417 protein-coding genes, 1 tRNA gene and 2 pseudogenes (2 of these 420 running past the window's edge) are annotated in these 461,373 nt (G+C 62.6%); 287 read left to right on the forward strand and 133 right to left on the reverse strand.

Features of this window, described 5'->3' with window-relative positions; translation table 11 throughout:
* The 28 genes from ACWHYV_RS03760 to ACWHYV_RS03895 form a co-directional block, all read left to right on the forward strand.
* Positions 1–73, forward strand: partial view of a glycosyltransferase gene (locus ACWHYV_RS03760; protein ID WP_447979318.1) — the 3' portion only. Its footprint begins 1,283 nt before the window's first position; only the last 73 of its 1,356 coding nucleotides appear in the window; the start codon falls outside the window, past its left edge; its stop codon occupies positions 71–73.
* 30 nt (positions 74–103) lie between these two features.
* Positions 104–1,429 (forward strand): phenylacetate--CoA ligase family protein, encoded by a 1,326-nt coding sequence (locus ACWHYV_RS03765; RefSeq protein WP_447979319.1) that lies wholly within the window; start codon positions 104–106, stop codon positions 1,427–1,429.
* A 47-nt stretch (positions 1,430–1,476) separates the two neighbouring features.
* Complete coding sequence (locus ACWHYV_RS03770; RefSeq protein WP_447979320.1) at positions 1,477–2,685, forward strand: CapA family protein; 1,209 nt, start codon at positions 1,477–1,479, stop codon at positions 2,683–2,685.
* A gap of 128 nt (positions 2,686–2,813) precedes the next feature.
* Positions 2,814–4,082 (forward strand): O-antigen ligase family protein, encoded by a 1,269-nt coding sequence (locus ACWHYV_RS03775; protein WP_447979321.1) that lies wholly within the window; start codon positions 2,814–2,816, stop codon positions 4,080–4,082.
* Between the two features lie 205 nt (positions 4,083–4,287).
* Positions 4,288–5,031 carry a TylF/MycF/NovP-related O-methyltransferase gene (locus ACWHYV_RS03780; protein WP_447980685.1) on the forward strand — a complete coding sequence of 248 codons (744 nt, stop codon included), beginning with the start codon at positions 4,288–4,290 and terminating at the stop codon, positions 5,029–5,031.
* 78 nt (positions 5,032–5,109) lie between these two features.
* A complete protein-coding gene (locus ACWHYV_RS03785; protein WP_447979322.1) occupies positions 5,110–6,366 on the forward strand; it encodes a glycosyltransferase family 4 protein in 1,257 nt (418 codons plus the stop codon).
* Positions 6,359–7,840: a DUF7033 domain-containing protein gene (locus ACWHYV_RS03790; RefSeq protein WP_447979323.1), complete on the forward strand. Its 1,482-nt coding sequence runs from the start codon at positions 6,359–6,361 to the stop codon at positions 7,838–7,840. The genes ACWHYV_RS03785 and ACWHYV_RS03790 overlap by 8 nt, the downstream gene beginning before the upstream one ends.
* Positions 7,841–7,927: 87 nt before the next feature.
* Positions 7,928–9,049 (forward strand): carboxylate--amine ligase, encoded by a 1,122-nt coding sequence (locus ACWHYV_RS03795; protein ID WP_447979324.1) that lies wholly within the window; start codon positions 7,928–7,930, stop codon positions 9,047–9,049.
* Entirely contained in the window at positions 9,046–9,726 is a 681-nt protein-coding gene (locus ACWHYV_RS03800) for a PHP domain-containing protein (RefSeq protein ID WP_447979325.1), read from the forward strand. The genes ACWHYV_RS03795 and ACWHYV_RS03800 overlap by 4 nt, the downstream gene beginning before the upstream one ends.
* Before the next feature lie 50 nt (positions 9,727–9,776).
* The gene (locus ACWHYV_RS03805; protein WP_447979326.1) at positions 9,777–10,673 is read left to right on the forward strand and encodes a carbohydrate deacetylase; all 897 of its coding nucleotides are present in this window, start codon (positions 9,777–9,779) and stop codon (positions 10,671–10,673) included.
* An 86-nt stretch (positions 10,674–10,759) separates the two neighbouring features.
* Positions 10,760–12,181, forward strand: a complete 1,422-nt coding sequence (locus ACWHYV_RS03810; RefSeq protein ID WP_447979327.1) for a phenylacetate--CoA ligase family protein — start codon at positions 10,760–10,762, stop codon at positions 12,179–12,181.
* A 19-nt stretch (positions 12,182–12,200) separates the two neighbouring features.
* Entirely contained in the window at positions 12,201–13,373 is a 1,173-nt protein-coding gene (locus ACWHYV_RS03815) for a glycosyltransferase (RefSeq protein WP_447979328.1), read from the forward strand.
* On the forward strand, positions 13,361–14,242 hold the full coding sequence (locus ACWHYV_RS03820) for a carbohydrate deacetylase (RefSeq protein WP_447979329.1): 882 nt from the start codon (positions 13,361–13,363) through the stop codon (positions 14,240–14,242). Before ACWHYV_RS03815 ends, ACWHYV_RS03820 begins: the two co-directional genes overlap by 13 nt.
* Before the next feature lie 263 nt (positions 14,243–14,505).
* Entirely contained in the window at positions 14,506–15,942 is a 1,437-nt protein-coding gene (locus ACWHYV_RS03825) for a hypothetical protein (protein WP_447979330.1), read from the forward strand.
* A 116-nt stretch (positions 15,943–16,058) separates the two neighbouring features.
* Positions 16,059–18,227, forward strand: a complete 2,169-nt coding sequence (locus ACWHYV_RS03830; RefSeq protein WP_447979331.1) for an LEPR-XLL domain-containing protein — start codon at positions 16,059–16,061, stop codon at positions 18,225–18,227.
* A gap of 210 nt (positions 18,228–18,437) precedes the next feature.
* Complete coding sequence (locus tag ACWHYV_RS03835; RefSeq protein WP_447979332.1) at positions 18,438–19,517, forward strand: glycosyltransferase family 2 protein; 1,080 nt, start codon at positions 18,438–18,440, stop codon at positions 19,515–19,517.
* A gap of 8 nt (positions 19,518–19,525) precedes the next feature.
* Positions 19,526–20,692, forward strand: coding sequence for a DegT/DnrJ/EryC1/StrS family aminotransferase (locus ACWHYV_RS03840; RefSeq protein WP_447979333.1), 1,167 nt, complete (start codon positions 19,526–19,528; stop codon positions 20,690–20,692).
* 126 nt (positions 20,693–20,818) lie between these two features.
* Positions 20,819–22,441, forward strand: a complete 1,623-nt coding sequence (locus ACWHYV_RS03845) for a Gfo/Idh/MocA family oxidoreductase (protein WP_447979334.1) — start codon at positions 20,819–20,821, stop codon at positions 22,439–22,441.
* A gap of 15 nt (positions 22,442–22,456) precedes the next feature.
* Positions 22,457–23,599, forward strand: a complete 1,143-nt coding sequence (locus ACWHYV_RS03850) for a DegT/DnrJ/EryC1/StrS family aminotransferase (RefSeq protein ID WP_447979335.1) — start codon at positions 22,457–22,459, stop codon at positions 23,597–23,599.
* Between the two features lie 47 nt (positions 23,600–23,646).
* The gene (locus ACWHYV_RS03855) at positions 23,647–24,597 is read left to right on the forward strand and encodes a hypothetical protein (RefSeq protein ID WP_447979336.1); all 951 of its coding nucleotides are present in this window, start codon (positions 23,647–23,649) and stop codon (positions 24,595–24,597) included.
* Between the two features lie 45 nt (positions 24,598–24,642).
* Entirely contained in the window at positions 24,643–25,665 is a 1,023-nt protein-coding gene (locus tag ACWHYV_RS03860; RefSeq protein ID WP_447979337.1) for a GNAT family N-acetyltransferase, read from the forward strand.
* Positions 25,666–25,888: 223 nt separating this feature from the next.
* Entirely contained in the window at positions 25,889–26,470 is a 582-nt protein-coding gene (locus ACWHYV_RS03865) for a hypothetical protein (RefSeq protein WP_447979338.1), read from the forward strand.
* Positions 26,471–26,606: 136 nt separating this feature from the next.
* Positions 26,607–26,987 (forward strand): hypothetical protein, encoded by a 381-nt coding sequence (locus ACWHYV_RS03870; protein WP_447979339.1) that lies wholly within the window; start codon positions 26,607–26,609, stop codon positions 26,985–26,987.
* A gap of 420 nt (positions 26,988–27,407) precedes the next feature.
* Positions 27,408–28,415 (forward strand): exosortase A, encoded by a 1,008-nt coding sequence (gene xrtA, locus ACWHYV_RS03875; RefSeq protein ID WP_447979340.1) that lies wholly within the window; start codon positions 27,408–27,410, stop codon positions 28,413–28,415.
* A 104-nt stretch (positions 28,416–28,519) separates the two neighbouring features.
* On the forward strand, positions 28,520–28,678 hold the full coding sequence (locus tag ACWHYV_RS03880) for a hypothetical protein (protein ID WP_447979341.1): 159 nt from the start codon (positions 28,520–28,522) through the stop codon (positions 28,676–28,678).
* 135 nt (positions 28,679–28,813) lie between these two features.
* A complete protein-coding gene (locus ACWHYV_RS03885; RefSeq protein ID WP_447979342.1) occupies positions 28,814–29,971 on the forward strand; it encodes a DegT/DnrJ/EryC1/StrS family aminotransferase in 1,158 nt (385 codons plus the stop codon).
* Positions 29,968–32,538, forward strand: a complete 2,571-nt coding sequence (locus ACWHYV_RS03890; RefSeq protein WP_447979343.1) for a polysaccharide biosynthesis protein — start codon at positions 29,968–29,970, stop codon at positions 32,536–32,538. Before ACWHYV_RS03885 ends, ACWHYV_RS03890 begins: the two co-directional genes overlap by 4 nt.
* Before the next feature lie 83 nt (positions 32,539–32,621).
* Positions 32,622–34,904: a GumC family protein gene (locus tag ACWHYV_RS03895; RefSeq protein ID WP_447979344.1), complete on the forward strand. Its 2,283-nt coding sequence runs from the start codon at positions 32,622–32,624 to the stop codon at positions 34,902–34,904.
* Positions 34,905–34,998: 94 nt separating this feature from the next.
* On the opposite strand, the gene ACWHYV_RS03900 is transcribed toward ACWHYV_RS03895, so the two are convergent.
* Complete coding sequence (locus ACWHYV_RS03900) at positions 34,999–36,168, reverse strand: BACON domain-containing protein (protein ID WP_447979345.1); 1,170 nt, start codon at positions 36,166–36,168, stop codon at positions 34,999–35,001.
* A 373-nt stretch (positions 36,169–36,541) separates the two neighbouring features.
* Between ACWHYV_RS03900 and ACWHYV_RS03905 the strand changes: the two genes are divergently transcribed.
* The 5 genes from ACWHYV_RS03905 to ACWHYV_RS03925 all read left to right on the forward strand — a co-directional run bounded on the left by ACWHYV_RS03905 (position 36,542) and on the right by ACWHYV_RS03925 (position 41,561).
* Positions 36,542–37,861: a nucleotide sugar dehydrogenase gene (locus ACWHYV_RS03905; protein ID WP_447979346.1), complete on the forward strand. Its 1,320-nt coding sequence runs from the start codon at positions 36,542–36,544 to the stop codon at positions 37,859–37,861.
* A 90-nt stretch (positions 37,862–37,951) separates the two neighbouring features.
* A complete protein-coding gene (gene glmS / locus ACWHYV_RS03910) occupies positions 37,952–39,775 on the forward strand; it encodes a glutamine--fructose-6-phosphate transaminase (isomerizing) (protein ID WP_447979347.1) in 1,824 nt (607 codons plus the stop codon).
* A gap of 125 nt (positions 39,776–39,900) precedes the next feature.
* Entirely contained in the window at positions 39,901–40,056 is a 156-nt protein-coding gene (locus ACWHYV_RS03915) for a hypothetical protein (protein ID WP_447979348.1), read from the forward strand.
* 328 nt (positions 40,057–40,384) lie between these two features.
* Positions 40,385–40,822 (forward strand): response regulator, encoded by a 438-nt coding sequence (locus ACWHYV_RS03920; protein WP_447979349.1) that lies wholly within the window; start codon positions 40,385–40,387, stop codon positions 40,820–40,822.
* A 265-nt stretch (positions 40,823–41,087) separates the two neighbouring features.
* Positions 41,088–41,561 carry a DUF4282 domain-containing protein gene (locus ACWHYV_RS03925; protein ID WP_447979350.1) on the forward strand — a complete coding sequence of 158 codons (474 nt, stop codon included), beginning with the start codon at positions 41,088–41,090 and terminating at the stop codon, positions 41,559–41,561.
* A 71-nt stretch (positions 41,562–41,632) separates the two neighbouring features.
* Here ACWHYV_RS03925 and ACWHYV_RS03930 read toward each other — a convergent pair whose 3' ends face one another.
* The 3 genes from ACWHYV_RS03930 to ACWHYV_RS03940 all read right to left on the reverse strand — a co-directional run bounded on the left by ACWHYV_RS03930 (position 41,633) and on the right by ACWHYV_RS03940 (position 44,119).
* On the reverse strand, positions 41,633–42,295 hold the full coding sequence (locus tag ACWHYV_RS03930) for a PRC-barrel domain-containing protein (RefSeq protein WP_447979351.1): 663 nt from the start codon (positions 42,293–42,295) through the stop codon (positions 41,633–41,635).
* Between the two features lie 60 nt (positions 42,296–42,355).
* Entirely contained in the window at positions 42,356–43,342 is a 987-nt protein-coding gene (locus ACWHYV_RS03935; protein ID WP_447979352.1) for a hypothetical protein, read from the reverse strand.
* A 468-nt stretch (positions 43,343–43,810) separates the two neighbouring features.
* A complete protein-coding gene (locus ACWHYV_RS03940; RefSeq protein WP_447979353.1) occupies positions 43,811–44,119 on the reverse strand; it encodes a hypothetical protein in 309 nt (102 codons plus the stop codon).
* A gap of 219 nt (positions 44,120–44,338) precedes the next feature.
* On the opposite strand from ACWHYV_RS03940, the gene ACWHYV_RS03945 reads away from it, so the two are divergent.
* Positions 44,339–44,998: a hypothetical protein gene (locus ACWHYV_RS03945; protein WP_447979354.1), complete on the forward strand. Its 660-nt coding sequence runs from the start codon at positions 44,339–44,341 to the stop codon at positions 44,996–44,998.
* A 150-nt stretch (positions 44,999–45,148) separates the two neighbouring features.
* Here ACWHYV_RS03945 and ACWHYV_RS03950 read toward each other — a convergent pair whose 3' ends face one another.
* Positions 45,149–45,313 carry a hypothetical protein gene (locus ACWHYV_RS03950; RefSeq protein WP_447979355.1) on the reverse strand — a complete coding sequence of 55 codons (165 nt, stop codon included), beginning with the start codon at positions 45,311–45,313 and terminating at the stop codon, positions 45,149–45,151.
* Positions 45,314–45,909: 596 nt separating this feature from the next.
* Between ACWHYV_RS03950 and ACWHYV_RS03955 the strand changes: the two genes are divergently transcribed.
* The 3 genes from ACWHYV_RS03955 (at position 45,910) to ACWHYV_RS03965 (ending at position 47,615) form a co-directional block, all read left to right on the forward strand.
* Complete coding sequence (locus tag ACWHYV_RS03955; RefSeq protein WP_447979356.1) at positions 45,910–46,149, forward strand: CsbD family protein; 240 nt, start codon at positions 45,910–45,912, stop codon at positions 46,147–46,149.
* Between the two features lie 152 nt (positions 46,150–46,301).
* Positions 46,302–46,706, forward strand: a complete 405-nt coding sequence (locus ACWHYV_RS03960) for a hypothetical protein (RefSeq protein WP_447979357.1) — start codon at positions 46,302–46,304, stop codon at positions 46,704–46,706.
* A gap of 387 nt (positions 46,707–47,093) precedes the next feature.
* The gene (locus ACWHYV_RS03965; protein WP_447979358.1) at positions 47,094–47,615 is read left to right on the forward strand and encodes a hypothetical protein; all 522 of its coding nucleotides are present in this window, start codon (positions 47,094–47,096) and stop codon (positions 47,613–47,615) included.
* Positions 47,616–47,629: 14 nt separating this feature from the next.
* Here the strand turns inward: ACWHYV_RS03965 and ACWHYV_RS03970 are convergent, their stop codons facing one another.
* Positions 47,630–48,898 carry an MFS transporter gene (locus tag ACWHYV_RS03970; protein WP_447979359.1) on the reverse strand — a complete coding sequence of 423 codons (1,269 nt, stop codon included), beginning with the start codon at positions 48,896–48,898 and terminating at the stop codon, positions 47,630–47,632.
* 201 nt (positions 48,899–49,099) lie between these two features.
* Here ACWHYV_RS03970 and ACWHYV_RS03975 point away from each other — a divergent pair, with 201 nt between their 5' ends.
* The gene (locus tag ACWHYV_RS03975) at positions 49,100–50,446 is read left to right on the forward strand and encodes an MFS transporter (protein ID WP_447979360.1); all 1,347 of its coding nucleotides are present in this window, start codon (positions 49,100–49,102) and stop codon (positions 50,444–50,446) included.
* A 9-nt stretch (positions 50,447–50,455) separates the two neighbouring features.
* Here ACWHYV_RS03975 and ACWHYV_RS03980 read toward each other — a convergent pair whose 3' ends face one another.
* Complete coding sequence (locus ACWHYV_RS03980; protein ID WP_447979361.1) at positions 50,456–50,962, reverse strand: hypothetical protein; 507 nt, start codon at positions 50,960–50,962, stop codon at positions 50,456–50,458.
* A 308-nt stretch (positions 50,963–51,270) separates the two neighbouring features.
* Between ACWHYV_RS03980 and ACWHYV_RS03985 the strand changes: the two genes are divergently transcribed.
* Positions 51,271–52,383: a DEAD/DEAH box helicase gene (locus tag ACWHYV_RS03985; RefSeq protein ID WP_447979362.1), complete on the forward strand. Its 1,113-nt coding sequence runs from the start codon at positions 51,271–51,273 to the stop codon at positions 52,381–52,383.
* A gap of 42 nt (positions 52,384–52,425) precedes the next feature.
* Here ACWHYV_RS03985 and ACWHYV_RS03990 read toward each other — a convergent pair whose 3' ends face one another.
* From ACWHYV_RS03990 to ACWHYV_RS04010, 5 genes are all read right to left on the reverse strand, one after another.
* On the reverse strand, positions 52,426–53,991 hold the full coding sequence (locus ACWHYV_RS03990; protein WP_447979363.1) for a DEAD/DEAH box helicase: 1,566 nt from the start codon (positions 53,989–53,991) through the stop codon (positions 52,426–52,428).
* A 99-nt stretch (positions 53,992–54,090) separates the two neighbouring features.
* Positions 54,091–54,645, reverse strand: a complete 555-nt coding sequence (locus ACWHYV_RS03995) for a DUF4142 domain-containing protein (protein WP_447979364.1) — start codon at positions 54,643–54,645, stop codon at positions 54,091–54,093.
* A gap of 101 nt (positions 54,646–54,746) precedes the next feature.
* Positions 54,747–56,180: an OmpP1/FadL family transporter gene (locus ACWHYV_RS04000; protein ID WP_447979365.1), complete on the reverse strand. Its 1,434-nt coding sequence runs from the start codon at positions 56,178–56,180 to the stop codon at positions 54,747–54,749.
* Positions 56,177–58,345 carry an ATP-binding protein gene (locus ACWHYV_RS04005; RefSeq protein ID WP_447979366.1) on the reverse strand — a complete coding sequence of 723 codons (2,169 nt, stop codon included), beginning with the start codon at positions 58,343–58,345 and terminating at the stop codon, positions 56,177–56,179. Before ACWHYV_RS04005 ends, ACWHYV_RS04000 begins: the two co-directional genes overlap by 4 nt.
* Complete coding sequence (locus ACWHYV_RS04010; protein ID WP_447979367.1) at positions 58,338–60,050, reverse strand: PilZ domain-containing protein; 1,713 nt, start codon at positions 60,048–60,050, stop codon at positions 58,338–58,340. Before ACWHYV_RS04010 ends, ACWHYV_RS04005 begins: the two co-directional genes overlap by 8 nt.
* Positions 60,051–60,297: 247 nt before the next feature.
* On the opposite strand from ACWHYV_RS04010, the gene ACWHYV_RS04015 reads away from it, so the two are divergent.
* Positions 60,298–61,281: an aldo/keto reductase gene (locus ACWHYV_RS04015; protein WP_447979368.1), complete on the forward strand. Its 984-nt coding sequence runs from the start codon at positions 60,298–60,300 to the stop codon at positions 61,279–61,281.
* A 99-nt stretch (positions 61,282–61,380) separates the two neighbouring features.
* On the opposite strand, the gene ACWHYV_RS04020 is transcribed toward ACWHYV_RS04015, so the two are convergent.
* Positions 61,381–61,737 carry a hypothetical protein gene (locus tag ACWHYV_RS04020; RefSeq protein ID WP_447979369.1) on the reverse strand — a complete coding sequence of 119 codons (357 nt, stop codon included), beginning with the start codon at positions 61,735–61,737 and terminating at the stop codon, positions 61,381–61,383.
* Positions 61,738–62,128: 391 nt separating this feature from the next.
* Between ACWHYV_RS04020 and ACWHYV_RS04025 the strand changes: the two genes are divergently transcribed.
* From ACWHYV_RS04025 to ACWHYV_RS04035, 3 genes are all read left to right on the forward strand, one after another.
* Positions 62,129–62,713, forward strand: coding sequence for an FKBP-type peptidyl-prolyl cis-trans isomerase (locus ACWHYV_RS04025; protein ID WP_447979370.1), 585 nt, complete (start codon positions 62,129–62,131; stop codon positions 62,711–62,713).
* Between the two features lie 71 nt (positions 62,714–62,784).
* A complete protein-coding gene (locus tag ACWHYV_RS04030; RefSeq protein WP_447979371.1) occupies positions 62,785–63,021 on the forward strand; it encodes a hypothetical protein in 237 nt (78 codons plus the stop codon).
* Between the two features lie 23 nt (positions 63,022–63,044).
* A complete protein-coding gene (locus ACWHYV_RS04035) occupies positions 63,045–63,377 on the forward strand; it encodes a hypothetical protein (RefSeq protein WP_447979372.1) in 333 nt (110 codons plus the stop codon).
* 428 nt (positions 63,378–63,805) lie between these two features.
* On the opposite strand, the gene ACWHYV_RS04040 is transcribed toward ACWHYV_RS04035, so the two are convergent.
* Both ACWHYV_RS04040 and ACWHYV_RS04045 read right to left on the reverse strand, forming a co-directional pair.
* Positions 63,806–64,297, reverse strand: coding sequence for a hypothetical protein (locus ACWHYV_RS04040; RefSeq protein ID WP_447979373.1), 492 nt, complete (start codon positions 64,295–64,297; stop codon positions 63,806–63,808).
* Positions 64,298–64,310: 13 nt separating this feature from the next.
* A complete protein-coding gene (locus tag ACWHYV_RS04045) occupies positions 64,311–65,192 on the reverse strand; it encodes a M48 family metallopeptidase (RefSeq protein ID WP_447979374.1) in 882 nt (293 codons plus the stop codon).
* 82 nt (positions 65,193–65,274) lie between these two features.
* Here ACWHYV_RS04045 and ACWHYV_RS04050 point away from each other — a divergent pair, with 82 nt between their 5' ends.
* The 3 genes from ACWHYV_RS04050 (at position 65,275) to ACWHYV_RS04060 (ending at position 68,683) form a co-directional block, all read left to right on the forward strand.
* Positions 65,275–66,183, forward strand: a complete 909-nt coding sequence (locus tag ACWHYV_RS04050) for a sulfite exporter TauE/SafE family protein (RefSeq protein ID WP_447979375.1) — start codon at positions 65,275–65,277, stop codon at positions 66,181–66,183.
* Between the two features lie 509 nt (positions 66,184–66,692).
* A complete protein-coding gene (locus ACWHYV_RS04055; protein WP_447979376.1) occupies positions 66,693–68,189 on the forward strand; it encodes an ATP-binding protein in 1,497 nt (498 codons plus the stop codon).
* A gap of 101 nt (positions 68,190–68,290) precedes the next feature.
* Entirely contained in the window at positions 68,291–68,683 is a 393-nt protein-coding gene (locus ACWHYV_RS04060; protein ID WP_447979377.1) for a nucleotide pyrophosphohydrolase, read from the forward strand.
* Here the strand turns inward: ACWHYV_RS04060 and ACWHYV_RS04065 are convergent.
* The 5 genes from ACWHYV_RS04065 to ACWHYV_RS04085 form a co-directional block, all read right to left on the reverse strand.
* On the reverse strand, positions 68,644–69,399 hold the full coding sequence (locus ACWHYV_RS04065; RefSeq protein WP_447979378.1) for a cytochrome c biogenesis CcdA family protein: 756 nt from the start codon (positions 69,397–69,399) through the stop codon (positions 68,644–68,646). The genes ACWHYV_RS04060 and ACWHYV_RS04065 overlap by 40 nt on opposite strands.
* A 45-nt stretch (positions 69,400–69,444) precedes the next feature.
* Entirely contained in the window at positions 69,445–69,981 is a 537-nt protein-coding gene (locus tag ACWHYV_RS04070; protein WP_447979379.1) for a TlpA family protein disulfide reductase, read from the reverse strand.
* 9 nt (positions 69,982–69,990) lie between these two features.
* The gene (locus ACWHYV_RS04075; protein WP_447979380.1) at positions 69,991–70,467 is read right to left on the reverse strand and encodes a DsrE family protein; all 477 of its coding nucleotides are present in this window, start codon (positions 70,465–70,467) and stop codon (positions 69,991–69,993) included.
* Positions 70,468–70,686: 219 nt separating this feature from the next.
* Positions 70,687–71,355: a response regulator gene (locus tag ACWHYV_RS04080; RefSeq protein WP_447979381.1), complete on the reverse strand. Its 669-nt coding sequence runs from the start codon at positions 71,353–71,355 to the stop codon at positions 70,687–70,689.
* Positions 71,348–72,793: a sensor histidine kinase gene (locus ACWHYV_RS04085; protein ID WP_447979382.1), complete on the reverse strand. Its 1,446-nt coding sequence runs from the start codon at positions 72,791–72,793 to the stop codon at positions 71,348–71,350. Before ACWHYV_RS04085 ends, ACWHYV_RS04080 begins: the two co-directional genes overlap by 8 nt.
* Before the next feature lie 219 nt (positions 72,794–73,012).
* Here ACWHYV_RS04085 and ACWHYV_RS04090 point away from each other — a divergent pair, with 219 nt between their 5' ends.
* The gene (locus tag ACWHYV_RS04090; protein WP_447979383.1) at positions 73,013–73,237 is read left to right on the forward strand and encodes a hypothetical protein; all 225 of its coding nucleotides are present in this window, start codon (positions 73,013–73,015) and stop codon (positions 73,235–73,237) included.
* Between the two features lie 12 nt (positions 73,238–73,249).
* Here ACWHYV_RS04090 and ACWHYV_RS04095 read toward each other — a convergent pair whose 3' ends face one another.
* Positions 73,250–73,588 (reverse strand): PilZ domain-containing protein, encoded by a 339-nt coding sequence (locus ACWHYV_RS04095; RefSeq protein ID WP_447979384.1) that lies wholly within the window; start codon positions 73,586–73,588, stop codon positions 73,250–73,252.
* A gap of 2 nt (positions 73,589–73,590) precedes the next feature.
* The gene (locus ACWHYV_RS04100; RefSeq protein ID WP_447979385.1) at positions 73,591–73,899 is read right to left on the reverse strand and encodes a PilZ domain-containing protein; all 309 of its coding nucleotides are present in this window, start codon (positions 73,897–73,899) and stop codon (positions 73,591–73,593) included.
* A 69-nt stretch (positions 73,900–73,968) separates the two neighbouring features.
* On the opposite strand from ACWHYV_RS04100, the gene ACWHYV_RS04105 reads away from it, so the two are divergent.
* On the forward strand, positions 73,969–74,562 hold the full coding sequence (locus tag ACWHYV_RS04105) for a ferritin-like domain-containing protein (protein ID WP_447979386.1): 594 nt from the start codon (positions 73,969–73,971) through the stop codon (positions 74,560–74,562).
* Between the two features lie 17 nt (positions 74,563–74,579).
* Here ACWHYV_RS04105 and ACWHYV_RS04110 read toward each other — a convergent pair whose 3' ends face one another.
* Positions 74,580–75,455 (reverse strand): universal stress protein, encoded by an 876-nt coding sequence (locus tag ACWHYV_RS04110; RefSeq protein WP_447979387.1) that lies wholly within the window; start codon positions 75,453–75,455, stop codon positions 74,580–74,582.
* A gap of 237 nt (positions 75,456–75,692) precedes the next feature.
* On the opposite strand from ACWHYV_RS04110, the gene msrA reads away from it, so the two are divergent.
* Entirely contained in the window at positions 75,693–76,265 is a 573-nt protein-coding gene (gene msrA, locus ACWHYV_RS04115) for a peptide-methionine (S)-S-oxide reductase MsrA (protein WP_447979388.1), read from the forward strand.
* A gap of 8 nt (positions 76,266–76,273) precedes the next feature.
* Here msrA and ACWHYV_RS04120 read toward each other — a convergent pair whose 3' ends face one another.
* Positions 76,274–76,735, reverse strand: a complete 462-nt coding sequence (locus ACWHYV_RS04120; RefSeq protein ID WP_447979389.1) for a c-type cytochrome — start codon at positions 76,733–76,735, stop codon at positions 76,274–76,276.
* Between the two features lie 10 nt (positions 76,736–76,745).
* Entirely contained in the window at positions 76,746–77,183 is a 438-nt protein-coding gene (locus ACWHYV_RS04125) for a hypothetical protein (RefSeq protein ID WP_447979390.1), read from the reverse strand.
* A 211-nt stretch (positions 77,184–77,394) separates the two neighbouring features.
* Here ACWHYV_RS04125 and ACWHYV_RS04130 point away from each other — a divergent pair, with 211 nt between their 5' ends.
* Positions 77,395–77,856 (forward strand): NUDIX domain-containing protein, encoded by a 462-nt coding sequence (locus tag ACWHYV_RS04130; protein ID WP_447979391.1) that lies wholly within the window; start codon positions 77,395–77,397, stop codon positions 77,854–77,856.
* A gap of 66 nt (positions 77,857–77,922) precedes the next feature.
* Here the strand turns inward: ACWHYV_RS04130 and ACWHYV_RS04135 are convergent, their stop codons facing one another.
* Complete coding sequence (locus ACWHYV_RS04135) at positions 77,923–78,624, reverse strand: lytic transglycosylase domain-containing protein (protein WP_447979392.1); 702 nt, start codon at positions 78,622–78,624, stop codon at positions 77,923–77,925.
* Positions 78,625–78,691: 67 nt separating this feature from the next.
* Positions 78,692–78,823, reverse strand: coding sequence for a hypothetical protein (locus ACWHYV_RS04140; RefSeq protein WP_447979393.1), 132 nt, complete (start codon positions 78,821–78,823; stop codon positions 78,692–78,694).
* A 348-nt stretch (positions 78,824–79,171) separates the two neighbouring features.
* Here ACWHYV_RS04140 and ACWHYV_RS04145 point away from each other — a divergent pair, with 348 nt between their 5' ends.
* Positions 79,172–79,330, forward strand: coding sequence for a hypothetical protein (locus ACWHYV_RS04145; protein WP_447979394.1), 159 nt, complete (start codon positions 79,172–79,174; stop codon positions 79,328–79,330).
* A 64-nt stretch (positions 79,331–79,394) separates the two neighbouring features.
* Here the strand turns inward: ACWHYV_RS04145 and ACWHYV_RS04150 are convergent, their stop codons facing one another.
* Positions 79,395–80,402, reverse strand: a complete 1,008-nt coding sequence (locus tag ACWHYV_RS04150) for a S1C family serine protease (RefSeq protein WP_447979395.1) — start codon at positions 80,400–80,402, stop codon at positions 79,395–79,397.
* A gap of 108 nt (positions 80,403–80,510) precedes the next feature.
* Here ACWHYV_RS04150 and ACWHYV_RS04155 point away from each other — a divergent pair, with 108 nt between their 5' ends.
* From ACWHYV_RS04155 to ACWHYV_RS04170, 4 genes are all read left to right on the forward strand, one after another.
* Entirely contained in the window at positions 80,511–82,058 is a 1,548-nt protein-coding gene (locus tag ACWHYV_RS04155; RefSeq protein WP_447979396.1) for an ATP-dependent DNA ligase, read from the forward strand.
* Positions 82,059–82,120: 62 nt separating this feature from the next.
* Positions 82,121–82,735 (forward strand): hypothetical protein, encoded by a 615-nt coding sequence (locus ACWHYV_RS04160; protein WP_447979397.1) that lies wholly within the window; start codon positions 82,121–82,123, stop codon positions 82,733–82,735.
* Between the two features lie 300 nt (positions 82,736–83,035).
* Positions 83,036–83,212 (forward strand): hypothetical protein, encoded by a 177-nt coding sequence (locus ACWHYV_RS04165; RefSeq protein ID WP_447979398.1) that lies wholly within the window; start codon positions 83,036–83,038, stop codon positions 83,210–83,212.
* 22 nt (positions 83,213–83,234) lie between these two features.
* Complete coding sequence (locus ACWHYV_RS04170; protein ID WP_447979399.1) at positions 83,235–85,160, forward strand: cytochrome ubiquinol oxidase subunit I; 1,926 nt, start codon at positions 83,235–83,237, stop codon at positions 85,158–85,160.
* 62 nt (positions 85,161–85,222) lie between these two features.
* On the opposite strand, the gene ACWHYV_RS04175 is transcribed toward ACWHYV_RS04170, so the two are convergent.
* Entirely contained in the window at positions 85,223–86,332 is a 1,110-nt protein-coding gene (locus ACWHYV_RS04175) for a glycosyltransferase (RefSeq protein WP_447979400.1), read from the reverse strand.
* A gap of 178 nt (positions 86,333–86,510) precedes the next feature.
* Between ACWHYV_RS04175 and ACWHYV_RS04180 the strand changes: the two genes are divergently transcribed.
* The 9 genes from ACWHYV_RS04180 to ACWHYV_RS04220 all read left to right on the forward strand — a co-directional run bounded on the left by ACWHYV_RS04180 (position 86,511) and on the right by ACWHYV_RS04220 (position 102,884).
* Positions 86,511–87,194, forward strand: a complete 684-nt coding sequence (locus ACWHYV_RS04180) for a response regulator (protein WP_447979401.1) — start codon at positions 86,511–86,513, stop codon at positions 87,192–87,194.
* On the forward strand, positions 87,191–88,618 hold the full coding sequence (locus ACWHYV_RS04185) for a HAMP domain-containing sensor histidine kinase (RefSeq protein WP_447979402.1): 1,428 nt from the start codon (positions 87,191–87,193) through the stop codon (positions 88,616–88,618). The genes ACWHYV_RS04180 and ACWHYV_RS04185 overlap by 4 nt, the downstream gene beginning before the upstream one ends.
* Positions 88,619–88,693: 75 nt before the next feature.
* A complete protein-coding gene (locus ACWHYV_RS04190) occupies positions 88,694–90,721 on the forward strand; it encodes a sensor histidine kinase (protein ID WP_447979403.1) in 2,028 nt (675 codons plus the stop codon).
* Entirely contained in the window at positions 90,697–92,103 is a 1,407-nt protein-coding gene (locus tag ACWHYV_RS04195) for a sigma-54-dependent transcriptional regulator (protein ID WP_447979404.1), read from the forward strand. Before ACWHYV_RS04190 ends, ACWHYV_RS04195 begins: the two co-directional genes overlap by 25 nt.
* A 432-nt stretch (positions 92,104–92,535) precedes the next feature.
* Positions 92,536–97,425: a multicopper oxidase domain-containing protein gene (locus ACWHYV_RS04200; protein ID WP_447979405.1), complete on the forward strand. Its 4,890-nt coding sequence runs from the start codon at positions 92,536–92,538 to the stop codon at positions 97,423–97,425.
* Positions 97,426–98,691: 1,266 nt separating this feature from the next.
* Entirely contained in the window at positions 98,692–99,990 is a 1,299-nt protein-coding gene (locus tag ACWHYV_RS04205) for an ATP-binding protein (protein ID WP_447979406.1), read from the forward strand.
* Complete coding sequence (locus ACWHYV_RS04210; protein WP_447979407.1) at positions 99,987–101,345, forward strand: sigma-54-dependent transcriptional regulator; 1,359 nt, start codon at positions 99,987–99,989, stop codon at positions 101,343–101,345. The genes ACWHYV_RS04205 and ACWHYV_RS04210 overlap by 4 nt, the downstream gene beginning before the upstream one ends.
* A 733-nt stretch (positions 101,346–102,078) precedes the next feature.
* Entirely contained in the window at positions 102,079–102,342 is a 264-nt protein-coding gene (locus ACWHYV_RS04215) for a hypothetical protein (RefSeq protein WP_447979408.1), read from the forward strand.
* Between the two features lie 20 nt (positions 102,343–102,362).
* A complete protein-coding gene (locus ACWHYV_RS04220) occupies positions 102,363–102,884 on the forward strand; it encodes a carboxypeptidase-like regulatory domain-containing protein (RefSeq protein ID WP_447979409.1) in 522 nt (173 codons plus the stop codon).
* A gap of 200 nt (positions 102,885–103,084) precedes the next feature.
* Here ACWHYV_RS04220 and ACWHYV_RS04225 read toward each other — a convergent pair whose 3' ends face one another.
* Positions 103,085–103,387: a hypothetical protein gene (locus ACWHYV_RS04225; RefSeq protein WP_447979410.1), complete on the reverse strand. Its 303-nt coding sequence runs from the start codon at positions 103,385–103,387 to the stop codon at positions 103,085–103,087.
* Positions 103,388–103,755: 368 nt separating this feature from the next.
* On the opposite strand from ACWHYV_RS04225, the gene ACWHYV_RS04230 reads away from it, so the two are divergent.
* The 7 genes from ACWHYV_RS04230 (at position 103,756) to ACWHYV_RS04260 (ending at position 112,695) form a co-directional block, all read left to right on the forward strand.
* Positions 103,756–104,109 (forward strand): DUF3467 domain-containing protein, encoded by a 354-nt coding sequence (locus ACWHYV_RS04230; RefSeq protein ID WP_447979411.1) that lies wholly within the window; start codon positions 103,756–103,758, stop codon positions 104,107–104,109.
* A gap of 14 nt (positions 104,110–104,123) precedes the next feature.
* Positions 104,124–105,596 carry an efflux RND transporter periplasmic adaptor subunit gene (locus tag ACWHYV_RS04235; protein ID WP_447979412.1) on the forward strand — a complete coding sequence of 491 codons (1,473 nt, stop codon included), beginning with the start codon at positions 104,124–104,126 and terminating at the stop codon, positions 105,594–105,596.
* 79 nt (positions 105,597–105,675) lie between these two features.
* Complete coding sequence (locus ACWHYV_RS04240) at positions 105,676–107,826, forward strand: PqqD family peptide modification chaperone (protein ID WP_447979413.1); 2,151 nt, start codon at positions 105,676–105,678, stop codon at positions 107,824–107,826.
* Positions 107,819–109,810: a preprotein translocase subunit SecA gene (locus tag ACWHYV_RS04245; RefSeq protein WP_447979414.1), complete on the forward strand. Its 1,992-nt coding sequence runs from the start codon at positions 107,819–107,821 to the stop codon at positions 109,808–109,810. The genes ACWHYV_RS04240 and ACWHYV_RS04245 overlap by 8 nt, the downstream gene beginning before the upstream one ends.
* 16 nt (positions 109,811–109,826) lie before the next feature.
* The gene (locus tag ACWHYV_RS04250) at positions 109,827–110,462 is read left to right on the forward strand and encodes an efflux RND transporter periplasmic adaptor subunit (RefSeq protein WP_447979415.1); all 636 of its coding nucleotides are present in this window, start codon (positions 109,827–109,829) and stop codon (positions 110,460–110,462) included.
* 20 nt (positions 110,463–110,482) lie between these two features.
* Positions 110,483–111,292: an efflux RND transporter periplasmic adaptor subunit gene (locus ACWHYV_RS04255; RefSeq protein WP_447979416.1), complete on the forward strand. Its 810-nt coding sequence runs from the start codon at positions 110,483–110,485 to the stop codon at positions 111,290–111,292.
* 65 nt (positions 111,293–111,357) lie between these two features.
* On the forward strand, positions 111,358–112,695 hold the full coding sequence (locus tag ACWHYV_RS04260; protein ID WP_447979417.1) for a TolC family protein: 1,338 nt from the start codon (positions 111,358–111,360) through the stop codon (positions 112,693–112,695).
* Positions 112,696–112,919: 224 nt separating this feature from the next.
* Here the strand turns inward: ACWHYV_RS04260 and ACWHYV_RS04265 are convergent, their stop codons facing one another.
* The 5 genes from ACWHYV_RS04265 to ACWHYV_RS04285 form a co-directional block, all read right to left on the reverse strand.
* Positions 112,920–115,601 carry an LEPR-XLL domain-containing protein gene (locus ACWHYV_RS04265; RefSeq protein WP_447979418.1) on the reverse strand — a complete coding sequence of 894 codons (2,682 nt, stop codon included), beginning with the start codon at positions 115,599–115,601 and terminating at the stop codon, positions 112,920–112,922.
* Between the two features lie 289 nt (positions 115,602–115,890).
* Complete coding sequence (locus ACWHYV_RS04270) at positions 115,891–116,427, reverse strand: hemerythrin domain-containing protein (RefSeq protein WP_447979419.1); 537 nt, start codon at positions 116,425–116,427, stop codon at positions 115,891–115,893.
* A 125-nt stretch (positions 116,428–116,552) separates the two neighbouring features.
* Positions 116,553–117,476 (reverse strand): M28 family peptidase, encoded by a 924-nt coding sequence (locus tag ACWHYV_RS04275; RefSeq protein ID WP_447979420.1) that lies wholly within the window; start codon positions 117,474–117,476, stop codon positions 116,553–116,555.
* A 15-nt stretch (positions 117,477–117,491) separates the two neighbouring features.
* A complete protein-coding gene (locus ACWHYV_RS04280) occupies positions 117,492–118,367 on the reverse strand; it encodes an SDR family oxidoreductase (protein WP_447979421.1) in 876 nt (291 codons plus the stop codon).
* Positions 118,368–118,405: 38 nt separating this feature from the next.
* A complete protein-coding gene (locus ACWHYV_RS04285; protein WP_447976880.1) occupies positions 118,406–119,350 on the reverse strand; it encodes an IS110 family transposase in 945 nt (314 codons plus the stop codon).
* 541 nt (positions 119,351–119,891) lie between these two features.
* Here ACWHYV_RS04285 and ACWHYV_RS04290 point away from each other — a divergent pair.
* Positions 119,892–120,215, forward strand: a complete 324-nt coding sequence (locus ACWHYV_RS04290) for a hypothetical protein (RefSeq protein ID WP_447979422.1) — start codon at positions 119,892–119,894, stop codon at positions 120,213–120,215.
* A 26-nt stretch (positions 120,216–120,241) separates the two neighbouring features.
* On the opposite strand, the gene ACWHYV_RS04295 is transcribed toward ACWHYV_RS04290, so the two are convergent.
* Positions 120,242–121,237, reverse strand: a complete 996-nt coding sequence (locus ACWHYV_RS04295; protein WP_447979423.1) for a hypothetical protein — start codon at positions 121,235–121,237, stop codon at positions 120,242–120,244.
* A 33-nt stretch (positions 121,238–121,270) separates the two neighbouring features.
* Positions 121,271–121,801: a DUF421 domain-containing protein gene (locus ACWHYV_RS04300; RefSeq protein ID WP_447979424.1), complete on the reverse strand. Its 531-nt coding sequence runs from the start codon at positions 121,799–121,801 to the stop codon at positions 121,271–121,273.
* Between the two features lie 222 nt (positions 121,802–122,023).
* Here ACWHYV_RS04300 and ACWHYV_RS04305 point away from each other — a divergent pair, with 222 nt between their 5' ends.
* Positions 122,024–122,611, forward strand: a complete 588-nt coding sequence (locus ACWHYV_RS04305) for a DUF4142 domain-containing protein (RefSeq protein ID WP_447979425.1) — start codon at positions 122,024–122,026, stop codon at positions 122,609–122,611.
* Between the two features lie 68 nt (positions 122,612–122,679).
* Here ACWHYV_RS04305 and ACWHYV_RS04310 read toward each other — a convergent pair whose 3' ends face one another.
* The 3 genes from ACWHYV_RS04310 to ACWHYV_RS04320 all read right to left on the reverse strand — a co-directional run bounded on the left by ACWHYV_RS04310 (position 122,680) and on the right by ACWHYV_RS04320 (position 124,168).
* The gene (locus ACWHYV_RS04310) at positions 122,680–123,228 is read right to left on the reverse strand and encodes a hemerythrin domain-containing protein (RefSeq protein WP_447979426.1); all 549 of its coding nucleotides are present in this window, start codon (positions 123,226–123,228) and stop codon (positions 122,680–122,682) included.
* A gap of 297 nt (positions 123,229–123,525) precedes the next feature.
* On the reverse strand, positions 123,526–123,924 hold the full coding sequence (locus tag ACWHYV_RS04315) for a hypothetical protein (protein ID WP_447979427.1): 399 nt from the start codon (positions 123,922–123,924) through the stop codon (positions 123,526–123,528).
* A 34-nt stretch (positions 123,925–123,958) separates the two neighbouring features.
* Positions 123,959–124,168, reverse strand: a complete 210-nt coding sequence (locus ACWHYV_RS04320) for a DUF2795 domain-containing protein (RefSeq protein ID WP_447979428.1) — start codon at positions 124,166–124,168, stop codon at positions 123,959–123,961.
* Between the two features lie 390 nt (positions 124,169–124,558).
* Here ACWHYV_RS04320 and ACWHYV_RS04325 point away from each other — a divergent pair, with 390 nt between their 5' ends.
* The gene (locus tag ACWHYV_RS04325) at positions 124,559–124,810 is read left to right on the forward strand and encodes an RNA recognition motif domain-containing protein (RefSeq protein WP_447979429.1); all 252 of its coding nucleotides are present in this window, start codon (positions 124,559–124,561) and stop codon (positions 124,808–124,810) included.
* Between the two features lie 273 nt (positions 124,811–125,083).
* Here the strand turns inward: ACWHYV_RS04325 and ACWHYV_RS04330 are convergent, their stop codons facing one another.
* Both ACWHYV_RS04330 and ACWHYV_RS04335 read right to left on the reverse strand, forming a co-directional pair.
* Positions 125,084–127,075: an LEPR-XLL domain-containing protein gene (locus ACWHYV_RS04330; protein WP_447979430.1), complete on the reverse strand. Its 1,992-nt coding sequence runs from the start codon at positions 127,073–127,075 to the stop codon at positions 125,084–125,086.
* A 344-nt stretch (positions 127,076–127,419) separates the two neighbouring features.
* Positions 127,420–128,031, reverse strand: a complete 612-nt coding sequence (locus ACWHYV_RS04335; protein ID WP_447979431.1) for a response regulator transcription factor — start codon at positions 128,029–128,031, stop codon at positions 127,420–127,422.
* Between the two features lie 489 nt (positions 128,032–128,520).
* Here ACWHYV_RS04335 and ACWHYV_RS04340 point away from each other — a divergent pair, with 489 nt between their 5' ends.
* From ACWHYV_RS04340 to ACWHYV_RS04435, 20 genes are all read left to right on the forward strand, one after another.
* The gene (locus tag ACWHYV_RS04340) at positions 128,521–128,901 is read left to right on the forward strand and encodes a PilZ domain-containing protein (protein WP_447979432.1); all 381 of its coding nucleotides are present in this window, start codon (positions 128,521–128,523) and stop codon (positions 128,899–128,901) included.
* A gap of 182 nt (positions 128,902–129,083) precedes the next feature.
* Positions 129,084–129,782: a polysaccharide biosynthesis/export family protein gene (locus ACWHYV_RS04345; protein WP_447979433.1), complete on the forward strand. Its 699-nt coding sequence runs from the start codon at positions 129,084–129,086 to the stop codon at positions 129,780–129,782.
* Entirely contained in the window at positions 129,779–130,378 is a 600-nt protein-coding gene (locus ACWHYV_RS04350; RefSeq protein WP_447979434.1) for a polysaccharide biosynthesis/export family protein, read from the forward strand. Before ACWHYV_RS04345 ends, ACWHYV_RS04350 begins: the two co-directional genes overlap by 4 nt.
* 7 nt (positions 130,379–130,385) lie before the next feature.
* Positions 130,386–131,621: an outer membrane beta-barrel protein gene (locus ACWHYV_RS04355; RefSeq protein WP_447979435.1), complete on the forward strand. Its 1,236-nt coding sequence runs from the start codon at positions 130,386–130,388 to the stop codon at positions 131,619–131,621.
* A 1-nt stretch (position 131,622) separates the two neighbouring features.
* Positions 131,623–133,980 carry an XrtA system polysaccharide chain length determinant gene (locus ACWHYV_RS04360; RefSeq protein WP_447979436.1) on the forward strand — a complete coding sequence of 786 codons (2,358 nt, stop codon included), beginning with the start codon at positions 131,623–131,625 and terminating at the stop codon, positions 133,978–133,980.
* Complete coding sequence (locus ACWHYV_RS04365) at positions 133,977–135,032, forward strand: TIGR03013 family XrtA/PEP-CTERM system glycosyltransferase (RefSeq protein WP_447979437.1); 1,056 nt, start codon at positions 133,977–133,979, stop codon at positions 135,030–135,032. The genes ACWHYV_RS04360 and ACWHYV_RS04365 overlap by 4 nt, the downstream gene beginning before the upstream one ends.
* Before the next feature lie 69 nt (positions 135,033–135,101).
* The gene (locus tag ACWHYV_RS04370) at positions 135,102–136,262 is read left to right on the forward strand and encodes a glycosyltransferase family 2 protein (protein WP_447979438.1); all 1,161 of its coding nucleotides are present in this window, start codon (positions 135,102–135,104) and stop codon (positions 136,260–136,262) included.
* A 22-nt stretch (positions 136,263–136,284) separates the two neighbouring features.
* Positions 136,285–137,415, forward strand: a complete 1,131-nt coding sequence (gene wecB, locus ACWHYV_RS04375) for a non-hydrolyzing UDP-N-acetylglucosamine 2-epimerase (protein WP_447979439.1) — start codon at positions 136,285–136,287, stop codon at positions 137,413–137,415.
* The gene (locus ACWHYV_RS04380) at positions 137,412–138,428 is read left to right on the forward strand and encodes an NAD-dependent epimerase (RefSeq protein ID WP_447979440.1); all 1,017 of its coding nucleotides are present in this window, start codon (positions 137,412–137,414) and stop codon (positions 138,426–138,428) included. Before wecB ends, ACWHYV_RS04380 begins: the two co-directional genes overlap by 4 nt.
* Before the next feature lie 127 nt (positions 138,429–138,555).
* Positions 138,556–139,338: a methyltransferase domain-containing protein gene (locus ACWHYV_RS04385; protein ID WP_447980686.1), complete on the forward strand. Its 783-nt coding sequence runs from the start codon at positions 138,556–138,558 to the stop codon at positions 139,336–139,338.
* Between the two features lie 143 nt (positions 139,339–139,481).
* The gene (locus ACWHYV_RS04390; protein ID WP_447979441.1) at positions 139,482–140,546 is read left to right on the forward strand and encodes an acyltransferase; all 1,065 of its coding nucleotides are present in this window, start codon (positions 139,482–139,484) and stop codon (positions 140,544–140,546) included.
* Positions 140,547–140,716: 170 nt separating this feature from the next.
* Entirely contained in the window at positions 140,717–141,916 is a 1,200-nt protein-coding gene (locus ACWHYV_RS04395; RefSeq protein ID WP_447979442.1) for an O-antigen ligase family protein, read from the forward strand.
* A gap of 47 nt (positions 141,917–141,963) precedes the next feature.
* Positions 141,964–142,812 (forward strand): class I SAM-dependent methyltransferase, encoded by an 849-nt coding sequence (locus ACWHYV_RS04400; RefSeq protein ID WP_447979443.1) that lies wholly within the window; start codon positions 141,964–141,966, stop codon positions 142,810–142,812.
* Complete coding sequence (locus tag ACWHYV_RS04405; RefSeq protein ID WP_447979444.1) at positions 142,809–144,296, forward strand: lipopolysaccharide biosynthesis protein; 1,488 nt, start codon at positions 142,809–142,811, stop codon at positions 144,294–144,296. Before ACWHYV_RS04400 ends, ACWHYV_RS04405 begins: the two co-directional genes overlap by 4 nt.
* A gap of 16 nt (positions 144,297–144,312) precedes the next feature.
* Positions 144,313–145,398 carry a glycosyltransferase family 4 protein gene (locus tag ACWHYV_RS04410; protein WP_447979445.1) on the forward strand — a complete coding sequence of 362 codons (1,086 nt, stop codon included), beginning with the start codon at positions 144,313–144,315 and terminating at the stop codon, positions 145,396–145,398.
* Between the two features lie 37 nt (positions 145,399–145,435).
* A complete protein-coding gene (locus ACWHYV_RS04415; RefSeq protein ID WP_447979446.1) occupies positions 145,436–146,131 on the forward strand; it encodes a class I SAM-dependent methyltransferase in 696 nt (231 codons plus the stop codon).
* Positions 146,132–146,322: 191 nt separating this feature from the next.
* A complete protein-coding gene (locus ACWHYV_RS04420; protein ID WP_447979447.1) occupies positions 146,323–146,859 on the forward strand; it encodes an acyltransferase in 537 nt (178 codons plus the stop codon).
* Between the two features lie 3 nt (positions 146,860–146,862).
* Positions 146,863–148,773, forward strand: coding sequence for an asparagine synthase (glutamine-hydrolyzing) (gene asnB, locus ACWHYV_RS04425; protein WP_447979448.1), 1,911 nt, complete (start codon positions 146,863–146,865; stop codon positions 148,771–148,773).
* Between the two features lie 8 nt (positions 148,774–148,781).
* Positions 148,782–149,861 (forward strand): glycosyltransferase, encoded by a 1,080-nt coding sequence (locus tag ACWHYV_RS04430; RefSeq protein ID WP_447979449.1) that lies wholly within the window; start codon positions 148,782–148,784, stop codon positions 149,859–149,861.
* A 60-nt stretch (positions 149,862–149,921) separates the two neighbouring features.
* Complete coding sequence (locus ACWHYV_RS04435; RefSeq protein ID WP_447979450.1) at positions 149,922–151,043, forward strand: glycosyltransferase; 1,122 nt, start codon at positions 149,922–149,924, stop codon at positions 151,041–151,043.
* Here ACWHYV_RS04435 and ACWHYV_RS04440 read toward each other — a convergent pair whose 3' ends face one another.
* The 6 genes from ACWHYV_RS04440 to ACWHYV_RS04465 form a co-directional block, all read right to left on the reverse strand.
* Positions 151,044–151,529, reverse strand: a complete 486-nt coding sequence (locus ACWHYV_RS04440) for an IS1595 family transposase (RefSeq protein WP_447979451.1) — start codon at positions 151,527–151,529, stop codon at positions 151,044–151,046.
* A gap of 44 nt (positions 151,530–151,573) precedes the next feature.
* Positions 151,574–152,356 carry an IS21-like element helper ATPase IstB gene (istB, locus tag ACWHYV_RS04445; protein WP_447977391.1) on the reverse strand — a complete coding sequence of 261 codons (783 nt, stop codon included), beginning with the start codon at positions 152,354–152,356 and terminating at the stop codon, positions 151,574–151,576.
* Positions 152,353–153,690, reverse strand: a complete 1,338-nt coding sequence (gene istA / locus ACWHYV_RS04450; protein WP_447977390.1) for an IS21 family transposase — start codon at positions 153,688–153,690, stop codon at positions 152,353–152,355. Before istA ends, istB begins: the two co-directional genes overlap by 4 nt.
* A gap of 54 nt (positions 153,691–153,744) precedes the next feature.
* Positions 153,745–154,182 (reverse strand): hypothetical protein, encoded by a 438-nt coding sequence (locus ACWHYV_RS04455; RefSeq protein ID WP_447979452.1) that lies wholly within the window; start codon positions 154,180–154,182, stop codon positions 153,745–153,747.
* 68 nt (positions 154,183–154,250) lie between these two features.
* Positions 154,251–154,805 carry an IS630 family transposase gene (locus ACWHYV_RS04460; protein WP_447979453.1) on the reverse strand — a complete coding sequence of 185 codons (555 nt, stop codon included), beginning with the start codon at positions 154,803–154,805 and terminating at the stop codon, positions 154,251–154,253.
* Positions 154,736–155,251: a winged helix-turn-helix domain-containing protein gene (locus ACWHYV_RS04465; RefSeq protein WP_447979454.1), complete on the reverse strand. Its 516-nt coding sequence runs from the start codon at positions 155,249–155,251 to the stop codon at positions 154,736–154,738. Before ACWHYV_RS04465 ends, ACWHYV_RS04460 begins: the two co-directional genes overlap by 70 nt.
* A 510-nt stretch (positions 155,252–155,761) precedes the next feature.
* On the opposite strand from ACWHYV_RS04465, the pseudogene ACWHYV_RS04470 reads away from it, so the two are divergent.
* Positions 155,762–156,661: pseudogene (locus tag ACWHYV_RS04470) on the forward strand (IS256 family transposase); the annotation flags it as partial.
* Positions 156,662–156,792: 131 nt separating this feature from the next.
* Here ACWHYV_RS04470 and ACWHYV_RS04475 read toward each other — a convergent pair.
* Positions 156,793–158,082, reverse strand: a complete 1,290-nt coding sequence (locus tag ACWHYV_RS04475) for an IS256 family transposase (RefSeq protein WP_447976757.1) — start codon at positions 158,080–158,082, stop codon at positions 156,793–156,795.
* A 364-nt stretch (positions 158,083–158,446) separates the two neighbouring features.
* Between ACWHYV_RS04475 and ACWHYV_RS04480 the strand changes: the two genes are divergently transcribed.
* On the forward strand, positions 158,447–159,481 hold the full coding sequence (locus tag ACWHYV_RS04480) for an IS481 family transposase (protein ID WP_447979455.1): 1,035 nt from the start codon (positions 158,447–158,449) through the stop codon (positions 159,479–159,481).
* Between the two features lie 674 nt (positions 159,482–160,155).
* Here ACWHYV_RS04480 and ACWHYV_RS04485 read toward each other — a convergent pair.
* Positions 160,156–161,292 carry a hypothetical protein gene (locus ACWHYV_RS04485; RefSeq protein WP_447979456.1) on the reverse strand — a complete coding sequence of 379 codons (1,137 nt, stop codon included), beginning with the start codon at positions 161,290–161,292 and terminating at the stop codon, positions 160,156–160,158.
* Between the two features lie 445 nt (positions 161,293–161,737).
* Here ACWHYV_RS04485 and ACWHYV_RS04490 point away from each other — a divergent pair, with 445 nt between their 5' ends.
* From ACWHYV_RS04490 to ACWHYV_RS04545, 12 genes are all read left to right on the forward strand, one after another.
* On the forward strand, positions 161,738–162,466 hold the full coding sequence (locus ACWHYV_RS04490; RefSeq protein WP_447979457.1) for an outer membrane protein: 729 nt from the start codon (positions 161,738–161,740) through the stop codon (positions 162,464–162,466).
* Between the two features lie 195 nt (positions 162,467–162,661).
* Complete coding sequence (locus ACWHYV_RS04495) at positions 162,662–163,612, forward strand: D-glucuronyl C5-epimerase family protein (RefSeq protein WP_447979458.1); 951 nt, start codon at positions 162,662–162,664, stop codon at positions 163,610–163,612.
* A gap of 1 nt (position 163,613) precedes the next feature.
* Positions 163,614–165,470: an asparagine synthase (glutamine-hydrolyzing) gene (gene asnB / locus ACWHYV_RS04500; protein ID WP_447979459.1), complete on the forward strand. Its 1,857-nt coding sequence runs from the start codon at positions 163,614–163,616 to the stop codon at positions 165,468–165,470.
* On the forward strand, positions 165,467–166,624 hold the full coding sequence (locus tag ACWHYV_RS04505; RefSeq protein WP_447979460.1) for a glycosyltransferase: 1,158 nt from the start codon (positions 165,467–165,469) through the stop codon (positions 166,622–166,624). Before asnB (ACWHYV_RS04500) ends, ACWHYV_RS04505 begins: the two co-directional genes overlap by 4 nt.
* 244 nt (positions 166,625–166,868) lie before the next feature.
* A complete protein-coding gene (xrtA, locus tag ACWHYV_RS04510; protein ID WP_447979461.1) occupies positions 166,869–167,648 on the forward strand; it encodes an exosortase A in 780 nt (259 codons plus the stop codon).
* Positions 167,645–168,313, forward strand: coding sequence for an exosortase C-terminal domain/associated protein EpsI (locus ACWHYV_RS04515; protein ID WP_447979462.1), 669 nt, complete (start codon positions 167,645–167,647; stop codon positions 168,311–168,313). The genes xrtA (ACWHYV_RS04510) and ACWHYV_RS04515 overlap by 4 nt, the downstream gene beginning before the upstream one ends.
* The gene (prsK, locus tag ACWHYV_RS04520; RefSeq protein ID WP_447979463.1) at positions 168,310–170,415 is read left to right on the forward strand and encodes an XrtA/PEP-CTERM system histidine kinase PrsK; all 2,106 of its coding nucleotides are present in this window, start codon (positions 168,310–168,312) and stop codon (positions 170,413–170,415) included. Before ACWHYV_RS04515 ends, prsK begins: the two co-directional genes overlap by 4 nt.
* Before the next feature lie 15 nt (positions 170,416–170,430).
* Positions 170,431–171,777: a PEP-CTERM-box response regulator transcription factor gene (prsR, locus tag ACWHYV_RS04525; protein WP_447979464.1), complete on the forward strand. Its 1,347-nt coding sequence runs from the start codon at positions 170,431–170,433 to the stop codon at positions 171,775–171,777.
* A 501-nt stretch (positions 171,778–172,278) separates the two neighbouring features.
* Positions 172,279–172,995, forward strand: a complete 717-nt coding sequence (locus ACWHYV_RS04530) for a PEP-CTERM sorting domain-containing protein (RefSeq protein WP_447979465.1) — start codon at positions 172,279–172,281, stop codon at positions 172,993–172,995.
* Positions 172,996–173,175: 180 nt separating this feature from the next.
* Positions 173,176–173,847 (forward strand): CAAX prenyl protease-related protein, encoded by a 672-nt coding sequence (locus ACWHYV_RS04535; protein ID WP_447979466.1) that lies wholly within the window; start codon positions 173,176–173,178, stop codon positions 173,845–173,847.
* 209 nt (positions 173,848–174,056) lie between these two features.
* Positions 174,057–174,347 (forward strand): type II toxin-antitoxin system Phd/YefM family antitoxin, encoded by a 291-nt coding sequence (locus tag ACWHYV_RS04540; RefSeq protein WP_447979467.1) that lies wholly within the window; start codon positions 174,057–174,059, stop codon positions 174,345–174,347.
* Positions 174,322–174,576: a type II toxin-antitoxin system RelE family toxin gene (locus ACWHYV_RS04545; RefSeq protein WP_447979468.1), complete on the forward strand. Its 255-nt coding sequence runs from the start codon at positions 174,322–174,324 to the stop codon at positions 174,574–174,576. The genes ACWHYV_RS04540 and ACWHYV_RS04545 overlap by 26 nt, the downstream gene beginning before the upstream one ends.
* Here the strand turns inward: ACWHYV_RS04545 and ACWHYV_RS04550 are convergent.
* Together ACWHYV_RS04550 and ACWHYV_RS04555 are read right to left on the reverse strand one after the other, a co-directional pair.
* On the reverse strand, positions 174,573–176,414 hold the full coding sequence (locus ACWHYV_RS04550) for a TIGR03790 family protein (RefSeq protein ID WP_447979469.1): 1,842 nt from the start codon (positions 176,412–176,414) through the stop codon (positions 174,573–174,575). The genes ACWHYV_RS04545 and ACWHYV_RS04550 overlap by 4 nt on opposite strands.
* Positions 176,411–178,696, reverse strand: a complete 2,286-nt coding sequence (locus tag ACWHYV_RS04555; protein WP_447979470.1) for a tetratricopeptide repeat protein — start codon at positions 178,694–178,696, stop codon at positions 176,411–176,413. The genes ACWHYV_RS04550 and ACWHYV_RS04555 overlap by 4 nt, the downstream gene beginning before the upstream one ends.
* A gap of 220 nt (positions 178,697–178,916) precedes the next feature.
* Here ACWHYV_RS04555 and ACWHYV_RS04560 point away from each other — a divergent pair, with 220 nt between their 5' ends.
* The gene (locus tag ACWHYV_RS04560; protein ID WP_447979471.1) at positions 178,917–180,524 is read left to right on the forward strand and encodes a peptide chain release factor 3; all 1,608 of its coding nucleotides are present in this window, start codon (positions 178,917–178,919) and stop codon (positions 180,522–180,524) included.
* A gap of 98 nt (positions 180,525–180,622) precedes the next feature.
* On the opposite strand, the gene ACWHYV_RS04565 is transcribed toward ACWHYV_RS04560, so the two are convergent.
* The 5 genes from ACWHYV_RS04565 to fliK form a co-directional block, all read right to left on the reverse strand.
* Entirely contained in the window at positions 180,623–181,219 is a 597-nt protein-coding gene (locus ACWHYV_RS04565) for a response regulator transcription factor (RefSeq protein WP_447979472.1), read from the reverse strand.
* A 258-nt stretch (positions 181,220–181,477) separates the two neighbouring features.
* Positions 181,478–181,813, reverse strand: coding sequence for a hypothetical protein (locus ACWHYV_RS04570; RefSeq protein WP_447979473.1), 336 nt, complete (start codon positions 181,811–181,813; stop codon positions 181,478–181,480).
* 197 nt (positions 181,814–182,010) lie between these two features.
* Complete coding sequence (locus tag ACWHYV_RS04575) at positions 182,011–182,199, reverse strand: DUF1328 domain-containing protein (RefSeq protein WP_447979474.1); 189 nt, start codon at positions 182,197–182,199, stop codon at positions 182,011–182,013.
* A 101-nt stretch (positions 182,200–182,300) separates the two neighbouring features.
* Positions 182,301–182,597, reverse strand: coding sequence for an EscU/YscU/HrcU family type III secretion system export apparatus switch protein (locus tag ACWHYV_RS04580; RefSeq protein WP_447979475.1), 297 nt, complete (start codon positions 182,595–182,597; stop codon positions 182,301–182,303).
* 4 nt (positions 182,598–182,601) lie between these two features.
* The gene (fliK, locus tag ACWHYV_RS04585; protein WP_447979476.1) at positions 182,602–183,735 is read right to left on the reverse strand and encodes a flagellar hook-length control protein FliK; all 1,134 of its coding nucleotides are present in this window, start codon (positions 183,733–183,735) and stop codon (positions 182,602–182,604) included.
* 36 nt (positions 183,736–183,771) lie between these two features.
* Between fliK and ACWHYV_RS04590 the strand changes: the two genes are divergently transcribed.
* A complete protein-coding gene (locus ACWHYV_RS04590; protein WP_447979477.1) occupies positions 183,772–184,242 on the forward strand; it encodes a cupredoxin domain-containing protein in 471 nt (156 codons plus the stop codon).
* Positions 184,243–184,378: 136 nt separating this feature from the next.
* On the opposite strand, the gene ACWHYV_RS04595 is transcribed toward ACWHYV_RS04590, so the two are convergent.
* The 3 genes from ACWHYV_RS04595 to ACWHYV_RS04605 all read right to left on the reverse strand — a co-directional run bounded on the left by ACWHYV_RS04595 (position 184,379) and on the right by ACWHYV_RS04605 (position 187,616).
* Positions 184,379–186,565: an OmpA family protein gene (locus ACWHYV_RS04595; RefSeq protein WP_447979478.1), complete on the reverse strand. Its 2,187-nt coding sequence runs from the start codon at positions 186,563–186,565 to the stop codon at positions 184,379–184,381.
* Positions 186,566–186,656: 91 nt separating this feature from the next.
* Positions 186,657–187,142 (reverse strand): metallophosphoesterase family protein, encoded by a 486-nt coding sequence (locus tag ACWHYV_RS04600; protein WP_447979479.1) that lies wholly within the window; start codon positions 187,140–187,142, stop codon positions 186,657–186,659.
* Between the two features lie 33 nt (positions 187,143–187,175).
* Positions 187,176–187,616, reverse strand: coding sequence for a response regulator (locus ACWHYV_RS04605; protein ID WP_447979480.1), 441 nt, complete (start codon positions 187,614–187,616; stop codon positions 187,176–187,178).
* 448 nt (positions 187,617–188,064) lie between these two features.
* Between ACWHYV_RS04605 and ACWHYV_RS04610 the strand changes: the two genes are divergently transcribed.
* Positions 188,065–189,231, forward strand: a complete 1,167-nt coding sequence (locus tag ACWHYV_RS04610) for a hypothetical protein (RefSeq protein WP_447979481.1) — start codon at positions 188,065–188,067, stop codon at positions 189,229–189,231.
* Between the two features lie 97 nt (positions 189,232–189,328).
* Here ACWHYV_RS04610 and ACWHYV_RS04615 read toward each other — a convergent pair whose 3' ends face one another.
* From ACWHYV_RS04615 to ACWHYV_RS04625, 3 genes are all read right to left on the reverse strand, one after another.
* The gene (locus ACWHYV_RS04615) at positions 189,329–189,796 is read right to left on the reverse strand and encodes a CBS domain-containing protein (RefSeq protein WP_447979482.1); all 468 of its coding nucleotides are present in this window, start codon (positions 189,794–189,796) and stop codon (positions 189,329–189,331) included.
* 193 nt (positions 189,797–189,989) lie between these two features.
* Positions 189,990–190,652, reverse strand: a complete 663-nt coding sequence (locus tag ACWHYV_RS04620) for a Slp family lipoprotein (protein ID WP_447979483.1) — start codon at positions 190,650–190,652, stop codon at positions 189,990–189,992.
* Positions 190,653–190,781: 129 nt separating this feature from the next.
* Positions 190,782–191,453: an outer membrane protein gene (locus ACWHYV_RS04625; RefSeq protein ID WP_447979484.1), complete on the reverse strand. Its 672-nt coding sequence runs from the start codon at positions 191,451–191,453 to the stop codon at positions 190,782–190,784.
* A 240-nt stretch (positions 191,454–191,693) separates the two neighbouring features.
* Between ACWHYV_RS04625 and ACWHYV_RS04630 the strand changes: the two genes are divergently transcribed.
* A complete protein-coding gene (locus ACWHYV_RS04630; RefSeq protein ID WP_447979485.1) occupies positions 191,694–191,870 on the forward strand; it encodes a hypothetical protein in 177 nt (58 codons plus the stop codon).
* Positions 191,871–191,947: 77 nt separating this feature from the next.
* Here ACWHYV_RS04630 and msrB read toward each other — a convergent pair whose 3' ends face one another.
* The 4 genes from msrB to ACWHYV_RS04650 all read right to left on the reverse strand — a co-directional run bounded on the left by msrB (position 191,948) and on the right by ACWHYV_RS04650 (position 195,045).
* Positions 191,948–192,457 carry a peptide-methionine (R)-S-oxide reductase MsrB gene (msrB, locus tag ACWHYV_RS04635; protein ID WP_447979486.1) on the reverse strand — a complete coding sequence of 170 codons (510 nt, stop codon included), beginning with the start codon at positions 192,455–192,457 and terminating at the stop codon, positions 191,948–191,950.
* Between the two features lie 93 nt (positions 192,458–192,550).
* On the reverse strand, positions 192,551–192,982 hold the full coding sequence (locus ACWHYV_RS04640) for a hypothetical protein (RefSeq protein ID WP_447979487.1): 432 nt from the start codon (positions 192,980–192,982) through the stop codon (positions 192,551–192,553).
* A 37-nt stretch (positions 192,983–193,019) separates the two neighbouring features.
* Positions 193,020–193,886, reverse strand: coding sequence for an NAD(P)-dependent oxidoreductase (locus ACWHYV_RS04645; protein ID WP_447979488.1), 867 nt, complete (start codon positions 193,884–193,886; stop codon positions 193,020–193,022).
* A gap of 13 nt (positions 193,887–193,899) precedes the next feature.
* Complete coding sequence (locus ACWHYV_RS04650; protein ID WP_447979489.1) at positions 193,900–195,045, reverse strand: aldo/keto reductase; 1,146 nt, start codon at positions 195,043–195,045, stop codon at positions 193,900–193,902.
* Positions 195,046–195,158: 113 nt separating this feature from the next.
* Between ACWHYV_RS04650 and ACWHYV_RS04655 the strand changes: the two genes are divergently transcribed.
* A complete protein-coding gene (locus ACWHYV_RS04655) occupies positions 195,159–197,336 on the forward strand; it encodes a B12-binding domain-containing radical SAM protein (protein WP_447979490.1) in 2,178 nt (725 codons plus the stop codon).
* 217 nt (positions 197,337–197,553) lie between these two features.
* Here the strand turns inward: ACWHYV_RS04655 and ACWHYV_RS04660 are convergent, their stop codons facing one another.
* A complete protein-coding gene (locus tag ACWHYV_RS04660) occupies positions 197,554–198,189 on the reverse strand; it encodes a peroxiredoxin (protein ID WP_447979491.1) in 636 nt (211 codons plus the stop codon).
* Positions 198,190–198,410: 221 nt separating this feature from the next.
* On the opposite strand from ACWHYV_RS04660, the gene ACWHYV_RS04665 reads away from it, so the two are divergent.
* Complete coding sequence (locus ACWHYV_RS04665) at positions 198,411–199,376, forward strand: DUF309 domain-containing protein (RefSeq protein ID WP_447979492.1); 966 nt, start codon at positions 198,411–198,413, stop codon at positions 199,374–199,376.
* 94 nt (positions 199,377–199,470) lie between these two features.
* A tRNA-Glu gene (locus ACWHYV_RS04670) sits at positions 199,471–199,548 on the forward strand.
* Between the two features lie 713 nt (positions 199,549–200,261).
* On the opposite strand, the gene ACWHYV_RS04675 is transcribed toward ACWHYV_RS04670, so the two are convergent.
* The 4 genes from ACWHYV_RS04675 to ACWHYV_RS04690 all read right to left on the reverse strand — a co-directional run bounded on the left by ACWHYV_RS04675 (position 200,262) and on the right by ACWHYV_RS04690 (position 202,709).
* The gene (locus ACWHYV_RS04675; RefSeq protein WP_447979493.1) at positions 200,262–200,450 is read right to left on the reverse strand and encodes a hypothetical protein; all 189 of its coding nucleotides are present in this window, start codon (positions 200,448–200,450) and stop codon (positions 200,262–200,264) included.
* Positions 200,451–200,835: 385 nt separating this feature from the next.
* Positions 200,836–201,261: a PilZ domain-containing protein gene (locus ACWHYV_RS04680; protein WP_447979494.1), complete on the reverse strand. Its 426-nt coding sequence runs from the start codon at positions 201,259–201,261 to the stop codon at positions 200,836–200,838.
* A gap of 33 nt (positions 201,262–201,294) precedes the next feature.
* Positions 201,295–201,675, reverse strand: a complete 381-nt coding sequence (locus ACWHYV_RS04685; RefSeq protein ID WP_447979495.1) for a PilZ domain-containing protein — start codon at positions 201,673–201,675, stop codon at positions 201,295–201,297.
* 263 nt (positions 201,676–201,938) lie between these two features.
* Positions 201,939–202,709, reverse strand: a complete 771-nt coding sequence (locus ACWHYV_RS04690; RefSeq protein WP_447979496.1) for a matrixin family metalloprotease — start codon at positions 202,707–202,709, stop codon at positions 201,939–201,941.
* 204 nt (positions 202,710–202,913) lie between these two features.
* Between ACWHYV_RS04690 and ACWHYV_RS04695 the strand changes: the two genes are divergently transcribed.
* On the forward strand, positions 202,914–203,273 hold the full coding sequence (locus ACWHYV_RS04695; RefSeq protein ID WP_447979497.1) for a response regulator: 360 nt from the start codon (positions 202,914–202,916) through the stop codon (positions 203,271–203,273).
* A gap of 11 nt (positions 203,274–203,284) precedes the next feature.
* On the opposite strand, the gene ACWHYV_RS04700 is transcribed toward ACWHYV_RS04695, so the two are convergent.
* Positions 203,285–204,238 carry a PstS family phosphate ABC transporter substrate-binding protein gene (locus tag ACWHYV_RS04700; protein ID WP_447979498.1) on the reverse strand — a complete coding sequence of 318 codons (954 nt, stop codon included), beginning with the start codon at positions 204,236–204,238 and terminating at the stop codon, positions 203,285–203,287.
* Between the two features lie 162 nt (positions 204,239–204,400).
* Positions 204,401–205,000: an HPP family protein gene (locus ACWHYV_RS04705; protein ID WP_447979499.1), complete on the reverse strand. Its 600-nt coding sequence runs from the start codon at positions 204,998–205,000 to the stop codon at positions 204,401–204,403.
* A 308-nt stretch (positions 205,001–205,308) separates the two neighbouring features.
* Between ACWHYV_RS04705 and ACWHYV_RS04710 the strand changes: the two genes are divergently transcribed.
* From ACWHYV_RS04710 to ACWHYV_RS04720, 3 genes are read left to right on the forward strand one after another with little or no spacing between them, the layout of a single operon-like run.
* Positions 205,309–206,199, forward strand: coding sequence for a formylglycine-generating enzyme family protein (locus ACWHYV_RS04710; protein WP_447979500.1), 891 nt, complete (start codon positions 205,309–205,311; stop codon positions 206,197–206,199).
* 42 nt (positions 206,200–206,241) lie between these two features.
* Positions 206,242–206,769, forward strand: coding sequence for a thioredoxin family protein (locus ACWHYV_RS04715; RefSeq protein ID WP_447979501.1), 528 nt, complete (start codon positions 206,242–206,244; stop codon positions 206,767–206,769).
* Positions 206,766–207,257, forward strand: a complete 492-nt coding sequence (locus ACWHYV_RS04720) for a hypothetical protein (protein ID WP_447979502.1) — start codon at positions 206,766–206,768, stop codon at positions 207,255–207,257. The genes ACWHYV_RS04715 and ACWHYV_RS04720 overlap by 4 nt, the downstream gene beginning before the upstream one ends.
* A gap of 22 nt (positions 207,258–207,279) precedes the next feature.
* Here the strand turns inward: ACWHYV_RS04720 and ACWHYV_RS04725 are convergent, their stop codons facing one another.
* The 3 genes from ACWHYV_RS04725 to bioF all read right to left on the reverse strand — a co-directional run bounded on the left by ACWHYV_RS04725 (position 207,280) and on the right by bioF (position 210,778).
* Positions 207,280–208,443 carry a PilT/PilU family type 4a pilus ATPase gene (locus ACWHYV_RS04725; protein ID WP_447979503.1) on the reverse strand — a complete coding sequence of 388 codons (1,164 nt, stop codon included), beginning with the start codon at positions 208,441–208,443 and terminating at the stop codon, positions 207,280–207,282.
* 34 nt (positions 208,444–208,477) lie between these two features.
* The gene (locus ACWHYV_RS04730) at positions 208,478–209,536 is read right to left on the reverse strand and encodes a type IV pilus twitching motility protein PilT (protein ID WP_447979504.1); all 1,059 of its coding nucleotides are present in this window, start codon (positions 209,534–209,536) and stop codon (positions 208,478–208,480) included.
* A 78-nt stretch (positions 209,537–209,614) separates the two neighbouring features.
* Positions 209,615–210,778 (reverse strand): 8-amino-7-oxononanoate synthase, encoded by a 1,164-nt coding sequence (bioF, locus tag ACWHYV_RS04735; RefSeq protein ID WP_447979505.1) that lies wholly within the window; start codon positions 210,776–210,778, stop codon positions 209,615–209,617.
* 181 nt (positions 210,779–210,959) lie between these two features.
* Between bioF and ACWHYV_RS04740 the strand changes: the two genes are divergently transcribed.
* The gene (locus ACWHYV_RS04740; RefSeq protein WP_447979506.1) at positions 210,960–211,742 is read left to right on the forward strand and encodes a tetratricopeptide repeat protein; all 783 of its coding nucleotides are present in this window, start codon (positions 210,960–210,962) and stop codon (positions 211,740–211,742) included.
* A gap of 175 nt (positions 211,743–211,917) precedes the next feature.
* Here ACWHYV_RS04740 and ACWHYV_RS04745 read toward each other — a convergent pair whose 3' ends face one another.
* Positions 211,918–213,300 (reverse strand): transglycosylase SLT domain-containing protein, encoded by a 1,383-nt coding sequence (locus tag ACWHYV_RS04745; protein WP_447979507.1) that lies wholly within the window; start codon positions 213,298–213,300, stop codon positions 211,918–211,920.
* Between the two features lie 268 nt (positions 213,301–213,568).
* On the opposite strand from ACWHYV_RS04745, the gene ACWHYV_RS04750 reads away from it, so the two are divergent.
* From ACWHYV_RS04750 to ACWHYV_RS04800, 11 genes are all read left to right on the forward strand, one after another.
* Positions 213,569–214,708, forward strand: a complete 1,140-nt coding sequence (locus ACWHYV_RS04750; RefSeq protein ID WP_447979508.1) for a pyridoxal-phosphate-dependent aminotransferase family protein — start codon at positions 213,569–213,571, stop codon at positions 214,706–214,708.
* Between the two features lie 40 nt (positions 214,709–214,748).
* A complete protein-coding gene (serA, locus tag ACWHYV_RS04755; protein ID WP_447979509.1) occupies positions 214,749–216,341 on the forward strand; it encodes a phosphoglycerate dehydrogenase in 1,593 nt (530 codons plus the stop codon).
* 107 nt (positions 216,342–216,448) lie between these two features.
* On the forward strand, positions 216,449–217,711 hold the full coding sequence (hisZ, locus tag ACWHYV_RS04760) for an ATP phosphoribosyltransferase regulatory subunit (protein ID WP_447979510.1): 1,263 nt from the start codon (positions 216,449–216,451) through the stop codon (positions 217,709–217,711).
* A gap of 22 nt (positions 217,712–217,733) precedes the next feature.
* Positions 217,734–219,101 carry a replicative DNA helicase gene (gene dnaB / locus ACWHYV_RS04765; protein WP_447979511.1) on the forward strand — a complete coding sequence of 456 codons (1,368 nt, stop codon included), beginning with the start codon at positions 217,734–217,736 and terminating at the stop codon, positions 219,099–219,101.
* Positions 219,102–219,193: 92 nt separating this feature from the next.
* The gene (locus tag ACWHYV_RS04770; RefSeq protein ID WP_447979512.1) at positions 219,194–221,050 is read left to right on the forward strand and encodes a tetratricopeptide repeat protein; all 1,857 of its coding nucleotides are present in this window, start codon (positions 219,194–219,196) and stop codon (positions 221,048–221,050) included.
* A gap of 285 nt (positions 221,051–221,335) precedes the next feature.
* A complete protein-coding gene (locus ACWHYV_RS04775) occupies positions 221,336–221,914 on the forward strand; it encodes a type IV pilin protein (RefSeq protein WP_447979513.1) in 579 nt (192 codons plus the stop codon).
* A gap of 91 nt (positions 221,915–222,005) precedes the next feature.
* Entirely contained in the window at positions 222,006–222,959 is a 954-nt protein-coding gene (locus tag ACWHYV_RS04780; protein WP_447979514.1) for a tetratricopeptide repeat protein, read from the forward strand.
* 12 nt (positions 222,960–222,971) lie between these two features.
* Entirely contained in the window at positions 222,972–223,928 is a 957-nt protein-coding gene (locus ACWHYV_RS04785; RefSeq protein WP_447979515.1) for an ABC transporter ATP-binding protein, read from the forward strand.
* Positions 223,925–224,689, forward strand: coding sequence for an ABC transporter permease (locus tag ACWHYV_RS04790; protein ID WP_447979516.1), 765 nt, complete (start codon positions 223,925–223,927; stop codon positions 224,687–224,689). Before ACWHYV_RS04785 ends, ACWHYV_RS04790 begins: the two co-directional genes overlap by 4 nt.
* 239 nt (positions 224,690–224,928) lie before the next feature.
* On the forward strand, positions 224,929–226,230 hold the full coding sequence (locus ACWHYV_RS04795; protein ID WP_447979517.1) for a nucleotide sugar dehydrogenase: 1,302 nt from the start codon (positions 224,929–224,931) through the stop codon (positions 226,228–226,230).
* Between the two features lie 145 nt (positions 226,231–226,375).
* Positions 226,376–227,494, forward strand: a complete 1,119-nt coding sequence (locus tag ACWHYV_RS04800) for a DegT/DnrJ/EryC1/StrS family aminotransferase (RefSeq protein ID WP_447979518.1) — start codon at positions 226,376–226,378, stop codon at positions 227,492–227,494.
* A 43-nt stretch (positions 227,495–227,537) separates the two neighbouring features.
* Here the strand turns inward: ACWHYV_RS04800 and ACWHYV_RS04805 are convergent, their stop codons facing one another.
* The gene (locus ACWHYV_RS04805; RefSeq protein ID WP_447979519.1) at positions 227,538–228,068 is read right to left on the reverse strand and encodes a hypothetical protein; all 531 of its coding nucleotides are present in this window, start codon (positions 228,066–228,068) and stop codon (positions 227,538–227,540) included.
* Positions 228,069–228,437: 369 nt separating this feature from the next.
* On the opposite strand from ACWHYV_RS04805, the gene ACWHYV_RS04810 reads away from it, so the two are divergent.
* The 4 genes from ACWHYV_RS04810 to ACWHYV_RS04825 all read left to right on the forward strand — a co-directional run bounded on the left by ACWHYV_RS04810 (position 228,438) and on the right by ACWHYV_RS04825 (position 231,592).
* Entirely contained in the window at positions 228,438–229,304 is an 867-nt protein-coding gene (locus ACWHYV_RS04810) for a DUF6279 family lipoprotein (RefSeq protein WP_447979520.1), read from the forward strand.
* Between the two features lie 552 nt (positions 229,305–229,856).
* Positions 229,857–230,270 carry a hypothetical protein gene (locus ACWHYV_RS04815; protein ID WP_447979521.1) on the forward strand — a complete coding sequence of 138 codons (414 nt, stop codon included), beginning with the start codon at positions 229,857–229,859 and terminating at the stop codon, positions 230,268–230,270.
* A gap of 71 nt (positions 230,271–230,341) precedes the next feature.
* The gene (locus ACWHYV_RS04820; protein WP_447979522.1) at positions 230,342–231,253 is read left to right on the forward strand and encodes a hypothetical protein; all 912 of its coding nucleotides are present in this window, start codon (positions 230,342–230,344) and stop codon (positions 231,251–231,253) included.
* 18 nt (positions 231,254–231,271) lie between these two features.
* A complete protein-coding gene (locus ACWHYV_RS04825) occupies positions 231,272–231,592 on the forward strand; it encodes a hypothetical protein (protein ID WP_447979523.1) in 321 nt (106 codons plus the stop codon).
* A gap of 32 nt (positions 231,593–231,624) precedes the next feature.
* On the opposite strand, the gene ACWHYV_RS04830 is transcribed toward ACWHYV_RS04825, so the two are convergent.
* The 11 genes from ACWHYV_RS04830 to ACWHYV_RS04880 form a co-directional block, all read right to left on the reverse strand.
* Positions 231,625–232,083: a response regulator gene (locus ACWHYV_RS04830; protein ID WP_447979524.1), complete on the reverse strand. Its 459-nt coding sequence runs from the start codon at positions 232,081–232,083 to the stop codon at positions 231,625–231,627.
* A gap of 343 nt (positions 232,084–232,426) precedes the next feature.
* The gene (gene ilvD / locus ACWHYV_RS04835; RefSeq protein ID WP_447979525.1) at positions 232,427–234,097 is read right to left on the reverse strand and encodes a dihydroxy-acid dehydratase; all 1,671 of its coding nucleotides are present in this window, start codon (positions 234,095–234,097) and stop codon (positions 232,427–232,429) included.
* 147 nt (positions 234,098–234,244) lie between these two features.
* Entirely contained in the window at positions 234,245–235,102 is an 858-nt protein-coding gene (locus ACWHYV_RS04840; protein ID WP_447979526.1) for a hypothetical protein, read from the reverse strand.
* A 166-nt stretch (positions 235,103–235,268) separates the two neighbouring features.
* Positions 235,269–235,625 carry a PepSY domain-containing protein gene (locus ACWHYV_RS04845; RefSeq protein WP_447979527.1) on the reverse strand — a complete coding sequence of 119 codons (357 nt, stop codon included), beginning with the start codon at positions 235,623–235,625 and terminating at the stop codon, positions 235,269–235,271.
* Between the two features lie 11 nt (positions 235,626–235,636).
* Positions 235,637–236,224: a Spy/CpxP family protein refolding chaperone gene (locus tag ACWHYV_RS04850; RefSeq protein WP_447979528.1), complete on the reverse strand. Its 588-nt coding sequence runs from the start codon at positions 236,222–236,224 to the stop codon at positions 235,637–235,639.
* A gap of 39 nt (positions 236,225–236,263) precedes the next feature.
* A complete protein-coding gene (locus ACWHYV_RS04855) occupies positions 236,264–236,899 on the reverse strand; it encodes a MarC family protein (RefSeq protein ID WP_447979529.1) in 636 nt (211 codons plus the stop codon).
* A 16-nt stretch (positions 236,900–236,915) separates the two neighbouring features.
* A complete protein-coding gene (locus ACWHYV_RS04860) occupies positions 236,916–237,983 on the reverse strand; it encodes a DnaJ C-terminal domain-containing protein (RefSeq protein WP_447979530.1) in 1,068 nt (355 codons plus the stop codon).
* Between the two features lie 79 nt (positions 237,984–238,062).
* Positions 238,063–239,001: an ATP-binding protein gene (locus tag ACWHYV_RS04865; protein ID WP_447979531.1), complete on the reverse strand. Its 939-nt coding sequence runs from the start codon at positions 238,999–239,001 to the stop codon at positions 238,063–238,065.
* Between the two features lie 94 nt (positions 239,002–239,095).
* Positions 239,096–239,293 (reverse strand): MoaD/ThiS family protein, encoded by a 198-nt coding sequence (locus ACWHYV_RS04870; RefSeq protein WP_447979532.1) that lies wholly within the window; start codon positions 239,291–239,293, stop codon positions 239,096–239,098.
* 68 nt (positions 239,294–239,361) lie between these two features.
* Entirely contained in the window at positions 239,362–240,366 is a 1,005-nt protein-coding gene (galT, locus tag ACWHYV_RS04875) for a galactose-1-phosphate uridylyltransferase (protein WP_447979533.1), read from the reverse strand.
* A gap of 157 nt (positions 240,367–240,523) precedes the next feature.
* On the reverse strand, positions 240,524–242,704 hold the full coding sequence (locus ACWHYV_RS04880) for a glycoside hydrolase family 57 protein (RefSeq protein WP_447979534.1): 2,181 nt from the start codon (positions 242,702–242,704) through the stop codon (positions 240,524–240,526).
* A 139-nt stretch (positions 242,705–242,843) separates the two neighbouring features.
* Between ACWHYV_RS04880 and ACWHYV_RS04885 the strand changes: the two genes are divergently transcribed.
* Positions 242,844–243,251 carry a VanZ family protein gene (locus ACWHYV_RS04885; protein ID WP_447979535.1) on the forward strand — a complete coding sequence of 136 codons (408 nt, stop codon included), beginning with the start codon at positions 242,844–242,846 and terminating at the stop codon, positions 243,249–243,251.
* Positions 243,252–243,265: 14 nt separating this feature from the next.
* Here the strand turns inward: ACWHYV_RS04885 and ACWHYV_RS04890 are convergent, their stop codons facing one another.
* Complete coding sequence (locus ACWHYV_RS04890) at positions 243,266–244,237, reverse strand: aldo/keto reductase (RefSeq protein ID WP_447979536.1); 972 nt, start codon at positions 244,235–244,237, stop codon at positions 243,266–243,268.
* Between the two features lie 421 nt (positions 244,238–244,658).
* On the opposite strand from ACWHYV_RS04890, the gene ACWHYV_RS04895 reads away from it, so the two are divergent.
* Genes ACWHYV_RS04895 through ACWHYV_RS04920 form a run of 6 tightly spaced genes read left to right on the forward strand, consistent with a single transcriptional unit; the run spans position 244,659 to position 252,760 of the window.
* Positions 244,659–246,371 (forward strand): long-chain-fatty-acid--CoA ligase, encoded by a 1,713-nt coding sequence (locus tag ACWHYV_RS04895; protein ID WP_447979537.1) that lies wholly within the window; start codon positions 244,659–244,661, stop codon positions 246,369–246,371.
* 22 nt (positions 246,372–246,393) lie between these two features.
* Positions 246,394–247,584, forward strand: coding sequence for a thiolase family protein (locus ACWHYV_RS04900; RefSeq protein ID WP_447979538.1), 1,191 nt, complete (start codon positions 246,394–246,396; stop codon positions 247,582–247,584).
* A gap of 23 nt (positions 247,585–247,607) precedes the next feature.
* Positions 247,608–248,819 carry a 3-hydroxyacyl-CoA dehydrogenase gene (locus ACWHYV_RS04905; RefSeq protein WP_447979539.1) on the forward strand — a complete coding sequence of 404 codons (1,212 nt, stop codon included), beginning with the start codon at positions 247,608–247,610 and terminating at the stop codon, positions 248,817–248,819.
* Between the two features lie 57 nt (positions 248,820–248,876).
* Entirely contained in the window at positions 248,877–249,662 is a 786-nt protein-coding gene (locus ACWHYV_RS04910; RefSeq protein ID WP_447979540.1) for an enoyl-CoA hydratase, read from the forward strand.
* A gap of 20 nt (positions 249,663–249,682) precedes the next feature.
* Positions 249,683–250,861: a patatin-like phospholipase family protein gene (locus tag ACWHYV_RS04915; RefSeq protein ID WP_447979541.1), complete on the forward strand. Its 1,179-nt coding sequence runs from the start codon at positions 249,683–249,685 to the stop codon at positions 250,859–250,861.
* A 21-nt stretch (positions 250,862–250,882) separates the two neighbouring features.
* A complete protein-coding gene (locus ACWHYV_RS04920) occupies positions 250,883–252,760 on the forward strand; it encodes an acyl-CoA dehydrogenase family protein (RefSeq protein ID WP_447979542.1) in 1,878 nt (625 codons plus the stop codon).
* A 32-nt stretch (positions 252,761–252,792) separates the two neighbouring features.
* Here ACWHYV_RS04920 and lhgO (ACWHYV_RS04925) read toward each other — a convergent pair whose 3' ends face one another.
* Complete coding sequence (lhgO, locus tag ACWHYV_RS04925) at positions 252,793–253,989, reverse strand: L-2-hydroxyglutarate oxidase (protein ID WP_447979543.1); 1,197 nt, start codon at positions 253,987–253,989, stop codon at positions 252,793–252,795.
* A 247-nt stretch (positions 253,990–254,236) separates the two neighbouring features.
* On the opposite strand from lhgO (ACWHYV_RS04925), the gene ACWHYV_RS04930 reads away from it, so the two are divergent.
* The 6 genes from ACWHYV_RS04930 to ACWHYV_RS04955 all read left to right on the forward strand — a co-directional run bounded on the left by ACWHYV_RS04930 (position 254,237) and on the right by ACWHYV_RS04955 (position 259,552).
* Complete coding sequence (locus tag ACWHYV_RS04930; protein ID WP_447979544.1) at positions 254,237–254,482, forward strand: hypothetical protein; 246 nt, start codon at positions 254,237–254,239, stop codon at positions 254,480–254,482.
* Between the two features lie 91 nt (positions 254,483–254,573).
* Positions 254,574–255,659 (forward strand): aminoglycoside phosphotransferase family protein, encoded by a 1,086-nt coding sequence (locus ACWHYV_RS04935; RefSeq protein ID WP_447979545.1) that lies wholly within the window; start codon positions 254,574–254,576, stop codon positions 255,657–255,659.
* A gap of 136 nt (positions 255,660–255,795) precedes the next feature.
* Positions 255,796–256,536, forward strand: a complete 741-nt coding sequence (locus tag ACWHYV_RS04940) for a nucleotidyltransferase family protein (protein WP_447979546.1) — start codon at positions 255,796–255,798, stop codon at positions 256,534–256,536.
* Between the two features lie 9 nt (positions 256,537–256,545).
* Positions 256,546–257,304 (forward strand): DUF72 domain-containing protein, encoded by a 759-nt coding sequence (locus ACWHYV_RS04945; protein ID WP_447979547.1) that lies wholly within the window; start codon positions 256,546–256,548, stop codon positions 257,302–257,304.
* The gene (locus ACWHYV_RS04950; RefSeq protein WP_447979548.1) at positions 257,304–258,962 is read left to right on the forward strand and encodes a glycoside hydrolase family 13 protein; all 1,659 of its coding nucleotides are present in this window, start codon (positions 257,304–257,306) and stop codon (positions 258,960–258,962) included. The genes ACWHYV_RS04945 and ACWHYV_RS04950 overlap by 1 nt, the downstream gene beginning before the upstream one ends.
* Positions 258,963–259,111: 149 nt before the next feature.
* Positions 259,112–259,552: a DUF4383 domain-containing protein gene (locus ACWHYV_RS04955; RefSeq protein WP_447979549.1), complete on the forward strand. Its 441-nt coding sequence runs from the start codon at positions 259,112–259,114 to the stop codon at positions 259,550–259,552.
* A gap of 47 nt (positions 259,553–259,599) precedes the next feature.
* Here ACWHYV_RS04955 and gspN read toward each other — a convergent pair whose 3' ends face one another.
* From gspN to ACWHYV_RS04980, 5 genes are all read right to left on the reverse strand, one after another.
* On the reverse strand, positions 259,600–261,447 hold the full coding sequence (gene gspN / locus ACWHYV_RS04960) for a type II secretion system protein GspN (protein WP_447979550.1): 1,848 nt from the start codon (positions 261,445–261,447) through the stop codon (positions 259,600–259,602).
* A gap of 424 nt (positions 261,448–261,871) precedes the next feature.
* Positions 261,872–264,517, reverse strand: a complete 2,646-nt coding sequence (locus ACWHYV_RS04965; protein WP_447979551.1) for a heavy metal translocating P-type ATPase — start codon at positions 264,515–264,517, stop codon at positions 261,872–261,874.
* Between the two features lie 125 nt (positions 264,518–264,642).
* On the reverse strand, positions 264,643–266,022 hold the full coding sequence (locus tag ACWHYV_RS04970) for a sigma-54-dependent transcriptional regulator (protein WP_447979552.1): 1,380 nt from the start codon (positions 266,020–266,022) through the stop codon (positions 264,643–264,645).
* 130 nt (positions 266,023–266,152) lie between these two features.
* The gene (locus ACWHYV_RS04975; RefSeq protein WP_447979553.1) at positions 266,153–267,475 is read right to left on the reverse strand and encodes a DUF1015 domain-containing protein; all 1,323 of its coding nucleotides are present in this window, start codon (positions 267,473–267,475) and stop codon (positions 266,153–266,155) included.
* 161 nt (positions 267,476–267,636) lie between these two features.
* Positions 267,637–268,641, reverse strand: coding sequence for a polyprenyl synthetase family protein (locus ACWHYV_RS04980; protein ID WP_447979554.1), 1,005 nt, complete (start codon positions 268,639–268,641; stop codon positions 267,637–267,639).
* A gap of 213 nt (positions 268,642–268,854) precedes the next feature.
* On the opposite strand from ACWHYV_RS04980, the gene gltB reads away from it, so the two are divergent.
* The 4 genes from gltB (at position 268,855) to ACWHYV_RS05000 (ending at position 276,746) form a co-directional block, all read left to right on the forward strand.
* On the forward strand, positions 268,855–273,399 hold the full coding sequence (gene gltB / locus ACWHYV_RS04985; protein ID WP_447979555.1) for a glutamate synthase large subunit: 4,545 nt from the start codon (positions 268,855–268,857) through the stop codon (positions 273,397–273,399).
* A complete protein-coding gene (locus tag ACWHYV_RS04990) occupies positions 273,392–274,822 on the forward strand; it encodes a glutamate synthase subunit beta (RefSeq protein ID WP_447979556.1) in 1,431 nt (476 codons plus the stop codon). Before gltB ends, ACWHYV_RS04990 begins: the two co-directional genes overlap by 8 nt.
* Before the next feature lie 57 nt (positions 274,823–274,879).
* Positions 274,880–275,986, forward strand: a complete 1,107-nt coding sequence (locus ACWHYV_RS04995) for a hypothetical protein (RefSeq protein WP_447979557.1) — start codon at positions 274,880–274,882, stop codon at positions 275,984–275,986.
* A 196-nt stretch (positions 275,987–276,182) separates the two neighbouring features.
* Complete coding sequence (locus ACWHYV_RS05000) at positions 276,183–276,746, forward strand: redoxin domain-containing protein (RefSeq protein ID WP_447979558.1); 564 nt, start codon at positions 276,183–276,185, stop codon at positions 276,744–276,746.
* An 87-nt stretch (positions 276,747–276,833) separates the two neighbouring features.
* On the opposite strand, the gene ACWHYV_RS05005 is transcribed toward ACWHYV_RS05000, so the two are convergent.
* Together ACWHYV_RS05005 and ACWHYV_RS05010 are read right to left on the reverse strand one after the other, a co-directional pair.
* Positions 276,834–278,087, reverse strand: a complete 1,254-nt coding sequence (locus ACWHYV_RS05005) for a PD-(D/E)XK nuclease domain-containing protein (protein ID WP_447979559.1) — start codon at positions 278,085–278,087, stop codon at positions 276,834–276,836.
* 159 nt (positions 278,088–278,246) lie between these two features.
* A complete protein-coding gene (locus tag ACWHYV_RS05010; RefSeq protein ID WP_447979560.1) occupies positions 278,247–278,999 on the reverse strand; it encodes a hypothetical protein in 753 nt (250 codons plus the stop codon).
* Between the two features lie 106 nt (positions 279,000–279,105).
* Between ACWHYV_RS05010 and ACWHYV_RS05015 the strand changes: the two genes are divergently transcribed.
* From ACWHYV_RS05015 to ACWHYV_RS05025, 3 genes are all read left to right on the forward strand, one after another.
* Positions 279,106–279,756, forward strand: a complete 651-nt coding sequence (locus ACWHYV_RS05015) for a hypothetical protein (protein WP_447979561.1) — start codon at positions 279,106–279,108, stop codon at positions 279,754–279,756.
* A gap of 67 nt (positions 279,757–279,823) precedes the next feature.
* Positions 279,824–280,462, forward strand: a complete 639-nt coding sequence (locus ACWHYV_RS05020; RefSeq protein ID WP_447979562.1) for an MBL fold metallo-hydrolase — start codon at positions 279,824–279,826, stop codon at positions 280,460–280,462.
* A 131-nt stretch (positions 280,463–280,593) separates the two neighbouring features.
* Positions 280,594–281,091, forward strand: coding sequence for a bifunctional nuclease family protein (locus tag ACWHYV_RS05025; protein WP_447979563.1), 498 nt, complete (start codon positions 280,594–280,596; stop codon positions 281,089–281,091).
* 80 nt (positions 281,092–281,171) lie between these two features.
* On the opposite strand, the gene ACWHYV_RS05030 is transcribed toward ACWHYV_RS05025, so the two are convergent.
* On the reverse strand, positions 281,172–281,480 hold the full coding sequence (locus ACWHYV_RS05030) for a hypothetical protein (protein ID WP_447979564.1): 309 nt from the start codon (positions 281,478–281,480) through the stop codon (positions 281,172–281,174).
* Positions 281,481–281,499: 19 nt separating this feature from the next.
* Between ACWHYV_RS05030 and ACWHYV_RS05035 the strand changes: the two genes are divergently transcribed.
* Positions 281,500–283,044 carry an aKG-HExxH-type peptide beta-hydroxylase gene (locus ACWHYV_RS05035; protein WP_447979565.1) on the forward strand — a complete coding sequence of 515 codons (1,545 nt, stop codon included), beginning with the start codon at positions 281,500–281,502 and terminating at the stop codon, positions 283,042–283,044.
* 359 nt (positions 283,045–283,403) lie between these two features.
* On the opposite strand, the gene ACWHYV_RS05040 is transcribed toward ACWHYV_RS05035, so the two are convergent.
* The 7 genes from ACWHYV_RS05040 to ACWHYV_RS05070 all read right to left on the reverse strand — a co-directional run bounded on the left by ACWHYV_RS05040 (position 283,404) and on the right by ACWHYV_RS05070 (position 287,072).
* The gene (locus ACWHYV_RS05040) at positions 283,404–284,024 is read right to left on the reverse strand and encodes a mechanosensitive ion channel family protein (RefSeq protein ID WP_447979566.1); all 621 of its coding nucleotides are present in this window, start codon (positions 284,022–284,024) and stop codon (positions 283,404–283,406) included.
* A 12-nt stretch (positions 284,025–284,036) separates the two neighbouring features.
* On the reverse strand, positions 284,037–284,630 hold the full coding sequence (locus tag ACWHYV_RS05045) for a DUF883 family protein (RefSeq protein WP_447979567.1): 594 nt from the start codon (positions 284,628–284,630) through the stop codon (positions 284,037–284,039).
* Complete coding sequence (locus tag ACWHYV_RS05050) at positions 284,594–285,007, reverse strand: phage holin family protein (protein ID WP_447979568.1); 414 nt, start codon at positions 285,005–285,007, stop codon at positions 284,594–284,596. The genes ACWHYV_RS05045 and ACWHYV_RS05050 overlap by 37 nt, the downstream gene beginning before the upstream one ends.
* The gene (locus ACWHYV_RS05055; protein WP_447979569.1) at positions 285,004–285,345 is read right to left on the reverse strand and encodes a hypothetical protein; all 342 of its coding nucleotides are present in this window, start codon (positions 285,343–285,345) and stop codon (positions 285,004–285,006) included. The genes ACWHYV_RS05050 and ACWHYV_RS05055 overlap by 4 nt, the downstream gene beginning before the upstream one ends.
* A 21-nt stretch (positions 285,346–285,366) precedes the next feature.
* On the reverse strand, positions 285,367–285,600 hold the full coding sequence (locus tag ACWHYV_RS05060) for a hypothetical protein (RefSeq protein ID WP_447979570.1): 234 nt from the start codon (positions 285,598–285,600) through the stop codon (positions 285,367–285,369).
* 185 nt (positions 285,601–285,785) lie between these two features.
* Positions 285,786–286,478 (reverse strand): hemerythrin domain-containing protein, encoded by a 693-nt coding sequence (locus ACWHYV_RS05065; protein ID WP_447979571.1) that lies wholly within the window; start codon positions 286,476–286,478, stop codon positions 285,786–285,788.
* Positions 286,479–286,742: 264 nt separating this feature from the next.
* A complete protein-coding gene (locus ACWHYV_RS05070; RefSeq protein ID WP_447979572.1) occupies positions 286,743–287,072 on the reverse strand; it encodes a hypothetical protein in 330 nt (109 codons plus the stop codon).
* Between the two features lie 383 nt (positions 287,073–287,455).
* Between ACWHYV_RS05070 and ACWHYV_RS05075 the strand changes: the two genes are divergently transcribed.
* The 6 genes from ACWHYV_RS05075 to ACWHYV_RS05100 all read left to right on the forward strand — a co-directional run bounded on the left by ACWHYV_RS05075 (position 287,456) and on the right by ACWHYV_RS05100 (position 293,130).
* Positions 287,456–287,716 carry a hypothetical protein gene (locus ACWHYV_RS05075; RefSeq protein ID WP_447979573.1) on the forward strand — a complete coding sequence of 87 codons (261 nt, stop codon included), beginning with the start codon at positions 287,456–287,458 and terminating at the stop codon, positions 287,714–287,716.
* 174 nt (positions 287,717–287,890) lie between these two features.
* Positions 287,891–289,450, forward strand: a complete 1,560-nt coding sequence (locus tag ACWHYV_RS05080; RefSeq protein ID WP_447979574.1) for a DUF748 domain-containing protein — start codon at positions 287,891–287,893, stop codon at positions 289,448–289,450.
* Positions 289,451–289,522: 72 nt separating this feature from the next.
* Positions 289,523–290,431: a YihY/virulence factor BrkB family protein gene (locus ACWHYV_RS05085; protein WP_447979575.1), complete on the forward strand. Its 909-nt coding sequence runs from the start codon at positions 289,523–289,525 to the stop codon at positions 290,429–290,431.
* 140 nt (positions 290,432–290,571) lie between these two features.
* Positions 290,572–290,838, forward strand: a complete 267-nt coding sequence (locus tag ACWHYV_RS05090; protein ID WP_447979576.1) for a hypothetical protein — start codon at positions 290,572–290,574, stop codon at positions 290,836–290,838.
* Positions 290,839–290,979: 141 nt separating this feature from the next.
* The gene (locus tag ACWHYV_RS05095) at positions 290,980–291,921 is read left to right on the forward strand and encodes a hypothetical protein (RefSeq protein WP_447979577.1); all 942 of its coding nucleotides are present in this window, start codon (positions 290,980–290,982) and stop codon (positions 291,919–291,921) included.
* Between the two features lie 465 nt (positions 291,922–292,386).
* Entirely contained in the window at positions 292,387–293,130 is a 744-nt protein-coding gene (locus ACWHYV_RS05100; protein ID WP_447979578.1) for a 2OG-Fe(II) oxygenase, read from the forward strand.
* 71 nt (positions 293,131–293,201) lie between these two features.
* On the opposite strand, the gene ACWHYV_RS05105 is transcribed toward ACWHYV_RS05100, so the two are convergent.
* On the reverse strand, positions 293,202–294,242 hold the full coding sequence (locus ACWHYV_RS05105) for a PKD domain-containing protein (protein WP_447979579.1): 1,041 nt from the start codon (positions 294,240–294,242) through the stop codon (positions 293,202–293,204).
* Position 294,243: 1 nt separating this feature from the next.
* Positions 294,244–296,064 carry an APC family permease gene (locus ACWHYV_RS05110; RefSeq protein WP_447979580.1) on the reverse strand — a complete coding sequence of 607 codons (1,821 nt, stop codon included), beginning with the start codon at positions 296,062–296,064 and terminating at the stop codon, positions 294,244–294,246.
* A gap of 187 nt (positions 296,065–296,251) precedes the next feature.
* On the opposite strand from ACWHYV_RS05110, the gene ACWHYV_RS05115 reads away from it, so the two are divergent.
* The 26 genes from ACWHYV_RS05115 (at position 296,252) to ACWHYV_RS05240 (ending at position 332,882) form a co-directional block, all read left to right on the forward strand.
* Positions 296,252–298,420, forward strand: coding sequence for an ATP-binding protein (locus ACWHYV_RS05115; protein WP_447979581.1), 2,169 nt, complete (start codon positions 296,252–296,254; stop codon positions 298,418–298,420).
* Positions 298,420–299,874, forward strand: coding sequence for a sigma-54-dependent transcriptional regulator (locus ACWHYV_RS05120; protein WP_447980687.1), 1,455 nt, complete (start codon positions 298,420–298,422; stop codon positions 299,872–299,874). Before ACWHYV_RS05115 ends, ACWHYV_RS05120 begins: the two co-directional genes overlap by 1 nt.
* A gap of 490 nt (positions 299,875–300,364) precedes the next feature.
* Entirely contained in the window at positions 300,365–303,802 is a 3,438-nt protein-coding gene (locus ACWHYV_RS05125; protein ID WP_447979582.1) for a molybdopterin-dependent oxidoreductase, read from the forward strand.
* 124 nt (positions 303,803–303,926) lie between these two features.
* The gene (locus tag ACWHYV_RS05130) at positions 303,927–305,216 is read left to right on the forward strand and encodes a 4Fe-4S dicluster domain-containing protein (protein WP_447977119.1); all 1,290 of its coding nucleotides are present in this window, start codon (positions 303,927–303,929) and stop codon (positions 305,214–305,216) included.
* 255 nt (positions 305,217–305,471) lie between these two features.
* Positions 305,472–306,287: an MCP four helix bundle domain-containing protein gene (locus ACWHYV_RS05135; protein WP_447979583.1), complete on the forward strand. Its 816-nt coding sequence runs from the start codon at positions 305,472–305,474 to the stop codon at positions 306,285–306,287.
* A gap of 380 nt (positions 306,288–306,667) precedes the next feature.
* The gene (locus tag ACWHYV_RS05140) at positions 306,668–311,389 is read left to right on the forward strand and encodes a multicopper oxidase domain-containing protein (RefSeq protein ID WP_447979584.1); all 4,722 of its coding nucleotides are present in this window, start codon (positions 306,668–306,670) and stop codon (positions 311,387–311,389) included.
* A gap of 116 nt (positions 311,390–311,505) precedes the next feature.
* Complete coding sequence (locus ACWHYV_RS05145) at positions 311,506–312,414, forward strand: carboxypeptidase regulatory-like domain-containing protein (protein ID WP_447979585.1); 909 nt, start codon at positions 311,506–311,508, stop codon at positions 312,412–312,414.
* Positions 312,415–312,424: 10 nt separating this feature from the next.
* On the forward strand, positions 312,425–313,363 hold the full coding sequence (locus ACWHYV_RS05150; protein WP_447979586.1) for a carboxypeptidase regulatory-like domain-containing protein: 939 nt from the start codon (positions 312,425–312,427) through the stop codon (positions 313,361–313,363).
* Between the two features lie 63 nt (positions 313,364–313,426).
* Complete coding sequence (locus tag ACWHYV_RS05155; protein ID WP_447979587.1) at positions 313,427–314,785, forward strand: HEAT repeat domain-containing protein; 1,359 nt, start codon at positions 313,427–313,429, stop codon at positions 314,783–314,785.
* Between the two features lie 235 nt (positions 314,786–315,020).
* Positions 315,021–315,815, forward strand: a complete 795-nt coding sequence (locus ACWHYV_RS05160; RefSeq protein ID WP_447979588.1) for a carboxypeptidase-like regulatory domain-containing protein — start codon at positions 315,021–315,023, stop codon at positions 315,813–315,815.
* 270 nt (positions 315,816–316,085) lie between these two features.
* On the forward strand, positions 316,086–317,099 hold the full coding sequence (locus tag ACWHYV_RS05165; RefSeq protein ID WP_447979589.1) for a methyltransferase: 1,014 nt from the start codon (positions 316,086–316,088) through the stop codon (positions 317,097–317,099).
* On the forward strand, positions 317,092–317,808 hold the full coding sequence (locus ACWHYV_RS05170; protein WP_447979590.1) for a DUF420 domain-containing protein: 717 nt from the start codon (positions 317,092–317,094) through the stop codon (positions 317,806–317,808). Before ACWHYV_RS05165 ends, ACWHYV_RS05170 begins: the two co-directional genes overlap by 8 nt.
* A gap of 2 nt (positions 317,809–317,810) precedes the next feature.
* Positions 317,811–318,311, forward strand: coding sequence for a PCP reductase family protein (locus ACWHYV_RS05175; RefSeq protein ID WP_447980688.1), 501 nt, complete (start codon positions 317,811–317,813; stop codon positions 318,309–318,311).
* Positions 318,312–318,400: 89 nt separating this feature from the next.
* Positions 318,401–319,480, forward strand: a complete 1,080-nt coding sequence (locus tag ACWHYV_RS05180; protein ID WP_447979591.1) for a hypothetical protein — start codon at positions 318,401–318,403, stop codon at positions 319,478–319,480.
* 4 nt (positions 319,481–319,484) lie between these two features.
* Positions 319,485–321,371: a cytochrome ubiquinol oxidase subunit I gene (locus ACWHYV_RS05185; RefSeq protein ID WP_447979592.1), complete on the forward strand. Its 1,887-nt coding sequence runs from the start codon at positions 319,485–319,487 to the stop codon at positions 321,369–321,371.
* Positions 321,368–322,027, forward strand: a complete 660-nt coding sequence (locus ACWHYV_RS05190) for a DUF3047 domain-containing protein (protein WP_447979593.1) — start codon at positions 321,368–321,370, stop codon at positions 322,025–322,027. Before ACWHYV_RS05185 ends, ACWHYV_RS05190 begins: the two co-directional genes overlap by 4 nt.
* A 2-nt stretch (positions 322,028–322,029) precedes the next feature.
* Positions 322,030–322,410: a hypothetical protein gene (locus tag ACWHYV_RS05195; RefSeq protein WP_447979594.1), complete on the forward strand. Its 381-nt coding sequence runs from the start codon at positions 322,030–322,032 to the stop codon at positions 322,408–322,410.
* Between the two features lie 28 nt (positions 322,411–322,438).
* On the forward strand, positions 322,439–323,404 hold the full coding sequence (locus ACWHYV_RS05200) for a formylglycine-generating enzyme family protein (protein ID WP_447979595.1): 966 nt from the start codon (positions 322,439–322,441) through the stop codon (positions 323,402–323,404).
* Between the two features lie 3 nt (positions 323,405–323,407).
* On the forward strand, positions 323,408–324,322 hold the full coding sequence (locus ACWHYV_RS05205) for a formylglycine-generating enzyme family protein (protein WP_447979596.1): 915 nt from the start codon (positions 323,408–323,410) through the stop codon (positions 324,320–324,322).
* Between the two features lie 412 nt (positions 324,323–324,734).
* Positions 324,735–324,938, forward strand: coding sequence for a hypothetical protein (locus ACWHYV_RS05210; protein ID WP_447979597.1), 204 nt, complete (start codon positions 324,735–324,737; stop codon positions 324,936–324,938).
* A gap of 94 nt (positions 324,939–325,032) precedes the next feature.
* Entirely contained in the window at positions 325,033–326,973 is a 1,941-nt protein-coding gene (locus ACWHYV_RS05215; protein WP_447979598.1) for a cytochrome ubiquinol oxidase subunit I, read from the forward strand.
* Positions 326,974–327,050: 77 nt separating this feature from the next.
* Positions 327,051–328,367: a c-type cytochrome gene (locus ACWHYV_RS05220; protein WP_447979599.1), complete on the forward strand. Its 1,317-nt coding sequence runs from the start codon at positions 327,051–327,053 to the stop codon at positions 328,365–328,367.
* A gap of 65 nt (positions 328,368–328,432) precedes the next feature.
* Positions 328,433–329,392 carry a c-type cytochrome gene (locus tag ACWHYV_RS05225; RefSeq protein WP_447979600.1) on the forward strand — a complete coding sequence of 320 codons (960 nt, stop codon included), beginning with the start codon at positions 328,433–328,435 and terminating at the stop codon, positions 329,390–329,392.
* 60 nt (positions 329,393–329,452) lie between these two features.
* Positions 329,453–331,192: a c-type cytochrome gene (locus ACWHYV_RS05230; protein WP_447979601.1), complete on the forward strand. Its 1,740-nt coding sequence runs from the start codon at positions 329,453–329,455 to the stop codon at positions 331,190–331,192.
* A gap of 72 nt (positions 331,193–331,264) precedes the next feature.
* A complete protein-coding gene (locus tag ACWHYV_RS05235; RefSeq protein ID WP_447979602.1) occupies positions 331,265–331,888 on the forward strand; it encodes a molybdenum cofactor guanylyltransferase in 624 nt (207 codons plus the stop codon).
* Positions 331,875–332,882, forward strand: a complete 1,008-nt coding sequence (locus ACWHYV_RS05240) for a glycosyltransferase family 9 protein (RefSeq protein WP_447979603.1) — start codon at positions 331,875–331,877, stop codon at positions 332,880–332,882. Before ACWHYV_RS05235 ends, ACWHYV_RS05240 begins: the two co-directional genes overlap by 14 nt.
* 71 nt (positions 332,883–332,953) lie before the next feature.
* Here ACWHYV_RS05240 and ACWHYV_RS05245 read toward each other — a convergent pair whose 3' ends face one another.
* Positions 332,954–333,766 (reverse strand): IS1595 family transposase, encoded by an 813-nt coding sequence (locus ACWHYV_RS05245; RefSeq protein WP_447976685.1) that lies wholly within the window; start codon positions 333,764–333,766, stop codon positions 332,954–332,956.
* A gap of 129 nt (positions 333,767–333,895) precedes the next feature.
* Between ACWHYV_RS05245 and ACWHYV_RS05250 the strand changes: the two genes are divergently transcribed.
* Together ACWHYV_RS05250 and ACWHYV_RS05255 are read left to right on the forward strand one after the other, a co-directional pair.
* Complete coding sequence (locus tag ACWHYV_RS05250) at positions 333,896–334,126, forward strand: helix-turn-helix domain-containing protein (RefSeq protein WP_447979604.1); 231 nt, start codon at positions 333,896–333,898, stop codon at positions 334,124–334,126.
* 156 nt (positions 334,127–334,282) lie between these two features.
* Positions 334,283–334,413: pseudogene (locus ACWHYV_RS05255) on the forward strand (ISNCY family transposase); the annotation flags it as partial.
* Here ACWHYV_RS05255 and ACWHYV_RS05260 read toward each other — a convergent pair.
* Positions 334,401–334,664 (reverse strand): hypothetical protein, encoded by a 264-nt coding sequence (locus ACWHYV_RS05260; RefSeq protein WP_447980764.1) that lies wholly within the window; start codon positions 334,662–334,664, stop codon positions 334,401–334,403. The pseudogene ACWHYV_RS05255 and the gene ACWHYV_RS05260 overlap by 13 nt on opposite strands.
* A 264-nt stretch (positions 334,665–334,928) precedes the next feature.
* On the opposite strand from ACWHYV_RS05260, the gene argS reads away from it, so the two are divergent.
* The 7 genes from argS (at position 334,929) to ACWHYV_RS05295 (ending at position 345,584) form a co-directional block, all read left to right on the forward strand.
* Complete coding sequence (argS, locus tag ACWHYV_RS05265; protein ID WP_447979605.1) at positions 334,929–336,683, forward strand: arginine--tRNA ligase; 1,755 nt, start codon at positions 334,929–334,931, stop codon at positions 336,681–336,683.
* A 47-nt stretch (positions 336,684–336,730) separates the two neighbouring features.
* Positions 336,731–337,891, forward strand: a complete 1,161-nt coding sequence (tgt, locus tag ACWHYV_RS05270; RefSeq protein WP_447979606.1) for a tRNA guanosine(34) transglycosylase Tgt — start codon at positions 336,731–336,733, stop codon at positions 337,889–337,891.
* On the forward strand, positions 337,888–338,214 hold the full coding sequence (yajC, locus tag ACWHYV_RS05275; RefSeq protein WP_447979607.1) for a preprotein translocase subunit YajC: 327 nt from the start codon (positions 337,888–337,890) through the stop codon (positions 338,212–338,214). Before tgt ends, yajC begins: the two co-directional genes overlap by 4 nt.
* A gap of 95 nt (positions 338,215–338,309) precedes the next feature.
* Positions 338,310–339,950, forward strand: coding sequence for a protein translocase subunit SecD (secD, locus tag ACWHYV_RS05280; protein WP_447979608.1), 1,641 nt, complete (start codon positions 338,310–338,312; stop codon positions 339,948–339,950).
* Between the two features lie 17 nt (positions 339,951–339,967).
* Positions 339,968–340,885: a protein translocase subunit SecF gene (gene secF, locus ACWHYV_RS05285; protein ID WP_447979609.1), complete on the forward strand. Its 918-nt coding sequence runs from the start codon at positions 339,968–339,970 to the stop codon at positions 340,883–340,885.
* A 77-nt stretch (positions 340,886–340,962) separates the two neighbouring features.
* Complete coding sequence (locus ACWHYV_RS05290; RefSeq protein ID WP_447979610.1) at positions 340,963–344,139, forward strand: PAS domain S-box protein; 3,177 nt, start codon at positions 340,963–340,965, stop codon at positions 344,137–344,139.
* Positions 344,136–345,584, forward strand: coding sequence for a sigma-54-dependent transcriptional regulator (locus ACWHYV_RS05295; RefSeq protein ID WP_447979611.1), 1,449 nt, complete (start codon positions 344,136–344,138; stop codon positions 345,582–345,584). Before ACWHYV_RS05290 ends, ACWHYV_RS05295 begins: the two co-directional genes overlap by 4 nt.
* Here the strand turns inward: ACWHYV_RS05295 and ACWHYV_RS05300 are convergent, their stop codons facing one another.
* Positions 345,585–346,670, reverse strand: coding sequence for a WD40 repeat domain-containing protein (locus ACWHYV_RS05300; protein WP_447979612.1), 1,086 nt, complete (start codon positions 346,668–346,670; stop codon positions 345,585–345,587). It abuts the gene before it with no gap.
* A gap of 144 nt (positions 346,671–346,814) precedes the next feature.
* Between ACWHYV_RS05300 and ACWHYV_RS05305 the strand changes: the two genes are divergently transcribed.
* The 16 genes from ACWHYV_RS05305 to ACWHYV_RS05380 all read left to right on the forward strand — a co-directional run bounded on the left by ACWHYV_RS05305 (position 346,815) and on the right by ACWHYV_RS05380 (position 362,531).
* The gene (locus ACWHYV_RS05305; RefSeq protein ID WP_447979613.1) at positions 346,815–347,834 is read left to right on the forward strand and encodes a hypothetical protein; all 1,020 of its coding nucleotides are present in this window, start codon (positions 346,815–346,817) and stop codon (positions 347,832–347,834) included.
* A gap of 13 nt (positions 347,835–347,847) precedes the next feature.
* Positions 347,848–348,456 (forward strand): 4Fe-4S dicluster domain-containing protein, encoded by a 609-nt coding sequence (locus ACWHYV_RS05310; protein ID WP_447979614.1) that lies wholly within the window; start codon positions 347,848–347,850, stop codon positions 348,454–348,456.
* A 215-nt stretch (positions 348,457–348,671) separates the two neighbouring features.
* Positions 348,672–349,631: a TorD/DmsD family molecular chaperone gene (locus tag ACWHYV_RS05315; RefSeq protein ID WP_447979615.1), complete on the forward strand. Its 960-nt coding sequence runs from the start codon at positions 348,672–348,674 to the stop codon at positions 349,629–349,631.
* A 76-nt stretch (positions 349,632–349,707) separates the two neighbouring features.
* Positions 349,708–350,661: an ethylbenzene dehydrogenase-related protein gene (locus tag ACWHYV_RS05320; protein WP_447979616.1), complete on the forward strand. Its 954-nt coding sequence runs from the start codon at positions 349,708–349,710 to the stop codon at positions 350,659–350,661.
* 198 nt (positions 350,662–350,859) lie between these two features.
* Positions 350,860–352,641, forward strand: coding sequence for a B12-binding domain-containing radical SAM protein (locus ACWHYV_RS05325; RefSeq protein ID WP_447979617.1), 1,782 nt, complete (start codon positions 350,860–350,862; stop codon positions 352,639–352,641).
* Positions 352,642–352,655: 14 nt separating this feature from the next.
* Positions 352,656–353,792: a hypothetical protein gene (locus ACWHYV_RS05330; RefSeq protein ID WP_447979618.1), complete on the forward strand. Its 1,137-nt coding sequence runs from the start codon at positions 352,656–352,658 to the stop codon at positions 353,790–353,792.
* A 48-nt stretch (positions 353,793–353,840) separates the two neighbouring features.
* Positions 353,841–354,656 carry a tetratricopeptide repeat protein gene (locus tag ACWHYV_RS05335; RefSeq protein ID WP_447979619.1) on the forward strand — a complete coding sequence of 272 codons (816 nt, stop codon included), beginning with the start codon at positions 353,841–353,843 and terminating at the stop codon, positions 354,654–354,656.
* A 13-nt stretch (positions 354,657–354,669) separates the two neighbouring features.
* Positions 354,670–354,951, forward strand: a complete 282-nt coding sequence (gene tatA / locus ACWHYV_RS05340) for a twin-arginine translocase TatA/TatE family subunit (RefSeq protein WP_447979620.1) — start codon at positions 354,670–354,672, stop codon at positions 354,949–354,951.
* A gap of 45 nt (positions 354,952–354,996) precedes the next feature.
* Positions 354,997–356,250 carry an NHL domain-containing protein gene (locus ACWHYV_RS05345; protein WP_447979621.1) on the forward strand — a complete coding sequence of 418 codons (1,254 nt, stop codon included), beginning with the start codon at positions 354,997–354,999 and terminating at the stop codon, positions 356,248–356,250.
* A gap of 72 nt (positions 356,251–356,322) precedes the next feature.
* The gene (locus ACWHYV_RS05350) at positions 356,323–357,159 is read left to right on the forward strand and encodes an ethylbenzene dehydrogenase-related protein (RefSeq protein ID WP_447979622.1); all 837 of its coding nucleotides are present in this window, start codon (positions 356,323–356,325) and stop codon (positions 357,157–357,159) included.
* A 133-nt stretch (positions 357,160–357,292) separates the two neighbouring features.
* Positions 357,293–357,703 carry a hypothetical protein gene (locus ACWHYV_RS05355; RefSeq protein ID WP_447979623.1) on the forward strand — a complete coding sequence of 137 codons (411 nt, stop codon included), beginning with the start codon at positions 357,293–357,295 and terminating at the stop codon, positions 357,701–357,703.
* 11 nt (positions 357,704–357,714) lie between these two features.
* Positions 357,715–359,004 carry a multiheme c-type cytochrome gene (locus ACWHYV_RS05360; protein ID WP_447979624.1) on the forward strand — a complete coding sequence of 430 codons (1,290 nt, stop codon included), beginning with the start codon at positions 357,715–357,717 and terminating at the stop codon, positions 359,002–359,004.
* Between the two features lie 49 nt (positions 359,005–359,053).
* Complete coding sequence (locus tag ACWHYV_RS05365; protein WP_447979625.1) at positions 359,054–360,247, forward strand: multiheme c-type cytochrome; 1,194 nt, start codon at positions 359,054–359,056, stop codon at positions 360,245–360,247.
* A gap of 538 nt (positions 360,248–360,785) precedes the next feature.
* Positions 360,786–361,361 carry a hypothetical protein gene (locus ACWHYV_RS05370; RefSeq protein ID WP_447979626.1) on the forward strand — a complete coding sequence of 192 codons (576 nt, stop codon included), beginning with the start codon at positions 360,786–360,788 and terminating at the stop codon, positions 361,359–361,361.
* A 392-nt stretch (positions 361,362–361,753) separates the two neighbouring features.
* Entirely contained in the window at positions 361,754–362,308 is a 555-nt protein-coding gene (locus tag ACWHYV_RS05375; RefSeq protein ID WP_447979627.1) for a DNA-formamidopyrimidine glycosylase family protein, read from the forward strand.
* Positions 362,208–362,531: a hypothetical protein gene (locus ACWHYV_RS05380; protein WP_447979628.1), complete on the forward strand. Its 324-nt coding sequence runs from the start codon at positions 362,208–362,210 to the stop codon at positions 362,529–362,531. The genes ACWHYV_RS05375 and ACWHYV_RS05380 overlap by 101 nt, the downstream gene beginning before the upstream one ends.
* A gap of 39 nt (positions 362,532–362,570) precedes the next feature.
* On the opposite strand, the gene ACWHYV_RS05385 is transcribed toward ACWHYV_RS05380, so the two are convergent.
* Positions 362,571–362,819 (reverse strand): hypothetical protein, encoded by a 249-nt coding sequence (locus tag ACWHYV_RS05385; protein WP_447979629.1) that lies wholly within the window; start codon positions 362,817–362,819, stop codon positions 362,571–362,573.
* Positions 362,820–363,070: 251 nt separating this feature from the next.
* On the opposite strand from ACWHYV_RS05385, the gene ACWHYV_RS05390 reads away from it, so the two are divergent.
* The 4 genes from ACWHYV_RS05390 to ACWHYV_RS05405 all read left to right on the forward strand — a co-directional run bounded on the left by ACWHYV_RS05390 (position 363,071) and on the right by ACWHYV_RS05405 (position 369,423).
* On the forward strand, positions 363,071–365,101 hold the full coding sequence (locus tag ACWHYV_RS05390; RefSeq protein ID WP_447980689.1) for a sodium-translocating pyrophosphatase: 2,031 nt from the start codon (positions 363,071–363,073) through the stop codon (positions 365,099–365,101).
* Between the two features lie 86 nt (positions 365,102–365,187).
* A complete protein-coding gene (locus tag ACWHYV_RS05395; protein ID WP_447979630.1) occupies positions 365,188–365,385 on the forward strand; it encodes a ubiquitin-like protein Pup in 198 nt (65 codons plus the stop codon).
* 173 nt (positions 365,386–365,558) lie between these two features.
* Positions 365,559–367,244: a single-stranded-DNA-specific exonuclease RecJ gene (recJ, locus tag ACWHYV_RS05400; RefSeq protein ID WP_447979631.1), complete on the forward strand. Its 1,686-nt coding sequence runs from the start codon at positions 365,559–365,561 to the stop codon at positions 367,242–367,244.
* Position 367,245: 1 nt separating this feature from the next.
* The gene (locus ACWHYV_RS05405) at positions 367,246–369,423 is read left to right on the forward strand and encodes a RelA/SpoT family protein (RefSeq protein WP_447979632.1); all 2,178 of its coding nucleotides are present in this window, start codon (positions 367,246–367,248) and stop codon (positions 369,421–369,423) included.
* Between the two features lie 17 nt (positions 369,424–369,440).
* Here the strand turns inward: ACWHYV_RS05405 and ACWHYV_RS05410 are convergent, their stop codons facing one another.
* The gene (locus ACWHYV_RS05410; RefSeq protein WP_447979633.1) at positions 369,441–369,947 is read right to left on the reverse strand and encodes a DUF192 domain-containing protein; all 507 of its coding nucleotides are present in this window, start codon (positions 369,945–369,947) and stop codon (positions 369,441–369,443) included.
* Positions 369,948–369,952: 5 nt separating this feature from the next.
* Here ACWHYV_RS05410 and ACWHYV_RS05415 point away from each other — a divergent pair, with 5 nt between their 5' ends.
* From ACWHYV_RS05415 to ACWHYV_RS05425, 3 genes are all read left to right on the forward strand, one after another.
* Entirely contained in the window at positions 369,953–371,644 is a 1,692-nt protein-coding gene (locus ACWHYV_RS05415) for a long-chain-fatty-acid--CoA ligase (protein ID WP_447979634.1), read from the forward strand.
* Positions 371,645–371,698: 54 nt separating this feature from the next.
* Entirely contained in the window at positions 371,699–371,884 is a 186-nt protein-coding gene (locus ACWHYV_RS05420; RefSeq protein WP_447979635.1) for a hypothetical protein, read from the forward strand.
* A 78-nt stretch (positions 371,885–371,962) separates the two neighbouring features.
* Positions 371,963–372,553, forward strand: coding sequence for a flavodoxin family protein (locus ACWHYV_RS05425; RefSeq protein ID WP_447979636.1), 591 nt, complete (start codon positions 371,963–371,965; stop codon positions 372,551–372,553).
* A 3-nt stretch (positions 372,554–372,556) separates the two neighbouring features.
* On the opposite strand, the gene bfr is transcribed toward ACWHYV_RS05425, so the two are convergent.
* Together bfr and ACWHYV_RS05435 are read right to left on the reverse strand one after the other, a co-directional pair.
* Positions 372,557–373,033 (reverse strand): bacterioferritin, encoded by a 477-nt coding sequence (bfr, locus tag ACWHYV_RS05430; RefSeq protein WP_447979637.1) that lies wholly within the window; start codon positions 373,031–373,033, stop codon positions 372,557–372,559.
* A gap of 534 nt (positions 373,034–373,567) precedes the next feature.
* Positions 373,568–375,391, reverse strand: coding sequence for a M3 family oligoendopeptidase (locus ACWHYV_RS05435; protein WP_447979638.1), 1,824 nt, complete (start codon positions 375,389–375,391; stop codon positions 373,568–373,570).
* A gap of 175 nt (positions 375,392–375,566) precedes the next feature.
* On the opposite strand from ACWHYV_RS05435, the gene ACWHYV_RS05440 reads away from it, so the two are divergent.
* Complete coding sequence (locus ACWHYV_RS05440) at positions 375,567–375,872, forward strand: hypothetical protein (protein WP_447979639.1); 306 nt, start codon at positions 375,567–375,569, stop codon at positions 375,870–375,872.
* Positions 375,873–375,906: 34 nt separating this feature from the next.
* A complete protein-coding gene (locus tag ACWHYV_RS05445; protein WP_447979640.1) occupies positions 375,907–376,752 on the forward strand; it encodes a hypothetical protein in 846 nt (281 codons plus the stop codon).
* A gap of 1 nt (position 376,753) precedes the next feature.
* Here ACWHYV_RS05445 and ACWHYV_RS05450 read toward each other — a convergent pair whose 3' ends face one another.
* Positions 376,754–377,068 carry a tetratricopeptide repeat protein gene (locus ACWHYV_RS05450; RefSeq protein WP_447979641.1) on the reverse strand — a complete coding sequence of 105 codons (315 nt, stop codon included), beginning with the start codon at positions 377,066–377,068 and terminating at the stop codon, positions 376,754–376,756.
* Between the two features lie 91 nt (positions 377,069–377,159).
* On the opposite strand from ACWHYV_RS05450, the gene ACWHYV_RS05455 reads away from it, so the two are divergent.
* The 9 genes from ACWHYV_RS05455 (at position 377,160) to ACWHYV_RS05495 (ending at position 390,281) form a co-directional block, all read left to right on the forward strand.
* Positions 377,160–378,104, forward strand: a complete 945-nt coding sequence (locus tag ACWHYV_RS05455; RefSeq protein ID WP_447979642.1) for a histone deacetylase family protein — start codon at positions 377,160–377,162, stop codon at positions 378,102–378,104.
* Between the two features lie 11 nt (positions 378,105–378,115).
* Positions 378,116–379,384, forward strand: a complete 1,269-nt coding sequence (locus tag ACWHYV_RS05460) for a multiheme c-type cytochrome (RefSeq protein ID WP_447979643.1) — start codon at positions 378,116–378,118, stop codon at positions 379,382–379,384.
* 20 nt (positions 379,385–379,404) lie between these two features.
* On the forward strand, positions 379,405–380,280 hold the full coding sequence (locus ACWHYV_RS05465; protein WP_447979644.1) for a sulfurtransferase: 876 nt from the start codon (positions 379,405–379,407) through the stop codon (positions 380,278–380,280).
* A 97-nt stretch (positions 380,281–380,377) separates the two neighbouring features.
* Entirely contained in the window at positions 380,378–380,734 is a 357-nt protein-coding gene (smbP, locus tag ACWHYV_RS05470; RefSeq protein WP_447979645.1) for a small metal-binding protein SmbP, read from the forward strand.
* Between the two features lie 69 nt (positions 380,735–380,803).
* Positions 380,804–381,595: a nitrilase-related carbon-nitrogen hydrolase gene (locus ACWHYV_RS05475; RefSeq protein WP_447979646.1), complete on the forward strand. Its 792-nt coding sequence runs from the start codon at positions 380,804–380,806 to the stop codon at positions 381,593–381,595.
* Positions 381,596–381,691: 96 nt separating this feature from the next.
* Positions 381,692–382,255, forward strand: a complete 564-nt coding sequence (locus tag ACWHYV_RS05480) for a YqgE/AlgH family protein (RefSeq protein ID WP_447979647.1) — start codon at positions 381,692–381,694, stop codon at positions 382,253–382,255.
* 168 nt (positions 382,256–382,423) lie between these two features.
* Positions 382,424–383,236, forward strand: coding sequence for an IS1595 family transposase (locus ACWHYV_RS05485; protein ID WP_447976685.1), 813 nt, complete (start codon positions 382,424–382,426; stop codon positions 383,234–383,236).
* Positions 383,237–383,638: 402 nt separating this feature from the next.
* A complete protein-coding gene (locus ACWHYV_RS05490; protein WP_447979648.1) occupies positions 383,639–385,105 on the forward strand; it encodes a ShlB/FhaC/HecB family hemolysin secretion/activation protein in 1,467 nt (488 codons plus the stop codon).
* A 1-nt stretch (position 385,106) separates the two neighbouring features.
* Entirely contained in the window at positions 385,107–390,281 is a 5,175-nt protein-coding gene (locus ACWHYV_RS05495) for a two-partner secretion domain-containing protein (RefSeq protein WP_447979649.1), read from the forward strand.
* A gap of 225 nt (positions 390,282–390,506) precedes the next feature.
* Here ACWHYV_RS05495 and uvrA read toward each other — a convergent pair whose 3' ends face one another.
* The 5 genes from uvrA to ACWHYV_RS05520 form a co-directional block, all read right to left on the reverse strand.
* Complete coding sequence (gene uvrA / locus ACWHYV_RS05500) at positions 390,507–393,296, reverse strand: excinuclease ABC subunit UvrA (RefSeq protein ID WP_447979650.1); 2,790 nt, start codon at positions 393,294–393,296, stop codon at positions 390,507–390,509.
* A gap of 76 nt (positions 393,297–393,372) precedes the next feature.
* Positions 393,373–393,711, reverse strand: coding sequence for a DUF3147 domain-containing protein (locus ACWHYV_RS05505; RefSeq protein ID WP_447979651.1), 339 nt, complete (start codon positions 393,709–393,711; stop codon positions 393,373–393,375).
* Between the two features lie 12 nt (positions 393,712–393,723).
* Positions 393,724–394,746 (reverse strand): ribonuclease Z, encoded by a 1,023-nt coding sequence (locus ACWHYV_RS05510; protein ID WP_447979652.1) that lies wholly within the window; start codon positions 394,744–394,746, stop codon positions 393,724–393,726.
* Positions 394,743–395,423, reverse strand: coding sequence for a CPBP family glutamic-type intramembrane protease (locus tag ACWHYV_RS05515; protein ID WP_447979653.1), 681 nt, complete (start codon positions 395,421–395,423; stop codon positions 394,743–394,745). Before ACWHYV_RS05515 ends, ACWHYV_RS05510 begins: the two co-directional genes overlap by 4 nt.
* 3 nt (positions 395,424–395,426) lie before the next feature.
* Positions 395,427–396,974 carry a TolC family protein gene (locus ACWHYV_RS05520; RefSeq protein ID WP_447979654.1) on the reverse strand — a complete coding sequence of 516 codons (1,548 nt, stop codon included), beginning with the start codon at positions 396,972–396,974 and terminating at the stop codon, positions 395,427–395,429.
* Between the two features lie 107 nt (positions 396,975–397,081).
* Between ACWHYV_RS05520 and ACWHYV_RS05525 the strand changes: the two genes are divergently transcribed.
* On the forward strand, positions 397,082–397,468 hold the full coding sequence (locus ACWHYV_RS05525) for a hypothetical protein (protein WP_447979655.1): 387 nt from the start codon (positions 397,082–397,084) through the stop codon (positions 397,466–397,468).
* Between the two features lie 41 nt (positions 397,469–397,509).
* Here the strand turns inward: ACWHYV_RS05525 and ACWHYV_RS05530 are convergent, their stop codons facing one another.
* Together ACWHYV_RS05530 and ACWHYV_RS05535 are read right to left on the reverse strand one after the other, a co-directional pair.
* Entirely contained in the window at positions 397,510–398,988 is a 1,479-nt protein-coding gene (locus tag ACWHYV_RS05530; RefSeq protein ID WP_447979656.1) for a M28 family peptidase, read from the reverse strand.
* Positions 398,985–400,001, reverse strand: coding sequence for a response regulator (locus ACWHYV_RS05535; protein WP_447979657.1), 1,017 nt, complete (start codon positions 399,999–400,001; stop codon positions 398,985–398,987). The genes ACWHYV_RS05530 and ACWHYV_RS05535 overlap by 4 nt, the downstream gene beginning before the upstream one ends.
* 209 nt (positions 400,002–400,210) lie before the next feature.
* On the opposite strand from ACWHYV_RS05535, the gene ACWHYV_RS05540 reads away from it, so the two are divergent.
* The 4 genes from ACWHYV_RS05540 to uvrB all read left to right on the forward strand — a co-directional run bounded on the left by ACWHYV_RS05540 (position 400,211) and on the right by uvrB (position 404,124).
* Positions 400,211–400,489 (forward strand): hypothetical protein, encoded by a 279-nt coding sequence (locus tag ACWHYV_RS05540; protein WP_447979658.1) that lies wholly within the window; start codon positions 400,211–400,213, stop codon positions 400,487–400,489.
* Between the two features lie 45 nt (positions 400,490–400,534).
* Positions 400,535–401,323 (forward strand): hypothetical protein, encoded by a 789-nt coding sequence (locus ACWHYV_RS05545; RefSeq protein ID WP_447979659.1) that lies wholly within the window; start codon positions 400,535–400,537, stop codon positions 401,321–401,323.
* A gap of 208 nt (positions 401,324–401,531) precedes the next feature.
* Positions 401,532–402,086 carry a metal-dependent hydrolase gene (locus ACWHYV_RS05550; RefSeq protein ID WP_447979660.1) on the forward strand — a complete coding sequence of 185 codons (555 nt, stop codon included), beginning with the start codon at positions 401,532–401,534 and terminating at the stop codon, positions 402,084–402,086.
* 40 nt (positions 402,087–402,126) lie between these two features.
* Positions 402,127–404,124, forward strand: coding sequence for an excinuclease ABC subunit UvrB (uvrB, locus tag ACWHYV_RS05555; protein ID WP_447979661.1), 1,998 nt, complete (start codon positions 402,127–402,129; stop codon positions 404,122–404,124).
* 40 nt (positions 404,125–404,164) lie between these two features.
* Here uvrB and ACWHYV_RS05560 read toward each other — a convergent pair whose 3' ends face one another.
* Positions 404,165–404,425: a DUF4321 domain-containing protein gene (locus ACWHYV_RS05560; RefSeq protein ID WP_447979662.1), complete on the reverse strand. Its 261-nt coding sequence runs from the start codon at positions 404,423–404,425 to the stop codon at positions 404,165–404,167.
* A 187-nt stretch (positions 404,426–404,612) separates the two neighbouring features.
* Here ACWHYV_RS05560 and ffh point away from each other — a divergent pair, with 187 nt between their 5' ends.
* The 11 genes from ffh to ACWHYV_RS05615 all read left to right on the forward strand — a co-directional run bounded on the left by ffh (position 404,613) and on the right by ACWHYV_RS05615 (position 413,297).
* Positions 404,613–405,962: a signal recognition particle protein gene (ffh, locus tag ACWHYV_RS05565; protein ID WP_447979663.1), complete on the forward strand. Its 1,350-nt coding sequence runs from the start codon at positions 404,613–404,615 to the stop codon at positions 405,960–405,962.
* Positions 405,963–406,055: 93 nt separating this feature from the next.
* Positions 406,056–406,316 (forward strand): 30S ribosomal protein S16, encoded by a 261-nt coding sequence (gene rpsP / locus ACWHYV_RS05570; protein WP_447979664.1) that lies wholly within the window; start codon positions 406,056–406,058, stop codon positions 406,314–406,316.
* A gap of 29 nt (positions 406,317–406,345) precedes the next feature.
* A complete protein-coding gene (gene rimM / locus ACWHYV_RS05575) occupies positions 406,346–406,876 on the forward strand; it encodes a ribosome maturation factor RimM (protein ID WP_447979665.1) in 531 nt (176 codons plus the stop codon).
* Complete coding sequence (gene trmD, locus ACWHYV_RS05580; RefSeq protein WP_447979666.1) at positions 406,866–407,639, forward strand: tRNA (guanosine(37)-N1)-methyltransferase TrmD; 774 nt, start codon at positions 406,866–406,868, stop codon at positions 407,637–407,639. Before rimM ends, trmD begins: the two co-directional genes overlap by 11 nt.
* 5 nt (positions 407,640–407,644) lie before the next feature.
* Positions 407,645–408,070 (forward strand): 50S ribosomal protein L19, encoded by a 426-nt coding sequence (gene rplS, locus ACWHYV_RS05585; RefSeq protein WP_447979667.1) that lies wholly within the window; start codon positions 407,645–407,647, stop codon positions 408,068–408,070.
* Between the two features lie 90 nt (positions 408,071–408,160).
* Positions 408,161–408,793: a ribonuclease HII gene (locus ACWHYV_RS05590; RefSeq protein WP_447979668.1), complete on the forward strand. Its 633-nt coding sequence runs from the start codon at positions 408,161–408,163 to the stop codon at positions 408,791–408,793.
* Positions 408,775–409,176, forward strand: a complete 402-nt coding sequence (locus ACWHYV_RS05595) for a YraN family protein (RefSeq protein WP_447979669.1) — start codon at positions 408,775–408,777, stop codon at positions 409,174–409,176. Before ACWHYV_RS05590 ends, ACWHYV_RS05595 begins: the two co-directional genes overlap by 19 nt.
* A 13-nt stretch (positions 409,177–409,189) precedes the next feature.
* Entirely contained in the window at positions 409,190–409,858 is a 669-nt protein-coding gene (ftsE, locus tag ACWHYV_RS05600) for a cell division ATP-binding protein FtsE (RefSeq protein WP_447979670.1), read from the forward strand.
* Positions 409,855–410,754 (forward strand): cell division protein FtsX, encoded by a 900-nt coding sequence (locus tag ACWHYV_RS05605; protein WP_447979671.1) that lies wholly within the window; start codon positions 409,855–409,857, stop codon positions 410,752–410,754. Before ftsE ends, ACWHYV_RS05605 begins: the two co-directional genes overlap by 4 nt.
* Positions 410,751–411,947: a murein hydrolase activator EnvC family protein gene (locus tag ACWHYV_RS05610; RefSeq protein ID WP_447979672.1), complete on the forward strand. Its 1,197-nt coding sequence runs from the start codon at positions 410,751–410,753 to the stop codon at positions 411,945–411,947. Before ACWHYV_RS05605 ends, ACWHYV_RS05610 begins: the two co-directional genes overlap by 4 nt.
* An 18-nt stretch (positions 411,948–411,965) precedes the next feature.
* Positions 411,966–413,297 (forward strand): S41 family peptidase, encoded by a 1,332-nt coding sequence (locus ACWHYV_RS05615; protein WP_447979673.1) that lies wholly within the window; start codon positions 411,966–411,968, stop codon positions 413,295–413,297.
* A gap of 59 nt (positions 413,298–413,356) precedes the next feature.
* On the opposite strand, the gene ACWHYV_RS05620 is transcribed toward ACWHYV_RS05615, so the two are convergent.
* Positions 413,357–413,827, reverse strand: a complete 471-nt coding sequence (locus ACWHYV_RS05620; RefSeq protein ID WP_447979674.1) for a histidinol-phosphatase — start codon at positions 413,825–413,827, stop codon at positions 413,357–413,359.
* A 125-nt stretch (positions 413,828–413,952) separates the two neighbouring features.
* On the opposite strand from ACWHYV_RS05620, the gene thiS reads away from it, so the two are divergent.
* From thiS to ACWHYV_RS05665, 9 genes are all read left to right on the forward strand, one after another.
* A complete protein-coding gene (gene thiS, locus ACWHYV_RS05625; protein WP_447979675.1) occupies positions 413,953–414,159 on the forward strand; it encodes a sulfur carrier protein ThiS in 207 nt (68 codons plus the stop codon).
* Positions 414,160–414,198: 39 nt separating this feature from the next.
* Positions 414,199–414,972 (forward strand): thiazole synthase, encoded by a 774-nt coding sequence (locus ACWHYV_RS05630; RefSeq protein ID WP_447979676.1) that lies wholly within the window; start codon positions 414,199–414,201, stop codon positions 414,970–414,972.
* Positions 414,973–415,106: 134 nt separating this feature from the next.
* Positions 415,107–415,736, forward strand: coding sequence for a thiamine phosphate synthase (gene thiE / locus ACWHYV_RS05635; RefSeq protein WP_447979677.1), 630 nt, complete (start codon positions 415,107–415,109; stop codon positions 415,734–415,736).
* 118 nt (positions 415,737–415,854) lie between these two features.
* The gene (arc, locus tag ACWHYV_RS05640; RefSeq protein WP_447979678.1) at positions 415,855–417,621 is read left to right on the forward strand and encodes a proteasome ATPase; all 1,767 of its coding nucleotides are present in this window, start codon (positions 415,855–415,857) and stop codon (positions 417,619–417,621) included.
* Positions 417,622–417,650: 29 nt separating this feature from the next.
* Positions 417,651–419,132 (forward strand): depupylase/deamidase Dop, encoded by a 1,482-nt coding sequence (gene dop, locus ACWHYV_RS05645; RefSeq protein ID WP_447979679.1) that lies wholly within the window; start codon positions 417,651–417,653, stop codon positions 419,130–419,132.
* An 82-nt stretch (positions 419,133–419,214) separates the two neighbouring features.
* The gene (gene prcB / locus ACWHYV_RS05650; RefSeq protein ID WP_447979680.1) at positions 419,215–420,045 is read left to right on the forward strand and encodes a proteasome subunit beta; all 831 of its coding nucleotides are present in this window, start codon (positions 419,215–419,217) and stop codon (positions 420,043–420,045) included.
* A gap of 2 nt (positions 420,046–420,047) precedes the next feature.
* Entirely contained in the window at positions 420,048–420,731 is a 684-nt protein-coding gene (gene prcA, locus ACWHYV_RS05655) for a proteasome subunit alpha (protein WP_447979681.1), read from the forward strand.
* Between the two features lie 74 nt (positions 420,732–420,805).
* Entirely contained in the window at positions 420,806–422,182 is a 1,377-nt protein-coding gene (gene pafA / locus ACWHYV_RS05660) for a Pup--protein ligase (RefSeq protein ID WP_447979682.1), read from the forward strand.
* A 67-nt stretch (positions 422,183–422,249) separates the two neighbouring features.
* Positions 422,250–423,179 carry a M23 family metallopeptidase gene (locus ACWHYV_RS05665; RefSeq protein WP_447979683.1) on the forward strand — a complete coding sequence of 310 codons (930 nt, stop codon included), beginning with the start codon at positions 422,250–422,252 and terminating at the stop codon, positions 423,177–423,179.
* Between the two features lie 161 nt (positions 423,180–423,340).
* Here the strand turns inward: ACWHYV_RS05665 and ACWHYV_RS05670 are convergent, their stop codons facing one another.
* The 6 genes from ACWHYV_RS05670 to ACWHYV_RS05695 form a co-directional block, all read right to left on the reverse strand.
* A complete protein-coding gene (locus ACWHYV_RS05670) occupies positions 423,341–424,762 on the reverse strand; it encodes an HD domain-containing protein (RefSeq protein WP_447979684.1) in 1,422 nt (473 codons plus the stop codon).
* A gap of 12 nt (positions 424,763–424,774) precedes the next feature.
* Entirely contained in the window at positions 424,775–425,263 is a 489-nt protein-coding gene (locus ACWHYV_RS05675; RefSeq protein ID WP_447979685.1) for a DUF2062 domain-containing protein, read from the reverse strand.
* Positions 425,251–426,324 (reverse strand): thiamine-phosphate kinase, encoded by a 1,074-nt coding sequence (thiL, locus tag ACWHYV_RS05680; RefSeq protein ID WP_447979686.1) that lies wholly within the window; start codon positions 426,322–426,324, stop codon positions 425,251–425,253. Before thiL ends, ACWHYV_RS05675 begins: the two co-directional genes overlap by 13 nt.
* 1 nt (position 426,325) lies before the next feature.
* Positions 426,326–428,815: an endopeptidase La gene (gene lon, locus ACWHYV_RS05685; RefSeq protein WP_447979687.1), complete on the reverse strand. Its 2,490-nt coding sequence runs from the start codon at positions 428,813–428,815 to the stop codon at positions 426,326–426,328.
* A gap of 59 nt (positions 428,816–428,874) precedes the next feature.
* Complete coding sequence (gene galU, locus ACWHYV_RS05690; RefSeq protein WP_447979688.1) at positions 428,875–429,777, reverse strand: UTP--glucose-1-phosphate uridylyltransferase GalU; 903 nt, start codon at positions 429,775–429,777, stop codon at positions 428,875–428,877.
* Positions 429,778–429,900: 123 nt separating this feature from the next.
* Positions 429,901–430,071, reverse strand: coding sequence for a hypothetical protein (locus ACWHYV_RS05695; protein ID WP_447979689.1), 171 nt, complete (start codon positions 430,069–430,071; stop codon positions 429,901–429,903).
* A 56-nt stretch (positions 430,072–430,127) separates the two neighbouring features.
* On the opposite strand from ACWHYV_RS05695, the gene bamA reads away from it, so the two are divergent.
* The 30 genes from bamA to ACWHYV_RS05845 all read left to right on the forward strand — a co-directional run bounded on the left by bamA (position 430,128) and on the right by ACWHYV_RS05845 (position 459,516).
* Positions 430,128–432,443, forward strand: a complete 2,316-nt coding sequence (bamA, locus tag ACWHYV_RS05700) for an outer membrane protein assembly factor BamA (RefSeq protein ID WP_447979690.1) — start codon at positions 430,128–430,130, stop codon at positions 432,441–432,443.
* Positions 432,444–432,498: 55 nt separating this feature from the next.
* A complete protein-coding gene (locus ACWHYV_RS05705) occupies positions 432,499–433,050 on the forward strand; it encodes an OmpH family outer membrane protein (RefSeq protein ID WP_447979691.1) in 552 nt (183 codons plus the stop codon).
* Positions 433,051–433,093: 43 nt separating this feature from the next.
* A complete protein-coding gene (locus ACWHYV_RS05710) occupies positions 433,094–433,636 on the forward strand; it encodes an OmpH family outer membrane protein (protein WP_447979692.1) in 543 nt (180 codons plus the stop codon).
* 97 nt (positions 433,637–433,733) lie between these two features.
* Positions 433,734–434,180, forward strand: coding sequence for a 3-hydroxyacyl-ACP dehydratase FabZ (gene fabZ / locus ACWHYV_RS05715; protein ID WP_447980690.1), 447 nt, complete (start codon positions 433,734–433,736; stop codon positions 434,178–434,180).
* Between the two features lie 82 nt (positions 434,181–434,262).
* Positions 434,263–435,072 carry an acyl-ACP--UDP-N-acetylglucosamine O-acyltransferase gene (gene lpxA, locus ACWHYV_RS05720; protein ID WP_447979693.1) on the forward strand — a complete coding sequence of 270 codons (810 nt, stop codon included), beginning with the start codon at positions 434,263–434,265 and terminating at the stop codon, positions 435,070–435,072.
* On the forward strand, positions 435,072–435,932 hold the full coding sequence (locus tag ACWHYV_RS05725) for an LpxI family protein (protein WP_447979694.1): 861 nt from the start codon (positions 435,072–435,074) through the stop codon (positions 435,930–435,932). The genes lpxA and ACWHYV_RS05725 overlap by 1 nt, the downstream gene beginning before the upstream one ends.
* 78 nt (positions 435,933–436,010) lie before the next feature.
* A complete protein-coding gene (locus ACWHYV_RS05730) occupies positions 436,011–436,967 on the forward strand; it encodes a Gfo/Idh/MocA family protein (RefSeq protein WP_447979695.1) in 957 nt (318 codons plus the stop codon).
* 22 nt (positions 436,968–436,989) lie between these two features.
* A complete protein-coding gene (lpxB, locus tag ACWHYV_RS05735; RefSeq protein ID WP_447979696.1) occupies positions 436,990–438,120 on the forward strand; it encodes a lipid-A-disaccharide synthase in 1,131 nt (376 codons plus the stop codon).
* Positions 438,117–439,850: a lipid A export permease/ATP-binding protein MsbA gene (gene msbA / locus ACWHYV_RS05740; RefSeq protein ID WP_447979697.1), complete on the forward strand. Its 1,734-nt coding sequence runs from the start codon at positions 438,117–438,119 to the stop codon at positions 439,848–439,850. Before lpxB ends, msbA begins: the two co-directional genes overlap by 4 nt.
* A 90-nt stretch (positions 439,851–439,940) precedes the next feature.
* Positions 439,941–440,570, forward strand: coding sequence for a lysophospholipid acyltransferase family protein (locus tag ACWHYV_RS05745; RefSeq protein ID WP_447979698.1), 630 nt, complete (start codon positions 439,941–439,943; stop codon positions 440,568–440,570).
* 152 nt (positions 440,571–440,722) lie between these two features.
* The gene (locus ACWHYV_RS05750) at positions 440,723–442,072 is read left to right on the forward strand and encodes a 3-deoxy-D-manno-octulosonic acid transferase (RefSeq protein WP_447979699.1); all 1,350 of its coding nucleotides are present in this window, start codon (positions 440,723–440,725) and stop codon (positions 442,070–442,072) included.
* Entirely contained in the window at positions 442,069–443,136 is a 1,068-nt protein-coding gene (gene lpxK / locus ACWHYV_RS05755; protein WP_447979700.1) for a tetraacyldisaccharide 4'-kinase, read from the forward strand. The genes ACWHYV_RS05750 and lpxK overlap by 4 nt, the downstream gene beginning before the upstream one ends.
* A 33-nt stretch (positions 443,137–443,169) precedes the next feature.
* Positions 443,170–444,879 carry a lipopolysaccharide heptosyltransferase II gene (waaF, locus tag ACWHYV_RS05760; protein ID WP_447979701.1) on the forward strand — a complete coding sequence of 570 codons (1,710 nt, stop codon included), beginning with the start codon at positions 443,170–443,172 and terminating at the stop codon, positions 444,877–444,879.
* 59 nt (positions 444,880–444,938) lie between these two features.
* Positions 444,939–445,994: a lipopolysaccharide heptosyltransferase II gene (waaF, locus tag ACWHYV_RS05765; protein WP_447979702.1), complete on the forward strand. Its 1,056-nt coding sequence runs from the start codon at positions 444,939–444,941 to the stop codon at positions 445,992–445,994.
* Positions 445,995–446,043: 49 nt separating this feature from the next.
* Positions 446,044–447,162 carry a glycosyltransferase family 4 protein gene (locus tag ACWHYV_RS05770; RefSeq protein WP_447979703.1) on the forward strand — a complete coding sequence of 373 codons (1,119 nt, stop codon included), beginning with the start codon at positions 446,044–446,046 and terminating at the stop codon, positions 447,160–447,162.
* A complete protein-coding gene (locus ACWHYV_RS05775; protein WP_447979704.1) occupies positions 447,159–447,944 on the forward strand; it encodes a glycosyltransferase family 2 protein in 786 nt (261 codons plus the stop codon). The genes ACWHYV_RS05770 and ACWHYV_RS05775 overlap by 4 nt, the downstream gene beginning before the upstream one ends.
* A 9-nt stretch (positions 447,945–447,953) precedes the next feature.
* Complete coding sequence (gene lhgO / locus ACWHYV_RS05780) at positions 447,954–449,165, forward strand: L-2-hydroxyglutarate oxidase (protein ID WP_447979705.1); 1,212 nt, start codon at positions 447,954–447,956, stop codon at positions 449,163–449,165.
* Positions 449,166–449,276: 111 nt separating this feature from the next.
* Entirely contained in the window at positions 449,277–450,422 is a 1,146-nt protein-coding gene (locus ACWHYV_RS05785; RefSeq protein ID WP_447979706.1) for a glycosyltransferase family 4 protein, read from the forward strand.
* 13 nt (positions 450,423–450,435) lie between these two features.
* The gene (locus ACWHYV_RS05790) at positions 450,436–451,281 is read left to right on the forward strand and encodes a hypothetical protein (RefSeq protein ID WP_447979707.1); all 846 of its coding nucleotides are present in this window, start codon (positions 450,436–450,438) and stop codon (positions 451,279–451,281) included.
* A gap of 56 nt (positions 451,282–451,337) precedes the next feature.
* Positions 451,338–452,177, forward strand: a complete 840-nt coding sequence (locus ACWHYV_RS05795) for a glycosyltransferase family 2 protein (protein WP_447979708.1) — start codon at positions 451,338–451,340, stop codon at positions 452,175–452,177.
* Positions 452,178–452,198: 21 nt separating this feature from the next.
* Positions 452,199–453,320: a glycosyltransferase family 4 protein gene (locus ACWHYV_RS05800; protein WP_447979709.1), complete on the forward strand. Its 1,122-nt coding sequence runs from the start codon at positions 452,199–452,201 to the stop codon at positions 453,318–453,320.
* A gap of 81 nt (positions 453,321–453,401) precedes the next feature.
* Positions 453,402–453,893, forward strand: a complete 492-nt coding sequence (locus ACWHYV_RS05805; protein ID WP_447979710.1) for a nucleotidyltransferase domain-containing protein — start codon at positions 453,402–453,404, stop codon at positions 453,891–453,893.
* Positions 453,890–454,303 carry a HEPN domain-containing protein gene (locus ACWHYV_RS05810; protein ID WP_447979711.1) on the forward strand — a complete coding sequence of 138 codons (414 nt, stop codon included), beginning with the start codon at positions 453,890–453,892 and terminating at the stop codon, positions 454,301–454,303. The genes ACWHYV_RS05805 and ACWHYV_RS05810 overlap by 4 nt, the downstream gene beginning before the upstream one ends.
* A gap of 7 nt (positions 454,304–454,310) precedes the next feature.
* On the forward strand, positions 454,311–455,351 hold the full coding sequence (gene rfaQ, locus ACWHYV_RS05815) for a putative lipopolysaccharide heptosyltransferase III (protein WP_447979712.1): 1,041 nt from the start codon (positions 454,311–454,313) through the stop codon (positions 455,349–455,351).
* 108 nt (positions 455,352–455,459) lie between these two features.
* A complete protein-coding gene (locus ACWHYV_RS05820; RefSeq protein ID WP_447979713.1) occupies positions 455,460–455,789 on the forward strand; it encodes a nucleotidyltransferase domain-containing protein in 330 nt (109 codons plus the stop codon).
* Positions 455,782–456,183 (forward strand): HEPN domain-containing protein, encoded by a 402-nt coding sequence (locus ACWHYV_RS05825; RefSeq protein ID WP_447979714.1) that lies wholly within the window; start codon positions 455,782–455,784, stop codon positions 456,181–456,183. Before ACWHYV_RS05820 ends, ACWHYV_RS05825 begins: the two co-directional genes overlap by 8 nt.
* Positions 456,184–456,191: 8 nt before the next feature.
* Positions 456,192–457,088 carry a glycosyltransferase family 2 protein gene (locus ACWHYV_RS05830; protein ID WP_447979715.1) on the forward strand — a complete coding sequence of 299 codons (897 nt, stop codon included), beginning with the start codon at positions 456,192–456,194 and terminating at the stop codon, positions 457,086–457,088.
* A gap of 90 nt (positions 457,089–457,178) precedes the next feature.
* Positions 457,179–457,667: a methyltransferase domain-containing protein gene (locus ACWHYV_RS05835; protein WP_447979716.1), complete on the forward strand. Its 489-nt coding sequence runs from the start codon at positions 457,179–457,181 to the stop codon at positions 457,665–457,667.
* A gap of 36 nt (positions 457,668–457,703) precedes the next feature.
* Positions 457,704–458,591 carry a glycosyltransferase family 2 protein gene (locus tag ACWHYV_RS05840; protein ID WP_447979717.1) on the forward strand — a complete coding sequence of 296 codons (888 nt, stop codon included), beginning with the start codon at positions 457,704–457,706 and terminating at the stop codon, positions 458,589–458,591.
* 40 nt (positions 458,592–458,631) lie between these two features.
* A complete protein-coding gene (locus ACWHYV_RS05845; protein ID WP_447979718.1) occupies positions 458,632–459,516 on the forward strand; it encodes a glycosyltransferase family 2 protein in 885 nt (294 codons plus the stop codon).
* A gap of 87 nt (positions 459,517–459,603) precedes the next feature.
* On the opposite strand, the gene ACWHYV_RS05850 is transcribed toward ACWHYV_RS05845, so the two are convergent.
* Positions 459,604–460,500 (reverse strand): glycosyltransferase family 2 protein, encoded by an 897-nt coding sequence (locus ACWHYV_RS05850; protein WP_447979719.1) that lies wholly within the window; start codon positions 460,498–460,500, stop codon positions 459,604–459,606.
* A 512-nt stretch (positions 460,501–461,012) separates the two neighbouring features.
* On the opposite strand from ACWHYV_RS05850, the gene ACWHYV_RS05855 reads away from it, so the two are divergent.
* Positions 461,013–461,373, forward strand: the 5' end (the start) of a protein-coding gene (locus tag ACWHYV_RS05855; protein WP_447979720.1) for an O-antigen ligase family protein. Its footprint extends 926 nt past the window's final position; only the first 361 of its 1,287 coding nucleotides appear in the window; it begins with the start codon at positions 461,013–461,015; its stop codon lies off the right edge, out of view.

The following is a 461,373-nucleotide window of genomic DNA, read 5'->3' on the forward strand; positions in this document are numbered from 1 at the left end:
CCTTCGGGCGCTTCTTCACAGGCAAGCTGACGAGGGCGCACCCCCGGTGCCCGAGCGGGATCACGGCGGCTGATTCAGGTCCACCCCTTTCGAGGCGGCTCGTATGACACTCTACACCTTCGCGAGATCGCTCAACTGGTCGCGCCATCGCTATCCGGCCGCGTCGTGCAAAGCGGTGCTCGAAGAATCACAATACTGGCGCCGCGACAGGTTGGACGAGTACCAGAACGCAAAGCTCCAACGGCTGATCCGGCACTGTTACGAGACCGTCCCGTACTACGGCCGAGTCATGCGGAGCATCGAGTGCCGTCCCGAGGAGATCGCCTCGACAACGGATCTCGGCAAGTTGCCCGTCTTGACGCGGGACATCATCAGGCGGCACGGCGAGGAGCTTTTGTCGCGCTATGTTTCCCGCATGTCGGTCTCCTGGGCCCAAACGGGAGGGACGACGGGGGAGCCGATCAGGGTGTGCAGAAATACGGATGCGACTGCGTGGGCGAGCATGTGCCACGAGCGCGGACTGGCGTGGGGCGGCCTTGAACCGGATGAACCGAGAATTAGATTGGTCGGAGGCTCTCTGGGGATCGGGAGAACGAAGATCGCCCAGCGGCTGGGAGCCGCCATCCGTGGCGATGTGTTTCTGCCCGCCTTCGAATTGGATTCACGGACGTGCCGCGCCTACTTCGAGGCCATCCGGACGTCGAAGGCTCGCGTCCTGCTCGGGTATTCCTCGGCCATCTATCGGTTGGCGTGCCTCGCCCGGCAGACCTCCCAGTGCGTGGACCTCCGGGTCGCGTTTCGGACCGCCGAGACGCTGGACGACGAGAAGGAACAGTTGATCCGGGACACGTTCGGCTGCGCGGTCCTCCCTTATTACGGCTGCGGGGAGGTCAATGCCTTGGGGTATTACCCGTGGGGGAGCCCGTCGTATGTCATCCCGGAGGAACATGTCGTGATGGAAGTCCTCCGCCATGACGGTTCGACGGGGCTGACCGGCGAAGGCCGCTTCCTCATTACGGACCTGGACAACTACGCCATGCCGATCCTCCGATATCAGAACGGAGACGCCGGCGAGATCGCTCCGCACGACGGCGGTATGCCATACAAGCGAATCGTGAGATTGGATGGCCGTTACAACAGCCTCTTGATGACCGACCGTGGTGAGTTGATCTCGGGCGCGATCGGCCCGCATATCTTCCGCAACGTGACGACCGTCGAGAAATATCAGATCATCCAGGAGGAGCCGCTCCGGATCGTCATCAAGGTCGTGCCGAAAGGCCGGGTGAGCGAAGCGGATCGTTCGCTCGTCGTGGGCATCCTGCAGCGTCATCTCGGGGAGAGGATGCAGGTCACGATGGAAGAGGTCCTAGAGATTCCTTCACCCCCATCCGGCAAGTCGGTCTTCGTCATCAATCGCTGTCTGCAGTGAGAGAGTGTCTTTCCGATGGCCAACCTCAGGCTCTACAGCGGAGTGCCATGTCCCACGACACAGTGACGCTGGCTTTCGGCGGCGACATCATGCTGGGGAGAGAAGTCGCGCGTTGCATGCGGGAGGCGACCGTCGAGCAGTGGTTGAACGGCGTCTCCTTGGCCTGGGCAAATGCCGACTGCCTGATCGCGAACCTCGAATGCCCGTGTGTCGTTGACGCGAGGCCGATAGATGAAGGGCCGTTCGGCCGTCCATCCGAGATCATCCTTCATGCTCCGGCAAGCCGTGTGGGAGAGTTGGCAAAAGCAGGTGTGTCAGCCGTCACACTCGCCAATAATCATATTCTGGATTGTGGAGCGTTAGGCCTCTCCGAAACCGTTCGCGCGCTCGATGAAGCAGGGATTTACCATGCCGGCGCCGGCTTGAATTTGAGCGAGGCGCTTGAACCAGCGGTGTGGCACGCGGGAGGCGGCACGATCGGACTCGTTGCATTCTGCTATGGGCCTCCTGCAGGGAGATCCTCGCCGGGCGTCGCTCCGTGCGAAGCGTCTGCGATGCGCCGAAGTCTTGCCACGGCCCGTGCCGCCGCCGATCTCGTCGTCGCAGCGCTCCACACGGGATTGGAATACGCCGATGTACCGACGAGCAAGGTTCAAGCTCAGTTCCGCTATCTCGCCGAGCATGGGGCGGATATCGTCATCGGGCACCACCCGCACGTGTTACAGGGGTTGGAATATTGGAAAGGAGTTCCAATCGCGTACAGCCTGGGAGATCTCATCTTCGACAATTCGTTGTCATCGGTTGCGCAGAGGAACTTCGCCCGGATGGCTATGGGGATATATGCCCCGGATGAAGTCAACCGGGATCCGACCAAGTTTCAACGCGGAGCCATCCTCAGGGCATCCTTCACCGACGGTGCCGCCTCCTGTGAATGGCATCCCTTTCGGCAGGATTCGTTGCTGCGTCCCCAGCTGACGGTAGGAAAAGAACGGGAAGAAGACCTGCGCCGGCTGCACAGTCTGGCCGATGCCCTCTCGGATCCCCTAGACGGCCGGCGTGCGGTCGCGGAAGAGGTGTACCAGCGGGTGTACTGGGCCGCGCGGGAGAATTTGACGCTGAGAGAACTGGCCAAACTTGCAGCCAGGCCGAGGTGGCGGTACCTCACGAGCGGCATGCAATGGCTGTCGCGTCGAATCGGCAGAATGATAGGCGAAACAAGTGCCCGTCCAGTCGGACGTACAAGGACTCTACCGTGACAGAGGACTGAGCCAGAAGCTTTCCACATGGCCTCATTGTTCTTTTGCCGATGGGAACCACACGCCTGCATGCCACGAGCGCGTAAAGGGGGGCCTTGGCTTCCCGCTGACATGAACGGTGTGGAGCCGTGATCTCCCATGCCGAGGTCGAAGCGAGCCGTGGGCCTATCGCGGTCGCAGTTCCGGAAGGACTTATCCGATCTGTCTACTATGCGCTCATCTTCTCGATTCCCTATGAGGTCGTCGACTTAGGGCTCGCGGGGCGCAATGTCACCATTTCGAAGATCCTCGGCTATCTGCTCATCCTGGTCTCGCTGCGCAGTTGGCAGATTTGCTTCAGACTGCCGCCCACCGCCTTCTGGTGCTTTGCGGTCTATCTCGGGATCTATCTGCTGTTCGGGGCGCTCCAAGAAGCCCAGCTGCAGCCGGCGATCATCGGTCGTTTCATAACCCTCGCGCAGTTGGTGGTGCTGTTTTGGGTGTCGTACAACCTGCTTCGATACGAGAGGATCGCACGGGGTGCCCTGCTGGCCTTCATCGCATCGTGCAACAGCCTGATCCTCCTGAGCCTGATCGGGCACGGTCAACGTACTGCCGCGGCCCGTGCCTCTGCCTTCGGAGAAAACCCCAACGCCTACGGTGTCGTCATGGCGTTGGGTCTGCTCGTCATCGTCGGGATGGCATATGGGGGGAAGATCGCTGACAAGCGGGCTCGACTCCTGGCGTGGATCTGCTGCGCCGGGCTGGCGGGAGCGGTGGCTTCGAGCGGATCCCGTGGAGCCACGGTTGCCCTCGGCCTCGGATTGTTGGTCTTCCTGATTACGCCGACGATGGTGACGAAGAATCTGAAGACGACGGCGATCATCGTCTTGGTCGTCGCCGTCATAGTCTCGGCGATTCTCAGTAGTGAGTTCATTTTCAGGCGATGGGAGCGAACGATCGTCGACGGTGATACCGCCGGACGAGATCGAATTCTGCGCCAGTCCATCATCATGTTCCTCGAGAAGCCGCTGGTGGGGTGGGGGCCGGTCGCCCACAATTACGAATTGGGGTCGCGCCTCGGTCTTTCGATGCGGGACACCCATAACTTGTACTTCCATGTCCTTCACGAGACGGGCATCGTCGGAGGCCTCGTCTTCTTCACCGGACTTTACCTTTGTGTGCGCGGTGCCTGGCGAGCACGGGCGGGGCCTCGCGGCCGGCTGCCCCTTGCGATCATGTGTTTTCTCTTGCTCGTCAATGCAAAAGGCACGTACCAGTTTCACAAGCTCGCCTGGTTTTTGCTGGCCTACGGCTTATCGAGCGCCTCCGTGATCCTCAAGCATCCCACTCGCAGCCTCAACGAAGTCGGCGCGCGGCTTTACCCGGATGCATTGACGCCGGGACGTCTGTCTTGAACGATCCGGGCTCCGCAGTCCGGTCGAGCGCCGTCTCGTGCCGGTGAAGCGGAACGCCGCAGCATGAGACGGGAAGAGGCATCGCGTGCGAGACCGTGAAGTGCGTCGTCCTGTGTACCGCCTGTGCAAGCCCATCGCGCGTGCCGCGATGTGGCCCTTCTATGCGTTCGACACGCGGCACCGCACACCTACTCAGTGGTCGTCGATGACCTTTCGCTACATCGGGATCTCGGATCGCCGGGCGAGCCCGCGCGTCGACATCCTGATGGACCTCCTGGAAGCCGCGCTAGAGCTGCCTGGCCAGGTCGCAGAGTGCGGCGTGTTTCAAGGACATACGACTCTGGCGCTTGGGCTTCTTCTTAAGGCCCGAGGTGTTCCGAAACAGATCTATGCCCTCGACTCGTACGAGGGATTCGACGATGTCGCAGACATGGAAGCGGCCCATCTAGGAAGAAATCACGTCAATCCCCTCCTTCAAAAGGGCGCGTTCCGCCGCACTTCCCTGGAGCTGGTCGAGTGGAAACTCCGGGCGGCGGGTCTTGAGGGCACCGTCGTGCCGGTCAAAGGGTACTTCCGCGATACGCTCGCGACGTTGCCCGACGACCGCTACTGCTTCGTCCATCTGGACTGCGACCTGGGCGAATCATATCGGGAATGCCTCGCCTACTTTTATCCAAGAATGGTTCCGGGAGGATACATCTGCTTTGACGAATATCGGATACCGGCGTGGCCCTTGACGACCGGCGTGATCGATGACTTCTTTCACGACAAGCCGGAAAAACCTGTCGAAGTCCGCAGGAGCACGGCAGGGAGGTCGTGTTCGAGATGGCATGTGAAGATTGCGCGGCCCGAGAGTCAAGACAAGCGAGCGCAGCTCGCGGAGACAGATGTAGCCAGAGCCTTTTCTGAATCAGGACGTGGGAGCCAGCGCATCGAGGCGGCTACGTAAACTCGGTGTGCGCGGATCGGTCTCGGTCGGAGTCCGTTCTCGACCTGCCAGCGCATCGAGGGTATGGACGGAAACCACATGAAGCTGTTGTTCGTGTCTCCAGTCTATCCCAGTCCGTCCTCGCCCTATACCGGAGCCCAGAATCAACGCTGCGTCGATGTGCTCCGAGAAATGACGGCCGGCGTTACGGTGCTGTCGCCATGCCCCTGGGTTCCACCGGGTTTGCGGATGCGAGAGAAATGGCGGGCCTATGCGGCCATTCCTCCGTACCTCCGTTCTCAGGGGGTGGAGGTTTACCGGCCCCGCTATCCAGCGATCCCGGGGTGTGGCCAATCGGTGTGGCACAGTCGCCTTGTTTTCGAGTCGGTCCGGGCGCTCATCGATCGGCTGCACGAACGATATCGGTTCGACGCCGTCTTGTCGTTCGACCTCGGCCTCCCCGGTGATCTTGCCTGGAGAATCGGTCGTCGCCTGGGGATCGTATCCGCCGGATGGGCGGTCGGAAGCGACGTGCGCCAGGCTCTGCGCGGCTCCGCGGGCCGCCGTCTCGTCATGGTCCTGAATCACCTGAATTTCATCCTCTATCAGACCCGGGAGCTCCTGGACCTGGGAGCGCGCCTTCTCTCGGCGACGCCCGATGAGCTGCGCGCCAGCGGGCGGCATCGTGTCCTGCCGAGAGGAGTGACGTCGCCGAGACCACCGGACCGGACCGAGCGTGCAGAGCTCCGTCGAGCGCTCGGGATAGGAGAAGCGGAGGTCATGGCGTTGTACGTCGGCAGGCTGATGAGAGCCAAGGGCCTGTTCCAGTTCGTCGATCAGCTGTCCGCGGACCAGCATCGACTGGGGGCGCTGAAAGTCGTGCTCGTAGGAGCACGACGAGCCTTCGATGAGACCGACGCCCTGGAAGAGCAGATCCGCGGCAGGGGAATGGCTGACCGTATCATGATTCGGGAGGCGTGCCCGCCCGACCGGGTCTGGGACTATCTCGCGGCTGCCGATCTCTTTGTCTTCCCCAGCTTTGAAGAAGGCATGCCGAATGCGCTGTTGGAAGCGATGAGCGCAGGAGTGCCGGCCGTCACGTTCGAGATCAAGGCGATCCACGACATTCTCCGATTCGACGGGGATGCCCTGGCAACCGCCAAGCCATACGACTTTCACGGCTTCTGTGAGGCTGTGTTCGCGGTCGCCCGGGATTCGGAGCTTCGGAGAAGGCTGTCGACCAGTGGGCAGGCGCTGGTGCAGCGACACATGTCCATGCAGGACAGCATGGCAGCCGTGGTCCAATTGCTTGACACCGGGTCCCGGCCAGCCTCTCGAGAGGTCCATCATGCCTGACCACCTCGTGCTGCAATACGACGGCCCGCATAAGGCCGCGGTTGAGTATGGGATGCGGATCCTGGCCTCTTCGCTCGCCTGCCGCGTGGTCAGCCGAGAGGGCTCGATCCCGGCGGACGATGAGAGCGTGGTGGTGTCGTACGGCGGTGAGGTGCCCGCCCGCGCGGGTCGAAAGCATCTTCACTTCCATCAAGCGAGGATGTTTTGGTCGAGCTTCGGCTTGCCCGAGAGCCTTCCGGCTTCGCCCCTGCACCGTGTGCCGACCAAGGACCTTCACCTCACGTCCGACCGTCACCTGGAAGAAGACTTGATCGTTCCCTTTGCCAACGAGAAACATGCCGGCGGGCCGGTTCATTGGGTGGCGCGCGGCGGTCCCTCCCGGATCCTCGTCTGTGAATTGGATCTCGTCGCGTCCACGTTCTTTTGGGTGACGCGATATGAAGAGATGTTCGGCCGGCAAGCCGACGCGCTCGGACGGGTCAAGGAAGATACGCTGCGCTGCGTCGAAGAACGCTGTCACCAGCGGCCGGTCGTGGACGAGTATGCCGAGGTCTTCCTGCAATGGGTGCGGCAGATCGCACCGTCGTTCCGGCCTCGTTCCAGGGGCCTGCGGGTCGTCATCACCCACGACATCGACACCGGCATTCCAGTCCGGGGCGGGTTGGAGTATGTCGACTGTGCGGCCAGAGGATTGTGCCGGCACGCCATCAGATACGGCCGGGTGCGGGCGGGCTTCGACGCGTGCGTGCAATGGTTACAGGTCGGGGCGAAGGTCAGGTCCTACGTCCAACACTTCATCGACCTGATCCGCTTCGACCAGGCGCACGGGTTCACGAGTCAGTTCTTTCTCATGGCCAACGGCACGCATCCGCTCGATGCGCGCTACGACATCCTCAGCGAGTATTCGAAGAACGTCATCCGGGGAATTCAAGGAGCCGGGGGCACGATCGGGCTCCACGTCGGCATCAACGCTCACACCGACGAGAGGCGGTGCAAACAGGAATGGGCGGACCTCGAGCAGGCATGCGGAGCGGCGGTGCACGCCGCTCGGAGCCATTACCTCGTGTGGGATCCCCGGCGCACGTATCGCCACTTGGCGGCAGCGGGGTGCACGATAGACTCAAGCTCCGGGTTTTCGGGCTACATGGGTTTCCGGTCGGGCACCAGCCGCCCGCATCGCGCCTTCGACCTGCTCACGGAGTCGGTCAGTCCCATTTGGGAATATCCCCAAACGCTCATGGACATCAATGTGCTCGCCGTCCACGCGGAATCCGACGAAGAGCGGTGTGGACGGGTCCGGCAGATGGTCGAGCGTGTCGCCGCGCACGGGGGCTGCATGGTCGTCAATTGGCACAACGCCTACTTCTACGGCGACTATGTGGCCTTGTACGGTGAAATCCTCCGTGTACTCGGCGAACAAGGGACGAACCTGAGCCTCGACGATCACGACCCCTATGCGTCCCACATCGCCTGATGTCCTGCTCACCGTCGGGCCCTGGCCCGACGGATCGTTCCCGAAAGGGGCGAGAGCGAGACGACCTCCCGAACGCTGAGTCCTGCCATGAAGGTTCTTGTCACAGACGGCCATCAAAAGCATGCGCTGGCCGCAATTCGAGCGTTGGGGCGCGAGGGTGTGACCGTCCATGTAGGGTCGAGCGCTCGGTTTGTCAGCTCGTTCTTGTCGCGATACTGCGCCGGGACCCTCGTGTATCCCGACCCCGCGCGACACGAAACCGCCTTCGTCAACTGCCTCGTCGAGTACGCGCAATGCCGGCGCATCGATGTGCTCTTGCCCATCGGATACGACGCCAACCGGGTCGTGTCGAAGCACAAGGACGTCCTGCTGAAGTACCTGCATGTCGCGATCGCCGACCACGAGCGGATGGAGGTGGCCTCGGACAAAGGAAAGACGATGGCGTTGGCCGCGTCGGTCGGGGTCAACGTACCGAAAACGTACACGGGTGTCGACGAGGTCGAAGAGTACCCCGTCGTGGTCAAAGGCCGAACGGGAAGCGGTAACGTCCGCTATGTCAACTCACGTCAAGAGCTCGAAGGCATGGATACATCGGGCAGTCTCGTTCAGGAATATATCCCGGGTGAGGGGTATGGCTTTTTCGCCCTCTTCCGGGCCGGTGAGCCGCGGGCAACCTTCATGCACAGGCGTCTGCGACAGTGGCCCGTGACGGGCGGGGCGAGCACGCTGGCGGAGAGCTACTACGACGAAGGGCTCAAAAGCCAAGGAATCCGCCTGCTGCAAGCCCTGAACTGGCATGGTGTTGCGATGGTCGAGATGAAACGCGATGCCCGTGACGGCCGGTTCAAGCTGATGGAGATCAATCCGAAATACTGGGGCTCGCTCGATCTGGCCATCCACGCGGGCGTGAACTTCCCCTATCTGGCCGCGGTCATGGCCATGGAGGGCGACGTCCCGCCCTCCCACGACTTTCGCTACCTGAAACTGCGCTGGCTGTTCCCGCAGGACGTGCTCCATCTGATCAGCCGGCCGTCGTGCGCCGGCCGGTTCCTCAAAGACTTTTTCGATCCGCACGTGGAGACGGATCTGTGCCCGTACGACTTCGCTCCCGATCTCTATGCCATCGCCACGACGCCGGCGATCGTGATCAGCCGCCTGCTGAAGGGGCGATTGTATCGCCCGCACGGCCGTCCCGGAGGGCAGGCATGATCCACGTGGATCTGCATCTGCACAGTCATTATTCCTTCGACTGTCTCGTCCGGCCGAGCGTGATCCTGGCCGAGGCGCGCCGGAAGGGTTTGTCAGGCGTCGCCGTGACCGATCACGACACGATTCGCGGCGCCGTGGCGGCGGCGGAGCTGAACGACGACGGCGACTTGGTCGTGATCGTCGGAGCCGAATACAAGACGGAGATCGGCGATGTGATCGGCCTCTTCCTCACCGACGAGATCAGGACCCGTGATCCGTGGGAGGTCATCGGGGAGATTCATCGGCAAGGCGGTCTGGCCGTCCTACCGCATCCCTACCATGGAACGGGAGCGGCTTTGGCAGTGGCCGGGGCCGTGGACCTCATCGAGGTCTTCAATGCCCGTGAGACGCCGGAGAACAATCGACGGGCCTTCGAACTCGCGAAGCAACTGCATAAACCGATGATCTCTGCAAGCGATGCACATTTCGCGGGCGACATCGGCACGTCGAGGATGATCCTCCCCCCGGGCGACATCCGGACCGCGCTCCTTCGCGGCACCGGTTCGCTGATGACGGGCTACTCCCCGCGGTACAAGACGCCGGCGAGTCAGATGGTGAAGGCCTGGAAGCTCGGGCGGTATCGCACGCTGCCGTACCACGGCGCCCGTGTTGTCAAGCGTTTGGTGTGCGATCGGTAACGCGGTCGCCAGGCGTTCCAAAACCGGGCATCCCGGCGAGGTCGACCAAGATGGGTTCCCCCGCGGACTGCGGAGAGAGGGCGACGAGAAGGCTGATCGTCAATGCCGATGGGTTCGGCTTCGGGCCGGGCGCGACGGAAGGCATCATGCGTGCGATCCGAGAGGGCGGATTCATCACGAGTCTGAGCGTGAACGCAAATTTTCCAGATGCCGATCGGCTGCCGGAGCTGCTCAAAGAATGCCCTCATTTGAGCGTCGGCGTGCACCTGAATCCCATGGTCGGACGATCCTGTCTCCCGCCCGATCGTGTGCCGTCGCTCGTGGGCCCCGACGGGTGCTTTCACCACACGGAGTTCTCACGGCGCTGGCGCGAGGGAGCGATCGCGCCCGTGGAGCTCGAGGCCGAATTGGACGCGCAGATCAGCCGGGTGAAGGCGCTCGCGGGACATCATGTCACGCATCTCGACTCGCAGGGCAACGGGCATCTCACCTACTTCGAGGTATTCCTGTCGTTGGCGAAGAAATGGTCGTTGCCCTGCATTCGGAACAATGCCTCGTTGATCTGCCTGGAAGCGCCCGAACCGCGCCTGGCCCGCTGGAAAGCCTACGCGGGACGGCCGCACGTCTGGGCCGTCCACGAGTACCGCAAGTGGCAGATGCGAAGAGCGCGGCGTCTCGGGCTGCGGATGGCGGACCGGCTCATCACGGTCGGGTATGCCGGCCTGGGCGGCAAAGCCTCACGCGACAACTGGCTGCGGATCCTGCGGAATCTTCCGCACGGGATCCATGAGATCTATTGCCACCCGGCATATCCCGAGGACACACTCCGCCGCTGGTCCTATTACTGCGAGGAACGCGGGCGAGAGCTTGCGATCCTCCGCCATCCCGAGCTGCGTGACCTCGCCGAGGCTCTGGGCATCGAGCTGATTGGATTCAAGGCGTTGTGACACAGAGCCACGGTCGGGCCCGTTCGCTCTTGGAGCGTGTCCGCCGGCTCGCGCGCTGTCGGACGACAAAGGGGCTTCGGCGCCCTATGATCACCGATTGGACCATGCAGGTGTACTGGCGGCTGCCGGTCTCCGTCCAGGAAACCGCGCTCACGCTCTATGCCCGCCGGTTGGATAAACTCTACTACGGTCCGTCCTACCAGGACTGGCGACGACGTTTTCACGAGTGGCAGTCGTGGTCGCACGCCGATGCGGCGGCCTGGCAGAGCGACCGCCTCCGGCTGCTCATCGACCGGGCCGCGACCACAGTGCCCTATTACCGGGGGGCATGGCGCCGTGTCGATTGGAAGGCGGTCGACTCCCCCGGAAACTTGGGGATCTTACCCGTCCTCGACAAGCAGACGCTCCGCCAGCACGAGCAGGCGTTTCTCGTCGACGGCCTCGATCCGAAGTCCCTCTGGACGCAGAAGACGAGCGGGACGACCGGCACGGCGTTACGGATCTATTGGCCGTCCGACATGCTCCCGAAATGGTGGGCGTTGTGCGAGGTGGCGGTCCGCAACATCGCCGGGGTGGCGCAGCACATTCCTCGCGCGATGATGGGAGGGCGTCCCATCATCGCCGGCGCGACGCAGCGCCCTCCGTATTGGCGGTTCAACCGGCTCTGGAGACAACTCTACTTGTCGAGCTATCACGTGTCCGACAGCACGGCACCTCACTATGCCAAGGCCGTGCGCGAGTATGGATCCGAGTGGATCACGGGCTACGGCTCGGCGATTGCCGCATTGGCGGAAAGCGCGCTGACGGCGGGTGTGGAGCCGGTCAGACTGCGGAGCGCGATCGTGAGCGGCGATACGTTGCTTCCCGGCATGCGGACGTCCATCGAGCAGTTTTTTCAATGCCGATGCTTCGACCACTACGGGCAGAGCGAAGGCGTGTGCTCCGCGATGGAGTGTCCGTACGGGCGGATGCACGTGATTCCATTTGCGGGGATCATCGAGATCCTACGCCAAGACGGGACCGCTTGCGCCCCCGGAGAGGTCGGGGAGATCGTGGCCACGGGGCTGCTCAACGACGCCATGCCGCTGATCCGCTATCGCTTGGGAGATTACGCCGCGTGGGCCGGCGAGCAGGACTGCCCGTGCGGCAACCAGCAGCCGATCCTCACCAAGCTGGAAGGCCGTGTCGATGATTATCTGCTGACGGCGGATGGACGGAAAATCGGGCGGTTGTCGACGGCGATGAAACGAAGCCCGACGATTCACTCCGCTCAGATCGTGCAAGACCGCCCCGGTCATGCGTACCTTCTCGTCCGTCCGTCGGAGGGGTACAGAACCGGGCATGCGCTGGCGGTACGCGACGATATTCAGGAGCGGATCGGCCGCTTCGACCTCGACGTCCGGGAAGTGACGGAGATTCCAAAAACGCTGAGGGGCAAGACGTCTCTCGTCGTCCGTTTGATGGAACAACCCTTGTTGCGTCCCGCCTACCGCGGGATTCTGAATTGATCGTGGTCATGGAGCTGCGATGGGTGAGTTAAAAGGGGTCACCCTGCTCGTGATGACGTCGGGCCACGAGGTGACCGATCACCGCGTCTACGCGAAACAGGTTCGCAGTTTCCTCCTGATGGGGGCGCGCGTCACCTTGGTCGGCTATGCCGAGCCCGCGGCTCGAGCCCGGCTCGAGCGGGTCGAGCGCCTTCACCTTCTCACGGTTCCGAAGCCGTCCTCGCGACTGATGCGGTTTCTGTGGCAACCGTGGCGGTGCCTCTGGAGGGCCAGGCGGGAGCGCCCCGATATCATCCATGTGCATGACGCCGAGATGCTGATCACGTTCCCCGTCGCAAGGCTGTGGTGGATCAGGGCGAAATTCGTCTATGACGTGCACGAGGATTTCGCCAACTTGATGCTGATCCGCGACTGGATCGGCCGATGGTCCAAGCCCCTCGTCCGGCTGCTCACGGACGGCATCGAAAAAACCTTGGCCTCGCTGGCGGATGCGATTGTCGGCGTGACGCCGCCCCTGACCGACAAGTTCAAGAACCGACGGCGGATCGTCGCCTACAATTACCCCGCCGGGACGTTCTTCCAGGCGGCGGGGGAATGGTGGCAAACGCCGGCCAAACGGGAGTTCGATGTGGTTCATCTGGGGACCTTGAGCGCGAGGCGGGCCGAGTTCCTGGCGGAAACCTTGCGCGAGCTCCAGGCGCGTCGGCCGGCCGCCCGCTCACTCGTGGTCGGGGTGTCGGAACGCATCGCCACGGTGCTGGCACCGAGGGTGCCCGAGGGATGTCTCGTCCTCGGAAAGACCTCGTACGACGATATTCCCAGGCTGCTCAGCAATGCCAAGGTCGGCGTGGACGTGCATCCATGGCGCGATCCGCACCTGGATGTGGCGCTGCCGGTCAAAGTCTGCGAATACATGGCCGCGGGCTGCGCCGTCGTCTCGTCGGCCATGCCGGTCTTGAAGCAGGTCCTCGACGAGGCGGGCGTCGATGGCGCTTCAGTGAGCGTGCTGGAGGGCGGCGCACCCTCGGATTATGCCGAGGCCTTGGAGCGACTCCTCGAGGTGATCGACGTCGGCGGGGACCCCGGAGCAGACCTGCGGCGGCGTGCCCGCGCCTCGATGGTGTGGGAGCGGGAAGCCGACCGGATCTGCGCGCTGTATCGATCACTGCTGGATAAACCGTGCGTGTCCTGATCATCAACGCCGACGGATACGGCTTCACGCCCGGGATCACCCGTGCGATCGAGGAATGTATCGCGTTTGGGACGGTCCGCAGCCTCTCGGCGAACGTGAATTTCCCCCATGCCGACGGTCTCGCCCGGCTGGTCCTTGCTCATCCGGAGCTGTCGGTCGGCTGTCACGTCAACCCGATCGTGGGAGCGCCGGTGTTGCCGGCGGGGCGGGTCCCGTCGCTGGTGGATGAAACCGGGCACTTCCACTACCGAACCTTCACTCGGCGGTTCCTGGCGGGGAGGATCTCGGCGAAGGAGCTACGGGCTGAAATGACGGCGCAGGTGCAGAAGACACGGGATCTGGCCGGGCGGGCCTTTTCGCATATCGACTTCCACATGGGGCTGCATCGGCTGCCACGGCTCTACGATCTGTTCTTGGATGTGGCCAAGGAAAGCGGAGTCGGAAGAATCCGGACGCACCGATATCTGGTCGGCCTCGAAAGTCGTTGTCGGACGCTTCGCCACGCGGCGCATCTCCTCGTGAACCCTCTTCGCGCCCTGAAGTGGTTCTGGAATCTCCGGCTGAGGCGCAAGGCATTGCGGCGCGGCTTGGCGATGCCCGATCGACGGGTGGAGATCACGCATGCCGGGTTGTACGCCGACCGGATCAGCGTGCGGGCGCATCTGCGGTTGCTCGAGAGTCTCCCTCCGGGCGTCAGCGAGCTCGTCGTGCATCCGGGGTACGTAGAACCGGAATTGCGACGCTGGTCGACGTATCTCCATCAACGAGAGCGTGAGCGCGCGGTGCTGCTCGACGCGGAATTCCGGCGGGCGTTGCAGCGCTCCGATATTCGTCTCGCGGGATACCGCGAGATTCCGCTGCTCGCGTAACCGTGCCGTAAAACGGTTCCCGGTGAACGAGCCTGAACAGCCCTCGAACCGATTGGGGCGCCGAGAGAATCGGCATGGATGTCCAGTGGTGAGAACCTCCATGTTCAAAAGCCTCTGCTGGTCCGAGCGCGACGACGCCCTGTGAACGGGAAAAAGGCATTTCAAGACCACACAATCGTCTCTACAGCCTCAGAGGCATTTGGCTTGCTCATAGGTCCCGAGACTGTTTGTCCCGGCGAGTCAAGCACCAAGGAGGCTGTACCATGGGAGTGAGTGATCGCGTCCGTGTGGCGGACGGGCAGACGGGCCGTATTCAGCCGAAGGCGTTGCTGCTCCGAGGAGCGATGATCGCGTCGGCGACGCTGGCAGTCTTCATCATGTCGGCAGACGGGGCGGCGTGGGCGGCGACATGTACACACTATGCGTCCCCATCCGGATCGGGGAATGGAGCATCGGCGTCGTCACCGTTCAAGATCGCAAATTTTTGGCCTCTGGCCGGTCCCGGCAAGACGCTGTGTCTCTTGGACGGAAAGTATACGGGCGATCAATCGATGATCACGCCGCCCCAGTATCTCGCCGGCAGCGCCAACAGTCCCATCACGATTCGCGCCTTGAACGACGGGAAAGTGTCGCTCGATGGACAGGGAGTTCGCCAGCCGGTCGTCCTGAGATACAACGACTACTTCGTGCTGGAAGGCTTCAATGCTCACAACAGTGCGAGCACGCTCTCCATCATCGAACTGGTCGACAGTCACCATAACGTTCTCCGGCGCGTCGTCGGCTGGCACGCGGGATCTGCGAAGGCTATTTTTGCGCTGACTCGCGCCAAACACAACCTGATCGAGGACTGCGCCGGGTTCGGCGTCGCCCGCAAAATCCTGAGCGCAGCCTACGGCGGGGACAACACGACGGTCCGCAGATTTTGGGGCAGTTGGGAAGAATCATCGACGATCGGTCCCAAGATGACCATGACGCCGGTCTATAACAACATCGGCATGCTCGTCGAAAACTCCATCCTGACGTGGAACTCTCCGATGACCTCGATGGATCAACCGTATGGCTTGCTCGCGGTCGATCGCATGGACAGCACCGATCGACAAGTCTTCGTCAAAATCTACGGGTCGATCGCGTATCTGACCGAATCCGCACAGGGCTTTTTACCCTCGCAGCAGCTCCTGATCACGAAGCTCGATCAGGTCGAGCTCAAGGACGTGGTCAGCTACTATCCCCCGGGAATGCACTTGAGCAAGAAGACGTTTCTGCTGGCCAACTGCAGCACCGCGAACTCAGGCGGTAGCCCGTGTCCGACCTCGACGTTGAAAGCGACCAACCTGACGAGCATCGGCGGCGCGGGACCCAGCATCTCCTCCATGTGGGTGAAGTCGAACATCAGGTCGGGGCCGGACACCAAGACCCTGTATCCATCCGGGCAAAGTCTGTTCGTGAACTCCGGCTCGTATGGCGCCACGATCTGTAAGCGTTACGTCAACGGGACGCTGACGAACGAGCCGCTCTGGCCCTGGCCCATGAACCAGCGGATCATGGACGCCATGGCTTCTGCCGGCAAGCAGCCGGTGGACGTGACTGGAACCATCGAGCAGATGTTCGGGTTGATCCCGAGTCAGTGCCGGCAAGGCTCGCCGTCGCCGAGCCAGGTGGATACGGAGGCTCCTGCCCCACCGACCTTGGCGATTCGCTGATGATCCTTGCCTGAATACTGAGCGTAGAAGTTCTTAATGGCTTCGGCGCTCTTGCGATCCGACACGATCGATAGTAGTCTCCGCCTCCACATGAACCTTTACGTAAGGAGGTGGAGGTGGGACTGTTTGCAAAGTTATCCGGTGTCCTTTCACGAGAGGAAGCGGGGGGACGATTTCATCTCGAATCCCTTGAGCCTCGAACCTTGCTCAGCGCGGACTTAGCCGGGGCGGTCCAGCAGACGATCGCGCCGCCCCAGCCCTCGCAAACCGATCTCTCGGCGACGTCCTTGTCGGCGCTCGACACTCAGCCCGTCGCGAGCGATCAGCTCGTGCTGGGGCGGTTCGGAAATGTACCTGGTGGTTCTCGTCCCGAAGTCTCGCTCCGCGATGCCGACGGGACCGTGACCACATTCGGCCTTACCGGCAACGGGGTGGGCGAGGTGTCCTCGGAAGGGGGGAAATGGAGTCTCCGTGTCGCGGGGACCGACGGCGGTTCCACGGTCACTATTCGGACGACCGGTGGGAATGGCCGGGTGGTGCTGGACGACCTGGTGGTGGGGTCGCCATTGGGGGCGATCAACGCTCCGACCGCCGACGTGGTCGGCACCATCGGCTTTGCCGGCCCGGTGAATGCCGCCATGCTCGGCAGCGTGAAGGGCGGGACCATTTGGGCGCAGGATCTACAGTTGTTCACCGTGGTGGACGACGTCGAGAACGAGGCGATCCGGGTGGAAGGCTCCGTCGGGGTCTTCCATGCAGGCGGTTCGGTCACGAAGACGTCGTTGCAAGCGGGAGCGAATGGCTATGGTGCGATCGACCTCGTTTGGATCCAGGGAGCGCTGAGCAACGACAGCCGGATCGTGGCGGATGGGCTTCCGACCACCGCCAGCATCGCCGGCAAGACCGTGACGGTGCAAGGGGATCCACGGTTCTCGATCGAGTCGACATCCCCGGCGCTCTCGCCGGTGACCTCCAACCCCGTGGGCACGGAGGAGCAAGACGGCGAGACGACGGGGACGGCGACCGCACCCGTTTCGACCTCGCCGGTGCAGCAGTCGCTGACCCAGAGCACCACGGAGAACATCACCACCGGCATCTATTATGCTTCGCCCAACGGGACGGGCAACGGGTTGTCGAAATCTTCGCCCTTCCAAATTTCAGACTTCTGGGCGGTCGCCGCTCCCGGAAAGACCCTCTACCTCTTGGATGGGACCTACCGAGGGCCGGACTCGATGATCGATCCGCCGGACGGTCTCAGCGGGGCCGCCGGGAAGCCGATCACGGTCAAGGCACTGAACGATGGCAAGGTGACGATCGACGGCCAGGACGTTCGTCAACCGGTGCGCCTCTACAACAATGACTACTTCATCCTCGAGGGGTTCAATGCGCATAGCAGCGGCCCGAAGTATTCCGTCATTGAGATCAGCGGCGGGTCGGATCGCAACGTGCTGCGACGTATCGTCGGATGGGATGGAGGATCAGCGAAGGCGATCTTTGCCTTGAGTAACGCCAACTACAACCTCCTGGAAGATTGTGCCGGGTTCGGCGTCGCCCGCAAGATCGTCAGCTCATCCTACGGCGGGAACAACACGACCCTGCGCCGCTTTTGGGGCAGCTGGGAGGCGTCTTCCTCCATCGGTCCGAAGATGACCGTCACGCCGACCTACAACAATACTGGCATGCTGATCGAAAATTCGATTCTCACATGGAAGTCACCTCAATCCTCGATTGATCAGCCGTACGGCATGCTCTCCGTCGATCGCATGGACGTGGATCGGCGGACGTTTGCAAAGATCTATGGCACCATCATCTACCTCGCCGACGATGCCGGAACCTTCGCCCCTGGGCAGCAGATCTTGGTGACGAAAGCAGACGAGGTGGTGCTCAAGGACGTGGTCAGTTTCTTCCCCAAGGGGAAGTACACGGACAAGCGCACGTTTGTCCTCGGCAATTCCGGCACAACCAGTCCGAATCTCCGGGCGACGAACCTCACCAGCATCGGGGGGCGGGGCCCGCAGATTGCTTCGGAGTGGGTCACCTCTAACGTCAAATCCGGTCCGGACCTCGCCTCTGTCTACGGTTCCGGAGAAAGCCTGTTCAAGAATTCCGGGAACGACGGAGCGACGATTCTCTATCGTTACGAGAACGGGACCTTGACGAACACGCCGCTGTGGCCCTGGCCGATGAACCAACGGATCATCGATGCGATGGCGTCTGCGGGACGACAACCGGTGGACGTGACCCGGACGATCCAGGGTCTGTTCGGTCCCATCCCCGGAGTGTAGCGCTCGACGGTCGCCGCGTGACGCGGGCACGTCGCTGTTCGTTCAAGGCGACGCTTGCGCCGTGAGGCGAGGGGCATGGCGAGCCGGCGATGGATGGCCGTCCATCGCCGGCGAGCCAACCCTCTTTCGATTCATTCCCGAGGTCGCCGGTGGGCCGCCTCCCCTTCCTCCACGTACCAGATAGGCAGATCCACCAGGCTCATGTATTCGGTGAAGCCCGCCACTACCCAGACGGCATCGGCCGTGCACGCCGGCCTCGCATCCCTGTCTCCGGCACCGTCCCCGGAAGCCTATCCGGACGTGTCCGTCATCGTGCCCTGCCGCAATGAGCAAGTCTTCATCGAGGAGAGCGTGAGGTCGATCCTGGACCAGGATTATCCGGGGGGCATTGAGGTCTTGGTGGTCGACGGCCTGTCCGAGGATCGAACACGGTCGATTCTTCAGCGTCTGGTCGCGATCCAGTCGGCATCCGCGACACGGCGACTCCAGGTCCTCGACAACCCTCACCGAGTCGTGCCCGTGGCGTTGAACATCGGCTTGCGCCACGCCAAGGGAGCAGTCGTATTCAGGCTGGACGGACACAGCCGGATGGCGCCCGGCTATGTTCGGGCCTGTGTCGCCAAGTTGCAGGAGCGACCAGACGTAGCCTGCGTCGGCGGCCCGAGCGTGGCCGTTGCGGGAGGGTGCGTGGGAGCGGCCTATGCGCTCGCGCTCCAATCGCCCTTCGGAGTCGGTGGAGGGACCTTTCGCACCTGCCGCTCGGAGACCTTCGTCGACACGCTTGCGTTCGGAGGATATCGAAAGGATGTTGTTTCGGAGATGGGGGGGTTCGACTCCGAGCTCCATCGAAATCAGGATATCCACTTCAGTGCCGCCTTGCGGAAAGCCGGGCACCGGCTGCTCTTGATCCAAGACACGCAGACCCTCTACCACGCCCCCGACACGCTTCGGTGCGTGATCAAGCAAAACTATCGGAACGGCTATTGGAACACGCGCGTCCTGGACAAGATGATCGGGGTGCTGTCCTGGCGGCACTTCGTCCCGCTGGTGTTCGTCGTCGCGCTCCTGGCGGCCATCGTCCTGGCGGTACTATGGCCGTGGGGCTCGCTCGCCTTCTGGGCGATCGCCGGGAGCTACCTGGTCGTGTCCGGACTCGTCACCGCCGCCGTGGCCATGCGCCATCGGCGCCTCAATGCCCTTCTCTTACCCGTGATCTTTCTCATCATGCACCTCAGCTACGGATGCGGGTCGATAGTCGGCCTGTCCCGGTTCGTCCTGTCTTCCCGGTGAGGAACCCCTTGCGCCGTCAATATGAAGAGGCCTTTGCCCGTTGTATCGGCGTTCCCCATGCGTATGCCTTTTGGAAAGGCCGGGCGGCGCTCTACGCGATCCTCCGGGCATTGGGGATCGGCCGGGGAGACGACGTGGTCCTGCCCGGGTTTACGTGCGTGGTGGTCCCCAACTCCATCCGGTTTGCGGGGGCGACCCCTGTCTTCGCCGATATCGATCCGGCGAGTTACAACGTGACGGCCGAGACGATGGAACGGGTGCTCACCGCCCGGACGCGCGCCCTCATCGTTCAGCACACGTATGGAATTCCCGTCGAGATGGCACCGGTCTTGGAGCTTGCCAGGCGCCGTGGCCTGTTGGTCATCGAGGACTGCGCGCATGCGATCGGCTCGACCTATCGGGGCCGGCCGGTTGGCACGTTTGGAGCGGCGGCGTTTTTCAGCTCGCAATGGTCGAAGCCCTACACCACGGGTGTCGGCGGCATGGCCGTGACGACCGATCATGAGGTGGCGGAAAAGCTGACCGTGGTCCAAGACGGCTTCTCCGTGCCGACCCCCGCCCATACCGCCCGGTTGGCCCTCCAGTACCAGCTCTACAGCCGGGTGTTCTCGTCGCGAAGCTATTGGACCGCGATGGGGCTGCTCCAGCGCCTGAGCCGATGGAACCTGTTCGTGGGCTCGTCCAGCCACGGGGAAATCGATGGAGAGCGTCCGGCCGACCTGACGTGGAAGATGTCCACGTTTCAGGCAAAAGCCGGCCTTCGATCGATTTCAGCATTGCCCGATACGACCGCCCGTCGCCGAGTCCTCTCCCGATTCTACACGGAGGCCCTTCCTCGAAGCGGATGGGATACCGTCAGCGAGCTGCCTCACACGTCGACCAACCTGCTCCGGTACCCGGTCCGCGTGGCGAACAAGGTGGAGCTCCTCGAGCGGGCCCGACTGGCGAGAGTGGAGCTGGGCAGTTGGTTCGAGTCGGTTCTACATCCCGTCCAAGCCGGGCTGGATCGGTTCTCCTATCGCCAGGGGCAGTGTCCGATCGCCGAACGGACCGCGGGGGAAGTCATCAATCTACCGGTGCACCCGAGGGTCTCGATAGAAGACGCAGAACGCATCATCGCCTTTCTCTTGCGGGTCGGCCGCCGATCCGACGCCCGCTCCTACGCCGGCGGCTGAGCATCGCCGCATCAACCGATCGATCGCCCACACGGTATCTGACCCCGCACCTGGCCGGCTCATCACAGCCTCGGCGTCCGCGTGAAACGGGCCGTCCGTCAGGTGCGGTGGGAAAGGAAGACCACCATGCATGACACGTTGGATCACACCGTGTACCACCCCTTCCTGGGGCCGCAAGGGCCGACGGCGACCGTTGCGGTGGTCGGATCAGGCTATTGGGGGAAGAATCTGGTCCGCAACTTCGCGGAGCTCGGCGCGCTGTCCACCGTCTGCGACCGCGACGATGAACGTCTCGAGGCGCTCGGTGCTCAGCACCCCGGATGCCGGATGACGAGCTCGTATCGCGACGTCTTGAACGATCCGGCGATTCGGGCGGTCGCCATCGCGACCCCGGCCGAAACGCACGGGCCGTTGGTGCGCGAGGCGCTCTTGGCCGGGAAGGACGTGCTGGTGGAAAAGCCGCTCTGCCTGTCGGTCGACGAGGGGCGGTCCCTGGTCGCGCTGGCGAACCAACACAACCGCATCCTCATGGTCGGGCATCTGCTCTGGTACCACCCGGCCGTCCTCAAGCTGAAGGAGCTGGTGGACGGCGGCGAGTTGGGGCGCCTTCACTACATCTATTCGAATCGACTCAATTTGGGGAAGATTCGCCGTGAAGAAAACATCCTGTGGTCGTTCGCCCCTCACGACCTCTCCGTAATCTTGGGCTTGGTCGATCAGATGCCGGCCTCGATCTCGGCGGAGGGCGGCAACTACCTGCATCAACAGATCGCCGACATCACCGTCACGCTCCTGTCGTTCCCGAGCGGGGTCAAAGCGCACATCTTCGTCTCCTGGCTCCACCCCTTCAAGGAGCAGAAGCTCGTCCTCGTCGGGGACCGCAAGATGGCCGTGTTCGACGACTTGGAAAAAAAGGACAAGCTGTTGCTGTATCCCCATTCGATCGATTGGAAGCACCAAATCCCCGTCGCCAATCGGGCGGACGCCCAGCCGGTCGAGGTGGACAAGCAGGAGCCGCTGCGCGAGGAATGCCTGCATTTCCTGGAGTGTGTGCGGACCCGCCGCCGTCCTCGAACCGACGGCGAGGAGGGGGTGCGCGTCCTATCGGTGCTCGAGCGGTGCCAACGGGCCTTGGAGGACAAGACCGCCCGGGCCGCCCCGAGGCCCCCGGCGCCGCGCTCCTTCGTCCACGAGTCGGCCTGGATCGACGAGGGGGTCGTGATCGGCGAGGGGACGAGCATCTGGCATGTCTCGCATGTGTTGAAAGGATCACGGGTGGGCCGCGGCTGCAAGGTCGGACAGAACGTCGTGATCGGTCCCAACGTCCTGATCGGGGATGGGGTGAAGATCCAAAACAACGTGTCGGTCTATGAGGGAGTCACGTTGGAGGAGTCGGTCTTCTGCGGGCCGTCCGTCGTCTTCACCAACGTGCTCAATCCGCGAAGCGAGATCCCGCGAATGGCCGAGCTCAAGCCGACGCTGGTGCGGAAAGGGGCCACGCTCGGCGCGAATGCCACGATCGTATGCGGCGTCACCATCGGACGATACGCCTTCATCGGGGCCGGCTCGGTCGTCACACGGGACGTCCCGGACTATGCGCTCATGCTCGGAGCCCCGGCGCGCGTTCGAGGTTGGATGTGCGAATGCGGCATGAAGCTGAGATGGGTGGCGGATGCCGCCCGGTGCGGGTGTGGGAGACGTTTTACCAAGACGCCGGCCGGCGTCTCGAAGGTCGACGACCCGTCCTGACGAAGGAGGCCAATTGTGAAGGTCCCGTTGTTGGATTTGAAGGCGCAGCACCAGGCGATTCGGAAAGACCTCCTTGCAGCCTTTGAGCAGGTGCTGGACCGCGCTCACTTCATCCTCGGGGAGGAAGTGAGCGAGCTGGAAGCCCGCCTCGCCGATTACTGCCGGACACGCCATGCCGTCGGCGTCTCCTCGGGAACGGATGCGCTCCTGATCGCGCTCATGGCGCTCGGGATCGGGCCGGGCGACGAAGTGATCACCACGCCGCTGTCCTTTTTTGCGACCGCCGGGGCGATCGTCCGCACGGGCGCGGTCCCCGTGTTCGTCGACATCGATCCCGACTCCTTCACTCTCGATCCGGCCCTGATCGAGTCCGCCGTCACCCCGCGGACACGGGCGGTCGTCCCGGTCCACCTGTACGGGCAGTCCGCCGACATGGCGCCGATCCTCGACGTGGCCGCCCGGTACGGTCTGGCGGTCGTCGAAGATGCGGCGCAGGCGCTCGGGGCGGAATACATCGACGGCCGGCGTTGCGGGAGCATGGGGCGGGTCGGGTGCCTCTCGTTCTTTCCAAGCAAGAATCTCGGGGCGCTCGGCGACGCGGGGATGGTCGTCACGAACGACGACGCACTCGCCGAGAAGATGCGTCTGCTGCGCGTCCAGGGCGCCAAGCCGAAGTATTACCACCACCTGGTCGGAGGCAATTTTCGTCTCGACACGCTCCAGGCGGCCGCGCTCACCGTGAAGCTGCCGTACCTCGATCGCTGGACCGCGCTGCGGCAGCGCCACGCACGCCTGTACGAGGAGCTGTTCGCGGAGGCGGGCCTGGACGGCGCCGTCGAAGGCTTCAGTCTGCCCCGGGCGGTGTACAGGGGCGGTGGGATCCTTCATGACCACATCTACAATCAGTTCGTCATTCGTGTGCCGGACCGCGAGGCGCTTCGCGCGCGGCTCACGGCCGAGGGCATCGGGACGGAGATCTACTATCCCTTGCCCCTGCATCGGCAGCCGTGTCTGTCCCATCTGGGATATCAGGAAGGCCGGCTGCCGGAGGCGGAGCGCGCCTGCCGGGAAGTCTTGGCCATCCCCATTTTCCCCGAGCTGACGCCGCAGCAACAAGAGACCGTGGTTCGGGCGATCGGGGCTTTCTATCGCCGGTGAACGACGAGAGCGGCCGACCGGCAACCCTACCTCGGATGGTGAGCTCCATGTTTCCGGGCAACCGGCGTTTCGCCTTCACCATCTGCGACGACACCGACGGCGGGACGCTGAAAAATCTGATCGGGGTCTATCACTTTCTGGCCCAGCTCGGCTTTCGGACCACGAAGTCGGTGTGGCCGCTCGCGTCCGAGCGCTATGGTCGTATGCCGGGGGAAAGCTTACAGGACAAGGGCTATCTTCAGTTCGTGCGCTGGCTGCACAGGGAGGGGTTCGAGATCAGCCTGCACAACGTCCGAAACCATCATGCCACCCGGGACATGATCGTTCGCGGCTTCGAGGAGTTCCATACGCTCCTCGGCTCGCACCCGAGAGTGCACTGCAACCACTCCCGGAACCTCGAGAACATCTATTGGGGAGACCGGCGGTTCAGCCGCCGAGACGTCACGTTCGCGTACAACGTGGCGACCCGCTATGCCTGGCACAAGTATTTTCAGGGCGACGATGAGACGTCGCCGTTCTTTTGGGGCGATCTCTGCCGCGAGCGCATCACCTACGTCAGGAATTTCGTCTTCTCGGACATCAACCTGGACAACATCAATCCGACCATGCCGTATCACGATCCCGACAAACGCTACGTGAACTACTGGTTCAGCAGCTCCGACGGGCGGGACGTGGAGCGTTTTTGCGACATGCTTCGCGAGTCGCAGCAAGACCGGCTCGAAGCCGAAGGCGGCGTGTGCATCATGTACACACATTTTGCCAACGGCTTTTGCCGGAACGGGACGCTGCATCCGCAGTTCGCCAGGCTGATGAAACGGCTCTCGTCTCTCAACGGCTGGTTCGTGCCCGTCTCGACTCTGCTCGATCATTTGCGGGCGGCCCGGGCGGCGCCTCGCACGATCCCACCGAATGAGCTGGCGGCCATGGAGCGACATTGGTTGCTCTCGAACGTGCGGATGCACGTGACCCACTGCCGGGTAGAGCGACCGACGGCCTAACGCGGACAGAGGACCCGAATGACGCCTTCTTGGTCGTGTACTCGCGTGGACTTGACCCTGGAGCAGTGGGGAGATGTCCTTGAACGGTTCGACGACCGGACGATCTTCCAAACGCCGGAATGGTTGGGCTTCATCGCCGAGACGCAACGGGCCGAACCGGTATTTGCTCGGTTGACGAGGGACGGGGAGTGCGTCGGCTATTGCGCGGGCCTGATCGTGAAGCGCTTCGGGATGAGGATCCTGGGCAGCCCGCTGCCCGGATGGACGACGTCGTATATGGGCCCCAATCTGTTGCCCGGCCTTTCCCGGCGCGAGGCGGCGGACGCACTCATCGGTTGGGCGTTCGATGGGTTGGGATGCGTGCACGTCGAAGTCATGGATCGACAGTTGTCGGTCCAGGAGGCCCAAGCATCGGGTTGGACGTTCAGGCGATATGAAGGGTTCGAGGTGGACCTGACGCAGGGGGAGGACGCGTTGCTGCGAAAGATGACGGGTGCCTGCCGCCGCTGCCTCCGGCAATCCGCCGAGCGCGGCGTCACGATCGAAGAGGCGCGGGACGAGACTTTTGCCGACGAGTATTACCTGCAGCTCCGAGAAGTGTTCGGACGGCAGCGACTCGTGCCGCCCTACGGGCTCGGGCGCGTCCGCGAGCTCATTCGACGCCTCGACCGTGAGGATCGCCTCCTCTTGCTCCGTGCGCGGGACGCGGGGGGACGGTGTCTTGCCACCGGGATTTTTCCGGCCATGAATCGCACGATGTATTTTTGGGGTGGGGCCAGCCGGCGGGCGTTTCTGCATTACCGGCCGAACGAGGCGATTCAGTGGTACGCGATCCGATATTGGAAAGCGCGCGGGATCGAGCGGTATGACATGGGCGGCGGCGGTGAGTACAAGCGAAGATTCGGAGGAGAGCGGATTCGGGTTCCATGGCTGAGGTCGTCGAAGTACCCGTGGATCGGTCTCGCCCGGAACATGGCAAAACGAGCGGCTGGCTGGCGCCAGAGGATCGGTGGCCGGACGTGCGACTGGCTCGACGCCTCGGCTTGGGCCAAGTCGCGCCCCCGATGAGCCTTGCCACCCTCCTTCCCGAGGAGGCCGACCGGCTCCGCCGTCCTGCGCCCCGAAGACAGGGACTTCCTACGGCATTGTCAGCGCTGTTGATGCTTCGTCCCGACGACTGAGTGGAAGGCCAAGGCATGCCGGCCGGCTGGATTGATTTCCATCACCATGCATCGAGAGGTCAACGATGACGAGGATACCAGAACATCGAGCGAAGCTGACAAGCCGCCGAATGGGGATCGTCGTTGTGTCGCTCATGACGACGGCGATGACCGTCGCGTGGTTGGCGGTGGATGTCGAGGCGTTTGAATTCCGACTCGACGGGCTGGCCAGGATCCCTCAACCCATGCCCGTCTCTGTGCCCCCATCTGGACTGCTGGGGATCGAGGCGGGAAGCCGGCCCTTCTCCGCCTCGTTGCCACCAGCCGAGTCGGGGACGGCGATCACGGACAAGGCGGAGTTCGCGCTGGCGGTCGGTAAGGCTCCGGCCAAAGAGGACGACGGAGGCCGCGATGAGGACCGCCTGGCGTTCGCCGGTCAATCGCCGGCGCCCCGATCGAGCCTACCGCTGATGCGCCAGGACGCCACCTCGTCGTTCGGCTGTCCGTTGTGCCGGGCGGTGACGGTCGGCCCGGTGATCTCCGTTCCTCTCCGTGACGTGAAGGCCCTCTTGATCACTCGGACAGCGGGCGAGCACGTCGGGTCTTCGCTCGGTTCGTCGAGTGCTCGGCGAGCAATTCCGATCCCCGGGAGCTTGATCCTGTTCGCCGCTGGCTTTGCCGGACTGGCCGCGTGGCATCGCAAACGGTCCTGACCTCGTCCCGCACGATTTCGTCGTCCTCCTAGACCGGTTCCTCGGTTTCTGTCCTGCCTTGCGGGGCTCGTCCTGTGCAGTCGAAGGGGCCGGGAGTCTCCCGGTACGAGATCAACCCATCTGTGAGGTGCAGCAGATGACACGAATAACAACTGTGCTGAGCGCCGTCGGCATGGCGATGGGGGTGGGACTTGTCGGTCAGCCCGCTGATGCGACGCCCTTCAAGCCATCGTCGTTGGCGGTGATCAGCGTCGCCGACGTGAACAAAGACAACCTGAAGGCCGCGAAGGAAAAGCTCAAGCTTGCAAGGCAAGACGTGAAGCTTGCCAAGCAGGAGCTCAAGGCGGCCAAGCAGCAGTTCAAGGCGGCGAAACTCGAGCTGAAGGCGGCAAGACAGCGGGGCGCGAATGCCGTGCCCATCCCGGGGACCTTGTTGTTGTTCGGCGCCGGGTTCGCCGGTCTTGTTGCCTGGCAGTCGAGAGATCGCAAGCGGCCGAGGGACGACATGGCAGCGTAACTGGTTCTGGAGATCAGGGACCGGGCGTCTCGGTCGTCTTCCTTTCGACTGCACAGCGGCTCCGTCGACGGGCCGTCATGAGGCGCCCCACGTCTCTCGATTCTCATCGGTCTGGCCGTCTCTTTCCTGACGGAGAGAGACGGCCGCGATGCCTCAATGAAACCGGTCGAATCCCGCCGTCCCGATCCCGGGAACCGGGCTCCTGTTCGGGGTCGCGCTCATCGCCTTGCCGTGGATTCGGTTGAAGATCAAGAGGCCTTAGCCGCGTGGCCGCGCGGCCGGACGAGTTGATGGGGGCAGCCCGCCGAGGAGAGGGTTGCCGGAGGTTGCCGGCGAGCGGGCCTCTTCGCCGGCATAGCGAAACGGAGGCCTGCCGGGGAGGCTCCGCCCGTCCGGGGCCGTGGGGACGCCGACAGGAACATGGCTGGAGCAGCGACCATACGAACAACCGGGGCCGAGGCCGGGCGGGGGGCGGTGACCGAGGCGTGGCAGAAGCCGCTGCTGATCGTGCTCGGGGTCTGGCTGAGCGTCATCCTGCTCTTCTGGAGCACGTTTTCGACCATGGTGGAGGTGTGGGCGAGCTCTCGAACGTTCGCCCACGGCCTCCTCGTCCTGCCCGCTACGCTCTATCTGGTGTCTTGCTTTCGGGAGCGCCTCGCCCCGCTCACGCCGGCGCCGGCGGGCGCCGGTTGGATCGCGCTCGCGGCCGTCGCCGCCACATGGCTTCTGGGGGCGGCCTTCCACGAGTTGCTCCTCCAACAGATCGCCGTCCTCACGATGCTGCCCGCGGTGGTCTGGGCGCTCGTGGGAACCGCCGTGGTGCGTGCCTTCGCCTTCCCGCTCGGGTTTCTCGCGTTTGCACTGCCGGTCGGGACCTCGACGGAGCCCTGGCTGCAACAGTTCACGGCGGCGTTCATCGTCGCAGGGCTGCATCTCGTCGGGATCCCGCTGCATTGGGAAGGGCATCTGATCACGCTTTCGTCGAATAGCTGGGAAGTGGTGCGGGATTGCGGCGGATTGCGGTACGTGCTGCCCGGTCTCGCCCTGGGATACCTCTATGCCGGCGTGGTCTATCGAGCGGCGATGCGGCGTACTCTGTTTCTGGTGCTCTCCGTCGCTCTCCTCATCCTCGCCAATGGAGTGCGGGCCTATTCGATCGTCCTGTTCGACCACCTCGGCGTGGCGGAGGGCGCCGATCACCGGCTGTTCAGTTATACGATTTACGGGCTGACGATCGTCTTCCTCTTCTGGCTGGGGTTGAAGTGGCGGGAGCCACAGCCCGAGCCCCTCTCCGCGGGGGGGCACGCTGGAAAGAGGCCCTCACCGCTCGTGCCTATCGTGCTCAACGCGGCCGTGGCGGTGAGCCTCCTGGCGATGGTCTCTTGTTCGGCGATGTGGATGAACCGCTTCCCCGTCGCTGCGCCCTGAAACGCCGAGCCACGCGCCCGGCTGCCGCCGGGCCGCCGGACCCGCTTCATCCAACCGGACCGCGGTCTCCTTTCACAGAAGCGCCGCCACGTACGGAGGGCATCATGGAGTGGACGTTGTTCACATGGGGTCTCCTCGTCGGCATCGTCGGGCTCTTATGGGTCATGGTCCTCGATCTCTTCTACAAGCTGACTGCGCGCTCCGCCGCCGAAGGGACGGAGGCGCCCAAGAGCCGCGACGCCGGTCAGCCGCTCGCACTCTAGCGCCGCTCTCGGGCTCTCCACGGCGCTGGGCGATCTCATCGGCACAGAGCCTTTCCTGAGCATCGATCGTCCTCAGACTCGGCACAGCGGGCACGTATGGTCGCTCACGGCGCCCGCCTAACTCGCGAGGCATCCATGTCCACGTTTCTGCCTTTTCATGTCCCGGACATCGGCCCGGAAGAAGTCGAATCCGTCCTCGCCACGCTCCAGTCCGGCTGGTTGACGACGGGGGCCAAGGTGAAGGAGTTCGAAGACGCGTTTGCGGCGATGATCGGGGTTCGACACGCCGTCGCGGTGAACTCGTGCACCGCGGCGTTGCATCTAGCGCTCGATGCGGTCGGGCTGCAGGAGGGCGACGAAGTCCTCGTCCCCGCCATGACGTTCGCGGCGACCGCGGAGGTGGTGACGTACTTCAAGGCGAAGCCCGTCCTGATCGACGTCGTCCCTGGGACTCTCACGCTCGATCCCCACGCCATCGAGCGGGCCGTCACCCCGCGCACCAAGGCGATCATTCCCGTCCATTTCGCCGGTCACCCGTGCGCGATGGATCGCATTCTCGACGTCGCGCGTGCCTACAACCTCTGGGTGATCGAGGACGCCGCACATGCGCTGCCGGCGAGATTCCGGGGAAAAATGGTCGGCACGATCGGCGATCTCACCTGTTTCTCCTTCTATGCCACCAAAAACGTGACGACGGGCGAAGGAGGGATGGTCACCACCGACAATCCGGGCTGGGCCGCGCGGATGCGAATGATGAGCCTGCACGGGCTCAGCCGGGACGCCTGGAACCGGTATACCGCCCAGGGTGCCTGGGCCTACGACATCCTGCACGCCGGGTTCAAATACAACCTGACCGACCTTGCCGCTGCCGTCGGCGTGCCGCAACTGCGGAAGTGCGAGGCGTTTTGGAAGGCGCGCGAGCGGTACGCGGCGATATATCGAGAAGGCCTCTCGGATCTTCCGGAAGTCCGTCTCCCGCAGACGGACGACGACGTCCAGCACGCCTGGCATCTCTATGTCATCCAGCTCGAGCTCGATCGCCTGCGCATCGGACGGGATGCCTTCATCGACCGGCTCAAGCAGGAAGGCATCGGCTGTAGCGTCCACTTCATCCCCCTGCACCTGCATTCTTACTATCGAATCGCCTGGGGCTACCGTCCGACCGATTGCCCCGTCGCGACGCGGGTGTTCGAACGGATCATCTCGCTTCCGATCTACCCCCGAATGACCGAGCACGACGTCGATCGCGTCGTCTCGGTGGTTCGGCAACTCATAGGGGATTACCGGCTATGACGAAGCGTACATTCGACGTCGTGTCTGCGGCCATCGGCCTGCTCGTCTGTTGGCCGCTGTTCGTGGTGGTCGCCGTATTGATCAAGCTCGACTCTCCCGGCCCGGTCCTGTTCCGCCAGTTGCGCGTCGGACGGGGCTTGAAGCCCTTCTACATCTACAAGTTCCGGACCATGATCGTGGATGCCGCAGCCCACGGTGGTCCGTTGACGGTCGGTGAAGACCAACGGATCACGCGGGTCGGTCGCCTCTTGCGCCGATACAAGCTCGATGAGCTTCCGCAGTTGCTCAACATCGTGAAAGGCGACATGAGCGTGGTCGGCCCTCGCCCGGAAGTCCAACGGTACGTCGACCTGTTCCGGAACGATTTCGCCGAAATCTTGTCGGTCCGTCCCGGGCTGACCGATTTGGCCTCGCTGCAATTCATCGACGAGGCGGCGGTGCTCGAGCGGGCGGCCAACGCCGAGCGAGACTATCGGGAGACGATCCTGCCCGAGAAGATTCGCCTGGCGAAGCTGTACCTCGCGCACCAGTCGTTTCATTTCGATCTCGCCATCGTGGCCCAGACCGTGCTGCGCCTCGCCGGCATCCCGGTAGTCGTCTGCGAACTGCCCGAGTTCCAGCCGAGCTTCCACACGCCCTCGCACAGCGTGGGCGGGCGCCTGACGGCGCTCGTGCTGCGGTGGCGACGACCGCTCATCGTGATCCTGGACATTGCGTTGATCGCCCTCGCCAATTATCTCGCGTTCTGGCTCCGGTTCGACGGTCTGATTCCGGCGACCGAGAAGCGGCTCTTCCTTCAGATGCTGCCCTGGCTGGTCGTCATCCGTGGGCTGGCCTTCTTCGTCTTCCGGCTCAACGAGGGGCTCTGGCGCTATACGAGCATCTGGGACCTGCAGCGCATCGTCGGCGGAGTCCTTACGAGCACCGTCGCCTTCTACTACGCGGTGCACGTGGCGATGGGCGTGACCGACTATCCGCGCTCGATCTTCATCATCGACAGCATGCTGCTCATCGGGTTCATCACGGGCGTCCGGTTGCCCAGCCGGCTGCTCCGCGAGAAGGTGATCTATCGGAAGAAGAAGAAAGTGCTGATCATCGGAGCGGGCGATTCGGGCGAACGGGTCGTACGAGAGATGAAGACGCATGCCTCCTACCGGTACCAGCCGGTGGGGTTCATCGACGACGAGGCGGCCCTGCTCCGGCAACGGATCCATGGGGTCAAAGTCCTCGGGACGCGGAAGGAGCTGCCGAGGATCGTCGAGCAGGAGAAGCCCGAAGAGATCGTCTTGGCCCTCCCGAACGCCAAGCCGGCGCTCATCCGGGAGATCATCGGGCAGCTCGAGCCGTACAAGGCGTGCATCACCACGGTCCCGACGCCGAAGGACCTCGCGGGCAAGACGGCGGTCAGCCAGATCCGCTCGCTCGCACTCAAGGATCTGCTTCCGCGCGGCGCTGTAGACGGAAACCCGGAAGCCGTGCGGGGGATGGTGACGGGCCGCCGGGTCCTGATCACCGGTGCCGGCGGCTCGATCGGCTCCGAGTTGTCGCGCCAGGTGGCGGCGTTGAAACCCGAGGCGCTCATCCTGTACGAGCGCCACGAGAACAGCCTGTATACGGTCGGCAAGGAACTGGACGACCAAGGTTTCTCCTCTCTGATCCACCCCGTCATCGGCGACGTCACCGACGCACGCCGCCTCTCCTCGGTCCTCGACAAGTATCGTCCGAGCCTCATCTTTCATGCCGCCGCGCACAAACACGTGCCCCTCGTGGAGCAGAACCCGGCGGAGGCCTTGAAGAACAATTGCATCGGGACCCGCATCGCCGCCGAGGCGGCGGACCACTACGGCGTCGAGCGGTTCGTCCTGATCTCGACCGATAAAGCGGTGAACCCCTCCAGCGTCATGGGCGCGACCAAGCGGGTCGCCGAGCTCATCATCCAGGGCATGGCGCACCGCAGCCGGACGCGCTTTCTGACCGTCCGCTTCGGGAACGTCCTGGGCAGCAACGGCAGCGTGCTCTTGCGCTTCCAAGAGCAGATCCAGGCGGGCGGGCCGGTCACGGTGACGCACCCCGGCGTCCGCAGGTATTTCATGCTGATCCCGGAAGCCGTGTATCTCGTCCTCCAAGCCGCCTCGCTCGGCGAGCAAGGGGCGATCTACGTCCTCGATATGGGGGAGCAAATCAACGTATTGGATCTCGCCCGCAGCGCCATCCGGCTGTCGGGGTTCGTCCCCGGCCAGGAGATTCCGATCGTGTTCGTCGGCCTTCGGCCGGGAGAAAAACTCTCCGAGGAGTTGGTGGGGGAGGAGGAGTCGGCCGAGCCGTCATCGATCGAGAAGATCCTGCGGATCAGGACGATGGCGCCCCTCCCGGCGGCCGTGCTCGAGGAGAAAATGATCGCCGTCGAGCAGGCGGCGCATCTGAACAATCCCGCCTGGGCGGTCGAGCGCTTGCACGAGCTCGTGCCCACGTTTCGGTCGCCCGAGCCGGCGGTGCCGTTCGAGGTTCCCGCCGATGCTCCGCTTTTCAACGGCGTGATGTTCGAACCGAAGAAAGCCTTGACCTGAATCGTCGTGCTCTTCCGCGGCCACGCCGGGTACCGAGGAGCAGGGCGCCCGAAAGAATCCACAGACTCGTGAGCGGAGCGACCATGAGAATCGCTGAATACGAGGCACAGAGCCCACCCTCGGGCACAGCCTTACTCCAAGAGTACTGGAATATCGCGCTGAGGCGAAAAGGCGTGATCCTCGGATGTATCCTGGCGTCACTGGCTGCCTCGGTCCTCGCCTACTCGGTCGCGCCGAAGTCGTACCGATCCGAAACGCTCATTTTGGTCGAAGAGCCGAAGATCCCGGAGAACTACGTGCAGGGCGTCGTCGTGGAGGGCAATCTCGAGCAGCATCTCTTCGTGATGGAGCGCGAGATCAAGAACCGCACGCTGCTGACCGAGATCGTGAAGGAGTTCAACCTCTATCCGGAAGAAGTGGCCGAGTACGGGATCGAGGCGGCGCTCATCAAGCTCAGCAACTCCATCAGAGTCGAAATGGCCGCCAAGATGCCGCGCAACAACGTGATCGGCCGTCCCGGCGTGGATGCTTTTACCGTCTCGTTTTCCCACGGGGACCCGGAGACGGCGATGACGGTGACCTCGACGATCGCGTCGAAGTTCGTGGAGGAAAATCTCAAGGCCAGAGAGCAGATGGCTGAAGGGGCCGGAGAGTTCCTCGATGAGGAAGTCACGATCGTGAAAAGCGAGCTCGAAAAAAAGGAGGACGAGATCAGCCGGTTCAAGTCGGCGTACATCGGCGAGCTGCCCCAACAAATGGAAGCCAACCTTCGGGCCCTCGATCGACTGCAGGTGGACCTGAACACCGTGACCGAGAGTATCCAGCGCCTGTCGGATCGCCGAGCTTTGATCGAGAAGTCGATGCAGGAATATGAGCGATTTGGATTGACCAACCCGACGCTGGCGCCGACCGGGCACGAGCCCGATCCCTTGTTTCGGAGGCTCGGCGAGCTGAGAAAGAAGCTCGTGGAGCTGTCCGCCCAATTCACCGAGGCCTATCCAGACATGGCGTTGACCCGGGAGGAACTGCGTCAGGTGGAGAGCGAACTCATCACCCTTTACGGCCCCGAAGCGATCACGGGAGGCGAGAAGCAGCTCGATCCCTATCTGCAGGGGCTCAAGAAACAGGAGGGGGAGGTCAACAGTGAACTGGCCGTGCTGAAACAGCGGCAGCGCCTGCTGCTCGCCGAGAAAAAGGACTATGTCAGACGGGTCGAACGGGCACCGGCCGTGGAACAGCAACTGCTCATTCTCGAACGCGACTATGACAACATGAAGAAAAGCTATCGGTCCCTGCTCGACAAGCGGATCAACGCGCGCGTGGCCGAAAACCTGGAGAAGCGGCAGCAGGGGCGCCAATTCCGGATCATCGATCCGGCCAACTACCCGCTCGCGCCCGACAAGCCCAACCGGACCCTGATTCTTGCGCTGGGATTCATCCTGGGCTGCGGGCTGGGGGGCGGCATCGCGGTCATGCAAGAGCAGTTGAATCCGCAGTTCCGGCGACCCGAGGACATCGAGTACCTCTTGGGGCCGCACCTGCTTGCGGTCATCCCGAACTTCGCCCTGGTCTTTCGGGCGACGTGGCAGCGGCTTCTCCCGAACCCCTCGGTGCTGCCGGTCCCCGCCGGGCCGACTCGCAGCGGCGAGGGAACGCGTCGGTGGCGGCGGGGCATGTGGCAGCGGGGCAAGCGATCGCCGGAATTGAACTTCATCGTGAAGTGGCAGCCCGGGTCGATCATCGCCGAACAGTACCGGGTGGCGGCCACGCGGCTGGCGTTGGCCCGGACGGAGGACGCCTGCAGCATCATCGCCGTCACCAGCGCCGTCAAGGGAGAGGGGAAGACCACGACGGTGGTAAACCTTGGATACACCATGGCCCGAGACCTGGGGAAGCGGACCCTCCTCGTGGATTGCGACTTCAAGTTTCCGGTCTTGCATCACTATGCGATGACCGTACCGGACTATGGGTTGGCGGACTGCCTGGGCGGCGAAATCCCGGCGGAGGCCTGCATGACAGGGTTCGGAGAGGTGCCCTGTTGGATTATGCCGGTCGGCCGCGCCGTCGTTCGCTCCAATCAGTTACTCAAGACCGAGAGGCTCGCCGCGGTCCTTCACGGCCTGCGGGATCAGTTCGACTACATTCTGATCAATACCCCCCCCATTCTGCCGCTCGCCGACATGAACGTCCTGGCCGGCCACTCGGATGCCTTGCTCCTCGTCGTCCGGGCCGGCTCCACTCCGCAACAGTTCGTGCGGCGCGCGCTCAGCACGCTGCGCGCGCAGATACCGGTCCACGTCGTGCTCAACGCGGTCGGGAAGCTGCCCCACTACATGTACGATTATCAAGAGGTGTCGAAGGTGTAGGGCTTGGAGTAGAGACAAAGGGGTATGGGGTAAAGGGGTATGCGAGGGAAGGGGCCGCAGGTCGTCCGGCGGCCCGCTTCTCATCACGGGCTCCTCAGGGAATGCTCTTGCTCACCTCGTTCGAGTAGCTGCTTTCGTTCCCGGATTTGTCATAGGCCGTGACGGCAAAATAGAAGGTCGTGCCGGGCAACAGCCCCACGACTTTATGGCTCGTCACGTTGCCCACATCCGTCGGGCTGCCGTACGTCCCCGGAGCCGTACCCATATAGACGCGGTAGCCGGCCAGGTCGCTGGCGGTATTCGCGTTCCAGGTCAATTCAGCCGTGCCGGACTGCGGCGCCGTGAGCGCGAGCGTCACCGGGATCTCCTGAGGGCTATTGGAAGCGGAGGGATCGGTAACCGTCAGCAGCGCCGTGTAGGTGTTGGCGGCGAGACCCGTCGCATTCACGCTCACCGTAATCGTGTCGGTTTCGGTGGTGGTCGTTCCCGCCGTAGGGGTCACGGATAGCCAGGAAGCGTTCTTGCTGACCGACCAGTTCAACGTACCGTGCCCTTTGTTGGTGAGCGTGATCTGTTGTGCGGTCGGATTGGCTCCACCGGCCACGCCGACGAACGTCAGGCTCGCGGGGCTTTGGCTCACAGTGGGCGCCGCCGGTAACACTTCCAAACTGACGGGAAGGCGGGCCAGCACGCTGCCGCTCGACAGCGTCAGGACCGCGGTGTAGGTGCCGCTGGCCAATCCGAACATGTTGACGCTGACGGTGACGAGGTCCGACTCGGTCGTGGTCGTTCCCGATGTCGGGCTGACGCTCACCCAGTCTCCGTCGTCGCTGATCGTCCAGCTCAACGTGCCTCCACCGGTGTTCGTGATCGTCAAGGTCTGATCGGCCGGGTTCGATCCTCCCTCCATCCCGACGAAGGTCAGGCTGGCCACGCTGGTGCTGCTGACGGGCGCCGGTTCCGATGGGCTGGTCGTCGTATCAGGACTGCTCACCGGTGCCGGCTCTGACGGGGTCGTCGTGCTGGTGTCCGTCGTCGGGTCCGACTGTTCGACCGGGCGCCGCTTCTTCTTGATGAAGCCGCCTTTCGTGAGGATCGGCGCCATGGGGCGGTCCGGGCTCGAAAGCCACCGCATGGCCGCCCGCTCGATGCCTGTCGGTCCTTGGGCGAGGGTCGGCGTTCCCGCAGAGAACGGGCACAGGGCGATGACGGCGATGAGGATGGATGCGGGTCTGCATGATGCGATCGATGACGACGAGATCATGATGCTCCTCCAGTGGTTCAAGAGGTCGTGCGGTCTGTTGCTCACCGCCGCACGCACTGTCCGACCGTTACGAGCAGGCTGTGTGCCAATCGATCTTTTCACCGTTTGGACCACTCGAGGCGAACACAATTGTACGGAATGAGCAATTTCCGGACAGGACGGCGGGGCGGCCTCGAGCGAGGCGAATGGCCGGACCGCGCATCGGGCCGGGTGACCGCCGGTGACACCGTGCGGGAAACTGGCGTCGCGGGCACCTGGGCGACCGACGACCGTCGCCGCGTCGGGATGTCCCGAGCGACGGCGACACACGAAGGCAGTCGGTCGGATCGAACGGACAGGGTTAGAGCCACCATCCAGGAGAAGGGGGCGGAGCATGAAGACACCGATCGATGTGACGTTGATGGACAAGATCACCAACCGGTCCGCCGTGATCGGCGTCATCGGACTCGGGTATGTGGGATTACCGCTCGCGGTGCTCCAGGCGAAGACCGGATTCACGGTCTTTGGCATCGACGAGGTCGAGGCCAAGGTGCGCCGGGTCAACGACGGGGAGAGCTACATTGCCGACGTCGATCCGGACGATCTCCGGGAGGCGGTCCGCTCGGCACGGCTCGTCGCCACGGCCGACTACCGCGTGTTGCGGCTGTGCGACGTGGTGTTGATCTGCGTGCCCACGCCGCTGACCAAGAATCGGGAGCCGGACATCAGCGCGATCCTCAAGGTCACGAACGAGCTGGCCAAGGCGGTCCACCGCGATATGCTCATCGTGCTCGAGAGTACGACGTACCCCGGCACGACCGAGGAAGTGATCCTGCCCCTCCTCCAGGCGAGAGGCTACAAGGCGGGCGACACGATCTTCGTCGCCTTCTCCCCCGAGCGCGTGGATCCCGGGAATCGGGCGTTCAAAACCGCCAACACGTTCAAGCTCGTCGGCGGCGTGACGCCCGCCTGCCTGCGGGTCGCCCAACACTTCTACGAGCAGTCGATCGTCAAGATCTTCCCCGTTTCGTCCGCCCGGGTGGCCGAGATGGCCAAGGTCTTCGAAAACGTCTTCCGCTCGGTGAACATCGCGCTCGTGAACGAGCTGGCCATGCTGTGCGACCGCATGGGGGCCAACGTCTACGAGGTCATCGACGCCGCCGCGACCAAGAACTTCGGCTTCATGTCCTTTTATCCCGGTCCCGGAGTCGGCGGCCATTGCATACCGCTGGACCCCTACTACCTCGCGTGGAAATCGAAGGAGTACGACGTCCACACCCGCTTCATCGAGCTGGCCGGAGAAATCAACGAGAGCATGCCCTACTACGTGGTCGCGAAGGCCCAACGGCTCCTGAACCGGGCCGGGCGGTGCCTGAACGGCGCGAAGATCCTGGTCCTGGGCGTGACGTACAAGGCGGACGTCGGTGATGCGCGGGAAACGCCGGCGGTCAAGGTCATGGAGTTGCTCCAGCGGGAGGGCGCGGACCTGTCCTATGTCGACCCCTTCGTGCCGTCCCTGTCGCTGGACGGGCGGGCGTACGAGGCGACCCGTCTGGAACAGGCCTCGCTCGAGCGCAGCGACCTGGTCCTGGTCCTGACCGGGCACTCGGCCTTCGACTACGAATTCGTGATCCGTCATGCGCGGGCGGTCTTCGATACGCGCAACGCCACCCGCCACGCCGCCGGCGCGAAGTCCAACGTATTTTTGCTCTGAGGAAGCCGATCCGCTGGCCGTGCCCGACCCCGCGGGTCAGCATGGGCTCGGGACGGTCTGGGAGCGGGAAGGCGACGGACGAGGTGAGCCATGTGTGGAATCGTCGGGTATGTCGGCGAGCAGCAGGCGGTCCCGATCCTGACGGATGCGTTGAAGCGGCTGGAGTATCGAGGGTACGACTCCGCGGGCGTCGCCGTCTTGCACGACGGGGTCATCCAGGTCCGCCGGAGCGCCGGCAAGCTCCAGAATCTGGAGCGCCTCTTGAGCGGTGAGACGCTCGAGGGCCGGATCGGCATCGGGCACACCCGTTGGGCGACGCATGGAAAACCCACGGAATTGAACGCGCATCCGCATCGGGCCGGCGGCTGTGTCCTCGTGCACAACGGAATCATCGAAAACTATGCCGCGTTGAAGCAGCAACTTCAGACGGAAGGGTGCCGGTTCGAGTCGGAGACCGACACCGAAGTGGTGGCCCACCTGGTCGCCCGCTACTACGAACAGCGCATGCCGCTTGCGGCGGCCGTGGAGAGGGCGACGTCGCAGCTCCGGGGCAGCTATGCGCTTGCCGTCATCGGCGAGCGGGATCCGGGTGCGCTCGTGGCGGCGCGCTCGGGCTGCCCGCTGATGGTGGGCCGAGGGAGCCGGGCGAGCTTCGTCGCGTCGGACGTCACGGCGATGCTGCCGCATACCACGGACGTCCTGTACCTCGAAGACGGCGACGTGGCGACGGTCACCGCGGGCGACGTGGAGATCAGGAACAGCGGAGCCCCCGCGGCACGGACGTCGGCACGGATCACCTGGGATCTCTCGGCCGCCGAAAAAAGCGGCTATCCGCATTTCATGCTCAAGGAGATCCACGAGCAACCGCAGACCATACGGGACACCCTGCGGGGACAGTGGCTCGAGTCCGGGGAGACGGTTTCGCCCGCGCTCCGGGTCACCCGTGAGCAGGCGATCGCGACGCGGAGGATCTGGCTGGTCGGCTGCGGCACGTCGTGGCATGCCGCGCTGCTCGGCAAGTACCTGCTGGAGGAGATCGCGCGGATGCCGGCGGAGGTCGACATTGCGTCGGAGTTCCGCTACCGGGATCCCTTGATCGGGAAGGATGAGATGTTCGTCGCGATCTCGCAGTCGGGGGAGACGGCCGATACGTTGGCGGCGGCGCAGGAGGCGAAGGCCAAAGGGGCGCGGGCGGTCGCGATCGTGAACGTGGTCGGCAGCACCCTCGCCCGCGGGTCGGACGGGGTCTTCTATACCCGCTGCGGCCCCGAGATCGGCGTCGCCTCCACGAAAGCGTTCACGGGCCAGCTCGTGGCGCTGTACGCGTTGGCGTTGCAGCTCGGGCGGCTCCGGGGGGCCGTGACCGAAGCGGAGGACGGCCTGTGGCGAGAGCGCCTGAGCGCGCTGCCGGCCGGGGTGGAGCACATCTTGAAGCGAGAAGCCGAGCTCGTCGCGATGGCCACGCGCCTCCGCAGCAAGCGCAACGTCCTGTATCTCGGCCGCGGGATCAATTATCCGGTCGCCCTGGAAGGGGCGCTCAAGCTCAAGGAGATCTCGTACATCCACGCGGAAGGATACCCGGCGGGTGAAATGAAACACGGCCCCATTGCGCTCCTCGACAAAGACACCCCGGTCGTGGTCCTCGCCCCACGGGACCGACTCTATGAAAAAACGATGAGCAACCTGATGGAGGCCAAAGCCCGGCACGCACCCGTGTTCGCCTTCGTCGAGGAAGGTGAACGGGACCTCGGCAAGGCCGTCGACGGCCTGTTCACGATTTCGAAGGTCCCGCCCTTGCTGACGCCCGTCCTCTATACCGTTGCCCTGCAGTTGCTAGCCTATCATGTGGCCGTGTTGCGAGGGGCCGACGTCGACCAGCCCCGCAACTTGGCGAAGAGCGTCACCGTCGAGTGACGCCGCCGCGCTTCTCACCCGGAGCTTCTCTCCCGCCTGTTCCCACCGCTTGAGTCCTCCCGCCCGTTACTGCTAGACTCGGTCGTAGTTATTCACCCTCGAACGATTGGAGCAAGGCTCCCATCATGACCGATTGGGCTGAGAAGGAAGCGGAAGCCATCGTGGATTCATTCGTCGCCGATGAGTCGTCGGCCGACCTGTTGCGCCTCCAGCAGGCCATCGCGGAAGCCCTCCGCCGAGCCTATGAGCAGGGACAGAAATCGAGCGGCCGGCAGGGCTGACGACCCCGGCCGGGTCCCTTCTTCGTCGTCTCTCCTCCTTCCGGGGCCGTGGCCTCGACCGCCGGCTCGTTCCCAGCCCGCATTATCCATGAGCGCTTCTACTGCAACCGCCGATACGCCGCTGCGATAAGCTTGGGTGCGGGTGTCACGCACCCAAGCGGGCGGGCTCGCCCCGCTCGGCCTCACCGTACCGTTTCAAGTACGCCTCGGCCGCTCGGGGCTCCGCGCGCCCGTCTCGCCTGGCGTCTTGGCGGTTTCGTCACGAACCGTCATGAATAATGCAGGCTAGCGCCTCGGCGGCTGATCGCACGGAATCGCCCGCCGTTCGATGCTCGTAGAACACGCCCGAGACCACTCCGCTCGATGCTCGGATCCGGGCATCGACACCGTCGGCCGAACACCGGTGAGTCCCCTGCGTCTTCTGCTCATCGATAGCGATGAGGCTTTCCTGCATACCGCCTGGCGAGAGCTGACCGAGCGGGGCCGCGGTCTGGAGATCGATACGGTGCGTGACGGCGAGCTGGCGCTCTCGGCGATTCGAAGCGGCCGCTACGATGTGATCGTCGCGTCGCCGACGCTTCCCGGCTGGGATGCCATGACCGTCATCGAGGCGGCGCGACCGCTGCCGGCGAGGCCGCACATCATCTTCCTCGGTGATCCGAGCGAACAGACGAAACAGGAAGCCGCGACGAGCGGGTATCTCTGGCTGCGCAAGCCGGTCGATTGGGAGGCCTTGGCTTCCACCATCTTGACGCAGGGGCTGTGATCTGCGCCCAGGTCCTCGGTCTCCTGTGCACGGATCGTGAACGATCCACCGCACCCGTCGGTCCGCCCGAGCGTCGTCCTCGCGTCTTCCCGCCTGCCTCCCGCTTTACCGCTGCCCCGCCGTCACCCGACTTGCGCACCGCCCGGGTTCTCCAGGTCGGCCGCCTCATCCCCACTCCTGGCAGTAGCAAACATCGTGTAGGGACCCGCCCGATATCCTTATGCAAGGAGCCGGTCTATCTTGCTGCCTGGATCAAGGAGACCGGATGGCGTCGCGTGCCGAATCAGGCGTCCCGAGGACCGAGCTGACGTGCCCGAAGTGTGGGAGCGAGCATCCGGCGAGGACCCTCAAGTGCGGCTGCGGCCATCAGTTCATGCCGGTGCAAGAGCAGCCTATCTGGACGTTGGAACAGGACGCTCCCATCCCTGAGCAGGGGTTCTTCTCGTTCCGCGTCTTCGTCACGCCAGCGGTCATCAGGGTCGTCTATCTCCTGGGGGTCCTGGGTCTCACGGCCGCGAGCGTCGCCATCGCCCTGATCCCCCCGAGCCAGCTGCTGCCCGAGCTGCGCATTCCAGCCAATGTCCCGATCCCGCCGACCGTCAAACCGATCGTCGGGGCCGTGCTCGTCTTCCTGCTTGGCAATGTGCTTTGGCGTGTGCTCTGCGAGCTGGTCATGATTCTCTTCAGCCTCCATGCCGCGCTCCTCGCCATCCACCGGCGGCTCAAGCGGAGGGGCTGAACGGGCGGTCACGGGACATCGAGCGCGGGCCAGCGGGGGACGGGAGCCAGGGGAGGCCCCCGTCCGTCGCCTCACTGAGCCTTCTTGATCGACTGAGCGTGGCTGGCTTGCGTGATCTCCGCCTGGATCTTGTCGCCGGGCTTGATCTGGCCCTCGATCTTCGTGTCCTGATCGACGTGCATCCGGACTTCCCGTCCCGAGGCGTCCTTGATCACGTAGAGCTCATCCTTGATGTTGAGCACTTCCCCTTGGATCGTGGCCTGTTGCCCCTTGACGGCGATGCCCCGGGCCGGCCGGCCCTCCCAATACGGCGGTTGGTCATAGAATTGGTGCACCTGCCTCGCCCACTCGCGATTCGCCATGTCCGGCCACTGGTCTTTGTCGAATCCCGGCGCGGTCTTCAGGCGAGCCTTGTCCACGTTCAGCAGAAGGTGATCGCCGTCTTTCGCCGGCTCGAGCGCCCGCCAGGGAATGGCGAAGTATTTGTCGCCCAGCCCGAGGAAGCCCCCGAACGACAGCACGGCATAGGCCACCTTCCCATAGTACGGGTCCAGCACGATGTCCTTGATCTCTCCAAGGTCTTCGCCCTGTGCATTCTTGACGTCCTTGCCGATGAGGTTGCTCGCGCGATAGACGGCGCTGCCGGCGCGGTCGTCCCGGTCCGCCCAGGCGGGCTGGAGGCCTGCCAGCAACAGGGCGCCGACTGTCAGACTGATGATCGCACGTGGTGTCATCTGCTCCTCCTGTTCCGCTCGACCAGGTCGAGTCGATGAGGGTTCCTATTACGCGGTCGTCTATTCGTCCGCCCGACGATGGCGCCGGTCGCGTTCGGCGCCCTCGTCCGGCCACACGTCTTCACGGCTCATGCGTTGGCTCGTCCGGGATCGGCGTTCGCGTTCCTCGGGCGTCCAGCGGTCTTCATCGTAGACGTCCGTCCGCCGGTCTCGGGCGCTCGGCTTGGGCCGCATGGCGTCGGTGCGGCGGATCCGTTCCCGGTCGCCTGCCTCGCGCTCCTCGACACGATCCCGGCTCCGCGGCCCCAGGCGATCCCAGTCGAGATCGCGCGGATCGTCGCGGCGGGCTCGCTCGAAGTCGGCCGAGGATCGAGACGCCGCCCTCTCGGACCGCGCCGACGTCCCGCCCCGTGCACGCCGGGCGTCTCGAGCCGAGGTACGATCCTTTTCCCGCGCGCCCCGACGTTCCTCCAACTGCTCAGTCAAGCCGAGCCGCCCACGGGTGTACCCCGTCCAGCGCCGTCCCTCTTCTCCATAGAGGTCATAGTCGTCCGGGCCGCCGAACAGCGGCTCATCAAAGTCTTTGTCCGAGCGAGCCGCCGTCGGCCCGCTTCGCTCGCGCTGGCGAACCGGCTGGTTCGTGACCCCCTTGCTCTTCCGCGCCTGCTGGATGCCCTCCATCGCTCGGCTCAGGATCATCCCCTTGATCGGTTCGATGTCCCGGCGCGAGTACCATCCGTGCTCGACGCCGTCGTCCAGCAAGCCGACCGCGTGGTGGATCAGATCGCGGGCGTAATCGATTTCGCCTTCCTTCAGCGCCACCGCGGCGTCGTTCAAGAGCCCCAGCATGGAGGACTGGGGCGAGCCAAAGGGCGCGTTCATGAACACCTCGCGCACCCGCTCCGTGCGAAACTGAGCTGCGATCTCCTTGACCCAGTCGGCCGCGAGCCGTTCTTGCGCCGCCGGAGCCAGCCACGGCGCCGCCGAGAGGCTGGACCCGCCGCCGGCCGGGGCGATCAGCCACAAGGCGGCCACGGTCATGATCATCCCTTTTACTGTCCTCCTTGTCGTCCTCGTCGAATGTGCCATGTTCCCTCCTCCACCGGCGAGCGGCCCGGACTCCCATCCGATGGCCGCTCGTCCTCTCTCTTCGTCTCCACCATTTCATGACCCGGCAGCCCGCGGAGCAGCCCCGCGAACCGCCCTGTTTCACCCAGATTCTAAAAACCCTCGGATGAAGTTTGTGTGAAGTCGAGATGAGCAATCGCTGAGCGTTCACTCAAGGGACGAGACGGCGACTGCCGAGCAGCAACCCCCGACGGACGAGCGCCAGCCATCAGGCGGAGACGAGAAGGGCGCGTGGACAGGATGGCGACCCCGGATCAGAGGCAGGGAACCCGATGCTCGTCACGCGGCTGAGCTCGTGTGGGAATCGTCCGGCAACCAGTCGAAGGCGGTTCGAGGAAGTGAGGCGAGGGGAGGGGATGCGATGTCCCCTGCCTGGCGCGGGACCCGTCAATTCAGTGAGATGACCCGCAGTTCCTTGGCGGGAGGCGTGGGGTGTTGGAGGCGGAACCCGTCCACGTCGTTGTAATCGAGCGTGGCCCCGTCCAGGCGGTCGAGACTCGGACCGGCGACCGCCAATGTCAGTCCGTTGAGATCTTCCACATGATCCTCCGGCTGAGGCGCCTCTTCCAGCGTGATGTTCAGACCCAGGCGGCGCTCGTCCACCTCATGGACCTCAATCCGCACCACGTGCTCTTCGGGGTGTTCCTCGAGCAGTTGTCGGAGCCGTGCGTGGGCGTTGGGTGTGAGGAAGACCATGAAGACTTCTGAGGTCGAGAGATCTGGACGGAGCCGCACCCGACGGCTCGGGCGCGTCCCATCGCAATCATGCATCACGGCGCTCGATCAGGCAAGCGGTTGCTCACGCTGAGCTCTTGCGCTATCATAGCGCCTCACCATAGCGACCCACGCGCGGTTCACCCTGGAGCGACCCCAACCTCCTTCCTAGTCCTGGTCCGATTCAAGCGGAGAGTCTCCATGCGATCTGTCTCTGTCGTCATCATGATGTGTCTTGCCGTGCTCGGCGGTCTTGCTGTGGAGGGCCGCGCCGGCGAGTCGGCTCGAGAGCTGAGCGCCAAAGCGCAAGTGGAATGTGACCGGGGACGGCAGTCGACGGACCGCCGCGCCAGGCTCGCCTACTTCGAGCGGAGCCAAGGCTTGGCCGAGCAGGCGGTCAAGCTCGATGCCGGTCTCGCGGCGGCCCACTTCGCCTTGTTTTGCAGCTTGGGCGAGCAACTGCGGATCGACGGGGAAAGCCTTTCGACCTCGTCGGTCTTCGGCTTTCGACGAGTGATGCGGGCCTTGGATCGCACGCTCGAGCTCGACCCCGATCATCTCGATGCCCTATCCTCGAAGGGTACCTTTCTCCTCCGACTGCCGGGGCTGCTGGGCGGGGATGCGGCGAAGGGCGAAGCGATGCTCCGGCGGGTGATCGAACGGGCGCCGGCGGCTGTCAACGCCCGCCTCACGCTCGCAAGGAGCTACGCCGAGCGAGGCAACCAGGAGGAGGCGATGACGCTGGCGAGGGAAGCCCTGCGCCTTGCCGAGGCCGAGCAACGTTTGGATCTCCTCCCCGAGGCCCGCGCCACCGTCGAGGACCTGGCCGCCAGGTATGGTCAACGCCAAGTGAAGCGCTGACCCTGGTCGGCGCCGGCTCTCACTGTCACCAATCTCGAAAATCTTCCCGTCCGGTTCGGAACGCAAGGTGAGGCCGCTGGAGGTCTCGCGAGCCATGCAGCACGGCTCGCCGGCCGGATAGGCTGGTGTTCCGGTTCGAGGGGGAGAGAGTCAGTGCTGGTGATTCTCGAGGAAGAGTAGAATGGACCGCAGCTTGTACGTGCAGGTTTCGAGCCGCAGCTTTTCGATTTGCGTGATCAAATTGCCCTCTTTGATGATATCGTGAACTTCATCGCACGCGTGCAAGAACTTCTCGACGACCTGCTGCTTATCCATCCGTTCCTCCTGTAGCCCGTTGTCGGGGCGGCGCCTACAGCATAAGCCGTGCGGGGCGGAAAAGGAATTCACACAAGGCCCTAGGGACTGATCGCCATACCGGACGGAGCCAGCTCATAATACTCCTTGACCACCACGCCGCTTGCGCGTAGCATGACGGCAGTGCGTGGGTCCCGCTGGCTGTCCTATCTCTCGCGCCCAAGTTCCCTCGCGCGATCGATTCCCCAGTCTTCGCCGCTTCGACGCCACCGCCACCTGACGAGGGTGTAGACAGCAGGAGTCGTCCCTGCCTTCGGAATCGACGATACGTACCGTGGCGGTCCCTGCGCCCGACTTCGTCGATCGGAGGCCGTGCGCGGTTTGGGTTGATGTGGACCGGCCGAGACCTCGAGTTTGATGAGAGGAGCGACGATGGGCGATTTGTATGTTCTGGTGCAGTGGCTGAGGGGCCATCCCTTGACGGCGGAGGGCCTATGTTTCGTGGGCGGTGTACTGGCTGTCGTTCTGTACACGTACATCCACGATCATCAATTGCTGGGTGACCGAGGCTGACCGCGGGGTCTCCGACCCTCATCCATACCAACGAGGAGCATTCCATGACACGAGAGCAATTCAAGAGCAGCTGGGCGGAAATCAAAGGTCCTTTGCAGAAGCAGTGGGAACGATTAACCAATGACGACCTGGTCCAGATCGCGGGCGATCAGGACACGTTCAATCGAACGATCGAATTGCGCTACGGCGAAAGGAACAGCGAGGTCGCCCAATGGGCGAATCGCTGGTACGCGAAGTGGAGCGGTTGGTACGAAGGGTACCAGGAGGCGAAGACTCCCTCTTGACGTGGCGATAATATCCGGACGTCAGCGCGAGACGGGGGGCCTGATCACTTCGGGATTCGGACTGCTCCAATACTCCTGCTGGGTACCGCATCCGGGCGCCTGAGCGGTATATGTGAAGCTGTTGCCTGCTCCAAGCTCTTGATGAGGTGACGATGTGGTGTCGACGGGCGGTGATGTTTTGGATGGTCTGCATGAGCGTCGGGATCCTGGCTGGGGGGCACGTGGCCGGTGCCGTACAAGAGACGACGACCACCGCCATCGCCCAACACCCTGACCAGTTCCATCGAGCCGAAGTCATCGTGACCGGCATCGCGTCTCAGATCCAGACCAAGACCAGCCCGCAAGGCACCCCCTACATGCTCTTCGTCCTGACCGATCAACAGACCGGAGCTGCGCTGCCGGTCTACAGTCTGGGGCATCAGAATTTGACGGAGTCCTCACGGGTCGTCGTCCAAGGTTTTTATTATCAGACCTTCACGAGAAGCGGCGACCGCGTCGGGAACCAAATTCAAGCGATCAGTATCCTGCCGGCGAGAGACACCGGCAGCCGACCATAGGGACGCTCCCCGAATCATCGCGTTCTACTGCGACCAACGCTCTTCAGGCTTCTGTGTCGTCGCCGGCCCGAACCCTTCCTCCACGATTCTCGCGAATACGCCTCCGGTAGCTCGAGCCTGCGGCCTCCATCCGCCCGCATGTCCTCGCCCGCCATGAAGGACGACCGGACCCCTCCTGACCGTCCATTCATGTCATTGCCTCCCATTCATTGCCTCCATTCCTTTCATCTGAATTCGTGCGACTCATCCGGCAAGCTGTGTGGCTCGTCACGGCGCGTGCCGGGTTCGAGGGCCGACAGAGCCTTTCCGCCTTGCCGGACAGGGGCGTTGCATTCGAACGGCTACAGTGAGGGAAGGGAGTTCAATGGAGCTCAGCGAGGAGGAGTCATGGTCACAACAGCGCTGTTTGCAGGGCTTTGTCTTCTCGGGATGGCCTCGCTTGCCCAGGCGCAACGGGCGATCCTGCCCCACGGCGATCCGACGGTCGAGGCGAATGAGCCGAGTGAAGCGGAGGAGCAACGGCGTGAGGACATCCGCGAACGGCGGCTCCACCAGCAGGGGCAGGGCCCGCACTACCGCATCGAGGGCGAACCCCAGCCGCGCACGGCGGATCGAGACGCAGGAGAGGAAGGGATGGCGGGGCGGCAGGAGACTGGAATCTCGGACCCGACCGTGAATCCCGGCCAAGCGGCGGGAACACGGGTCATCGAGGGGTTGGTCTTGCACCTCGAAGAGGACGGCGTGGTGCTCCGCGACCCGAAGGGGAAGGAGATTCACCTGCTGGTCGATCACGAGACGACGGGTGACCGGGAATTGAAGCCCGGCGATCGGGTGACGACCCGGGTTACCGGCCAGGGCCGGGCGATTACGATCACCAAGCAGCCGGCGGGTGCCTCCCCCGACCGCTGAGGGGCGGGCCGAGACTAGCCGACCCGACTGCTCGTTGCCCGGTGATCCTCGTCGAGGACCAGCGCGGGAAAACCGTAGCGATCTCCGAAGTGCCAGAGCACGAGGGCGGTCGCGAGAAACACCACTCCGGCCCCGATCAAGCTGACGGTCGGACTGAACGCGTCGGCCGCCCATCCGAAGAGGACCATCCCCGCCATCGATGTCGCCATCGCGGCGGTGTTGAAGGTCGTGAGCACGCGGGCGAGGACGTGAGCGGGTGCGAGCTCCTGGATGAACGCCCAGGTGATCGGCGTAAAGAGGGCGAGACTGCCCCCGAGCATGAGCATCAGCGGCATGGCGATCGACTTCCACGTCACGAACCCCAGCCCCGCCATCGCCGTACCGCCCACGAGCAGCGACGCGGCCACCAGCTTCAAGCGCTGGCACATGTTGCGTTCCCTGATCCAGGACAGCCAGACCGAGGCCAGCAGCATCCCGATCCCCAGCAAGGACCAGAGACCTCCGAGCTCGACGGCCCCCATGTGGAGATGGGATTTCGCCAGCGCGGGTAACAAGAAGACGAACGCGCTGGCGGCCAGGCTGTAGAGGCTGGCCCCGATCATGAGTGCCACGATCATCGGGTGGCTCACGACGAAGCGGAGGCCGACCAGCATGTCGTGCACGAACCGCCCGGGTGCGGCCGCCGGCGCCGTCGCAGGCGCCCGGAGGCGGATCGGAATCAGGCACAGGGCGGACAGGAGGAAGGTCAGCACGTTCACGTAGAGGACGTTCTGCGCGCCCACCAGGGCGATGCCAAGGCCGCTCAGCGCCGGCCCGGCGAGCAACCCGATGTTCGTCGTCGTCTGGAGGAGCGCATTGGCGGCGGTCAATTCGCTGCGGCCGACCAGGAGCGGCACGGACGACGCGAGCGCCGGGCCGAAGACGCTGGAAAACAGGGAGATCAGGAAGACGAGCACGTACAGGCGCGGCAGCGTCAACATGTCGAAGAAGTGTAGGACCGGGATCAGGAGCACGAGGGCGGCGCGAATCAGATCGATCCAGATCATCACCGGCTTCTTCGGGAGCCGATCCAGATAGACCCCGATCGGGGCGCCCAGCACCAACGGGGGAATCGTTTGCAGCAAGCCGATCATGGTCGTCTTGAGCGTGGAGCCCGTGAGGTCATAGACGAACCAGAGTAAGGCGACCTTGGTCAGGCTGTCGCCGATCTGCGAGATCATCTGTCCAGCCCACAACAGGCCGAAGTTTCGGTCGCGCAGCACCCGCCAGCCGGTGTTCCTCACGCTCGAGTCTCCCCGCCTCTCTTTCCTCTTCCTCAGTATCATTCCGATACTAGCTTGCCCGGTAGACGGAATGCTGACGCCGGCGTGTCGGGCGCCGGGAGACGGGGCCTGGCCACGTTACCGACAATATCGTAGAGGAGCCGCGGTTAGAATGGACTGAAGCGGGCGGCGGTGGAACAACCCGATCGCGAGGTGGCAAGGATGGCAAGGTCGGTGGCGGCCGGGGGCCAGGGGCGAAAAGACCGGCTCGACGGGACGGGGTCGTCACAGGACAAGACGGAGACCGGCTTTCGGCTGCTGAAGATCCCGAACCTCAGATGGCTCTGGATCGGTCAAGCCATCTCGCAGATCGGTGAAGGGCTCAACAAGGTCGCCCTCCTGTACCTCGTCTTCAACCTCACCGGCTCGACGCTGAAGATGACCGTGATCGGCGTCCTGCAAACCCTCCCCCCGTTGATGCTCGGGCCGCTCTTGGGCGTCTACGTCGACCGCTTTTCGAAGAAATGGATCATGATGGGCGCGGACGTCCTCCGGGCGGGGCTGGCGCTCATCATTCCGATCCTCTACGCCGGCGGCGCGTTGACCTTGCCGCGGGTCTACCTCGTCGTCTTTGCCATGGCCGTCATCGCCACCGTGTTCGGGCCGGCCTTGTCCGCCACGGTGCCGTTGATCGTGGAACGGGAGCAGTTGACCGCCGCCAATGCGCTGGTCGCGAGCACGGCGATGATCGGCATGCTGGTGGGGCCCGCGATCAGCGGGCTCGGGATCGCCACGGTGGGGATGCAACTGGTGCTGTACGCGAGCAGCGCGACGTTCGTGCTCTCGGTGCTGTCGTTGTCGCGGCTGCGTCTGAAGCAAGGGCGCGCGGAGAAGAAGGCCGCACGGAAACGTGGCGGGTTCCTGAAGGACCTCAAAGAAGGCCTCCACTTCGTCTTCGTGGAGCGGCGCACGATCGCCGGGTTCGTCGTGACCGCGCTCTGCTACAGCCTGGCCTCCAGCGCCTTCGTGTTCCTATTGCCCGTGTTCGCCGATAGAGTGCTGCACGTGGGCGCGATGATGCTCGGATGGCTATGGTCTTCCTACGGCGCGGGCATGGTCATCGTGTCGGTGGCGCTCGCGTGCTCCAAACAGATGAGCGCGACCGTGCGTCTGCTGCTGATCACGACCGCGATGGTGGTGGGCGGCGTGGCGAGCTTCCTCCTCGCGGGAACCGCGCAGGCGATGCTGTCGATGGCGCTCGTGGCGCTCATCGGCGCCGCCCTCGCCCTCTTCACCCCCGTCGTGTGGGGGATGCTGCAAGAGATGACGCCGGAGAAGCTCCGGGGCCGGATGTTCTCGATCTTCAACACCGGCGCGATGTCCGCCAGTATGATCGGGATGGTCGCCTTCGGATGGGTCACCGACCGCCTGGGGCCGGAAACCAGCCTGCTCGGCATGGCGGCGATCTTCTGGCTGACCGCCGGTGCCTCGGTCCTGCTCTGGAAGTTCGGCGATCTGAGCCAGGTCAAATCCGGGGCGGCCGCCGGCTCCGCCGGCCTCGCCTGCTGACCGATGTCCTCACCGCAGGGGCACGGAGTGCGTGAGCGCCCGGGAAGAACGAGGCCCGAGGGGCGGCAAGAACCTGATCCAGCCTGCACGGCCGTCCGGTTGGGCGGCAAGGTGGCGCGTGAGCAGGGAGGCGGTGTCCTGCACCATCCGCTCGATGGCCCGTGCCTCACGCTTGTTGAAGGACGGCTGATTGCGGGCTCCCGCCAGCGCCGACTGGGTCCGAAGGAACGATTGCCACTCGTCGCGCTCGAGTAGCTCTCCATAGAGGCCGAGCGCGGTGACGCCGTCGATCACCTGCTGGTGCTCCGCGGGCATCGGCACGTGGCGAGGCTCCAGACAAGGGCCGAGTCGTTCGAATTGATGCAGCAGATGCGTTCGAAAATAGGCGGCGCGCTCCAGACGTTTGCGCCGCTCCATGAGGTGCGGCAGCAGGCCCAGGAAGAGGGCCGTGCTCACGGCCAAGAGCGTCGTCACCGCCACTGCGAAGAGTCCGAGACCGTCGAACAGGCACTCCATGTTCCATCCTCTCTCGATCGGTTGACCAGCCGGCCTTCTTGCTATCATCTTTGCGGATCTGAATCAAACCGGAGGAGCGGCGGCGAGGAATCTTCGTCGGCATGCTTGACTCCTGGGCCTCCATGCCGTAGAGTGAGGCATCTCGCCGTTCGGTCCAAGGCGAGGGACAGCGACGTTTGGACCACCATCGGGTGAGACTGAGGCGAGACAGATAAGACCTGGCCGGAGCGCGACGACGCTTCCCTTCCTGCTGGACCCTTCCTGACTCTCACGTTACAGCTCAGTTCCCCACACAGTTTGAGGTTATCATGACTGGTGCGAGTACTTCGTTTCACGGTCTTGGTCTGTCCAGTGACATGCTGGCGCAGGTCACCAAGGCCGGCTATTCCACTCCAACCCCCATTCAGCAGATGGCGATCCCTCCGGCCCTGGAAGGCCGGGACGTCATCGGCTGCGCCCAAACGGGCACGGGGAAAACCGCGGCGTTCGTGATCCCGATCATCGAACAGCTCACCCAACGCCGAAGCCTGCGGACGCTGATCCTCGTGCCGACCCGTGAGCTGGCCATGCAGGTGCAGAAGACGGCCGACGAGTTCGGCCGCCGGGCCCGCATCGGTGCGGCCCTGATCGTCGGCGGTGCGAACATGCAGCAGCAGGAACGCGCCCTCCGGCAGCACCCGGAGATCGTCGTCGGGACCCCGGGGCGCGTGCTCGACCACATGTGGCGTGGGACGTTGAACCTCTCGGCGATCAGGATCCTCGTCCTGGACGAGGCCGATCGTCTGCTCGACATGGGGTTTGCTCCGCAGATCAATCAGATCCTCGATGCGCTCTCCGATGAGCGGCAGACGTTGCTCTTTTCGGCGACGATGCCCGAAGACGTGAAGGCGCTCGCGAAGACGCGCCTGCGGGAGCCCGTTCGCGTCCAAGTGACGCCGACCGGCGCGACGCCGTCGTCGGCCGAGCAGAAGGTGTTCCACGCGAGCCGCGAGCAGAAGAACCCGCTGCTCCGGCGTCTGGTCAAGCAAGAGGCGGGGACCACCCTGGTCTTCACGCGGACGAAAACCCGCGCGGACCGAGTCGGCCGCATGTTGCTCGACGACGGGGTGCCGACCGGCATCCTGCACGGGGACCGCTCCATGGGGCAGCGGCGCGACGCGATCGAAGGGTTCAAGCGCGGCAAATACCGCGTCTTGGTCGCGACCGATATCATGGCGCGCGGGATCCACGTCAATGGGATCGCCCATGTGATCAACTATGATCTCCCGAACTGCCCGGAGGATTACGTCCACCGGGTCGGCCGGACGGCGCGAGCGCAGGCGAAAGGCCGCGCCTCGACGTTCGTGACGCCGGAGGAAAAAAGCCGGTTGCGGGCGATCGAGCGATTGCTGGGCGAGCCGGTCCCGGTTGCGGGCGCGTAAGCGCGGCTCTAGACGAGGCGAGCGGGGCAGCGATGCCCCGCTCTATCTCCGTTCGTCGTACCCTCGTTCCAGCCAGCGCTCCAGATGCTGGATCCGGCGCTTCAACTCATCGAGCGTCGCGTGCTCGATCCGACTCCCCGTCCGCTTCAGCAACTCCGCATTGATCCGTCGGTGCTCCACCCCCGCCTGGCGCGCCACCTTGCCGACCAGGTTCTTGTGGATCTGGCGCAACTGCTCCTTGTGCTCGTAACGCGCGACCGTCGCCTGCCCGGCGGGTGACGGCGGAGTCGGCTCCGCGGCCGGCTCGTCTTCGCCGATCCGTCCATGCGCGACCGCGACCCCCCACAGCGGTAAAAAGCCGTCGCCCGGTGACGCCGGTCGCCCATCGAACAAGGTGCGGGCGGCCGGCTCCGGCTCGTCCCAGAGCACGTGATCACGCTCGGCCTTGATCGCCTCCGCGTACTCGACCAATCGGGGATCACGCGGCAGATACAGGTAGGCGCGTTGTGAGGCCGGCAACTCGGGCTGCATCCGCACGAATCGTCCCACTACCTGCCTGAAATACATCTCGGTCTGTACGTTGGAAGCATAGACGCCCACGCGCAGCCGTGGAATGTCCACGCCCTCGGAGACCATGTTCACGGCGACCAGCCACCGGTCTCGGGACGTCGAAAACCGCTCGATCACCCTCGAGGAGTCGGGGTCGTCCGAGACGGCCAGCCGGGCGGACGCCCCGGTCACGGTTTTCACCTGCCCGGCAATATGGCGGGCGTGGTCCTGGTCCATCGCCACGATGAGGCCGGCGGCGTCGGAGTGGTCCTTGGCCCGGAGCTTCAACAACTCGCGGTCGGCGTCCTTGATCACCTCGTTCAGCCACTCGTCGTGCAGGAGCGCGGTCCGCAAGCGCTCCTGCTGCCGCCTGCGGCTCAGCGCGTCCTCGAAGCGGGCCGTCATCTCGCGACCGTTCGAGACCCAGCTCAACTCGCCTTCGTAGGTCGGGAACACGATCGGGCGGCACACGCGATCGGAAAGCGCTTGCTGATAGCCATACCGATAGTCCGGCATGCTCTGATCGTTCACGTACCGGACGAAGGGGATCCGGCTGTTGTCGCTCCGAAACGGCGTGCCGGACAGCGAGAGGCGTTTGACGGCCTGGTGAAACGCCTCGTGCAAGGCGTCGCCCCAATCCTTCCCGTCGCCGGCGTGATGGAGCTCGTCGAAGATCGCCATGGTGGGCGCGCCCCGGCAGGCAAGATGAAACACGCGGGGGTTCAGGCAGACCTGGTGATAGCTGACGACGCAGCCGTGATAATCGGAGCTCTCACGGGCCTGCTCGTTGCTGAGATAGGGGTCGAGCTGGAGACCGACGTGCGCGGCGGCCTTGGCCCATTGCTGCCGCAGGTGATTGGTCGGGCAGACGACCACGACGCGCGCCGCCGCCTTGCGAAACAACAGGTCATGGGCGACCCGCAAGGCGAAGCGGGTCTTCCCCGCTCCCGGCGTCGCCATCGCGAGAAAATCTTCGCCGCCGTGGCGCTCCATCTGCTCGAAGGCGGACTTCTGCCATTGGCGCAGCCGGCTGGTCCACGGTTGGAGAGGGTGTCGCATGCTCGGGTGAAATGATCGGGGAGGTGCACGTCTATCGGAAGCCATGCCCGCTGTCAAGCGAGCACGGGACCGGATCGGAGGTGGGAGTCGCCCAGTCGCTCACGGGACGGGCCCGCTCCTCACCGCCCGCGCGGCGAGGAGATGCACGGTCAGCAGACCCTTGGTCCGCTCGATGATCTGCTTCAGTTCCTCGGTATCGCCGGGTTTGAGCGGGAGATCAAGGGCCGCGATCGCCTGCTCATGGAAGGTGATGACGGCGTCCAGGAACGCAGCGTCGAAGGGGGCGCCCTCGAGGCCCGCCAGCCGGGCAATGCTCGCCGGATACTCGCGCACCATCCGCCGGCCGGCGCCGGATTGGATCGCGATGATCCCCGCCTTCTTTGCGATCGTGGCTTCGTTCCACAGCTCGACGGCGTGATCGTAGGCGATCCGCCCGGAAAGAATCTGGACGGCCGGATCGAGCCCTTTGGCCCGGCTCCGAAGAGCCAGGTCGGCCGCCTGATCGTGCACGATATGCAGGAGCGACAGCGCCCGGGATTCGCGCCACACCCGGCTGCAGCCCTGGCTCAAGAGCCCCACCGCAACGGCGAGAGCAAGGCACAGCCACCGCTGTCTTCCGGTCCATCCGCCGCCCGAAGTGGTATGTCGAGTCATGGCCCTCGTCCCTGTGGAGCACGGCCGCTGGTCGTGCCGCAGGCGATCGTAGAGGGAGAAGGGGTGGCACTGCAAGACGCGACCGGAGCCCGAGCCGGCGGCTAGAAGTTAATCCGGAGGTTGACCGCGCCGACATGAAAGACCGTCTGGTAGGTGCCGTCGATCGTGCCCGGGATGGCGATCGGGTTGGTGCTCCCGGTCACGGTCCGCGTCTCATAGAGGATGGCCTGATAGGCGAGGTCGAGACCGATGGCCTGGGGAGCGAGGCGACCGGAGGCGCCGCAAGGAATCAGCCCCAAGAACCGGCCGTCCTTTTGACAGAGGAAGCCGAGGCCGAAGACGATGAGGTGTTGATCGGCGTCGGGAATCGCCGGGTTGAACGAGGTGTCCGGGATCGCGGCTTGAGAGTGCCAATAGCCGCCGCGCACGGCCACTTGCCATGACGGGAGCGCCGGGACTTCCAGCCACTTCCACTCCGTGCCGAGGTGGATGGTATAGCCGCTCCGCCAGTTCTGGGGGAATGGGATCGTGCTTCCGTTGCCGAGCTGCAGGTCGGTGCTTCGAAAGGATTTCCACCCGGTGTAGTCGACGTCGGTTTCCAGCTTCCATTCGTGCCGCTGGTTTCGGATCGGCCAGATCGCGATCCCGCCCGTGAAGACCTGCGGCAAGACCGCGGTGGCGCGTGCGGAGGTCACGGTCGTGCCGTTGGCGAGGAACGAGCCGGCCAGATGGAGCGTCGCCTGGCTGCGGTAGACGAATCCGATGTTCGCGATCGGTTTCCCGTCCGCATTGCGCAGCGCGGTGTAGAGCAGGCTCACGTTGAAGCCCGCCGCCGTATCCTTTCCGTTGAACTCGAGCTGCGTGCCGGCGGGCGGCAGAATTCCGCCCCCCGAGGAAGTGGCCTGTTGCACGAACTGGCCGGGCCCGGCCAGCCCGGTGAACGTGTAGATGTCCGCCCCGAGGCCGAGCGCGAGGTCGTCGGTGACCTGGTACGCGATCGTGGGCTTGATGTCGATCAACGGCAGCACTTCACGGGTGACGGCGGTGGCAAACGGCGCGGTGCGGGGGTACTCGTAGACCAAGCCGAACGGGCTGGTGAGGCCGACGCCCACCGTCATGCGTCGCAAGGACCTCACGCCCAGGTCGCCGAGGTTGGCCGTGATGTACGCGTTGAGCGGGGGCGGGTTGGCGATGGAATTGCCGAAGCCGCCGCGTGTCGTCGCCCCGGTCGCGCTCGTGACGGTGGTGTGGCCCCCCGCCAACAGACCGCCGCCGTAGAACTGGAGCCCGCGAAGCTGCGTCATGCCGGCGGGATTGTAGTAGACGGCGGACGGGTCGTCGGCCTGCGCGGTGAAGGCCGCCGCCTGCCCCGAGGCGGCGGCGCCTTGGTTGAAGATGCGGAAGCTGCCGGCCTGTGCGCGAGCGCAGAGGCTCGTCAAGACCAGCAGCGGGGTCAACAGAAGGACCAGGGTCGCGCCGCGGACGCCCCATCGAGGTGACCGATCGGTGAACGTGCATGGCTCGATCCTTCTCATGAAGCCTCCTTGTTGGCGGCGAGGGCCGGCAGAGCGGCCGACACGGCTCGGAGCGGCAGATTGACGACGAAGGTCGTCCCCTGTCCCTCCTGACTCCGCACCTCGATGGTCCCGCCGTGATCGTGGACGATTTGGTGAACGATGGTGAGGCCCAGCCCGGTCCCTTCGCGTTCCGCGCTCTCGTGCTTGGTGGTGAAGAACGGATCGAAAATGTGCTCCAAGTCGCCGGCGGGGATGCCGCAGCCCGTGTCTTGAACCTCAAGCTGAACCCACGGGTCGCCGGAGCTTTTCGCGACCTGCCGGGTTCGTACCGTCAGGCGGCCCCCCGTTCCCTCCATGGCGTCGAAGGCGTTCAAGCACAGGTTCAGGATGACCTGCTTGATCTGCTGGCGGTCCAACACGACGCGCGAGAGCCCGGGCTGGAGGTCTCGGTGCACGGTGATGCGTTTGCCCGTCGCTTTGACTTCCAGGAAATAGAGGCACGAGGCGACGATCTCGTTCAAGTCCTCCTCGGTACATTTCGGCTGCATGTAGCGGGCGTAGTCCAAGATTTCCTTGATCAACCGTTCGATCCGGTTGACGTCTTCGGCGACGACCTGCCCGAACCCGGTGATGAAGTCCCCGTCGTCCCGCCGATCGGGCACGAGCTGCACGAACGTCTTGATCGAGGTCAAAGGATTGCGGATCTCGTGGGCGAAGCCGCCGGCGATCGTCTCGAGCGACCGCAAACGGTCGGCGCGCCGAATGAGAAGCTGCGAGCGCTTGAGGTCTTCGTACAGCATGGCATTGTCGAGGGCGATGGCGGCATTGTGCGCGAGCGACAGCAGGAGATCCAAGTCTTGCTGGGAGTACATCTGCAGATGCGGCTTGTGCCCCAGGTTGACGAACCCCACGAGCCGCTCCTTGTTGACGAGCGGCAGGCACAGCTCCGAGCCGAGCCTCGCGAGCACGTCGAGGACGAGGCTGACCGGGGGGACCGCCGGCTGACCGTGCTCGAGCTCCTCCTTCACGACCGGGTGGTTGACGTGCAGCAGGTATTGCGCAAAGGGGTCCAGGGGGCCTCCGATCGCGACGGCGCGGAGCGCCGCGTCGTCGACGCCCTCGCAGATGCGCACATCATAGCCGTCCTTGTCCTTGTCGAGCAGGAACAGTGAGAGGCGGCGAATGCCCAGGACCGTGGCCAGCGTGTGGATGATTTCCTTGGCCAAGGTCTCGAGCTCGAGGATCGAGACCGCGGCCTGGCTGAACTGCTGAACCGTCCGATAGCTGTCATAGCGGCGGCGGAACAACGTCCGGGCCACGGCCTGTTGCATCCGCCCCTGCAGCCGCACGAACGGCTCGGCGAAGACGGCGAAGGCGACCACGAGCACGCCGGCGGGGAAGTAGGCGAGGGACCCCGTCGCGACCCAAATGACGGAGAGAATCCCCAGGTACAACGGCAGCAACGACAGATACGCGAGCACCTTGTAGAGCACGAACGAGACGTCCAGCAACCGATAGCGGAGGATGGCATAGGTGATGACCGTCACGAGGAGGAAGATCGGGATGTAGCCGAACGGGTAGATCTCGATGCCGAACGTCGGAAGGAAATCGACGCTGCCGGTATAGGCGATGAGAAAGGCGGCGAAGACGTAGCGGATCTGCTGGCGCTTGATCGGCGACGCGACGCGGCGATACGCCTGGACGTAGTCGACGAAGGCGGCGGCCATGAACGTGAAGAAGACCGGGAAGAACAGCAGGCTCAGCCAGCCCCATCGCGGGTAGTAGCCCCACCAGTACGTGGAGACGCCGATGATGAACGAATCCGTCACGAGCAAGGCGGCCGCGAAGACCGTGGCAAGACCGTAGCCGATCAGGATCGCCCGCGGGCGGGCCAGGTTCAAGAAGTGCGCGGTAAAGGCGTAGAAGGCCACCGAAATGTACATGACGCCCAGGTTGTCGATCGTGAACCAGGCCCGGGCGAGATCGGGACGATCGGTCGAGAGCGCCAGCGCGGTGGCATCCAGCCAGACCGAAATACTGATGCAGAGGATGAGAAAGTGACGGTTCGCCCATGAGGACCGGTTGGAGCGGTAGACGAGCACGCCGAGCGCGAAGGCCGCGATCCCCATCAGCAGCATGGGGACGGCGTGCAGATTGAGCGCGTAGAAGGCGGGATTAAGCACGCAACGCGTCGATCTGGCGAACCCTGCTGACCCGGGCGAGGTCCTGTCCTGTCACGTAGCCGACCGAGTTCCGGAACTGCGCCAGACGAAAGCCGAGTTGGCGACCCGCGGCGATGATGCCGGCAGCCTGGCGCGGATCGGCCTTGCCCAAGGAGTAGTCGCCCTGCCAGCCCATCGCGGTCAGGATCATGGTCTCGGACAGGCAGCCGAGGGCTTCCCCGGGGCCGAGCCCGAGGTCGAAGTGACAATCGACCCCCGGGGTTTCGACGATGGCCGATTCGATGACCAGGACGTCGGGCCGGACGAGCGGAACCTGCTCGGAGACGTTCTTGGGTTGGGCGGCGTCGATGACGATCGCGCCGGCTTTCAAGTGTTGGGGCGAGACGATGATGTGTGGGCTGTTGGTCGCGGCGATGACGATGTCCGCGTTCTTGATCGGCTCCAAGCTCGACCCGGTGGAGATCTCGACTCCATGTTCCTCGAGACTCGAGGCGAGCGCCTTCAGCTCCTCCTTTTTGAGATCCACCAGGATGAGCTTGGCGACCAACGGAGCCAGCAGCTTCGCACACGCCGACCCCACCGACCCGGCCCCGCCGATCACCGCGGCCGTCGCATGGGGCAGGCTCAGGCTGGTCAGGGTGGCGGCCTCCAGGACGTTCTGGACGGCGATGGCGGCCGAGTGCGGATTGCCGGTCGTCAGCCCGATGCGGACCTTCCCGGCCAGCGTGCGGCCGTCGCGCGTCACGATCGACGTGAAGGCGCCGAGGCCGGCGATCTTGGCCCCCATTTTTTCAGCCAGCCGGACGGTCTGAAAGATGCGTTTCCGTGCCAGCTCCGGATTGCGCAGCATCTGCTCGGTCGTCAGGGGAGAAATCAACATCGCGCCGGTGGCCGGCAGCCCCTCCGCGGTCTTCAGCCCGGTAATCGCCGAGGCGACGAACGGCCACTGGTAGCGAAACCATCGTTCGACGGTCCGGGGAGAGAGGAGCCGCGCGAACGGAAACTTGCGTGGGACGTCCGAGAGGTCGCGCGGATGGGCGATGAAGGCGAAGGAAATTGACGGAGCGATCAGGCGGGCGAGACGAGCGGGCAGCAGCCGGATCAAGAGATCACGGAGCAGTTGCGCGCACAGGCCCAGGGATTCCCAGACGAACGACGCGGTAAGCCGAGGCGGGGCGGCTTGCGAGGATCGCGGGTCGGCCGCCTGGCCGTTTCGATCGCGCGCGCCCGGCTCCTCCCGGCGGAGGGACATCGGGCGGTACGGCAGCGTATAGGGATTGTCGGTGACGAACAGAGAGGAGAGCAGGGTGCGGGCGTTGATCGCCGGCGCTCGGTTCGTCCCACAAGGCCGGCCGTCGAGCCGATCGAGGTAGCGCTCGCATTCTTCCAGGCACGACTGCAGCACGGTCGATTCAATCTCGGTGAGTGAGTCGAATCGGATCCCGATCCGAGACGCCTCGCCGAAGTCGCCCGGCTCTTCGGTGATCGAGACGACGCGGCCGGACAGGCGCAGGTAGGCGTAGTCCCGGGCGAAGCAAAAGTACACCGTCACCACCTGCTCGGGTTTGGCGCTCTTCCCGGCCGTGATCGACAGACCTTGGAGAGAGAGCGTGTCGCTGACGCCTCTCGCCAACGTCCCCTTGAAGTCGATGACGACGGGAACGCTGATGCCGACACTTCTTCCGATGAGGCTGGTGGTGGTCATGGCTTCCCCCGAGATAGATGAACGGAGCCGGTCCTACCCCCTTGTCATTAGAAATTACTTTGGACTAAATCGTGACGACTGTCAATAAATCCCATGGGTTTCAAGGCTAGAGCCGCTTGGGGAAGCCATCCTGAGCGAAAGTCTCTAGCGGCAGCCCCGGTCCTCCTACAGAGCCCTTCGTCGCAACGTCCGGATCGTTGACCTGGTATATAATGCGGCCCCGGATCGAGCGCGGAGGTAGACAAGAATGGAATATCGGACATTGGGAAATACCGGCCTCGACGTCTCGGTGATCGGGCTGGGGACTTGGGTCATGGGCGGGTGGCTTTGGGGCGGGGCCGAGGATCGGGAATCGATCGGCACGATTCGCCGGGCCCTGGAGCTCGGGGTGAACTTGATCGATACCGCCCCGATTTATGGGCACGGACGGTCGGAAGAGATCGTCGGTCGGGCGATCGCCGAGTCGGGCAGGCGGGATGCCGTCCTGCTGGCCACCAAGGTGGGGATCGAGTGGAACGTGGAGCAGGCCCGGGCGTGGCGCAACTCAAGCCGAAAGCGGATCGAGCAGGAGGTCGAAGACAGCTTGCGCCGGCTGCGCACCGATCGCATCGATCTCTACCAGGTGCACTGGCCGGACCCGGAGACGCCGCTCAAAGAAACCATGGACACACTGGCCGACCTTCGACGGGCGGGAAAGATCCGGTTCATCGGCGTGAGCAATTTCAGCGAAGCCCAGATGGCCGAATGTCTCGCGGTTGGGCCGATCCACGTCGTGCAGCCCCCGTACAATCTGTTCGAGCGGCAGATCGAAGCACACGTCCTCCCGTTCTGCCGCCGCCACGGCATTGCGACGCTCGTCTATGGGCCGCTGTGCCGGGGCCTACTGTCCGGAAAATACCGGGGCACCGAGACGTTTTCGAAGGGTGACGTCCGAGGAATGGACCCGAAGTTCAAGGACGATCGGTTCAAGAATTATCTGGCCTGTGTCGATCGCCTGCGCGCGATCGCGAACCGGCGGAACAAGACCGTCGGTCAGTTGGCCGTTCGCTGGTGCCTCGATCGGCCCGGGGTGACGGTGGCCCTGTGCGGGGCTCGCCGCCCGGATCAGATCGAGGAGAGCTGCGGGGCGACCGGATGGACGTTGACCGCCGCGGAGAACGTCGAGATCGAGCGGATCGTGACGGAAACGATCCACCATCCGGTGGGACCCGAGTTCATGGCGCCACCGTGAGGCCCACGGGCGGAAACCCATCACGGACGGGACCGGCTCGGTCTGGGCGGGAGCACCGGCGGCGACAAGCGACCTGCGAGGCAGCACGCGCCGTGCGGCTCAGGCAGGTCTGGTCGCCGCCTTTGCGTTCCGGGGCATGAATCGCGTCTCCGGGCGCGTTGCGAGCAGCCGGGTCGTGACGTAGCGGCGATATTCTGCGGGCTGCTTGGAGATGATGATCAAGCCCTCGTCATCGAGCAGGATCGCCAAGTCTTCCTCGGGGGCCAGCTTCCGATAGGGCGTTCCGACATCCACCCGGTATTGCGTCAGGCGATCCGGGTTCAGGCGTGCATCCTTGACGATGTGGGTCACGCCGTCGATGATGCCTTCCTCTCCGTTCGTGACGTCCCGGACGCGCACCCCATCCGGTATTCTCCACCAGGTCGTATCGCGATCGACATTCGGTGACTCCTTCATAGGGACCTCCGGGTACGGTGCTACGGAACTGAAAGCACGTCCCACCTACGCGTGTGGATGCTCGCTCCCGATTGCGGCTGAGCTCGGTCCTTACAGGAGGGACAAAAGGCGCGCAGTGGTGAAACGCAATGCCGAGGCTCACTATGCGCCCTCTTCGACCGGAAAGCAAGCGAGCACGGGGCTGGCTGTTCTGCGACCATTGCACATCCGGCCGTGACGCAGTACCATTAGAGAAACGTTTCGAGAGCGAGACGTTCGAACCGCACCTCGCGGATCCTCCTTCGCGCTCCCGCCGCGCGATCGATTCCGCGGTTCGGTAGTTTCAACACCGACCGCTACCATTCTGCGCCCGATGTCTCCCTCGAGCCGGTCCGGGAGAAAAGGAGGAGCGATGCGACCCCCTCTCGTCCCCGCCTTTGCTCTGACTGCTCTGCTCTCGCTGCCCCTTGGGATCGTCCTCGACGGGTCACCCACAGCGGCAATGGCCGCGGAGTCTGCGGCCAGCGCGGTGATTTCGGCCAGCGCGGTGATTTCGGATGGGTCGGAAGTGAGCATCGACCTGTCCGTATCCCTCCCGGACGACTCCGTCGTCGCGAGCACCCAAGGAAAAGGGCCGCTGACCTACGTCCATGGCCGCCGGCAGTTGCTGCCGATATTGGAAAAGGCGCTCACCGGGATGAAGGCCGGGGAGCGCAAGACCATCTCGCTCACCCCCGACGAAGCGTTTGGTCCCTATGACCATAGCAAGCGCATGACCATCGCACGCACGCTGTTGCCGGCGGAGCTCAAGGTCGGCGACCTGCTCCGGACGCCGGATGGCCGCCCCGCGATCGTCCTGGCGGTCGAAGAGAACGAAGCGGTGGTCGATCTCAATCACCCGCTCGCCGGCAAGAGCTTCAATGTGGACGTGACCGTCCTTAAGGTCGAGTCCGCCGCGTCGGAGGCGCCTCAACCCGGACGGAAGGAGATGCCATAGCGAGCGTGGAGGTGTTGGGAGCGCTTTTCAGGACGCGGACCAGAGCGGGTGACATCCGTTAGGGAGAGCCTATGGTGACGGTTACGATCGAGCTCGTCGGGCGGCGCCAGGAATGGCGGATCCATGACATCGTGATCAGCCTCGACGCCGACCGGCACGTTCACTTGGGACACTTTCAGACGATCCGCAGCTATGAGCGCTGTGTCGAGGAAGGGAAGGATCTCGCAATGCTGAAACTCCGCCATGACGCCCGGCACGATGGTGTCGACGAGGTGGCGTGGCGCGTGGAGACGGCGGAGATCGGGTAGCCACAACACACGGAGGAGGACCCATGGGCGGTATCAACGTAGACCCGATCCTGACGTTGGCGGACGGCTCTCAGTTGCTCGTCAGCACGCAGTATTCGGGGGACGAGGCCTTTGCCTGTGAGCTGTATCTCGCCACGCGCCAGACCCATCGGGCGCTCGAGCTGACCTTGGTCTCGGAACACATCGAAGCCGCAACGTGCCGCGAAGCCCAGACCGCGGCCTATCAGTGTGCGCAACGCCTGTATCCCCACACCAGACATACCATCAAGCGACCGCCCTACCTGATCTGGGGCGGGCCGCAGCCCTCCTCGGCGCACGAGCATCGGGGCTATCGGCACTGGCGGCAGCGTCGTTGACGGCTGCCCGCGAACGGGAGTCAGGCCGGGGATAGAGGGCTGGACGGCTAGACGGGTTCTTGAAAATTTACTTTGAGAAGCCCAAAAAAACCTTCAGAGAGAGGCCCGCAAACAGAATAGCCCGCAGGGATGTTCAAAAAGGCCATCCAGCGCGGCCGCAGCGAGGCGCACGGCGTCACGAATAAGTGACGCCACATTTGTGCGCGCCGGCGAGATGGTGAGCCGGCAGTGTCTTGACCGAGGCGTTTCCTTTTCACCCGCCCACCCCGAGCTGCCAAGACAGCTCTCTTCCCGGGTGCGGTACGTTGAGGTCCTGAGCGACGCGAGGTGCGCGAGGCGACGAATAAGTCGCCTCAACGTTTGCGCACGGGCGCGAGATGGTGAGCGCCCAGTGTCTTCAAAGCTGGGGGCCTTTTTCAACATCCCTGCTAGACGGGAACGGTGCCGAGGAGCTTCTTGACGTGCGCATGGGCGAGGACGACCTCGGGCGCACGCTGCAGATTTTCATAGTAATTGCGCTCGAACCCTTCCCCCTCTTCCGACGGCCGCAGCAGTGTCCGCACCTCCCCGAGAATCCGTTGGGCGTCCTGCACGTTGGCGTCGGCCTTCCCGTCGAGCATCTCATCGATCCGGACCACGAGGCTCGACAAGGGGTGCAGCCAAGCAAACCACGGATCGCTCATCACCAATTGCAGCAGCTTGGCCGGCGAGGCCACCCGCCCATGGATCCGCTCGTACGTGATCTGCTCGGCGTCGAGCAGCGCCTTGTGCAGCCGCAACAGGCCGTGCCGGAGGTCTTTCAAGCTGCGCCGCTGACTGTCGGAGATGGGATGGGACGAGGCCCAGGGGGAGATGTTCATCGGCTTAGCGGTATTGTACCAGCGAACGAGGGACGCGGCCACCCGCTTCGAGACTGCCACGGCGAGCAGGCCGTCATTCCCCCCGGTCGGCGCTCACCCCGAGCCGCGACTCGCGGACCCGTGAGATCGGGGGCAATTCGGCGACGACCATGCCGGGGTCCGGATGGTACCGCGCCAGAGCCTCGGGCATCCACTCGTTGAGTTGCTTGATGCGCCGTCCATGACTGGGGTGGGTGGACAAGAACTCGGGAGGCTGGCCTTCGGTGAGCTGCTGCATCCGTTCCCACACCCGGACGGCCTCCTGGGGGTCGTACCCGGCGTCGGCCGCGAGCAGCAGCCCGATATAGTCCGCCTCCGATTCGTGTTTGCGACTGTAGGGGAGCACGAAGCCGAAGTTCGCGAGCGCGCCGCCGGCCAGTTGCGCGATCTGCGGGTTCACTCCCTGGCTGGCCGCGCCCAGCGTCGCGCCGATCACCGCGGTTTGCGCCAGCACCCCGTGACTCATGCGCTCGCCGCCATGGCGGGCCAGGGCATGAGTGACCTCGTGACCGAGGATGGCGGCGAGACCGGCCTCGTTCTTCGCCACCGGAAAGATGCCCGTATAGACCGCGATCTTGCCGCCGGGCAGCGCGAAGGCGTTTTGGGTGCGGTCGTCTTTGATGACGACGACCTCCCAGTCGAAGGCCTTGGCGGCCTCCGCATATTTGGAGGCCTTGGCAGCCTCGATCACGCGTGCCGCCACCCGCCGGACGGGCTCGACTTCACGCGGATCATGAGACACCTGAATCCGCGGATCGTTCAAGACCTGCGCATAGGCCTGCGCTCCCATGGCGCGCTCCTGGGATGCGGGCACCAGCAGCAGTTGCCATCGGTTGGTATACGGATTGGTGATGCAGCCCGTGAGGAGCACCCCGGCGAGCAGCAGGCCTCCTCCGCGAGCCCAGAGTCCAGCCATGATTCATCCTACCTGCCGCCGGACGAACGACATAGCGGTATGCGGCTGACGCATCGACGGTGGCTGAACCGACAAGGGAGGTGTGACCGATCCCGCTCTCCTCGGTCCCGCTCCTCGGCGCGTCCCTCCATGGCGTCGCTTCCGCCTCCGTCCTTGGCCGCTCCGCCGCGTGCAGGTGCCCGCGGTGACCGGCTGGCAGGTGGCCGTCGCCGTGTTGGTCGGAGTTCCCATCGGGTTCCAATTGGGGCTCACCGGGACAGGCGGCGCGTTGCTGGCTGTGCCGCTGCTCGTGTACGTCGTCGGGGTGACGGTGCAGCAGGCCGTCGCCATGTCGCTGATCATCGTCGCCGCCTCGGCGCTGGTCGGTGTGTGGACCTATGCCGGGTCGGGGCACGTCAACGGCAAGGCCGCGGTCGCCTTTGGATTGACCGGGATGGTGGGGGCCTGGGTCGGCGCCTACGGCCACCGATGGGTCGAGCCGGACGTGCTGCTCATCCTGTTCGGCGTGCTGCTGCTCGCCTCACGCGCGCTGACGCTCATAGCGGCGCGCGCGACCGCCGCCGGGCCCCCGGGTCATGAAGAGTCGTGCGCCGTTCGGTTTCCGACTGGCTGTTGGGGGCAGGCCGGCGGCGTGGGGTGGGTGGTGGGGGTGCTGAACGGCTTCTTCGGGGTCGGCGGCGGCTTCCTGATCGTCACCGCGCTCGTGCTTGCGCTGCGCTTTCCCTCACGGCTCGCGGCCGGCACTTCGCTCCTCACGATCGCGCTGATTTCGAGCACCGGCGTGATCGCCCATCTACAGGCGATCTCGGTGAGCTGGACCGTCACGCTGGGGGTGATGGCAGGCAGCGGGCTCGGCATGATCCTGGGCGCGCGCCTGTGGGACCTGTGGCCGGCGAAGAGGACGGGGTTGGTCGGCGGGACGATCAGCGTCGTCCTGGGCCCGGCGCTGATTCTGGTCAACACCGGCAAGCGACTGGGGCTCTGGACCTAGTCGGTATCAGCCCTGTCGGCGTGAAACGCGGCGCGGGATGGGACGGGGCGAACGTGTGTCGGTGGACAGGATCACCGCCAGTCGGCGAAGCCAATCGGTGATGATCGTCGCCATGATGAGGAGGGCGGGAGTCAGTAGGATCAGGGATAGCCATGTCCATTGATTCACGTCCATGTGTCACCTCCCGCCGCGAGCTCTCAGCAAGCGGCATGCCGGAAGAGGCGACCAGGGCATCCCGGTCGGCCCCGCCGATCTCCCCATGGCTTCCGCCGGCTTCGAGCCTGCCTGCGCCTCGCCTCCCGCCCGCCCGCCACGTGTCAAAATGCAAACACTATCGCAGATTGGGGACACACTGACCGCTGCAGCGCCTTTCGTCCAACCGGGCGAGGCCGGCAAGGCGGCCGAGGAGACTCTCCAGGGAGGCTGCGGCGGCTCGAGCCTTTCCTTCTCTCCACCCACTCCGCTCAAGTCCGTCGTCCAAGCTGCCGATAGGGGGAAGACGAGGAAACATGCCGGCCGCCCACGACCACAGTCGCACGCAGTACGATCCCCAAAGCCTCCTCAATTCACAACCGGTCGCCGTGGCGGTGATCGACCCGGGCACCCACGTGGTGCAGTTCCAGAACCAGACGAGCCTCACGCAGTTTGGAGACGTCGCCGGGGCACGCTGCTATCAAAAGATCGGGGGGTCCGAGGGACCGTGCCGGTTTTGCCGCATGAACGAGGCCTTGAGCACGGGGCAGATCCGTTCGAGCGACGTGGCCTTGCCGGACGACCGCCACCTGCTCGTTCATTGGTCGAAGACCGTCACGTCGAGCGGCGAAGTCCGAGTGATCGAGACCATTACCGATGTGACCACCCAGAAGCGCCTGGAAGAGGCGCTGCGACAGTCGCAAAAAATGGAAGCCGTCGGTCGCATGGCGGGCGGCATTGCACACGACTTCAACAATCTGCTAATGGTCATCAACGGCTACACCGACCGGGTGCTTCGGGAGTTCTCCGCGCATCCCGGTGCCGGCGCCCTGCAGTTGATCAAGCAAGCCGGGACGCGGGCGGCCGCCTTGACGCAAAAGCTGCTGGCCTTCAGCCGTCAGAAACCGGTCGAGCAGTCGGTGGTGTCGCTGAACCAGACCGTCATGAATATGAAGGAGCTGATCATCGGACTCATCGGTGAGCGTATCCGCGTGACCTTCGATCTCGATTCCCGTCTGGGCCACCTGCTCATCGATCCCCTGCAGCTCGAGCAGGTGCTCCTCAACCTCGTCCTCAACGCCCGGGACGCGATGCCGGCCGGCGGACGCCTGAGCATTCGAACTTCCAACGCCGATCTGGATGACCGCTATGTGGCCGACCACCCCGGCGCTCGGCGCGGCCGGTATGTGTGCGTGGCCGTGACCGACGAGGGCTGCGGCATGGATCCGGAGACCCAGGCGAGGATTTTCGATCCGTTCTTTACGACGAAGCCCCCGGGCAAAGGGACCGGCCTCGGGCTGACGACCGTCTACGGCATCGTCAAACAGAGTCAAGGCTATATCGACGTCGCGAGCAGTCCCGGCCGGGGCACGGCGTTCACGGTCTACTTCCCGCGGCTGCTCGAACGCGAGCCGGCCGGCCGGGCTCTCTCCCCGGGGGAGCGACACGGAGACACGATCGTCGTCGTCGAAGATGAAGAGAGCGTCCGAGGCTTGGTCGTGGCCATCCTGACGACGTCGGGGTATCGGGTGCTCGAGGCGGCCAACGGCGTGGAGGGGCTCGAGGTCATTCAACGCGCGTCAGATGATTGTCGGTTGGTAATCACGGACGTGATGATGCCGGAGCTGACCGGGCCGGCGATGATCGAGCGGCTGGCTGCCCGGCTGCCCGGTCTCAACGTGCTCTACATGTCCGGCTATGCCGATGATCTGCTCGCCGCGAAGGGGCTCACGCCGCGTCACCATTTTCTTCAGAAGCCGATCCTGCCGGATGTCCTGCTCGCGAAAGTCGAGGCCTTGCTCGCCTTGAGCTGACTCCGCCTTTCCCGCGCCGCGGGAGCCCGGCCCTCACGTTTGACCCGTTGGCGCGCCTCTGGTACGCTCGCGCCCTCCTGCCAAGAGAGTCCGAGGAACCCATGGATGAGCTCGCCGCCATCATGCAAGAAATCCGGCACTTCGTCGCCGAGCGCGACTGGCAACAGTTTCACGACCCGAAGAATCTCGCCATGGCGATCGCGTCGGAAGCGGGGGAGCTGCTGGCGGAATACCGATGGGTGGCGACGGCCGCGGCCGACGACCTCACGCGGGACGAGGGTCGCCGACGACGCGTCTCCGCGGAAGTCGCGGACGTCGCCATCGCGCTGTTGCTGTTCTGCGACCGCACCGGGATCGATCTCTCCGAGGCGATCCGCACCAAGATGGCCGTGAATCGGCGGAACTACCCGATCGAGCAGTCGCGCGGAAGGGCCGACAGGCCGGACGGCTCCCGTCAGTCACCGGCGAAGCCGAGATCGGAGCCGATGCCGTAGCGCGAGAAAAGGGCGGTGAGCGCGGCGAGCCCGTCGGCGTAGAGCACGAGGCCGAGCAGGACCAGCACCGCCCCGCTCACCCGAGAGACGACCCCCAGATAGGGGAGCCACCGACGCGCCACGACCAGGAAGCGATCCAAGCCCAGCGAGACCAGGACGAATGGGAAGCCGAGGCCGAGCGAGTAAAACGTCAGGAGCGTCACGCCGTCGATGAGCGTGTCGGCGCTTCCCGCATAGACCAGGATCGTCCCCAGCACCGGTCCGACACACGGCGTCCATCCCGCGGCGAAGGCCGCCCCGACCATCATCGATCCCGCCAGCCCGGCCGGTCGTGTGCCGAAATGCACCCGCTTTTCGCGCGTCAGGAAGGCCGGCCTGACGAGGCCGAGCAGGGAGAGTCCGAAGATCGCCACCACGACCCCGCCGACCTGACGGACGCGGTCTTGATGGTCGGTCAGGAGCCGGCCGAGAAGGGTGGCTGAAGCGCCGAGTGCGATGAAGACCAGGGAAAATCCGGCGACGAAGAGCAGGGCGTTGATGAGGATCACGCTCCTGAGCTCGCCGCGTTCTCCGTGGCCCGTGAGCTGGCCGAACGACAAGCCCGTGAGGTACATGACGTACGAAGGCACGAGCGGCAACACACACGGGGAGACGAACGACAAGACCCCCGCGAGAAATGCGGCCATCAGCGACGTCGGAGGGAGGATCTCGGTCATCACGGCCTTACGCTGGACGAGGGGGGCGGCGGCCGCCCCCTCCCGTCACTGGTTCAACAGCGAGAGAAATTCACGGAACTGGACGTTTTGGAGCAGACCGGCTCCGCGATGGATGAGCGCCACCCGGCCTTGGCCGTCGATCAGGACATAGGTCGGCGTGGCGTTGATGCGGTACTCCCGGGCAATCCGATTGCCGTCATCATAGGCGGTCGGGAAGGCAAAGACCGCCCCCCGGCTCGTCACGAATTCCTCGACGCTGGCGCGCGTATCGGCGAACCCGACGGCCAGCACCCGGAGCGACGAAGGCTTCTCATGCTCGTAGAACTCCCGGACGGCCGGGAGCTCACGCTGGCACACCTTGCACCACGGCGCCCAAAAGATCAGGAGCGCCGGATGCCCGTCCAGCCCGTTCGTGCTCCACGCCTCGCCCGACAGCGTGACGGTCTGGAATGCCGGAGCCATCACCTCCCGCGCCGTGGCCGGCGCTGTCGCGGCCAGCAGGCTCAGTAGGACGGTCAGGATGCACAGCCCGGCGAGACCTCGCGGTCGTCGCGAATGAATGGCGCGGTGGACCCGTTCCATCACTTCCCCCTATGGCTTGATGTAGACGTAGCCCTGTGCTTGCAAATCGGCGATCCGCTTCACGGCGACGGGATGCAGGGTCGCTTCCAAGCCGGGCACGAGCGACTCCAGCGGCTTCCCGAAGATCTTCATCGACACCTGGCACATCTCGGCGTGGGCGCCGTCTTCGAGAATCAGGTCCAATTTCTTTTTCAGCTCGGGATCGATGGTCTCCTTGTCGAAGAGAGGCAGCGCCGGTCCGTGAATGACGAGCTTCACGTCGATGTGCTGCGGGCCGCCTTCCGCTTCGATGTGTTTGTGGATCAATGCCAGGGCATACTTGGCCACGTCGGGATCCTTCCCGTCCACGTGATAGACGACTTTCATCTTGCCCGTGCCGGCGGATTGCTCGGCGTGCACCAGCAGGGGAACGGCGAGGACGGCTGCGAACGACAGAAGAGCCGACAGCAGGACGTTGAGCAGGGAGCGGCGTGATGATGGGGACATGGGAGCCTCCTTGGTTGACCGTGGGTGCGATGACGATCGCCATCGCTGCCGACAGTGTACGAGCCGGCGCAAACGGCTGGCAGAGGAGGACTCCCGAGGAAGCGCCCGATTATTCCCCTATTGGATAGGGGCAAATGCCTCTGGGGATAGGGATATGGGGGGTATGGGGTAGGAGGTATGGGGTAGGTGATAAGGGGAGAGGAAAGAAACAGGAACAGTTCAGGGCGTCTGGGATGGAAAATGACGAGTGAAGTAAGCGGCGGCTTGGGCGCGGCGGGTGATGTTGAGCTTCTGGAAGACGTGGCTCAGATAGTTCCCGACGGTCTTGTCGCTGAGCGAGAGGGCGGCGGCGATCTCCTTGTTGGTCTTGCCTTCGGCGACGAGCGCCAGCACCCGCCGTTCCTGGGGAGAGAGCGCCTCACCCTTGATCTCGTGAGTCCCATCGGCCACGGCGTGGACGCCGGCGAGGACGCGCTGGGCGGTGGCGGGATCCAGGACGAGTTGGCCGGCGGCGACGCTTCGCAGGGCTTTGAGCAACTCGTCCCCGCCGACGTCTTTCAACAAGAAGCCCTGGGCCCCGGCGAGGATCGTCGCCAGGACGGCCTGATCGTCCGCGTACGATGTCAGGAAGAGCACGCGCGTCTCGGGGCGCTCCGCTCGTATCAGTCGGCATGCCTCCACCCCGTTCCCGTCGGGCAGCCGCACATCCATGAGGATCACGTCGGGTTTCAAGCGGGCCGCCTGGGCCAGCGCCTCGGCCCTCGTCCCCGCCTCGCCGACGATCTCGAACCCGCCCGCCTCGCTGAACAGCGTGCGAAGGCCCATGCGGACGACCTCATGATCATCGACGAGCAGCAGCCGGATGTCGCCGGGACGGCCTTTACGCATGCACGCCCTCCATTGGAAACGTGAGGGCCACGCGGGTGCCCCCGCCGATCGCGGACGTCACGTCCAGACGCCCGCCGACCTTCACCGCACGCGCGGCCATGTTCTTCAATCCCGATCCGCCCTCCGTGTGGGCGGCCGGCTCGAACCCCAGGCCGTCGTCCTCGACCACGAGGCGGAGCTGGTGATCGACCACCTCGAGCGTGAGCGCGGCTCGGTGCGCCTGCGCGTGGCGCAGGCAATTGCTCAAGGCCTCGCGCGCCACAAACAAGAGATGGGTCGCCTGCTCCGGGGAGGTCGACGCCGCCGCCCGAGGATCGACATGGAGCGCCACCTGAAGATCGTGCGACGAGGCCATCATCCTCGCCTGCAGCACGAGCGCCGCTTCCAGCTCCCGCCCGTCGACGGTGATGGGGTCGGCGCCCGCCAGGTATCCCCGGAGATCGCGAATGACGCGTTTCAATTCCACCGCCGCCTGCCCGAGCTGGGCGGCCACGATATCGGGGTCCTTGGGAGCCAGACGCTGACAGCGCTCCAGGCTGAGCCCGAGCGCAAACAACGACTGGATGATGCCGTCATGGAGGTCCTGGGCCAGCCGCTCGCGTGCTTCGAGCGCGTCGCGAAGGTGCTGTTCGCTCGACCGCGCCGCTTCCTCCGCTCGGCGGGTTTGGGCCAAGGAGGCTTGCAGGTCCCTGACCATGTGTCGATAGCCGCTGACCATATAGCCGAGGACCAGCGTGTAGGCCATCAAACGCAACAGGTGCCAGAACCACCATCGGGCGTCCCACAGCAAGGAATAGGTGAACATGACCTCCGCCAGCCCGAACAGCAGGGCGAGACAGCAAAACAAATAGGATTCGGGGCTGCCTGTCCGTCGATGCTCTCGCAGGAACCAGACGGCGGCGGCGAAGAACAGCATGGCGGCGAGGCTCGTCGGAGCGACGGCGACCGGGGCGAACTCCCCGTTCAGCATCATCTCCGGCAGCCGGGTGCGCCATGCGACGACGGCCCACCCGATCGTGACGGCGCCGGCACCGGCAAGGACCGGGAGCCACGGTCGCCTGAGGACGCCGGTCTCCGGCGTGGAGCGCCAGACCAGCACGAACCCGATGCTTCCCCAGAGGCTGGCAAGACTGCGGAGCAGAATGAAGGCATTGCCCGGTGTGGAGACGGCGTGGAACTCCTCCAGCACACCCATCCCGACGAACCCCAACGCGAGCGGCCGGGTCCAGCGGTCCGCTTGATCGTCGCGCGGCCGGAAGAGCACGATGCCCATGACGATCGCGCAGAGGCCGCCCAAGGCTTCCATCGCCGCGTGCAAGGGTTCGTGATGCCACCGCCAGCCGGGCAGCCACGCAGGCAAGACGAGGCTGGTGATCGCCGTGAACAGGGCGCCGGCAAGGAGGACGAGCTGAAGCGGTGGCGGCGAGACACGGAACATGAGGCCCCCGGCTCTTGCGACAGCGTACGCCGACCGTCTCCGCAAAACAACCCGGCGGCGCCATCGCCGTCACGTTCGCCTTCCGCGCTCCGCCTCCCCTGGAGCGGGTGTGATCCGGTCGAGCGCCGATCACACCACCGTTTGACGCTCCTACTGCCTTTTGCTAGGCTCCACGGGTCAGGCTCGACCGACCTCGACAGGACCATGGAAAGGAAGACGATGGGAACACCGCGGACGCAGGAGGGATGGCCGGGTGAAGAGGCCGACGAATGGATCGGCGCCGAAGGCGCCGTGGGGTTGGGGCCGGGACAGCGGGTGCCGGAACGGATCGCCCGGGCCCGCGCCCGACAGGCGGCGTGGCTCCTCTTGTCCTGTGCGTTCGTGGGTGGACTGGCGATCGGGTCGGCGGTCTGCGGGTGGCTGCGGCGGCCGAGTCGACGGTAGACGGATGGCCGCTCAACGGCCGGGCGCGGCCTCGGCGGCCGAGACGTGCTCCAGCGCGTGGACGAGTTGCTTGAGACGGTGTTGCTGCCGTGACGTGATCGTGTAGAACTGCACCCCGAATTCCTGTCCTTTCGACCAGCGCACCACGGCCCGCTCGATTCGGATCGGCTCTTCTTCGGGAACCTCCAGCCTGAGGACCACATGGACGCCGCGCAGCACGGGCCGGGCCGTTCGAATCCGGCAGCCGCCGAGGGAGAGGTTCAGCACCAGGCCGCTGTCTTCAGGGGCATCGGGCGACAACAGAAAGATGCGGAAATGGACCAGCAGTCTGGGGTATCGGCGCAGCTCCATCGTTAGGCCGGGGTCAACGTGTCGAGATAGCGATCCAGTCGTTCCTGCTCGGCCGGGTGCATCGAGACGAACTGCACGCCGAAGCACGGCGGGACGACCCACCGGACCGCGGCGACGTCCACGACCACCGGGGAACCCTCGCCGGGCACGGCCAGCCGGAGGACCAGGAGCATCTCTTCGGTGACCGTCACGGAGCTGTCGATCTTGCAGCCGCTCGTCGAAAGGTTCCGCACGACGCCGTTCCCGCGTGCGTCACCGACAAAGGAGATGGGTAAGTCCACCGGCAGCCGGTCTTGGCGTTCCCCGCTCATGCTGATAACCACTATAGCCGATCCGTCCCGTTTTGTAGGGAGAGGCGGCGGTCCAAGCGGTGGGAGCTCATGTCACTGACCTTACCGGCCGACTGCGAACGGGCCCTGCTGGAACGCTTCCTGCGGGCCGAGGCGATGGCCCTGTGGGCCGTGCGCTCGGCTCAGGAGCAGGATGTGCCCCGAGGCGTGCTGAACTTTCTGCGCCGGCATGAAGCGGACGAGCAGCGGCATCTGGCGCTGTTTGCCCGGCTGTTGGGCGTCACCCCCCGGGACAAGACGGCGCTGCCTCGCGTCCCGACGCAGTGGTGTGCGCTTGCGGTCTACCTGTACGGCTATGAGGCGTTGGGACTCGAATTCGCCGGGCTCCTGGCCGGTGTCCGCCCCGACCTCGGATCGATCCTGGAGGACGAACGGACACACGTGCGCTTTTTCGAGCGCCAGATCCTGGAACTGCTCGCCAGCGGGGAGGCGCCCGCGGTCTGTGCCCGGACGTTTGCGGCCGGGTGGTGGCGGCGGTTGCCGATCACGCTCGGCCGCTATCTGGCCGACCCGGCGCTGGCTCCGTTCAAGGCCGAGCTGCACCGGACGATTCTCTCCTTGATCGCCGGTCGATTCGCGGCGATCGGGCTGTTGCCGCCGCGGGGAGGGGAGAGCGCATCGTGAGCAAGGCTGCGGCCGGCCTATTCTTGAGAAGGGATGGCCAGGAGCGGCAGCCGCGCAAGATGGAGGACGCGCTCGGTCGTGGAGCCGAGCAAGGCGTCCAACAGACCCTGTCGCCACTCGGTCGCCATGACGACCGCATCGACCCCCTCCCGGCACTGCGCGACGATTTCCTCCGTCACGTCCCCGGATCGGGTCATCCGGTTCCAGGTCCATCCCGGTTGATCGACCGTGCGGAACGATGGCCACTCCGTCCCGCTTCCGACGTGCAGGAGCGTCCAACGCGCAATCGGGATCGAAAGGGAGGCGGCGAGGGCCGCGGCCGCCTCGATGGCGGGCTGAGGCGGAGGAGTTTGGTGGACGGGGATGAGGACATGCCGGAGTGCGACCCGTCCGGTGGCCGGATCGACAAAGCCGGCGGCCCCTGTCGGGACGAACAGCGTCGGGATCCGGAGCGTGCGCGCCCAGGATTGCGCCAGCGATTTCGAGAACCAGTGGTCCCATCCCTCGTGGGCGTGGGTCGCCAAGACCATCAGGTCAGGCCGGTGGCGTTCCAGATAGCGGACCACCGATCGCTCGGGATCTTCGGCATAGCCGAGGATCTTTTCGACCCGCAGCCCGAGCTTGGCCACGTCCTCCCGGCTGCTTCCCTCCGGGAGCGCCCCCCATCGCGCCAACGTGGCTCGAACACCGGGCAGATCGCTCCAGTCGGTTTCGGGCATCTCCGGGTCGACGTGCATGATGTGGAGCTCGCCGCCCGTCACCACGGCCAATTTCAACGCATGGGCGAATGCCAGGTCGCTTTCGCAGGAGAGATCGGTGGGGTGAAAAATACGCAGATGCCGAAAGCCGACGGAGACCGGTTGGTCGACGGGGGCCGGGCGCTCACCAGACATGCTGCCTCCTTTTCAGACGCACCTCGAACGAGGATACGCGACTTCGCAGGCAAAAAGGAGTATGGAAACGCCTATTCGCGCGTCGGTATTTTTCCTATCCGCTCAGCGGCCGAGGCGGTCGAGGTGACCGGCCGATCGTCAATCGAAACCCGGTCCGCTCATCCCCTCGCCATGAGGACGCCTCGAGTGTTATAAGCAAAGACTCGGCGCAGACACAGGAACGCAAGGGGAGGAGCGATGCGAGAGTCGGAAGGAGCCAAGCCGGGACACGAAGTCGCGACGCTGGCGGGCGGATGCTTCTGGTGTCTGGAGGCCGTCTACGCTCAGATGAAGGGTGTGCACCGCGTCGAATCGGGGTACATGGGCGGGCACGTCGACGATCCCTCCTATGAAGCCGTCTGCACCGGCGCGACGGGCCATGCGGAGGTCGTGCAGCTCACGTTCGATCCTCAAGAGACGTCCTACCGCGAGCTGCTGGAGGTCTTTTTTGCCATTCACGACCCCACCACCGTGAACCGGCAGGGCAACGACGTGGGAACGCAGTACCGCTCGGCGATCTTCTGCCACACCCCCGAGCAACAGGCGGTTGCGAACGAGCTGATCGCCGCCTTGACCAAGGACAAGGTCTTCGAGCGGCCGATCGTGACGCAGGTCGTGCCCGCCTCCCGCTTCTACAAGGCCGAGGACTACCACCAGGAGTATTTCGCCCGCAATCCTTCACAGCCCTACTGCCAGTACGTGGTCGCCCCCAAGGTGGCGAAGTTCCGGAGCGTGTTCCGGGAGAAAGTGAAATCGTCGCCGTCTGCATGACGGAACGGTCATCGCGCGGGTGTGCCGGCCTCCGGTCCTTCCTTCCGAAGCTCAGCCAAATACGCGAGCAGGTCTCGGATCTCCCGATCGCTCAAACTGGGATCGGGGAGCATGCCCGTGCCGAGGTGTCCTTCCCGGATGATCCGGAAGCGCTGCGCGTCGTTCTTGAGGCGGAGCTGCCCGGTGCGGCGCAAGTCCGGCGGCGGCGGATTGAGATGGGCGATGATGTCGGCCGTTTGGGGGCTCAGGTCCGGACGCAGGGCGGGATCTCCATCTCGGCCGTGACAGTAATAGCAGATCCCGCTGCCGTTGAACACCGCCCGGCCGGCCTCCGGATCGCCGGGCGGAGCCGACCCGCTTGGGCCTGCCGCGGGCGCCGTCCCGATTTCCGCACACCACGCGAGCACGATGAGCCCGAGCAGCGCCGCGCTCGCCGGGCTTCTCCTCACGTCGTTCGGTCCGGAGACCATGGGAGCTCCTTTAGGATCGGCTGAAAAACCCGCGCAGGCGCTCTTTCAGGTCGCTCCAGAGGCCTTCCTTCTGGATCACCTGGTGTGGCTTGACGAGGACCCGAGCGGCCGGCGGGCAGAAGGGGAACTCAGCCTTGGTCTTGCCTTCGATGCGCGCCACCATGGAGGCCCCGGCCGCCTCGCCGGCCGGCTTCACGACGATCAGCGGATCGTGCGGCTCCAGGACGCAATAGCCCGTGTATCCCAATGCGCGATAGGCCTCGGGGTCGAGGAGATAGGCTCGGTGGCGGCCGTTCGCAAACACGGTGACGCCCTCCTTCAACGGCTCCTCCGGGGCCAGCGAGTAGAGGAAGGCCGGGATCAGCAGCATGGCGCCGATGATCAGGGCAAGGGACACCAGGGCCCGGCGTCGTGCGGCGGCTGCCTGTTCTTCGTCCATTGAGTCCATGGCGCCACCGAACAGGACGACTTCATCATGGCTTCATCGACGGTGGACCACGCTGCTGGTCCTCGTATCACGGCGATGAGAGCGTGTCAATCGAGCGGGCAGCTCTCGTCGTGCACCATCCTGAGCTACAATGAGAAACGTGAAGACATGTGAACTGAAGAGATTCACGAGCATCTTAGACAACACTGATGAGACAAGGGGACGCAGCGGCATGGGCAAGCAGAGCGCCGGGCTCTTGATCTACCGCCGCCGTGGCGGGCGCCTCGAGGTCTTTTTGATCCATCCGGGCGGCCCGTTCTGGAAGGACAAAGACCTCGGCGCCTGGTCGATCCCGAAGGGGGAGCCCGAGCCCGGAGAGGATCCGTTGGAGGCGGCGCGGCGGGAGTTCAGGGAGGAAACCGGCCTGACGGCTCCGGAAGCCGGGATGGCGCTCACGCCGGTCAAGCAGCCGGGGGGCAAGGTGGTCAGCGTGTGGGCGTGCGAAGGCGAGGCCGACCCCGAGGCGATCAAGAGCAATACGTTCACGCTGGAATGGCCGCCCAAGTCCGGCCGTCACCAGGAGTTTCCAGAGGCGGACCGCGCCGCTTGGTTCGGCGTCGAAGAAGCGAAGCAGCGGATCGTGAAGGGCCAGCTTCCTTTTTTGCTCGAGCTGGAGCAGAAGCTTTCGTCATGATCGATGGATCGAGGGCGGAAGGGAGCGGTACGGGCTGCATGATGCGGAGACGCGAAGGGCGGCGGCTCAGAGCCGGCGAGAGAACACCCGATAGTAGCGCTGCGTCTCTGCAAGCGGCAGCGGTTCGCACAAGAGCTCGGACAGCCCCAGGCGTCGACGGCAAGGAGCGGAGCCGGGCAGGTCGCGACAGTACGCGCGATGGACCTTGGGGACGTAGCTCAGCGCGCCGTTGTATCCGGCGACCGCCCGCCACGTCCGGCCGTGCACCCTGATCTGCTCGCCCAAGATGATGCCGGCCAGCCGAAGGTTCGTACACGGATCCAGCGCCCGATCGGGCGGGATACCGAGCCGGCGTTCGAGCGTCTTGAGGTTCCGGCTGTTGACCTGCGCCAAGCCGACGTCGAAATGCAGGTGCCGCTGCTCCAAGGCTTCGAACTGCGCGACGGCACGGCTGTAGCTCGGCGCCTTGAAAAAATGGCGCGTGCCGTGTTGATCGAACCAGCCGAACGCAAAGGGATGCTCCCCCGATTCGACCTGCACGATCGCCTCCAACAGGGCCGGGTCTACGCGGGCGTCGCCGGCGGCTTCACGAAGGCATCCGGACCAGGTGTTCAGCGCCGGCTCGCCCAGGTTCGCGGACATCGGCACGCGTGGAAAGGCGATGTCAGGCGTCCACGCGGACCAGGCCAGGCCGGCCGCTACGGCCAGGAAGGCCCCAAACACGACGAGGCGAACGTGCGTCCAACGCCGCCGGGCTGGAGTTCTCATGATGGAGCACCGTCCCTACGCGGCTCATCATAAGATACCCCTAGTCGGTTTTCAAACCGGGTGATCCTCACGCGGCTTCGCGCTGCTCGCCCACCCCGGCGCCCTTCTTTCTCCACCTCTTGGTCAGCGCGTGGGCACCGAGGATGAGCCCGGTCACGCCGACAAGAAAGGCCATGGTCGTATCGATCAGGAATTCCATCGTCCACCTCCACCATTTCCCATCTCTCCCTATCCCCTGTCTCTCTATCCCTTATCACCTATCCCTTTATCTCTACTACCCCCTATCCCTACTACCCCATACCCCTATATCCCCTCTCCACAGGATAATGCCGCGATCGACGTGGACAAGGGGTGAAGACCGGGCCGGCCCCTCTTGATTCACCCCAAAACGGGCTTACTTCAATGAGGCCGCGCCGGCCCCTGCGAGCCGACTGGGCTCAGGTCGGTGGATTGAAATGCGGCCCACCGGCCTGAGACCGCCGGGGAACCCTCTGGCGCGAGCGGTGTTGCGAAAGCCCTGATCTGTGAAAAGAATGAGGAGGGTGAGATGACGTGTACCAAGTGTGGTGGATTCATGGTCGAAGAGTATGATGCCTCATCCGATGTCGATGCCTACGAGTGGAAGTGCGTGAACTGCGGGCGGCGGATCTCGCCCGGAGCCTGGCGCCGCAATGGATCACGCCCCGGTCTGAAGCACGCCGCCTGACGGCCGGGCCGGTGAGTCAACACTCACCGGCCCGGCCGATGCGGATGGTCCTCTCGGAGTAGGGCTACGATGCGCCCAGCCTGATCTTCAAAACCTGCTCCTGTTGCCCGCGCAACACCTTGACCGCGACCGTTTGGCCGGGTGATGTCCGCTCGATCAAATAGTTCTTCAGTTGCACGCCGTCGGTGATGGTCGTCTCATCGATCGACAGCAGGATGTCGCCCTTACGAATCCCGCCGTCGTAGGCCGGCCCCATCGACTCGGATACCGCCACCCGCCACCGCGTGCCGCTCTTGACGGCGGTGAGCTGAACCCCCAAGCGCGAAAAGCCGGGCTGTCGGCCTTCGATCAGCGCGGCGACGACGCGCTGCACCAGCTGGCCCGGCACCGAGAACGCGAACCGGCTGCAGCGCCGCTCGCCCTGGGTCGTTTCGGTCTGGATGATGGCATGCACGACCCCGATCACGTCGCCGTTCGCATTGAAGAGGCCCGCCCCGGAGTTCCCGCTGCACGCCGAGAGATCCACCTGAAACAGCCGTGTGTCCACCGTGGGCACGAAGGTGTTCGGGTTCCCCAATCGGCCGAAGGCCACGGCCGGTCCCCAGCCGAGCGGATAGCCGACGGTGAACAGCTCCTCCCCGGCCTCCGGCTCCTGCTCCGTGAGGCGGACCGCCGGCGGCAGAGTCCCGACGTCGGGGCGGATGCGATAGACGGCGATGTCGAGAAAGGCGTTGACGCCGACGAGCGAGGCGGGCAGCTCATCGAGCTCGGTCGTGAGCACGCGCACGTCTTTGGGGCTCATCGGTCGTCCGCTCTCGTCACGGTCGACGACGTGCCGGGCGGTGACGATATAGCCGTCCCCGATATGGAACCCCGACCCGATCGGCGTGAAGTGGGCCGGGGTCGCCTCGGCCGGGGTCGCCGGGTCCAAGATCCCGACCGTGGCCCGTTTCGCCTTGTCGATGCCCGGCGCGAAGCGGGGGGTGGGCGGCTCGGCGCCGATGGCAGGGAGCCCAAGGAGGCTGACAAACGCCGCCGCCGACAGCATAATCGAACAGAAGGATGGCATCATGAAGAACCCTCTCTCATCAGGAGTGCTCCGCGCACTCTAGCAGAGTCGGGTGCTCGTCACCAGTCGACCGCGCACACGGGCAACCGATGAGTGCTCACATGGAGTGACATGGTGCTTGCCGACCTCGTCCGTACCAGCCGGGCGGTCGCCGAGACCGCGAGCCGGCTGGAAAAGATCGCAGCGCTCGCCGCCTGTCTGCGACGGCTGCCGCCCGAGGAGGTCGAGATCGGCGTGAGCTATCTCACCGGACGGTTGCGCCAAGGCAACATTGGAATTGGGCCGGCACTGCTCGATTCGGCTCGTCACGCGCATGCGGAGGCCCCGTCGCTCACGCTCGGCGAGGTCGACCGCGCCTTCGGGGAGATCCAAGGGGCCACCGGGCCGGGCTCGACGGCGCGGCGCCGCGCGCGGCTCCAGGCTCTGTTCGCCCGGGCCACGACGGAGGAGCAGGGTTTCCTTCTCCGTCTGGCCGTCGGAGAGCTGCGGCAAGGGGCGCTCGAAGGCATCATGGTGGATGCCGTCGCGCGGGCCTCCGAGCTGCCGGCTTCCGAGATCCGCCGGGCGCTCATGTTGGCCGGGGACGTGGCCCGGGTGGCCCGCGCGGCGTTGACCGACGGCCGCGTCGGACTCGGTCGATTCCGGCTCACCCCGCTCCAGCCGGTCCATCCGATGTTGGCGACGCCGGCGGAGGACGTGACCGAGGCCCTCGCCCAGCTCCAGCGGGCCGGGTTCGAATACAAGATGGATGGAGCCCGCATCCAGGTCCACAAGGTCGGCCGCGAGGTTCGCGTCTTCAGCCGGACGTTGAACGACGTGACGGCGTCGGTCCCCGACCTCGTCGAGGTGATCCAGGAACTGCCCGCCCACGCCCTCATTCTCGACGGCGAGGCCTTGGCGTTTCGGTCCGACGGCCTGCCCCATCCGTTTCAAGTGACGATGCGCCGCTTCGGCCGTAAGCTCGACGTGGCCGCGATGCGGGCGCAGTTGCCGCTCACGCCGTTTCTGTTCGATTGTCTTCACCGGGACGGGGAGGATCTGATCGACCGCCCTTCGGAACAGCGACTCGCCGTCCTCGACGACGCGGTCCCCGCCGTTCATCGGACGCCGAGGGTCGTCACCGCCAGCCCGACGGCGGCCGAGGACTTCCTGCAGGCGGCGTTGAGCCGCGGCCATGAAGGGCTGATGGCGAAGGCGCTCGATGCCCCGTACGAAGCCGGCCGTCGAGGCAGCGCCTGGCTCAAGATCAAGCGGGCCCACACGCTCGACCTCGTCGTGCTCGCGGCCGAATGGGGACACGGCCGCCGGCAGGGTTGGCTGAGCAATCTGCATCTCGGCGCTCGAGACCCGGAGCGCGGCGGCTTCGTCATGCTCGGCAAGACCTTCAAGGGCATGACCGACGCGCTGTTGGAATGGCAAACGAAGAGACTCCTGGCGCTCGAGATCGCCCGCGAGGGGATCACCGTCCACGTGAAGCCCGAGCTGGTCGTCGAAATCGAGTTCAACGACCTGCAGGCGAGCCCCCACTACCCGGGCGGGCTGGCGCTCCGCTTCGCGCGGGTGATCCGGTATCGACCGGACAAGACGGCCGACCACGCCGATACGATCGAGACCGTCCGTGCCCTCTACGCCCGGCAGGCCGGCCCGGAAACCGTTTGACTCCCTACAGGCTTCCCGCTATGCTCCGTCGCCGTCGCTGCCGCTCGGCGAAGGAGGTGGGCATGAGGAAGGAGACGGGCTCCGCGGTCTCGGTGCTGCTCTTGGCGGTCGGGCTCTACTCGGGCTGCGCGACCCATGGCGACGTCGTCAACCTGCGCGAGGACGTGTACAAGGAGCTCGCGGCCACCCGGGCGCACTTGAACGAGCGGGTCGACCTCGCGGCCGATCAGTTGGAAGCCAAGAAGAAAGCCCTGCAGGAGCAGACGCAGCAGGCGCTGGCCGATCTGAAGAATCAGATGAGCAGCCTGGCGGGCCTGCACGCCAAGCTCAAAGAGCTTCAGGCGCAGGACGAACGGCAACAGAAGGCCCTCGACGACCTCAAGCATCAGGTCGTCACGCTCGGTGCGGCCCAAGCGGGCATCAAGGACCTCCAGCAGCAGGCCGAGGTCTCGCGGCAGGCCGTTGCAGAGCTCCGGACGCGCCTGGACGCGGTGCAGAAGGACCGCGCCCGTCTCCAGCAGCTCATCCAGGTGCTGGAAGAGACGTTTCTCCGTTCATTGAAGGCGGAGCAGGTGGAGCTCCGCGATCGCCTGAAGGCGTTGGACCAATCGGTCAAAGATCTCGAACACGCCGGCCTGCCCACTGCCGCCCCCACCGTGGTGACCACCAAGCCCTGACCTTCCGCCCCCGCCCGTCGGACGGACGAGCAGGGTAAATCAACCCAAGCGCTCGATCCGGCGCCCCTGAACGTCCGCCTCCACCACGCTACCGACTAACTTCCCGCGCCCGCGTGGCCGTGTTCGGTCGCGGTCTGTCGTGACCTGTCACGGCCGTATTCCACGATCTTTCGCAGTCACCCTGTCTCCCCCCGCCGATCGCTCCCGTTTGTATCGTCTTTTCACGAGCTTCCTGGACATCGGGGACCGGTACAAGCCATGCAAGACGTCTCACACAGGACGAAGGGATCAGGAGCGCGGATGATCGGGCCGTTCGACCTGGATCAATGGAGTCTCATCGTTGCGATCGCGGGCGTCGTCCTGCTCGCGCTCGGCAACCTGGTCATGTCTTCACCTCCGGTGACGCCGGACCTCGAGGAGGCGCCGCCGTCTCGTCGGGCTCCGATCTTCACCGCGAAGGATTTGTGGGGAAGGTAGCCGCGTCGAAAAGGAGCAAACCATGATGACCTGGAATCGTCGCATCCGATGGGTGGCCCTTGTCGTCGGCCTGTACATGCTGGGGACGATGGCGGTCCCCGCTTCGTTCATGTTCCCGGTCGAGCCGGCATGGGCGCAACCCGAAGGTGAGGCCCCGGCCGGGACCGCGGCCGAGGGGGCGCCTGCGGTCGAGAAATCGCGGGACGTCTACTACAAGTCCGAGGGCGTGGTGTCCGGCCCGCCGGCACCGAAGACCTCGGACAGCACCAAGGACTACCCGCGCTACAACTTCGAGAGCCGGGTGCTGATCTGGTTCGCCAACCAGCAGCATCTCTACTACGCGAGCTTCGTTCTGGCCGTCCCGATCTTCTGCATGATCATCGAGTTCATGGGGATGGTGACGAAGGATCCGGTCGCGGCGAAGCGGTACGACCGGCTCGCCTACGACTTCATCAAGATCAGCCTCACGGCCTACTCGTTGACCGCGATCCTCGGCGGGATCCTGTTGTTCTCGTTCCTCGCGCTCTATCCGACGTTCTTCGGGTATCTGGCGAGCATCTTCCGGCCGGTGATGCACATCTACGCCCTCCTGTTCGTCGCCGAGAGCGGCACGCTCTACATCTATTACTACGGGTGGGATCGGATGAAGGAAGGGCTGCTCAAGTGGATCCACCTGAGCATGTCCGTCGTGCTGAACGTCATCGGCACCGTGCTGATGTTCCTCGCCAACTCCTGGATCGGGTTCATGATGTCGCCGGCGGGGGTGGACGACCAGGGGCGCTACCTGGGCAATATCTGGCACGCGATCCACACCGCGCTCTGGAACCCGATCAACCTGCATCGCATCCTCGGGAACATGGCGTTCGGCGGCAGCGTCGTCGCCGCTTACGCGGCGTACCGGTTCGTCTCGGCGAAGACCGACGAGGAACGGGCCCACTACGACTGGATGGGCTATGTCGCGATGTTCATCGCGGTGCTCTTCCTGATCCCGCTGCCGTTCGCCGGCTATTGGCTCATGCGCGAGGTCTATGCCTACCGGCAGCAGATGGGGATCACGCTCATGGGCGGCCTCCTCGCCTGGCTCTTCATCATCCAGGCGACGATGATCGGGGCCCTGTTCCTCACGTCGAGCTACTACCTCTGGCAGTGCCTCGATCGGATGCGCGGCGCCGAGAAGTACCAGCGCTACATCAAGTACGTCGTCTTCGTCATGGTCATGAGCTTCCTCGTGTTCATCACCCCGCACACGATGGTCATGACGCCCGCGGAGCTGAAGGCGATGGGCGGCCAGCAGCACCCGGTGCTCGGCAATTACGGGGTCATGTCCGCCAAGAACGGCGGCGTGAACATCCTGATCGTCTCGACGGTGTTGAGCTTCATCTGGTACCAGCGGGGCAACCGGATCCCGACGGTTTCGTGGACCAAGTTCGGCAACATCTTCATGGGCTGCTTCTTTGTCTTCGGGGCCGTCAACATCATCTGGCTCGCGATCTACGGGTACTACATCCCGGCGAACGTTCGGGTCGGACTGTCGGTCCCGCAGGTCGCGACCACGCTCTCGTGCCTGCTGCTGATGACCCCGTTGAACCTCGCCATGTTGAAGGGCGCCAGGCAAGCGGGCCCGGTCGAATGGGGACGGATGTCCCTGCGCTCCCAGTACGCGCTGATCATGCTCGCGACGGAGTTCACCTGGATGATGGCCCTGATGGGCTACATCCGATCCTCGGTCCGGCTCTTCTGGCACGTCAACGAGATCATGCGCGACAGCTCGCCGTGGGCCTATACGCATACGACGGGCTTCGCCGCGAACATGATCTCGTTCAACGTCCTGTTCTTCTGGATCAGCATCCTGTTCGTCTTCTGGCTGGCCTCGCTCGGGGCCAAGACGGCCAAGCAGGAGGAGCGGGTGCCGATCCCGGGCGTGGTGCCCCAACCCGCCCCGCGATGAGCGGCGAGCCGTCCAACGACCCGCGTGCCGGGTCGGGCGCCGGGAGTGTGGTCGGGCGGGGATCAGTGCGGCCGGCCGTGCGGAAACCTGCGCGCCATGCCGGCGGTCCCTTTGGAGGACCGCCGGGTCCCGCGCCCGGCTGAGGACCGGGCTGCACGCGTCCGGACGAGCTGGTCATAGAGCGCGTGGTACGAAGCAGCGGCGACGCTCGCCGTGGCATGGGCTTCGAACCAGGCGCGGCAGGCGGCTCTCGACAGCGACGGGACGCCTCGAAGCGCCTCCTCAAGCTTGGCCCGGGTGTCACAGACCACGCCGGTGACACCCTGTTCGATCAAGTCCAGCGCCTCCACACGTCCATACACCACGACGGGAGTGCCGCAAGCCAACGCTTCCAGGACATCGTCGTTGAGCGCAGAGGATGAATCAGGGCAGGCGATAAGCGCCGCCGCCCGGCTCAAGGCATGCCGACGCTCAACGAGAGTCGCGGGGAGTCGGGAGGCAAGCGTGCCGAGATGCCGCGGCTCGTGGTCCGGATCGTCCTGCCGGGCGCCGGCGGGTTCCGGCTCCAGGACATCGACATGGAAGCCGAGCTCCGTTCCGACCTCGACCGCCGAGAGGAGCGAGCGTGCATCTCCCCGCCCGGCCACGACCAGCGACCGAGAGGGAAGAAGGCCGAGTCTGTACGTGTCAGCCCCAAGCCCGTACGGGATCGTGCCCATCCAATTGAGCCAGGGAAGTGCGGCTGGCTGCCGGTCCGAGACCGCCACGAGCGGCAACTCCTCGTACAGATCGAACACGGCGGCGATCTCCATGATCGACAAGCGATCGCACACCGTGGCGATGGCAGGAACCGGGCTGCGCTGGAGCATCGGAAACAGGAAGAAGCCGGCATGGGAATGAATGACGTCGAATCGCCCGGGGACCTTCACGACCTGCTCCCACAGCATGACCAGCGGAAGGTTGCGCTTGAGCGAGGGGTTCTTGATCCCCGAGGGGTGGGGTTTGCCGTCTCCCCGGCGCGAAGAGGACGGGAGCCAGGCCGCGTCGAACACGGTGACGTCATGGCCGAGCCCGGTCAGCGCATCGGTCAGGTCAAAGATCATCCGGTGCAGCGCGCTGGAGCTCGACGCGGAGACGCGCTCCCACGGTGGGGCGATCTGAGCGATCCTCATGCCCGGATGTCGTAGCCAAGGAAGATGAACCATCGGCGAACGAAACATGAAATTCTCTTCATCATCCCGTCGCCCGGGTGTCTTGGGCAGGCGCCGTCGAATGCCGAGCGGACGGTCGGAGGCAGATATCCGGCGGGCCTTCGGTGTATGGTAGGAGCCAACTGAATGAGGAGCGACGATGAGGATCCTGGTGGTGGAAGACGATTGCAACCTGGGCCAGTTCATCCGCAAGGGCCTCAAGGAAGAACGGTACGCCGTGGACCTCGCCGACGACGGCGAAACCGGTCTTCAGTTCGCGCTCGCGAACCCGTACGAGTTGCTGATCGTGGACATCATGCTCCCCAAGATCGACGGCCTCACGCTCTGCCGTCGTCTCCGAGTCGCCGGGAACGCCACCCCGATCCTCCTCCTCACGGCACGGGACGCCACGGAGGACAAGGTCGAGGGCCTGGATGCGGGGGCCGACGACTACCTGACGAAGCCCTTCGCGTTCGTCGAGCTGTTGGCCCGGGTGCGGGCCTTGCTGCGCCGCGGAGGGCCCCAGCACCTCACGCGGCTGAAGGTGGCGGACCTCGACGTGGACCCGGCGTCGCGGCGCGTCTGGCGGGCCGGAAAGGAGATCGCGCTCACCAACAAGGAGTATCTGCTCCTGGAGTTCCTGCTGCGCAACAAGAACCGCGTGCTGACCCGCACGGCCATCATCCAGCACGTCTGGGATCTCAACTACGATCCCATGACGAACATCGTCGATGCGCACATTCGGGCGCTGCGGCTGAAGATCGACCGCGACTTCTCGCCGCCGTTGATCACGACCGTGCGCGGCGCCGGCTACATGCTGGAAGAGCCCGAGAACCGCTCATGAAGTCGTTTCGCGGCGTCCTCCGCCGGTCGATGCTCGGGCTGGTGATCACGCTCGTGACCGTCTCCAGCGTGCTCATCTACTGGGGTCTTGAGACCCTCCTTTATCAATACGTGGACAGCCGGCTCTGGGCGCTGGCGGATACGCTGGCGAGCTTCATCGAGCAACGGCCGGAGCTGCTGCCCCGGTCGGACGACGATCTCCTGCCGAGGTTGCGGGGGTCGCGAAGCGACGACGAGCGGCACGACCTGCGCGAGGCGTCCCATTCGGTTCACCTGCTCGCGCCGGACGGCCGGCTCATCTGGCAGGGCTCGGAGGCCGTGCCGCGCCCGCCCATGACCGCGGACGCGCTCGAGCGGCTGCAGAACGGCGACGCGGTCTTCGAGACGCTGTCGCTTTCCGGCCAGTCGCCCATCCGGCGCGTCTCGATCCCGGTGCCCCGGTCGGGCGAGATCCGATACATCCTGCAGGCCGAGGCGTCTCTGCAATTCTCTCAGAAGACCCTGACGGGGCTGCTCGTCCTGCTGGTCATCGTGACGGCCGGCACGGGGGCGATGGCCTGGGCCAGCAGCCGGTGGCTGGCCGACAAGTTGACCACGCCGTTGAAAGCGTTGAGCGCCACCGTGGAGAGGATTTCGGGGACCGATCGGGCCCTTCCGTCCGCGCCGGACGCCCCGTATGAGGAATTCCAGCAGTTCGTCTCGGCCTTCAACGCCATGCTCGGACGGCTGCGGAAGTCGTCGGACAGTCACCGCCGCTTCGTCGATCATGCCGCGCACGAGATGCAGACGCCGTTGACGGTTCTGCAGGCGAACCTCGAAGTCACCCTTCACAAGGCGCGTACGATCGAGGAGTACCGTGAGGCGCTGTTGACCAATCTCGAGCAGGTCGAACGGCTGGTGACGTTGACCCGTGAATTGCTGACCTTGACCCGGTTTGCAGGCGACCGGCCCCCGGTACGCTTGGCCCCGCTCGCGCTCGAGCCGCTCGTGCGCGACCTGCTCGCCGAATTGACGGTGCTGGCCGATGATCGGCACATCGCGTTGATCTTGGACGCTCGCCCGGTTCCGCTCGTCCAGGGGGATCCGTCCTGGCTGAAGCAGCTCCTCATCAACCTGCTCGACAACGCCCTGCGCTATACCGAGGCCGGAGGAACGGTCACCGTGCGGCTGCACCCGGACGGGCCGCGGATCGCCGTCGCGGTGCAGGATACCGGCCCCGGCATCGAGCCCCACCACCTGCCGCACTTGTTCGAGCGCTTTTATCGGACCGATGCGGCGCGTGCGAGGGATTCGGGCGGCACGGGCCTCGGGCTTCCGATCGTCAAAGAGATCGCGGAGGTGCACGGGGGCACCATTACCGTGGAGAGCAAGGTGGGGAAGGGGACGACCTTCACGCTCCTGCTCCCCGCGCTGCCCGTCTGCTGATCCGGAGATGCCGCTCAGTCGCTTGGTCTCTTCCGGGCGGCTACGCTAGAATGAGCGTCGATCGAGGGGAGTGGATTGCGCATCCGAAGCATCAAGGCCAGGATGGTGCTCGCCATCGTCCTGGTGGGCTGTGTGCCGCTCGTGATCGGGCTCGTCCTGGCGTCGATGGCCGGGATGCGGGACCTCGGTCACGTCATCGGCGGGAACTTCCAGGCCATCGCCGAACAGGTCGCCGAGCGCGTGAGCCTGTTGGTCCATGGGGAGGTCCAGAACCTGCGCCTCCTCGCGTCGGCCCCCCTCCGCGTTCGGCTGCCGGTGTCCATGGCCAACGCCGCCTATCCCGACTCGGAGTCCGCGGTAGCCGCGTTGATCGAGCGGCGGGCGCGTGAATGGGAGCAAGGCCGAGAGGCCGACGCGCTCCTCAACCCCGAGCTGTCCCGCTTCCTGCTCGAGCACACCGTCAACGAAGGCGACAAGGTCGTCGGCCTCCTGATCACCGACGCGCACGGCGCCGTGGTGGCCGCCAGCTCGCCGCCCGACCAGTACGTGGTCGGGCGCGAGCCCTGGTGGCAGCGGCTGCACGACGATCCCGCTCAGACCGTGTACATCAGCGACGTCATTGCGGCCCGCAAAGGCAGCTTCCGCTCCCCGGACGAGACGATCGACATCGCGGTGCCGATCCTCGACGAGCATCAACACCGCGTGATCGGGGCCATCAAGGCGTCGTATCGGCTCGACGCCCTGTTCGCGCTCGTCAACCAGGTCCGGATCGGCCAAACGGGCCATGCGATGTTGTTCAACGCGGCGGGGCAGCCCGTCGTCTGCCCGATCCTGCCCCGCCAAGCGCATCGGATTCCCGAGACCCTCATGCGCCATATCGTGTCCGATGAGCCGGGATGGATCGTCGCCGAGGACGACGGCCACGGCGCGCATGAGACGGTCGTCGGCTTCGCGCCCGTCAGCGGGCTGGGGACGCCCGAGAACGGATGGCACATCTTCGTGCGCCAGCATCCGTCGGAGAGCTATGCCCCCATCTGGGAGCAGTTCCGCAAGTTCGGGCTCATCGGTCTCCTCATGGTCACGGTGCTGGCGGCCATGGCCCGATACGTGGGTGCCCGTATCGCCCACCCGATTCAGGTCCTGCACAAGGGCGTCGAGTCGATCCGGCGGGGTGACTATCGCGGGCCGTTGGCGGTGAAGACCGGCGATGAATTCGAAGAGCTCGCCGGCGCGATCGACCGGATGGCGGCCAATCTCCAGCAGTCGCGCGCCGAGCTGGAAGCGTTGAACCAGGAGCTTGCGAGACGGGTGGAGGAGAAGACGGCCGAAGTCGCCAGCCAGATGCGGAAGCTGGAATTGTCGGAACGGCTGGCGGCGCTCGGAAAGGTGGCCAGCGGAGTCGCGCACGAGATCAACAATCCGCTCGGGATCATCGTCAACCGCATCGAGTGCATGGAGGCGGAAGCGACCGACTGGCCGCTGCCTCAAGACGTCGCCCGGGATCTCGCGGCGATCCGGGCTCAGGCGGAGCGCATCTCCCGCGTGACCCAGAGCATGCTGAGCCTTTCGCGGGGGGCGGCGACGACGCTCAAACCGATCGACCTCAACTGTCTCATCCGGAGCACGCTCACGGTGGCCGGGGAGCGGGTGTCGGCGCGGGGTCTCACGATCGAATCCGTCCTCGATCCGGCCCTACCGCCGGTCATGGGGGATCGAGTACGATTGGAGACGGTCGTGCTCAATCTGATCAACAACGCCATCGATGCCGTGCAGTCCCTGGGCGGGGAGGGGCGGATCCGCGTCGAATCCGGGCGCGCTCCGACCGCGGAGGGGGAATGGGTCACCGTACGCGTCCTGGACAACGGGCCGGGGATCCCCGCGGCGATGCTCGGCCGGATCTTCGATCCGTTCTTCACGACGAAACCGGCGGGACAGGGCAACGGCTTGGGGCTGTTTCTGAGCTATGCGATCGTCGCCGAGCACCGCGGGCGGCTCGAAGCCGCAAACGGCGGGCCGGGAGCGATTCTGACGGTGTCGTTGCCCGCCCTGGGAGGGGCGACACAGGAGCAGGAGTCGGGATGGGAGTCCACGGCAAGGTCCTGATCGTCGACGACGAGCCGGAGGCGCTGGAGAACTGCCGGCGCATCTTGACGCGCCTTCGCTACCACTGCGTGACCGAACGCGATCCGCTCCGTGCGCTCGATCTCCTCGAGCGCGAGCGGCCCGGACTGGTCTTGACCGATCTCCGGATGCCGGGCCTCGACGGCATCGGCATCCTCAATGCCGCGAAGGAGCTCGATCCAGAGGTGCACGTGGTCTTGCTGACCGCGTACGCGACCGTGGAAACCGCCGTCACCTCGATGCGGCAGGGGGCCTTCGATTATCTGACCAAGCCGTTCTCGAGCGCCCAGTTGGAAGAGGTCGCCCGCCGTGCGTTCGAGACCGGCCGACCGGCGATCGGCACGGAGCCGGAGCGCGCGCCGGCCCCCTCCGTGGTCATGGACGGCGTGCGGATCATCGGGGACAGCGCGCCGATGAAGCAGGTCGGGGAGTTGATCCGCCGGGTCGCCCCGACGGCGGCGACGGTGCTGATCCATGGGGAAAGCGGAACGGGAAAAGAATTGGTCGCCCGCGCGCTCCATCACTCCAGCAAGCGAGCCGGTCGCCCGTTCATCCCCGTCGATTGTGCGTCGCTGCCCGATACCCTGCTCGAGTCCGAGCTGTTCGGGCACGAGCGCGGCGCCTTTACCGGCGCCCATGCCGCCAAACCGGGCCTCTTCGAGCTCGCCGACGGGGGCACGCTCTTCCTGGACGAAGTCGGCGCGATGAGCGAGGTGCTCCAAGCGCGCCTGCTGCGCGTCCTCCAAGAACGGCAGGTCCGGCGCGTCGGCGGGACGCGCTTTCTCGATATCGACGTGCGGGTCGTCGCCGCCTCGAATCGGGATCTCGAGCAGGCGGCTCGGGAGGGAAGCTTCCGCCACGATCTGTATTATCGCTTGAACGTCATCCAGATCACACTCCCGCCCCTCAGAGAGCGGAAGGGGGACATTCCCGTTCTCGCCGAGGAGTTTCTCGCCCGTCATACGCCCAATGGGGACGAGGCCGAACGGGGAGCCTTACGCTTCGACTCCGAGGCGCTCGATCTCCTCCTGCGCTACGACTGGCCGGGCAACGTGCGGGAGTTGCAGAACGTGGTCGAGCACGCGGCGGCGCTCGCCGACGAGCCCGTCATTCGGGTCCCGCACCTCCCGGAGCGGTTCGCCGTGCTCCGAACCGACCCGGTCGGGTCTGCGCCGGACCTCCCGGGCGGGCTGCGCTTCAAACATGCCAAACAGGAAATGCTGCGGTCGTTCGAGCGGGATTTTCTCCTCGACCTCCTCAAACGCCACGAAGGCCGGATGAGCCGTGCCGCCAAAGAAGCCGGCGTCGATCGCAAGACGATCGAGCGTCTGGTGAAAAAGCACGGTCTTCGCCCCAAGTACTGAGCCTTCCTCCCGCCCGTGTGGCCGGTCTCCTTCCGGCATGGGGCATCTCCGTCCCACCGGGATCGCTCCGCCCCATTCGAACTCAGCGATTGAACGACCCTCTTCCACACGGCATGGGACCGCTCTGTCCCATAGCACTCGGTGCGTCGGACACCCGTTGTAAGTCATCGATCTACCAGGGCCGGTTTGCGCATAGATGCCGCCCTGCAGGGTACACGCTTTGCATCGTTCCGCAAGGCTTGTTTTGGGCGGTCATCACGTCCTCATGAACCTGTCGTATGACGATCTCGGTGGAGGGAAGGGAAGGAAAGGACCGGCCTCCGATCGTTCCCCCGTGCAATGCGGACATCCCTCCACCGTTATTTTCTCATCTGGTGCGCAGCCCTATTCAGCGATTTGAGTTGCGAGATCTTAGTTACTAGAGGAGGGTCAATGAACATGGTCAGTAGTCCCACACGCGAGTCTCATCGCTCGGCCCCGCGCATGCTCATCGCGCTGGTCGCCGTGCTCCTCGGTGTCCCGGCGCTGGTGGCGCAGGCGGAGCCCGCGCATCATGCGGCGGCCTCCGCCGGCGGGCACGGCGCGACATCGACGGCGATGAATCATCCGTCTCCCGAATGGGCGGAGAAGCTCAAAGGTCAGACCATCATCGAAGACAGCTTCGAAGGCCATCCGGAGCGGACGGCCATGGTCGAGCGGCAACACCAACGGATCATGGAGCAGATGCAGCAGGACGGGGCCGCGCAGCATACGGGCGGCTTCTTCAACCAGGTGAACATGATGCACCAGTATGGAGCCGGCGGCCAGGACGTCCTGCTGATGTCCCAGGGCGGCGTCGAGCCGGTATCGAACCTGGCGGGCCGGTGCCCGGCGTCCGCCCCGGTCAAGCACTACGATGTGTCGGCGATCAACGTCGAGATCACCCTGAACATGTGGCTGGACTATTATCCCGGCTACATGTACGTCCTGACGGAGCACGTCGAGAAGGTCCGGGAGGAGGAGGCCAAGAACAAAGAGGCCCGCGGCAAGGAAGGCCATGACCCGGGTGCCGTGAAGAACGGCCTCCAGAGTCAATGGATCCAACCGCTCGTCATCCGGGGCAACCAAGGCGACTGCGTCAAGATCACGCTCCGCAACCAGCTCGAAGGCGGCGAAGAGGTCAGCCTGCACATCCATGGTTCGAGCATGGTCGTGAGCGCCACGGGCAAACCCGCGACGACGACGAACCCCGACGCCGTCGCGGCGCAAGGCAAGAGCATCGACCTCGAGTGGTACATTCCGCCCACGATGCAGGAGGGCAGCCGCCAGTTCCACAGCTACAGCAACGACCGCGAGCTGACCGTGATGGGGCTCTTCGGGGCGTTCATCGTCGAACCGAAGGGCTCGGACTATCTGGACCCGCTGGGCACCGGCGAGCCGACCCCGCTCAAGAGCGGGTGGCAGGCGATCATCAAGAACGGGACGGGGCCCGACTTCCGCGAGTTCGTCATCATGTACCACGAGGTCGGGGACGAGGCGTTCCGCCCGGTCAACAAGCGGGGGGACTTCATCCCGCAGCGGGACCCGCTCACGGACGTCTATCGGCCGGTCGCCCGCGCCCTGAACTATCGCAGTGAGCCGTTCGGCGTCGACAACATGGAGACGCAGCACGAGTACTTCGGCTTCGAGGACGAGTCGATGGCCTACAGCGCCTATACCTTCGGCGATCCGGCCACGACGGTTCCGCGCAGCTACCTCGGCGATCCGGCCAAGTTCCGGCTCGTGCACGGCGGATCCGAAGTCTTCCACTCACACCATCCGCACGGCGGCTCCATCCGCTGGCCGCGGAGCCCGCGCGCGATCGATCAGATGCCGCTCTGGCAGGCGGCCAAGAACGGCCCCGTCAAGTATCCGGTGATCCGCGCCAAGTCTGACCGCGTGGACGTGGAGGTCATCGGGCCGTCGGAGACCATGGACCTCGAAACCGAGTGCGGCTCCGGCCTCTGCCAGCAGCTCTCGGGCGACTTCCTCTTCCATTGCCACGTGGCGCACCACTACATCGCGGGCATGTGGGGCTACTGGCGCGTCTACAACACGCTCCAGCAGGGGGAGTACCACAACGACACGATGCCGGATCTGCGCGAGCTCCCGGACCGCGCCGGGCGGATCAAGCCGGGGGTGACGTCCGACCAGCTCGTGGGCACGACCGTGGACTGGTTCGGGAAGCAGTTCAGGATCGTGGACAAGGGCAAGACCGATTGGAAGGCGACCCCGCCCGTGGTCCATGTCAAGGACTGGGTGCAGCTCTTCCTGCCGCCGCAGGGCAAGCCGGGGCACAAGGACGACGAGCGCGGCCAGACGCTCTCGTACGACGCGAGCGTGCTGAACTGGGCGTGGAACGGCAACCGGGCGATGACCGAGCCGGAGAACACAGTTCCCAATCCCCGGTACCAGTCCCCGGCGCCCGGCCAGCGGCTGCCGATCCTCTTCGAGCCCCAGACCGGAAAGGTCGCCTGGCCGCATCTGAAGCCGCATTTCGGGCGCCGGGTGCCCTTCTCGGGCACGCACAATCCGTCGCCGTGGCTGGAGCCGATTCACCTCGAGGAGGACGGCGTGACCAGCTCGTACCCGGCGAAGCCGGGCGAGAACGGCCGCTGGAGCATGTGTCCGGAGAACGCCGGGCGGAAGACCTACAACGTCCACTTCATCCACACGCCGATGAAATTGGCGGACAAGCGCGGAGACCAGCCGGCCCTCGTCGATGAGGGCGGGCTGATCTACGTGCTCCATGAAGAGGAGGCGGAGGTCCGAAAGAACAACGACCGGAAGTATCCGCTGGTGGTCCGGGCGAACATCTATGATTGCATCGACTGGATGCTGACGAGCGAGTGGGAGGACGACGATTCCACGAACTTCCATTCCTCGAAGATCAACACGCACTGGCATTTCCTGCAGTTCGACAATCAATCGTCGGACGGCGTGATCACCGGCTTCTCCTACGAGCAGTCGGTGCGGCCGTTCACGATGCTGGAGAAGAAGGTCAACAAGGGGCTCCCGCTGCCGTTGAACACGGTGCTGACCCAGCCGGCCAAGAAAGGGCAGCGGACGCTGACGGTGAAGAACGCCGCGCAGTACCATCCGAACATCGAGATCCTGATCGGGGCGGACAACGTCGGCGGGAACGAGATCGGGCGGATCAAGGCGATCAAGGGCAACACCCTCGAGCTCGTCCGGCCCTTGCGGTTCGATCATCCCGTGAAGGACATCGTCACGGTCGAGTTCGTCCGCCAGCGATTCTGGGTCGACGCCGACGTCGGGACCGTGTTTTGGCACGACCACGCGCTCGGCCGCGTGACGTGGGGGCACGGGGGCTTCGGCACGATCATCATCGAGCCGGTGGGATCGACCTATCACGACCCGAAGACCGGGAAGGAGATCCGGAGCGGGCCCGTGGCGGACATTCGGACCGTCGAGCCGGTCGGCTATCACGTGAACGGAAGCTTCCGGGAGCTGCTGGTCCAGGTGCACGACAGCGTCCCGCATACCGTGAACATCGTCACCGAGGGGAACCCGCCGGGCCAGCCGATCGAGGTGGCGCTGGAGGCCGGCAAGACGATCTCGTTCATCATGCCGGAGCACATCCCCCACTCGCCGATGCCGTTCCTGAACGGGGGCACGCATACGACCGGCAGCGGGCTGAACTTCCGCGCCGAGCCGATCGCGACGCGCTTGAAGAACAATCCCGACCACTCGCAGATCTTCAGCAGCGCGGTGCACGGCGACCCGTACACCCCCATGGTCCGGGCGTACCTGGGCGACACGGTCGTGTTTCGGTTGCTGCAGACCATGGCGAACGAGACGTCCGTGTGGACCTTGTCCGGGCACACGTTCCTGACCGAACGCTACGCCGGCGATGCGAACCGCAAGAACTCGATCCACATCGGGATCGCCGAACGGTACGACCTCGTCGTGCCGCAGGCGGGCGGCCCGAGGCTGCAGCCGGGCGATTACATCCACTTCAACGGCCGGGATTCGCACTTCTCGGAAGGCGCCTGGGGGATCCTCCGTGTGCTGGACAAGGACGTGCCGGATCTTCAGAAGCTGCCGGCCGGGTACACGGGACGCAGCGAGATTCCAAAGCCGCTCCCGGTGTGCCCGGAGGGCGCGCCGGTGAAGACCTTCAACGTCGTGGCGATGGACTATCCGGCCATGACCTTCAACCCGAAGGCGCCGGAGGCGATCGAGGTGGACTTCGAGCGGAAGATCCAGATCGCGAATCCCGAGGCGAAGATCTATGCCCTCGAGGAAGACGTGTCGAAGGTTGCCCAAGGGCCGGCGGCGCTCCATCCGATGCCGCTGACGATCCGGGCCAACGTCGGCGATTGCCTCAAGGTGAAGCTCACGAACAAGATGAAGAGCAGCCGCGCCTCGTTCTCGGCGATCTCGCTGGCGTTCGATCCGAAGGACTCGCTGGGCGCGAACGTCGGCAACAATCCCGGAGACCAGACGATCGCGCCGGGCGAGAGCCGGGTCTACACGTACTATGCCGATCCGTTCCTGGGCGAGATCGCGTCGCTGGTCTGGGATTGGGGGAACGTGATGGTGAATCCGCGCAACGGCCTGTTCGGCGCCGTCATCATCGGGCCGAAGGGGGCGACGTACCGGGATCCGAAGACCGGCGCGGATATCTCGATGAAGAACAGTTGGATCGCCGACGTGATCGTGGACCGGACGGTGCCGGGGTACGAGCACCGCCGCAACTACCGCGACGCGGCGCTGTTCTTCCAGGATGAGGACAACATCATCGGGACGAGCTTCATGCCGTACGTGCAAAACGCCGCCGGGCTGACCGGCGTGAACTATCGATCGGAGCCGTACAAGTTCCGCGAAGAGGCGGGCTGCACGCTCGGCAAGATGTTCCAGCCGTGCACCGCGGACAAACCCGAAGATCCGGTGACGCCGATCATCGAGGCGCACGCCGGCGATCCGGTCCGGATCCATGTGTTCGGCGCGAGCAGCGAGCAGAACGGCATGTTCAGCGTGGAGAAGCACGAGTGGCCGATCGAGCCGTTCATGCCGGGCGCGGACGACATCAGCGTCGTCGAATTCGCCGGGTCCGAGACGCTCGATGCGTTCATTCCTTCGGCCGGCGGTCCGTACCGGCAGACCGGCGACTTCGTGTGGAGCAACCAGCGCCTGCCGTACTCGCAATCCGGCCAGTGGGGCTACCTGCGCGTGCTGCCGGCCGGCGACCAGCGCCTCCTGCCGCTCACTGAAGGCGGGGCCGGCTCGCGGCGCGCCGCGGTCAGCGAGGCGGGTCTCCTGCCGATCGCATCGAAGTAAGGCAACGGGTCCCGAGAGGCGCCGACGCCTCTCGGGACCCGCTCACCAAGCCGTCCGATTGCTTTCCTCTCGAGGTTGGGCTTTCGTCTGCCCGTCGTCCGGCATCACGGCTGATCCAGTCCAGTAAGACCCTTGGCCCGCGCCGAACGAACCATACAGACAGCTAGCTCTACAGTCTCCCCTTCATCAGGCTGCCGACCCCAACGCCCAGGGTGCAAGGTAAGCAGCCGACCATCGTAGACGGCACCGCGTGCTGTATGTGCGGCACGAGGAAGAGGCGCTTGTTCGCACCAATGAAGATCTTCACCATTGGCTGAGATTGCCGATTCTCTCTCGCGCCCCTGCTCGTCGCAAGTGAGACGAGAAATGCCAGCGGGAGAGAGATGCAAAATTTGCATCGTGGTGAAAGACAACGAGGGGGAGATTGAGTTGAATCTGTGCCGGCTTGAATCCTGACAAGGAATGCGGCTGGTGACGACGCGTGCAAAGTTTGCACTGTCTGGCCGCGCTCCGGCGATGCAGGCGTTTTACACCCCGGATATCAGGCCGAGAGAAGCAACTCTGAACGGCACGGCGATTGCTGTATCTGGAACAGGATCTCTCCTGGGGAAAACGCGGACGAATGAGGCCGGTAACCTGTAGAGCCTGCGCCAAAGCTCTCACCATGGGAATTTGGGACCGTGCGGAACGTCTCCTTCCTCGGAGAGCGAATGGCGGGGCTGGACTCTAGAACGGTGATGGTGCTCGGATTCCACGACCCACAAAGGCCTTCAAAGGAGCGGCCTAGACAGGCGATCAAGAAGAAGTCTCCACGAAGAACACAGACATGAGCGATTGGACCGAAGAACGCGACCGAAATGGTGCATGAGCAGGGCCTTTGAAAGGAGGACGTCCGTGATGCGGAGCAAGGGAAGCAATCAACCGTCAGATGAGAAGAGGGAGCGATACTGTGACCGATGCGCCCGCCGTTCAAGGACCCTGATTTTCGATGAAGTGACCCTGCGTGAGCTCTGCCCCACCTGCCGACGGGAGCTCGAGAACCGGCGCGTCGACCTCTATCATCGCGGCCGGCAAAAGGCATGAGAGATTCTGAGGGGCCTCACTCCTGGGGGACTGAATGTACTCCCTACAGCCGAGCGTGTTAGCATAGCGCAGCGTCACTTCTCCGGGTGTTTTTGGATGTTCCGGCCCGCTCCAGAGACCACGCTCTTTCGTAAGACTCCCTTCCGACTGATCGCTTCCGTCTTGGTTATTGTGGCTCTCGCCGTGGTGGTGATCTTGGTGTTCAGCCTCGAGCATGAAACGTTGATGCTCCTCGGGCTGAGGCAAGGGGCATCCGGACCGGCGGAGCTCTTCGCAGCCCTGTGGCCCCGCCGGGATCTGATTGCCATCACCGTTCTCCTCTTTCTGCTCATCGGAGTGGGCATTGCCGCGGTCATTACCTTTGTTCATTACGGGAGCACCCGGCGGACGTTGGAAGAAGTCAAAGGTCTTGCCCGTAACATTCTTCAGAGTATCCCTACAGGGGTCCTCACCGTGAACCAAACCGGGCTGATCACCGCGGTCAACCCCGCCGCAGAAGCGATCCTCCAACGACCAGCCATCGAGGTGCTGGGTCAGAGCTATGAATCCGTCTTCGCCGAAGACGATCCCATGCGACTGGAGCTAGACCGTGCTCGCCGGCGAGAACACGTGGATCATCACGACATCGCCTATACAAACGGGGGGCATGCCCGGATGGTCCGCGTGACCACCGCGGATCTCACCGAGGAACACGGTCGACCTGCGGGGACTCTTCTATTGATCAAAGACGTGACGGAGCTCTTGAGCCTCGAGCGGCAGGTGCGGGTGACTGAAAAGTTGGCCGGGTTACAAGCCCTGTCGGCCGGCGTCGCGCATGAATTGCGCAACCCGCTCAGCGCCGTGGATTTAAACCTGCACTTGTTGGAGGAGGAGCTGAGAGAGCACGCGCCGCTTTCAGCCAGGGCCATTCAATATCTGCAGGTGCTGAATGGCGAAAGCAAGCGACTGTCTGCGATTCTGGACAACTTCATGCGGTTCGCCCGTCCGGCGTCGATCAATCTCCATGCGGTCGACATCAAAGGGCTGATCGCCCATATCGCTTCGTTGCTGCAATATGAGGCCGAGCAGCGGAACGTGCGGTTCGAGATCCTGATCGCAGAACGCTTGCCTGCTCTGCTCGGCGACGAGACGCAAATCAGCCAAGTACTCGTGAATATCATGGTGAATGCCTTTCAAGCGATGCCGGATGGCGGCGTGTGCAGGATTACCGTCGCGGGGCAACAGGTGGAGGGAAAAGAGAGCCTGGAGATTACCGTGCACGATACGGGCATTGGGATCAAACGAGAGGCGTTGTCTCGGCTCTTTGAGCCGTTCTATACCACCAAACCCAGCGGAAGCGGGCTGGGATTGGCGATTGCCTACCGCATCGTCGAAGACCACGGCGGTACGATTGAGATCGAGAGTGTACCGGGGAGTGGAACGACGGTGGTCGTCCGACTCCCGGCACCGGGTGATCGACAAACCATCGCGGCGACGACATGAAACAGCCCGGGAATATCCTCGTCGTCGAAGACGAGGTCAACATTCGAGCCGCCCTCCTGACGCTGCTGGAGAAGCAAGGACATCGCGCTCGCGGGGCCTGGACGGCCGAGGAGGCATTGGCTCTCTTGCAGGAGCGCCCGGCCGACCTCGTGATTACCGATCTGAAGATGCCGGGGATGGGCGGCATGGAGTTTCTACGGCGCGTCAGCCGGGAATACCCCAACACCGAGACGGTCGTGATGACGGCGTATGGTTCCATTGATACGGCGGTCGAAGCGATGCGATTGGGAGCCTACGATTACCTGACGAAGCCCATCGATCGTGAACGGTTCCCGTTGGTCGTCGAGAAGGCGCTGGAACGGCACTTCCTGGCGGCGGAAAATCAGCAATTGCGGGATCGGCTTGAAACGCGGACTCGGTTTGAGCTGATCATCGGCGAGACCGAGCCGATGCAGCGTGTCTGTCATCTCGTGGACATGGTGGCCGGAAACGATGTCACGGTCCTGCTGACCGGGGAAAGCGGGACCGGGAAGGAGGTCATTGCTCGTGCGATTCATCACAAGAGCCCCCGGGCTTCCGGGCCGTTTGTCACGCTGAATTGCGGCGCCTTGCCCGAGAATTTGCTTGAGAGCGAGCTCTTTGGCTACGAGAAAGGGGCCTTTACGGGGGCGGTCGCGACGAAGGCCGGACGGTTTGAGCTCGCGAACGGCGGGACGTTGCTGCTCGACGAAGTAGGGGAATTATCACTGAAATCTCAGGTGGATTTCCTTCGTATCCTCGAGACAAAGGAGTTTCGGCGATTAGGGGGAACCAAGATCGTGAAGGTCGACGTCCGCATCATTGCGGCGACCAATCGAAACCTTGAAGAAGCGGTCAAGGACGGAACGTTTCGAGAAGACTTGTACTATCGCCTGAATGTCGTCCCCATCAAGCTCCCGCCGTTGCGCGAGCGCCCGGACGATATTCCGCTGCTCATCGAGACCTTCCTCCGCGGATTCAGCGCGCAACATGAACGGGAGCCGAAGGAGATCTCCAAGGAAGCCATGCGTCTGCTTCGACTGTACGCCTGGCCGGGGAATATCCGCCAGCTGCGTAACGTGGTCGAGCGGCTCGTGGTGACCGTCCCGGACCGGCGGATTGTGCCGGAGCATCTCCCCGATGAGATTCAAGCCAGCAAGGAAGACGCCCGCACGATGTTGGTGACCTTGGGGACGACATTGCAACAGATCGAGCGTGAAGTGATCCGGCGAACCCTCACGGAAGTGACCAATCATCGAGAAAGGGCGGCCAAACTCCTGGGAATCAGCCTCCGTGCTCTGATGTATAAGATCAAGGCATACGGCATTCGAGACTGACGCTTGAATTGCCCCACGCTTCCACCTGCCCCCGGCCGAACGGAATCCCCTTCTTCCCAGCCCCTGATCGGATCTCATGCAATTCTTGCACGTACCGGTGTAGGCGCCACTGGGCGCGATCACGCCAACCTCCCTAACGCCTTGGTTTTTTGACGTCTCGCTTGCTCGCCCCGCGTGGCATTTTCCCTGCAGCCTGCGTTTGGACCCCGAGGAGCGGCTGACCCTTGGCCATTGCTCCACGTGGCCTCGTCTGGGTGGTCTTCTTGAAGCGGGAACCGCGGGATAAGAACCAGTGAGTGCACGTGGCGAGTTCCGGATCGGATTGTTCGAGGCGGCGTGCGCAGCGGCTCTGGTTCTGGTTGTGGTCGGAGAGGTATGGCTATCCGGCATAGGAGCGAGCGTCTTTGTCGCGCTGCTGATCGGCGTGTTCGCTGTGATTCGTGATGTGGTCCGCTTGTTGTGGTGGAGCGAACCTGAACAGCGGCCGCGGCCCGCGCGGAACGCCCATATAAAGGAGGAGGCATGATCGGCGGCGGTGCTTCAGACCGACTCATCGATAGGGTGCGGAGTGGGCGGAGCCAGTGAGCTGCCTCTAAGCTTCCTCTCGAAGTCACGTCAGCGATCATCGGTCCCAAGATGAGTCATCGGTTACACACGTGGCTCATTCGAACCGAGTCCATGGTTGCGGCAGGATCACCGTGTACAGAACTGCATGCAGCGTGAGGACGGTGCGGTGGCTACGATTTGGGGCAACGTCACGCAGGTAGTACCAAGCCCGGGGAACCCCGGAATCGTCGTCAGCACAAGGGCCGGGCTTCACGGCGAGTTGCGGATCCGGGCCCTCGTTGAAGCAACCACCTTCATCGCACGAGGCGTCCAGCGGATACCGCTGACGGATATCCATGAAGGGGAGTTTATCGAGCTGACCTATCTCAATAAGCCGCAGGGGCTGATCGCCGAGTCGATTTATGTTCGTGCCGATCCCCACGGGTCATGATGCTTGGAAAGGGGTGCTGCATGGAGGTGCTTGTCGTTCAACTTCCGCGGGGCTGTTCGGCCATCGGTGTGGATGTCTCGACGAACGTCGCCTTCACCAATCACAACGGCATCTTCTCGGCTCTCATGGAGAACGGCGTGAGGGATCTCGACGGCGTTGTTCGTTACCCCAGAGAGGGACGAACGTTTCTGTCCGCCGTATACGATTTCCTGTTTCTGAACGGCTACCGCGTTTACATGGAGAGTTGGGCCCTGTCCATTGACCATCCCTATTATGCGATGACGGGTCCCGACGGACGGTTTACACTCTCCGATGTTCCGCCCGGTCAATACCGTCTGGTCGCTTGGCATCCCGCGATCGGCGTGACTATGGAGCGACCGGTGACGGTCCCATCGGGCGGTTCCGTCACCCAAGATTTCCTCCTCCAGGCCCCGGAAGGCCGGCGAAGCGCCCACGAGTTGGTCGAGAATCCACATTATGGTCCGGAGGCTCTCGGGAAACCTCTTCAGATCGTTCCGACCCTCATCCTGCAGCGCCCCTAACCGGGATCACACTCTGACGGCTCGTGACGAAACCGCCAAGACCCAAGCGAGACGGGCGCGCGGAGTCCAGAGGGGCCAAGGCGTACTTGAAAGGGTACGTGGAGACCCGAGCGGCGGGCCTGTCCGCGCGCGCCTCGCCTTTCCCGCCGAACGATTGTGCCGCACGGAGCTGAAGAGACGACGGCCCAGGCGGGCAGAGGCTATCGACGCCGAGAGTCGGAGCGGGACAGCAGATAGCCCACGAGCAGGAGCCCTCCGAGGACGAGCCAGGGGTGCGCCGCCACCCGGGCTTCGAGCCGTTGTTGCGTCTGCTCCCAACGTCCCCTGAACCGGTCCAGCGCACGATCGACTGCCTGTTGGGATTCCTGTCTGATTTCATGGACGGCCGCCTTCACGCGCTCCACGGCGGCATCGAGCCGCGCTTCGACCTTGTCGAGGCCGTGATCGATGGCCTCCCGGACGTCCTCGATCGGCTCCGCCCCTTCGTTGGCTCGCTGTTCCATATTCGTTCCCCCACGCCCTTCGATGTTGTCCTCACCCTTCGCCACGGTGGTTGGTCTCTACGTTAAGATGCGGCCAGGGATCGTGACCATCGGATGACGGCACCCGGTGTGTCGGACGGTTCCTTCTTCTCAGCGAGCACGGGACCGGATGCCGTCGCTCCATCCCGCGCGCCGTTTCCGCCGCTGTCTTGAGCCGTTTTGCACCCGTGTCGAGCGAACACCTACGTTGAATCATCGGCCAATCGACAGTCCCGACTACTACGTTTTTTTGTTTAAGCGTTCGGCCTAATTGTTCTTTTGTACGAATTTGACTACCCTCCCGTCCCGTGGAGGTTCGTGTTAGGGACCGGTTGACAACGGAGGTGCATATGTCCGATACAGTTCAGCCCCTCGGGCAGCAACAGCCGGCGAAGGTGTCGTGGACGGAGGCCGGGCCCAAAGGACACTATGCGAACAGTTGCACCGTCTCGAGCACGCGGGAAGAGGTCGTGTTGAATTTCGGTCAGAACCAGATGGTCGATCCCATCCACAACGAAATCCAGATCCAGCTCACCGATCGGATCATCGTCAGTCCCTACACGGCGAAGCGGTTGGCGTATTTGTTGACCGCCGTCGTCCAACAATACGAGGCGAAGTTCGGCGCGCTGGACCTGGGCGCGGCGCAGGCCGCTCCCGAATCGGTCGCGTCCTCGGTCAAACCCTCCGCTCCGGCCGGCCGGTAGTCGAAGGGCCGACGATGGTGCCTCGGAATCCGGAGTCCCCGCGACACGCGTTCATTCCTTCGGCGGTCGCCCCCGTGCAGCCGGAGGCGCAGGCCGGGGTGTCGGCCGACGCGCTGCCGTTCGAAGCGCTCCGCGCGGTGCTCGACGCGACCGCCACGGCGCTCGACCCCGACGGGTTTCGTCCCTCCGCGACGGCGCTCGTCACGACCTTGGCGACCAAGCTGGCGTGCGATCGGGTCAGTCTCGGGATCCTCTCGCAGGGACGCCTGCACGTCCGCGCCTTGTCCCACAGCGCCCAGTTCAATCACAAGACCGATCTCCTGCGCACGATCGCCGCGGCCATGGAAGAGGCGGTGGATCAGGACGAGACGATCGCCTGGCCTCCGGACGCCGGGCGGCGGGCGCAGATCACCCGGGCGCACGAGGAATTGGCGCGCCGCTACTATGCCGGCGCGCTGTGCAGCGTCCCGCTGCGGTCGGGCGGTCGTCTGGTCGGGGTCCTGACCTTCGAGCGGGCCGGCGATCAGGTGTTCGATCGCGCGACCGTGGAGCTCTGCGAAGGCGTCGGCGCGTTCACGGGCCCCATCCTCGATCTGAAACGGCGCGATGACGAAGCGCTGTGGACCAAGGCCTACCACGCCGGGCGCGAGGGGCTGGCCCGGGTCTTCGGGCCGGGGCATCTCGCGCTCAAGCTCGTGCTCGCGCTGCTGATCGGCGTCGCCGTCTTCCTCGCCACGGCGACCGGGGAATACCGAGTGACGGCCAAGGCGGTGCTGGAAGGAGAGATTCAACAGGCCGCGGCCGCGCCGTTCGACGGGTATCTCGACCGCGCCATGGCCCGGGCCGGCGACGTCGTGAAGGCCGGGCAGGTCCTGGCCACGCTCCAAGACCGCGACCTCAAGCTCGAGCGCTTGAAGTGGTTGAGCCAGCATGACGAGCTGACCAAGGAGTACCGGCAGGCCATGGCGGACCGCGACGCCGCGAAGGTCGCCATCACCACGGCGCAGTTGGAGCAGGCGGACGCGCAGCTCAAGCTCGCCACGGAAAAATTGGCCCGGACGCAGGTGACGGCTCCGTTCGACGGCGTCGTCGTCACCGGCGATTGGAGCCAGCATCTCGGCTCCCCGGTGGAGCAAGGGCAGGTCCTGTTCGAGGTTGCGCCGCTGGATTCGTATCGGGTGGTCCTCGAGGTCGATGAGCGCGACGTCGCCGCGGTGAAGGTCGGGCAGCGGGGACAGGTGACGCTGGCCGCGATGCCGGGCGAGGCGTTCGGGTTCGCGGTCACGACCATTATGCCGGTCAGCACCGCGCGTGACGGCCGGAACTATTTTCGTGTGGAAGGGAGGTTCGAGACAACACCGCCCCGTGTGCGCCCCGCGATGGAAGGGGTGGGCAAGGTCTCCATCGACGAGCGCCGGCTCGCCTGGATCTGGACCCACGACGTCATCGATTGGGTGCGCCTGAAGCTCTGGGCGCTGCTGCCCTAAGTCATCCTAGGACGGGAACGTCCTGCGGCAGGCCCGCGGTGCCAACACAGCGAGAATCCGTCCCTCGTTCGATCTGTCCATGAAATCCGGCGATCTGTTCAGCCCGTCCTGGTATCGGGTGGCCTCCCTCAAGCCGCGCCTGCGGAGCCACGTCCGGCTGCACCGGCACGCCTACCGCGGCCGGCAGTGGTTCGTGCTCCAGGACCTCGCCACCGATCGGTTTCATCGGCTCTCGCCGGCCTCGTATGTCCTCATCGGCTTGATGGACGGCCGGCGAACCGTTCAGGACATTTGGGAAGCGGCCATCGAGCGGCTCGGCGACGACGCCCCCACCCAACACGACGTGCTCAACCTGATCAGCCAGCTCCATAGCGCCGATGCCTTGGTCTGCGAGATCCCTCCCGATACCGCCGAGCTGACGCGGCGGGCCGAGAAGCAGGCGAGGCGCAAGCGCTGGGCCACGGTGGCGAACGTCTTCGCGTGGCGATTTCCGCTCTGCGATCCCGATCGCTTCTTGACCCGGACGGTGCCGCTGGTGCGGCCGTTCATCGGCGTCTTCGGAGCGCTCGTCTGGCTGCTCGTCGTGGGGAGCGGGCTCGTCCTCGGCGCCATGCACTGGACGGACCTGACGCGCGACGTCCTGGACCAGATGCTTGCGCCCAAGAATCTGCTCGTCCTCTGGCTCCTCTTCCCGGTCTTGAAACTGTGTCACGAGCTGGGCCACGCCTTCATCACCAAAGCGTTCGGGGGAGAGGTCCATGAGCTGGGCGTCATGTTCCTGGTCTTCACCCCCGTCCCGTACGTCGAGGCCTCGGCCGCCTGGGCGTTTCGGGAAAAATGGCGGCGGATCCTCGTCGGCGCCGGCGGCATGGTCGTCGAGCTGTTCCTGGCGGCGCTGGCGCTGTGGCTCTGGGTCGGCTCGGAGCCCGGCGTCCTCCGCCTGGTGGCGTACAACACGGTCATGATCGCCGGGATCTCCACCGTCCTCTTCAACGCGAACCCGCTGCTCCGGTTCGACGGCTACTACATGCTGATGGACTTTCTCGAGATCCCGAACCTCAAGACGCGGGCAACCCGCTACCTGGGTTATCTCGTCGAGCGGTACGCGTTCGGCAATCGAGACGCCGATCTCGCGCCGGCGACGCCGGGGGAGCGGGCCTGGTTCGTGGTCTATGGGACGGCGTCGTCGATCTATCGAGCCTTCGTCGTCGTCGCGATCCTCGTCTTTCTCGGGGAGCGGTTCCCGCTGCTCGCCGTCCTGTTCGCGGGGTTGACGGCCGTGGCGATGATCGGGGTGCCGGCCGTGAAGGGCCTCTCCTATCTGCTGAGCAACCCGCGCCTGCGGCCGGTCCGCGCTCGGGCATGGCTGGTCACGGCCGGCACGGCGGTCCTCCTCGTCGGCGTGATGTGGACGATCCCCGTCCCGTTCCACACCCGCGCCGAGGGCGTCGTCTGGCTGCCCGAGGACAGCATCATCCGCGCCGAAACCGACGGCTTCATCGAAGCCGTGCAGGCGACGCCCGGCACCGAGGTCCCGCCCGGCCGCCTGCTGTTTACCGCCGTCAACCGCGACCTGGCCGCGCAACGCGCCGTGGCCGAGGCCCGACTCAAGGAATTGGAAGCGCGGCACGCCGAGCAGCAACCGGTCAATCGCTTCAAGGCGGCGCTCCTGGAGCAGGAGATCCAGTATGCGAGAGAGGAGCGTGATGAGCTGTCCCAGCGCGTGGCGAAGCTGCGGGTTCAGAACCCTCGGGCGGGGACGTTCATCGTTCCCAAGCCCTCGGATCTGCCCGGCCGGTTCGTCAAGAAGGGCGAGGTGCTGGGATACGTGCTCGATGTGGACCGCTTGACCGTGCGGGCGGTCGTCGGGCAGGACGCGGTCGATCTCGTCCGCCACCATGTGGCGGGGATCGAGGTGCGGCTCGCCGAACAGGTGGCCGACGCCTTGCCGGCGGCGCTCACCCGGGTGGTACCGGCCGCGAGCAGCCGTCTCCCGAGCCCGGCGCTCGCGATCGAAGGCGGCGGGGAGGTGCCCATGGACCCGGCCGACCGCGAGGGGCAGACGGCGGCGCAGCGCATGTTCCAGGTCGACCTCGTGCTGGCCTATCGCGGCGACGTCGTGAACGCCGGGGGACGCGTCTACGTGCGCTTCGCGCACGAGCCGCTCCCGCTGGCGCATCAATGGGGGCGGTCGATCCGGCAGCTCTTCCTGGCGCATTTCAATGTCTAAGGTGTTGGGTGCGATACCGGTCCACGGGCTCGCGTATGCGGAACGCAAGGCGCGGGTGCCGGGGACCCTCGATGAGTGGGCGGAACGGGCGCTGGGCCCCGTTCTTCAACGGCTCGATCGCGGAAGACGAGTGCCGTCTCGCTGGGCCGGGCGGGTGGAGGAAGCGGGCGCCGGCTATGTGAGCTGCGCGCCGGAGGATCTCCTCCGGTGCGCCCACGATCTCCGCGTCGCCCTGCGGCAGGACGGTCTCCGCGCCGAGCACGTCGCCCGCAGCTTCGCGCTCATTCGGGAAGCCGCACATCAGACCATCGGCCAGCGCCATTTCGACGTCCAGCTCCACGGCGGCTGGGCGCTCCTGACCGGGCAAGTGGCCGAGATGGAGACGGGCGAAGGCAAGACGCTGACCGCCACGCTGGCGGCGGCGACGGCCGCCTTGGCCGGCCTGCCCGTTCACGTCGTCACGGTCAACGACTATCTGGCGGCTCGTGACGCGGAGGCGATGGGCCCGCTGTACCGTGCGCTGGGGCTCCGCGTGGGGGTGATCGTCCACGGCCTCTCGCCCGAGGCGCGGCAGGCCGCCTACGGGTGCGACGTCACCTACTGCACGAACAAAGAGTTGGTGTTCGATTACCTCAAGGACCGGATGCAGATCGCGGACTGTCCGAGCCGCACGCACATCAAGCTGGAGCGGCTCACGGCGGCCGAGAGCCGGACCCGGGGCTTGCTCCTGCGCGGCCTCTACTATGCCATCGTCGACGAGGCGGACAGCGTCTTGATCGACGAGGCCCGCACGCCGCTGATCATCGCGCGGCGGGTCGACGATCCGACCCAGCGGCAGGTCTACGAGGAGGCGCTGTCCCTGGCGGCGCGCCTGGAAGCGAAGCACCATTATCTCGCCGAAGCGGCCGAGCGCCAGGTGCGCCTCACCCCGGCCGGCTCCGCACGCCTGGCCGAGCTCGCGCTCCCGCTGGGCGGGATCTGGCGCGGGCGGCAGCGGCGGGAGGCCTACGTCCACCAGGCGCTGAGCGCGCTCCATCTGTTCCGCCGGGATCAGCACTATTTGGTGCGGGATGGAAAGGTGCACATCATCGACGAGTACACGGGTCGGGTCATGCCGGACCGCAACTGGGAGCGCGGGCTTCATCAAATGATCGAGGTCAAGGAGGGCTGCCCGTTGGGCCAACGGCAGGACACGCTCGCGCGGATCAGCTACCAGCGATTTTTCCGGCGCTATCTGCGGCTGGCCGGCATGACGGGCACCGCCCGGGAGGTCGCCCGGGAGCTGTGGGCGGTGTACCGATTGGGCGTCGTGCGGATTCCGACCAATCGTCCGTTGAGGCGCCGCGGGCTGCCGGAGACGATCCATGCCACCGAGGCACGCAAGTGGACCGCGGTGGTCGAGGCGGTACGCGCGGCCCATGAGGGCGGGAGGGCCGTGCTCGTCGGCACCCGGACGGTCGGCGCCTCGGAACGGCTCAGTCGCCTTCTCGCGGAGGCCGGGCTGCCTCATGCCGTGCTCAATGCCCGGCAGGATCGGGAGGAAGCCACGGTGATCGCGAAGGCGGCCGAGCCGGGGCGCATCACGGTCGCGACGAACATGGCGGGCCGGGGGACCGATATCCGCTTGTCGCCGGCCGTCGCCGCCGCCGGGGGGCTGCACGTCATCGCCACCGAGCGCCATGAGTCCGGCCGGATCGACCGGCAGCTCTTCGGGCGCTGCGGCCGGCAGGGCGATCCGGGCACGTTCCAAGCGATTCTGTCGCTCGAAGATGAGCTGATCGCCGTGTTCTGCGCCCCCTGGCTCGTCCGCGCGCTCTCGCGATGGACCGCCGGGGACGTCCCTGTCCCTCGATGGATCGGCCGGCGGTTGTTCGGCTACGCCCAGCGACGCGCGGAGCGGCGGCACGCCCGCATGCGGCGCGACGTCCTCAAGATGGATGAGCAGATCGACTCGGCCCTGGCCTTTGCCGGTCGCGGCGAATGAGCGGAAGGAGGTGCGCGTGACAAGGGGAGTGATCGTGGCGGCGGCCGTGCTGATGGCAAGCGCCGCCCAAGCCCAAGATCTGAATTGCCTGATCCACCCGTTCGTCGTCATCACGGTGACGACGCCGGTCGGGGGCCTGCTCGAGAGCGTGCAGGTCGATCGCGGGGACCTCGTCAAGGAAGGCCAAGTCATTGCCTCCATCGATGCCAGCGTCGAGCGCGCGAACGGCGCCGTGGCGCATGCGCAGGCCGAGCTGACGAATCGGCGGCTCGCCGATCTGGAGCTCCAGCGGACCGCGGCGGAGGTGTCCCTCCGGACGATCCGAAGTCCGATCAACGGCATCGTGATGGAGCGGTTCATGTCCCCGGGCGAGTTCCCGAAGCAGGAAAAGATCCTCAAGCTGGCCCAGATCAACCCGCTGCGCGTCGAGGCCTACGCACCGGTGTCCATGCTGGGCAAGATCGCGGTGGGGACGGAGGCCCAAGTGAAGCCGGAGCCGCCGCTCACGGGGACGTACAAGGCCAAAGTGACGGTGGTGGACCGGGTGGTGGACGCGGGCAGCGGCACGTTCGGCATCCGCCTGGAATTGCCGAACGACGACCTGCGCTTACCGGCGGGCGTGAAGTGTACGGTCCGCTTTCCGGCGAAATAGCGACTGAGGATGGAGGTCAGATGAGGGGCTGTTGTGTCGTGCTGGCGGTGTGTCTCGGAGGGGCGGCCGTTCCGCAAGCCGCATGGGCCGGAACGACCCTGCCGTGTTTGGTGAAACCGCAAACGGTCGTGACCGTCGGGGCGCCCGTCGTCGGGGTGCTGAAGGGGCTCAGTGTCGCGCCCGGCGATCGCGTGAAGCAGGGCGATTTGCTCGCGACGCTGGAGTCGTCCTTGGAGGAATCCGAAGTCGCGCTGGCCCGGGCGAAAGCCGAGAACCAAGCCGCCGTCAAGAGCGCCGAAGAGCGCGCCGCCTTCGCCGCGCGCAAAGCCGCCCGGGCGCGGGAGCTCCGGAAGAGCTCGGCGATCGCGCAGCACGAGCTGGACGAGGCGGAGACCGAGGAGCGGCTGGCCCAGGATGCGCATCACGAGGCGCTCGAGAACAAACGGCTGGCGGAGCTCGAATTGAAGCGGGCGCAAGCGGCGCTGACGCTTCGAACCGTGCACAGCCCAATCGACGGGATGGTCGTGGCCCGCTTCCTGTCTCCCGGCGAGCTGGTGAAACAAACGCCGATCCTCAAGTTGGCCCAGCTCGATCCTCTGCAGGTCGAAGTCTCCGCCCCGGTCTCCTGGCTCGGAAAGATCACGCCGGGCGCCCGGGCCGAAGTCTTGCTCGATGCGCCGCCCGGCGGCGCCCACCAGGCCCGTGTCCTGCTCGTGACCCCGATGGTGGACAGCGGCGGGGGCCTGTTCAGCGTGACCCTGGAGTTGCCGAATCCGCAACACCGAATCCCGGCCGGGCTCTCCTGTACCGTGCGCTTTCCCGCATCGTAGTCGTCCGCCCGTGCAGCCTCGCCGGGGGACCGGCGGGGCACCCGAAGAACAACTGGAGGTTGAGGATGAAACGCCTTCGAACGGCCGTTGTCGTGACGCTATTCATCGCCGGTGTGGCGGCCCCTCCCGTCGCCGTCGCCGACCTCGCCGGAGGGACGGCCGCCTCTCCATCGCCCGAGCTGCGCTTGAGCCTCCGGGAGGCGATGGAAGCGGCGGTGGACAACAACCCGAACGTCCGCCTGTTCCGAGAGCGGATCGAGGCCGCGCGCGCGGCCTCGGTGACCCAGCTCGGGGCCCTGCTCCCCAACGTCTCGTCCACGGTACGCCAGACGCAGCAGACCCTGTTTCTCGGGACCTTGGGGTTGGCGCCGGTGAGAACCGACGCCTTCAGCATCTTCGACGCCCGCGCCAACCTGACCCAGTCGCTCTTCAGCCTCAGCCTGATCCAGCGCTGGAAAGCGTCGCGCGAGGCGCTGAAGGTGGCGGAGCTGGAGGCCGAGACGACCAAATTCGACACGATGGCGACGGTCGGGCTCCTGTACGTCGAAGCGTTGAAAGCCCAGTCGGTCGCCAAGACGAAGGAGGCGAACGTCGCGCTGTTCGGCGAGCTCCTGGAGCTGGTCCGGGGCCGGCGCGGCGGCGGGATGGCGACCGGCCTCGATACCGCGCGGCTCGAGGCCCAGCTCGAAAACGAACGGCAGCTGTTGTCCCAGGCGCGCTTCGAGGCGGAGCGCCTGCTGTTGAGCTTGATCCACGCGCTCGGCATCTCCTTCGACGTGAAGCTCGTCTTGACGGACGAATTGAAGCTCGACGGACCGGAGGTCCCCGACGTGGCGTACGCCTTGGAGACCGCGATGGCGAATCGGGTGGAGGTCAAGGCGCAGGCGCAACGCATTCGGACCGCCTCGCTCACGTTGAATTCCACGACCAGCGAACGGCTCCCATCCTTGAGCGCGCAGGGGGACTACGGTCTCATCGGCAACCGCATGCACAACACGCTCGACACCTACAACATCGGCGTGTTCCTGTCCGTCCCGCTGTTCGACGGCGGACAGCGCGAAGGGCGGATCAGCGAAACCCGCAGCCAAGTCCGCCAGGAATCGATCAAGATGCAGGTGGTGAGCAACCAGGTGGCCCTGGAGGTCCGGGAAGCGATCGTGACGCTGACCGGGGCGAAGGAGCAATTGGCGATCGCGCAGTCGGGCCTGCAGGCGGCGATGAGCGAGCTCGCGCTCGCGCGCGAGCGGTTTGCCGTCCTCAGCGCGGGCAGCAACCTGGAGCTGACGAACGCGCTCTATTCGTTGGCCAGGGCGAGGGACAATTCCGTGGAGGCGCTGTTCCGGCTGAACGCCGCGCGCGTGAATCTGGCGAGAGGGACGGGGAAGCTCGACGCCCTGTTCTGACAGGATGTTGAAAAAGGCCCCCAGCTTTGTTCTCGCATCGCTCAGGACCTCAACGTACCACCAGGGTACGCCTCGGTCCTTCGCTCACTGCGGCCGCGCTGGATGGCCTTTTTGAACATCCTGCGGGTTGTAACCGGCACCTAATACATCCGACATCTTGTTGCATCCAGGCTCTGAATTCACATGTGAGACATTCCTAACCCCGTCCCTTGTCCAGGAAGGCGCTACCAGCGGGCTTCGGCCTGCGCGCGCCAGGTCACGTAGTCGAAGCTCGCCATGTAGTTCTGATCGAACTGCTTGCCGTTCGACAGCCAGGCGCCGTTCACCCCGCCGGCAAAGATCGCGTCCCCTCGGTCGCGGTACTTGACGTTGCCGGTCTTCAAATACATCCACCCGTACGCCGGGGCGATGAGCAGGTTCAGGTCCGGCGCGGCCTTGGCGGGGTCGGTGCTCACGTAGTAGAAGGCCTTGGCCGTGGGGATCCAGGCCCGAGACCAGAGGGAATCGACGCCGATCTTGATGGCGTCGTAGATGCGCGTGCTCGGGGCGGCTTCATACGCCTGGATCAAGGCCTGCATGGTGAGGCCCACCATGAACGGGTTCATGTAGCTCGCCGTGTTGCTGACGAACCATTGGTCGATGTGACCGATGGCCTGGTCGATGAGAGCCCCCTTGCGGGTGCGCGGGGCGGCGCCGAGCGCCTCCGCATTCAAGTAGCTCATGATCGCATAGGCCACCTCACGGCTCCGGTTGATGTCGACGGTCCACTCGAGCGGCGTTTCCGCGGCGAAGGACGCGTTCTGCGCGATCTTGAGCACCGCGTCTCGTGAGACCGTGTCCCCGGTCCGCTCGTAGTCCATCCGCAGGCCGCGGGTGAAGTTCATGAACCCGGCGATCTTCCCGTTGTTGGGCAGCACGTACCCGTCCCGGTAGAACTTCTCGGCCAACTGGGCGGTCGCCTCCCAGCTTCGGTCACCCGTGTACTTGGCGATCTGATAGAAGACGCGCTCGCCGTCGTAGTAGACCTGACTCAGTCCCATGGAATTGTTGCCGGCATCCGACAAGCTCTTCAAGTAATCGGCTTGCTTCCGGCCGAATTCGAGCATCTGGGTCTCCCACAGGTCGAGCGTGGCCGCCCAGTTCGTGGTGCCCGCGGACGGCCCCGTTCCCGTCGTGGGGGACGTCGTGCCGGTCGACGGCGTGGTCGTCCCGGTGCCGGTGCTCGTCGTCGTGCCGCCGGGAGCGGTGGACGTCACCGTCGTCGTGCTGCCCGACGTGATGAACCGGCTGTCGCCGCTCGGGGAGACGTTGACCCCGTTGATCTCGACCGCGGTCGGCCGGGTGCTGGCGATGAACCGGCTGTCGCTGCTCAGGGTCCCGCCGATCGTGACGAGCCTGATCGCGGGGCTCACCCGAATCGTGTCGTTCCCGTTGCCGAAGATCCCGTCGACGGCGCTGACCCCGACCCGCACGATGGTCCCGCTCACGGCGCCGCTCGCGTAGAAGGTGCCGAGCAGCGGGGAGGCGTCCGACTGAGACCCGATCGTGATCGTGCTGCTGCTGACGCTGCCCAGCACGCTCAGGCCTTTGACGGCATCCGCATACAGGCTTCCTCCGGCAATCGAGCCGAGCGAGAGATAATCGATCGTGTTGTCGATGAGGAACGTCCCTTTCAGGTCCGTGGTCAGCGCGGTGAACGAGCCGATGGAGCCGGCGACCGAGATATCGTCGAGGCTGACGCGGCCGTTGCCGCCGGTGGCGATGACGCCGATGATCGTGGAGGAATTCGTGCCCGTCACCCGCACGTCCCAGTTGCTGCCGTCCTGGAGGACTTCGCCGGTGCCCGCACCGGTCAGTTGAAACGTGACGGACGTGCCGTCCGCGTCCACCAGCACGAGGCTCCCGCTGCCCGAAAACTTGCCTTTGAGCGTCCCCGACGGCGTCGTATTGGTCGTCGTCGTGGTCGTGGTGGTGCCCGAGGTGCCGGTGGTTCCGCTGGTGGTTCCGCTCGTCGGGGTGGTGGTGCCGGTCGCCGGGATGGCGGTCACGAAGCGGCTGTCCGGGCTCGGCGAGATCTTCGTCCCGTTGATCTCGACGGTCGTCGGGAAGGCGCTGGCGATGAACCGGCTCTCGCTGCTCATCGTGCCGCCGATCGTGACCAAGGTGATGGCGGGGCTGGAACGCAGCGTGTCGTTGCCGTTCCCGAAGAGGCCGTCGACCGGGTTCACGCCCACCCGCACAATCGAATTGCTGATCGACCCGCTGGCATAGAAGCTGCCGAGGAGCGGGGAAGCATCGGCCTGCGAGCCGATCGTCAAGGTCGAGCTGCTCATGCTCCCGAGGAGGCTGAATCCCGAGATCGCATCGGCTCCGATGCTCGCGCCGGTGAGAGCCCCGAGCGAAAGGTACTTGATGGTATTGTCGACGAGGAGGCTGCCGGTCAGATCGGTCGTGAGCGCGGTGAACGAGCCGATCGACCCCGCGATGGACACGTCATCGAGCGCGGCACGGCCGTTGCCGCCCGAGACGGTGATGCCGACCGTGGTGTCGGTATTCGTTCCGGTGATCTTGAGATCCCACCGTGTGCCGTCCTGCAGGACTTCCCCGCGGCCGGACCCGGACAACTGAAACGTGACGGAGGAACCGTCACCATCGGTCAGCACCAGGCTGTCGCCGGCTGCAAATTGGCCTTTGGACGTGCCCGTCGGGGCTTCGAACGCGACCACGGCGGAGGCAAGATCGCCGCTCAAGAGGACGCGGGACTCCAGGGATTCCATACGGAAGGAAGAAGACGAAGAAATTCTCGGCGCGCGAGGCCGGGATCGAGAAACGCGGGCCGTGGCCGGGCGCCCCCGGTGTCCGAACAAGAACAGGCGTAACTTCGAGAAGTAGCGGGCATCACGCATGAGGCCTCCTCTCGGGTTAGCGATGTGGTGCGTGTAGGGACAGGCGGACCGCCCGAGGGGCGATCGAGACCGACAGGAGTAGGACTCCCAGGAGTGCGTTGCGTAGGTCTATGTGGAAAGTCGATGTCGGCAAACGCCTCAACGATACATGCCTAGGGACTTTACTGCAAGATGTTGAGAACCATTAAGGAAAAGACCTGGGATAGGGAAGGGCTGGGGCGATGTCGATCGAGAAGATGGGCAAGGGACGTGCGAGCGCGGCGCGCCGCACCCGCACGCCGTGAGCAGCTCAGGCAGCCATCGAGGAGGCGAGGGCGATCCGCCGCTGTTGCATCCGTTCGCCGAGTGCCTGGAGATCCAGTTTGAGTTGGGCGGCCGGCAGGATCACTTCCTCCTCTTCGGAGACGTGATCGAGCACGGCTTCCTTGAGCTCCGCAAACCGTTCCTGGTAGGCCGGCGCGGCCGGGTCCATCTTGCGAAGCGCCTTGATGAGGTCCTTCACCGCCTCATGCTCTTCGTACGCGACGGCAATGACGTCCTCGCTGTCCTCCGCGTCGTCGACGGTGTCGTCCTCCTCCTCGGCGGTCTCCTCGTCGTCCTCGATGTCCTCGTCGACGATGTCCTCGGTGTCCAGCTCCGTGCGGACCGCGGGGTAGAAGATCTCTTCCTCCAACGCCGCATGGATCTGGAGCTCGTTGAACAGTTGCGCGACGATCGCGCTCCGGTCCCCCGGGGCCGCCTGTTCATACTGCCCGAATAACTGATTCACCTTCTCGTGATCCTTCTTCAGCATCTCAACCGCATTCATACTCTGTTCAGTAGCCATGGTGTCCTCCTTTTAAGAAGTGCTGAGTGCTGAGTGCTGAGTAGTACTGATCAGCGAGAGAAAACGGAAGATCCTTTCCCATTCAGCACTCAGCACTCAGTACTCAGCACTGTCTCCTGTCGTACTCAGTACTCAGCACTGTCTCCCGTCGCCAGCCTGGTGATGACGTGGCGCAGGCCGATCACGACCTGCGCCAAGGCGCGATAGCTGAGCTTGTCCGGGGTGTCGTGGGCCGTGTGATAGAAGGGATACCGAAGCGGCGCCGTATCGGTGACCATGATTGCCGGATAGCCCTGCTGCCAGAACGACCAGTGGTCGGACGACTTGACGCCCGGCAGAAAACCCGGAAGGACGAATGCCCTGACCGGAAATTCGCTCGCCCGTCGAAAGGTGTGGGCGGCGACGTGCAACAGTCGGCGGGACGCCAGGTTGCTGACGAGCGCCACGAAGGAGCCTTGGACGGGCCGCAGCAGCCTCGCGGGCAGCGGGTCGGATTGCGGGCGATCGTAACCGGGATAGTAGCCGAGTGTCTCCAGGCTCAACATGCCGATCACCTGCTCGCGTCGCTGGCGGCACTGGCTCGCATAGACGACGCTCCCCATCGCCCGCGTGCGGAGGTAGGGACGCTCTTCGTTCACGAACGCCACGAACCGGACGGTACGACTCAGGCGGGTGCCGGCGAACGCCCGTGCAAGCCCGAGCAGCGCCGCGACCCCGCTGGCATTGTCGTCGGCTCCCGGGCCTCCCCGAATCGAGTCGTAGTGGGCGCCGATGACGATGATGTCCTCCGCGTCCCCGGCCCCCGGCAGCTCGGCTTGGATGTTCTGGCAGCAATGCCCATCGACTTCATACGTCTGAGGCCGGACGGCGAGCCCGATGGACTCCAACGAGCCCGTGATGAACGCCGCCGCACGGTCCAAGTTGTGGAAGCGGACGGTGTTGCGTTCGCCGATCTCACCGGCCAGGGCCCGGACGTCGGCCTCGAGCGTCTCCGCGAGGCGGTAGTCCCAAAAGACCGGCTTTTCCTGGATGAGCTGGGATGGCGCCATGGCGGCTCTGACCTCCTATCCGTTCACGATCGTGCCGCCATTGGGGTGCAAGACCTGTCCCGTCATGTAGGACGCGTCATCGGAAGCCAGGAAGACGTAGCTCGGCGCCACCTCCTCGGGCTGTCCCACCCGCCCCAGCGGCACGTTTCCCCCGAACGTCTCGACCTTGTCGGGCGGAAAGGTGGAGGGGATCAGCGGCGTCCAAATCGGGCCCGGGGCGACCGCATTGACGCGGATGCCCTTCTCCGCCAGGGCCAGCGCGAGCGACCGCGTGAACGCCACGATGGCGCCTTTGGTCGAGGAATAGTCGAGGAGGAGCGGGTTCCCTTTGTACGCGGTGACCGAGGTGGTGTTGATGATCGTGCTCCCCCGCTTCAAGTGCGGAAGCGCCGCCTGGGTCATGAAGAAGAACGAGAAGATGTTCGTGCGAAACGTGCGCTCGAGTTGATCGGCGGTGATCTTGTCGATCGTCTCCTGCGGGTGCTGCTCGGCGGCATTGTTCACGAGCACGTCCAATCGGCCGAAGCGCTCGATCGTGCGCTGGACCGTGTCCCGGCAGCACGACTCGGTCCCCACGTCCCCGGCAATCGACAGGCAGCGCCGGCCCTCTTTCTCCACAAGGCGTGTCGTGTCCTCCGCATCCTTGTGCTCGTTCAAATACACGATCACGACGTCCGCCCCCTCGCGTGAGAACGCCACCGCGACCGCGCGGCCGATTCCGCTGTCGCCCCCGGTGATGAGCGCCACGCGGTCCTTGAGCTTCCCGCTTCCGCGATAGCCGGGGTCCTCGCTCCGCGGCCGCGGAGTCATCTCGGACTCGATCCCCGGCTGGCGATCCTGGTGTTGCGGCGGTTGTTGCTGCTTCTTCTGCTTCGATTCGCCTTGAGCCATTGCACACCCTAAAGAAGGTTGAGCAACTGTCTTGATTGTCAAGCGGGCGAGCTGACTCGCCACGGTGATTGATGTTTGACCATCGCGTTGAGAATGGTCAGGAGCTTGTGCATGCAGGCGACCAGGGCGACCTTGGGCGCCTTGCCGACGGCCCGGAGTCGGCCATAGAACGCCTTGATCACCGGATTCCACTTCACCGCGACCAGCGTCGCCATATAGAGGACCTGCCGCACGGGGGCACGGCCGCCCCAGCAGGTGCGCCGGCCGCGCAGCGTGCCGCTGTCGCGGTTGAGCGGCGCCACCCCGACCAAGGCCGCCAGGTGTTTGTGGCTCAGGGTGCCGAGTTCCGGGAGTTCCGCCAGGAGCGTGCGGCTCATCACCGGGCCAACGCCCGGCACGCTGCGCAGCAGATCCTCCTTTGCGCGCCACAGCGGCAGCGACTGGATCAACTGCGAGAGCTCCTCATCGACCTGGGCAAGGTGGCGGTCCAGCCAGGCGAGATGGGCCTCGAGTTGGCGCTGCACACGCCGGGGCGCCGTCCCCAGGCGGTTCTGCTCGGCGGTCCGCATGTCCAGGAGCTGCCGCCGGCGGGTCAGCAGCGCCCGCAGCTCCTGGGTGGCCTGATCGGCGATCGGCCGGGGCGCCGGCCGGACCGCTTCGGCAAACTGCGCCAGGACGGCGGCGTCCAGCGCATCGGTCTTGGCCAACCGCCCGGTGGCTTTGGCAAAATCGCGCACCTGCCGCGGATTGACGACGCAGACCGGCAGCCCCGCAGCCGCCAGGGCGCTCACCAGCGGCAGTTCGAGGCGCCCCGTCGCCTCGACCACGATGGCGACCGGACGCGCGGCTTGGAACTGCTCCACCAACGCCTTGAGACCGGCCTCGGTGTACGGCACCACCTGCCGCGCCCCCGACGGCCGCTCGGCGCAGTCAAGCTGCTCCTTGGAGACGTCAATGCCAACAAAGCGAGGCGTGTCAGTCATGGGTGCTCCTCCTCGTGAAGGCCTCCGACTCGCTCGGCCTTGCCACGATGCGGGCTCACGGCCCAGGCAACTGTACGAGCTTGGGGAGGCAAGGACGTGACGACCACGCTCAACCACGGTCTACGGGACCGAAGGTTCATCGGCCTATCACGTCCGGGGTTCATGCTCGCGTCATAGTAAAAGATCAGGTGAAAGATACAAGGTTCAGGTTAAGGGTTCGGATCTCGGAAGGGGCCACAACCTGCCAGTCTGCCCCTTAGCCTCAACCTTAACCTCAACATGTACTCAGATACTGCGTTCGTTGTAACGCGGCCGCGAAGCATCAGCCATCGGTGCGTGGCGAGGGCGACTGTAGAAAGAATCGCGGCTGCTGCATCGGTAGTGCCCGGACGGCGTGGAGGCGTGAAGACAAGGTGCTCCGCGGGACGCCCAGCCTGTTCGCTCGGCCGAGCGAGCACATATCGGAACACCGCGACGAAGTGCCGTTCGTCCCTGGTCCTCCTTTTGCTATTGTCAGCCGCAAACTACAAAGGAGTCTCCCGTGACAATGAACGCGATCGCGCTGTTCCTCGCGTTGGTGCTTCAGGGCAATCCGACCTGCGCGCTACAGCCGACGACCGAGACGTTTCAGGCGGATGGCAGCGTGTTCCAAATCGACTACTATGACTGCTATTGGCGCGGCAGCGGAGAGGCGTCCCATCAGTTCGTCGTCTGGTCGCTGGTGTGTCCGGGCTACGTCGGTCCCCCGGTCCTGCTGAAGGAGCGGAATCTCCGGAAGGGCTGGGCGATGAATCAGTTCGGCGAGTTCTACCCGGCGACGGTCAACATCGACATGATGGAGGTGTATCACCCGCACTGCGAATGAAAGGGCGACACCGGCTGTCAGGCCGCTCACTCGACGATGGCTTCCTGGATGAGCACCTCGCGGATCAACTGCTCCAGGTCTTCGTGCATCAAGTTGATAGAGGCTTGAAGCGTTTCGAGCATGGCGGCGCGGGCCCGGAAGTCCTGGATCTCGTAGATCCCTCCGTCACCGAAGAGCAGGGCCGCGCGTCGCGCCTGTAAGTCGCTCCCCGCAGGGCCGAGGCGGCGTTCGTCCTGCCAGCGGGCAATGATTTCCTGCCGGAGCGTTTGGCCGGTGCCCGGACCCGTACGGGTTCGGTTGAGATAGCGCCAGACGGAGCGGGGGAAGATCTTCGTGTCGTTCGGCCCCTCCCAAATCTCACGGAGCAGGTTGCGTGGATGGCGGAAGGCTTGTTCCGTCTCTTGGAACAAGGCACTGGCACCGAAGAGTGTGCCGAACGCCCCACCGACGATCGAGGCGATCTCCCCCGCGGCCGTCTCACCGGCGGCCAGGGCGAGGCCGCCGGCGAGAATGTTCGCCAATCCTCCGAAGATGACGCCGGCCAGCGTGTGATATTTGACCCGTGAGGCCTGCGCCTCTTCCAAGCGATCCGCAATCCAATCGGCCCGTTCCTGCTCGCATCCCGCTTCCGCCGCTGTGCTGGACACTTCCAGGTTCGCCAGGAGGATCCGTCCCAGCAGTTGTTGTTTGGCCTTCAGCAGGGCGACCTCGCCTTCCAGCGTCCCGGGGGTACCTTGCCGGGTGGCGATGTACGAGATGAGGGGGAGGGCGTCGATGATCTCGGCGATTTCCATCGAGCGGGGAGAGAGCGTAGTCGGCGCCTGCTCGATGGGCGGGGCCTCCCGCCGTGTGGAAGGCCCGGACAGCTCACTGAGGGAGACGGCGCGGAGCTCGGTGGAATGCGGGATGCAGCGGCGGTCGAAGCGGCTGGAAGGCGGACCGGACAACCTTGGCAAGTCGGCGCAACCGACCGCGAGGAGACAGCTCAAGAAAGCGGCGCCGAGCAGGGGCGATCCCGTCACCTGCACCATCCCCGTTCATCACACATCGGAGAGCTAGACGCCCCGCCGGGATGGCGCGTGATTCTGGTCTTTGTCCGCCACCACGCTGATCCGTCCATCCCCTTCCATGCTGGCCTCCTTCACCTTGCGCGGGTCTTCGATGCCCTGCTGCCGGAGCTGGCTGCGCAGCTCCTCTTCCGTCAGCAACTCCTTGGCCATGTTGTGATGGAGCAACCGCCCGCGTTCGATCAGGCGAAGCGGCGGCGGGTGAACGAAGTGCTCGAAGGCCGGGAAGCGATACCCGAGCCAATCCAGGGCATAGCTCCAGAAGACGATCGTCGCCACGAGGATGAGACCGTCGGTGATCGAGCGGTAGTCCGCACCCATGGCGTTCTGCGCCGCATCGGCGATGAGGACGACGACCAGTAAATCGGCGATGCCGACGATGCCCGCCTGTCGCTTGAGCACCAGGCGGAGCAGCATGAAGATGCCGAGGTAGACGATGGACCCGCGGAGAACGATTTCGAGGAGCGGGGTGTCGGGAATGAACAGCCGTGACCAGTCAAGTTGAGGAGTAAGCATCATCGTTCAGCTAAGCAAACTCGGCACCGGCTTGACAGTCGGCGCGGCTCCTACAGGCGTCACGGGATCACCGCTCCCTGCAGCAGCGTTGAAGACAAGGCTGATACCGGTCCGGCGGAGATGAGCACACCTGCATCGACGCGCGTCCGATTCCGCTGGTCAGCCGGGTGGAATACCATCAAGAGAAGCGGCCCTGGAAGGGCCGTCGAGCACCAAAGGAGGAAGATGATGAAAGCCGGGTATTTGGCCGGATGCGTGGTCACAGTGGTCCTCTCTGCAGCCGGCCTGCTCGCTCTGCAGGGCTGTGCCGAAGAACCCAAGCGGACGGCCGAATCGCCTAAGACTACGATACGGGCGTCTGCACCGCACCTGTCGGATGCCAACATCCTGTCGCTGCTCGCGCTGGCGAATAAGAGCGATATCGAAGGCGGGCGACTGGCGCAAGAAAAGGCGACGAGCCCCGATGTCAAGGCATTCGCAAGCCGAATGGTCGGGGATCATGCCGCCCTGCTCGAGCAAGGCACGGAACTCTCCGAAAGGTTGGGGCTGGTGCCCGTGCAGCCGGAAATCGGGCACAAGCTGGTGTTGGAGCACAATCGGGCCATGGAAACGCTGAAGCACCAATCCGGGAGCGAGTTCGACCGGATGTATATCGAGCACGAAGTCGGCATGCACCGGAAAGTCCTCGACCTCGTCGAGCAGGCGAAACGCACAGCCGACGAGCCCCGGCTGAAGCAGCACTTGGAGCAAGTAGAGCCGCTGCTGCACGAGCACTTAAGTAGGGGGATAAGTAGGGGTAAAGGGATAGAGTGATATGGGGTAGGTGTTCCAGCCTATCCCATACCCCCTACCCCATACCCCTACCCCATACCCCCATTCCGCTAGGCTGCCTTGCGTTTCCGGGGCCGTCCGTTCTGGGCTTTCTTCTTCTTGGTTCCGCCGCCGGCTTTTCCCGTCAGTTGCTCTTTTTTGGCCATGGCCTTCTGCCCGAGGTCCTCGAAGTCCAGGTCCAGCTCTTCGGCCTGTGGGAGAATTTGGCTTTCCTCCTCCTCGATGTGGTGCCGGACGCTCTCGGCCAGCACCTTGAACTTCGCCTGGTAGCGCTCGTCCTTGGGCTCCATCTTGCGCAGTTCCTTGATCAGCAGCGTGGCCACATGATGCTCTTCGAGCGCCATGTCCATGATCTCCTCATCGTCGATCTCTTGCCGGATGGCCGGGTAGATCAACCCTTCTTCGAGCTTCGTGTGAATCTCCAGATCCTCGAGCGCCTGCTCGGCGATGCGTTGGCGCGATCGCTTGTCTGCTTGCTCGAACTCCTCGAACAGTTCCTGAACCTTGCGATGGTCCTCTCGGAGCAGGTCCAAGGCACTGATCGCCTCCATCTCGTTCTCACCACGTTCTTGCTCCTGTCGCTGGTCGTCGCGCGCCATGCGTTCCTCCTTGAGTGGTTGCGGTCAAAGCTCGTATGGAGGCGGTGCAAGACTGAGACCAATGAGGTGCACGCTCTTCACAGAGTGGGGTGAACGCGGCGTCCTAAGGGATTGCGCTTTGTCCACAAATCCCGTTCACCCTGTCACGACGGAAGAGATCGGGACAACGCGGCGCAACGATGATTGCGGCCGGTCGCACAATGCGCAGGCGGGCGCATCTTGTCCTGAGTGTGGTCGGGGAAGAGCGGCAAGAAAGGCGAGACCGGGAGACCAGATCGTCTCCCGGTCTCGGCAACGTCAGCGGAGGTCCTGGTGGGTCGAAGACGGCATTTGAACCTGCGGCGGCTTGGGGAACTCGTCGATCTTGGCAATCGCCTGCACGTCGCCCGTCGAGTCGACCTGCGCCGTCACCTTGTCCCCGACCTTGGGGAGCTCGCGCATATTGCTTTCCGGCGTCACCTTGATGTGCACCTCGCGGCCGTTGAGATCGCGGATCCAGTACGATTCCTCGATCTTCAGCACCTCCCCCATGATGTTGGTGCAGGGGGAAAAGGACGTGCACTTCGAGCTTTGCGGGAACACGGGCCCCGGGGTCGAGGGCGTCACGACGGCCGCCGGGTCTTTCTGTTCGGCGAGCGAGAGCCCCGGAATGGCGATCGCAGCGGCCAAGGCCGTCATCGTCAGCGTTCTGTTCATCATATCCTCCTTCAATCCATTGGTCTCGAGGCGATCAGCGAAGTTTGCCGATCTCCTCGGACACGTCGTTTGGGCTGTTGTAGCGCTCAGCACGCATTTCGTTGAGCGCGTTCAGCACGTTTTCATCGGCGCCCTTTTCACGGGCCGTCTTGATCAACGTCGCCTTGTCGGTGGGGTAGTCGATGCCCCCCAAGAACTTCTGGATCTGGATTGGATTGGGAATGGCTTTCTCCGCGTGTGCCATGACAACACCTCCTTCTTGCTGCCTCACGTTGACTCTATCGACGGCCGCCGCCGACGCCTATCAGCCGTGAATTGAACGAGGTGTAAGGATTTTCCGGCAGACGGGGGAAAGCATGACGAGGCGGTCGTCTCAGGCAAGGACGGTGATGAAGCCAGGAGAGACAGAGCCGCGAAACCGAGCAGGATGGGCCGAAACGCCGAGGCGGGAGCAGTCGAGCCGATAAAGAGTCGACCCCTATGACCTTCGATAGGTGGGTACGTCTTTCGAGTAGTTGTGGGCCATGGGGAAACTGGGTACAAGGCTGAAATGAGACGGCTCGAGCCTGGAAGGCGAAAAGCCCCGAGACCGATGAAGCCAAGTCATAGTGATCAAGATGAGGTCACCGATCCCATGTTGCGCGTCGGTAACCTGCCGGCGACGGTGACACCCGAGGATCTCCGGCACTTATTCGAGCGCTATGGGTTGGTCGTCACGGCAGAGATCGCTCGGGACGAAAAGGGGCACTCATTGGGGTATGGGTTCGTCCAAATGGCGCTTCCCCAATCAGCCAAGAATGCGATTCAGAAGCTGGATGGCGCCTGCTGCTTTGGCCCACCGTTATCCGTCAAGAGCACGGCGTGGTGCCGGGGCACGCTCCTGTGAAACCGAGCAGCAGCCAAGGCGTCCGTTGTGGCAGACCCGCAGGATGTTCAAAAAGGCTATCCAGCGCGGCCGCAGCGAGGCGCACGGCGTCACGAATAAGTGACGCCACGCATGTGCGCGCCGGCGAGATGGTGAGCCGGCAGTGTCTTGACCGAGGCGTTTCCTTTTCACCCTCCCACCCCGAGTTGCCAAGACAGCTCTCTCCCCGTGGTGCGGTACGTTGAGGTCCTGAGCGACGCGAGAACAAAGCTGGGGGACTTTTTCAACATCCTGTTAATACAGAGTCTCCGCTTCCCCCCTCCAGCGCACATAATCAAAACTCCACATATAGTTCTGATTGAACTGCTTCACCCCCGTCAGATAGGCATATTTGACGCCGCCTTCGAAGACCTGATCCCCGCGATCGCGGTACGTCCCATCGCCCGTCTGCTTGTAGAGCCAGGCGTAAGCCGGGGCGATCAGGAGGTTCAGATCCGGAGCCGGGCCGGTTCCGCCGTGCGCGGTGACCCGGTCGGTATACATAAAGGCCTGACTGCTGGGGACCCATGTGCGTGCCCATAGCCCATCGAGCGCAGTCTTGATGGCCTGGGGAATACGAGCATCAGGAGCGGCTTCATAGGCCTGGATCAGGGCCTGCATGGTGAGCCCCACCATAAACGGTCTCATGTATGGCGCGGTCTTGGACACGAACCATTGGTCCAGGTGTCCCAAGGCCTGATCGATCAGCCCGGCCGTTCGGGTACGAGGGGTCGCACCAACGGCTTCCGCGTCGAGATGAGCCATGAGGGCATAGGCGACCTCTCGGCTGAGCTCCGAGGAGGTCGACCAAGACAAGGAAGAGGAGTCCTTGGCGTAGTCGGCTTTTTGAGACAGGAGGATGATCGCTTGTTTTGACTGCGCATCCCCGGTCTGTTCGTAATCAAGACGCAGGCCTCGCGTGAAGTTCCAGTAGCCCGGGACGGCCCCGCCTTCTTCCAGGACATAGGCGTCCCGATAAAACGTCTCGGCAAGCCGCGCCGTACTCAGCCAGCTTGAATCCCCGGTATAGCGTGCGATCTGGTAGTAGACCCGTTCTGCGTCATAGTACGTGGAACCCAAACTGGATTCTGTCTTTGGGTTGTAGCCGCGCATGGTGTCCGCGTGCCGCTTCCCGTATTCGAGCATGTGGGTCTTCCACAGCCCGAGTGTGGCATTCCAATGAGTAGTAGTGGCCGAAGTACTGCTGGTAGTAGTGGCCGAAATACTGCTGACCGACTTGTTGGCGGTGGAAGTCGTCGCAGGGGCATCGGAGTTGCCGGCCGTACTCACGGAGTTACTAGCCGTACTGGTACTCGTTGCCGGTGCCGCTGTGTCAAATCGTGGGTCGCCTGCCGTCTTGACGGAGATGGCGTCGATCCATGCCGTCTCGGGTAGCTTGGGCGCAATGATCTGGCTGTCGGTGCTGAGCGAGCCATTGATCCAAATCATGCCGATTGCGCCTGCCTTCTCCGCCGTACCGGCTGATTGGCCGAGTGAGGCATCGGGACCGGCAACGATCAGCGATTTCGACACGGAGCCGCCCACGTAGAGAACACGAAGCGAGCCAGCCTCAGTGGCGGCGTCGGCTGCCGGAACGGAAGCGTCGCCCAGTGCTTGAGAGGACCCGACGAGGATGCGGGCGTCATGGAGATCGTTCAGAATACCGACAGTACGGATGGACGGGGCGATAATCGTCCCTCCATCGACTGCCCCCACTGTCAATGACCCCAGTGCTCCCTTCGCCAAGACAAGATCCTGTACCCGTGTGGTCGTCCCGACGAGGGAGCCGAGCGAATCCTCGAGAATAATGCTGTTCAAGACCACCCGGTTGTCGCCCCCGGTGGTCGTGATCGTCAGCCTCGAACTGCTGTCCGTGCCCTCGACATGGACATTCCAACCTTCTGAAGTCTCCTCCACTCGTCCGACTCCAGGGCCGGTGAGGGCAAAGGTGATCGCGGTCATGTCGGAATCACGAAGGGTCAGGTCTGAGGAGGATCCCCCTGAAACAGCCCCAAAGGAGCCGAGAACAATGCCGTTCGTCGACACCGGCGCTTGCTCTGTCTGGCTCTCGAGGAGTGTCACGGGCGACTGCTGAACGGGGGCCTCGAAGGAGGAAGGCTGAATGTCGAACGAGGCGTTCAGGAGCACTCTGGGCTCCAGCGCCTCGAGGGTAAAACCGCAATGATCGGCTGGAACAGTCCCTTTGTTCAGATCACCAACATCCTTCCACCTGGTGTGTTCCCGCATTCCGTACTCCATGCTATGCAGTGCGACCACGCGAGTAGGCGAGGTGACCGCGTTTCTAATTGGTATTGGAATCGAAGAGCTAGGACAAAGGCGGGGCTGAGAGTAGTGAAACCTAGCAAAAAGATCAATTCAACCAAGCACCTAAGAAAGTTGGCGTACTGGACGGGAGAGCGGGGTCTGATCAGAAGGGCGGTGAGCCTGCTTCCTTCCAGTGGCCCTTGCAATGACTTCCTGCGACGATGAGAAGATCGGGAAGGTCTGTAGTGTCCGGTGGGAAGCCAGGAGATGAGAGGGAAGACATCGGTAATGCGGGCTGGACAGCCCGCATTACCCGAACGAATGGCTCATCTGAGGACCTGGGCGACGATGCCGGTCCGCGTTGAGCACTTGGTCTTTTCCATTATATGCTTGATGTGCGCTTTGACGGTGGGTTCGGTGATGCCGAGCTGTGCCGCGATTTCCTTGTTCGTGAGGCCCTTCGCGAGATTCTGCACGACCGTTTGCTCCCGATCGGTCAACTGAAACCGCTCCTTCATCTGCTGGGCGACTTTCTCCCGACGGCCCATCAATTCCATCACGATGAGGACCCGGGCGTGTTGGGCGGGGTCCACCCCTGGAAGGCCGAACCCACGCAAGAGAACCGGGCGTTTGGGGTCGCCGGACAGGCGCCGCACTTCCAACTGTTCCCAATCCTTGGATCCGAGTTGCGCGCGGAGGAGGTTTTGAATTTCGGAGCAGATTTCAGTGACGGCGTTGGGGAGGAGCCCACCAGCTCGAACGGCCTGAACTTCGTTGATCTGTTTGATCAACTCCCAGCCCCGGCGGTTCATGTGAAGCAGTTTGTTATCGGTGGAGAGGATCAGAATTCCTGGCCCGCCTCTGAGGTCGGCGGGCCCCTGCAGGTCATGTGAGAATTCTGATTTGTCCATCAAGCTGTCGTGCCCCGCGCTTTTCATGACTTGCTCCTTGTTACCCCTATGACCATTCATCTACTAAATGATGCTTGGTGAACCGCAAGGATAACGACTCATCATGCGGTTTGCAATCAGACTAATGTCGAAGCCGCCGGCGAGCTACGTCCACCCCTTTCCCTACAACCTCGATGCCATAAGGATCAGCCCCCATTCCTCCTGATGAAACAGTGGGTTAAAGATCCTAAGGAGGAACGATCAAGACCGAATCAGGGTGGAGTCGTTGTCTCATCTCTGTCTCATCGCTGACACTGAGACAGGCCCCATACAGGAAGCGATGGGAAAAGATCCTTGTCAAATCCGGTGCTTCTTTCGTAGGGGGTTAGTGTCTACTTCTGACGGATTGCTGCCGTGATGAGCAAGGAGTAATTTTCACCGGCATCACAACGTGATCGGTCGGCTGATCCAGCGCGCAAACGTTGACACGGCCCTGACAGATGCTAGGCTAATTTGACTTCATGAGGAGGGCGCGACGTGGAATTCTTTACGACGGGAGGGGAGATCATGGCGGCATCTGATTGGGACTGGCCGACGACACCGAGCCAGCAAAAGCACAGCGAACGGGTGACCATGATCCGCCCCATCCAATATGAAAGCACCAGCCCCATCGATCCCGACCTCTTCGAATCCAACTTCAGTAGCCGTCGGGGAAAAGCCCTCACCATCAATATCAGCTCCGGCGGCATGCTGCTCGTCATGGACCACGCTCCTGAGCCGTTGCAGTTATTGAAGGTTCATGTTCCCGTGCCGATCCACATGACCCATATCCCAACGTTGGCTGAGGTGGCGTGGACGCGTCCTGTCCCCATGGGTCCGCACGACCTGCACTTTGTCGGCCTCAAGTTTGTGCTGTAGCAATCATCGCCTTCATCAGAACCAGACTCTAAGAGCAACAAGACTTCACATGACAGTTCGGTGTGGAGAACAGCGATTAGGATGTTCCAAAGGTCGCCAATGATACGGCCCGCCCCAACCGCGCTAAGACACGCCCCTTCCCGGCCGTATGCCTTTTTCAACATCCTGATAGGAGGCGGAAGATGAAGCGCCCAGGCATTTGGACCCTCGCGGCCTGTCTGATCCTACCCCTGCTGGCGCAACCCGCCTTCGCACAGCAGATGGCCGCGAGCAGCACACCCCCTGCCAAGCCGGCTGTGACGGCTGCATCGACGGCCGGATCGACGACCGGTGTGCCATCGACGGAAAAGTCCTCGCTGATCGTGACAAAGGATTACATCATCGGCCCCGAGGACGTGCTGGAGATCACGGTGTGGCGAAATCAGGATCTTTCGAAGGTGGTCGCGGTTAGGCCGGACGGCAGGATCTCGATGCCGCTCATCGGCGATGTCAATGCAGTCGGAAGAACGCCCTCCCAACTCACCGAAGACATTGCCGCGAAGCTCAAGGACTACAAGGAGAATCCCTCCGTCGCCATCGTGGTGAAGGAGGTGAACAGCTACGCCATCTTCGTCCTGGGCGAAGTGCAGCGGCCAGGCAAATATGCCTTGAAGAGCAAAACGACGCTGCTCCAGGGCATCACGATCGCCGGCGGGTTCACCCCCACGGCCGCCCGCAACAAGATCGTCGTCTTTCGATTCGGTGAAAACGGCTCCGGGGATGAACGGATGAAAGCCAGTTACGACGACATCGTCCTGCGGGATGGCCATCGTCAGAACATCGAACTGAAGCCGGGCGATACCATCGTCGTTCCGGCTGAAACAATGGTGTTGATGCCATGAAATTGATGTGGTGCTTGGTCTCTGTCCTGATCCTGACGGTAACGACCGGCTGTGTGAACCGCCATAAGGACCTCGCAAAAGATACCGCTCCCCAGTCGAACGAATTCCTCCTTGGGCCGGAAGATGTGTTGGACGTCACCGTGTGGCGCAATCAGGACCTCTCGCGCCAGGTGGTGGTGCGTCCGGATGGCATGATCAGCATGCCGCTGATCGGCGACGTGCAGGCAAGCGGCTTCACGGCCAACCAGCTCGCGGCTCGGATTGCCGACCGGTTGAAGGAATACAAAGAGAACCCGTCGGTGACCGTGTCGGTCAAAGAGGTGAACAGCTACAGCATCTACGTCTTGGGTGAAGTGACGAAGCCGGGGAAATATCAACTGAAGGCAAATACCAGCGTCCTGCAAGCCATCGCCCTCGCCGGGGGATTTACCCTCTTCGCATCGAAAAACAAAATGCAGGTGGTAACGACGATGCCGAACGGCGACGGCCGCACCCACGAGATGCGCATCCCCGTCCGCTACGACGATCTGTTATCCGGAAAGGGGGAGCGAGGCAACTTCATCCTGAAGGCAGGAGACATCGTTGTGGTGCCATAAGGGCAGTGTGCTCGGATTCCGGCCTCACTGCCCTTGGTGGTTCCTCTTCGGTGCGTTGGTCTTGATTGCAATGCGTGTCACGCCAGTTCAAGCCGAGCAGTCGGAAACCCGATTCATCCCGTCACTGTCCGTTACGGAGAGGTACGACAGTAATGTATTTTTTGTGCCAGGAGCCAATCTTGAGGACTTTGTAACAACGGTCGCTCCTCTCCTGGAAGTTGAACACCGGGGCAGGCTTATCGATGGAAGAATAAGGGCAGGAGTAACTAGTCAGACGTATGCTAAGAATACCGGGCTCAACTTCGTCGCAGCAAACGGGGCAATTGATCTCAATTTTGATCAGGCGATCAGCCAAGTGATCCGAGGAATGAAGCTCGAAGTCACAGACGCTTTCCGCTTCACGCCCGAGCCTCCTTCCTTCCTCACACCGCAGACAGGTCAAGGAGTCGTCCCCGACGCGTTTATACGAGGAATACAGGCATCACGAGCTAATTCTTTTACCAATATTGGAACAGCTGCAGCAGCATATCCTCTGACAGCAGTTACAACGCTTCAGGGTCAGTATCAACATAGACTAATTCGTTTTGGGACCGCTTTTGCCAGTCCAGAGTTCGGGGGATTTTTCGACACAACATTTCAAACCCTAACACTTGGTCCTCAGTTCCAGGTTTCTGGGAGAGACACCCTTAGCCTCAACTATCAGTACCAGCAAATGGACTTCAAGACTGCTGCGAGCAGTAGCGGCTTCACCACAAATGGTGGCTTGATCGCTTGGCAACGATTGGTAACACCGACTCTTACTGCTGATATGTCAGCGGGGCTAACCATTGTAGGGGGGGCAAGTGCAGGAAACAGTGTGCAATACCTCGCTAATCTTGGTTTGGATTGGAAGCTAGAGGAATATCGAATTCATGCTCAATACTCTCGGACGGTGTTTCCTAGCTTTTTCATCCAAGGAGTGCCCCTTCTTAGCCAGGTCCTCGCGCTTTCTATTTCTCATAGCTTTACTCAAAGAGTTGTCGGGTCGGCACGCGCTGCATATGCTTTAAATGAATCTGTTCCGTCTGGGCTTATATCGTATGAATCCTATACTGTTAGTGCCACCGTCAATTATATGATTACCCGAAACGTTTCAGTCTCTGGGTCTGCCAGTCACAGTGAGTACACAAACAAGTTTCTAGGCCAACAATACGAATTTGACAGGAACATGGTTAGCCTCACTTTGACAGGGACATGGAACTAATATGACTGCCAATCCTGCTCTGACACCGCAAGATTACTGGAATATTATCGTTCGGAACAGGTGGCTCGTTGTAGGTCTCTTTCTTAGCTCAATCTTGGTGGCAGCTGTCCTGTGCTTTGTACTTCCTAAGAGCTATCGGTCGAGCAGTCTCATTCTGGTAGAGGATCAAAAGATACCGGAAAATTACGTCAAGGGTATCATCGGCTCCAACGTAGAAGAGCGCTTGACAATGATTCAACAACAGGTCATGAGCCGAACCTTACTAAGCCAGATTGTCGATGAGTTTAAGCTGTACCAGGACCAAGCACGCCGTGACGGGCTTGAGGCAGTAATAGAAGGGATGAGGAAGCAGATTAAGGTTGAGATGGTGGGTACTTCAACAGCCAGAGGAAAAAGCGTAGAGGCTTTCTCAATTTCGTATGCTCATGAAAATCCTGCCATAGCTATGAAGGTGACGGCTAAGCTTGCTTCGCAATTCATTGAACAGAACCTGAAGGTTAGAGAACAGCTTGTCGAGGGGGCGTCTGAGTTTTTGGAGCAGGAACTAAACCTGGCCAAGGCAAGGCTTGAGGCACAAGAGCAGGCGATTAGCGCATTCAAGGCTAAATATATGGGGGAACTTCCTGGTCAGATGGAAGCCAATCTTCGTGCGCTCGATCGTCTTCAGGCTGATCAGGCGGGGATCAATGAAGCCATCCATCGTTATACCGATCGCCTGGCATTAATGGAGAAGGCGATTAAGGAATATCAGGCAACTGGCACCACCATTCCTGGGGTGGCTGAAGGAATCGGTCGGGTCGACCCGGTTGCAGCACGGCTGAGAGAATTGGAGCGTAACCTGGCCATCCTCTCGTCGGAGTATAAGGAGTCGTATCCAGACATCATCATGACGAAGCAGGAGATCGAACGGCTCCGTGCTCAACTGGCCGAAAAGAACGAAGGATCTGACGCGAAAGACGAGTCGAAATACGCGAATGTGGATCCGTACTTGAGAGAACTGTTGAAACAGCGCGACGAGATCAAGTTGGACATCACGAGCCTCAAAGAGAGAGAGCGACGCATTCAGGGACAAAAGAAAGACTACGAAGGGCGCGTTGAGCGCACGCCGACTCGCGAGCAAGAGCTGATGATCCTGGTCCGTGATTACGGCAACATGCAGGAGAACTATCGCTCCTTGCTGGAGAAACGGCTCAATGCACGCGTGGCTGAAAACCTCGAGAAGCGCCAAAAAGGCGAGCAATTCCGGATCATCGACCCCGCCAACATGCCGGAGAAACCAGACAAGCCGGATGTCCTTCGCATCATGCTGCTCGGCCTGGCCGTCGGTTGTGGCTTGGGGTTCGGGGCACCAATTGTCCTCGAGCAGCTCCAACCGGCATTCCGGAAGTCCGAGGACGTAGAAGCGCTCTTAGGATTGCCGATCTTAGCCTCGATCCCGCTCTTTCAGAGCGCGTTTGCGATGATGTCCAGCCGAAGCTCCACACGTCTCTTGGCGCACACGCCGAAGCTCCCGGCCATTCCTGCTCCTGATTCCTACCAGATCTCATCAGAAACGACTCAGGTCTCGAATGGGAAGGCCTCCAACAACGGAAACTCAAAATCGTGGACGTCTCGTTGGGTGCGTTGGCGGAAGCACCAGCAGGAAGCCGAGCAGTTGCCTCTCGAATTGAACCTGGTCAGCAAATGGAGGCCCTGGTCCGTCGTGGCGGAACAGTTCCGGGTCGCGGCAACTCGGCTGACACTGATGCAAGGCACAAGGCCGAGCACTGTCGTCATTGTGACCAGTGCCGTCAAAGGGGAAGGCAAATCAGCCGTCGCGGCAAACCTTGGCTACGTCCTAGCGAGAGACCTGGGCAAATCAACGCTGATCATCGATGCCGATCTCAAGCGTCCTGCGGTCCACGGCTATATGGGCACGGTTCTCAGGCCCGGCCTTCAGGATATCCTGATGGGGGAACGGCTCGTGGACGAAACCCTTCATTCGCAAGGTGATATTCCTTTGTGGGTCATCCCTGCGGGCAGCACAGACGATCAATCGATCGAGCTGTCGAGAATGAACCATCTCGCCAGGGTCATCACGGATCTCCGTCAGCGGTTCGACTACATCATCATCGACGCACCTCCTATTCTGCCGTTGGCGGACATGCACGTTCTGTCTGGGATGGCTGACGTCGTGGCGCTCGTGATCCGTGCCGGCGTGACCCGCCAGGCAGTGGTTCAGAAGGCCCTCAATACGCTCAAGCCGCGAACGGAGCCGTGCATTGTGCTCAATGGACTGCAGTCAGAAGTGATCCCTTACTATATGAAAGAGGGATACGAGTACTTTGCCGCGGGGAGAAAGGAAGCGCCTCGGGCATGAATGCGACCAAGAACACGGCTGAGGCCATTCGGACCCACCAACGCTCTGTTGCCGCGGAACGAGGCCTGCCCACGACCAAGAATCGTGTACTGATTTTAGGTTCAGACCGGCTCGCGAAGGATCTGGGCCAGCTCCTGCTTTCACGTGGGAAATTCCGTTATGAGCTGTTGGGATTTATCGAAAACGACCCGGCCAGAATCGGCGAGCGGGTGGTCAATCCAGGCATCATCGGGACGTTCGATGACCTGCATGAGATCGTAAGGGAGTATCGGGTCAAGACGATTGCGGTCTGCTTGAACGACCGTCGCGGCGGAAGGCTGCCAGTGCAGACGTTGCTCGACTTCAAAGCGATGGGAATTGAGGTGGTCGACGGTCATGACCTGTTCGAAAAGGAGTCAGGACGGCTCTCCATCGATTCGTTGAAACCCAGCACATTGATCTTTTCGACAGGCTTTCGCCGACGTGCGTGGACGATGGGTTGCAAACGGTTCCTGGACGTCGTCGTTGCTGCACTCGGGCTCATCGTTCTGGCCCCGCTCTTTGCAATGGTGGCAGTACTCATCAAAATCGACTCGTCCGGACCAGTCTTTTATCGGCAGACCCGGGTTGGCCTCCGTGGGGTCCCATATGCCATCTGGAAGTTCCGTTCCATGCAGGCTGATGCGGAGAGCAGCGGCGCGCGGTGGGCATCGACCGAAGATCCGAGAATTACACGAATCGGCCGATGGCTGCGGAAATGGAGAATCGACGAGTTCCCTCAACTGATCAATGTCTTGCATGGGGAGATGAGTTTGGTCGGACCGAGACCGGAACGGCCGGTCTTCGTCCAAGACCTACGGAACAAGATTCCTTACTACGATCTCAGGTATACAGTGAGGCCGGGGATCACCGGCTGGGCGCAGATCCGTTATCGCTATGCCGCCTCTCCTGAAGAATCCCACGTCAAACTTCAGTACGATCTGTTTTACGTCAAAAATCTCTCGCTGACCTTGGATGCTCGGATTCTCCTCGAGACGGCGCGCGTAGTCTTGCTCGGCCAAGGATCGCGGTGACCCGCCACCTCTGCGGCGCTCGGGCTTCAACCTTCGTTCTGTCCTTCTAAAGCAGGACGGTAATTGACCATGGACGTCCTTAAAGAGTTTGGGCCCGTTGAGTACACGTTTTACGGTTGCTTGGCGGTTCTCGTCTACACGTATGTCGGGTATCCACTGCTGTTACAGGTCTGGGGATCAATAAGAAAGAAGTCGGCTCGGTTCGATGCGCGGGTCACACCGCGCGTCACGATTGTGATTGCCGCATGGAACGAGGCTGGTCGGATTGCGAGTCGTCTGAATAACTGTCTTCAACAGGAGTATCCAGCGGAGCTGCTGGACATTGTCGTGGTATCTGATGGCTCGACCGATGCCACGAGCTCCATCGTTCATCAATCGGATGCGAAGCGAGTGAGCCTGGTTGAATTGGACACTCGAATGGGAAAGGCGGTCGCGTTGAATTGCGGGGTCGCGGCGGCACGTGGGGAGATCGTCGTGTTCGCCGATGCGAGACAATCGTTTTCGCCCAATGCCGTCCGCGATCTCGTAGCCAACTTCGCAGATCCGGCCGTCGGCGCGGTTAGCGGAGAATTGATCCTGGAGTCGAATCCGGGCGAGTCAGCGTCGTCGGAAGGCATTGGGTTGTATTGGCAGATAGAGAAATGGATTCGCCAGAAGGAAGCGGACATCGATTCTATTGTCGGCGCGACGGGAGCGATCTATGCTATTCGCAAGGAGCTTTTCGAGCCACTGCCGCCCGGTACAATTCTCGATGATCTGCTTACGCCCATGCGCATCGCGATGCGGGGATATCGTGTCGTCTTCGAAAAACGGGCCCTCGCGTTCGATCAGGTGACCACTGATTACCGGAGCGAGTTCAAGCGGAAGGTCCGGACGTTGGCAGGAAATTATCAAGCGATCAGCCTCTGTCCGAGGCTGATCCAGCCATGGTCGAACCGATTATTCATCCAATTTGTCTCTCACAAGGTGTGCCGGCTGGGGGCCCCTCTTGCCCTAGTCGGTCTTTTCCTGACAAATCTTGTCCACTTGGACGGCTGGTTTGCAGTCCTGATGGGGGTACAGGCATTCGGTTATTCAATGGCACTGACCGGATGGGGACTGTGCCGGATGGGGATCCGAGAGCGTCTGACCTCGGCGGCGTTTACATTTTGTCTGTTGAACTATGCGGCACTCGTTGGAGCGGTGCAGTTTCTACGCTCTGAGACTGTTCAGTGGGAAAAGGCAGGTTAGTAAGGGCAATTGGTATAGCGACATGAAGATCATCTGTGTGGTGGGGGCCAGGCCGAATTTCATGAAGGCCGCACCCGTCATCGAGGCACTGAGGGGACAACCGGGCATTGAGGTCATGCTGGTGCATACGGGGCAGCACTATGATCGGCAGATGTCCGCTCTCTTCTTTGATGAGCTTGGCATGCCCAAGCCCGACCTAGACCTTCAGGTGGGGTCCGGGTCGCACGGGGAGCAAACCGGCCAGATCATGATCCGGTTCGAGCCCATCTTGAAGGCCGAGCAACCGGATCTGGTCATCGTCTTCGGGGATGTGAATTCCACGGTTGCGGCCGCACTGTGTGCCGCGAAGTTGGGCATCCGCGTGGCGCACGTCGAGGCGGGACTTCGGAGTTTTGATCGGACCATGCCCGAGGAATTGAACCGCATCCTCACCGACCATCTCTCGGATTACCTCTTTACGACGGAAGCGGCGGCTCGCAGAAACCTTCTAGGAGAAGGCATTTCGGAAGAGAAGATCATCTTCGTTGGGAACGTGATGGTGGATACCCTGCTCAAACACCGTTCCCGGGCCGAACAGATTCAGGCGTGTCGCCGGCTCAATCTTGCTCCGAGAGACTACGCCTTGCTCACCCTGCACCGGCCAAGCAATGTGGATGATGAGACGACGTTTTCCGAGATCATTCAAGCCCTCTCCGAGGTCATAAGGCACATATCGGTCGTGTTCCCCTGTCATCCGCGAACCCGCCAGCAAGTAAGCCTGTCGAAGCTGACTCCACAACTGACCGAAGGCAGGCACGGCTCAAAGGGTCGGCTGATCATCCAGGATCCGCTCGGGTACCTGGAATTCTTGTCGCTGATGATCGACGCACGGATGGTGTTGACCGATTCCGGCGGAATCCAAGAAGAGACGACGGTGCTAGGGATTCCGTGTCTCACGATTCGGGAGAACACGGAACGGCCGGTGACGATCGAACAAGGCACGAACGTCCTCGTCGGAAACTCCAAAGAAAAAATCATAGCCGCAGCACTGAATGTCTTGAACGTTGGGGTGACACGAACGCGTGTGCCCGAGCTGTGGGATGGCAAGGCCGCCGAGCGAATCGCCGAATGGCTGTCTCGAACAGGTGTCGGAGGGATCAAGAGGGATCAATGAGCAACGGTGTGATCTTAGTTACCGGGGCGGCCGGCTTCATTGGCTATCATGTTGCAGAGCGACTGCTCAAGCGCGGCGATACTGTCCTGGGCCTCGATAATCTCAACCCTTACTACGATGTGAGTCTCAAAGAGGCGAGGCTCGAGCGGCTTCACCCATTCAAACAATTCCAATTCGAGCGTCTGGACTTAGCAGATCGAGTCGCGATCTCAAATCTCTTTCGACGCTATCCGATCCGGCGAGTCGTACACCTGGCTGCACAGGCGGGCGTTCGCTATTCGCTGACAAATCCTCACGCCTATGCAGACAGCAATCTCACCGGTTTCCTCAATATCCTCGAAGGCTGCCGGCACGCCAAGGTCGAGCACCTCGTCTTTGCCTCATCGAGCTCGGTCTATGGCGGCAACACACAGATGCCTTTTTCAGTGCATCACAATGTCGACCACCCGGTGTCACTCTATGCCGCCACAAAAAAGGCCAATGAGCTCATGGCTCATTGCTACGCGCACCTCTACCAGATTCCCTGCACGGGACTACGGTTCTTCACGGTCTATGGCCCTTGGGGGCGCCCGGACATGGCCCTGTTTCTTTTCACGAAGGCAATCCTAGAGGGTAAGCCGATTGAGGTCTTCAACTTCGGAAAGATGCAGCGTGACTTTACCTACGTCGATGATATTGTGGAAGGGCTAGTTAGGATTTTGGATAAGCCGGCGTCAATTGATGCCAACTGGGATAGCTGCCATCCCGATCCAAGCAGTAGTTCGGCGCCTTATCGCATCTATAACATTGGAAATAACCGACCCGTTGAACTGCTTCGTGTAGTCGACTTGTTAGAGAGCGAGCTTGGGAAACACACCGAGAAGCTGATGCTCCCTTTGCAGCCAGGAGACGTTCCTGCGACTTATGCTGATATTAACGATCTGATCCAAGATGTGAAGTTTCAGCCGAGCGTATCGATTGAAGAAGGAGTCAGGAGGTTTGTTGAATGGTATCGCCAGTTTTATCGGACTTGACCCTTTGACTGTCAAGACGGCTGGGACTGTTTTGGAACGCAGGGATTGTCATCGCATTACTCACGAGTAGAGGGGCCAGGTGAAAATATATGGCCAGAAAAAGAAATTGAGTGCTCAAACGGCCGGCATGCGCCGATCCAGGCAGGCAGACGCGGAGTACCATTCACTGAAGAACGCTATCTGTCCAGAACTTGTTTTTAACCAGACATTGTACGAGGACTTATTAAATAAGAATATTAGTAGTGAGACGAGGTGGTTAGATGCGGGTTGTGGTCACAAGGTGTTGCCGTCATGGCGAGAAGATTCAGAACGTTTATTGGTCGGACGAGCAAGGATCGCATGTGGGTGTGATACGGATGTGGCGGCGATCAAGCGGCATAGAAGTATCAGGGCTAGAGTGATATGCGATTTAAGGGCAATGCCATTTAAGGGGGGAAGTTTGGATCTGGTTACCTGTAATATGGTTGCCGAACATCTGGACAACCCTAAAGATGTGTTTCTTCAATTCGCGAGGGTGCTAGCTCCAGGCGGAATCGTGATTGTTCATACCCCAAATCAGTGGAGCTATTTCGCAATCGCATCTTCCATCATCCCTCAGGTTTTAAAGAATTACATCGGAGCATTTCTTGATAAGCGCGAGGCGCGAGATTACTACCCCGTCAAGTACCTATGCAACACTCCAGCAAAGCTGAAGGAGTTATTCTCTAACGCGGGCCTGGAAGAGGTAGAACTAAGAATGTTTAGCAGCGATGCCGTATTAAGATCCATGGCGGCAAATTGGCTTGGCGCGATCTTTCTTAGGTTGGAACTGTACCTTATTAAGCTCTCAATGCAACCGAGCTGGCGGAAGTTTCGTGTCACGCTCTGCGGAGTCTACAGAAAACCAGGCTCTGGCTTTCCAAACCTCTAGGTTATTCCTGGCGTTGTGCCGTATAGCCGTTACCGATTGTCTCCCCCAGAAGGTTTAGCACCGTTCCTTAGGGTCACGCGACTCGTTACCGAACCAGGAATAGTCACAACAACTTACCAATAGTGCAGGCTTTTGCATTGCGATTGAGAGAGTTTGACGTTGTCCGTGGAGCTTCAATCCTGGCTGTCGTCCTTCTACATGCTGTCGTTCATGTTTTAGAAGGAACCCACACAACTACAGGCATTGGGCATCTGGCCGTGATTCAGTTGTGTAGATTTGCTGTGCCTGCATTTTTTATCATTTCAGCCGTCTTCATTACCCGTAAAGAAATAGAGTATGGGGATTCTGAGCGAACTAAGATGTTTTGGAGGCGATTAGAAAGGGTGCTGGTCCCTTACATGCTCTGGGCTACTATTTACTTCGTCCTATTGTTTAGTGCAGGTGAGGGCGGCAGCTGGGAAAAGGTAATATTGGTTTTTGGCATCAAGTTTCTTACCGGAACGATAACGATACATTTATATTTCATAATTGTAATCGTGCAATTTTATCTATTGGGACAATTCGGTTTCTGTAGTGCTGGTAGGTGTAGTAAGACAGCTGTAGGAATCGCTCTTCTAACTCATCTCGTCTTCTCGGGTTTAAACTACGTTATCCTATTCAAGGACCTAGGTTACACTGGATACATTTTACGAGCTTATGGACAATCATTTGTTGGTGCATGGTTGGGATACTATGTGCTGGGACGGTGGATCGGTGCTAATTATGAATGGTTTAGGAGGTGGGCGATACACAACAGGAGCATTATAGGCCTGTCGGCAGCTTTGTCTGTTGCAGTAGCTATCGGCGAATCCAGGGCTTTATCGATGGCTAGCAATAATGATTTGCTAATACCATCACATTGGATGCTCTCGAACAATGTTTTCGCTATCTTCGTTACAGTCTGGCTTCTATCACTTGACCCTAGCACGATTCCATTGTCTCGGCTGATTCAGAAGCTTGGCATTGCATCCTTCACAATCTATCTTTTACATGAGCCCTTGCTGTGGTTTATCCAAAAGACGATATCCGTCCATGAAATCTCCCAATTAGTCGGGTTCTGGACCAATTCGATCTGCCTCCTCGTCATTGGGATCGGTGTTCCGCTAATAGCGAGAGCTGTTATAAACATGTCACTCCAAAAGCAGAAAGCGGAACTCGTCCTAGGCTAGGTGCTAACATACCCATTATGACACGATACTCCAAAGGCCCAACAGAGCTAATGCCTCGATTTGGCGGCACGGCTCAACTTGGGTCTCTCCGGATAGGTGTGCAGAGTTGGGACTGGGGGTTAGTCTGTTTAGTTATTTTTGTTTTCAGCCTAACTGTTAACGTGGCTCACATGTTTCCGGTTCTGCGCCCGTTACGCATCCAGGTAATTCTCGGTACAGGGGCACTCATTGGCTTTATTATCAGCCTTGCGACACAAGCGGTCTCGATAAACCGTTCAAAGCCCTTAAGGTGGTACCTTGTATTCTTTGCTGCCGGGGCACTTGGATTGGAGAAGGCGTACGCCTTAGGTTTGGGGGATATAGGTTGGGAGGTTGTCGGAACTACGGGCAAGCAGTTGGTGATCCTTACGATGATTGCCTCTTACGCCCAAGGCGTGGACGGTTTCAGACGAATCATGGGAGCTTTCCTCCTGAGCATAGCGGTGTACCAGGTGCACAGCCTAAAGGCAATAGTAATGGGTGCAGCCATGGTGGATGGTCGGTTTCAGAGTTATCTGGGTCAGACAATGAACTCAGACTACATTGGTGTGTTTTGTGTAATGATCATGTTCTTAACTCTTGAAATCGGCAGGGCCGAGATCCGAGGGAGTAAAAGAAAGCTGTATTTGGGGATGGCGGCAGTGAGCTGCCTGATTGCTGTGCTAACTCAAACGCGTTCAGCATTCGTGGCACTCGTATTGGTTGGAATTGTCTGGGTGTGGCGGGGTGAGAACAGGTTCCGTAATCTGAGCGTGTTGTTCCTACTGTTTGGTTTGCTGATTCTTGTGGGGGCCAATATTAGAACCTCTCAGGGAACATATTTTGATCGAATTCAGAGCATTTTCGCAGATGAGGATGAGCGAGATTTCAATGCTAGGTCGCGTATACATCTGTGGAAAGAGGGAGTCCGGATCGGCACGGAGCACGCTTTACTGGGTGTAGGTCCAGGATCTACTGGACCATTTCTCAATTCAGAGGTTGCAGGTGTACATCTTAGGGTAAGGGGAGATGAGCGAAAAGGCTTTTCTCTCCACCAGACCTTTCTACAAGTCTGGGCGGAACGTGGCCTCATTGGCCTTTTGGGTTTTTGCGGATTTCTATATGGAACTTATAGGGCCTTACAGACCGCTGATAGGAATGCGAGAGATGAAGATAGTCAGAAGTATTGGCGTCCGGTGATAAGGGGGCTTCAGTACGCTCTCATGGCGTTTGTTGTAGGAGGCCTGTTTATGAGCCTTGATAACGACTGGACAATCGTGACATTAGCTGGATTAGCGGCTGGAGTCGAAAAGGCAACAGCCAAGTCCGTGAAAAGGCTCTCGGAGTTTTGATTGTGTATTCTTAATAGCCGTTAACCTATTGTGCACGATAAGTGAGAATGAGCACCGGTGATCCTCAACAATACGCTTCCTGGCTTAAACAAATCAGGAAGAGAGAACTATCAGCCGCTTTAGGTGTAGTGAGGGGTAAGCAATTTAATTCAGTATTGGAACTGGGCTGCGGAGATGGCTATCAGTCTGAAGAACTTAGGATGCGATTTGGACGGGTGGTCTCGTCTGATTATAGGGTCTCTGCATTGGACAGGGAAGAGGGACATGAGCTTGTCTTCGTGGCCTGTGATGCTGAACAACTGCCCTTTAAGGATGAATCGTTCGATTTGATTTTCACATCTAACCTGCTTGAGCATCTCGAAGATGTAGGGCAGGCGCTAACGGAAATGAAGCGTACTCTACGGCGGGAAGGGGTGATGATTCACACAGTCCCTAATATCACATGGAAACTCCTACAATTGCTGCTCCATTACCCTTTTGTCTTCTCCTTGGCGTTAGCCAAATGTATAAAAAGGCATCACAGAGGCAACTCAGAATTACACCGTGCTAAGTACAAGAGAGCAGATAGCAATGTCAAGCGCACAGGCGCTGTTGGAGGAGGTTGGGGGAGAAAGTGGAAAAGCCGCCTGTTTCCATCGATCCATGGGGTATCTCAGACTCACATTGAGGAGATGTATAGATTTAGTAATTACTACTGGACTAAGGTTTTCAAGGCCAATGGATTAAGTATCCGCCCCTGCCCGGTAAGAATGCCTCTGTACTCGGCTTATGGCTTCGGGCTGGAATCCTTGCGAAAAATCGGGGAAAGGATAGGGCTCTCCAGCGCGTACTGCTTTTTGGTCTCACAGACTATAGATTCTCGCGATGCTTCCTGCATCAAAGAGATGGACAAATGAAGCAGCCAGTTATGGCTAGCGGAGCTCTTACTCTGATGATAGGGAAGGGACTGTGCACGGTAATTACGACCGTGACACCATTCCTACTTGTGAGGACACTATCCCAGGATGAGTTTGGGTTGTACAAACAGATCTTCTTGATCTATGCAACCCTTGTTCAAGTACTGCCCTTTGGTCTTGTCCCGAGCCTCTATTATTTCCTAGCTATCAAAAAAGACAAGCGAACTTCATATGTCCTTAACACGCAAGTCGTCGTGGCCATCATCACGGTCACCTCCGGTATACTACTCGTCTTGTTCAAGGAAACTGTCGCCAGGGTGGTCGGGAATGCGGTTATTTCGGAGTATTCAATTGAGATCGCTCTCTACTCCGGCTTGATGGTTCTCTCCGCATCCACAGAAGCTATCCTTATTGTGGATGGATACAAACGGCCCGCTGCGATTGTATCGGTCGCGTCAGAGGTGTTGAAGAGCTTTGGGCTACTGGTGCCCGTTCTGTTATTTCGCGATCTACATGTCATGATGTGGGTGTTGATAGGAGTGGGAGTAGTTAGGTGCATAGGGCTGACTGGGTATTTGGCAGGAAGTCGAAGTGCCGATGAGCAGCCGTTGACTGTACCTGAAAGAAAGGAGCAACTGGTTTACTCGGCTCCTTTCGGGATGGCTGTGGTGCTGATGGTACTACAAGCAAGTCTTGACAAGTATGTCGTTTCTTCAACAGCTGGCGTTGTAGGTTTTGCTATTTACTCTGTCGGAATGTTTCAGCTGCCACTTGTGGCGATAATGCAGCAGTCTTTTGCAGAAGCAACTCTGCCAGAAATGGCACGAGCTGCAAGGCATGGAACTGCGCAGGAGGTCATTTCGATTTGGCATAGCACAGCAAAATATTTGGCGCTTGTTTTTATCCCTGCGTCTATGCTCTTGTTTGTGATTCGTAACGAATTTATTGAGGTCTTATTTACGGATGCCTATAAGGCGAGTATTCCGATTTTCTCGGTTGCAGTATTTGCCCTCCCCCTCAATGCTATTCTACCCGATGGCGTTCTGCGGGCATATGGCGATACCAAGAAGATTCTTCTGATAACATGTGTCAGCTGTTTGGCTATGGGAGTTCTGGTATATCCACTCATAGAGTTAGCTGGCCTCGCTGGGGCCGCCATGAGCTGGTTGTTATCGCTCGCCCTTAATCGCTACTTACTCCTCCTGAGAAGCAGCCAGCTTTTGGGCATTGGCTTTAGAGAGCTTCTTCCATGGAAGACATACGGGACGGTTTGGCAACAAGCATTAATTGCTGCAGTCATCGTTGAAGCGATGAAAAGTATAGTCCAGGTGTCAGCTCACGCGAGGCTCACCTTAGGACTGGCTTTGTTCCTTGCGATATATGCAGCTCTCTTATTAAGATCTAATCTAATTCAAGAGCGCCACAGGGAAATGCTTAATATCTCATTTCAACGAATGAGAGGCCTGGTGATCAAAGGGGGGTAGTCGAAGTTGGTTAGCTATGAAAGCTAGGATAGCATTTCTCGAAGGCAGTCCGAGCTTGAGGGCAGAAAAGGTACTCCCTCTTTTGACGAAGGAGTTCCGCATCACTTATATAACCTCAGGAAGCAAGATCCCTCCTGGGGATTATGAGCGGGTAATCAGGTTTCCTAAGGCGAAATTGTTTTTTCAGCATTCGTTAGCGTACTCCCGGTTAGCTGATGATCTATACAGAAGAGGGGAGATAGATTTCGTATATACCTACCACGGAATTGGATGCTTTATTCGAAAGGCTCCTCAGTTGGCGTTCTTTGGCGGTTGTTTTGCTGAAGAATATGAACTAGGTAAGCGCTTGATGAGATGGTACCAGCGGCCGAGACTTGTCATAGGGTTTCTTCATTATGTACTGCCAGAAATAATAACCTGTCGTCGCGCGGCCCGCGTTCTTACGAACTCCCATGCATTGAGAAGGAAGTTTGTCGAAATGCATCATTTGCCCGATGCCAAGACAGGGGTCGTTTTGAATGGAGTGGATGACTTCGTTCTCCAAATATTCCACAGGAAGTTTTCAGAGGCCAGAGGGTTAGGAAATGACCTGCTTTTCGTTGGAAGACTTCACTGGAGTAAGGGTATATTGGACCTGATAAAGGCATTTAACCTGCGAAAATCGATCCATAGTAAGTTTTATATTATTGGTACCGGCCCACAGGCAAGAAAGGCAGCCGATATACGAGACAGCCGAATCATACTTCTGGGCCACCGATCGCACAAAGAGATATTTGAGTTGATGCGTAGCACCAAGTACTTCATGTTTCCATCGCTTCGGGAGGGATTTCCCAATGCACTCGCCGAGGCGATGGCCTCCGGACATGGGTGTGTGTATTACGATATACCAACGAGTAGCGAGGTCGCAGGCAGTACAGGTGTATCCGTCCAGTGCAACGAGCCAAACCGTCTCTTAGATGCTTTGGAGGAGCTTATTGCTAGCCCAGAGGAGACTAGGGCGAAGGCAGAAGCGGCGCATCAGCGAGCGCGAACATTCTCATGGGAGGAATGCTCGAGGGGCATGAGAAGGGAGTTCCTCAGCTTCTATGAGAGTCTTACGTAGTACTCTAATTTGGTTTGAACGGTATGAAGGTATCAGTATGAAGCCAGAAGACGTGCAAGAAGAGTGCTATGAGTGGCCTTATCATTGGCTTATAAACAAAGATGACGGTGATGGTCAGCATTACTATGGAGGCCTAGAGCTGACCCTTCGTCTGCTTCAGGTTGAGCCAGGGCAAAGAATATTAGATGCGGGGTGTGGAGATGGGCGGATAGTGTACGAGCTGACGAGGAAGGGATGCAGGGTGTTTGGACGGGACGTCTCTGAAAGAGCAATCGCGTTTGCGGAATTGCTGGTTCCGGCTGCAGACGTCAAACGTGGCGACCTTCGCAGCTTGGAGTTCCCCGATAATTTCTTTGATCGAATACTGTTGTTTGGAGTACTAGAGCACCTTCCAGTGCCTGACATGAAAAACGTACTTAGAGAATTGCAGAGAGTTGCGCGGCCTGGAGGAAGGATTGCAGTCCTTGTCCCTAGCACTGTTGTCCCTGTATCACCTAAACACTATTGTCACTTTACGGCTACCACTCTGTCAGAGTTGCTTGATCCATTCTTTTCTGTACTGCACGTTGTAGGACACCACAAAAAGAGCGTTCTGTACTCTGCCCTGTCACGGATCTTTGATAATAGGTTATGGCTAATCAAGCCGCTGCTAGCGCATGCATACAAGCTACTCGCACAAGAATGTAAACCGGAGCGGGCGGTTGAGATCATTGCATTAGGCGAAAAGCGATGAGTATAGAAGCGCTTGTATTAAGAATCAAAAGGCGAGAATCGTGGTGGGCACGTTGCCTCTATGATCTTGCTCTCCTTGGTAGGCGAATCCATGTCCCATACATTCCGCTATTGCATGGTCCAATGTATTACGAGCGACGGCTTCGTATACGCGCCTGGCGGCATCTAAAGCGAATCTTCTATTACGAGCCAATGATGAGGGCTAGATGCGTCCAGGTTGGAAGGAACTTTTCTCTAGTTCAGGCAATGCCGCTAATAAGTGGAAACTTGCGAATTTTTATAGGGGACAACGTCACCATAGACGGAACAAACACCTTTGGGGCGAATAGAGTCTATGATGAGCCGGTACTGATAATAGGCGATAACACCTTCATCGGCTGGCATGTAACGATTAGTGTCGCGAAGGAAGTTACTATCGGTAAGAATTGCCTATTTGGCATTAATACCATGATTGCAGACAACGACATGCACCCGGTTAATTGGCGACTTCGGCGGCAAGGCGCAATTGTGGACAAAGCAGATGTGAAGCCGGTTCACATCGGGAATGACGTGTGGGTCGGAGCAGGATGCTTTATCCTAAAAGGGGTAAGAATTGGTGATGGAGCTGTGATCGGAGCTGGCTCGGTAGTCGTAAAGGATATTCCGCCCTATAGTATTGCAGCGGGTAGCCCAGCTCGGGTTGTGAAGAAGCTAAGCGAATCTCAAATGCAAGATACAAAGGATGCTTAGATAATGTGCGGGATAGCAGGTGTTTACAATTTTAGGAGCCAAGCGCCGGTCGAAGCGTTTCAGATACGGCAAATGATCAACCTTATAGAGCACCGTGGGCCTGATGATGAAGGAATTGTGGTCGATGGGAGTGTTGGCTTGGGGCACCGGCGATTGAGCATCATTGACTTATCAACGGGACGACAGCCCATTGGAAATGAGGATAGGACAGTATGGATCGTATTCAATGGTGAAATCTATAACCATCATGAATTGAGAAGCAATCTAGAACTCAAAAACCATGCATTTACGACAAAGACCGATACTGAAGTTATTGTTCATCTCTACGAAGAACACGGTACAGAATGCGTCCGATATCTGCGCGGCATGTTTGCCTTCGCGATCTGGGATAGTAAGTTAAGACGGCTGTTGCTTGCACGTGATCGTTTTGGAAAAAAGCCACTTTATTACTCAGAAACGAGTTACGGAGACCTAGTGTTCGGTTCCGAAATTAAGAGCTTACTTTTGACTGAAGGAATCAAGAGGGAAATCAACTGCCAAGCGATGGACGATTATCTTCACCTTCTCTATGTCCCTGGTCCGCAAACTATGTTTAGCGGAATCCACAAACTTCCAGCCGGTCATACGCTTGTATGCACACCATCGACATTCGAGATAAAACAGTATTGGGATCTTAGCTATGAGCCTGCTGAACGACAGCGAAGTATTACGGACTACTGTGAAGAATTTAAAGCGCTTTTTGATGAGGCAGTCGAAGTGAGATTGGAGAGCGATGTCCCGCTAGGCGCCTTCCTTAGTGGAGGCCTTGATTCCAGTGCTGTGGTTGAAGTGATGACTCGGAAGAGCAAAGCTCGAGTGGTTTGTGCGGCCGTAGGCTTTGATGATGAATACACAAATGAACTACCTTATGCACGAGAAGTAGCAGAGCATTTGAATGCTGAATACCATGAATATACGGTGTCTGCGGGTGTTCGTGATCTCCTGTCAAAGCTAACCTGGCACTTTGACGAACCATTCGGAGACTCATCGGCAATCCCCACCTACTGGGTCTGTGCCGTTGCACGCCGAAGTGTCACAGTGGCATTGTCTGGTGATGGCGGTGATGAGGTGCTTGGGGGCTACTCCCGTCACATGCAGACTTTGAATTCCGAAAGCCTTAATCGGCTCCCTGGCAGTATTCGAAAATTCCTCTCCCTTGCATTAAATGCTTCCTGGCCAAGCTCTGTGCCGGGAAGGCGCTTTGCCATAAACGCACTGGCTTCTCCAAAAGAAGCAGCAGTAGCCAGACATTACGACTATATCCTGACGAAGGATATCAGGGCAAGTATCTATAGCCGTGAGGTGTTGGAAGCTCTTGATGGATACGATGGCCGAGAGATCTTTCGGGAGTATTACCAGAAGTGCGGCGCATTGGATGTCCTGGATAAGGCCTTGTATTTAGACCTTAAAACCTATCTTGTGGATGATATTTTGATAAAAGTTGATCGGATGAGCATGGCCCATGGTTTAGAGGTGCGTTGTCCATTTCTCGACCACAGGCTAGTTGAGTTTGTGGCAAATGCGCCAAGGTTTATCAAGATTAATGGAAGGGAGAGAAAATACTTGTTGCGACTAGCCGAAAAGGATAGACTGCCAGAGCATGTTTTCAAGAGACCAAAACACGGATTTTCTCCGCCTATAAAGAAATGGTTGATGAATGAATTGAAGGAAATGGTGGAAGACGTTCTCTTTGATAAGACAGCAACTGATAGGAGATATTTTCAGCAAAAGGAAGTTGAGCGGCAGTGGGGTATGTTTTTAAACGGGGGGGGTATATCTCAGCACTTTTTCTTTGCTATGTTAATGTTTGAGCTGTGGCATAGGCAGTTTTTGGACTCGCAGCCATCTTCTTTTAAGTCGACTGCAACGACTTAGAAAATAGCGTGACGACAACTGCCGAGAATAAATTGTTCGTAGTATTGGTCGGGCCGTATCCGCCGCCTTATGGAGGCCTTTCAACGCAGATAGTGGAGTTATATAGGTATCTTAAAAGCAATGGGCATTGGTGCCAGGTTATAAATATCGGTGAATCAAGGAAAGTGGTGCTGCCCAATGTAATCGGCGCTCGGACGGCTCACCAGTTTGTTGTGCAATTATGCGTTCACGCCGTTAATGGCTACATCATTCATCTTTTCACAAATGGCCATAATTTGAAAAGCTGGCTATCAGCTTTCGCGTGTTCGTTAATCGGGCTCCTCAATGGTAGAAAAACTCTCTTAACTTTCGGATCGGGCAATCTTGTCGACTATATCAATAGACTTAACGTATTCGAAAGGATGCTCGTGCGGGCAACGTTGTCCATGGCTGGTGCTGTAGCGTGCCGTAACGATGAAATGTTGGCAGCACTGCAGTTTAACGGTGCTCATCGAGTGAACTCCTATGTTGTTTCTGGATTTATGGGGGTGTCCGAGGACTCTCTTGGCTTTGTCCCTGAAGAGTTTCTTGAATTTAAGCGTTCGCATTCTCCTCTCTTAGGGGCGATTCTCAATACCTCTCCTGAATACGGGGCCTTGTTTCTCTTTGGTGTTCTAGAAGCACTTCGCAAGGAATATCCGCAAATCGGGTTGGTATGTATCGGCCTCACTGGAGATGATGTAAAGAAAATAGGCTACAGCGGGGAGACGAGCGGCTATATGTATCTTCCGGGTGACCTGCCACATGATGCCGCTCTGAGTGTTATCCAACGCGTAGACGTATTTATTCGGTGTACCAAGTTTGACGGTGACGCGAACTCAGTACGGGAAGCAATGGCTCTGGGGGTGCCCGTTGTCGCCACCCGCACGGCTTATCGGCCGGCGGGGGTTATGACTTTCCCGATCGGGGATGTAGCTTGCTGTGTCAATCTCGTGAAAAAGGCTTTAGAGGGCGGAAGAGGGAAGGCAAGATCAAATAATTGTGAGGGCGCTAAGGACGAAGTGTTGAAGTTGTATTCGAAGCTAGCTGGTTTGAAGGTACCGAAATGAATTGGGATATCAATTGTGTTGAAATTCTCGCTTGACGAAACCAGTAGACCGTTACGGATCATGCACCTTACCGATTCGCTAGCATTTGGGGGACTTGAGCGGCTGGTTTTTCATTTTGCAGAGAGGTTGGACAGCAGGCGATACGATGGCATCTTCTGTAGCCTTCAGTATGACGGGGTCTTCGGTGAAAAGATTAGGAAGTTGGGCAGAGAGGTATTGGTTCTAGACAAGGCGCCCGGATTCGCACCTTCTCTGTTCGGCAAGCTGTACAGACTATTCAAATTGACTAAAATTGATATCTTGCATACACACAACTTTGCACCGCTGCTGTACGGGGTTATCCCTGCTCGTCTTGCTGGAGTGAGGGTCGTTGTCCATACTGACCATGGGCGGACGGCCTTTCCTGATTTGCGGAGGCGAATGCTCGCTGAGCGATGGATAACTAAGTACGTAGACGCTATAACGGCCGTCTCTAGTAAGACCAAGGAAAACCTGGTTCGCCATGAGAAAATTAACGAGAAGTCAGTAAGAGTTATCACTAATGGAATAGATCTTGCGGTTCCTCCTGCCACTAAAATGAGCAAGGAATTGCGTGATGAGTGGGGAATTCCAACGGACGCCTTCGTGGTAGGTGCCTGCTGCCGCTTGGTAGAGCAGAAGGGCCTCAAGTTCCTCCTAGAGGCGGGCCGCGTTGTCCGACTGCGGAATAAACGCGTCCATTTTCTAATAGCAGGGGATGGGCCGCTTAAGGATCAATTGGAGAAGCTGGCAAAAAGTCTGGATATTCATGAATCGGTGAGTTTCATAGGATTTCGCGACGATGTTCAGAATGTTCTCAACTGCATGGATCTTTATGTTTTGCCGTCAATTTTTGAAGGAACTCCTCTTGGGCTATTAGAGGCAATGCTGGCAAGAAGAGCTGTGATCGCAACTCGCGTCGCAAGCAATGACGAAATCATTGATCATGGAGTATGTGGACTAATAGTTCCACCCGCTGACCCCCAAGCACTAGCAGATGCAATCATGTCGATTCTCGGCAAGAGAGACTTAATCGAGAGGATGGGAGAGCGTGCCTGCTCAAAGGTTAGAACGAACTTTTCAATAGATGCCATGATCAACAAGTACGATAATCTCTACCAAGAACTGATTTTGAGGCAACACGACCGCGATAAAAGTCACTAGTTATGCTGGGATCCTTAATGTTGGTATATTCCTCGCGGTGATTGCTAAATCTTGGGCCAAGGCCTCTTTTTCCTTAGGTGGAATAGCCAACGGATACTCGAACAAGACCTTCAACAAGTGAGTCCCAAGCAACTCGAACAGATCATCCCGGCGATGATTGAACCGAAATTCCATTTCCTTCAGATAGAGCGGGAAGTGCAAGCGGCTGACGCCATGATACTTGCGCAAGCGTTCCTTGGCGTAGCTCCAGAACCCTTCAATGCCGTTGATGTGGCGAAGGTAATGACGCCCCCGCTGCCCATAGGTCTGCCCATGGTCGACCGGCCGGTGTTGGCCGTAGCGCCGCAGGGATTTATAGCTGCTAAAGCGATCCGTGTAGAAGACGGCACCTTTGAGCGCTCGACGTTCGCTTTCCCGCATCAGCGTCGCTGCATCGGCCTGGGGGACGACGACGGTGCTGACCCGGCCCTGCCTGTCAAGGGTCACCCAAATTTCCCCAGTTACGGTCATCGAAAATTCCCCACCCAGGTTTAGGTTGTCGGTGACGCTTCTTCGACCCGCACCAGGCCGGCTTTGAGTTTTTCCTTCAGCCGGTAGGAATGCCCGCGAATATTGATCGTGATCGCGTGGTGGAGCACCCGGTCCAGGATCGCGGTCGCCAGCACCCGGTCGCCAAACACCTCGCCCCAGGCGCCAAAACTCTGGTTGCTGGTCAGAATCATCGGCCCCTTCTCGTAGCGACGCGAGATGAGTTGGAAAAACAAGTTGGCCCCGGTCCGGTCAATCGGCAGATAGCCAATCTCATCAATGATCAGCAGCCGCGGAATCGTGTAGAGCTTCAGCTTGTCCTCCAGTCGATTCTCCGTCAGCGCCCGGGTGAGCGTGGCGATCATGGCGGCGGCCGTGGTGAACAACACCCGGTATCCTCGCTCGATGGCTTTGAGTCCGAGTCCGATCGCCAAGTGGCTCTTGCCCACGCCGGGTGGGCCCAAGATCACGAGATTCTCACCGTGTTCGATGAAGTGACAGGTCGCCGTCTGCTGGATTTGCTTCTTATCCAAGGAGGGCTGGTAGGCGAAGTCGAAGGTCTCCAGACTCTTCACGAACGGAAACCGGGCCAGGCTGGTACGCATGGTGATGTTCTTCTCGGCCTTCGCGGCGACTTCTTCGCCGAGGACCTGGTCGAGGAAGTCTGCGTACGAGAGATCCTTGGCCGCCGCTTCCTGTAAGAGGGCATCGAGGCGTTCCCGGCTTTTCAGGAGCCGCAGGCGCGTCAGCTGGTCGCGAAGACGTTCGAGCTGGGCGGGATTCATGGCTGCACCTCGACCACACTCGCGCGACCACACAGCGCCTCATAGCACGCCAGATCCCGGACTTCGACCTCGGGCAGTGGGGCCGATCGTGTGGCCGGCTCGCGGAGCGTCGAGCGGCGCTGGCGAGAGATCCGCGCAATGGCCCCGGGGCCGTGCTCGGGCAGAATGCGGAATTGGTGGCGGCCGGGGAGCACAGGATGGCTCGCGACCTCACGGTCGCGATGGAAGATGTGCACCGTGTCCCCTCGTCGCTGCACCTCGACCCGCTGGCCGATGAGGCCAAAGGGCACGGAGTAGCGGTTCGTGTCGAGGCTAACCAAATAGTCGTCGGCGACGATGCGCGACACCCGCGCCTCCTGCTGGAAGCTGCGCTGCCTGGCCAAGGGCACCAGCTGGCCCCGTTCCCGCTCGAACCGCACGATCGGCGGCTCATGCGTGGTGCCGTGCACGCGCTGGTCGGCGATCGTGGCGTTCCATTCATCGAGCTGGGCTTGGAAGTCCACGAGGTCGACAAACATCCGCCCCGGCAGGAAGTTCCGTTTCAGATACTTCACACCTGATTCGACTTTGCCCTTGGTCTGCGCCCGGTAGGGCCGACACACGCGAGGCTCAAAGCCCCAATAGTCGGCAAACGCTTTGAAGGTGGGATTCCAGAGGCGCCGCCCGGTCTCATCCGCATAGCACACGGTGCGTGGCCGGTCATAGAGATGTTCTCGGGTATGGCCGCCGAAATGCGCAAAGGCCCGTTCATGGGACTCGAGAAACTGCGCCAGCCGTTCATCGGCACAGGCGTGGTAGAACCCCCGGCGGCTGAACCCCAACGTGAGGACGAACACATGCACGACCGAGGGACCGGCGCGGAAGGGGACCAGGGCTTGGCCCCAGTCAATCTGACTTTGCTGCCCGGGCGGGGTCTCAAACCGGAAGAGCGCCCGATCCGCTTGCAGCTGGACTTCGCGGAGCGGCGCGACGAACCGCTTCACCGTCTCATAACTGCCGAGGTAGCCCCGGTTCGCTCGCAGCTCCTGATACAGAATCCGCGCCGAGTACCCGACCTGGGGCGCACGGCCCCGCACAAAGTCGGCATGGGCCGTCAGCAGCGTCTCCGCCACCGCCGCTCGGCGATAGGGCTGCCAGGTCGGCTGCCGGACACTGCGCCGGACGGTCTTGCGATCCAAGTCCAATCGCCGCCCGATCTCCGAAATGGACACCCGCTCCTCATAAAACAACCGTCGGATCTCCGCCCACCGCTCCTGATCCACCATGCACGCCTCCCCAGGTTGATCCTCCTGGGCGCGCATAATCGTCGACGCGCTCGTATCGTCAAGTCCCATCTCCCTCCTCCTCCCGCTAGAGGGTGGGGAAAATTCAATGACCACACCTGGGGATTATTGGATGACTGCTGACACCTGCCGTTCCAAGATGCCGAAGACAATGACTTTTGGGCCACGGGCGCGCCCCCGCCGCCCTCCGCGGCGACGGCCGCCGAAATAGCTCTCATCGCATTCCAGTTCCCCGGTCAGCGGCCGGGCTTCCGTCTCGGCCATCGTGGCCATCCAGCGGCGGTAGGCCATAAAGCGCTGCCAGATCGGCAAGGGACTCATGCGCAGTTCTCGCGCCGTCCGCAGCGCCGAGCTCTCCAAGCAGAAGAGCTGCAAGATCTGCAGCTCACGGGCGACCCGATCGGGTCGATACCGCCCCCGGCAAGCGAGGCAGCGGGGGCGCGCCCCCGGACGATACTGCCGATGCGGTGTCCCGCACCGCACACACTGATGTCGTCTCAATCGTTCGTCGACGAGCCGAACCGACAGCGCCGTCTGTGTCATGGGCCAAGGCCTCCATTTTAGGCCTGGCCCAGAAATTATTGAGAGTTCACTAATACAGTGACATTCTTCTATACGGGCAAGTGGGCCTGTTCCCAAAATGCGGTCACGAGGGTCCGGCGCCGTTGCATACTGCGCAATCGACTGCGCGCGACCTGGCCGAGCTGGGCCAGGTCCTTGGGACAGAAGTTGGCGATCTCATGCTGTTTGCAGTAGCCCCACACATACTCCACGGGGTTGAGCTCCGGCGCATAGGCCGGGAGAGCCGCGAGCCGGATCGCGCCCTGGCAGGCCTCGATGTACTGCTGGACCAGCCGGCTCCGGTGCGCCTTGAGCCCATCCCAGATGATGAGCAGCTTGCGGCGAAGTTGTCGGCGCAGGTGACGCAGGAAGTCCACGATCTGCGGACTCTTGATCGTGCCGGGATACAGCCGGAAATAGAATGTCCAGACCGTGACGCCGGCGATGACCGACAGCCGCTTCCAGTTGAAGGCCAGTTGCAACACCGGCGTCTGCCCCCGCGGCGCCCAGGTCCGCACCCGATGCGGCCGCTCACTCAGCCCCGACTCGTCGACGAAGACGATGGTGCGGCCTTCGGCGGCAGCGTTTTTTTTAACCGGGGCCACTCCACCCGCTTCCAGCGTCGGATCGCGGCTTCGTCCCGCTCCCGGGCCTGGCCGGTCGGCCGCTGGCAACTCCAGCCCAAGGCACGCAAGAGCTGCCAGACGCGGGTTTTGCCGAACCGGACGCCGCACTCCCGTTCCACCAGCTTCGCGACGCGGGGCAGATTCCACAGCCCGGTCGCATACCCCTGGGTCTCCGGGCCGGCCTTGAGGGCCCGCTCCACGCGCTTCAGATCCGCGGTCGTGAGCGTCGGCGGTCGCCCCGCCCGCTTCGCCCGACGCAGGCCCGCCCGCCCGTTCTCGCGCACCATGGCTTTCCACCGGCTGACCGATTGGCGTGTGACCCTCAGTCTCCGGGCCACCTCCGCCGGCCGCACGCCCTGCCGCAACAGGATCGCCGCTTCGCGTCGTCGCTGCTCCAAGGCGTCAAAGTCTCGTGTCCGTGCCATCCTCCCCTCCCGTAGTGATCACGTCGGCAGGAGGATAGCCGATTCAGACTCAATTGTCACTCTATTTGTGAACAGTCAATAGTAATCACCTTCCTCGCCACCTAACATAATCAAAGCTCCAAGCATAGTTCTGATTAAAATGCTTGAGGTCTCCTAAGTATGCATGCCTGACACCGCCGGAAAAAATCTGGTCCCCCATCTCTCGATAGGTAGAATCGCCTGTTTTGAAATACATCCAGGCATAAGCTGGAGCAATCATCAAATTCAGGTCTGGTGCTGGCGTGTAAGCTAGTATCCCTGGACTGTCTGCGTTTGTATAGTAGAAAGCTTCGGCTGTAGGAATCCATGCACGATGAGGTATAAACAGAAGGTGTGGAAATAGGAAAAGGGCGGTGGCAACCTTTCGGGTGACCAAACCCACCGGGCCGAGGCCCGGCACAGAAAGGAGGCACCGCCGTGAACGAGCAGAACATAGGGACGGGAGTCGAGTCAAGGAATCTGTGGGACCATCACGGGCTGGCGTTGGGGGATTTCGAGCGGGCGCTGCGGAGCCTCCTGGGCGAGGGGGCGCCCTTGTCGCCCGCCTCGCTCCAGCGGCTCAAGGCCCAGTGGCAGCACGAGTATGAGGCCTGGAAGCGGCGGCGGCTCGATGAGCTGGAGATCGTGTACGTCTGGGCCGATGGGCTGTATGTCAAAGCCGGCCTGGAGACGGGCAAGGCGGCGCTCCTCATCCTGATCGGGGCACTGACGGATGGACGGAAGGTAGTCCTCGCCGTGGAGAGCGGCCAGCGGGAATCCAAGGAGTCCTGGGGCGCGGTGTTGCGGGATCTGCGGATGCGGGGGCTCAAGCCCTGGCGCTGTACGATCGCCGATGGGCACTTGGGGATCTGGGCAGCCTTGGCCGAACAGCAGCCAACCGCCGCGGAGCAGCGATGCTGGAACCACCGGATCGTCAACGTGCTGGATGCCATTCCGACGAAACACCAGGCCGAGGCGAAGCCCCTGCTGACGGCCCTGCCGTACGCGGAGACGCAAGTGGAGTGCGAACGACTCCGGGACCAGTTCAGTCGTCGCTACCGGATGCTGGCGCCGAAAGCCGTTGACCGCTTACACACCGACTGGGAACGGCTGGTCACGTTTTATCAGTTCCCGAAGGCCCACTGGCGGCATCTGCGCACGACGAACGTGGTCGAATCGCCCTTCGCCGCCGTGCGGCTGCGGACGACGGCAGGCAAGCGGTACAAGCGCGTGGAGTCCGCTACGGCCCTCATCTGGAAAGTATTGCGGGTCGCGGAGCAGACCTTCCGACGCCTCAACGCGCCGGAGTTGTTGCCGGCCGTGTATGCCGGCACACAGTATGTGGATGGAGTCCAGAAGAATCGCGTCATCCGGCAGGAGGCCGCCGCCTGATTCCATTTACACACCTATTGGCAAGACCTCTGCACGATGCCATAAACCGTCTAGTGCAACCCGTATGGCTCTGGGTATTCTTGGATCTGGAGAGTGCTCGAGATATTGTCAAATGTTGTGGATTGAGGTGATTAGGCGGCGACCTTTCCTGTGTTCTTCTCTGACTGTTCTTCCTCTCGCTCGACTTGCTGCCCATCCTTGAACACACGCCCCGCCCGGACCAACGGCAGCAGCTCATGGGCATCGAGCCGGCGCCACGATTGCTGCGCCGCCTCCAGCAGCTTGAACGCCATTGTCAGGCCCGCGGTCCGCGAGCCAGCCCCCTTGGTGACACGCGTCCGGAGCTTCACCGTAGCGAACGTCGATTCAATCGGGTTGGTCGTCCGAATATGTTTCCAGTGGGCCGCCGGGAACTCGAAATGGGTCAGGAGCCGAGCGACATCGGTGGTCAGGGAGTTCACGGCTTTCGGATACTTCGCCGCATAATCCTGGGCGAACCGGTCGATCGCCTGCTCGCAGGCGGCCCGGGTGTCCGCATACATCATGTCGTGCAAGGCGCGCTTGGCCTGGGGCTGCAGCCGGGTGGGGAGCTTGTCCAACACATTGGCGATGCGATGGACCCAGCACCGCTGCTCCCGTGTCTCGGGCCAGACCTCGCGCACGGCGGCCCAGAACCCCAGTGCCCCGTCCCCGATGGCCAACGCGGGGGCCCGCATCCCCCGGCGTTTGAGGTCTCGCAGCACGGTGAGCCAACTCTCGGTGCTCTCGCGATAGCCGTCCTCGATCGCGATCACCTCTTTCGTCCCATCGGGGCGGACGCCCACCACGACTAAGGCCGCCAAGCGATCATCTTCCAGCCGAATGGTGAAATGCACCCCGTCTACCCAGATATAGATGAAGTCGCGATCCGCCAGGGGGCGCTCACGCCACTGGTCATAGTCGGTCCGCCAGGTCGCCGTCAGGCGTGTGATCGCGCTGGGCGAGAGCCCCGCCGCATCGGCGCCGAGCAGCACCGGAAGCGCCTCCCGGAAATCCCCGGTGGAGAGCCCATGGAGATAGAGCAGCGGCAGGACCGCGCTGACCTGCGGCGAGCGACGCAGGTACGGCGGGAGAATCGCACTGGTGAACTTTTGTCGGGTCCCATGCAGCACGCGTTGATCATTCACCCGCGGCGCTCGAATCGTGACCGTCCCCGCGCCCACCGTCACGCGCCGAGGCTGGGCCTGCCCATTGCGGACCACCAACGCATGGCCGCGGCTGTCGCGCGCCTCGTGGTGCTGCCGCCGGTATTCCTCCACTTCGACTTCCAACGCCGCCAGGATCATGCGGCGGGCGCCCTCGCGGGCCAAGGCATCCAGCGCCGTGGCCACCTCCGGCTCCTGCTCTTGTGCTCCCGTGGTCGTTCGGACTATCGTCATCATCGGCGTGCCTTTCCCCGGCCTGCCAGCCGGTGTGTGGGTTCGTGTTCACCCGGAAAGGTACGCCACCTCTCTCACCCCGTTCCACAACTTCCGACTATAGCTCAGAGTGCTCGTAGGAATAAATAAGAGCTTGCATTGCTAGCCCTACGAAAGAAGGCTTGAGATAGTCCTGTGGGTGAGGCTCTCCTCCCGGTGGAACATCAAAACGAACAAACCACTGATCAATGTAGTCGAGGAGTTGATTGACGAGTTCTGCTTTCCTACTCCGGACAGGTCCCCCAACCTTTTCTGCATTTATATGGACGTGCTAGAACTTAATCTGACAGTCAGGTAGAGTCCTCACCTCAATCAAGGAGGGAGGACGATGACGACGGAAGAGAAGATCATCAAGACGAAGGTGGGCGTGTTGGAATTGGCCAAGCAGCTCGGCAATGTCTCCAAGGCCTGTCAGGTGATGGGCTACAGCCGGGACAGCTTCTATCGCTTCAAGGAACTCTATGAGATGGGGGGCGAGGCGGCGTTGCAGGAGATCTCGCGACAGAAACCGCTGCTGAAGAATCGGGTCTCAGCGGAGGTCGAACAGGCCATTGTCCACATGGCGATCGCGCAACCGGCCTGGGGCCAGGTGCGCGTGGCGAACGAACTCCGCAAGCAGGCCCTGACGATCTCCCCCGCCGGCGTCCGGTGTATCTGGCTCCGGCATGATCTGGAGACGATGCGCAAACGGCTGAAGGCCTTGGACGCGAAGGTCGCCCAAGCGGGGCTGGTGCTGACGGAAGCCCAGGTCGTCGCCCTGGAAAAAGCCAAGGCCGATAAAGAAGCCCACGGCGAATTCGAGAGCGAGTGTCCCGGCTACTGTGGCGCGCAGGACACCTTCTACGTGGGCACGCTCAAGGGCGTCGGCCGGATTTATCAACAGACCTTCATCGACACGTATAGCAAGGTCGGGTTTGCCAAACTCTATGATCGGAAGACGCCGGTGACGGCCGCAGATCTCCTCAATGACCGCGTGCTGCCGTTCTTCGAGCAGCATGAGCTTCCCGTGAGCCGGGTCCTCACGGATCGCGGCACGGAGTACTGCGGGACCCCGGAGCGGCATGAGTATGAACTGTACCTGGCTGTGGAGAATATCGATCACACCCGCACGAAGACGCGCCATCCCCAGACCAACGGGATTTGCGAACGGTTCCACAAGACCATGCTGAACGAGTTCTATCGCGTGGCGTTCCGCAAGAAGATCTATCGCACGCTGGAGGAATTGCAGACCGATCTCGACGGGTGGATGGCGGAATACAATGAGCAGCGGCCCCATCAGGGCCGCTGGTGTTACGGCAAAACACCGATGCAGACGTTCGCGGATAGTGTGGTGTTGGCGAAGGAGAAAATCCTCGCCGCTTAACCCGGTGAGGACTCGCTGTCTGTCAGATGAAGTATTGACTTATACACATGAAGAAGCACATTCCATCTGCCTGCGTCCTCTACAACTTCAGCCGATCCCGGGCCTTCCAAACGAAAGGTTACCGACGTGCCGTCGTAATCACGAATGGTGAGTTCAGATGTAGGAGAGCCGGGGGCAAGGGGGCCTAGCTTTCCAAGTAGCCGTATTCCCGTCTCCCCTGCGACGTTGCTCGCTGATTCTGAGCTGACCGGCGGTTCAAGGAGGATGATGTTCTCGCCTTGCTGAGGCTGATACTCTAAGCCTTGAAGAACGGTCCCGAGATCTCCAGTGAAAAGCACTCTTGGCTCTAAGCTCTCCAAGCTAAACACAGATGCCTCCCGTCTTCTGATTTCAAACTTCCTAGTCTCTTTACTCACAAAACAGTTTCCTTGCGAAAGGACCAAGGATCCTTTCACTACCTTACCTTCATCATCAACTAAAGGTGATCTGAGTGGTCAGAGAAGTGGAACCAATGGGAACGCAGATTAGTAGATTAGAAGTTCAATTACAAGTGGGGGATCTTCAAGAAGCCAGAGGTTGGGGAGATAGGGCAGGAAACGAAGTTCTTACAGTCCGTGATCGATCAGGAGCATGGAGCAAGAGGGGGGTGCTTTGTGCACCCCCCGGCGGTCCGCCTATCGAATCTGCTTTAGCTTGCCTTTCGCTAGCCCTCGGGAAGTCGATTCACTTGACGTAGTCGTCTGAGTTGTTGTGGTGCTAGTGGAAGGGGTAATAGACGTAACGGTATTAGTTGTGGTCGAGGTATCGGTACTCTTTGAAAGAGTTGTATCGGTACTCGTTGTTGCTGTTGCCGTATCTGAGGAGGTTGGGGACTGCCCAGCATACTTCACATTAGCTTCTTGCCGCCACTTCACGTAATCAAAGCTCCACCAGTAGTTCTGATTGAATTGCTTGGTTCCCTCAAGCCATGCACGTTTCACTCCTCCCGAGAAAATCTGATCTCCTCTGTCCCGATATTTGGTATCGCCCGTCTGAAGATACATCCATGCATAGGCTGGTGCAATCAACAGGTTCAAGTCAGGCGCGGGTTTTAGAGGTGTTTCATTGTTGGCATAGTAAAAAGCTTCTTCTGTAGGCATCCAGGCCCGCTCCCATAGACCATCTAAAGCAATAACTAGGCTGTTAAGTATACGCGGGTCTGAATTCTGTTCGTAGGCATAAATCAAACCCTGCATGGCTAGTCCAACAAAGGGCGGCTTAAGATAATCATCAGGATGAGGTTCACCTCCGGGCAGGACGATGCGTGTGATGAACCATTGATTGATATAGTCGAGCAATTGATCAATGAGTTGAGCTTTACGTGGTCTGACCGCCGCCCCAAGCTTTTCGGCGTTTACGTAACCCATCACGGCATAAGAGGTGTCGCGGGCATATACGGCACTCGCGGTTGCAGAAAGCGGAGTATAGTCGCGTGAATATGCCGCATTTTGAGCAATAAGTAATGCAGCATCTTTTGACTTTTCATCTTTAGTTCGGTTGTAGTCCATGAGAAGGCCATGTGTAAAATTCCAGTACCCCGGGACCTCTCCCTTTAACGGAAACACGAATTCGTCCCTGTAAAACTTCTCGGCAAACCCTGAGCAATATTTCCACGTCGGATCACCAGTGTATTCGAGGATTTGGTAATACACACGCTCGCCATCATAGTAAGTTGATCCAAGCCTCGTGCCGGAGTATTGGGTGTATTGATCCCCTACCATGGTGTCATAGCTTGACATTAACTGGCAGTGCTTTCGGCCGTATGTGAGCATATGTGACTCCCAGAGGCTAAGCTCGGGAATAGGGACGGAGTCTGCGCTCACAGGCGACGCCGAGATGCAAGAAGCGGAGCTTACTGTAAACATAAGTAATGAGATTTTAAGAAATCCACCTATAGTCGTTTGAGATTGTCTTCTCATCTATGCCTCCTTTGGGAGGAATCGCTCGCCATCGTTTCACACTTTAGCGCCCTCGAAGTGTAGGCTAATGTGGCTATGATTCTTCCTCCGGCGCTAGGGATAGAGCAGGCACCATGCCACCATAAGGCTGCATAACTACAGGCTATTCTATATTGAGGGCGAACACTTTTGCACAAGCCGGGTAGTTTTGCGCTCCTGTGGCCAGACTTTCGTGCCAAAAAGAGAATCACAGATATAATTGTAAAGATCCGACTCTTCATTGATTAAGAGAAGGGCTGAACAAGGAGGCATAGTTACCTTGATCATGAACCATACGGGGTTGGTCCTAGGATTGGTTGCCGTTTTGGCACTGTTCGGAGGGCTCAATGCGGAAGCAGGCAAGGCCACTAAACCATTGGATATCTCGATCTCTGGGTTTGGAGGGTGGGCCATTCCCTTTAAGACTGATCTTAGGCAAACTGATCCCGCAGAAATGCAAGATATTCTAGTGAAAGATCTCTCTCTGAAATCTTCTCTGACGTACGGAGGAAAGCTGACAGTCTGGAAAGCACCCCCCAGCATTCAGGACCGGGTGAACTTCGGAGTAGAGCTAGACATTACCCGCTACTCTCCGGACCAGAAGGAGCAAATTTTACCCGCAAGCGGTAGTACCGGCGGAATCTCGGTTAGCCAGGTTCAAACAAGCAATACGACGGAAACCTACACCATCGTAGCCATTAATTTCTTGATGAGATGGCCTTTTGGTGTATCGCCTGAGTTGCCGAATGGCAGATGGTATCCCTATGTCGGGATTGGTGGCGGCGTGCAGATTGCTAGGTCGAAGCTTCCGACAGGTGAGAGGGATACTGATATTTCTGGAGTCAGGCAGTTGCTCGCAGGCGCTAAGGTCTTTATTACTAGGAATGTTGCAGTCTTCGGAGAATACAAGAACACCTATGCAAGGCATACGTTTGAATTTGGTTCAACGCAAGATCAATCGACAGCCCATATCAATCACTTCACCGCGGGCCTTTCATTGCATTTCTGAAACGGTGAGTTGCCTAACTCTACAACTGCCGCCCTCAAAGTATCACCCTCCAAAAGTAGGGGTAGACCTACAGTCGGCCAATAGACACAGAGCCATGTTGCGAGTAAACAAGGGTCTTTGGCCAGTGGCCGGTTTTTGGCCATAAGACAAGCCATAGGAGCAGCCAAATACAGCGACCTTATGAGTCAATCACTTATGTTTCTGGCAAGGGCGCTGCGCCGAGAAATCTTCCAGTTTCGAATAGACTGTGCCATAGAAGATGTAGAAGAAGCAGGTTCCTGCACCTCGATCCGTTATCACCTCCGGAGCCCCACGCTTTTTCTAGACGATCTGGTCTTCGACTCAGCCGGCATCCCTCAGAAACTCTATCGAGCTCAAGGCTTACAATACAATCCCTTGTTTATTGCCTGGTGGGGCCTCTTCAACCTCGAGAAACACCTTCAGACACAAGATCCCGCTAACCTACAACGATTCATCAACCAGATTGTTTGGTTGTGCCAAAATGCGGTCCGACGAGCGGATGGCGCAGTGGTTTGGCCATGCTACTTTGACTGGCAAGAAGGCGTGACCAAGCTCAAATCCCCATGGATCTCGGCGATGTACCAAGGAGTCGTCATCAGCGCCTTGATTCGGGCCTATCGGCTCCTGAAGGAGGATGAGCTCCTCGATCTGTGTGAGAAGGCGAGCCTCGTGTTTACGAGTACGGTTGAAGAAGGCGGCGTCAAGACATTCGACAATGGCTACACGCTGTATGAGGAGTATCCTGCATATCCGCTTCCGCGTATCCTCGATGGATTTCTGTTCAGCCTACTCGGACTGTACGACCTTGCGGTGGAAACGAACTCGCAGAAAGTGAAGGATCTGTTTTGTGATGGCATCGAAGGCCTGAAAGCCAACTTGGAGTTTTGGAACTACCAGAACATCTGGACCCGGTATGGTGCTCATCGCTACCTGTGTCCGCCGCATTACCACAAGCTCAACTGGCTGCTTCTCTCCATTCTCGGTCATCTCGCACACGATCAGATGCTTCTCGACTATGCCAATCGGTGGAACGGAAACCGGCGGACGCTTGTCGAAAAAATTCATATCTACCTGGCTTTCGTTGCTACGAAAAACTTAGCCAGGCTTCGCCTTCCAAGGAACTAGCATGTGTGGCATCGCGGGGGTCCTGAACCTTCAAGGCAACGGGACTGTCGATCGGTCGACGGTTGAACCCATGGCTCGAGCCATGGTCCACCGAGGGCCTGATGATGACGGGCTGTTTACTTCTGGGCCGGTCGGGTTGGCTCACCGCCGTCTGAGCATCATCGATCTCGCCACCGGGCACCAGCCAATGTTCAATGAGGACGGTTCGATCGCGATTGTCTTTAACGGGGAGATCTACAATCACCGGACGCTGCGAACGAATCTCGAATCGAAGGGGCATGTCTACCGGACGAGCTCGGATACTGAATCGATCGTTCACGCCTATGAAGAGTTCGGTGATGACTTTGAATCGCATCTGACGGGCATGTTTGCGTTTGCGCTCTGGGACGCAGCGCGTCAACAACTCGTCCTCTCCCGCGATCGCCTCGGCATCAAGCCTCTCTATTTCACAATCCATCGTGACCAACTCCTCTTTGCTTCTGAAATCAAGGCGATCCTTGCTGTGCCGGGTATCGAGCCGCGGGTGGATCTCGATGCCCTCGACGCCTATTTGAGCCTCCGCTACGTCCCAGGACCCAAGACGCTCTTCAAGGGGATTTCGAAACTCCAGCCGGGGCACACTCTCATCGCCCATCAGGGCCGCACCACGATCCGCTGCTATTGGGACCTCCATTTTGCGGAAGATCACGCTGCCGAAAGCACGGCAGTCGAGGAGTTCACGACTCTCCTGCATCAGGTGTGTGAAGAGCACCTGATGAGCGAAGTTCCATACGGCGTCTTCTTGAGCGGTGGCGTGGACTCGAGCGCCATTGCCGCCACCCTGCAAACACTGCTTCATGATCGCGTCACCACCTTCACGGTGGGGTACGAGGATGCGGAGGGTGTCAACGAATTTCATTTCGCCGATTCGGTGGCCCATCGCCTCAATACGATCCATCACTCGCTGACCTTGCGTGCTGCCGACTTTGCGGAGTGGATCCCGGACCTGGTCTGGCACCTCGACGAGCCCGTGGGCGACCCGGCCTGCATCCCCCTCTATTTCTTGTCGCGTGAGGCCAAACCGTACGCGACGGTCCTCCACTCCGGTGAAGGGGCCGACGAGCTGCTGGCCGGCTACTCTATCTATAGAAAAATGCAGTTGCTCGATCGCCTCTATCATCCCTTCTTGGCTCCCGGGTATCGTGCTTTGGCGCGCATAGCCGGCCAAGGCAAGCTGGCTCGTTACTTGCGGCTCTTGGGGAAGCCGCTCGACGTCCGCTATCGTGGTGTTTCTGGGCACTTCCTGGAAGGGCGCAAGGAGGAACTGATCAAGCCGGGGACTTTCACGCAGTCCGCCGGTTATCTGAACGAGACGTTTGCCGGTTACTTTGCAGCGGTCCGCGGTCAGGCACCGCTGAACCAGATGCTGTATGTGGACACGAAGACGTGGCTCCCGGATGATCTTCTCGTCAAGGCCGACAAAATGACCATGGCGGCGTCGATCGAGCTTCGCGTCCCCTTCCTGGATCACCGCCTCGTTGAATTCGCTGCGCGCCTCCCAGCGGACCTCAAGATTAGGAATGGAGAAACGAAATACCTCTTGAAGAAGGCCGTTGAGTCCGATCTTCCCCACGATGTCGTCTATCGGACGAAGAAAGGATTTCCGGTCCCGATTGCACAATGGTTCAAGGCCGGGCTCCATGAGGTCGGTTCAGACCTGTTGCTGGGGCCCAAGAGCGTCATTAGTGGCTTTTGCGAGGCGGCGGTGATTCGGCGTATGCTTGCTGCCCACAAAGAAGGACAGTGCGACCTGAGCAACGAGCTGTGGGGCCTCCTGGTGCTCGAGATGTGGTTTCAAAAGTTTGGGGTGGCGGCATGATCTCAGGGCAGAACATCGTCTGCTTTGCGAACGATTGGGATGCCGATCCCACCAGCAAGCATCAGGTCATGAAGATTCTGGCGCGGAACAACCGTGTCCTCTGGGTGAATTCCATCGGCCTGAGAACCCCGCAGGTGACAGCCCACGACGCTGGGAGAATACTGAGAAAGATCAAGAAGTTCTTGCGTGGCCCGGTTTCCGTCTCGCCGCGTCTCCATGTTCTCACGCCGCTTGCCATCCCGTTCCATGGGGTCCCTGGTGTGCCGGCGGCCAATGCCTGGTGGCTGGGCCATTACATTCGGTGGCAGGCTCATCGCCTCGGCATGGACCGTTTTCAGATGTGGACATTCCTCCCGACCACGGCGCCCCTCGTGTCCCATCTCAGGCCCGAGAAGGTGGTCTACTACTGTGTGGACGAGTGGTCGGCGTTCAGCTTCTTGAACGGGAAGTTGATGGAGGAGATGGAACAGTCATTGATGAAGCAAAGCGATCTCGTCTTGGCGTCCGCGCAAAAACTCTATGACGCCAAACGCCGCTTCAATCCGCGCACGTATTGGATTCCTCATGGGGTGGATAGCGAACATTTCTCCCGGGCGCGCCGGCTGGAGGCTCCGGGCGCACCGGAGCTTCAAGACCTCCCCAGGCCGATCATCGGATTTTGGGGACTGATCCACGAATGGATCGATCTGGACTTGATTCGGTTTGCCGCGCTCCGACACCCGGAATGGTCGTTTGCCCTCGTTGGAAAAGCCGGTGTCGCGTGCGACGCGCTTGACGGTCTAAAGAATGTTCATTTGATCGGCGCCCGTCCGTATGACGCGCTTCCTGGGTTTGCCAGGGGGTTCGATGCGGCGATTTTGCCGTTCAAGGTGAATCGGCTGACGGAAAACGTGAATCCCATCAAATTGAGAGAGTATCTCGCGGCCGGCCTACCGGTGGTCTCCACACCGTTGCCGGAAGTGGGGCAATACGCCAGCGTCGTTCGAATCGCGAGGAATCAGGAGGAGTTCGTGGCGGAGCTCGAAGCGGCCGTGACGGATACGAGTGAGGCCGCGGCGGTGAAGCGGATGGATGCGGTCCGGGACGAGAGTTGGGATGCTCGGGTCGAGCAGATCTCCCGCCTCGTCGAGGCCCTGGACACCAAGGGCGGCTAGATGGTCATCCAAAAGAAGAGTGACGAATATCCGACTGGCTAATAGACAGGTGACCGATCTTCCCTAAGAATGCGACGTTATCATGGACCGACTGCTGACTAAGGAATATCCTGGCGCTCAGGCTGAGCGGAAAAGCGAGAGGGCATCAGCCGTCTCAAACTCATGGTCTCAATTTGAAGGCCTTCTTCTAGTTAGTTCGCTCGTCGCAACGCTCGTCGGCTTGTACTATCAGGTACTCTATAGAATGGGCCAACAATGGTACGACGACCCGGACTATTCCCATGGGTTTCTCGTCCCTTTCCTGGTTGCCTTCTTCGTCTGGGAGCGATGGGAGAAGCTGAAACGCCAGGCACAGGAACCGAGCTTCTGGGGCATTCCCGTGCTGGCGCTGGGCCTTCTGATGCTGATAATTGGATCGATCGGAGCCGAGCTCTATTTGCAACGGTCTTCTCTAATAATTGTCCTGGCCGGGTTAGTTCTCCTCGTCATGGGGCGTCGGGCGCTTCGGATCCTGCTGTTTCCGATCGGCTTCGTGTTCTTCATGATTCCCTTGCCGGCGATCGTCGTCAATGCCGTCGCGTTTCCACTCCAACTCTTCGCCGCCAAGACCGCCGCCTTTTGCTTGTTCAACTTCGGCATTCCGGTGCTGCGTGAAGGGAATGTCATCGTCCTGGCGGGGACGACGCTCGAGGTGGCTGAAGCGTGCAGCGGCATTCGATCCCTCCAGGCCCTGCTGGCCTTGGGGACCGTCTACGCCTATTTCTCCCAATCCGAGATGTGGAAGCGGTGGGTGCTGGTGGTCCTGTCGATTCCGATCGCGATTGCGGCGAATGCATTCCGAGTGAGCGGGACGGGGGTCCTGGCCCACTACTGGGGGGCGCAGGCTGCCGAAGGCTTTTATCACACGTTTTCCGGCTGGCTGATCTTCGTCGTCGCCTTCTTGCTGTTGCTGGCCGTCGGCACCACGCTGGCGCGGGTGGGCCGCGGGCGGCCGCCACGCTCCTCTCTGGAGGTGCGGCTGTGAAGCGATGGCCGGTCATTCTCGCCTTGGTCATGCTCCTCAGCACGTGGGGATCGCTCCAGCTTCTCTCACACGGTGAGCCCGTTCCGAGCAAGAAACCCTTTGCAGACTTCCCGCTCACGATCGAGGGACGGTGGACGGGGAAGGAACTGGGGATGGACCAGAGCGTCCTCGATATCCTGAAGCTCACCGACTACATGATGCGGCTGTATGTCCCGACCACGCAGACCGAACGAGCGCTGCCGGTCTGGCTGTACGTCGGGTATTACCAGAGCCAGCGGACCGGGTCGACCTACCATTCACCCAAGAATTGCCTGCCGGGCGCCGGATGGCAGTTCGTCGAAAGCCACCACGTCGTCGTGCCCGCCTCTCCCACGGCGTCCATCCTCATCAACAAGGTCTTGATTCAAAAGGGGTTGGATCGACAAGTGATCCTCTACTGGTACCATGACCGCGGGCGCATCATCGCCAGCGAGTATTGGGCCAAGGGCTATATGATCTGGGACGCCATGACGCAGAATCGCACGGACGGCGCGCTGGTGAGGATCTCGGTTCCGGTCACCACGACCCCCGAGGACGCGTATCAGCACGGATTGAAGTTCTTGCAGGATGCCTGGCCGCTGCTCATCGACTTCATGCCGTCCGGGCCGACCGCCGCCCCCGTATGACACCCGTTTTCTTTGTCGCATCCGTCTTCCTCGCAGGCCTCGCCGGGCTTCTTTTTGCTGGTTTCCTGATCCTCACCGCCTCGACGCATCGTGTTCGTCGTCCGCTCGGCCTCGCCCTCGGCCTTACCGGGCTGATCCAGCTTGCCAATGCGCTCACCCTGGTGTTTCCTGAGCAGGTTCTCTTTTGGCGGGGCCTTGGTCTCCTGGGAGAGCTGATTCAGCCCGCCGGACTCCTCTACGTCAGCCTCGTGCTCGGGGAGATGATCGGCGCCAAAAGCGACCCGGTTGTCCGGCATCGCGCGTATGCCGTCGGGCTGGTCGCCGCTCTCCTGGGCACGCTCGTTTGGTCGGACCTCACAATTCGCCATCAGGCCGATGTCATCGCGCTGGGGCCGCTCGGCCGTGTCGACTACATCTTCGTGCTCTTTGCCATGGCGCTGGCGCTCGCTCAATTCGAGCAGATCCTGCGCGTGTCCCGAGAGCCGTTCCGCTACCAGATCAAATTCCTCGTCATCGGGGTCGGAGCGCTTGGCGGCTACCGGATCTATGAGGCCAGCCGGCTGTTGCTGTTGCCGATTTGGGACACGGACCACGCCGTCATCGAAGGCCTGGTCACGCTGCTGTCGCTGGCGTTGCTGGCCTATGGGCTGACCCGGGTTCGCTTCGACCAGCCGCGCGGCACGGTCTACATCACCCCTCAGGTGGTCTACGGCTCGGTGACCTTTCTGGTCATCGGGCTCTACCTCTTTGCGGTCGGCCTCGTCGGAGAACTGATCCGGTACACCGGCCAATCGGTCGCCTCGGTCTTCAGCACCCTTGTCGTGTTCGTCGCGATCGTCGGGCTGGTCGTCGCGGTGTCGTCGCGCGCGGTTCGCACGCAGGTGAAGCAGGCGATCGGCCGGCACGTCTACCGGGTGAAGTATGACTACCGCGCCAAATGGTTGGAGGTGACGGAGGCCTTTCGGACCTGCGCGTCGGTCGAGGCGATCCTCGATCGTTTCTTGGACGTGCTGAGCGGCACGTTCGGGGCGGGGCGGATCTCGATCTGGATGCATTTCGAAGCGGACAACCGGTTCCATCAGGTGCGTTCGGTCAACACGGAAGCGCCTCCTCCGCCGCTGTCCTTGTCGCACCCGGTGATCTCCCGGCTGCTTCAGGCTCAGGAGCCGCTGAGCACCGAGGAGCTGGCCCAGACGAAACAGCAGTGCGAGGCAGGGGACTTGTTCTGGGAGCGCACGCGGGCGAGTCTGTGCGTGCCGTTGCGGGTGGAAGAACGAGTACTGGCGTTCGTGACGTTGAGCCCGGAGCGGGGAGGGGCGTACGGGAGCCAGGATGTCGACCTGCTGCGGGCGATCGCGCACCATGTGGCCATGCTGCTGTCATTGGCTAACCTCGCCGAAGAGCGGCGTGCGGCGTCCGAGCTGGAGGCGCTGCATCGGTTTTCGGCCTTCTGTCTGCACGATATCAAGAACCTGGCGGCTCGGCTCTCGCTGGTGGCGCAAAATGCGGAGGTCTTCGGCCACGACCCGGCCTTCCAGCAGTCCGCCATGCGGACGGTGGCCGGCACGGTGCAAAAGATGATGACGCTGATCACCAAATTGTCCTCTCAATCCGGGATGCCGCAAAGCCGCGACCACGGGCATTGGGAGACCGTCGAGCTGCAGGCGGTCTTGAACGAGACGATGGAGGCGATGAACGGGGGCTTGCGGGCTCGGATCCATCGTCAAGGGGACGCGTTACCACCGATACGGATGAAGCGGGACCAGATCCAGCAGGTTCTGCTCAACGTCATCTTGAACGCCCAGCAGGCGTGCGGCGAGCGGGGCGAGATCACGATCACCACGACCCGTGAGGAGGAGCAGGTCGTCGTCACGATCGCCGACAACGGACCCGGCATCCCGGCCGCCGTGCTCCGGACGATCTTCAATCCCTTTCGGACGACCAAGAAAGAGGGGCTCGGGGTGGGGCTGTACGAATGCAAACGCATCATGGAAGCGCATCACGGCACCATGTCGATCGAGAGCGAGCCCGGGCAAGGGACGCGCGTTCGGATCACCTTGCCATTTGCCGCCGAAGCCACTACTCTTTCGGGCACACGCTGAGGTCCGATGATGACCATGACCCGTCCAGTCCTCTTGATCGTCGATGATGATGCGGAGATCCGCGAACAGCTCAAATGGGCGCTTGCCTCGGAGTATGAGGTGCTGGAAGCCGAGGACCGAGCGACCACCCTCGAGCTCGTGAACACCCGGCACCCGCAGCTCGTGACGCTCGATCTCGGCCTGCCCGGGGACGTGGACGGGGCCAGTGAAGGCCTCTCGGCCTTGGGCGACATCCTGACCACCGACCCGCTCACCCGAGTGATCGTCATGACGGGCAACAGCGACCGTACGAACGCGCTGAAGGCCGTTCAGCTGGGCGCGTTCGACTATATCCAGAAGCCGGTTCAACTGGACGTGCTCAAGGTCGTCCTCCAGCGGGCGGCCTATCTCCAGCGGCTCGATCGAGAAAATCAAAGTCTCCAGCGGGAACAGCCGACGGACGGGCTGGGCGACATCCTCGGGAGGAGCCCGGCGATGCAAAGGGTCTTTTCGGTCATCCGCCGCGTCGCGCCGGCCGACGTGCCGGTCCTGATCACCGGGGAAAGCGGGACGGGAAAGGGCCTGGTGGCCCGTGCGATCCATCGCTTGAGCGGACGGCATCAGGCCCCGTTCGTGTCCATCAACTGCGGCGCGATTCCTGAAAATCTCTTGGAAAGCGAGCTGTTCGGGCATGAGAAGGGCGCCTTCACCGGGGCGCACATTCAGCGTCGCGGCCGCATCGAGTCGGCGGAGCACGGGGTGCTCTTCCTGGACGAGATCGGCGAGATGCCGCTCCCCCTTCAAGTGAAGCTGCTCCATGTGCTTCAAGAGCAACGGATTGTGCGCGTGGGAGGCCGGGAGGAAATCCCAGTGGATGCCCGGGTCATTGCGGCGACGAACCGCGATTTGAGCCAGGCGATCCAGCAGGGTACCTTCCGCGAGGACCTGTTCTACCGGCTCCAGGTCGTGACCATCGCTGTGCCACCGCTTCGGGATCGCGGTGAAGACGTCCGGGTGCTCGCCCAGGCGTTGCTCCAGCAGGCGGCCACGGAACAGAAGAAAAAGCTGCTCGGGTTTACCCCGGCGGCGCTCAAGGCCATTGAGGCCTACAATTGGCCGGGCAACGTCCGGGAGCTCGAAAACCGCATCAAACGGGCGGTCGTGATGGCCGAGGGGCAGCGGATCACGCACGAAGACCTCGAGCTGAACGGCCTGACGGGCAAGAGCCACAAGCTCAAGGACGCGCGTGAATCGATCGAAAAAGAGTGCATTCAGAAGACGCTGGCCAAGAACCGGGGCAATATCAGCAAGACCGCCGCGGAGCTAGGGGTGAGCCGCCCCACCCTTCACGGTCTCATCAGCAAGTACTCGATCGAGCGGTAACGACTCCTCCTCTCCTCTCCTCTCTCCCGCGATCGCTACTGACTTTTATTTAGATATCAAGCGCTTGCTGAGCGAAGCGCTTCCCTTCCGCTCAGTTCCTCCTCGCCGGTCGAATTCAATCGCGTCACTCGAGTTGCTCTCAGAAGGGCCTGGTTCAAGTCCTTCTCAGTCTTAAGTCCAATGTCAGAGCGCCGGTTTGGCTGTCGAAAGCCTTTACAGTTCTCAGGCAGCGAGAAATGAGTAGAGCGTCCTGAAAAAACAAGGAAATTATCACCCTCTTCGAACCGCCGAGAGCAACCGTCGAAATCTTTTACAGTTCTCCCTTCTCTCGGCCCGTCTAGGTTCCGCTGTTTGAGGCCATAGAGAGTTCCTTGAGTACTGCTATTCCTTGCGTTTCAATAGCTTAAATATTTGTATTTACCATCTACTACCATGGCACGGCACTTGTTATACCCACCGGTGTCCGAAATGATAGCCAACAAACCTTTAGGAGGTCAGGAAATGAAGAACCACACACTCAAGAGCCGGCTGTTGGGAAAGGCGGGACTCCTTGCCCTCGGCCTGGCGGTCGCGGTGGGGATGAGCCCAGGGTTGGGCCAGGCGCAGCCCACCCTTGATTTTGGCGTCATCGCGCCGACGACGGGGACGATCGCATACGGAGGCGGAGCCTCCCCGCTCGTCGGGGTCAATATCCAGGTCGACAACCTGGTCGGACTCGGGACTCCAGCCAACGCCGGGTTGGTTCTTGGTTGTGTGAGCTGCGTGTTGAACTTCCAGACCGGGAACTTTGTCGGAAGCGACGCGACGACCTGGACCTTTGCCGGTGGCGGGAACATTTCGATCGTCGGTGGGCTGGATGTGACGGGTGACGGCGTGCCCGAGACTCCGACCGACCTGGTGCTGCTCAACGGAACCTTCAAGGGCGCCGTGGTGCTCTCGCTCGGCGGAGGCGCGAACATTGCCGGCGCTGCGTTCAGTGACACGAAGTTCGAAGGTATCGAGGCCGTGTATGGGTTCCCGGTGGGCACACAGTGGGCCGGCAGCTTCAACATCTCATTCGCCGCGCCCGTTGCGCCTGGAGCAGCGTTCCAAACGAGTGAGTTGTTCAGCGGCGACATCATCAATCAGCCGGTTCCCGAGCCGGCCTCGATGCTCCTCCTGGGCTCGGGTCTCGTCGGCCTTGGGTTCTGGGGGCTGAATCGCCGGAAGAACGGATAATCGATCCATAGAGGTTTGGGTGAAGAGAAGGCCAGCCCATCGAGGGCTGGCCTTTTCATTTCTAGAGCCTCAGACTAGCACTTCTCCATATGGATCGTTAGAATCCGTCGGCTGCGGTGATCATGCGGAGCTCTCTCCTGTGCTCTTGCTGACGGAACTTGGATAGGAGCATCCCGAGTCGTGAAAGCGCGCATCCTCCCCTTCGCCGCCTACCTCGTCTTCCTCGCTGGAGCACAGCTTGTTTCGGGTGAAAACGAGGCTTCTCCCGGCTCATCATCCGTCGCCCTTTGGCTCTATCCGATCAAGACGGCTGTTGTTCTGGGACTCCTGATCTATTTTTGGCCCGAGTACACCGAGTTGCGCGAGCGTTGGTGGCGGCGTTCCTCGGACCTGGTGCTGGCTTTGGCGACCGGATTGGTCGTCTATGCCTTGTGGGTGAGGATGGATTGGCCATGGGCCATGCAGGGAGATGGTCCGGCGAACGGCTATGATCCGTTTCAAGCCGGAGTCGGTGTCGGTTGGATCCTGGCGGGAATCCGTCTGTTCGGCGCCTCAGTCGTGGTGCCCATCATGGAAGAGCTGTTTTGGCGCTCGTTCCTCATGCGCTACCTCATTTCGTCCAAGTTCGATGCGGTGCCGTTGGGCGCCTTTACTCCGCTCTCCTTCATCGTGACCGTCGCCCTCTTCGGTGTCGAGCACGATCTCTGGTTGGCCGGCATGATGGCCGGAGCCGCGTATGCCGGAGTTCTCTATGCCACCAAGCGGCTCTGGCCCTGCATCCTCGCGCACGGCGTGACCAATTTCGCGCTCGGCGTGCACGTCTTGCTCACCGGCGAATGGAAGTGGTGGTGATTGGAGTGGGGGTATGGGGTATGGGGTAAGGTTGTAGGGGCAAGAGTGGCGATGGGGGTGTGGGGTAGAGCGAGGTATGGGGATATGGGGTATGGGGATGAGAGGGGGAATGGGATGGAAGAGGAGGATGGTTGACATGATGATGACGATGTGCAAAATTATGTGCAAATGTAAGGAAGGTGACGCCATACGCAATTGGGGCCGCTACGATGACTAAAACACTGGCAATTAGCGAGGCAAGGCAAAATCTCACTGACTTAGTGGACCGTGTGCGTAGGCTTCAATCTAGGTATGTCATTACTGTCAATGGCCGGCCGGACGCAGTCATTATCAGCCATGATGAATTTGAGAGCTGGCTAGAGACGCTCGATGTCTTGAGTGATAGTGAGGAAGTTGCTTCTATTCAACGGGGCCTCTCGGAAATCGCGAACGGCCATACTGTCTCATATGAAGATGTGTTTGGAGAGACGATAGATGGCCGGAAAATCGCGAAGCGTTAGCCTTTCGAAAGAAGCCCACAAAGTCTTACTGTCCCCAGATATTCCCGTCGATTCTATCAAGCAAGCGATCCGTGAAATTCACGCAAACCCGCTTGTTGGCACCGCTCTCAAGGGCAAGTTGAAGGGATTGAGGCGATACCGTGTGGGAAGGTATCGAATCGTCTATACATTCAACAATACTGAAATCTCCATTGCCACAATTAAGCATCGAAAGGAGGTCTATCGCTAGCGGGTCTTCTTTCGTTGGGGGCGGGTCAGTTGATCGGCGACTGAGCGTGCTTGGGCTAGGGCCGTCTCCCGCTGCTGTTTGATCTCCTGTCTGGCCTTGAGCGGGTTGGAGAAGGGCAGCGTGAGCGGGGCGGGTGCTGCGGCGCCATGCCGCTTCCGAACGGCGCTAATCACCGTGTCGTCCTCCGAGAGAAAGCCGCGGCCCCGCCACGGATTGTACAGGGGGTCCCCAAACAGGACCATCCGCCAACTGATATACCGCGACGTCAGGGCAAACGCTTCGGCGAGCGAATACCGGCCCGTCCCGAGCAAGGCGAAGAAATCCTTGGCCATGGGGAAGGCGTCGACGTACGGCTCGCCCGTCGGGCCGAGCGTGGCCGTAATGCCGCGCTCGAGTGCATTCTTGCACCACCCGGTTTCTTTTGGATCGTGAATGCTGACCGCCTCTCCGGAGGCGATGTGATAGCCGATCGCGCCGGGCATGAAGGTAAACGCATCTTCATAGGCCCGTAATCGGTACCACCCTACATAGACGGCCACGTTCGGCGCCTCTCCGGGTTCACTGAACCGGCGTTCGGTATCGTCCACGACGACCGGATAGGGCGTGTGGCGCCGGAAGATCTCCGCCAAGTCTCGTAGCCCCTGATCATAATCGCCGTACCCGAGCTTCCCGTCCGGCTTGATCCCTCGCGCATCCACATAGACGTTGCCGCTCAAGCCGTGCTCTTCGGCGGCCAGCGCTTGGTCCACGAGATTCATCGCCAGCGCGGCCGTCGGTGCGTCCAGACGGCTCACGAGCATGATCGGGGGCATCGCCGCGCTGACCCGGGGGGGCAGGGTCTGGTGGAACAGCGGATTGGGAAGGCGACCGCTGATCACATACTCGTCGCGGTCCCACCACAGCAGGCTCAGCTCGCTGTCCACGCTGGCCTCGCCGTTCTTGAATTCGAACCGCTCCCGTTCACCGTTCGCCAGCCGCGCGACGCTCTGCAGGCCGAAGACGCGCTCGGCCAGCTCATAGCCGCGCCGGCGATCGGTCGCCGAAGGCCCGGCCACGAGGATCGGAATGACCCGTTGTGCGAGGCCGATCTGCTGCTTCAATTGCTGGATCTCCGCCTTGGCTTGTTGCGGGTCGGCGGATGCCGATGGCTTCAGGTTCGCGATGACCGTCGCGCTGCCGCCGACTTGAAGCGTCAGCGCGGCGATCTGCTGCTCCCACTGTTTGACCGGGCCCTTGTGCCCCTGCTCTTTGGCCCGCTGCACCCGCCGGGCCGCCTCTCGGACGGCCTCGTTGACGCGCACCAAGAAGGTTTCGTCCAGACCGCCGGTGTCGGGTGCTGCCGGTGGATTGCTGCGCGCCTCTTCTTTCATCTCCGCTCCCTGGTCGATGCCGACCCGTTCTGCGGCGAGGCGGGCCTTCTCCAGGTAGGCGAGGGCATACCGCAGTCGCTCGAGCGCCTCTTGCAAGCGGGCCGCTTCCTCGTCGGTCGGCTTCGGCGCGTCCAGGCGCAGCGGGACGCCGTAGATCGTGACGAGGACCCGTACATGCTCGGCCAGCCCCGCCATCCGGAGGGCGTGCCGAACGGGCTGCACGAGCCGTTCCTCGTAGTCCGACCGGGTCATCGTTTCTTTCATGGGGAGGTCGAGGCGGATGATGTGGGTTGGCGGGATGTGGCGCCGAGCGGCATAGTGCTCGGCGACGGCAAGACTCTCCGGGACCTGCTCGTTGGCGAGGATCGCGAGCTCGTCGGGCCTCAACTCGGCCCGGGCGTGGCTGTGGAGGCCGACGGTGACGAGAAGGGCCAGCCCCCAGGCCGACCGGACGGAAGCCCTGATCACAACTCCTTCAAGAGCTTCTTGGCTTCCTCGGCGCCGGGGAACGTCTCGCTCAGCTTCAACGACGCCTGCAGCGTTTTCTTTGCGCCGACGTTGTCGCCGTTCTTGTGCTGCGCCAACCCATAGTGATAGAGCACCAATGGATTGTTGGGCAGTTTCTCCGCCGCTTCCTTGAGGAGGGAGCTGGCCTTCAGATAGGCGTTCTTCTTGTAGTAGACCCATCCGAGCGTATCGGCGACGTTGGGATCGTTCGGCTGCTGTTCGCGCGCGGTTTGTGCGTAGGAGAGCGCCAGGTCGAGATTCGTCCCTTCTTCGTTGAGGATATAGGCGAGATTGTTGGCCGCCGGTCCGAACTTCGGATTGATTTTGAGGACTTCCTCGTATCGCGCCTTGGCGGCGGCGTAGTCCTTCTTCTGCTCGGCGATCATCCCCAGAATCATATGGGCGCCGATCAGCTTGGGATTCTTGCTCAGCGCCGCCTCATATTCCTTGGCCGCTTGGTCCTGTTTCCCGGTCGCCAGATACAGCTCGCCCAGGTTGATGTAGGTGAGCGGCAGGTTCGGATTGATCTCGATCGCTTTCTTATAGGCGGCCTCCGCCTGAGCCGCGTCCTTGGCCTGCAGCCACAGCTTTCCGAGGAGATTGTAGATCATCGGGTTGTTCGGCGAGGCCTCCAGTTGCTTCTGCACCCGCTCCCGGGCTTCCTTCGCCTTGCCCTGGGACAGCTTGATCGCCGCGATCTGGTCGAGCGGCTCGATGGCGTTGGGATTGATCGCCAGGGCATCCTCAAAATGCGCCAACGCCGCTGCCTCGTTCTTTTCGCTGCGCTCGATCAAGCCGAGCCGATAGCGGCTCACCGGCTCCCGCGGGAGCACTTTGGCGATCGCCTCGAACGTCTGCTTGGCCTTGGCGATCTCATTCTTCTTGATATAGGCGTCGCCCAACAGCGTCGCCGCTTGCAGATCGCGGCCGTTGAGGCGGAGCGCCGCCTGGGCCTGCTCGATCGCCAAGTCGGCGGATCCTTCAGCGAGGTGCAGGGCCGCCAGCGCCGTTCTCGCTTCCCGCATGTTCGGGGCCAGCTTGACGGCCTCCGTGAGCTCGCGCCTCGCTTGGGGGAGGTCGTTTTTCTGCCCGAACGCCAACCCCAGAAAATGGTGCGCGCCGGCGTGCTGCGGCTCATCCTTGATGACACCCTGCAGCATCTCGATGGCCTCGTCGGCTTTGCCGCGCGCGAGTCTCAAGCGGGCATCGAAGAACCGGGCCGAGAGATCCTTCTTGCTCTTCTCGTAGATCGCCTGGACCCGCTTCTCCGCTTCCTCGAGCTTGCCGGTATCGAGGTAATGGTCGATGAGCTTGTCCCGAGCCTGGACCGAGGCGGGGTTCACCTCCGTGGCCTTCTGGAAGCTGGCAAGGGCTTTGTCGTTCTGCCCGGTCTGCTTGTAGAACTCCCCGAGCACGAGCTGCGGCAGCTCTTCCTTCGGTTTGGCCGCCGCGAACTTCTCATAGACCGCCTCCGCCTCGGGCCATTTCTTGACCAGTTGGTAGAATCCGCCGAGCTTCAGGTACAGCCCGTCCTTGTCCGGCGCCAGCTCGAGCGCCCGCTTGTATTGGGCCTCGGCTTCGTCGCTTTTCCCGGTGATCAGGCGCAGGTCCCCCATCGCGACGATCGCTTCCAGCGACTTGGGATCGGCCGCGAGCGCCTGGTTCAAGGCCTGTTCGGCGGAAGCCACGTCTTTCATCTGCAGATAGGCCTGCGCCAGCGTCAGGTAGGTCGGGATGTGCTTGGGGTCGAGCTCGATGGCTTTCTTCAACTCCGCAATGCCCTTTTCAAATTCCTTCTCGCTGATCAAGCTCTGGCCGTGCAGGATCAAGCCTTGGGTGTTCTGCGGCGCCGACGCCAACACGACCTCGGCGTGCTCGCGGGCCTTGGCCGGCTGCTGGCTCAGCAGGTACATTTCGCTCAGCTTGAGCTGCGCGTCCTGGTTGGATTGATCCAGTTCCACGGTCTTGGACAGCTCACCGAAGGCGGCCTGCAGATTAGGGAGCCCGCCGAGCTTCAGGAAGGTCAGGGCCAGGCGGTAGTGCCCGTCGGCATCCTTGGGATCGATTTGCACGACGTTCTTGAACTCGATGAGGGCTTCTTGGTATTGGCCCTTGTCGAAGTAGGCGACGGCGCGCTCACGGTGTTTCTCCTTCTTGGCTTCCGGAGAGAACCGGTCGCAACTCATGGCCGCACAGGCGACGGCGACGACGAGCGCGGCGACGATGGGGGAGCGGAGCGACATAGAAAACCTCCTGGCGTGGGCAATGCAGACGGCCGGGCGTACGCAACCCGTTCGGCGGCGACTATTCAGCGAAATCATTATCAGTTATAATCGGAAGGCGGTCAACATCATTCAATGCTCCGAAAGGCGATTGCATTCTTCGAAAGGCTAAGAGACCCCGGCGCCGACGAGCTCTCGTCCCCCTCATCTCCAGCCGCTCGTTGATTGTTCTTTCTTGACCATGTCGTCTTCGCACTCACCGCTCCAGCATGAGCTGCGCCTGGAAGCCGGGCGCCGGCGTACCTTCGCGATCATCAGTCATCCCGATGCGGGAAAGACCACGCTGACCGAAAAGCTGCTGCTCTATTCGGGCATGATCCGCACCGCCGGCATGGTGCGCGGGCGGAAGGGCGGCAAGGCCGCCGCGTCCGATTGGATGGAGATGGAGCAGGAGCGCGGGATCTCGATCACGGCGTCCGCGATGCAGTTTCGCTACAAGGATGCCGTGATCAACGTGCTCGACACGCCGGGTCACCAGGACTTCTCGGAGGACACGTACCGGACCCTCACCGCGGCGGACAGCGCGATCATGGTCATCGATGCCGCCAAGGGCGTCGAGGCGCAGACGCGAAAGCTGTTCCAGGTCTGCCGGCTTCGGCATATCCCCGTACTGACCTTCATCAACAAGATGGATCTGCCGGGACGCGCGCCGCTCGAATTGATGACCGAGGTCGAGGAGGTGCTCGGGATCCATGCCGCGGCCATGAATTGGCCGATGGGCTCCGGGAGCGACTTCGTCGGCGTGGTCGAGCGCCGTACCCGCGAGTTGGTCCTGTTCTCCAAAACCGGCGTGGGCGGATCGAAGAAGGCGGACATGACGCGCCTGGCGTTCGACGGTCCGGAGGCCCGGGCGCTCTTGTCTCCCGATCTCCGGCAGCAGGTCCTGCATGATCTCGAGTTGCTCGACATCGCCGGCAATCCCTTCACGCGTGAGGCCTTCCTGGCCGGCGCCGTCACCCCGGTCTTCTTTGCGTCCGCCCTGACCAATTTCGGGGTGGAGAACTTCTTCGATGCCTTCGTCGAGCTGGCCCCGCCGGCCCAGCCCCGGATCGCCGATACGCCGGACGGCCGCGAGATCATGATCGACCCGATCGAGACGCCGTTCAGCGCCTACGTGTTCAAGTTGCAGGCGAACATGAACCCGCGTCATCGCGACAGCACGGCCTTTCTGCGCGTCTGCTCGGGACGATTCGAGCGCGATATGCTGGTCAAGCATCACCGGCTCGGCACCGAGGTCCGACTCGCCCGGCCGCACAGCCTGGTTGCGCAGGAGCGCAACACGGTCGATTATGCCTATCCCGGCGACGTGATCGGCATCATCAACCCGGGCGTCTTCGCCATCGGCGACACGATCTCGCAAACGGACGGGTTCACCTTCAAGCCGCTGCCCCAGTTTCAGCCCGAGCTGTTTGCGCGAATCCATCCCACCGACGTCACCAAGCGCAAAGCGTTCGACAAGGGCCTGCAGCAGATGGCGCAAGAAGGGACGGTGCAGATCCTACGGAGTTGGAATGACCTCGACTCATTCGTCGCCGCCGTCGGGCGGCTGCAGTTCGAGGTCCTGCAATACCGCCTGCGGCAGGAGTATCGCGTCGAGACAGTGCTGAATCCGCTGCCGTTCGAATGCAGTGCCTGGCTGGACGGCGACCCGACGACCTTCAAGTTGCCCATGGACGCGCAGCTCGTCAAAGACCGGCTCGGTCGCCCGGTCGTGCTGTTCCCCACCCCACGCTCCAAAGCCTTTGCCCTCGAGCGTAACCCCGACCATCGTCTTCTGGACATGAGTTGAAGCGGGATACGGCGCGAATGCCGTCGCCCCGCCTGCCGGAACGACCGCGGGACGATCCGTCCTGTCACGCGCCGTGCCGCTGGTCGCGCGGGCGCCTGTCACGCGTGCAGGATCTGAGCGACGATGCCCGTTCGTGTCGTGCATTTCGTCTTCTCCATGATGTTCCGGATGTGCGCCTTGACCGTGGGCTCGGTGATCTTGAGGGCGGCCGCGATCTCTTTGTTCGTCCACCCCTTGGCCAGGCGCTCGACCACGCTCTGCTCGCGCTCGGTCAGTTGGAACCGCTCCTTTGCCTGGAGGGCGATGGTTTCGCGGCGGCCGATCGTTTCCATGATGATCAGCACGCGGGAATGGCCGCCTTGATGGGCGGGAAGACCGAACCCCCGCAAGAGCACCGGAGCCCGTTCGGTTCCAGCCAAGCGCCGGATTTCGATCTGCTCCCAGTCCTTGGAGTCGAGCCGGTTCTGTTCGAGCCGCTGGATCTCGGCGCAAATCTCGGGAACCGCCGCCGGCAGCAGGCCCCCGGCCGCGGCCACGGTCTGACAGTCGTTCAACGCCTTGAGCAGCTCCCAGCTCCGCCGATTCATGTATTGCAACTGCCCGGATGCGGTCAGAATCAAGATGCCCGGCCCGCTCCGCCGGTCCGCCAGGCCAACCAACTCTCCCGCGTATTCCGAAGCGCTTGGACGCGACATACGCCACCCCCGGTTCTGTTAAAGAGATGCCACTAAGCAATTCATCTGCCGATTTATAGGAATGGCGGGGCGACCGCTAGCTGGCTCTGCGGTAACTACCTATAGGTAAAGATGGAACCTGGTAGAAAGCGGGAATCTTACGGAATTAGTTTTAAGGGTAGCTATGGGAAGCTGCGGCGACGTCCATGCTGTGGCGGGTGAGTGAAACGCTATCTCTTCAGATACATGGAACGCACAAACGGATACTCCCGACGTTGGTCAGGGTCGCGAACGACTGCCCGGGTTCGGCCGAAAGGGACTGGCTGTTTTGGTGGGCCGCAGCTTACCGGGGACGTTGGTCGGAACATCGAGCGCGACAAGCGACTGATCCGTGGGGGGCATGGCCGTGGCGCCCGATTGTGTGGCCGGCTTGAGGAAAATGCCGTCCTGCTTCACCTCGAGGTAGCTCCATGGGAGTCGGACCACCTGCTTGGTCTGAGCCACGAGGATATCGGCAAAGGACAGTTGTCGGGTCAGAGGGTCGATGATCAGCTTACGAATGTGGCCCCACTCTTCTCCACCCAGCTTTTTCACGGCCCAGGCTCCGGCGCTCATTCCGTCCCTCCTCGGTGGTTGATGCAGTGGAACGTCGGCTGGCAGTTGTCATCGGTACGGCAGGACTCTACGCGCTCTCCGCGGACCGCCGCCATTCAGCGGAAGTAGCGGAGGGACTCCTTCGAAAGGTGTAAGACGGCCATCTGGGAAGGCCCGCGGCCATGGCCCGCCGATATCCGCTTTCCCGCGACTCGGTGTCAGCCCGAGAACCAGGAGCGGACTTTGTTGGCGGCAATCAGCCCAAGCACGAGGAATGCGATGAAGATCACCAGGAACACATAGAACAAGATCTTGGCGATCTCCGCCGCCGCCCCGGCAATTCCCGTGAACCCGAGCAGGGCGGCAATGATGGCAATCACGAGGAAAATGGCAGCCCAACGAAGCATGCGACATTCCACCATGTGGGCGAGCAGGCTCCTATCGGCTGAGTGCGCCAAGGGGCGTCATCGTCAGGAGAAGCGGAAGATAGGAAAATCACGATGGCCTTTCATCGGCTCACCCCGTGTGCACGCTGCCAGTGTTCATCCAGGTGATAGAGAAACGCCAGCAATTCGGCGACGGCGGCATACAGCTCCGGCGGGATGCATGCCTCGAGGTCGAATTGCATCAACAGTTGGACCAGCGCGGGATCTTCGCGTATGGGAATGCCGGCCTCGCGAGCCAGCTCAATGATCCGTTCGGCGGTGAAGCCCTCGCCGTGTGCCGTGACGCGTGGGGCCGGATTGCGATCAGGCTGGTATTCGATGGCGGCGGCGCGCCGCCTCGGGGCTGGTGGTCGCTCCATCGTCTCACACGCTGAGATTGATCAGGTTTCGGTCCGGGATCACCCGGGCCTTGAGATCTTCTCCCGCCAGCACGTCCGCGGCCGCTTGTCCTGCCGACAGCGAGGCCACCATGTAGCCTTGGGCCGCAAGCGTCGCTTCGAGCGCCGGAAGCGAGGCCGCCACCAACGACTCCACGTCCGGGCGTTCCACGAGGATGCGCACGCTGATCTGTTTAGAGGCAAGCAAGGCTTCGGCTCGGACCAGACCCAGCGTGGGCAGCGCGAGCAGCGTCACCACCCGATGTGTACGATCGTGAGCCCCCTTGACGTCCCGGCCGGCTTCTGGCTCGATGTACACGTGCGCAGAGCGGTCGCCGAGCGGCAACTCGAACGCCGCGACGCCACCGGCCGGTCCATTCAAGATCGTGAGGACCTGTATGCGCTCAAGAACGTGCAGCACCTTTTCGGCTTCTCGGACCCGTTCGGCCGTCTTACCGATCGGTCCATGGCCGTATGTCTCGACGAGGGCCAGGAGTATTGATTTGAGCGTGGGACCAGCGGGAGCGTGGCCAGCGGGAGCGTGGTTGGAGCCCGCGAGCCGTGCGAGCAGGTCATGTTCGTGTTGGAGGCCGAGTCGGCGAAGCGCGGCTTCGATCCGTGCCCCATTCAATTCTCGGGGGTCGAGCGTGATCGCGGCCCGCAGGGCTTCGAAGTGAGGGAGGAGGGGCGCCTCCGATGAACCCGATCGGCGAAGCGCGGCGATCAGCCGGTCGAGGCCGTCGGTCACGGAGCCTTGTACAGGCAGGAGCTCCTTCAGCCACGCGGCGACGGGATCGTGAACGCGCGCCGGCGATCCGCCGGAGATGCCGGACAGGGCGACCGAGGCGGGCGCCGACAGAGGCGCCATGATGTTCAGGACGATCGGCCCCTCGGCCTGCTCAACCCTGGCCTGGAACGAGTGACCGGGTCTCAGCGGTCCGATGACCGAGCTGGCGTGAAACGGGATTCCTTTGATGACGATGACGAGGCTCCCGCTCTCCTGTGACTCTTGTACCCGAACCTCCACCAGCTGCCCGGGGACGAAGCCGGGATGCCGTAGATCATGGCCGGGAGCCTGCACCGGGCCGACGGATTGGACGGGCAGCAGGTTGAGCCACATGGCGATGACGAGGACTCCTTCACCGACGGTATCGGCGTGCCCTCTCTGAAACTTGACGAGGGCGGCACGGCGACCCTGCGTTCTGCCTGCGGGATCCATTCGACCCGGCGGTCGAGCGCGGTGTGCTGCCCTTGGTGGATCATCTCCGCGTCGGCGTGCGTGGCGCTTGCCTGCGCCGTGCTGTCCGCCTGTGATCCGGACGTGGACGCGGTACGGATCGCGGCGCAGGATTTCCGGTTCGTTCCCGCCCTCGTCCGTCTATCGACGGAACGGCCGGCGCGGCTCGAGATCGTGAACGAGGGGAGGGAGGTGCATGAGCTGGATGGCGATCTCTTCCGCCATGCCGAGTCGCCTGGCTCTGCCGTCGATCCGGCGCCCGGGGGTGCCATTCGGATTGCACCGGGAGGGCGGGCCGTCGTGACGCTCACCGCGCCAGCTGGCACGTACCTGTTCCGATGCCGCGTTCGCGGCCATGCGAGGATGACCGGCACGGTGGTGGTCGAGTAGCGAGAGATTGCCGCGTACGCGGCGCTACTGTCGTTGCGGTGAGGCGCCTATGGCTGAAGAGGGTCGTGCCCTTGGAATCGTCAGGTTCCCGGAAATCGGCGCGACCCGAGGCGGGGCGGGAGGGGACTGCAGGCGATCAACGGGAGTGAGCCGTGCTCGTGGTCGTCATGGCCGGCCGGTCTTTTGGGTACAGAACGAGATCGATGCGTCGGTTGACGGCCCGGCCTTCGTCGGTCTCGTTGGTTGCCGCAGGTCTCGTGTCGGCAAACCCGGCGGCGCTCACGGCTTCCCGGTCCATCCCATCGTCGATCAGCGTTCGGACGACGTTCGTCGCGCGCATCGTCGTCAGATCCCACAGCGCGCGCGCCCGGCCCTTTTGCGCGGCGTCCGTGTGACCCTCTACGCGAACCGCTTTCTCGGGGATGGATTTCAGGACCTCCGCGAGCCGCTTGAGGACCTTGCCGCCCTCCGGTTTCAGTTTGACTTGCCCGGGGTCGAACAGGAGGCGCTCGCTGATCGTGACCGTCACTCGATCGTCGCTCCGTTGCACGCGGATGTCGCCTTTGGCAATCTCCGGCTCGAGCGTCTGCCCCAGCGCCTCGTCGATCTGAGCCCAGCGTTCGCGTTCCGCCTCTCGCAGCTGGTGCTCCGCGTCCCTCTCCTGCTGCTCGGCCTCCTGTTGCCGGCGAAGCGCGGTCCGGACCGCCTCATGGTCCCGCCGCAACGCCTCCAGCTCGCGTTCGGCCGTTGACAAGGCGGCGTGCTGCTGCGCGACGTGCGCCGAGAGTCGATCACGTTCTTCCTCCGCCAGGATCGCCCGATCCGTCGTCGCCTCCAGCTCGCTCGTGAGACCGGCGACCCGCCGTGACGCCTCCTCCAACTGTTGGGTCAGGGTCGCCAGTCGGTCGGACAACGAGGCTTGGTCGGACAAGGCGGTCTTGCGGAGCGAGCCCAACTCCTGGTCGCGCTCCGACAGCCGCATGGCCAACTGCTCGGCGCGTGCGTTGGCCGCTTCCAATTGGCCGATGTCTTTCTGAAGCGTGGCGACGTCCTCATGGGCCTTGCTCAACGCGGCCGTGAGCCGCTGGGCCTGGGCATCGAGCGCCTCCGCCCGGGTGCGCTCCGTCGCAAGACCCGCCTCCAGTTCCTGCACCTGGCGTCGAGCCTGTTGAGCCTCGGCCAGCGCCTGCTCCTTGTCCCGAACGGCCGCGTCCAGGCCGGCCTTGGCGTCCTCGGCGGTTTTCTTTGCGGTGCTCAGCTCTTGCTCCGTGGTCTGCAGCCGCCGGTAGACGTCGTCCGCGCGCGCCAACAACTGGTCCCGTTCCTGGCGCAGATCCGCCGCGTAGCGCTGCAATTGACTGTGCTCCCCTTGGAGCTTGCCGATTTGCCATTCGAGGGCCTGCTGGGTCTTTTTCCCGGCCGTCTGCTCGTTGGTGAGAGCGGCCTCGGTCTCGCGCGCGTGGTCCTCGAGGCCAGTCAGGCTTGCCGCAAGCTGCTCGCGCTGCTGCGTCAACTCGGCGAGCCGTGCGGTGGCCTCCTCCAGAGCCTTGGCTCGCTTGGCCCCGTCCTGTTGCAGGGTCTGTACCTGCCGCTGCCACGACTCCGCTCTCGTCTGCCAGCGCTCCCGTTCCTGTTTGAGCGCCTCGATCTCGTCGTGGACGCGGGTACGCTCGTCGTCGAGCTGGGCGACCTGCTCTTCGAGCGCTTGACGGGCGGTGAGCGCTTGTTCCTGTTCGGCCCGCCGCTTGGCTTCGAGGTCTCTCACCTGATGCCGGGCCTCGGTCAGCGCCGCCGCCGTGCGGTCCTTGTCTTTGACGGCGGCCGTCAGTTGCCGGGCCAGGTCTTCCCGGGTCCGCACCTCCCGCGCGAGCGCGTCTTCGAGCGCTTCAATCTGCTGGCTCTGTGCCTGGGCTTTGGCCGAGAGTTGGTCGCGGTCCTGGCGGAGGGCGGTGTTTTCGTCCCGCAGCTCACGGGGTTGCTGGAGTTTGGCGAGGTCCGACTCGAGCGCGGCGCGCCGGCCGCGTTCTTGTTCGTACTCGGCCTTCGCCCGCTCCAACTCGTGTTGGGCGGTCGAGGCATTCGACAGGGCCACCGAGAGATCGTTCTGCAACCGCTCCTTTTCCTGCCGGAGCGACTCGAGCGTCTCGGCGGCCTGCTGGCGGTCCTTCTCCGTCTGGCCTTTGAGATGCTCCAGCGCCGCAGTCTGCTGGGTCAGGCTCTTTCGGACCTTGTCCAGGTCCGTCTGGCTCTTCAGATAGATCGCCTCGCTTACGCAGCCGGCGAGCGAGGCCACGAGCAGAATGACAAGGAGACGTACCGCCATGGTGATCACCGAGGTGGAGTCGGCTACAGAATACTCCCAAGCGGCGTGAGAGGGAACTGGCAAAAGTCAGTAGAGTGGGACGGGCTCGGGGCTACGTGCGGCCCGTCCGCCGGCCGGCCGGCACGTCAAGGTGGAGAATGTGCGCGGACGCCAGGTGCCGTTCCACGGAGAGCCGTGCGACCGAAACGGGCAAGCGAAACCGCCGGGGCCCGGCGCTCCCCGGGTTGACGTACAAGCGGCCCTCCCGTTCCCGCACGGCGGGGCGATGCGAATGACCGGAGACGATCACGCGGACCGCGTCGTCGAGCCGGTCTTGTGGAAGGTCCGCCAGATCATGGATGAGACAGAGATGCAGACCTTCGAGGGGGAGGATGCGGGAGGCGGGAAGGGCTCGGGCCCACGGACCGCGATCGTTGTTCCCGCGAACCGCCAGGACCGGCGCCAGCTCGCCCAGCGTGTCGAGGACCTCCGGAGCGCCGATGTCGCCGGCGTGGAGGATCAGGTCGGACCCCCGGAGCGCGGAGAGCGCCTCCGGCCGTAGGAGACCATGGGTGTCCGAGATCACGCCGACGAGCATACGGGGCGGCAGCCGGCCCGGGCCGGGTCGGACTCAGCCGGTCACCCTAGTTTGCACGACCGGTGATTGTTCCAGCAAGACCGCGCCGGACAGGGACGCTTGAGGCGGCGTGGAGGCACAGACGTCCCGAATGACACGCATGAGCTGTTCCGGGGCGTCCTGCTTCGAGACGAATCCAGCGGCACCCAGCCGAAGGAGGCGAGGCGCATATTGCTCGACGCAGTGGCCGCTGATGATGAGGACGGGCAGGTGGGGGTGGAGCTGCTTCAATTCGACCAGTGTCTCGAGACCGCTCTTGCGCGGCATGTTGAGGTCGAGCAGGACGACGTCGAAGTCACCGGTGCGCACCGCTTCCATGACCTCGACGCCGTCGCATGCCTCGGCAGCCACGATCATGTCGCCGCATTCCGCAATCAGCTCCCGCAGCCCTCGGCGTACCAGAGGATGGTCGTCGGCGATCAGCAGCTTGATCATGGGGACTCCTTCAAAGGTGTCGTAAGGCGGGGGTCAGGATAGGAGTGGAGCAGAAGCGTGTCAACGTCTTCGGCGATGTGAAGAACTGGGACAAGCTGGGGATAGCGAAAACTCGTGCGGTCACGCGGTCATCAGTGAGCAGACGAGTCATTTATCCACAGGCGAACCGGGGTGGCGATAAGGAGGATCGGCCCGCGCATCCGGTCCTCGTCCACCGCAATCGGCGTTCCACCCCGAGGGAAGATCACGCGGAATTTGTGGAGATCCAACGGCTTGCGCACTCACTTACCCCACACTACGTATCCTTCATGCACCCGTAGCCTTCTGCCGTTTTATCCCATTACCCCATACCCTCTGACCCATATCCCCCTTATCCCCTCCCTCGTCTTGCTGTCCGATTGACAGCTTCGGGGGGCGGCCCTATGGTGCGATCTGGAAAGGGGTCTCTGTGCGCATTGCGATTCTTCTCGTCTGTATCCTGTGCACGATGGCGGCTTGTGCCGATGTTCGTGTCCGCGAGATGGGGCCCGATTTCGCGGGCGTCTCGAAGCACCTGTCGTCGGGCCGGCCCTTGAAGATTCTCGTGGTCCATGGGGTCGGCCTCCACGAGCCGTCCTATGCAGACCCATGGATCCACCGGATGTCCGACACCATCGGGTTGCGGGAGCAGGCCTGCCAAGCCGAGTTGAACCCGATCCGGCATCCCGACCCGGTCTATAGTGGGCTGCGCTTCGGCAGCCTCGCGCGCTGTGATTATCGCGGGCGGCGAGGAGAACCGGTGAGTCTCTACATTCTCACCTGGTCGCCGCTGACGGCCGGCCTCAAGGAGAAATACCTCGGGTATGACTGGACCGATCGGCAATTTGTGTCGGACCGATCGCCGACCAATGCGGCGATCAAGGAGCATTTGATCGACAAGGCCCTCTCGGACGTCATGCTCTATCTCGGGCCGTTCCGGGATCAGATGCAATACCCGATTCAGCAGGCCCTGTGCATGATGATGCGCGAGCATGCGGTCCAGGACGGCGCCTGTACGCTGCCCGAAAGCTTTCTCGGGGAGACGGGTTTCGACCGCTTCATGATCGTGACGTCCAGCCTCGGCGGCCTGATGGTCTTTCAAACCGTCGAGGCCCTCTCTACGCACACGCATGCGCTGACGTCCCCGCCGCTTCGCGAGCGATTCGCCCGGGCCGCGGAAAAATTCGCGGCCGATACCAGCACCGTGTTCATGCTCGGCAATCAATTGCCGTTGCTGCGGCTGGGGGATGTGGGCGAGCCGAGCTCCGGCGGGCTGCCGCCGAGCGTCGAGACGTTCGTCACGCTGCGCTACGAGGAGCGCCGGAAGGTCAAGGCGGTGGTGCGTGAGAGCTTGCAGATCGTCAGCTTCAGCGATCCGAACGATCTGCTGAGCTACCCGATTCCGGAGTCGTTCATCGACGAGCTCCCTCTCGCGATGCGGGACAAGCTCCTGCTCACCAACGTGATGGTGCGCGTCGTCGAGCCCGGCGTGATGAAAAAGTTTGCCGATCCTCTGCAGGCGCACACCGGCTACGCCGCGCATCCCACGGTCATCCAGCTCATGACCTGCGGAAGCCGCACACAGGCCACCTGCTGACCAGCTCTTCTCGCCGGCGGTGATCCCGTAGACCGCCGGACCGCGCATGCGGCAGACGGTCGGACAGCCCGCCTGCGCATCGCGGCGCCGAGTGCCCCTAACCGGCCTTGCGCTCGGGCTTGGCGGGCTCGGAAATTTTTTCGAGCGCCTCGGCCTTGATGGCGGTCTCGCCGGTTTTGACCGCGAGGTCGCCCAACGAGACAATCCCCACCAGCTCATTGTTGCGGTTCAGAACCGGCAGGCGCCGGATCTGTTTTTGTTCCATCAGGCGCGCCGCGTCTTCCACCGTTTGGTCCTCGTAACAGTAGACCGCTCCGGGCGACATCGCGTCGTGGACCCGCACCGTCTTGGGATCCCGCCGGTCCGCGATCACCCGCACGACGATGTCCCGGTCCGTCAGGATCCCGTCCAAACGGTTGCCATCGCAGACGGGAATCACCCCGACGTCCAGCCGCTTCATCGTCTCCGCAGCCTCTTCGACCGTGGCACTCGGCCGAATCGTTTCGACGCCGCGCGTCATCACTTCGCTGAGCCGAGGCGGATTGATGCCTGCCTGAGTCGCCATGGGTCCTCCTTTCGCTCGTGTGCTCGTCTTCGGTACCTCCGGTCTCCCTTTCTCTCTGCTGGTACACTCCACGCTTCGCCACCGACAATCGGCGTTGAAGCCGAGTTCCAGTCCCCCGTTGGCGAGTCCGTCATCGGCCGGGCTCGTACGCAGAAGGGCTCGGGCTGCGTAGGCCGCCGTTTGGCGGCGCGTTCTAGTCCCGTTTTCTGAACTGAGGGGGAAGGGACGATGGGGGCGGCGCGGAAGGCGCGGGCCCCGGGGAGCCCAGGAGTGGGAAAAAAGGACCCCAATAGGGGTAATAGCCATACGGGCCGTACCAGTAGGGATACGGGCGGTACCCGTAATAGTAGGGGTAGCCTGAATAGTAGGGATAAGGCCCGAGTCCGGAATAGTCGGGCGGCAGGGTCTTCTTCCAGTCGATCAGGCGTTTGATTTCGAGGACCGGATAGGTGTACTGGCTTTCATCCAACGCTCTGGTGGTGGCGCCTTGGACCTCTCCAACCACGGTCACGGGGGTCCCGGCTTCCACGGTTGCCGGGTCCAAGAAGCCTTCCTGGACGGCAAGAAACCGCCCTTCAGAGCGGGTTCGGTCGCCGGACGGGACGACACCGGAGCCCGTCGGCAGTTGCAGGACCTCGATCTCGGTCCGGTCCTTCACCCGCTTGGCCTTGAGGGCGATCCCGCTGAACATCACCGTTCGACCGGTATAGCTGTCCGGCGATTGGAGGAGGTCGGAGAAGACGACACTCGAGTCGATCTCACGGCGGAGGTCGGCGGGGAGGAGGTCGTTGATCAGGTCACGGCCCGTTTGGTGAGCCGATTGCGCGCAGGCGTTCAGCAGTACGGCCGTTGCCACCAGCCAGCTCATCCGACAGAACGATCTCAGCATCGTGAGCAGTTAGCTCCCTACCACGGTCCCTTCATCACGTTCTTCGCCTTCCCTTGTTCTCCACTACCCCTTACCCCCTATCCCTTTATCCCCTCTTCAAAAATGGTAGGAGAGGCCGACGACCACGTGCTGGGCCTTGTAATCCCCGACGAACCCCCCGACGGAGCCGAACGCCTCGTCGAATCGAAGCGTGGCCTGCGTGAATTTGTATTCGGTGAAGACGGCGACATACGGGGTGACGAAGGCGCGCAGCCCGGCAATGAGGTTCAGCCCCGAGCCCACATCGGTGTCGCTTCTATTCGTCGGGGAGTTTCCAATGCGGCCGATCACGGCCGCGGCACCGACGCCGGCATAGGGTTGCCACGTCACACCAGGATAGCGCGCGATGAAATTGACCGCGACGGTCGTCACGCGCAGATGGATGCCGGGTACCTCCTCGTGCTGCTTGATGTGTGGATTGGTATGGAACGCATCGAGCTCGATGCCGAACCAGCCGTGCCCGGGGAAGTACCCGACCTTCGCGCCGTAGGTGAAGCTGTTTTGCAGGTCGAAATCCTCGAACCGAGGAACGATGCTAGGATTGGCCAGGCTGTTGGTCCCGCTGATGTCGGTCAATCGATCCGCGAAGTTCAGCCCGAACTGCCCGGCGACGTACCACTCGGCTCCTGCGACGCCGGTGCCCAACCCCAACCAGATCGTGATGAGCAGGGCCACCGGCCGGTAGCCGACCGTTCTTCGACCGGTCGTAGTACGCCATCGGAACGACATGGCCCGATTCTACAACCCGTGGCTTTCCTCAGATGTCAGTTGACAAGCGGAGGAAAAGAAAGGGAAAAGCCGACGTCCAGTGCCGTGAGGACAGCCATGGATGGGCAAGCTGCCCTAGCGTCGGTGAAGTGTCCGGTCCGCCCGTCGTCGCCACTTTCCTATTGAGCTTTGGCTGGGGCTTGTGTAGGATTCGACGGCCCATCATGGGCTAGCTCACTATCTAACTTTTAGGAGGGTGGTATGAAGCGTTTAGTAGGCCTTGTCGCGTTGGCGATGATGTTGAGCTTCGGGACCGCGGTGGTCAGCTTCGCCGGTGATCCGGCTCCGACCGAAAAGAAGGAGAAGAAGAACCCGAGCGGCCCCAAGGCGGACGAGAAGAAGGACGAGAAGAAGAAGGGCGACAAGGGCGGCCACTGAGCTGCTCCGGGCACGGCCGCCACGGCCGTGCCCGTCTTTTCCCCGGGTCGCTGCCGTCTCCCGCTGCCTCTTCCCCGCTAGTGTTTCTCTCCCTGTCCTGCCGGCACGAACTTCAGCGCCGCTGAGTTGATGCAGTAGCGAAGCCCCGTCGGAGGCGGTCCGTCGTCGAAGACGTGGCCTTGATGTCCGCCGCAGCGGCGGCAATGGACCTCCGTCCTCGGCACGAACAGTTTCCAGTCGGTCTTTGTTTCGACCGCACGGTCGTCGATCGGACGCCAGAACGAGGGCCACCCCGTGCCGCTGTCGAACTTGTGTTTCGACGAAAACAGCGGGAGGTCGCACCCGGCGCACAGATATACCCCCGGCTCATGATTGTCATGGTATTGGTTGACGAACGGGCGTTCCGTGCCTTCGTGGCGAAGGACCTGGTACTGCTCCGGCGTGAGCACCTTCTTCCATTCGTCATCGGATTTCGTGACTTCGAACATTCTCGCCTCCTTGGCTTCGGCGGGCAGCCATTCAAGATGGCGGATGGCCGCGCCGGCGGCGAGCAGCAATCCGGCCTTCAGCAACGTCCTGCGCTCCATGGCCCCTCCTTCGTCCTGCTGTGCCGATCACCACTTGCCCATGACTAGGTCTTCCCTGCCCGCAGCCTGTTACATCCCTGATCCGATCGAGGGCTACCAACACGGGAAGGCCGGACCGTACGACGGTCCAAAAAACCGATAGCCGTAGTGGAACCCGTAGGGACCGGGCGGCCCGAACGACGACCAGTAGCCCAAAAAGGGAGCCATGTGAAGCGAAGGGCTCCGGTCGGCTCGACGCTCCCGTTCGGTCAGGCTCCGCCGCAGCGCATCGGCCTGAAGAGCGTCCCGGCTCACCTGATCTTGAAGCTGGGCTTTCGCGGCTCGTACCGTGTTCAGCTCTTCTTGGAGCTTCGTGAGCTTGCCCTGTTGGATTTCAATGTAGGCGTACAAGCAATTCAGATGCGCATCCCCCGAATAGGCCAGGCACTCTTCCGGGGAGCGAAACCCGCCCGCATCGGCGAGGCTCAGCGCTCCTCCCGCCAGTGCGGCGAAGGCGACTGCGGCCGCCGTCAGTCTCGTCTGCATGGTCCCTCCTCGGTGCCCAACTGGAATCAGGTCCCGGTCAGGTTGGCTCCGGATCGATAGCATTATACACAGCCGAATAGTCCGCCTCCTCGAAGCCGAGGGCGATTGCCTTCTCGAGAAGCGGCACCACACCCGCAAGACCGTGGGGGTCCAAGTCGACCCGCTCGGCCTCCTCGAGGCACAAGCGCACGTCTTTGAGCAGATGCCGCGTCGAAAAATTGGGATCTTGGAAGTTCCGGGCCAGCAGGCGGGGCAGCTTCTTGTCAAACGTGCGGGCGTACAGGGCGCTGGAACGCAGCAGGTCCATGAACACCTCGGTCGGCACACCTTCCCGCCTGACCAACCCCAGGCTCAGGGCAAAGGCGGCGGTTTCGGCGGCGATGAGCTGGTTGAGCGCGAGCTTGAGGGCCGCCGCCCGACCCACGTCGCCGATGTGTCGCGGCTCCGGCCCCAAGCAGCGGAGCACCTCCCCCCATCGCTCGAGCTGCCGCGGGTCGCCCCCCACCATGAGCAGGAGCCGTCCGCTGGTCGCCTCTGCGAGACTGCCGAGCACCGGACACTCGAAGTAGTCGCCGCCGCAGGCCCGCACCTCGTCCTGGAGCGCGCGGCTCTCCTGAGGCCCGATCGTGCCCATTTGAATCAATGTCCGGCCTTTGAGCGCGCCTTTCGCCGTCTCGCTCAGCAGGGTGTGACGGATGGCTCGTGCATCCGCCAGCATCAGGATCGCACAGGCGGCCTGCGCGAGTGCCTCTTCGGGACGGCCGACGACCGCGATGCCGACGGCACGCAACGGTTCGGCCTTCGCCCGCGTCCGGTTATAGGCCACCACCTCATGCCCGCAGGCCGCGAGCCGCTCTGCGATCGGGCGCCCCAGTAGCCCCGTACCCAGCACCGCCACCTTCATGCGCGTCTCCCGCTCAGGATGCCGTTGCCGTTGCTTGTTCAGGTGGATGGTTCCGCCCGGCTCGCTCGATCTCCTGACCGGAGCTTCGATCCGTTACCGCTGCCAATCCGTGCTGCTCCCGTCCGACCGGGCCGTCGTACCGTTGAGTGGTCTTGTACAGCTCGAATCGTCCATCCGCGGCATGGCGGGCGACGCGCGCCCGCAACCCCTCCATCTCGGCGGCCGTCAGCGGGGTGAAGCGCCTGGCGATCTCCAGATTCTGCCGGAGGACGTCGAGCGAGTCGATGCCGCTGACCACGGTCGCGACGGGGAGGCTCAAGGCATAGCGCAGCGCCTCTTCGACGCTGACGATGCCTTGCTTGACCGCCTCCCCGTTGCCCCCCAACGTCTTCATGCCTAGGGCCGCGATGCCCCGGCGGGTCAGCTCCGGCAGCACGTCGCGCTCGAAGCTTCGAAAGGTCCCGTCGAAGCAATTGAGCGGGAGTTGGCAGGCGTCGAACGGAAAGTCGCGGGCCAGCATCTTGAGATGGATGCGCGGGTCCTTGTGGCCCGTAAAGCCGATGAACCGGACCTTGCCCTGCTGCTTGGCCTCCTGCAAAGCCTCGACGGCCCCGCCCGGCGCAAAATGGCGGTCGGGATCGTCGTCGTAGATGACTTCGTGAATTTGCCAGAGGTCGAGATAATCGGTTCCCAGCCGTCGTAACGACTGTTCGAGCTGCTGGAGGGCGACCCGCTTGTCCCGTCCGTGGGAGCAGACCTTCGTCATCAGAACGGCCTGGTGGCGGCGTCCCTTCAAGGCCTTCCCCATCCATTCTTCGCTTCGGCCCTGGTGGTATTCCCAGGCGTTGTCCATGAAGGTCAGCCCGGCGTCGAGCGCCTCGTGCACGATCCGCCTGGCCTCGGCCTCGCTGGCCGCGCGCCCGAGATGGGCGCCGCCGAGGCAGAGCACCGACACGTCGACCCCGGTCCGTCCCAGGGGCCGGCGGGGAATCAGGCCGTCACCGGGCGGCGCCGCGCGGGCTGTACCGGAGGCTGAGGCCATGAGATCGAGGGGGCTGAGCGCCAGGGCCGACCCCACGCTGACCAGGGCCTTCAAGATGCCTCGCCGGGTCATCGCTGGCCGTCCGCCGTCCGATTCTCGTCCGTTCTGTTCGTTCATGGCCTCCTCCTCGTATGGGATCATCCTCGATTGCCGTCCTGTTGACAATCCGGATTCCGGGCGTGCTTGGCTCGGCCTGGCGCTCAAACCGCACGATATGGTAGTTCTCTCGCATGCCTGCCCCCTCGGTTCTCTTGCTCATCCCGCCGCTCACCCAACTCAACACCCCGTATCCGTCGACGGCCTATCTGACGGGATTTCTCCGGCAGCAGGGGTATCACGTCACCCAGGCCGATCTCGGGCTCGAGCTCGTCTTGGCACTCTTCTCACGGGAGGGATTATCGCTGGTCTTCGATGCGCTTCGCCATCGGTCGGATCTTCCCGGAGAAGCCAGGCAGTTTCTGGCGTTGGAGCACGCCTACCTGGACACGATCGATGCGGTCGTCGCCTTTCTCCAAGGGCGTGATCCATCACTCGCCCCTCTGATCTCCCGCGGGCGTTTCTTGCCGCAAGGCCCCCGGTTCTCCGCGAGCGGGGCGCCACGGCGATACGGTTCCGGTCTCGATGACGCCCGGCATCTCGCCACGCTGTACCTGGAGGACCTCGCCGATCTCGTCCATGAGACCGTGAGCCCGCACTTCGCGCTCAGCCGCTATGCCGAGCAGGTCGCGACCTCTGCGAGCTCGTTCGCTCCGCTGGCGGCCGCCCTGGCCGACCCGCCCTCTCTGACGGATACGCTGATGCTCGCAGCCCTTCGGCGGCGGATCCACGCCGCGCGGCCGTCGATCGTCGGCTTGACGGTTCCCTTTCCCGGGAACCTCTACGGGGCGCTCAAGATTGCTCAGGAGATCAAGCGCACCGCGCCGGAGACCACGGTCGTGCTCGGCGGGGGCTACGTGAATACGGAGCTGCGGCGCTTGGCGGAGCCGCGCCTCTTCGATCTCGTGGACTATGTCACGCTGGACGACGGGGAGCGACCGTTGCTCTGCCTGCTCGAATACCTCGACGGGAAGCGCGAGGCAGGCGAGCTCAAACGAACCTATCTGCGAGCCGACGGTGCGGTGGTGTACCGGAATGGCGCGCGTGAGCCGGACGTCGCCATGGCGGCGCTCGGCGTGCCGACCTATACCGGGCTCAGGCTCGATCGGTACCTGTCGGTGCTCGACTCCTTGAACCCGATGCACCGGCTCTGGTCCGACGGCCATTGGAACAAGCTGACGGTCGCGCATGGCTGTTATTGGAAACAGTGCACGTTTTGTGATGTGGGGCTGGACTACATCGGGCGGTATGACCCGGCGCCCGCCGAGGTCCTGGTCGACCGGATCGAGGCGTTGATCGCGGAGACGGGGCGCCGTGGCTTTCACTTCGTCGATGAAGCCGCCCCGCCGGCCGGCTTGAAAGCGATGGCGCTGACGCTGCTGGAGCGCGGCGTCCCGATCAGTTGGTGGGGGAACATTCGGTTCGAGGAGGCGTTCAGCGACGATCTATGTCGCCTCCTGGCCGCCGCCGGCTGCATTGCGGTGAGCGCCGGCCTCGAGGTGGCGTCCGATCGCTTGCTTGCGGCCATGAAGAAGGGGATCACCGTCGACCAAACCGCGCGGGTGGCGGCGTCCTTTCGACGGGCCGGCGTGCTCGTCCACGCCTATCTGATGTATGGGTTTCCAACCGAGACGGTGCAAGAGACGATCGACAGCCTCGAGCGGGTGCGGCAGCTCTTCGCCTGCGACTTGATCCAGTCCGCCTTTTGGCATCGCTTCGTCGCCACGGCGCACAGCCCGATCGGGCTCGATCCGACCGCGCACCACATTCGGGTGACGGGTCCAGCCTTCGGCGGGTTCGCGGAAAACGATCTGACCCATCGGGACCCGATCGGCAAGGCCCCAAGTTGGTTGGGGGACGGGCTGCGAGCGGCCCTGTTGGCGTACAAGGAAGGAGACGGGCTCACGCTCCCTGTCGAGCGCTGGTTTCGACGGCCCGTGCCCCGGGCCACCGTGCCGCGCACTTGGGCCGGCCGGTGGGCCCGGGTCCGTCCGGCTGAGGACGCCCCCGCGCTCGAGCGCCGGGTCGTCTGGATCGGAGGGCGGCCGGTTCTCGAAGGCCACGGCCGGACACGGCGACTGATTCTTCCAAACCGCACCACGGATTTGGAGGCCCGCGTACCGGAGTCGACGGCGCACTGGCTCGTCCAGCTCATCGAGTCCGCGACGCCGCGCCGCGAGCGTCATGGTGCGGGGTATCCGAGTTGGAAGGAGCTACCGGCGTCCTACCCGGGACCCACATCGCGGTTCGAGGCCTTCATCAAGAGCGACGGGTGGAAGCAGGTGCGGGCGGCCGGGCTCCTGCTGGTGTAATGGAGTAGGGGTAAAGTGATAAGGGGGTAGAGGGGTATGGGGTAGGTGGTCGTGGGGAGAGGGATAGGGAGGAAGGGGTAGAGGGGTAGAGGGGTAGAGGGGTATGGGGTAGAGGGGTATGGGGTAGAGGGGTAATGGGGAGAAGGGTGAGAGAGAGTGTGCGGATAAAAAAAGGAGCCGCGGGCGCGGCTCCTTGGAAGTGCCTCGATTCGGACCCTTACTTGGTCGGCTGCGGAGTGTAGCGCAGATAGGGCTTGACCGCTTTCCACCCCTTCGGGAAGAGTTTCTTGGCTTCATCGTCGGAGACCGCGGGCGTGATGATGCAGTCTTCGCCGTGTCGCCAGTTGGCCGGTGTCGCGACCTTGTAATTCGCGGTCAGTTGGAGCGAGTCCACCACGCGCAAGAGCTCATCGAAATTCCGACCGGTGGAGGCGGGATAGGTCAGCATCAGCTTGATTTTCTTGTCCGGCCCGATGATGAACACGGAGCGGACGGTGAGGTTGTCGAGTGCATTGGGGTGAATCATATCGTAGAGCTGCGCCACCTTGCGGTCCGGGTCCGCGATGATCGGATAGCTCACGGTGCAGTTCTGGGTCTCATTGATGTCCTTGATCCAGCCCTTGTGGGAATCGATCGGGTCGACGCTGATCGCGAGGACCTTCACGTTCCGCTTCTTGAACTCCGGCATGATCCGCGCCATGGTGCCCAATTCGGTGGTGCAGACCGGGGTGAAATCCTTGGGGTGGGAGAAGAGGATCCCCCAGCCATTGCCCAACCATTCATGGAAGTTAATCGTGCCTTCCGTCGTCTCCGCCGTGAAGTTCGGCGCTTCGTCGCCTAACCGCAGTGCCATAGCCCCCTCCTTTCATGACGTGGAATCAAAGGAATGAAAGACAACGGTAGCCTACTCCGCTCTCACTGCGTACGCAAGGGCCTAAAACGATCAGCCGGGACGTGCGCGCTGACTGGTGTCGGTCGGCATGGTACGCTCGTGTTCCAGTTCAGCTCTGCCAGGCGATGGGCGTGACCCAGCACGATCCACATTCGTCTGCCGATCCGAGGCTCTCATCTCCGATGCCGCCTCGCTATTCCTCCCGAGCCCTGCCGGGTTCCCGGTATGTACCGGGAAGAACGGACCGCCCCGGCCGGCCGGCCGAGCCGTTGAACCAGGGAGAAGCCAGAACGATTGCGTGTGATCCTTCACGCTGGCGCGACAATGCGGCGTACGTGTATGCCGTCGACCTGTACAACTTCGGGTACTGGTGGGAGTCGCATGAAGTGTTGGAAGAGCTGTGGAACGCGGCAGGACGGACGTCGGAGCCCGGTCGCTTTTATCGCGCACTGATCCAGGTCGCGGCGGCGAATCTGAAACGCACGATGGGAGTCGAAGACGCGGCCCGCCGGCTCTACCGGCGGGGGAGTGAGCGGTTGGCGGCCTTTCCCTCCAGGTACATGGGCGTGGAGGTCGAGCGCTTTCGCCGCCAGGTTCAATCGACCTGCGTGGACTCAGCGGCAGCTTGGCCGGTGATCTTCCTGGAGACCATCGGAGCACGGGCGGTGGAGACGCAGGACAGACGTGTAGACCGAAAGGAGCGGAGACAGATGACGGAGATGACCTATCCACGAAGCCCGAAGCTGTTGCTGGGCGGGATCGCCCATCTCGCTCGCTTGATCGACAAGATCCGATTGCGGCACGCCGGGCGGATTCAAGACTACAACTATCTCTCGACCGGCTTCGACAAATATCTCCTGGATCTCTTGGGCATCCCCGGCACCGACATGGAACGCCGCGTTCTCGAAGGCGGAAGCGACGAGGAGATCCTCGCCTGGGTCAAGCGCCGCGGCCGCCTCCTCAGCGACGAGGAGATTCGGGCGTGGAATGAACGGGTCCTGACCGGTAAACCCAAGGATGAGGGGGCGCGACAGCGGTTTGCGGCTCGACTCGCCGACGTGGCGGCCAAGCGAGGAGTCGCGGTGAGCGACCTGCCTGCAGTGACGACCTGGGCGGATGTCATCGAATTGGACGAAGGGAGATTGTAGGCGCTCGCGCTCCGGTTGATTGGGAAAGAGCAGCCTCGGGTCTCTTGGTTTGACTCCTCTCGTCGCGATTTGTTAGAGTCCACGTCCTGTCAGCGTCCCCATCGTCTAGCCTGGCCTAGGACGTCGGCCTTTCAAGCCGGCAACACGGGTTCAAATCCCGTTGGGGACGCCAACTTATTGTTTTTAAATTACTTATAGCCACGCAAAGGGACAGCCGAGGCCACGTCTACGGTTTCGGGTGTCCCATGTCTACGGTTTTCAGGCGACGCGGTCGCGTCTTCAAGCCTCCCGGTCGCTCCAGCCTCTCGCAGATCCGCTCCATGTACTTCAGGATCAACTCGCGTTCACGACTGGTAAACGGTGCTTCAATCTCACCCCTGTGGACCAGCATGTCGCATGACGCTACGAAGTCCGCAACTTGCCTCCTAACCGGTTCGTGCATCATTCTGGCTGTCCGCTCGGCCATCCCATTGCCTTCCGCTAACCGTCTCCAAGGCTTGATGACAGCCAGCCGTTAGTGTGCTTGGTGTAGGTGCTGTTGGAGCTTAAGAGGTGGAGCCCTTGGGTACTTGGAAGTTTTCGACTGTCGGCCCTTTCCCGACAGACGACTTCAGGGTGGGACGCTTCCCAACACGGGCGCTCTGGTTAGCATCGCGTAGCACGGAGGCCTGCCATGACCAACCCGGACGATGATTGGGTTTTTGTATGCGATGACTGCGGCGAGGAGTGGTCACTGACTCATAGGACGAAGGTTCACGAGCATGAGAAGACTCACGGCCACAGCGTCTATCAACGATACAAGGCGAGCCATGAACGGAGCAAGGTGGAGGGAAGAGTGCGAGGGAAGAGCTGATTTCCGCTGAACTCGACAGGCGGGCAGGAGCATCACTCAGTGGTCGGTTGTTGACCTTTGTGATGCTCGCAGGGCAGGTTCATCTTCTGACAAAAGCGGGTGATGTAAGCTTCGAGCAGTCCGCGTTCCTTCTCATTCAGTGGCGTCTCCATTTCCTTGCTGTTAAGAAGGATGTCGAAGCAGCGGGTCAACTCGGCAACTTCTTTGCGGATGTCTTTCATGGCTAAGTAGTAGTTTGCTTGATAAGCCTACTCGATCTCTAGAGCCACATCAAGTGGAATGCTGCGGCGAGCCGTGGTGCTGGAAATATCAGGCGTGACCGGGCTTACTTTGGCGAGGTACTACTTTGAACGACCGGCACGAGCACATGAAGCATCGTCCCGTGTGCTTCCTGGGGGGAGAACTCTTGTGTAGCGCCCTTGGGTGGCCACATTTGCAGCGGTCTCCTCGCCGTGGCGTATTCTTGGCATGCCGGAGACCACGCTTGCGAGTCATGGCTCATTATGCTGCGAGACCTCATTGGCTGGCAATTCTACGTGGCATTCAAGTCCTCTTGCCTAAGACCCTGGAGGCTTTCTGACTACTTCTTGATCAGGGTGACGAGACTTAAGCTCCCGTGCGGACTGCGTCCAGAAGGCGCCGGAGTCGCTGCCGGTGCTCCGGCCGTAGCGCCACGAACTGCACGCCGAATTCTTCCTCCTTTGCCCACCGGATGGTCGCCGTTTCGATCACGATCGGCGCCTCCCCTGGCGGATGCAGGTGTACCGCCACGCGTTGCCCTGGCTTCGCTGGAAGGTCGCTGTTGATCCTGCAGCCCAGAAGGGATACGTCGTGCGTCAAGCCCGTACTAGCGTTTCCATTCCCAGCCACCTGCAGGGAAAGGACGAGGGGATGGCGCGGTGAACGCCGCCGGTTCGTGCCGGTGGCCGTATCGCCCGTACTGACCTTAACGTGGTACCACAGAGCTAACAAGGCGCCGACCAATGCGAGGGCGACAACGGACTGACTGAGCATATGAGGTGCTGCGTTCATGTGTTCCTCCGGGAGTCCACGGTTCTGATTGGCTTAAGCTCCTTGATAGGCCAGCGTGTCCAAATAGAACCGAAGGCGGGACTGTTCTTGGAGCGACATTACAAGAAATTCCATCCCCGCTTGGTACTCACCAATCCACCGAACAACGGCAACATCCACGAGCAATGGGAGGACGATAACCGGCAAGTGAATTGATAACTGAACTTGAAGGCCGAGGGTGAGTGCCGGTGAATGGCCGGTAATTAAACACCCACGACGTGACAGATTTGCCAGCGAGGCACCACCAGACGCTGGACCTGATAAGGAAACAAGGCAATTGATGGGATATCGGGAGGCCCTACGTCGATCTTCCACGGTCTGTCCTCCTCCTGAGGCGCACAGTGATAGCGTTGCAGGAGGCAATGAGCAAGCCATGCGTAAGACCGTGAAGTAATAGGGAAACGCGCGGCGGGTGAGCGGAAACGGCGTACAAGAATGAACAGGGCCAGCTTATTTGCGACGCTGGCCGCAGTTACCCTTCGGTGCTTGAATGGAACGGTCCGGGGCCTCGATCACCCTATCGGTCACCCCGTCATGGCCCGATGCTTCGTGTGCGCCTCGCCCCACACCTTCGCTGGGTTCAGCCAGCCCGCGCAGGCGTGTCGGGCCCGCTCTGCACGGCTCCTGCTGAATGCTCACTATGGCTCGGGGCGGCTTTGGCCGCTCGACCTTGGTGTGCGACGGTGCCGAAGACGGTAAGCCACGAGGGCGCCGATTCCGGAGCCAAGGAGGAACACGGTGGATGGCTCGGGCACGGCGGTCACGGCACTCAGCGAGGTCCCGGTCATCGTCGAGGCCACGCCGAACGCGGCGCTGCCATACGCGGCACGGATTTGCGTCACGTCTCCCAAGGACGGACCGATCTTCTCACCCGAGTAGTAGGTATACATGACGTCCCCGGGGGTACTTGTGTGCTCCAATCCCAAGGCGTGTCCGACTTCATGGGCGAACACCGTGAACAGGTCGAACGTGCCCGGCTGATCTCCGTTCCCGAAGACGGCGTCCCATCGCTCACTCCCGTCCAGCAGCACGAAGCCGCTCAAGATCCGTCGTTCCCCCGCGATCGTGAGGTATCGGTACCCGCCTTGGCCCAGGATGCCGGCGGGGCCGTCCACCCAGCTCATTCCAATGTTGATGATGTGGGCGGAGGGCGCCCAAGGATTCCGAATGAAATTGACGTCCGCGACCCGGCTCCACATGTCCATCGCGCCGACCGCCAGACGTTGATAGGCAGGCGGGATGTAGTTCGGCTTGGATTCCACGAGCGAACGAAAATCGTAGTAGATGTCCGTGCGCGGGGTTTCGGGGATATAGTCCACCCATGACGGGAGTGCGAACGCGTTGACCGCGGAACAGCACGACCACACCAGCACCACGGCGATCCGCTTGAAGACACGTGAGTAGGTCATCCTTTCTCCCCCTTCTGTGAAGCCTTGATGAATGTTCGGCGAGGCCGAGCAAGGATGACCGGACGGAGAGTCGATGTCTGCCGGCTCTGGTCCTACGAACAACCCCCTGGTATGGATTCTTGCCGCTCATCGTCTTCATCAACATTTCATCACCCCTTCACGGCCCATTCATCCATGATCCCACCTATGCGATAGACTTGATCCATGCCGCGGGTGCTGTTGATCGATGATGACCATGCCCTCCTCGCCGCCCTTCCGGAGGCGATTGCGTTTCGAATGGAAGACGCGGAGATCGTCTCGGTTGCGAACGCGGAGGACGCACTCGCTCACCTCTCGGCGTCCCGCTGGGATGCCGTCATCACGGATCTCCTCCTGTCGTGCGCCAAGGGCTCGGTGCTCTTGCCGGCCATCTCGCATCTGGCGCCGGACGTGCCGGTGATTCTCATCACCGGGTTTCCCGACGTCATCTGGGAGCGACTGCCGGAAAACACCTTCGCGATACTCCGGAAGCCGTTCACCGCCCAACAGGTCGTCGACACGCTTCGGGCCGCTCTTCGCGCCTAGCGAATTGTTTGTCACTGCAACGGGACCGGGAAGAACCCGTGTCCGACGAGTGCGCGGTGTCCTTCGCGGCTTCGGATGTAATCGAGGAACTCCACGATCGGCAGGGGCGGGGGCAAGGTCGGAGAACGGTTGACGTAGACGTAGAGTTGACGGGAAAGCGGATAGGATCCGTCGTCGACGGACTGCTGGGACGGCGAGACCGGCGCCTGCCCCAGGGTGAGGGCGAGCGGGAGGGCTCGCACGCCGGGACGATTGTGAGCAATGGGACCGAATCCAATCCCGAATCGGTCGACGAGGATGGCCGAAACGAGCATGGTCGAACTGGGCAGAACCTGCATGTCCGGCTTGTACGAGCCGCCAAGTAAGACGGTCTCCTGAAAGAACAAGGACGTACTCGAGCTGGCCTCGAGGCCGTAGAGATGAATCGGGGCACCCGCCCAGTCGCCGCTCAGCCCGAGATCCGTCCAGGTCGTGATCCGCCTGGGGTAGCCGGCCAGCCGAGTCGTGGAAAACACGGCATCGAGTTGGGCCAGGGTCAGCGCCGTGATCGGATTCTCATCGTGCACGTACACCGTCACGGCGTCGCGACCGATGAGGAGAGCGGTGGGGGCATAGCCGTGGGCCTGAACGAAACGGTCGGCTTCGTCCTGGGTGATCTCCCTCGAAAGGGCGGCCAGATCCACGGCGCCGCCCGCGAGCGCCAATGCCGCCTGCTTCGAGCCCGCCACCTCCAACGACACCCGCAGCTCGGGATGGTGTTGTCGAAACCCGGCCACCCATTCGCGTACCAAGCTCCCCAAGACTTCCGAGCTTGCGATGTGCAGGACGCTGCGGAGCGGCTTGGCGCGGGTGTACTCCGGAAGCGTCGATTCCACGTGTGACTGGTCGTCGCTGCAGGCGACGAGGAAGACCAACGCGAAGGGCAGCCACCACCGGCGGCGACAGCCGGTCAGGGGAGGGGTCATGGGCTTGCGCCGCTTTCACCGCACGGTCGGACGTGAAGCGGCTGTCGGTGGAAGAGTCGGGGCGTCATGCACAACTGCCGATGAGCATGGAGGAGGCGTAGTATATCAGCCGTGCCTCCGTGCGCAAGTAGACGGAGAACTTCGGATCAGGGGATCCTGCACCTACCAACGCTTGGGGTAATGGCGCTGGGGAACCAGGTTGTTGAAGAGCAGCGCGACGGTGAGCAGGATCAAGGACCCGAGAATGACGAGATTGACGAAGTTCACCGCGTCGTCATAGCGGGTGATCGTGGACGAGGCGAGCAGCGCCGTGGCCCCGGCCGGCGGATGGGTGATGTGGAGCACTTGCATGAGGAAGATCGCGGTCGCCACGGCGCTGGCCACCCAGAGATAGCCGTGGAGGAGATGGCTGTCCCCATAATATTGCACCCCAATCAATGCCACCGCGACCCCGATGAGGGCGGAGAGCGCATGACCGAAGATCATGTTGCGCGGCTGGGCCAAGGGACTCTCATAGGCGGAAAAGAGCAGGACCGCGGAGGCTCCGAACGGAGCGATCAGGAGCGGGAACGACGCCTTCGCGGCAATGAAGCCGACCGTGCCGAGCCCGAGCAAGGAGCCGATCCATGACAGCGCTGAGGCCAGGATATGGGTTTTGGCGACCTTTACGATCGCCGTCGGCGTCTGATTCACGTCTGGGGGCGCTTCCACCCCGCGCGCCTTCGCCCATGCCCCACGCAAGAATGACCGACGGTGCACCATTCAGTCTCGTTCCAGAGAATGTGTTGTGAGAGGATGGCTGTCTGTAATCGCCGCGACCCTGGGCTGGTAGCGGTGTCGATCGACACTCGTCACGTTCGGCGACGCGGAAATATAGACAGGCGAAATACGGGGCGCAATCCGTCTTTCGGAGGATACGTGGATCTTGAACGGCGGTCGCGGCCCCCGCGTGCGACCGAGCTCTTCGGTGCTGCTTCTGAGGCCGGTCGATTCGGCTCAGGTACGCTTTCTCTTGGTTCCGTCGCAACATGGAGGTAGAATCAGCCAGCGTGGAGCTGAAGGAGGCGGCGATGCATACATCCCGATCGAGCTACATTTACGTCATGGGTTTGCTCTGTTTCATCGTGTTCTTAACGTCGGGCCATTCGTTGGATGCCGCGGAATCCGGAGGCGGTCCCAATAGCAATTCTGCAGGGACGGTGGTGACCGGAAAGGATGGGGCGCCGATGGTGCTGATCCCCGAGGGCGAGTTTGTTATGGGGACGGAAGACGTCGGCTCGAACTGGTATCAAGGCAACCCGAACGAGTTCCCCGAGCACGTCGTGAAGCTGAAAAGCTACTACATCGATCAGTTCGAGGTGACGATCGGCCGCTACGCCAAGTTTCTCGAGGCGACGGATCACGCCCCACCTCCGTCATGGGATGAGGAGGCCGTCACGACCGCCGCAGACCGTCCCGTCGTCGGTGTGGACTGGGAAGACGCCAACGCGTACTGCCGGTGGGCGGGGAAGCGTCTCCCGACAGAGGCCGAATGGGAGAAGGCGGCACGAGGCACGGACAAGCGCCGTTTCCCCTGGGGCGACATGCAGCCGTTCGTCGACATCGCCAACTACAACCGCGGGCTGTGGGTGAGTTATCCGATTACGTTGGTTCCGGTGACGAGCGGCCTGGAAGGCATGAGCATCCGTCACGGGCTCAAAGAAGGCGGGAAGAGTCCGTACGGCCTGTTCCATATGGCCGGGAATGCCGCTGAATGGGTGGCCGACTGGTACGATCGTGAGTACTACGCCAAGAGTTCGAAGGAAGATCCCAAAGGGCCTGAATCGGGCGAGAAGAAAGTCATACGGGGCGGCTCCTGGGGAGACCCGCCGCGCAGTCTCCGTGTCACGGCCCGTTTCTCCGCCCATCCCGACTTTCGCGACACGACGATCGGGTTTCGCTGTGCGATGGATGCCAAGTGAGAGCCGAGCCGACCGGCTGGAAACCGTTGGGGGTGATCGGTCGTGAAGATCGGGGACCGGGCGCCTGACTTCACCCTGCCGGGAGTCGACGGCCGAATCCACCGGTTGACCGACTATGCCGGCATGCCCGTCCTCGTCGTCGTCTTTTCCTGCAACCATTGTCCTTACGTCCAAGCCTATGAAGACCGGTTGATCGCACTTCAGCAGGAGTATGGGCCGCGCGGGGTGCAGGTGGTCGCGATCAATTCCAACGACGAGGTCGGCTATCCCGAGGACAGCTTTCCGGAGATGATCGCCCGCGCGTCGGCCAAGGCCTTTCCCTTCCCCTACCTGCGGGATGCCGATCAACGGACGGCTCACGCCTACGGCGCCACCCATACACCGCAGCTCTTCGTCTTCGATCGGGAACGGCGGCTGCGCTATACGGGCAAGATCGATGACAATTGGCAACGGCCGGAGGCGGTGCGGCGACGGTATCTTCGCGACGCGCTCGACGCCCTGCTTGGCGGTGCGGAGCCGGCCGAGCCGGTCACCCATGCGATCGGCTGTACCATCAAATGGGCGGAGTGACGGGACCCGCGAGCGAGGCGCGGGAACGGAAGTGGACGTGGATCATCGCCGGCTTTGTCCTTGTCCTGTCGATCGCCTCCATTCTCTGGCATACAAGGCCCCCCAAGCCTGCGGCCGCCCCCCGGCTCGATCCCGCCATGGTGCCTCTCGCCACCGGCGAGGAGTCTGTCGATCAGTTGTTCACTCGCGGCGGGTGCGTCGTGTGTCATACGATCCCGGGCATCCCGGGCGCGGATGGCAAGGTCGGGCCCAAGCTCGTCTTGGGCCGGACTGGTCCCGCCCGCTTGTCCGACCCGGGTTATCGAGGAGAGGCGAGGACGGTCCGGGAATACATCATCGAATCGATCCTCGCTCCAGGGGTCTACGTGGTGCCCGGCTATCCGGATTTCGTGATGCCGCGCTGGTATGGACGGAAGTTGAGCGCCGGGGCGCTGGATAAGATGGGGAGCTATCTCGAGTCGCTGGTGGACGATGACACGAAGCCGTGAGGGGCGGCGTGGAGCCGAACGATCACTTGAACGGCTGCGCGCCTTTGATCTGAAGCGAACCCGACCGGCCAGGCACCTTGGCGCCTGAGGCGGGAACGGCCGGGCCGTCATCATCGGCTTTCAGCCCGGCCAGCTTGATCTTGACCCGGAGGTTGTTGGCGCTGTCTGCGTTGATCAGCGCCTGCTCCAGGCTGATCTTCCCGGCGGCATAGAGCTCGAACAGGACTTGATCGAACGTCTGCGAGCCCTCCTGAACCCCCTGTTCCATCGCCTCCTTGAGCAGATCGACCTGTCCCTTCTTGATCAGATCCTTGGCTCTCGGCGTGTCCATGAGGATCTCGCAGGCGGCCACACGTTTGCCGTCGAGCGAGGGGATCAAGCGTTGCGAAATGATCGCCCGCAGGTTGAGGGAGAGCTGCAGGTAGATTTGCTGGTGCCGCTCCGGCGGGAAAAAATTCATGATGCGCTCGATCGCCTGGTTGGCGTTGTTCGCGTGCAACGTGCTCAAGCACAGATGGCCCGTCTCGGCGAACGTGATGGCCGCCTCCATCGTTTCCTTGTCCCGGATTTCACCGATGAGGATCACGTCCGGCGCCTGACGGAGCGTGTTCTTGAGGGCCGCCTCGTAGGACTGCGTGTCGAAGCCGACTTCCCGTTGGGTGACGACGGATTTCTTGTGACGATGCACGAACTCGATCGGGTCCTCGACGGAAATGATGTGCCCCGGGGTCCGCTCGTTGCGATAGTCGATCATGGCCGCCAGCGAGGTGGATTTCCCCGAGCCCGTGGATCCCACGAAGAGCGCGAGCCCGCGTTTCGTCATGGCGATATCTTTGAGGACGGGCGGCAGACCGAGCTTGTCGATCGGTTGGATCTCGACCTTGATCTGTCGGATGACGATGCCGACGTTGCCGCGTTGGCGGAAGATGTTGACACGGAAACGGCCCAGGTCCGGATAGTAGAGGGCCAGGTTCATTTCCATGGATTCTTCGAACTCTTTACGTTGGCGTTCTCGCATGATGGCCAGCGCGAGGGCTTCGAGCTGTTCATTGCTCAGCGGGGCGTCCCCGATCGGCTGCACCACTCCTTGGATGCGATAGTTGGGGGCGAGATCCGCGGTCAGATAGAGGTCGGAGGCGTCGCGGTCCACCATGACCTTGAGCAGTTGGCGAATTTCGAGCGGCATGGATCCTCCGAAGCAGGCGCGGACGTGCCGGCGGTCAGGCGGCGCCGATGGCGGTGCCGGCGAGCAGATTGGGGTTCATGCTGCGGGACTGCGCCTCCGCCTTCGTCACGAGCCCGCGCGTGGCGAGGTCGATCAGCGCCATGTCCATCGTCTGCATGCCGTCCTTCTGGCTGGCCTGCATGATGCCCGGAATCTGGTGGAGCTTGGCTTCCCGGATGAGATTGCGGACCGCCGTCGTCGCCACGAGAATTTCAAGCGCCGCCACGCGCCCTCCCGTCTTCCGCTTCAGCAACGTCTGGGTCATGATCCCTTCGATCGATTCGGCGAACTGGGCACGGATCTGCGCCTGCTGATTCGGGGGGAAGACGTCGATGACGCGGTCCACGGTTTTATAGGCACTCGAGGTATGGAGCGTCCCGAAGACCAGGTGGCCCGTCTCGGCGGCGGTCAGCGCGAGCTGAATCGTCTCCAGGTCCCGCATTTCGCCGACGAGAATGATGTCCGGGTCTTCGCGGAGCGCCGAGCGGAGCGCGTTCGCAAACGAGTGGGTATGGGAGCCGAGCTCCCGCTGGTTGATCAGGCACTTCTTGGACTTGTGGACGAATTCGATCGGGTCTTCGATCGTGATGATGTGGCCTTCGTACGTCTCGTTCAGGTAGTTGATCATGGCCGCCAAGGTGGTCGACTTACCGGATCCCGTCGGGCCGGTGACCAGGATCAATCCCTTTTCCTTGTCGCACAACTGCCGGACGATCGGCGGCATGTTCAACTGCTCGAGCGGAAGGATTTTCGTCGGAATGGTTCGAAAGACGGCCCCCTCTCCCCGGAGCTGCATGAAGACGTTGACGCGAAACCTCGCCAGCTCGCCCATCTCGAACGAGAAGTCGCACTCGTGATGCTCTTCGAAGAGGCGACGTTGCGCATCGTTCATGATGTCGTAGACCATCGAATGGACTTCTTGTTTGCTGAGCGGCGGGTGGTCGAGTTTTTTCATTTCGCCGTTGAGGCGAAGCATGGGCGGCTCCCCGGAGCTGAGATGGCAATCCGACGCTCCCTGCTGGACGCCGAAGGTCAAGAGCTGAGCGATGTCCATTGTCCCTCCTCACAGTGGGCCGCCCCTCTGGCGGTCCAAGCCGAGCCACTGTAAGTATAACGTAGGTTTGAGTTCTGTCTAATGAAGGAGACCCAGCTCTTGGCCTGCTTTTTGGAAGGCGGCGAGCGCTGCGTCCAGGTGCTCGCGCGTGTGCGAGGCGGTGACGCTCACACGAATCCGACTGGTGCTCTTGGGAACGGTCGGGGGGCGAATGGCCGGCGCATAGATCCCATGGGCCAGGAGCCGATCGGCGAACCGGAGGGCCAGTCGGGCATCGCCGATGATGACGGGGAGAATGGGGCTGACGGTGCCGGGTATCTGAAATCCCAGGGCCCGCAGGCCGTCATGAAGGTACGCTCGATTGGCCCACAGGCGTGCTCGGCGCTCGGGTTCGGCCTGAAGCAGCCGGAGGGCTTCAGTGGCGGCTGCGGCGATGGACGGGGGCGGGGCGGTCGAATAGATGAACGAGCGCGCGGTGTTGATGACGTAATCGATGAAGGAGCGGTCGCCCGCGACGTAGCCGCCGCTTGCTCCGATCGCCTTGCTCAGGGTCCCCATGTGAAAGGGGATGCGGGCGGTCAGGCCAAAGTGCTCGATCGTCCCGCGTCCGTGGGCTCCCATCACGCCGGTGCCGTGTGCGTCATCCACCAAGAGGAGCGCGCCGCGGCGCTCGGCACACTCGACGATCTCGGGGAGCGAGGCCGCATCCCCATCCATACTGAAAACCCCTTCCGTGACGATCAAGGCCGGCCGGGGTCCGGCGTGGCGTGCGAGCAGTTCGTCCAAGTGTGCGACGTCGTTGTGGCGGAAGACCCGGAGCCGGGCTCCGCTGAGCCGGCAGCCGTCGAGCAAGCTCGCATGGCAGAGGCGATCGGCCAGGACGAGGTCCCCGGGCCGCACGAGAGCCGGAATGAGGCCGAGGTTCGCGGCGTAGCCCGAAGAAAAGACGAGTGCCGCTTCGGTCTCCTTGAACGCGGCGAGCGCCTGCTCCAGGTCGGCGTGGGGAACCAGAGTCCCGCAGAGCAGGCGTGATGCGCCCGTGCCCACTCCGAATTCCCTGACGGCACAGATGGCCGCTTCTTTCAGCCGCGGGTCAGCGGCGAGTCCCAAATAGTCGTTGGAGGCGAGCAGGACGACGGAACGTCCGTCGAAGCGTGTGACGGGGCCCGGCGCCGAGCCGACCACCCGCAGGTGACGGAGCAGGTGGGATTCCTTGAGTTGTCGGAGGTGGTCCTCGAACACGCGCGTCCCTGAGCGTACGCTATACTCGGCTCTCGCAGGTGTCAATGCAGCCGGGCGATCCCCTCGAGGAACCCTTGCCATGCAAACCGAGGCGCTGGCGAACGCTCGGTCCTCACGCACGTCCTTGGACCCCCTTGATTGACAAGGCCTTCACCAACCCTGTATAAGGCACCGTTTTCCCATGTCCTATCGTATCCGTATCCCAACGAAAAGCACGACGCCCGACGAAGCCCAACTGCTGAGCGGGATGGAGCGCCTCGGCCTCTGGCTGCAGGAGCATCGCGCGCCGGTGGTGATCGCGGTTGCGGTCGTCGTGATCGCCGGCCTGATCATCGGCGGCATCGTCTGGTTCGATCAGCGGAACCGCGAGCGCGCGCGCGATCTCGAACGAGAGGCGACGGCGCTCTATTTGGATCGGCCGATCGAGAAGCCCGAGCAGGCGGAGCAGAACCTCAAGGAGGCGATCGCACGCTACCGGCAGGTGTTGGAGCAGTACCCGCGAACGTCGAGCGCACCGCTTGCCTTGTTCCATCTCGGCAACGCCTTGATGGATGCGAAAGACCTGACGGGCGCGATCGACGCCTACCAGAAGTTCCTGGCCGCCTACCCGGACAACAAGCCCCTGCTTGGGCTCGTGCTCCAGCGGCTCGCCTATGCCCAACTGCTCAAGGGCGACGTGAACAGCGCCGTGAAGTCCTTCACACTCGCCCTGGAGACCCCCGGCACGCTGAACAAGGATCAGGTCCTGTATGAGCTGGGGAAGATCGAGGAAAGTCAGTCACGTCCGGAAGGGGCGCTCGCGCGCTATCAGGAGCTGATGAAGAGCTATCCCAACTCGCCGTTTTCCGCCGAAGCCGCCGTCCGCGCGAAGGCGTTGGAAGTGAAGACGACGCCGGCCGACTCCCCGACCCAATCCACGCCGCCCGCTTCCCCCACGACGCCGTCCTCACCGGCCAAGAAGTAAAGACCCAAACGGTCGGTTCCGGCTGCTCTGCCGTTCGCCTCATGGCAGACGCTGGCTCACACCCTGCTCTGAAGCCCGCTGCCGGCCACCGCCGAGACAAGCGGCGCCCTACTCAAGTGCGGCCATCCAGCTCGCCACCTAGCGACCATACCAACCGACGGGGATCAAAGAAGATCTAACGGGGAGGACTGATGGTGAGCAGGTCGCCGGGCCGAATACCATGCCCCGCGAGGCGGTTCCGTGCCTTCAGTTGGGCGACGGACATGTTGAAGCGCTTGGCGATCGTCCACAGCGTGTCGCCCACGCGGACGCGGTAGGAGCCGGCGGGTTCGACGCGGCCCTTGGTTTTGACATTTTTCGCGACCGCCGGGGCTGGCTTCCAAGCGGGCAGCTTGACGATGGCCTGCTGCATCAGGGGCCGGCTGCCGACCGGGACCTTGAGATGGTAGTGCTCATCGTCAGGAGGGGTGACGTCGAGCCTGAGCTCGGGATTGAGCCGGCGAAGCTCGTACAGTGAGGTGCCGGTGGCCTCTGCCAAGGCTCTCAGGGAAATCGAGTGCGGCACGATCACTTCCTCGAACTGATGCGGCTCGGGCGGATCTTGGACAAAGCCGTACTGATCGGGATTCTTGGCAATGATCGTGGCCGCCATGAACCGCGGCACGTACTCCTTGGTCTCTCGACGCAGATGCTTGGTTTGGGCGATCTCCCAGAAACTGTCGGCCCGGGCCTTCTGAAGCGCGCGCATGACCTTTCCTTCACCGGCGTTGTACGCGGCCATGGCGAGCGGCCATGTGCCGAACAGATCGTACAGGTCTCTCAAGTAGCGCGCCGCGGCCACCGTCGACTTGATCGGGTCCCGCCGTTCATCCACGTAGCGATCCACCCGAAGCCCATAGAGCTTGGCCGTTCCTTTCATGAATTGCCAAGGGCCGGTTGCGCGGGCTCGCGAATACGCGTGCGGGTTGAAGCCGCTCTCGACCAGGGAGAGATAGACCAGGTCGCTCGGGAGATTGAATTCGGAGAAAATACTTTCGACCAGGGGCTTGTAATGCCCGAGGCGGGTCAACCATTGCTCGAAGCGATCGCGGATCGCGATGTGGAAGAAGCGGATATGGGACTCGACCTTGTCGTTTCGCACGATCGGGAGCTCGAGGATGCCCCCGGCCGCCTCGGGCTCCGACAGCCTCGCGTCACCCGGGGCCAACGCGGAGCGGGACGGGTCGAGGAGATCGCTGAAGCGGGACGGCAGATTCGAAGGACCGACCCGGAGCGTCGGTTCTCCGTCCGCTCCAAGGAGCGGTTCTAATGAAGGCGATTCGCTCGCCAGTTCCTCACCGGGGGATGTTTCCTCGAGGTCGTCGCCCGGCTCGGCAGCCTCCGAGTCAGCCTCGAGGGCGGAGAGGTCGACAGCAGGCGAGAAGTCAGCCACGATCAGGGGCACCGACACGGACAGGCGCCCTGAACTCTCGGTCTCTTGTGCAAGCGCGACGGTTGGGAACGCCGGACCGGCCAACGCCAGCCATAGTGCGACGCTCAAGATGACGGGAACGGGCATGAGATTGATACGTATGGAGGAAGAAGGTTGACTGCGTAGCGAAATCGCCCGTAGGGTAGCGGGCTGGGTAGCCCTTGTCAAGCCGAAGGGTCGGAGGTCACCAGAGACCCGCTGGTCATCCTTCGCCCGGGTCTCACCGCACCGGCATCGCGCAACCTACTGAAATCCTTTCGTTTCATCGTGGTCGTTGCCTTGACACTCCCTATCTCGTGTGGTAGCGTAACGCCCTTCTTGCCCTGATCACGACTCACAACAAGGAGAGCCGAGGATGTTGAAGCGCTACCTGTTGGCCCCGGGGCCGACCCCCGTTCCGCCCGAAGTTCTGTTGGCCATGGCCAGACCGATCATTCACCACCGGGCGCCCGAATTCGCCCAGTTGTTCGGTGAAGTCCGGGAGGATCTGAAGTGGCTGTTCCAAACAAGGAATGACGTGCTGATCCTTGCCTCCTCCGGGACGGGCGGAATGGAAGGCTCGGTCGCCAACTTCCTGTCCCCGGGCGACAAGGCGTTGGTCGTGAACGGGGGCAAGTTCGGTGAGCGATGGGGCAAGCTGTGCAAGACGTTCGGCGTCCAGGTGACGGAACTCAAGGTCGAGTGGGGGCGGGCGGTCGATCCTCAAATGGTCGCCGACGCGCTCAAGAAAGACCCCTCCATCAAGGCCGTGTTCGTTCAAGCCAGTGAAACCTCCACCGGTGTCGCCCATCCGACGAAAGCGCTCGCCGAAGTCGTCCGCCCGTGCGAGGGGACGATCCTCGTGGTCGATGCGATCACCGCGCTCGGCGTGTTCGATCTTCAAACCGACGCCTGGGGCTTGGACGTCGTCGTGACCGGATCGCAAAAGGCCTTGATGTTGCCGCCGGGTCTCGCCTTCGTCAGCGTCAGCGAGAAGGCGTGGCAAATGGCGGACAAGGCGAAAAACGCCGCCTTCTATTTCAACTTCAAGAAGGAGCGGGAGTCACAAATCAAGAATCAGACCGCCTACACCCCCGCCGTCTCGATGATCCTCGGGCTTCAGGAAGTCCTGCGGATGTTGAAGGCCGAGGGCCTGGAGAACGTGTTCCGGCGCCAGGCTCGCCTGGCGGAAGCCACCCGCCAAGGGGTCCAAGCCGCGGGGCTCTCCCTTTTCCCAAAAGATTCCCCCAGTGATGCGCTCACCGCCATTTCGGCTCCGGACGGTGTCGACGGACAAGCGATCTACAAGAACCTGCGGGTCCAGTACGGCATCACGGCGGCGGGGGGCCAGGATCATCTCAAAGGCAAGATCTTCCGCATCTCCCACATGGGGTACATGGACACGTTCGACGTGATCGGCGCGCTGGCGGCGATCGAAATGGTCTTGAAGGGCCTCGGGCATCCGGTAAAACTGGGCAGCGGCGTGGCGAAGGCCCAAGAGCTGCTGATGGCCTGAAGTCTTGTCACTCTGATGACGGCTCGAAGATGAGGCGCCCGTGAAGATTCTGGTCAGCGATAGTCTGTCGAAACAGGGGGTGGAGATCCTGCAAAAGGCGGGCTTCACCGTCGATGTCAAGACCAAGCTCCCCAAAGAAGAGCTGCTGAAAACCATCGTGCCGTACGATGGATTGATCGTGCGCTCCGCGACCAAAGTGACGGCCGAGGTCATCGACGCGGCCGTCAACCTGAAGGTCGTCGGCCGAGCGGGCTCCGGGCTCGACAACGTCGACACGGCGGCGGCCACGCGTCGCGGTATCGTCGTGATGAACACGCCGGGCGGAAACACGGTCACCACCGCCGAGCACACCCTCGCGATGATTTGCGCCATGACCCGCCGGATCCCGCAAGCGACCGCTTCGATGAAGGGCGGCAAGTGGGAGAAGGAACGGTTCATGGGCGTCGAGCTCTACAACAAGACGCTCGGGATCGTGGGCATCGGGCAGATCGGCGGGTATCTGGCGAAGCTCGCGCAGGGCATCTCGATGAACGTGATCGCGTACGATCCCTACATGGCCGAAGAGCGCGCGCGCAAGATGGGCGTCGAAATCGTGGATCTGCCCGAGCTGTTCCGGCGCGCCGACGTCATCTCCGTTCACACGCCGCTCACCGCTGAAACGAAGTCACTCATCAACGCCGAGGCGATCAGCCGCATGAAGCCGGGGGTGATGATCGTCAACTGTGCGCGCGGCGGCATCGTGAACGAGATGGATCTCGCCGAGGCGCTCACATCGAAGCGGGTCGCCGCCGCGGCCTTCGACGTCTTCGAGGAGGAGCCGATCAAGCCCGACCATCCCCTGTTGGCGCTCGACAATTTCATCTGCACGCCGCATATCGGCGCATCGACGACGGAGGCGCAGGAGAACGTCGCGGTCGGCATCGCCGAGCAGATCGTCGATTACTTCACGAAGGGCATCGCCCGGGGCGCGGTCAACATCCCGTCGGTTCCCCCCGAGCTCCTGCCGCGGCTCCAGCCGTACCTCACCTTAGCCGAGAAGATGGGCCTGCTCCAGGCGCAACTCTACGAAGGGGGCCTCGAGCGCGTGACGGTCGAGTACAGCGGCGAAGTGGCGTCCCTCTCGGTGGCGCCGCTCACGATCGCCGTGTTGAAAGGGCTCCTGACGCCGATTCTCGAGGATGCGGTGAATTTCGTGAACGCCCCGGTGATCGCGAAGGAGCGCGGCATCGAAGTGAAGGAGGTCAAGAGCAGCGACGCGGGCGATTTCACGAGCGTGATCCGCGTCCGGGTGGAGGCCGGCAAGAAGTCGCATCGGCTCGCGGGCACTCTCTATCACCGCAAGGAGCCGCGGGTCATCGAGATCGACAACTTTCAGGTCGAGGTGGTCCCCGAGGGGCACATGCTGCTGATCCTCAACGTCGACAAGCCGGGTGTGATCGGCGCGGTCGGGCAGATTCTGGGCGACCACCAGATCAACATCGCCCGCATGCAATGCTCCCGGGAAGAGCGCGGCGGGAACGCGCTGTTGATCATCGGGCTCGATGCGGCGCTGCCGGCCGGCGTCTTCGACGCCATCAAACGCGCGCAGCACATCGTCTCCGTCAAGCTGGCCGACCTCTCGAAGGGGCTGTAACCTTTTGACCGCTATGGCTCGCCCCTCCCCATCGGTCCCCCCGGAAAGCCTCCACGCCCCGCGGTGTCGCGCCGCACAAACCCGAACGGTCGCTGATTCCGGTAGGGATGGCGACGATCCTGCCGCATACGGCGCAGCGGGTCCGCCATCTCGAAGAGACCCTGCTCGCGACCCTGAGTCAATGGGGCTACCAGGAGATCATTCCCCCTACGTTCGAGTATCTGGACGTCGTGCAGGCGGGGCTCGAGCCGGACCTGATCGAGAAGTGTTACAAGTTCTCGGATCGCACGACCGGCCGGATCCTCCTGCTGCGTCCCGACGTGACGGCGCAGATCGCCCGCATCGTGGCAATGGGTATGGTGGGGACGGATCTCCCGCTGCGGCTGTGCTACCGGACGACCGTCTTCCGGTACGAGCCGGAGCACGCGGGGCGCGAGCGGGAAATCTTTCAAGTCGGGGCCGAGCTGATCGGGGCCGATGATGTGGCGGCCGACGCGGAGATTCTCGCGCTGATGGCCGAGTGCCTCCGGCGTCTCGGCCTGGAAGAGTTCAAGATCTCGGTCGGGCACGTCGGATTTTTCAAAGCCCTCCTGGCCAAGTCGGGGTTGTCCGAGGAAGGGCAAAAGCGGGCCGAGCAGGCCGCTGCGCGGAAGGACCTGCCGCGGTTGGAAGAAATCCTCCAGGAGGAGCGGGTGAATCGGACTCAGGCCGGTGCCATCCTCGAAACCGTGGGGCTCTACGGGCGCGAGGAGGTGCTCGCACGCGGGCGGGCCTTTGCCGGCCAGGATCGCGACCTGCGCCCGGCTGTCGATCGACTGGCCGACGTGTACGACCTGCTCAGCCGCTCCGAGCTCCGAGCCCACCTGCTGCTCGATCTCGGCGAGTTCCGCGGGTTCGATTACTATGATGGCCTCGTCTTCGAGGTCTTCGCGAAAGGCGTCGGCTATGAGATCGGCGGCGGCGGCCGCTACAACCATCTGATCGGGCGCTTCGGGCGGGATCTCCCTTCGACGGGCTTTGCCTTCGACGTGGATCGCCTGTTCCGCGCGATGGAGGACGTGGAAGCCGAGGCGCCGGAGAAGGCCCCTCATTTTTACGTGTCGGCCCCGCCCAAGCACCAGGACCAGGTGTTCGAGACGGGCCGCGTGCTGCGCCAGGCGGGCTACCGCGTGATTCAAGCCTGCCGGACGGACGGCGCGGACGCCGTGCTCGCCGAAGGGGCCCGGGTCGGCGCGGAAGTCGTCGTCCTGCTCGGGGTGGCGGGGGTGGCAGCCGATGAAGCGCTCGTCGCGATGGTCCACGCCGAGGGGCCGGCCGCCCGGCCGTCCAAGAGCAAGCTGAAAGATCTTCCCAGTCTGATCCGGCGTTAGTCGCGCGCCTTCAGGTGGTTCAATGAAGCCGATGCCGATCAGCCGTGCCGACGAGTCGCAACCTCGTCTCCCTCCGCAGAACCTCGAAGCCGAACAGTCGATCCTCGGTGCGATCCTTCTCGACAATAGCGCCATGGCCAAGGCCATGGAACTGATCACCGAAGAGGATTTCTACCGGTCGGCGCACAAGCGAATTTATCACGCGATGCAGACCCTGTCGGAGCAGGGAGAGGTCATCGATCACATCACGCTGACCGAGCATCTGAAGACCAGGGGCGAGTTGGAATCGGTCGGCGGCTCCGCGTACTTGGCGGAGCTGCTCGATGCCGTTCCCACCGCGGCGAACATCCGCTACCACTGCCGGATCGTCCGGGACAAGGCCCTGCTCCGCGGCTTGATCACGACCTCGACCGACATCATCGAGCGGGGCTATGAGGAAACGGCGCCCGTCGACGATCTCCTCGAGTACGCCGAGCGCACCGTCTTCAGTCTCGCCCAGGGCAAGCTTGGCCGTTCCTTCATTCGGGTGAAAGAGATCATCAAGGAAAGCCTCGACTACGTTGATGTCCTCTCGAAGCGGGATCAGAAGACCGTCACCGGGGTGCCGACGGGATTTGTCGAGTTGGACGAACTGACGGCCGGGCTTCAGCCGTCGGACCTGGTGGTCATCGCCGCGCGTCCGAGTATGGGGAAGACCAGCTTGGCTCTCGGGATGGCCCAGCACGCGGCGGTCAAGCACGGGTATGTCGTGGGGATCTTCAGTCTGGAAATGTCGAAGGCCCAACTGGTGCTGCGCATGCTGAGCTCGGAGGCGCGCGTCGACTCGCACGCGCTGCGGACCGGGCGGCTTCAAAAGGAAGACTGGTGGCGTCTCGCGGAGGCGGCCGGGAAGCTGGAGCAGGCGCCGATCTTCATCGACGATTCCGGTGCGTTGACCGTGCAGCAGATGCGCGGGAAGGCGCGGCGGCTCAAAGCCGAGCAGAAGCGGCTGGACCTGATCATCGTCGATTACCTTCAGTTGATGCAGGGGCGGAGCGATGCCGAGTCGAGGCAGCAGGAGATCTCGGACATCTCACGGTCGCTCAAGGCCCTCGCGAAAGAGCTGAACGTCCCGGTCATTGCGCTCTCCCAGTTGAGCCGGGCCGTCGAGAGCCGCAAACCGCCGATCCCGATGCTGGCCGACTTGCGGGAAAGCGGGGCCATCGAGCAGGACGCCGACGTCGTGATCTTCATTTACCGGGACGAAGTGTACGATTCGGAGTCGGAGAAAAAAGGCATCGCGGACATTCTGGTCAAGAAGCATCGCAACGGACCGACGGGGGACCGGCAGCTCGTCTTCCTCGACAAGTTCGCAAAATTCGAGAACCTGGAGGAGCACCACACCGTTTGACACCCCCTCGGCCGGCCCTTATAATTTGGTCGCAACGTGTTGGCCTTCCACGGTTTCCTTTCACTCTCGGTTTCACATCAAGAGGTTTTCTCGTGACACGGTGGCTCTGCGTGACGAACTCAGCGCGGCCCACATGGGTGAGGCCTACGATCAATCTGCTGACGGTGCTCTCGATCATCGTGTCGTGTACGACCGTGCCCCAGGCCGAAACGAGCGCGACGGCCTCGGCCAAGCCGGCCGCCGGTCCGGTGCGATCGGCGCCGCCTCGGGACACGATGGCCTATTATCATTTTCTGCTCGGTTATGAGGCCGAGCTCAATCAGGATACCGAGCGGGCCATCCGCGAATATCAGCTGGCGCTTCAGGGGGACGCCTCGTCGGTGTTTCTCAAGTCCCGGCTGGCCGTCCTCTACTTTACGAACGGGGATATTCCGAACGCCGTTCGCTTGGCTGACGAGATGGCTGGCGCCGACATCCACGACGCCCAGATCTTCATCCTGATGGCCGGGATCTACGCCAAAGGGGGCCAAACGGACAAGGCGCTCGCCATGTACGATCGCGCGATCGCGGTCGATCCCAACCAAAGCGAGCCCTACTTCTCGAAAGGCGGACTGCTCGTCAACCTGAAGCGGCTCGACGAAGCCGAGCGGGTGTTCGAGCAAGGCGTGGAGAGGGCCAAGGACTCGCCGATCGGCTATTACTACCTGGGCCGCATCGAGATCGAGGCGAAGCAATACGATCGCGCCATCCGCCATCTCGGCCAAGCCATCACCATCAATCCGAACTTCGAGCCGGCCTATACCGCGCTCGCCGGTCTGTACGAGGCGCAACAGGACCGGACGAATGCCGCCGCCGTCTACCGGAAATATCTCGAGGTGGTGAACCCCCACAGCCGCGAAGTCCGACATCACCTGATTCGCCTGTATCTCCAGGACAAGGCGTATCAGGCGGCATTGGGGGAGCTGCAGGCGGCGCTTCGGGACGATCCCGAGGATCTCGATGCCCAACTGCGGCTGGGTCTCGTCTACGGGGAGCTGAAGGACTACCGCAATGCCGTCGAGCAGTTGACGAAGATCTTGGCCGCGCGCCCCGGCGAGCTCCGAATCCGGGACTACCTCGGCCTGATGTACGAGGAGCTGAAGGACTATGACAAGGCGATCGAGGCCTATCGCCGGAACCTCGAGCTTCAACCCACGTACGTCGACGGGCACTTGCATCTCGGCTTCCTGTACTACCGGTTGAAGCGCTCGGCCGAAGCCACCACTCATCTTTCCGAAGTCGTCAAGCTGAACCCGAAACAAGCCGACGCCTATCTCTTGCTCGGCCTCGCTCACCTCCAGGCCGAGCAATACGCGCTGGCCTCGCAGGCCTTCGAAGAAGGCATTCGCCACAACCCAAGCAACCCCGACCTCCATTTCAACTTGGGGACCGTGTACGACAAATTGAATCGATTCGATGACGTCGTCCGCGCGATGGAGTCCGTGCTCAAGCTCGATCCGAAGCACGCCGACGCCCTGAACTACTTGGGATACAGCTACGCCGACCGCGGCATCAACATCGAAGAAGCGGTCTCGCTGACGCAGCGGGCAGTCTCGCTGAAACCCGACAACGGCTACTATGTCGACAGCTTGGGGTGGGCGCTCTTCAAGATGGGCCTGGTGGAAGAGGCGAGGGCTGAGCTCGTCAAGGCCACGATGCTGGTCAAGGACGACCCGGTCATCTACGAGCATCTGGGCGAGGTCTACTTGAAGCAGAACCGGCTCCAAGAGGCGCGCGAGGCGTGGCTGCATTCCCTCGAGCTCGATCCCTCGAATACCAAGCTGATCGAGCGCTACAAAGAGCGCGGCTTTGGCGATCCGACCCTCGAAGAGCGGGTGCGGGAGGCCAAGCGGCGCGTCTCACAGAACACCGCGCCGGGAGCTCTCTCGGACGTCCCCGCTCAGAAGTAGGCGCGCACGCCCCGCTCCCGTTCTGGGGCGGGGCAGGGCCACCACCCACCCCTCCGCTAGATCCTCCGCCGGGTCAAATCTTGTCGCTAAGTATCATTCTGTGGAACGCCGGAAGGCCTGGTGTATCCATTCGTGACCGCATGGCTTCCTAAGTAATTGAAACTATTACGTCACGTCTTCCTTTGGCAAAGGCACGGAAGCTGCTTTCTTCCCCTCCAGCGAGCGTGATCCGAGATCAAAACGGGTTCATGGCGGGGCAGAGAGCAACACACAAAGGAGGGCGTTATGCTCAAGTCGTTGCGGAGTAACAAGGGGTTTACTCTCATTGAGTTGATGATCGTGGTGGCGATCATTGGTATCTTGGCCGCCATCGCGATCCCCAACTTCCTTCAGTATCAGATGAAGTCCCGGCAATCGGAGGCGAAGACGAACCTGGGGGCCATCCGGACTTCGGAGCTGTCGTTTAGCGGTGAGCGCGGCTGCTTCATTGGAATCACCGCGTATCCGGCAACCGCACCTGCCGCGGGTACGAAAATGGTTCAGCAGCCGTGGTTGGCTGGTCCCGCAGCGATAGTGGCGAACAACTGGTGCCAGGCTGGCGGTACTTTCGTCGGCACCTTCTCGAACATCGGGTTCCAGGCGAGCGGCAGCGTGTATTATCAGTATGCTGCCGATGCTTCTGCCGTTGCCGTTCCGATTCCTGCCTGCACGCTTGGCTTAGCTGCGGCGACCGGCTTGGGTCCGGCGGTCCAGACCGGGTTCGTGGCAACCGCCTCATCTAACTTGGATGGTGATGCCAATCTTTCCTACTGGGCAGCCAGCAGTGACAACGGTGTGCAGGACTGTAGTGTCGGTGTCTTCTGATATCGGTCCTCAGGCTTAGCCGGACCAGTGTCCCGCCGGTTCAAGAGCTGGCGGGACACGCATTTTCACGATCTTCTCAGTCGTTCGTGCAATGATAGCCCGCATCGACCTGTCATTCGAACCCTCATCTTCCGTGGCCACCGGTCGCCTTTCTCCCTGGCTGAAACGAACTCTCTCGATGGTCATTCTCCTTCTGGCCCTCTCCACAGTACTGTCTCTCCAATACGAGCTCGACAGTCGTTTGGACAGAACTGCCCTCAAGCTCGAAGAGCTGGCCCAGCTTCCTCGCGGCCAGTATCTCAAGCCGGCGTTGCTCGGCTATCACCATGTCTCGGCCGATGTGTTGTGGTTACGGTTCATCCAGGTGCTGGGGAAGAAGCGAAACACAGCCAATGACTATCAATGGATGTATCACGCGCTCGATGTCATTACGACGCTCGATCCTCAATACGCTTACGCCTATCAGGTCGGTGGGATCGTCTTGAGCGAGCTCGCGCATCGAATTGATCTGAGTAACGAGATCCTCCACAAGGGCCTCGAGGCGAACCCTCAGGTCTGGTGGCTGCCGTTCAACATCGGCTACAACTACTTCTTCTATCTGGGAGACCCCGGTCGTGCTGCAGGCTATATTGCTCGGGCGGCCAAGTTGCCCGGGAGCCCTGACTATCTTCCCGGTCTTGCTACCCGCATGTATGCCGAAGCTGGCAATCCCGATGTTGCGCTCTCGTTTCTAGAGGCGATGTGGCGCCAGACCGACAACGAAGTCATCAAAGCCGAGCTGGAAAAGAGGATGAAGGAGCTCATCATCGAGCGGGACATCCGACAACTGGAATCGGCCGTAGCTCAATATCGTGAGCGTCACGGAGCCTACCCCAACCTTCCACAAGATTTGATTCGCTCCGGCATCCTCGCACGTATCCCAGAGGAACCCTTCGGCGGCGAGTACCGGGTCGATTCCAAGACAGGGGCGGTGACGAGTAGCAGCCATCCCAAGAGACTACATGTGTATCGCCCCGAGGAGTTAACCAAGCCGTCTTCGTTGTGAGGTAAGTTAAGTATGGACATGTTCCCCGACGTCATCATCAAGACGCACGGCTTGCGCAAGACCTTCAAGGTCGGATTTTGGGGCAGGTCGGTGACGGCCCTCCAGCAGCTCGACCTGGAAGTCCGGCGGGGCGAAGTCTTCGGGTTCCTGGGGCCGAACGGCGCGGGCAAGACGACGACGCTGAAGATCCTCATGGGCTTGATCTATCCGACGGCCGGCAAGGCGTGGCTGTTCGACCGCGAGATTGGTGACACCACGGTCAAGCATCAGATCGGCTTTCTCCCGGAATCGCCGTATTTCTATGACTACCTGACCGCGATCGAGTTCCTGCGGTTCTATGGACAATTGTTCGAAATTAAGGAGCCTCGGCTGGGGGCGCGGATCGAGGAGTTGCTGGTTCTCGTCGGGCTGAGTCATGCGAGGCACTTGCCGCTCCGGAAGTTCTCCAAGGGCATGCTCCAGCGGATCGGGATCGCGCAGGCGCTGATCAACGACCCGCAGCTCGTCGTCTTGGATGAGCCGATGTCGGGCCTCGATCCGGTCGGCCGAAAAGAGGTCCGCGACCTGATCCTGAAGCTCAAGGAGTCCGGTAAGACGATCTTCTTCAGCTCCCACATCCTGCATGATGCGGAGCTGCTGTGTGATCGCGTCGGGATCCTGCTCGGCGGACGGCTGGTCGCGACCGGACGCGTCAACGATCTGGTCGGCAATGCTTCCACCGACAACATCGAAGTCGTCGTCGAGGGTTTGAGGGAGGAAGGGTTGGCGCACGTGACGCCGCTGACCGTCCGGACCATGGCCCAAGGAGACCGAACCCTCTTGATCGTCAAGGGCCAGGAGCAGGTGAATCGTGTCCTTGACGTCATCCGGGCGGCGAAGGCGCAGTTGGTTTCGTTGACACCGCAGAAAGGGTCGCTCGAGGACCTGTTCATGCGTCAGGTCCGCGAGGAAAAGGCGGGGCGAGCATGAGACGCGTGCTCTCGATCGGTCTGAACACCTTCCGCGAAAACCTCCGCGAAAAACTGCTCTACAACCTCCTCGTCTTCGCGCTGCTGATGATCGGCAGCTCGATTCTCCTCTCCCGGCTGACGTTGGGTGATGCGAACCGGTTGATCCTCGATCTGGGCCTGGCCAGCATCAACCTGTTCGGCGTCCTCATCGCCATCTTCGTCGGCATCGGGCTGGTCAGCAAGGAAATCGACAAGAAGACGATCTTCACGATCATCTCCAAGCCGGTCCCGCGCTATCAGTTCCTCCTCGGCAAATATCTCGGCCTCTCGATCACGCTCCTCGTCAACACGTCCATCATGTCGGCCGGCTTGCTCGGCGTCCTGGTGGTCATGCACGTGCCCATCGAGCCCGTGCTGTTCGAGTCGCTGCTCTTGATCTTCGTGGAGCTGCTGGTCATCACCGCCGTGGCCCTGATGTTCTCGACCTTCACCAGCTCGACGTTGAGCGCGATCTTTACGCTGGCGACCTATGTCATCGGGCACCTCTCGGCCGACCTCAAACTCTTGGGGGCCAAGCTCGATGCGTTGAGCGGGGCGGTCTTGACCGGCATTTACTATCTCGTGCCGAACCTCGAGCGGTTCAATCTGAAGGGCCACGTCATCCACCAACTCAACGTGGGGCCGGCCGATCTGTCGCTGATCGTCGCGTATGGGATCGCCTATGCGGCCCTTTCCCTCGCGGTCGCCGCGCTCATCTTTCAGCGCCGAGACTTCCAATAGCGGCCGGCCCCTGCTCCGGTCCCTGTCAGCCAAGAGAGGCTTGCATTGACCTCTTCGGCAGGGTACATATACCCGCCTAGGCCATTGGGGAACTGCGTAACTCAGTAATTAAGTAAGTCAGTAATTGGTTCAGGGCCCACGAAAGTCCTCAGTTATTCAATGACGTTCTTCTTAAGCAGTTGCTCAATTACTCAGTTACTCCATTATCGCTACACATAGGCGTTACCGGGAGGGCGAGGATGAATCTGATCGAGAAGATCCGAAACCGCAGTGCCGTCGTCGGCGTCGTGGGCCTCGGCTACGTCGGCTTGCCCTTGGCCGTTCTGCAGGCGAAGGTCGGGTTCCAGGTGTATGGATTCGACGAGGTGCCCGAGAAGGTCGCGCGCGTCAATCGGGCCGACAACTACATTCCCGACGTCGAGGACAAGGACCTTCAAGAGGTCATTCAGTCCAAGCGCCTCGTGGCGACGAACGACTTCAGCGTGTTCGGGAAATGCGACGTCGTGCTCATCTGCGTGCCGACCCCGCTGACCAAGAACAAGGAACCGGACATCGGGGCGATCCTCAAGGTCAGCCATGAGCTCGCCAAATACGTCCACCCGGACATGCTGGTCGTGCTGGAAAGCACCACCTACCCGGGCACGACGGATGAGGTCATGATGCCGATCTTGACGAAGAACGGGCTCAAGGTCGGCGATACGCTCTTCATGGCCTTCTCGCCGGAGCGGGTCGATCCCGGCAACCGGAGCTTCAAGACCCACAATACGTTCAAGCTGGTCGGCGGCGTGACCCCCGCCTGCTTGCAGGTGGCCCAGGCGTTCTACGAGCAATCGATCGTCAAGATTTTCCCGTTGTCCTCGTCGCGCGTCGCCGAGATGGCAAAAGTGTTCGAAAACGTCTTTCGGTCGGTGAACATCGCGCTGGTCAACGAGCTGGCCATCCTGTGCGACCGCATGAACATCAACGTGTACGAGGTCATCGACGCCGCGGCGACGAAGAACTTCGGATTCATGGCCTTCTATCCGGGCCCGGGCGTCGGCGGCCATTGCATCCCGCTGGATCCGTACTATCTCGCGTGGAAGTCGAAGGAATACGACCTGCATACGCGCTTCATCGAGCTGGCGGGCGAGATCAACGAAAGCATGCCCTACTACGTGGTGGCGAAGCTCCAACGGATCTTGAACCGTCACGGGCGGTGTGTGAACGGCGCGAAAGTCCTCGTCCTCGGCGTGACGTACAAGGCGGACGTCGGCGATCCCCGCGAGACCCCCGCCATCAAGGTGATGGAGTTGCTGCAACGGGAAGGGGCGGATCTGTCGTACGTCGATCCGTTTGTCCCGAGCGTGACCTTGGACGGACGCGCCTACCAGGGGGTGGCGTTGACCAAGGAGGTGTTGGAGCGCAGCGATTGCGCCCTCATCCTGACCGCCCATTCGGCCTTCGATTACGATCTCGTGGCGCGGCACGCGAAAGTCGTCTTCGATACGCGAAACGGCACCCGCCACGTCAAGGTAGCGCGGGACAAGATCGTCCTGTTGTGAGCAATCGCCGGTGGCCGGCCTGAGGTCCAAAGGCCGGCCCGGTGCCCGTAACCATCATCCCCGTCGAGTGAACCGCCCAACGTCAACCGCCCGATCCGATCGACTGCTGACGCGCCGGAGTGGATGGCATGAAGAAGGAGCACGTGTGAACATCCCGCTGTTGGATTTAAAGGCCCAATATCAGTCGATCCGTGCCGACGTATTGAAGGTCATCGAGACGGTCTGCGATGAGCAGGGGTTCATCTTGGGCCCCCGGGTCTCCGAGCTCGAGCGCAGCCTGGCCGAGTATACCGGCAGCCGCCATGCGATCGGTGTCGCCTCGGGCAGCGACGCCTTGCTCTTGTCGCTCATGGCCTTGGGGGTCGGCCACGGTGATGAGGTCATCACGGTGCCGTTCACCTTTTTCGCCACGGCGGGAGCCATCTCGCGGCTCGGTGCCAAGCCGGTGTTCGTCGATATCGAGCCGACAACCTTCAATATCGATCCGGCCCAGGTCGAGAGGAGCATGAGCCCGCGGACCAAGGCGATCATCCCGGTCCACCTGTTCGGTCAGTGTGCCGACATGGAAGCGCTCGGCGACATCGCCCGGCGCCGAGGCGTTCCCATCATCGAGGACGCCTGTCAGGCGATCGGCGCGGCCCGACACGGCAAGCGCGCGGGAACCATGGGCGCGACGGGATGTTTCAGCTTTTTCCCGTCCAAGAATCTCGGCGGATTCGGGGACGGCGGGCTGATCACGACCAACGACGACGGCTTGAACGACAGGCTCGGCATGCTCCGCGTCCATGGGAGCAAGGTCCGGTACGTGCACGAATTGGTCGGGATCAACAGCCGGCTGGACGCGCTGCAAGCGGCGGTCCTCCAGGTCAAGCTGAAGCATCTGGATCACTGGGCCGAAGGACGGCGGCGCAATGCGGCGCGCTATGGGCAGTTGTTCCGCGAGGCCGGATTGCTCGACCGGGTGACCCTCCCGAAGACCGACATGGGCAACGAGCACGTGTTCAATCAATTCACCATTCGGGCGCAGAAACGGGACGAGCTGCGGGCCTTTCTCAAAGAGCACGGCGTCGGCACCGAGATTTATTACCCGGTCCCCATGCATCTCCAACCCTGTTATCGAGAGCTGGGGTATCAGAAGGGCGCTTTACCCGAGTCGGAGCGAGCCGCCGAAGAGGTGCTGTCTCTGCCGGTCTATGCCGAGCTGACGGAGGCCCAACTGATCCGCGTGGTCGAGACGGTCAGGGACTTCTATCGGAGGACCTGAGGGGGCGGCGGAAAGTGGAAGGGCGGCTGACAGGTTTCTGCGTTTATCGGGGAACGTCGTTTGGCTCGGGGGACGGAAGTCCTTGCTCAGCCGCGGCCATTCGCCGCCAGTTCCGGACGAACAGGTGTCGATCGAACTCGATGATCATGCCGTACTGGCGGTACTCCCAACTGAACTCCGTTCGGCGCAGCGTCACGGATGACGGCCGTCCCAACCGACTGAAGACTTCCTCCCTCGACAGACCGATGAGCGGGCGGGTGCCGACAATTCCTTTGATCGGTGCGCCGTGATCCTCCCGATGCGTTTCTGCGGCCCGTCTCGCCAGCGCAGCGGCCTGGGCCGCATTGACTCGTAACAGCCGCCACACGGTCGTCCGATCCTGCGCGCAGCCTGCGGCCGGCCTCTCTTCGTGGATCATCTGCGTCTCGATGACCACCCCTGCGGCGCTCCGTGCCCGGGCATAGTTGAGCAACTCCTGGACCCCATTGGCATAGGCCTGCTGTCGCCCCTCCTCGGCGGACGCCGCACAGGAGGCCTGTCCGATGAAAAAAAGATCCTCCCCGAACCGGTACATCGCTTGCTCGGTCCAGAAAGGTCGCGCTCGGTCCGAAGAGTCGGCGGACGCCGGTTCCGAAGGAATGGCGATGGCGAGCCCAAGCAACAGAGTCAGACACAGCAGCCGGCAGGAACGGATACGATCAGCGTACGGTTGGAGAGGCATGGCACCCCTCGAAGGATCACTGCGGCCATCCTACTCCCGTCCGTCCATGCCCTGCAATCGACATCCGGAGCTGCCAAAGATGTACGACAGAAGTCGCAGAAGGAGGTGAGGCATGCCCTGTCCGCTTGCCCGCCTGGTGCTGTCACTAAGGGATCCTGCGGGCAGCAATCGCGCCGGCCCGTGTGGTAGGATTCGGACCGTCACAACAGTTCCTCCCGAGCCATGTGTCACGTTCCACGAAGTCGCCACCCCGTTCGTCTCCTGGCGGTGCTCTCCCTGGTCCTGGTGTCGCTGGCGGCGTGCGCGCCCACGCTGCTCTACCGCCATGCGGATCGCCTGGTGGTCTGGAAGGTGGATGATTATTTCGATCTGACGGCCGACCAGAAGCGCGTCCTCCGCGATCGCCTCAAGCAGACCCTGGCCCGTCATCGCCGTGAAGCCTTACCGGCCTACGAGCGCTTCTTGATCGAGATCAAACAGCGGAGCGCCGATGGGATCACCCGTGAAGAGCTGGATTGGGCATTCGCCACCTATGAGGAGCTGCGGAAGGACCTGTTCGCCCGGTTGGTGGACGATGCCGCCTCATTCCTCCTCTCCGTGAAAGACTCGCAGGTCGCCTACGTAGAGCAAGTCTTTCGGAAGGAACGACAAAGGTCGGAGGCCCTTCTCCTCATCGCTGCCGATATCCGGCTGGACAAACGGGCGGCCGCGACGGTCGATTGGCTGAAAGATTGGCTGGGCCCCCTGTCGCAAGAGCAAAAGCAGCGCATCCGCGAGTTGAGCCGAGGGCTTCCGGATCTGCTCCCCCTGCGGGCGACGTTTCAAGCCGAGCGGCAGCACGAGCTGGTCCGGCTCCTGCGGCAGTCGCCCGATCGCGCGATGCTCGTACAACGGCTCTCGGATTGGTGGGTGGATCCTGCGCGAAGCGAGCCGCCCGACTATCAGTCGGCTCTCCAGCAGATGCGGCAAGCAATCAAGGACATGACCCTGTCGATCGACGCGACGCTGACCGGCCAGCAGCGAGCCCATGCCCTCTGGAAATTGCAGCAATTGATCGAGGATGTTCACGGCCTTGCTGCGACGTCTTGACCCGACGGTGCGCGGCTCTGTCGGCGACGGGATGGAGACCATGTCGGAGACGATCCGATTGACGTCCTCTGGAAAACGGCTTACTATCCCGTCATCAAATGATCGAGAGTCGCCCTGGGCTGGCGACGATGTCGTGGAGCCCCGGGACCAACAAGAGGGGGTCTGTATGGACCTGACTCCACCTGACTAGACGAGCCCGCTGACGTTCTAGAGGGCCTCTCCTCGACGAGGCGGGCGGGGACTCAGGGCGGATACTCCGACGGCGGACCTCATGACACGCCAGGCGGTAACGCCACCAACCACGGTTGTCAGGCGGCATGGTCGTGAGGCGTTGAAGCCCGAAGAGAATCGCGTCGAAAACTGAGCCGCGCGCGTCCGGCACGAAAGCGGGTCGTTGTTCGACATAGAGAGGCAATCGTCCGGCACGGATGTGCCGAGAAAAGGCCACGGTGAAAAGCCGTGGCCTTTTCTTTTGATCCATTCGACCACCCACGCACCTGTTTTTTCTCTCCCGTTCTAGGGTATGCTTCGCCGCGCCCTCTGCTGATCCCTATGCCGTCTCCATCTGAAGAGCCGTTGGCCGTGCTCGGACGCCTGCTGTGCGGGCTGTGTGTGGTCTATGGGCTGGCGGGGTGCGCCGGGTTGGAGGATCGGCCGCCACACCCCGTCGCCGAGGCGCTGATCGGAAAGACCCAGCACGAGCTGTTGAGCTGCGCGGGCGCGCCCCTCGCCGAAAGCCGGCACCAGGGATTCACGATCCTGACCTATTACAAGGAAGCGTCACTGCTCGAAGAGTCGTTCCCGCTGTCGAAGACCACCCTGCCGAAAGTGCATCACGGCTGCCGGGCGAGGATTCGCTTGGAAGATGATCGGGTCACCGGGGTGGAATACCACCCGGTCCCGCAAGACTTTCATGAAGAGGTCCACTGCGACGAAATCTTTCTCCCATGCCTGACAGGGTCGTGACCACCGTGGTCGTCTGCGCCGCGCCGTGCCTCCTAGACCCTGACGACGCAGTCGCGTAGGATAGCGCGCCCATGGCGCAGGTCCGGAAGGCGGGAAAACGGCGAGTGGCTCGGTTTCGTCTGGTCGTTTCAGTGGCCCTGCTTGCCTGGTCCCTCGATGTACCGGCGGTCTTGGCGCTCGAGAAATACGGCCGGCCGCTGCCGTCGATGGAAGGCGGGACGAACGGGGTCCTGCGGGAAGCCCAGGAATCACTCGTCGGCGGGTACGTGCTCACGTCCGTGTTTCTCTCGAACCCGTCGTTTGCCGCCCGGCCGGACAACACGGGCCTCGTCGGGCTCCGGCATATGGTCCATTTGGAGCGTGATCTCTACAAGCAGTACCTGACCTTCTACACCGATCAAAATTTCTTCTCAGATCGCAAGACCGGCTGGATCGAGCTGTCGGAATGGGACCAGACCTATGCCCTGACGGGCGTGCTGGGGCACTGGAATTGGCGCATCCAGTACGAACGCGATGCGCCGCTCGACAAGAGCGGGCTCAAGCAGATCTACGCCGATACGCTCGTGACGTATCGCATTCGAACCGATGAAGACTGGCTGTGGTGGCGGCGTCTGTTTCCTGCCAATGAACTGACCGCCTACGCGGGGGCCGGCTGGCTCTTCCACAACCAGCATTACTTCGCCCGCCCGGACAACACCGGCCGAGCCCTGTTCCGCTACGTCGCGCACTTCGATCTTGATCTCTATCGGCAGCGCGCGATCGTGTTCGGCGACGTCAATATGTTCACCGATCGGAGCGCCGACAACGCGGCGCGCCCGACCGAGTTGGATTGGATCGTCGGGATCGCGTTTCGGTGGCGGGACTTCGAGTTGAGCGTCTACCACGAGCAAGACCGGCCGTTGGATCGCTCGTCGCTCGTGCAGCAATACCTCGCCGTGCAGTTGCGGTTCGCCTTCGACGTTCCCAAACGGGCCGTCCAATGATCCTGGAGGAATGAGGCGATGACGATGCTCAAGTCGATGCGAAAGGCCGATTCGACGGCCTGGGTGATCGTCGGGCTCGTCGCCGGCGTCTTTCTCATCGATTGGCTCACGCCGCTCGGGGTCGTCGTGTGGGTCCTCTATCTCGTCCCCATCGCCTTGGTCGCACGTAAGCGGACGCCGAAGGAAATGGTCATGTGGACGAGCGTGTGCAGCGTCCTCATTGTCCTCGGCCTGTTCGTCAGCCCATCCGGCGTTCCGGTCCATGTTGGGGTGATCAACCGAGTGCTGGGGGTGACGAGTCTCTGGACGGTGACGTTTCTGCTCCGCTTGTGGATGTAGGGGGCGGGTTCGGGAGCGTCAGATGTACAGGTTCAGGTTCCCGTCTCCGGGAAGAACAGGCGGACGTGCCGAAGCAAAGCATCGAGGCCGAAGGGCTTCCGCAGGAGCGGCCAGCCGGTCTGTAGGACGCCGGATTGCTGAAGACACTGCTCGGACTGGCCGGACATCAAGATGACCTTAATGGACGGACGCAGCGTGAGCACGCGGCGCATCAACTCGAGCCCTTTCAACCCGGGGCGCCCGGCCCCACTCGTTGCCAACCGTAATTCCTCGGGCAAGCCCAAGTCGGTGACCAGGAGATGAATCGTTTCCGGGTACTCCTTACAGGCCTTGAGCGCCTCCTGGGCGTTCTTCGCGCCCAGGACGGTAAAGCCGTGCTGCTCGAGCCCGCTGTTGAAGATCAACCGGATCGAGGTGTTGTCCTCGACCAGGAGGATCACCGGGCGGCCCGGAATCGACGGTGCGTATTCGGAGTGCCCGCCAGGCTTCATGACATCCTCGTGTTGCCGAGACCCGGTATCGCGAACGATCACCTATCGGGAGTGAGCAACAGCCGTGCCTCATGGAGGGGCCCTGAAATATTGATGATTCCGAGGGCGGCGCAGGGCGGCTCCCGTTCAATTCTGTACAGCATGGACCAAGGGATGCCGGCCCGGTGAAACGGAGGAGCGTGGGATCACGGTGCAGGACGCGTCGTGGCGGCCGCGTCACGACGCGCGTCACGGAATGGCAAGCACTGGCAGAGGCCTAGTCGAAAGCACGGCGAGCAACGGACCCCGGCAGGCCACGGCAGCCGCGACTCCGCGATGACCTGCTCGGCGGCGGGGAAAATGGCTAACTCGTGACCGCTCCTTCTGATGCCGAGGACACGTGCCGAGCGTACTTCGCCATGACGCCGGTGGTATACCGAGGGGCGGGCGGTACCCATTGGCTGAGTCGTTGCTTGAGCTCGTCGGTCGTGAGCTCGACATCCAAACGGCGCTGGGCGATGTCGAAGACGATCACGTCGCCGTTTCGCACGGCGGCGATCGGGCCGCCCTTCGCCGCTTCCGGAGCCACGTGGCCGGCCATCAGACCCCGGGTGGCGCCGGAGAAGCGGCCGTCGGTCAGCAGCGCCACCGATTCGCCGAGCCCTTCTCCGACGATCGCCGCGGTGACGCCGAGCATTTCCCGCATCCCTGGTCCTCCGGACGGCCCTTCGTAGCGGATGACCACCACATCACCCGCCTTGATCTCCCGCCGTTGGACGGCGGCGAAGGCGTCTTCCTCCCGATCGAAGACTTTTGCCGGGCCTCGGAAGGTCATCATGGCGTGGCCGGCGACCTTCACGACACAGCCTTCCGGCGCGAGATTGCCCTTGAGAATGACCAGCCCGCCCGTCGGCTTGAGGGGAGTCGCCAGCGGCCGCAGGACCTGCTGTCCCGCCGTTTCGGTCGCCTGCTTCGCCTCGTCGCCGATTGTACGGCCGGTCACCGTGAGCTGATCGCCGTGCAGGAGCCCCGCGTCCACGAGCCGTTTGGCTACCAACGTCGTGCCGCCGGCCGTGTAGAGATCGGCGGCCGTGAACCGTCCGCCGGGTTTGAGGTCGGCCAGCAGCGGGACGCGGCGGTTGATGGCATCGAAGTCGTCGAGGCTCAGCGCGACCCCGGCTTCTCGGGCCACGGCAAGCAGGTGCAGGACGGCATTGGTCGATCCCCCGGTCGTGGCCACCGCGGCGATCGCGTTCTCGATCGCCTTGCGCGTCATGATCTGTTTCGGGCGGAGGTCCTTTCGCAACAAGTCCATCACCATCTGCCCGCAGCGAAAGGCGACCTCGTCCTTGCGCGGGTCCATGGCCGGGACCCCGTTGAAGCCCATCGGGGAGATTCCGAGAAACTCGAAGGCGATGGCCATCGTATTGGCCGTGAATTGGCCGCCGCACGCGCCCGCCCCGGGGCACGCATGATCCTCGAGGTCCTTCAGCTCGGCATCACTCATCTTGCCCGCGGCATGGGTCCCGACGGCTTCGAACACGTCCTGGATCGTGACGCTGCGGCCTTGGAACTGCCCCGGCATGATCGAGCCCCCGTAGAGCATCAGGGACGGGAGGTTGAGCCGGGCCAAGGCCATCACGGTTCCCGGGATGGTCTTGTCGCAGCCTGAGAGCGCGACGACGGCGTCGAACAGGTGGCCACGGGTGACCAGCTCGATGGAATCGGCGATGACCTCCCGGCTGATGAGCGACGCCTTCATGCCTTCCGTGCCCATGCTGATCCCGTCGGACACGGCGATTGTGTTGTACTCGATCGGCGTGCCCCCGGCCGCACGGATACCCGCCTTCACCTTGTCCGCCAGCCGTCGCAGGTGAATGTTGCACGGCATCACCTCGATCCAGGTATTCGCAACCCCGACGAGCGGCCGCCCGATCTCCTCATCGGTCAAGCCGACCGCCTTCAGCATCGCGCGCGCCGGAGCGCGGCCGGGGCCTTCGGTCAGGTCGTGACTCTTGTGCTTCAATCGATCCATGCAGCGGACCTCCCGTCAAAACGTGCGGCCGGAACCCGGCCGCGCGAGCCGTGGGAGGAACTGTCGCATACCTGAACAGGATCGGTCAATCGAGGCGAAGCGCGGGAAGAGAACCGGCGCATCCCGACGGATGCGCCCGGCTGGAGCCTAGCCCTTCGACGCGGGTGGGATCGCGATGTCAGCGACCTTGTTTTCATCATCGACCATCAAGATGACCGGCTGGCCGGCCGCCGTCTTTGCCAGCCGGTCCTGCACGTGGGGTCTCACCTGATACAGCTGCTCCTTGCCGTCCTCGGTCTTCACGATGATCCAGCTCGGGGATTTCATGATCGTGCCTTCCACCCGCTGGTACGGCGCTTTGATCGGGGACCGTTTCCACTCGGCGGTCCTCTGCTGGAGCGCCTGCTCGGTCCCGAAGGTCGCGTCGATCACCTTGCCCGCTTCATCGAGCAGGAAGACGGCCGGGGCATACATCGGGATGGCGGCGACCTTGCTGCGGGCCAGCGGGCGGACGGCAAACGCTTCTTCCTTGCCGCCTTCCGTCTTGATCACCGCCCATTCCTGGCCGACCGGGAGAGGTTGCGCCAGGTGACCGCGAATGATGCGATGCCAGGTTTCCTGACCGGCCAGATGATAATCCACGACCAGGTTCTGGTCGTTCACGGCGAGCTCGAGGCGGTCCCCTTTCTTGAGATCGGACAGCCCTTTTTCCGTCGCCTCCCGCAGGGACAGGAAGCGAGGCAACAACTCGCCGGTATTCACCCGAATCGTGTCCCCGGTGATCGACTCGACGGTTCCGCCGAGAATGCGATGACCGGGCCACAAGACGCGGTATTCCTTGTGCTCGACGCTCTTCTCGACCGAGATGCCGTGTGCCGAAGGAATGGTCCGGGCCACGCTCCCGTGAGTGTCATCCACCTCCGCCCCCGCTGCCGCGGACCACTGAAGCAAGAAGAACGTGAGCGCCACTGCAGCGGACGACAGGGTCTTCCTGTGAACAGCCATAGCAACGCCTCCTTTCTCGCTGACATGACAAGAGAGGTCATCGAGGGAGGTAATAATGCAGGGTTTCTCGAAATCAACTGCCCGAGGCCGGCGTGAGCAGGGGGAGGACTGGGGAGGAGAGGCCGAGGAGGGCGGATCCGCCTGCCCTCCTCCGCCTCTGGACTGCTTACTTCTTTTTCTTGCCTTCCTTCTTCTTCTCCTCTTTCTTCTCGGTATCGATCACGTCGCCGGTCGCCGCATCGATATGCACCTCGGTGACCATATTGGCCGCATCCACGACCTCGACTTCCCAGACCGTCTTCCCGTGCTTTTTCTCGAGCTCGGCCTCCACGACGGTCCCCTGGACCTTTTCGGTGGCGGTCTTGATCGCCTGATCGATCGTGATCTTCGCGTCCTTGATCAGGTCGGCCACCTTGCCTTCTTCTTCCTTCTCCTTCTTCCCCTTGTCGTCACTCCAGGCCGGGCTGTTCAGCAACACCAGCGCGCCCGCGATCAACGCCACTGCCAGTCCCCATCGCCGCATGACTCACCTCCTCAGTGGGTTTTCTCCTTGGACTCGTCCTTCTTGTGCTCGCCTTTTCCGCCGTGGCCGTCCATCATCTTGTGCTCCTGCATCATCTTTTCATGGACGGCTTTTTCCTTCTCCCGCTGTTCGGGCGTCAGCACCCCCATCGCCTCGCGCCGCGTCTTGATCGCCGCCATCCGCAAGGACACCTCCAACTCCTCGCTCTGTTTGAGCTTCGACTCGATCGCGGCCAGGTCCGACTTTTCGTCCTCGACCAAGGCCTTCACCTCGCGCTGCAGCACCATGATGTCCGCTTCCGTCTTGATCCGGGTCTTGTCGAGGTTGAGCTGCAGCTCCTTGAGCTTGGCGACTTGATCCTCGCGCAGGCCGATGTCCTTCTCGTGCTTGAGCAGGTGGCGAAGCAGATGGGACGTGCTCCCGTGCATCATCATCCCCATCCCATGGCCTCTGCCGTGGCGCTCGTACCCGTCCTTCTCAGAGCCCTTCCCGTGGCCGTATTCCCGGTCCGGGTCGGCCCACACCGGCCCCACCCCGAACGAGGCGGCGAGAAACGCCCCGAGGACCAGGCCCGTCATCGTCAGCATTCGTGTCTGCATTCTGCCCTCCCTCTTCTGAATCAGAACATGGATGAACGGTCAGCGGGCGAGCAGGCCCGCCTCCCCCTTGACGGCGTTGAGAATGAACTGGATGGCCACCGCCGCGAGCAACAGCCCCATGAGACGCGTGATGATCTTGATGGCGATCGGGCCGAGCCAATGCGCGCCTCGGCCCGCAATCGCGAACGTCCCGTAGCTGGCAAGCCCGACCGCGGCCAAGGAGACGAACAGAACCGCTCGCTGGGCCAGATTTTGCGCCTGTGCGTCGAGCAGGATGATCGTCGAGAGCGCCCCCGGGCCTGCGAGCATCGGCATGGCCAGCGGGGTGATCGCCACATCGTCTTTCGTCACGCCCTCGGCCGTTTCCTCCGCCGTTTCCTGGACCGCCGAGCGTTGCGCCCGGAGCATGTCGAGCGCGACCAGCAGCAGCACGAGGGCCGCGGCAATCTGGAAGGCCGGCATCGTGATCCCCAAGAGGCGGAAGAGGGCCGGTCCCATGAGGGCGAACCCGCCCAGGATGCCTACGGCCACGATACAGGCCACCCGCGCCGTGCGCAGTCGGTCCACGACCGACTCCCGTGCGGTCATGGCGAGAAACGCCGGGACGGCGGCAATGGGATCGACGATGATGAACAACGATCCAAACGAGAACACCGCATACTCGACCACCGTCACCGCTCCGCTCCTCGGCTCACGCCCGGCCGGCCTGACGCAACAGCTCCGCCCGAGGGTCGGGGTGCGGAATCCGGGCGAGCTGCTCGTACAGCTTCCGTTCTTCGTCGGTGAACGAGGCGGGCATGACGACCTGCAACGTGACGAACAGATCGCCGTGGCCCCCGGACGCCGTCGGTAACCCTTTGCCGCGCAGCCGAAGCTTCGCCCCCGCACGGCTGCCGGGCGGCACTTTCACCCGCACGGGGTCGGTCAAGGTCGGGGCGAGGACCTCGGCGCCGAGCGCCGCCTCCCATGGCCAGACGGGGACGGCGACGTGGATGTCCGAGCCCTGCCGCTGGAAGACCGGATGCGGCTCGATCTGCACCTGCAGGTACAGATCGCCCGGCTTCCCGCCGTTCTGGCCGGGCGCGCCCTTGCCGGGGACGCGCACCCGCGTGCCGTCCTGGACGCCGGCCGGGATCTTGACGTCGATCGTGCGGGTCTCCGTCCGCGACCCGGTCCCCCTGCAGGTCGGACACGGCCGGCCGCGCAGTTGCCCGCTGCCCCCGCACGCAGGACAGGGCACCGGCTCGGAGAGTTGGACCCGTCGGGTCACGCCCGTGAGCACTTCCCGCAGCGTCAGCCGGGCGGTGGTTTCGAGGTCCTCTCCTTGGATCGCAAATCCTTCGAACGGCGACGAGCCTGCGCGCGCCCGGCCGCCTCGCCGGAAGAGATTTTCGAAGAAATCCCCGAAGTCCTGGCTCTCGCCGCCGGCAAATCCTTCCCGCCAGTCGAAGCCTCCCGTGCCGAATCCGGTTCGGGCGCCGGTCGCCCCCGCCTGCTCGCGCGCCCGCTCATAGGCCTCCGCTTCCTGCCAGCGGTGACCGTAGCGGTCATACTTCTTCCGCTTCTCCGGATCGCCCAGGACCTCGTGGGCTTCGTTCAGTTCCTTGAACTTTTTCTCCATCTCGGCTTTCTTCGGCCCGCCGTGCAGGTCCGGATGGTACTGCCGAGCCAACCGCCGGTAGGCCTTCTTGATGTCCTCCTGCGTGGCGGTCCGTGAAAGTCCGAGCACTGCGTAGTAGTCGCGTTCGGTCGTCGGCATCGAACTCCCTGAATCAAAAAAGTCTACGTAAAGCTTACGGGCTCGTCCTCGTCATTGCAACTGGGCCGAGCGCGAGTGGTCAGCGGCGGGGTTCGGTTTTGGCGCGCGCGATCAATTTGCAGTAGGAGCAGACATCGGCGGTGGTCGGCTGGCCGCACGTCGCGCACGGATGGAGGGCCGCGCGGTCCTTGTCGATCATGGCGTCCGCACCGGCGTCGAGCGCGGTTTGCCGGTCCAGGAAGCCCCAGTAAAAGCGTTGCTTGGTGCCCGGCGATTCGGTCTCGAGACGATTGAGCACGTCCTTGTACAGCAGCATCTTCGAGCCCTTCGCCATCGGGCATTCTTCGACGATGTAGTCGATGCGGTTCAAGACCGCGTACGCGGCGATTTCGCGTTCGGACAAGCGGTAGAGCGGTTTCACCTTCTTCGCGAAGCCGTCCACGGAAGCCGGCAGGGTCGGTCCCTGTTTGTCCAGGTACTCGGTTTGCCAGTGGAGGACGTTGCCGAGGAGCCGCGCGGCCTCATCATCGAGGTTATGCCCCGTGGCCATTACGTCGTAGTCGCGCTCCACCGCCGCGCGATTGAACTGATAGCGTTTGATCGTGCCGCACGTCGAGCAGGTCGGACGATGGACGAGCATGGAAAGCTCGCGGATGCCGGCGCCCTCCTCCTCGGCGACGGTATGGATCAGCAGGGCCGCGTCGTAGCCCTTGGCGAACGTCTCCGCGAACCGCTGGACCTTCTCGCGTGAGGTCGCCGAATAGCCGGGAATCCCGAGGTCCACGTACAAGGCGTCGGCGCGATACCCGAGCGAGAGCAGGATGTGCCAGAGCGCGAGACTGTCCTTGCCTCCCGACACCGCGACCAACATCCGGTCGTCGCGGCCGAACATCCGTTCCGACTTGATCGCCCGGGCGACCTGCTCGTGCACGAAACCGGTGAAGCACGGTTTGCAAAAGGCCGCATTGTGCCGGGGAAGGCCGATCACCGCCTTGGTCTTACATTTCGTACAATTCATACTCAAAAAGGTTCAGGTTGAGGTTGAGGCTAAGTTCAGGCGAGCCCGCCCGTTCCTAATCCGCCCTCAACCTTAACCTCAACCTCAACCTTCTTCACTCCCCTCCCGAGATCACCGGTCGGACCTCCACGACGTCGTCGTCCTTCAGCAGCTCGTCTTCGGTCACGAGATCGTCGCCGCGGATCACCAGATGCGCCTCCTGCACGAGGTTGAGCTCACGCAAGAGGTCCTTGACGCGCTTGGGGCCTTTCACCTCGATCTGGCGCTCGGGATGGCTGAGCTGCACCTTCATGAGCCGATGATAAAGCGCGCTGTGTCGGGAATGCAATCAACCGCGGCCAGGAACGATAACGATGCCGACTAGAGCTCGACCTCTCGTAAGAATTGCGCGGCCTCCTCGGGCATGACCGGGTTGATGTAAAACCCCGTCCCCCACTCGAAGCCGGCCACTTGGGTCAGCTTGGGGATGATCTCGAGGTGCCAGTGGTAGTATTCGCTGCTTTTCTCGTGAAAGGGCGAGCTGTGGAGCATGAAGTTGTAGGCGGGTCTCGCCAGTGCGCGGTCCATGCGCCGGAGCGCGTCGGACACGATGCGGGCGAGCAGCTCGAACTGGGTCTTTTGGCTCTCTTCGAAGTAGGCCGCGTGCCGCTTCGGGAGGACCCACATTTCAAAAGGGAAACGCGGCGCGAAGGGCGTGACGACGATGAATTCCGGGTTGTCGGTGACGATGCGGACCCGGTCCTGCGTCTCCTGCCGGATGATGTCGCAATAGATGCAGCGCTCCTTCTGTTGGTAGTGGGCCCGGCACCCCTCGATCTCGGCGGTGACGCTGGTCGGGATGATGGGGAGCGCGATGAGCTGGGAATGGGTGTGCTCCAGCGTGGCGCCGGCCGCCGCGCCGTGGTTCTTGAAAACCAGGATGTAGCGCAAGCGGATGTCCCGCTTCAGGTCGACCATGCGATCCCGATACGCCCAGAAGACGTCTTCGAGGTGCTTGGGCGGAAGATCGGCCAGGGCCGACTTGTGGTCCGGTGTTTCGATGATCACCTCATGGGCGCCGATCCCGTTCATCCGATCGTAGAGGCCGACCCCTTCCCGGCCCATCTCCCCCTCGACCTGCAACGCCGGGAACTTGTTCGGCACCACCCGCACCGTCCAGCCCGGTCCGTTGGGCTGCCCGTTGCCCGGCCGATAGGCCAGGACCTCGGGCGGTGTCAGGGATTCCTGGCCCGGACAGAACGGGCACAGCGGGGTCTGCGGCTGCACGGCGTGGCAATTCTCGAGGAAGTCGCGCGGCCGCCCCGCACGTTCCGTCGAAATGATCACCCACCGGCCGACAACGGGATCCCGTCGAAGCTCAGGCATATCTTCACCAGTGATGAATGCAGAATGATGAATGATGAACGGTCAGAGGTGCCTTAAAACGAGTGATGAATGCAGAATGATGATCGATGAATGGGCAGAGGTGCCTTAAATGCTTTCCCCGATTCATCGCTCATCACTCGTCGCTCATCACTTCCCATCAGACTCTCCACATCCGCGCGTCGAAGGTCTCGTCCGGAACGGTGACCGCCACGGCGTGATGCCGGGGATACCGTTCCAGCTCGAGGCCGTCCTGCAGCATGACGAGACTCAGCTGCAGCGCTTCTCCGGACTGGAGCTGCAGGTCTTTGTACGGAACGGCCAGCTCGACGATTTTTCGTCGCGCGATATCTCGAGACGTCTTGATCTCGGCCCACCCCTGCTCCGTCCGGCGCGAGAGCGTGAAATGATCCGGCCCGGGCGGCGCCAGGCTCACCGTCACTTTGTAGCGATCGCGAGGCGTCGTCAACAGGAACTCGGCGGTCAAGCCCGGTCGAATCGCGCGATCCAGCAGATCCAGACGAAGGAACAAGGACTCCACGCTCGAGCCGAACCGGATGCCCGTGAAGAGATCGCTGGCCTTCCACATCGCTCCAAGGGGAGGGGAGGGATCGATGATGCCGCACCCCCGCCACTCGAAAAAGCTGGTGACGAGACCGTCGATCGTCGGGGACAGGAGGCGCACGGGTTGGCGGACGGGCTGGACGTCCAGAATGCCCTGAAGGTCGAGGACGGGTTGATGCAGGTAGTCGGGGACCGGTTTGCCGGCCTGCAGGAAGACGTTGCGCAGATGGGTGCGGAACAGCCGGTCGAACTCCACCTTGTACTCGGTCTGGAAGTCGTCGCCGTACCACCAGAACCAATCGCTGCCTTCCGCCGCGTACAGCTCATCCCACGCGCGGTGAGCCTGCTCGGGCGCAAGGTCGCGTTCCATCTCGATGAGCCGGACGCGGGTCTCGCGCAGCATCTCCCAGCCGCGGTTGTCCTCCGGGTGGCCGATCCAGATCTTGAAATCGGCATTGATCCACGAACCGGAGTGCAGATGGTTGAGCCGCTTTCGCGGCGGATGCCGGGCGGCGACGCTGCCGAGCGTCGCCGTTCCCACCTGCCGGCCGGCCGTGTTGAGCGAGCCTCGAGCCAGTCGCGCGTACAGACCGCTCAAGAGACGTTCGCCGCCGTCGTGATAGTGCTCCCAGGGATTCTCCCCGTCGAGGATGATCGGGATCACCACCTGGTCCCCGGCTGCGTGCTCCACGATCGCCGTGAGCCGGTGGAGCACATCGTCCACCGCCGCGTCCGGCGTCCACTTGGCATAGACGAAGCCGAAGCCATCGGAGAGCTCCCGATCCCGGAAGAAGACGGCGACGTCTTCCCCGCCGTGCTCGGCCCGGTAGGGATGGTACAGATCCTGAGGACGATGCCAGTGGCCGAGCGAGCGCGCGAGGACGCCTTCGTCCGTGGCCATCCAGCGTAAGCCGGCTCGACGGACGAGCGGGATCATCTCCGGACACACCGAGCCTTCCGAGGGCCAGAGCCCGACCGGCGGCCGGCCGAACAGCTTCGTGTGGAGGGCGACGGCTCGCTGGAGCTGCGCTTCCGCGTCGGCGGGGGCCTGAAAGCGCGACGGCATCGGCAGGTCGGGGCGTGCGCGGCGGGCGAGATCGGTATCGATCACGAGCGGAAGAATCGGATGATAGAAGGGCGTGGTCGTCAGCTCGATCCGGCCGCTCTCCGCCAGGCGCCGGTAGGCCGGGATGACCTCCCGGATCACCGCCTGTTGGATGTCGAGGAGATCCCGTTTATGGCCTTCGGTGAAGCCCCGGTCTTTGATGCGAAACGCCCCGAGCTGCGGATGGCGCGCGACGGCCCCATAGCCGAACCAGGCGAGCGTGTGCCACACCTGAAGGTCCAGCCATTCCTGGGTGGTGAAGTCGCGGGCCTTACGTTCCAGATCCTGACCAAGGACGTCCAGCCCGCGTTTGACGAGCAGCTCGTGGTACCGCGGGTATGGGCGCACCATGGTCGCCCAGTTGGCGGCGAAGAAGTGCCGCAGCAGGAAGGCCTGCTCGCTGAGCGAGAGATCGGCGGCCGGCCGTTTCGTGTATTCCAAGAACAGATCGACGACGGACCCGGACGCGAGGTCGTCGAGTTGGAGCAAGAGCGAGGGGGTGAAATTGACGGTCACGTGCGCCCCGGGGACCCGATCGAGGACGTACGCCATATCGAAGTACGCTTTGATCGCATGCAGGCGGACCCACGGCATACTGGCCGTGCGCGTGATCCGGTCCACGTAGTACGGCTGATGCATATGCCAGAGGAAGCAGACGTGCGCGGTTTTCATTGGCCTGCAGTCGATCGCCCGGGCCGGCAGATCACGCTTGCGCCCCCGGCGTGCCCTGATAGAATGCCCCTGCCAGGCGGTATTGTCGCTCAACGTCGAGCCGGATGCCAATGGCAGGCGCCGGCACGAGGGATGCGTCATGGCGGCGAGACGAGTCGGAACGGAGCGACGAGGCCGAATCGTTCGGTACTGGGTGCCGGTCGGCCTGTACGCGGCCCTGATCTTCGTCCTCTCGTCCCTCAGCGTGGTTCCCGGCGTGCTGGAGGGCGCGAACGACAAGGTCCTTCATACGCTCGAGTATAGCGTGCTGGGGGCCCTGTCCTATCGGGCGTTCCGCTTCGGGGCGGGAAGCGCGCCGGCCGCGGCGTTCGTCTGGGCCGTGCTGTTCTCGACCGCCTACGGTCTGACCGATGAAATCCACCAGGCCTTCGTGCCGTCGCGCCAGCCGGATCCGTGGGATTGGCTCGTCGACGTGATGGGATCGGCCCTCGGGGCGGCGACCTGGCACGCCGGCATGGAGGCGAGACGGCCGGCGGCCCGGCGGTAGCGGGTCGCGCCGCCTCACCAGGCAAAGGCTTCGGGGGCGGAGCCGCCCGGGCCCGGGAACAGCTCGTCGAGGCGCCGCCGCGTCTCCCGGCTGAACGTGATCTCAAGCGCGCGAAGCGACCCGTCGAGCTGCTCCACCGTCCGCGGGCCGATGATAGGCGCCGTGACCGCCTGGTGCTGCAACACCCAGGCCAGGGCGACGTCAGCCGGTCGTTCGCCCCACTCGCTGCAGAGCTTCTCGTAGCCCTCGATCTGGACGCGGCGCTCGACGAGCTCTTTCTGCACCTCCTCGGAGGCGCGTCGCCTCCCCGTCGCTTGTCCCAGCATACCGCCGAGCAGTCCACCGGCCAGCGGGCTGTACGGGATCACGCCGATCCCATACGCCTCACAGGCGGGGAGCACTTCCAGTTCGACGGTGCGGGCGGTGAGGTTGTACAGGCACTGCTCCGAGACCAGTCCCATGAAATGGCGGGCCTTGGCCGCCTCCTGTGCCTGGGCGATGTGCCAGCCCGCGAAGTTACTGCTGCCGGCATAGACGATTTTGCCCTCCCGATGGAGCTGCTCCATGGCCTGCCAGATCTCCTCCCACGGGGTTTCGCGGTCGATGTGGTGCATCTGATACAGATCGATGAAGTCGGTCTTCAAGCGCCGTAAGCTGTCCTCACAGGCCCGTCGGATATGGACGGCCGATAGTCGCGACTGGTTCGGCCAGTCGCCCATGCGGCCGTAGACTTTCGTGGCCAGCACGACCTTCTCGCGCCGGCCGCCCGCCTGCATGAACCACCGGCCCATGATCTGCTCGGTGACTCCTTCACCGACCTTCCACCCGTACACGTTCGCGGTATCGAAGAAGTTGATGCCGTGCTCCAAGGCCCGATCCATGATCCGAAAGCTTTCCGCCTCGGAGGCTTCCGGACCGAAGTTCATACAGCCGAGACACAGACGGCTGACCTTGAGGCCCGAGCGGCCGAGATGGACGTACTGCATAGTGCCTCCCGGGGATAATCGAGTCCGCTCTGATCGACCGCGTTCTCCACGGCATGGTCGATGCCGAGCGCTTCCGAGCACTATAGTGAACGGTGCAAAGGCGTGCAAGACGACCGCCACCACAGGCCAGAGGAGAGAGATCGGGAAGTTTACCTACATCACTGACACGACCGCGTCGTGCGTCTCCGATATCCCGCGCACGCAGATCCAGGTAGAGTCAGGAATCGCCGCACCAAACGGGTGATGGTCGTTCTTCTTAAGGACGATTGTCAGGACGAAGTCAGTGGAGTAGGGGAAGTATACTCGATCATGCAGGTAACTTCGATCACCAACCAAGGAGGTGCCCCGCTCACATCGTTCGTTTTGCGGTAGTGCTGGCGCCCTTCGACCGACGACCGTTCGGACTTCAGGGGGTGAGTAGATGCAGCGCTATTGGACTCAGCATGACCTTCAGGATGTCCCGACGACCTGCGCGTATCCCGATTGCACGGTCCCCGAGCTGCTGGCCCGCTCGGCCGCGCGGTTCCCCGACTCGACGGCCCTGCTCTTCTACGGAACCCGCCTCACCTTCGCCGAGTTTCATCACCTCGCCCGCCGATTTGCCGTGTCCTTGCGACGTCTTGGCTGCCGTCCCGGTGATCGTGTCGCCATCATGCTGCCCAATATTCCTCAGGCCGTCATCGGCTATTACGGCGCGCTTGCGGCCGGGGCCGTCGTCGTGCAGGTCAACCCGCTCTACCTCGAACGGGAGATCGAAACCCAACTGCGTGATTCCGGCGCCGAGACCCTCCTGGCCCTGGATCTGTTCGTTCCGCGCATTCGGGCCGTCCAACAATGTACGGGGCTGAAACGCCTCATCGTGACCAGCGTTCGGGATTTCCTCCCGCCGGTCAAGCGGCTGCTCTACCCGCTCAAGGCCAGGATCAACGGCAGATGGGTCCATGTCCCGAGACATCCGCCCGTCTACGATTTCGTCGGCCTGCTCGAGGGGATGGAGGGGCAAGCCGAAGCCCCACCCCTCCCTGACGGCCCCAAGCCGGATGACCTCGCGTTGCTCCAATACACGGGGGGAACGACCGGCGTGCCGAAGGGCGTCATGCTGAGCCACCGCAACGTCGTGGCGAATGCCGTCCAATGCCGGACCTGGATGACCGGCTGCCGGGAAGGCGAGGAGGTCTTCCTGGGGGTCATCCCCTTCTTCCATGTCTACGGACTCAGCACCTGCCAGCATCTGGCGATCATGGCAGGCGCCTCCCTCGTCCTGCTCCCGCGGTTCGATGTGGTGGAGGTGCTGGACGCCATCCACAAGCATCGCGTGACCGTCTTCTCCGCCATTCCGATGATGTTCCTGAAGATCAGTGAGTATGCCAAGGTCCATCGGTACGATCTGCGCTCGCTTCGCGTCTGCCTGAGCGGGGCGAGCCCGCTCCATGCCGAGGTCCAGGACCGATTCGAACGGTTGACGGGGGTCAGAATTACCGAGGGCTATGGTCTGACGGAGGCGGGGCCGGTCACGCACTGTAATCCCGTCCACGGCAAGGGGCCGCGGGGCTCCATCGGCGTGCTGTTCCCGGATACGGAGGCGCGCATCGTCGATGCGGAAACCGGCGAGCGTGTGGTCCCGATCGGGGAGGTGGGGGAGCTGACCGTCCGAGGCCCACAGATCATGCAAGGCTATTGGAACAACGAGGCCGAGACACGGTCGGTGATCCGCAACGGATGGTTGTATACGGGCGACCTCGTCCGGCAAGACGAGACGGGGTTCTTCTACCTGGTCGACCGGAAGAAAGACATGATCAAGACCCGCGGGGAAAACGTCTACCCCAGGGAGGTCGAAGAGGTCCTGTTCCGGCATCCGGCGGTCAAGGATGCCGTCGTGGTGGGCGTTCCGGACCGTCACCTCGGCGAGGCCGTGAAGGCGTATGTGGTGCTCCATGAAGGGCGAACCGCCACCGAGCCGGAGCTCATTGCCCATTGCCGGGTGTCGCTCGCTCGGTTCAAGGTGCCGTCGAGCATCGCCTTTCGTCGGGAACTGCCGCGGACGTTGGTCGGAAAAGTGCTGCGGAGGGCCTTGCAAGAGGAAGAGGCGATGATGCGGCCGGCGGAGGAGGGACAGACGCGAAAGGCCGGATGAGCTGACCGGCCGGGGAGGAGCCATGAAAGACGTCGTGATCGTGGCGGGCGTACGGACGCCGATCGGAAATTTCGGAGGCGCGCTCAAAGAGATCCCGGCGCAGAAATTGGGCGAGTTGGTCGTCCGGGAGCTGCTGGCCAGGACCGGCTTGGCCCCGGAGCTGGTCGAGGAGGTGATCATCGGCTGCGTCGGGCAGTTCACCGATGCGGCGAACATCGCGCGGGTCATCGCATTGATGGCCGGCCTCCCCATTCGAACCCCCGCCTACTCGGTCCAACGGAACTGCTCATCCGGCCTGCAGCCGTTCGTCAACGCCTTTCAGAACATCCAGAGCGAGGACGCCGACGTGCAGATCGTCGGCGGGGTGGAGAACATGAGCCGCGCCCCGTACGTGGTCCGGGATATGCGCTGGGGCAAGCGGCTGCGCCATACCGAATTCCTCGACAGCTTGTGGGAGGGTCTCACCGATCCGGTCTGCGGCCAGCTCATGGGGAGAACCGCGGAGAACTTGGCGGAGGAGTTCGGGATTACCCGGGAGGAGCAGGACCGGTACGCGGTCGAGAGCCATCGGAAGGCGTTCCGAGCACTGCGGGAGGGGCGGTTCAAGGACGAGACGATGTCGCTCACGATCCCCAAGTCCGTGGCGGGCCGGGACGTCGCGCCGGCGGTCCTGACGCAGGACGAAGGGCCCAACGTCGGGCTGACCGAGCAGCAGCTCGCGCTCTATCCCCCGCTGTTCAAGGAAGGGGGGACGGTGACCGCGGGCAACAGTTGTCCCCTCAACGACGGCGCCGCCGCCGCGCTGGTCATGTCCGCCGATCGGGCCCGTGAATTGGGCTTTCGCCCCATGGGGCGGATCCGCGGGTACGCCTTCGTCGGCGTGGACCCGACCCGAATGGGCATTGGGCCGGCGGAAGCGCTGCCGCTCGCGCTCAAGCGGGCCGGAGTGGGCCTGACGGATCTCGAGGCGCTCGAGGTCAACGAGGCGTTCGCCGCGCAGTATCTGGCCGTGGAGCGGCTGCTGGGTCTCGAGCGGGAGCGGGTGAACGTGAACGGAGGCGCGATCGCGCTCGGCCACCCCGTCGGCATGACGGGCACCCGGTTGGTCGTCACGCTGCTGCATGAATTGCGACGCCGCGATGCCGCGCTGGGGGCGGTGACGATGTGCGTGGGCGGCGGGCAAGGCGCCGCATTGGTGCTGGAACGCGTGTAACCCCGAGCGGAAAGAGGTGCACCATGTACGTGTACAAGGTTGCCATCGTCGGGGCGGGAACGATGGGGGCGCAGATCGCGCAGGTCATCAGTTTCGCCGGGCTCCCCGTCGTCCTGACCGATATGACGCCGGCCCTGGCACAGCGCGGAGTCGAAATGGTCCGGCGGCTGTACCAGGCCCGGGTGGAGAAAGGAAAGATGACCCCCGAGCAGCTCGAGGAGAAAATGCTGCTGGTCTCCGCGACGGTCGGCGCCGAGGCGTTCAAAGACGTCGATCTCGTGATCGAGGCCGTACCGGAGCAGCTGGAGCTGAAGCGGCAGGTCCTGCGTGACCTGGACGCCGCCTGCTCTCCCGGGGCCGTGCTCGCCAGCAACACCTCCGCCCTGTCGATCTCGGCCCTCGGTGCCGTGACACGGCGTCCAGGCAAGGTGCTCGGCCTGCATTTCTTCAATCCCGCCTATGCCATGCCGCTCGTCGAGGTCATCCCCGGTTTAGCCACCGAGGCGGACACGGTCGGCGACATCGTGAGCTTCGTCGAGAGCATTCGAAAAGTTCCGATCGTCGTGAAGGAATGTGCGGGATTTCTCGTGAACCGGCTCTTGATGGCGTATTTGAACGAGGCGGTCCTCTGCCTTCAAGAAGGGGCCGCGTCGATGAAGGACATCGAGCAGGAGATGACCGCGTTCGGAATGCCCGTGGGGCCCTTCACGCTGCTCGACAGCGTCGGGCTCGACGTCGCGTACGACGTCGCCCGGATCCTGCACGAGAGTTACGGGCCCCGGATGGCGCCGGCGCCGCTCTTGGCCGCCTTGGTGCAGGCGGGGCGCTTGGGTCTGAAGAGCGGGCGGGGATTCTACGAGTACGGCGGCCCGGAGACCGGGGACGTCGAGCGGCTCATCGAGCAGGTCCGCCGCGAGACCGGGAGCGCCCGGACGACGTGGAAGTCGAGCCGCCTCCTCTTGGCCATGGTGAACGAGGCGGCTCTTGCGCTTCAGGAAGGAATCGCGGCGGCGCGGGAGATCGATCTGGCCATGGTGGCCGGCACCGGCTTCCCCACGGACAAGGAAGGTCCCCTGCACTATGCCGATCGCCTGGGCATCGAGCACGTGCTCCATGAGTTGGAGGACCATACCCGTGCGCTCGGACCCCGGTTTTGGCCTGCGCCGATCCTGAGGCGGATGGTGGCGGCCAATTTCACGGGCCGTCAGGCCGGGCGAGGGTTCTTCACCTATTGATTGATCCAGTGACCCGATCGCCTGGACCAGGCGTGTCGGACTTCGCGGGAGGATGCCATGACCGTCGTTGCCAATCCCCTTTCCTGCCTGATCGAGAGCGGGGTCGCCACCGTGGCGCTCAATCATCCGCCGGTCAACGCGCTCACGGTCGACATCCTGACGCAATTGGATGGAGTGTTCGAGAGCCTGGGGCAGGACACCGCGGTTAAGGCCGTCGTGATCACCGGGACGGGCCGCTTCTTCGTAGCCGGCGCCGACATCCGGGCGATTGCCGCCATCGGCTCGGCTCAGGAGGGCATGGAGTTGGCGCGGCGGGGACAGGCGATCTTGAACAAGATCGAGTCGCTTGACAAGCCGGTGATCGCCGCGATCAACGGGGTGTGTCTCGGAGGCGGTCTGGAACTGGCGCTCGCGTGCCACATCCGTCTGGCGGCCGACACCGCCCGGCTCGGGCAACCCGAGATCAATTTGGGGATCATTCCGGGATTCGGCGGGACGCAGCGCCTCCCGCGTCTGGTGGGGCCCTCCAAAGCGCTCGAGCTGATCCTCACCGGCGATCCGATCTCGGCCACGGAGGGGAAAGCCGTTGGGTTGATCTCGCAGGTCGTATCGGCCGACGACCTGGTGCGGCACGCGCAGGGGCTCGCCCGCCGGATTGCCGCGAAAGGTCCATTGGCCGTGCGCGCCGTCCTTCGCGCCGTGCGACAAGGCGCGAAGGACGGCCTCGAGGAGGGACTGGCCAACGAGGCGCGACTCTTCGGCGATCTGTGCGAGACGGAAGACAAGCGGGAAGGCGTGGGGGCGTTCCTGGACAAACGGCAGCCGCAGTTCAAAGGCCGGTAGGCGGAGGAAGGAGGGCCCAGATGGAGCGACGATCTAGGCTCGCGCTCTCGCTGTCGGGGGGAGGCTTCACCGGGTATCTGTTCGAAATCGGCGCCTTGACGGCGCTCGACGACCTGTTCGACGACGGGTTCAGCGTCAATGACTTCGACTTCTACGTCGGCGTCAGCGCGGGATCGGCGGCGGCCGCGCTCATGGCGAACGGGGTCAGGCCGGCCGAGATCCTGGTCGCGAACCTCACCAATGAACGCCCCTACTACTTCGAGCGGCGCGACATCTTCGTCCCGGCGGTCGGCGAGGGCTTCAAGAGCATGGCGCGAGCCGTTCAGCAATTGAGCCCGGTGTTCAAGCTGTATCTTCGTCATCGCCGGGAGATGGGCCTCATGGACCTCCTCGAGCGCGCGCAGGAGTCGCTGCCCGCCGGCATCTACACGCTCGATCCGTTTGCACGGTATTTGGAAGCCACCTTCGCGGCGAAGGGGCTCAGCGATCAGTTCGAGGCCCTCCCGCGTCCCCTGTACATCCCGGCGATCGATCTGGACAGCGGCGAGAGCGTCCTCTTCGGCGACGACGGATACCGGGATGTGCGGATCTCCAAGGCGATCACCGCGTCCTCGGCCGCCCCGATCTATTTTTGCCCGGTGCGCATCGGCACCCGTCAATACATCGACGCCGGCATCGGCCGGTTCGCCTGCTTCGAGCTGACGATTGCAAAGGCCGTGGATTTCATGCTGATCATTCATCCGAGCTCCCACGTGGGCGGGGCGACGACTCGAAGAGAGCTGCCGAGCCCGGCGGCCCAGGCCGAGCACCGGGGGTTCTTATGGATCGCCGAGCACGCCTCCCGCATCAACTTGGAGGCCCGCCTGTCCTTGGCCTTGGAGGTCTATCGGCGGGAATATCCCGATCGGTTCTTCACCATCTCGCCGAGCGCGTCGGAGAAATTGATCTTCGACCGGAGCTTCTTGAGCTTTCGCGACCGCGTTCATCTTCTCCGGTGCGGATATCTCGCCGTCGTCCAGTCCGTGCAGGAGGAGGCGGGGATCCTGTCGGTACTGGCGCGACACGGCGTGTCGGTGTCGCTGCCGCGGTTCGAAGAGCGCTTGCGAGCCCGCATGCAACGGTTCTCCGCCGTGTCCGCGGACAATGCCGAGTCCCTCGCCGGTGCGCCGAGCCGCGCCCGATGGTCGTCGGCCTATTAGGAAATAGATAAAGGAGGCGCCATGGCGGCGACACAGGCAGGCCGGAGCTTGTTCCAGGGCTCGCTCGGCGCGGCCGAGCGCGCCCGCGATACGAAGGCCTACACGGGGTTCCTGTCCGGCCTGTTCGAAGGGGTCGTGCGGCGCCACCTCTTTCAGGCCTGTTCGCCCGCTCCCTTGGGAGCGCCGGCTCTCGCCTTCCTGGACCGGCTCCGTACCCTGTTGCTCGAGAAGGTCGATCCGGAGACGATCGATCGAGACGGAGAGATTCCCGAGGACGTGCTGGCCGGCCTCAAGCAGATCGGCGCATTCGGGTTGAAAATCTCTCGCGGCTACGGCGGGCTGGGGCTCACCCAGTCGGAATATCACGCGGTCGCGACGCTGCTCGGCGGGCATGACGCCTCCACGACCGTGCTCATTTCCGCGCACAATTCGATCGGGGTGGCGGAGCCGCTGAAGCTGGTCGGGACGCCCGAGCAGAAGGAACGCTTCCTGCCGCGTTTGGCGAGGGGTGAGATCTCGGGGTTCGCGCTCACTGAACCGAACGCGGGCTGCGACATCTGGGATCTCAGATCATACGCGGTGCCGGTCGTCGAGCAGGGGAGGCTCGTCGGCTATCGGCTCACCGCGGAGAAGCTCTACACGACCAACGCGCCGTCTCGCGACGGCCGGTTTTTGGCCTCCCTGCTGATCGTGATCGCACAGATCGTGAAGACCCCGGAGGAGGTGCAGCGGCCGAAGGAGCAGCGGCGGTTCGGTGCATTCATCGTCGAGACCGGTACGCCCGGCTGCCGCTGCACGCGGCTGCGTTTTACCGGTGTACGGGGCATCTACAACGGGCAGGTCCAGCTTCGGGACGTGTTCGTTCCGGTGGACGATCGGCTCGGCGAGGAAGGCTCGGGACTTCGCCGTGCGCTGGAAAGTCTCACGGTGGGCCGCCTGACGCTCCCCGCGGCCTGTTTGGGCGTCTTGAAGAAGTGTCTCTGGTACGCGCGCCTCCGCGCCCAGGCCCGGGTGCAATATGATCGTCCGATCGGCGAGCACACGGACGTCGGCGGCAAGCTCGTGATGATGGCCTCGCGGGTCCTGGCGCTCGAGGCCATCGTGCAGATCACGGGGATCTGGGCGGACGCCAAGCAGGACGTCCGCTTGGAGTCCGCCGCCGCCAAGATTCTCGCGACCGAATGGCTGCTGGAGTCGCTGGTCGACCTGTTCCGGCTCTACGGGGGGCGAGGGTTCGAGACGCCCGATTCGCTCCGCTCCCGAGGGGAGCTGCCGGTGCCGGTGGAGCGCATGGTGCGCGACGCGCTGATCAACGTGATTTGGGAAGGGACGAACGGCATTCTGACGCTCTGGATCGGGCGTGAGGGGCTGGATGAGTACGTGAAGCAGGGGCAGACCTTCCTGGACGGCCGGATCAAGGAGATGGTGCACGCGGCGCCGTTCTTCGCGAAGGTCCTGTCTCGTGCCTTCGTGGCCCCCTCGCACGACGGGCACAACGGGGCGGGGCGGAACGGCTTTCGAACCTGGGAGCGGTTCGTCGACCATGCCGCCCGGGATCTGGCCCGAGCCGTCCTCCTGGTTACGGCGCGGGAGCGCCAGCGGCTCGCGCGGAAGCAGCTCCTGACGAGACGCCTCGTCAAGGCCGCCATGGACCTCTTCGCTCTCGAAGCGACGCTCTGGTACGCCTCACAAGCCACGATCAGGGAGAAGCCGCTCGTGCCGACGCTCGTGAGCTATTTGGGGTCGCGTATCCGCGAGGATTTCCACCCCAGCCCGTTGCTGTCGGTCGGGAGGTCGGTCTCGGATCAGGACACGATCGTGTACGGCCTCGCGAAGGAGATTCTCGCCGGCAAGGCCGAATGGCTGGAAGACGGGATCCTCAAGGTTCTACCGCCATGAGGTAGGAGCACCGGCGGGTGCGGTTGCGGCGCCTAGCGCACTCCCTGCTCGTGCAGGCGATCGACGATCGCGTCGCCGATCGGGATCGAGGCGGTCGCCGCCGGGGACGGGGCGTTACAGACATGAATCGAGCGCGGTCCGTGGAGGATCACGAAATCGTCCGTGATGCGGCCGTCGCCCCGTATGGCTTGGGCCCGGATGCCAATGTGGCGGGCGATGAGATCGCCCGCGCGGAGCTCCGGCACGAGCTTCTGAAGGCGACGGACGAGGAGCCTTTTGCTCAAGGAGCGCATCCATTCTTTCCCGCCCTGCCGCCAATTGGCCGCCACGAATCGCCAGAAAGCGGATGAGGCGCACAGCTCGCCGGCATCCCGCCAGTCGAGCCCCACTCCGTCGTACCCTTCCCGTCTGAGCGTCAGCACGGCACTCGGCCCGACCCGGATGCGTCCGTCGAGCTGGCGGGTGAAATGGGCGCCGAGAAACGGATAGCGCCGATTGGGCAGCGGATAGATGAGGGTTCTGACGAGATGGCGCTTTTCGTCGACCACCCGATAATACTCCCCCCGGATCGGGACGATGAGCATGCCGGTCCGCAGGCCCATCAGTTTGGCGATCCGGTCCGACTGGAGACCCGCGCAGTTGATGAGGAACCGGGTGTCGTACGCGCCGGTCGAGGTCTCGACGCGAAGGTGGGCGTGTTCGGGCACGATGACCTGGACTTCCGAGTTCCGCTTTAACGCCCCTCCGCTTTTCTGAATCAGCTCGGCAAACATGGCGGCGACCTGCTGATAATCGACGATCCCCGTGCTGGGCACATGGAGGGCAGCGAGGCCGCCGCAATGCGGCTCGATCTCGCGGAGCGCCTCCCGGTTCAGTCTTTGGACGGGAACGCCGTTCTCCACGGCACGCTCCTGGAGCCAATCCAGCTCGGACAGCTCGCTGTCCTCGGTCGCGACGATGACTTTGCCGCAGCGTTCGTGAGGGATGCCGTAGTCCCGGCAGAACTCGAACATGCGGCGGTTGCCTTCGCGGCACAGACGCGCCTTCAGGCTGCCCGGCTGGTAATAGAGGCCCGAGTGGATTTCCCCGCTGTTGTGCCCGGTCTGGTGGTATCCCCACCGACCTTCCTTCTCCAAGACGAGCAGCGTGAGCCCGGGAGATCGCCGCGTGATCGCCCATCCCACCGAGAGCCCGATGATGCCGCCGCCCACGATCGTCACGTCGTACATACGGATGCCACCTTGAAGAACCGTACTCGTTGAGTCCGGACGACTCCCGAGGCCTACTATAGCAGCCAACGCCGAAGGCCTCCATCTCACCCGCGGCCCGCGGACTTCGTCCCTCTAGCATTGTCGACCGAAATAGGGGAGGATGGAGCCGAGCCCCCTCGGCCTGTCAGTGCCGCAACCGGGTTTGACCCGACAGGCTGACGGTGGGGCCGCAAGCTTGATCATGGGCCGGCAAAGGAGGAATGCGATGACGATCAAAGGGCTGGGGCTGATCTTCGGGACGATCGGACTGCTTCTGAGTACCGCCGGGTGTCAGAGCGACGGGATCACGGACGCCGAGGCCGTCCCCGCCTATGGCTCCCGCGACCCGTTCGGCCCCGGCATCTACCGCCGTGCGCCAGGACCCTGGGACCTCCAGCAGAACCAACGCCAAATCGGTCCTTCGACATGGTACGGCTGCCCGCAGCAAGCCAGCCGCTGCTATCCCGAGTAACGCGCGCGGGCTCGGCGCCGGTGTTGTCGCCCTAGTCGAGGCTGTCGCTGTCAGTGACAACGGAGGCAGGCGTGGGTATAATTCGCTTTCGATGACGTCTGCCGTTCCTGCTCCACCCGATCACGCGCTCCTCGCCGAGACGGTCCGTAGCAAGCTTCCTTTCTCCGCCGCGCTCACCGCGGTAACCCCGCTCGCCGGTGACGCCTCCAACCGCCGGTACTTCCGCTTGGACCTGGCCCACGGCACGACGAAGTCGGTCATCCTCATGCAGCTCGCCTCTCCTGAAGGCTTCAAACAGTCCGAAGAGGCGGTGAGCGGGGCGAAGGTCGAGATCACGGAGCTTCCGTTCATCAACATCTTGAACCATCTGGCCAAGGCCCAGGTGCCGGTGCCCGCCTTGTACTACTACGATCAGGCGGCCGGGTTGCTGTATCTGGAAGACTTCGGGGACCTGACCTTGGCCGAGGCCTGCCGCCATGCCCGGGCTCGGGACGTCGAAACTTTGTACCGCCATGCGATCACGATCCTCGCTCGCCTCCATACAACCGCGACCCAGCCCCCCAATCCCGCCTGTCTCGCCTTCACCCGGGCGTTCGAGGTGCCGCTCCTGATGTGGGAGTTCGATCACTTCATTGAGTATGGGATCATCGCGCGACAGGGCCGGCCGATGTGCGCCGACGACTGGCAGCCGATCCAAGCGGAGTTCAGGAAGATCGCCGAGATCCTGGCTCGGCAGCCGCGCGTCTTCACCCACCGTGATTACCATTCCCGAAACCTCATGGTGGACGGCCGTCGCCTGGGCGTCCTCGACTTTCAGGATGCCTTGCTCGGTCCGGCCGCCTACGACCTGGCCTCGCTCCTCCGCGACGCCTACATCGCACTGGAGGAGCCCCTGGTGGACGACCTCATCGAGTACTATTTGGACCGCATGGCGGGGCAGAAGACGATCGCCGCGGACCGCGCCGGTTTCCGCCGGATCTTCGACTTCATGAGCATCCAGCGCAACCTGAAGGCCGCCGGCCGGTTCGTCTATATCGATCGGGTCAAGCACAACCCCAAGTTCCTCGCCGACATCCCCCGCGTCTTGGGCTACGTGACGCGCAATCTCGCGAAATACCCCGAGCTCGCCACCCTGAGGAAGCACCTCACGCCCTATGTGCCGGAGCTGCAGGGGTAAGGGGTAAAGGGGTAGAGGGGTAGGGGGCACAGCATGATAATGGGCATAGAATGGTAAACGCTTACACAGACGATCTGCCTTTCGGATCTTGCACATACCCCTTTACCCCCGTACCTCATATCCCCATCGCATTCCTATGCGCGCGATGATTCTCGCGGCGGGGCTGGGCACCCGCCTCCGGCCGCTGACCCTCACGACCCCGAAGCCCTTGCTGCCCGTGGCCGGGACGCCCTTGATCGTGTGGAACCTCCTGCTGCTGCGGCGGCACGGCATTCGACAGGTCATGATCAATCTTCACCACCTCGGGCACCTGATCGAAAAAGAGCTGGGCGACGGCTCGCGCCTCGGGATGGCGCTGACCTACTCGCCCGAGCCCGTCCTGCTGGGGACCGGCGGCGGCCTCAAGCAGGCCGAGTGGTTCTTCGAAGGTGAGCCCTTCCTGGTCCTGAACGGCGACACCTTGCTCGAGCTTGATCTGACCCACCTGCTCCGACGGCATGCCGAGCACGATCCGATCGCCACCATGGTGGTCCGCGAGGACCCCGAGGTCGAGCGGTGGGGCGTGCTGGAGATCGACGAGACGGATCGGGTCCTGCGGATCAACGGCCGCGGGCGGCAGGGGCCCGGCGCCCTGCGTCGTCGCATGTTCGCCGGCGTGCACGTCGTGCACCCCCGCCTGTTGCACGGGATTCCCTCGGGCGTCGAGTCGTCGGTCATCGACGCCTACGTCCGTGCCCTCGCGGCCGGCGAGACGGTGCTGAGCTATCAGATGACCGGATATTGGAATGATGTGGGGACGCCGGACCGGTATGCCGAGGTGCAGCGTGACGCGGAGGCGGGTCGGATCAGCCTCGCGGCCCGGCAAGTGCTCTGTTAGACTTTCCCCATGGTCACGCGACCACGGGGGCGGCTGTTCATCGGGACGTCGGGCTGGACCTATCGAAGCTGGAAGGGGCCGTTTTATCCCGACGATCTGCCCAGCCGGGACTACCTCGCATTCTACGCCCGCGAATTTTCGACCACGGAAATCAACTACTCCTTCTATCATCTCCCCCGCCCCGAGACGTTCGCCAAGTGGGCGACGCAGGTCCCTGAGGCGTTCGTCTTTGCGGTGAAGGCCAGCCGCTTCATCAGCCATATCAAACGCCTTCTCGACGTCGGTGAGCCCTGGCGGACGTTCGTCGGGAACGCGCTCGCGCTGCACGGACACCTCGGACCGATCCTCCTTCAATTCCCGCCGAGCTTCCGAAAGGACACGACCCGGCTCGCGACGTTTTTGGAGACCGCCCAGGGTGCGGCCCGGGAGCGCGGCTCGCTTCGGCTGGTGGTGGAGTTTCGGCACGACTCCTGGTTCACCGAGGAGATCTATCGGCTGTTGAGCCGGCACAAGGTCGCGCTCTGCATCGCGGACGGCGCGAAATATTCCCGCCGGGACGTGCTGACCACCGACTTCGTGTACCTCCGCTACCACGGTCGGAACAAGATGTTTGCCTCGGACTATTCCGACGCCGAGCTCCGCGAGGAGGCGCGGGCGATCAAGCGGTACCTGCGGGACCGCCTCGACGTTTATGCCTACTTCAACAACGACGCGATGGGATACGCGGTGAAGAACGCGCGCACCCTGCGACGGTTCCTGAACGGGTGATGATGGTCCCTGGAGCTGATCCGGCCTGGTGGCGTCACGCCGTCGTCTATCAGATCTATCCTTGGAGCTTTCAGGATTCCAACGGGGACGGCATCGGGGATCTGCCGGGCATCCTCAGCCGGCTGGATTACTTGAACGATGGGACCGACCGATCGCTCGGCGTGGACGCGATCTGGCTGTCGCCGATCTACCCGTCGCCGATGAAGGACTTCGGCTATGACGTGGCCGACTATTGCGACGTAGATCCGCGATTCGGGACGCTGGCGGATTTCGACCGCCTGCTGGCCGAAGCGCACCGCCGAGGCATCCGTGTCTTGATGGATCTGGTGCTCAATCATACGTCCGACCAGCACGCCTGGTTCCTGGAATCGCGCTCCTCTCGGCAGTCGTCCAAACGTGACTGGTATCTGTGGGCCGATGCGGGGCCGTACGGCCGGCCGCCGAGCAACTGGGTGGCCGTGTTCGGGGGCTCGGCCTGGGAATGGGATCGGCGGACCAACCAGTACTATCTGCATTCGTTTTTGAAAGAGCAGCCGGATCTGAACTGGAGCCATCCGGGCGTGCAGCAGGCCATGCACGACGTCATGCGCTTCTGGTTGGATCGCGGGGTGGACGGCTTTCGCTTGGACGCGATCAACTGGATTGGCAAGGACGACCGCTGGCCCAACAACCCGCGCCGGTTCTTCGCGGTCCGCTCCTACCTGCGCCGGATCCAACGGTACAACCGAGACCAACCGTTGACCCACGACGTGCTCAAACTGTTGCGGAGGTGGACGGACGCCTACCCGGGGGCGGTGATGGTGGGTGAGGCCTCCTCCGACACGCCGGGGGGACCCGCCGCCTTTTACGGAACCGGCGTCGACCAGTTGCACCTCGTCTTCAACTTTCGGCTGCTCAAGTCCGCGTGGGATCCGGTCGTGTTCCGCCGCCTCATCCGAGAGTGGGACGAGGCGGTTCCGGCGGGAGGGTGGCCGACGCAGGTCCTGAGCAATCACGACCAGAGCCGCCACGCGACCCGATACGGGCGCGGGGTCGATCCGGAGACCGCCGATCGCCGGGCGAGGGCGGCCGCGGTCCTGCTGCTCACCCTGCGCGGGACGCCGTTTCTCTATTACGGGGAAGAGCTCGGCATGCGTGACGGACGGCTTCGGTACCGAGACGTCCGGGATCCGTACACGCGCCGCTACTGGCTGTTCCAACACGGGCGCGATCCGGCCCGGACGCCCATGCAATGGGACGCCTCGCCTCACGCGGGCTTCACGACCGGCCGGCCCTGGCTGCCCGTTTCGCCTGACTACGTCACGGTCAACGCCGCCGCCGCCGCCGACGATCCGGCCTCGGTGTTCTCGCTGTACCGCCGGTTGATTCGAATCCGGCGGTCCTCCGTGGCCTTGACCTCTGGCAGGTACCGCGAGGTGACGGGCGGTCCGCTCGCATGCCTGATCTACGTGCGCGAGGTGTCCGGCCCCCCGGCGGAATCCGTCCTGATCGCCGTCAATTTTTCTTCCCGACCGCAAACGCTCACGTCGGCCGAGGTCAAAGGGCGGGGGGAAGTCCTGCTCTCGACCGGCACCCGTGCTGCCGGCGCCCGGTTCGACCCGACCAGCGAGGTCCTGGGCCCCGACGAAGCGATCATTGTTCGCCTGGAGCCCTCCTGAAGCCCACGTCCGGCTCTTCTTCTTCCGACATGCGCATCAGTCATGCGCGGACCATCGGCTGCGAGGTCGTCTGCCTGCATCCGATCGGTCGGAAGAATAGGAGTAAAAGATCGAGGTCGACGAGCCCTTGGCCAGGAAAGGAGGGCGCGATGACGATACGGAACTTTGCGATGGCGGCGGGACTGATCTACCTGCTCGTCGGCGCGCTGGGGTTCATCCCCGGGTTGCTGACGGCGCCGCCTCCCGAGGCGCCGACCGTGTCCGTCGAAACGGGCTATGGCTATCTGATGGGCCTGTTCCCGGTCAACATCCTGCACAACCTCGTGCACCTGGGGATCGGAATCTGGGGCCTGGCCGGAGCACGGAGCTTGTCGGGGGCGGTGGGGTTCGCCAGAGGGCTTGCCGTCTTCTACGGCGTGCTGGCGGTGATGGGGTTGATTCCCGTCCTGAACACGACCTTCGGGCTGATCCCGATTTTCAGTCACGATATTTGGCTCCACGCCCTGACGGCCGCCGTCGCGGCCTACTTCGGCTACGGGGCGGCGGCGGAGGCGACGCCGATGGAGCGCGCGACTCGGCGGGCGTCCTAAAAGGTCGAGCGGCCGGGCTGCCCGGCCGCTCGTTCCAAGGTGTGACGCTATTCTCCGAACAGCCGCTTGAGTCCCTTGTCCAGGTCGATCTTCTTCCCCTTCAACACATCGTCGAGCGTCTCCTTGACCTGCTCCTTCACCCGCTGCTCCACCTTCCCGGCGACCGCCTTGCCGTCCAATCCGAACGCCGGCGCCTGAGCGGTTCCGGTGACGACCATCGGCACGGTCAGCCGGCCTCCGGTCATGGCGAGACGGACCGCCGGGGCGCCCGCGGCCATCTGCTTGCTCAGCCCTTCCGAGAGCGTGAGGGCGGCCTTCAGGTTCAGACGTTGATCGAAGCCGATGGTGCCCGTCGCGGTGCCGTGGAAGTCGTGGCTGTCCACGATGAGGCGGGTGATCCGGATCTGTCCGTCCTTGATGGAAACCTCGCCATCGATCGTATTGAAGACCGTGGCCTTCGCCGGATCAAGTGTGACCCCGACCGCTTTCAGCAGTGCGGCCGCTTCCTGGAGCACGTTGACGCCTTCGATCTTGCCGTCCTTGACGGTGAACAAGCCGCTGCCGTGAAGGGCCGCGGTGAGATCCGCCGTCGAAAAACCTCGCCCGTCGACCTGGACCCGTGCGCCCGCCGTGCCGCTGACGGCCAGGTTGTCGTTGACGGCGGCCAGGGCCGGTCCTAGCTGGACCCCCTGCAGGTGGACGTCGGCCTCGAAGGGGTGGCGGCGAGGTTCGATCGTGACACCCGTGCGCGCAGTCACCTGGCCGCCGAACAGCCTGAACGACAGTGTCTCGACGGTCGCGCGCTCGCCCTTCAATCGGGCCTGGAGCGTTACGTCTGTGACGTCGATCGGCTTCTTCAGGGGAAGCTGAATCGGAACATCCGTCGTATTGACCACCGGGGCGGTCGCGGTCATCGTCGCCTCACCCCCGACCAGGCTGCCGGTGATGGTCACGACGGAGCGGCCGGCGACGGCGGCAAACTTCATCGTCTTGATCGTCGCCGTCTCGAGCGGAGGCTTGTTCGATCGGTAGTCCGCTTCGGCGTCGAGCAGGAGGTCCTTGATCTGAACGGGCCGGGTCAACGGCAGCGAAACCGGGAGATCGGCCGTGTCGATGAGCGGGGCGGTGACGGTGAATGCGGCGCGGCCGCCGACTGCACGTCCCTTGACGGCGACCACCACTTTGCCGGCCCCTACCATGAGGTCGATCGCCTTCAGGTCGAGTGATTCCACGAGCGGGCCGACGGTGCCGTCGAGCGCCACGGGCACATTAGAGGGCTGGACCAGCGCGTCGAGATGTATCCGAGCCCTTTCGCCGAGTCGAACGGATTCGAGACGGACGTTGAGCTGTTCGACTCGATACTCTACCGGCGGCGCAGGGACGCGATCCTGGTAGGTCAGCCGGCCGTCCGTGAGCAGCACCTGATCAACGGCCAGTAAGGCCAGCGCCCGCAACGGGCCTTCTCCCTCCGGCGGCGTACGCTTCTCTTCCGCGGCCGCCGGTCCACCGGCCCCGAGCGTCGAGACATTCAGCACCCCCTGGGCATTCTTGATGACCGTGATCCTCGGCTCCTTTAAGACGATCTCTTCCACGTCCACTCGCCCGGTGAGCAACGGCATCAGCTTGATGCCGATGTCCAGCGAGGCGAGCGATGCAAAGGCCCCGGAGCTGAAGGCGGGGTCGTCGAGAACGGTAAAGCCGGAGATGCGGGCGCCCAGACGCGGGACGATCGTGAGCCGGATGGAGTCGAACTTCACGTTGCGGTTCAGCGCCTTCTCGATGAGGGGGCGATACCGGTCTTGATAGGCGTTGAGGTCGATGAGGAAGGGGACGGCGAGGAGGACGGCGATCACCACGACGACGAACAGGGCGAGTCCGATGAGGACCTTCTTCATGACGCCTCCCTTCGGCGAGTTGACCCGAATCCGAAAATAAATCGTGTCTCGTTGGTGTATTGCGCGGGTCCTGTCGCGGCGAACAGCCCCATCGTGCTCACTCCACCCATCCCGCAGTGGGGCCCTTCCGTTGCGCGCGGTCGGGCGCCCGTTCGCCGCGCCACCCGCGGGTATTTTGCCTCAGTACTTCGAAAGTATTTTCGGATGAGGGTGAACTGCCGGAGTCTAACGACGAGGCGGCGTGAAGACAAGACCATTGACAGATGGGGTAGGGAATATGGGGTATGGGGTATGTGAGATGGGGGCAGTGGTAGGGGATGGGTGATAGGGATATGTGATATGGGGTATGGGATAGAGGGGACGGGAGAAAGAATAGGGTGACGACCGGAAGGAGGGATGGACCGCGAGATCAGGGAGCGAGGGGTCAGCGTCGGTCGTGCTCCGGCATCCGGGCGAGCGGAGGTTGGAAGCGGCGCAGGCGGAGGGCATTCCCGACGACGCTCACGGAGGAGAGAGCCATGGCGGCGGCCGCCCAGATCGGCGTCAAGAGGCCGATCGCCGCGGCCGGGATCAACAGCACGTTGTACACGAATGCGGCGAAGAGATTCTGCTTGATGTTGCGGGTCGTCGCCCGGGAGAGGGCGATCGCCGTGGTCACCGCGCGCAGGTCCCCCCCGATCAGCGTGATGTCGGCCGCTTCCATCGCCACGTCCGTCCCCGTGCCGATCGCGATCCCGATGTCGGCCTGGGCGAGCGCCGGCGCGTCGTTGATGCCGTCTCCGACCATCGCCACCACCTGGCCCTGCTCCTGAAGCTTCTTGACCTCCCGCGCCTTCTGTTCCGGCAGCACTTCCGCCAGCACCCGGTCGATCCCTGCCTGCCGCGCGATCGCGTCGGCGGTCCGCCGGTGATCGCCCGTGAGCATGACGACCCCGAGACCGAGGGCCTTCAACGCCTGGACCGCCTCACGGGCGTGCGCTTTGATCGTATCGCTGACCGCGACCAAGCCCACGACCCTGGGCCCGGCCGTCTCCTGCTCCTCCCGTACGGCGACGTAGAGGATCGTCATGCCGTTGTCAGCCAGCCGGCTCACCTCGTGCTGGGCCTCTTGGAGGTCCACGCCTTCGATCTCCATCAGCCGGGTGTTGCCGATGAAGACCCGTCGCGCACCCAGTCGGGCTCGGATTCCGTGTCCCGGGACCGCGACGAACTCGCTCGCCTCCTCCAAGGGCAGGCCGCGTTGCTCGGCCCGGCGCACGACCGCCCGCCCCACCGGGTGTTCGGAACCGCGCTCCACCGCCGCTGCGACGGCCAGGACCTGCTCCTCGGACCAGTCTTTTGCGAGCGAGACCACCTCGCCCACGGCGACCTTGCCCTCCGTCACGGTGCCGGTCTTGTCGAGCACGACGGTCGTGAGCTCGTGCGCACGCTCGAGCGCGATGCCGCGCCGAATGAGAATGCCGTGCTCAGCGCCCTTGCCGATGCCGACCATGATCGAGGTGGGCGTGGCGAGCCCCAAGGCGCACGGGCACGCGATGATCAGCACGGCGACGAAATTGAGCAGCGCCTTGGTGAAGGCCGGAGCCGGGCCGAACAGCAGCCACAAGAGAAACGTGAGCGCCGCTATGCCGATGACCGACGGGACGAACACGGACGCGACGCGATCGGCGAGCTTGGCAAGCGGCGGCTTGGCCGCTTGGGCTTCCTCCACCACCCGGATAATGCGGGCCAGGGCCGTCTCCCGGCCGACGTTGGTGGCCTGGATCTTCAAGCTCCCGACCTGGTTGATCGTGCCGCCGATGGCGGGATCCCCCGGTTTCTTGTCGACCGGCAGACTCTCGCCCGTCAGCATCGATTCATCGACGGCGGAGGTGCCGCTCTGCACCACGCCGTCCACGGGGATCTTCTCCCCCGGCCGCACGACGACGAGGTCGCCGACGGCCACCTCCTCGAGCGGCACGTCGAACTCGCGTCCGCCTCGGATCACGTGTGCCTCTTTCGCTTGCAGCCCCGCGAGCCGTCGAATCGCTTCGGACGCCCGGCCCTTGGCACGGCTCTCGAGGACCCGTCCGAAGAGGATCAGCGTGATGATCGCGGTGGACGTATCGAAGTACACCGCCGGGGCGACGCCTCCGGCCGCGAACCACTGCGGGGCGAGCATGGCCGCGACGCTGTAGCCATAGGCCGCCGACGTGCCGACGGCGATCAACGTGTTCATGTCGGTTCCACCGTGCCGGGCGACCGCAATGGCTCCCTGATAGAAACGCCATCCGGCCCAGAACTGAACGGGGGTCGCCAGGGCGAACTGGAGCCAGAAGGAGGTCTGTTGTGAAATCGGAAGCCCGAAATGCTCGGACATGCCGAGGACCATGACGGGAAGCGTCAGCAGCGCGGCGATCCAGAACCGGCGGACGAGCCCGCGATCCGGCGCTTCGTGCGGGACCGGACCCATTTCGTGTGCCGTGGGCGCCAGCACCGGGGTGTAGCCGAGCGAGCCGATCCGCTCGGCGATCGCACGCGGGTCGGTCGTCCCGGGAAGATAGTCGACGGTGGCTTTCTCGGTGGCGAGGTTGACGGAGGCGGCGGCCACACCCGGGAACGTCCGGAGCCCGTCCTCGATCCGGGCGACGCAGGACGCGCACGACATGCCTTCGATCGGGATTGTCACGGTGGCAAGTCCCTGCCGAGAAGCCTGCGGGGCGACGGCAGCACGATGACCCGTGGACGGCGGGGGAGCAGGGGCCTCGCGCCTCGCAGCCCCGCCCGTCTCCGCACGGCCTGCGGCCGGGGTGCCCTGCTCACCTGTCCGCGTAGGGCTCACGGGCGCCGACGCCGGTGAAGTCGCGCGCGGGGCTGCCGACGACGAGGAGCGGCGCGGGGTCAGCGTCACCATCTGGACGGGTGGGGGCGGCATCCCTTTCGGCCCCTCGCGCAAGACCTTGGCGGGATCCGCTTCAAAGGCCCGCTTGCAGCCCGGGGCACAGAAGTAGTAGGTGCGGCCTTGATATTCGGCCGTCGCCGGGGCGCGCGCTTCATCGACGGTCATGCCGCAGACAGGATCGATCGCCACGATGGCCTCCGTCGTCAGCTTATCCTACCAGCTTCGAGAGGGATGAGACAGGGTTCGAACGGCTCACAGGAGCGTGAGGAGTCCGCCCGGGTCATCCTTCCGCGTGCGAGAATGCCCGGACGGGGCTAGTCCAACGTGATGTTCTTTTGACGGATCAGGCGGGCGAGGTAGGTCCGCTGGAGCTTCAAGATGTCGGCCGCCTTGGTTTGGCTGCCGTTTGCGAGGCGGAGCGCGCGAAGAATGATCGCGCGGCTGTGCCCCTCCATCGAATCGTGATAGGGGAGATGGTCGTACGCGTGGCTCGACTCCCTGTCCGACCCGGTGTCTTGACCGTACAGGGGCAACTGCTCGGCCTCGATCTCGTCCTTCGGGCTGAGAATGACGGCTCGGGCGATGATGTTGTCCAGCTCGCGGATGTTGCCCGGCCAGTGGTAGCGCGTGAGCGCCGCCATCGCGTCCGCGGTGAGCTTCATGTTCGGCCGCTTCTGCTCGGCCGCGTGCCGTTTGAGGAAAAACTCCGCGAGCTGGGCGATGTCCTCGGGGCGTTCGCGGAGCGGGGGCAGCGTCAAGTTCACGACGTTCAGGCGGAAGAAGAGATCTTCTCGGAAGGCGCCGGCTTTGACCGCCTGCTTGAGGTCCTTGTTGGTGGCGGCGATGACCCGGATGTTGACCCGCACGAGCCGTGTGCCGCCGACCCTGGTGAACTCGTGATCCTGGAGAACGCGGAGGAGCTTGGCCTGCAGCGCGAGCGGCATGTCGCCGATCTCGTCCAGGAAGACGGTGCCCCCGTCCGCCATTTCGAGCTTTCCCTTCTCGAGACGGTCGGCTCCGGTGAACGCGCCTTTCTCGTGACCGAACAGCTCGTTTTCGAGCAGCGTCTCGGTCAGGGCCACGCAATTGATGACCACGAAGGGGGCCGTACGGCGAGGGCTCCACTGATGAATCGAGCGTGCGAACAGCTCCTTCCCCGTCCCGCTTTCCCCCAGGAGGAGGACGCTGGCGTCGGAGTTCGCCGCCCGTTGGGCCAATTCGATCATGGACTGGGTACGCGCGCTGGTTCCGACGATCCGGGCGTACTTGGTCGCGACCTCCGTCCGAAGGACTTCGACCTGGCGTTTGAGCGACTCGCGTTCGAGCGCCTTTCGGATGGTGATGATCAGGTGGTCGACGACGATCGGTTTGGTGAGGAAGTCGTGGGCCCCTTCCTTCATCGCGTCGACGGCCTTTTGGATCGTTCCGTGCGCCGTCATCACGATGACCGGGAGATCGAACCCGTCCCGACCACGCTGGCGCCCTTGCGACAGGCGCTGGAGGACTTCCAGGCCGCTCAGCTTCGGCATCTCGAGGTCCAGCAACATCAGGTTCGGCGTTTCGCGCTCGATCACTTCCAGCGCCTGGTCGCCGTCGCCGGCCGTCAGCGTCTCGTACTGGAGCGACACGAGCCGGTCCTTGAGCACCGTCAGGATGTCCGCGTCGTCATCGACGACCAAGATCTTCGCCTTCATACGACCCTCGACAATACGCCGTCCGTCCCGTCCGTTATTTCCGTGAGGTCCGTTATGTCCGTTAGGTCCGTTGACCGACCAACCGACTCACCCGACCCAACGGACCTAACCGACCAAACGCGGACCACGATCACTCCTCCATCACATTGAGAACCAGCCCCGTTAAGGGCTTCGGGAAGAAATAGGTCGACTTGTGGGGCATCCGGCCCCCGGAGGCCGCGACGGCTCGGACCTCGCTCACTTTGGTGGCGTTGAGCAGCAGGGCTCCCGACGCTTTGCCCTGGCGCACGAGATCGATCGCCTCGTCGTCGTCCTTCGTATAGACGATCGCTTCCTGCTCCGCTTGGGTCGGACAGAGCTTCGCCACGACCTGCTGCTGGAGAATCGACACGTCGAGCTTGTCCCGCTCGGAGGCGCCGGAACCCGGCCGATGCTCGGGGTTCAAGTCCAATACGTGATAGGCGGGGGCGTCACGAAGGACGAGCCCGAAGGCGGTCCCCGTTCGCCCCTGGTCCCGCAATCGCCCGAGGAACTCCCGCCTGGCCTCCGGCTCGCTGCGTCCTGCGAGCGGGATCGCCTGGATCGCGAAGGTCTGGTGGAGCAGGGATTCGACGGATGTCAGGTCGGGGAGCGGGTTGGTCAGGACGCGGTGCGTGGGGAGGACCGTGAGGCCGGGGTCTTCGAGCGCGGCGCACAGCATCAAGACCGCGTCGTATGGCTGGACCGACGTCGGGGCCTTCCCGCCGAGCTGCTCCCGGCGACGCTGTCGATACCGGAGCGAGGTCTCGTACCGGTGGTGCCCGTCGGCGATGAACAACGGCTTCGGCCTCATCAGGTTCGCGGCGGAGCCCAGCACGGTCGGGTCGGTAACGCTCCAGAGGCGTTGCCGAAACCCCGAGTCGTCACGAAAATCCACACGGGGACGGCTGAGGTCGACGGCACGCTCGAGGAGGCCGAGCACCTCCCCTCGAGGGTCCGAGTAGAGCGAGAAAATCGGACTGAAGTTGGCGCGGCAGGCTTCGAGCAGGTGGAGACGGTCGGCCTTCGCCGCGGACCGCGTGTTCTCATGGGGAAAAATCTTTCCGCTCCCGAATTCCTCCAACTCGATGGTCGACAGGAAGCCCTTCAACACCCGATGCGCGCCCGGAGCGCCGGGCACCTCGTAGTCGATCATGTACAGGTAGACGGCGGGGGCGGCGTCGCGCCGGAGCACGCCCGAGGCCAACCATTCGGCCAGCCACGCGGCCGCCCGGGTGTAGCGGTTGACCGAGGGTGAGTCGGTCGGCTCGTCCAAGCCCAACTCCAGCCGGATGACGTTGTTGGGATGCCGGCTGTGCAGCGCCCGTTGGTAGTCGGCGTCGATGACGTCGTACGGTGGGGCCACGACCTTGGCCACGTCTTTGATGACCGCCGGGTCGTACAAGACCCCTTTGAATGGTATCAGGTTCGCCATGTCGCTCCTGCTTGCCTCGAAAATGTCATCAAGGACCCTACAACTGCTCAAAGAGGCGTCCAGCAAGGCCGTACGAGCGCGGCGACTGGGGCGTACGCAGGGCGACGTCGCAGAAAGTCGCGCGATTGAAAACGCTGCTGGAGGGCTTTTTCAGCAACCTGTCAGCGATCGCGGTGGACCATGAAGTCAGCCACGATCGACAGGGCTCGTCTGGGGGAGGACTCCTCGAATAAGGCTAAATCGAGATTTGCCGCCATCACGAATCTCTTCGCTCGCTCGAGCGCGTAGGCGATCGAGCCGTACTGCTGCATCAACCCGATGATCCGATGGAGATCGGCCTCGCTCAGCGTCCGGGTTTCCATCCGATCCTTGATCATCTGGCGATCCTGGTCGGAGCAGTGCTGCAGCAGATGAAGCAGCGGCAGCGTCGTCTTGCCCTGGCGCAGGTCCTGTCCGAGCGTCTTGCCCAGGCGGTCCCCGTTGGCGGCGTAGTCCAACGTGTCATCGGCGACTTGAAACGCGATCCCGATCCGTTGGCCGAATCGAAAGAGCGCGGCCTGCTTCTCCACCGGCACGTTCCCGGCAATGGCGCCGATGGCGCAGGACGCCGCGATGAGGCCGGCGGTCTTGTATTCGACGATACGGAGGTATTCGGATTCGGTGATGAGCGGGTTGCCGTTGTAATAGAGCTGGAGCACCTCGCCTTCGGCCATTTTCCGGCAGGCCTCGGAGAGGACTTCGTTGATGCCCTGGCTCCGGAACCCGACGATCTGACAAATGGCCTTGGAATAGAGGTAGTCGCCGACGAGGATGCTGATCTGGTTGCCCCAGACCTTTCGCGCGGTCTGGCGGCCCCGCCGCAGGTCTGCGTCATCCACGACGTCGTCGTGCAGGAGCGTCGCCGTATGAATGAACTCGACCAGGCTCGCGAGGATGAACACGTCTTTGCCGGTGTAGCCGCACAAGCGGGCGGAGAGCACGAGAAGGAGGGGGCGGATGCGTTTGCCGCCGCTGCTGAGAATGTGAGCGGCTACGGTGTTGACGAGGGCCACCGACGAATCGAGGTTCTTGTGGATCTGATCTTCGACTCCTTCGAGCTCGCTCCGATAGGCGTCCCACACGTCCGCCATCGTGTTCATCGAAGAGGTCAGCGGCCCTTCATTCATGCGGCGATACTAGGTCAGCGCGAAGTTTAAAGTCAAGCAGACCCGGGTCGGTTGGCCGCGCCCGTGATTCTTGACACACCAATGAGTGATCCAGTATCGTGACGGTTCAATTCACCAGGAGTTTCGCGGTCGAGTCGTGCCCGCGTCTGGAACGGTCCCCTCTCCGCATTCGGTTCAGCCGAGCTTCGATCCACGCCAGCGACAGGATTGGACATGACGTACCCCGGGTTTCCTGAGAAGCAAGGACTCTACGACCCTCGATTCGAAAAGGACGGCTGCGGCATCGGCTTCGTTGCCGACATCAAGGGCCGCATCTCGCATACCATCATCGAGCAGGGCCTGGAGGTCCTGAAGAACCTCGCGCATCGGGGGGCGCAAGGGTGTGACCCCCGGACCGGCGACGGCGCCGGTATCCTCTTCCAAATCCCCCATGACTTCATGTCGGCGGCGGCCCAGGACACGGGGATCGCGCTTCCGGCCAAGGGGGCCTACGGGGTCGGCATGGTGTTCCTGCCCCGGGCCGACGAGGCGCGTGCCCAGTGCGAGGCCTTGTTCGAACGGGTCGTCCGCGAGGAGGGCCAGCGCGTCTTGGGCTGGCGTACCGTCCCCGTGGACAGCGAGGCGATCGGCGAGCTTGGCAGGCGGACGGAGCCGGTCATTCGCCAGATCTTCATCGGACGGGAGCGGCTCGACGAGGCGCAGTTCGAGCGCAAGCTCTACGTGATTCGGAAACGGGTGGAACGAGCGGTCCGGGACAGCACGATTCAGGGACGCGACTACTTCTACATTCCCAGCCTGTCCGCCAAGACGATCGTCTACAAGGGCCTGTTGCTTCCGCACCAGATGGCCGCCTACTATCGCGACTTGGCCGACCCGAGCCTGGCCAGCGCGCTGGCCTTGGTCCATTCCCGTTTCAGCACGAACACCTTTCCGACGTGGCCCCTGGCCCATCCGTACCGGTACATCTGCCACAACGGCGAAATCAACACCCTGAAGGGCAACGTCAACTGGATGCGTGCGCGGCAGGGGCGGCTGAAGTCCGATCTGTTCGGCCACGATCTGGAGAAACTCTTTCCGATCGTCTACGAGCATCAGAGCGATTCGGCCTGCCTGGACAACGCGCTCGAGTTCCTGGTCATGGGCGGGCGGTCGCTGCCGCATGCGATGATGATGCTGATCCCCGAGCCCTGGGTCGGCAACCCTCAGATGGATCTCGATCGGCGAGGCTTCTACGAATACCACGCCGCGATGATGGAGCCGTGGGACGGACCGGCCGCCGTGTGCTTCACCGACGGGACGATGATCGGGGCGACGCTCGACCGGAACGGCCTGCGGCCCTGCCGCTACCAGGTGACGAGCGATGACCTCGTCGTGCTGGCGTCGGAGGCCGGCGTGCTCCCGACCGACGTCAAGAAGATCCGGCAGAAGGGACGGCTGCAGCCGGGCCGCATGTTCCTGGTCGACACCGGCCAGGGCCGGATCATCGACGACGAAGAGATCAAAGCCGATATCGTGGGCCGGAAGCCGTATCGGGCATGGGTCACCCAGTACAAGATCTCGCTCGACGAGCTGCCGGAGCCGCTGAACGTCCAGCAGCCCGACCACCCGACGATCCGCCAGCGCCAGCAGGCCTTCGGCTATACCGTCGAGGAGCTCAAGATGGTGATCACCCCGATGGTCGTGACCGGGGAAGAGCCGGTCTCGTCCATGGGGACGGACACGCCGTTGGCGGTGCTCTCCGAGCGCCCGCAGCTGCTCTTCAAGTACTTCAAGCAGCTCTTCGCCCAGGTGACGAATCCGCCGATCGATCCGATCCGCGAAGAGCTCGTCATGTCGCTCGTCACCAATATCGGCCCGAAGCCCAACGTGATGGAGGAGGCGCCGGAGTCGGCGCGTCGCATCCGGGTCAAGCAACCGATCCTGACGAACGCAGACCTCGAGAAGATCCGGGAAATCGCCGATCCGCATTTCAAGAGCAAGACTCTTCGCATGCTCTTCAGGGTGGCCGACGGACCGGACGGGCTCGAGGCCGCCGTCAACGAGCTGTGCCGGCAGGCCTCGCAGGCCATCCGCGAGGGCTACAAGTTCCTGATCTTGAGCGATCGTGGGGTGAACGAGGAATGGGCGCCGATCCCGAGCCTGCTCGGGATCTCGGCCGTCCACCACCATCTCGTCCGGGAATGCACGCGGACCGAGGTGGGGCTCATCGTCGAGACGGGCGAACCGCGCGACGTGCACCATTTCGCGTGCCTGATCGGATACGGCGCCGGGACCGTCAATCCCTACCTCGTCTTCGAGACCCTCGTCGACATGGAGCGCGACGGCTACCTGCCGGAAGGCGTCGATGCGGCGACCGCCGAAGTGAAGTTCATCAAGGCGATCAACAAGGGGCTGCTCAAGATCTTCTCGAAGATGGGCATCTCGACCGTCCAGTCCTATTGCGGCGCGCAGATCTTCGAGGCCATCGGGCTCAACCGGCCGCTGATCGATACCTACTTCACCGGGACGCCGTCGCGGATCGAGGGCATCGGGATCCGCGAGATCGGCGAGGAGACCTTGCGGCGGCATGCCTTGGCATACGAACCCGCGCCCATCCGGCAGCTCGACTTCGGCGGCGAGGTCCACTATCGGGTGCAGGGCGAGCACCACAATTGGAATCCGGAGACCATTTACAAGCTGCAGCACGCGACGCGGACCAACGATCCCAAGACGTTCAAGGAGTTCTCGGCCTTGGTGAACGACGAGAGCCGGCGCCGCTCCAACTTGCGCGGGCTGTTGGAGTTCCACCTGGCCGAAGCGCCGATCCCCCTCGAGGAGGTCGAGCCGGCCAAGGAAATCGTCAAGCGGTTCACCACCGGAGCGATGTCGTTCGGGGCGATCAGCAAGGAAGCGCACGAGACGCTGGCGATCGCAATGAACCGGATCGGCGCCAAGAGCAATACGGGTGAAGGCGGGGAAGATCCCGAGCGGTTCGTGCCGCTGCCCAACGGGGACTCCAAGAACTCCTATATCAAGCAGGTGGCCTCGGCGCGGTTCGGCGTGACCGCGCACTATCTCGTCAACGCCAAGGAGCTCCAGATCAAGATGGCGCAGGGGGCCAAACCCGGCGAAGGCGGCCAGCTCCCGGGCCACAAGGTCGACGAGGTGATCGCGCGGCTCCGCTACGCGACCCCGGGCGTCCAATTGATCTCGCCGCCGCCGCACCACGACATCTACTCGATCGAAGACCTGAAGCAGCTCATCTTCGACCTCAAGAACGCCAACCCGGACGCCGACGTGTCGGTCAAGCTGGTCTCCGAGGTCGGGGTGGGAACGGTCGCGGCCGGCGTGGCCAAAGCGCATGCGGACAAGGTCCTGATCAGCGGCGACTCCGGCGGAACGGGCGCCTCCCCGCTCTCCTCCATCAAATATGCCGGGATCCCCTGGGAGCTCGGCCTGGCGGAGACGCACCAAACGCTCGTGCTCAACGATCTGCGCGGACGGATCAAGGTCGAGACCGACGGTCAGTTGAAGACCGGGAGAGACGTCGTCGTCGCGGCCCTGCTCGGCGCCGAGGAGTTCGGCTTCTCGACGGCCCCGCTGATCGTCGAGGGCTGCATCATGATGCGCAAATGTCACCTCAATACCTGCCCGGTGGGCGTGGCGACTCAAGACCCGGTCCTGCGCAAGAAATTCACCGGCCAGCCGGAGCACGTCGTCAACTACTTCTTCTTCGTCGCCGAGGAAGTGCGCGAGCTGATGGCGAAGCTCGGCTTCCGGACCATGGATGAGATGATCGGCCGCGTGGACAAGCTCAAAGTTCAAAAGGCCGTGGAGCACTGGAAGGCCAAGGGCCTGGATCTGACCCCGTTGCTGCACGTGCCGCCGGTCGGCTCCTCGGTCGCCACCCATTGCGTGCAGAAGCAGGACCACGGACTGTCCGACGTCCTCGACCTTCGGCTGATCGAGCTGTGCCGGCCGGCCATCGAGCGCGGCGAGAAGGTGTCCCTGGAGCTGCCGATCAGGAACACCGACCGGACGGTCGGCACCATGCTGTCGAGCCGGATCGCGAAACAGTATGGGCCGGACGGGCTGCCCGAGGACACGATCACGATCACGTTCACCGGCTCCGCGGGGCAATCGTTCGGCGCGTTCCTGTCCAAGGGGATGACGCTGGTGCTCGAGGGGGAGTCGAACGATTACCTCGGCAAGGGACTGTCCGGCGGGAAGATCATCGTGGTGCCGCCGAAGGAGGCGGTGTTCAACCCCGAGGAGACGATCCTGATCGGCAACACCTCGCTCTACGGGGCGACGTCCGGGGAATGCTACTTCTACGGCACCGCCGGCGAGCGGTTCGCCGTCCGCAACAGCGGCGTGCGGGCCGTCATCGAAGGCACCGGCGATCACGGATGCGAGTACATGACCGGCGGGGTCGTCGTCGTCTTGGGACGGACCGGGCGAAACTTCGCGGCGGGGATGTCGGGCGGGATCGCCTACATCCTGAACGAGGACGGCAAATTCGAGCAGCGCTGCAACATGGGGATGGTCGAGTTGGAAAAGGTGTACACGGCGGAGGACCAGCAGACGCTGCGGGCCATGATCGAGGCGCACCTGCGGTACACGGGCAGCCGGAAGGCCAAGGCTGTGCTGGACCACTGGACGGCCATGTTGCCTCGATTCGTCAAGATCATGCCGATCGACTACAAGCGGGTCCTGGCGGAGCGGAAGGCGGCGGCGCTCAAGGAGCAAGCGCACAAGGACATGGTGGCCCATGGCTGACCCCAAAGGGTTCCTGAAATATCCTCGCGAGGGACCCAAGCGCCGTCCCGTCGAGCTGCGGGTGCTCGATTGGAAGGAGTTCTACGAGCCGTTCCCCGAGGACAAGCTGAAGACCCAGGGGGCGCGCTGCATGGACTGCGGCGTGCCGTTCTGCCAGAGCGCGACCGGCTGTCCGGTGGTCAATCTCATTCCCGAATGGAACGATCTCGTCCATCGCGGGCGCTGGCAGGATGCGCTCAAGGCGCTGCACAGCACGAACAATTTTCCGGAATTCACCGGGCGGCTCTGTCCGGCGCCATGCGAATCCGCGTGCGTGCTGGGCATCAACAGCGATCCCGTTTCGATCCGGGTCATCGAGTGGAACATCATCGACCGCGGCTTCGACGAAGGCTGGGTCCAGCCGGTGCTCCCGGTCCAGCGGACGGGGAAGACGGTCGTGGTGGTCGGGTCGGGCCCCGCCGGGCTGGCCTGCGCGCAGCAGCTCGCACGGGCGGGGCATACGGTGACGGTCTACGAGAAGGCCGATCGGATCGGCGGCCTGCTGCGGTACGGCATCCCGGATTTCAAGATGGAGAAATGGGTCCTGGACCGACGCTTGGACCAGATGCGTGCCGAGGGCGTCGAGTTCAAGACCGGCGTCCACATCGGGGTGGACATCGATGCGACGACGCTCCGCCGGCAGTACGACGTCGTCTGTCTTGCGATGGGCGCCGAGCAGGCCAGGGAGCTCAACGTGCCGGGGCGCGAGCTCAAGGGCGTGCATCTCGCGATGGAGTACCTGACCCAGCAGAACAAGCGGAATGCGGGAGACACGATCACGGATGAACCGATTACGGCGAAAGGCAAGCGGGTCGTGATCATCGGCGGCGGCGACACCGGATCCGACTGCCTGGGCACGGCGCATCGTCAAGGCTGCAGCGAAGTCCACCAATTCGAGCTCCTCCCCGAGCCGCCTCCCGAGCGGGCTCCGTCGACCCCTTGGCCGCTGTGGCCCATGCAACTGCGCACCTCGCATGCCCATGAGGAAGGCTGTGATCGTCAATGGAGCGTCTCGACCACGGCCTTCAGCGGCCGCAACGGACACGTCACCAAACTCCATGCCCAACGCGTCACCTTCAAAGACGGCAAGTTCGTCCCGATCCCGAACAGCGAGTTCGAGCTGGATGTCGATCTCGTCCTGCTCGCGATGGGGTTCACGGGGCCGGTCAAGAACGGTCTCTTGGACAGGCTGGGCGTGGCTTACGATGCGCGCGGCAACGTGGCCGTCGACGAGCACTTCATGACCAGCGTGGAGGGCGTCTTCGCCGGCGGGGACGTCAAACGCGGGGCGTCGTTGATCGTCTGGGCGATCGCCGAAGGGCGAAAGATGGCCGCAGGTGTGGACCGTTACCTGCGGAGTCGCTTCGCTCGAGTCGGCGTCTGAGCGGAGGGCGTTCCAACGCCCACCGAGTCCGTTCGGTTGGCTGACTGACTGCCGGCTATGGCGGTTCGCCTGCTGCTCCTCTTCGTTCTCCTGGTCGCGCTTCCCTTGCTGGGTCTCGCCGCCGCCGGGAGACCGATTGCTCCCTATCTCGACTTCCCCCCGCTGACGCGCGACGTCGAGCATCCCGGCTTCTCATGGCCGGTGTTTCTTGGTCTGGCCGTCTTTCTGCTGGCGACGATCGGGCCGCTCGCCGCGCAGCTGTTCAAGGCCGGACGTGCCGGCACCGCGCGTCTCGACACTGCACGCCCGTTCCCCTGGTGGGGATGGCTCGGCCTGCTGTGGCTGGCCGCCGCCTGGCTCCTGGCCTGGACTCGCGTGCCCTGGTTCACGGAGCTGCAGCCATTCACCTTCACGCCGCTGTGGCTCGGGTATATCGTCCTCATCAATGCGCTGACGTTCCGCCGGGTCGGCTCGTGCCTGCTGACCGATCGGCCCGGCTCTCTGCTTCGGCTGTTCCCGGTCAGCGCCTTGTTTTGGTGGTTCTTTGAATATCTGAATCGTTTTGCCCAGAACTGGTACTACGTGGGGGTGGAGACCTTCACGGCCGGCGAATACGTGTTCCATGCAACGATCGCCTTTTCCACCGTTCTTCCCGCCGTGCTGAGCACCGACGAGTGGCTCCGCACCTTCCCGAGCCTCAAGGCCGCCTGCGTGGACCTCCCGGGGGTCCGGGTGCCGTCGCCGCGTGCGCTCGGATTCACCGTCCTGCTGCTTTCCGGCGCCGGCCTGATGGGGCTGGGGATCTGGCCGCAGTACCTCTTTCCACTCCTGTGGGTCTCGCCCTTGCTCGTCATCACCGGGGCCCAAGCGGTCGCCGGCCGGCCGACGATCTTTTCCCCGCTCCGACGCGGCGACTGGAGTGCGGTCCTGATTCCCGCGCTGGCCGGGCTGCAATGCGGGTTCTTCTGGGAGCTCTGGAATTCCCAGAGCCTCGCGCATTGGGAGTACCGGGTGCCCTTCGTGTATGGATTCCTCGTCTTCGAAATGCCCTTGCTCGGCTACGCGGGGTACCTCCCGTTCGGGCTGGAGTGCAAGGTCATCGCGGACCTCGTTGAGGCTCCTCAGGAGAAGACCATCGGAGCTGAAGGGACAGGTTGTCCCTGAGCGTCGGCACTGTGGTCCCGAGACCTCCTCCGAGCAGCTCGCCATCGCTCTGCGCCGTAGACCATCCTCGTCGGATTCCCCAGACGGACCCGACAACGAGCAACTCAAGCGGGCAGACCCCGCGTCCGGTGCCGGGCCTGCTCCTTGCTTAGCTTCTTCTTCTGACTGGGCCAACGCCAGAGGAAAGGAGCACACGATGATCCAGATCGGCAGGCACGTGAGCGGAGGCAAGTATCAGGCGTATCACCGTGATCAGATCAGGGAGATCGATCTGACCGGGTATCGAGGCACATGGGTCGTCCTCATCTTTTACCCGGGCGACTTCACCTTCATCTGTCCCACCGAGCTTGCGGAAGCGGGGCGGCTCTATCCGGAATTTCAGAAGCTGGGGGCGGAAGTGTTTGGAGTCAGCACCGACTCGGTCTACGTCCACAAGGCCTGGCACGACGCGTCACCGGCGGTGAAGACGGTGGATTTCCCGCTGATCGCGGACCCGACAGGACGGCTGTCACGGGAATTCGGGACGTATCTGGAGGAAGAAGGCGTCTCCTTACGCGGCAGCTTCATCATCGACCCCGACGGGGTGCTGAAGGCCGGTGAGGTCCACGACAACAGCATTGGACGGAGCGCGCAGGAATTGTTGCGGAAGCTGCAAGCCGCCGTGCAGGTGCGGGACGGCGGCGGAGAAGTATGCCCGGCGAGTTGGCGGCCTGGCGCCAAGACGCTGAAGCCGGGGCTCGACTTGGTGGGAAAGATCTAGAGCTCAGAAGCTGGAGTCATTGGTCAGTGAGCAAGTGAGTCATTGTTCAAGAATGACCAGTTACTCAGTTTCTCAATCACTCCTATTTCATTTGGGTGAGATCAGGACTTCGAGGTGGCGGTCGTTGAAGCTCAGCGTCAATTCTGCTTCCAGCACCTTGGGGTTCCCGATGCGACCCTCCGGATCGTAAATGAAGCAGAAGAGGGTCTTGCAGTCCGGATGGTCCTTGTATCGCTCGAAGTCGACGCTGACCTGCTGTGTCAACGCCTTGGCGCTGAGGCCGGGCCTGGTCTTCTTCGCCAGGACGACGATCCCATCGTCCTTGAGGCACAGGTCGGCGCGGCTCGATCCCTCGGCATAAGGCGGCGACCATTCTTCCACCTGAATCTCGTCCACCTCCACGCTCAACAGCGCGTGCAGGACGTCGGTGACGTCGCGCTCGTCTTCGACGTCGAGGGTCGGCCGTTCGTCCCGTCGTTGGCGAAGTCGGCGGGCGATTCGGTGGAACCGCTCGCAGATCTTCCGCAGCAGCGCGAGCGTGTCGGCAGGCCGGGCCGTCTCGGACTCCTGCGTCGGCCGGGTCCTGTTCGGGAGGCGGGAGCGTTCGGGTGGTTCGCCCTGGGGGGACTGAACCGGGCTCATGGCATCGACGAGATGTGGCGACATGCCGGTCTCCGATGGTTGAGGGTGAGGGGCAATCGACGCGGGAGGCGGCGCCGCCGGAGCGGGCGATACCGAGATGGTGCTGTCGTTCACGAGGATTGGGACCTCGGCCGAGAGCTTGAGCCGCATCGGTCCCGTCGCCGCCGGCGGTACCGGCGGCGGTGTCGGATCCATTGGGGCCGGCGGGCGGGCCGTCTCGGCCTGGGCCGAAACCGCTGGAACCGGCATGGGTGCGGGTATGGGCTCGGCCGGCGGGGTCGGCGGTGTGCTCGGGACCGGCGGCGCGGTGGGCTCGGCTTCGGTGGCGGGGAGGGCGGTTGCCCGGGGAACGGCGCGCAGCCCGAGGACTTCCAGGCGCTTCTCTTCCAAGCTTACGATCAGATGCTGGAGGAGCGAAATCGTTTCATTGATGCCATTCTTCGCGTTGACTTTGATTTTCAGGTGCTGATGCTCCAGGAACTGCGGGGATTCCTCTCCGAAGATCTCGCGGATCGTGTCGCGGAGCTGGTACTCGGCGGTGACCTTCAGCGCATCCCGGTACGGCAAGCCGTCCTTCTTCAGCTCCTCGACTTGATGGATACGCGCCCGTAATTTGGCGATGGCCTGGCTGATTTCATCGGCCGACGAAAACACCTTCTCTTTCGACACGTGCGGCTCCGCTGCCTTGTTTTTCGCCATCCGCTGCTCCTAACGTCAGGTACACAAACGAATTTTCGAAGTAAGTATAGCCGAAGCGCGTGATTTCGCCGTCCGAAGGGCTCGCAGACCAGGCGGTTGCCTTCTTGGAAAAAACAGCGCAGTTGCAAGACGTTAGGCGGCGGGTGGCCCGAGCAAGGCTCAGGCCTTCGTGGTGGGGAGCGACCTTCCGATTTCCGTGATCAGCCGGCGCTCGATCTCCGCCGTCTCGTCCCGTCCGGCCGGGAGGATCTTGTTGCCTTGCGTGATGCGCTCGAATTCCGCCTTCACGGTCACGCGGGTGCGGTTCGGCGCGAGCGCCTGCAAGGACACGAGGTATTCATTGCGGAAACCGGGCACTTCGAGCGAGGCCGGCGGGGAGACCTTGCGCTCGGTCACGACCGCAGCCTTCTGGTCGGTTCTCACGCTCACCCGTTGGGAGTAGCCGTGCTTGGCCAAGGCGTCGTCGACGGCCTTGGCGACGATCGGCAACGGCTGCGCCATCTCATCCGTCACACCGCCTTTGTCCTCGATACGGACCGCCTGCGCGAGTTGGGCGGCTTTCTCCGCCACGCGTTGCGCCTCGGCGGCGAGCTTTCGCGTCTTGCCTTCCTGCGTGTCGAGTTGCGCCGTCAGCGTCGTCCGCTCCGCCATCACCCGCTCGACCTGCTCCTTCGCTTCGCGCAGCTCCCGGTTCAGCAGGTCGATTTGCTGCTGCATCACCTTGTTGCCTTGCTCCAACGACAGGATCACGGATTCCTGTTTCTCGAGCTGCTTCCTGAGTCCCTCGTTTTCGATCTTCAAGGGCGATTCGTCGGGCTGGCACGCGGATGCCACGGCCATGAGCGCAAAGAGGAGGACGCCCGTGATGAATCGGAGAGGGGAGAAGACGGGGTGTAGACAGATCCTCGGCATCGATGTCGGGTGGCCCGTCGTTGGGCGCCCGGATTCTAGGGCCAAACGCGGCCGAAAGCAAATCGATTTGGTTGACCGAGTCGGGCCCGGGCGTTATGCTCGGGCCGTGGGCGCGCCATCTACGATCGCTCGTCGGTTCCTGCTCCTGTCGATCCTCGGCGCCCTCTCCTGCGTGCCTCTCGCTCGGGCCGGTCCATCCGGCGACACCGAGAGGGCTCGTCCCGTTGCGCTCGAGGCCTATGCGGTGTACGACCGGGTGGTCCAAGCCAAATTTCTCACCTCCGAGACCTCGCTGGTGCTGATCCGGCGTCTGACCGCCACTCAGGTCGGGCCGAGCGACGTCCCCTTCGCCCGTTCGTTCTTCGAGGAGAACCGGTTCTTCGACGGTCGCTTGCCCGGCCCGCTCCTCGGCGATTTTCTCGAGCAGTCCCGCCGCCCCGCGGCGCTGGAGCCCCGGTTCCAGTTCGGCGTCCGCTACCGCTTGGTGTCGTCGTTCGATCAGGGCGGACCGGAGGAAGCCCGCGGGAAGGCTCTGGTCCCGGCTCGTCTCGGCCACGCGTTCGGGCCGACGCTCATGCTCGAGTTCTCGCCGGTCGCGTTCTCGCCCCGGCGGGATCAGGCCCTCGTCTATGCCGGCCAGTACCGTGCGGACGGGACAGGCGCGGGGTTGCTCGTTTGGCTCGTCCGGGACACACAGAAGTGGGAGATCGCGGACACCGAGGTGGTCTGGACCGTCCGTGAGGACGGCCGGCCGTGAGGCTTGCACGAGGCCCGGGCGGGGCTATAGCATGACGACAAGGCCCGACGACAAGGATGGTCCCCCGATGGCTCCTCTGATGCGGAGAACGTTTCCGGTCCCCCCGCTCGGATGCAACTGCTCAATCCTCGGCGACCCGGTGACCAAACAGGCGATCGTCGTGGATCCCGGCGGCGCGCCGGACATGATTCTCAAGCACGTGGAGGAGATGGGGCTGCGCGTCGTCTCCATCCTGCACACGCACGCACATTTCGATCACTTCCTGGCGTCCGGCGCGATGAAGCAGGCGACCGGGGCCGTCCTGTGCCTCCATCCGGCGGACCGGCCGCTCTGGGATCTGCTGGAAGTCCAGTGCCGGATGTTCGGCGTCCCCTACACCCCGGCGCCGGCGCCGGAGTATTGGCTGGCCGACGAGGAAAAGATCGTGGTCGGCGGGCTTCAGGGACAGGCGCTCCACACGCCGGGACACACCCCCGGCTCCATGTCGTTTTGGTTCGGCGACGAGAATCTGCTGCTCGCCGGTGACACGCTCTTTCGCGGCGGCATCGGCCGAACCGACCTGTGGGGAGGGGACTTCGCGGCGATCGAACGGTCGATTCGAGAGCGTCTGTACACCTTGGACGAGACGACGCGGGTGATTACCGGGCACGGGCCCGAGACGCAGATTGGGTTCGAGCGGGCATACAACCCGTTCGTGCGAGGCTAAGCGCCGTCCGAGCCGTCCTGGCGGCCAGGAGGTGCGGGCGGAGGCGAGGTCGCGGGAGGGTGGCATGACTGGGACAGACTCCTAACGGCTTTGGCGCGCGGCTCAGATTCGGCGCGCCGGAGGAGGGCATCATGCGCAGACTCCGACAGCTTGTCATCGGGATCGGTATCGCGAGTCTCTGTCTGACGGTCGGTGAAGCGCCTGGGCAAAGCGAAGGGCTTCAGGTCCAGGTTCGAGACGTCGAAGTCCGATTGTCGGACCACGGCCCCGTCGTCCTGCTGAAGGCGGAGAACAAGGTCATCCCCATCTTCGTCGATGCGACCGTGGCGGGCTCTATTCAGGCGGCCTTGACCGGCCAGAAGCTGAGCCGTCCGCTGTCACATGACCTGATGCGGACGATCCTCGATTCGTTCGGCGGCAAGGTCACGCAAGTCATCATCACGTTGAAGGAAGGTATCTTCCGGGGAGCCTTGACCGTGGTGATGAACGACAAGACGCGCGTCTTCGACAGCCGCTCCTCGGACGCCATTGCGCTCGCCGTGCACTTCAAGGCGCCGATCGTCATCGGCCGGGACCTTCTCGATTCCGCCGGCAAGGTGATGCAGGATTCGAAGACGCTGACCCTGTGAGGAGGTTATTTGTTACTCGTTATTGGTTATTCGTTCCATTGAGAATCCGAATAACGAATCACGATTCACCAGGAACGAAATCACCGAGCGCCCATCCGTTCGCGAAGCAACCGCAGGCGCTTCTCGCCCGAGGCTTTGATGAAGGCGAAGTTTTGGCTCAGATGTTGCTCGGCGGTGATCGTGCCGGCTTCGCGCCGTTTCAACTGCCGCAACCCGAACTCGGCCATCTCTGCTTCCGCCTCCCGATTGATTTGCTTCCAGAGCCGCTCGCACCGTGAACGGTCCGCCGCCGGATAGTCGTCGCAGGGCTTGTCGGCGATCCCGTTGGAAGGGAGCGCCAACGCCGCGACCACGCCAAGCAGAACGAAGCAGCCGGAATCCTTCCGCACAGTTCCCCCGCGCGGCCCGATGGTAGCACACTTCCCCTTGTTTGCCCCGTCCTTTCTCGCCTCGCTGCTCGAGGAGCTGCGGACGTCCATGTGGGGCCTGCTCGCCGACCTGTGCGACGAGCTCGAGGGGCCGTATCGCGAGGCGGCGGCACGCTTCCGCGTGCCGGCCGGCCTCCTCCGTTCCGTGGGAAGCGCACTCCGCCATGAGGACTACTCTCACTGGAGGGTGGTGGGCTGGATCGAGGAGCTGAACGATCTCGTCTATTTCGTCGATGCCCTGGCGCAATTGGCCGCCGAGCCGGATCGCCGAGGGTTCGCCGAGGCGTTTCTCGGGGCCTGCCAGGAGCAGTTCTACGAGCACGCGTACGTCGACGAGCTCTTTCCGCTGGGGCGGCCGGATGCGTCGGGCCTCCTTGCCCGATTGCGCGGCTTGTGCGCCCGCTTGGCCGGTCGCGTCGTCCAGGAGACGGTCCTGCTGTGTCCGGCGGCGGCCTGCAAGTGGGTGGGACAATCAGGCCGACGCACGATCGCGATTCCGTGGGCGGGCGGGCCCGATTTCGAGCTCGCCTGGCCCGCTGGGGGCCTCGCCCTTGGCGTGGACGGAAGCGTACTCATACCTCCAGCGTCTGTACGGCGACGACTGGCCCATGATGCGAGCGGCCGGCTCCTGATCACCGCGCGGGCTCTGTGCCTCTGTGCGGAGTCGGAGCGGTGGACGGCGCCGGCGCCCGGCGAACCGATCCCCAGGCGGTGGCGGATGCATCATGACACGGACATCCGGGCCGGCACCGGGGCGCGCCTCAGTCTCGGCCCGACGCTCGTCTATGACGCGCACCGGGTACCGGCTCGCGTCGTGTCGTCCTCTCCTGCGCTGATTCCCCGGTTCGAAGCTGCGCTGTCGGTGATCCGATCGGCATGGCCGGCTGGAGCGGACAACCTGCTCGCCCTGACCTCTCGCATCGTTCCGCTCAAGGCGCGCGGGGTGGTCAGCTTCAGCTACCGCCACCGGCCCGGGCTGTCGTTCATCAACTGCTTCGATCGTGATTTCTTGGATCTGATCGACGATCTGGTACACGAGAACAGCCATCATCATCTCAACCTGTTCCTGCGGAAGGCGGTGCTGACCCAGGGGGACGGAAATCAGGAGATCTTCTATTCTCCGTGGCGGCGCAGTCTACGCCCGTTGCGCGGCATCTTGCACGCGACCTTTACGTTCACCATGGGAGCGATCCTCTTCGAGCGGCTTTCGTCACGCGCCCCTCGGCCGGCACACGCGCTGACGGAAGCCGAGGTGCTGCGGGCACGGGCGCGGTGCTTCGAAGAGATCGCGTCGGTGCGGTATGCTCTGGACGACCTCGATCGAGCGGCCAAGCGGAGATGGCTCACCGCCGCCGGCATCGGCCTCGTGGAGGAGCTGAAGCGGGAGGTCCGGCGAACCGCCAGGCGCATCGCGCCATATAAGACGCAGGTGTACCGCTCCCGCTACGGTAGAGAGCTGCGGCGGCATCAGGACGAGCTGGCCCGCGCGGCTGAGCTGTATCGGCAACCTCCCAAAATAAAATAAAGAGAAGTGGTGGCGGGCGGGATGGCGAGCGTCTCTCCGCTCGCAGCCCCAGAGCGCCGGCGGCTCGCCGGACCTCCGCTTGGCGGATCAACTTGCGGCGTCCGAGGCTGCGCCTGACCGCCGCTTCGAACAGTATCCGCCACCGCCTGCCGCTGCCGCTCCGGGTCTCAGTCACGTGAGGCCGTCGACGCTCTGATTCCGCTTCGAGACGCTCCCCATCCCGCCCGCTGATTGATTCTGGAAGGTTAGCAAAGGCGGCGGGTGGGACGGGGAGGTCTCTCCGCTCGCAGCCCCCGGCGCGCTGGGCTTCGAAGCGGAGAGAAGCTCCCTACCCCGCGGGCCTCCCCTCAAAAGAGCCGTTATCTTCGCTCGTAGCCTGAAGCCTTGGCGATGCGCGTCGGGTCTGGGACCGCCCGCTCTGTCGGGAGCCGGCGTTTGCTCTCGGTGACGACGATGCTGTTCGTAAACAGGACCGAGTTCGGAATCAACAATCGCTGATCGTCCCGCTCCAGCGTGGTATAGCGCAAGTCGATCTCCGTCACGATCCCCTCCTGACCCCCGACCGTGATGTAGTCGTTCACCGTGAACGGCCGGTACAAGAGGATCAGCACGCCCGCGATAGAGTTCGACACCACGTCCTTCAACGCGAAGCCGAGGGCAAAGCCCGTCAGCCCCAACCCCGCCACCAGTGCCGACACATTGATGCCCATCGTCCCCAGCGCGGTGACGGTGCCGAAGATGAGGACGGCGATGGACGCCGTCCGCCCGGCGAGCTTGAGCACCAGGGCGGTATTGAAATCGGCTGGCCGGCTGAGACGCAGAAAGAGTTGTCGGACGGCGAGGCTGGCGAGCCAGAACAACACAAACAGCAGCACCCCCATCCCGACCTGGGGAGCCAGGACGGTGGCCTGCCGGAGGAGCTCATTGATCAGGCGCTCCATCACGAATGGCGGCAGAAGCGACGGCGAGCGGCGGAGCACCCGCCGCGGGCCTCAGGCGTTCGGAGATCGATCGCCGTTTCCGCGGTGGGAGCGGCCGGTGGTCCCACCACCCGGGGTCAACCCGAGACTGTGTCCGATGGCCGGGAGCGCTTGCTGGAAGAATTCGTGGATGAAGGCACGGCCGGCTTCGACCAACGCCTGCTTGGCGTGGTCGATCTCGGCCGACAACTCGCGGCTGATACCCTCCCACACGTTCGAAACCGGTGAAGGGCCTCCTTGGGACATGACCGGGGCCCCTTCGGTCCGATCCGGCGGGTAGTAGGGGTACACGCCCGGTTCGCGGGCCTGAGAGACCGCCCGCGCCTCGAGGAGTCCCAGGACGTACCCGGCCACGATCGCGCCACCCACCATCATCCAGGGATGCTGCTGCACCTGGTAACTGGGATCGAAGCGCTGCTTGGTTTTGTCCAGCAGGTCGTCGGCGGCGTCTTTGACCCGATCGATCACTTCTTCGACGCTGAGCTTCGCGCCTTCGACGGTGTCCTGGACCCGCCGTTCCAACAGCTCGAGCTTTTCGCCGATCGCGTTCCGGGTCTCCATCACGGCTCTCACATCCTGGGCGATGTCACCTCTTCTTTGATCCATGAGACATTCTCCTTCATCGTTTGCATGGTCCGCACCGGCACCACGTGGATGTCTTCCGCGCGGCTCTTGGCGCGGACGATGAGCACGACTCCGAGCCCGGCCGAGAGGCCGCCGACGAGGCCGTAGCAGGCCCAGAGCGGCAGGCCGGTGACGGCCAGCAGATGGACGAGCATCACGATCAAGAGGAGGCCGCCGATCGCAGCCATGGCGAGGCCGACGGCCAGGGACACCGCCGCGGTCCTGGCCTTCCCGAGCTCCTCCCGCACCTCATCTTTGGCCAGTTGCAGCTCCTGCATCAGCAGCATCTTGAAGTCGTGCAGGAGGCCGGTGACCAACTGCGACACACTCGGCTGTGCGCGTTCAGTGGAATTGATCATGACGACCTCGTTCGCAGGCGTGACAGCGCATAGCCGACCCCGAGTCCGATCAGCAGCGCTTGCACGGGATATCGGCGGATCATCGCTTCCACCTCGGCGATGAGGCCCGACAGTCCCTCCTCCTGCAGATAGTATCCTGCGCGTTGGACGCGGTCGCTCACGGCGCCGGCGACCTCGCCCATCCGGCCCTCCTGCGGCAGCCGCTCGCGCAGCGTTTCGGCCGTGGCCTCCAAGCGCTCCCCGACGGCCGCCGCCGCGTCATCGGCTTTGGCGGTCACCCCGCCTGTCGGCCCAGCGAGTCCCGGCATCCCCTCGATCCGTCGCCCCTGCTGTTCCATGGTGCTTCCTCCATATGGTCCTCAGCGCTCGGCGGCACGACCGCACGCGTTGGGCTCCGCCGCGTGGGCCCCGACGGACAAGAGCTCGAGTGGGAACAAGCGCGCGGCGTCCCTCTTTGGCGCCTGGCTCACCTCCTGGGAAGCCAGCAGCGCCACGATCCCGGCCAGCACGATCAGGGCGGCCAGGCGCGCCGCCACGGTAGGTCTGGCGACACGCAGCCACAAGAGCTTCCATCCTCGGCGTCGCACGTCCATCGTCCTCACGTCCTCATTGCGCCGTCCTCATTGCGCCCATGTTCGCTCCGACCGAGGTCCGCATCGGTGATGCCCGGCGGGCCGTTCCCGGCTGGGATCCAGGCCCACCTCTCTGTCTCCCCGGGTCACGTGAGGTCGTACCGCGTCCCTCGCCGGGCTGAATGGCGATCACCCTGATCAGCGCCTCAGTGGGCGGCCCCGGTCGTGAAGTTCTCGATCAGCTCCTGTTTGCGCTTCTGCATGTCCGCGCCCAGTTCCTCGAGTCGCTCGCCCAGCGCCTCTTCCGCCATGGGGAGCATCTCTCCCTCCTCCTCTCCCACGTGATGCTCAACGTCCTGCATCATGTCGTGGAAGCGCCCTTCGAAGGCCTCGTCGTCGGGATCCATCTCCCGCAACTCCCGTATGGCGGCCTTGACGGCCTTGTGTTCCTCCAGCGCTTCGGCCACCAGATCGCGCCCCTCCTTCTGAGTCTTTTCACGAAAGGCCGGGTAGAAGATCTCCTCCTCGATCGCCGCATGCACCTCCAGCTCGCGCATGATCTTCTCGGCGATGTTCTGTTTGTCTTGACCGCCGGCCGTCTCATAGTCCTCGTAGAGGCTGTGCACCCGCGCATGGTCGGCCTTCAACAATTCGACCGCGTGATCCTTGCCGACTCGGGCCGTCTGGTCTCCGTTCTCCGAGGCCGGCAGACCGGTCGCCTGCTCGGCCACCTCCTTCTGAGGCATCGGCTCTTGAGCCGCCGCCTCTTGTTTCTTGGCCGCCCGTTTCACGCGGGACTGCTGGCCGCCCTTGCGACCGATCGCGGCCATGTGCGCACGGTTCTTACTGACTGTCTGACCGCCCTTGCGGCCCGCTCGTTGTTTCTTGGGGTCCGGCATAGCTCCTCCTCAATCACCAGGGTGATAGTCAAAGGACGTCGCCGACTCTCTCCCTGCAAGCCCTGGGCCTTTGAGCGCTTGACCGGCCAGCCGGTGGCCGGCCCGGCCCGGAGCCCGGGCGGCCGGAGAGTCCTCACGACGGCGCGGACTTACGAGCGCGAACTGCCTGACGCAGGATCATCGGTCGCCTGAAAAGAGCGCCCGGCAGGCGGGCGATGTTTTCGAGCTCGAACAGCTTGTCCGGTGGTGGAACAGCCCGTCCGATCACCGAGGTCCGCTGCCCGGCCCCATCTTGCCGGAGCCGGTTCCGGAGCTCGTTCCCGTCCCCGCTCCCGCATGTTGCGAGGCCAGGCAGTCTTGTTCCGCCGCCGCTTCGGACCGCTTGTCGGCCGTCCCCGCTTTGATCGACTCGCAGTCGTCGGGCCGCGTGATCTTGCCCTGACCGGCGGCCTTGCTCTCGGACTGCCGGGAGTGCTTGGCATCCTGAGGAGCCGACTGTCGCGACTCGTCGGACCAGACCGGCGCGGCCAGCAGCATCGGAAGGGCACAGGTCGCCGTCATCATCATGAGTGTCAGTGTGCGCGTCGTTCTCATGCTCCGCCTCCTTTGGTTGATCCTGCATCGTAGGGCACCAGGGCGTCGCGGCCCATCGGCCCGGCCGACGTGATGGTGTCGAATTTCGCCGCACGACGTCGACGGTCCACTACGTACGAGACTGTGATGGCTTGTCGGACGGAGTGTCCGCAGGGGGACAATCTGTCGGATCGATGATTGAAAAAGTTCAGTCCGCGCCCGTTGAGCCGCCGCGCGTACGCGGGCGTCCCCGCCCGCCCGCGAGCAAGCGCTTCTGTTGATCTGTGGCGGCGTTGGCGCTCTCCGGGCGTGTGCGGTCCGAGCGTCACACCCACGACGGCCCGACGATTGCTAACGACTCGCCACGTGTTGGGGAACGGTTCGAGGACCACAGGAGGTGTGAGATGCCGGGACAGATCGACGCAGCAGCGAGACAGCCGGGAGATGTCACGGGCGTGAGTGCCTTGGATCAAGGGCGTTGCCTTCGGTGCGGCGGCTTCATGGTCGCCGAACGCTACATCGACCTTCTCGATGATACCGGTCAGTTGGAGTTCACGGCTCATCGGTGCGTCCAGTGCGGGGAAGTGGTGGACGCGACGATTCTCAACAACCGTGTGGCGAGCCTGGCCAGGCAGCAGACACCTCGGCTGGCCAAGGTCGCCTGATCCGGTTCTGTGCGGCGCCGTTGCGCCGCGTCGGCTTCATCCCGTCGCATCCGCGCACGACGGAGTTCGGACGCGCGAAGGGTCAGCGCCCGGCATGGGGAGGAAGGTGGCTTCCTCCCCGGCGCTGGCATGACGGCGGCAGGCGGGCCGCCTGCACGGCCGTCACTGCGAGTCATGCGAAGAGCGCTGTGGTGGATCGGAGGTCTCGTCGCCGGCCTCATCATTGTGGTCGCGCTGGCATTCGCCGTCGCCGATGAGCCGCTTCGCGCCTATCTCGAACGCCAGCTCAACCATCGCGTCCAGGGCTATAGCTTTCGGATCGGAAAATTGGATCTCCGGCCGCTCGATCTCGGCATAGAGCTCGAGGACCTGGCGCTCGTGCAGGACCGGCACCCCGACCCTCCGGTCGCGCACATTGCCAAATGGAGCGCCGGCCTTTATTGGCGACAACTCCTGACCGGCCAGCTCGTGAGCGACCATCGCATCGAACGCCCCGTCCTTCACCTGACCCGTCCCCAAACCAAAGCCGAGCTCGAGGATGAGGCTCCCGCGGAGCAGAAGGGGTGGCAGGAGGCCGTGCTCGCCGTGTACCCGATCCAGATCAACAAGCTGACGATCAGCGACGGGGAGTTCTTCTACCGGGATCATCCCGACGTCCAGCCGCTGCGCGCGACTCAGGTGAACCTCGAGGCGACGAACATCCGCAACGTCCGATCACCGACGGGCGAGTATCCCTCGGAGCTGCACGTGGACGGCCTCCTCTTCGACGAGGGGCGTGTGCGGGTCGACGGTCGGGCCGACTTTCTCGCCCAGCCCCACCCGGCGGTCGCGCTCGACGTCTCGCTCGAACGCGTGCCGCTGAAGGATTTGGTGGCGCTGCTGGGTCGCTACCACCTCCAGCTCCGGGACGGCACCGCGACGATCGCCGGCCGCGTGGACTATGCGCCATCGAAGACTGCCGTCGAGTTGACGCAGGCCCATCTGACCGGCGTCAGACTCGACTACGTCTACAGCGCCGACGGCCGGAACCAGCAACAGCGGCGAGCCGGAAAAGCGGCTGCACGCGCGCAGCAATCGGCCAATCGTCCCGATCTGCTGCTCAAGATCCACCAGGCGACGATCGAGAACAGTGAGTTCGGGTTCGTGAACACTGCGACCAGCCCGGAGTATCGTGTGTTCCTGAACGGCACGGACGTCTACCTCGAGAACGTCAGCAACCATCTCTCGGAAGGTCCGGCCGTCATCCGGTTGCGCGGGATGCTCATGGGCAACGGGCCGACGACCGCGCGGGCGACTCTCAGGCCGGAGGTGCGCTCCCCGGATTTCGATCTGTTCATCCAAATTACGAACACCCGGATGGAATCGCTCAACAAGCTCTTTCGGGCCTACGGGCAATTCGACGTCGCCGACGGCGCCTTTTCCTTCTTCAGCGAATTGAAGGTCAAAGACGGCCGGGTGGACGGCTACCTCAAACCTTTGTTCAAAGACGTCGACGTGTACGACCCCCAGCAGGATCGCGACAAGGGCCTGATCCGGAAAGCCTACGAAGGCGTCGTCGGAGGCCTCGCCAACCTGCTCTCCAACGAGCCTCGGGACGAGGTGGCGACGAAGGCCGAGGTCTCCGGGCCCGTCCAGGACCCTCGAGCCAGTACGTGGGAAGTACTCGTCAACCTGCTCCGGAACGCCTTCTTCCGAGCGATCCTTCCCGGTCTCGAGCGGGCGGCGCCGGGGTGAGGCCGTGGACCCCGCTTGCGTCACCACGAAGGCACGACGGTTGCGAAAGGGACTGTTGCGAAAGGATGGACCGTGACTGGACCACCGGCCGACAGTCCGTGGCGGCTCGGCGGACTCACCTGGAAAGCGCTTGCCGTACGGGTGTGGCGGGAGAGCCAGGATGACGAGATCCTGGGCCGTGCGGCGCAACTGGCGTTCTATTTTCTGCTGACGCTCTTCCCGGCCCTGCTGTTTCTCACGGCCCTCCTCGGATTGTTTCCCGCCGAGCGCGTCGTCCCGGAGTTGATGTCCTATCTCCATACCGTCCTTCCCGAAGAGGCGCTGTCGCTCGTGGAGAGGTATCTCGAGCAAGTGGTCGCAGGGAGCGGAAAGGACATCCTCTCGTTGGGGCTGTTGGGTGCGTTGTGGGCGTCGTCGAGCGGGATGACGGCGATCATGGAAGGCTTGAATGCGGTCTACGATGCTCCGGAGACGCGGCCGTTCTGGAAAGTGCGCGTGATCGCGATCGTGATGACGATCGGCCTGGCCGGGCTGATCATCGTGTCGATCACCCTCGTCTTGTACGGTGAGCACATCGGCGAGTGGATCGCCGAGTTGGTGGGGCTCGGGTGGCTCTTCAAGCTGACGTGGGTCGTGCTCCAATGGCCGGTCGTCATCGTGCTCATGCTGTTCGCCATGGCGGTCGTCTATTATGTGTCGCCGAACGTCGAGCAGCGGTGGCGATGGGTCACTCCCGGCTCGCTCTCCGCCGTGCTGCTCTGGCTGCTCGTCTCGCTCGGTTTCAAGCTCTATGTGGAGAACTTTGGAAACTACAACAAAGCCTACGGATCGATTGCGGGCGTCATCGTGCTGATGCTGTGGCTCTACTTGAGCGGGATCGTCCTGTTGCTGGGCGGGGAGATCAATGCGGAGATCGAACACGCGGCGGCTGAAGCCAGGCGGTCCGATTCCACCGAGGTGCGCAAGAAAGCAAGGGCTTAGCCCGGGCCATGGGGCGCGAAACTGCGTAATCCCGATCTGGACAACACGTATCGGGGTTCGCTGATAGGTTAAATCTCCGAGGCGGGCTAAAAGAACACACCACGGTGCATCCCGCACCGTCCTGCTCAAGGAGAAGAGGTATGGTGACGCCAACAGCCGATCGGACTCGCACGACATCTGAAGACCTGTCCACCCTTCAAGGCCTCCCGTCGCTCGATGAGTGGGTGATCGGTGTGTTGCGACAACAGGGCACTCAGACCTTGGACCAACTGGGGAAGTTGCTCCCTGAAGCCAATTGGGCCCAGCTCTTCCTCGCGATCGATCGTCTCAGTCGCTCGGGCTCCATCACGCTGTGGTCACCCGGATTCGGTGATTATCTGATCAGTGTGAACGACGGTCAGAATTAGCCTCTGACGTTCACGCTTCCGCGGGGCGCGTCCCCGCGGAGGCGATCTTCCGTGCCCCACCATTTTTTCTCCGTGCCTGTGTTCCGAACCAAGGCTTGTGCTAGGATCAGGACCTTTGCGTAGCGTCCGGTCTGCTCGAGAATGGTTCGGGTCATCTCGCTCCTGTTGCTGCTGTCGTCTGTTGTCCTGAGCGCGTCGCCACGGCCCGTCCGGGCGGAGACGCCGGCTCCCGGCATCCATTGGGGAGCGATGGGCTACCCCGATCAGACTCCGCTTCTCGACGCCGGCTACACCCTGAACCGCTTCACCGAGTTCAACGCCGCCCGCCATCGGTACAACGAGATTCGCGAAACAGCCGGCTTCAACTTCGCCACGCTGAGCTGGACGCATTTCCCGTCCCGATTCGATGGATGGAGCACCAATCTCACGGTGGGGGCCGGACCCACCCGCGATCAGCCGAGTCGCGCCATCCAAAACGAGGGCGTGCATCGCTGGCTGGGGTTCGAGAGAGTCCCGGTGGGGACCCTTCGGGACGCGACGGACTTCATGCTCGATGGGTCCGTCACCCGGTGGGCCGCGGTGCTCGGTCGTCCACGAACGGCGTTCGCGGGCGCGGGGCTTTCCGCCGGGTCGCTGTACCAGGAAGTGTTTGCGCGGATCGGTGTCCGCCGGCTCGCGCTCGCCGATCTCGTGGGCGTGGATCCGGCCGAGACGAGCCCGCTCGCGATCGTCCTTCGGTCGGTGCGTTTCTCTGCGCTCGGTCGCTACAGTCGGCTCTGGTCGGGGGCGGCGTATCGCGAGGTGGCGCCGGAATCGTTTCTCGTCCAGGCCTCGATGAGCATCGGGGACTATCGCGGCGACCCGTCGCGGCCGTTGTGGGAAATCGAGTTCACCTACACCGTGGACTCGGGTCTGTTCGTTGCGTCCAACGGGAGCACGATCGAGGAGCAGTTCGCGTCCGTCGCCCTCCGTGTCGGATTCTTCACATTCGAAACCTGGAACGACAGCATCAACGGGCAAGACAAAGGTCCCACCTACGGTGGGAAGGTCATGATCGATCTGTTCCGCCTGTTCGGCCGCTGAGATAGCCCACCCGGCTCCGTCACGCCCTCCGTGCCGGTCGCGGTGTATCGACGACGCTACAGGACCAGGCGAGCCGGTTCCTGCCTTTTTCCGAACCCACTCCAGTTCTAATCAGTGTTACCGGTCTGCTACAGGCTGGCCCCACAGTGCGGCCCCCGCCAGGCGAAACTGAACGGCTCAGTGGGTTCGGCGCGCAGGCGAATATCTTTTTGAGCGGGCGAAGGCGCTGTTGCCGCAGGTGATTTGCCCCGGTCGTTCCGTGGCGCATAGGTCCCTATGCCATTCGGTACCGTCCAAGGTCCGTCTTGCGCCGGAACCCGCTACGAGGAGGTGGAAATAAGCTGATACATCGACGGCTTACGTACCGAGCGGTGGGACGTCGTCGAAACCGGTGATTGGCCTCTCTCTTGCGTGCGTTTGTGCCGTTTGCCCGTCGCCCAGCGTGAACGCACGGAAGGAGTCGTCATGAAGGTGAACGCGAGAACATTTGATCCCGCCCGATTTTCCTTTACCGATGATCCGGTGCTCGTGATCGAGGATTTTTGGAGCGCGGAGGAGCGCAGGCGATTTCAAGGCGCCATGGCGGCGGCCCGATGGAAGTCGCTCGACGACCTGCCGGTGGTCCGAGCGTCCTTCCCCAATTGCGGCAATTGGATCAAGGCGGACATCGGGGCCGCCGAGGCGGCATGGTTCTGCCGGCGGATCAGCTTGGCCTGCGTCGGTACGTACATCGAAACGTTTCCGAACATCTCACGCCGGCACATGAGCTTCAGCTATTACTCCTATGCAGCCGGCGATTGTCTCTTGACGCACGACGATACCATTCAGCCGCACGAGTACGGGATGAAGAAGCCGCCGCTCCGGCGGTTGGCGCTCGTCAGTTATGTCCACGATCGATGGGAACCGGATTGGGGCGGGGAATTGATCATCTATTCGGCGAAGCGCGGCGCCAACGGCCGCGGACGGCCCGAATTGTCGGTCTCGCATTGCATCGCCCCGCAGCCCGGCTCGTTGGTGCTGTTCACCGTCCCGCGATACCATCGGGTCTGCCGCGTCGATCCCATCAGCGGGGCGGCCCGCCGCCTCTCGATCGCCGGATGGCTCATGACGGAGCACGCGGATTTCCCTCAGGAGGACCACGAAGCTCCTCGCGCGGTCGCGTCCCACGGTGTCGTGTCGGCGGCGATGACCGTGACGGATCCTGCCTGATTCACCCCGAGCAGAGCATCCCGATGCCTCCCCGTGCCCGCACGAGCGGCCTCGGGCCGAAGAAAGACGAGCTACGGTTCCACCGTGACGTCCACGTAGGCGGGCAAGCTTTCGGCGCCCTTGCGATCACTGACCCGTAATCGAAAACGGTACAGGCGTTTCTCGGACACGAAGGGGGCGACGAAGGAGGCCTTCGGCATATTGGGGTCGAGAAGGGCGACCTTATTGCCTCGTACCTGGCTCCAGGAATAGAACAGCGCCTCCCCTTCGGGGTCGCGGCTCTTCAACCCGTTCAACTCGACACGCGCCCCGGCCTTCACCGTTCGGTTCGGACCGGCATCGGCGATGGGCGGCTCGTTCGGCTCGTCGTTGACCTCGACGATGATCTCGAGGTCCGCCGATTTGTCGCGATTGGTCGCGGTCACCGTCGTCTTCCCGTTGCCGACGATCTGGAGCAGACCCTGGGGATGGATCGTGATGACGTTCGGATCGGATGAGCGATAGGCCGTGCCCGTGGCGGGTGAGCGGATCGTCCGGACGATCCCGTCCGAAAACACGCCGACCACGGGCAACTCGAAGATCTTGCCCAGGACATCGACATGGCCGTAGTCCGCGCTTTGCCCGCTGCGCCCCAGCCGGAGGGGCTTTTCCGTTTCGAACTCGATCGCGGTGAGCTCGGCCTTCGGCTCGACGTGGACGATGATCTCGTCGAACACCGATCGGCCGCCCAAGCGCCCCCGGGAGATCTCGCCGACCGCAAGCAATCGCATCGGCCCGATCGCCTCCGGCGGCACCTGGACCTGTCCCCCGTAGGGCGGGTCGCTGTCCGCCGCGGCGGTGAGGGACGCCTTGGCGACGATGGACCCGACCGAGGTCGCCTCTTCTTTCTCGACCAGCGTCTCGTCCAGGTCTCCGTACCAATAGTAGCGGACCTCGACGACGCCGGTATCGCGGCCGAGGTCCACCTTGACGGGAATCCGCTCCCCGGACGTCAGCTGCGCTCCCTCCTTCGGCGTGACCAGGTTGAAGGCGGCTGCCGGGACGGCGGGGAGCACCAGGGTCCACGCGAGCACACCGACGATTGACGCAGCGGGTCGCCAGGGTCTGACCATGTCATCGCTCCAAATGGAAGGGGACATCGGTGAGGATCACGCGCTCCTTGAAGAGCAGCGCGGCCTTGAGCATCAACGCCCGTTGGTTGTGCAGGATGTTTTGCCACCAGCGGGCGGGCAGGATTTCGGGGATCACGACCGTCACCCAGCCTTCGGGATCCTTTTGCAGCAATTCTTCGATGTAGTCGAGCAGGGCGCCGAGGACCGAGCGATAGGGAGACGGGAGGACGACGAGGTGGACCCCGCACCCCCACTGCGCCCATTTGATCTCCGTCAGCGCCGTGTCCTCCTTGTCCACGTCCACCAACACCGCCCGGATGTCGGAGGCATGGCTGCGCGCGTAATCGAGGGCGCGCAGCACCGCCCGGTTCACCCCGCTGATCGGGATGATCACGGTGTTGCGCCGCGGCCGCGGAGGACGATGGTCCCGGGTCAGCCCGATCTGCTGTTCGACCGCGACGTAGTGGGCATGGACGGCCCGAAACCAGGCAATGAGCAAGGGCAGCAGACCGATGACGATCCAGGCGCCGTGGATGAACTTCGTGCCGGCAATGACCAGGGTGGCGATGCCCGTCACGAACGCTCCGATTCCGTTGATGAGGAGCTTCTTGCCCGAATGCGCGTCGCCCTTGGTCTTCCAGTATCGCACCATCCCGGCTTGCGCGAGCGTGAACGACATGAAGACCCCGACGGCGTACAGGGGAATGAGGGCGTGGGTTTCGCCGTGGAACAGCACGATCAAGAGCCCCGCCAGCACCCCCAGGATGACGATGCCGTTGGAAAAGACGAGCCGATCCCCGCGGTTCTTCATCTGGGCCGGCATGTATCCATCGTGGGCCAGAATCGAGGCGAGGTGTGGAAACCCCGCGAAGCTGCTGTTGGCCGCCAAGATCAACAGCAGCATGGTCGAGCCTTGCACCAGGTAGTACAGCAGCCCGCCGCCGAACGTGAGCCGGGCGATCTGCGACACAACCGTTTCGTCGTCCCGCGGGACGATGCCGTATTGGTAGGCGAGAAAGCTGATGCCCATGAACAGGGTTCCGAGGATCAGCGACATGCCCACCATGGTGAGCGCGGCGTTCTTTGACTCGGGGCGCCGGAAGGCTGCGACGCCGTTGGAAATGACTTCCATACCGGTGACGGCGGTGCAGCCCGAGGCGAAGGCGCGGAGGAGCAAGAAGAAGGTCACCGCTTCCATGGTCTGGGTGGAGCTGGGCACGGCTGCCGCGGCGGTGGGCGCCGTGCCCAGCAGCATGTGTATCAAGCCCACGATGATCATGAGCCCGAGCGCCCCGATGGCCAGATAGGTCGGGAATGCGAAGATCCGGCCGGATTCCCGCGCGCCGCGGAGGTTGATGATGACCAGGAGGATCACGGCGGTCAGGCCCAGGGACTCGCGATAGGGGAACAGGACGGGCATCGCGGACGTGATCGCTGCGACGCCGGCCGCCACGCTGACGGCGACCGTCAAGACATAGTCGATCATCAGAGCCGCCGCCGCCAGGAGCGCCGGCCACTCGCCGAGGTTCGATCGAGAGACGGTATAGGCGCCGCCTCCCTGCGGGTACTCGTAAATGATCTGCCGGTAGGAGATCGTCAGGATGGCGACCAAGAAGACGATCGCCAGGCTGACCGGGATGGACCAGCCGAGCGCGACTGGTCCGGCCAGCACCAGGACGATGAGAATTTCCTCTGTCGCGTAGGCAATGGAGGAGAGCGCGTTGGAGGAAAAGACGGCGAGCGCGAGGCGCTTGGACAAGCGCTCGTGAGCGGCCTGTGCGGTCTTCAGGGCCGGCCCAACCAACCAGCGCTTCAGGACCATGGCGGCATTATCGCACAGGAGCGGCGGTGACTGTAAAGATTCGATGAAGGGGCGAAATTGGCGCTCCAGGGTGGCGGCATGGGTTCGCTCGCCGGTGTCCGGCTGAGGCGCCTGCGTCGAGGGTCGTGCTTGACTCCAGTCCGAGGGTCCGGCATGCTGACAGCGACTCTCTTACGCGGAGGGGAGGATGCACGGCATCGCGCAATGGTGGTCGGCCCGCCGCTTGTCTGAGAAGGTCTGGTCGATCCTGCTGATCGTCCTCCTGCCCGTCATCGCGGCTCTTGGCGTTCGACTCAGCGCCGCCAATCACCTCCTCGCCCTGCAGGACCGGCATCATCACATCCTCCTGGCCCGCGAGCAGACCCATGTCCTCCGTCGACTGGCCGTGGATGCCGAGGACGCGTTCCGCGGGTACCTGCTCACCCAGGACGAAACCTTTCTTGCGCCGCTCGACCAAGCGGAGGCGCGGATTCCCGAGATCACGGCCCGGATCATTCGCTATTCGGACGCCGTCCCCGGGATCGACAAGGAGCTCCGGGATGCCAGTGAGCGGCTCAAGGGGTTGGTGGAGTCGAAGCGGCTCCTGCTCGCCCAGGTGAAGCAGGGACGCCTGTCCGAAGTGCTCGCGTACGTGAAGTCCGGCCAGGGGCTTCAGTTGTCCGACGCCGTCCTCGCGGAGTTTCGCGAGATCGAGGATCGATTCGACGCCGAGTTGGAGCGGTTCGACCTCGACGAAGCGCACTCGGCCAAGACGACGTTTTGGGGATTACTGGCGCTGGTGATCGGCAGTGCACTGCTGGGGGGCCTCGGCGTCCGGTTGTTCTCGCGCTCGATCACGGCGCCCTTGGTCGGGCTCAGGGGCGCGTTGATTCGATTCGGGGTCACGGGAGGCAAGGAGGCGGAGTTGCTGGCGGCCAGGATCACTTCGAAAGACGAAATCGGCGATCTCTGGCAGGCCTTCCAGGACATGGCCCGCCGGATCCTCCGTCAGATTCAGGAGCTCCAAGCCATCGTCTCGATCGGACATGAAATCAATCGTATCGGTCCGGACGGCCTCGACGGCGTGCTGCGCCGGATCACCGACTCGGCGGCCCAGCTTCTGCGCGTGGACCTGTGCCTCGTCCTCTCGCGACACGAGAAGATGGGGTGCTGGGTCGTCGAGGCGGCGTCCAAGGACTGGCATGACCAGCTCTCCAAATCGGTGCTTCTGTGGGAAGAGCTCCCGGTTTCCGTGCGCGCGTTCGAAACCCGGGAGCCGACCATCGGTGAGTCTCTCCGTGAGGATGCGCGGCCCGAGGTGCAGCGGCGCAATCGGTTCGGCGAGAGCATGCTGTCCGTTCCCCTGTTGTCCCAAGGCGAATCCTTCGGGGTTCTCGTCCTGATGATGGAGCGGGCGGTGCCGCGGGAGGCTTGGAACGTGGAGCTGAGCAAAGCTTTCGCCGATCAAGCCGCCAGCGCGATCTCCAACGCCCGGCTGTTGGAGCGGGCCCAACAGGAGGGCAAAGGTCTGCGGCTTCGGCTGCGGCAATTGGAGCACTTGGCCGAAACGCTTGCGCACGATCTGAAGGGCCCCGGAGAACGGATGGAGGGTTTGGCCGGGATGCTGATGACCGAGTACGGCGGGCGACTCGATGAACGAGGGGCGCGGTGGTTGGCCCTGATCGAAGAAAACGGGAAGGACTTGACCGGGCGCGTCCAAGCCATCCTCGACCTTGCACGGGTCGGGTCCGGCGACGACCCGGTGGAAGCCGTTGACCCGGCCGGTGTCATCGCCGACGTGCTCAAGCAGCATACCGGGGCTCTGGCCTCGAATCGGGCCCGCGTGGACGTGGCCCCGGCCTTGCCGATCGTGGCCTGTCATCGATCATACGTGCGGCAGATCTTCGACAACTTGATTTCCAACGCCATCAAGTTCACCGCGCAGCAGGAGAGGCCGATGCTCCGCATCGGGGCGGAACGGGTCCGGGATCGCGTCTGCTTCTTCGTCTCGGACAACGGCCCCGGGGTGCCCGAGGCCCAGCGGGAACGGGTGTTCCTGCCGTTCACGCGGCTGAACCCGAGCGGTCCGAAGGGGAGCGGCATCGGATTGGCGATCGTGCGCCGCATCGTCGAGCTGTATGACGGGCGGGTGTGGATCGAGCCCGGGGACGGCGGCGGGTGCGTCGTCAAGTTCACGCTGCCCGCACTCGGTGCGCTGTGCAGCGACGATCCGACCGCCGAGCCGATGGGCGAAGCTAACGGCCGCGCCCGTTCACCGTCGTCGCGGGAACCCGGATCCGCGTCGGTCACCTCCAATGCCGCCGTCGCCGCCGACGAACGACCGCGATCCATGCACGATGCCAGGAGACCTGCGTGATGGCAGAGCCGGCCCTCGACACCCACTATCGTTCGGTCGCGATGACGCCCTTCACCATTCTCCTGGTCGAAGACAACGCCTCCGATACGGAGATCCTGCTGCATGCGATCGAACAGGCGGATCTGCGGGCGATCGAAGGAGAGGTGCGGCTCGAAATCCGCGCGACGGCCGAAGGCGCGCTGGCGTGCATCAACGAGCAGCCGGTGGATCTCGTCATCACCGACATGGTGTTGCCCGGGATGAGCGGGTTGGACCTGGTGAGCCATATCCAGGAGATCGATCGGAACCTGCCGGTTCTGGTGGTCACCCGGATGAGCGGCGTCCACACGGCCGTCGATGCCATGCGCCGGGGCGCGTACGATTACATTCTCAAACCTGTCAACCCGGTCGATCTTGGGATGCGGCTGCACCGCGCCATCCGGCTCTCGGAGATCGTCCGTCGGCACGCGGCCTTCGAGCGCATCGTCCAGCAGGATATGCCGGCCGGGACGCTCGTCGGTGCGAGCTCGGCGTTTCAGGACATTCTGCGGCGGATCCGAGAGGCGGCTCAGGGGCGTGCCACCGTGCTGATCATGGGTGAAACGGGAACGGGCAAGGGATTGATCGCCCGAGCCATCCATGAGCAGAGCCGGGAGCATGACAAGCCGTTTCAAGTGATCGACTGCACCACGGTGCCCGAAGGAATGGTGGAGAGCGAGCTGTTCGGGCATGTACGCGGGGCGTTCACCGGCGCGGTGTCCGACAAGCCGGGCCTGTTCGAGCTGGCCAACGGCGGTACGGCGTTTCTGGATGAGATCGGGGAGCTGCCGCTGGCCATGCAGGCGAAGCTGCTGCGCGTCCTCGAAGAAAACGAGGTCCGGCCGGTCGGCGGGACGCGGGTCAAGCGGGTGGAGATGCGCTTCATCGCCGCGACCAATCAGGACCTCGAAGAGAAAGTCCGCCGAGGGGAATTCAGGAAAGACCTCTTCTATCGGCTGGCCGCCCTGGTGGTCCGTGTGCCGCCGTTACGAAGCCGCCGCGACGACATCCCGGTGATCGCCCGTCACCTCCTCGGCCGCTTTACCCGCGAGATGGGCAAACCGAACCGGTACCTCGAGGCGTCCGCCATGACCGAGCTCAGTTCGTATGGGTGGCCCGGCAACGTGCGGGAGCTCCGGAACGTGATCGAGCGGGCCGTCATGTTGTCGTCGAGGGACGCGATCGGGTTGGATGAGATTCGAGAACTGCTGCCGTCGAGCCGGAAATCGGGGGCTGCCGACCAGGCGTACGCGTCGGAGCCTTACATGAAGGCGAAGCGCAAGGCGGTGGCGGATTTTACGGCGGCCTATCTCAAGGCCAAGCTCGCGATGCACGGCGGCCACATCTCGAAGGCCGCCGAAGAGGCCGGGATTCCGCGCCAGCACTTCTCTCTGTTGATGAAGCGGTACCTCGGGCCGGATTTCGAAAAGAGCTAGGCGTATCTCCGCCGTTACAGGCGCGCCTGGCTCGGGCGACTCTCCGCGACGCGCGTTCCCCAAGCTGTTACCTTCTCCGGACACTGAGCAGCCTTCCATCCTGATTCGGGCGGAGTTCCGTCCTGACAATCGTCCATTCTGTCGGTCTTCCCTCCTCGCATAATTTTGTATGCCCGTCCTAACCTGTTTGAAAATGCCCGGTTTTCTTTCCGCGAATTCTGCTCGCATATTTCGGTGTGCTTCGGTCTAGTTTTCCCGGCCGGCTCGCACCGTTTTCGCTTCGGCCTTGTTCCTCTTTTTCCTGAATTATCAAGTTGTTTCACATCGCGAGGATTTTGGTCACCACCCCTGCCCGTGGTCCTGGTTTTGCTCAAGCTCCTTCCGCCCGACCGGTAGCGTCGGATCCGTTGGTCGGCGGAAGGGGGTGGTCGAACGTTGAAGGATCGATGTGAGTCGGCAGTCAGAGCTTAACCGCAAGGAGGTTTTCGCAATGTTTCTTTCACGTCGTCAATTTCTAAAAGTCACGGCCGGGACTGTCGCGGCGGCCGCCATTGCCGACAAGGCGCTGGCGCTGACGGCCTTGCAGCCGGTCATCGAGGTGGGCAATCCCCTCGGGGACTATCCGGACCGCTCCTGGGAGCGGGTCTATCACGATCAATATCGGTACGACTCCTCGTTCACCTGGTGCTGCTCGCCGAACGACACGCACGGCTGCCGGATTCGTGCCTTCGTGCGCAACGGCGTCGTCATGCGGGTGGAGCAGAACTACGATCACCAGACGTACGAGGACCTGTACGGCAACCGCGGGACGTTCGCGCACAACCCGCGGATGTGCTTGAAGGGGTACACGTTCCATCGCCGGGTGTACGGGCCGTATCGGTTGAAGGGCCCGTTGATGCGCCGGGGGTGGAAGGAGTGGATGGACGCGGGCTCACCGGAGCTGACTCCGGAGACGAAGCGCAAATACAAATTCGACAGCCGGTATCTGGATGACATGCTCCGGGTGTCGTGGGACACCGCCTTCACCTATGTGGCGAAAGCCGTCATTCTGATCGCCACGCGGTACAGCGGCGAGGCGGGCGCGCGGCGGTTGCGCGAGCAGGGGTATCCGCCGGAGATGATCGAGATGATGAAGGGCGCGGGGACGCGCTGCTTCAAGCATCGCGCGGGCATGCCGGTGCTCGGCATCGTCGGCAAGATGTTCAATACCCGGTTCAACGGCGGTGTGTTGCCGCTGGTCGACACGTTCATTCGAAAGGTCGGCCCCGATCAAGCGCAGGGCGGCCGGTACTGGACGAATTACACGTGGCACGGCGACCAGGACCCCGCACAGCCGTGGTGGAACGGCACCCAGAACTGCGACATCGACCTCTCCGACATGCGCTTCAGCAAGCTGAACACGAGCTGGGGCAAGAACTTCGTCGAGAACAAGATGCCGGAGGCCCACTGGAAGCTCGAATCGATCGAGCGAGGGGCGCGGTGCGTGGTCATCACGCCCGAATACAACCCGACCGCGACGCGGGCCGACTACTGGATCCCGCTCCGGCCGCAATCCGACGCCACGATCTTCTTGGCCGCCTCGAAGATCATCCTCGACGAAAATCTGCAGGACATCGATTTCATCAAGAGCCAGACCGATATGCCGCTCTTGGTGCGGACCGACACGCTGCAGTACCTCGATCCGCGGGATGTCGTGAAGGACTATCAGTTCCCCGACTTCTCGAACAGCTACTCGGGACGAATTCAGTCTCTCAAGCCCGAGCAGATCCAGCGGCTGGGCGGCATGATGGTCTGGGACCTCGCGAAGGGGCAGGCGGTTCCGCTCCATCGGGAGCAGGTGGGCTGGCACTACTTCAACAGCGGCATCGACGCGGCGTTGACCGGCACGTATCGGGTCAAGCTGCTGAACGGCCGGGAAGTCGACGTGATGCCGATCTACCAGATGTATCTCGTGCACCTGCAAGATTATGACCTGGACACCGCGCATCAGATCACCCGGTCGCCCAAGGATCTGTTGGTGCGGTGGGCACGTGATAGTGGGACGATCAAGCCGGCGGCGATCCACAACGGCGAAGGCGTCTGCCACTACTTCCACATGACCGAGAACGGTCGCGCTGCCGCCTTCGTACTGATCCTGACCGGGAACATCGGGAAGTTCGGGACGGGCTGCCACACCTGGGCCGGCAACTACAAGGCGGGCGCGTGGACGGCCACGCCGTGGTCGGGCGCGGGCCTGGCGGTGCACACCGGCGAGGATCCGTTCAACCTGACCCTGGATCCCAACGCCCACGGCAAGGAGATCAAGACCAAGTCGTACTACTACGGCGAGGACGTGGGCTTCTGGAACCACGGCGACACGGCGTTGATCGTGAACACGCCCAAGTACGGGCGCAAGGTGTTCACGGGCAAGACGCACATGCCGACCCCGAGCAAGTTCCGCTGGGTGACCAACGTGAACGTGCTCAACAACGCCAAGCACCACTACGACATGGTGAAGAACGTCGATCCCAATATCGAGTGCATCATCACGCAGGATATTGAGATGACGTCCGACGTGAACCATGCGGACGTGGCGTTTGCGTGCAACAGCTGGATGGAGTTCACCTATCCGGAGATGACGATCACGGTCTCCAATCCGTGGGTGCAGATCTGGAAGGGGGGCATCCGGCCGCTGTACGACACGCGCAACGACGGCGACACGTTCGCCGGCGTCGCGGCCAAGCTGACCGAGATGACGGGTGATGCTCGGATGAAGGGGGTCTTCCACTTCGTCTATGCCAACCGTGTCGACGTCTACGTGCAGCGGATGCTGGACGCCAGCAGCACGTTCTACGGCTACAACGCGGACACGATGCTGAAGTCGGAGAAGGGCTGGATGGTCATGACGCGGACCTATCCGCGGCATCCGCTGTGGGAGGAGGTCAACGAGAGCAAGCCGCAGTGGACGCGATGTGGCCGGCTGGAGACCTATCGGATCGAGCCGGAGGCCATCGAGTACGGCGAGAACTTCATCGTGCACCGCGAAGGGCCGGAAGCCACGCCGTACCTGCCGAACGCGATCTTCTCGACGAACCCGTACATCCGGCCGGACGACTACGGGATTCCGATCACGGCGCAGCACCACGACGACAAGCACGTGCGGAACCTGAAGCTGCCGTGGCAGGAGATCAAGCGGCAGAGCAACCCGTTGTGGGAGAAGGGGTATCAGTTCTACTGCGTGACCCCGAAGACCCGGCACCGGGTGCACAGCCAGTGGTCGGTGAACGACTGGGTGCAGATCTATGAGAGCAACTTCGGCGATCCGTACCGGATGGACAAGCGGACGCCGGGGGTGGGCGAGCACCAGTTGCACATCAACCCGCAGGCGGCGAAGGACCGGGGCATCAACGACGGCGACTACGTGTTCGTGGACGGCAACCCGGTGGACCGGCCGTACCGCGGCTGGAAGCCCTCGGATCCGTACTACAAGGTGGCACGGTTGATGATCCGGGCGAAGTACAACCCGGCGTATCCGTACCACGTGACGATGGCGAAGCACGCGCCGTACGTCTCCACGGCGAAGTCGGTGAAGGGGCACGAGACGCGGCCGGACGGGCGCGCGATCGCGGTCGATACCGGGTATCAGAGCAACTTCCGGTACGGAGCGCAGCAGTCGTTCACGCGCTCCTGGCTGATGCCGATGCACATGACTGACAGCTTGCCGGGCAAGCACGCGGTGGCGTGGAAGTTCAAGTGGGGCTTCCAGATCGACCACCACGGGGTCAACACGGTGCCGAAGGAGTGTCTGATCCGCATCACGAAGGCGGAGGACGGCGGCATCGGCGCCCGCGGCCCCTGGGAGCCGGTCCGGACCGGGTTCACCCCGGGCCAGGAGAACGAGTTCATGCTCAAGTGGCTCAAGGGGGAGCACATTAAGATCAAGGTGTAGCACTCAGTGCTGAGTGCTGGGTGCTGAGTCCTGAGTCCAGACACTCGGGACTCGGCACACCGGCACGGAGACTCAGCACTCAGGACTCGGAACTCAGCACTGAAGCGACTGAAAGGAGCGAACCATGCCGGAAGTCTATAACTGGCAACTGGGGCGGAAGATGCTCTATCCCTACGAGGAGCGGCATCCGAAGTGGCAGTTTGCCTTCGTGTTCAACATCAATCGGTGTCTGGCGTGCCAGACCTGCTCGATGGCGGACAAGTCGACGTGGCTGTTCAGCAAAGGGCAAGAGTACATGTGGTGGAACAACGTGGAGACCAAGCCGTACGGCGGGTACCCGCAGTTCTACGACGTGAAGATCACGCAGTTGATCGAGCAGGTGAACCCCGGGGGGCAGGTGTGGAACGTGCGCGTCGGGCGCAAGCACCATGCGCCGTACGGGGTGTTCGAAGGGATGACGATCTTCGACGCGGGGGCCAAGATCGGCCAGGCGGCGATCGGCTACATCCCGACGGACCAGGAGTGGCGGTTCGTGAACATCTACGAGGACACGGCGACGTCGATGCGCGCGATCGTCGAAGGCATCGACAAGACCGGGTTCAGCCGGGATGAGCCGTGGCGGCTGCAGGGCAGCAGCCTGCCGGAGCACGAGACGTTCTTCTTCTACCTGCAGCGGATCTGCAACCACTGCACGTACCCGGGGTGTCTGGCGGCCTGTCCGCGCAAGGCCATCTACAAGCGGCCGGAGGACGGGATCGTACTGATCGACCAGAACCGGTGCCGGGGGTACAAGAAGTGCGTGGAGCAGTGCCCGTACAAGAAGCCGATGTACCGGGGCACGACGCGGGTGAGCGAGAAGTGCATCGCGTGCTATCCGCGGATCGAGGGGAAGGACCCGCTGACGGGCGGCGAGCCGATGGAGACGCGCTGTATGGCGGCGTGCGTGGGGAAGATCCGCATGCAGAGCCTGGTGCGCATCGGCGAGGACGGCCTGTGGGCGGAGGATCGCTGGCACCCGCTCTACTTCACGATCCGGGTGGAGCAGGTGGCGCTGCCCCTGTACCCGCAGTGGGGGACGGAGCCCAACGGCTACTACATCCCGCCGCGGTGGAGCCCGCGGGGCTACGCCCGGCAGATGTTCGGGCCGGGGGTGGACAACGCGATCGAGAAGTACCTGGTGCCGAGCCGGGAGCTGTTGGCGGTGCTGCAGCTGTGGCGCGCGAGCCAGCAGATCGTCTTCCGGTACGACGTCATTCCGGGCCCGAAGGTGTTCGAGACCCAGATCCACGGGAAGCGCTTTGAGATGTACAACGACACCGTGCTGGGATTCAACAAGTCGGGCAAGGAGGTGGCGCGCATCCAGGTGGAAGAGCCGATCTACATCAGACCGGCGGAACGGGTCAATTGGCTCTGATCGGTTGCCATGGTTGGGAGGGGCAGGGCCCCTCCCAACGTCACCGGAGGCGTTCTCTTGGCGCGCACATCATCAGCGCGCCAGGCGAGCCGGGTTGGATGACTACGTGTGTGAAGTGGCTGTCACCAGCCGCCCAGAAGCCGGGCAGGAGGTCTACGACCTCCTGCCCGTGCGTCCCCGTATGAATGAGGCGCTTGCCATGACACGACGGCCGTGCGCGGTCTGCCGCTCCACCTTTCTGCCCCCTGTCGGCCCTTGAGACGCCTGCCGCTCCGCGTCAGCGCGTGGCAGCTCGTCATCAGCCTGCTGATCGCCGCCTTGGGGCTCGCGGCCGCCCGCACCCTGAGCCAAGTCGATGCCGATCTGCAAATCATCTATCAGGAATACACGCTCGCCGCGGTCGACCTCGCCCATATCTCCGCCGATGTGATCCGGTACCGCAATACGATCATCCGCGCGCTCGAGAGCCCGACCAAGGCGGAGTTCGAGCAGCTCACGGCCTCGTTGGCCGAGCAACGCTCCCGGATTCAGCACGCGGTGGACCGCTATGCGGCGGCGAGCCTGCGCGTCGCCCGCAGCGGCCGGAGCGAGCCCCAGGATCTGCACGCCGTGCGGGCGAGCTTGGATGCGTACTTTGCGTCGGCGAGCCGGACCCTGACGCTCTTGATCGAGCTCTGGAACGCCCCGACCGCGGCCGCCGCGGCCCAGTTGCGGCACGAAGCCGAAGTGCACGCGGCCGACAACGCCGGCCCCAAGCTCATTCAGGTCTCCCTGGCCCTGGACCGGCTGCTCCAGACGGTCACGGACGTGGCCAAGGACCTTCGCGACGAAGGCACACGCAGCTTGCACGAAACGACCCTGATCCTGAGCCTCGGAGCCATCGTTATCGCCATTCTCAATCTTCTCCCGCGACGCGTGGGATCATTTGAGACGACCGAGCGTCTCGACTCGCTCGATGGCCGGTTGGCCCAAGCCGCCCACGAGTCGAGCGCGTCGCGTCTGGAGGACCAGTCCTCCGACCTCGTCAAGACGGGGCCTGGATCCTCCGGCTTCCTGCCTCCTGCCCGCTAGTGCCTTGCGTCCCGCTCTCCGCATCGCCTTGTCTCCGTTGATTCCGACCGTCCTACATCGGAGAGAGACGCGCTGAGCAACAATCATTCCGGGGTTGACACCGCGAAACGAGTTGAGTATCGTTGTGCCTCCTCTGGTTCCACTTCAGAGTGTGTCCGCAGACCAGTGGGAGGAAGTCCGTCACCTGCCAGGGTAAACAGCGCCGGTAGTTCATCAGTTCCTATTCCATACATAGTCAAGGAGGCCGGTCCATGTATCACCTTCATTCCTTTTCTCGTTGTCTCGGTCGAGTCCTCGGCCTGGCGGCGATGGGAGCGCTTTGTTGGCTTCCGCTGTCCGCGTCCGCGGAGTCGCCAGGCGCTCATCCTCAGCACGTCGGGATGGCACACACGACTCCCGCGTGGGCGGAGCAGCTCAAAGGCCAGACGGTGGTGGAGGATACCCTCGAAGGGCGTCCTGATCGTGCGGCCATGGTGGAGCAGCAACACGAGCGGATCATGCATCAGATCCTGAACGATCCGCAGCTCCAGCAGGTGAGCACCGGCATGTACAACTCCATGTCGATGCTGCACCAGTACGGAGCCGGTGGGCAGGACATGCTGCTCATGTCCGATCCCCGGACCGAACCGGTGTCACAGGGGGGGCGTTGCCCCGCCAATGCCCCGGTGAAGGCTTATGACATCTCGGCGATCAACGTCGAGATCTCCCTGAACCAGTGGCTCGATTTCTACCCCGGCTACATGTACGTCCTGACGGAGAACGTCGAGAAGGTCCGGGAGGAAGAGGCCAAGAACAAGGCCGCCCGGGAGAAGGAGGGGCATGATCCGGGGGCGGTTACGAACGGCCTACAGAACCAATGGATCCAGCCACTCGTCATCCGCGCCAATCAAGGCGACTGCGTCAAGATCAAGCTTCAGAACAAGCTCGAGGGCGGAGAAGAGGTGAGTCTTCACATCCACGGTTCGAGCATGGTCGTGGCGCCGACCGGGAAGCCGGCGACGACGACGAATCCCGAATCGATCGTCGAAATGGGCAAGAGCCAGGACTTCGAATGGTACATCCACCCAAGCACGCAAGAAGGCGGCCGTCAGTTCCATAGCTACAGCAACGACCGCGAATTGACCGTCATGGGGCTCTTCGGCACCTTCGTCGTCGAGCCCAAGGGATCCGAGTATCTCGATCCTCTCGGGACGGGCGACGCCACCCCGATGAAGAGTGGGTGGCAAGCGATCATCAAGAACGGCACCGGGCCGGACTTCAGGGAGTTCGTCCTGATCTACCATGAGGTCGGCGACGAAGCGTTCCGACCGGTCAACAAAAAGGGCGAGTTCCTCCCGCAGCGCGATCCGCTGACCGACGCGTATCGTCCGGGCGGCCGGGCGCTCAACTACCGGAGCGAGCCGTTCGGCATCAATAACATGCACGTGCAGCACGAGTACTTTGGGTTCGAGGACGAGTCGATGGGCTACAGCTCCTACACCTTCGGCGACGCCCCGACCACGATCCCGCGTTCGTACATCGGTGACCCCGCCAAGTTCCGCCTCGTCCACGGCGGCTCCGAAGTGTTCCATTCGCACCATCCCCATGGCGGCTCGATTCGGTGGCCGCGCAGCCCGCGGTCGATCGACGAGATGCCGATGTGGCACGCGGCCAAGAACGGGCCGGTGAAGTACCCGGTCATTCGCGCCAAGACCGACCGGGTGGACGTCGAGGTGATCGGTCCATCCGAGGCGTTGGACCTGGAGACGGAGTGCGGCTCAGGCCTGTGCCAGCAATTGGCCGGTGACTTCCTCTTCCACTGCCACGTCGCGCACCACTACGTGGCGGGGATGTGGGGATACTGGCGCGTGTACAACACGTTGCAGGTGGGAGACAACCACAACGACGTCATGCCGGACCTCCGGGAGTTGCCGGATCGCAAGGGTCGGATGAAGGTCGGGGTGACCTCCGACAAGTTGATCGGGACGACGGTCGATTGGTTCGGCAAGCAGTTCAAGATCGTCGACAAGGGGAAGAGCAACTGGAAGAGCAATCCGGCCGTGGTCAACATCAAGGACTGGGTGGAAATGCAGTTGCCGACCCAGGGCAAGCCCGGCCACAAGGACGACGAGAAGGGCCAGATCGTCTCGTACGATGCGACCGTGCTCGACTGGGTCTGGGACGGCAATCGTGCGATGACCGAGAAAGAAAGCACGATCGACAATCCCAAGTACAAGTCCGCGACACCCGGGAAGCGGCAGCCGATCACCTTCGAGCCGACGACCGGCAAAGTGGCCTTTCCGCACCTGCGCCCGCATTTCGGGAAGCGGGTGATGTTCTCACCGGGCCATGTGGGCGCACCCTGGCTCGAACCGATCCACGTCGATGAGAACGGTGAACGGACGGCCGAGCAGGCCATGCCCGGCGAAAACGGCCGTTGGAGCCTGTGCCCGGAAAATGCCGGCCGCAAGTACTACAACATCCATTTCATCAAGCTTCCCATCACGATGGCGAAGAAGCAGGGCAAGGAACCGCCGGTGGTCGATCCCACCGGGTTGATCTTCGTCCTGCACGAGGAGGAAGCGGCGATTCGCGCGAACGACGACCTGAAGTATCCGCTGGTCTACCGTGCGAACATCTACGATTGCGTAGACTGGATGCTGACGAGCGAGTGGGAGGACGACGACTACACGAACTTCCAGTCCTCGAAGATCAACATCCATCCGCACTTCTTGCAGTTCGACAACCAGGCGTCCGACGGCGTCATCACCGGCTTCTCCTATGAGCAGTCGGTTCGTCCGTTCACGATGCTGGAGAAGAAGAACAAGAAAGGGCTGCCCGCGCCGATGAACACGGTCGTGACCGCGGACGTGAAGAAGGGGGCCCGGACGATCCAGGTGAAGAACGCGGCGCAGTATCACGTGAACACCGAAATCCTCATCGGTGCGGATAACGTGAAGGGGAACGAAATCCAGCGCATCAAGGAGATCAAGGGCAACACGATCACCTTGCAGAAGCCGCTGCGGTTCGATCACCCGAAGAACGACATCGTGACGGTCGAGTTCGTGCGCCAGCGTCTCTGGGCGGACTCGGACGTCGGCACCGTGTTCTGGCATGACCATGCGTTCGGAGCCACCACCTGGCCGCACGGCGGCTTCGGCACGCTGATCGTGGAGCCGGTGGGGTCCACGTATCACGATCCCAAGACCGGGAAGGAAATCCGGAGCGGGCCCATCGCCGACATCCGGACGGCCGAACCGGTCGGCTACGGCGTGAACGGCAGCTTCCGCGAGTTGATGGTGCAGGTCCACGACACCGTGCCGCACACCGTCAACATCGTGACCGCGGGCAATCCCCCGGGCCAACCCATCGAGGTCGCACTCGAAGCCGGAAAGACTGTGTCGTTCATGATGCCCGAGAAGCTGTACATGTCCCCGATGCCGTTCTTGAACGGCGGGACGCATACCACCGGCAGCGGATTGAACTTCCGGGCCGAGCCGATCGCTCAGCGGTTGGCGAGCAACCCGGATGCCTCGCAGATCTTCAACAGCGCCGTCCATGGCGACCCGGATACGCCGCTGCTGCGCGCGTACCTCGGCGACACCATGGTCTTCCGGCTCTTGCACACCCTCATGAACGAGACGATGACCTGGACGCTGTCCGGCCATACGTTCCTCTCGGAGCGGTATGCGGGAGACGCGAACCGGAAGAATTCGATCCACATCGGGATCGCCGAGCGGTATGACTTGGTCGTGCCGCAGGCCGGCGGACCGCGGCTGCAACCCGGCGACTACATTCACTTCAACGGCCGATCGTCCAAGTTCTCGGAAGGCGGCTGGGGAATCGTCCGGGTGTACGACAAGGAGCAGCCGGATCTTCAAAAGCTTCCGGCCGGCTATTCGGCGCGCAACGAGATTCCGGCGCCGAAGCCGGTATGTCCTGAAGAGGCGCCGGTGAAGAACTTCAACGTCGTGGCCCTCGATTATCCGAGCATGACCTTCAATCCGAAGGCGCCGGAGGCCATCGAAGTCGACTTCGAACGGAAGATCCAGATCAGCAACCCGGATGCGAAGATCTACGCCCTCGAGGAGGACGTGACGAAGGTGGCGGAAGGCGTACAGCCGATGCCGCTCACGTTGCGTGCGAACGTCGGGGACTGCATCAAGGTAAAGCTGACGAACAAGATGAAGAACAGCCGAGCCTCCTTCTCGGCGATTTCCCTCGCCTTCGATCCCAAGGACTCGTTGGGGGCGAACGTCGGTCACAACCCGGGCGAACAGACCGTGGCGTCCGGGGAGAGCCGCACGTACACCTACTATGCGGATCCGTTCATCGGGGAAATTTCTTCCCTGGTGTGGGATTGGGGCAACGTGATGGTGAATCCGCGCAACGGCCTCTTCGGGGCCGTGATCATCGGACCGAAGGGTTCGAAGTATCGTGACCCGAAGACCGGCGCGGACGTGTCGCTGAAGAACAGCTGGCAGGCCGACGTCATCATCGATCGGTCCATTCCTGGTAATGAGATGCGGGCGAACTATCGTGACGTCGCGCTCTTCTTCCAGGACGAGGACAACATCATCGGCACCAGCTTCATGCCATACGTGCAGAACGTGGCGGGTCTCACCGGGGTCAACTACCGGTCGGAGCCGTACAAGTACCGGGAAGAGACGGGCTGCTCGCTCGGCAAGATGTTCCAGCCGTGCACCGCGGACAAGCCCGAGGATCCGGTGACGCCGATCATCGAGGCGCACGCCGGTGATCCGGTCCGCATTCACGTGTTCGGTGCGAACAACGAGCAGAACCAGATGTTCAGCGTCGAAAAGCATGAATGGCCGATCGAGCCGTTCGTCCGCGGCGCCGATGCGATCAGCGTCGTGGAGTTTTCGGGGTCCGAGGCCATCGATGCGTTCCTGCCGTCCGCAGGCGGGCCGTACCGCTTGCCCGGCGATTACGTCTGGAGCAATCAGCGCCTGCCATATTCGCAATCCGGTCAGTGGGGATACTTACGCGTGCTGCCGGCCGGCGATCAGCGCCTGCTGCCGTTGAGCGGCGCGGTGGCCGGAGCGAAGAAGGCCGATGCGGGAGAGCCGGAGCGGCGCGCCATCCCGGTGGCCTCGCAGTAAGACCTGCCGTTCGAGGTCTTAAAATTGTGGGGAGCCTTCGGGCTCCCCCTTTTTTTTCTCGCCAGGCTCTGAGTAAGATGGGAACCGAGCGGAATGCGGTGTGATGGGAGGAGCCGATGCAGATCATCTTGACAGTGGTGTGGACCGTCCTGCTGGCGATCGGATCGCCGGCATGGGCTTATGAAGCAGTTGCCGTGACCGACGGGGGGACGATCACCGGCAAGGTGACGTTGAGCGGAGGGAAGCCGACGCCCAAGGCGTTCAACCTCGTGACGTTTCCCGATCCGGTGTACTGTGGGCGGATTTCGACCGGAACGGGTTGGCGGTTGCTCGAGGAGTTCAACGTCTCGCCGGACGGTGGACTCAAGGACGTGGTCGTGTGGCTGGCCGAAGTGCCCGAGGGAAAACCGTTCAATTTTACCCCGCCGACGATCGAAGCCAGAGACTGCCGCTTCCTTCCATTTGTCACGACGGTCCGGAACCAGAGCGAAGTGGTCGTCGTCAACATGGACCCCGTGATGCACGATATTCAGGCGTACGAGACCTCTCATCTGGGGCCTCGCGTCCTGTTCAATACTCCGCTTCCGATGAATCCCCACCATCGCCGGGAAGTCGGCGCCAACACGCACGAGCATTTGCCCGGTGAACCGATGACGGAGCGTGTCAACTTGACCAAAGGCCGGCGGATCTTCGTCATGCAGTGCGGATTCCATGCCTACATGCTGAGCTGGGGCATCGCGGTCGAGAATCCGTATTACGCGATCACCGACGCAAACGGATCCTTCATGATCCCGGACGTGCCGCCCGGGCAGTACACGCTGGTGGCCTGGCATCCGGAGACCGGCCCGATGCTCGAACAACCCGTCACCGTCCCGGCGAAGGGGACCGTGACGGCGAGCTTCGAGTTCAAAGCCCCGACCGGCCGGCGGAGCGCCCATGAGATGGTCGAGAACCCGCATTTCGGCATCGAGGCACTCGGCCGACCCGTTGAAATCATTCCGACACTGAAACGCCAAATCCCGTAGTGGAGGGACCGTGAAACAATCAGTACGCTGGCATATCGCGGTGAGCCTGGCCGCTTCGCTCTGGCTCTCGGTCTTCGGTGTTCGTGTCCATGCCTACGACGTGGTCGATGTGCCGAACGGCGGAACGATCGCCGGCATCGTCACCCTCAAGGGCCAAACGCCCGCCCCCAAAGCGTTCAATCTGGTCACTTTCCCGGATCCCGAATACTGCGGCCGGATTTCTAATGGCCAAGGCTGGCGCCTGCTCCGGGACTTCCGCGTCGACGAAGAGAGCGGCCTCTATGGACTTCAGGACGTCGTCGTTCTCCTGGAAGGAATCGACGCCGGGAAGCCGTTTGATCTGTCGGTGCCGCGCATCGAGGCGCGCGACTGCCAATTCACGCCGTTCGTGACGATTGTGCGGGACGAGCACGCCGTGGAGGTGGTCAACATGGACCCCGTGATGCATGATATCCAAGCGTACGAAACCTCGCGCGAGCTCGGCACTCGGGTCCTCTTCAACTCTCCGCTGCCGATGAATTCCGATCACAAGCGCGGGGATCTGCATGCCACCCATAGCCACAAGCCCGGGAAGTCGATGTTGGAAAAGATCCGTCTGAGCAAAGGGCGGAGATTCTTCGTCATGCAGTGCGGGTTCCATGCCTATATGGAGAGCTGGGCGGTTGCCGTCCGCAATCCCTATTACGACATCACCGATCGGACGGGGGCCTTTGCGATTGAAAACGTGCCCCCCGGCACCTATCGGCTCGTCGCGTGGCACCCCTATGTCGGTTCTCTGGAAGAGCGCGTCGTGACCGTTGAACCGAAGAAAGTCACGCCGATGAACCTGGCGATGCAGGCGCCGGTGGGCCGGAGAACCGCCTATGAAATCATGGAACCGGCTCGGTTCGGACCCGCGGCACTGGGTCGCCCAGTCACGATCGATCCCATCGTCGAGCGCCAGCAGTAAGGCGTGAGGTCGTCGTTGCGTCTTTTTGCGGGACCTCCAGGAGCGCAGGCAGCGGCGCCGTCTTTGCACCGGCGCCCGCTGAGATCCGGTCTCCTCCTGCCGCTGCTCATCTTGGTCGTGATGCCCGCGCCCGCCTTGAGCGCCAGAAGCGGGAACGTGGATCTGGCGCAGCAGGCCCTGGTGGGCAAGCAGTACGAGCGCGTCTTGCAATTGGTCGATCCGCTCCTCAAGGCCCAGGATGCTCCTGTCGAGGCGCGTCGGTTGCGAATCAAAGCGCTCCTCGGCCTCCAAAAGCCGGCGGACGCGCTGACTGAGTACGATCGCCTGAGCGAGCAGGTCGGACACGACGACGGTCCATTGCTGCGGGAGGTGGCCATCGGGTTCATCACCCCCTTGCTCAAGGACATGCGGGAGCAGATGCGGGGGGCGGCGTATACGGCGCTGAAGGAGCTCGATTCCGAGGAGGCGGTGCCGTACCTGGAAGACGGCGTCAACGACGGATCGGGGTTGGTCCGCGCATTGGCCGTCGAAGGGCTCGGGCGATTGCCCGCAGGGCGGCGGTCTACTCGGATGCAGCAGGCGTTGGAGGACCAGGCGGCGGTCGTCCGGGCGGCCGCCGTCAAGGCGCTCGGGCGCTCCGATGATCCCCGGGTCGCCGGGCGGATTCAAAAAGCGCTGGACGACGATCAGTCCCTCGTCCGGGTGACGGCGGCCGGCATGTTGGCTCGGTTGAAACGGTCGGATGGTTGGGACCGCGTCCGTGCCTCCGCGCACGCGGCCAATCCCGACGAGCGTGCCACCGCGCTACGCATGCTGGGCGAGAGCAGAGACGTCAACGCCCTTCCGATTCTTCAGGCGGCGCTCGACGATCCGCAGCCTTCGGTCCGTGGTGCGGCCGCGGCGGCTCTTGGAGATCTCGGGATGGAGAGCGCAAGCACGGGCGTCATTGGCCTCTTGAAGGATCCGATCCCGGCCGTCCGCGCGACCGCGACCGTCTCCTTAGGGGCCATGCGCGCTTCCAATGCCGCTCAGAGCGTCGAGGCGATGCTGGAGGACTCGAACTTGGCCGTCCGGGCCGCGGCGGTTGCCACCTTGCTTGAGCTCGGCCTGCCGTACGAACGGGTTGCGGATACGGTTCGTGCACTGGCCCGGAACACCGATCCGGGTGTGCGGTCGTCGGTCGCCAAAGCGCTGGCGAAGGCGAAGGCCGACGAGGCTGTCTCCGTGCTCGAAGAGCTGCTCGGCGATTCGCTGCCGCGTCCGAGGATCGCCGCGGCGCGCTCGCTGGGTCATATCGGCGGCAACCGCATCGTTCTCATCCTGAAGCGGGCGTTGCGGGATCAGGATGAAGCGGTCCGTGCGACGGCCGGAGGAGCGCTCGGGCGGATCTTGAAGGTCTCGTCAGGGACTCGGCACGGCTGAGGACGGGAGCGGGCATGATCAGCTTCTTGACACAAATCATGGAGTTGGAGTATAGAAACGGCCCTCGTACTCTCAAGCCCGCTAGGACGGCCCACCAGCACGGTCGAACCAATGGGTGCCAGCAAGGGTAGATGAGGCTCTCTTTCATGAGGGAGGAGAGCGGGTGCTCGGAGTAGTCATGCGCGATGACGGAGGCGGGTCAATTTGTCGTGTTCTATCACAAGGAGGCAGTCTCATGAGAAAAAGTAGCATCATGATAGTGTTCGGACTCATCGTAGGCGCGTTTCTCGTGGCGCCCCTCTCCTCGTTTGCGGGAGGCACGATCACGGGGAAGGTGACCTACAGCGGAAAGCCCGAGGAGAAGGAATTTCTCTTCTCGAAGTTTCCCAATCCCAAGTTCTGTCCGAAGATCGCCGAGAAGAAGGCGGACTTGGCCAAGGGCGATAAGCGGATTCTGAAGACGATCGAGGTCGGGAAGGACGGGGGGCTGAAGGCGGCGGTCGTGGCGGTGACGGATATCGAGGACAAGGCCTTCACCGATGGCTACAAGGGCACCGATGTGGTGGCCGAGTTCTGCGAGTTTCAGCCGTACACCGGCGTCGTGGTGAAGCAGAAGATCTTCCGGGTGGAGAACCATGACGCCGACCCCGAGGACCCGAAGTCGGCGAAGGGCGTGCTCCACAACCCGCACTCCTTCGAGGTGCTTGGTCCGACGTCTTCCACGGTGTTCAACATCGGGCTTGCCGAGAAGGGATCGAAGCTCGAAAAGCCGGTCGTGCTCCGCAAGGACAAGCAGGGCTCGATGTTCCGGCTGCAGTGCGACCAGCATGAGTTCATGCAGTCCTTCTTCCTACCGGTGTCGAACGGTCACTTTGCCGTCGCCAAGGACGATGGCACGTTCGAGATCAAGGATGTGCCGGCCGGGAAGCACAAGCTGGTGGCGTGGCATCCGTTTGCGGGGAAGGTTGAGGCCGAAGTCGATGTCCCGGAGGGGGGCACGGCTCAGGCGAAGTTCGAGATTAAGAAGTAACGTCGGGTACTTCTTCGTCGCCGAAGGGCGACGGCCGGTTCATCCGGCCGTCGCCCTTTTCGTTTCGGTGCCCATGACCCAGGCGATCGTGCTCTCCGGCTTGAGTACACGAGCTTCGGCGGTCGGGCACTCCCGATGACACGCGTTCACCCACCGCCGTGCAAGCACGCGGCGCCGGATGGCAAGGACTTCCGTCTTCGTCTTGCCTTTGTCGAGCCGAACTGAGTAAGATGCGGAAATTTCAGGGAACGTGATGCATCGAGGAACGGAGTGGCACGAGAACTCTCGCTCGCCGAAATTTTCCAGCTCGGATACTACTGGGAAACCAAGATCCTCCTCACTGCAGTCAAGCTGGATCTGTTCAGCTTCCTCGACGGTAAAGAACTAACTGCCCATGAGCTCGCCGGGCGTCTTCAAGCCGACGGCGAACGGCTGGAAATTCTCATGAACGCCCTCGTCGCGATGCGGCTGCTCTCGAAAGAGCAAGGACGTTTCAGCAATACGAGGACGGCCTCGACCCATCTGGTCCGCTCCTCCTCTCAATACATCGGCCATCTCTTGTTGCTCCATGACGCGGAATGGGAGAATTGGGGCAAGCTGGAACAGACCATACGGACCGGCCGTTCCCCGGTGACGCGACACGTGTTCGAGACCGATCCGGAGCTCGGCGGGAACGTGCTGTCGGTGCTCGACCGTATCGGACGGCAGAGCAGTCCCGAGCTTGCCAAGCGGCTGAAACTCGACGGGGCAAGGACGCTCTTGGACCTCGGCGGAGGGGCGGCGACCAATGCGATCGCATTTTGCCGGTGCTATCCCCAGCTCCATGCCACCGTCTTTGATCTTCCGGCCACGTTGAAGACGGCGGAGCGCATGGTGAAAGAGGCCGGTCTCGAGTCTCGGATCGCGCTCATGCCGGGCGATTTCAATCGGGACCCCTGGGGCGGGCCCTATGATGTCGTGTTGATGTCGGACATCCTGCATTACCAGGAAGGTGCGGCCAATCAGACCCTCGTCCACAAGGCCTGGACGCATTTGACGGAGGGAGGGCGTCTTCTCATCAAAGATCGATTTCTCGATGAAACGGGGACAAGTCCCGCGTGGGCGACGGCCTTCGCCGTGCACATCCTCGTGAACACGGAGCGGGGGCGCTGCTACAAGGTCAGCGATGCCCTGCGCTGGATGGAATCGGCGGGGTTCAGCGGCGTCACCGAAGTGGAGCCGACCGCGGTCGTCCACGGCGTGAAGGCGAGTGGTCATCGCGTGGGGCGTTCACAGCATGTATGAATGGCTGAAACAGCCGGGGTTCTTCGGGACGCATGCGACGGTCGGGGCGGATGTGAGCCAGCTCATGGCGGCCCTGTTCACCGGTCTTTTCATCGTCGGCTGGGTACAAGCGAAGCGGCGCCAGGGGGGAGCGCACCATTGGCTCATGCTGGGCGGGATGATCGCCATGCTCGCGTTCTTTACGAGCTACTACCTGTTCCGCCAACTCGGCGTGCTCGCGTTCGAAGGGAAGGAAGGTTTCGGCGGGTCCCAGGAGCTCTACGACAACGTCTTCATTCCGTTGCTGACGTTTCACATCGTCCTGGTGGTCATCGGTCTCGTAATGGCGGTCTACATGATCGTGCTCGGTTTTCGCACCCAAATCGTTCGCGGCGGGCAACGGCTGTTGCGGAACGATCTGCTCGTCACGCCGTGGCGCAGGATCGTCGCGATCTTCGGCGGGATTTCCGGCGTCGTGCTGCTGCTCTTCTTCTCCCGGGCGGTAAGCGCTGGGTTTTCGACGCGCAAGCTGTCGGTATACCTGGGGCTCCTCATCCTGATCGCGATCGTGTTCGCGGTCGAAGTCCTCATTCAGCGCATTTGGCCGAACGGCGAGCGGCGGCACCGGATCCTGGGCACGTTCACGATGGTCATCTACTGCGTCCTGTTCGTGACCGGCAGCGTGACCTACGTGATGCTGTACATTCTGTATCCCGGGAAAATCGGGTGACCATGCTCGTCTGCGACTGCGGGAACTGGATGCATACGGAAGGGGTGGACGAAGTCTGGCAGGAGTCCTCCCCGCCCCTCTGGCTCGTCCGCTGTGAGTGCCGCCGGTGCCAGCGCCATGTCGGCGGGCTCGGGGCGCCCGATGAGACGGTGAGGTTGGTGGATCGTCTCATGTGGTCGGATGATGCCCGCCACACCCTCGAGCGGCTCCCGCCGTATCTGCAGCCTCTCGTCGAAGAAGAGGCGGAATCGTTCGCACGGTCGCACGGTGAGCGCGTCATCACGTCCGCGGTGTTGTCCCGGGCGCGAAACGGCGGGGTCGTGACGTGGGACCCAGACGCAGAACAGCGCTTGGACAAAGTCCCGGCCGCCGTGCGTGCGATGGCCAGGCAGGAGTTGGAGCGCACGGCCCTGGACCTGGACGAAGGGCGGGTGACGGTGGCGCTCATGGAACGGGTCAAAGCGCGATACTTCGGGATGTTCTCGAAAAGCAACGACGAGTGATGAATGTTGAATGATGAATTCTGAAATGATGAATTCTGAATAGCGGCCGCAACTCATCATTCATCCCTCATCACTCTACACGGGTTGTTATGCTGCATCGCCTTGCCTTGCGCGTGCTTCCGAGCCTCACGTTGGCGGTGACCGACGTACAGGTCCGGAGACGAAAACGATGGGTCATGTTCGTCCCGGGCCTGGTGGCGTTCGTGATCTATCGGGGCGCCAAGCACGTCGTGCCGTTGTCGGACCCCTTGGTGCTGCTCGGCATCAGCGGCGTGGTTTCGGCTCTCACCGCGCTCTGGGCGTATCGCATGGGACGCGGGGTCCCGTTCAGGGTCTCATGGCGCGAAGACGGAGCGGCGCGAGCGGCCTGGGTGGCCGGGTGGATCGGGTGGGTGTACGGAGTTCAACTGTCCTTGCTCGTGCTTGCGTTGCTGAAGCTAGTCGTCCAGTACGACTTCCTCGAGCATCCCGAGGGGCCCGCGATGATGGCGATCATCATCGCCTGTACGTCGGTGGCGCGTGATGCCTTCGAGATCGGTCACGTTCAGCGGACTGCACGAGAGGGGGGCCGGGTGCCGACCTTCCCGGACGGCGCGGGCCTGCGGGCGCTGCTCACAGCTCATCCCCGCCAGGCCTTCGCCTGGGTGTCCGCTGGCGCCGGCTTGGCCGGCCTCGTCGGTCTCGTCGCGCTCACTTTCGGGGCGAGTGGAGCTCATGTACTGGTCCAGTTGGGCTTGGCGTCGGTCGTTTCGGCGACCGTCGCGCTGGCGGCTTACTTCTCGGGCGAGCAACGGCCGGAGCCATGGCGGGTGCGGGTCGCTTCGACCGGCTGGCTGCAGTTGTTTCGCTTCTGGTGGTGGCCGGGCTTGGCTTTCGGGGCCACCTATTATCTCGCGTTGGCCGGCCTGGTCATATTCGTCTTCTCGCGCGACGTGTCGCGACCGGTTCTGGTCCAGCCGCTGATGGCGGCGGTCGTTGCGGCGCTCATGGGCCTGTACGGCTACTATCTCGGTGTCCGCCGTCATGAAGAAGACCGGGTCCAGCGCCTGATTCCGCCCTCGTTGCTCCGTTGCCCGTTCGTGATGAGTCTGCTCTCGAAGCCGGAGGCCGCGTCCGGTCGGATGACCGCGCCCGATCATGTCTTCACCGAGCCTGCACAACGGAGTTGAACGGATGCTGACAGTCGAACGCAGGGTGCCCTGTAGGAGCCTGAGCCTTCTCGCCGTATGGGTCCTCCTTGCACTCTTCCCGCCGCTCCTCACGTTGACGCTGCCCGACCCGACTTCTGCCCAGTCGAAGGACGTGTATTTCGGAACGGAGGGGGTGCCGAGCGGCCCGCCGGCTCCGGGTGCGGATGCGATCGTCTATCCGCGCCTGGGCTCGTTCGACAGCCGGCTCGTCGTGTGGTTCGTCACCCAACAGCATACGTACTTCGGCGGCTTCGTCCTCGCCTTGCCGATCTTCGTCGTGATCATGGAGGTCGTGGGGCTGCTTGCCCGTGACAAACTCTGGGCGGCCCGCTATGACCGGATGGCGCGTGATTTCCTGAAGGTCGGGCTCCTGGCGCTTTCGATCACCGCGTTGGTCGGGAGCGTGATGCTCGGCCTCTTCATCGGCCTGTATCCCAGTTTCATGAGCTACATGGGCGGCACGTTCAAGAGCATGATGCCGATCTATGCCTTGGTCTTCCTGGGGGAGGCCGTGCTCCTGGTCGTGTACTACTACAGCTGGGACCGAATGAAGGGCCCGGTGAGCAAGTGGCTCCATGCCACGCTCGGGGTGCTCGCGAACGTCATGGGGGCGGTCCTGTTGCTGCTGGCCAACGCGTGGATTTCGTTCATGATGTCACCGGCCGGTGTCAACGAGCAGGGGCAGTACCTCGGCAACGTGTGGCATCTCTTGCACTCGGCGCTCTGGAATCCGTTGAACGTCCACCGCTTCCTGGCCGATATCATGTCGGGCGGCGCCGTGGTCATGGCATATGCGGCTTATCGGTTCCTTACGAGCAAGTCCGACGAGGAACGCGCGTATTACGATTGGGTGGGTTATCTCTTCTTGTTCGTCACCGTGTGCGCCCTCTTGCCCATGCCCATCGCCGGGTATTGGCTGATGCGGTCGGTCTATGCGTTCCGGCAAAGCATGGGCGTGACGATGATGGGCGGGCTGTTGACGTGGCTGTTCGTCGTTCAGGCCCTGCTGATCGGCGTCCTCTTCCTCGGGATCAACTACTACTTGTGGCAAAGCATGGGGCGGATTCGCGGCGGCGAGCGTTACCAGAACTACCTCAAGTACCTGGTGTATGGGCTTATGGCGTGCCTGATGGTGTGGCTGACGCCCCATACGATCATCATGTCGCCGAGCGAGGTCAAGGCGATGGGCGGCGCACAACACCCGGTGATCGGCAACTATGGCGTCATGTCGGCGAAAAACGGCGCGATCAACGTCATGATCTGCTTGACCGCGCTCAGTTATATTCTCTACCGTCGCGCCAACCGTACGATCACGGTGAAATGGGCGAGGACCGGGAACGCCGTCCTGGCTGTGGTCTTCACGCTCGGGATCGTCCACATCATCTGGCTCTCGGTCTATGGGTTCTACCTGCCGGCGGCGATCCGCGTCGCCTTGTCCTCGCCCCAAGCCGCAACCACCTTCACGGTCCTGCTGGTCGCCGTGGTGCTGAACCGAGCCATGACGCGCGGCGCGATCCAGCACGGGCCGATCCAATGGGGCAAGATCTCCGTGCGAGGGATGGTGGTGCTGTTCGGGTTGGCCGCCGCCTTCACCTGGGTGATGGGTCTGATGGGCTATATTCGATCGACCGGGCGGCTGTCCTGGCATGTGAGCGAGATCATGCCGGACCTCTCGCCATGGGCCTTCACGCCGTCGCTCGGGTTTGCCGCAAAGATGGTGACCCTGAACATGGTGGTGTTTTGGCTCACGGTATTGTTCTTGTTCTGGCTGAGCCGTCGCGATGAAGAGCGTGCGGCGCTCATGGAACGGGCGTCTACCGGGCGGGAAGGGCTCGTAGGTGCTCCATCGGGAGAGGCGCAAGTATCATGAAGACACGACTCGTGGTGATGATCCTCGCGGTCGTTGCGGCGACCGCCGGGCTGCCGTCCGGGCCATGTGCCGCCGGACAATCGAACGGCATGACCGTGTTGGAAGATTTCCAGACGGCGACGGATGGGTGGCCCTCGGGATGGCGGGCGCAGCGGAACGAAGCGCGTGCCAAAGAGACCTATCGCGTCGTGAAGGAGGAAGGCCACGTCGCCTTCCTTGCGGCAAAGGGTGCGGATCAGCGGGTCTACAAAAAGTTGGGCTGGGATCCGAAGGCGCTCCCGGTCGTGACCTGGCGGTGGCGGTTGAAGTCCGCGCCGCCGGCTTCGGACGACAAGCACGATTTGATCGCCGCGGTTTTCATCTCGCTGGACACGGACTTGATGTTCATTCCGGTCACGACCAAGTATGTGTGGAGCCGGGCGAAACCCGTCGGCAGCATCACCGAGGGCGGATTTTCGTCCGCCTCGGAAATCATCATCCGAACGGGGACTGCTCCCGTGGGGGAATGGATTGAAGAACGCGTGAACGCGTACCTAGATTTCAAGCGCATCCATAATCACGAGCCGGCTGACAAGGCGTGGGGAATTTCGCTGTTGGCGGGTCCCGACGTCGAGATCGATTTTGGTCCCATCGCCGTCACCGCGACGACTCCTTGACCATGCGCCACTCGACCGCCGGTGGAGTTGGATCACGCCGCCGGGTCGCCGATATGATTCTCGGGGCCGCGGTGATGGGTACCGTCGGGGCGTTGCTCGGCGTCCTCATGGGCGAGCAAATGATGCCCCTGGGGGTCGGGATCGGGGTGGTGATGGGCACGGTGATCGGCGCCTTTGGCGGGCGGCGGTTTCTCGTCAGCATCCTCATCGGTACGCTGCTCGGCGGCCTACTGGCCTGGCTGCTTGCGGGCGAGGACAAGATTTCATTCGGGGCCGGGGCCGGGGCGGCGATGGGCGGTTTTCTCGGTGTACAGTCGTCCATGCTGCTGGATCTGTGGGCTGAGCACAAGCGGAATCAGCAAAGCGAGGGGCAGGGACATTGACGCCGGTGGGCGGATGTCACGGGGGCATATGGAAAATCGAGGGGTACTGATCGGGTCGATCGTCTTTGTCTTCGCCTCGTTCATTCTCATGATCGTCGGCCTGGTCTACGAGTCGTACAAGTCGAAGCAGATGCGCGAACTGGCCGCCACGATCAAGACCGAGCATCGAGCGGCGCCGGTCGCGGCCCCGCGCGATTTCTCGGCCTACAAGACCATCGTCGGCGACGAAGGGCGGGAAATGATCCAGATCCCTGCAGGCCCCTTTACGATGGGGAGCAACGACGGTGATCCCGACGAAGCTCCGGAGCATTCCGTCTTCCTCTCGACCTACTACATCGACAAGAAGGAGGTCACCCAGGCGGAGTATGATCGGTTCGTGAAAGCGACCAAACGCGGCAAACCCTTCATCCCCGTTTTCGAAGACGATCAATCGAAGATTCTTCGGCCCGAGTTGCCGGCCATCGGCATGTCGTGGGCCGACGCCGAAGCCTACTGTCGATGGGCCGGGAAGCGACTACCGACCGAGGCGGAATGGGAAAAGGCGGGACGAGGCGAGGGGAAGCGAAAGTATCCGTGGGGCGATGAATTTGCAACCGGGTATGCCAACGTGGACGGCGAGGAAGACGGATTCAAGTACCTTGCGCCCCCGGGGTCGTTTGAATCCGGACGGAGCCCCTACGGGGTGTATGACATGACCGGGAACGTGGCCGAGTGGGTCGCGGATACGTACAGTGAGGACTATTACCGCAAGGCGCCCTTTCGCGATCCCAAAGGTCCGGAGGAGGGCCAGCACAAGGTGATCCGCGGTGGATCATGGCGGGAGACGCAGCACAATGCCCGGCTGTCAAAGCGCTTCCAGGCGAAGATGTGGCGGACTGACAGCACGATCGGGATTCGCTGTGCCAAGAGCGAGGATGAGTCGGCCAAGACAACAGCGACCAGTGACGGCGGGCCACCCGTGCGATCATCCGGGCAGGCGGAGGCCCAACGGTGAGTTATGCTCGAAACGCGATTCAAGGTTGCCATGTGGGTGACGGTCCTCTTGATGACCAGTCTTCCGGTGATGGGGATCTTGCGAGGGACCAAGCTCACGCCCTACGAGGATACCGGCGCCCCGCCCGAGGAGGGGGGGCTGCCGGCCGACTCTGTCGGATCCGCCTCCAGCGAGCCCCTCATCCCCGATGACATGGTGCTCATTCCTGCAGGACCGTTCGTCCGCGGAACTGATGCCGGCGGGTTTGACGAGCGACCGCCTCGCTCTATTTACCTCGATGCGTATTGGATCGACCGCTACGAGGTGACCAACGGGCATTACATGGCCTTTGTCTCGGCCACCAATCACCGTTATCCCGGCCCTCCTTCACGCTATGCCAAGAATATGGTGAAGATGAGGGGCGTGAACCAACCCGTCGTGTACGTGTCGTGGGATGACGGCGACGCCTACTGTCGCTGGAAGGGAAAGCGACTTCCGACGGAAGCGGAATGGGAAAAAGCGATGCGGGGCACCGATGCCCGCCTATGGCCGTGGGGCAACGATCCCGACCCGATGGGGGCCAACTGGGCTCGGGTCAACGATGGATACGATGTGGCGGCACCAGTTGGCACGTTCCCACGCGATATCAGTCCCTTCGGCGTCGCGGACGGTGCCGGCAACGTCATGGAGTGGGTGGCTGACTGGTACGGAGAGGACTACTATCGGCAGCCGGTCGAACGGAACCCGACCGGCCCAGAGTATGGCCTCTATAAGGTGCTGCGGGGAGGGGTCTATACGAACACCGGAAGCGATGTCCGCCTGACGAGCCGCAGTAAGATGGTCCCCGATTTTCGCGACGAGACGATCGGGTTTCGTTGTGCAAGATCGGGTGCTGTAGGGGTAGAAGGAAAGGGGCAGTCGGATGCTGAGAAGTTATAGAAAATCGAAGTAGTAGAGGATCAGAAACACGGCCAAAATTATATTGACAACCATTCCAGCCAAAACTATAATGTCGAACACTTTTGAGTTTTTCTTCATTATTTCGCCCCTCTTCGAGAGCAATCGCTGCGTGAGGAAGGATTAACACACGGTCCAAAAACCTGTCAAGAATACTGACTGACTTTCGTTGCTCATCACAGCTTAATCGGAAAGGAGATCAGGGAGAAGGAGTATGGAAGCGACGGCCCACAGCGATATCCAGACCAAAATTGGCAAGATGATTTTCTACATCACGTGTGCAGTCAGTCTCTGGTTCTTCTATTGGTTTGCGGGTATTCAATGTCCGTGCTGACTCCCGCGCCCTACCCGTGGAGAAAGCTTTCTACTTCTTTCTTGATCGAGGAGCATTGCAATGTTCACTAATCCCGTCTTCTGGTTTGCGTTGCTGGTGATCGGGGCCGTCCTGCTGTTCGTCGGGAAGAAGGCCAATCTGCTGAACAACACAGCCTATGCCGTGATTGTCTCGATCTTGATCGTGGTGGCTTACTTTCACTTGGTCGATCACTACTTGATGGATATGCAAGGCCTCGACTACTGGTACTTGTTCCGCAAATAACGAGGCCCAGGGGCTATGAGCGCCAAGTCTCCGAGTGGTTCTCAGGCTCGCGGAAAATCTCGGAACCATTTCGTGACTGCTTAAGGAGGTTGTCATGGGTAGTGTAACCCGAAAGAAGACGCTGTCAATTCTAGCGTTGAGCGCGATGGTCGGTCTTCTTTTGCTGCCAATCCTGGTGTCCGTTCCCGTGCTTGCCAGCGGCGGCGGAGAGGCGCCCCCAGGCCCACCAGCCGACGCTGTCAAGAAGGAGGGCGGCGAGCCTGAGAAGAAAGTCGAGAAGGCCCGGGACGTCTACTACAAGACCGAGGGGATCGTGGTTGGTGCGCCGGCCCCGAAGACGACCGATAGCCCCAAGGATTATCCCCGGTACAACTTCGAGAGTCGGGTGCTGTTGTGGTTCGCCAATCAGCAGCACCTCTACTATGGGAGCTTCGTGCTGGCCGTCCCGATCTTCTGTATGGTGATCGAGTTCATTGGGGTGGTCACGAAGGATAAGGCCATGGCCAAGAAGTACGACCAATTGGCCTACGACTTTATCAAGATCAGCCTGACGGCCTACTCCTTGACCGCCATCCTGGGCGGCATTCTGATTTTCACCTTCCTGACTCTCTATCCGGCTTTCTTCAGCTATCTGTCCAGCATCTTCCGCCCCGTCATGCACATCTACGCCTTGATGTTCGTGGCGGAGAGCGGAACGCTCTACATCTACTACTACGGCTGGGACAAGATGAAGGAAGGGCTGTTGAAGTGGATTCACCTCAGCATGTCCGTGATCCTGAACGTCATCGGTACCGTCCTCATGTTCCTCGCCAACTCGTGGATCGGGTTCATGATGTCCCCGGCGGGTGTCGATGAGCAGGGCCGCTATCTCGGGAACATCTGGCACGTGCTCCATACCGCGCTCTGGAACCCCCTGAACGTTCACCGGATTCTCGGTAATATGGCATTCGGGGGCGGCGTGGTCGCCGCCTATGCGGCGTACCGCTTCTTGTCAGCCAAGAACGACGAGGAGCGGGCACATTACGACTGGATGGGGTATATCGCGATGTCCTTGGGCGTCGCCTTCCTCATCCCGCTGCCCTTTGCCGGTTACTGGCTCATGCGGGAGGTGTATGCCTACCGGCAGCAGATGGGCATCACTCTGATGGGCGGCCTACTTGCATGGCTGTTCATCATTCAGGCGACGATGATCGGCATTCTCTTCCTCAGCACGAACTACTATCTATGGCAAGCGCTTGGTCGCATGACGGGTGCTGAGCGGTTCCAGCGGTACATCAAGTACTTCGTGTTCATCTTGGTCGTTGGGTTCTTGGTCTTCATCACCCCGCACACTATGGTGATGACTCCGGCCGAGTTGAAGGCGATGGGCGGTCAGCAGCACCCGGTTCTGGGGAACTACGGTGTGATGTCCGCAAAGAACGGCGGGATCAACGTGATCATCACCACGACGGTGCTGAGCTTCATCTGGTACCAGCGCGGGAACAAGATCCCAGCCGTCTCCTGGTCCAAGTTCGGCAATATCTTCATGGGCGTGTTCTTCTTCTTTGCCTACGTGAACATCGTCTGGCTCGCCATCTATGGGTACTACATTCCGGCCAACGTGCGCGTCGGTCTCTCGGTACCGCAGGTGGCGACGACTCTCTCCTGTCTGTTCTTCATGACCGCTCTGAATCTCTCGATGTTGAAGGGAGCCAAAGAGTTGGGGCCAATCCAGTGGGGTCGGATCTCCGCGCGGTCGCAGTACGCATTGATCATGCTTGCGACGGCATTCACCTGGATGATGGGCCTCATGGGGTACATCCGCTCTTCGGTTCGGTTGTTCTGGCACGTCAATGAGATCATGCGGGATAACTCACCCTGGGCGTACACGCACACAGTCGGATTTGCTGCGAACATGATTTCGTTCAACGTCCTGTTCTTCTGGATCAGCATCATGTTCGTCTTCTGGCTCGGAACGCTTGGAGCCAAGAAGGCTCCGGTGGCGGCGAAGGTCCCGGTTCCCGGAGGAGCGCCAGAGCCAGCAGTCGGCCATTAGTGATTCGGTAAGTTTTGAATTTCTGACATAAGGGCCGTACCGGTGTGAGGACCGGTGCGGCCCAGGAGGGTCTTCACGTGGCGGAATTACTAGGTGCAGCGTTTGAGTTGGGGTGGCCGGTGCTCGCCCTGCTCGGAGGGTTGCTGATCTACTTCCAGGTCAGCACCCCGGACCCAGTGCAGAAGCGCCAACGGGTCTTCAAGACATTCATCGGTATGATCGCGTCGGTGATGCTCTTTATCGCGATCGCAAATTATCAGATTAATTTCAACGGCAACTCCCGCCTCCTTCCCGTCTCCCTCGCCATGATCACCGCCCTTTCCTTCATGATGGCCTTGTACTTCGCGAACATCAGTGCCCTCTTCAAGATCGGCGGATTCATGTTCCTGGTCGCGGCGGCGCTTTCCGGGTACGGCAACTGGCTCCCTCAAGTGGAAGGCGGGTTTCCTCCCCCTGAAGTGAAGCTTGACTTTGCGTCGATGACGCCCCAGCAGCTTGCGGATGAAGGCGAAAAAATCATCTTCGGCGGCCTCGGGCAGAGCAAGGTTCAAGGTGCCATTGGAAAGGGACAGTGTCCGCTCTGTCATGGCTTTAACGAAGGATTTTTGAGTGAGCGGGCTCCAAACCTGTTCGGTGTTCCGGATCGAGCCAAGCAGCGCCTTGAAGATCCTCGGTATCACAAGGGGAAGCCAGGCGATCGGGATACGGAACAGAAAGAGGCCTTCCCCGGAGCGGGAACAGCGGAGACAGGACAGGAGTACATAGCCGAGTCGCATGCTTGTCCGAGTTGCTACGTCGTCGCGGGGTTCGGCGTCAAAGGGACCAACGACAAGCAAAGCCCGATGCCGGCGATTCATAAGCCGCCCATCTCCCTCTCCATCGGAGAGTTGGCTGCCGTCGACACCTGGATGTACGTCCGAGAAGGGAAGGACGCGCCAAGCTACGAAGAGATCGTCAAGAGTTACGAAAAATTCATCCCGGAGGCAGACCGGCCGAAGCAGGCGTCGCCTGAGGACGAGAAGAAAGCGCAAGCCGGAGGTGGACTGCTGGCTGATGGATCGGAGCCGGTTGATCAGATCTTCTCGAAAGCTCAGTGCGTGGCCTGCCATACGATTCCAGGCATCGCAGGCGCCGTCGGAACGATTGGTCCGAAGCTGGTGGAAAAGACCAACGCCCCCAGCCGGTTAAAAGATCCGGCTTACAAGGGAACGGCCAAGTCCGTCCGGGAATACATCACGGAATCGGTGATCAATCCAAGCGCCTACGTCGTGAAGGGATTTCCTGATAACACGATGCCGAAGATCTTCGGACAGAAATTGAGCGCCGGGGCGCTGAACAAGATCGTCGACTACCTCTCCCAACTGGAAGAGGGAAAAGCGCCGCCAAAGATCTAAGAACTCTGAGCTCATGCTTTGTGGCGACCGTGTGCTCGCCCTGACCTAACAAGGAGTGTTGTGTCATGACATCGCTGAAGTTGATCGAAGGCTTCATGCCGATGCAGATGATCTTCGAGCTGGCCTTCTGCGTGGCCGTCTTCGCGGGCATCAGCTATCTGCTGGACCGGAGTGGAATGGGAATTCCCAGATTTTGGCAGGGCATTCTCTTCTGGGTATTCATTATGTTGTACTTGAAGTATCGCATCTATCCGCCGATCCCGTTCAGCGTACGGGCCATGTACGGCACGGTTTCGTTAATCGCCATCTTCATGTGGATGTCGAGCAACGAAGAAGATTGGCGGAAGTTCAAACAACCAATCATGAACGTCTTGGATGCGGTGACCCCTTTTCACAGGGTCCTGCGAACGGTGTATCTGATCGCTCTTCCCATCATTCTTTGGGGGTTCTCGTATAACTCGTTCCTGCCGAACCTAGAAGAGCCGATCGAGCTTCGGACCGTGCATCCTGCGCCGCCTGCCAGCACCAAGGTGCACGGGAAAACTTTTGTCCTCCAAACGTCTTACAATCCCTATCGGGTGAATCTCGAGGGGAAGTTCGACGAGGAATTCGCCCGAAAGCTCATTACCGAGCAGAGCATGGGGCGTCTGATGCAAGGGCGTCCGGATGCCAATCCCTGGGACCCGAATGCCCAAGGGTATATCAAGTACGTCCGCGAGGGTGGAGAGATCTTCTTCCAAAATTGTCACTTCTGCCATGGCGACAATCTGAATGGCCGTGGCCTTCACGCCTTTGCCTTCAATCCGATTCCGGCAAACTTTACAGACCCGGGGACTTTAGCCCAGCTCCAGGAGACCTTCGTGTTCTGGCGTGTGTCGAAGGGCGGGATTGGGCTACCCAGGGAAGGATTCCCTTGGGCGTCGGTGATGCCCCCATGGGAGCAGCATCTCACGACGGACGAAATTTGGAAGGTCATTCTCTTCGAGTATTGGCATACCGGCTATTATCCAAGGACTTGGGATTAATCCCACACTATCCGGTGAAGGGGTACATCTATGAGGCGTCTTCGGTTTAATGGGAAGTTGATGCTGCTGCCGGCGGTAGCGCTTGGCGCGGTCTTGGCATCGGGAAGCAGCGCCGTCTCGACCTTCGCGCAAGAGGGTCTGCCGGAAGGATTCAAGAAAGCGGAGTTGGCCCCCTTGCCTTCTGCCGAAATGATCGAGGCCGGCAAGCGCGTGTACTTTACGAAGTGCGTCTGGTGTCACGGGGTCGATGGAGCAGGGGATGGCCCGGCCGCGGACCGACTCTGGCCGCGCCCTCGGAATTTCAACCAAGGAACGTTCAAGATTCGGCATACGGCGAGCGGGGAATTGCCACTTTTCGACTCGCGGAAGCCGGTACCCGGGCAGAACGATCTGTTTGAAACGGTGACTCATGGTTTGCCGGGGTCGGCGATGCCGCCATGGGATGGTATTCTCAGCGAAGAGCAGCGGTTGCAAGTCCTCTCCTTTGTCACAACCCAGCTGGTGAAGGACCGCAAGTTCGACGACAAGGAGACCGAAACGCAAACGGTGCTGCAGTTGGGCGATATCAAGCCTATCCCCGTCAGCAAGGAGAGCTTGGAAAAAGGTAAACAGCTGATCGTCGACAAAAAATGCGTGGAGTGCCATGGTGCCGAGGGTCGTGGGGACGGCAACGCCTTCAATCTCAAGGATGACTGGGGCTTTCCGATCCAGCCGGCCAACTGGCACAAGTGTTGGAACTTCCGGGGGAGCCGACGCGATCCCTATAACGTGAAGAACATTTTCCGAACGTTCTCGACGGGGGTCAGTGGAACCCCGATGCCCTCCTTCGCGGACAACACGACCGTCGAAGAGCGATGGCACATCGCGAACTTTGTCAACTCGCTCTGCGAACGAGATGTCAACGGAAATCCTCTTGAAATCGATCCTCTGACCGACAAGCCGAAGATCAATTTTGTGCTGCGTTCGGGACCGGTCGAAGGAGAGATTTCGGACGATCCGGAAAACGAAATGTGGCAGAAGCGCGAACGGCGGTTGATCGCGCTCGGCGGTCAGATCACCCACAAGCCGCGGAACTTCGTAACCCGTATCGATGACATCTGGGTCAAGTCGCTTTACAACGAGAAGGACATCGTCTTCCTCTTCCAGTGGGATGATCGCTCAAAGAGCGTGGCTGCAGAGAAGCCGCCGTTTGAGCCGACCGAGGTCAACCTTGAAGCGTATGGTGTGAAAGAGCAGCCGCCTAAGACAGGCGAAGAAGGCTCCATTGCCGCTCAGCAGGTAAAGTACACGGTCTATAACGATGCTCTCGCCTTCCAGTTCCCGGTGAAGTGGCAGGAGATCCCGCCACCCGAGAAGCCGCGGTATTTCTGGGGGGATGAAAAGTATCCGGTTGATATCGTCAAGTGGGAGGCCGATGGCTCGGTCCGGGCCTTTACAGGGACGGGTTGGGACCAGGACTTCGAAGAACGTGACGATATGACCGAGAAGCTGAAGGTCATGAAGTCGGAGTGGAAGGATGGGCGGTGGTCGGTGATGATCAGCCGTCCTCGAAAGGGCGACTACGACGAAGACACGTACTTCGAGATGGGGAAGTATATCCCGACCGTGTTCTTCGTGTGGGATGGGCACAACGGGGATGCAGGACGGAAGATGTCCGTTTCGGCGTTCTACTACACGATCCTCGAGCCGCCGATTCCAAAAGAGACGTATATCTACCCAACTTTGATCGCCGTCGGTATCGTGATCCTTGAAGGCTGGGTGCTGACCCGACGGAAGAACAAGAGACAGGGTAAGATTTAGAGCTCTTGGTTGTGTGGTAAGGGGGAGTGGGCTATCCCACTCCCCCTTTTTATTTGCGAGAAGGTCCTGCCGATGGCGACACTGAAGGGGGTCAGCGGCGTCTTACTGGCCGGCGGGAAGAGTCGCCGCATGGGACAAGACAAGCGCTTCCTGGACCTCGGTGGACGAACGCTGCTGCAACGGACGTTAGCCGTCTATGAGCAGCTTTTCGAGGAAATCATTCTGGTGACAGCGCAGGAGGACCGCGCGTTGGCCGACGTGAAACACGCGGTTGTGACGGACATCATTCCTGATGGCGGTAGCATGGGCGGGCTCTATACCGGCCTCTTCCGTGCCACACGCGAGCGGATTTTTGTGGCGGCCTGTGACATGCCTTTTCTCAATATGGCCTTGATCGAGTATTTGGCCGGATTCCCAGCCGAGAGCGACATCGTCATCGTGCGTCTGTTGACCGGACTTCAGCCTATGCATGCCGTCTACGGGAAAGCCTGTCTTCCTCACTTTGAAGAGATGCTCCAGCGCCGGTCCCTCGCCATCCACGGCGTGCTCAGCCGGCCGGGTCTTCGTGTCAGTGAAGTCCCGGAGACGACTGTACGAATGTATGACCCGCAACTCCTCTCGTTTCTCAACATCAACTCACCCGCGGATCTCGAATTCGGCCGGAAGCTCGTGAAGATGCAGGATGGACGCGAGTAACGCCGAAAAAACCGTTCTGCTCATCCATCCCGGGTCCTTAGGCGACATCCTTCTCGCGCTGCCCGCGGTGAGGGCCGTCCGGGAGAAGTTTCCGCGCCATGTCCTTACCCTTCTTGCCGCTGCCGAGCCCGCACGGTTGCTCCAGGCCTGCGGAGAAGTTGATGCGGTGTATCCATTGGAAGGGCCGCTCTTGGCTGGCCTTCTGGAGGATACCGGCGAGGTGGCGCCTGTCCTGGCTGACCGCTTGCGTCGATGTGAGTTGGCGGTCTGCTGGTTGGAGGGGCGGGACGGCGCCTTGCAGCGGGGGCTCAAACGAGTCGGTGTGAAACAGGCTTGCGTGGGCTCCCCGCACGGTAGTGGATGCCGCGCCGTACACCAGTCTGACCGGTTCTTGGAGCTGCTCCCGTTCAAGAGTGACTCGGGTCCCGTCGGTCGGCCGTTACGGCTCCCTGTATTGGTGCGGCAAGCCGGACGGCAAGAGCTCGAGCGAAGGGGAGCATCGTCTCGCCCCGTTGTCATGCTGCATCCCGGCAGCGGCAGCAGGCACAAGTGTGCGCCGCCTGACATCTTCGCTTCACTCGTGCGCGGGGCCAACACCGCCGGCGCCACGCCCCTGCTCATCGGTGGCCCGGCCGACGATGAGGCGGTGGCACGGGTCAGCGAGGCCCTTCACGAGGGGGTGAACGTTGTACAGGGGCTTCCCTTGATGACGATGGCGGGCCTCCTCGCCGCCGCAGACCTCTATGTGGGGAACGACTCCGGACTCACGCACTTGGCAGCCGCATTTGCGGTGCCCACCATTGCACTCTTTGGACCGACGAAGGTGGACCGGTGGGCTCCGCGAGGACCGAAGGTCACGGTTCTATCGGGCGCAGCGTGCCGTTGCGAGAGCTGGGAACGTGTCCGCGCATGCTCAGAGAAAGTGTGCTTTCAGATCGAGGCCAAAGAGGTGATGAACGAAATGAGCCGGATGCTTGGGCCGTGTGGTCGATAACAGTTTGCCCAGGTCGATCTGCTGTAATCCCAAAGGTGATTGCTAAATCTTGGGCCAAGGCCTCTTTTTCCTTAGGTGGAATAGCCAATCGGATACTCGAACAAGACCTTCAACAAGTGAGTCCCAAGCAACTCGAACAGATCATCCCGGCGATGATTGAACCGAAATTCCATTTCCTTCAGATAGAGCGGGAAGTGCAAGCGGCTGACGCCATGATACTTGCGCAAGCGTTCCTTGGCGTAGCTCCAGAACCCTTCAATGCCGTTGATGTGGCGAAGGTAATGACGCCCCCGCTGCACATAGGTCTGCCCATGGTCGACCGGCAGGTGTTTGCCGTAGCGCCGCAGGGATTTATAGCTGCTAAAGCGATCCGTGTAGAAGACGGCACCTTTGAGCGCTCGACGTTCGATTTCCCGCATCAGCGTCGCTGCATCGGCCTGGGGGACGACGACGGTGCTGACCCGGCCCTGCCGTTCCAAGATGCCGAAGACAATGACTTTTTGGCCACGGGCGCGCCCCCGCCGCCCTCCGCGGCGACGGCCGCCGAAATAGCTCTCATCGCATTCCAGTTCCCCGGTCAGCGGCCGGGCTTCCGTCTCGGCCATCGTGGCCATCCAGCGGCGGTAGGCCATAAAGCGCTGCCAGATCGGCAAGGGACTCATGCGCAGTTCTCGCGCCGTCCGCAGCGCCGAGATCTCCAAGCAGAAGAGCTGCAAGATCTGCAGCTCACGGGCGACCCGATCGGGTCGATACCGCCACCGGCAAGCGAGGCAGCGGGTGCGCGCCCCCGGACGATACTGCCGATGCGGTGTCCCGCACCGCACACACTGATGTCGTCTCAATCGTTCGTCGACGAGCCGAACCGACAGCGCCGTCTGTGTCATGGGCCAAGGCCTCCATTTTAGGCCTGGCCCAGAAATTAGTAATCACCATCCCAAAATGATTATGTCCGCTCTCGCCAAACTAGAAATGTCCTCTTCGATAGACTGCCTGCCCCGATGAAGGAGGGCAGGATGGTCAGAGAGGACACGGTCTGTATCCGGCTAGCTATGGAGAAGCAGGTTCGACAGCGCGAGGCGGCTGAGAGGTTGGGGGTGACGGTCCGGCAAGTGCGGCGACTCATCAAGCGGCTGCGGGCCGAGGGCGAAGCAGGGTTAGTTCATCGCTTGCGTGGGCAGCCGTCGACCCGGCGCACGTCAGCGGCGCTGAAGACGCAAGTGCTGGCGTTGTATGCGCAGCACTAGGGGGACTTTGGGCCGACCTTGGCGGTCGAGAAGCTGGCCGAGCGGCATGGGATCGGGCTCAGTGCCGAGACGCTTCGGCTCTGGTTACGGGCTGCTGGCGTTGACCATTTTGCACGGCATCCGCGCCGGCATCGCGCCTGGCGCGAACGCAAAGCGCATTGCGGGGAACTGGTCCAGCTGGACGGCTCCCACCATGATTGGTTGGAGGGTCGCGGCCCTCGCTGCGTGCTGATTGCCTACATCATGATGCCACGAGTCGCGTCTGGGCGAGATTCTATCCGTATGAAGGCCGATACCGGCACTTTGCCGTCCGGCCAGCCAAGGCGCCGGATCTGCATCGCCCGCTGCCCGCGGGCCCCACGTGGAGCGGGTGTTGTGTGTGAAGACGCAGCGCGTCTTGCGGCGCGATGGGATGGTCCCGCACGACGGGCAACTCTACCAAGTCGACACGGCGGTCCCGGCCCCCCACATCCTTATCGAAGATCGGCTCGATGGTACGCGGCACCTCGCGCATCACGGCCGCTCGCTCCGGTACCATGCCATCACCGCGCGGCCCGTGAAACGTGAGGCGGCGGCTCCGTGGCTGCCGCGGGTGCGCGGACCGTCACAATCAAGCCAGGGCCCACTCATCCCTGGATTCGGGACAAGGCGAGGGCGGCGCACGCGGCGCGCACAACCTGACAAGAGGACATTTCTATTTTGGCTTGACACCCCCAGGTCGATCTGCTTGTTCTGCCGAAGGAGTTGTGCTACAGTCCCCTGCTGTTTTTTTGACGGGATCATAAGGAGTTAGGAGTCATTGGTGGCCCAGGATCCAGTTCGTGACAAGGTCATCGGGGCACTGTCCGATGCACTGCACGAAGCCAAACAACAGGGCGAACTCAAGCTTGAGGTCTTCCCTGCCTTGTCGCTCGATCTCCCCAAGCGTCCCGAATGGGGCGATCTCGCATCCACCGTGGCCATGGCGGTTGCCTCGTCGGAGAAGCGGGCTCCGCAAGAGGTGGCCCAGATTATTGCCAACCATCTCCAGCGCCACACCGGCGTCTTCGATCGTATCGACATCGCGAGGCCCGGGTTCCTGAACCTGACCGTGAAGCGCGATCTCTGGTTCGAGGTGCTCGCTGAAATCGAGCAACAGGGCGGGGCCTACGGCCGGAGCGATCTCGGCCGCGGGCGGCGTGTGCTGATCGAATACGTGAGCGCGAACCCGACCGGGCCCTTGCATGTGGGCCATGGGCGGGGTGCGGCGGTCGGCCAAGCGCTTGCGAACCTCCTGAAAGCGGCCGGCTATCATGTCGTGTCCGAGTACTACATCAACGATGCCGGGCGGCAGATGAAACTGCTCGGAGAATCGGTCTATGCCAAATACTTGGAGCGTCACCAGCGACCCGCCTCATTTCCTGAGGAAGGCTACCGGGGCGCCTATATCGAGGAAGCTGCGGCCCGTATTCAAGAGCGAGTGGGCTCCGCGCTCCTACGCTTACCCGCAGACGAAGCCCAAGAGCGTTGTCGGGAAATGGCCGGTCACGACATGCTTGAACAGATCCGGGGAGATCTGGAACGTTTCGGGGTGACGTTTGATTCCTGGTTCAGCGAGGCCAGCCTGGTGCAGTCAGGTGCCGTTGAGCGCGTTCTCGCCGATCTTCGTACCCGGGGCCTGTTGTTCGAGCAAGAGGGCGCATGGTGGTTCCGCTCCTCCGCCTATGGCGATGACAAGGACCGCGTTGTCCGGAAGCAAGAAGGCGAGTTGACGTATTTGGCGTCGGACATCGCGTATCACCGGGACAAGTTGATGCGAGGGTATGATCTGCTGGTCGACGTGTGGGGGGCTGATCACCACGGCTACATCGGGCGGATGGAAGCCGCCGTCCAGGCCTATGGCCATCCCAAGGACCGCCTGCGCGTCGTCTTGGTCCAGATGGTGCATTTGCTCCGCAGCGGGAAGAAAGTGGAAATGTCGAAGCGCAGCGGAGAGTTCGTGACGCTGCGGGACGTCCTGGACGAAGTCGGTCCGGATGCGGCCAAGTTTTTCTTTCTCATGCGGCGGTCGGACAGCCATCTCGATTTTGATTTGGAATTGGCGAAGCAGCAGTCGGCGGAAAATCCGGTCTACTATGTTCAATACGCTCATGCGCGCTTGTCCAGTCTCTTCCGGGTGGCCGAAGAGCGAGGGATCACGGTGCCGTCGGTCCGTGATGCCAACTTAGCCGTCCTGTCGGACCCGGACGATTTCGCGCTCATTCGGAAACTCTCCGCCTATCCGTTGCTGATTGAAGCCAGCGCCGCCGCGCTCGAACCGCACCGAGTGACCTTCTACCTCCAGGAGCTCGCCGGACTGCTCCACACCTTCTATTACAAGCACCGCATCATGCCTGCGAGCGCCGAACCGGAGCCGGCCGATGGTCGATTCGTGTCGGCGGATCAGTCGTCGGGTCGCTCGAAAGAAGTGCCGACGCCCGAGGTCACGGCCGCGAGGCTGGCCGTCATGCGTCAGGTTCAGCATGTCATCAAGAACGGCCTCGACCTGCTCGGGATCTCGGCGCCTGAGCGGATGTGAGAGGAGCCGCAGCGACCGCGCCCACGAAAAGACGCTTCTACTGATCGATGATCCGATTCACGGTTCGGCACACAGACTGGCGCGGCGCGGCGAGGTTGGGAAGCTTGTGGACCCCGCACGCCGAGATCGAGACACCGGCGTTCATGCCGGTGGGGTCGTTGGGGGCCGTCAAAGGCATCGACCCCGACGACCTTCAGCGAATGGGCTATGGCTTGATTCTCAACAATGCCTACCATCTGTCTTTACGTCCTGGTCATGATGTCGTCGCCGCGCACGGTGGCCTGCATCGCTTCACCGGGTGGTCGGGTGGGATTCTGACCGACAGCGGAGGGTTTCAGGTCTTCAGTCTTGCCAAGCTGTGCCTGGTGACGGAGGACGGCGTCACATTTCAGTCCCATGTGGACGGCTCCTCGCATGTGATGACGCCCGAGCGGGCGATCCAGATCCAAGAAGCGCTGGGCGGCGACATCATCATGGCGTTCGACGAGTGCGTCGCGTTGCCGGCGGCACGTGAGCGGCTCGAGGCGGCGTTGGCCCGGACCAACCGGTGGGCGGCTCGCTGCCTCGCCGCCAAGCGCCGCGCCGATCAGGCGCTGTTCGGCATCGTGCAGGGTGGGCATGATCCCGAATTGCGTGCGGCAGGTGCTCGCGAGCTGGTACGGATGGGATTCGATGGGTATGCCATCGGCGGGCTCTCGGTCGGGGAAGCCAAGCCGGTCATGTACGCCATGGTCTCCGCAACGGTGCCGCATTTGCCTCCGGACCGGCCGCGTTACCTGATGGGCGTCGGGATGCCGGAAGACCTCGTGGAGGGGGCCGCGCGCGGAGTCGATCTGTTCGACTGCGTCGTGCCGAGCCGCCACGGCCGGACGGGTTGGCTCTTCACCTCCACCGGCCGGGTCGTCATCAAACAGGCGCAGTATGCCCGGGACGACGCTCCGATCGATCCTTCCTGCGGCTGCCCGGTCTGTCGGCGCTATTCACGCGCCTATCTCCATCACTTGTTCAACGTCAAGGAGATGCTCGGTGTCCGACTGAATACGCTGCATAACCTGTACTACTTTGCGGAGTTGATGCGTGGGATCCGATCGTCGCTCGCCGCGGGAACGTTTGACGCGTTCCGGACGGCCTTCCATCAACGCCGTGCGGCGCTCGGGAACGATCGGGATCTCCACGTCACGTCGGCATGCGAGGAGGTGGAACGGTGACGGTGCTGGCATCGGTGGCCTGGGCGCAGGGCGCCGGGACGGGAACTGGAACGGGGAGTGCCTGGCTTTCTTTCCTCCCCTTCATCCTGATCTTCGTGATCTTCTATTTTTTGCTCATTCTGCCGCAACAGAAGCGCCAGAAGAAGCTGAAGGAGATGCTCGACGCGTTGAAAAAGGGTGACAAGGTCGTGACCTCCTCCGGGATCTGGGGTACCGTGACGAACCTGGGGAAGGATACCGTCACGCTTCAAATCGCGGACAACACCAAGGTCAAGATTCAGCGGGACCACATTGCCCGCGTCCGAACCGATGAAGAGGAATGAGATCGGGTGGTCCCTTTGGAGGGCGGGACGTCTCGTCAGCCTGCCTGGAGGCCATCCGAGCCCTGTGAGGCTCGTGGAGAAAGGTTGAACAACGGATGAAAAAGGTCGGCGGTCGTTTTCTGCTCCTTGGGCTCGTTGTCGTGCTCTCGATCGTGTTTTTTGTGCCGTCGTTGCCCTCGGTCTATCAGTCCTTGCCCGACTGGGTGAAAACGATCATGCCCAACAAGGGGATCACGCTGGGGCTCGACCTCCAAGGCGGCATTCACCTGGTGCTGGAAGTGGAGGAGGAGCGGGCCGTCGAGATCGCCGTCGACCGCTCGGTCACCGCCATTCAGGACCTCCTGGCCGACAAGAAAATTCCGGTTGAATCGGTGAAGCGAACCGGGCGCGACCAAGTGACGTTGAGCTATCAAAACGGCGAGCTGAAGGAGTCGATCCAAAAGGTGATGGAGGAGTTCCCTTCGTTCGTCGAGGCGGAGGGCCAGGGGGCGAACACCCTCGTCTACCAACTCAGGGATGCGGAGGTCAAACGGATCAAGGATTCGGCGATCAATCAGGCACTGGAGACGATTCGCAACCGCATTGACCAGTTCGGTGTCGCGGAGCCGCTCATCCAGCGGCAGGGTTTGAAGCAAATCGTCGTCCAACTTCCGGGGATCAAGGAGCCGAAGCGCGCCAAGGACCTGATCAAGGAAACCGCTCTCCTCGAGTTCAAGATGCTGGACGAGTCGAGCAACCTGGCCATGGAATTGCCGACGCGTGTTCCCAAGGGGAAAGAAGAGGAGCTGCTCAAGCAGTTCGAAGGCAAGATCCCCGAGGGCGATCAGATCCTGTTCGAGAAGGTCGTGGAGAAGGACACCGGCCGGGAGTTCCGCGTGCCGTATCTCGTGAAGAAGCGCGTGATGCTTGCCGGCGACGTGCTGAGTGATGCGCGGGTCGCGATCGGACAATTCAACGAGCCGTACGTCGCCGTCACATTCGACGCCAAGGGGGCCAAAGAGTTCGACCGGATTACCGCGGAGAACGTCAAGAAGCGGATGGCCATCGTTCTCGACAACACGATCTATTCGGCGCCCGTGATCCAAGAGCGGATCAGTGGGGGCCGCGCGCAAATCACCGGCACGTTTACCACCCAGGAAGCCAACGATCTCGCCATCGTCCTGCGGGCCGGCGCCCTTCCGGCGCCACTGAAAATCATCCAAGATCTCACCGTCGGCCCGTCGCTTGGTCGGGATTCGATCGAGAAAGGCATCCGGGCGACGTTGGTCGCGGGAGCCATGGTCATCCTGTTCATGGTCTTCTATTACCGGCTGTCGGGCGTCATTGCCGATTTCGCCCTTGTCCTGAACCTGATCTGCCTGGTCGGCGCGTTGGCCGGTCTCAATGCCACCTTGACCCTGCCGGGGATCGCCGGAATCATTCTCACGATCGGCATGGGCGTCGATTCCAACGTGTTGATTTTCGAGCGGATCCGGGAAGAGCTCAGACAGGGGAAACCGGTCCGTCTCGCCGTCGATGGCGGCTATGACAAGGCCCTGTTGACCATCATCGATTCGCACGTCACGACCTTGATCACCGGGCTCGTCCTGTTTCTCTTCGGGACCGGCCCGATCAAGGGATTCGCCGTGACCCTGTGTTTGGGCATCGCCATCAACCTGTTCACCGCGCTGGTCGGCACCAAGGTCGTCTTCGACTGGATCAATCAGCGCCGGAAGTTGTCGCAGTTGAGCATCTAGCAGACCCGGGGAGGATCATGCTCGAGATTCTCGGCAAGACCAATATCGACTTCATGGGAAAGCGCTACTATGCCTTCCTTTTCTCCGGCATCATGGTGCTGCTTGGGGTCATTGCGCTCGTCCAGATCGCCCGGGGACAGGCCAACCTGGGCATCGACTTCTCCGGCGGCACCGCCGTTCAGCTGAAATTCGAGAAGCCCATCCGGATCGATGAGGCGAGAAAGGCCTTGGAGTCGCAGGGCTTGCCGAATGCCGACCTGCAGGAGTTCGTTCAAGAGAACAAGCTCCTGGTCCGAGTGAAGGCGGGCACGACGATCGAAGAAAAAATAGCCGATCGCATCGTGGCGGTCTTTCACAAGGAGTTCCCCGACAACTCGTTCACGGTGGAGTCGTCGACCGAGATCGGACCGACGATCGGAAAAAAGCTGCAGCAGGACGCGCTGATTGCAATCGCCATTTCTCTCGCCGGGATCGTCATCTACATCGCCGCCCGATTCGAATTCCGCTTCGGGGTCGCGGCCGCCATCGCCACGTTCCACGACGTCCTTGCCGTTCTGGGCGGCTTCTACATCCTGGACAAAGAGATCACCCTGCTCGTCGTCACCGCGCTCCTGACCCTTGCCGGGTATTCGCTCACCGACACGGTCGTCGTGTTCGACCGGATCCGGGAGAATTTGAAGGTGCGCCGGCGGGATCAGATTGAAACCGTCATCAATAACGGGATCAATCAAGTTCTGAGCCGAACGATCGTAACCAGTCTCACCGTGGTCCTGGTTTTGATCCCGTTGACCCTCGCCGGAGGAGAAGTCCTCCATGATTTCTCGTTGGCCCTTCTCACCGGCGTCATCTTCGGCACCTATTCCTCGGTCTTCGTGGCGAGCCCCTTGGTCCTGCTCTGGCCGGGCGGGCAGGGCCGCCTCCTGAAGCGGGGATAGCATGTTACCATTTCTTGACATCAGGAAGGAGCGTCAATGACAATAAGATCCTGACGTTACGCGCGGACGTTACCGGAATGAAACCCTTCGGCCCGCAAAGCCTGCAGCGGAAGGTCATCACGGCCATCGTGATGGTCGGCCTCCTTCCCCTCACCATTTCTCTCATCCTCACCTACCTCGAGGAGCGCCGCGCGCTCAGAGAGACCACCGGCGCCAACTTCAAGGAAATCGCCGTCGAAGCGGCACGGCGCATCGAGATGCAGGTGACCAGGGGCATCAATGAGGCCCAGCAGCTTGCGACGACCCCATTCTTGAAAACAGCGGTCAGCGAAGCCAATCGCAGCTATGTCGGAAAGGACGACAAAGAAGTCCAAGCCATGATCAACGACTGGCAGCGACGCTGGCGCGGGCGTGAGCGCAAGAACGATTTTCCCCTGTTCATCAACCGCATCGTCACGAATTATCTCATCCGCTGGCACGACATCAGACGCTCCGACTACATCGCGATTCTCGTTACCGACAATCGTGGCGCTCTCGTGGTCAGCTCGATCCCGCACGTCGAGTATTACTATGGCAAGACCGCATGGTGGCAGGCGGCCTTCAACGGAGGACAAGGGCAGGTGTACGTGAGCGAGATGTATTTCGATCCCTCGTTCGGCACCCACGCGCTCAATGTCTCCGTGCCGATCTTCGACGACGAACAGGGGCGGTTGATCGGAACCGTCAGCCTGATTCTCCGGCGGGACGCGCTCTTCCATTCGATCTCCGATGTCGTCATCGGGGACACCGGGCATGCCATGCTGATGACGATGGACGGTGCGGCGTTGATTTGTCCGGTTCTGGCCCCCGAGGAGCATACGGTTTCCACGGATTTGCTCAAGGCGATGAGCGAGATGCGGGCAGGGTGGATTGTGGCGGCCGACGACACGCACGGTGGCCGTAACGCGATCGTCGGCTTTGCCCCGGTGCGGCTCACCCATCAATTGTCGCCGGCGAGCTTCGGCGGAAAACGGTGGGTGGCGTTCGTGCGGCAAAACCCCGACGAGACGTATGCGCCCCTCCGCCAGCTCGTGTGGCAGGTCCTTGCGTATGGCGTCGTCGTCTTCGCCGTGCTGTGGGGGACGGGCGCGATCGTCGCCAAGCGCCTCGTGAAACCGATCCGCTTGCTCCACGACGGCGCTCAACGGATCGGTACAGGAGCCCTCGACCATCGGCTGGACATCAAGACCGGCGATGAAATCGAGCACTTGGCGGACGCGTTCAACCGCATGGCCGCCAATCTGAAGCAGTCCTTCACGCAGCTCGAGCAGCGTATGGGGGAGATCCGGCGTCTGGAGGAGAAGTACCGCGACCTGATCGAGAATTCGCCCGAGATGATCCACCAGCTCGACAAGGCGGGCCGGTTCGTTCACGTCAACAAAACCGAGTTGGAGAAGCTGGGCTATACGCACGAGGAGATGCTGGCGATGCATCTCTGGGACATCGTCCCGCGCGGGAGGGAATCCGAGGTGCTCGCGTATTTGGAGCGCCTCATGGGGCAAGGGCGCGGGACGATGGAAACCGTGTTTCTGACGAAGCAGGGCAAGGCGATCGACGTCGAAATCCATTCCACCGCCCTGTTCGACCCCGAGGGGGGCGGGCTGTTGTATTCGCGCGCGTTCGTGCGCGACATCACCCAGCGCAAGTTGCTGGAGCAGGAGGTGCACCGGCACACCACGCAGCTCGAGCAGGAGGTGGCGGAGCGGACGCAGCAGTTGTCCGAATCGCAGCGCCGGTACAAGGCCTTGTTCGATCTGGCCGCCGATTCGATTTTCGTCGTCAATGCGGACGGCAGCGTCATCGGGGTGAACAAGCGGGAGGAGCAGCTGTTGGGGTACGCGGAGGCTCAGGTGGTCGGGCGGCCGTTTCTGGATATCGTCGCACCCCGCGATCATGGGACCACCCAGGCGCTGTTGAACAAAATCGTGAGCGGAGAGAGTCAGGTGCCGGCCCACGAGATCGCCGTGTTCAGCAGCGCCGGCACGCTCATACCGGTGGAGATGGATCTGATCCGGATCGTCGATGGAACGAAGCCGGCGGTGATGGTACAGCTACACGACATCACCGAGCGCAAGCGGCTCGAAGAGCATCTCCAACAGTACAATGAGGAGCTGGAAATCAAGGTCAGGGAGCGGACGCGAGAAATCGAGGAAACGAAGCAGTACCTCGAAAACCTCCTCGAAAACGCCAACGATGTCATTTACACGTTGGACGCGGAGCAGCGGTTCACCTACGTCAACAGCAAGATCGATGTGTGGGGCTACAAGAAGGAGGATCTGCTGGGCCGCCCCTACCTCGCCTTACTGTCGAAACGCCACCGCGGCCGGCGGCTCAAGAGCACCCTCGACATCGGAGTCAAGCAGGTCTATGAAGTCGAAGTGGTGACGAAGTACGGCGACGTCCGGACGGCCACCGTCAGCGTGTCCCCGCTGACGGACCGAGACGGCCGGATCCTCGGTGTGCTGGGGATCGCCCGCGATATCACCGCGACCAAGAAACTGGAGCAACAGATTCTGAGCTCCGAGAAGCTCGCGTCGATCGGCAAGCTGGCGGCCGGGGTCGCCCACGAGATCAACAACCCGCTGGGCGGGATCCTGAATTGTCTGTACAACATCCGGAAGGGGACGCTGTCGCCGGAGCGCCAGGCCGAATACGTCTTCTCGATGGAGGACGGCCTGCGGCGGGTTCAAAAAATCGTGCGGCAGTTGTTGGAGTTCTCACAACAACATGAGCCGGAGCTGTCATTGACGAGCTTGAACGAGGTCATCGAACGGGTCCTGGTCCTCACGGACCACGCGTTTATCGCACATCGCATTCGACTGGAAAAAGAGCTCAGTGACGCGCTTCCGCCGCTCATGGTCGATCGGCACATGCTCGAGCAGGTGCTCATGAACTTGATCTTGAACGCCGTCCAGGCGATGCGCAGCGGAGGCGTCATCACGATCCGGACGAAAGAGGCGCAGGAACGCTGCGCGATTCAAATCGAGGACACCGGATGCGGCATCCCCGCCAGTGTGCTCCCGAAGATCTTCGATCCTTTCTTTACGACGAAGGGGACGGGCGAGGGGACCGGTTTGGGCTTGTCCGTCAGCCTGGGGATCGTGGAGCGTCACGGGGGGACGATCCAGGTCGAGAGTGAAGTAGGGAAGGGATCGGTGTTCACGGTCTGGCTGCCGATCAACCGGGACCGGGCGCCGGTCGGGAAAGGGATATGAAAGCACCCACCGTCTTGATCATCGACGACGAGCCGCTGATCCGCCTGTCGATGACCGATGCCTTGAAGGCCGTCGGGTACGAGGTCCGTGCGGCCGCAACCGGCCAGGAAGGGCTGGATCTCCTCAACTCGAACGTCTTCGACATCGTCATCTCCGATCTCCGGCTGCCCGGGACCGATGGACTCGAACTGCTGCAGGTCTGCAAGCAGCGGTCGCCCCGCACCGAAGTCATCATGATCACCGCGCATGGGTCCGTGGAGGCGGCCGTCGAGGCGATGAAGCACGGCGCCTACGACTTCATCACGAAGCCGTTCTCCATGGACGAGCTCTTGTTGATCGTCGATCGGGTGAGCAAGGTGCTCGCCTTGCGTGAGGAGAATCTGCACCTGCGCGAGGAGCTCGAAGGCAAGTTCAACTTCGAGGGCATTCTCGGCAAGAGTCCTCGGATGAGGGACGTCCTCGAGACGGTCAAGATGGTCGCCGCGACCGACTCGACCGTCCTGATCGTGGGGGAAAGCGGAACCGGCAAGGAGCTGATCGCCAACGCCATTCACCGCAACAGCCCGCGTAAAGATCAGGCGCTTGTGAAGATCAGTTGCGCCGCGCTCCCTGAAACGCTGCTCGAAGCTGAATTGTTCGGCCATGAGAAGGGTGCCTTTACCGGGGCCGTGCGTCAGCGGCGCGGTCGATTCGAAATGGCGCACAAAGGCACCCTCTTCCTCGATGAGATCGGCGAGATTTCTCCGGTGGTGCAGGTCAAGCTCCTGCGCGTTCTCCAGGAACGGCAGTTCGAGCGGGTTGGCGGGAACGAGACGATCGAGGTCGATGTCCGCCTGGTGTGCGCGACCCAGAAGGACTTGAAGAAAGAGGTCCAGCAGGGGCGCTTCCGTGAGGACCTCTATTATCGGCTCAACGTCGTGCCGCTGGCCATTCCCCCCCTGCGTGAGAGGCGGGAAGATCTGATGCTGATTGCCGAGCATATGCTCCGGACGCGCTCCGAGCGCCTCAACAAGCCGCTGAAGGGATTCTCGCAGAGCGCCCAGGAGCTCCTCCTCCGGTATTCATTCCCGGGCAATATCCGCGAGCTGGAGAATCTGATCGAGCGCGCGGTGGCCCTCGGCCGTCCCAACGAAGAGATCCAGGCATGGACGTTATGCGGCCAGCCGTCGTGTCCGTACATCGGCGGGCCACCTCAGCCGACCTGTGGGTTCTGCAGCGAAGGCTTGAGCGGAGGCGGGAAGGAGGCCGTCGCGCTCGAAGCGCTCGCGTCGGCGCGTGAGCGCTTCGAGCGGGACTACATTGTGTCGGTCTTGGAGCGGGTGGAGGGCAGCCGGACCGTGGCGTCTCGAATCTTGGGCCTCAGCCGAAAGGCCCTGTGGGAGAAGTGTAAGCGCTACGGTATCCCGTCCGAACGAAACGGCTCCGATCAGGAGGACGACGAGTAGCTATCCTTCTTGCTCGTTCCCGCCCTCCCACAGCTTGACCAGCCGATCCCATCCGCCGGTAGCGAGTCGCAAACCGTCGGGTGAAAAGGTGACACAACGGACGGGGCCCGCATGAGCCTTCAGGGTGCGGAAGTGCCGGCCCGATTGAATGTCCCAGAACTTCACCGTCTGGTCGTCGCTTGCGCTCACCAACACCTTGCCGTCCGGCGAGACGGCGAGGGATCGCACCCAACCGGAGTGGCCCTTGAGCGTACGGATCTCCGCCAGATGCGGCATTTCGAAGAGCTTGATCGTCGCGTCCCGACTGCCAGTGATCAGGATACGACCATCCGGTGTGTAGGCCAGCGCGCCGATCCAGTAGTCCATCGGCTTTTGGAACCCGCCGTCGTCTTCGACGAAGAACCCGCGGGCTTCCGTCGTCTCGTCGTCTTCGGTTTCCCGCCAATGGCCGTTGTGAAGCAGCTTCTCCTCGCCACTCGGGAGGACCTCCCAAATCTTCAGCTTGCCGATGTCGTTGCCGCTGGCGAGGTGGATGCCGTCCGGCGAGAAAGCCACGCAGACCGACCAATGATGGTCGTACTGATCCTTTCCCAGCAGCGTCATCAGTTCCGTCCCCGTGGTCACCTCCCAGATCTTGATGTCCTTGTTGTGGGCGCCGCGGGCCAACATGAGCCCGTCGGGAGATAAGGAAAGGCTGCAGACGTTGTGGTCATAGCGCGTGAACAACAGCTTCGTCGGCTCTCCTGTTTTGGGGTTCCATATCCGAATCGTCCGATCATCGCTGCCTGTAATGAGGGTCTGACCATCCGGTGTGAAGAGGACCACACGGATGTCCTGCGTGTGCCCCCTGAGCGATCGGAGGAGTCGGCCGGTTTCGACATCCCAGATTCTCACGAGACGATCCACGCCGGCGCTCGCCAGCGTCTGTTGGTCGGGTGCGATCGCGACGGACCAGACGCCCTGAGTATGACCACGATAGGTTCTGATTTCTCTGAGATCGGCTTTCCAATACTCCAACAGATCAACCGGACGGCGAGCAACGGCTTCGGCAACGCCTCCAGTCTGCGGACTCGCGAGCGGCTCCATAAGATTCCTCTCTCTGCATAGCCTGGTGTTTGCAAATGCCCGTGAGCGGTGGCTATAATCTACTGCCCATCGGACCGACCCCATCTTATGAAATGCTCGTAAACCAAGTCAAGGCAATCACTTTGGCGTAAAAGGACGTGCCCTATGACCACCCGAGAACGGACGTTGGATATCCGCTTTCAGCCGGCGTTGCTTCAGGAAGTCATCGACTCGTTCATCGAGAAGACGGAGCGTGAGGGTGATCCGAGCTATTACAAGGAATTCCACGAGCTTGCCGACCCGATCTATGAGCGTTTTTCACTCGACGACCGAGAAGCGGAGTTCAAGAAGCTCTACCAATACCTCTTCGGTATCTGGGGTTTTTCAGACATCATTCGTGATGCCTTTGACGAGTTCCCAGATCTCAAGGAGAAGATCGGGATCGTGCTCGTCAAGGGGGTCTTGAAAGAGGATCAAGAGGGCGTCGATATTCTCCGAAAGTGGGGGTCAGTCGAGCAGGAGCTGGCCCGACAATTCGAGGAGCAAGGGCTCAAAGGCGTCGGCATTAAATTGATCCCGCGTCGGTTCTATGATCCGGCTCTCAGCCGGTACTGCCGCCATGAGCTGACCCACATCGCCGATATGCTGAGCCAGGAGTTTCAGTATGATCCGGACACGAAGGTCGGCCAGAACCCCGGCGAAGAGACCCTGATCCTGCACCGCTATCGGGTGCTCTGGTGCATGAACATCGACAGTCGCCTGACTCGCGCCGGGAAAGACCCCATGCTGAGTCGGGAAGATCGCTTCAAAGAATTCCGCTCGTGGTACCGCAAGATCCCACCGGCACAGTTGAAGTCGGTGTTCGAAGGGCTGTGGCAAGCCGATTTATTTACCCATTCAGAACTGGTCGAGATGGCGACCGACACGTTGCGCGTCATGGACCGCGCGGTCGAAGTGGAAGGCGGGGAAGTTCCGGACACCGTCAACAAAGTGATGCTCATGCCCGGGTTCCCCTGTCCCCTCTGCCGCTTTCCGACCTATTCGTGGGTGGAAGACCTGGGAACCAAGGTCGAAAAACACGTGCTCGACTACATTCGCGAAAACCATCCCGGCTGGGATGTCGAATACGGCGCGTGCGATCGCTGCGTGGAAGTCTACAAGCTGCGCGCCGACGGCGTGATGTAGTCGCCGTATCCCTATGGCATCCGAACCGAGTTACGGACGGCGCCATTTTCTGAAAGACTCGCTGGTCTCGATCGCCAAGACCGCGCAGGAGTATGTCAAGCATCGAGACGCTCCGGCCGAGCCCGCGGCGATCGTGCCGCGGCACGACTGGCTGCGGCCGCCTGGCGCCGCGCCCGAGACGTTGTTTCTCGCGCGGTGCACCAAGTGCGGCGATTGCCTCAAGGCGTGTCCGCACGAGGCCATCCAACTCGATCCCCGCGACGGGTCCCCGGTCCTCTTTCCAGACGTGGCACCCTGCCATCTCTGCGACGACTTTCCATGCGTCTCGGCCTGTGCGACGGACGCACTGCGACCAATCGACGGTCTCACTGATGTCCGGATGGGTCTCGCGGTGGTGGCAACTCAGACCTGTACCGCCGATCAGGGATGCAACGCTTGTGTGTCGAAATGCCCGACCGGGGCCATCTCGATGGATTTCGAGACCATGCGAGTGTCAGTGTCGAGCAGTAACTGTGTCGGATGTGGTTTGTGTGAATACACGTGCAAGAGCGTCAATGACCGGACGGCCATCACCGTCCGTCCCGCACGACTGTTGCGGATCGGTGACGCGCCGCTTTTCTAAGCGTTGAAGGGAACGAAAGAATTCGCCGACAAGCAGAGATGGTCAGGCGCGGCGGAACCGGAAATCATTGAGCTTGAGGGCAGTGAGTTGATGCTTGACATCATTTTGCCCTTTGCCTATGATACCCGAACCGTTGCCCTGGCAGGTCGATGTTTGAAAGCCGAGTCTCTTTGTTCGTAGTCGGATTTCGAACTCGCACTTGAAGGAGAAGAGGCATGGGTACCATGGAAAGTCAACGAAGCCCCTCCGGTTCCGCAGGAGTCGTTCCCGCCCAGACAGCTCTGAAAGATTCACCCGCTGTAGAGCGCGCACTGAGCCGAAGCAAGCTCTATCTGCTCATTTCCTGGAGCATGCTGTATCCCGAAGACGACGAATTCTTGGATTATCTTCAGAGCGGAGAATTTGTCGAGGACGGTCGGTCCGCGATTGAGAACTTGAGCCAATCGCTTGAAGGGATTGGCGGTGAACGGGCCAGAAAGAAACTGACCTCCATTCTCAAAGGGTTCGAGCAGATCGAAGCCTGGGTTGCATCGGAATGTGCCAACTGGCAGTTGGCTGATCTTCAGTCCGAGCACCGCCGAGTGTTCAGCAACGTCATTACGCTCGATTGCCCTCCGTACGAAACCCTGTTCGGCAATGACCACGTGTTCGGTCAGGCGCATGTCATGGGTGACATCGCCGGCTTCTACAAAGCCTTTGGCGTCGAGCTCTCACGGGACATTCATGAACGGATGGATCACCTGAGCGTCGAGCTCGAGTTCATGCATTTTTTGGCCTACAAGGAATCCTACGCGCGCTGCCACGATGGATCCGACAAGACCCAGATCGTGGTGGACGCGCAAAAGAAGTTCGTGAAGGAACACATTGGTCGGTGGGTACCGTTGTTTAGCAGGATGCTGGCCAAGAAGGCGGACTCCGGCTTTTTCCGCTACATCGCCGATTTTACATCCGATTGGATGGAGTTCGACGCGGCTTACCTGGGGGTGAACCCGCAGCCCTATTCGGAAGCCGACTACCGCCCTGCCACGTTCAATGCCCCTGAAGGGCAAACCTACGAGTGCGGTGCGCAGGATCAGGGTAATGAATTGAATATCCTGCTGAACGAGGTGGGTGCGCAATCGTTCATGGATCATAAGGAGAAGGACGAACAATCCGGGCCTGTGGGAACGGCCTAAGCTGCGGGTGCGAGTCGTTGCGGGGTTATTTTGCCGAGCAGTTTTCTTAAATCTTTAATCGGGAGGGCATAATTTTATGAGAGTGGTGCAGACACGCAATAAAAAACTAGTGTTTGGCATTCTCCTCTCTGCCCTGATCGTCGGGGTCATGCTGACGATTGGGCAGGTGCCTCTTGCGGTCAGCCAACCGGTGACGATTCCGGTGAAGGCGATCAAGGGGCCAATCCCAATGGATGGGGCCAATCCTATTTGGGAAGGCGTTCCAGGTGTCGTGGTTCCACTGAGCGGCCAGACGATTACCACGCCGATGCATCCCAATATTGCGGTGAAGTCGGTGTTCGTCAAAGCGGTAACCAACGGGAAGGAATTGGGCTTCCGTCTGGACTGGTCGGATCAGACGAAGAATGACACCACCATCGGTCCACAGGACTTCCGTGATCAAGCCGCCATTCAGTTCCCGGTGAATACATCAGGGGCGCCGCCCTTCCAGTGCATGGGCCAATCGGGTGGAACGGTGAACATCTGGCGTTGGAACGCGGAGTGGCAAAAGGATATCGGCAAAGACAGCGCGGGTCTGTGGGACGTGGATGACCAGTATCCCGGTATCTTCTGGGACTACTATTTCGAGGAGCCGGCTGGAGGGGTGACCTATCCCGATCGCATCGGTCGGAGCCTTGGTCCTTTCAATCCTGGGATTTGGTCGGGCAACATCATGTCCGATCCGACTCTGCGCATCAGCTCCGTTGAAGACCTCAATGCGAACGGGTTCAGCACGTTGACGACACAGGCTCACCAGGATGTGATCGGGAACGGTCTCTGGGAGCCTGCCGGTTCCATCAAGGGTGGATGCTGTGTGGGGCCGACCTGGCGCATCGTGGTGAAGCGCGCGCTCACGACCAACGATCCTAACGATGTGCAGTTCAAGGCGGGCATGTCGGTTCCGGTTGCCTTTGCTGTCTGGGATGGGAGCAACGTCGAACGGAACGGCATGAAGGGCATTTCAACCTGGTACACCTTGAAGCTGCCCTGATTCGCCGCTAAAGGCAGTCAACAGAGCCCCGAGTCGCTGTCGCGAGGCAGATGACTCGGGGCTTTGACTTTCTAGAAGCATGCTCCGGGGCGATGTCACACGCGGATCACGCGGTTGCATTGGAAAGTTCAGAGGGTGTATAAAATACCGTCGCTCCGTGACCATCGGCACGGCGCGAGCCTCCGCGGAAGGATCAACGTGAAAATCTCGCTGCTGTTTCCACCCAGTTGGCATCCGTCTCAGCCGTACTTGAGCCTGCCGTCACTGACCGGCTTTCTCAAGCAAGCCGGCATTCATAACGTGACTCAGCGGGACTTGAACATCGAAGTCTTGGATATGGCCTTGTCGCCCTCCTATGGCGAGGAGATGTACGGGCGGTTGCGCGACAAGGTGAAAGCGCTCGAAGGTCGTGCGCTTCCTGATATTGGACCTAACAGCAAGGAACATCACGCACGGGCGGTCGAGGCGCTTGAGCGGTTTCCGTATCTGTTCGAACGAATCGATCTGGCGAAAGAGACATTGCGCGGAGAAGACTTCTACGATCTCGAACTGTATAGGGACAGTTTGTTCCTCGTGGACAAGTGGCTCGAGTTCCTGTCGACGCTGTACTTTCCCACCCGCTTAACGGTTGTCGACAACCAGTTTGGCCAGTATTCGATCTACTCGTCACGCGATTTGATCAAAGCCATTCGGGATGAGGAACAGAACCCTTACGTGGGCCTGTTCCGGGACAGGTTTCTCGCTTCCATTCTTGCCGAACAGCCGGATCTGATCGGCGTGTCGATCACGGCTACCTCGCAGATCATTCCTGGGCTCACCCTGTGTCGGCTGATCAAGGAGGCGAATCCAGACGTTCATCTGACGGTCGGCGGAAGCATTTTCACGCGCCTGGTCGATAATCTCCGGCGTTGCCCGGAGCTCTTCAACATCACGGACGACTTTATCGTCTTCGAGGGCGAGACGGCGCTGCTGGAACTGGTGAATCAGCTGGCTGGAAAGCGGGATCTCAGCAAGGTGCCGAATCTCATCTACCGGCAGAACGGCCGCATTACCGTCAATCAGCCCTTCTACTCCGAAAACATCAACGACCTCCCCGCACCCGACTATGACGGCTTTCCGCTCGGGAAGTACCTGGCCCCTGAAACGGTGCTCCCGGTCCAGTTCTCTCGGGGTTGTTATTACAAAGACTGCGCGTTCTGCGCGCTGACCCTCGACCATCAGAATTTCCGCCAGAAGGACCCCGGGAAGACGGTCGATGAACTGCAGATGCTCTCCGAGAAGTACGACACTCCCTTCTTCTTTTTCACCGATGAATGTCTAGCGCTCTCGCCGACGAAGCGCCTCTGCCAACAGCTCATCGAGCGTGGTCTGAACCTGCAGTGGACCTGCGAGATGCGGTTCGAAAAAAACCTGTCTCGGGAGCTGCTGACCGCCATGCGGGATGCCGGCTGCTTGAAGATCGTCTTCGGTCTGGAGTCGTTCAATCAGCGCGTCATGGACTTCATGAAGAAGGGGATCAAGCAGGAGAGCGTCCGCCGGATCACCGAGGACTGCCTGGATCTCGGTGTTGCGATTCACTGTTACATCATCGTCGGCTTCCCGACTGAGACGGAGGAGGAAGCGTTGGAGACGATGAATTTCGTTGTGCAGAACACGCGGTTGCATTCCTCGTTCGGCTTCTCGTGCCAACCCTGTCTCTTCGATCTCGAAAAGGAAGCGCCGATCATGAGCGATCCCGGCGGCTATGGGATTCGGCGGATCATGCGTCCGTCCTCCGAAGACTTGAGCCTCGGGTTCTTCTACGAAGTGCAGAGCGGAATGACGCCCGAGCAGGCGGAACATCTCTATCAGTACGTGTACGAGAAGATCAGCGCCGTCGTGTGCGAGTTGCCGTTCAATTACTCCATGGCGGACGGGCTTCTCTACATCGCCCGGGCCAAGGCCCAGGCGCGAGCGGTCCCGCAGCCGACGGGCTCATGAATCGGTGAAGGACGATGCACGCGAGCGAAGATGTCGTGGTGCTGGAGAAGGGCGTGGGCCGCATCGATGAGCACGGACTGCTCCTCGAGTACGCGCTCAAGTTTCTGTTCCTGGCCGCGTTCTTCGAGCTCGTCCTCTACCGCCTCGTCTCCCGGCTCGGCATGCATCTCAGCAAGCTGGCCGCACAGTACGACTGGATCCGGGTGCTGTTCAAGGCTCTGTCGTCGATCGGCTTCACGCTGCTGAACGTCGTCTCGCTGCTCGCGTTCCTCTGCTTGTCCCTCATCATCCTCATGAAGCTGAGAGAGCTCGGCCGCCGGATATCCGACAGGCTCATCGTTGGTGCAGTGGCCTTGTTACTCGTGCTGACGGTCGCCTTCCTCATTCTCCCGCCCGTCATGCTGGGGGCGATCATATACAACATCGTGACATGGATCGTGCTCGGTCTGTTGGGGGTCGAATACCTGAAGACGCATCGACACGTCGGGCAGCGCGCCATGGTCGTCACCTTTCTGCTGGGTGTGTCCGGCTGGCTCTATTACCAGACCATTTCCACGGTCTACGGCTTCTGGGAGATTCTAGCGGTACCGCCCTGGGCCCATGAAATCAACCGCCTTGGCGAGGCCATGATGGTGCTCTCGAGCGTCCTGGCCTTTTGGGCGTACGGCGGCATCTCCGTTCGTACCTCCAACCGCCGACAACGGAAGCGCGTGCTCTGGACCATCGGCAGCGGGGTGGCGGTGTTTCTGGCCCTGTTTTTCCTGGATTACGTGCTCGTGCGGTACGATCCTGCGACGGCCGAGTCGGTGCGCAAAGCGGGCGAAGGCATTGGCTGGATTTTTCAGATGGGCATGGGGTACACGTTTTACCTGCCGTTCGCGTGCTATGTCGCTGGGCTGTTTTGCTGGAGCTATGCCGTGCTGAAACAAGTCACGATGGGGCGACTGGCCGGGTACGGCCTCGGGTTGATGTTCATGGCGGGGTACGCGTTGCAACTTTCCCATTTGACCTTGATGGTCGTACTGGGGCTGCTCCTGCTGACGATGGAGCGCCAACGCGTGGCGATGAAAGCCGCCGAGCCGCTGGAGGGCCGTCCGGAGGGCGCGGCGATGGTGGGTGCGGCGGGCACGATGGTCGGCGAGCGCATCTAATCACTTCACTTCGAAACCACGGACTGATTCGATCAGTCGAGGATTACCATGGAAGACCAGAACGTGACGGGACAAAGCGAGGCAGGGACGGTGGCGGAGCAGGAACGGCCGCTCACCCCGGATGAAGAAATCGCCGAGCTCGAGAAGCTGCTGGCGACGGATGGTGAAGATTTTCAGGCTCGTTGTCGATTGGGTGAGCTGTATTTCAGCAAGGGGCGGCTGGACGATGCGCTAACCGAGGTCAAAAAGTCGATCGAGATGGCCGAAGCCCTGCGGATGGAGATGAATCGCTCTCTGGCCATGTACTATTCGAACCTCGGGACGATTTACGGCACCAAAGGGATGATCGATGAGGCTGAAGCACAGTTCCGAAAGGCATTGGAAGTCTTCCCCGATGACGTGCTCGCGCTGTTCAATCTCGGCCGGGTCTACTCGGATAAGCGCCAATTCATGGATGCCCGGAAATATTACGAGCGGCTCGTCGAGGTGACCCCGGAGGATCCCATCGCTTGGTATAACCTGGCTGGCGTCTACGTCGAGCTCGATAACCCCTCGGTTTCCGACTACAACACGATCGATATGGCCATGCAGTGCTATCTCAAGACGTTGGAACTGGATCCCAAGCATCTCGAGGCCAGCTTCAAGCTCATGGAGATCGCACTCAATCACAAGAAGACGGATCTCGCCATCAAAGTCATGGAAGACGCCGTGGATCACAATCCGGACGAGCCCCTGGCCTACTACAACTTGATCAGCACCTATGATAAGTGCAAGATGTTCGAGCAGGCCGAGCAGACGCGCCAGAAGTTGAAAGAACGGTTCGCCAAGCGCGCACGGGAATCAGGCCGTGCGTCACCTCAATAAAAGGAGACCTGGTATGTTTGGAAGCATCGGATTCACCGAGCTGATTCTGATCCTGTTCATCGTGCTGATCATCTTCGGAGCCGGGAAGCTGCCGCAGCTCGGCGAGGGCCTCGGCAAGGCGATCAAGGGCTTCAAGAAATCCGTCCATGAAGCGGAGGCGATCGACGCCGAGTCCCAGCCGCAGGTGCAGGCTGAGATGCCCAATCAAGTGACAGCCCAGCCGGCGCCTGCTGCTCCCGCCGTCCAGATGGCGATGCCCGAGCCCCAAACCGCGGCGCCCTCCACCAAAGGCTGACGTCATGGCTGATTGTCGTCGGCGATCGTAGGAGAAGGGCGGACCATGGGTACGAGTGTCGAACTTGCGATCGGCTATATCGAAACCTTCGCCGGTAATGGAAAGGCGAGGAGCACGGGGGATGGCAAGCCGGCGGTCAAGGCCGGCATTCCTCTTCCACACCATGTAGCGCTCGACAAAGAGCAGCGCTATCTCTACATCGCGGAGTCCGGATCGGACCGCGTTCGGCGTATCGACCTGAAGGAAGGTACGATTCACAATTTTGCGGGCATCGGCGAAACCTGCTACAGCGGCGACGGGGGGCCGTGCAGCGAAGCCGGTCTCTACCTGCCGCTCGATCTCGCGTTCGACTCGCAGAACAATCTCTATATCTGCGACTCCGGCAGCAATCGTATCCGCAGGGTGGACCACGAAACCGGCACGATCACGACCGTCGTCGGAAGCGGCCAACACGGCTATAACGGCGATGGGCCGGCGCTCGAGATCAACCTGACGTGGCCTGCGGCCATTGCATTCGATGCTGACGACGTGCTGTACATCGCCGATACCCAGGCTCACCGCGTCCGCCGGTACGATCCTCAAACCGGCCTCGTCACGACGATCGCCGGGACATGGTCGGAGGAGGATGACGCGCGCGAGCAGCCGCTCGTCGCACGAAATCTCGTCGTGCTCTCCGGCGATGCAATCGGGATCGACTTCAGCGACGACAATGGATGGCTCATGCCGGTGTGCTCGGATGGGTTGGATCTCTCCCTCTATCTGGACGACGGTCGGCCGGCTCGAGAGGCGCGGTTGTACGATCTCGTCGGGATCGCCGTCGACAGCCGCGGGCACGTGTACGTGGTCGACAAGGGCAGCAATCGAGTCCGGAAGATCGACAAAGACACCGGGGTCATCTCGACGCTGGCCGGTGTCTGCCGTTACGGCTGGGATGGTGACGGGAAAGCCGCAGTACGATCGATGCTGCACGCTCCCGAGGCGGTAATCTTCGATGCGCAGGACAATGCCTACGTCTCGGATACCATGAACCACCGCGTCCGGCGCGTGGAGGCGGGCACAGGGATCATCACCACAATCGCGGGAAACGGCGACAGCGGGTACGAAGACAAGCACATGGGCGGATGCGGGGCGGCACGGTTTGTCGCGAAAGAAGCGGCGGGACAGTTGAAACACGGCGACGGGCTTCTCGCCACCGACGCCGTTGTCAATTCTCCCGTAGGTCTTGCCCTCGATGCACAGGGGTTCCTTTACATTTGCGAGCGGGGGGAGAATAAGATCCGCCGCACCAAATTGTGGTAAGCTGCGGCTCGGGTGCCTGTCATTCGCCGAGCCCGACCGGCGGCATGGCCGGCAGGTTCGTACGAGGTTGCGATGGGTCGATGGCAGCGGGTGGGTGAGCAGCCGCGGTTGCTCGTGCCAGTGTTCTCGGCGTTGTTTGCGGTTGCGCTCGTGCTCGGTGCCTTCGGTATTCCGATCGTCAGCTCTCAAGGGCTCTACATCCGCTCTCACTTCATTTCCGGCACGATTCCCACCACGCCGGAGGATCCCACCTGGGATAAAGTTCCCCCGTTGACGCTGCCGCTCAGCGGGCAAGTCATCACGCGTCCTGTCTGGCCGGAGCCTGCTGCGCGCGCGCTGACCGTGCGGTCGGTGCACAATGGAACGGATATCGCGTTTTGGCTCGAATGGCAAGACAACACGAAGAACGATCGCCTCACGCCCGGGACGTTCCGCGATGGTGTCGCGATCGGCCTCCCGCTTGGGGAGGCTCCGGCCTTTTTCTGCATGGGACAGCTCGATCACTACATCAATATTTGGCATTGGAAGGCCGACTGGCAGAGCGATGTGGACCGGCGTGCCGCGCGCTCGACCGAGCGGAAGGCTGAAGGCGAAGTCCGGCGGTTCGAGGTGATTCCACGGCGAGCATCATCGGTCGAGGACCTGATTGGCGGCGGGTTCAGCACGTTGACCAGCAAGCAGTCCCAGGGGCGCGTCCAAGGAAAGGCCACGTGGAAGGACGGCGTCTGGCGTGTTGTGATCAGAAGACCGTTGGCCAGCACTGATTTCGAGAATGAAGCGACCCTCCAGCCTGGTCGCTTGCAGGCGATCGCCTTTGCGGTGTGGAACGGGGAAAACAAAGAGCGCAATGGCCAGAAGGCGGTGGCTCCCTGGTTTCAATTGTCGATGGACCCCGTCAGCCAATTGTAACCGTGTTCCAGACCAGGGGATGCCGTCACCGGACGCCGCGCGCGTGAAGGGTCTCCGGCCGTCGTTCGGAGGAGATTCGCGGATGCGAGTGTTGTGGCGGGCCCTCCCACTCGCGGTGGGTAGGGCTCTTTTCATGTGGATTCTTTTGGTCGCTTCCGTTGGTCTGCCGGCCGGGTGGGCGGCGAGTGCGAACGGGGAGATGACCGAAGAAGACGCGATGCTCCTCGGGGAGCAATTCGGCATCGTGGTCGGACCGGTCGATGAAGAGATCCGGAAGGAACTCAAGCTGCAGAAGCCGGAAGGCGTCGTGGTCTTCGAGGTGATTGGCGGGACTCCGGCGGATCTCGCCGGGATCAAGGTGCGCGCCGTCATCAAGGAGATCGACAAGGAAGAGGTTAGAAACCTGAAGGACTTCGGGCGTGCGCTCAAGCGGGCCATGCCCACGTGTAATTTCACGGTGGGGACCTACGAGCCGGCCGATCCGGAAACCCAAGGGGTCGGCGGCGTGCTCAATTTTCATTTCGTCGGCTGCAAACGGGACTAATCGGGGAAGCGATGGGGAGGGGACAGCTCATCGTCGGTGCGGGGATCGCCGGGCTTATCGTTGCGGCCGTGCTGTACCAGGGCCAGGCTGACGCGCAAAAGGACAGCCAGGCGCCGGAGGCCTGGATCTCCGAGATCGAGAAGGTCTTCATTCGATCCGAGGATTGCAAACAGTGCCATGATCGCCATTACGAAGAGTGGAAGGGCATGCGGGAGCAGACGCCTGACCTCAAGACCTTCGGGCGGGTGGACGCGGCGCTTCTGCACGGCACGGCACTCGAGTCCCCCGTGTTCAAAACCGTTCTGGGTTTGTGGCTCCAGACGAAGCCAACCGCCGACCAGCGGGCGAAATGTCTCTCATGTCACGTGCCGGCCGCTACCGTCTTTCCTCAACACGTCGAGAAGATCAACCAGCAGATCCTGACCGGTAAGGTCGAGATCGAAGGGATCGGGTGTGCCTCCTGTCATCTCATCAGCGGTGTGGCCGACACTCCGGGGCCTCCGCCCACGTTCAAATTGACGCCGGGTGAAACGCTGTACGGCCCGTATCCCGATGCCGAGGAAAACCTCGTCCACCCATCGCAGCAATCGGATCTGTTTCGCGGGGCCAACTATTGCACCTCCTGTCACTTCGACAAGGTCAAGGATGTGACTCGTCGGGACCTGCCCGGTGAAATTCTTCAAGGAACCGTCTGCCAGGACTGTCACATGGAGCCGTCGACGGGCAGCTCCACTTCCAAGCGCGGGGCCATGACGCGCGCCATCGGCCGACATTGGTTTCGCGGCGTCGTCATCCCGGGCATCATGCTGAGGAACCGCAACCTGCAGGCCGAATGGATGCCGCGGTTGGATCTGGAAGTCTCGAAGGGGTCATCGGCCTTGGAGGGGACCGTCTTGGTCAGGATCGGCAGTTTGCCACATAGCTTTCCGGACGGCGACCCGGTACTGAAGCAGTTTTTCGTCACCGTGACGGCGAAGGACGCCAAGGGCGAGGTGGTGGCGACCGAAGTCAAGCGCTTCGGTCTCCCGTTCCAGGAGATTCTCCGTGGTCCGATTCCCGAGCCGTTCATCAAGGGCGGAACGACCCGTCGCGTCCCGTTTCGCCTAGAGATCGGCAGCGGAAAGACCCCGGTGACCGTGGAGGCGCTGTTGACCTATGCGTTGATTCCCCAGCCCGATTCCCAACTGCAGGCGGCCTATCTTGCCACGCTGCCGAGCGACAAGGAGCGCGAGGCGGCGATCAAGCTCATCGAAGAATACACGCAACCGCGTGTGTTGACCTTCAGGACGAAGCAGCTTTGAGCTACGCGGAAAGGGGTCTCGGATCGTGACCAACCGGATACGCGCGGCGATGATCATCGTCGCTCTGGTGCTGGGTGTGTCGGGTGCCGTTCACCTCGTTGTGGCCCAGGACGCGAAGAGCAAGGCGGTGGTGGAGAAGGCGTTCCCACATTCCAACAAGTGCAAACGGTGCCATGAGCGCGTTTTCGAGGAATGGGAAACATCGCCGCTGTCCCGTTCGATCCATTCGCCGGTCTTTCGTGCCGCGCTCGATGAATATCTCGCGTTTACGGGCGGCAAGGATAAAGCGCTGTGCTTCAAATGCCACGCGCCGCACATCAACGAATTCTTGGATCACGCTCCCTTATTCGTGTCCCAAGTGCAGTCGGGGGACCCCAACCTGGATGGAGTGGGCTGTGCGCAGTGCCACTTGATCAAGCAGATCGACCGGAACAGCCAACCACCGGCTCCCAAATACGAGCCCGGCAAAACGCTCTTCGGTCCCTACAAGGATGCGGTTCCAAACCTTGCGCACCAGTCGATGGAGCTCGATCTCTTCCGCAAATCGGAACTCTGCTTGAACTGCCATCTGGCCGTCCCCGCGGCGGCGAATCTGGGCAAGAGCAACGATCTGTTGGGGAACTGGGAAACGAGCAAGGCCGTCAAGTCGGGAAAAGAGTGCCAGACGTGCCATATGCCGGAACAGGTCGGGGAATCGGCCAACGGCGAGAACAAGCGGAAAGTGGCAAATCACACCTTCCCCGGGCGTGTCGGGAAATTGCGGCAAGAAGCGGCCAGACTGGACATTGCAACCGAGGTCAAAGGCGATCAAACGAAAGTGACGGTCACGGTCCAAAGTCTCGTTCCGCACAATTTGCCGACCACGCATCCGGGCTGGGCACGGGTGGTCTTGGACCTGACGGTGCTGGGGAAGAATCTCAAGACCGTCTATAGCGATCAACGCGTGTACGGCCGGACCTATGCGGATGCGAAGGGTCAGAAGACGGTGTTCGACTTTCAGGCGACCAAAGTGGTGGAGGATACCGTCCTAAAGCCCGAAGAAACCCGGGTCGAGACATTTACGTTTCCGACCCCCAAGGATACGCGGACGTTCGACGTGGAAGCGGTGCTGAGCTATGCGCCTGTGACTGGTCCGCCAACCTTTCTGCAGCGGATCGAGGCCGAATCGTCCAAAGGGAGTCAGGATCCCGCTTTCCAATCCATTCCGATCGTCAAGAAAAGCGTGAACGTCCCAGTGCGGTAAGAGGGCGCCGCAGGGATTCCCTCCCGCGTGTTCAGAGCGACCTGATGACAGGTTGCGGGATGGAGTCCGCGGACGCCTCACCATCTTGCCGGCTCGCACGAAGCGGCGTGAGTTCTCCACCGCGCAGCGTCTTTGGGTCGGTCCAAGCCTTTCTTCCCAGCCCAACCGTATGCCACGTTCTTGCTCCCTGGGTGATGCTTGTTCCAGCCCTCTGCCGCATCTGTGCCCCGCAGTCCACAAAGAGGTGAACAATTAAAGCCAGCGGGGATCAGGGGAAAAATGCAACCAATTCGTTGGGCTCATGAATTGACCCGACCGCGACAAGAGCCTACACTCAGGGACCCCGGGTCCGCCGCGCCTACGCGATGAACTTCATGGCCCTCTACAACCAATACCGGCGTTTCCGTCAGATGCAGTCCAAGACACAGCGCTGGAAAGGTCTCGAAGAGGGCGACAGGTGGCAGAAGGGCCACCTCAGGCCCGGTGCAGGGCGCTACGGGAGATCAATTTCTGAGCGGGCGGGTAGACGTTTCTTGTGATGACATTCAAAGAGAAAGTGGAGACGCTCCAAGCGCTGGTGACGATCACAGCGGTCGTTATCGGAGGCGTCTGGACGTACAACCTGTTCGTCAAAGAAAGGCAGCACTATCCGCATGCGACCATCGAGCAGAAACTCTCCCATGTCGCGCTGTCAGAGCAGACAAATCTCTTACGCGTCGGGATAGATGTGACCAATACGGGAAGCTCGAGGCTGATCTTAGGGAAGTCGATCATCCGGATTCAACGAATCCTGCCGCTTCTATCCTGTCCGAAGGAGGGCCCATGCGCTGCAAAGGAAGTGAATGACGCACTTCAAGGCATTGAGCGAAACGCGGACCGTTTCAGTTGGCCGTTGATCGCGGAAAGAGACACGAAGTTCACGCAGCCGTTGGACATTGAACCCGGAGAAAAGGATTTCATCGAATTTGAGTTTGCCGTACCCAGCGAAGTCGCCGTTGTTCGGGTCTATAGCTATTTCCGGAACGATCAAAAGTCCGATAGCACCAATGAGGTGGGCTGGTCACTGTCCAGTCAGTATGACTTCAGGACCTCCAAAGAGGAGAGGGCGCAATGAAGGTCCAGAGCTGCGTGTCTCTTAGCCTTAGTTGTCTGCTCCTTCTTGTGTCACTTCAAGCAGGGGCGCAACAAGGCCCTCCCGAGAAAAGACCACCGCTAGGAGCAAGTGGACAACAGCCTCCTGAGCCAAAGCCTCCCGAGGCAAAACCTCCCGTTAGGGATCAGCAACCTCCTGAGCCCAAACCTCCAAAGCCAAGGCCTCCGGTTGAGAAACAGCAGCCCCCGGAGGCAAAGCCTCCGAGTAGGTGACGGTCCCCGGTGCTCGGGGTGAGCCCCGCGCGTACTCATGCGCGGCCAAGGCGTGGGTAGGATGCAACGGCCCACCGCGCTGTAAAAACAGAAAGCAACCCGAGCTAACGCCGGAGTATAACTGTGAATTAGGAAGACGCCGTGCCCGAACTGCCGGATCTGGCCGTGTACGCAGAAAATCTAATGGCTCGTCTCGGAGGAAAGACGGTGCAATCCGTTGATCACCATGGTGGCTCACGGCTGAACACGAGTCATGAAGAGCTGCGGAATTCACTCTGCAATACTTCTCTTGTATCAGTCGAACGATCCGGAAAAGAAATCGTGTTTGCCTTTTCGAACAAGGCCGCGCTTTCTGTACATTTGATGGTAACTGGGGGATTTGCCATTGCGGCTGATCCGAGTTCGGCGAGATTCCGGGTGCTGACGATGGGGTTTGCGGATGGTTTCTCTCTTGTTGTCAGTGATCCCAGAAGCTTGGTGACAGTCAACCTGAATCCTCTCCCAAGCATCGCCCCCGATGCACTTGAAGTAGACGGCACGTACCTTAGAAGGAAAATATCAGAAAGACCAAGGGTGGGGGGTCAAGGCCTTTTTAATGGACCAAGCGATTATCCGTGGCATTGGGAACGCCTATGCCGACGAAATCCTTTGGCATGCCAGGATTTCTCCAAAATCCGCCGTCGGCAGGATCCCTGACCGCCTCGTTGAGGAGTTATTGCGTTCCATAAGACGTGTGTTGACCGAGGCTATAGAGGAAATCAAAAGGAAGAGCCCGGACAGCATTTCCGGAGAAGTCCGGGGATTTTTGCGCGTCCATAATCCTCGCCGTTCGGTAAGCCCGACAGGCTACCAAATCATGAAGGAGAACATGGGATCACGGATCACGTACTTCACAGAAGAACAAGTCTTGTACGTCTGATGTCCCCCTAACAAAGACGCTTTCAAGCGGTCAGTCCCGCTACTCCGCGATGATGTTCGAGCCCGGGGACTTCATCTTGAAGATCTGGATTGCGGAGTAGATGTTCTTGGCAGGTTGATTGAGGATGAGTTCCGAGTTCGTGATGTGAGTATCGATGAGTTCAAAAGGGCCTCCACTGTAGTAGAGGCGGCAGCGGTCCATCGAGCAGTTCTTGTACACGTGATTGTCCAGCGGTAGGTCTTCCTTCTCGAACGTCTTTCCATCGACGACGATATACGACGGTCCCACGGCTGATCTCCTTCTCTGCCGGCACTATACCAGAAGGTTTCGCCCCCCGCAAACGATCCGCGGCCGCCGATCTCCAGGAACCTTCGGCCTTTCGCTGTGTTTCGTCTTGATCGCGGAGGCGCGGGTGTATACAATGGGCCCGCTTTTCAGCCGCTCTAACGCAAAGAATATTCCAGGGTCCGCTGCTTCTGCTACAAAGAGTGCCCCTGCCTGAAGCGTCAGGGCCTTGACCAGGAGGGATTTCAGTGGATGTGTCAACGGGTGTGATTCTGTTCGCCAGTGTCGCGGCTGCAGCCGGCATCGCCTATGGAGTCTATTTAGCCCTCTGGGTCTTCAAGCTCGACCCGGGGAACAAGGACATGCAGGAAATCGCCCAGGCGATCCAAGAGGGCGCGGCGGCCTATCTCAATCGGCAATACAGAACGGTCGGCCTCGTAGCCGCCGGCCTCTTCGTCATTTTATGGCTGGGTGGACTCTGGTCCGACAAGTTCGGCTTGACGACGGCGGTCGGGTTCCTCGTCGGCGCGGTCGCCTCGGCGACCGCCGGCTACGTCGGGATGAACATCGCCGTGCGGGCTAACGTCCGGACTGCCCAAGCGGCTCACAATGGCCTCAATGCCGCCTTGACAGTCGCCTTCCGCGGCGGAGCCGTGACCGGGCTCCTGCTGATCGGTCTCGGGCTGCTGGCGGTGACAGGATTTTACTCCATCGCCTCCATGATCGCCGGCTCGGAGAAGGCTATCCATGCTTTGCTGAGTCTTGGGTTCGGCGGCAGCTTGATCTCCGTCTTCGCCCGCGTGGGCGGCGGCATCTACACGAAGGCGGCGGACGTCGGAGCCGATCTAGTGGGCAAAGTCGAAGCGGGGATCCCCGAAGACGACCCCCGGAACCCCGCGGTGATCGCCGACAACGTCGGGGACAACGTCGGGGATTGCGCTGGCATGGCCGCGGATCTGTTTGAAACCTACGCCGTCACCACCGTCGCCGCGATGGTGCTCGCGTTCACCATGTTCAACGGGGCCGTAGAGCCCATCCTGTACCCGCTGGCGCTCGGCGGGATGACGATCCTCGCGACCATCATCGGCATTCTGTTCGTGAAAGTCGGACCGGGCGGGGGCATTATGTCCGCGCTGTACAAGGGGCTGTTCGTGGCCGGCGGTCTGGCCGCGGTCGCCTTCTACCCAATCACGATGAAGATGATGGACGGTGCCGGCGGCGTCTCGGGCGGTAACTACTATCTGGCCGCTCTCTTGGGCCTCGTCGTGACGCTTGCGATGGTCTTCATCACCGATTACTACACGTCGAAAAGTTTCTCGCCCGTCCGTGAAATTGCCAAGGCCAGCGAAACCGGTCATGCGACCAATATCATTGCGGGGCTCGCCGTCGGGATGCAGGCGACGGCTTGGCCGGTGGTGGTGATCGCCGGCGCTATTCTCGTGAGCTTTTGGGCCGGTGGGCTCTATGGAGTCGCCGTCGCCGCCGTGTCGATGTTGTCGATGGCCGGCATCGTCGTGGCCATCGATGCTTTCGGACCGATTACCGACAATGCCGGCGGGATCGCGGAGATGGCGCATCTGGGTAAGGACGTCCGGAACATCACCGATCCCTTGGACGCGGTGGGAAATACGACGAAGGCGGTCACCAAAGGATATGCAATCGGATCCGCAGGCTTGGCCGCGGTCGTCTTATTTGCCGAGTATGCCCGGTCGGCGGCCGGGCCCAACCCGCTCGGCGGCGGATTCGACCTGTCGAATCCATCGGTTCTGGTGGGGCTCTTCCTCGGCGGGATGCTGCCGTTTCTCTTCGGTGCGCTGTATGAAGGCGGTGGGGCAAGCCGGGGGTTGGTGAATCGAGAGGTGCGGCGGCAATTCCGGACGATCAAGGGAATCATGGAAGGGACAGCCAAGCCCGAGTATGGTACGTGCGTCGATATCGTCACGCAAGCCGCGATTCGAAAGATGATGGTGCCTGGGCTCATCCCGGTGTTGTCGCCGATCGTCGTGGGAGTGGTGTTGGGTCCGCAAGCACTGGGCGGCGTGTTGGTGGGCAGCATCGTGACCGGTCTGTTTGTCGCGATTTCGATGACGAGCGGCGGCGGCGCGTGGGACAACGCCAAGAAATACATTGAGGAGCAAGGCAAGAAAGGCAGCGAGACCCACAAGGCGGCGGTCACCGGTGACACGGTCGGCGACCCTTACAAGGACACCGCCGGACCGGCGATCAACCCGATGATCAAGGTCATCAATATCGTGGCCTTGCTCATCATTCCGTTGATCGTGTAATTCATCGTCGGCCTGAGCCTGCTTGACGGCACTGGATCGCTGGAGTATGTTACGAGCATCGGTCGTTGCCTGTTAAGGAGGCTCCCATGGAGAAACAAGAGCGGAAGCCGGAATCACGAAAAGAGACGCAGGCAAAAGAGGACGTCAAACCCAATCCCAAGGTTGTCGAGAGCGGAAAGAAGCTCAAAGAGGATATCGATAAGCTGGTCGACGAAATCGACGACGTCCTTGAAGAAAACGCCGAAGAGTTCGTGAAGAACTACGTCCAGAAAGGTGGGGAGTAGCCCCACCTCTCTTCTTTTTCCCTCCTCGTTCCCTGTCCTGCCGCCTTCCTCGTTCTAGCTGTCGCCTTACGGCGTCTGGTTTGACAAAGCCCCGCATGCCCACTAGTATGCCTCAGGTTTTTCTGAGGCGTCATTTCTGCAGCGTCCGACGGATGCACCTCTCCAGGCGTTGGGTGTTTCGCCAAGTCGATCCGAGGGAACAGCAGGCCCTCGCCTCGCAATTGTCCATATCCGTGCTCACCGCTTCTCTTCTGCTTGGACGGGGTGTCTCTTCACCAGAACAGGCCGACGCATGGCTGACAACGGGCCGTGCCCCTCGGCACGACCCCTTTCTGATCCCGGACCTCGAGAAGGCGATCGATCGCCTGGCGCGGGCCGTTCGTGACGCAGAGCCGATCTGCTTCTACGGGGACTACGATGTCGATGGCATCGCGGCAACCAGCTTGTACCTGCTGTGGTTCCGTGCGGCCGGCGCCAAGGTCTCTTGGTACATCCCGGATCGGTTGCGAGAGGGGTACGGGCTTAACGCCGGTGCGATCCGGCACTTGGCACAGCAGGGTGTGCGGGTGATCGTCACGTCCGATTGCGGGACGACCGCGCATCGAGAGTTGACGCTGGCGCAGGCGTTGGGGATCGACGTCATTGTGACCGACCACCACCAGGGCGGTGGCGACCTCCCGCCGGCCGTCGCGGTCATGAATCCTCACCGGGGCGATTCACAGTACCCCTTCCCTGGTCTGTGCTCAGCGGGATTGGCCTTCAAGGTGGCTCAGGGCTACCGGGAAAAGTACGGCGACCCGGGCTGCCCGCTCGAGGATCTGCTGGACCTCGTGGCATTGGCGACGATCGCGGACGTCGTGCCGCTGCTGGATGAGAACCGGTGCAGCGTGCGGGAGGGGCTCGACCTGCTGTCCCGTGGCCGTCGCTGCGGGATTCGTGCACTCAAACGGACGGCCGGGGTCGATGGTGCGTGCGATGCCGGCACGGTGGCCTTCCGCCTGGCCCCTCGGATCAATGCTGCGGGACGCCTGGCGCATGCAGACCTCGGGGTGCGGCTGTTGACGACGGATTCGGAGGCGGAGGCCGAGGCGCTGGCGGCCCAGCTGGAAGCGCTGAACCGAGAACGGCAGCAGGTTGAAGAGGCCATCATGCAGGAGGCCTCGGCGGCGGTCGGTGACGGGGGAGCTCGACCGGCTATCGTGGTGGCGTCGCGAGCGTGGCATCTGGGGGTCGTCGGGATCGTCGCGGCTCGGCTGGTCGAACGCTTTCATCGGCCGGCCGTAGCGCTGTCCATCAACGAAGCCGGGCTCGCGAAAGGTTCGGCCCGGAGCATTCCCGGGTTCGATCTGTATCAGGCGCTCTCCGTCTGCGGCGACCTGCTCGAGGGGTACGGCGGCCACCCGAGCGCCGCCGGCTTGACGATCCAGGAAACAAAGATCCCCGAATTTACGAGCCGTTTTGAAGCCTTGGCCGGTCACGCCCTCCCCGCGTTGGGTCTGGATCCCTTGCTTCACATCGATGCCGAGGTTACTCTGATGAGCATGGGGCTCCAGGTCGTCCGGGAACTCGAGTTGCTCCACCCGTTTGGGGCCGGCAATCCCGAACCGGTCCTCGCGGTTCGGCGCTTGACGATTCTCGATGCCCGGACGGTTGGAGAGGGCCATCTCAAACTCGTTGTCCGACAAGGCCGTTCTTTCCCCTTTGAGGGGATCGGGTTCAGGATGGGGTCCCTCGCCGACCGCCGACTTTCGGTCCAGCAGCCGATTGATCTCGCGTTCATGCCCGAGATCAGCCGCTGGAACGGATTGGATCGGCTGCAGTTGAAGATCCGCGATATTCGCCCCAGTCTGCCGAGTTGACATGCCGTACGAAACCGTCACGAATCTTGATCAATTGATCACTCGCCTCCACTCGTACAGTCCGGAGGCGGAGGCCGAGATGGTGCGCCGAGCGTACGAGTTCTCGGCGAAGGCGCATGCCGGCCAGATGCGCCAATCGGGAGAACCATACCTCCAGCATCCGCTCGCCGTCGCCGGCGTGCTGACGGCCCTGCGTTCCGATGTCACGGCCGTGGTGGCCGGACTGCTCCACGATACGCTCGAGGACACCTTGGCCACGCCCGACGAGCTCGAACAGCTATTCGGCAAAGAGGTCGTTCGACTCGTGGACGGCGTGACGAAGATCGGCAAGATCCCGTTCCGCAACTATGAAGAAAAGCAGGCCGAAAACTTCCGGAAAATGGTCCTGTCGATGGCCGACGACATCCGCGTCGTCCTGATCAAGCTGGCCGATCGACTGCACAACATGCGGACGCTCGAGCACTTGCACGAAGCCAAGCGGCAGCAGATCGCCCAGGAAACGCTGGAAATCTACGCGCCGCTCGCCAATCGGCTCGGCATCGGGTGGATCAAGAACGAGCTGGAGGACCTCTGCCTGAAATACCTCAAGCCCGACGTCTACGCGACGCTGAAAATGCGTGTCGCGAAACGGGACGAAGAACGGCAGGCGTATATCGAAGACGTCATCCGCCACGTCAAGGCGGCCATGAGCGAATCCGGCCTGAAAGCCGAAGTGCACGGGCGCCCGAAGCATCTGTACAGTATCTACCAAAAGATGGAGCGGCAATCGATCTCCTTCGAGGAGGTCTATGATCTGACGGCGCTGCGCGTGATCACCGACGTCAAGATGAACTGCTACGCCATCCTCGGGCTGATCCATTCCCTCTGGCGCCCGGTCCCCGGGCGGTTCAAGGACTACATCGCGATTCCCAAGTCGAATGGGTACCAATCGCTCCATACGACCGTCGTCGGTCCGAAAGGCGAGCACGTCGAATTTCAGATCCGCACTGAAGAGATGCATCGGATCGCCGAGCACGGCATTGCGGCTCATTGGAAATACAAGGAGCGCGGCCAAGTCGACGACAAGGACGGCAAGGTGTTCAGTTGGCTGCGGCAGTTCGTGGAGTGGCACCAGGACCTGACCGATAATCGGCAATTCATGGATACGGTCAAGCTGGATCTCTTCCACGACGTCGTGTACGTCTTCACCCCGAAAGGCCTGGTCAAGGAGATGCCGAAGGGCTCCACCCCCGTCGATTTCGCCTATGCGATTCACACCGAGATCGGGGATCATTGCGTCGGAGCGAAGGTGAACGGGAAGATCGTCCCGCTGAAGCATCAACTGGGGAGCGGGGATACCGTCGAAATCCTGACCGCCCCCACGCAGGTGCCCCACAAGGATTGGCTGAAGTTCGTCCGCACGTCGAGGGCCAAGACCAAGATCAAACACTGGCTGAAGATCGAGGAGCAGAAGCGGAGCATCGAGATCGGCCGCCGGCTCCTGGAACGCGAGTTCCGTCGCCATGACCTGCCTCACGCTCAAACGTTGAAGTCCGACCAATTGCTCCAGGTCGCCCGCGAGTTGGGCCACGAGTCGGTGGACGAATTGGCGGCGGCGATCGGCTACGGCCGCCTCTCGACGGCACAAGTCGTCGGACGATTGCTGCCGCGTCCCGAAGGCGAGCGGTCGGCGGCGGTCGAAGAGGTGCCCGAGGTCAAGCCGCATCCGGCCAAGCCGGCGGAAAAAGGCGTCAAGGTCAAGGGAGGGCGGGATCTCCTCATGCAGTTGTCCCGATGCTGCAACCCGGTTCCCGGCGACCGCATCATGGGGTACATCACCCGGGGCCGCGGCCTGACCATTCATTCCGTGGGCTGTCCGAATCTCGAGGCGTTGGATTATGACAAGGAGCGTCTCGTGGAGGTCGATTGGGACACCTCGGCGCCGAGCATTCACAACGTCAAAGTCTCGGTGCTGGCGGTGGACAAGCCGGGTGTGCTGGCGAACGTTTCCTCCTCGATTTCAGGCAGCGAGGCGAACATCAGCCGCGCGGAGATCACCACCCGAGAAGATCAGAAGGCCCAGCTGGATTTTGTCATCGAGGTGACGGATACTTCCCATCTCGCGAGGGTCTTGAAAGGGATCGAGCGGGTTGATGGAGTGATCACGGCCCGTCGGGTCCGCACGTGGCAGGATCGTTAGGGCACGGCGGGCGCGCCTCAATGGCCCGGGACCTGGAACGTCAGCGTCGCCCCTCGCCGCAATTTCAGGCTTTCGGCCATGCCGCCGGCCAATTCCAGGACGTACATGGCCTTCTCGTTCGGCTGGTACTGCGGGCATCCGTCATCCGTCCGGCTGCAGGTGGGGACGTTCGGCTCGATGTGGACGATTCGCTTGTTTCCATCGAGCCAGATGATGTCCAAGGGCATGCGCGTGTTTTTCATCCAGAACGACCAGGGCTGAGCTTCGGCGAAGGTGAAGAGCATGGCCCGATCCTTCGGGAGGTTCTCGCGAAACATCAGGCCACGAGCACGCTTCTCCGCAGTATCGGCCAGTTCGGCGTAGAGGGTCCCGCCGCCCGGCAGGGTGATAGTGACCAGTCCGTCCTGGGGCCCGGCCGAACTTGGATATCCAGGGACCGCGCTCAGGACGACGAGACAAGCGAGAACGACGAAGAGAGAGGCCACCAGCTGATCGTAATGGTCGCGCGTGCGATCGTCAAGCATTGACCATGTCCGCGCCCTGGCTCGCACAGTATGATCCGGATGTCCCTGCCACCCTCTCCTATCCAGACTGCACCCTTCCGGATCTGTTGCGCCAGGCCGTCGAACGGTATCCCGATCGTCCCGCTACCGGATATTACGGCGCCACCCTCACCTACCGGCAGCTCGACCACCTGACCGACCGGTTTGCGGCAGCCCTGCTCACCTTGCGAGGGACCCCGGGTGGCGTAGTGGGCCTCATGCTCCCGAATCTTCCGCAGACGGTCATTGCCTATTTCGGAGGATTGAAAGCGGGTGCCGCCGTGACCGCGCTCAATCCCCTCTATGTGGAGCAGGAGATTCAACGGCAGGTCTCCGATGCGGGATGTGACACGCTCGTCGCGCTCGCACAATTCTACCCGCGGATCGAGCCTGTGCTCCGCCGCGGGGCCCTCAAGCACGTCATCCTCACCGGGCCCGAGGACTATCTGCCGTGGCTGAAACGGTTGCTCTATCCTTGGGTGCGGAGGGAGGGGAAGGCGATCGCCCGCCCGGTTCGGTCGGAGGTGCATGCGTTCCGTCGACTGTTGGAGCAGAGCGACGGCGTGGCGCCGCGGCTCCAGGTCTCGCCCGATGAGACCGCGCTCCTCCAGTACACGGGCGGCACGACCGGTATCCCCAAGGGCGTCGTCCTCACCCATCGCAATCTCATCGCCAATGCATGGCAATGTCGGCGGTGGATGCCATCCTTACAAGAGGGGCAGGAGAAGTTCCTTGCTGTGCTGCCGTTTTTCCATGTGTACGGACTCAGCGCCTGCCAGAACCTGGCTGTCTGTGTGGCCGGATCGCTGTCGCTCCTCCCACGGTTTCAGGTCGGTGAGGTTCTGAAGACGATCGAGAAAGACGGCATTACGGTATTCCCGGGGGTCCCGGCGATGTATGCGGCGATCAACAACCACCAACACTTGGAACAGCACAATCTACGGTCGATTCGGCTCTGTATCAGCGGCGCCGGTCCTCTGCATCCCGAGGTTCAGGACCGCTTCGAGGCCCTGACCGGAGCGCGGCTGGTGGAGGGGTATGGGCTGAGCGAAGCCTCGCCGGTGACCCATGTGAATCCTGTCGGCTCCAAAGGCCGTCGGCGTAGCATTGGACTGCCGCTTCCGGACACGGATGCGAAGATCGTGGATGCCCAGCAGGCGGGGCGGGTTCTGCCGATCGGGGAAATCGGTGAGCTGGTCATTAAAGGGCCGCAGGTGATGCGCGGCTATTGGAACCGACCGGAGGAGACCGAGCAGGTCCTAAAGGACGGCTGGTTGTACACCGGCGACTTGGCTCGCATGGACGCCGACGGGTTTTTTTACCTGGAAGACCGCAAGAAGGACATGATCAAGTCCGGGGGGGAGAACGTCTACCCCCGGGAGGTCGAAGAAGTGCTATGCCGACATCCCAAGGTCAAGGAAGCGGTCGTGGTCGGGCTTCCTCAAGACCTCCGCGGCGAATTGATCAAGGCCTATGTGGTTCTCGAGGACGGCCAGCGGGCGACCAACGCGGAACTCCTGGACCATTGCCGGCGGGAGTTGGCGAAGTTCAAGGTCCCGCGAAAGATCGAATTTCGGTCGGCGCTCCCCAAAACGATCGTCGGGAAGGTGCTCCGTCGGGTCCTGATCGAAGAGGAGCTGAAGCGGCGGGAAGCGCGCGCTCCCGAGCGGCCGGCTTGAAATTGGTCGTCCGCTGTGCGATGCTCTCGTGGTCCGCGGCTTTCGGAGGTTTATATGAAAGAAAAGCGCCGGGTCTTGTACAAAAAGGGTGTATTCGTCTGTCCGAAGTGCCGCCAGTCCTACGTACAGGAAAAGTGGATGGAGGAGTGGCGTATTCGCTGCCACAAGTGCGACTATCGAGGGACGTTGACGGAAGTGTCGGTCGAAGAGCACATGGACGAAGAAACGATTCGGTACTGAGCTTCCCTACGTCTCACGATCCCCGGACTTTTCTCACCTAGCTTGCCCCTAGACTGATCGCATAAGGAGACCGCCAAGATGGCCAAGCGGATGTGGTGCGTCTTCGCTCTAGTCATCCTCGGCGCAGCCGCGCCACTGTCCGCGGAGGAAACCGGCGTCCGGGTGTTGATCGCGTACCATTCGTTGACCGGCCATACGGAGAAGATGGCACAGGCGGTTGCTGAAGGCGCCGCGTCCGTAGAGGGCACCAATGTGTGGCTCAAGCGAGTCGGTCAGGTGACGGCGGAGGAGCTCTTCTCGGCGGACGCCATCGTCGTCGGCTCTCCGGTCTATTGGTCCAACATGGCCGGGGAGGTGAAGACCTTTTTCGATGACTGGCAGTTCAAGTTCGGGGTCTTCCCGGAGTTCAAGCTGCGGAACAAAGTGGGGGCCGCATTCACGACCGGCGGACAGATATCGAGCGGCAAGGAGTTGACCCTGTTGACGATCTTGGCCGCCATGTTGGGCAACCAAATGATCGTCGTGGGCGGCGGAGGGGCATTCGGTGCGTCGGCGACAACCGAAGGTGACAGCCCGGGCATTGACGAGAAGGAACTGGCGGGGGCGAAGCAATTGGGCCAACGGGTCGCCGCCATCGCTCGAATGGTCAAAGCCGGTGCTCGTCCCTGAGATTCAGCTCTCCTTCTTGATCTGCTCGCTGAGGTAGTTTTCCAGACCCACCTGTTTGATCGTTTCCAACTGCGTCTCCAGCCAGTCGATGTGCTCTTCCTCGTCCTTGACCATGTCTTCAAGGATGTGGCGCGTCGTGTAATCACCGACCTTGGCGCAATGCGTGATGGCCTCGGTGAACAGGCTGACCGCGTCCTTTTCCTGTTGGAGGTCGAGCTGCAATTGTTCCAGGACGGTTTCACCGACGCGGACCGTTCCCAGTCGCTGCATGTTCGGCACCCCTTCCAGATACAGAAGGTGCTCGATTGTTTTTTCAGCGTCCTTCATCTCGTCGAAACTGAACTCGCGGATCTTGTGGTGCCGCCGCTCGTATCCCCAGTTCTCGGACATCTTCGCGTGGATGAAGTACTGGTTGATAGCGGTCAATTCGTTCGTCAAGATGCGATTCAACAGGTCGATCACACCCTCTTTGGCTTTCATTCGGGTCCCCTCTTCTTAGACATGAGACGCAACTCAACGGCCTGCGACCACGCGCATCTGGCCTCCGCTCGACGTAAAAATAGCGCTTTAGCGGTGGAACGTTGGCAGGATGGCAAACCAATTATCAGGTGGTCCCGAGAGAGGTGTCAATACGGAAGAGCAGGCTGTGGCAGGACGGTCAATGCAGACGTCAGCGGCAGGTCATGGCCCCGCTGGCAATCGCGATCAATTCCTGGATGTTCTTGGCACAACGACCGCAACAATCGTCATCTTCCAGGCCGAGGCAGGTCTTCAGTGTTTCCGGGCATACCCTCCCATCTTGAGCCACCTGTCGGACATCGCTTTCCGTTAGGCCTTTGCAGAGGCAGACGTACATGGGAATCTCCCTCGGTCAGATGGTTGAGACATTCAATGATGGGCGGCTCACGACCTATATAACGATTATGATAATTGTTATCAATGCCTGAGGCAGAATATAGCGATCCAAAGGCGGCTTGTCAAGAGAAATGTCGGGGAGCGGGGTGAGGCGTAGGGCTAGGACTGCGTGCGTTCGAGATCTTCCACCATCGCGCGAATCGTATCGAAGCCCGATTGCCAGAAGGTTTCAGAGCGCATGTCTACATCGACGCTCTGGAGTATGTCCGCAGGGCTCTTCGAGCCCCCCGCGGCCAGGAGGTCCAAATATTTGGGCACAAATTCACGTCCTTGCTGTTTATAGCGGTGATACAAGGCTAAGACCAGGAGGTTACCAAAACTGTACGCATAGCAATAGAAAGGACTGGCAAAGAGATGTGGAATGGTGAGCCACTCCCATCGGAATTCATCAGGAATCGACACGGCTTTGCCGAACTGCTCTTTGAGATTCGCTAGATAGGCGTTGGAGAGATCCTTGACCGTCGCTCCCTCGGCGATCGACCGATGGGCGGTTTGCTCAAAGAGGATGAAGTAGGCCTGACGCACGACCGTGGCATAGATGTCGTCGAGTTGGGCGAGCAGCAGCCCTTGCTTCACGGCCTTGCTGGTTTCCTGAGCCATCAGGGCCTCCGACAACAGGCGTTCGCCGAACACCGAGGCCGTTTCGGCCAGCGGCAGGGTCGAGTGAAACGTAAAGATGCTGTGCGTGGAGGCTATCATCGCGTGGACGGCATGGCCCAACTCATGGGCCAAGGTCGCCACGTCTCGGGCTTCCCCCGTGTAGTTCAACAGCACGTAGGGAGTCATACCGGGAACGACGCTGTAGCAGTAGGCGCCACTCAGTTTTCCGGGGATCGTCCGTGCGTCGACGTGCCGGTCCCGGAAGACTTGCTCGGCGAGATCGCCGAGCTGAGGAGAGAAGGCGCGATACGCCTCCAAGACCATGCGGACCGCTTGCGGGTAGTGATAGCGCTTGCGCTCGGCTCGATGCGGTGCATAGATGTGATAGCGGGTCATCGGACGGATCCGACAAATCCGCGCCTTGAGCTTGAAGTACTCCTGGAACACTGCGGCGTTCTTCTGGCAAACGGTCAGCAACGCTTCGACAGCCTCGTCCGGAATGTCGTTCGCGAGATTACGGGCGGCGATCGGTGAGGGAAAGCGCCTCAACTCCACCTGCTCGCTCCGCCAATCGTTGACGAGCGCCGAATAGATTTCACCGAGGACATCCTGATGGCTCGCAAAGACCCGGTACATCTCACGGTAGGCCGCTTCGCGGAGCTTGGGCTCGGGGCTTCGAACGTAGACGTTCAGCTCCTCCCGGCTGAGCGTCCTGCGCTTGCCCTTGATGGTGAGCGTGAAGGTGAGGCCGTTGGTCAGGACGTCGTAGAGCGTGTGGATCGCGCTGCGGCCCGTGGTGTTCTTGAGGTTGATGATCTTTTCTTCCGGTTCCGACAGCGTATGCTTTTTGTACCGCCGAATCGATTCCAAATGGTAGCGATAGTCGCCCGAGACGGCCAACAACCGTGGGGCGTTGACCTCGTCGACCGACTGCCACCAGAGGTCGAAGAAGAGGATTCGGTTCTGGAGCGCAGTCAAGCGTTCTTCGACCTTCGCTTTGAAGGCTCGCGCTTCGAGGTTCTTGGTGTTCTCCGAGAACCAGAGATAGGCATAGGCGCCAAGCCTGGCCGAGTCGCGCGCAATGTGCTCCTCCTGTCGCAGGGCATCGAGGAAGGCTTGGGCCGGCATCTCGGGGGTGAGCCGAGTCCTGAAGGACTCGAAGTCGGCGATCCGGGCCTCCAAGTCTTTGATGATGGCCTCCACGTCCCGCTGAGGCGCCGGACAGAGGTCGGACAGATCCCAATGGTCCGGGACTCCTCTCGGAGGTACCCGGAGAGTAGTTTGCTTCGCCGCACTGTGGCGTTTGAGAAGGGTGCGTTTCATCCGGTGCTTCATGATACCATCACGCTTCTACAGGATTAGGAGCAAATTTGATTCGTATTATCAATAAGTTCTGTTGCGCCATCTCGTGGAGAGGGTCTGTTCGCCTCACCGACGGGCCTGAGTGCCAAGCGGTTTGACACGGGCCTGACGCTATGAGAATTTGACGCGCGCAACCATGACGGAACAGGAAATCAACCGCGCCGTCCAGTACGTAACGGCAAGCACCTCGTACAGTCGCGACATGGTCGCCGATATCATTCGAACGGGGTTCGGGGAGCTGACGGCATTGGCGATGAGCTCGTCCCGCTCCTTCGACCGGACCTCACTGCTCGAGTACATCTCCCGCTGGACCATCACCCGGACCGGCCAGCCTGAGCCGGTGGTTCGGGAGGTGCTCGGCTGTGCCGGGCGGTGGCTCGATGAGCTCTATGCCTCCTTGGCGCGCGAGCATCCTGAATTGCTGGGAGAGCCGGACCGATAGATCGAGCGGAGGGATGAGTGTTCGAGGCGCACCGATGAACAGAAGCGGTCGACGGGGCCGGTCGCGGCGCCGTGCCGGTCCGCGCGGGCGCCTGCTGCGCACGTTGCGCCGCTCGCATCTTCTCGGTCGCGAGAAGGCGACATGGCATCGAGAGATCGAGACACGGTGCCGAGCGTTGTCCGTCTTATGCACCGATCATGACAGTCAACTGCGGCTTGCGCGCTTACAGGTGCGCCTGTCGAACACTGATCGGGGAGTCGTCGAGTCAGCCCTGGCCGAGTTGGAGCTGGCGACCATGTTGACGCACGCGGGGTTCCAGGTGGCGTTGTTACCCGAGTCGCAGGCGAGGACCGCCGATTTCGAGTGCCTCGGGACGGATCGGCGTTTCTATGTCGAAGTGACGGCCATGCTCGGGAAGATCGACCCACGAACGGACCAGGGAGAGCCGATGGAGCCGGAGGATGACGGTGAGCACTTCCACCCCCTCGCGACACGGATTCTGGCTCGGATCAGGCAGAAGGCCAAGCAGTTGGTGGACTACTGCGCGCCGGTCTTGCTTGCGATTACGCTTCCGCCGGCTGATCTCACTGCGCCAACCCAACGCATGAATCGCCGCGATGTGGAGGCGCTGGATTTGAAGCGTCTCGCGGGGGCTGCCAGCGTCACATTAGCCGGTCTCAGACACATCAGCGCCGTCTTGCTGTCCCTCTGGCAAGTCGAGCCGAGTCAGGATCGTTCGGGTGCTCGCCTGGCGAACGTGCAAATCGTCGAGCGGCCCCGGGATCGCAGGCATCCGCGTATCCGTCTTCTCGTGTTCAATCCCGCGGCGCGGTTTCCCTTGGGGCTGTCCGATGTGGAGACGCTCAAGCGGTTGCTCTAGGTCAACCGAGTTGTTGCTTCAGCACCTCGAGGTTCTTCGTCACCATCGCGTCACCGTTCATTCGGGAGACTTCGATTCCCCGGTCGCACACCTCTCGGCACCGCTCGGTTCGGCCTAATCGTTGCAGCGCCTGGGCGAGCGCAAAATACGCGGCCGAGTAGGTGGGCTTGACCTTCACGCAATTCTCGAGCGCCGCAGCGGCCTCCTCATCGTTGCCATCCTCCAAGTAGGCTTTGCCCAACCCAAACCACGCCACCTCATCGTTGGGATCCAGCGCCAACAATTTCTTCAGCGGCTCAATGCGGGAATGCGCCATGCGGCCCTCCGGCGGCGAGAATGAGACAGGTGGACCGTAGCACGGCCCTTGGAGAATTGTCTATTCCAAATGGCGCGTGCTACGATCGGCCATGGGTCGCACGGGGTTCATGTACCATCCGGCGTTTCTCGAGCATGACATGGGAGTGGGACATCCGGAGTCGCCTGCCCGCCTGCGCGCGATCGTGTCACGACTTCAAGATAACGGGCTCGTGGAACGGCTGGTCCCGATCCAGGCCGTCCCCGTCGCCGATGAATGGATCCTGCGCGTCCATGCACCTTCGTACCTCGAGATGCTCAAACGACGGGCGCCGACGATCGGACGTGTCTCGCTGGACCCCGATACATCGCTGTCACCCGGATCCTTACCCGCCGCCTATCTGGCGGCGGGCGGCGCGTTGGCCGCCGCCGACGCAATCATGGCGGGCGGCGTTCAGCACGCCTTTTGTGCCGTCCGCCCCCCGGGCCATCATGCCGAGCACAACCGCGCGATGGGCTTTTGCCTCTTCAACAACGTGGCCATCACTGCTCGGTATCTTCAGCACCGATACCGTCTCAGCCGCATCTTGGTCGTCGATTGGGATGTTCACCACGGTAACGGCACTCAACACACCTTTTACGATGATCCCTCGGTGTTGTTCTTCAGTACCCATCAGTACCCTCACTACCCCGGGACCGGACTCGCGTCCGAAACCGGGGAAGGGCGGGCCAAGGGCTTCACCATCAACGTCCCCATGCGTGCGGGTGCGGGAGACGACGCCTACCTCGAGGTGTTTCGGACCGTCCTGCAGCCGGCCGCCGCCCGCTTCCGACCTGAGTTTGTCATCGTGTCGGCGGGCTTCGACGCCCACCGGGATGACCCGCTGGCCGGGATGGCGCTGACTGAGGATGGGTACGGAGAATTGACTCGGCTCGTCGCCGACCTAGCCAAGCGTCATTGCGGGGGACGGCTCGTGTCCTGTCTCGAGGGCGGCTATCATTTGCCTGCGCTCGCGACATCCGTCGAGCGCCACCTGCTCGCGCTGCTCGACTCGTGAGCCGCTACGCCATGCGGACCTGGTGGGGCATTCCTCTCGTCGTCGTGCTGCTCGGTGCAGGCGTCTATGTCTACTACACCGAGGTCAAACCGGTCGTCATCTTCGGTCTCCGATCGGATTACGCGAGAGCGATCCCCTTCCAGCCCGTGCCCGCGGGTCTCGAGAGCCTGCGTGCGGAATCATGCGGCCGCTGCCACCGGGACATCTATGAGGAGTGGAAAGGCAGCATTCACGCCCACGCCTATGAGGATCCGTTTTTTCAGGCGTACTGGAAGAAAGATCGCAATATCTGGGTGTGCTTGAACTGCCATACGCCGCTCGAGAACCAACAGCCGACCGTGATCCAGGACATCCCCCGCGGACGCGTGGAGAAGGCCGAAGAAGCTCCGAATCCGCGCTACGACGCCGAGTATCAAAAGGAGGCCGTCACCTGTGCCGCCTGCCACGTCCGTGACGGTGTGGTGCTGGGGCCCTTCGACGACTCGGCGGCTCCGCATCCGACGCGGTTCGATCCGAGCTTCCGCACGGCCCAGGTCTGTTATCGCTGCCATAACGTCGTCTCGGGGCCGGCTCAGTTTTACAACGTCGGTCCGTGCGGAACCTACGCCGAGTATGAAGGCAAGTTCTTCATGAAGGAAAAGGGGATGATCTGCCAGAGTTGCCACATGCCGGAGGTCGATCGTCCGGCAGCGGACGGCGGACCCATCCGGCACGGCCGCCGCCATCTCTGGCGCGGGGGCCATGATCCCGACATGATCCGGCGGGCCGTCGCGGTCGATCTTCATGCCGATCCTCCCGCCCCCAAACCGGGCGATCTGGTCACCTTTACGGTCACGCTCATCAATGCGGGCGCCGGCCACAAGATTCCAACCGGCGATCCCGATCGGCACTTCACCGTCGAATTCATGGTGCTCGACGAGCACGGACAGGTGGTGGAGGAACGCCACGAAACGATGGGCCGCTGGATCTTGTGGCAGCCGGTCATCCTCGAGGTCTACGACAATCGGCTCTTGCCGTTGGCGAGCCGCGACTACACCTTTCGCTATCGGCTGCCCGAGGCGGCGAAAGGGATGATTTTGAAAGCACGAGTGCGCTACCATATTTTGACCGACTCGCAACACGAGATGCTGGAGCGGAGATATGGCCTAACCGGCAGCGACCCGTACCGCTTTGTGATTTACGAGCGTGAGTTCCCGTTGTCCGATCAGCTCGGGCCGACCGTGTCCGCGGAGGCGGCGGATGCGCGTCTGGGGTGCCGGGGGCCGAAGGTGGCCGGCTAGGGAAGAAGAAAAGGAGTATCATGCGGTCTCCATGGTTGATTGACACCGAAACGTTGGAACAAAACCTTGGGCGACCGGGTCTCGTCGTCGTCGACGTACGCGGCAAGGCCGCCTATGCCTTCGGCGGCCACATCCCCGGTGCCGTCCATGCGACCTGGCACGACTTCAGCGATTCCAACGCCGTCGCCAAGGGGCTGCTCGATCCCGATATCTCGCGACTGGAGCAGAAGATCCGTGCGCTGGGAATCAGCAACGATACCGATGTGGTCATCTATTCCAACCCGTTCGACAACTGGGGGGACGAAGGCCGGATGTTCTGGATGCTTGAATACCTGGGCTTGGACAACCTCCGGATCTTGGACGGGGGATGGGTCAAATGGATTGCGGAGAAGCGCCGGTACGAGCACGGTGTGACGTCCGTGACGCCGGGCAACTTCACCGCGTCGCCTCGTCCCGAGCTCATTGCCGTGAAGGACGAGCTGAAACGACTCGTGAAACGCCCTCATCCGGATACCGTGCTGGTCGACGCGCGCAGCGTGGAGGAATACGTCGGCAAGGAGATCCCCGGCATCCCGCGCCCGGGTCATATTCCTTCCGCCATCAACGTGCCGTGGAACGGGTTTTTGAATCCCGATGCCACGGTGAAAGACTTCCAGGCGATTCGGGCGGCTCTCGAAGACCGGGGGCTGCACGAAAGTCACGAGGTCGTGTGCTACTGCACGGGAGGCGTCCGCTCCGCATGGCTCTACTTTGTGCTCAAGCTCGTCGGGTATCGGAAGGTCCGGAACTACCCCGGGTCATGGTGGGAGTGGAGCCGAGATTTTGCGGCGCCCACGGAGACGGATACCAAGGTACTCCACAAAATTCTCAACCCCGACGCGCAACGGCCGTCCTGAGGTTCCCTTGACACTCCGAAAAATCACGTGTTATCGTCTGGCAGTCCCCACGCGTAAGCATTCCCACAACCATTTCGACGGTCAGAGGAGGTGTGGCATGAGGAAACGATTGCTTCTTGGCGCATTGGTCCTGAGTATCATCACCGGATTTTTCAGCGTCACGTTCTTGGCAGCGGTAGCGCTGGCGGCCGGAAACAAGCACGTCTCGGAGGCGGTGGAGCATGCAAAGGAGGCCGTGGAGCACGGTAAACAGGGCCACGCCGACGTTCTGGTGAAACATGCGGAGGGTGCCCTGAAGCACGCTGAAGCGGCTCAGAAGGACATGAAGAACCCACACCTCACCGAAGGCATCAAGGGCTTGAAGGATGCCATCGAACATGGGAAAGCCGGGCACGCGGACGTGGCGACCAAATCCGCCGAAGGCGCCGTCACCCATCTCTCGGAAGTGAAGTAGTCGCTCAGCACGATCGAGCACAGGCGACCGGACGGGCAGGGGGCGACCCTGCCCGTTTTGTTTTGAGTCATGAGAGTCGGCTTTTTTCAGTTCAGTCCCCTCTTCGGTGAGATCAAGCGAAATCTCGACACCGTGACGGCCCGGCTGTCCGGCCTCGACTGCGACCTGCTCGTTCTGCCGGAGCTGTTCGCCTCGGGCTATCAATTCGTCTCGAAGTCCGAAGTCGAGGCGCTGGCCGAACCGGTTCCCGGCGGCCTCACCACCGAGCGATTGCTCGAGCTCGCCCGCGACCGGAACATGCATCTCGTGGCCGGCTTGCCCGAGCGCGATGGGGACCGTTGCTATAATTCCGCCGTCTTGGTCGGACCCTCCGGGTTGATCGGCCGCTATCGGAAGACGCATCTTTTTTACGAAGAGACGCTCTTCTTTGCGCCAGGTGACACCGGATTTCGTGTCTGGGACATCGGGACCGCGCGGATCGGCGTGATGATCTGCTTCGATTGGTTCTATCCGGAATCCGCACGGACGTTGGCGCTCAACGGAGCCGATATCCTCTGCCATCCCTCCAATCTCGTGCTCCCGTATTGTCCGGCTGCCATGGTCACGCGCTGTCTGGAAAATCGCGTCTTCGCGATCACGGCCAACCGAACCGGGTGGGAGGAGCGGGGAGGCAAGAAACGACTGACGTATATCGGGCAGAGCGAGGTCGTCACCCCGCGTGGACGAATCGTGCACCGGGCATCCGGTGATCAAGAGGAGCTGTGGGTGGGCGAGGTCGACCCGCTCGAAGCCCGGGACAAGTCTTTGAATCCGATGAACGACCTCTTTCGCGACCGACGGCCCGAGCACTATCGCGTCTAACGGACGGCGCGGTTGACCGCCAGGGTGTATGAGCTCTTGCACGGTCGGCTTGCCTTCTCACCGCTCGGTGTTATGTAACCCTCGCAAGGACAGGGCATGAAACAGGTCGAGCTCGGCAAAGGCATTTTTCTCGTCGCCTCTCCATCGTTGCGCGATCCTAATTTTCGGCAAAGCGTCGTCTTGCTCTGCGAACACGGCCCGGACGGCGCGTTGGGCATTGTCGTCAATCGACCGACGGGAATGTTGATCACCGAGGCGCTTCCGCAGATTCCCGTGCTCGAAGGGCAACGTCACGTCTTGTTTTCCGGGGGGCCGGTTCAGCCGAATCAGGTCCTGATCCTCTACCGGCTTTCCGAGGAACTGGACGAGACGCACCATGTGTTCAACGGAGTCTATCTGGGCGGAGATATGGCTGCGCTCGAGCGGGTGCTGCGGTCGTCCAGCGAAACCGAGATGTTCCGTGCTTATGCCGGCTACTCCGGCTGGGGCCCCGGCCAGTTGGAGCAGGAAATGAAAACAGGATCCTGGATGACGTTGCCGGCAGATCCCTATTTGGTCTTCCAGAAGGATCCGTCAAGAATTTGGAGCGACATCTTGCGTTCCTTGGGCAGCCCATACGACTTCTACGCTGAAATGCCGTTCGATCCCAGCCTCAACTGACCTTCCATCCTCAGCCCTTCCTTTTCCCCTGCTGACGATTTTTGCTGGTTCGAAAACGCTCACCACGCACTGCCGGCATTGAGAGTTCTCTAAGACGTTGTTTCATAATACATTTCTGTTTGGTGATTACTAATTTCTGGGCCAGGCCTAAAATGGAGGCCTTGGCCCATGACACAGACGGCGCTGTCGGTTCGGCTCGTCGACGAACGATTGAGACGACATCAGTGTGTGCGGTGCGGGACACCGCATCGGCAGTATCGTCCGGGGGCGCGCACCCGCTGCCTCGCTTGCCGGTGGCGGTATCGACCCGATCGGGTCGCCCGTGAGCTGCAGATCTTGCAGCTCTTCTGCTTGGAGATCTCGGCGCTGCGGACGGCGCGAGAACTGCGCATGAGTCCCTTGCCGATCTGGCAGCGCTTTATGGCCTACCGCCGCTGGATGGCCACGATGGCCGAGACGGAAGCCCGGCCGCTGACCGGGGAACTGGAATGCGATGAGAGCTATTTCGGCGGCCGTCGCCGCGGAGGGCGGCGGGGGCGCGCCCGTGGCCAAAAAGTCATTGTCTTCGGCATCTTGGAACGGCAGGGCCGGGTCAGCACCGTCGTCGTCCCCCAGGCCGATGCAGCGACGCTGATGCGGGAAATCGAACGTCGAGCGCTCAAAGGTGCCGTCTTCTACACGGATCGCTTTAGCAGCTATAAATCCCTGCGGCGCTACGGCAAACACCTGCCGGTCGACCATGGGCAGACCTATGTGCAGCGGGGGCGTCATTACCTTCGCCACATCAACGGCATTGAAGGGTTCTGGAGCTACGCCAAGGAACGCTTGCGCAAGTATCATGGCGTCAGCCGCTTGCACTTCCCGCTCTATCTGAAGGAAATGGAATTTCGGTTCAATCATCGCCGGGATGATCTGTTCGAGTTGCTTGGGACTCACTTGTTGAAGGTCTTGTTCGAGTATCCGATTGGCTATTCCACCTAAGGAAAAAGAGGCCTTGGCCCAAGATTTAGCAATCACCTTCTGTTTTATTCAATTCTTAGACGTTTGGTACGGTTTTAGCTCGTTGTTCTTCGTTCTCTTACGTAGCTTAGGGCGGATGCCTCTGTCGCGGCCGCCTAGTTCTCGCGTGTCATGAGACAGGGTCAACCGACCTAACTGGTTGTTAATCAACAGCTTTGTCAGGGCGTGGTTCTCGCGTAGTCAAGGCCATAGGTTTTTCCAATGCGCGACGCACCACGACAGTCTTGGTTCTTGAGACCTCCTTCACGGAGCCTCGCTGTCTGTCTGTTTCTTCTGCTGCTGACGATCTGCCAGGTCCGAATGGCTGCCGCTCAACAAGGCGCCCCTTCGACGCCTCTCGCCGCGCCGCCGGATGAGCGGGTCGTGGTTCACGCCTTCAGGATCACCGGCGTCTCGGTGATACCCCTCCGAGACCTCCATGCCGTCTTGGCGCCGCTCGTCGGGACAGCATTGGCAGTGGCCGACCTGCAACGTGCAGCCGACTCGCTCACCGACGAGTATCGCCGTCGCGGATACACCCTCGCCAAAGCCTACCTGCCCGAGCAAGAGGTCCGGGACGGCATCGTGGAGATCGCGGTGCTCGAGGGGATGTTGGGCGAGGTTCGTGTGGTTGGCCACACGCACTACTCGTCGGAGTTTGTCGAGCGAGGCTTCTGGAGAGTCAAGCAAGAGGCGGTCGTCCGCTATGAGACGCTCGAAGAGGCGCTGCTGCTGCTGAACGATCACCCGAATCTGTACGTGACGGCGTCGCTCGAGCCCGGCCGGAAGGTCGCCACGACGGACGTGGTGGCGACGGTGCGCGATGAGCGCCCGGTGCACGTCACGGTCGACTACAACAACTTCGGCGTGCCCTTCATCTCGCGGAACCGCTTCGGCGCCGGGGTCGAGATCGGGAATCTGCTTGTCGAAGGCAGCCTTCTGCGGGTCGGTGGGATCATCGGGGACAATCCCGACCGCCTCCTCTTCCAGATCGGCTCGTTCCTTCTGCCGTTGACCCGATACGGTACGCGTCTTGTGCTGTCGGCCTCGAATGGGCGATTCGACGTCGGCGGTCAACTCGCGTCGCTACAGATCAACGGGACCATCAAGACCTACGACATCTCCGTCGACCATCCCATCATCCGCTCCCGTTTCCAGAATCTCCGGGCAGAGGCCGGGTTTGCTTCCAAGGACAACGAGCTCTTCATGCTCGGACAGGTCACGGCCGACGACCATCTTCGGATGCTCAAAATCGGGATCACCTATGACCGTACAGACGTTGCCGGCCGATCCTTCTTCTCGGTCTATGGGTTCCAGGGATTGGGCGAGATGCTGGGGGGTATGGGGGACAACCATGCCTTGGCTTCACGCCAAGGGGCGGACAACCGCTTTACGAAGGCCGTGGTGTCCGCGGGAAGGATGCACGGCCTCGTGTCCGATCTCTACGCGGTGGTGCGCGCGACAGGGCAGATTGCAACGGGGCCCTTGCCGATCATCGAGCAGTGGCTCCTCGGCGGGCCTGACTCCGTCCGTGGGTATCAACTCGGCGAGCACCTCGGGGATGAAGGATACAGCGTGAACCTGGAGGTGCGCCTGCCGATCACCCGCCGCGTAGAGCTCCTCGCGTTCCTCGACAACGGAGCAGTGCGTGTTCGAAACCCGGCGGCCGGTGAGCAGCGATTCCATTCACTGACGGGCGTCGGTCCGGGGCTGCGACTCACCTTGCCTGATTACGACGTGGCGCTCCGGTTCGACGTGGGATTCCCTATCGACCCGTCGAGAGCCCTCGGCGGCTCCATGAGCGGCGGCAGTTCGCCCACCCTTTACATCCAAGCCAGTGCGAGGTTCTAACATGATGCCTCGAACATGGAGAGCCGCGACGGCCTTGATCCTCATCGCGATTCAGACCGCTCTTCCGGTCATTTCGGCGGCGCTGCCTACGGACGGCCAGGTCGCCGGAGGGACTGCGGTGATCCAGCAACCATCCGTCCAGAGCCTTCATGTCCTGCAGAGCTCGGATCGGGCGATCATCAACTGGCGGGGATTCAATGTTGCCGCCGACGAAATCGTCCGGTTCACACAGCCCAATGCCGGCTCCATCGCCCTGAATCGGGTGGTCGGGGGCGATCCGTCTACGATCCTCGGACAGCTCCAAGCCAACGGTCGCGTGTTTCTCGTCAATCCGAACGGCATCGTGTTCGGCAGCAGCGCCGTGGTCAATACGGCCGGCCTGCTGGCCACCACGTTCAACATCAAGGACGGCGATTTCCTGGCGGGCAAGCTCCAGTTCGCACAGGATCCGGGGAAGGCCTTGGCGTCCATCATCAACAAAGGACGCATCGAGGTGTCGAGGAACGGCTTCGTCGTGCTGGCCGCCCCGGCGGTCTCCAACGAGGGGGTGATTGTCGCGAACCTCGGGAAAGTAGGGCTCACCTCGGGTCAGCGACTCACGGTCGACTTCATGGGCGATGGCCTCATCACCTATGCGGTCGACGGAAAAATCCTGGAACCGGTGACCGGGCCGGATGGAGTGCCCTTGGCGTCGGCGGTCAGCAATGCCGGAACGATCCAAGCCGAGGGCGGCCAGGTTCTGCTCACCGCCCGAGCGGCGTCCGACGTCTTTTCCTCGGTCATCAACCAATCCGGCATCGTGGAAGCAAGAAGCCTGATCAATCGAGGGGGCGTCATTCGACTGGAGGGATCGGACCCGGTCGCCAACACCGGGAGCTTGGGATGGCAGGCGAACCTGGGGAAGGTCCGCAATGCCGAAGGGAAGGTTCTCCAGACTGGCAGGTTGGACGTGTCGTCGGCCGAGGCTGGAGCCGCGCAGGGCGAAGTGACGATCACAGGCCAGATGGTGGGCGTGACGGGCGGCGTGCAGGCGAATGGTCAGGAAGGGGCGAGCGGCGGCCGGGTCCTCATTGCCTCCACCGACAAGACGGTCGTGACCGGCGGGAGCGTCATCGACACATCGGGTGGAGAGGACTCGAACGGTGGAACTGTCCTCCTCTGGTCCGACAAGGAAACCGTCTTCGGTGGATCCATCGTTGCGCGCGGCGGGGCGGGGGGTGGAAACGGCGGCGACGTCGAGGTGTCAGGTCATGAGAGCCTGCATTTCGGCGGGCAGGTGGACAGCCGAGCCGCCAACGGCCGGACGGGAACGCTCCTGTTGGATCCGGCGAACATCACCGTGGCGACGGCCGGCGGCGCCGCCTACAACCCGGGCGTGAACAACCTCTTCACGAATACGCCGGCCTCCAACGTTACGATCACCCCTGCGAGCATCAACGCGGCGGGCGCCAATATCGTGTTACAGGCCAATACCGACATCACGGTGTCCGATGCGGTCAGCATGGTGAATCCCGGTATCGGATTGACGATGCAGGCGGGTCGCAGCATCAACGTCAATGCCGCGGTGGCCACGAACAATGGGGATATTGCCCTGACGGCCAACGATTCGGAAGCGGTGGCGGCAAATCGCGCCGCGGGAGCGGGGAATATCACGTTCGGAGTCGGTGGGAGCCTGAGCGCCGGTGCCGGGAACATCACGCTCGCAATCGGGCCGTCGACCTCCGTGCCGTTCAACCCGGGGAACATCAGTCTCCACGCCCTGACGACCACGACCGGCTCGATCTCCGTCACCTCGCGGAATGCCCTGACGCTGGCCGGGCCTGTCGACGCGGGGGCGGGGACGGTCACGATGGCCGCCAACGCCGACGGCGCGGGAGCTCAGGGCTTCACGATGAACGCCGGGAGCTCGATCACCACGACGAACACGTCGCGCGCGGCGGTTCAAATCGGCGTCAATGCGGCAGGGGGCGGGACCGGCGCGGCGGTCCTGCGGAACATGACGGTGGGTAACGGTGGAACCATCAGCGTCCGGACGAATACCGGCGGCAACACGACGGGCGGCGACATCACGCAGGTCGCGGGCACGCTGCTCAATGTCGGGAGCGGGACCGTCGATCTCGCGACCGCGCCGGCGGTCGGATCGAACATTGGAACCGCCGCCGCTTCCATTCGGACGACGGCAGCGACGGTGACGGCCAACGCGGGCGGGAGCGGAGTCTTTGTGACCGAAACGGACGGCGCCAATGTCAGCGCGACGGCCACCGGTGGGGGCGCGGTCAGGCTGGCCAGCACCACGGGGACATTGACGATCTCAGGGCCGACCTCGACGGCCAGCGGCGCGATCACGCTGTCCAGCGGGGATGCCGTCGTCGTCGGGAGCGCCGTGAATGCAGGATCGGGTACGGTCACGATCAACGCGAACACGAACGGCGCCGGTGCGGAGGGCCTCACGATGACCGCGGGTGGGTCGATCATCACGACCAATGCCACCACAGGAGCGGCGACCATCAACGTCAACACCGCGGCGGGCGGGACCGGCGGTGCTGCGTTGGGGCCGATGACGACGGGCTCCGGCGGTCGAATCACCGTTCGGACGAACACGGGGGGCAATACGACCGGGGGATCCATCAGTCAGGCAGCCTCCACCACGCTGACGACAGGGACGGGCGCGATCGTTCTCAATACACCGACTACCGGGGCCAGTGGGATCGGCAGGGCGGGAGCCCCGGTCTTGACCGATGCAGGGACGATGACGGCGAGCGCCGGATCCGGCGGAGTCTTCATCACGGAGAGCAACGGCGCCAACTTCACGGCGACGGCGACCGGAGCCGGGCCGATCGTGCTGAACACCACGAGCGGGACCCTGACGATCGCCGGTGTGACGTCGACGGGCAGCGGCCCGATCACGATCGGCAGCGGTGATGCCGTGGTGCTCAACGCGAACGTCGGTGGGGCGGCCTCTTCGGGTCAGGTGACCATCAACGCGAATACGGCGGGGACGGACGCGTCGGGCTTCACGATGGCGGGCACCAGCTCGATCAGGACGACCAACACCGGCGCCGGTGCCGTGCAGATCAACGTGAACAATGCCGCCGGCGGGAGCGGATCAGCCATGCTGCGGCCCATCACGTCGGGCGGCGGGGGCACCATCAGCGTTCGCACCGATGCGGGTGGTAATACGACCGGCGGATCGATCATGGGGGTCTCGGGCACGACCTTGTCGACAGGAAGCGGCTCGGTCCTGCTCGGGACGCCGACGGCTGGGACGAGCGGGATCGGCGCGGCCGCCGCGAGCTTACGGACCTCGTCGGGCAGCGTTACGGCCAACGCCGGATCCGGTGGGGTCTTCATCACGGAGGCGAACGGTGCGAGCTTCACGGCGACCGCAACGGGCGCAGGGCCCATCGACCTGACGAGCGCGACGGGATTGCTGTCGATCGCGGGCCCAACGTCAACGGGAAGCGGGCCGATCACGCTGACGGCTGACCGCGTCGCCATCAATGCGCCGCTCACGAGCAGCGGCGCCCTCATCCTTCAGCCGGTCACTCCCGCCCGGACCATCGGGATCGCAGGGGGAACCGGAGGGCTGAGCCTCAGCACTGCGAGCCTGTCCAATCTGACGGACGGATTCAGCACTATCACGATAGGACGATTGCTGGATGGAACGGGAGCGGTGACGGTCGGCGGCCTCGCCACGTTTGCCGATCCCGTCACCATCGCCGGTGGCTCCATTGTGAGCAATGGCACGGTCTCCTCACCGGGCAATCCGGTCACCTTGGCGGCTCGGACAGGAGGGATGACGGATGGTAACGGTCTCGCGGCCAATGTCGTGGGGGAGACGCTCGCGGCGACGGTGGTGACGGGCATGGCCCTCGATACAGCGGTCAACCGGGTGACGGCCACCGTGACGGGCACGGGGTCTCTTTCCCTCAATAATGCCGGGGCATTGACGGTCACGAGCGCCAACACGGTCAATGGGACGTTGACCGTGAAAGCCGCCGCCGGCGATCTGACGGTGATGACCGCAACGGCCGGGGGGGCCGCCTCCGATGTCGTCCTTTCAACGACGACGTCGGGCGATGTCATCCTCGGAGACGTGACGGCGGGCCGCGCCCTGGTGGTCAACAGCGCCGGCTCCATCCTCGATGGGAATGGCATGGCAAACAATGTGACGGCGGCCGCCGATTCCACGCTCACGGCGCTCGGTGTGATCGGTGTGGCTGTGGATCCCCTGGAAGTCGCCGTGAGCTCAGGATCGCTCGGCATCGCCGCACGCTCGCAGAGCGGCAACATCTCCGCGATCCTCAACGGGACCGTGACGCCGGCGAACACCTTGACGGTCTTGAACACTCCTCCCGGTCAGGTCATCTTTAACGGGTTGGTGTTGTATCCACCGGCGCCGCCTCCTGTGGGCTCCGCCAGCTCCTCGACGACCGGCCTGGGACAGTTCGTGCGAAACAGCTACCCCTGGACCCCCGGGGAGAGCTCGGGAACCCAAGCGGTCCCGATTGCGGTGAGGACCCCGGCTGCGGTGATTCACGTGGTGCAGGAACTGGAGCCGCTGTCGATTGCGGCCGATTCGGCGGGTGAGACGGACGAGAGCGGCGACGTCGGGTTCACGCCGGACGTGAGACAGGTGTCTTCCTCCGTCATCAACGAGAGCGGGCCGGTCCCATCACTGTCTGCTCCGGTTCCTTCGGTCGGCGATGGTAAATCCGAGAACGGCGTGGAGCAGCGCATCGTCGATGAGACGCTCACAGCCAATCTGGATGCGAAGGTGGTCTCTGCTCGCCTCGCTCCGTCCCAACCCCTGATCATCGTTCCCGCGCTCGTGTTGGGCGATGTCTTCTTCGAATTCGAAAGTGCACGCGTTGGGACCCAAGGAGTGGACGTGCTCAGGCGTGTCGCGGCGTGGATGAAGGCCAACCCGGCGAAGCGCATCGTCGTCGAGGGCCATTGCGACGAACGGGGGCCTGCAGCCTATAATTTCGTGCTCGGGGAGCGCCGGGCCAAGGCGATCCAAGATGTCCTCATGGCCCTGGGTGTGTCACGGGAAAGGGTCACGACGACGTCGTACGGCAAAGAACGGCCGTTCTGTAGCGATCATGGTGAAGCATGCTGGCAGCTCAATCGGCGCGGCCATATGATCCCGCGCGGCGGAGCGGGTGGCCGGTGACGCGCGCCTGGTTGTTGATCCTCCTCTCTCTCCTGTTCGGCTGTGCGGCGCGGCCGGAGCCCGTGCCCGCGCCTTCGCCGTCCGGCACGGTGGATGTCGCACCTTCCGAAGAACGGCCGGCGAGCGCGATTGAACCCCGTCCGGTTCGCCCGACGTGCCCGCCTGGCATGGTCGGCTCCTGCCGATGAGTCGGAGGGCGCCCTGACCGGCCGGGCTGTCCATCCTTTAGCACTCCGCCTTCAGCACTGTCTTGAGAAACCGGCCCGTGTGGGAGCGCTCGTCCGCCACGATTTGCTCCGGCCTCCCTTCGGCGACGAGAGATCCCCCAGCCTCTCCACCTTCCGGGCCCAGGTCGATGATCCAATCCGATGCCTTGATCACGTCGAGGTGGTGTTCGACCACGAGCACCGTATGCCCGGCATCCACGAGCTTGTTCAACACGCGGAGGAGCTTCTTCACATCGTCCAGGTGGAGACCGGTCGTCGGCTCGTCCAGGATGTAGAGGACCGGGCCGGCCGCCCGCTGTTTCAACTCGGCGGCGATCTTCAAGCGTTGGGCCTCGCCGCCCGACAGGGTCGTGGCCGGTTGGCCCAAGCGGAGGTATCCCAGACCGATCGAGGTCAGCAGATGAAAGGGCTCGGCAAGTTTCGGAGTGTCTCCAAAGAGGCCGAGGGCTTCCCTCACGGTCAGGTTGAGAACATCGGCAACGGTCTTTCCCCGGTAGCGGACCGTCAGGACCTCCGGCTTGAACCGCCGGCCGGCGCATTCTTCGCAGGTGACGTACAGGTCTTCGAAGAAGTACATCTCGAGCTTCTCCGAGCCGGTCCCCTGGCACCGCTCGCAGCGTCCGCCACGGGTGTTGAATGAAAAGTGGGCGGGCGTGAGATTCCGTCGGCGGGCGGCCGGCTGACCGGCAAAGAGCCGTCGGATCTCATCGAACGCCTTCAGATACGTCACGGGGTTGGAGCGAGGCGTCCGACCGATCGGCTCCTGGTCGATGAGCTTCACGCTGTGCAGGTGCTCCAACCCCTTGATCGCGGCGAACCGGCCCATCGGCAGCGAGGCGATGCGAAAGGCCCGCGCCGCCGCCCGATACAGAGTCTCTTCCACGAGCGTGCTCTTCCCGGATCCGGACACCCCCGTCACGCAGATCAGCATCCCGAGGGGAAAGCGGACCGTCAGATTCTTCAGATTGTGCTCGGACGCCCCGGCCAGCACGAGCGCCTTGCCGTTTCCACCGCGGCGCGTCGCGGGGACCGGAATGCACTCCTCGCCTCGGAGGTAGCGCGCGGTGATCGAAGCGGACTCCTTCAGAAAGGCGTCCTTGGGTGCGGCCGCCACGATCGTGCCGCCTCGCTCACCGGCCAACGGCCCGAGTTCCACGATGAAGCCGGCGGCGAGCATCACCTCCCGATCGTGCTCCACCACGACGACGGTATTGCCGGCCTCGGCGAGGTCCCGAAGAATCGACGCGAGCATGGCCGTGTCGCGGGCATGGAGCCCGATCGTCGGCTCATCGAGGACGTACAGGGTCCCGACGAGGCGGGCGCCGAGTTGATTCGCCAGCGTGATCCGCTGCGCTTCTCCTCCGGAAAGCGTGCGAGTCTGTCGCGCGAGCGTGAGGTAACCGAGGCCCACCCGGCGAAGGAAGCCAAGTTTCATGGTCAGTTGCCGCAAGATTTCGCGCGCGACCTGCGACTCGAAGTCCGACAGCGGGAGCGAGTCGAGCCACTCGGACAGCTCCTCGATGGTCCAGCTCGACACCTCGTGGATATCGCGGCCCCCGATCTTTACGTGCAGGGCATCGGGTTTCAGCCGCGAGCCGCGGCACCGGGTGCACAGCGAGGGGCTCCGGTAGCGGCTCAGGAACACCCGGACATGCAGCTTGTAACGTTTGTGCTCGAGGAACTCGAAAAATTGCTCGAGGCCCTCGAAGGTGCCGTCCCCTTTCCAGACGAGGGCCCGTTCCTGGTCGGTCAATTTGGCATAAGGGATGGCGAGATTGACGCCTCGGCGTTTCAGACCCAAGAGCATCTGCTTTTGCCACCAGTCGGTCCCCGGTTTCGTCCACGGCTCGATGGCTCCTTCAGCCAACGAGAGATTCCGGTTCGGGACGACGAGGTCTTCGTCATAGCGAAGGATATTGCCGAAGCCGTTGCAGGCGGGACAGGCGCCGACCGGGTGATTGAAGGAGAACATGACCGGCCGTAATGGCGAGAAGCGACGACCGCAGGATTGGCACATGAACGTGCGGCTGTAGCGCCGGCGTCCGTGCCCGATCACCTCGACCTCGCATACACCGTCTCCTTCCTGGAAGGCCGTCTCGACGGCTTCGAACAAGCGACCCCGGTTCTCCCCTCGAAGCATCAACCGATCGACGACGACCGAGAGCGGAATCGTCGGGTCCTCCGGCAGGACGAGGTCCGGGTGCAGATCGACGATCTCCTGGCCGCAGAGGACCCGGATGAAGCCGCGGGCCAGCAGCGAGGCGACGAGACGTCGATCCCTGACGTGTGAGTCTCGGACCGGGAACAGGACCATCGCTCGCCCGTCGTCGAACCGCCCGAGCAGATCATCCACCACGTCGGCCGGCTGGTAGCTCCGCGCCGCCCGGCCGCAATCGGGACACGTCGGCCGGCCCACTTTGGCAAACAGCAGTCGGAGACAATCCGCAAGCTCGGTAGCCGTCCCCACCGTGGAGCGCGCGGTGCGGACGGGGTTTTTCTGCTCGATCGCGATGGCTGGTCTGATATTGATCAGCCGGTCGACGTCCGGACGCTCCACCTTGTCCAGGAACATCCGTGCATAGGTCGAGAGGGATTCGATGTAGCGCCATTGGCCTTCGGCGAACAGGGTCTCGAACGCGAGCGACGACTTCCCCGAGCCCGAGACGCCGGTGATGACGGTCACCGCGTTGTGCGGGATCCGGAGCGAGACGTTCTTAAGGTTGTTCTGGCGGGCGCCTTCGATCCACAGATCGCCGGCGCTCTCCCTATCGGAAGGGACGGTGGCCACGGAAACTCCGGCTGGACGCGACACGGGAGGAATCGTAACAGGCGGCAGGCAGGGCTGCAATGCCGAGAGGTTCGGGCTATCGCAGGACGAGCCGCAGCAACCCGACACACATCATGTAGAGGGTCAGCCCACCGAGCATGGCCGGCCAGAAACCGAGGCGCGGCAGCGCAACGATGATGAACCCGACGTAGGCCAACCACGGCGGCACGAACCAGAGGAGATGCTTGGCATACGACAGGGTATGCTCCGCTCCACCGTTCACGTAAATCAGCACGAACGTCATCCCCGTGATCGCCGGGAACGTGCTGGCAAAGGCGGCAAGAAAACCGCGCCCCATGGCACCCACGTAGGTCGAGAGGCTGACCAACAGTCCGCCCAAGACGAAATACAATCCGTACTTCACCACGTCAGTCATGTCCACTCCTCATCATGGTCGTTCCCCTTCGAACGCCGCTCGCGCCTCTTTCACGATCACGTCCCCCATGCCGGTATACCGCGGTGAAAAATGGAAGACGACGAGCTCGCGCACTCCCGCCCGCCTGGCGATGCTCCCTGCTTGCTTGGCGGTCAGATGGTACCGCTCACGAGCCTTGTCCGCGTCGCGATCCAAGTAGGGGGACTCGCAGTACAGCACGTCGGCTCCTCTGGCCAACTCGAGGATCTTGGCCTCGTTTTCGGCATCGTAACGAACATCGACGACATAGGCAATTTTCTGACCGCGTGTGATCGTGACGAACCGGTCCCGTACCTCGCCGAGCCGAAACTCGCGCTCTTCCCGTCGATGTTCGAAATACAGGGTCGCCGTAAAGCGAAAATCGTCGGGGCGTCCTTGCCACAGGTGATGCTTGACCTCCTTGAGCCACGAGCCCACCGGCAGCCCCGCGGCGTGCAATCGCTCCTTGTTGACGTTGATGTGAAACTGTTCCTGCAGGGCGTATCCGAAGCACGGTACCCGGTGGTTCAGGGACACGGCCTTCACCGTGAACATGGGGTCTTCGAACACCAGGAAGGGTTCGTGCCAGGCGGGGTCCAGCGGGAGCACGTCGGGATCATGCGCTCGGAAGCCCTCGGTGGCACGAAAGACGGCGGTGTACACGTCGGTCGGGTGGAATTCTTTGACCTCGATCGACAACGGATAGCCGTCCACGAGATTCCAGGTGTAGCCCTGCAGCTTGCCGGCCACATTCCCGATCAAACCCGGCGGCCCATGGAGGCGGAGCGTCTTTCCTCGACCCAAGGCGATGCGGAGCACCCGGTCGAAGCCGACGAAATGATCCATGTGGGTGTGGGAAATGAAGACGTCCGTCGCCCGGAGCAGGCGCGTGGGGCCGAGCCGCTCGTTCTCCCCCAGGTCGAACAGGAGGGCGCGGCGCGCCCACTTGACGTCGATGTAGAGGCCCGGATCGCCGAACGGATCGTTGACGAGGTAGGAGGAGAACGTGGGGGTCATGGATGCGCGAGCACGAGCTTGAGGACCGTGTACAGGATGATCACTTCCACGGCGTGAGCCACGATCGTGGCGGCCAGGCTCCTCAGCCGTACCCACATCATACCCCAGATGATTCCGTCCCACACGGCGATCCAATGGAGGTGCCGGAACGTCACGACCATGAAGGGATCGAAGGCGAAGACAAGGGCGCTCGTGACAACGGCGGCCGGGACGGCACACGGCACCTCCCACCGGTCGAGCAGAGCGAGCAGCCGTCCGAGGAGGAAGCCGCGGAAGTTCAATTCGACGGCTGCAGCGATGATCAGGATGAACCAGGGGAGCATCAGAGGGACCGGGAGGCGGGCATGGGGTGTTTCCCGAAGGAAGTCCAGGTCACCGCCGAGCAACGGCACGAGCCAGAGGATGACCGCCGTATTCAGCGGACCCAGGATCATCCCGACCGCCAGCCCCCAGCGGAGGGCCCGTCCGACCGCCTGCGCGCGAAGCCCCAGTCGGGCAAAGGCGTCACGGTTCGCCGCACTCCAGACGGCGAGGCAGCCGTAGGCGAGGAGCTGGGGGAGGAGCTGGACGGAGAACTTCGCGCGGACCGTAGCCGGGAGCAGGTAGAAGACCGCGGTGGCGAGGACCGGCACCAGCGCGAGCGCGGAGCGGCGTTCTGGTTCCCGCCAGCGCGCCACGGCCTATTGCAGGACGAGGTTGTACTTCTCCAGCGTCGTCGCTTTCTGTCGCGCCAGGTTCGAGAGCGACTTGTTGTAGTCCACGATCGCTCGCAGCTCGTTGCCGCGGGCAATGGCCAGGTCGCGCTGGAACTGCAGCACGAAGATCGTGGTGCTCAGGCCCACCTTGAAGCGCTCCTGCTCGGCCTGGAGTTGTTTTTCGGCCAAGATGCGGGCCGACCGGGTGGTCTCGATGCGCTTGAAGTCGGTCTGCACCCGGCGCACGGCGGCCTTGATGTCCACGATGACCTGCTGGCGCGCACTTTGGAGCTTGGCCTTCGCGTTGAGCGCCTCCAGTTGCCGCTTATTATATTGACTCCAGGCCGCCCGATTGCCGATCGGATAGCTCAGTACCAGCCCGCCCCCGTAATTGTAGAAGTCTCCGCTGAAGTTCCGTTGGAACATGTCGTTGGTGCCCGACCCGAGGCCCGACAAGCCCACCGTCCCTTGGGCGGACAGCGTGGGCAGCAGTTGGTTCTTCGCGAACCGGGTGTTCAGGTCGCTGGTCTCGATGTTGCGGTTGGCTTGCAGCACCTCCGGGCGCCGCTCGATGGCGACGTCAATCGCTTCTTCCAGGCTCAATGGCTCGAGCGATTGCACCGGCTGATCCATCGGGAGGAGGCGCAGATCTTGGCGAAGGTCTTGCTCGCCGGGGTTCAGCAAACGGCGGAGGATATCCTCCTGGTCGCGGATCGTCTTCTCGGCAATCAGGATCTGCTCCACGCGCGAGGCCACCCCTGCCTCGGCTTGGAGCACTTCCACGGCCGACATGACCCCCGCCTTGGCCTTCGCACGATTGCCGGCCAGGAGCTCTTCGGCGGCCTTGAGGGCCGCCTGCGCCACCTTCAGGTTTTCATTCGCGAAGACCAGTTCCCAATAGTTCTGCTCGACGTCCGCGATCACGGTCAAGACCTGATCCATGAAGACCTGTTGCTCGACCTGCGCATTGTTCTGCGCGATCCGAATGAACGTCCTGTTGATTTCCACGCCGGCATTGCGGAGCAAGGGCTGCGTCACGGTGAACGCCAGGCCGCCGGTATAGGCGGGGTTGAAGAGAAAGGTGTTCGGCCCCGCGACGAAGTTGCGTTGCGGGCTGTAGTTGATGTCGTAGTTCGCCCCGGTCAGCAGGTTCTGCGTGAGGTCGAGGGTGACCGAGCTCGTGTTTTGATCGAAGGTCGTGACGTCGCGGAGGACGGCGCCGGTGAAGCCCAGGACCGGCCGGTTGAGCGGAGAGACGAGCCGATTGTATTGGGCGTTCAGGCTCAGGGTCGGATCGAACTTCGCTTGTTCGAAAATGATGTCGGTCAGCTTGGATTCCTTCGTCTGCCGGCTGATCGTGATGTCGAGGTTCCGCTCGAGGGCCTGAAGCACGGCGTCGGATACCGAGATCGGATGGCGCGGCTCGAGTTTCTGGTCGGTCGGCTCGGCGCCGATCGCCGGTCCTCCCGTGATGGAGACCGTGCAAACAAGGGCGAAGAAGGTCTGCAGCAGGCGGCTGGCATGAGGCCACATGGTTTCCCCCTAGATGTGGATCGAGGCCGACGCTATACTAGAGCATTCGCCGGGGGCCTGTCACGCACCGGCGACGTATCTACAGCTCCTCAAAAAGGAGGGACCCCATGCACCTGCGCCGTCTACTGCTCCTCTCCATCGTGCTCTACACGGCCGTGGGCGGCCCCGCATCGGCGCAGGTCTCCGGGGTGCGGGCGTTCGGTGGCGGGGTGGGCCCCTTGTTCGGCCTCGTCGGGCCGGGGAATCTCTATCTGGATAACCAAGGCACGCAAGGGTACATGTACACCCCGGGGACGAATTTCGAGTCGTACAACTTTCGCAACCCTACGACCGGCCAAGCCTGGAGCGGCGCGATCATGACCCTCGGGCCGCAGCTCTCGATCGGACTCATTCAAGGTGCCAATCAGATCGGGACGCCGATTCTGCTCATCCCCCCTCCCCGCGAGCTTCCCCCGTTGCCGGAGATCGAGTCGACCCTCATCGATATCCCGTAGAGACGGAGGAGGCTGGTAAAGACAGTCGCCCAGGCCGGCGTCTATGGATTGGCTAACTGCCAGACCACGGCAAGGACATACCGGGCGAGGCGTGCGATGATCTCGGGTTGGATCTTCTCGGCGGTATCGGTCGGCCGGTGAAAATCGATGTGGGGACCTCCGCTGACGATCGTCACAGTCGGGATGCCGGCCTCTTTGAACGGGACATGATCGCCGCCGGGAAAGAACCCGAACACGTCAAGCCATCCGTCGAGACCCGCCGGGCCAGCCGCTTGTCCTGCCCACTCCTTCGGAAGCCCCGTGACGCCGACCGTCAGCCGGCCGTTCCCGACACCCACATGGTCGATGTTGATCATCGCCACCGTACGGGCCAGCGGGCGAGCGGGATGCCGCATGTACAGGCGAGAGCCCAACAACCCCTGCTCCTCGCCGCTGAACGAGACGACCAGGACGGATCGCTTCGGTTTGACCGGTGATTCGGCAAGGACGCGCGCGACCTCGAGGATCAGCGCCGTACCGGAGGCATTGTCGTCGGCGCCCGGGAAGACAAGGCCGGCGTGCCGCCCGAGGTGATCTCGGTGAGCGCCGACGATGACCGTTTCATCCCGGCGATCGGGGTCACTGCCGGGGAGCAACGCCAGGACGTTGACGAGCGATCCTGCCCCCTCGCGACGCCGCCAGGCCAGGCTCACCGTCGTCCCTGTTTCTCTCGACACGGGTCCACGCCCCGCATTCACCTGCTCCTGAAGCTCACGCAGCGGCGGCGAGGAGGACAGCATGCGCTCGGCGAATTCCGTGCTGATCCATGCGCCGGGCAGGAGATCGCGATCGTCTTGGAGCACGGCTCCCATCGGGGCAGGTGTCGTGCCGCGCCCGGTCTCGTAGGCGCTCAACACCGGCCCGGTCGCGGTCAGAAAGGCGCGTGCGCCTCGCGCGCGGGCCGTCGCGACCTTCATGGCTGGGGTGACATGGCGGTGAGCGTGCGCGGGGCTGCCTCGCAGGAACAGCACGACCTTGTTCCGGACGTCCAGTCCGGCGTACTCGTCGAGACCGTGTTCGGGATCGGCGAGGCCGTACCCGACGAAGACCACCGGAGCCGTGAGGTCGACTGACGGGGAGTCGAGGAAAGGGAGGAAATCATCACCGATCCGGCCCGGAAGCCTCTTGCCTTCATGGACGAGCGCCAGCCGTGCTTCTCCTTCGATCTGGAAGACCGACAGGGAGTCCTGCATGCCCCAACCGGTCAGGTCGTGTGGACCTGCACCGGGAGCTGTGGGGGCGAGCCCCAGCACGCGGAAACGCTCGGCGACGAGCATGGCCGAGGTCTTGTCATCGGCGCTTCCAGCCAACCGACCGTTGAAATCGGGTTGGCTCAAGCGCGTGAGATCGGCCATCATCCGTTCGGACGACAGCCGACCGAGCATCTCGGCGAGCGGGGAGGCGCCGGAGGATACCAGGGAAGCGGTGAGACCGAGGAAAGGAAGAACGAGCAGACAGACGGCTAAGGCGACGCGCCTCACGCCCGTGCCTGTCCCTTGAAATGCGCCAATTCGCGCTGAAGCGTATCGACCTGTTTTTCGAGGGTGATCATCTTCAGTTCCCGGCCCACCACCATCTCCTGAAAGGCCTCCAGATCCCGCACCTTTTCCTGTAGCTCGACCTTCGAGGCTTCCAGGTCGCGGACGACCTTCGCATAGGCTTGGACCTGTTGGTCGAGCTCGGCGTTCAGTGCCGTGATCCGGGCTTCCGAGCGTCGCTGGTCCGTGAGATCGATCCCGATCCCCAGGACTGACGGCTCCTGACCGTCGAGTTGCGGCATCGTGGACCACCGCCATTCGATCAGGCGCTCCTCACCGTTCTTGGCCGTCCAGGGCGTGTGATGGGGCCGGCGATCGGCCGTGGCCAGCGAGCGAACCCGTTCGCGGACCTCTACCGCCGCCGCGGGCGGCACGAAGACCTCGAAGATCGAGCGGCCCAGCACCTCGGCTCTCCCGTAGCCGGTCGCCTCTTCGGCCGCTCGGTTGAACATCAAGAGACGGCCATCGGCGTCGGTCACGACGAGCAGGCAGGGGACGCTTTCGATGACCGCGTGCAGCGACTCTTGGCTCCGGCGCAGCGCCGACTCGGTTCGTTTGCACTCCTCCGCCTGCCGGCTTACGTGGCGATGGTGCACGGCACGCTGGACGGCGCCCAGCAGATAGTCACGGTCGACCGGCTTCAGAATGTAGTCATAGGCCCCCGCCCTCAAGGCCTGCATCGCGAGCGTTTGGTCGCCATAGCCCGTGATCAGCAAGGTCGGCGTATGCGGCCGGAGCGTGTTGATCTCATCGAGCAGCAGCAGGCCGTCCATATCAGGCAGGCGGATATCACTGATGATGGCGTCATAGTCGGTGGCTTCGACCTTGTCCAACGCCACGCGGGCGGAGCCGCAGAGATCGACGACCGTGCCCGGCATCCAGAGGCGGAACATTTCAGGGAGCGCCGTCAGGACCGCCGGGTCGTCGTCGATAATCAGGATTCTTGACGTAGACATACGTGATACCTTACGCGCCCGCCTCCATGGGGTCAATCGGGCCGCCCGCGTAGGCGGGCGGCTCATCGCGCCCTTCGTCGCGGATGACGTGGCGATGCTCATCGCAGGCCCAGGGACCCTGATGGCGTTGCCCATGAGCGCGTCGTGGCGTAGCAGAGGCCGATGGGCGCAGTGTTGCGAAGCTCGCAGGAATCCGGGTAGTATCCACGATGACGCTGTGGACCAGGGCATCGATGGCCGAGCATCATCCCTATCTCGATCGATATCGTCGGTTCTTGGAGGAGCGAGACCAAGCCAAGGGGTACGAGTTTCACCAGGCGCCGACAGGGAACGTTCCCCCGCCGAAGGTGACCTTTCTCGACCGCCTGCGCTGGTGGACGTGGAATCGCGGTGAGCGGCTGAAGAAGATTCGCGCGGAGCGCGACCGCAGTCAGCAGGAGATCATTGCACTGAAGAACCGGCCGCAGCCGGTCGATCGGCCGGAGTGAAAGCCGAGATCGGAGGAGAGGTGCCGGGAGTCAGCAAGGAGCGCGATGAAGACGATGGTGATCAACGTGGGAGGGACATCCCCTCTTCGATGGGCGGCCGCCTTCTCGATCGGCGTCTGGGTGCTGGCCGGATGGCTCTGGGCGGCGGATCGGCCGCTGCCGAAGTCGGGTTCAAGCGCGAGATCCCCCGTTCCCATGGACCTCTTCAAGACCTGGGAGTTCGACAAACAGCCGGCGGGCAATCAACCGGTTGGGTTCACCCCTGTCTCGGTGGGCGCCGGCGACACGGGGATCTGGATGGTGCAGGCCGATGCCGGCGCCCCCTCGTCCCCCAATATCGTGCGGCAGTCCGCCCCCTGCACCGCGGACCCCTGCATGCATCTCCTGTTGGTCGATGACCTGGTCTATGAATATCCCGACGTGTCGGTCAAGATCCGTCTCACCGAATCGCCGATCGGTCCGCCGGGCGCGGCGGGGCTCGTGTTCGGCGCCCGGGGCGGCAAGAACTTCTACGCGGCGACCGTGGACCTGACCGGCGAGCATATCGAGGTCCTGCGCGTCGTGGACGGCAAGCCCACCGTGCTGGCTCAAACGACCGCCAAGCCCAAACAAGTCGCCTGGCACGTGTTGCGCGTCCGACGCGATACGATCATCAGCAAGGAATACATCGAGGTCGTGTACGACGGGGTGCATGTCCTCTCGTTCGAAGACACGACGCTGGAGCCGGGGCAGATCGGCATCATCACTCGCGGCCCCGCCATGGTCGCCTTCGACAACGTCCACGCCGCACCACTCTACTCTCAGAAGCCCCTGTCCCCGCCTGCCGCCTATTAGGACCGGTGCGGGCCGAGCGAGCCAGGCGCTTCAACTCCTCTTCACGGACCCATGGTGCATTCCGGCATCGTTCACCGTCCCGGACCGGTGTCGACGAAAAGAGTAGGCGGCCGGAAAGCTGTTGTCGCTATGGCGGGTCGGGCCACCATCGGTCGGACGCCGCGCAGTTCGGGTCCCTTGTCGAATTGGTCGGGTAAGGCGACAGGCGATGGCCTCGGCGTTCTCACATGCCGCAGTCGCGATCGTTCTAGGAAAGGCCTCGTTCCCTCGGGGGCTGCCCGCCCGATTCTGGTGGCTGTCGATCGCGTGCTCGATCCTTCCCGACGTGGATGTCCTCGGCTTCGCGTTTGGCATCCCGTACGAGCACCTGCTCGGCCACCGGGGCGTCACCCACTCGCTGGTGTTCGCCGGCCTCGTCGCGTGGGCCGTCGTGCAGGTCTGGTTCCCGGACAGGTTCCCGCGGTCGCCGCGAAGACGTCTCCTGTATCTGCACTTCTTCCTCGCCACGGCCTCCCACGGGGCGCTCGACGCCATGACCGACGGCGGTCTGGGCGTCGCCTTTTTGGCGCCGTTCGACGACACCCGCTACTTTTTCCCCTGGCGGCCGATTCTCGTGTCGCCGATCGGCGTCGAACCGTTCTTCAGTCGATACGGCATTCAGGTGTTGGCCAGCGAACTGCTCTACGTCTGGCTGCCGGCGGGCGCCGTCGCGGCCGCGGTCGCGCTCGTCCGGGCTCGACGAGGTCGGATGCCAAACGGCTGACGTTGGCCGGTTGATCTTGCCTCTGATAAGATGACGGCCGATGCCGCCGTTCAAACTGGAAGCGCCGTTTACTCCCAAAGGGGATCAGGGCCCGGCTATCGAGAGGCTGGCCGCCGGGGTGACGGCCGGTGTGCAGCACCAAGTGCTGCTCGGTGTGACCGGCTCCGGAAAGACGTTTACGATGGCCAACCTGATCGCCCGGGCGCAGAAGCCGACCCTCGTGCTCGTTCACAACAAGACCTTGGCCGGACAGCTCTATCAGGAGTTCAAGGCGTTCTTTCCCCACAATGCCGTCGAGTACTTCGTCAGCTACTACGACTACTACCAGCCCGAGGCGTACATCCCGCAAAGCGACACGTACATCGCGAAGGACGCCTCCATCAACGACGCCATCGACCAGATGCGCCACTCGGCCACGCGGTCGTTGCTCGAGCGCAACGACGTCGTCATCGTCTCCTCGGTCTCGTGCATCTACGGCCTCGGCTCACCGGAGGTGTACCACGGGATGTTGCTCTATCTCGAGGAGGGGATGGAGATCCGGCGGGAGCAGATCCTCTCGAAGCTCGTCGAGATCCAGTACTCACGGAACGACACCGATTTTCACCGGGGCACCTTTCGGGCGCGCGGCGACGTGGTCGAGATCTTCCCGGCCTCGTCGGACGCCGTCTCCGTACGCATCGAGCTGTTCGGCGACACGGTGGACGCGATCCATGAGATCGATCCGCTGACGGGGAAGTCGCTCGGCCGCCTGCCGAAGGTGCCGATCTACCCGAACACCCACTACCTCATCGCCCCCGACCGCTATGAGCGGGCGCTTGCCGGAATCGAAGAAGAGCTGGAGGAGCGGATCGCCTCTTTTCGACAGCACGGGCAGCTTCTGGAGGCGCAGCGGATCGAGCAACGCACCCGGTTCGATCTGGAGATGATCCGAGCCATGGGTTACTGCCATGGGATCGAGAACTACTCGCGGCATCTGAGCGGGCGCCATGCGGGGGAGCCGCCGCCGACGTTGATGGATTACTTCCCGAAGGATTTTCTCCTCATCATCGATGAGTCGCATGCGACGATCCCCCAGGTGCAGGGGATGTATGAAGGCGATCACTCCAGGAAGAAGGCCCTTGTGGACTACGGGTTCCGGTTGCCGTCGGCCTTCGACAATCGGCCGCTGAAGTTCCCCGAATTTCAGAAGTTCATGAAACAGGTCGTCTACGTGTCGGCGACCCCCGGCCCGTACGAGCTGAGGCATGCGGGGCCGCACGTCATCGAACAGATCATCCGGCCGACGGGCCTCATGGATCCCGTCATCGAGGTGCGGCCGGCGCGTGGGCAGGTCGACCACTTGCTCGGCGAGGTGCGCAAGACGGTTGAGCGGGGCGGGCGGGTCCTGATCACGACGTTGACGAAACGGATGGCCGAGGACTTGACCGAGTACTACCACGACCTCGGGATCAAGGTGCGCTATCTGCACTCCGACGTGAAAACGCTGGAGCGGGCGGAAATCGTCCGGGATCTTCGCCGGGGCGTGTTCGACGTCCTGGTCGGGATCAACCTGTTACGCGAGGGGTTGGACATCCCTGAAGTGTCTCTGGTGGGGATTCTGGATGCGGACAAGGAGGGCTATTTACGGTCGCATCGTTCACTCATCCAGACCGCCGGCCGGGCCGCCCGGAACGTCGAAGGGCGGGTTATTCTCTACGGCGATACGGTGACCGATTCCATGCGGCAAGCCATCGACGAAACCGCGCGCCGGCGAACGATTCAGGCCGAGTACAATCTGGCCCACGGCATCACACCGGAGACGATCAAGAAGAGCATCGGAACGCTGGAATACCAGGTTGCGGAAGCCGATTATGTGACGTTCCCCGCGGCAGCGGACGTGAAGTCGGAGTATCAGACGCCGGAGGCCATCGAGGCGATGATCCAGAAGCTCGAAGAGGAGATGAAGGCGGCCGCCAAGCTGCTGGAATTCGAAAAAGCCGCCCAGCTTCGGGACCGTATTCGGGCGTTGCGGATGAAAGAACTCCAGGTCGGTGCGTGACAGGCCGCACCCTGGGCCTCAAACCCTGCCTTCATTTGATTCAGGCCTGCTTGTAGAGGTAGATCCCGAGGAAGATCCCGAGAAAGGTCAGCAGGTTCATCTTGACGACGAGACCGAAGGTCACTTTCAAGAGGACGAGGTTGACGGTCAGCGGCGGTTCGATACCGGGCGTCAGGGCGGTGGTGAAGATGTTTTGAATCGTGCCCTTCGGGGCCATGACCCGAAGGATCTCGCCGAGTATTCCTCCCAGCATGCCCCCCAGCAGGATGAAGACGATCAGGACCCATGGTGATTTCCTCACCCGCGCCTCCTCAAAATTGCGGCGCACGATAGCGAAAGCCCGATAGGAAGTCAAGAAATCGCGCGCTCGGGAAAGTAGATACTCGTACGCGTCTAGGGGCGGGGCTCGGCTTGACTTCCCGGAACTCGTTGTTTACACTGCAACGCTGCTCTTTTGTCAAGTTTTTCTAGCGAGTAGGAGTTTTCCCTTGCTCGAAGCGCTGAGTGAGAAGTTTGAGCACATTCTGAAGAAGCTGCGCGGTCATGGTGTATTGACCGAGCAGAACATCGCCGACGCGCTCAAGGAAGTGCGGTTGGCCCTGCTCGAAGCCGACGTCAACTTCAAGATCGTCAAAGACTTCCTGGAACGCGTTCGGCAACGCGCGCTCGGGCAGGAAGTCTTACAGAGCTTGACGCCCGGCCATCAAGTCGTGAAGGTCGTCTGGGAAGAATTGTGCGAGCTGATGGGCCAGGGGCAGTCCTCGCTGGCGCTCGCCCCCACTCCTCCCACCATTATTATGATGGTGGGGCTCCAGGGGTCGGGAAAAACGACGACCAGCGGCAAGCTGGCCCGCCACTTCAAACAGCAGGGGAGGCGCGTGCTGCTCGTGGCCGCCGATCCCCGCCGTCCGGCCGCCGTCGATCAGTTGGCAAGTCTGGGTTCCGACTTGGGGGTCCCGGTGCACCGGATGGAGCGCCCGGGTGCGACCAAGGCGGACGTGGTCGCCGTCTGCTCCACCGGAGTGGAGCGGGCTCGCGATCAGGGCTTCGACCTTGTCATTCTCGATACCGGCGGCCGTCTACACATCGACGATGAGCTGATGGACGAATTGGTGGCCGTCAAGCAGGCCGTCCGTCCTCATGAAGTGCTGCTCGTCGCGGACGCGATGACCGGTCAGGACGCCGTCACGATGGCCGATCGGTTCAACCAGCGGGTCGGCTTGACCGGGATCATCCTGACCAAGGTCGAAGGTGACGCCCGCGGCGGTGCGGTCCTGTCGATCCGTGCGGTGACCGGCAAGCCGGTCAAGTTCATCGGGGTGGGGGAGAAGCTGGAGGCGCTGGAGGTGTTCCATCCCGACCGGCTGGCCTCCCGCATCCTGGGAATGGGCGATGTCCTCTCGCTGATCGAGAAGGCGCAGGAGGCGTATTCGCGCGAACAGGCGGAAGAGGTTCAAAAGAAGCTGGCGTCCAAGACCTTGACGCTGGAAGACTTCCGCGAGCAGATCAAGCAGGTCAACAAGCTCGGTTCGTTCGATCAGATCCTGGGAATGCTGCCGGGCGGGCAACGGCTGAAGGAGATGGCGGCGGGCGGCGTACCCGAGCAGGAGATCAAGCGCGTCGTCGCGATCATCGATTCGATGACGCCGCGTGAGCGCCGCGACCACACGATCCTCAACGGCAGCCGGAAGAAACGGATCGCTCGCGGAAGCGGGACGAGCGTGCAGGAGATCAACCGGCTGATCAAACAGTTCCTCTCCGCCCGCAAGATGGTCAAGGCGCTCACGGCGGGTGGCGGGCGGCGGCAACTCGCGCAGTTGCTGCGCAGTCACGGCTGAGGGGGACCAGCGTCCGGCCGGTGCAACAGACGACACATCGTTCGAGCGACGTTCTCACTCTAACCTTCAACCTCAATCCGAACGGAGTCCAACGTGGCAGTTCATTTGAGACTGACGAGAGCAGGCCGGCACAAGCGGCCCTTTTATCGTGTGGTGGCCGCCGATTCACGGATGCCCCGCGACGGGCGCTATCTGGAAGTGCTCGGAACCTATGATGCGCTGAAGAATCCGCCGGTCGCCGATTTGAAACAGGAGCGGATCCAATACTGGCTGAGCAAGGGCGCGCAGCCGACCGTGACCGTCCGCACGGTGTTGCGGCGAGCCGGGCTGCTGACCAAACAAGCCGGCGCATGACGCGGCTCGCTCGCACGGCCGGCGGTGACATGGTTGCAATGACGGAGCTGGTTGCGATCGGCAAAGTGGTCAAGCCTTTCGGCGTCAAGGGCGATGTCCGGGTGCAGTCGCTCAGCGATGTCCCCGGCCGATTCGAATCGCTCGGCGAGGTGACTTTGGTCGCGCCGTCCGGCCGCTCGCTGGTGACGCGGGTCCAGCATGTCCGAAAAGACCGCGACTCCTACGTGATGGGCCTCGAAGCCTTTTCGTCACCCGAAGAAGCCGCGCTGTTCCGGGGGGCGCTGATCCAGATCCCCCACGACCAGGTGCCGACGCTGCCGGACGGCCAGTATTACGAGTTCCAGTTGATCGGGATGGCGGTCGTGACCGAGCGGCAGGAACCGCTGGGCACGCTCGAAGAAATCATGCCGACCCCGAGTCACCCGGTCTTCGTCGTCCGTGGGGAGGGGCGGGAGCGGTTGATTCCGGGGACGCGCAGCATGGTCATCGAGGTGGATGTCGAACGCCGGCGCATGACGGTGCGCTGGCCGGGAGTCGAAGGCGAGCCCGATGCGCAGTGATGTGGTGACGCTGTTTCCGGAGATGGTCCTCCCCGTCCTGGGGCAGAGTATGCTCAAGCGTGCACAGGACAAGGGACTGCTCGAGGTGCAGGTGCACAACCTCCGTGATTGGACGACCGACCGGCATCACGTCGCCGACGACACGCCGTACGGCGGCGGCGCGGGCATGGTCCTCAAAGCCGAACCGGTGTTCCGCGCCGTTGAGACGCTCCGCGCGAGAGCCGCCTCGGACTTGCGTATCGTCATCCCATCGCCGCAAGGGCGGGTGTTCACGCAGCGGACGGCCGAAGAATTGAGCCGCGAACCGCGCCGCGTGGTCTTCCTGTGCGGGCACTACGAAGGCTTCGACGAGCGCGTGCGCCTGGGGCTGAATGCCGAGGAGATCTCGATCGGAGACTATGTGTTGACGGGAGGCGAGCTTCCGGCGCTCGTGATGATCGACGCCGCCGCTCGGTTGATCCCCGGCGTCCTCGGCGACCCGGACTCGCCGGTTCAGGATTCCTTCGCCGAGGCGTTGCTCGATCATCCCCACTATACGCGGCCCGCCGACGTTCGAGGCCTGGCCGTACCCGAGGTGCTACTGTCGGGGAACCATGAGGCGATCAGACGGTGGCGCCGGAAGGAGGCGCTGCGGAGCACCCATCTGAAACGTCCCGAGTTGTTGCAGGATCGGCTTCTGACGGAAGAGGACCGACGATTGTTGGGTGAGATTCTGCAGGAGGAAGCGAAGCGACAGTCCGTGTTGTGCGCAGAGGAGGAGTGAGGACCATGAACCAGTTAGAGCGAATCCAACGATCGTTGACCAAGAAAAGCATGCCGACCTTCGAAATCGGCGACACCGTCCGGGTCCATGTGAAGGTGGTGGAAGGCGAGAAAGAGCGCATTCAGGTCTTCGAAGGGACGGTGATCGCGCGGCGGGGCGGCCGCAACAGCGAGACGTTCACGGTCCGGAAACTGAGCTACGGGGTGGGCGTCGAGCGCATTTTCCCCGTACATTCGCCGACGATTGCCAAGGTGGATGTCGTGCGGCAGGGCAAGGTGCGCCGCGCCAAGCTCTATTACTTGCGGACCAAGAAGGGCAAGATGGCCAAGGTCGGCGAGCGCGAGTTTTCTCCGGATTCCAAACAACAGGCCGCGAAAGAGGCGAAAGCCAGCGAACCGGTTGCGGCCGAGACCGTCCCGGCCGGGACATAGGAGCGGGTTCAGGTGGAGGTTCAGGCCGAGCGATCGTTTCGGCTTTCCTCGCCTTAACCTTCAGCCTCAGCCTCAGCCTTCTTTGATGCGGTGGAGCCTACCGACTTTTTTGAAGCGGAAGCGCGGCGATGCGGGTATGAGTCGATCGCCGGCATGGACGAGGCGGGCCGAGGCCCGCTGGCCGGTCCCGTCGTCGCTGGCGTCGTCATCCTTCCCCGCCGCTTCACCCTGCCGGGTCTGAACGATTCGAAGCAGGTCACGGAAGCCGACCGGGACCGGCTCTATCGCCAAATCGTGCGCCAAGCGGTCGCCGTCGGGGTCGGCCTGGCAACCGAGCGGGAGATCGAGCGCATCAACATTCTCGAGGCCACGAGGTTGGCCATGCGGCGTGCGCTCGATGCCCTCGACGTGCGGCCTGATTTCCTTCTCCTGGATGCCGTCTCCATCCCGGCCGTCCGGATGCCCCAACGTCCGATCATCAAAGGCGACGGGTTCTCCGTGTCGATTGCCGCCGCGTCGATCGTGGCGAAAGTGAGCCGCGACCGCTTGATGCGGGACTACCATCGCCGCTTTCCGCAGTACAATTTCCGCGCACACAAGGGGTACGCGACCCCGGAACACCTCCGCCTGCTCGACGCCTACGGCCCCTGCGCGGCGCACAGGCAAACGTTTCGACCGGTCGTGCAGGCGTGGGAGGACGATCAATGGGAGATGTTCGAGTGAGCGGGGATCAGAAGCAGTTCGGGCGGGATGCGGAGTCGGAGGCCGAACGATATCTGCGCCGCCACGGCTATCGCATCCGCGACCGCAACGCCCGATCGGTGTATGGAGAGCTCGACCTCGTCGCCGAGCGGGGCGGCACGATCGTGTTCGTCGAGGTCAAGGCCCGGCGAACGTCGGCTTACGGCGGCGCCCCGCACGCCGTGGATGCACGCAAGCAGGCGAAGCTCATCCGTCTCGCGGCGCACTATCTGGCGCGGCACAAGCTCGCCGATCGCCCGTGCCGATTCGACGTGGTGCTCTGCTCGGGAGACGCGGGGCCGGATCGCATCGAACACATCGAGAATGCGTTCGAGGTCCCGGGGGGAACGGTCTGGTGCGGGTGAGCCGGCGGGCGCCGTGATCCACCTTTATCACGTCTCGAAATACTATGACGGCCGGCCGGCGCTGTCCGACGTGACGTTGCAAATCGACAAAGGAGAGTTCGTGCTATTGATGGGCCCGAGCGGTGCGGGCAAGACGACGTTGCTGAAGCTGCTGTTCGCCGCGGAACGCCCCGATCAAGGACAAGTGATGGTTCACAACCGGAACGTCGGCCGCCTCGGGCCCCTCGAGGTCCCGTACTTACGGCGGTCCATGGGATTCGTCTTTCAGGACTTTCGTTTGCTGCCCAAAAAGAGCGTGTTCGAGAACGTCGCGATGCCGTTGTTGGTGCAAGGGGCATCCCGATATGATACACGGCGAAAGGTCAGCGAGGCGCTGAAAGCGGTCGGGGTCGAGCACCGCAAGGAAAGCCGACCGGCCATGCTCTCGGCCGGGGAGCAGCAACGGGTCTGCATCGCCCGCGCGATCGTCAACGGCCCGGTCGTGCTCCTGGCCGACGAGCCGACCGGGAACATGGACGCGGACCTCGCCGCCGAGATCATCGATCTTTTCAAGGTCATCAATGCGCGGGGGACGACCGTGGTGATCGCGACGCACAACCGGCAGGTCGTCGAGCAGGTGAGGCGGCGGGTCGTGGTCCTCAACCAGGGCCGCGTGATCGCCGATGAGGGGCCCGGACGATGAGGCGGCTCGGCTACCTCCTCACTGAAGCGGTCGCGAACATCCGCCTGAATCAAACGACCACGCTCGTCGCTATCGCCACGACGGCGTTCACCATGGCCTGCTTCGGGGTGTTTCTGCTGCTCTACTTCAACCTCCGCGGCGTGACCGCGTCTCTCCAGGAAGAGATCAAGGTTATGGTCTACGTGCAGGACGGCGTCTCGCCGGCCGTGCTCGCGGACCTGCAGGCGCGTCTCAAGGGCGAGCGCGAAGCGGCCGCGGTGGTCTACATTTCCAAGGAACAGGCGCTCGCAGATTTTCGGGAGGAGTTCCCGTCGGAAGGTTACTTGCTTCAGGCCCTGGGCGAGAATCCTCTGCCCGCCTCGTTGCTGGTCACGGTGGCTTCGCAGTTCCGGTCCTCCGAGGCGGTCAAGCGCTGGGTGGAGCGGATCAAGACGCTGCCCGGCGTGGCGCAGGTGCAGTACAATCGCGACTGGATCGAAAGCTTGAGCGGGTTCGTGCGATATCTTGAATGGGCGGCGGTGGCCATCGGGACCGTGCTCGCCGCCGCTTCGGTGACGATCATCGGGAGCACCATCCGCTTGACGCTGTACGCCCGCCGTGAGGAGATCGAGATCCTCCGCCTGATCGGCGCGACCGGTCATTTCATTCGTATTCCCTATCTGATCGAGGGGGCGATCCTCGGGGCGTTGGGCGCGGCCTTTTCCCTGTCGCTGCTGAAGGCGGGATTCGAATTCTTCAGGCTGCAGCTCGACCCCCACACCCGCCTGTTGGGCGGGGCCCTCACGTTCTCGTTCTTTCCTGGACACGTGTCGCTTCTGCTGGTGGCCGCGGGGCTGTTGCTGGGGTCCATCGGAAGCCTCGTCTCCCTGTTGGCGTTCGAAAGGGCGCGGTCATGAGGGCGCTACCCGGCCTGATTGCATGCATGCTTGGGGCGGCGTGGTTGATGGCCGGGCCGGGGCTGGCCAAGGACCGGGGTAGCGACCCCATCGCCGAGAAGATCGAACGGGAACGCCGGGCCCTCGAGCGCCTCCAGCAGGAGATCGAGCAGAAGAAGAAGCATGCGCAGGAGGCCGAGAAGAAAAAGGAATCCGTGCTCCAGGCGATCGAGGACCTGGACGACGACCTGACGCGCAAGCGGAAAGAACGGCTGGCCATCAGCCGGAAGTTGCGGGAAAAAGATCAAGAGATCGAGCGGATCAATGCCCAGCTCGGGGCGGTCCGGGGGCGGATCGACGACCGGCGCCAGTCCATCCTGGCCAGGCTGAGGGCTCAATATATGGAGGGGCGCTTTGGACACCTGGCGACGTTGCTCTCGGCCGAGAACTACGAGACGCTCGAGCGAAGGTTGCGGTATCTTTCCGCCGTCTCGCAACGGGAGTATGATTTGGTAGAGTCGTACCGGCAGGACGTCAGCCGTTTGGAGCAGATGGAACGCCAGCGGGCGGCCGTCCGTGACGAGATGATCGCCATCAAAGCACATACCGAGCGCAAGCTCACCGAAATCCAAGGCCTCAAGCGGAAGAAGAACGTCATTCTCGCGAAGATCACCCAGGAGAAGGAATCGTCGGAGCGGGCCCTGGCCGAGCTCGAACGATCGGCCGCCCGGGTGGATGGGTTGCTCAAGGAACTGGAGCAGCGGCGCAAGGCCGCCGCGAGCTTCGTGCCGCCCAAGAACCTCGGCGGCCATCCATTGAAGGGCGCCTTGCACTGGCCGGCCGAGGGGGAGGTGGTCTCGTTTTTCGGCCGCCAGAAACACCGCAGCTTCAACACCTACGTCCAGCGAAAAGGCATCGAGATCCGAACGGAAGAGGGCGCCGCGATCCGGGCGGTCATGCCCGGCACGGTGGTCTATGCGGATTGGCTGAAAGGGTATGGTCAGGTCATCATCCTGGATCACGCCAACGGATTCTTTTCGCTCTATGCACATGCCTCGAATCTGTTGGTCAAAGTGGGCGAGCAGGTCCCGACGGGCCACGTGATCGGGGAAACCGGGGACACCGGGCTGACCGGGGACAGCACCTTGTACTTCGAACTTCGGGAAGGAGCGGAGCCGATCGATCCGTTGATGTGGCTCGCGAAACGTCGTTAGCTGGGAAAGGAACGGGGTATGGAACACGAACGGGCACGCAAGTCCTGGTATGTAGGGTCGTTCATCATCGTCGTCGCCCTGATGGCCGGGTTTCTCGTCGGCAAAGGGTGGGAGCGGACGGTGCAGGCGACCGAGACGTATGAGGAGCTGAAGACCTTCTCGGAAGTCCTGACGCAGATCCAGAAGCACTACGTCGAGGAGGCGAAGGTCAAGGACCTCGTGCAGGGCGCCATCCGTGGCATGCTCTCCACGCTCGATCCGCACTCCGCGTACATGACGCCCGACATGTACAAGGAGATCCAGGTCGAGACCAAAGGGGAGTTCGGCGGCGTCGGCATCCAGATCGGCGTCAAGGACAACCGGCTGGCGGTGATCGCGCCGATCGAAGGAACCCCGGCCCAGAAAGCCGGGATCAAGGCCGGTGATTTCATCACGAAGGTCAACGACGAAGCGACGAAGGACCTCACGCTCATGGAAGCCGTCCAAAAGATGCGCGGCGCGAAGGGGACCAAGGTCAACTTGACGATCCAGCGCGACGGCGTTCCGGATCCGCTGGTCTTCACGCTCGTCCGGGATACGATCCGGATCGAAAGCGTGCGCTCCCGGACCATCGAGAACTCGATCGGCTACGTCCGGTTGACGCAATTCCAGGAGCAGACCGGCAAGGATCTCAGCAAGGCCTTGAAGCAGTTCCGCGAGCAGAAACTGAACGGACTGATCCTCGATCTGCGGAACAATCCGGGCGGCCTGCTGACCTCGGCCGTGGAAGTGTCCGAGCAGTTCGTGGCGCCCGGCAAATTGATCGTCTCGATCAAGGGCCGCGACGGCAAGAAGGACGAGTACTTCTCCCGTGCGAAAGACCAGCTCGAGGACCATCCGATCGTCGTGCTCGTCAATGAGGGCTCGGCCAGCGCCTCAGAAATCGTGGCCGGCGCGCTCCAGGACTGGGGGCGGGCGGTCATCGTCGGGGCTACGACGTTCGGCAAGGGCTCGGTTCAGACCATCCTACCCTTGGGGGACGGCTCGGGGCTTCGGTTGACGACCGCGAAGTACTACACCCCGAAGGGCCGATCGATCCAATCCACTGGGATTACGCCGGACATCGTCGTCAAGGCGCAGGCTGCGGCCAAGGCGGGTGAGAAGGACAAGGACAAAGAGAAGGAAGAGGCGAAGGCCCCGAAGCCGAAGGAGCCTGTGCCGGGCGCGAAACCGGACGATCAAGCGCCGAAGAGCAACGGGACGCTGAACGAGCCGCTTGGCGAAGGCCCCATCGAAGACGACGCGCAATTGCAGAAGGCCGTCGAGTTGTTGAAAACGTGGAAGATCTTCAAGGATCTGCGTCCGGTCTGACCCAGCCGAAGGGGGCGACCGCCTAGGGCGCGGCACGCTCGCCGCCGTGCCGGAGCGGCTTAGGGCTTCGCGTCCCCCTCGAGGGTCTGGATTGCAGCCAGAAGGTCGTCCTCGGACACCGTGATGCCTGGCAGCGTTCGAAGGAGATGAGAGCGCACGAGCGTCTTCAGATCTTCGAGGGTCCGAATCCCAAGCCGATGATAGAGATGGTGAACGGCGGGTTCCGTGAGCCCGGGCAGTCGCAGCCACCGTGCCACGTCGGGAGGGAGCGGGCGTTTGAGTTGCTCGTAAGTGCCGATGCGGCCGGTCTTCAGAAACTCATCGATCTTCGAGGCCAGGTCCTTTCCAATGCCCGGAATATTCTCCAATCCCCCGCGCTCGGCCACCGAGGCGACATCCTCGTCGAGGCGAAGCAGAGCGCTCGCTCCGCGCCGGTAGGCCCTCACGCGGTACGGATTCTCCTTTCCGGTTTCCAAGAGATCCGCGATCGATTGAAAGATCGCCGCGAGCTGCCGATTGCGTTCGCTCATCCGGCGGTATGCTAGTCCGGACCAGCGTCCGGGTCTAGTCCCTTCGGCCCACCTCTCCACCGGCCATCCGCTTGGTTGACAAGGGCTCGAAGCGTCCCATACGATGACCGCTAGCCTGACCAGAGATGCGCATCTACGTGAACGGGGAGCCGCAGACGACGGGCTGTGACACGAGCATTGCGGAACTGTTGCACAGGCTCGAGATTCGGCCCGAGCGGGTGGCGGTGGAGGTCAACCTCCAGATCGTCGACAAAAAGGATTTCTCGACCCGCATGCTCAAGGACGGCGATCGTGTCGAGATCATTAGTTTCATCGGCGGGGGATCGTCTTGAGTGACGAGGATCGCCAGTCCGGATGAAGTGGGGATTACCATGAGAGATGACCGGCTTGTCATAGCGGGACGGGAGTTCAAGTCGCGCCTGTGGGTCGGGACGGGCAAGTACAAAGACTTCGCCGAGACGAAACGAGCGATCGACGCGGCCGGCGCCGACGTCGTGACGGTGGCTGTCCGCCGGGTGAACATTACCGACCGGTCGAAGGAGAATCTGCTCGACTATCTCGATCCCAAGACGTACACGATCTTGCCGAACACGGCCGGCTGCTACACCGTCGAGGAGGCCCTGCGGTATGCACGGCTCGCCAGGGCCGCCGGGGTCTCGGACCTCGTCAAGCTCGAGGTCATCGGCGATGAACGCACCTTGTTTCCCGACACGGCGGGTCTGATCGAGGCCGCCAAGGTGTTGGTCAAGGAGGGGTTCATCGTCCTACCGTATACGAACGACGATCCGATCGTGGCCAAGAAACTCGTCGACGTCGGGTGCCCCGCGGTCATGCCGCTGGCGGCTCCGATCGGGTCGGGACTCGGCATCCGCAACCCGTATAATTTGAAGATCATCCTCGAGACGGTCAAGGTGCCGGTGATCGTGGACGCCGGCGTCGGGACGGCCTCCGATGCCGCGCTGGCGATGGAGTACGGTTGCGATGCCGTTCTGATGAATACGGCGATTGCGGGGGCCACCGATCCCATCATGATGGCGGAAGCCATGAGGCATGCGGTGGAAGCGGGTCGTTTAGCGTACAAGGCCGGCCGCATTCCAAGGAAGCTGTACGCGACGGCGAGCAGCCCGATCGAGGGCATGCTGTAAGGCGAGTGCTGAGCCTCGTGTCCTGAGTGTCGAGCGAATGAAGAACGCAGTCCTGCACGTCTTTCAGGCCGCGTTTCCTCTCTTAGTCAGGTTCTTACTCAGCACTCAGCACCCAGCACTCAGCACCTCCTAGCATGCCGCCCGTTGATTTTCGTGTCTACCTCGTGACGGATCGGCAGCAGACCGCCGGTCGTCCCCTCGTCCCCCTCCTCCAAGAAGCGCTGAGTGCCGGGGTACGAGCCGTGCAGGTGCGCGAGAAGGATCTTGACACCCGGCCGCTCTTGGAGTTGGGGCGCGAGGTGCTTGCTTTGGCTCGGCCGTACGGGGCTCGCGTCTTGATCAACGATCGGGTCGACCTTGCCCTCGCCCTCGGCGCCGACGGCGTGCATCTTCGGGCCGACAGCATGCCGGTTCGAGCGGCCCGGCGCCTCCTGCGTCCCGACCAGCTCCTCGGCGTCTCAACTCACGCCCCCGACGAAGTCGTCGCAGCCGAGACGGAAGGGGCCGATTTCGTCGTGCTCGGACCGATCTACGACACGCCGTCCAAGCGAGCGTACGGCGCCCCGATCGGGCTTGCCGCTCTCGCCGAGGCCGCGCGGCGCTGCAGGATTCCCATTTTCGCGATCGGAGGCATCGGCCCCAAGCAAGTGCGGGAGGTCCGCGAAGCCGGAGCGTTCGGCGTGGCCGTGATCTCCGCCATCATGAGCGCGGGCGACGTCGCCTCCTCGACGCGCGAGCTCCTCACGCTGGTTCATTCCATGTAACACGCGCGCCGCGTCGTCGTCCCGCGCGCGTGCAGTTGACCCTTTTCGAGAATCGATGATAAGATTTGCACAAGTTGAGCGGCGGATCCTCACAGCAACGTGATCGGGAGAGTCCTCGATGGCCGATTCCAAACGGAGTGGCCGGCTCAGCTCCCTCCGTGACTCAGTCAAAAAAATCACTCGGGCATTATCAGACGGAGATGAGAACGCCGTGAAAAAGAGTGATGAGCAGGCACGCGAGATCGAGAAACTCCACATCCAGATCCAATCGATGCAGGAAGAGCTCCGGCACCTGTATCATTCCCGCTCGCAGCTCGAGCAAGCCCACAAGCAGAACGAGAAGTTGACGGCGACCCTCCAGGAAGCCAAGGCGCAGATCCAGGCGCTGAGGGCCGAGGTCGACAAGCTCACCGCCCCCCCGTCCACCTATGCGATCTTCTCGAGCATGAACGAGGACGCGACGGCGAATGTGTACGTCGCGGGCCGGAAGATGAAGGTGAGCCTTCACCCGGCGATCAAGCCCGAGCAGCTGCGGAAGGGCCAGGAAGTGATCTTGAACGAGGCCTTCAACGTGATCGAAAGCCGCGGCTTCGACGGGCAAGGCGAAGTCGTGCGGCTGAAGGACCTGCTGGAGCCGAACCGAGCGCTCGTGTCCCTGCATTTCGATGAAGAGAAGGTGGCGGAACTGGCGGAACCGCTGGTCGAGCAGCGGCTGAGCGTCGGCGATCATCTACTCTACGATGCCCGATCGGGATATGTCATCGAAAAGCTGCCCAAGTCGGAGGCCGAGGAGCTGGTCCTCGAAGAGGTGCCCGATGTGGATTACGACCATATCGGCGGTCTGGCCAAAGAGATCGAGCAAGTCCGCGACGCGGTCGAGCTACCGTTCCTCTATCCCCAACTGTTCGCCGAGCACAAGCTGAGCCCGCCCAAGGGGGTGTTGCTGTACGGTCCTCCGGGGTGCGGTAAGACGTTGATCGCCAAGGCGGTCGCCAACTCCATCTCCAAGAAGCTCGGCCATCTCACCGGCAAAGAGATGCGCAGCTTCTTCCTGCACGTGAAAGGGCCGGAGTTGCTCAACAAGTACGTCGGCGAATCCGAGCGGCAGATCCGCGAAGTGTTCAAGAAGGCCAAGGAGCGGGCCGTCGAGGGGAATCCGGTCATCGTCTTTTTCGACGAGATGGACGCGTTGTTCCGGACGCGGGGGACGGGCATTTCCTCCGATATCGAATCGACGATCGTGCCGCAGTTCTTGTCGGAGATCGACGGCGTCGAACGGCTGCGGAACGTCATCGTGATCGGGGCGAGCAACCGCCAGGATCTGATCGACCCGGCCGTTCTCCGCGCCGGCCGGCTCGACGTGAAGATCAAGATTTCGCGGCCGGACATGAACGCCGCCCGCGAGATTTTCTCCAAGTATCTCGACACGAATCTGCCCTATGCCGAGGACGAGCTGGCGAGGCACGGCGGGGACCGGAAGACCCTCGTGGAGCGCCTCATTTCGATGACGGTCGAAGGGATGTACTCGACGTCCGAGGAAAACAAGTTCCTCGAAGTGACGTACGCCAACGGCGAGAAGGAGACCTTGTACTTCAAGGACTTCGCCAGTGGAGCCCTGATCGAGGGCATCGTCTCGCGGGCGAAGAAGTATGCGATCAAGCGGGCGATCGCGAACGAAGGGAAAGGCCTGCGCGCCGACGATCTCATGCGGGCGGTCCGTGAGGAATTCAAGGAACACGAGGACCTGCCGAATACGACGAATCCCGACGACTGGGCGAAGATCGCCGGGAAGAAGGGCGAGAAAATCATCCACGTCCGGACAATCACCGCGGGGTCGACGGAGTCCCGCCAGATCGAGACGATTACGACCGGCCACTACTTTTGAGGGGAGCCGAGAGACGAGGTGGAGGGAGAGTGACGTTGCCGCGAGTATTGGGAACCGAGACCGAGTTTGGCATTGCCGCGCGTGACTCTGAATCGGTTGATCCCGTCTCCAATTCCATCCAGCTCATCGGCCATTATCCTTCGCTCCCGTCGCCCCAGGCCCTGTGGGACTACGAGAATGAAAATCCGCTCCTCGATATCCGGGGCTTCGAGGCGGAAGGCGAGCGCGAGCGGCCGGGTCCTGACTACAACCGCCTCCTGAATAAAGTTCTGGCGAACGGCGGCCGCCTGTACGTAGACGGCGCGCACCCGGAATACTCCACCCCTGAATGCACGAACCCGCGCGAGTTGGTCGCCTTCGAGCGCGCGGGCGAGCGCATCGCCGCCGACTGCCTGCGGGCCATGGAAAAATCGCGCACCGGCCAGCGGTTCGTCCTGTACAAGAACAACACGGATGGAAAGGGGAACAGCTATGGGTACCACGAGAATTACCTGCTGTCCCGCGCTGTGGCGTTCGACCGCATCGTTCGGGCGCTCGTCCCGTTCTTCGTGACCCGTCAGATCTTCGCCGGAGCCGGAAAGGTCGGAGCCGAAAATCAGAGCCAACCGGCGCAATACCAGATCGCCCAGCGGGCCGATTTCTTTGAATGTCTGGTCGATCTCAATACGATGGTCAAACGGCCGATCATCAACACCCGCGACGAGCCGCATGCCGACCCGGCCAAATATCGCCGATTGCATGTCATCGTCGGCGACGCCAACATGGCGGAATTGTCGACCTACTTGAAGCTTGGCACCACCTCGATCGTCCTCGATCTGCTCGAAGGGGGAGCCGAGCTACCCGCCCTCGATCTGGAGGATCCGGTGCGGATGATCAAGGAGGTCTCCCGGGATCTCGAGGTGAAAAAGGACCTCCGGCTCGCCGGTGGCGGCGTGACGACGGCGATCGAGGTTCAGCGTGCCTACTTGAAGGCGGCTCAGGACTTCTATGCCTGTCACGAGCTCAACCAGGTGACCAAGGACATCCTTGTCCGGTGGGAAGAAGTGCTCGACAAACTGGAGCAGGATCCGAGGCTGCTCGTCCGCGAGCTCGATTGGGTCGCCAAGCGGCACATGATCGAATCGTACATCGAACGGAAGGGGTGTGGGTGGGACGACCCTCGGGTGACGCTGCTCGATCTGCAATACCACGACGTCCGGCCCGAGAAGGGTCTGTACTACACGCTCGAGCGGAGCAACCTGATCGACCGGTTGGTACAGGACGCGGAGATCGACAAGGCCGAGCAGCAGCCGCCGACCGGCACCCGCGCGTATTTCCGCGGGCAATGCCTGAAGAAGTTCGGCTCGCAGGTCTATGCGGCGAGTTGGACTTCCGTCCTCTTCGATGTCGGCAACACGACGATCAAGAAGATCCCGCTCATGGAGCCGTTGCGCGGGACCGAATCGCTGACTCGCGAACTGCTGGAGGGCGCCGAGTCCGCTCAGTCGTTGCTCGCCAAGCTCACCGCGTAGGTGCCTCCCCACGACCCGCTCCATCGTCGTCGAACGCCTCACGCGGTGATCTATCTCCGGGGACATGATGAGAAAGAACGACATGCGAGGATTGCCGGGGTTTTCCGAGGACGATGACTCCAGCTTTTTTGACTACCTGATCCGCCATCGTCCGGACTTGGTCCGTGCCGCCCGCCCCTGGCCGTCTGCGTCCCAGCCCGCCTCGGCCGAGTTCCCCCGCGCCACCCAGCTGCCTTCCGCCCCGCACGGGACCACCGTGTTGGCGTTGAAGCATCGGGAAGGCGTGGTGATCGCCGGCGATCGCCGAGCCACGGAGGGGTTTCAGATCGCGGGGCGGCAGATGGAGAAGGTCTTCAAAATCGACGAGCACTCGGCCATGGCGATTGCGGGGACGGCCGGCCCGGCGATCGAGATGGTCAAGCTCTTTCAGACCGAGTTGGAGCACTACGAAAAGATCGAAGGCGTGCAACTGTCCTACGAGGGGAAGGCGAACAAGCTCGGTCAGATGATCAAAGCGAACCTCCCCATGGTCTTCCATGGCCTCGTCGTGATTCCGATCTACGTCGGCTACGATCATCGACGGTCGGAAGGCCGCATCTTCAAGTACGACATCACCGGCGGGCGCTACGAGGAGTCGGAATATCATGCGGTCGGCTCGGGCGGGAAGGACGCCCGCAACACCATGCGGGAGTACTATCGGAAGAATCTCCCCGAGGAGGAGGCCCTGAAGCTCGCGCTGCTCGCGCTGTACAACGCCGCCGAGGAGGACGTCGGCACGGGAGGGCCCGACCTCATCCGCGGCATCTATCCGACCGCCAAGGTCGTCACCGCCTCAGGCATCGCCGAAATCGACGATCAGCGCATCGCGGGGCTCTATACGGCCCTTATCTCGGAACGCAAGAAGGAGATCTGAGCATGCCGCTCCCGTACTACGTCTCGCCTGAACAGATGATGCAGGACAAGGCGGAGTATGCCAAAAAGGGCATCGCCAAAGGCCGGTCGATCATCGCCATGGAATACCAGGACGGCATCTTGCTGGTCGCCGACAATCCGAGCGCCTCGCTCTACAAGATTTCCGAAATCTACGACAACATCGCCTTCTCAGGGGCCGGGAAATACAGCGAGTTCGAGAATCTCCGCAAGGCCGGCATCCGCCACGCCGATCTCAAGGGGTTCATGTACAGCCGGGAAGACGTCACCGCGCGCTCGCTGGCGAACGGATACTCGCAAAGCTTGGGGACCATTTTCAGTCAGGAGCTGAAGCCCTTGGAGGTCGAAATCCTCGTCGCCCAGGTGGGCGACGCCGGTCATCCGAATGAAATGTACCGCATCTCGTTCGACGGCAGCATCTTCGATGAACGCGGCTTTGCGGTCATCGGCGGTCGGTCCGAGGCCCTGCAGGCGTTCCTCAAGGAGCGCTACAAGAACGAGGGGCCGTCGTTGAAGGTCTCCTTGGGGCTGTGTGTCACGGCGCTCGAGAGCATCACCAACCAGAAGATGTCCGCCGAAGGCTTGGAGGTCGCGGTGCTCGATCGCAATCGTACGGGCCGCAAATTCCGCCGCGTTCCGCCTGCCGAATCCCGCCAGATCCTGACGTGACCGATCCTCCGCGTGTTGCAGGCTGAAGAGTTGCGGTGTATGCTGAAGGGCAGCCCCGATCACCCTCGGCATCAATGAAGACGCGGATTTTCGGCCTAGAAAACGAATACGGGCTGATCTTCTCCCCCAATGGGCGCATCTATCTGCCCATGGAAAAGGTCCTTGGGTATATCTTCGAGGGCCTGATCCCGAACAGCTGGCCGTCCAACGCCTTTCTCGTCAACGGCGCGCGGTTCTACCAGGACACCGGCTGCCACCCCGAATACTCGACGCCCGAATGCGACAACATCATGGATCTCGTCGTCCATGACAAGGCCGGGGAGCGGCTGCTCGAGGCCTGCTTGCCGGCGGCCGAAGAGCGGCTGCGGGAGGAAGGTCTGTCGGGCGAAATCTATATCTTCAAGAACAACACGGACTCGCTCGGAAACACCTACGGGTGCCATGAAAACTATCTGATGCGGCGCGACGTGGATTTTTGGAAGGTCACGGAGCAGTTGATCCCGTTCTTCGTGACCCGGCAGGTCTACTCGGGCTCCGGCAAGGTCCTGAAGGTGTCCGGCAAGCCGCAGTACTTCATTTCCCAGCGTGCACAGCACATCCACGAGAAGACCTCGTCCTCGACCACCTCGTCGCGCAGCATCATCAACACCCGCGACGAGCCGCATGCCGACGCCGAAAAGTACCGGCGGCTGCACATCATCGTCGGGGACTCGAACATGTCGGAGTATGCGACCTACCTGAAGGTCGGCACGGCCGCACTGGTCCTCTCGATGATCGAGGAGGGCTACACGGTAACCGGCATGGAGCTGGAGGATCCGGTCAAGGCGATCCGCGAAGTCTCGCGTGATCCGACGCTCAAGAAGAAGGTGAAGCTGGACGACGGCCGCCAGCTGAGCGCGATCGAGATCCAGCGCGTGTACTTGGACCGTGCCCGGGATTACTTGAGCATCGAGCCGCATGATCCGGTCTTGGACGACGTCCTGAAGAAGTGGGAGTACGTGTTGGATGCGCTGGACGACGATCCCTTCCAGTTGACCAGGGAAATCGATTGGGTCAGCAAGCGGTTCCTGCTCCAATCCTTCGTTGACAAGAAGGGCTGCGGTTGGGACGATCCCCGCGTCTTCCTCATGGACCTGCAGTACCACGACGTGAAACGCACGCGCGGTCTCTACTATCTCATGGACGCTCGCGACATGATCGAGCGTATTGTGGACGAAGAAGCGGTCCAGCGGGCCATGTCCGTTCCGCCTCAAACGACACGGGCGAAAGTGCGCGGGGATTTCATCCGTTTCGCCCGGGCCAAGAATCGGTCGTACACCGTGGATTGGACCTATCTCAAGCTCAACGGGTACTGGGAGGAGACCATCCTCTGTATGGACCCCTTCAGCGCCGTGAATCGGCGGGTCGAGGAATTGGTCGCGCAAGTGGCGGGGCCGCGCTTCTATCGCTGACCGCATACGAGCTTTTCCGAGGCTCCTTGCTTGCCTCAATCTGAACCTCAATCTTCTTGAGGGCTCGATGGTGTTCCGCTCGTTCCCAACCAAGATGGATCGTCTGGTGGTGATGGCGATCGTGTTGCTGGCCAGCGTCTTTCCCGTCGACCTCCTCACCAGTGCGCCTCCTGAGCCTCGGGGCGGCGACGGACAGTTCAGCGGGAGGCAGGGACAGGTCCTCCTCGTTCGCGTGTCGTCCGGCGATGACGTCACCGCCGTCACGGGTCACTTCCTCAACCGCCGGATCCCGTTCTTTGCCGACCGCGACGGGACGGGTTTATCCTATGTCGGCCTCGTCGGCATCGACCTTCAGGATGTGCCGGGCACCCATGAGCTGCGCCTGGACCTCGCCTCGCCCCAAGGCCAGCGTCGCTTGAGCTACAACGTGCTCGTCACGAAAGAGAAGTACCCCGTCCAGCATCTGACCCTTCCGAAGGACAAGGTGGATCTCGATGAAGAGAGCCTGACGCGCGTGAAAGCCGAGCAAGAGCAGGTCCGCGCCGTGTTCGACGGGCTTTCTCAGGAGCGCTTCTGGCGCGAGGGATTCGTGCAACCGGTTCAAGGGCCGACGACCGGCGCGTTCGGCCGCTTACGGATCATCAACGGGCAAGCGCGGAATCCACACAACGGGGAAGACATTGCGGCGCCCATGGGTGCGGACGTCGTCGCCATGAACGACGGGGTGGTCCGACTGACGGTCGATCACTTCTTCTCCGGCAAGGGCGTCTTTATCGACCATGGCCTGGGGCTGTACTCCATGTACTTTCACCTCTCGGAAATCCTCGTCGAAGAGGGGCAGTCCGTGACACGGGGCCAGGTGATCGGGAAGGTCGGTGCGTCCGGACGCGCCTCCGGCCCTCATCTCCACTGGGGCGTGCGAGTGAACGGCGCCCGTGTCGATCCCCTCTCCTTGCTCACCCTTTCGCTGAACCACCGCGTTCCGGCGGTCCAGTAACGCCGGACCACCCGCCGGACCTCCACAAGACCGACCAATAGACCCACGAGAAAAGCCACGAGGGTGAGCTCGGTCTTCAGGCCGGGTCGTCCACGGCGGCGTTCCAGCTCATGCCGCGAAGCGTGGCCGGGCACGCGACGGAGGGGTGCATCGGGACGCCGTTAGACGTTCGTTGAACTGCTGGACGAGGAGGTATTGAAGACCGCCCCGGCGGCGCGCGACAGGGCGACATCGTGCTCGTGGGTCAGTGCATACAAGCGGAACTGAATGAGCCGCGTCGGCAGCAGGTCGAGGAACTCCTCGAGCGGCTCCGTCGAGATGCTGTGGGTGCCGGGGTCGTAGACGAAGAGGCGGGTGGCCCGGGTGTCTTTCGGATCGGGCCGCGGGTCCAGCGGCGCCATGTCCACCTTGAAGCGCAGGTGCTGCAGCCGGAACGGCAGCTCCTTCTGGATCTGTTTCTCGAAGTGCCGGGCGCTCGGGAAATCCATGCCGCGCGCCCGCGCGTTCTCCTTGAGGACCGTGTTGTAGGCCATTTTCCATTTCACGTCGCGGCCGAGGATCCTGGCCCATTCCTCCGCAAGGCGCCGCCGTGCGGCGTGGCGTGCCCCCTTCCAACTGCGAACCTCTTCCAGCAGCGACCAGTCGGTCAAGCCCAGGTACCGGTCCATCTTCTTGAGCGGATTGAAGGGGAACACCAATCGCATGGTCTCCCCGAAGATCTCGCGGAGGTGGATGTCGATCGCGCGCGTCGTGCGGTGATAGTAGACGTTCGAATAGAGATACATGCGGGTATTGAGGAACATCTGGAGCGCGGGGAGGCCGTTCTTGTGGATCGTGAAACCCTGGTCGGTGATCAGCGTGTAATGAATCAGCCGGGTGAGATCGACCGGCCCGACGGCCACGCCGCACATATAGGAGTCGCGCAGGACGTAATCCAGGTTGTCCCCGGTGTAGCTCCCCGAGATCACCGGTTGCAGCGCGTTCAACCAGGGGGGCAGCCGTGAATTGTCCTTGCCCTTGTCCTTCAGGATCAGATGAGCGATCTGATCCGGGTCGAGCTCCTCTCCCTTGGCGAACGGCCCCGAGGGGCTTCGCCGGATCTTCCGGATCAGCGGGCCCAGGTGCTCCCGGATGATCACCTGGCCCAGCCGCTCGTGCGTCAGGCGGAAGGCCTCGAGATAGTTGTCGTCGAAGAAGTGGCAGAAGGGCCCGTGCCCGATGTCATGGAGCAGGGCGGTGACCCGCAACAGCTCTTCCACGTAATGGGCCGACGGCACGTCCTTGAAGACGGTTTCCAGAAAAGGGTACAGGTGTCGCGCAAATCGCCCGGCGACATGCATCGTCCCGAGCGAGTGGACGAACCGGCTGTGTTCGGCCGACGGGTAGACCCAGCGCGCGCTCTGCAATTGGTAGATGTAGCGCAGGCGCTGCACCCAGGCGGAGTCGATGAGATCCTTCTCGGTGCGCTCGGCGGGGTCCGGCGTCGAATACGGGACGGTGAACGAGATGTATTCGTGAATCGGGTCTGCGATCAGCGCCGATCCATCATAGAGGGTGTGCGGAGCAGGGGGCCGAAGCTTCATACCCCAACCAGCTTAGCGCACGTCCACCGAGGTGGGCAACGGGTCGTCCGGTTGCGGCGGCCTCGTCGGTCGATAGCGGGAGATGAGCCAGTAGGCGGCCGGATAGCCGACGACCGCACCGAACAAGCTCAAGACGACCCCTCCGACGAAAAACGGCAGCAGATACGGCAAGACTTGTCGATACAAGGCGCCGGCCGAGAAATCGTTCCACACGATCGGCTCCACGGTCGGCATGCCGAGGACTTGAAAGCCGGTCCAGAGCGTCGCTCCGAGAATGGGGACGATCGTCCAAGGATTGTTGAGGAGGGCGCCGGCCATCAGCGCCAGGAAATTCAGCCGAAGCGCCCACGTGCAGAAGAGCACCATTAGCGTGTGCAGGCCGTACGTCGGGGAGAAGGCGATGAAGACGCCGACGGCGAAGGCGAGCGCCGTCCGATGCGGCGACTCGCGCAGATGCAGCAGGCGCTGAAGATGCGAGCGGAGCTGTGCTAGCGAGACCACGGGGCCTTGTGTCCGTTGCGTGAGGCGCGCCGAAAGTGCTCCCAACTGGTCGCCGGGAGGGGCACGATGCGTCCCGTCGAAGTCTTCAGCGCCACCTCGCCCCGGCCGGCGGTGATCTCACCGATCCGGTGGATCGGTCGGGGGAGATCGGCCGCCAGCCGCTCCAGCTTGGGTCGAGACCGGGGCGGAACCGTAAAGAGCAACTCGTAATCTTCCCCTCCCCGAAGCGCCAGGTCAACGGCATCGACGCCGGTCGCCTCCGCGTAGCGGCGCAAGGGCTGGGAGAGCGGCAGGCGCTCCGCGTCGACCTGCGCGCCTACGCGACTCTGTTCGCAAACGTGGCGGAGATCGCCCGACAGCCCGTCTGAAATGTCGATCGCGGCGCTGGCGAGGCGGTGGGTGGTGAGCCATTGACCGACGTCGAGGCGGGGGGTCGGCCGACGGTGGCGGCCGATGAGGAACCCGCGCGCACGAGCGGCAAGGCGGCCATGCCCGCGCCGGCGGGCGAGAAGGTCGAGTCCCGCGGCCGAGTCGCCGAGCGTTCCCGTCACGTAGATCCCGTCGCCCACGCGGGCGCCGTCTCGCCGGAGCCCGGCGCCGTGAGGGACGCTGCCCGTCAGCGTGAGGCTCACGAAGACTCCGTGGCGGGACGCCGAGGTGTCGCCGCCGATGAGGTCCACATGATGCGGCGCGCAGGCGTCCATGATGCCGCGGTACAGCTCGAGGATGTCGTTGGGGCGGCTGTGCGGCGGCACGGCCAGCGACACCAGCACATGCTCCGGCCGCCCGCCCATGGCAGCCACGTCGCTCAGGTTCGCCACCGCCGCTTTGTACCCGATGTCTTCCCAGGTCGCCGTGCGCCGATCGAAGTGGATCCCCTCGGCCAACAGGTCCGTGGTCAGGATGAGGTCCCGAGAGGGGGCCGCTCTGATCAAAGCCGCATCGTCGCCGATGCCGCGCACGACCCGGCTGCCGGTCTTCCCGAAGCGTCTGAGGATGTCGTCGATGAGGCTGAATTCGCGGAGGGGTGAAGAGGGTCGGCCTCGAGACGCGGCGCGCATGTCAGGTGGAGCGGGGCGAAACCGACAACAACGGCGCGATGGGATGCGGGCGCGGCGTCCGGCGCGGGGATTCGAGGCCGTTGCCTTTGGCCCGATGCGGGCGTGGGGTCGCCTTGGCCTTCTTCTTGAGCGCGGCGGTCCGTCCGCGCAGGGCGGCCCGGATCACGTCGTCCATCGTTTCGGCGAAGACGAGCTTGACCCCGCGGATGAGGTGCTTGGGGATTTCCTCGAGGTCCTTCTCGTTGCGCTTCGGCAGGATCACGGTGGAAATCTTTGCCCGCTTGGCGGCCAGGATCTTTTCCTTCAGTCCTCCGATCGGGAGCACGCGTCCCCGGAGCGTCACCTCGCCGGTCATCGCCACGTCCCGCCGCACGGGGATGCTCGACAGCACGGAGGCGATCGCCGTGGCCATCGTGATGCCGGCGGACGGGCCGTCTTTCGGGATCGCGCCGGCCGGTACGTGGATGTGGATGTCGGACTTGGCGAACACGTCCGGCTTGATGTTGAGCAACTTCTCGCGCGACCGCACGTAACTGAGCGCCGCCTGGGCCGACTCTTTCATCACGTCGCCGAGGTGGCCGGTGAGCGTGAGCTGCCCCTTGCCCTTCATCAGCGTGGCCTCGATGTACAGGACGTCGCCGCCGCTCTCCGTCCAGGCGAGTCCGGTCGCGACGCCGATCTCGTCTTTCTCCTGTTCCGCTTCCGGTAGGAATTTCGGCACGCCGAGGAATTTGTGAACGTTGGCCGGGGTCACGCTGTAGGGGCCCATCTTGCCTTCGGCGACCTTCTTGGCCACCTTGCGCATGACGTTGGCGATTTCCCGGTCGAGGCTCCTCACGCCCGCCTCACGGGTGTAGTGGGAGATGATCGTGCGGAGCCCGCCCTCGGTGACCCGTACGTGCGCCTCGGTGATGCCGTGCTCCTTCAGTTGCCGTGGAATCAGGTAACGCTGAGCGATGCCGAGCTTTTCCTCCTCGGTGTACCCGGGGATCTCGATGATCTCCATCCGGTCCCGAAGCGCCGAATGGATCGGATCCATCACGTTGGCGGTCGTGATGAACATGACGTCGCTCAAGTCGAACGGGACGCCTAAGTAGTGGTCGCTGAACGCGTGGTTCTGCTCGGGATCGAGCACTTCGAGCAGGGCGGCCGAGGGGTCGCCCCGGAAGTCCTGCCCGACCTTGTCGACCTCGTCCATCATGAACACGGGATTGTTCGTGCCCGCTTGCTTCAAGCCCTGGATGATGCGGCCGGGCAGGGCGCCGACGTAGGTCCGCCGATGACCGCGGATCTCGGCTTCGTCGCGCACGCCGCCCAAGCTGATTCGGACGAACTCGCGTCCGAGCGCACGGGCGATCGACTTGCCGAGCGAGGTCTTGCCGACGCCGGGCGGCCCGACGAAGCAGAGGATCGGGCCTTTCATCTTGTCCTTGAGCTTGCGGACCGCCAGGTACTCGAGGATGCGCTCCTTGACCTTTTCCAGGTCGTAATGGTCTTCGTCCAAGACCTTCGCCGCCGCTTTGATGTCCAGGTTGTCCTTGGATTTCTTGCTCCACGGCAGATCGACGATCCATTCGATGTAGGTCCGCACGGTCGCCGATTCCGCGGTGTCCGGGTGCATCTTCTCCAGGCGCTTGAGCTGCTTCTCGCACTCCTTGAGCACCTTCTCCGGCATCTTGGCTTCTTTGATGCGCTTCCGAAATTCCGCGACTTCTTCTCCCCGCTCGTCGAGCTCCCCCAGTTCCTTCTGGATCGCCTTCAACTGCTCGCGCAGGAAGTATTCCCGCTGGGTCTTGTCCATCTCGCCCTTGGCCTGCGCCTGGATCTTCTGCTGCATCGACAAGACGTCGACTTCCTTCGTCAAGATCTCGCTCACCCGCTTCAGCCGGGCGACGGGGTCCTCGATCTCGAGCACGGACTGGGCCACCTCGACCTTCACCCCGAGGTTGGAGACGACCATGTCGGCCAGCCGGCCCGGGTCTTCCAAGTTCTCGATCACGACCATGACGTCGGGCATCAAGACTTTGCCGAGGCCGATGATCCGCTCGAGCTGCTCCTTCACGGTCCGCATGACCGCTTCGGCTTCGAGCGGGGAGCCGGCGATCTTGGCTTCCTGGATCTTCTCGATCCGCACTGAATAGTACGGTTCCGTCTGGATGTACTCCTGAATCCGCGCCTTCGAGACGCCCTGCACGAGGATTTTGATGCGCTCATCGGGGAGCTTGAGCATGCGCATGATGATGCCGACGGTCCCGACGGTGTGGATGTCTTCGGCGGTCGGGTTTTCCACGTCGAGCGCCTTCTGGGTGGCGAGGAAGATCATCCGGTTCCCGGCCAGCGCCGCTTCGATGGCCTTGATCGACATCTCGCGGCCGACGAAGAGCGGCAGCACCATGTACGGGAAGACGACGATATCCCGGACCGGGAGCAACGGGAGCTGCTCCGGGATCTCCAGGTTTTGAATGTCGCGTTCGGCCTGCTCCGCTGCCATGATGGTGCTGGGGTAATGGAGTAACTGAGTACGTCAGTAATACTGCATGACTGAGTGACTCAGTGACTTGCCTCTACATGCAATCCGTTGCGCCGGTGCAATTGCTTCAAATATTGGGCGAAGGGGGGGCCGAGCGTAGGGTTTTTCAAGGCGAACTCGACGGTGGCTTTCAAAAAACCGAGCTTCTCCCCGGCATCGTGGCGCTGGCCTTGAATTTCCTGCGCATACATCGGGTGTCGCTTAGCGAGAACGCGGAGCGCGTCCGTCAACTGGATCTCGCCGTTCTTGCCGGGCGCGATGCGCCGGAGAATCGGGAAAATGTCGGGTGAGAGAACATACCGGCCGATGACGGCGTAGAGGGACGGGGCCTGCTCGGGAGCGGGTTTCTCGACCAGGTCTTCCACCCGATGGAGACCGCCTCCCAACCGACGGTTCGCGATGATCCCGTAACGGCCCACCTCGTGCCGCGGTACTTTCTTGATCCCCAGAACCGGTCCGTGGTGTGCACGGTACACCTCGATCAGTTGGGCGAGTCCGGGGACACGCGCATCGATCACTTCGTCGCCAAGGATCACGGCGAAGGGCTCGTCGCCCACCAAATGTTGTGCGCATAGGACCGCGTGGCCGAGCCCGCGGGCTTCCGGCTGGCGGACGTAGCAGAAGTTCGCCAGCTCCGAAATCCGGCGGACTTCTTTGAGCATGCCGTCCTTGCGGTTGCCCTTGAGGTTCTCCTCGAGCTCGAACGAGCGGTCGAAGTGGTCTTCGATCGCCCGCTTCCCCCGCCCCGTCACGATGATGATGTCCTCGATGCCCGACGCCACCGCCTCCTCGACCGCATACTGGATCAGCGGCTTGTCCACCAAGGGGAGCATTTCCTTCGGGGAGGCTTTCGTCGCGGGGAGGAAGCGAGTCCCGAGGCCGGCGGCTGGCAGGACGGCTTTTCGAACCGGAGCCACGGACATGGGTGGATACTATGAGATGCTTCGCCGGAATGTCAAGAAACCGGGAAGACTGTAAGGGCGTTCGCACAAATCGGCGGCCGATGAAATTGTCTTTACATTGAAGAAACCCATCTCTATAATTCCTCAGCTTTTTTCGCCGGTTTTATGCCAACGCGTGACGGAGCGTTCGAACATCTCTTTCAGCGAGCCCGAACAGGTCAGACCGACGTGATCCCGGCCTTCAGGCCGGCGAGCCAGGTTGTCACGCAGCAGGGTTTCGGCTTCGACCGACACGCGGTGGGTTTCGCCCGTCAAGTCGCTGAGTCGGTCTCTTCGTCGAAGGATCCGCGGGTCCGTGCAGAAAGGCTGCGGTGACCAGTCGGATCGGGACTCGACTCGCCCTTCTCATCGTCGTGGTCGGCCTCCTTCTCCCTGCTTCGTGTCACTGCCCCGCGAATGCCGAGGACGGCAGCCAGGGCGCTCAGAAGATTGCCTCCATCGACATTCGGGGCAACAAACGCATCGAAGAGCCGGCGATCCGCAGCCGCTTGACGATCAAGGTCGGAGATCCGTACACGCCGGAGGCGATCCGCGCACAAATCCGCGTGATCTATGAAATGGGCTTCTTCGAGGACGTCCAGATCGAGACGGAGTCCACGCCGCAGGGACTGGCCGTCACGTTTCTCGTCACCGAAAAGCCGTTCATCACCGACGTCGTCTTCGACGGCAACGAGAATTTTTCGGACGACAAGCTCAAGGAGAAGATCACGATCCGCAGCCAGTCCTTCCTCGATCAGCAGCAGGTCAAGGAGAGCGCGGAGAAGATCCGCCTCACCTATCAGGAAGACGGCTACTACAACGCGCAGGTCATCCCGATCATCCAGACCGTCGAGGAAGACCGGAAACGACTGACCTTCTTCATCAAGGAGGGCGACCGCGCCCGCGTGAAGACCGTGAATTTCGAGGGGGCCACGGCGGCCACGAAAAAGGAGCTGTTCGCCGTGATGGCGACCCGGGAGTGGGTCTCCATCTGGGATACGTTGCTGTTCCGCGGCTTGCCCTCGTTTTTCACCGATGCCGGCACGTTGAAGCGGGAAGAGCTGGCCAACGACGTGGAGCGGATCCGGGAAGTCTTCATGAACAAGGGCTACCTCAACGTGCAGGTGAGCCTGCCGACGGTCGAGCTGACGGAAGACAAGAAGTGGTTCATCGTGACCTTCGTCATCGTCCAAGGGGAGCCGTATACGTTCGGGGAGGTCGGCTTTCGCGGCAACACGATCTTCGAGGACGAAGAGCTGCGGGCCGGCATGAGCTTCAAGACCGGCGACACGTTCCAGCGCGCCAAGATCCGGGACGAGATCACGCGGATCACCGATCTGTACGGCGCCAAGGGTTATGCGTTCACGGAGGTGAACCCGGCCGTCAATCCCGATCCGCAGACCAAGACCGCCTCCGTCATCTTCCACATCAAGGAGGGCGACCTGATCCGGGTGCGGGAGATTCACATCACCGGGAACGACAAGACCCGGGACAACGTGATCCGGCGCGAGCTGCGCGTCAACGAGCAGGAAGTCATCGATACGACCGCGATGAAGCGCAGCTTCCAACGCTTGAACAACCTGAACTTCTTCGAGACCGTGGAGATCCTGCCCCGCCAGGTGGAGCCGGACAAGGTCGACCTCGACGTCAAGGTGAAGGAAAAATCGACCGGCGCGTTCAGCATCGGCGGCGGCTTCAGCACCCTGGACCGTCTCGTGGCCATCGCCGACATCACCGAGGGCAACGTGATGGGGACCGGAAACATGATCCGGGTGCGCGGCCAGTTGGGGCAACGGCGCTCCTTGGGCCTCATCACGTTCCGCAACCCCTACCTCCAGGACTCCCTCACGTCCATGCAGCTCGACGTCTACAGCACGATCACGAACTACATCACGTACCGAGAGGACAAGGCGGGCGCGAGCGTGACGTTCGGGCGGTGGTTTTCGGAGTACGTGTCCGGCAGCTTCAGTCCCGTGGTCGAGCGCTTCAAGTTCAGCGATCCGCTCCAGACGGCGCCGGCGTTCATCCTGCAACAGATCGGCACGTTCACCACGACCGGCTTTCGGACGTCGCTTGCGCGCGATACCCGGGACTACTTCCTGGATCCCCGAACCGGCATGCGCAACATGATCGCCTTCGACTTCGGCACGCCGGCTTTGGGCGGCACCACCGCCTTCTACAAAGTGACCCTCGACACGATCAAATACGTGCCGCTGTTTTGGGACACCCGCTTCTCGATCCGCGGTCGGTTCGGCATCGTGGAGGGCATGGAGGGGAAGCCGGTCCCGCTCACCGAGCGGTACTTCGTCGGCGGCATCAACACGATGCGCGGCTTCGTCTTCGGCCGGGCGGGGCCGGTCACGGTCGACAATCAGCTCCTGGGCGCGGAGCGGGAGATCATCATCAACAACGATTTCATTTTCCCGATCTCCAAAGAGGCGAAGCTCAACGGGGTGATCTTCTTCGACTATGGGCGCGGCTTCTCGGCCGAGGAGGGTCTGAGTCTGAACCTCCGCAAGGCGGCCGGGTTCGAAGCCCGCTGGATTTCGCCGTTCGGGCCCCTGCGGGTGGCCTACGGCATCAATCTAGATCCGAGAACCGGAGAGCGTCGGGGAGTCTTTGAGTTTTCGGTCGGATCGCTGTTCTAATGAAGCCGTGCTGCGGTCCGCCGTCGCTCGGGACCGCCGAGGAAACGGACAATTCATGAGCTCTACCAGACGCCTTCATTCCGCTCTGCTCGTCGTCCTCCTGGTGGGGGCCGCTGTGTCGGCCGGCTGCAAGGCCGCGCCGGTCGAGCGGCCCCCCATTTCCGTGGGCGTCGTCGATCTCCAGAAGGTCTTGATGGAGACCGACGCGGGGAAAAAAGCGCGTGAGTCGCTCAACACGTTCATGAAGAACCGCCAGGCGGTCATCGAGCTGGAGGAAAAAGAGCTGAAGCGGATGGAAGAAGACCTGATCAAGCAGGCGACGGTCCTCAGCCCCAACGGACGGAAGGAACGCGAGGAGCAATTGCGCCGACGGGTCATCGAGTTTCAACAGCGGGCCAATGAAATGAATCGGGAGGTCCAGGACAAGCAGAAAGAAGTGCTGGAGGCCTTTCGGGATCGCGCCGAGCGCATCGTGCAGAAGGTCGCGCAGCAACTGGATCTGCTCGTGGTCGTGGAGAAGGGCAAGGGCGGGCCAACCGTCTACAGCGACGCGTCTTTGGACATCTCGGACCGGGTGATCGAGGAGTTCAACAAGGAGGCGCCGTAGGTCGGGGGTCGGCCCAGGATCGAGCGGAGCCATGAGGGGACGAATGCGACACGAGACGACATGGGGAGCGGTGCTCGGCATCACGGCGGTGCTGGCGACCGCCGGAGCGGTGAGCGCGGCGGAGTCTTACAAAGTCGGGGTCGTGGACCAGCAGGCGGTGCTGGAACGATCCAAGGCCGGCAAGCGCGCGATCGAATCGCTGAAAGAATTCACCGCGGCGCGCCAGCGGATCATCGCCGTCGATGATGAGGAGCTGAAGAAGGTCGAGGGAGAGCTCAAGAGCCAGGACAGCGGCTTGACCGAGCAGCAGCGGCGCGAGAAGCAGGAGCAGTTTCGGGTGAAGTTCGAGAACTACCAACGGCGGCTCCAGGACTTCAACCGTGAGATCCAGGCCAAACAGCGCGAATTGGCCCAGGAGTACCAGAAGAAGATCGAGCAGGCCGCGGCGGCGGTCGGAGAGAGGATGGGGCTGGCCGCGATCCTGGACAAGGGCAACGAGGCCGCGATGAGGATCGTCATCTATGCGAACGGGTCGGTCGACGTCACGGAGCAAGTGCTCAAGGAGTTCGACCGCCAGAACAAGTAGGATCCCCGCGTTGCGAAGCGAGCGGACCTTGGACGCGGGGGACGGTTTTCAACATTCTGTCTGAGGAAGGGTCGCAGGAGGAGGCAGCATGGCGCAGATGGACATCAACGACATACGGGCAACCCTTCCGCATCGGTATCCGTTCTTGCTCGTCGACCGGATCCAGGAGCTGGAGGTCGGACGCCGCATCATCGGCCTGAAGAACGTCACGATCAACGAGCCGTTTTTCCAAGGGCACTTCCCCGGCCGGCCGATCATGCCCGGCGTCTTGATCATCGAGGCGATGGCGCAGGTAGGGGGCGTGCTCGCGTTCAAGTCGGCGCCCCCGAAAGGCAATCCGGTCGTCTATCTCACGGGCGTCGACAAGGCCAAGTTTCGTAAGCCGGTGGTGCCCGGCGATCAGCTCCGCTTCGAGATCGAGGTGCTCAAACAACGACCGCCGTTCTGGAAGATGCAGGCCAAGGCCTACGTCGAAGACCATCTCGTGTGCGAAGCCGAGATGACCGCCATGGTGACGGAGGAGGACCAGCAGGACAAGGAATAATTGGGTAATTGAGTAACTGATAATGAAGTAATTACTGATTTACTCAGGTACTCCATTACCCCTACAACTTTCGGGAGGACCCGTGCAGATTCATCCGACCGCTATCGTGCATCCGAAGGCCGAGCTTGGCGAGGACGTCCAAGTCGGTCCGTATTCGATCGTCGGCGAACACGTCAAGATCGGCCGCGGCACCCGGCTGATGGCCCACGTGTACGTCGACGGCTGGACCGAGATCGGCGAACGCTGCCAGGTCTATCCCTACGCATCCATCGGCACGGCTCCTCAACACCTCCAGTACAAGGATGAGCCGACCCGGGTCGTCATCGGCAACGACAACATTCTCCGGGAATACGTCACCATCAACCGCGGCACCGTGTTCGGCGGGGGCGCCACCACGATCGGGAACCACAACTTCTTGATGGCGTACGTCCACGTCGCGCACGATTGCCGGCTGGGCAGCCACTTGATCATGGCCAACGCCGCCACGCTGGCCGGCCACATCACGGTCGGTGATTACGCGATCATCGGCGGGCTGTCGGGGATTCACCAGTACGTCCGCATCGGACCGCACGTCATGATCGGCGGGTGCTCCGCGGTCGGTCGCGATGTGCCGCCCTTTACGCGTGCGGCGGGCGGTTACCGCGCCCGGCTCTACGGCCTCAACTCGATCGGGCTCAAGCGCCACGGGTTCTCGAACGAGCGCATCGCGCTCTTGAAGCGGGCCTATGAGGTCCTCTTTCGCTCCGGTTTGATGATGGCCGAAGCGATCAAGCAGGCGCGTGAGGAATTCAAAGACTCGGAGGACGTGCAGGAGGTCGTGCGGTTTCTCGAAGGGAGCAAGCGCGGGATCTGCCGCTCGGTCACCGCGGCCTCGGCCGAGGAGGACGACTAGTGCACGCGTCGCACGCCGTCGAACGGGCGGTGCAGTCGGCCCGGAAGATCGGGCTGATCGCCGGGAACGGCCGCTTCCCGATCATCTTCGCCCAGAACGCCCGCCGGCTCGGCTATTCGGTCTCGGCGGTCGCCCACGTCGGGGAGACGGCCCCGGAGCTCGCCGAGCACGTGGAGCGGATCCACTGGATCAAGATCGGACAGTTCAACAAGCTGATCAAGGCGCTCAAAGCGGACGGCGTGCGCCAAGCCGTGATGCTGGGCGGCATCAAGAAGACGCACGTCTTCACGACGGTGCGTCCGGACTTTCGCGCCCTGGCCGTCGCCAGTCGGCTGCGGGAGCTCAAGGACGATGCGATCCTCCGTGAGGTGGCCGCCGAGTTGGAGCGCGAGGGGATCGAAATTTGTGAATCAACCTTCGGCCTGAGCGGGATCCTGGTCGAAGAAGGCGCCATCACGAAGCGCCGCCCCGGCAAGAAGGAATGGGACGACGTCCGATTCGGGTGGCACATGGCGGCCGAGATCGGCCGGCTCGACATCGGCCAGTGCGTCGTGGTCAAAGACAAGGTCGTGGTCGCGGTGGAGGCGGTGGAAGGCACGGATGAGGCCATCCGTCGGGGAGGGACGTTGGCGCAGGCGGGCGCGGTCGTCGTGAAGCGCAGCAAGCCGCAGCAGGACCTGCGGTTCGATCTCCCGGCCATCGGCCCCCGGACCGTCGAGACGATGGAAGCGGTCCACGCCGCCGTGCTCGCGGTCGAAGCCGGGCGCACCGTCCTGCTCGACCGCGAAGAGACCATCCGCCGCGCCGACCAGGCGAAGATCGCGATCGTGGGCATAGTAGGGGGAGCAGTAATTCAGTAACTAGTAAGTGAGTAATTTGGTCGCGGGCCCAGACAGTTACTCAATTACAGAGTTCCTCAATTACCTTTCTGTCGAAGCATGAAGAAGCTGCGCATCGGCGTGATCGGCGTCGGGCACTTGGGGCAGCACCACGCGCGCCTCTATGCCCAGATCCCCGGCGGCAGCTTGATCGGAATCGTGGACGTGGACTCCAAGCGGGCGGAAGCGCTCGCGGAGCGGTACGGCGGCGAAGCGTTCCCGCGCGTCCGGGATCTGCTCGAGCGGGTGGACGCGGTCAGCGTGGCGGTCCCGACTTCTTCACACCATGGGATCGTCAAAGAGTGCCTCGAGGCGGGGGTGCACGTGCTCGTGGAAAAACCGATCACGGTGACCGTGTCCGAGGCCGAGGAGTTGGTCGCGCTGGCCCGCCGGCGCGGCCTCGTGCTCCAGGTGGGGCACATCGAACGGTTCAACCCCGGAATCCGTGCCGTCCGGGCTCACGTCACGCGCCCCGGATTCATCGAATGTCATCGTTTGAGCCCGTTCGGGGAGCGAGGGACGGACGTCGACGTCGTGCTCGACCTCATGATCCATGACCTCGACATGGTCCTGTCGTTCAAGCCCGGGACCGTGGAAGAGGTTCGGGCGGCCGGCGTCCCGGTCCTTTCACCCACGATCGACATCGCCAACGCCCGTATCGCGTTCTCGAGCGGCTGTGTGGCGAACTTCACGGCCAGCCGGGTGTCGACCACGCGGATGCGAAAGCTGCGGGTGTTTCAGCCGGACGGCTACATCACCGTCGATTACCAGGCGCGCCAGGCGGCCATCCTCCGAAGGCGGATCGGGCCGAACCAGCGCCCGGAGATCCACATGGAGCCCGTGAAGACCCACGATGACGAGCCGCTCAAGCTCGAGTTGGAAGCGTTCGTCGAGGCGGTCGCGCGCGGCACCGCCCCCGTCGTGTCCGGGGAAGACGGGGCCGCCGCCCTTGCTCTGGCGTACCAAGTCCTCGACGCCATCAATGCGTTCGTGCAACGACACCAGCAAGAGAGGTGACGGGGTAGGACCCCATTCGTCCATGCCACGTATCCTGATCATTGCCGGTGAGGCGTCGGGAGATTTGCACGGGGCGAATTTGGCCGCCGCGATCAAACGCCTCGATGCGGGCGCGGAGATCATCGGAGTCGGCGGGCGGCAGATGGCGTCGGCTGGGGTCGAGCTAGTGCCGGACATCCCGGCGCTGGACATCATCGGGCTGATCGGCCCGGGGGCGGTCTCGGCGCTGATCCGGCGGATCCGGCGGATCCGCCGGCTGCTCGAAACCCAGCCGTTCGACGTGGTCGTGCTGGTCGACAATCCGGGGCTGAACCTGCACTTCGCCAAGGTCGCGAAGCGGGCCGGGCATCGGGTGGTATATTACATTGCGCCCCAACTCTGGGCGTGGCGCCCCGGGCGGATGCGCTGGATGCAACATCGGGTCGACCACACCGTCGTGATCTTGCCGTTCGAAGAGCCCTTGTATCGCCGGGCGGGCGTCCCGGTTACGTTCGTCGGCCATCCCCTCCTGGACAGCGTCGAGCCGAGCTATGACCGCACGGAGCTGCGCAAGCGGTTCGGCGTCGACGGGGGAGGGCCGGTGCTCGGGCTCCTGCCCGGCAGTCGGGCCGGGGAAGTACGGGTGCTGCTGCCAGCGATGCTGCATGCCGCCGCCCGGCTGCTGGATCTCCACCCGACCATGCAGTTCATCATGGCGCAGGCCGGCTCGATCGACGATCGGCAGATCGACCCGTTGCTGGCCGGCAGCTCCGTCAAGGTCCACGTCGTGAAAAACCACCCCAGTGAAGTCATGGCGGCCGCCGATCTGCTCCTCGTCGCCTCGGGCACCGCTACGCTCCAGGCGGCGGTCGTCGGAACCCCGATGGTCGTGATCTATCGCGTGCCCCGGCTGACCTATTGGATCGGGCGGCTGCTCGTTCGCGTGAAATGGATCAGTTTGGTCAACCTCGTCGCCGGCCGACCCGTCGTGCCCGAAGTCATTCAGAACGACCTGACCCCGGAACGCTTGACCGAAGAAGTGGCGCATCTCCTCCGCGATCGCGCTGCGTATCGACAGATGCGGGAGTCGCTCAAGTCCGTACGGGACGCGCTCGGGGAGCCCGGCGCGTCGACCCGCGCCGCCGCGGTGGTCCTTGCGGAGGCCCGCGCGTGACCCTGTTCCTCCGGCTCGTCTCGTGTTTTCGGGCCTACCGCCTGCGCCTCGTGCTCGCCTTCATCTGCTCGGCGCTGGTCGCCGCCTTGACCGGCGCGTACGCCTGGCTGGTCCGACCGGTGCTCGACGGCATCTTCATCAACAAGGACCAGTTCCTCTTGACCGTGCTGCCGCTGGCGATTCTCGCGGTGGCCGCCTCGAAGGCGGCGTTCAGCTATGGGCAGAACTATTTGATGAACTACGTCGGCAATCAGGTCATCACCGACATCCGCGAGCAGCTCTTTCTGAAGCTGATGCGGCTCCCCGTCCGTTTCCATGACGCGAACACGTCCGGGCGCCTGGTCTCCCGCGTGATCAACGACGTCAACATGATGGCGAACGCGGTCGCCGGCGTGCTCAAGGACATCTTCCAGCAGGGGCTCACGTTCCTCGCGATGCTCGGGGTCATCGTCTACCAAAATTGGAAGCTCGCCGCCGTCTCGCTCGTGGTCGTCCCGATCTCCGCCATGACCATGGTCCGCATGGGCCAGCGACTGCGGGGGCTGGCCACCCGAGGCCAGGAGCGGATGGGCGACATGGCCTCCACGCTGCAGGAGACGCTGGCCGGGATCCGGATCGTCAAAGCCTTCGGCCGCGAAGACGCGGAGGGCAAGCGCTTTCGCCACAGCAATGAAGCGTTCCTGCGGATGACGATGAAGGCGATCCAGGTGTCCTCGCTGGGGAGCTCGCATATGGAGGTCATCGGGGTCGTCGGGGTGGCGGCGATCATCTGGTACGGCGGATCGCTGGTCATCGAAGGGACGATGACGCCGGGCGAGTTCTTCTCGTTCCTCACCGCCATGTTCATGGCGTACACGCCGATCCGGCGGCTCTCGGGCGCGAACAACAGCGTGCAGCAGGCGCTGGCGGCCGCCGAGCGGGTCTTTGCGGTGCTCGACTTGGAGGATGAACGGGCGCGCGACACCGGCCGAAAAGCCCTGGCTCGGATCAGTCGCTCGCTGGCCTTGGAAGGGGTCACGTTCCGATACGACGGACACGAGGTTCCGGCCTTGTACGATGTCACGTTGACCGTGTCGGTGGGGGAAGTCGTCGCGCTCGTGGGGAGCAGCGGCAGCGGCAAGACCACGCTGGTCAGCCTCATCCCGCGCTTCTACGAGCCGACGGAAGGCCGCGTGTGCATCGACGGCCGTGATGTGCGGGACTATACGCTCCACTCCTTGCGGAGCCAGATCGGCATCGTCTCCCAGGACACGATGCTCTTCGACGAGACGGTCGCTTACAACATCGCGTACGGCCGGCCCCAGGCGTCCGAGGAAGAAGTTATCCAGGCGGCGAAGGCCGCCTATGCGCACGACTTCATCGAGCGGCTGCCGGACGGGTACAAGACGCTGATCGGGGAGAACGGGGTGAAGCTGTCCGGCGGCGAGCGGCAACGGCTCGCGATCGCCCGGGCCATCCTGCGCGACCCGCCGATCCTGATCCTCGACGAGGCGACCTCGGCGCTGGACTCCGAGTCCGAGCGCATCGTCCAGATGGCCTTGTCGAACTTGATGAAGAACCGCACCACGCTCGTGATCGCCCATCGCCTCAGCACGATTCAGAACGCGGACCGGATCGTGGTGATGGACCGAGGCCGGATCGTCGAGATCGGCACGCACCTCGACCTCCTCGCGCGGGACGGTCAATACAAGCGATTACACGCCATGCAGTTCCAAGATGTCGCGCTGTGATCCGTTCTGCCTAGCCGTCATGTGTGCCATCACGCTGGCGTGTTGGACGAGACCGAGGGGGGCCGGGCAGGTTCCTGATTCGCCGTTCGCATGAAATCCGCCCTGCTCAATCGATTGGTGTTGGCCGCCGTCCCTCCGGTCGGAGCCACGATCATTCGGCTGCTCGGCCGATCGATGCGACTCGAGACCCGCGGCGCGGAGGTGGTGGACGACCTGTATCGCCAAGGCCGGCATATCATCATTGCGTTTTGGCACGGCCGCCAGCTCATGATGCCGTTGGCCTACCGCGGTCGGGAAGCCCATATTCTGATCAGCCAACATCGGGACGGGGAGCTCATCGCCCGAGTCGTCGGCCGCTTCGGACTGCAGGCCGTCCGCGGCTCGACCACCCGGGGCGGCGTCGCAGCGCTCCGGCAGTTGATCGCCTTGGGACGCTCCGGCGTCGACCTGGTCGTGACGCCCGACGGCCCCAAGGGGCCTCGACACGTTGTGCAGGCGGGCGTCGTGCAGTTGGCCAAGGCGACCGGCATGCCGATCGTCCCCCTGACCTTCGGCTGCTCAAAAAAAAACTCTTCGCGAGCTGGGACGAGTTCCTGGTGCCGTACCCGTTCACCCGGGGCGTGTTCCTGTGGGGAAAGCCGATCTGGATTGGAGCGGCGGCGGATGCCGCCGAGATCGAACAGGCGCGGCTGGCACTCGAGGCGGCCCTTACTGCGCTGACGGCGGAAGCGGACGAGCATGCGGTGTGGGAAGAAGGAAGTAAGTAAGTAATTGGTAATTGAGTAAGTGAGAACTTCTTGGCCTCCTTAAAAGGTTACTCAATTACTTACTTACAGAATTACTAAGTTACTCAACGACTTCATCCTAAAACCATGTGGCATCTCCTCTACAACGTCCTGTTGCTCCTGGCCTCGCCGGCGATTCTAGTGATCTTGCTGGCGAAGCAGCGATGCCGGCGGGGACTACCGCAGCGGTTGGGCTTTGCTTCCGCCGAGCCCGCTGGCGCGAGCCGGGGGCCTCGGAGCCGCGCGCCCTTGATGTGGGTCCATGCCGTGTCGTTGGGTGAGGTCGTGGCGGCCGTTCCGCTCGTCCACGCGCTCCGCAGCCGGTATCCGGAGGCACGGTTGGTCGTCTCCACCGTCACCGAGACGGGGCGGGAAGCCGTGGAGCAACGGCTGGGCGGCGTGGCCGAGCATCGCTATGCTCCGCTGGATTTTCCCTGGGTGGTGTCCGGGATCGTCGCGCGGCTCCAGCCGACGCTGTTCGTCTTCGTGGAAACCGAGCTCTGGCCGAATCTCCTGCGCGCCTTGCGCCGCCGGGCCGTTCCCACGGTGCTGGTGAACGGCCGCTTGTCGTCGCGATCCTTTCGGGGCTATCGCCTCCTGGCGTCGTTCATGCGGCGCGTCCTCGACGACGTGTCGTTGTGCCTGATGCAGTCGGATCGGGATGCCGATCGGATCATCGCGCTCGGCGCGCGGGCCGAGCGAGTGCGCCGGACCGGGAACATCAAATTCGATCAGCCGATGCCGCAGACGGGATCTCTGTCGCGGAGCGTGCTCATCACGGACCAGGAAGAGTTGCTGGTGGCGGGCAGCACCCATCCCGGTGAAGAGGACGCGCTCCTGGCCGCCTATCGGCGGCTGCTCGAGACCGTTCCCGATCTCGTGCTGCTGCTGGCGCCGCGGCATATCGAGCGGGCGCCCCGCGTCGAAGCCCTGGTCAAGGAGCACGGATTCCCGGTGGTGCGCCGCAGCACGATCTCGTTGAACGTCACGGACCGAGGCCCGCGGGTGATCGTGCTCGACACGCGGGGCGAGTTGGCGGCCGTCTACCAGTACGCGGTGGCCGCCTTCGTCGGCGGGACGCTGGTGCCCGTCGGCGGGCACAATCTACTGGAGCCGGCCTCTTGGGGGAAGGCGGTCGTGTTCGGCCCCTATACCGATCATTGCGCCGAGGTCGCTCGTCTGCTCTTGGAGGCGGGCGGCGGCGTTCGGGTGGCAAGCGGCGCCGATCTCGGTCCGCGTCTGGCGGCGATGCTGGCCGATCGGTCGCGGCTGGAGCAGATCGGGAAGGCGGCGCACGAGGTCATCCTTCGGAACCAAGGCGCCTTGCAGCGGACGATCGAGGCGATCGAAAATCTGCTGCGTCCGGGGCAGGATGTTTCACCGGGTCGGACCGACGCGAGGTCCGCGGCCGTGGACCGCCGGGCGTCGGCGGAATGATCCACCCGGGCGCCACGCGGCTGCCACCGGCGCTCCACCGCGTGCTCACCCCCTTCACCTGGCCGTACGGCTGGGTGGTGGGCTGTCGGAATTGGCTCTATGACCACGGATGGTTACGCCGGCATCGGCTGCCGTGTCGGGTCATCAGCATCGGGAACCTGACCGTCGGTGGAACGGGAAAGACCCCGGTGACGATCTGGGTGGTCGAGCGCCTGCTCGCCGAAGGCCGCCGAGTGGGTGTGTTAAGCCGGGGATACCGGCGGAGGAGCCGGGTCGGCCGGCTCCTGGTTTCGGACGGGACGCATCTGATGGTTCGACCGGACGAGGCCGGGGACGAGCCCTTCTTGATCGCCCGCCGATGTCCCGGCGCCGTGGTCGCAGTGGGCGGCGATCGCTATCGGGTGGGGCAGTGGCTGTTGACCCAGTTTCCCCTCGACTGCCTCGTCCTGGATGACGGCTTCCAGCATCGGTCTCTCTACCGTCACGTGGATCTGGTGCTGGTCGACGCCACCGATCTTCCCGGCCTGCGCGCCTTGTTGCCGGCCGGGCGGCTCCGAGAGCCGTTGTCCTCGCTTGGACGGGCGAGCGGCGTCATCCTGACGCGGGCGGACGCGGGCGGGGAGGTATGTGACATCGCCGCACGATTGCTGGGACTCGATTCGACCACGCCGCTCATCGCCGTCCGATTCACCGCCGATGGCTTCCTCGACGTCATGACCGGGTCGCACCGGCCGGTCGAGCAGGGGGCGGGGAAGCGGGCGGCGCTCTTCAGCGGGATCGGGAACCCTGCGGCGTTTCGCCGTCTCGTCGAGGGCCTCGGAGTGCACGTGGTCGAGGAGCGGATCTTCGCCGACCATCACCACTATGCCGAATCCGACCTCCAAAATGTGGCGGCGCGAGCCCGGCAAGCGGGTGCCGAGCTGCTGTTGACCACGGAGAAGGATGCGGTCAAGGTTGAAGGGTTGCCGAAACCGGACCTCCCGGTTTGGGCGGTTCGCCTGCAGACCGAGGTGATCCAAGGGCGGGAGCAGCTCGAGGCACTGATAGTTGAGCGTGATGAGTGATGAATGGAAGACCGCAAGAATGAAGCAGTAACGATGTCCACTTCGGCAGCGCATCGCGCATCACTCATCACTCATCATGATCCGGTGCGGCGTATTCTGATCCGGGCCACGAACTGGGTCGGGGACGCGGTGCTCACGGAGCCGGCCTTGTCGGCCTTGCATGCGGCCCTGCCGGACGCAGAGCTGACCTTGTTGGCCCGTCCGGCTGTCGCCGAGCTCTTCACGGCCCATCCGGCGCTGTCCCGCATTCTCTTCTATGACCATCGTGGTCGGCATGCTCGGCTGAGCGGCAAATGGACGCTGGCCGGCGAGCTTCGCCGCTATCGCTTCGACCTGGCCGTGCTGTTTCAAAACGCGTTCGAGGCGGCCCTCCTCGCGTTTCTTGCCGGTGTGCCCCGCCGTTACGGGTATGCGACGGACGGGCGCCGCCTCCTGCTCACCCAAGCGGTGCCGGTGGCCCCGCCGACGTTGGTGAAGCATCAGATCCACTACTACTTAGATCTGCTCCGGCTCCTGGGCATCGAGCCGGTCGCGCGGGCGCCCCGGTTGTACGTGACGCGAGAGGAAGAGGCGGAGGCCGAGCGGCGGCTTGCCGAGGCCGGTGCCGATCCAAGGGATCTCCTGATCGGTCTCAATCCCGGGTCGACCTACGGCAGTGCCAAGCGATGGCTGCCCGAGCGGTTTGCCCAGACCGCCGACCGGCTGGCTGCGGACGTTGGCGCTCGCGTCGTGATCGTCGGCGCGCCGGGCGAGGAATCGCTCGGGCAGGCGATCGCAGCCTCGATGACCTCCAGCCCCATTGTCCTCTCGGGGCGGACGTCCATCCGACAGCTCATGGCCGTGATCCGGCGATGCCGGCTGTTTCTGACCAACGATACCGGGCCCATGCACATCGCCGCCGCCTTCGGTGTCCCGGTGGTCGCCGTCTTCGGTCCGACTGATACACGGACGACGGCTCCCTACGGAGAGGATCACGCCATCGTCCGGCAGCCGGTCGAGTGCTCCCCCTGCTTGCTCCGCGAATGTCCCATCGACCATCGCTGCATGACGCGTATCTCCGTCGATCAGGTCTACAGCACCGCGTCTGAGAAGCTGAGAGGGCAGCGCTCAGCGTTCAGCCTTCAACGATCTTCTGCTCAGCACTCAGCACTCAGCACTCAGCACTTATCTTTAAAAGGCGTCACCGTCTTCCTCGACCGGGACGGGACGCTCAACCGGGACACGGGCTACGTGAAGTCTCCCGACGAGCTCGAGTTGCTGCCCGGCGTCGCCGACGCCATCGCCCGGTTGAACCGTGAAGGGGCCCGGGTGGTGGTGGTGACCAATCAGTCGGCGATTGCGCGAGGCCTCATGTCGGTCGACACGCTGGGGCGGATTCACGAGACCCTTGTGACCCGTTTGGCCGCCGCCGGTGCCTCCCTCGATGCCGTCTACTTTTGTCCGCACCACCCCGATGAGGGCTGCGGCTGCCGGAAGCCGGCTACGGGCATGATCGATCGGGCCGTCTCCGACCTCGGCCTCGATCTCGGCGCGGCGTATGTGGTCGGCGATCAGAACAGAGACATGGAGCTGGCCGCACGAATCGGCGCCCGGCGGATCCTCGTGATGTCAGGCCAGACCAGCCGCCAGACGTTGGCCGATCTCGGCGCCGGCGGGGCACGCCCCGATCACGTCGCCGACGGCCTGCTGGACGCCGTCGACTGGATCATCGAAGATGTGTCCAAGAGGGTAATTGGTAAGTGAGTAACTGGTAATTGCCGAAGAAGTAATTGGTAACTGAACGCAGGTACTGAATTTCGCCCATGCCCCCGTATCACCGTATTCTCATCATCAAGCCCAGCAGCCTCGGCGATATCGTCCACGCGTTGCCGGTGCTGCATGCGCTGCGGGTCCGTTATCCCTCGGCGCGGATCGACTGGCTGGTCAAGCGGGAATGGGCCGGCGTGTTGGAGCGGGCCGAAGGTCTCGATCGGATGTGGCCCGTCGATCGCGGCCTGAAGGCGTGGCTCTCGGTGGTTCCCGCCCTTCGGGCGGCGCAGTACGATCTCGTCCTGGATCTCCAAGGCTTGTTTCGGAGCGGCGTGATGGCCTGGCTGACCGGGTGCCGGGAACGGATCGGCTTTGCCAACGGTCGAGAAGGGAGCCGGCTGTTCTACCGTCGCCGGGTGGCCGTCCCGACCGCCGACATGCACGCGGTCGATCGCTATTTGCTCCTGGCAGCCGCGGTCGGCGCGGGCCATGAGGGGAAGCCCGAGTTCCGCCTTCGTCCGACCGCCGAAGATCGGGAAGAGGTTGGACGGCTCCTGAGGCGGGCCGGACTGAAGACGGGAACCGACTGGATCGCCATGAACGTCTCGGCCCGCTGGGAGACCAAACAGTGGCCGGCCGGGGACTTCGCCGACGCGGCCGATCGACTTCAATCCGAAGGGCTTGGACAGGTGCTGATGATCGGAGGGCCCGGAGACCGCAGGGCTTCCGAGACGGTGGTCAACACGATGCGGACGCCGGTGATCGACTTGACAGGACACGTTCCGCTCACGCTCCTACCGTGCCTTCTCGGGGAGGCCTCCGTGCTGCTCACGAACGATTCGGGTCCGATGCATATCGCGGCGGCGATGGGGACGCCCGTCGTCGCCCTCTTCGGTCCGACCAGCCCCGTCCGCACGGGGCCCTATGGAGAGGGCCATGTGGTGATGGCGGCGGGGGTGGCGTGCAGCCCCTGTTTCAGTCGGGTCTGCCGCAACGCGGTCCGGCTCGAGTGCCTGCACCGTATTCGGCCCGAGCAGGTCGTGGACGCGGTCCGACGGCGGTTGAGTCAACGGGTGCGGACCCAGTCGGCACGTCCCACAACACCCTAACAGACCCTAACCAGGAGCCCTCGCCGGCCGGGGTGAGAGGAAGAGCGCCATGAAAATTCTCATCGCCGAGTCGACGACGGCCATGGGCGGGCAGGAGCTGGCCGTCCTGCTCCACGCACGGGGGCTCCAACGGCGCGGGCACGACGTGCACCTGGTGTTGGAGCCGGGGAGCCCGATCTACCGGCTCGCCACGGCCCAGGGATTTCAAGTCGACGGCGTCCGGATGCGCCGTACCCGCTACCCCGCGGCCATCGTGAGCTTCGCGCGCCTGCTGCTCCAGCAGCGTCCGGATATCCTCCACGTGAACAGCTCGCGCGACAGTTGGATCGGAGCGCTCGCCGCCCGCCTCGTCCCCCACCGGCCCAAGGTGGTGCGGAGCCGGCACATTTCCAATCCCCTCAATCGCAGCCTCGCGACCCGGCTGCTCTACCGACGCCTGTTCGACCGTGTCATCGTCACGGGCAGCGAGTTGACGCGACGCGCCCTGGTCGAGCGGGACGGCCTCAGACCGGAGCGCGTGGCGGCGTTTCCGATCGGGGTCGACGTCGGCCTCTTTTGCCCCGGCGTCCCCCAGAGGAACCTGCGGGTCGACCTGGGGCTCGACGCCGGACATCGCCTCGTCGGCATCGTCTCCTATCTCCGCAAGTACAAGGGGCACGTGTACCTGGTGGATGCGGCGGCGCGCCTCCTGGCACGGCGGCGCGACGTCACGTTCGTGATCGTGGGGGAAGGGCCGGAGGAAGCCGACATCCGAGCAAGGATCGCGCAGCATGGGATCGAGGAGGGCGTCAAGGTCATGGGGTTTCGTCCGGATCTGCTTGACGTCTTCCGCTCGCTGGACGTCTTCGTCATCCCGACGATCGAGGCCGACACGATCCCGCAGGTGCTCATGCAGGCGCTCGCATTGGGACTGCCGGTGGTCTCGACACCCGTGGGATCGATCCCGGACGTGGTCCACGATGGGGTGACGGGTTTGCTGGTCCCGCCCCGCGATGCGGCGGGGCTCGCGGCCGCCATCGAGCGCCTGCTGGACGACGACGGGCTACGGCGAGCGCTGGGCGCCGCCGGGCATGCGCTCGTGCGCGACCGGTACTCGCTGGATGCGATGCTGGACCTGTTGGAAGAGGTCTACCGGGGGGTCGTGCGAAATGTGGGAGTGATGGCGTGACGGCGTCCGGCAAGGTCTCGGTCTATGTCATTGCCTACAACGATGAGCCGAACATGCGGGCCTGCCTGGAGTCCGTCTCGTGGGCCGACGAGTTGATCGTGGTCGATTCGCACAGCACCGATGCGACGGAGAAGATCAGCCGCGAGTTCACCGACCGGGTGTTCCAGCACGACTTCCATGGATTCGGGCGCCTGCGCAACGAGGCGGTCGCCCATGCGTCTCACGACTGGGTCTTCAGCTTGGATACCGATGAGCGCGCGACACCCGAGTTGCGGGACGAGATCTACCGGGTGATCGGCGCCCCCCACGCCGCCGACGCCTACTTCGTCCCGCGGAAGAATTATTTTCTGGGACGCTGGATCCGCCATTGCGGCTGGTATCCGGATTATCGCCAGCCGCAGCTCTTTCGCAGAGGCCGCCTGCGCTATCGCGACGAGCTGGTGCACGAAAGCTTTGATGTGGACGGTCGAGTGGGCTATCTTACGGGTCACGTCCTGCAGTATCCGTTTCGCGATCTCGATCACTACCTGATGAAGATGGACCGCTACTCGGATCTGATGGCCAGCCGGATGGTCAAGGACGGCCGCCGGTTTCACCCGCATCAGTTGGTCACGCATCCGTTGTTCACGTTCCTGAAGATGTACGTCGGCCGGCGGGGCTTTCTGGACGGGATGCCGGGATTGATCTTGTCGGGACTCTATGCCTATTACGCGTTCATCAAGTATGCGAAGTTTTGGGAGTTGAGGAAAGAGGCCGGCAGGGGAGGAACAGACCAGGCGTGAGACCATACCATGACGGCTGAAGGTACGAGCTGCGATTTTCTGGTCGTCGGCGCCGGGATCATCGGGGTCGCGATCGGACGCGCCCTGCGCCGGCGCTTCGGCAGCCGAGTCCTCATCCTCGAAAAGGAGGCGCAGCCGGGGATGCACGCCAGTGGACGAAACAGCGGGGTGCTCCACGCGGGCGTGTACTACAAGGCGGGGACGCTGAAGGCCAAGCTGTGCGTGGAAGGCAATCGCCGAATGCGGGAGTATTGCGCGAGCCATGAGATCCCGATGAACACCTACGGGAAGGTCATCGTGGCCAGGACGAGCGCGGACCTGCCTTCGCTCGCCGAATTGCACGCGCGCGCTCAGGCCAACGGGGTCCGGGCCGAATTGATCGATGAGCGGCAGCTCGCGGAGATCGAGCCCTGCGCGAGGACGATCGAGCGGGCCCTGTACGTGAAGGACACGGCCGTCGTCGATCCTCGTCAGGTCATGGAGGCGATGGTGGCCGATGCCCGGCGGGAAGGGGTCGACCTGCGCTTCGGCTGCACATGGCAGGGGCCTGCGGGCGCCGACGCCGTCAGGACGTCCACCGGCGTGATTCGCTACGGGCATCTCGTGAACTGTGCCGGTCTCTTTGCCGATCGCCTCGCGCATACGTTCGGAGTGGGCCGGCAGTATCGGATTCTTCCGTTTCGCGGGCAGTTCTACCGCCTGCGGCCCGACGCGGCCGTACAGGTGCGGGGGAACATCTACCCGGTTCCGGACTTGAGGAATCCATTCTTGGGGGTGCACTACACCCGGCGTCCCGACGGGGTGGTCACCGTGGGCCCGTCCGCGCTGCCGCTGCTCGGGCGCGAGCAATACCGAGGGCTCGCCGGTGCCAACGTCTCCGACGCGGTCACGATGATGGGATTCCTCGTGCGGCTGTTCGGGAGGAACCGCGACCACTTCCGTTCGCTGGCCTGGAAGGAGTTGGTCAAGCTCTCACAGGCCGGCTTCTTTCGGGAGGCGGACGGTCTCGGGGTGGGGCTGCAGAAGGGGGATCTCCTGCCGGGGAAGGAGCCGGGGATCCGGGCGCAGCTCGTCGACGCCCGCACCGCCGAGCTCTTGAACGACTTCGTCGTCGAGCGCGGGCCCCGGTCCACGCACGTCCTCAACGCGGTCTCACCGGCCTTCACCTCCTCCCTGCCGTTCGCCGAGCACGTCGTGGACCTCATGAAGGTCGAGGGATAGCGGCGAGGGAGGACAAGATGTGGAGGTCGGCGGCCGAGTAGGGTATGGTACGCATCAGGTACCGGCGTTCGGGTTCGATGGCCTTCATGAGCCGCGGGGCACGGCAGCGCCATGCACGCACTACGCATTCTCCATACGGAGCCCTCGACAGGGCTGGGCGGACAGGAGTTCCGCACGCTGGCCGAAGCGGCGGGCATGGCGGCGCGCGGGCACGAGGTGGTGCTTGCGGTCCCCCCGGGCAGCGCGCTGGAGACGTTGGCGCGAACGAACGGCGTGCGCGTCGAGCCCTTGCGGTTCACCCCATTGCGGTACCCCCAGCTCGTGTTCGAATTTCGGACCCTCATCGCTCGCTGTCGCATCGACGTCGTGAACAGCCATGGCTCCATCGATAGCTGGACCGCCGCCATCGGCGCCCGGATGGCGGCCGTTCGACCGCTGATTCTTCGCACGCGCCATAAGTCGACCCCGGTCCGCGCGAGCCTGCGGAACCGCCTGCTGTACGGCCGGTTGGCCGACGGGATCATCACGACCGGGGACGCCGTTCGAGCGGATCTGATGAGCCGGCTGGGGGTCAGCCCCGAGCGGATCGTGTCGATTCCCACCGGAGTCGACCTCGCTCGCTATCGTCCGATGCCCGCAGATCCGGCCGTCCGGGCCGAATTCGGTCTGGCATCGCACCATCTCGTGATCGGAACGGTGGCGTTCTTGCGGGATTACAAGGGCGTGGAGTATTTCGTCACCGCGGCTGTCGAGGTCCGGCGTCGGCACCCGCAGGCACGGTTTCTGATCGTCGGAGACGGTCCGGAGAAGGCGCGGATCACCGCCTCCATCCGCGATCAGGGCTGCTCGGATACGATCACGGTGACGGGCTTTCGAGATGACGTGCCACGCCTGCTCGCCGCGATGGATGTGTGTGTGTTGGCGTCCGTGGGGGGCGAAGGGGTGCCGCAAGCCGTGACGCAGGCGCTTGCGATGAAACGCGCGGTGGTGGCGACCGACGTCGGGAGTGTCCGTGAGGTGGCGATTCATGGCCACACCGCCCTGATCGTTCCGCCACGGGATAGCGCCGCGCTCGCCCGTGAGATCACTCGGCTCATCGACGAGCCGGCCCTGCGCACCCGTCTCGGGGAGGCCGGGCACGACCTGATCACCAAGGCCTACAGTCAGGAGCACATGTTGGCGCGAACCGAAGAGCTGTATCGGCGATTGCTCGAGACCACGCGCCTCGCTAAGAGCGGGACCGCCGACAGGAGATGAAGAGCAGGAGCGGATGAAGGTCAGCGGCTTCAGCATCTGCCGCAACGCCGTCAAGTTCGACTACCCGATCGTCGAGGCCATTCGCTCGGCGCTGCCGGTCGTGGACGAATTCATCGTCAACGTCGGGCAATCGGAGGACGGGACGCTGGAATTGATCCGGTCGATCGGCTCGGACAAGATCCGCGTCGTTGAGTCCTATTGGGATGATTCGATGAAGCAGGACGGCCTGCTCTTCTCTCATGAGACCAACAAGGCGCTCGCGCATTGCACCGGCGAGTGGGCGCTCTACCTCCAGGCCGACGAAGTGTTGCACGAGCAGGACTACGAGGCGCTCACGCGCAGTCTCCGCGATCACGTCTCGGATCCCCGCGTCCTGGGGTTCACGTTCCAGTATCTCCACTTCTACGGCGACTACCGTTCCGTGAACCCGTGGTTCTACCATCGTGCCGTCCGGGTGATCCGAAACGACGGCCAGGTCGAGTCGTGCGGCGACGCCGTGGGCTTCTGGCTGAAAGCCGATCGAGGCTATTTGCAGAGCGTTCACAAGGACCGGGTTCGACCCTCGGACGCCACGATCTACCATTACGGGTGGGTGAAGCCGGCCCGGACGTTGCTGGAAAAGTTTCGCTATCAAGTCGCCCGGCATCACGGGGACCACCCGGGTGAGGAGCAGGCGGCCATGTTGTCGAAGGAGGAATACGACTTCGAGGAATATGCGATCATGAAAAATTTTTCAGGCACGCATCCGTCTGTCATGGCCGACCGCGTCCGACGGTACCCGGCTCTTCGAAGAAAACGGAACCGCTGGTTGCAACCGGCGTTCTATCGGGCCGTCGTGAAACGAGGGTTCCGGGGCTAGGGAAGGTTAAGGTGGAGGGTGAGGCTCAGGGTGGGGACGAGGATAGGGGGTAGAGGATGAAGGTGGAGAGCCCTGTGCGCGCCGTCCAGACGATTGGAGCCATCGTCATCACGAAGGATGAGGAGCAGAACATCGGGGCCTGCCTCGAGAGCCTGCAGTGGGCTGACCAGATCATCGTCGTGGATGCGTGCAGCACCGATCGGACGGTCCAGCTGGCCCGATCCCACACGCCGCATGTGTTCATCAACCCGTGGCCCGGCTATGGTCCTCAGAAGAATTATGGGATCGACCGGGCGACCACGGAATGGATTTTGATCGTCGATGCCGATGAGCGCGTCCTGGATGCCTTGCGGGACGAGATCCGGTCGATGCTGGATCGCGTGCCGCCCGAGATCGTCGGGTTCCAAGTCCCGCGAAGAAACTTTTTCTATGGACGGTGGATTCAGGGCAGCGGCTACTATCCGGACTACCAGCTCCGCCTGTTCCGCCGAGAGGCCGGGCGCTACGACGATACGTTACTGCACGAGCGCCTCGTCCTGAAGGGGCGCACGGAAACGTTGCGCTCCCCCTTGGAGCATCACAGCATGCCCACGATCCGGCATCATGTCCGCAAAATGATGCGGTACACGACGCTCGGCGCCGAGGAGAAATTGAAAACATGTCGGCACGTCGGCTGGACGGATCTCGCAGGCCGTCATGTGATGACCGTGGTGCGGACCTACCTGCTGCGCCGAGGCTACCGAGACGGCGTGCATGGGCTCATCGTGGCGCTGTTCGCCGGCCTGCACACGTTCGTGAAGTACGCCAAAGCGTGGGAGGCGCTGCGGAATGGGGGTAAAGGGGTCAGTTGTAAAGGGATAGAGGGGGAAAGGGGTTGGGGTAAGGGGGTAAGGTGATAGGTGATAAAAGGTAAGGCGATGCGTGTTGGGATTGATGCGAACCCCATCCTGCGAAGCCGAGGCGGAATCGGCTGGCACAGTTACTATCTCCTTCGCGCCCTGATGGAGCTGAAAGAGGACGACCTGGAAGTCATTGCGTATGCGGAACCGGGATGCTTGCCCCACGAAGTCCTGAAGGAACCCTGGGCGCAAAACAGCCGGATCCAATGGCGGGCGGCCGGCCGGTGGGCCATGCGGTGGCGCGGAAGCCTCGATCGTCTTGACGTCTTCCACGGCCCGAATTTCAAAATGCCGACGGCGGGACGCTACGGCGGCGTCGTGACGATCCACGACATCTGGCTTGCGCGCTATCCGCAGTATTCCAGAAAGCTCTTCGGGCAGTGGCTCGCCTCGAGACGGACGAGACGGACGGCTGCTCGCGCACGGAAGATCATTACGGTCTCCGAATACTCGGCACGCGATCTCCACGAGCTGTACGGCGTTCCGAAGGACAAGCTGGTCGTGATCCACAACGGAGTCTCGGAGCGGTTCCATCCCGACCCCGATCCCGAGAAGCTCGCGGGCCTCCGGAGGCGCTTTGGCTGGAGCTCGGACCAGTTCCTGCTCTTCGTCGGCGGAGCCGACCCGAGGAAGAATCACAAGGCCGTGGTCGAGGCCTACCGACGGCAGGCCGAGGCGTTGAAGGACTATGCCTTGGTCCTCGTCGGAACGCCGACGCATCGCTATGCCGATCTCGGCGACACGATCGCGACGTCGGGCCTCGGGGGGAGGATCGTGTCCACGGGGCCGCTCAGTGCCGAGGAGTTGCGCCTCCTCTACAGCCATGCCGCCCTGTTCGTGTTTCCCTCGATCTACGAAGGCTTCGGCATGCCGGTCCTCGAGGCGATGGCCTGCGGCGCACCGGTCGTCACGTCGAACACCACCGCGCTGCCCGAAGTGGCCGGGGACGCCGCGATCCTCGTCACTCCCACCGACGTCGAGGAGCTGGCGCAGGCCATGCTGGGGGTGGTGAACGACGCGACGCTACGCGCCCGACTGCGGGCAAAGGGGTTGGAGCGGGTCAAGGCCTTCACGTGGGAGAAGGCGGCCCGGCAGACCTTGAGGGTGTATCGGGAAGTCTGCAGAGGAGTAACTGAGTAATTAAGTAACTCAGTAATTGGGTTGCAGGACAGCTTCAAGACTCAATTACTTACTTGCTCAATTACCAGTCAACCAAAGCCCATGCTCCAAGAAGCCTTCGAAGACCTGCTGAAGGAGACCGTGAAGGCGATTCAGAGCCATTACGGCGATCGGTTGGTCACCGTCGCGGTGTACGGATCCGTCGGTCGAGGCACGATGCGGTTCGACTCCGATATCGATCTCTTGATCATCGCCCGCGGTCTGCCAAACGGACGGTGGACCCGGGCGCGTGAATTCGACGCCGTGGAGGAGGTTCTGGAACCCGCCTTCATGGATGCGAGACGGCACGGCATCGACACCAAGCTCTCGGTAGTCTTGAAGACGCCGGAAGAAGCCGAGGCAGGGAGCCCGCTCTTTCTCGATATGACGGAGGACGCGCAACTGCTGTACGACCGCGATGATTTCTTTGCACGGCGGCTGGAGCGGCTACGCGGGCGCCTGAGACAGCTTGGGTCAAAGAGGATCTGGAGAGGGAACATGTGGTACTGGGATCTGAAGCCGGACTATAAGCCCGGCGAGGTATTCGAGCTGTGACCAGCGAGTCACTGGCGAAGAGCTATTTGAAGAAGGCGGTCGATCGTCTCGAGATTCTCGATGTCCTCCTGCGCAAGGAAGCCTACTCGGATGTCGTTTGTGAGGCTCAAGAAATCGTTGAGCTGGCCATGAAAGGCATGCTTCGGGCAGTCGGCATCGAACCGCCGAAGGTTCACGATGTCGGCAACATGGTCCTCGAACATCGTCACCGCTTTGCCGAGCATCTACGGGAAACGCTTCCCGCTTTGGCCGTCATCTCCAAGGAGCTGCGGAAGGATCGGGAACTGGCGTTCTATGGGGACGTGGATTTCATTCCCACGGAGGAGTACTCATTGGCGCAGGCGGAACAAGCGCGTGAGGGGGCCCTAAGAGTCGTCGACGTTGCCCAGCGGGTCATCGGTCCCGTATAGCAGTCCCATGCACAACATCCTCGTCATCAAGCTGCGCTACATCGGCGACGTTCTGCTGGCTACGCCGGTGCTGCGGGCGCTTCGCGAGCATGTCCCACACGTCCGCATCACCATGGCGGTCAATCGCGGCACCGAGGATATCTTGAGATGGAACGAGGACATCAACGAGGTCATGGTCATCGATCGTCATGGTCCGGCGGCCGAGCTCCGGCTGTTGCTCGAAGTACGCCGCCGGCGGTTCGACTGTGTCATCGACCTGACGGATGGCGATCGCTCGGCGCTCGCCACGAGGGTCAGCGGTGCCCCGATCCGCATCGGCTTCAATGCCGAGCAGCGGTGGCGAGGCGCGCTCTATACCACGGTCGTCAGTGCACCCCCCGGATGTCACCGTCTCGAGCGCGACATGGAAGCGCTTCGCCCGCTCGGCATCGAGCCAAAGGCGAGGCCGTTGGTCTTGAACACGGGTGAGGAGGAGGAACAGGCGGCACAGAGGTTATTGGCGGGGCTCGGCCTGGCAACGGCGGACGGGAGGATTGCCACCCCACTCGTGATGGTCCATCCGGGGGCCCGCTACTGGTTCAAGGCCTGGCCTGCCGAACGATTCGCCGCGGTGGGCGACCAGCTCGTCAAGGCCTATGGCTGCCGAGTCTTGATCGGCGGAGCGAGCCAGGAGCAGGAGGTCGCCGCGGCAATTGTGCGGCATGCGTCTTCCGCTCCAATTAGTCTTGCCGGCCGCGTGTCCCTACTCGAGTTTGCCGCCATCCTGAAACGCTGTGCCTTGTTCATCGGAAACGACAACGGCGCCATGCACATGGCGGCCGCGCTCGGTGTGCCCGTCGTCGGCCTGTTCGGCCCATCGAACCCCGCGGAGTGGGGGCCGCGAGGCGCGCGAGTAGAAGTGTTGTACAAGGGGCTGGATTGCCGAGCCTGCTTCCATCCCACCTGTGGGAGGGGCGAGGAGAACTGCATGAAGCAGATCTCAGTCGAGGAGGTCTTTGCCGCGGCGGAGAAATTGCTGCGGTCGGCCGCCTCCCCATATACCCTATGACGAGGCTCGGCAGCCGATGAGCGAGATGGGACCTATCATTGACCGACTGATGAAGAAGGCGGACGCGGACGAAGTCGTTCTGGCAGTCATCCTGTTCGGGATGATCTGATGGATGCGACCGTGAATCAAGATCCCGTGATCCGAGATTTCTTAAATGGTATTGCATCAGTACGGCCGCAGGTACAACGTCTGATCTTATTCGGCTCCCGGGCTCGAGGGACGCATCGGCTGGACTCCGACTATGACCTTCTGCTGGTCGTCTCCAAGAAGGACCATCGCCTCGTGGACGTTCTCTATGAAGCCGTGGTGGATGTGCTGTTGGCTCATGGACGGTTGGTCTCACTCAAGATCTTCGAGCAACACGAGTTCGACCGACTGCAAGCGCTGCAAACGCCGTTCATGCAACGGGTCGCCGCCGAAGGAGTAACGGTTGGATAAGGCACAGCGGGAGCTCATTCAAGGGTATCTTTCGAAGGCGCAGCACAAGCTGCGCGTGGCGCGCGATCTGGCGAACAATCGAGAGTGGGATGACGCCGTGTCTCGGGCCTATTACGCGGCCTTCCACGCCGCTCAGGCGGCCCTTCTTGCCGAAGGGCAGAAGGCCGATACACATAAAGGACTTGTGACCCTGTTCGGCCTGCTGTTCATCAAGTCCGGAAGACTCGAAAAGAAATGGGGAAAGTTTCTCGCCAATCTAAAAGACGACCGGGAAGCAGGCGATTATGAGGCCTTATCCTATCTAGATGAAGACACGGCTCGTCGAGCAGTTTCGGAAGCCGAAGGGTTTGTAGCGGAAGTCTCCCGCTATCTGTCTGCCCTCGAGAAACAGTAGGAACAACGATGCGTCCCCTCGTCTCAGTTGTGATTCCCGTCTTCAATGGCGCCCCCTTCGTGGCCAAGGCGGTCGAGAGCATCCGAAACCAGACGGTCCACGGGGACGCCGAAATCCTCGTCGTCGACGATGGGTCGACCGATGGCACCCAGTCGGTCCTGGCCGAGCTCGAACGGACTCACGGCATCAGGTGGTTTCAACAGGACCACGGCGGGCCGGCGCGGTCTCGCAACAAAGGGATCGAAGCGGCCGGAGGTGAGTTCATTGCGCTCCTCGACTGCGACGACGTCTGGGTGTCCGACAAGTTGGAGGCGCAGCTCTCGATCTGCCGCCAGGATGCCTCGATCGGTCTCGTGCACAGTGATTACGAGGTGGTGGACGAGCACGGCTGCGTCTTGGAGCGGGTGCACGCCCGGCACAGCGCGGAGCCCCTCGTGCAAGCCTTCGTCGGCGGCCATGCGGCGCTGCCGTCGACTCTGTTGATTCGCCGCGAGTGCCTTGAGAAGGTGGGAGGGTTGCGTCCCGAGCTCTACGGCTCGGAGGATTCCGATCTCACGATTCGGTTGTTCTCGGTGACCGGCTTCGCCTGCGTCGAGCGAGTGCTCGTCCGTAAGCTCCAGCGTGGGCACGGGTATCGCGACATGGCGTTCGACGAGGCGACCCACCGTGAGAAGGTGCTCTCCAGCCGCGAGCGGTTCTTGACCAGCCTGGAAGAGCGCGGGTCGCTGACCAAGGAGCAGCGACGCGCGCTCGACCGGGAGTGGGCGAACTACTATTTACTGCGCGGGCGGGTGGCACAGTTACAGGGGCGGGCAGGAGAGGCGCGGGGGTACTATGTCCGCGCGATACGAAGGGCACCGAGCAGGCTGCGCACGTACACCCGGTGGCTTCGAACATGGGTATAGGCCTGCGAGAAGACCATGACAAGGCTGCCGATCGGGATATCTTGAAAAAGCGAAGGACATTTGTTTCCGCGTGAGGGCAAGGTTGTCGTGATGCTGACGCTAGATATCGGCTGTGGGGAGCGCAAGGAGCGCGGAGCGATTGGGGTGGATCGTCGACCATTGAAGGGGGTGGACGTGGTTTGCGATTTCGAGCAGGGTCTCCCATTCCGCTCGCAATCTGTTGCGGCTGTTCACCTGACTCATATCATCGAACATATTCGTGATCTCAACCGGTTCATGGTCGAACTGTACCGAATCTGCGCGCTAGGAGCGCGGGTCTACATACGTGCACCGTACTACACCTCCAAGGAGGCGTTTGTCGATCCAACTCATGTCCGTTTTATTACTGAAGAATCTTTCAAATACTTCGAATACCCGAATTACTATCAGCTCAACTGTCATTTTCGAACCGTGTCTATCAACTTCAAGATGAGGCAGCCATTTGATTCTTGGCCGGAACATTTCAAGAAGAGAGCCCGTCGCTACCTTTGGAACGTCTGCCATGAAATCCAGTTCGTTCTTGAAGCAGTGACCTTGTGATCGATCCCCTTCAAACAGGCTGTCCGAGAGGAATCCGTGCCGAGAGTGAGCGTCGTCATACCAGTCTACAACGCCGAGGACCATGTTGGTGAAGCCATTGAGGGCGTCCTTGCTCAGACGTTTCAAGACCTTGAGATCATTGTGATTGATGACGGCTCGACCGATGGTTCGGCGGCGGTGGTTCAGCGATATAGTGATGCCGTCAAATACGTGTATCAGAAGAATGCAGGCGTTGCCATTGCGACCAACAGGGGTGTCGAGTTGTCCCGCGGTGAATTGATCGCATTTCTGGATAACGACGATATCTGGCTGCCACAGAAGCTTGAGCGACAGATCGCCTTCCTGGATCAACATCAGGAATGTGGCGTGGTGAACTGCGACATGCAGTACATATCGCAAACAGGGGCCGTGATGGATCGATACGTGCGAGGTGTCAATAGAGAGCACCCGTACGTCCGCTTGTTTCAGAAGGGGTTCGTCATCTACTGTTCGATGATAGTGGTGAGGCGAACGGTCTACGACCGCGTCGGTGGATTCAACGAGTCTTTTGTGGCCGCCGGGCTCCAGGACATGGAATGGCTGTCGCGAGTGGTCGAGCATACGGAAGTGGGGTATGTGCCGGAGACGCTCGTCCTATACAGAGACCACGGCCCGCGTGTTCATGGTGACCTCCACAAGTTGAATGAGGATCTCTACTGGCAGTTGCTTTCAGGTCGCTATCGAGAGGATCCCGAGAGGCGGCGATTTCTCGTTGGTGAGCGAGTGGGATTCCTGTCGAATCTCGGCCAGCATGAGCTCAAGATGGGACGGCTTGGTGATGGGCGCAGGCATCTTCAGGAAGCGGTGATGCTCGGTCTTCGCCGGCTTGCGAATCCCAAAATGGTCGTCCGATCGTTGCTTCGTCTAGGGCGGTCCTATCTGTAAATGTCCCCTATCTAAAGGGGATGTGTCGAGACGGCCAACGATGCCGGCCATTAGCGTCATTATACCGATCTATAATGCGGCTGACTTCATCAGGGCAACCATCCAAACCGTGATGGATCAGACCTGGAAGGATACGGAGATTATTGTCATCGATGACGGATCGAACGACCGATCGGGAGAGGTAATCAACGAGTACCGAGACTCCGTTCGATACATCCGCCAGGAGAACAGAGGAGTGGCGAGCGCTCGCAATCGTGGAATAAAGGAGTCAACCGGCAGATATCTTGCCTTTCTCGATCATGATGATCTCTGGCATCCCACGAAACTTGAGAAGCAGGTCCGAGTCTTAGAGTCCGATCCCCATCTTGCAATAGTATTAACGGATGTCGGACACATTGATCGGGCAGGCCACCCCCTCCAGACGATTGTCCATGGCTACAATCCAGCAGACGATTTCGCCAGGCTGTTTGTGCGCGGCTACGTTCCGACTCCGTCGTCGGTTCTAGTGAGGAAATCGGTCTTGGAGAAGGTCGGAGTATTCGATGAGCGGTACAACTCGGCAGGACTGGATGACCACGAGCTCTGGGCACGAGTAGCCGAAGAACATGACCTCGCAAGTATCAACGAGCCGCTCACGCTCCATCGCGTAGGAGATCAGAAGCCTGCCGATATTGCCATAGGCCATAGGCCGCTTCTCATTGCGACCTTGTTGGAGCGCTTCGGCAACGACGGAGAGAAGCGACGCTATCTCCTTCGAGAGCAGGCTCTCTACCTTTGTGATCGAGGGAAGCTCCTGATAAAACAGGGACAATATAGACAGGGCCGAGAGTGTCTGCTGCGGGGACTCGTGTACAGCCTGGGCCGAGCACAGAGCCCAAAGGCAGCGTGGCGCTGCTTCTTGAGGATGATTCGTTCCTACCTCTGATGCAGAACGGCGCTGCTGTAGGCACGACCGCCAATCAGGTTCGCTGGCTTCGTCTCGATCATCCACAAGTCAAACGACTCGTTCCGGTCACGGAGCCGCCCGAGACTGCATAGGCAGGTAAGAGCCGATCAAGCGAAAAAGGGATTTCCGGCTGAACGGGTAATAGTGGACTGATAGACGAAAGGCATCTCGTGCGCGTGCTGTTTGCCCGTTCCGAAGGTAGTGCTTCCCCAGGTCTCCATAGTAATGGGCCCAGTCTCGTCGCAGGGCTCTTTCTTCAGCACTGCCGGGCAGACAAGTGTGGCTGTGCTTCTCAAGGAATCTGCGGCGCGCCATCAGCGTACGTTCAGAAGGAATCTCACGTGACGCATTGTGCTGATAGAGACGATGGCGATAGAGGGGCTTAGGCAAATGGACGACCGGAAAGCGCTGATAGAGCCGTATACCCAGGTCAATATCCTCCCAGACGGCCAAGGATTCGTCGTATCCGCCGACTGCATGAAAACATGCCGCGCGGATCAGGGAGCCGGACGTCGCGGTATCATGGTTGCCACGGAGTAGTTGGGTGACGCTCTTCATTGGCTTCATCGCCCGGTCGTAGTGCACGATCTGATCGTCTTCGGTCACTTGATAGCCGTCAGTATGGACCAAAGCGGCTCCAGGGCTGCTTGAGAAAATCTTCAGCGTTTCCTCAACGAAGCTGGGCTCCCAGATATCGTCCTGATCGAGGAAGGCGAGAAATTCACCGCGAGCCAAGCTGGCACCATGATTTCGAGCCGCTGCTTGCCCGTGATTTGATGGAAGCCTCACATAGCGAGCTTCCGAGTACCGTCGAACGAGTTCCCCCGTGTCGTCAGTGGAAGCATCATCCACAACGATCAGTTCGACATTGGTGAAGCATTGCTTGAGGACAGAGAGGATCGCCCGATCCAAATACCGTTGGAGGCCGTTGTAAGCGGGGATGATCGCGGTCACGAGTGGCACGAACCGGTCCTAGTACGTGGGTTAGTCGGGTGAAAGGCGAAGGTGGTTGCGCGGTGGCTGTAGGCCGTCATCATGGCGAACGCAACCGTAGCATTGCCGTCCATGCAGTGGCAACAGGTCAAGGCATTGCGGTGAACGCTGGAGAGCCCGGTTTCCACTGTCCTAGATATCCATCCTAGGTCCGTTTGCACCTTACGAAATAGCCCTCCACACGGTTATGCTGCGCCACCGTGCTCGCAACGCCTGGTCACCACGGTGTGAACAGGCCAAGCGCGGGGTTGCGCACAGTTCCTGGAGCGACGCCAGGAGATCGTTTGGTAACCAAGACAAGTAGTGTCATTCGATCAGTAATGACTCTTTATTGATCGCTCTCGGTTGCTGTGGTATAAGGCTTCTCGCCTTGCTCTGACAAGGCATCAAGGTGGATGCCAAGCAGCCCTTCCCTTCACAACCTCCTGATAAGGTCGTTCTGTTTTTGGCGTACAGCTAGCAGTGGTTCGAGCTAGAGCCGTATGAGCGCATCCAAAGTTCTTGCCGCAACTGCTCGCGGAAACGGCATTACGTCCGCCACCTTTCAACCAGAGTGGTTTTGGAAAATCCAAGGATGGGCGGTGCCCCTGTTCATCGTCCTTAGCTTTTTCCCTCCCCTATTCCATAAGCAGGAGATCCTCTTTTTCCTCTTGTTCTTCTCCGCGCTATGGGTAAGCTGGCAAACGGGACGAGGGCTGACCGTTCGCACTCCTATTACTCTGCCGTTGCTTGCATTCATTCTCTGGGTGCTCATCACGATCCCCTTCGCCATTGATCCCATGTACAGCTTCGGCGAGTGGAGAAAGTTGCTGGTGCAGGCCTTCGTCTTCTACTGGGGGTCGC

Source organism: Candidatus Nitrospira bockiana (genome assembly GCF_965152565.1).

Excerpts from the sequence above, each read along its gene's own strand:
- ACWHYV_RS04030 (WP_447979371.1), top strand. The coding sequence starts at position 62,785 with ATGGTGACGGTTACGATCGAGCTCGTCGGGCGGCGCCAGGAATGGCGG.
- lhgO (WP_447979543.1), bottom strand. The coding sequence starts at position 253,989 with ATGTACGACGTGACGATCGTGGGCGGCGGCATCATCGGGCTCTCGGTG.
- ACWHYV_RS05730 (WP_447979695.1), top strand. The coding sequence starts at position 436,011 with ATGAAGAAGCTGCGCATCGGCGTGATCGGCGTCGGGCACTTGGGGCAG.
- ACWHYV_RS04660 (WP_447979491.1), bottom strand. The coding sequence starts at position 198,189 with ATGGCACTGCGGTTAGGCGACGAAGCGCCGAACTTCACGGCGGAGACG.
- ACWHYV_RS03915 (WP_447979348.1), top strand. The coding sequence starts at position 39,901 with ATGACCGATTGGGCTGAGAAGGAAGCGGAAGCCATCGTGGATTCATTC.
- ACWHYV_RS04085 (WP_447979382.1), bottom strand. The coding sequence starts at position 72,793 with ATGTTCCGTGTCTCGCCGCCACCGCTTCAGCTCGTCCTCCTTGCCGGC.
- ACWHYV_RS05290 (WP_447979610.1), top strand. The coding sequence starts at position 340,963 with ATGAAACCCTTCGGCCCGCAAAGCCTGCAGCGGAAGGTCATCACGGCC.
- ACWHYV_RS05495 (WP_447979649.1), top strand. The coding sequence starts at position 385,107 with ATGATGCCTCGAACATGGAGAGCCGCGACGGCCTTGATCCTCATCGCG.
- ACWHYV_RS05260 (WP_447980764.1), bottom strand. The coding sequence starts at position 334,664 with ATGGTACCGGAGCGAGCGGCCGTGATGCGCGAGGTGCCGCGTACCATC.
- trmD (WP_447979666.1), top strand. The coding sequence starts at position 406,866 with ATGCGCAGTGATGTGGTGACGCTGTTTCCGGAGATGGTCCTCCCCGTC.
- rplS (WP_447979667.1), top strand. The coding sequence starts at position 407,645 with ATGAACCAGTTAGAGCGAATCCAACGATCGTTGACCAAGAAAAGCATG.
- ACWHYV_RS04350 (WP_447979434.1), top strand. The coding sequence starts at position 129,779 with ATGAAATTGATGTGGTGCTTGGTCTCTGTCCTGATCCTGACGGTAACG.
- ACWHYV_RS04065 (WP_447979378.1), bottom strand. The coding sequence starts at position 69,399 with ATGACCGAGATCCTCCCTCCGACGTCGCTGATGGCCGCATTTCTCGCG.
- ACWHYV_RS04020 (WP_447979369.1), bottom strand. The coding sequence starts at position 61,737 with ATGAAGGAGTCACCGAATGTCGATCGCGATACGACCTGGTGGAGAATA.
- ACWHYV_RS04195 (WP_447979404.1), top strand. The coding sequence starts at position 90,697 with ATGGGAGTCCACGGCAAGGTCCTGATCGTCGACGACGAGCCGGAGGCG.
- ACWHYV_RS04795 (WP_447979517.1), top strand. The coding sequence starts at position 224,929 with ATGAATCTGATCGAGAAGATCCGAAACCGCAGTGCCGTCGTCGGCGTC.
- ACWHYV_RS03795 (WP_447979324.1), top strand. The coding sequence starts at position 7,928 with ATGAAGGTTCTTGTCACAGACGGCCATCAAAAGCATGCGCTGGCCGCA.
- bfr (WP_447979637.1), bottom strand. The coding sequence starts at position 373,033 with ATGAAAGCCAAAGAGGGTGTGATCGACCTGTTGAATCGCATCTTGACG.
- xrtA (WP_447979340.1), top strand. The coding sequence starts at position 27,408 with ATGGCTGGAGCAGCGACCATACGAACAACCGGGGCCGAGGCCGGGCGG.
- ACWHYV_RS04410 (WP_447979445.1), top strand. The coding sequence starts at position 144,313 with ATGAAAGCTAGGATAGCATTTCTCGAAGGCAGTCCGAGCTTGAGGGCA.
- ACWHYV_RS04140 (WP_447979393.1), bottom strand. The coding sequence starts at position 78,823 with ATGGAATTCCTGATCGATACGACCATGGCCTTTCTTGTCGGCGTGACC.
- ACWHYV_RS05425 (WP_447979636.1), top strand. The coding sequence starts at position 371,963 with ATGGCCAAGCGGATGTGGTGCGTCTTCGCTCTAGTCATCCTCGGCGCA.
- ACWHYV_RS05395 (WP_447979630.1), top strand. The coding sequence starts at position 365,188 with ATGGAGAAACAAGAGCGGAAGCCGGAATCACGAAAAGAGACGCAGGCA.
- ACWHYV_RS05445 (WP_447979640.1), top strand. The coding sequence starts at position 375,907 with ATGAACAGAAGCGGTCGACGGGGCCGGTCGCGGCGCCGTGCCGGTCCG.
- ACWHYV_RS05185 (WP_447979592.1), top strand. The coding sequence starts at position 319,485 with ATGCTGACAGTCGAACGCAGGGTGCCCTGTAGGAGCCTGAGCCTTCTC.
- ACWHYV_RS04025 (WP_447979370.1), top strand. The coding sequence starts at position 62,129 with ATGCGACCCCCTCTCGTCCCCGCCTTTGCTCTGACTGCTCTGCTCTCG.
- ACWHYV_RS04745 (WP_447979507.1), bottom strand. The coding sequence starts at position 213,300 with ATGCCCGTTCCCGTCATCTTGAGCGTCGCACTATGGCTGGCGTTGGCC.
- ACWHYV_RS04015 (WP_447979368.1), top strand. The coding sequence starts at position 60,298 with ATGGAATATCGGACATTGGGAAATACCGGCCTCGACGTCTCGGTGATC.
- ACWHYV_RS05190 (WP_447979593.1), top strand. The coding sequence starts at position 321,368 with ATGAAGACACGACTCGTGGTGATGATCCTCGCGGTCGTTGCGGCGACC.
- prcA (WP_447979681.1), top strand. The coding sequence starts at position 420,048 with ATGCCGCTCCCGTACTACGTCTCGCCTGAACAGATGATGCAGGACAAG.
- ACWHYV_RS03865 (WP_447979338.1), top strand. The coding sequence starts at position 25,889 with ATGGGGATCGTCGTTGTGTCGCTCATGACGACGGCGATGACCGTCGCG.
- ACWHYV_RS04950 (WP_447979548.1), top strand. The coding sequence starts at position 257,304 with ATGATGGTCCCTGGAGCTGATCCGGCCTGGTGGCGTCACGCCGTCGTC.
- ACWHYV_RS05370 (WP_447979626.1), top strand. The coding sequence starts at position 360,786 with ATGACATTCAAAGAGAAAGTGGAGACGCTCCAAGCGCTGGTGACGATC.
- ACWHYV_RS03980 (WP_447979361.1), bottom strand. The coding sequence starts at position 50,962 with ATGGAGTGCCTGTTCGACGGTCTCGGACTCTTCGCAGTGGCGGTGACG.
- ACWHYV_RS05205 (WP_447979596.1), top strand. The coding sequence starts at position 323,408 with ATGCTCGAAACGCGATTCAAGGTTGCCATGTGGGTGACGGTCCTCTTG.
- ACWHYV_RS04320 (WP_447979428.1), bottom strand. The coding sequence starts at position 124,168 with ATGGCACACGCGGAGAAAGCCATTCCCAATCCAATCCAGATCCAGAAG.
- ACWHYV_RS04200 (WP_447979405.1), top strand. The coding sequence starts at position 92,536 with ATGAACATGGTCAGTAGTCCCACACGCGAGTCTCATCGCTCGGCCCCG.
- ACWHYV_RS04995 (WP_447979557.1), top strand. The coding sequence starts at position 274,880 with ATGGCGGTTCGCCTGCTGCTCCTCTTCGTTCTCCTGGTCGCGCTTCCC.
- ACWHYV_RS04575 (WP_447979474.1), bottom strand. The coding sequence starts at position 182,199 with ATGCTTCGTTGGGCTGCCATTTTCCTCGTGATTGCCATCATTGCCGCC.
- ACWHYV_RS05785 (WP_447979706.1), top strand. The coding sequence starts at position 449,277 with ATGCACGCACTACGCATTCTCCATACGGAGCCCTCGACAGGGCTGGGC.
- ACWHYV_RS04360 (WP_447979436.1), top strand. The coding sequence starts at position 131,623 with ATGACTGCCAATCCTGCTCTGACACCGCAAGATTACTGGAATATTATC.
- ACWHYV_RS05795 (WP_447979708.1), top strand. The coding sequence starts at position 451,338 with ATGAAGGTGGAGAGCCCTGTGCGCGCCGTCCAGACGATTGGAGCCATC.
- ACWHYV_RS03805 (WP_447979326.1), top strand. The coding sequence starts at position 9,777 with ATGGGTTCCCCCGCGGACTGCGGAGAGAGGGCGACGAGAAGGCTGATC.
- secD (WP_447979608.1), top strand. The coding sequence starts at position 338,310 with ATGAAAAAGGTCGGCGGTCGTTTTCTGCTCCTTGGGCTCGTTGTCGTG.
- ACWHYV_RS03895 (WP_447979344.1), top strand. The coding sequence starts at position 32,622 with ATGAGAATCGCTGAATACGAGGCACAGAGCCCACCCTCGGGCACAGCC.
- fabZ (WP_447980690.1), top strand. The coding sequence starts at position 433,734 with ATGGACATCAACGACATACGGGCAACCCTTCCGCATCGGTATCCGTTC.
- ACWHYV_RS04345 (WP_447979433.1), top strand. The coding sequence starts at position 129,084 with ATGAAGCGCCCAGGCATTTGGACCCTCGCGGCCTGTCTGATCCTACCC.
- ACWHYV_RS04395 (WP_447979442.1), top strand. The coding sequence starts at position 140,717 with ATGTTTCCGGTTCTGCGCCCGTTACGCATCCAGGTAATTCTCGGTACA.
- ACWHYV_RS04160 (WP_447979397.1), top strand. The coding sequence starts at position 82,121 with ATGAGGAAGGAGACGGGCTCCGCGGTCTCGGTGCTGCTCTTGGCGGTC.
- ACWHYV_RS05595 (WP_447979669.1), top strand. The coding sequence starts at position 408,775 with ATGGGAGATGTTCGAGTGAGCGGGGATCAGAAGCAGTTCGGGCGGGAT.
- ACWHYV_RS04010 (WP_447979367.1), bottom strand. The coding sequence starts at position 60,050 with ATGACCACCACCAGCCTCATCGGAAGAAGTGTCGGCATCAGCGTTCCC.
- ACWHYV_RS05215 (WP_447979598.1), top strand. The coding sequence starts at position 325,033 with ATGGGTAGTGTAACCCGAAAGAAGACGCTGTCAATTCTAGCGTTGAGC.
- ACWHYV_RS05125 (WP_447979582.1), top strand. The coding sequence starts at position 300,365 with ATGTTTCTTTCACGTCGTCAATTTCTAAAAGTCACGGCCGGGACTGTC.
- ACWHYV_RS05835 (WP_447979716.1), top strand. The coding sequence starts at position 457,179 with ATGCTGACGCTAGATATCGGCTGTGGGGAGCGCAAGGAGCGCGGAGCG.
- ACWHYV_RS04285 (WP_447976880.1), bottom strand. The coding sequence starts at position 119,350 with ATGACTGACACGCCTCGCTTTGTTGGCATTGACGTCTCCAAGGAGCAG.
- ACWHYV_RS04465 (WP_447979454.1), bottom strand. The coding sequence starts at position 155,251 with ATGGCACGGACACGAGACTTTGACGCCTTGGAGCAGCGACGACGCGAA.
- ACWHYV_RS03920 (WP_447979349.1), top strand. The coding sequence starts at position 40,385 with ATGCTCGTAGAACACGCCCGAGACCACTCCGCTCGATGCTCGGATCCG.
- ACWHYV_RS03890 (WP_447979343.1), top strand. The coding sequence starts at position 29,968 with ATGACGAAGCGTACATTCGACGTCGTGTCTGCGGCCATCGGCCTGCTC.
- ACWHYV_RS05225 (WP_447979600.1), top strand. The coding sequence starts at position 328,433 with ATGACATCGCTGAAGTTGATCGAAGGCTTCATGCCGATGCAGATGATC.
- ACWHYV_RS05345 (WP_447979621.1), top strand. The coding sequence starts at position 354,997 with ATGGGTACGAGTGTCGAACTTGCGATCGGCTATATCGAAACCTTCGCC.
- ACWHYV_RS05410 (WP_447979633.1), bottom strand. The coding sequence starts at position 369,947 with ATGCTTGACGATCGCACGCGCGACCATTACGATCAGCTGGTGGCCTCT.
- ACWHYV_RS04265 (WP_447979418.1), bottom strand. The coding sequence starts at position 115,601 with ATGCGTGATGCCCGCTACTTCTCGAAGTTACGCCTGTTCTTGTTCGGA.
- ACWHYV_RS04740 (WP_447979506.1), top strand. The coding sequence starts at position 210,960 with ATGTCCTATCGTATCCGTATCCCAACGAAAAGCACGACGCCCGACGAA.
- ACWHYV_RS05790 (WP_447979707.1), top strand. The coding sequence starts at position 450,436 with ATGAAGGTCAGCGGCTTCAGCATCTGCCGCAACGCCGTCAAGTTCGAC.
- uvrB (WP_447979661.1), top strand. The coding sequence starts at position 402,127 with ATGCCGCCGTTCAAACTGGAAGCGCCGTTTACTCCCAAAGGGGATCAG.
- ACWHYV_RS04910 (WP_447979540.1), top strand. The coding sequence starts at position 248,877 with ATGACCGTCGTTGCCAATCCCCTTTCCTGCCTGATCGAGAGCGGGGTC.
- ACWHYV_RS03955 (WP_447979356.1), top strand. The coding sequence starts at position 45,910 with ATGACACGAGAGCAATTCAAGAGCAGCTGGGCGGAAATCAAAGGTCCT.
- ACWHYV_RS03925 (WP_447979350.1), top strand. The coding sequence starts at position 41,088 with ATGGCGTCGCGTGCCGAATCAGGCGTCCCGAGGACCGAGCTGACGTGC.
- ACWHYV_RS05330 (WP_447979618.1), top strand. The coding sequence starts at position 352,656 with ATGCACGCGAGCGAAGATGTCGTGGTGCTGGAGAAGGGCGTGGGCCGC.
- ACWHYV_RS05845 (WP_447979718.1), top strand. The coding sequence starts at position 458,632 with ATGCCGGCCATTAGCGTCATTATACCGATCTATAATGCGGCTGACTTC.
- thiS (WP_447979675.1), top strand. The coding sequence starts at position 413,953 with ATGCGCATCTACGTGAACGGGGAGCCGCAGACGACGGGCTGTGACACG.
- ACWHYV_RS05435 (WP_447979638.1), bottom strand. The coding sequence starts at position 375,391 with ATGAAACGCACCCTTCTCAAACGCCACAGTGCGGCGAAGCAAACTACT.
- asnB (WP_447979459.1), top strand. The coding sequence starts at position 163,614 with ATGTGTGGCATCGCGGGGGTCCTGAACCTTCAAGGCAACGGGACTGTC.
- ACWHYV_RS05195 (WP_447979594.1), top strand. The coding sequence starts at position 322,030 with ATGCGCCACTCGACCGCCGGTGGAGTTGGATCACGCCGCCGGGTCGCC.
- ACWHYV_RS05465 (WP_447979644.1), top strand. The coding sequence starts at position 379,405 with ATGCGGTCTCCATGGTTGATTGACACCGAAACGTTGGAACAAAACCTT.
- ACWHYV_RS04090 (WP_447979383.1), top strand. The coding sequence starts at position 73,013 with ATGGGAACACCGCGGACGCAGGAGGGATGGCCGGGTGAAGAGGCCGAC.
- tatA (WP_447979620.1), top strand. The coding sequence starts at position 354,670 with ATGTTTGGAAGCATCGGATTCACCGAGCTGATTCTGATCCTGTTCATC.
- istA (WP_447977390.1), bottom strand. The coding sequence starts at position 153,690 with ATGGGACTTGACGATACGAGCGCGTCGACGATTATGCGCGCCCAGGAG.
- ACWHYV_RS04700 (WP_447979498.1), bottom strand. The coding sequence starts at position 204,238 with ATGACCCCTCCCCTGACCGGCTGTCGCCGCCGGTGGTGGCTGCCCTTC.
- ACWHYV_RS04420 (WP_447979447.1), top strand. The coding sequence starts at position 146,323 with ATGATGAGGGCTAGATGCGTCCAGGTTGGAAGGAACTTTTCTCTAGTT.
- ACWHYV_RS04955 (WP_447979549.1), top strand. The coding sequence starts at position 259,112 with ATGACGATACGGAACTTTGCGATGGCGGCGGGACTGATCTACCTGCTC.
- ACWHYV_RS05045 (WP_447979567.1), bottom strand. The coding sequence starts at position 284,630 with ATGGATCAAAGAAGAGGTGACATCGCCCAGGATGTGAGAGCCGTGATG.
- ACWHYV_RS05200 (WP_447979595.1), top strand. The coding sequence starts at position 322,439 with ATGGAAAATCGAGGGGTACTGATCGGGTCGATCGTCTTTGTCTTCGCC.
- ACWHYV_RS05025 (WP_447979563.1), top strand. The coding sequence starts at position 280,594 with ATGCGCAGACTCCGACAGCTTGTCATCGGGATCGGTATCGCGAGTCTC.
- ACWHYV_RS03885 (WP_447979342.1), top strand. The coding sequence starts at position 28,814 with ATGTCCACGTTTCTGCCTTTTCATGTCCCGGACATCGGCCCGGAAGAA.
- ACWHYV_RS04370 (WP_447979438.1), top strand. The coding sequence starts at position 135,102 with ATGGACGTCCTTAAAGAGTTTGGGCCCGTTGAGTACACGTTTTACGGT.
- ACWHYV_RS04175 (WP_447979400.1), bottom strand. The coding sequence starts at position 86,332 with ATGAGGATCGCTCAGATCGCCCCACCGTGGGAGCGCGTCTCCGCGTCG.
- ACWHYV_RS04540 (WP_447979467.1), top strand. The coding sequence starts at position 174,057 with ATGACTAAAACACTGGCAATTAGCGAGGCAAGGCAAAATCTCACTGAC.
- ACWHYV_RS05145 (WP_447979585.1), top strand. The coding sequence starts at position 311,506 with ATGCAGATCATCTTGACAGTGGTGTGGACCGTCCTGCTGGCGATCGGA.
- ACWHYV_RS04885 (WP_447979535.1), top strand. The coding sequence starts at position 242,844 with ATGGCGGCGAGACGAGTCGGAACGGAGCGACGAGGCCGAATCGTTCGG.
- ACWHYV_RS04845 (WP_447979527.1), bottom strand. The coding sequence starts at position 235,625 with ATGCGGCGATGGGGACTGGCAGTGGCGTTGATCGCGGGCGCGCTGGTG.
- ACWHYV_RS05615 (WP_447979673.1), top strand. The coding sequence starts at position 411,966 with ATGGAACACGAACGGGCACGCAAGTCCTGGTATGTAGGGTCGTTCATC.
- ACWHYV_RS05420 (WP_447979635.1), top strand. The coding sequence starts at position 371,699 with ATGAAAGAAAAGCGCCGGGTCTTGTACAAAAAGGGTGTATTCGTCTGT.
- ilvD (WP_447979525.1), bottom strand. The coding sequence starts at position 234,097 with ATGGATCGATTGAAGCACAAGAGTCACGACCTGACCGAAGGCCCCGGC.
- ACWHYV_RS04135 (WP_447979392.1), bottom strand. The coding sequence starts at position 78,624 with ATGAGAACTCCAGCCCGGCGGCGTTGGACGCACGTTCGCCTCGTCGTG.
- ACWHYV_RS04930 (WP_447979544.1), top strand. The coding sequence starts at position 254,237 with ATGACGATCAAAGGGCTGGGGCTGATCTTCGGGACGATCGGACTGCTT.
- arc (WP_447979678.1), top strand. The coding sequence starts at position 415,855 with ATGGCCGATTCCAAACGGAGTGGCCGGCTCAGCTCCCTCCGTGACTCA.
- msrB (WP_447979486.1), bottom strand. The coding sequence starts at position 192,457 with ATGGAGCGCAGGACGTTGCTGAAGGCCGGATTGCTGCTCGCCGCCGGC.
- ACWHYV_RS04435 (WP_447979450.1), top strand. The coding sequence starts at position 149,922 with ATGCACCTTACCGATTCGCTAGCATTTGGGGGACTTGAGCGGCTGGTT.
- ACWHYV_RS04980 (WP_447979554.1), bottom strand. The coding sequence starts at position 268,641 with ATGAATGAAGGGCCGCTGACCTCTTCGATGAACACGATGGCGGACGTG.
- ACWHYV_RS04255 (WP_447979416.1), top strand. The coding sequence starts at position 110,483 with ATGAGGGGCTGTTGTGTCGTGCTGGCGGTGTGTCTCGGAGGGGCGGCC.
- lon (WP_447979687.1), bottom strand. The coding sequence starts at position 428,815 with ATGGCAGCGGAGCAGGCCGAACGCGACATTCAAAACCTGGAGATCCCG.
- ACWHYV_RS05180 (WP_447979591.1), top strand. The coding sequence starts at position 318,401 with ATGCTGCATCGCCTTGCCTTGCGCGTGCTTCCGAGCCTCACGTTGGCG.
- ACWHYV_RS05455 (WP_447979642.1), top strand. The coding sequence starts at position 377,160 with ATGGGTCGCACGGGGTTCATGTACCATCCGGCGTTTCTCGAGCATGAC.
- ACWHYV_RS04595 (WP_447979478.1), bottom strand. The coding sequence starts at position 186,565 with ATGGCGGTACGTCTCCTTGTCATTCTGCTCGTGGCCTCGCTCGCCGGC.
- ACWHYV_RS05550 (WP_447979660.1), top strand. The coding sequence starts at position 401,532 with ATGGCCTCGGCGTTCTCACATGCCGCAGTCGCGATCGTTCTAGGAAAG.
- pafA (WP_447979682.1), top strand. The coding sequence starts at position 420,806 with ATGAAGACGCGGATTTTCGGCCTAGAAAACGAATACGGGCTGATCTTC.
- ACWHYV_RS04130 (WP_447979391.1), top strand. The coding sequence starts at position 77,395 with ATGGGCAAGCAGAGCGCCGGGCTCTTGATCTACCGCCGCCGTGGCGGG.
- ACWHYV_RS05475 (WP_447979646.1), top strand. The coding sequence starts at position 380,804 with ATGAGAGTCGGCTTTTTTCAGTTCAGTCCCCTCTTCGGTGAGATCAAG.
- ACWHYV_RS04690 (WP_447979496.1), bottom strand. The coding sequence starts at position 202,709 with ATGACCTACTCACGTGTCTTCAAGCGGATCGCCGTGGTGCTGGTGTGG.
- rfaQ (WP_447979712.1), top strand. The coding sequence starts at position 454,311 with ATGCACAACATCCTCGTCATCAAGCTGCGCTACATCGGCGACGTTCTG.
- ACWHYV_RS04275 (WP_447979420.1), bottom strand. The coding sequence starts at position 117,476 with ATGGCGCCATCCCAGCTCATCCAGGAAAAGCCGGTCTTTTGGGACTAC.
- ACWHYV_RS04605 (WP_447979480.1), bottom strand. The coding sequence starts at position 187,616 with ATGATCAAGCTGCTGATCGCCGACGACCATCCTCTGGTACGCCGAGGG.
- ACWHYV_RS04310 (WP_447979426.1), bottom strand. The coding sequence starts at position 123,228 with ATGGCGCGCGACGACCAGCGACAGGAGCAAGAACGTGGTGAGAACGAG.
- ACWHYV_RS03800 (WP_447979325.1), top strand. The coding sequence starts at position 9,046 with ATGATCCACGTGGATCTGCATCTGCACAGTCATTATTCCTTCGACTGT.
- ACWHYV_RS05605 (WP_447979671.1), top strand. The coding sequence starts at position 409,855 with ATGAGGCGGCTCGGCTACCTCCTCACTGAAGCGGTCGCGAACATCCGC.
- ACWHYV_RS03770 (WP_447979320.1), top strand. The coding sequence starts at position 1,477 with ATGTCCCACGACACAGTGACGCTGGCTTTCGGCGGCGACATCATGCTG.
- ACWHYV_RS05830 (WP_447979715.1), top strand. The coding sequence starts at position 456,192 with ATGCGTCCCCTCGTCTCAGTTGTGATTCCCGTCTTCAATGGCGCCCCC.
- ACWHYV_RS03985 (WP_447979362.1), top strand. The coding sequence starts at position 51,271 with ATGACTGGTGCGAGTACTTCGTTTCACGGTCTTGGTCTGTCCAGTGAC.
- ACWHYV_RS04895 (WP_447979537.1), top strand. The coding sequence starts at position 244,659 with ATGCAGCGCTATTGGACTCAGCATGACCTTCAGGATGTCCCGACGACC.
- ACWHYV_RS05460 (WP_447979643.1), top strand. The coding sequence starts at position 378,116 with ATGCGGACCTGGTGGGGCATTCCTCTCGTCGTCGTGCTGCTCGGTGCA.
- ACWHYV_RS04060 (WP_447979377.1), top strand. The coding sequence starts at position 68,291 with ATGGATGAGCTCGCCGCCATCATGCAAGAAATCCGGCACTTCGTCGCC.
- ACWHYV_RS05010 (WP_447979560.1), bottom strand. The coding sequence starts at position 278,999 with ATGCCGAGGATCTGTCTACACCCCGTCTTCTCCCCTCTCCGATTCATC.
- ACWHYV_RS05020 (WP_447979562.1), top strand. The coding sequence starts at position 279,824 with ATGGCTCCTCTGATGCGGAGAACGTTTCCGGTCCCCCCGCTCGGATGC.
- gspN (WP_447979550.1), bottom strand. The coding sequence starts at position 261,447 with ATGAAGAAGGTCCTCATCGGACTCGCCCTGTTCGTCGTCGTGGTGATC.
- ACWHYV_RS03815 (WP_447979328.1), top strand. The coding sequence starts at position 12,201 with ATGGGTGAGTTAAAAGGGGTCACCCTGCTCGTGATGACGTCGGGCCAC.
- ACWHYV_RS04645 (WP_447979488.1), bottom strand. The coding sequence starts at position 193,886 with ATGAAGGTGGCGGTGCTGGGTACGGGGCTACTGGGGCGCCCGATCGCA.
- ACWHYV_RS05510 (WP_447979652.1), bottom strand. The coding sequence starts at position 394,746 with ATGACCCCCACGTTCTCCTCCTACCTCGTCAACGATCCGTTCGGCGAT.
- ACWHYV_RS04110 (WP_447979387.1), bottom strand. The coding sequence starts at position 75,455 with ATGTCTGGTGAGCGCCCGGCCCCCGTCGACCAACCGGTCTCCGTCGGC.
- ACWHYV_RS05130 (WP_447977119.1), top strand. The coding sequence starts at position 303,927 with ATGCCGGAAGTCTATAACTGGCAACTGGGGCGGAAGATGCTCTATCCC.
- ACWHYV_RS04675 (WP_447979493.1), bottom strand. The coding sequence starts at position 200,450 with ATGAAAGACATCCGCAAAGAAGTTGCCGAGTTGACCCGCTGCTTCGAC.
- ACWHYV_RS05705 (WP_447979691.1), top strand. The coding sequence starts at position 432,499 with ATGAGCTCTACCAGACGCCTTCATTCCGCTCTGCTCGTCGTCCTCCTG.
- ACWHYV_RS04075 (WP_447979380.1), bottom strand. The coding sequence starts at position 70,467 with ATGTCCCCATCATCACGCCGCTCCCTGCTCAACGTCCTGCTGTCGGCT.
- ACWHYV_RS04865 (WP_447979531.1), bottom strand. The coding sequence starts at position 239,001 with ATGAATTGTACGAAATGTAAGACCAAGGCGGTGATCGGCCTTCCCCGG.
- xrtA (WP_447979461.1), top strand. The coding sequence starts at position 166,869 with ATGGGCCAACAATGGTACGACGACCCGGACTATTCCCATGGGTTTCTC.
- ACWHYV_RS05065 (WP_447979571.1), bottom strand. The coding sequence starts at position 286,478 with ATGCCGGACCCCAAGAAACAACGAGCGGGCCGCAAGGGCGGTCAGACA.
- smbP (WP_447979645.1), top strand. The coding sequence starts at position 380,378 with ATGAGGAAACGATTGCTTCTTGGCGCATTGGTCCTGAGTATCATCACC.
- ACWHYV_RS05305 (WP_447979613.1), top strand. The coding sequence starts at position 346,815 with ATGACCACCCGAGAACGGACGTTGGATATCCGCTTTCAGCCGGCGTTG.
- ACWHYV_RS03905 (WP_447979346.1), top strand. The coding sequence starts at position 36,542 with ATGAAGACACCGATCGATGTGACGTTGATGGACAAGATCACCAACCGG.
- ACWHYV_RS04900 (WP_447979538.1), top strand. The coding sequence starts at position 246,394 with ATGAAAGACGTCGTGATCGTGGCGGGCGTACGGACGCCGATCGGAAAT.
- ACWHYV_RS05230 (WP_447979601.1), top strand. The coding sequence starts at position 329,453 with ATGCTGCTGCCGGCGGTAGCGCTTGGCGCGGTCTTGGCATCGGGAAGC.
- ACWHYV_RS04055 (WP_447979376.1), top strand. The coding sequence starts at position 66,693 with ATGCCGGCCGCCCACGACCACAGTCGCACGCAGTACGATCCCCAAAGC.
- ACWHYV_RS04935 (WP_447979545.1), top strand. The coding sequence starts at position 254,574 with ATGACGTCTGCCGTTCCTGCTCCACCCGATCACGCGCTCCTCGCCGAG.
- ACWHYV_RS05520 (WP_447979654.1), bottom strand. The coding sequence starts at position 396,974 with ATGTGGCCTCATGCCAGCCGCCTGCTGCAGACCTTCTTCGCCCTTGTT.
- ACWHYV_RS04100 (WP_447979385.1), bottom strand. The coding sequence starts at position 73,899 with ATGAGCGGGGAACGCCAAGACCGGCTGCCGGTGGACTTACCCATCTCC.
- ACWHYV_RS03780 (WP_447980685.1), top strand. The coding sequence starts at position 4,288 with ATGACCTTTCGCTACATCGGGATCTCGGATCGCCGGGCGAGCCCGCGC.
- ACWHYV_RS04915 (WP_447979541.1), top strand. The coding sequence starts at position 249,683 with ATGGAGCGACGATCTAGGCTCGCGCTCTCGCTGTCGGGGGGAGGCTTC.
- ACWHYV_RS04780 (WP_447979514.1), top strand. The coding sequence starts at position 222,006 with ATGATAGCCCGCATCGACCTGTCATTCGAACCCTCATCTTCCGTGGCC.
- ACWHYV_RS05005 (WP_447979559.1), bottom strand. The coding sequence starts at position 278,087 with ATGGCGAAAAACAAGGCAGCGGAGCCGCACGTGTCGAAAGAGAAGGTG.
- ACWHYV_RS03965 (WP_447979358.1), top strand. The coding sequence starts at position 47,094 with ATGGTCACAACAGCGCTGTTTGCAGGGCTTTGTCTTCTCGGGATGGCC.
- ACWHYV_RS04315 (WP_447979427.1), bottom strand. The coding sequence starts at position 123,924 with ATGAACAGAACGCTGACGATGACGGCCTTGGCCGCTGCGATCGCCATT.
- wecB (WP_447979439.1), top strand. The coding sequence starts at position 136,285 with ATGAAGATCATCTGTGTGGTGGGGGCCAGGCCGAATTTCATGAAGGCC.
- ACWHYV_RS04830 (WP_447979524.1), bottom strand. The coding sequence starts at position 232,083 with ATGAAGCCTGGCGGGCACTCCGAATACGCACCGTCGATTCCGGGCCGC.
- ACWHYV_RS04235 (WP_447979412.1), top strand. The coding sequence starts at position 104,124 with ATGGTGCCTCGGAATCCGGAGTCCCCGCGACACGCGTTCATTCCTTCG.
- ACWHYV_RS03790 (WP_447979323.1), top strand. The coding sequence starts at position 6,359 with ATGCCTGACCACCTCGTGCTGCAATACGACGGCCCGCATAAGGCCGCG.
- ACWHYV_RS05050 (WP_447979568.1), bottom strand. The coding sequence starts at position 285,007 with ATGATCAATTCCACTGAACGCGCACAGCCGAGTGTGTCGCAGTTGGTC.
- ACWHYV_RS04775 (WP_447979513.1), top strand. The coding sequence starts at position 221,336 with ATGCTCAAGTCGTTGCGGAGTAACAAGGGGTTTACTCTCATTGAGTTG.
- ACWHYV_RS03930 (WP_447979351.1), bottom strand. The coding sequence starts at position 42,295 with ATGACACCACGTGCGATCATCAGTCTGACAGTCGGCGCCCTGTTGCTG.
- ACWHYV_RS04245 (WP_447979414.1), top strand. The coding sequence starts at position 107,819 with ATGTCTAAGGTGTTGGGTGCGATACCGGTCCACGGGCTCGCGTATGCG.
- ACWHYV_RS04280 (WP_447979421.1), bottom strand. The coding sequence starts at position 118,367 with ATGGCTCAAGGCGAATCGAAGCAGAAGAAGCAGCAACAACCGCCGCAA.
- ACWHYV_RS04945 (WP_447979547.1), top strand. The coding sequence starts at position 256,546 with ATGGTCACGCGACCACGGGGGCGGCTGTTCATCGGGACGTCGGGCTGG.
- ACWHYV_RS05525 (WP_447979655.1), top strand. The coding sequence starts at position 397,082 with ATGCACCTGCGCCGTCTACTGCTCCTCTCCATCGTGCTCTACACGGCC.
- ACWHYV_RS05070 (WP_447979572.1), bottom strand. The coding sequence starts at position 287,072 with ATGAGAACGACGCGCACACTGACACTCATGATGATGACGGCGACCTGT.
- ACWHYV_RS04625 (WP_447979484.1), bottom strand. The coding sequence starts at position 191,453 with ATGTCGTTCCGATGGCGTACTACGACCGGTCGAAGAACGGTCGGCTAC.
- ACWHYV_RS05210 (WP_447979597.1), top strand. The coding sequence starts at position 324,735 with ATGTTCACTAATCCCGTCTTCTGGTTTGCGTTGCTGGTGATCGGGGCC.
- ACWHYV_RS05300 (WP_447979612.1), bottom strand. The coding sequence starts at position 346,670 with ATGGAGCCGCTCGCGAGTCCGCAGACTGGAGGCGTTGCCGAAGCCGTT.
- ACWHYV_RS04220 (WP_447979409.1), top strand. The coding sequence starts at position 102,363 with ATGGAGGTGCTTGTCGTTCAACTTCCGCGGGGCTGTTCGGCCATCGGT.
- ACWHYV_RS04225 (WP_447979410.1), bottom strand. The coding sequence starts at position 103,387 with ATGGAACAGCGAGCCAACGAAGGGGCGGAGCCGATCGAGGACGTCCGG.
- ACWHYV_RS05170 (WP_447979590.1), top strand. The coding sequence starts at position 317,092 with ATGTATGAATGGCTGAAACAGCCGGGGTTCTTCGGGACGCATGCGACG.
- ACWHYV_RS04230 (WP_447979411.1), top strand. The coding sequence starts at position 103,756 with ATGTCCGATACAGTTCAGCCCCTCGGGCAGCAACAGCCGGCGAAGGTG.
- ACWHYV_RS04790 (WP_447979516.1), top strand. The coding sequence starts at position 223,925 with ATGAGACGCGTGCTCTCGATCGGTCTGAACACCTTCCGCGAAAACCTC.
- ACWHYV_RS03870 (WP_447979339.1), top strand. The coding sequence starts at position 26,607 with ATGACACGAATAACAACTGTGCTGAGCGCCGTCGGCATGGCGATGGGG.
- ACWHYV_RS04725 (WP_447979503.1), bottom strand. The coding sequence starts at position 208,443 with ATGCCGCTCGAAATTCGCCAACTGCTCAAGGTCATGGTGGACCGCGAC.
- ACWHYV_RS05060 (WP_447979570.1), bottom strand. The coding sequence starts at position 285,600 with ATGGACGTGCGACGCCGAGGATGGAAGCTCTTGTGGCTGCGTGTCGCC.
- ACWHYV_RS04495 (WP_447979458.1), top strand. The coding sequence starts at position 162,662 with ATGTTTCTGGCAAGGGCGCTGCGCCGAGAAATCTTCCAGTTTCGAATA.
- ACWHYV_RS05240 (WP_447979603.1), top strand. The coding sequence starts at position 331,875 with ATGGACGCGAGTAACGCCGAAAAAACCGTTCTGCTCATCCATCCCGGG.
- galU (WP_447979688.1), bottom strand. The coding sequence starts at position 429,777 with ATGTCCGTGGCTCCGGTTCGAAAAGCCGTCCTGCCAGCCGCCGGCCTC.
- ACWHYV_RS04095 (WP_447979384.1), bottom strand. The coding sequence starts at position 73,588 with ATGGAGCTGCGCCGATACCCCAGACTGCTGGTCCATTTCCGCATCTTT.
- ACWHYV_RS04480 (WP_447979455.1), top strand. The coding sequence starts at position 158,447 with ATGACGACGGAAGAGAAGATCATCAAGACGAAGGTGGGCGTGTTGGAA.
- ACWHYV_RS04815 (WP_447979521.1), top strand. The coding sequence starts at position 229,857 with ATGCCGTCTCCATCTGAAGAGCCGTTGGCCGTGCTCGGACGCCTGCTG.
- hisZ (WP_447979510.1), top strand. The coding sequence starts at position 216,449 with ATGGCGACGATCCTGCCGCATACGGCGCAGCGGGTCCGCCATCTCGAA.
- ACWHYV_RS05250 (WP_447979604.1), top strand. The coding sequence starts at position 333,896 with ATGGTCAGAGAGGACACGGTCTGTATCCGGCTAGCTATGGAGAAGCAG.
- ACWHYV_RS04970 (WP_447979552.1), bottom strand. The coding sequence starts at position 266,022 with ATGAAGGCGAAGATCTTGGTCGTCGATGACGACGCGGACATCCTGACG.
- ACWHYV_RS05000 (WP_447979558.1), top strand. The coding sequence starts at position 276,183 with ATGATCCAGATCGGCAGGCACGTGAGCGGAGGCAAGTATCAGGCGTAT.
- gltB (WP_447979555.1), top strand. The coding sequence starts at position 268,855 with ATGACGTACCCCGGGTTTCCTGAGAAGCAAGGACTCTACGACCCTCGA.
- ACWHYV_RS05665 (WP_447979683.1), top strand. The coding sequence starts at position 422,250 with ATGGTGTTCCGCTCGTTCCCAACCAAGATGGATCGTCTGGTGGTGATG.
- ACWHYV_RS04570 (WP_447979473.1), bottom strand. The coding sequence starts at position 181,813 with ATGAGCGCCGGAGCCTGGGCCGTGAAAAAGCTGGGTGGAGAAGAGTGG.
- ACWHYV_RS05670 (WP_447979684.1), bottom strand. The coding sequence starts at position 424,762 with ATGAAGCTTCGGCCCCCTGCTCCGCACACCCTCTATGATGGATCGGCG.
- ACWHYV_RS04125 (WP_447979390.1), bottom strand. The coding sequence starts at position 77,183 with ATGGACTCAATGGACGAAGAACAGGCAGCCGCCGCACGACGCCGGGCC.
- ACWHYV_RS04825 (WP_447979523.1), top strand. The coding sequence starts at position 231,272 with ATGACGATGCTCAAGTCGATGCGAAAGGCCGATTCGACGGCCTGGGTG.
- ACWHYV_RS05090 (WP_447979576.1), top strand. The coding sequence starts at position 290,572 with ATGGTGACGCCAACAGCCGATCGGACTCGCACGACATCTGAAGACCTG.
- ACWHYV_RS05750 (WP_447979699.1), top strand. The coding sequence starts at position 440,723 with ATGTGGCATCTCCTCTACAACGTCCTGTTGCTCCTGGCCTCGCCGGCG.
- tgt (WP_447979606.1), top strand. The coding sequence starts at position 336,731 with ATGATCCGATTCACGGTTCGGCACACAGACTGGCGCGGCGCGGCGAGG.
- ACWHYV_RS04615 (WP_447979482.1), bottom strand. The coding sequence starts at position 189,796 with ATGGCGACTCAGGCAGGCATCAATCCGCCTCGGCTCAGCGAAGTGATG.
- ACWHYV_RS04120 (WP_447979389.1), bottom strand. The coding sequence starts at position 76,735 with ATGGTCTCCGGACCGAACGACGTGAGGAGAAGCCCGGCGAGCGCGGCG.
- ACWHYV_RS05115 (WP_447979581.1), top strand. The coding sequence starts at position 296,252 with ATGCACGGCATCGCGCAATGGTGGTCGGCCCGCCGCTTGTCTGAGAAG.
- prsK (WP_447979463.1), top strand. The coding sequence starts at position 168,310 with ATGACACCCGTTTTCTTTGTCGCATCCGTCTTCCTCGCAGGCCTCGCC.
- ACWHYV_RS04415 (WP_447979446.1), top strand. The coding sequence starts at position 145,436 with ATGAAGCCAGAAGACGTGCAAGAAGAGTGCTATGAGTGGCCTTATCAT.
- ACWHYV_RS04785 (WP_447979515.1), top strand. The coding sequence starts at position 222,972 with ATGGACATGTTCCCCGACGTCATCATCAAGACGCACGGCTTGCGCAAG.
- waaF (WP_447979701.1), top strand. The coding sequence starts at position 443,170 with ATGTCCACTTCGGCAGCGCATCGCGCATCACTCATCACTCATCATGAT.
- ACWHYV_RS04890 (WP_447979536.1), bottom strand. The coding sequence starts at position 244,237 with ATGCAGTACGTCCATCTCGGCCGCTCGGGCCTCAAGGTCAGCCGTCTG.
- ACWHYV_RS04080 (WP_447979381.1), bottom strand. The coding sequence starts at position 71,355 with ATGCGTAAAGGCCGTCCCGGCGACATCCGGCTGCTGCTCGTCGATGAT.
- thiE (WP_447979677.1), top strand. The coding sequence starts at position 415,107 with ATGCCGCCCGTTGATTTTCGTGTCTACCTCGTGACGGATCGGCAGCAG.
- ACWHYV_RS05160 (WP_447979588.1), top strand. The coding sequence starts at position 315,021 with ATGAGAAAAAGTAGCATCATGATAGTGTTCGGACTCATCGTAGGCGCG.
- ACWHYV_RS05315 (WP_447979615.1), top strand. The coding sequence starts at position 348,672 with ATGGGTACCATGGAAAGTCAACGAAGCCCCTCCGGTTCCGCAGGAGTC.
- ACWHYV_RS04560 (WP_447979471.1), top strand. The coding sequence starts at position 178,917 with ATGTCGTCTTCGCACTCACCGCTCCAGCATGAGCTGCGCCTGGAAGCC.
- ACWHYV_RS04580 (WP_447979475.1), bottom strand. The coding sequence starts at position 182,597 with ATGGAGCGACCACCAGCCCCGAGGCGGCGCGCCGCCGCCATCGAATAC.
- ACWHYV_RS05310 (WP_447979614.1), top strand. The coding sequence starts at position 347,848 with ATGGCATCCGAACCGAGTTACGGACGGCGCCATTTTCTGAAAGACTCG.
- ACWHYV_RS04710 (WP_447979500.1), top strand. The coding sequence starts at position 205,309 with ATGCATACATCCCGATCGAGCTACATTTACGTCATGGGTTTGCTCTGT.
- ACWHYV_RS04105 (WP_447979386.1), top strand. The coding sequence starts at position 73,969 with ATGTCACTGACCTTACCGGCCGACTGCGAACGGGCCCTGCTGGAACGC.
- ACWHYV_RS05355 (WP_447979623.1), top strand. The coding sequence starts at position 357,293 with ATGTGGATTCTTTTGGTCGCTTCCGTTGGTCTGCCGGCCGGGTGGGCG.
- msrA (WP_447979388.1), top strand. The coding sequence starts at position 75,693 with ATGCGAGAGTCGGAAGGAGCCAAGCCGGGACACGAAGTCGCGACGCTG.
- ACWHYV_RS05800 (WP_447979709.1), top strand. The coding sequence starts at position 452,199 with ATGCGTGTTGGGATTGATGCGAACCCCATCCTGCGAAGCCGAGGCGGA.
- rimM (WP_447979665.1), top strand. The coding sequence starts at position 406,346 with ATGGTTGCAATGACGGAGCTGGTTGCGATCGGCAAAGTGGTCAAGCCT.
- ACWHYV_RS03995 (WP_447979364.1), bottom strand. The coding sequence starts at position 54,645 with ATGACTCGACATACCACTTCGGGCGGCGGATGGACCGGAAGACAGCGG.
- ACWHYV_RS05105 (WP_447979579.1), bottom strand. The coding sequence starts at position 294,242 with ATGGTCAGACCCTGGCGACCCGCTGCGTCAATCGTCGGTGTGCTCGCG.
- thiL (WP_447979686.1), bottom strand. The coding sequence starts at position 426,324 with ATGCGCGCCGCGTCTCGAGGCCGACCCTCTTCACCCCTCCGCGAATTC.
- ACWHYV_RS03855 (WP_447979336.1), top strand. The coding sequence starts at position 23,647 with ATGTTTCCGGGCAACCGGCGTTTCGCCTTCACCATCTGCGACGACACC.
- ACWHYV_RS04990 (WP_447979556.1), top strand. The coding sequence starts at position 273,392 with ATGGCTGACCCCAAAGGGTTCCTGAAATATCCTCGCGAGGGACCCAAG.
- ACWHYV_RS05055 (WP_447979569.1), bottom strand. The coding sequence starts at position 285,345 with ATGGAACAGCAGGGGCGACGGATCGAGGGGATGCCGGGACTCGCTGGG.
- prcB (WP_447979680.1), top strand. The coding sequence starts at position 419,215 with ATGCGAGGATTGCCGGGGTTTTCCGAGGACGATGACTCCAGCTTTTTT.
- ACWHYV_RS04565 (WP_447979472.1), bottom strand. The coding sequence starts at position 181,219 with ATGTCGCGTCCAAGCGCTTCGGAATACGCGGGAGAGTTGGTTGGCCTG.
- istB (WP_447977391.1), bottom strand. The coding sequence starts at position 152,356 with ATGAATCCCGCCCAGCTCGAACGTCTTCGCGACCAGCTGACGCGCCTG.
- ACWHYV_RS04270 (WP_447979419.1), bottom strand. The coding sequence starts at position 116,427 with ATGGCTACTGAACAGAGTATGAATGCGGTTGAGATGCTGAAGAAGGAT.
- galT (WP_447979533.1), bottom strand. The coding sequence starts at position 240,366 with ATGCCTGAGCTTCGACGGGATCCCGTTGTCGGCCGGTGGGTGATCATT.
- ACWHYV_RS04530 (WP_447979465.1), top strand. The coding sequence starts at position 172,279 with ATGAAGAACCACACACTCAAGAGCCGGCTGTTGGGAAAGGCGGGACTC.
- ACWHYV_RS04555 (WP_447979470.1), bottom strand. The coding sequence starts at position 178,696 with ATGTCGCTCCGCTCCCCCATCGTCGCCGCGCTCGTCGTCGCCGTCGCC.
- ACWHYV_RS05110 (WP_447979580.1), bottom strand. The coding sequence starts at position 296,064 with ATGGTCCTGAAGCGCTGGTTGGTTGGGCCGGCCCTGAAGACCGCACAG.
- ACWHYV_RS04400 (WP_447979443.1), top strand. The coding sequence starts at position 141,964 with ATGAGCACCGGTGATCCTCAACAATACGCTTCCTGGCTTAAACAAATC.
- ACWHYV_RS04695 (WP_447979497.1), top strand. The coding sequence starts at position 202,914 with ATGCCGCGGGTGCTGTTGATCGATGATGACCATGCCCTCCTCGCCGCC.
- ACWHYV_RS05095 (WP_447979577.1), top strand. The coding sequence starts at position 290,980 with ATGGTTCGGGTCATCTCGCTCCTGTTGCTGCTGTCGTCTGTTGTCCTG.
- ACWHYV_RS04380 (WP_447979440.1), top strand. The coding sequence starts at position 137,412 with ATGAGCAACGGTGTGATCTTAGTTACCGGGGCGGCCGGCTTCATTGGC.
- ACWHYV_RS05335 (WP_447979619.1), top strand. The coding sequence starts at position 353,841 with ATGGAAGACCAGAACGTGACGGGACAAAGCGAGGCAGGGACGGTGGCG.
- ACWHYV_RS03950 (WP_447979355.1), bottom strand. The coding sequence starts at position 45,313 with ATGGATAAGCAGCAGGTCGTCGAGAAGTTCTTGCACGCGTGCGATGAA.
- ACWHYV_RS04685 (WP_447979495.1), bottom strand. The coding sequence starts at position 201,675 with ATGGCTTGCTCATTGCCTCCTGCAACGCTATCACTGTGCGCCTCAGGA.
- ACWHYV_RS03785 (WP_447979322.1), top strand. The coding sequence starts at position 5,110 with ATGAAGCTGTTGTTCGTGTCTCCAGTCTATCCCAGTCCGTCCTCGCCC.
- ACWHYV_RS04920 (WP_447979542.1), top strand. The coding sequence starts at position 250,883 with ATGGCGGCGACACAGGCAGGCCGGAGCTTGTTCCAGGGCTCGCTCGGC.
- ACWHYV_RS05770 (WP_447979703.1), top strand. The coding sequence starts at position 446,044 with ATGAAAATTCTCATCGCCGAGTCGACGACGGCCATGGGCGGGCAGGAG.
- ACWHYV_RS05450 (WP_447979641.1), bottom strand. The coding sequence starts at position 377,068 with ATGGCGCATTCCCGCATTGAGCCGCTGAAGAAATTGTTGGCGCTGGAT.
- ACWHYV_RS03880 (WP_447979341.1), top strand. The coding sequence starts at position 28,520 with ATGGAGTGGACGTTGTTCACATGGGGTCTCCTCGTCGGCATCGTCGGG.
- ACWHYV_RS05140 (WP_447979584.1), top strand. The coding sequence starts at position 306,668 with ATGGCACACACGACTCCCGCGTGGGCGGAGCAGCTCAAAGGCCAGACG.
- ACWHYV_RS04240 (WP_447979413.1), top strand. The coding sequence starts at position 105,676 with ATGAAATCCGGCGATCTGTTCAGCCCGTCCTGGTATCGGGTGGCCTCC.
- ACWHYV_RS04630 (WP_447979485.1), top strand. The coding sequence starts at position 191,694 with ATGAAGCGTTTAGTAGGCCTTGTCGCGTTGGCGATGATGTTGAGCTTC.
- ACWHYV_RS04045 (WP_447979374.1), bottom strand. The coding sequence starts at position 65,192 with ATGGCTGGACTCTGGGCTCGCGGAGGAGGCCTGCTGCTCGCCGGGGTG.
- ACWHYV_RS04165 (WP_447979398.1), top strand. The coding sequence starts at position 83,036 with ATGATCGGGCCGTTCGACCTGGATCAATGGAGTCTCATCGTTGCGATC.
- glmS (WP_447979347.1), top strand. The coding sequence starts at position 37,952 with ATGTGTGGAATCGTCGGGTATGTCGGCGAGCAGCAGGCGGTCCCGATC.
- ACWHYV_RS05610 (WP_447979672.1), top strand. The coding sequence starts at position 410,751 with ATGAGGGCGCTACCCGGCCTGATTGCATGCATGCTTGGGGCGGCGTGG.
- ACWHYV_RS04705 (WP_447979499.1), bottom strand. The coding sequence starts at position 205,000 with ATGGTGCACCGTCGGTCATTCTTGCGTGGGGCATGGGCGAAGGCGCGC.
- ACWHYV_RS04545 (WP_447979468.1), top strand. The coding sequence starts at position 174,322 with ATGGCCGGAAAATCGCGAAGCGTTAGCCTTTCGAAAGAAGCCCACAAA.
- ACWHYV_RS05415 (WP_447979634.1), top strand. The coding sequence starts at position 369,953 with ATGTCCGCGCCCTGGCTCGCACAGTATGATCCGGATGTCCCTGCCACC.
- ACWHYV_RS04300 (WP_447979424.1), bottom strand. The coding sequence starts at position 121,801 with ATGATGCTTACTCCTCAACTTGACTGGTCACGGCTGTTCATTCCCGAC.
- ACWHYV_RS04880 (WP_447979534.1), bottom strand. The coding sequence starts at position 242,704 with ATGAAAACCGCGCACGTCTGCTTCCTCTGGCATATGCATCAGCCGTAC.
- ACWHYV_RS04185 (WP_447979402.1), top strand. The coding sequence starts at position 87,191 with ATGAAGTCGTTTCGCGGCGTCCTCCGCCGGTCGATGCTCGGGCTGGTG.
- ACWHYV_RS04485 (WP_447979456.1), bottom strand. The coding sequence starts at position 161,292 with ATGCTCACATACGGCCGAAAGCACTGCCAGTTAATGTCAAGCTATGAC.
- ACWHYV_RS05540 (WP_447979658.1), top strand. The coding sequence starts at position 400,211 with ATGACGCTGTGGACCAGGGCATCGATGGCCGAGCATCATCCCTATCTC.
- ACWHYV_RS04405 (WP_447979444.1), top strand. The coding sequence starts at position 142,809 with ATGAAGCAGCCAGTTATGGCTAGCGGAGCTCTTACTCTGATGATAGGG.
- ACWHYV_RS05360 (WP_447979624.1), top strand. The coding sequence starts at position 357,715 with ATGGGGAGGGGACAGCTCATCGTCGGTGCGGGGATCGCCGGGCTTATC.
- ACWHYV_RS04975 (WP_447979553.1), bottom strand. The coding sequence starts at position 267,475 with ATGGCGAACCTGATACCATTCAAAGGGGTCTTGTACGACCCGGCGGTC.
- ACWHYV_RS04870 (WP_447979532.1), bottom strand. The coding sequence starts at position 239,293 with ATGAAGGTGCAGCTCAGCCATCCCGAGCGCCAGATCGAGGTGAAAGGC.
- ACWHYV_RS04805 (WP_447979519.1), bottom strand. The coding sequence starts at position 228,068 with ATGTACCGGTTCGGGGAGGATCTTTTTTTCATCGGACAGGCCTCCTGT.
- ACWHYV_RS04335 (WP_447979431.1), bottom strand. The coding sequence starts at position 128,031 with ATGAAAAGCGCGGGGCACGACAGCTTGATGGACAAATCAGAATTCTCA.
- ACWHYV_RS05405 (WP_447979632.1), top strand. The coding sequence starts at position 367,246 with ATGCCGTACGAAACCGTCACGAATCTTGATCAATTGATCACTCGCCTC.
- ACWHYV_RS04260 (WP_447979417.1), top strand. The coding sequence starts at position 111,358 with ATGAAACGCCTTCGAACGGCCGTTGTCGTGACGCTATTCATCGCCGGT.
- ACWHYV_RS05075 (WP_447979573.1), top strand. The coding sequence starts at position 287,456 with ATGCCGGGACAGATCGACGCAGCAGCGAGACAGCCGGGAGATGTCACG.
- ACWHYV_RS04820 (WP_447979522.1), top strand. The coding sequence starts at position 230,342 with ATGGCGCAGGTCCGGAAGGCGGGAAAACGGCGAGTGGCTCGGTTTCGT.
- ACWHYV_RS05235 (WP_447979602.1), top strand. The coding sequence starts at position 331,265 with ATGGCGACACTGAAGGGGGTCAGCGGCGTCTTACTGGCCGGCGGGAAG.
- ACWHYV_RS04070 (WP_447979379.1), bottom strand. The coding sequence starts at position 69,981 with ATGGAACGGGTCCACCGCGCCATTCATTCGCGACGACCGCGAGGTCTC.
- ACWHYV_RS04905 (WP_447979539.1), top strand. The coding sequence starts at position 247,608 with ATGTACGTGTACAAGGTTGCCATCGTCGGGGCGGGAACGATGGGGGCG.
- ACWHYV_RS04385 (WP_447980686.1), top strand. The coding sequence starts at position 138,556 with ATGCGCCGATCCAGGCAGGCAGACGCGGAGTACCATTCACTGAAGAAC.
- ACWHYV_RS04035 (WP_447979372.1), top strand. The coding sequence starts at position 63,045 with ATGGGCGGTATCAACGTAGACCCGATCCTGACGTTGGCGGACGGCTCT.
- ACWHYV_RS05505 (WP_447979651.1), bottom strand. The coding sequence starts at position 393,711 with ATGACTGACGTGGTGAAGTACGGATTGTATTTCGTCTTGGGCGGACTG.
- ACWHYV_RS05620 (WP_447979674.1), bottom strand. The coding sequence starts at position 413,827 with ATGAGCGAACGCAATCGGCAGCTCGCGGCGATCTTTCAATCGATCGCG.
- ACWHYV_RS05120 (WP_447980687.1), top strand. The coding sequence starts at position 298,420 with ATGGCAGAGCCGGCCCTCGACACCCACTATCGTTCGGTCGCGATGACG.
- ACWHYV_RS04650 (WP_447979489.1), bottom strand. The coding sequence starts at position 195,045 with ATGAACGAACAGAACGGACGAGAATCGGACGGCGGACGGCCAGCGATG.
- ACWHYV_RS04850 (WP_447979528.1), bottom strand. The coding sequence starts at position 236,224 with ATGCAGACACGAATGCTGACGATGACGGGCCTGGTCCTCGGGGCGTTT.
- fliK (WP_447979476.1), bottom strand. The coding sequence starts at position 183,735 with ATGTGGCTCAACCTGCTGCCCGTCCAATCCGTCGGCCCGGTGCAGGCT.
- ACWHYV_RS04150 (WP_447979395.1), bottom strand. The coding sequence starts at position 80,402 with ATGATGCCATCCTTCTGTTCGATTATGCTGTCGGCGGCGGCGTTTGTC.
- ACWHYV_RS04475 (WP_447976757.1), bottom strand. The coding sequence starts at position 158,082 with ATGATGACGATAGTCCGAACGACCACGGGAGCACAAGAGCAGGAGCCG.
- asnB (WP_447979448.1), top strand. The coding sequence starts at position 146,863 with ATGTGCGGGATAGCAGGTGTTTACAATTTTAGGAGCCAAGCGCCGGTC.
- ACWHYV_RS03960 (WP_447979357.1), top strand. The coding sequence starts at position 46,302 with ATGTGGTGTCGACGGGCGGTGATGTTTTGGATGGTCTGCATGAGCGTC.
- ACWHYV_RS05035 (WP_447979565.1), top strand. The coding sequence starts at position 281,500 with ATGGTAGCACACTTCCCCTTGTTTGCCCCGTCCTTTCTCGCCTCGCTG.
- ACWHYV_RS04655 (WP_447979490.1), top strand. The coding sequence starts at position 195,159 with ATGCCTGCCCCCTCGGTTCTCTTGCTCATCCCGCCGCTCACCCAACTC.
- lhgO (WP_447979705.1), top strand. The coding sequence starts at position 447,954 with ATGACGGCTGAAGGTACGAGCTGCGATTTTCTGGTCGTCGGCGCCGGG.
- lpxK (WP_447979700.1), top strand. The coding sequence starts at position 442,069 with ATGATCCACCCGGGCGCCACGCGGCTGCCACCGGCGCTCCACCGCGTG.
- ACWHYV_RS03940 (WP_447979353.1), bottom strand. The coding sequence starts at position 44,119 with ATGGTCTTCCTCACACCCAACGCCCACGCACGGCTCCGACAACTGCTC.
- secF (WP_447979609.1), top strand. The coding sequence starts at position 339,968 with ATGCTCGAGATTCTCGGCAAGACCAATATCGACTTCATGGGAAAGCGC.
- ACWHYV_RS04750 (WP_447979508.1), top strand. The coding sequence starts at position 213,569 with ATGTTGAAGCGCTACCTGTTGGCCCCGGGGCCGACCCCCGTTCCGCCC.
- ACWHYV_RS04840 (WP_447979526.1), bottom strand. The coding sequence starts at position 235,102 with ATGGCTGTTCACAGGAAGACCCTGTCGTCCGCTGCAGTGGCGCTCACG.
- ACWHYV_RS05745 (WP_447979698.1), top strand. The coding sequence starts at position 439,941 with ATGAAATCCGCCCTGCTCAATCGATTGGTGTTGGCCGCCGTCCCTCCG.
- ACWHYV_RS04665 (WP_447979492.1), top strand. The coding sequence starts at position 198,411 with ATGCCGCCTCGCTATTCCTCCCGAGCCCTGCCGGGTTCCCGGTATGTA.
- ACWHYV_RS04325 (WP_447979429.1), top strand. The coding sequence starts at position 124,559 with ATGTTGCGCGTCGGTAACCTGCCGGCGACGGTGACACCCGAGGATCTC.
- ACWHYV_RS03900 (WP_447979345.1), bottom strand. The coding sequence starts at position 36,168 with ATGATCTCGTCGTCATCGATCGCATCATGCAGACCCGCATCCATCCTC.
- ACWHYV_RS05380 (WP_447979628.1), top strand. The coding sequence starts at position 362,208 with ATGGACCAAGCGATTATCCGTGGCATTGGGAACGCCTATGCCGACGAA.
- ACWHYV_RS05175 (WP_447980688.1), top strand. The coding sequence starts at position 317,811 with ATGCTCGTCTGCGACTGCGGGAACTGGATGCATACGGAAGGGGTGGAC.
- ACWHYV_RS05480 (WP_447979647.1), top strand. The coding sequence starts at position 381,692 with ATGAAACAGGTCGAGCTCGGCAAAGGCATTTTTCTCGTCGCCTCTCCA.
- ACWHYV_RS04155 (WP_447979396.1), top strand. The coding sequence starts at position 80,511 with ATGGTGCTTGCCGACCTCGTCCGTACCAGCCGGGCGGTCGCCGAGACC.
- ACWHYV_RS05100 (WP_447979578.1), top strand. The coding sequence starts at position 292,387 with ATGAAGGTGAACGCGAGAACATTTGATCCCGCCCGATTTTCCTTTACC.
- dnaB (WP_447979511.1), top strand. The coding sequence starts at position 217,734 with ATGAAGCCGATGCCGATCAGCCGTGCCGACGAGTCGCAACCTCGTCTC.
- ACWHYV_RS04860 (WP_447979530.1), bottom strand. The coding sequence starts at position 237,983 with ATGCCGACGACCGAACGCGACTACTACGCAGTGCTCGGACTTTCACGG.
- ACWHYV_RS04505 (WP_447979460.1), top strand. The coding sequence starts at position 165,467 with ATGATCTCAGGGCAGAACATCGTCTGCTTTGCGAACGATTGGGATGCC.
- waaF (WP_447979702.1), top strand. The coding sequence starts at position 444,939 with ATGCCCCCGTATCACCGTATTCTCATCATCAAGCCCAGCAGCCTCGGC.
- ACWHYV_RS04180 (WP_447979401.1), top strand. The coding sequence starts at position 86,511 with ATGAGGATCCTGGTGGTGGAAGACGATTGCAACCTGGGCCAGTTCATC.
- ACWHYV_RS05630 (WP_447979676.1), top strand. The coding sequence starts at position 414,199 with ATGAGAGATGACCGGCTTGTCATAGCGGGACGGGAGTTCAAGTCGCGC.
- ACWHYV_RS05805 (WP_447979710.1), top strand. The coding sequence starts at position 453,402 with ATGCTCCAAGAAGCCTTCGAAGACCTGCTGAAGGAGACCGTGAAGGCG.
- ACWHYV_RS04940 (WP_447979546.1), top strand. The coding sequence starts at position 255,796 with ATGCGCGCGATGATTCTCGCGGCGGGGCTGGGCACCCGCCTCCGGCCG.
- ACWHYV_RS04210 (WP_447979407.1), top strand. The coding sequence starts at position 99,987 with ATGAAACAGCCCGGGAATATCCTCGTCGTCGAAGACGAGGTCAACATT.
- ACWHYV_RS05080 (WP_447979574.1), top strand. The coding sequence starts at position 287,891 with ATGCGAAGAGCGCTGTGGTGGATCGGAGGTCTCGTCGCCGGCCTCATC.
- ACWHYV_RS04455 (WP_447979452.1), bottom strand. The coding sequence starts at position 154,182 with ATGACACAGACGGCGCTGTCGGTTCGGCTCGTCGACGAACGATTGAGA.
- ACWHYV_RS05535 (WP_447979657.1), bottom strand. The coding sequence starts at position 400,001 with ATGTCTACGTCAAGAATCCTGATTATCGACGACGACCCGGCGGTCCTG.
- ACWHYV_RS03990 (WP_447979363.1), bottom strand. The coding sequence starts at position 53,991 with ATGCGACACCCTCTCCAACCGTGGACCAGCCGGCTGCGCCAATGGCAG.
- lpxB (WP_447979696.1), top strand. The coding sequence starts at position 436,990 with ATGCCACGTATCCTGATCATTGCCGGTGAGGCGTCGGGAGATTTGCAC.
- ACWHYV_RS05320 (WP_447979616.1), top strand. The coding sequence starts at position 349,708 with ATGAGAGTGGTGCAGACACGCAATAAAAAACTAGTGTTTGGCATTCTC.
- ACWHYV_RS05245 (WP_447976685.1), bottom strand. The coding sequence starts at position 333,766 with ATGACACAGACGGCGCTGTCGGTTCGGCTCGTCGACGAACGATTGAGA.
- ACWHYV_RS03810 (WP_447979327.1), top strand. The coding sequence starts at position 10,760 with ATGATCACCGATTGGACCATGCAGGTGTACTGGCGGCTGCCGGTCTCC.
- ACWHYV_RS04640 (WP_447979487.1), bottom strand. The coding sequence starts at position 192,982 with ATGCAGACGAGACTGACGGCGGCCGCAGTCGCCTTCGCCGCACTGGCG.
- ACWHYV_RS03825 (WP_447979330.1), top strand. The coding sequence starts at position 14,506 with ATGGGAGTGAGTGATCGCGTCCGTGTGGCGGACGGGCAGACGGGCCGT.
- ACWHYV_RS04730 (WP_447979504.1), bottom strand. The coding sequence starts at position 209,536 with ATGGACATCGCTCAGCTCTTGACCTTCGGCGTCCAGCAGGGAGCGTCG.
- ACWHYV_RS03765 (WP_447979319.1), top strand. The coding sequence starts at position 104 with ATGACACTCTACACCTTCGCGAGATCGCTCAACTGGTCGCGCCATCGC.
- ACWHYV_RS04000 (WP_447979365.1), bottom strand. The coding sequence starts at position 56,180 with ATGAGAAGGATCGAGCCATGCACGTTCACCGATCGGTCACCTCGATGG.
- ACWHYV_RS03975 (WP_447979360.1), top strand. The coding sequence starts at position 49,100 with ATGGCAAGGTCGGTGGCGGCCGGGGGCCAGGGGCGAAAAGACCGGCTC.
- ACWHYV_RS03845 (WP_447979334.1), top strand. The coding sequence starts at position 20,819 with ATGCATGACACGTTGGATCACACCGTGTACCACCCCTTCCTGGGGCCG.
- ACWHYV_RS05485 (WP_447976685.1), top strand. The coding sequence starts at position 382,424 with ATGACACAGACGGCGCTGTCGGTTCGGCTCGTCGACGAACGATTGAGA.
- ACWHYV_RS04680 (WP_447979494.1), bottom strand. The coding sequence starts at position 201,261 with ATGAACGCAGCACCTCATATGCTCAGTCAGTCCGTTGTCGCCCTCGCA.
- ACWHYV_RS04365 (WP_447979437.1), top strand. The coding sequence starts at position 133,977 with ATGAATGCGACCAAGAACACGGCTGAGGCCATTCGGACCCACCAACGC.
- ACWHYV_RS05350 (WP_447979622.1), top strand. The coding sequence starts at position 356,323 with ATGGGTCGATGGCAGCGGGTGGGTGAGCAGCCGCGGTTGCTCGTGCCA.
- ACWHYV_RS04600 (WP_447979479.1), bottom strand. The coding sequence starts at position 187,142 with ATGCTCGTCGGCGTGATCTCGGACACCCATGGTCTCCTACGGCCGGAG.
- ACWHYV_RS05710 (WP_447979692.1), top strand. The coding sequence starts at position 433,094 with ATGCGACACGAGACGACATGGGGAGCGGTGCTCGGCATCACGGCGGTG.
- ACWHYV_RS05545 (WP_447979659.1), top strand. The coding sequence starts at position 400,535 with ATGAAGACGATGGTGATCAACGTGGGAGGGACATCCCCTCTTCGATGG.
- ACWHYV_RS03945 (WP_447979354.1), top strand. The coding sequence starts at position 44,339 with ATGCGATCTGTCTCTGTCGTCATCATGATGTGTCTTGCCGTGCTCGGC.
- prsR (WP_447979464.1), top strand. The coding sequence starts at position 170,431 with ATGACCCGTCCAGTCCTCTTGATCGTCGATGATGATGCGGAGATCCGC.
- ACWHYV_RS04305 (WP_447979425.1), top strand. The coding sequence starts at position 122,024 with ATGATGAAAGCCGGGTATTTGGCCGGATGCGTGGTCACAGTGGTCCTC.
- ACWHYV_RS05440 (WP_447979639.1), top strand. The coding sequence starts at position 375,567 with ATGACGGAACAGGAAATCAACCGCGCCGTCCAGTACGTAACGGCAAGC.
- ACWHYV_RS04145 (WP_447979394.1), top strand. The coding sequence starts at position 79,172 with ATGACGTGTACCAAGTGTGGTGGATTCATGGTCGAAGAGTATGATGCC.
- ACWHYV_RS04330 (WP_447979430.1), bottom strand. The coding sequence starts at position 127,075 with ATGCGGGAACACACCAGGTGGAAGGATGTTGGTGATCTGAACAAAGGG.
- ACWHYV_RS05295 (WP_447979611.1), top strand. The coding sequence starts at position 344,136 with ATGAAAGCACCCACCGTCTTGATCATCGACGACGAGCCGCTGATCCGC.
- ACWHYV_RS03935 (WP_447979352.1), bottom strand. The coding sequence starts at position 43,342 with ATGATCATGACCGTGGCCGCCTTGTGGCTGATCGCCCCGGCCGGCGGC.
- ACWHYV_RS05365 (WP_447979625.1), top strand. The coding sequence starts at position 359,054 with ATGATCATCGTCGCTCTGGTGCTGGGTGTGTCGGGTGCCGTTCACCTC.
- ACWHYV_RS04170 (WP_447979399.1), top strand. The coding sequence starts at position 83,235 with ATGATGACCTGGAATCGTCGCATCCGATGGGTGGCCCTTGTCGTCGGC.
- ACWHYV_RS05820 (WP_447979713.1), top strand. The coding sequence starts at position 455,460 with ATGGATGCGACCGTGAATCAAGATCCCGTGATCCGAGATTTCTTAAAT.
- ACWHYV_RS04810 (WP_447979520.1), top strand. The coding sequence starts at position 228,438 with ATGTGTCACGTTCCACGAAGTCGCCACCCCGTTCGTCTCCTGGCGGTG.